This is a genomic window from Klebsiella sp. R390 (assembly GCF_051131745.1).
In the GTDB taxonomy this organism is placed as follows: domain Bacteria; phylum Pseudomonadota; class Gammaproteobacteria; order Enterobacterales; family Enterobacteriaceae; genus Klebsiella.
Genome location: NZ_CP180445.1, coordinates 4,061,747 through 4,523,119, shown reverse-complemented (window position 1 = coordinate 4,523,119; position 461,373 = coordinate 4,061,747). Strand labels below are relative to the sequence as shown.

Genomic DNA, 461,373 nt, shown 5'->3' with positions numbered 1-461,373 from the left:
CACTTGTCGCGACGCTTCGAGAACATAAGGCTTTGCAGCAATGTCTGATGCCACTGAAGCCGGAATGATTCGCCAGTGATAGAGGATTTTATCAATATGGCTAATGCGATCAGTATGCTCAGCAACTCGTAAGACAAAGTCCCAGTCCTGGCAGCCATCAAATTCTGACCGTAGCAGACCGGTTTTTTCCAACAGGCTGCGGCGAACACAGGACGCATGACAAGTAAACATCGTACTCATCATGGTATCAGGTGACCAGTCTGGTTTGAAATGCGGCTGAGTATAGTCGCCCGCTTCGGTCAACTTGTCCTCATCACTGTAAATGAAATCTGGTTGCTGCTGCTCGATGCACAGCGCCATTTCATACAGACAATCGACGGTGAGTTCGTCGTCGTGGTCAGCAAATACAATGAAATCGCCTTTTGCCGCCTTAATACCAAGGTTAGTCGCACCTGAAATACGCAAATTAGATTCCGCATGGATAATTCTAATCTGGGGATGTGAGATATTTTTCAGCGCTTTCTGAAGTTGCGGATCCGGACTGCAATCATCAGCAAGAATTAACTCCCAATGCGGGTACCATTGCGATGTGATTGATTTCAGCAACCCATCAAGCAGATCCAAAGGGGTATTATAAACAGGTATCACAATGGAGAAGAACGGTTTGCTTGCAATAGCTGCAATGCGTTCAGCCAGATCAACAGGCCGTGCTGGTTCAACGTAGCAGTATCCTGAACGCCCTGGTTTCAGGTGATAGCCTGTTTTGTTGTCGTATGAAATTGAAGCCGCAGGTACAGTATTCAAATTCAGATTTTCTTGTAAAACACTAATGCTACGCTGCTGCTTCAGACGAGCAATAACACCAGAAAATCCTTCCTGGCGAACATAATAAATGCCTTTTTGAGCAACAGCCTTTATCCCATGCTTCTGAATCAGTCCCGTAATCAGCCGATTCGCTTTTTTCAGCTTGAGATTTACCCCACCCGCAATACGGAGAGGTTTTGAGACTTTCCAACTAGTGGACTCTCTGAAATCATTGATGATGCTATTCAAAACCTGAATATGCCCAACATAGTTGGCCATCTGCGTGTTCTGTGAATCAACTTTTGCTTTTAACTCTAGCAACTCTGCCGTTAATTTTTGCTGAGCCTGCTGCAACTGGCTCAGCTCACTTTCGGTAAGTGCATGACTGCGGATTCTTTCCGCCAGGGCTTTGGCAACAACATCAGGGGCAGCCATCTCGAGACTAACGTCAACCGTTATCTGCTGACCAATAAACACTTCTGGTATCAAAATTTGCGGATCGTTAGAGTTGGAATAATACAGCACACCGTGCTCTAACGCGCATACCTCACAGAGATCCACATAGCTGGCAGTTCCATCATTCAGGGACCACTGGACACGACCCTCGCGATCTTTCACCTGCAGGTTTTCAATCAATATCCAACCGCTGGTTTCCGAAGGATCCAGTCTCAGATAGTTCTTTTCATTTGGGTTAACCGGTACATCTAGTGAATGTGAGACCGTCTGACCGAATTTGAGATTAAACGACGAGCTTTGCAACTGGGTAAATTCCTGCTCACCATTGCGGTAATAAAGACGCGCTTCAGAGGTGAGTGAGGACGCTCCGCTACTCAACGGTGCATCAGGGTTCCAGACGTCAAGATAAGACTGACTTAAGCCTGTAACCTGCTGCTGGAAAATAATTTCTTGCTCATTAAAGGTATTCAGTTCTGATTCATTAAGCGTGAAACCGCATTCCCTAATAACCTGAAGAATAAACTCCTGGCGGGTTATTTCAGGGTTTTCAGCCGGTAGCATTACCCGGGCACTTTGGCGTAAGAGGATATTGAGCGATCTGAATAAAAGATACGCTGTCTCAATTGGCTGAGGTGCCGCCCATTCGCAATCAAATAGATGAGGCTGGCCACTGTTATCTATGATGATATTCTGCGGTAACGCATCAATAAACTCGCCAGGAATGGTCTGATGGAGATCAGTTGAATATCCTTTACTAGCAAGCAATAACTGCAAATGCGCGAGGTATTCACGCAGCAAAGTAACAACCTGCGCTATACGCCATTCAGGTGAGGTGAACAATGTCACAAATTTAAAACTGAACGGAAGACCATTATGATAGACAGGTTTATCGACTATTCTACAGGTATAGTTGCCCTGCTCGGTTTCTGTCGACCCAGCAAGTTTTTCATAATGAATATTTACGACAGCATTGTCTGAAGAGAAAATCGTCTCTTTAACATATGCAGGTTTTCGCTGTGTACTGTAGTGATACGCTAAGATATTGGCATCAGTTGCCGGATAATCAGCAACGGTTGCAGCAATCAGAAACGAGTTGGCCAGGTCCATGCCAAGGTTATTTTTAAAGATAACCGGCCAGGCGTCGGTCAATGAAAAGTTCAGCATAGCCGGCAGTTGCGGGTCGGCGGCGACGGTTTGCCAGGCAAAGGCGCCAGCATCAAACTCACTAACTTTGCATCCACGTTCAGTGATGATCGAGGTCGGCATTTTATAATCTGGGAAAGGCGCCATAAACTCGACGGCATGATAGCCACTTCCTTTCAGCAGTTGCTCGATGGCAACTTTGCCATAAGTCTCTGGCTCGCCCGACTTATATCGCCCTTCAACACCGTACATAGGTTTTGCCAGATGATCTTCCGGCGCACCGGCAAAGTATTTGAGACCAAGCTGATTCTCAATAGCAATAAAAAGAAAACCATCAGGTTTTAAAAAACCTCTGATTTTCTCAAGCATGGCATTTGCGGCATGCTCAGCTGAGCTGAACATGCTGGCATATTCAAGCACACCAATCAGGGTGATCGCGTCGAATTTTTCATCGGTTTGAAAATCATCAAAACGTTCGGCGAGGACCGTAATATTATCCAGATCGCGGGTACGGCTGGACGCAATTGCAGCACGGCGCTGGCTGCCTTCAAGCGCAAGAATTTGCCCACCATTTTCACCAAGAAAACGGGTAATTGCGCCACACCCGGCGCCGATCTCCAGTACTTTACCTTTCAGCTTATCCTGGAATGGGCGTAAAATATTGCCGCGCTGGGAACTCAGATGATAAAGCGTCTGCCAGTCAACACATTGATTACGTAGTTCAGAGGAAAATATGGATATATCTTTCGCAGATGCGATGATCCTGGCTAATCGTTGTTCTTCGTAATCGCCATCACTGTATGAAATATCCTGATAATCGACTCGGGACCAGATTCCATGTTGTGCCAGAAATTTATAACCATTTTTTTCAAGATGAAACATATACTCAACCTATGCAAAATTTAAATCGGACGGTGTATTTTCTCATCCCGATTATGCTTGCTGAATTATTTAATAACCGAACTAAATTGATGAACACTTCATTTTAACGCCAAGATCAACCAGGCCAATAAATCCTGGCGTGGGTTCTACGGCTAAATGAATTGAATCATAACGACGGTCATGAGGTATGATGTTGCCTTCAATATCGCTACTTGCAATACCTACAGAAATAAAGTAGTCCCCTTGACTCAGTATTCCTGGGAATTCGATGGCAATAATATACTCATCCTTTGATGTGTTATCATCGACAAATTGAATATCTTGATATTCAGTATTGGTATTATAAATAGTCACGCCTTCTTTGGTTTTTATTGCAAAGCCAAAGATCGGCCTGATAATCAGTTGGTTGAATTTGATTCTAAATTTAAACTGGAGAAGCTGACCATTTCGGCAAATCGTCGGGTACTCTTCAGCATTTTGAACGAAATGATAGTCAACAATCTCAGCGGCACGATCACCCCAACGATACTCAGCACTGTTATAATTTGCTCGTTGCTCAAAACCAGCATCGCCATATTGCCAGGCGGGCGTTGTATTCTCAGACTGAGACTGCTGCTCAGAGGCCATTTCACGATCAAGACGCTCTTGTTCGCCTTTCGCTGCTTGGTCAATGGAATCAGAAAGTGACGCTTTTTCCGCATTCTCTTTTGGTGACTTTCCAAAGAGCAGATCAAGGTAGTGATTCACCACAACCCTTGGGGAATCCTGCAGCATTAACTCGCCATCGTTGAGCAATATTGCACTATCACAATGAGTCACAATCTGTTCCGTCGCATGTGACACAAACAGTATAGAGGTTCCATTGGCCTTTAACTGTTTCAGGCGAGCAAAGCATTTCGCCTGGAATTTTGCATCACCAACAGCCAAAGCTTCATCAACAATTAATATTTCGGGGTTAATCTGAGCCTGAACTGCAAATGCCAGCCTTACCAGCATCCCGCTCGAGTAAGAGCGAACCGGGGAGTCAATAAAGTGCCCAATATCCGCGAAAGCCAGAATGTCATCCAGTCGATTATCGACCTCAGCCTTCGTCAGACCAAGCAACGAAGCATTAAGATAGACGTTTTCACGGCCACTAAAATCATTATTGAAACCAGCACCCAACTCCAGTAATGCAGCAACCCGTCCATTAACCCTGACTTCACCAGACGTTGGCGTCAACGTTCCGGCAAGGATTTGCAGTAGTGTTGATTTTCCTGACCCATTTTTCCCAACAATGCCAATAGTCTGACCACGTGGCAATTTGAAGGAGATATCCTGGAGTGCCCAGAATTCATCATGGTAAACACGCGCCACGCGACCAAGTCGCTGATCAATTTTAGGTACAATAAAATCTTTTAAACGTCGAAGTGGATTATCATATACTTGATAGCATTTACTAATATTATCCACTTCAATTGCATAATCATTAGATGACATCAGCAAAACCCTTCCGCGTTTTCTGGAACCAGATATAGCTCAGCACCATTATGATAACTGAAATGAGGGTGTATACCGCCAGGCCAGCAAAATTAGGAAGCCCGCCCCAAATAATGACAGTTCGCGCTTGCTCAATGATGAAGGTAAGAGGGTTCAGCAAAACAATATGCTGGAATGATTTAGGAAGCGCTGATAATGGGTAAAAAACTGGCGAGAGAAACATGACCACTGTCATAATAATACCGATTGATTGGCCGATGTCTCTGATATAAACGCCAAGTGATGATAGCAACCAGGCCAGCCCCAATGTCAGAATAATCAGAGGCAAGAACACTAAAGGTGCAAATATTATGGTCCAATGAAGAAAACCATTAAATGTTATAAACGCGATAAGTAACACACAGAAACTAATAAAACTATGGAAAAGTACTGAAAGTAATGTCACAACAGGTAAAATTTCAAGAGGAAACACAACTTTCTTAACATAGTTTGCATGCTGGATGATGAGGCCCGGGGCTCGCATCAGCGTTTCAGCAAAGAATCCGTGGGTAATCATCCCCACAAAAAGAATAACTGCAAACTGGGTTTTTGGTTCATTAACGGCTCCAGCACCCCATTTCGCTTTAAAAACAACTGAAAAAACAATGGTATATACTGCAAGCATGAATATTGGGTTAATGAATGACCAAAACAGTCCCATCACTGAACCTTTATATCGCCCGCTAATATCTCGGCGGGTCATTTGATATATAAGGTTCTTATTACGCCATATTGAGGCAAGCATTTTATATAATGCTGTATTTTTTAAGGATAGATGACTCACTGGTATCCTCTTGCTGATTTAATGCTGTACTGGGAAAAGAAGTGGCCGTCGTTATAACTTCTTTAAAAGGACTGCCATAAACAAAGCAATATTACCTAGAGTAGTTTGTCGATAGGGTTTTAATGTACAAAAAACACGCAATCGATCGACCAGGCATGCGCTTCGTAATCTAATGAAATTTTCTAACTTAACTTTACTTTCAGGAGTTAAGTATTCATTAAGGCTCATCAGCAGATCAATATTCTTTTGATTCCAGTTTTTGAATTTACCATCCATCAACTTTCTGATGCGCAAAATCCTTGCCGCCATTGAAATATTAGAGCCAATGATATTTTGGCCATGTTGGCGATAAAGAATAGCAGGATGCGGGTCATAATACATATGACCATTGCAACCAGAAACAAGAATATAGATCCACCAGTCATGCGAGATAATTTCATCATAACACGGAGTTTGGGAGACCAACTCCCGTGCCTGATGATTCAGAATCATAGTATTCCCACCAGCGATGCTCTGCACTAGGGCATTACAAAAAGAGGGGGTATATTCGAATAATGGAGAAAAGCCAATAGGATGGCCGTCACCATCTATCAGTTGTGTACGGCCACAGTATACCGCTGGCTTATTTAACTCACTAAAACTGGCAAGATAACGGACTCCACGCTCAAGCTTATCGTCATACCAAATATCATCCTGGTCGCAAAAAGCAAAATAGTTACAGTCAGAGCCGTTATTTTGTAAAGAGGAGATAAAATTCCAGGCAAATCCTTTACGAGGACCATGTGTAATGTGTAGACGGCCTTCTCCTAACTGACGCTGGTACTCCTCTAGAATAGCGATGGTTCCATCCGTGGAACCATCATCTGAAACATAAATAACCCAATTTTTATAGGTCTGATTAATTATCGATTCAATCTGCTCCTTTAAATACTTCTCACCATTGTAGGTGCAGAGCAGGACCGCAATTTTATCGTTTATATTCATGAATTAATTATATACTTCAGCATCACTCAATAATAATCCATTCAGATCTTTTGCAGAAAGCTGAATATCTTCAATGTCAGGCCATTTGATGCCAATATCCGGGTCATTCCAGAGAATACTGCGCTCAGACTGTGGTGCATAGTAGTTGGTCGCTTTATAGACAAACTGCACCGTCTCGCTCAGGGCCATAAAGCCATGCGCGAACCCTTCCGGGATCCACAGCTGACGCTTGTTCTCTGCGCTTAGCACCACACCAACCCACTGACCAAAGGTCGGGGATGAACGACGTACGTCCACTGCCACATCGAACACTTCACCTTCGGTGCAGCGTACCAGTTTGCCCTGAGCATGCGGGGCCAGCTGATAGTGCAGGCCGCGCAGCACACCTTTCTGCGACTGCGAATGGTTGTCCTGTACAAACTCAACATGACGACCCACTGCCTCATCAAACACCTTGCTGCTGAAGCTTTCAAAGAAAAAGCCGCGCGCGTCACCGAACACGCGAGGTTCAAAAATCAGGACCTCAGGAATGTCTGTTTTAATAATATTCATATTAGTTGCTCACCTATTTACCTGAAACTTCAACCACAACCCGTTCCACACCCTGGCGCCAGTCCGGCAACGTCACACCAAACACCCGCTGGAACTTTTCATTCGACAGACGCGAGTTCAGCGGACGTTTCGCCGGCGTCGGGTAGGCCGTGGTCGGGATACCGTTGACTTCTTTCACCGCCAGTGCTGTGCCATGCGTACGGGCGACATCAAATACAAAGCGCGCGTAGTCATACCAGCTGGTTTCTCCGCTGGCCACCAGGTGGTAAATACCTGCCACCGCCCTGTTACGCTGTTCTTCGCGAATAGCGATGGCGGTACAGTCTGCCAGCAGCTCTGCGCCGGTCGGTGCGCCGTGTTGATCGTCGATGATCGACAGCGTCTCCTTCTCACCCGCCAGTCGCAGCATGGTTTTGGCAAAATTCGCCCCGCGGGTGGCGTACACCCAGCTGGTGCGGAAAATCAGATGACGCGGGTTACCCTGCTGCAGCGCCAGTTCACCAGCACGTTTGGTTTCACCGTAGACATTCAGCGGCCCGGTGGCCTCATCTTCCTGACGATAGTGACTCCCCTCCCCGTCGAACACGTAGTCGGTGGAGTAATGCACCATCAGCGCACCCAGCTTCGCTGACTCTTCTGCCAGCACCGCCACGCCCCGGTCATTCAGCAGGTCAGACAGCTCGCGCTCGCTTTCCGCTTTATCAACAGCGGTGTGCGCCGCTGCATTCACAATCACATCCGGTTTCACCTGGCGGACGGTCTGAGCAATACCTTCAAGATTTGTCAGGTCACCGCACAGCTCCGTATCGAAGTAGTCAACCGCCACCACCTCTCCCAGCGTAGACAACGAACGCTGAAGTTCCCAGCCGACCTGACCATTCTTACCAATCAGTAAAATTTTCATGATTCAATACCTTGTTTACCGTCGGTAGGTGATTAACGTTCGCTGAGCAGACGTTGCAGATAGGCGCCGTATTCAGTTTTCTTTAGCTTTTCGGCCTGCGCCGCAACCCCTTCAGCAGACAACCATTTATTTCTAAAGGCGATCTCTTCCAGACAGGCAACCTTCATCCCCTGACGTTTCTCAATGGTATGAATGAACTGTGAGGCCTCAATCAGGCTGTCATGTGTCCCAGTGTCCAGCCAGGCAAAACCACGTCCCAGCAATTCCACCTGCAGATCGCCGCGCTCCAGATACATCTGGTTCAGGGTGGTAATTTCCAGCTCGCCGCGCGCAGACGGTTTGACGGCTTTCGCCATCTCCACCACGTCGTTGTCGTAGAAATACAGGCCGGTAACCGCCCAGTCAGATTTCGGCTTCAGCGGTTTTTCTTCAATCGACAAGGCACGGAAGTTTTCATCGAACTCCACCACGCCGAAACGTTCCGGGTCGAGTACCTGATAGCCAAACACGGTGGCACCAGACGTTTTGCTGGCCGCCGCGTCCAGTTTCCGGCCAAAACTCTGACCGAAATAGATGTTGTCGCCCAGCACCAGCGCACAGGCGTCGTTACCGATGAACTCTTCACCGATGATAAAGGCCTGCGCCAGTCCGTCCGGGGACGGCTGAATGGCGTAACTGAAGTTCACCCCGAACTGTGAACCGTCGCCCAGCAGACGCTGGAATGCCGGCATATCTTCCGGGGTGGTAATGATCAGAATATCGCGGATCCCGGCCAGCATCAGAACGGATACTGGATAATAGATCATCGGCTTGTCGTAAATCGGCAGCAGCTGCTTAGACACGCCCTGAGTGATGGGATATAAACGGGTGCCGGAGCCGCCGGCCAGAACAATACCTTTCATGGGTTTATATCCTTATTCAGTTATTCAGGCCAAGACGTTCACCGGCATACGAGCCGTCCAGCACGCGCTGCCACCAGGTGGTGTTGTTCAGATACCAGTGAACGGTTTTCTCGATCCCACTTTCAAAGGTCTCCTGCGGCACCCAGCCAAGGTCACGTTCAATTTTTGCTGCGTCGATCGCATAGCGCAGATCGTGACCCGGACGATCTTTCACAAAGGTGATCAGGTCCGCAAAGTGGCTGATATTGCCCGGCTTCTGCTCCACCACCTTGTCCAGGATGCTGCAAATCGTGCGGACCACATCGATATTTTTACGCTCGTTATGGCCGCCAATATTGTAGGTTTCACCGTTCTGGCCTTCAGTCGCTACTTTATACAGCGCCCGGGCATGGTCTTCGACGTAGAGCCAGTCACGGATCTGCTCGCCGTTGCCATACACCGGCAGCGGTTTACCCGCCAGGGCGTTAAGAATGGTCAGCGGGATCAGTTTTTCCGGGAAGTGGTACGGGCCATAGTTGTTGGAGCAGTTGGTCACCACGACCGGCATGCCGTAGGTGCGGTTCCAGGCGCGAACCAGATGGTCGCTACCGGCTTTAGAGGCTGAGTACGGGCTGCTTGGCGCGTACGGCGTCTCTTCAGTAAACAGATCGTCGGTGCCATCGAGGTCGCCGTAGACTTCATCCGTGGAGATATGGTGGAAGCGGAAGGCCTGCTTTGCTGTCTCATCGAGGGAGGACCAGTAGTGACGGGCCGCTTCCAGCAATGTAAAGGTGCCAATCAGGTTGGTCTGGATAAAGGCGGCCGGGCCGTCAATAGAGCGGTCAACATGGCTTTCGGCAGCCAGGTGCATCACGATATCAGGCTGAAACTCACTGAACTGCTGAGCCACGCCCTGGGCGTCGGTGATATCCGTACGCGAGAAAGAATAACGGCTGTTGTCGGCTACAGAAGCCAGAGACTCGAGATTACCTGCGTAAGTCAGGCAGTCCATAACGCGCACGTCATTCTGAGTATTCTCAATGATATGACGAACAACGGCAGAACCAATAAACCCAGCGCCACCGGTGACAAGGATCTTCATACTCTCTCTCGTTTTCAATAAGTTAAGTGCCATTCAGGCACATTTTAAAAATTTAAGACACGCTACCGCCATTGGCTATCGCAACCAAAGCGCGTAACGCTGCTGTGCTGTAATCACGGCACCGGTCTCAACGTCAACCAGACAGTGAAACGTGGACCTGACGCTTGCTTGCTGTGAATACAAAGCTTAAGTCACCACTTGCAGACTAGTCAGCTTTGCGCAAAAAAGCTAAAAACAGAGGTATATCAACGGATATAGCTCTGTTTTCAAACGTTCACTCTGCACATACTGTGACTTAAGAAACGACTACTCTCTCCATTTTGCATCTTCCTTTCCATCAGGACTTTCTCAATTCATCTCGCTGCCGACAGCTTGTAATCACTACATTCCAGTCTACGCTTAAAACCATTCAGCAAACGCTGGTAACCTGTTGCTGAGGGTTTACTCAAACTTCCGCAGAACTAAACCAGGTGGAATAACCTGTACTCCCGCCAACCCGCTGCACCTTTCTTCTGTACACGAATCCGGCCGACACAAATTCTGCTCAGCCAACCAACGGCCGCAGCTGAAAGTGAGTTTTAGCAATAATGAATCTGTATGATGTACAAATGACAGGCGCATTATAGCTCTGGTCTGAGAGAATAAAAATGAAAAAGCATAGTGAATCCATTCAGGATAGAAATAAACATTATTGACACATCATAATTACACAAAGAAAAAACAATTACAACCAATTGATATATAAGGTGAAAGCTTTACCCCCCCCTCTTTTTACATAGTAATTTGCGAGTGATCTCCGGGAATGATTCGAAAAATTTATAAATAGACACAATATTAAGCAGCGATATCCGCACCCTGGATTTGCCGAAAACATGAGCGGCAAGATAGCCGACATAAAACAACAATAGGTATTATTAATAGGCTAACATATTCACCGCGTGATAATAATTACCATTTGCAATACGGTAACTATACATTGAAAATCGATCACGGCACGAGCAGGAATGGCTAGCGCTACGTTATTTCATCTACTCATACCCTGCAACGGTAAAGCAGATGACCCCTGAGGCAAGCCAGTGTAAAATCAGCAAATATATATAGCGGGGAACAAGCAACCCGGAGGATAAATATGAAGTTTTTAGTCACTGGAGCCGCAGGATTTATCGGCTTTCATGTAAGCAAGCGCCTTCTGGAGGCAGGTCACGAGGTTGTTGGCATCGACAACATGAATGACTACTACGATGTCAGTCTTAAGCAGTCTCGTCTGGATCTACTGCAGTCTCCCCTGTTCACTTTCTATAGAACCGAGCTTGCCGATCGTGAAGAAATGGCGCAAATTTTCGCCACTGAGAAGTTTGAACGTGTGATCCATCTGGCGGCACAGGCCGGTGTTCGTTACTCGCTGGAAAATCCTCACGCCTATGCTGATGCTAACCTGATCGGTTATCTGAACATTCTGGAAGGCTGCCGCCACAATAAAGTACAGCATTTGCTGTATGCCTCTTCCAGTTCAGTGTATGGACTGAACCGCAAAATGCCTTTCTCCACCGACGATTCGGTCGATCACCCGGTATCGCTGTATGCCGCGACGAAAAAAGCCAACGAGCTGATGGCGCATACCTATTCTCATCTGTATGGCATTCCCACCACCGGATTACGCTTTTTCACCGTGTATGGTCCATGGGGACGTCCGGACATGGCGCTGTTTAAGTTTACGAAAGCCATGCTGGAAGGTAAGAGCATTGACGTTTATAACTACGGCAAGATGAAGCGCGACTTCACCTATATCGATGACATCGTGGAAGCGATCATTCGAGTACAGGATGTTATCCCACAGCCAGATGCAGAGTGGACGGTAGAGAATGGATCGCCAGCGACCAGCTCAGCCCCTTACCGCGTTTACAACATCGGTAACAGCTCACCGGTCGAGTTGATGGAATACATCACCGCCCTGGAAGAAGCGATGGGAATGGAGGCCGAGAAGAATATGATGCCAATGCAGCCCGGCGATGTCCTGGAAACCAGTGCGGACACCAGGCCGTTGTATGACCTTGTGGGCTTCAAACCGCAGACTTCGGTTAAGCACGGAGTGAAGAACTTCGTGGAGTGGTACAAAGGGTATTACAACGTCTGAGTTGTCACATCTGTCTTACCGAACCGCAATTCCAGATTGCGGTTTTTTTTGCCTTTTTTAATGCGGTTGATTAAAACTCAATTCAGACAACGCCATGCATGCCGCGCAGTCGGGAAGTTGGTACAAAAACAAAAAAAGCCCGCATTGCAGGCTTCTTTACCCTTCCGGCGCTTATCTCCGGCATCTACATCTCAGTGACGGCAGCTCTTTACAAGGTGTGATTTAACATATCCGACCACTGTATCTAAGACAAGTAGCTCAATTCGGTAATATAAACCACGTCACATTTATAATGAAAACACCTCTGCTGGACCAAATACTGGTCTGATATTTGTCTGGATTATTGTACAGCTTAGTGCAGAGGCCCAGTAAGCCCATTAATCAACGAGATGCTTCCCACTCTCAATTCAAACATAGCTTATCGTTTAGTAGAAAAGTACCCAGCTACCCGACTGAGATCTTTTTCATTCAAGGTTCCTGAATCGCTGAGCAGTGATATCCATGCTTTGATGTAGGTATATTTCGCCTCTGCAAGATCCCGTTGCGCACCATAAAGTTGTTGTTCGGCATTCAAAACATCAACGTTAACGCGCTGGCCCGCCAGCACACTCTTACGCGTTGCCTCCACCTGTGTGGTGGCTGACTTAACTGCAAAATCATAGGCAAGAAGCTTTGCCTGGCTACTAATGCATAGATTAAATTGCTTTCGTAAATCATTAATAACATTACCAACTTGTGCATCAAGCTCGTACTTTGCCTGACCATAACGAGCCGCTGCCTGGCGGGTTGATGCTGCTACACCTCCGCCAGAATAGATCGGCATACTGACCTGCACCCCAATGCTATCCGTTCGGTATTTCTGATTAACCGTGTTATCACTGCTGGAATCATTCTCTGAATGCGAGGCATAAAGTTGAACCTGCGGCATAAAACCCGCCCGGTTCCTCTCCACCTCATATTTGGCGGCATCAACGCCATGCCGGGATGACATTAATAACGGATTTCGCTCCATGGCAATCTGCTGCCAGTCTTCAAATCTGGCCGGTTGTAATGGCCTGACCTGGAACTTTCCGGCACGCAGAGTCTGCAGCTCGTCAAGCTGCTCCAGAGGGATGCCGATGATCACTTCAAGGTCACGTTGGGCAGAATCCAACGCATCCCGGGCTTCAATAAGCTGGGCTTCAGCCAGACTATAGCGAGCTTGAGTTTCAGCAACATCGGTGATAGTCCCCTCTCCGGCGCTGACCAAGCGGTCATTTAACGCTAGTTGCTCTTTATAAGCCTCCTTTTGAGCTTCAGCCAATGCGATTTGGTCCTTAGCGTATGCGACTCCCACATAGGCCGTTATCACTCTCACTGCCAAATCCAGGTATTTACCACGGTATTTTTCATCCGCCATCAGTGATTGCGCAACACCAGACTTATATTTTGCATATGCTTCATAGTCAAAAATGGACTGGGTCAATGTTACCGATCCCGCATAGCTACGGTATTGCTGCCGTTTTGTCACATCACTGACATTGCCAAAAAAATCGCTCGTCTGATATTGCTGCGTTTGCCAGTTACGCGGGGCATTTTGATAATTCAGTGAAACTTTTGGCAAAAGCCCTGCCCGGCCAATGTTCTCTGTTTCATTCCCTGCCTCTTTTTCTTTAATTGCTGCCTGGAATGTTGGATCTTTTTCAAGTGCCAAAGAATATGCATCCAAAATCCCTAACGAATAAACAGGTGCAGAAATCATAAGTGTCAATGCACTTATGGTCAGACCATAAATCTGCCGTTTAACCTGAATCAAAATTATTCCTCAGTCAATGATGTACGAGCGCGATCTAAAATTGGCTTGAACAAATAGCTCAGCAGTGAACGTGACCCTGTTTTAACGAATACTTCGACTGGCATGCCAGGCTTAATATCAGCGCCTTGCAGCATTTTGATCCCTTCGGGCGTGACCGTCACCTGCATCTGGTAGAAGGGTTCCCCGGTCCCCTTATCAACCAAACGGTCGGCTGATACCAGCGTCACCGTTCCAGGTATTTTTGGCGTTTTATTCTGATTAAACGCAGTGAACATCAACTCAACAGGTAGACCGTTATAGACTTTATCAATCATCTCAACTTTGAGACGAGAGTCGACGATCAGTGATGCTTCGCTTGGGACGATATCCATCAGATGCTCTCCGGCCCCCACTACACCGCCTTGGGTAAAAATATTTAGCCCTACGACCGTGCCATCTACAGGAGAAACGATGGACGTGTTACCAAGATCATATGTCGCCATATCCAGCTTATTCTTGAAATCATTGGCATCCATCTGAGTTTGTGCGAGTTGTGTTCTGACTTCACGTTGATAATCGGCATACCGTTGTTCAATTCGCTGCTGTGATTCAAGCAGCTGCTTCTGAAGTTGACCGATTCGTCCTATTGTTTCATCAATACTGCTATTAATTTCTGCGAACTGCCGTTGTGCTTCCAGGTAACGGTTCCTCGGTAAATATCCTTCCGAAGCCAGTTGCTTCATGCTACTCATTTGTTCACGGATGCTACTCAACTGAATTTGTTTGTTAATGCGAGAATCTTGCAATCCTTTTAACTGAAAACGAATACCATCATTGGACTGCCTGAAACCATCAACTTCACTTCGCAGCGCTTGCTGCCGGGAAGAAAAAAGCTGAACTTGCAAGGCAATGATTTCCGCAACACGAGGACTATCTTTGAGCGTGTCAAAAACAGGGGAAAAGCGAATCTTACTTAGGTTATCCCTTTCCGCTAACAACCGGCCAGCCGTTGCCAGCGTGGTGTAATATTGGTCCTGTAAGGAATCGACCTGAGCCTGGGCCTGAACCTGACTCATCTGTACTAAAACCTCACCGGCCTTAACTTTATCGCCCTCTTTTACAGCTATATTTCTGACAATTCCTCCCGCCGGAGACTGTATTGTTTTACGGTTGCCGGAGACCGTAACTGAGCCAGGGGATGCAACGCCCTTATCCAATGGTGCCAGGCTCGCCCACAGAAAAAACCCCGCTAATCCAATACCGATCACCAACCATCCCAGACGGGTAAACCTGCGTTCATCCGTCGGTGATTGTTCGATATTATTTCCCTGTGGCATATTGATCTGTACAGACATACCAACTCCTTCGATTGCTTATGGCGGATATATCCGCCGGCAAGTTCACGTTTTAGTTAATTTGTGATTTTGGAATATTGCCTTGATGCATATCGCTGTTCACCGCATGCGCTGCCTGTTGTTGCGCTGTCTGTGATTTTTGAGCATTGGTAAGAGCCTGCAATACCTGATTAGTTGGACCAAAAGCACTAACCTTGCCATTAACCAGCAGCAATAACTTTGTGGTCATAGCCAGCAAATTAGTGCGATGGGTAATTAAAACAACCGTTTTATTACGTTGTCTGAGAAAAGACACAGCCTGATTCAGCGCTGACTCGCCGGCATCATCGAGGTTCGAGTTGGGTTCATCGAGTACAATCAAAGATGGATCGCCGTACAAAGCACGTGCAAGGCCGATACGCTGCTTTTGTCCACCTGACAATCCAGCACCGCTATTTCCAATGACCGTGTCGTACCCATGTGGAAAATGTAAAATCAGTTCATGTACGCCAGCCAGTCGGGCTGCATCAATCACTTTTTCAGCGTCAATGTCACTGAAGCGCGCAATATTTTCAGCAATTGTTCCTGCAAATAATTCAATATCCTGCGGTAAATATCCGATGTAGGGGCCTAGCTCATCTTTGTTCCACTGATAGATATCAGCGCTATCCAGGCGAACAATTCCTTCATCTACTGGCCAAATTCCCACCATTAGACGTGCAAGCGTCGATTTCCCCGAGGCACTCGGACCAATAACGCCAAGGACATCTCCAGGCTGGATTGCAAACGAAACATTATGCAACACAGCTTCACCCTGGGACCCCGGGGGGGTAGCGGAGACATTCTCGACGGATAACTCCCCTTTCGGCGCTGGTAAAGACATGTTGGTGCCGCGAGGTGGGTTTTGCTCAAGTAATTTAACCAGGCGCTGATAGGAAAGCTTGGCTGAACTCCAGCTTTTCCAGACGTTAATCACCTGCTCAATCGGTGCAAGGGTTCTGCCCATAAGAATGGAACCAGCAATCATCATACCTGGCGTGATATGGCCATCGATTGCCAACCACCCCCCTAATCCCAAAACAAGTGATTGCAATGAAAGCCGCACAAATTTTGTCACCGAAGCGACTCGGGTTGCGCTTTCACTGGCAGTACGCTGACTATTCAGAAATCTCTGATGTAAATTATACCAACGGGACTTTATGTTAGGTAGCATGCCCAGGGCTTCAATCACCTCGGCATTACGCAAATTTGTACTCGCCAGACTACCCGATTGCAAAGCCAGCCTGCTGGCTTCAGCCAAAGGTTTTTTCGACACCATTTCGTTGACAATAGCTAACCCTACCAACATCAACGAACCAATTAACGCAAACAGGCCAAGCCAGGGATTGAAAAGGAAAATTACCAGTAGATATATCGGGAACCATGGAGCATCGAAAAAAGCGAAAAGAGCGCTTCCGGTCATAAACTGCCGCATATTGGTCAAGTCATTTAACATATTCCCGGCATCGGCTGATTTATTCTTAAGATTATCTTCATAAGCTGCGGTGTATACACGCGAATTTAAGCGCATATCCAACTGAGCGCCGATGCGTATAACCACCATACTACGTGCATATTCTAATAGGGCCATCATCCCAAACATGCCTAGCATGATCAGCGTCAGCATTAAGAGCGTGATTTCATTGCCAGAAGGAAGCACTCGGTCATAAACCTGGAGCATGTAAATTGAGGGCACCAACATCAATATGTTGATAAACGCGGTAAAAACGCCGACCGTCCAGAATATTTTACTGCGGGTACGTATTACATCTGCGATTTCATTTCGCGGTATAAAATGTTCCACTTTTTATCCTTACTCTATACGTACCTTGAGCCGCTAACACCCGACCAGGCATGAGAGAATTCTCTTGCCCATACAACTTTACGGCGGCAGATACTTTTTTTTAACTATAGATAACAAAAGTGGATAACAGCAAGCTCATAAAAAAATTATTTGAACAATGTGAAATCGAATGTTTAAAGGCATATAATAAACATGGTAAATTAAGGCCGAATAATTAGATCTTCATCACATAAAAGCGGAAAGGTTACCCTTTCCGCTTTTAATATAATTGCATGCTAAATGATTGACCAAAAAACCATCATTATCATGCGTAATGCAATGTATCAACTAGCTGCTGATGGTTTTGACCAGACAGATAAACAACGGTATCTGAGGAGTCGAGGTTATGGTTATTGTTATTATCAATGATCAAGTAGGAACTGGCAGTATCAGACTGGCCAGACCAAACTACCGAAGCAAGTCCGACTTTATTCGTCAGTGAGCCATTACCGCCGATACCAAGAATCTGCCCCAGCAAAGCAACAACGCCACCAGTGATCCCACCAACCAGCGTCCCCAATAACGCATCAACAACATCGGTCGTGCGAGTACCATAATCAGAAATGGCTGTTCCCGCAGTATTGTCGCTGATAGTCAGACCTGACGTAGCATCAAAGATGGTGTCTTTTGTACTGCTGAAGTCGGAAATAGTGACGCCCGAGTTGACCGTACTGGATTTCAGCTGATACAAGTTCTCACCGCTTCCACCCGACACCAGAGTATTACCCAGCACATTAAAACTATCGTTAGCCGATGTTCCTTCAACATCCATATGGTAGCCACTATTCAGGCCCAACAGGCCTAACAAGGTATTGACAATTGGGACTGTTGCGGCACTAAGAGGAAGGATCTTCAATAGTTGGGTAATGATGCCGTCACCAGTACCACCGACATTAGCGTTAAGATCGAGCCCGCCAGTATTAGCTGAGGCGTCAATATTATGGATGTTGCTATATCCAGAACCTACCGTCAGATTCAGGGTATGATCCCCGGTAACATTGATATTCTGAACTTGGGCATTTGACCCCGTCAGAGACAGGATATTGTCAAAACTACCGGTACCACCGGAGCCAATATTCACAGTACCCAACGCCACGTTACCGCCAAGCACAGTACTGCTGCTTATTAATGAGAGCCCCCCCGCATTCACATCACTATTACTGGTTGCAGTAAAATTAACGTTAAAATGGTCAGTAGCATTTGCCAGGAAGGTAATATCAACACTGCTAGCAGCAGTTGCATTGCCGGTGACTTCTAACTGCGCAGAATTACCTCCTGCTGCGTTAATTACATGCACCTGATCAGCAAGCCCGGAAAGCACAAACCCCTGAGAACCAATGGTTGATGTTGCAGGTTGGTTGACTGTGGTGGTTAGCGTACCAGTAAGTCCCGACTCATTCGATGCGTTGCCAGTCAGTATACCAAAGTCAAAAGTATGATTCGCAGGAGTAGTTGCTCCAGATGTAGAACCAGTAAGAGTCGCTTTGCCAATGTAACCAGCAAGATCTACTTTTTCAAAATTGGTAAACTGCGAGGCGTTGGTGCTTATCGTAACGGTACGTGTAAGTCCAGGAGCCGAAACCGCAATATTTTTGGTGAGCAGGTTTGCGGAGATGGTATCAATACCAAGACCGCCATTAGCTGTAATGTTAGTTGAGACTGTATTAGCCCCATTCGATACACCGTTACCTAACCATTTCAGCGAATCATTACCCGCACCAAGATTAAACTGGCCAGTCGCCGAGGCAACAACGGCATCAGTTGTCAAAAGCACCTTATCGGCACCAGAACTGGCGTTTAAAATTACGCTTCCGTTATTCACAGTAACATTAACGCCTGGGTTAACCCCGTTATCAGAAAGGTTAATTGTTGCTGCGCTAGCACCGCCTATCGACAGATCCGCCAGATGATCGGCAAATTTTAAATTGACGGTTGTCGCTGCGTTAGCGTTGAGAAGGACATTAGTGAGAACTGCAGTTTCTGCGTTGCTGATTTGATGGCTAGCGTTAGTGTTGACTGTACCCGTTGCGTTTCCACCGCCAGCTGTTGTAGAAAGAACCGCAGATGTCTTATAGTCTAAGCTTGTTCCAATAAGATATTCGAACGAATGCTGTTGAGAAACAGTTGTATCGTCAGTTGCTGTTGAATTTCGAAGATCATTGATTATTGCAGCCGCAACCACAGATTTATTAGTACCTAACGCTGAAAAAACAGCTATTTGTTCTGAAGTAGCAGCTGCACCATGGACAATTTTAAATACTTTTGCAATAAAATCATCACCATTCAACTGCCCAACTCTTTTTTGATATTCAGAGGTAAGCAGTTGCTTTTTAATCATATTTTCATAAGTTGTTCCACTGGTAAGATCTGCGCTCCAATACTTTAACCCGGCAGAATCAACCCAGCGATCGCGTCCTAACATGGCAAGATAAGACGCTGCGACTTGTTCTTGCACAGCTAAAGAACCAATACTCGCGGTAGTGGAATACAGAATCGAATCTACTTTTTGGTCAAATAAAGCTTGTTCTGCAAGGACTGATGAATCAAAACCACTGTAATCCAACAAGTTATCAACTACCTGTGTCAATGCAGAAGAAAGGCTAGGAGCTGTAAGATACTGGTTGACCGCATTCTGCGTCGGAGCGCTACCATAAATTAGTGTGTAAACCTTCGTTACAACTTGTTCATTTGTTAGGCCCTGATATAAGGATTGCCCGGAAGCAGAGTTGAGTAAAGAAGTGATATAATCTTCTTGAGTTAATTGTCCATTTTCAATTTTTTGGCCTATACTTTTAAATTCTGTATCGCTTGGATTCGTACCTAGAATTGCATAATACAAAGCAGCTGCTGTGGTTTGGTTCGCAAGTGAAGCCATATCTTAAACCCTCTTGAGGAATCCCCAAATTGCTGAATTTTTTACTAAAAAAGCAATTATCGAGTCGACTGAGAGCATTTAGCATAATTACTCTCTCTGTAAATAAAGAAGGAGAGCGTCATTTTGTCAAGGTTAGTTTATTTATTTTCATTGAAAAACCCAACTATCTGCCTATCTGCTGCCTCCCAATTTTGGTAGGTTAATCGCTTAACTAATCAATACCAGATTAGAGGACAACAATAAAAATATATTTCTATAGATTTCTAAAAACTACACAAGCCTAAAAAAACGTCACTATCATTATTAATTAGTAATAAATCACATCATTTAAAAAATAAAAGCCAACCACACCACAACTTACAATAAAATATAAAAACAGCATACTATTCATTATAAACATAAAACAACAAAGACAACAAAGACAACAAAGACAACAATACAAATAAATTTAAACTTTGCTGACATGCAAATAATGATATACTTTTCTTCCTGAGCATCAAAAATAACTTTTCACTCCACAACAAACAACATTAATATACCTCCTTATAATAAACAACGAAAAAGTGTTTGCTAGCATACGTTAACAATCACAATAAGATCAAGAATGTTTTATCAGCAACCAATACACCCGTTCAAACCTTATATTCAACTATACATTTAGATATACTAATATATAACAATCAGTTACTCAGAAGATGAAATAAAGAACATGTCATAACAATGGCTTTTTAGCCCGGCAATTCAACATAAAGTACATTCATCAAGATATTTAACAGGACAACTCGGGTAAAATAACGTATTTTACTTCTTCAGGGCATAGAGTGGCGTATGATAGATTACAGAGCACGTTTTTTTCGAAAAAAAACATTGATAATATAAATTCAGGAATAAACTGTTCCAGGGGGACATAAAATCCAGGGGCTATTAAATCGAAATTTAATAAATGCAGGAAACTACATGAGGGATGCGTTTATGTGATATCTTGGAACTCCCAATAAGGGAATATAAATAATGAGTATCATTTATCTAACTCAGATAAAATGAACTAATTTAATGATGTTAAATGATTTCACAGAAGCATGTAAGATAAGTATGTTGTGAGATAAGCTATACAATAAAAAATATATCAAGTTGACTATAATCTTTTTTGTTATTGCAAGGTGACCACTTGGGCGATCACCTTTTACGCGATGTTTATGCGATGACTAGTCGCAGAGAATTTTTGATAATACTTTTTTAGCGATAGAACTCTTTATACCAATTAACAAATTTACTTACACCATCTTTAACAGTTGTCTGTGGTTTAAAAGCAATAGCGTCATACAAAGCTTTAGTCTCAGCGCTTGTTTCTAATACATCCCCGGGCTGTATTGGCATCATATTTTTCTCCGCTTCCATCCCCATAGCCTCTTCCAGTGCGGTAATATAGTCCATTAACTCGACCGGCGAGCTATTGCCAATATTATATACGCGATAAGGAGCAGAACTCGTTGCTGGGGAGCCATTCTCTACAGTCCATTCACCATCAGCGTGTGGGATGACATCTTGTATACGAATGATCGCTTCCACAATGTCGTCGATGTAAGTGAAGTCGCGTTTCATTTTGCCATAGTTATAGACATCAATACTTTTACCTTCCAGCATGGCTTTCGTAAACTTAAACAGCGCCATGTCCGGACGTCCCCATGGACCGTACACCGTGAAAAAGCGTAATCCGGTAGTGGGTATGCCATACAGATGAGAATAGGTATGAGCCATCAGCTCGTTGGCTTTTTTCGTCGCGGCATACAGCGATACCGGGTGATCGACCGAATCGTCGGTGGAGAAAGGCATTTTGCGGTTCAGCCCATACACTGAACTGGAAGAGGCATACAGCAAATGCTGTACTTTATTGTGGCGGCAGCCTTCCAGAATGTTCAGATAACCAATCAGGTTAGCATCAGCATAGGCGTGAGGATTTTCCAGCGAGTATCGGACTCCTGCCTGTGCCGCCAAATGAATCACCCTGTCAAACTTCTCGGAGGTAAAGATTTGCGTCATACTTTCCCGATCGGCGAGATCGGTTTTATAAAAAGTGAACAAGGAAGACTGCAGCAGCTCCAGGCGAGATAGCTTAAGATTGACATCGTAGTAATCGTTGAGATTATCAATGCCGACTACGCTATGCCCTGCTTCTAACAGACGTTTACTTACATGAAATCCTATAAATCCCGCCGCACCAGTAACTAAAAATTTCATTATTCACCTTTAAAATATAATGCCTGGATAATATATAATATACAGGGCAAACATGGATGTGTTTCAGGCATCCATGTCTAATGTAGCAAAAGCTGTCCACAGTAACGAATTTGAGACTTAACTAAAAAATTTCAATTCATCAGTCATTACCAAAAAGATCTCTCGTATAAACTTTCTCGGCTACGTCAGCAAGTTCCTCCGCCATGCGGTTAGATATGATGACATCAGCCTCATGCTTGAAATCTTCCAGATCACGAACTACTCGAGAATTAAAAAACTCATCCTCTTGCATAACCGGTTCATAGATGATTACTGGGATACCCTTGGCTTTAATGCGTTTCATAATCCCTTGGATTGAAGAGGCACGGAAGTTATCCGATCCACTCTTCATGATCAGGCGATACACCCCTACCACTTTCGGTTTACGCGCAAGGATGGAGTCCGCAATAAAGTCTTTACGAGTGCGGTTCGCATCGACGATAGCACCAATGATGTTATTTGGTACTGATTCGTAGTTCGCCAACAGTTGTTTAGTGTCTTTCGGCAGGCAATAGCCACCGTAGCCGAATGACGGGTTGTTGTAGTGGTTGCCGATACGCGGATCCAGGCAAACACCTTCAATAATTTGCTTGCTATTCAAGCCCTGGCTTTCTGCATAGCTATCAAGTTCGTTGAAATAGGCCACACGCAGCGCAAGATAGGTGTTGGCAAACAACTTGATAGCCTCGGCTTCAGTCGAATCGGTAAACAGCGTCGGGATATCCTTTTTAATCGCCCCTTCTTTCAGCAGATTGGCAAAACGCTCTGCTCGCTCAGAACGCTCACCGATAACAATACGAGATGGGTGCAAATTATCATACAGCGCCCGGCCTTCACGTAGAAATTCTGGTGAGAAAATCACATTGTCGATACCGAGTCGTTCCTTGATGTCACGAGTAAAACCAACCGGAATGGTCGATTTGATGATCATCACGGCATTAGGGTTAATATCAGTCACATCGCGAATAACGGCTTCAACCGTTGAGGTATTGAAGTAGTTAGTTTTTGGATCGTAGTCAGTTGGTGTCGCGATAATGACATAGTCAGCATTGCGATAGGCATCTTGTTTGTCAGTTGTCGCACGAAAATTCAGCGATTTTTCGGCCAGATATTCCTGAATTTCTTTATCGACAATCGGCGATATCTTCTGGTTAAGCATATCGACTTTAGATTGTACGATATCCAACGCAACCACTTCGTGGTTCTGCGCAATCAGGATGCCGTTTGATAAACCAACATAACCGGTGCCGGAAATAGTAATTTTCATTCGATCACACTTTAATCAGTTAACTGGACAGCGGCATAGTTGCCACCCTGTAATCAAGACTTATGGCGGTTGTACTCCCTGTCCTGATGCATGTCAAGAAACAGACCAGGGATGGTCAAGAGCAAGTAGCAAAGCTCTGATATGAGGGCAAACATTCTTAACAGAATGTATTCAAATTGAGAGAGATTCATTGAAAAATCCCGGTCATTAAATAACCGGGATTTGATTACCTTTGATCAGAAATGGTTATTCCATCCACTCAGTATGGAATACGCCTTCTTTATCAGTGCGCTTATAGGTATGGGCACCAAAATAGTCGCGCTGAGCCTGAATCAGGTTAGCCGGTAGGACAGCTGAACGATAGCTGTCGTAGTAGGCAATGGCTGCAGAGAATGTCGGAACGGGGATGCCGTTCTGAACAGCATAAGCCACGACATCACGCAGCGCCTGCTGATATTCATCAGCAATCTGCTTGAAGTATGGCGCCAGCAGCAGGTTAGCGATACCCGCATTCTGCTCGTAAGCATCAGTGATCTTCTGCAAGAACTGAGCACGGATGATGCAACCGGCACGGAAGATTTTGGCAATCTCACCATAGTTCAGATCCCAATTGTATTCATCGGACGCAGCACGCAGTTGGGAGAAGCCCTGAGCATAAGAAACGATTTTGCCCAGATACAGAGCGCGACGAACTTTCTCTACAAACTCAGCCTTGTCACCAGCCGGTTGCGATTTTGGTCCCGTCAGGACTTTTGACGCTGCAACACGCTGGTCCTTAAGTGAAGAGATGTAACGCGCAAAGACAGATTCGGTAATCAGGGACAATGGTTCGCCCAAGTCGAGTGAACTCTGGCTGGTCCATTTACCTGTACCTTTGTTGGCCGCTTCATCAAGAATCACATCAACAAGGTATTTACCTTCTTCATCTTTTTTAGTGAAGATGTCTTTGGTGATATCAATCAGGTAGCTGCTAAGCTCACCTTCGTTCCACTCGGTAAAGGTAGTTGCCAGTTCTTCATTAGAAAGAGCCAGACCACCTTTTAGTAAAGAGTATGCTTCCGCGATAAGCTGCATATCGCCATACTCAATGCCGTTATGCACCATCTTGACATAGTGGCCAGCACCGTCAGCACCAATATAGGCAACACAAGGTTCACCGTCTTCTGCACGAGCAGCGATCTGCTCCAGAATTGGTGCTACCAGCTCATAAGCTTCTTTTTGGCCACCAGGCATGATAGACGGGCCCTTGAGTGCACCTTCTTCGCCACCAGAAACACCTGTGCCAATGAAGTTAAAACCTTCGGCTGACAGTTCACGGTTACGACGAATAGTATCCTGGAAGAAGGTGTTTCCACCGTCGATGATGATGTCACCTTTGTCCAGATACGGCTTAAGGGAATCAATCGCACTGTCAGTACCAGCGCCGGCTTTAACCATTAACAGGATACGGCGTGGAGTTTCGAGGGATTCAACAAACTCTTTGACGGTATAATGTGGGACCAGTTTCTTGCCTGGATTCTCGGCAATCACTTCTTCGGTCTTTTCACGGGAGCGGTTGAAAACAGAGACGGTATAACCACGGCTTTCGATGTTGAGCGCAAGGTTACGCCCCATCACTGCCATACCGACAACCCCGATCTGTTGCTTGGACATTACATACTCCTGTCTGGTGTGGTCGCTGCGACGCGTTCGCAGTGACAAGAAAACTCAAGTGTAACTTAAACCGCCGAATTTATATAGAATATCAGAAATCATTCCTGGATATGCAATCCCTGAGCTTTACCAAAATGGATAAAATACAATCAATATGCTCTATCGCTAATAAACCCTTTGAATATTGTCAGAAATATAATCTTCAAGTCCAGGAAAACGCTCCAGTTTTGAATGTAAAGCAAATCGAATTCAATGCGCTTCTGCATTTTTTCAATAGTATCAGTTTCTCCACGCCAACCATTGATCTGAGCCAGTCCTGTAATACCAGGCTTAACTTTATGTCTCAGCATATACCCTTCAATCAACGTCCTATACTGCTCGTTGTGCGCCACAGCATGAGGCCTTGGTCCAACAATGGACATTTGTCCAAAGAGAACATTAAAAAATTGAGGTAATTCATCTAATGAAGTTCTTCGCAAAAAACGACCTATTTTTGTTACTCGAACATCATTTTTCTGAGCTTGAATAACAACGTCATTATTTTCCATTACAGTCATTGACCTAAACTTCCAAACCTTTATAGGTTTCCCGTCCATCCCATATCTTATCTGCTTGAAAATAACTGGTCCACGTGATGTTAATTTTACAGCAAGAGAAATAATCAATAACACTGGAGAAATCAAAACAATTATAATTAATGATACAAAAAAATCCTCCAACCGTTTAATAACTCGGTTGATACCATCAAGAGGTGTGTCAAACAAGGGAACAACAGGAACACCATTAATTTCCTCTGTGCGTGACTGTAAAATATTATAGGTAAACAAATCTGGAATAAGAAGAACAGAGCACGTGGTATTAGTTAAAGCCTTGACCAAGTCTTTTATCTTGGTTTCCTCAGACATACTAAGAGCTATATAAACTTTATCAAGGTCTCCATTCTTGGCATCTTGAATTAATTTGTTAAAATCACCAAGATAAGAAATCTCAGAGTCACTCACTATATCTTCATCATAAACGCCCTTAACTAAAAAGCCTAACCAAGGAGCTCTATTAAAACTTTTCAATAAAAAAAGTCCCGAAGGCATACTTCCTGCGACGGCTACGCGTCTGGTGTTAAAACCATAATTCCTTAGTTTTCCGCAGACATACCTAATAAAAGTTCGGCAAATAATAAAACCGATTAAGCCTAATGCAAACCATGAAATAAAAAAAACAAAAGAAATATTATAGACAACTAAAATAGAACTCATACCGAGGGTCAGTAACAAACTTATAATCCAGTTGCCAATGACCAACTGTAACTCAACAGAAATCCTAACGCCACGCCAAGAACGATAGAAATCCGTGATACCCCCTATCATTTGAAAAACAACCAAAGATAAAAGTGGTATTAGAATATTATTAAAATCAAAAAAATTGTTAAACAAATAAAAAGTCAAATAGAAAGAAAAAATAATAATGCTGATATCAGAAAAACGTTGCATCATAGAAATTAAAGATGCATTTGCACGTCCTCGATGGAAGTCTTTCATAAGTAGTTCACTCGAAGTAACGTCGAATCTTACGTAAAGGTTACTATTAAAATAGTAACCTTATCTTATAAACGAATCTATAAAAACAAAATATAGCCTTAAGTTCGAGGCACTTATAAAGTTAATTTCAATTACGAAGAAGGTTTAATATTTCCTGAGTTTTCTCCTGCATCAAGCTAATATCACCTTTAGACTCAACATTTAAACGAACAACAGGCTCAGTATTAGACGAGCGCAAATTAAACCGCCACTCTTTAAACTCAACACTAATACCGTCAATATAGTCAATATTTATTGCACTCGACTCAAAATGCTTAAGGACATTATCAATAGCAGCAGAAGGATCAGCAATTATGCTATTAATTTCTCCAGATGCTGGGTATAAATCCATTCTTTTTTCAACCAATGAACTTAAAGTACATTTTTTTACACAAAGTAACTCGGCAACCAATAACCATGGAATCATACCGCTATCACAGTAAAAGAAATCTCTAAAATAATGATGCGCGCTCATTTCTCCACCATAAATTGCATCTTCGCTACGCATTTTTTCTTTAATGAAAGCATGTCCTGTTTTTGAAATAATAGGAATACCATTTGATTGTTCAACAATATCAACAGTGTTCCAACTCAACCTTGGATCATGAATGATCTTCTGCCCAGGGCTTTTTTCTAAGAAAGCCTCAGCTAACAGACCGACAATGTAATATCCCTCGATGAAGTTACCTTTTTCATCAAATAAAAAGCAGCGGTCAAAATCACCATCAAATGCAATCCCCATATCAGCACCATTCAACTTAACTGCATCAATTGTATCTTGCCGACATTCTGGTAAAAGAGGGTTCGGGATCCCATTTGGAAAACCGCCATCAGGCTCATTGTGAATTTTAATGAATTCAATATCTATATTATTCTCTATGAAAACCCTCTCCAGGGCGTCAATGACATGACCCGCAGCACCGTTACCAGAGTTTACTACTAGTTTCAATTTTCTATTAAAGTTTGATAACTCAATATAGCTTTGCAATTTTTCTATATATGCGGATAGTGTCGAGATCTCTTTGTAAGTACCTCGTTGGGACGCAGGACATTCAATAAAAGCGTTCTCTTCCGCAAGGCGCTTTATTTCGAATAACCCTGTATCCCCACTTATAGGCTGAGAATTACGGCGCACAAGTTTCATACCATTGTAGTCAATAGGGTTATGACTCGCTGTAACCTCAATACCGCCGTCAACATTTAAATACGATGTGGCAAAATAAATTTCTTCCGTTCCTGAAAGGCCAATATCAACAACATTTACACCTGAATCTCGCAAACCATTTGATAAAGCAGTTTTTAATGGCTCACTACTCAAGCGTACATCCCCCCCCACAACCACACATTCAGGTTTTAAGTATTGCCCATATGCACGACCAATCCTATAGGCTATATCTTCAGTGAGCTCAACGCCTAATTTTCCACGAATGTCATAAGCTTTAAAGCATGTTAAATTACTATTCATTTTTCATCCTTAACAACTAATTTTTATAATGATCGGTTACACGAATTACATCATCATCACCAAGATAAGAGCCTGATGCTATTTCCAAGATTTCGAGGGTAATCTTCCCTGGATTCATTAACATATGTTCTGAGCCTGAAGGAATAAAAGTAGACTGGTTCTCAGTTAAGAGGAATTCGTTTCCATCCAATGAAACCTTTGCGGTTCCAGATAAAACGACCCAATGCTCAGCTCGATGCAAATGTCTCTGCAGAGAAAGCTTCGCACCTGGATTTATAGTTATACGGTTTATATGATAGCGGGGTTGAGTAACAATCTTGTCTTGTAAGCCCCAAGGTCTGTAATTTTCTCTGTGTAACCGGTATTCCTTTCTATCATTGCCTTTTAGATATTCCACTACTTTTTTGACATCCTGGACTTTATCTTTGTTAATGACCAGCGTGGCATCTTTCGTATTTATTATAACTAAGTTTTCAACACCAATAGCAGCTACTAATGCTTCATCGGTATTAATATAACAATTATTAGTATTATGGGTAAATATATCACCTGAAATACAATTCTGATGACTATCTTTCGGATTAACTTCCCATAATGCGGACCATGAACCTACATCGTTCCACCCAGCATCTAAAGGAATAACTACTGCATGCTGCGTTTTTTCCATTACAGCATAATCAACTGATTCATCTGGACAAGATGTAAATATCTCTTTATCAATTCGGATAAAATCAACTATTTTGTCAAAATGTAATTCTTGTACTGAGCTTTCACAAACTTCATATATATCTGGCCGATACCTTCTTAATTCACTAAGGAAAGTCGAAGCCTTGAAGAGGAACATACCACTATTCCAGTAAAACTCTCCGGATTCTAGATAACTAATGGCAGTTGCCATATCAGGTTTTTCTACAAAGCCCTTCACAGTGAATGCAGTATTCGTATCTTTTACAAGAGCATTCCCACGATGGATGTAACCATATCCAGTTTCAGGCCCAGCAGGCACTATACCAAAAGTAGCAAGATTACCATTCTGCGCGAAAGGAATAGCACTTTCTACTGCACGATGGAAGGCATCCTTATTCTCAATAACATGGTCAGCTGCAAGTACTAGCAATAAAGGATCTTCGCCATTTTTCATTGCACAAAAAGCAGCTAACGCAATAGCTGGGGCTGTATTACGCCCAACAGGTTCAAGAATGATATTATTCGAAAGTTTATTGATTTGCCTTAACTGTTCCGCAGCCAGAAATCTATGCTGTTCATTGCAAATTAACATGGGATTGATGACATCTAACCCATCGAGTCTAAGCAGAGTTTCCTGCAACATCGAGTTTTCACCAGTTAATTTAAGAAATTGTTTTGGGAAAAGCTCTCTCGACATCGGCCATAGGCGTGAACCAGTTCCACCGGCCATAATTACAGGCAAAATCATAAGATTCCTCATTTAATTAAATTAATGAATAAAACATAACATTGTGGAGAATTTATTTATTTGATTTGAAAATTTTTATTTAAAATACCAAAATGGTGTTCTTTATTATTGGGATCAGTACCATCATCAATTAAATCATACCACCACACCCCTTTAATATATGGTCGTTTCTTAGCTTCGCTCATATAAATATGCAAATATTTAATTATTGATTCAGGTGGGACTGAATTTTGTCCCTTGTAAGAAGTATATCCGAACTCTGTGATGTACAATGGAATCTCTTTCTTCGTTTTTTGTCTTAAGTAAGTTTCATACTTGTCTATTTCATTTAAATTATTGGCAGGTTCTCTCAATGTATGAATGGGATTTCCATAGGAGTAAGGGTGCAATGAGATACCGTCGATATAATTCAAAACCCCCATATCTATTAAATCATCCATCCACTGCCGCTCTCTATCTTTAAGAGGGTTAATCGACCCAGTTATAATGATTGCATTCGGGTCGTATTGCCGTATTATTTGAGAAGATTTTTGAACAAGTTTATAAAACACTTTAACATCGGGTGTATTAGCCCGAAATGGAATCCCTGTCCCATACAGCCATTCATTCCATATTTCATAATACTTGACACTGCCTTTATAACGTTTAACAGTAAATTTTACATACTCTGCAAAGGCATCAATCTCTTCTTGCTGAGTAGGGTAATTATTTTTAGTAAGATATTTATTCCCATATCCCAAAATCAACATTTTTGACAGATCATTTTTATTCGAGAAAAAGTAATCTGATTTCTTTAAGTCTCCATACATTTCGAATTTCTTGCCATCATGTTGAACTAAATTCCATGAATAATCATCACGAACAGAGGTAAATCCATTTTGTCTGGCTAAATTTAAATAAACCTGAGGGTCACCACTATAATGTTTGATATGCAAGTTAACACCCTGCTCAAATGAATAAGAATTGGCAGTATAGACAGCAAACAAAATGGATAGCAGAGTCTTTCTCATTTTACCCTCGACAATATAAAAAATTACATCAAAGCATTTTGATACTTTGAATAAATATCATCAATGACAGATTCATCGAATTTGATGGAGTTTAAATCAAGAACTTTCTTTAAGCTTATCCCCAATTCATTAGGCAAGTCACAGATTACACCATTATCGGAAGTAATAATTTCGCGAATTCCGCCTGGATAATCATTTGCGACGATAGGTAAACCACAAGCTATAGCCTCTATAACAACATTAGGATAACCTTCCCATCTCGAGCTAGAAATAAAAATGTCAGATTTTTTCATCACTGCATAAGGATTGTTGGTATTTGTTATGAAAGTAACTTTTCCCTCTAACCTTAAGCTCACACAAAGAGATACTAAAGACTCTCGGTCGTCACCATCACCTATGATTGTAAGATGATAGTTTTCATTATCAATCTCAGAAAATGCCTTTAAAAGTAAATCATATCCTTTTTGGTAAGTAAGTCGACCAATTGTTAATAAGTTAATCTTGGTTGAATCCATCGAAATCTCGGATTGCATCTTAGACAACTTTCTAATGTAGGACAGATCCAATGGGTTGTTTATTTTTATTACTTTTAGCTCTGGGAGTTTTAAATTATTCACCATATCATTGTACATTTCATTACTCTGAACGATGATGACATCATAATTTTTATAAAATCTCTTATATAAAAAATTAACCACTCTATTTTTTTCATAGAGACTAGGTAAGTTAGATTCCCTGGCTATTTTTTTAATATTACGCCCTATTAGTGGCAAAAAAGGGCTAAACACTGCATTTGACGTCCCATCGCTAATGAACATTGTATCAATATTATTTTTTTTACAAAACCGTCTTATCCCAATAATATATAAAGGTAGAGCCTCTCGTATTCTCCCACGTATATTTAAATAATCAACAACCACGTCCTTTGATAAATCTTTGATTAAAGAGTTTCTTTTGTCATCTTGTCGATAGAGTAGTAAGAACGGTTTGAAAACATTTCTATCCAAATTATTTATAATGTTGAAGATGACTTTTTCTGCGCCTGTATTCCCTAAAAAGGGCATGATAAACACAACGTTTTTCATAGAGGACTCTCATTTAACTCATTTTTTTAAAATCTTATTAAGGACAAATTTATTTATCATTATGCACGATTCAACTTTCAATAAAACGCACGCAATATAATATACAAAAGCACCAACTACAATTCGAGTTAATAGTTCAAATAGAGGTGATGTTAAATTAATAAAATAAATACTTACAGCCATAATTGCAGTCGCCACTATCACTTTGGATATAATACGCAACTGTATAAAAGCACCGAGTCCGAACCATTTCCCCGGGTAGTATGCATTAATAAAAAAGCATATAAAAGAAACAATGGCATTCCCAATAACAACGGTGTGAAGACCATATGGAACAGTGATAAACAATGCTCCAATGGTAATAGGTAATTTAAGCATATCAATGCGTAAATAAGCATCTGATCGACCGATAGCATTTATAAGACTGCTATTTAGTGCACTCAGCGGTATTATCAAACGAGACAGTGCTATCCACTGCATAACCACTATAGCCCCACTCCACTTTTCCGAGAGGAAAAAGTGCACAAAAGGTTCAGCAATTAGCATAAGACCGACCATCACTGGAATTATAATAAACGACACACCTTCCAACCCCTTTCTGTAGAAAGACGTTAGTGCCTTTTTATTATCCTGCATTTCTGACATTACTGGAAAAAAAACATTTTGCAGTATAGTAAAAAGATTCATTGATATTAAATCAGGGATGTTTCGCCCCTGAGTATAAAAGCCGACATCACGTATAGAGAGTAGTCGACCGATCATTATCGCATATCCATTATCAACTAAACTTCGAATGACGCCTGATATTAATAATTTATATCCGAAATGAAATAATTGTTTTAATGATACAATGGAAAAATGTAATCTGGGAAGCCACCTGATAAGTGAAAATGATAAAATAGTAATTAACAAATTGTTTAGCAACTGTTGCCAAACTAATGCATAAATACCAAAACCACGATATGCCAAAATAGCAGCAATTACTCCACTTATTAATGCACTAATGAAATTAATTTTAGTCCTTAATTTAAAATTCAAATTGACCGATAAAATCGTCATTTGGACTAAAAAAAATGGTTTAATAAGCACAACAAGTGAAACCACCCTTAATATACCGACCAGTACATCTTCTTTATAAAAGGCAGCTATATATGGCGCAAGAAAATATAATGAAACATAAATTATAAAGCCTATAACAATATTAAAATAGAACACTGTGGAGTAATCAATTTCTGTTCTATCTTTTTTTTGTATCAATGCCTGTGAAAAACCACTATTTATTAAGAGATCGGAAAAAATAATAAACACTAATACTAAACCCATCACACCATACTCTGCTGGTGATATTAATCTAGCAAGTATAATACTAATTATAAATTGAAACCCTTGAACAGAGAACCGTTCTCCAGCGCTCCACGCTATGGCCATAATCGTTTTTCTAGAGTTTGATTCCGACATTGTATACTCTTAGCGATTATTAATGAATGAATAATATATAAACTCAACAACATCGTTCAGTTTTTTATCTTGCAAGCACTTAATTGAATGTGCATGCTCTCTCCCTAAAACTGACAATTTATTATAAAGCCCTTCTTCTTTATAGATTCTGTTTATCCTATTTTCTATCTCCAGAATATTTCTAGGATCGAAGTATAAAACATTATTTTCACAGACTTCAGGAATACTTGATACCGAAGATGCTAAAACTGGTGTGCCATAATGCATCGCTTGTAATGGCGGATAACCGTAGCCTTCATTTAATGATGGATAAATAAAGCAATATGCACTTGAGTACAACCAATCAAGCGAGGCTTTTTCGATATAGCCTAAGAATATAAATTTATCCTGATTTTTTAAATCAATTGTGACAGAACTCATTCCTGTTACTACAGTTTTAATTTGGCAATTGTCATTCTTAAGATAGAACTCATCTAACGCTTTTATCGCTCTTATATTATTTTTCAACCACCGATTTCCACTTACAAGAAGAAAAAAACCATCATCAGCTAGATTTAATTTCTGAAGCTCTTCTGTTTTTAAGACATTGTCCGGGCCAAAGGGACATGGCGCGGGACTGACAAATACATCTTTATCTTTAATATATGGAAAAACAGAACACAGTGAATATTTGGTATGTTCAGAAACAGTAATAATGCGTACATTTTCTTTGTTTAATAACTCATCAAACTTTTTCTTATATTTTTTTCTATTCCTACTTGGAAAGAAAACATTCTTAATGAATACTTTTAATTTGGTTTGTAACGAACTGACATAAGACAACTCAATTATGTCGGATGGACATTCTATCTCTCTAAGCCCATGTATTGTCATTAGAAATATAGTGTTTTTAGTGTCTATCCCTGATTGTTCATAAGGTAGTGCAGAATAATAGTAGGTCGGTTGTGTAGTATTAACAAACTCAACGATACCTCCAGTGCCATACCTACCTACAAGTTTAATATTATTTTCAACACATAACATTTTAATTTCATTATCTAATTCATACTTCTCATTATAGACAGCAGTAAAGTTTGTAAAACCTTTTGTTATAAACTTTAAGAAAATTGCTTTTGCATATTCACTTCCTCCATGAAACTTTGAGGTCTCTGTAGGTTGTGTCGCACTAAGATCGAAGATTAACATTTGAAATCCTTATTAATTCCCTTAAACACATTATCTATTTCATTTTTTATTTCTTCAGGACTTCGACCAGAATACTCTTCAATATAATAATCGATCTTTTTATTCAATCTTATTGGTTGAATTTCGCAGCCATTTATATGCCCTAAAATCAATGAATGCATCCGACCAGAGTATATGCGTTTTGCGCCAGAAAGAGCATTCAGATATTCTTGAAGTGGAGTCAATTTTTCTATTATTGAAACTGAATCATGCAAGGCCTTTATTTCAGCAGTATTAAAAATATATTCGTTTAACGCCGCGTCATCGACAGTAGTCGAAACCAAGACAACTTTCTCTCCAGAGAGCACTTCTTTTTTTATTATTTCTATCCACATCTGAATATATTCAGTCAGTGATTTACACGAATCTTTGTTTATCTCTTTAATATTTTTTGTGTACACGTAATATGAAGTAGCGCCAACAATGACATATTTATCATTCATATTATTCGTTGGGCTAATTTTCGAGTATAAACTATAAGCCAAATCAGGAATATATGATGCATCTACGGAAAAAAAACTTTTTACTTTTTGGATCGATTTTTTTTCGCGCAAATATAGGGCGTTACTTCTGTTAATTGCTGTTCGAATCAATTGCTTGTCTATTTTTCCGAATTTCTCGGCGCAACCAACACCTAGAATATAAACAGGCACACCTGCTCGTTTGATTTCAGTAACCCACTTAAATAAAGCTATCGGAAACGAGCCCCCTGATTGTAACAACTGTCCGCCACCTATAATCACGAATCTATAGATTGAGAAATCTATAGCTGCCATTCGTTTGTTGTTTTTGATTATCCATCGCGGGTACTTAACAATAATATTAGATGTTATATATTTATATTTGATCTTCCGCAGCTTGTCTTTAATACCTTCATTCACATCTATTTTAGTGGGGTTTACTATTTTTAGCTCGGCGTCAAAGCCAATACATACTGGCTCCAATCCATTCGCCGTTAGTAAGCTCTTAATTCCTTCATTAATAGCATGGTCACCTATATTATCAGAACAACATTCATTAATGACTAATACTTTACCTGAATACATAAGTCACCTAATTATTAATCCCAATATGCTCAAAAATATTTTTGATGTTTTGTTTAACAACTTTTTTTGAAAAGTTATCCCGTACATACTCTGAACCTTTACTTGCTATCGCTAGATGCTTAGCATAATCATCGTGTACGGAAATTATACTTAACGCAAATTCATCCAAAGTATTACAACTGAGGAAATTAATATTATGCTGAATTCCAATCCCTTCAGCACCAATATTATTTGTTATAACTAAAGCCCCATAGCTCATTGCTTCAATTACTTTCACCTTAATACCTGAGCCGAATGGAATAGGTGCAATAAGGCAGTTGTGTTTTTTAAAAATATCAGATATGTCACTTATGATTCCATTTAAGATTATATTATCTAATCCGGTGCACATTTCCTGCGCCCGATTATCGTATTCGCCATAAATGGAGATTGTAATATTTTTACCTTTTATATCACTACGTCGGAATATATCAGCAATTACTTGCAGAGTTGCTAAGTTATGGTTTGCCTTCATATTTCCCACAATAAAGAAACTAGCTTGATTCACGTTATCTATTCTACTGATATTTGATTTATCAAGACTTATCGCAGGGGGGTTAAAATATACATCCGATCTACCACTTTCGGTACTAAATTTCTCAGCTTCAACTGGAGAAGTAAATGTTATTGCATTATATTTCTCTGACAACTCTAATTCTCGAACTGAAATTAATTCGGATTCTTTTTTCAACACTATCTTTCTGAATGGTTTAATTAACTTACTTATAAATGGCGGAAACTTTTCTGTATAAGTACCGAGCAGGTCTATGTTATTGTTGAAATCAGCTAACATACGCTCATACCGCATACTCAAAAGGTCATCATATTCTAATATTTTTTTTACATCTATATCTTCTACTAGATATGACATTCTCACCATATCAACAACAACTACTTCGTAAGAATTTTCTTGTAAGAGTTGGCTAATAAATTCTTTTGCTTTATCTGAATAAAAAAGGCGTTCCTGAAACGAAAATTTTTTTCCTGAATAAAAACTCTTAACAATACCCCCCAATCCTGGTCTAGGGAACTGAAAAATATTTCTTACTTTATTAATTTTTGGTATGCTTTTATTCTCAAAAAAAAACATATCCACTTCAAAACCTAAGTTATTAAAAAATTCGACATTTTGATTTATCATGTACTCGCGTCCTGCAAATGATACAGGAGCACGTGATGCAATATATAATATTTTTTTTCTCATAGTATTTTCATAAAAGTTTTTGCTACATTAAAAGGAGAAAATCGAGATGCGTTTTTTTTCCCTTGTTCAATTATCTTATCGTAATCGATTTTATTTTTAGATAATGCTAGCTTAATAGCTTTAGCCCATTCATCTGGTTGCATATAATTCGTAACGACCAATGAAGTCGAAGCCATTATCTCATTATGGGCTGGAATTGAAGATGACAAGACTAGACATTCTGCATTCTGTGCCTCGACTAGAGTTCTTCCAAATCCTTCATATGTAGCTGGTGCTAAATATAAATCACAGCACTGGTATAATTTGCCAATAAGATTAGAAGATATCTTTTCAAGTAGCAGATAGTCTATATCATATTCTTTCATACTCATGTCAAACTCTTGCTTGATTTTTTCATCGATTGCAAAACCAGCTTTGACAAAATATACTTTTTCATCCTGAAGGAGGCGTAATGCTTCACCCAATACAGAGATATTTTTCCTTTTTTCAAAACTCCCAATATTCAAAGCAATCTTGTAGCCCTGTTTTTTCTTTTCCAGGAGATCGTTAATAACTTTAATATCTGTTGCATCGGTTAAGTTTATATCTACGTCATATGAAACAGCATTAGGTACAACATAGATGCGTTCTTGAGGAATCGACATGCACTTTGATAACAAATCTTTGGTAAATAATGTAGGAGTAGCGTAAATTACATTTTTCATTTTTTTAAGGATGAAAAACAAAATCTTTAAGTACACTCCTTTTACCGAGTTATCATTGACCTCTGGCACATGATGTATTATTACAATTGTTTTTTTCTTGCTAAATATCCTGAAGAAAGATATATGACTAAATGCTTCCTGATAGATAACCACATCTTCTTTATTCTTTTTAAACATGAACCAAACTGGTAGATATATAAATTGCCACATATATCTACGAAGTGAATTCGGTTTGCCTTTATCATCCAGATAGACCAGTTCAATTTCCAAATGACATAATTTCTTTAATGCTGAGACTAATTCAAAACTATACTTAGCAACACCAGTATCAAACCTCCCCGAAGGTCCAACAATCCACGCTAACATATATTGCGTTCCTCTTCGTCTTCTTCGCCTTCAGTAAAACCCCACTCACCTGAGTGAGAATAAAATAATGGGAATGCGATAAGTAAATAAAAAAATAAATTTAATGGAAAGTCCATTAAAATATTATTTGTGAAAAACTCGATGCCCAAATGATACAACAGAAGCATTAATGCCAGGTTAGCTCCTAGAGGTGTTTTTTTTACTGACAAGTAGCACATTAATAAAAACAATACAGTCAGATAGAAAATAACACCAAGCAATCCATAATTGCTGAAAACATTTATATATGTACTATCCAAAGCCTTACTATTTGATTTAAAGCCCTGAGGCCCCTCGGTACCGTTCACGCCAATACCTGCACCTGTCAGTATGTTTCCCCTTTCAACACTTTCAAATATGTCATTATGCTGCTTCACTCGAATGTAAATTGAACTATATGCAGCATCATGGAAGGAAGTGTTTTTTAGTTGATTATAGATGGAGTAATCATTAAAACAAAATGCTGTCATAAAAAAAACCGCAAGGGTATAAACTATTATTATACTGTTTTTTACAGCCTTACCCCCTCTTGAAAATAAAACCACTATCATTTTTAATATCAAATACAGCATAATTCCAATAATGGCGGTTTTATAAGTGGTCGCAATTGCAGCCCCAAGAAAAACAATAGATAATACGATTCTTGTTCTTAATTTTATTTGTTTGAGCTCATTGACTATAATAAAGCAAAGTGCCATTAAAGTACCCGATGCAATAAAACTTGTAAATGTTCCCATAGCACGCAGGGAATCATTGACGTTATCAAGCCTTAAGCCACTATCCCTTGATGAGTTATTAAAATCATCTATTTGCAAAAAAATCATAAACCATTCAGTAAATATTTTTTGAACAATAATTAGGATTACATTTATACAGCCTACCGCGAGTATTATCTTTAATATCTTGTAATATATTTCTTCTGCTTCTGAGTTAGTTCTTATTATTGCAATGACTCCAAGAACGAATAAAAATGGAATCAGATCGCTCTTCATTTGATAAAAAACTAAGACAAGTGGGTCATTTATAGATGTCACCACATAAAAAAGGATTATAAATGCGGGACAAAAGACTACTATAAAAATCTTCTTATAGCTTATCCTATTTGAAGTCATCATATAAAATACACTAGCCATATAGTATAAAATTACTATGATTTCTTTCCATAACTTTATAATTGCATTATCTAGACGAGCTGAAATTAGACTAAACACGCTTGTAAAACAAAATATAAAGATACAGATATACGTGACTTTTGTCAGGCTCTGTCTTATGTTTACTCTCATTGAATACTCTTCTTTATTCTAATTGTTTTACATTTAGATAACTTATAAAAGGCTGACAATTATTTGCCAGCCTTTTATTCATTACTTAAGAGTTCTTATCTTTGTAGGAATAACCATAGTAGTTGTACCCATAGCCATAATGACTACTTGCACGTTTTTCTATTGCATTAAGAACGCAACCCTTAATTTCAACACCATTTTGCTCGAATCTTTTCTTACTCACATCGATTTCTTTAATCGTGTTTTGCTCAAACTTAACAACTAAAAACGACGTTCCAACATATTGGCCGACAATTGCCGCATCAGTAACTGCAAGTATAGGTGGAGTATCGACAATGATAAGATCATATTGCTTTTCAACTCTTGCCAGCAATTCACTACATCTTGGATGCATCAATAACTCAGCTGGATTAGGAGGAATTTTCCCTCTAGAAATAAAATCAAAACCAGCATATTCTACTTTCTTGATACCTTCTTCTATAGTGATTTTTCCTGACAGAATATCTGAAAGTCCGTTATCCTCTTTTGTGCCAAGAATATGATGGATGTAACCTTTCCTCATGTCAGCATCTATGAATAATACTTTCAAACCTGCCTGGGCAATAACCGCTGCCAAGTTACTACTTACAAACGTTTTGCCTGCATTTGGGCTAGCGCCAGAAATCATCAAAATGTTATTTCTCGCCTCCATCATCGCAAAATGAAGGGTTGTGCGTAGACTTCTAATAGCTTCAACTGCTAAGTCAGTTGGGTTATCAACTACCAATAAGCCACTACCAATGCTGGATTTATTCGCGGCCGATGTATTCTTTTTGCCTATAAGCCAAGTAGATAAAGGAATATTTGCATAGACATTCAGGCCAATGCTTTCCAACTGCTCTGGACTTTCGACGCCTTTCTTTAATATAAGCCTCAGTAAAACAGCGCCCACCGAAATAATCAACCCCATTATAATTCCTAATAATAGGATTATGATTTTCTTAGGCTTAATCGGTTTTGGCTCTGTAATTGCCTGGTCTATGATACGCACATTCCCTATTACGCTGGATTTAGCAATACCTAACTCTTGCTCTCTGTTTAGCAATTGCATATAAACAGCTCGACCAGACTCAACATCGCGGCTAAGTCTAAGTACCTCTTGCTGAGTTTCAGGCATTCCATTAACTTTTTTACTTAGTTTCTCTTTCTCATCACTTAATGTCTTTTGTTTCTCTAAAAGAGCTTTATAGGTTGGATGCCCTTTTGTATATAATTGAGATATTTCTGCTTCTCTAAAGGTTAACGCGTTTAACTGATTGTCAACATTTACAATCTGATCTAACACCGATTTAGCTTCCATTGAAAGATCAACAGAATCTTTTTGTCTTCGGTAATCATTCAATTTTTGTTCAGCTAGATCTAAGTTGTTTCGTACAACAGGCAATTGCTCTTTTAGAAAATCAAGACTTTTTGAATCCTGAGCGGCCTGTCTTGTAATATTCTGGTCAAGGTAATTGTCACTTATTTTCTTTAAAATTTTAGAAACTTTATCTGGGCTCGTACCTGTATATGTCAAATTCAACATACCAGTGTTTTTACCTTGATCATTCACAGAAAATGACTTCTGTAAATTATCAATTGCTTCTAGTCGTGTAAGGTATTTGATTTCAAATTCGGCGCCCGGTTCTGCATCAATTTTGCTGATTAGCAAACGGATTCCGTTATCATCAAACATTTTACCGATAACACCTTTAGAGCTGAAGTCTGCACCCTCGATTTCAAATGTTGAGTCATTAATAATGGTTACTGTGATTTTCGGATCTTCATCAGTTTCTTTTTTAATATAAAGATCTTGTATTTCTAGTTCACCAAACTTATATCCCGATAACCTAGCCCAACCTCTACCAAAGATCGGGAAGAAGTTCTCAGTAACTTGAGCTTGTAAATTCAAATCATCAACAGTCTTTCCTAATACCATTCTCGACTGTAGTAGCGCAATTTCAGGTGCTGATTGCGGCTGACTATCAGGTAACATTTGGCTTAGGCTGTTTAGAATTGCATTGGTCTGTTTTTGCTCAACTTGAATTAGTGCATCTGCCTGATACACTGGCGTTGCAAAAAGAGCATAAACGATTGCAATTGATGTAAAAAACACGGTTATGCTTACTATCAATTTTTTATGATCTACAAGCTCACCTATAAAGCGCCCCAAATCAAAATCATCTGAGTCCACTTTTTCAATTTTGTTCTTCATTACCGATGGCATTTGATTTTTCCTGATGTTATCTATCTAACTTTTCGGTCCACAAGCGGGATGATTCATTCAAAAGGTCAAATACATAGCGAAAAGCCTCATCACTTTTCCTGTATGGATCAGGAATTTCCTTTTTATCAAACCAGTGACCATATAGCATTGTCTTACCACGCACTTCAGGGGCTATTTGATCAATATGCTCAATGTGCTGTTTTTCCATGACCAAAATCAAATCATATTCACGCGCGAGGTTCGAAGTAAATTGTTGCCCCTTGTGGCCATCAAGACTCAATCCGTTTTCAAACGCAATTTTGGTTGCACTACTATCTGCTTCATGCCCTACAACCGCATATGTACCTGCTGAATCAATCTTCTTTCCAGGCAACGCTTTTCTCAGCAAACGTTCACCTATCGGTGAACGACATATATTTCCGGTGCATACTACTAGTATTGAATTGAACATATTACGGCCACGTTTTAATATAGCGGATGGTTTCAGTCATATCATGAACACCAGTTATAGTAGGCACAAGTTGAGACATGACCCTGTTCCAACGAACTAGAGGTGTAGCAGTCACATAAACTATGTCGTATGGCTGCAGTTGAAACTCTGTACCTAAGACCATTGCTGATGCATCTTGTGCATTGAGTTGGTAAATATTTGCTATTTTACCTTGCTTATCATCTTTTAATTGGCGTATTACAAAAATCCCGGTAGCATCACTCATTACTTGGGAAAGACCATCAGCATTACCCAAAGCCTCAGCAAGAGTCATGCCACTCCGATCCATTTTTAATGTACTTTGCTTGCCAACTTCGCCCATGACAAAGACTTTTAAATCGTCATTACGTGGCACAAATAATATATCACCTGGATATAATAATCGATTCTCAGTTAGGTCACCTTTTTGCATCAACGCTTGAAGTGAAATCTTTGTATCTTTACCATTATGCGTCAAAATCACATTGCGCCAGTCAGCATCAGCAGCTAATCCGCCAGCGGCATTTATTGCATCCATTACTGTTAGTGGGATATTAGTAATTGCTTGTTTACCAGACGTTGTGACTTCTCCAGTAACATAGACCTTTTGCGAACGGAACGCTGCAACACTTACATCTACTTGCGGGCTTTCAATATATGTCGTAAGTCGATTCGATATTTCCTGGCGCACCTGGCTTATTGTTTTACCTGCAACCTGAACCTTTCCAATATATGGATAAAAAATTGTTCCGTCTGAATTTACCCAATTCCCCGTATCACTTGCACTACGATATTGTCCTGCGGGAGTTGTGAGTTCTGGATGATCCCAAACTGTCACCATCAGTACATCACCAACTCCGATACGATATTCATAATTTCTTAGCAATGCATCTAGCTCTGCATTTGGTCGAGCCATTGCTGGACTAACACGAAGTTGACTAACCAAGCCAGGTGTCATTGGATAAACATTTACTAGCTTATCCAGGTCATAATCACTATCAGGCAATTCAACGACATTCTTACGTAAGCTGTTGAGTCCCTGACCTGGTACAATGGTGCAACCGGTTAAAAATCCTACCGTCAGTGCTATTACCGAAAGCTTTACAATTTTTTTATTCATAATGTCACATCATCAGTAAATCAAAATTTGTTAATTCATGAGCCGTTTGTTTTAGCCAGTAAATTTTACTGGCCTTAAAAAAGAGCATCCAGACACTCTTTTTAACTCAAGATTCAAGCCTATATGTTAAAAGGGATTTCAATGCCAGCGCTGGCACCTACATCATCTCTTTCGCTATGCTCTGAATTTGTATACCAAAGTGAACTGTTTAACCGTACTGACTGATAAACATCGCCACTCCATCCCAACTGAATCCCTTTCAGCGTATCCGAATTAGGAAATGCCTGGTTGGTTTTTTGATTATTAGGATTCACCTTCGCATAGACTAGACGAGCACTCCAGCGCTGATCACTTTCAGTAACCAGCTCAACTTTACCGGCGAAAAGCTGTCCATCACCTCCCATCGCATCACCTAGAGGATAGCCTTGTTGATAATATCCATCCTTGTATATATGGTGCCTATAGCTATAACCGACTCGCTTCATGTTAGTTCGGGTATCATGGGCTTCAATATACCAGTTGACCGCATCCTTACCCCAACCATGGTGTCCTTCAATACCGCCAAGGAACATGTTCGCCGATGGCAGATAGCCTGCTTCATCTTCACCAATCATCTGCCCGTACAGGCTGATCGGCCAACCTAAAGTTGGTTCTAACTTATATTTAAAATCGAAACCCGCTAACTGGTTACCAGGTTCATTATCGGTACCGGTATTATCCTGCCCGGTAAAACCGTCCCAGAAACTGCTGAATGACTGCGGGCGTCCCTCCCCTCCCCACTGCATAATGCGTGAAGCCCCAAGCTCCAGAGACTGGAACGGGGAGAAGGTCAAACGACCACCGATTATTTTTGTATGTGGTACCGCGGTATATTGATTCATCTGGCTGGCAGAAATCTGATACTGCCATGGGCCGATCCAACGTAACCACCAGGTTTCGGGCGCCGTCTGTTCGGCACGCTGCATCAGAAACCCGGTCATTGGTCTGGCCGCATCGCCGCGGATCAGGCTACCTTCATAACCCGGCCCCCACCACTGTGGCATCTGGCCAAACGACAGCCACTGGTTCCAGAACTTCACCGCGCCGTAGGCGCCGTTAGCATTGAAACGTGAGCCATTGCTAATACGCATACCGCCTTCCACGTTCCCCTGCAAGTGGACATCCCACCAGTCACCGCTGTTATTAAAGGCCAGAGAAAGTGAGTTATCCGCAGGCTGGCTTTGGGCAAAGCCCTGCGGCGTACCTGGTTGGTCAGTAGAGGTGTAACCGCTGACCCGGAAATCAGCCTTTAATGAGGAAAGTCGTTGATTGATACGCGCTAGTACAACCTGCTCGGAAGAATAAGAAGGTTTAGCTTTTTTTAACGCGCGAGTGATTTCCTCCTGACTTAACGGCCAGGTCGAGAGGCTAAGCTGGATAACGCCCCTGTCCGAAAGCCAGGACAGATCGTTACGAAGTTCATTATCATTCAGTACCAGACCAGAGGCATAAACCTGCGCACTCACCGATGTCAACAGCCCCAAAGCAAGTGCAATACGCGCGATTTTCATCATTGTACAAGATCCGTTTTTAGCCCCTTTTCCACATGCCGGGAGTCAATGGGGAGTATGAGTTTGAGAGCGCACTCGGACGCCAGTCGTAGTATGTGAGTTCGACGGTGATGATGCAATATTCATCATCTGTGAACTTATGAAGTAACTTACCGGTGAAACGATTTAGTCCTGCTCTCCATCGCATCAAAGCCATGTACTACTGCCGATGCCGGTCTCCCAGCACAACCGACAGCATTAAGCACCATCCGCGACTGAACGATAGCCGATTATATACAGGTCTTCAGGAGAATCACCTGCTGGAGCAGGATTTAGGAATTTCTAACAGATGGAGATAAGCCTGTGGCGCTATGTCTTTACAGACGCTACCGCCCTTGGCTTAACAGCTACCAATGCACTGTACTTCACTTTATTCTATTTTTGACTGGCGGCTTACGCGCCTAATTATCAAGCACTATTTATAATTTTTGCGGCATCAAGTTTACGAGATTCTGCTGTAAAATGGGAGTGTAAATGACACTTATTCACGCATAAAAACAATAGAAAGTGACTCATCCGACAAGTGGTTGTCATTCAATAAGATTATTCAATGATATTGAGTTGGAACTGAATGCCATAAGCGCACGAAGCCGGGAAGCATTAGCAACCCCTTGTTTTTAATGACTTTAACGCACTCAGTCAGAACAAAAAATACAATCCCATTTTCATAAGTCAACTACAAAAATTAATACTTATTCCAGGGTTATTGCACTTGACAAATTATATATTTTTTTAAAATGCAAACCCATGCAGCTATTTAGGATTCTTCTCACAAGCATTATCGTCATCACTATTCTCGTTAAAATCATTCAGGATGACATAACAACTATTTATTTCATCAATATGAAGATTTAACGGTGACGCTGAAATCTATTAATCTCACTGATGTCATTCGATGTTAACAAATGCTCAGTATACTCCTTGATGTAGATCTGCTCGGGTAAAGGGCTTTTCCAGCGGTCCAAGCCTGACAGCAATCTCCCCCAGCAAAGACTGAGTCGGTGCCTTGGTTCCAGTATTCAGAAGTACGATAGGGACGATAATCAGGCTCAATACGCTTCCCCACGAAAGCTGAGCATTAACGGCACATGATGTCCGTCGTTGAACCAACAAAAACAGCGCGCTTCCACAGGCCCCCAACAGCAGACCAGCCACCACTTCCGATGTTGAATGTGCGTGGATCGCTAAACGGGAATACCCCACCAGACCGGCCACCACATAACCAGCAGCAATAGCGGCCCGACGAAGCGATGCCGTGCCACGGGCACAAAGTAACCACAGGAAAATAGGCCAGAAAGCGCTGGAAAGTGCGGTATGTCCGCTGAACCCAGTGAAGTCAATCTCGCGAATGCCCATGCCCCACCCCATAAAGGCCAGCTTCGATGCACAAACGATGGCGCCAGTGATGCCGAACAGCATTCCCCACTGCCAGGCTAGCAGCCTTGACGGTCTGCGCAAAAATAAGACAATGAACAATGCTGCCGCGCTAGGTAACAGCACGGTACTATCGCCAAAAAAAGACACCCACTGCCAGTTCATTAATTCTTCATCCTTTGAGATCTCTCCAGTCCGAAACGTCTTTATCCACGACCCCGGTATGGGCATACACATCCGGCAACTTCACATTTTTATGCATGCATTACCGTTGTTTAATGCGTAAGTATGACCTCAGTCAAGTTTTATTTTGTTATGACAACCAACGGTCTTTCTATTTTTGTGAGAAAATTCTCACTAAGTGTTTATTAGTCTTCATGAAACTTGTGCTACTCCGACCATTGCATCCTGGTTGAGCGAATAGCACAACCAGATGTCTCTGAAGTCATTAACTTTGCACGGATGAAACAGCACTAACCATCAATTATAACCACATGTTTTTTAATGATTAATTAAAAACACTTAACACTAAATCTGTCTACAGAAGCATGCCACGCGCTCAATCTGTACGCCTCATACTTCTGTAAACCCTACATTTTCATACTTTCGCAAATCTCATTACGCTATTTACGCTAATAGCTTCTTGATGCTCTCGCGGAATTTATTGCCTTCTTTATGGTTACGCAGTCCGTAATTAACAAATGCCTGCATATAGCCCATTTTTTTGCCGCAATCGTAGCTGTCGCCGGTCATCAGCATGGCATCGACAGCCTGCTTTTTAGCCAGCTCTGCAATCGCATCCGTCAACTGGATACGTCCCCAGGCACCTGGCTGCAACTTCTCCAGCTCTGACCACACATCAGCAGACAGCACATAGCGCCCGACGGCCATCAGATCGGATTCCAGCGTCTGCGGCTCGTCCGGCTTCTCGATAAACTCGACAATACGGCCGATTTGTCCTTCGACATTCAGCGGATCTTTGGTCTGAATAACGGAATATTCTGACAGATCGCCTTCCATTCTCTTCGCCAGCACCTGGCTACGCCCGGTTTCGTTAAAGCGAGCGACCATTGCTGCAAGGTTATAGCGCAGCGGATCGGCGCTGGCATCGTCCAGAACAATATCCGGCAGCACAACAACAAATGGGTTATCACCGACAATCGGGCGTGCACACAGGATTGAGTGCCCCAGCCCAAGCGGTTGCGCCTGGCGTACGTTCATGATGGTGACGCCCGGCGGGCAGATAGCCTGTACTTCAGCCAGCAGCTGACGCTTGACACGCTGCTCGAGCAGCGCTTCCAGCTCGTAGGAAGTATCGAAATGGTTTTCCACAGCGTTTTTGGAAGAATGGGTAACCAGCACAATCTCCTTGATACCTGCCGCCACAATCTCGTCGACGATGTACTGGACCATCGGCTTATCGACGATTGGCAGCATCTCTTTTGGGATCGCTTTGGTGGCCGGCAACATATGCATCCCCAATCCGGCTACTGGAATAACTGCTTTCAAACTTGCCATTCTCTTATCCACCCATTTAGTGATAAATCTTTCGGTATCGGTTAACTTTCAAGCATCACCGATATCAATATGTGATATTACCAGTTTGCGGTTGGCACGACTTCCCGCAAAATTCTGAAACTGCATGTTTAATGAGAGAATACACTCAAAGTATAAGGACCGACAGGCCGCTTTGAGAAAATTCTTATACCTGAAACGCCCTAAGAACGTCGCATCAGTTTTCCTTGTGGTTTAAACGCCAGATATTGCGCAATTCCGTGAAATGTCCGTCGTATTACATCAGAATAACTTATCGAAGCGGTGAGGAAACCTGAGCACATCAGGTATAACACGATGAATAGTTGAAGATAATTCACTACCAACATCTCTTAGCGTTGACGACCGCACCGGCATAGTATCGCCATGGCGTACAACCGGATACAAGCGCCAGTTCCCTCTGTTTCTTTTCTCCCTTTAAACCCTATTTATATCTAAAAAATTAATTCAAATTAACAAAATACTTCAATAACTACCGAATAAGGTAGTTGGAAAGTTTGCACAAAATTCATTTGCAATGCAGGATACCTGTCAGATACAGCCTTTTTTCGCCCTACAGGTCGATAAACTGCATCATGGCATTAGCCGTCATGCATTTCCCCCACGTCTCATAATATGGAAATAAAGACCCGGTCATCCACCCACAATCTTTTTATAATTAAGCTCATGCGCATAAAAAACAAACCATTGGTTTGTTTTTTGCTCGCCAAAATATTCCGGACGCCCCATTACCTCCGCCCTACTCTTCGCCGCCGCGACCTGAACGCGTGGGAATATATTGCAATTTAGCAAGAGCTTATCCATGATCGATAAATGGCACTCTTAAGTTGTATAGGTTTTAACGAATGATCGAATGGATTGCCGACCCCTCTATATGGGCCGGTCTCGTAACGTTAGTGGTTATTGAGCTGGTTCTCGGTATTGATAATCTGGTTTTTATCGCCATCCTCGCCGAAAAGCTCCCTCCGGCACAGCGTGACCGTGCTCGTGTCATCGGCCTGCTGCTGGCGATGGTGATGCGCTTGCTGTTGCTCGCCTCGATATCCTGGCTGGTCACGCTGACAAAACCGCTGTTCACGTACCATGACCTTAGTTTTAGCGCCCGCGACCTGATTATGCTGTTTGGCGGGTTATTCCTGCTGTTTAAAGCCACGGTAGAGCTTAATGAGCGGCTGGAAGGTAAAGACAGCGATAACCCGGTTCAGCGCAAAGGAGCAAGGTTCTGGGGCGTCGTCGCACAAATTGTGGTGCTTGATGCCATCTTCTCCCTCGACTCGGTGATCACCGCCGTCGGCATGGTGGATCACCTGGCGGTGATGATGGCCGCGGTGATTATCGCCATGAGCCTGATGCTGCTTGCCAGCAAGGCATTGACACGCTTTGTTAACAGTCACCCGACCATCGTCATTTTATGTCTTAGCTTCTTGCTGATGATTGGTTTCAGCCTGATCGCTGAAGGATTTGGCTTCCCGATCCCTAAAGGTTATCTGTATGCCGCTATCGGTTTCTCCGTCATTATTGAGTCACTCAACCAGCTGGCACTCTTCAACCGCCGCCGTTTTCTCTCTGCGAACCTGACGCTGCGCCAGCGGACCACCGCAGCGGTCATGACCCTGCTCAGCGGGCACAGAGAAAATGCCGAGCCCGGCAGCGATACTGCTGCGCTGATGGTCAGCGAGGACGATCATCCGCTGTTTAATCCACAGGAGCGTCGGATGATTGAACGGGTGCTGAATCTTAACCAGCGCACCGTCAGCAGTATCATGACCTCACGTCACGATATTGAGCATGTCGACCTGAGCGCCCCGGAAGAGGAAATCCGCGAACTGCTGGAGAAAAATCAGCACACCCGCCTGGTCGTGACCGGTGGGGAGAATGAAGAAGATTTGCTCGGCGTGGTCCACATTGTCGACCTGCTGCAACAGTCCCTGCGCCGGGAACCCCTCGACCTGCGCGTGCTGCTCCGTCAGCCTCTGGTGTTCCCTGAAACGCTCCCGCTTCTGCCCGCGCTGGAGCAGTTTCGTCATGCACGGACTCACTTTGCGTTTGTGGCCGACGAGTTTGGTTCCGTTGAAGGGCTGGTCACATTAAGCGATGTGATGGAAACCATCGCCGGCAATTTGCCTAATGAAGTGGAAGAGATTGATGCACGGCACGACATTGTCAAAAACCCTGATGGCAGCTGGACGGCCAACGGGCATATGCCGCTCGACGATCTCGTGCAGTTTATTCCCCTGCCGCTGGATGATAAACGCGAATACCACACCATTGCGGGCCTGTTGATGGAATATCTGCAGCATGTGCCTGAAGCAGGCGAAGAGGTAAAAATAGGCGAGTATATTGTCCGGACGCTGCAGGTAGAGAGTCATCGGGTCCAGAAGGTGCAGATTATCCCGCCGCCGCCACAAGATGATGAGCCCGATTACGAAGTGTAATCCCAGCCTTTGGCGCCTTGCCCCGGCTTACGCGACCGCTAACCGGGGCTACCGACCTGCATAAATCGTTGCCCGGATAAGGCGCTTAGCGCCGCTATCCGGGTAATCAGCCAGACCAACAGAACTCAAGATGCTCGCCGCGGCTTAATGCTTATCGAGCAACTTCTTCACGTCTTTGCCGTCCTGGGTGTTCTTATTGCGCTCCATCCAGTCGTTAAGACGCTGTTTCGCTTCGTCCTGCAACTGTCGGCGCAGCACCTGATCGACCTGCAGGCTGTAGCTTAACTCCTGCCATTTGCCGTAGATACGCAGAGGAATCGCGGTCTGTTTGAGTTTGTCGATAAGCTTGCTTTCCCCCTTCCAGCCACCGAGCACGCGCACGTTAAAGTGCATATCGCAGTTTTCTTTCAGCAGATTAAGATCGCCCTGGCCGGTCAGCGCCATCATCTCCGATTGCCCCTGCAGATTTTTCAGAGTCACCTGCCCCTGCGCCAGCTGCAGTTCACTACTCATCGCATCCAGACGCGTCGCGTTATCGTAGTTTTCCTGAGCCTGTACGTTGGTGCTACGCTCCACCGCCTGCTGGACCAGCTGCTGGAAGTTAAGCCCTTCCGTGCGGGTATTGCTCATCCGCAGCTGAGCGTCACCCTGCCAGCGACGACGGAAATCTTCGGCATCAATTCTTTCGCCAGAGAAATCGCCGGTTAAAGAGAGCTTCCCGGTCAGATTCAGCGAATAATTAAACGCCTTCAGGATGGTCGCAATCTCGACATTATCCAGTTTTGGCTGGAAGGAGGCCTGTGAGGTATCGCCACGCACGTCCAGGCTGCCGGGGAGTGATATCAGGCCGCCATCCAGCTCACCTTGTAGCTGATTGATGGTCAGCAGCCCCAGTTGATTCGTGATGTCACTTTTCACCTGGGTAAACTTCATGCCCCGCCACTGCAGCTGGTCGGCCACCAGCGACAGATGGGCACTGAATCCGCGCAGGCTCGCATAATCATTCTGAATATCGCTATCGGCAATCACCGGGCGCAGCTGTCGTGGCTGGCTTTGTCCCTGCTGGGCAGCCCCCGCATCGGTCGCCGGAGAGCTGTGCATCAACAGGCTGTCGAGATCGAGCGTGGTGGCGTGAAGATTGAGCTTCCAGTCCGCCTGGTCACCTAATATCACACTGGCATCACCGCTAATCGCGCTGCCGTTAGCGGTCAGGTTGAGATTATCAAAGCTGATTTTTTTCTCATTTTCCTGCCAGCTCGCCTGCAGGCTACCCTGCCCGCTCACGCCGTCGGCCGGGAGTTCAGCGCCGCGCAGTTGCCAGTTCAGTTGAGAGATATCGGCTTTTAAAGAGTGGGGATAGTCGCCGCCCTGCACCTCGGCGGAGAAAGAGAGCGCCAGGTCGCGCTGGTCACGGTTGACCCGCCCGGAGAAATCGAGCGTAGCGTGGTGATTTTCATCCTGGTCCATCTGCAGATGAATATCGCGTACCGTGACCTGCTCACCGTCTTCATGCTGGAAGAACAGCACGCTATCCGCCACCTGCAGCTTTCTTACATCGTAAGACCAACCGTTATCTTCCGGCACCAGCGGCAGCGTGTTGTCGTGCGGGACCACCGGTGCTCCCTGGCTGCGCACGGCCTCGGTCTGCGGCGTCAGCTGGATAACCGCGCCTTTTAACATCACCTGCTTAACCTGCAGCTGATGCGAAATCAGCGGCATCAGCGCCACGTCAAGACGCATATTGTCCGCGCGCACCACCGGTTCAGCGGCGCCCGGCGCGGTCAGCGTCATACGCCCTGAGAGAATGCTCAACTGCGGCCAGACATGCCAGCGCAGCGGGCCATCGAGTTCGAGCTGATAACCGCTACGTTCCGCCACCTTATGCACCATATAGGCACGAAAATCGTTGGGATTGACCAGCAATACCAACGCGGTTAGCCCGGCGACTACCACCGCCAGCAAGATCATTAGCGTTGTCAGAATTCGTCTCATGGCACCCTCAGTACACCGCTTACGTTATCAGTCCTTGTCGATTCGACTCGCCACCGCGCCCTGCTGGTCGCGATATTTGGCGTCTTCACGGCGGTTATAGGGCCGTGCCGCAGGGCCTGACAGCGGTTCAAAACTCAATGCGCCAATGGGCATCCCCGGGCGCAGCGCCAGCGGCAGCTTACCGGAGTTGAAAAATTCCAGCACGATGCAGCCAGACCAGCCCGGATCGATACGGTGCGCGGTCACGTGCACCATCAGACCCAGGCGCGCCAGTGAGGAACGACCGTCCAGCCAGCCAACAAGATCGGCCGGCAGCGTCACTGACTCATAGGTCACCGCCAGCGCCAGCTCTCCCGGATGCAGGTAGAACGCCTCGCCTTCCGGCAACACAATCTCTTCGCTCATTACCCGTTCCAGCGCGGCGGCGACTTCGGCCTTCGGCCCGCTGAGGTCAATAAAGGGCGCGGTGTGCCCACGGAATGTGCGGAATTTATTCCCCAGCCGAACATCAACGGTCGCGCCGTTAATCCGCTCAACAGGTGGACGCGGGTTAATGACCAGCCGTCCTTCATCCAGCCAGGCTTCTATATCTCGGTCGCACAGACGCATGAGCGCTCTCCTTTAAGGCGTGACGCCCCAAGACCTTCCGGGCCCAGGGGCAATGTAGATTCTCTTTGCACGTTACACAATTCGTCTGTGTTATTCAAAGAACTGGCTGATTTTTGCCTTAAGAATATCAATCGCAATCCGGTTCTTACCGCCGCGAGGCACAATAATATCGGCATATTGCTTAGAGGGATCGATAAACTGCAGGAACATCGGGCGAACGGTTTTCTGATACTGCGCCATGACGGAGTCCATCGAACGACCGCGCTCATTGACGTCGCGCTTAATACGGCGCATCAGGCAAATATCCAGCGGGGTATCGACGAAGATCGAGAAGCTCAGCTCATTACGCAGGCGAACGTCGGTCAGCAATAAGATCCCCTCAAGGATAATCACTTTCTTCGGTTCAATGTGGACGGTTTCCGGCATACGCGTATGTTCAACGTAGCTGTAGACGGGTAATTCAATGGGCTGGCCGCTTTTCAGCATCTGCAAATGCTGGAACAACAAGCTATGATCCATCGAGCTCGGATGGTCGTAGTTCGTTTTAACACGCTCTTCCATCGACAAATGACTTTGATCTTTGTAGTAGCTGTCTTCCGGAATAACGCCAATATGTTCATCGCCGACCTGCTCACGTAATTCGCGATACAGCGTGCTGGCGATAAGACTTTTCCCCGAAGCCGATGCGCCGGCGATACCTATAATGACGCACTGATGAGACGTATCAGTCATAACTTTTTTGCGACCTGATTAACCTGGATGTATATACACAACGCTCTGAATGATTTTGTGTATTGGAAGGGTGACGTTTGACCGTCAAACGCGGCAATTATAGGGATTTCAGCCCGGCGATACCAGAGGTATGCGCCCCACAACGCTATTCCTGCGTCGGAGACCACCCTTCTGTATACCAGATGTGCAATAACGCATAGGAACGCCACGGCTGCCAGCGTTTTGCATAATGACCAATACGCGCTGGCGTCATGCCGCTAAAGCGCTGCTTAATCAGATAATCGTCCGGCAAAAAGATATCCTTCGCCTGCCACCCGCGCAGCGCAAAATAGCTCGCGGTCCACCGGCCAATGCCCGGCAGCCTCTGCAGCTGCTTCATCCCGGCGTCGATATCATCCGGCGCCACCAGCGGAAGATGGCCGTCGATGGCCGCCTGCGCCAGATGAATTAAGGCCTCGGCACGGCGCAGCGACATCCCGGTGGCCTTCAGCGCCAGGGGATCCGCGCACGCCAGCGCCTGCGGTTCAGGAAACAGGAAGTAGCCCGGCGTATCCGCCAGCGGCTCGCCGTAGGCCGCCACCACTTTAGCCGTCAGCTTCGCCGCCATCGCCACGCTGACCAGTTGTCCCAGCACCGCACGCACCGCCTGTTCAAACGCATCGAGCGAACCGGGTAACCGCAGCCCCGGCCGATCGCTGGCCAGCGCCCCCAATACCCGAGCCACCTGCTGCGGATCGCAGTCCAGGTCAAACAGACGTGCCACCCGGGAAAAGCACTCCTCCGCCACCGGCAACAGGCCAGGCGATAACGTCACCCGTAATCCTTGTGCCGCCTCATCGGGCACGATCCTAATCAGACCATGGTGGCCTGCCAGCGAAAAACTGCGGGTATACTGCCCTTCTGCGAAGGTTTCTATGCCGGTCACCGCACGCGCACGCAGAAAATCAAACATCCATTGCTGGTCATAGGGTGGGTTCCACGGTAACAGCGTCATTATCACTCCTTCTTCATCTGTCCTGCTTAAATGCATCAATCATAGACGCTTTGCCTTTGATGGGCCTTGCTTTTAAATTCCTGTTGTCGCCGTGGCGGCAATCCGCTAAAGTCGCCCCCCTTCTTCACTGGCATGGGGATTTTCAGGTCATGTTTATTGGTTTTGACTACGGAACCGCCAACTGTTCCGTTGCGGTGATGCGCGATAATCAGCCGCAATTGTTAACGCTGGAAAACGGCAGCACGCTGCTTCCGTCAATGTTGTCCGCGCCGACCCGCGAAGCGGTCAGCGAATGGCTCTACCGCCATCATCAGGTGCCGACTAACGGTGATGAAAACCAGGCCCTGCTGCGTCGCGCCATTAACTACAACCGCGATGAAGACATTGACGTCCTCGGCAACAGCGTCCAGTTTGGCCTTGCCTCACTGCATCAGTACGTCGACGACCCGGAAGAAGTATTCTTCGTTAAATCACCAAAATCCTTCCTCGGCGCCAGCGGTCTCAAGCCGCAGCAGGTCGCAGTGTTTGAAGACCTGGTGTGCGCCATGATGCTGCACATTAAACAGCAGGCGCAAAACCAACTGAGCCAGACTATCGACCAGGCGGTCATTGGCCGTCCGATCAACTTCCAGGGACTCGGCGGTGATGAGGCCAATACCCAGGCGCAGGGGATCCTGGAGCGCGCGGCAACACGCGCCGGGTTTAACGACGTGGTCTTCCAGTTTGAACCGGTCGCTGCCGGTCTGGATTTCGAAGCTACGCTGAGCGACGAAAAACGCGTGCTGGTGGTCGATATCGGCGGCGGTACCACCGACTGTTCATTGTTGCTGATGGGGCCGCAGTGGCGCCAGAAAGCTGACCGCCAGCAGAGCCTGCTGGGTCACAGCGGTTGCCGCGTCGGCGGTAACGATCTCGACATCGCGCTGGCATTTAAATGCCTGATGCCGTTGCTGGGAATGGGCGGAGAGACCGAAAAAGGGATTGCGTTACCGGTCCTGCCATGGTGGAACGCGGTGGCGATTAACGACGTCCCGGCACAAACAGAATTCTACAGCACGGCCAACGGTCGGTTGCTCAATGATCTGCTGCGCGATGCCCGCGACGGCGAAAAAGTGGCGCTGCTGCTGAAGGTCTGGCGCCAGCGTCTCGGTTATCGCCTGGTACGCAGCGCGGAAGAGAGCAAAATCGCCCTCTCCACCCAGGACAACGTGACCACCGGACTGCCGTTTATCGGCGACGAACTGGCGACGGCAATCAGCCAGCAGGGGCTGGAAGCGGCGCTGAATCAGCCGCTGACGCGGATCATGGAGCAGGTTCAGCTGGCGCTGGACAACAGCCGCGAAACGCCGGATGTCGTCTATCTTACCGGCGGTAGCGCTCGCTCCCCGCTGATTAAGAAAGCGCTGGCAGCGCATCTGCCGGGCATTCCAATTGCCGGTGGTGATGATTTTGGCTCAGTCACCGCCGGGCTGGCCCGCTGGGCACAGGTCGTGTTCGCCTGATCATGACGGGGCAGGGTCTGCCCCGCTATTGAGACTCATCGACACATGGAACGCGGCGCTCCTTTCCCTTCATTTCTGGTTTTATTCTCGTGCTCTTTGCGCCACCTGTAGTGCTTTATATTGCCGCACCACCGCAGCAACACCATATTCCACCGTTCACGGGTTGCTAAACCTGCCTAATCCCTGTCCTGGCGCGGCCTGGGGAACAGATCCGTCCAGTAGCACCTTTTGTAAATATCGCTGGAATAATCTCGTGGTCCGCCGCAGAATGCTTTGCCATTAGAACCTATCGAATTAACTCCCGGAGCCCGGGGGCTGGCCTGTGCAAGTCACCGGCATCATTGGCTATTTTGTTTCTATTTATTGATCCATGCCGCAGGGGGCGAGTTTGCATCATATCCGCGCCGTTACTGGCTTTACCCTCCCGATCGTCTGGAGCAACCGCGTGCTGCTGTGGATCTGCTGCGGCATCATCATCGCCCTTCAGTATTGCGCCCCTGCCCGTGCACAAACCCGACAGATTGGCATCGATACGCCGGTACAATGGTATGCCGACAGCAGCGATGCGCTGACTCTGGAGGGTTTTCTCGCGCTGCCGGCAAGTGCGCTCAGCGTAGGGCAGCGTATTCCTTCGTTTGGCTATTCTTCAAAGTCCTTCTGGCTGCAGACGCATCTGCCGGCATCGTATTTTCAGGGTGAAACACGCTGGTTGCAGATAGGGCCTTCTTTCGTCGATCATCTCAACGTTTATTATCGACCCGCCGGGAGTGACCTTCCGTGGACGCTAAAAGCCTTTGGCGATCGTGCCTCGACCCGCGCCAGCGATCTCAATTACCGGGAAAGCGTCCTGATTTTGCCACCGCCGCCCAACCCCGCCGGCTACGATCTGGTTTTCCGCCTGCAGAGCAGCAGTACCCTGATCCTGCTGGCGACGCTTTCGTCACCACAGGAATTTGTACAAGCAGCCACCCAGGACACCGCATTCTGGAGTTTTTACTTTGGTCTGGCCTTCATTGCCAGCGGGGTTGCCTTGTGGCTCGCTCTGTTACTCCGTCGCCGCCTGCTGTGGGGGATTTGCCTGTTTTCCCTTAATTATCCGCTGGTAGCGGCGCTGCACGGCTATCCCGAATGGTTTTTCGGGGACGCCGTGCTCCCGGTGCAGGATGCGATGATCAGCTATCTGTCGCTCCTCAGCTACGCCACCGCATTGTGGCTGCATAGCGAGGTATTTGACCTTAAACACAATATGCCGCGTTTGCATCAGCTGCTGCTCGCTGCAATTACGGTCAATATCGTGCTTCTCGCCAGCGTTCCGCTGGGCTTTTACGGCCTGGCGATGCAGATTGAGGCCGGGATGTTCTTTATCGCCGCGCCGATACTGTTGGTCACCTCATGGGCCCTCTGGCGGCGCAAAGCCATTGATTTGAACACCTTTTTACTGGGGCTACTGCCTCCCGTCTACGTGGTCTCCGCCGCGCTGGTGCTGCTGTCGATTCATGGCGTGATCCCTTTTCATAACGCCATTTACTCGGCCTGGCAGTATGCGCTGATCGTGCATATTGTCACCGTCCTGATCATTGCGGTTCTGCGCATTCGCGCTGAAAACCGCAGGTTGATGCAAAAGCAGCAGCTGACGCGAGAGCTGCAGATCGAGCGCGAGGCAAGCTTTCAGCAACGCCAGTTTATGGGCATGGTGGCGCATGAATTCCGCACGCCGCTCTCCGTTATCCAGGGAGCGCTGGAAAACCTGCGCTTATGCACCCCGGAAACCGCACAAGGACCGCGTCTGGATCGTATGCAGCGCGCAACGACACGGTTGGTCCAGCTAACCGATAACTGCCTGGCCGATGCCCGCTTATCCTCCAGCGCGCTGCATGTCGATAAACAACAGACCGACCTGCTCCCGGTGATCTATATGGCGGCAACGGTCGTTGAACTCTCACTGAATCATTATTTTACCGTCACGTTGGCCGGGAAAACTGTCGATTCACAAACGCCTTCGCCGGCACTGTGCGTTGATAGCGGACTGCTGTGTATTGCGCTGGCCAATCTGCTGGACAACGCGGTGAAGTATTCCCCGTCCGGCGAGATAGCCGTCGATATCTACCCCAATACGGGCCACTATGAAATCCGGATCCGTGACCAGGGGCCAGGGATCGCCGGCGACCAGGTGGAACGGATTTTTGAGCGTTACCAACGTGGCTCAGTTCGCAGCACGACCCCGGCCGGCACCGGTCTGGGGCTGTATGTTGCCCGGCAAATCATCCAGGCACACGGTGGCGAGCTGTGGCTGATAACCAACAGTCCGGATGGATGTGAGTTTGCACTCACGCTTCCCGTGGATGCCCCATCACCGCACAAGAGAAAATCATGACATTACGCGTGGCTATCATTGAAGACAGCGTCGATCTCCTTGATGAACTGCTGGCCTTTCTGCGCTTTCGTGGCTTCAGTGCCTGGGGCGTGCACAGCGCAGAGGCGTTCTGGCGACAGCTGCATCGCGATCCGGTCGATATTGTATTGATCGACATCGGGCTGCCCGGCGAAGACGGCTTCAGCGTATTGGACTACCTGCATGAAATTGGCGAATACGGGCTGATCGTGATGACGGCCCGGGGGCATGAGCAGGATAAATTGCAGGCGTTCAATCTCGGCGCAGATTGCTTTCTCATCAAGCCGGTCAATTTTTCCGTTCTGGCAGAGACCCTTCATTCACTGGGCGCCCGTCTTAAGCAGGAGAACGCCGCCTCACTGGCTTCAGCCCCTGTCGTCGAGCAGGCCGCCTCTGCGTCCTGGCAATTGCAGCCTGATAACCTGATAGCCCCCTCCGGCGCGATGCTCCCGCTGACGCAACAAGAACACCGGCTGCTGGCTCGACTGATGCACAACCGCAACGAAGTCTGCCGCAAGGTCGATCTGCACGCCTATCTCTTCCCCGATGAAAGCGAACCGGAGCTGCACCGCATTGATGTGGTTATCAGCCGTCTGCGCAACAAAGCGCGTCTTCATGGCGTGGCGTTACCCATCCGGGCCATTTTTGGCAAAGGTCTGGCCTTTATTCCCTGATATCCCTCCTCCCCCTCTCCCGGCGCACAGGCTGCACGATCCAGATTGGTTTTTCAGCGATAAGTTATTCATTTGACTGTTGTTGTTAATTTTTCTCATTTTTTGAGAGAAATGAGAGGAATGAGACTGACGGCAAACTAAGAATTTTCTTACATTGACCTGACGCCGTGAAGGTATTGTCCGAAAACAGCCATGCTACAGGAGGGTGAAGCGCCCACCCTCCTGTCTAGCCACTTTCCGGGTATCTCTAATTGATCGTTCCAGAGATATTTTCCGCGCGGCGACGTTACGCGAATGAATGTACGACGCGATAATAAAAGCTTTATACGGAATACCCATTTTCGTGTCCGCGCCGAGGCGCATTTATGACACTATCAATATCAGTTAAGGGATCTTGAACATGGTTTTGCAAACGTGGTTAGTTTTACTGCTGTGTATATTTCTTCTGTGCGTCTCTGTTTATAGTCTTATTTCCTATCTCAAAGACCGGAAGAAACAAAAAATCCCATTATTCTATAAAAACAATCGTAAACGATAATCCGGGTTGTGCTGCTGTCCTGATATAAGACCGTGGCGCCAGTTTATCAAATACGCTTTCTATTGCCGTATACGCCCGAAAAGTTGCTCGCAGCATGGCGTTGTGTTGATGCCGCAGGAATATCACGCCATGAGAAATATCAGGATCGCGATCGTTAGCCGCAACACCTTCCTCAGGGCGTCGCTGATGGCCATCATCGACAACCTCACCCAGGCCAGCGATGGCCTGACGGTCAGCTTTACTCACGCGACGAGTGAGTTGTCCAGCCAGGATATTATTATCACCGAACTGCTGCCGGGTGAGATTCACCTCTGTAACATCAGCATTAAAAACCGTAAGAAAAACAGCGAAGTTATCATCCTGCATCGCTATGAAACCCTGCCTGAAAAGCGCCACATCGTAAACTGTCTGAAAGACGTTACCTTCGTCCCGCTCAGCACGGTCGACGTCGATGAAATGGGTGACATTATCGGGAAAGCGCTGAAACGAAGTGTGGAGCCCACCGCAACGCCGGCGTTCGACCCGGCATTAATATGCGCCAACTGCCCGCATAAAATCCTGTCGCCTTCGCAGGTTGTCGTAGCCCATGGTCTAATGCACGGTTTCGATATTGGCAAAATATCGACCCTGCATCAGATCACCCCAAAGGTGGTTATCTATCATAAAAACCAGATTATGGAAAAATACGGGCTGAATAATCACTCTGACTTTTTTCAGTTTATTCATCTACTCAAGCAACGAGGTTAATACCTGCAGGTACCATTAGCGGGAAAATTAGGATTATAACGGGTTGTTCAGGGCGGATAATCTGAAAGTCGTTGATCAACGGAAAATAATTAGCGCAACGGCGGTCGCTAACCGGTAATATTATTCGGCACCTGGGTATAAAGATACTGCCGCGTATTTTTGTACCCTTAGAATAATGCTTGTATTACAGGTGCAACCATTTCGTCACATTGCCCCTTACGTGCCTGTGGGGGCCTCTTTTTCTGCCGTATTTCACCCTTTCTTAAGTTGATGCCCCTTTACCGGGGCATCACTTTATCAGGCCTGAACCTGCTGCGGCTCCCCTTCCGGGAGCTCTTCCTGTAGCTGTCCTTCATTTTTCGACAGCATCGCCGTGGCGATCCCGTTGCCCAGCACGTTAATCGCTGAACGCCCCATGTCGAGGAAATGGTCAATACCCATCAGCAGCAGGATCCCGGCGACCGGAATGTTGAAGCTGGGGATCGTCGCCGCCAGCACCACCAGCGCCGAACGCGGTACCCCGGCAATGCCTTTGGAGGCCAGCATCAGCGTCAGCATCATCACGGTAATTTCGCTAAAGCTGAGGTGGATGTTATAGGCCTGAGCAATAAACATCGAGGCAAAGGAGCAGTAGACCATCGACCCGACCAGGTTAAAGGAGTAACCGATCGGCAGGACGAAGGAGACGATATTGCGCGAACAGCCAAAGTTGACCAGTCGCTCCAGCGTCTTCGGATAGGCGGCCTCAGAGCTGCTGGTGGTGAATGCGACCAGCACCGGGTCTTTCAGCATGTTAAGCAAACGAAAGACTTCTTTCTTCAGCACCATATAACCTACCGCCAGCAGCACGGCGCTGGTCAACAGCACGGCCAGGTAGTAACCGCCGATAAAAGAAGCGTAGTTGAGCAAAATCCCCATCCCCTGAGAGGCAATGACCGAGGAGATGGCGGCAAAAATGGCCAGCGGAGCCACGTACATCACATAGCCCGTGACCTTCAGCATAATGTGCGACACCACGTTCAGTGCAGCCACCAGCGGCGCATTGAACTTCTCGCCCAGCGACGCCCCGGCAATCCCGAAGAACATCGAGAACACCACAATTTGCAGAATTTCGTTGTTCGCCATCGCATCGGTAATACTGGTCGGAATGGTATGCGACAGGAAGCCTTTCAGGCTCATCCCGCTCACCGCCAGGCCGGTATCCACCGCTTCTTTCGGGATAGCCAGATTTAACCCGGCCCCCGGATGCTGCAGGGTCACGATCACCAGGCCCACGAGGATAGAGAGGATCGACGAGGTGATAAACCACACCATCGCCTTACCGCCGACCCGCCCGATAGTCGCGGTTTCACCTAACCGCATGATGCCCACCGTCAGGGTGCTAAAGACCAACGGCGCAATCACCATTTTAATCAGTCGTAAGAACATGTCGGTAAACAGCGTGATATTTTCCGACCAGGCGACGACCGTCCCTGGGGAAGCGTATTCATGAATCACCGCGCCGGAGAGGATCCCCAACAGCATGAAAATGACGATGAACAGCGTGAGTTTGTTTGCACTTGCCACAAAAATGAACCCCTGATTTATTTAATGTATTGATTTTTAACGTGTATGTATTTTATTTATAATTACACATTAAACATTCGACACATAAATTGAATAAAAGACGCAAGGGTTACAACTCTTTTTTAGTTATTTATCTCTTTAGTTGACGGAAAGGTTGACGCATATCAATCCGCCACGGGAGCCAGAAGAGGGAAAAAAGCGCCGGTGACCGGGGTCAACCGACGCAAAGAGGCATTAGTGTTTCACGGTATCTTCAAGGAAGAAGCGCCCCAGCGGATTCTGGTAGAAACCGTCGATATTTTTGCGGCTGACGTTACGGTACGGGCTGTAATACAGGTCAACCCAGTTGACGTCGGCTTTGGCCATTTTTTGCAGGTCGATATACATCTGCTCGCGTTTTTTACTGTCCATTTCGACACGTGCGGCGGCAACCAGCGCTTTGACCTGCTCGTTATGGTAGCGGGTCATATAGTTCATATTGCTGTCGTGCCCCAGCACAAAGGTGGTTTTCTGATCGGGGTCGAGAATATCGTTGGTCCAGTACATCACCGAAATATCGTAATCCCCGGCCACCAGCATATCCCAGCTCTGGCTGGGATCGACTTTTTGTAAGTTGACCGTCACCCCGACTTTCGCCAGCTGCTGCTGCAGCAAAATGGCGATTTGCTCATCCACCTCATCCCCGGCGTTGACCACATAGTTGAGCTTCAGGTCGGCAGCGCCCGCCGCTTTCAGCATCGCCTTGGCCTTTTGCGGATCGTAGGGGCGACGAAGATTGTCGGCGTAGTGATACAGCGCCCCGGCAGGAATGTACGAGTTTGCCACCTGACCGTAGCCAAAGGTCACGGTCTTGACGATGGCGTCTTTATCAATCGCGAAATCCAGCGCCTGGCGCACTTCTACTTTGCCCAGCGCGCCATGGGCGTGGTTAATCAGCAGATGATCCTCACGGGTGGAGGGGTCAAGCTCTACTTTCAGATTCGCATCCTTCTGTAGCGACGCAATACGCGAGAAAGGCACGGTCAGGGCGGCATCAAGCTCCCCGGCCTGCACTTTCAGCATCCGGGTATTATCGTCCGGAATGGTTAACCACTCTACGCCATCGAGGCTGACGTTTTTCGCCTGCCAGAAGTGAGGGTTCTTCACCAGCACGATTTTTTCACCGCGCTGCCACTCCTTCACGCTAAACGCACCGGAGCCGACCGGTTTCTCGGCAAAAGCCTCCTCGCCTTCAGCCTTCATCGCCTTCTCTGAAATCACCGAGGCGTTTGGCAGCGCCAGCTGCGATAAGAACGGCGCGGAAGGCGATTTCAACGTCACCACCAGGGTGCGTGGGTCGGTAGCCTCGGCTTTAGCGATGATGCTGTAGGAGTCACGCCACAGTGAGCCCTCATCATCACGGATGCGCAGCAGGCTAAACGCCGCATCACTGGCGGTCAGCGGCGTTCCGTCGGAAAACTGGGTATCGCGAATCTTAAAGGTGTAGACCTTACCATCCGCGGAAATAGTCCAGCTCTCGGCCACGCCAGGCTCCAGCTTTGTCCCGCTTTTATCTACCCGCACCAGCGGGTCGAAGACGTTTGAAAAGACCCAGTTATCGGCATTTTGCGCCGACTTTATCGGGTCAAAGGTGGTGCTGTCTTCGCGGCGGCCAATGGTCAATACCCCCGCGGCCTGCGCCATTTCGCTGACCACGCTTAACGCCAGAAAAACGCTGGCCGCCAGTAACTTAACATGCCTGTGCTTCATCAAAAGATCCCCCTGTCAAAGGAAAAACGGTCTCATGGCCCGCATGGTTGAGGATGCAGGCATAAGCGCGGTCGGCAATCTGCCGGGTTGGTGGTGGTGCGCCGGTGCGACACTGCACCTGCGCATAAGGGCAGCGCGGATGAAATGCACAGCCTTGTGGAACCGCGACCGGGCTGGGCGGTTCGCCCCCCAGGCCGCTCTTCGGTAACGGTTTATCCGGGTCAATTTCCGGGATCGCCGAGACCAGCGCGGCGGTATAAGGGTGCAGCGGCCGGGTGAAGACCGCTTCCGCCGGCCCCTCTTCGACGATCCGCCCGAGGTACATCACCGCGACGCGATCGCACAGCCGGCGCACAATCGCCAGATCGTGGGCGATAAACAGAATCGCCAGCCCCATGGTTTCGCGCAGATCCATCAGTAAATTGACGATCTGCCCCTGAATAGAGACATCCAGCGCCGCCACGCACTCATCCGCGACGATCAGCCGCGGCTCCATCGCCAGCGCTCTGGCAATACCGGCACGCTGGCACTGGCCGCCGCTTAGCTGAGCCGGTTTCGCGCTGGCCTGCTCAGGACGCAGGCCAACCTGGATGAGCAGCGCCTCGACCCGCTGGGCGACCTGCCCGCGCGGTACCTTCTTATGCACCCGCAGCACCTCGGCAATACTCTCCCCCACGGTCTGACGCGGGTTCAGCGAGGCAAAGGGGTCCTGAAAAATCATCGCGCTTTGCTGGCGCAGTCGGGCAATATCGCTGGTTAAGCCATGGGTGATACGCTGCCCCTCGAACCGCACCTCTCCGCCAGCCACCCGCTCCAGCTGCAACAGCGCCCGCCCCAGCGTGCTTTTGCCGCTGCCGGACTCGCCCACCAGACCCAGGGTCTCGCCGGGGTGGATTTGCAGCGAAACCTGATTGACCGCGTGTACCTGCCGTTTCGGCTGCCACAGCCCGCCGGAAACCGGAAAGGTGACGGAAAGATTATCGGCCTCAAGCAACGGCCAGTGAGCGTGAACCATTTATCCCTCCCGCCGGGCAAGCGTCGGCAAAATGTGATGGCAGGCGGCACCGTGACTGCGGCTCTCCTGCCCGTAACGCAACACCGGCTGCTGCTGACAGGCCTCATCGGCACGGCGACAGCGCGGATGAAAACGACAGCCAGGTGGAAAATGGTCGGCAACCGGCGGCTGGCCTTCGATAGTCGTCAGTCTCCCCTGCCCGCCTTCGCTAACCGGCTGGCAATCAATCAGCCCGCGGGTATAGGGGTGCAGCGGCGCGGCCAGCACCTCGCGCTTGCCGCCCACTTCACACAGCCGCCCGCCGTACATCACCGCGATCCGGTCGCAGGTTTGCGCCACCACGCCAAGATCGTGGGTGATCATAATGACCGCCAGCCCCAGCTCCCCACGCAGGTCGCTTAGCAGGCGCAGAATCTGCATCTGCACGGTCACGTCCAGCGCGGTGGTTGGTTCATCGGCAATCAACAGCGTCGGCTCCGGCGCGAGGGCAACGGCAATCATCGCCCGCTGACGCATACCGCCGGAAAACTCATGCGGATAGTTATTAAACCGGTTCTGCGGGTCGGGGATCCCTACCTGACGCAGCAGCCCCAGCGCATCCTCCCGAGCCTGGCGGCGGCTGGCGCCAAAGTGCAGGCGGCGGCTTTCGGCAATCTGTTCGCCGATGGTCATCACCGGATTGAGATGGCTGGTAGGGTTCTGGAAAATCATACCGATTTCCCGTCCGCGCACCGCCGACATCTGCCCCTCACTGAGGGACAAAATATCCCGCCCGCCCAGCCGCACTTCCCCACCGGCGATCCGTAATCCGGCCCCCGGCAGCAGGCGCATCAGCGCCCGGCAAGTGACGGTTTTCCCCGAGCCGCTCTCGCCCACCAGCCCGAGCATCTCCCCGGCCGCAAGCGTGAATGAGACGTTATCCACCAGCGCGATATCGGCGCCGCGCATGACCGTCAGATTGTTCACCGTCAGCAACGTCATACGCGCTCTCCTAACTTATCGCCCAGCCCGTCGGCCAGCAGGCTAAACCCCATCGCCAGCAGCACGATGGCAAGACCGGGAAAGGTGGTTATCCACCATGCGGTCGTGATAAAGCTTTGCCCTTCCGCCACCATGACTCCCCACTCGGCGGTGGGCGGCTGTACGCCAAGCCCGAGATAGCTCACCGAGGCGCCGTTCAGCAGCACCAGCACGCAGTCAGACATCGAAAAGACGATCGCCCCGGTCAACGCGTTCGGCAGCAGGTGGCGGAACAATATCCGCAGATGACCGTAGCCCAGGCTGCGGGCCGCCAGAATAAAATCGCGCTGTTTGAGGGTCAGCACCTGTGCGCGCACCAGACGGGCATAGGAAACCCAGCCCACCATCGCCATGGCGATATAAAAGCTGCTCAACCCCGGCCCGAGAATGGCGATGATCGCCAGCATCAGCACCAGAAACGGAAAGGCCAGCACAATATCAATCACCCGCATCACCAGTGCATCTACCACCCCGCCGAGATAGCCCGAAAGCGCCCCCAGGGTGGTGCCGAGCATAAACGGGAACAGCACCCCCAGCAGGCAGATTTGCAGATCGACCCGCGCGCCCCACAGCACGCGAGAAAAGACATCGCGGCCAAAGTTATCGGTGCCGAACGGATGGATCCCCCCCGGCGGCAGCAGGCTGGAGGCCGGGTCCTGAACGATCGGATCGAACGGCGCGATCCACGGCGCCAGACAGGCTACCAGCAACCACAGCCCGACAATCACCAGCCCGGCACACAGCGCCTGCTGGCGCGGGATCGCCCGCTGACGCAGGCGGGAAAACGTCGCGATGGCCTTCATAATGCGATCCTCGGGTCGAGCGCCACGGTCAGAATATCCGCCAGCAGGCTGACCGCCACGGTGGCGAGAGCAAAGACCATCACCACCCCCTGGACCACCATGTAGTCACGGCTGAAAATTGCCTTCACCAGCAGCTGCCCGAGGCCGGGAATGGCAAACACGCTTTCGATCACCACCGTACTGCCGATTAGCCAACCGATATTCACCGCCAGCAGGTTGATGGTCGGTACCAGCGAGTTCGGCAGCACATGACGCCAGAAGATGCGGCGCTCCCGTTGCCCGCGCGCCCGGGCCGCGACGACATAATCGCTGTTCATCTCCATCAGCAGGCTGGCGCGCAGGTTACGAATCAATACCGCCGACAGCGCCAGCGCCACGGTCAGACATGGCAGCACCATATGATGCAGCTGGTCTACAAAATCGCTGCCGTAGCCGGAGACCGGAAACCAGCCGAGCACGATGCTGAACAGCAGGATCAGCATGATGCCGAGCCAGAACGCCGGAAAACCAAGTCCGGCAGTGGTAAAAAGGCGAATCAGCCGGTCGGCGAGGCGCCCGCGTTGACGCGCGGCGGTGGTTGCCAGCGGCACCGTCAGTACCAGCGCCAGCAGGACGCTGCCCAGCACCAGCCACAGCGTCGGTTCAAGCCTCGATCCAATCAGTTTGAGAGTATCCACCCGATAGACAATCGACTTCCCCAGTTCTCCCTGCAGCAGGTTGCGCAGAAAATAGCCGTACTGCACCCACAGCGGTTCATCAAGACCAAACTGCGCACGGATGCGCGCCAGCGCCGCCGGAGTACTGCGTACCCCCAGCAGAATGCGCGCCGGATCGCCGGGGATGGCACGCACCATCATGAAGGTGATCAGACTGATACCCAGCAGTACCGGCAGCAGTTGAAGCGGACGAAACAACAGAAAACGGTAACGGTGCATCAGTGGCCTCCCGGGTCGCGCTGGCGCGCCAGAAAGTCGAGCAGCACCGGGTAGTACACCTGCGGCTCTTCGTAAAACGGCATATGGCTGCTGTTGGCAAAAATCGCGATCTCAGCATTCGCCAGCCCCTGCTTCATTTTCAGGGCGCAGGCGGGCGTCAGCTCATCGTGCTGGCCGCTGGTGATCAGGCACGGCACGTGGATTGAGGCCAGTTCAGCGCTGCGGCTCCACGCTTTTAAATTGCCGGTATAGAGAAATTCGTTCGGTCCCTGCATGGTGACGTACGGTGCCATATTCCAGTCCTCAAGCGATCGCTTAACCGGCTCGGGCCATACGTCGAGGCGGCAGACGTGGCGATAGTTCAGCAGCGTAATCGCCGCCTGATAGGCCGGGTGATCCAGCCAGCCCAGCGCTTCATAACGCTGCATCATGGCCACGGTTTCGGAACCCAGCGCGCCGCGCAGACGGTTCAGTTCCTGCACCAGATGGGGCATATCGGCAACGGTGTTTTCCAGAATCAGTGAGCGAACTGCGCCAGGATGGTGCAACGCCACTTCAATCGCCAGCCAGCCGCCCCACGAGTGACCAAGCAGATGGACCTTGCCGAGTCCCAGCGTCTGGCGGACGGTTTCCACTTCCCGCACGTAACGCGACATGGTCCACAGGCTGGCGTCATCCGGTCGGTCGGATTTTCCGGTGCCCAACTGGTCAAAGGCAATCACCCGGTAGCCATGCAGTTTCAGAAAGGAGTGGGCCTCGCGCAGATAGTCGCAGGGCAACCCCGGCCCGCCATTGAGGCACAGAATGGTCTCGTCGCCGTCGCCGAATTGATACGCCACGACGTTATATCCATCCACCGCAATGTGATGGCACTGGTCGGGCGCTATTTCACTCCACATGGTGTGTTCCTCGTCGTCATTGGTGCCGGCTGTTGGCGTTGCATTAACGCTAACGGCAACGCCGGAAGCTGAACAGTTAGCAAAAATACTAGTTTTACGCCGCGTCGGGACGGCACCGGAATTGCATACCATTGAGCGAGCACCGGACGGTTTTGCACAAATCGTGCCCGTCGCGGGTCTCGTTTTAACCTGAAGGGGGTTTTATGCGACTGGAGTTTGAACGCCCCGGCAGCGCCCGGGCGACCAGCCTGGATGAGGCATTCGGCGGGCTTTTTCAGCAAACCCGTACTCTGGGATTCGATGCGGTCATTTACGACTACACGCCGGTTCCGCGCTCGCTGGAAGGAGAGCTGATTACGCCGTCATTGTTGAAAATGTGCAACGTGCCGGAAGATATGCGCCAGCTGTGGTGCGAACGCGGCTATTACCAGCAGGATCCGGTGCAGCACTGCGCCCTGGCGAGCTGCGCACCTTTTGTCTGGTCCTATCAACGCCCGGATAACAGCATGCTGCGCGGCAGGCTGGACACCGACACCGCCGCCGTTACCGACTATATGCGCGAACACAATATGCCCTGTGGCGCCACGGTTCCTCTGCATCTGCCTAACGGCGGGTTTGTGACGCTCACCGGCATCCACACCGGCCAGCGTCAGGAGCGGGAAATCACCGCGACCCTTGCACAGCTGATGCTGCTGGCCCACCAGTTTCAGGAGTCCGCCTTCCCGCTGTTCGACAGCACCATGCTGACCTGTCGCCACGTGAAGTTGAGCAACCGCGAGCGTGAATGCCTGGCGTGGTCCGCCGAGGGGCTTACCGCGAAAGAGATTGCCCGCAAGCTGCATCGCTCGGTGGCAACGGTGACCCTGCATCTGAATACCGCTGCGAAAAAACTGGGGGCCAGTAACCGCGTGCAGGCGGTGGTTCGCGCCCTGCACTACCGCCTGCTCGACAGTTAAGAACTAGCATTTTTGCTAGTGTTCAGCCGCGGTGACCACCCTTTACCCTGAAAGCCGGTCCACTGAGCAGGGTAAAGAACATTCATGTACACCATTAGCGAAGGCTATGCACCGTTTCGACAGTATCAAACCTGGTTTCGTGTTTGCGGCGATCGCCATAGCGGGCTGACGCCGCTGGTGGTTGCCCACGGCGGACCGGGATGTACGCATGATTATGTCGATGCGTTTCGCGATATCGCCCTCAGCGGGCGGGCGGTGATCCACTACGATCAGTTAGGCAACGGGCGTTCGACCCACCTTCCGCAGCAGCCCGCCGACTTCTGGCAGCCGGCGCTGTTTCTCGACGAACTGACCAACCTGCTACAGCACCTGGGGATTGCCGATAATTACGCCCTGCTTGGTCAGTCGTGGGGAGGAATGCTGGGCGCAGAGCACGCCGTGACGCAACCACCGGGGTTAAAGGCGCTGGTTATCGCCAACTCTCCGGCCTCAATGGCGCTGTGGCTACAGGGGGCGGCGACCCTGCGGGCGCAGCTGCCCGCCGGGGTCCAGCAGACACTCCTGGAGCATGAAGCGGCAGGTACGCTGGACAGCGCGGCGTATAAAGCGGCAAGCCAGGTGTTTTATCAGCGCCACGTTTGCCGCCTCGATCCCTGGCCGGCGGAAGTGCGGCGCACCTTTGACGCCATGGATGCCGACCCGACGGTATATCACGCGATGAACGGCCCCACCGAATTTCACGTTATTGGCAGCATGAAAGCGTGGACCATTATCGACCGTCTGGCGCTAATCCGGGTTCCGGTTCTGCTGATTTCCGGGCGTTACGACGAGGCCACGCCGGAAGTCGTACAGCCTTTTATGGACCACATTCCCGACGTCCGCTGGACTATTTTCGAAGGATCCAGCCATATGCCCCATGTGGAAGAGCGTGCGTTATGCATGCAGACGGTGAACGATTTTCTCGACGCCGTGCTCCCGGACCGCTGATATTCGCCGCTCACCGATGTCACGCCATCAACGCGGACCCGACACGGTGAGCGGCTCGTTTTACCGGCGAATCACCTGCCCCGCGCGCTGATGGCGGATGTCACCGTCGGCCCAGGCCAGCTGGCCATTGACCCATACTTTCTCAATGCCCGCGGCGCGGGTACGCGGCTGCGCAAACGTAGCGCTATCCTGCACCGTCTGCGGGTTAAACAGCACCAGGTCGGCATAATTGCCGACGGCAATCCGCCCGCGACGGGTAATCCCCAGCTCCGCAGCGGGCAGGCCGCTCATCTTATGGACCGCCGTGTGCAGCGGGAACAGCCCCAGCTCGCGGCTGTAATGACCCAGCACGCGGGGGAAGGTGCTCCATAAGCGCGGGTGCGGGTGCTCATCATGCGGCATACCGTCAGAGCCGATCATCGTTGGCGGGAAAGCCAGAATGCGCTGAACGTCGCCCTCATCCATCATGAAATAGATAGCACCGGCGGGCATCAGCCGCTGTGCCGCCGCCTCATCGCTGATACCCCATTCGGCGGCGATATCGGCCAGCAGTCGCCCGGCCTGCTGCGGATAAGGCGTCGACCAGCTCACCAGCACTTTTGCCGCACGGGCAATAAAGGCCGGGTTCAGGGTCGTGGATGATGCGTTATAAGGGTAGCAATCCAGCGAAACCGGCTGGCGGGCACGAGCCGCCTGAATACTGAGCAGCGTCTCCCGCGAACGCCCATGGTTTTTCACCCCCGCGAGTTTATGGTGAGAGATTAATACCCTTACCCCCAAGCGACGGCCAATCTCATAGGTTTCCTCAAGCGACTCCAGCACCGCTTCCGCTTCGTTTCGCATATGCGTTGCGTAGAATGCCCCGTAACGCGCCAGCGGTTCGGCCACGGTGACAATCTCATCAATCGTTGCTTCCCGGGCGGGCGGATAAAAGGTCCCGGTCGAGAAGCCAAACGCGCCGGCGGCCAGGGAGGCTTCAAGCAGTTCCCGCATCCGGGCGCACTCATCGTCACTGGCACTGCGCGCCAGCGCATCCCCCATCACGCTGGCACGCAACGTGGTGTGCCCCACCATACAGGCGGCGTTAACGGCGATGCCGCTGGTGCTTAACGCCGCCAGATAGTCGGCGAAATGGGGAAAACGCAGCCACTCAGGGGTGGCGATCAGATCCAGCGGTGCGGGAACGCTCGCCATCTGGGCCGGAGCCAGGCTCAGGCCGCAGTTGCCGGTAATCACCGTCGTCACGCCCTGGGAGAGCTTCGCATTCATCATCCCCGGCATTAACAGCGCCCGGTCATCATGGGTATGGACGTCAATAAACCCCGGCGCCAGCGCCAGACCGCGCCCCTCGACGGTACGCTCCCCGGTCAGTGAGCCCGGTGCGCCAATGGCGGTAATCACGTCATCGGCGATGGCCACATCCGCTGGCACCGGTGGCTCGTCGCCGCCATCAAACAGCAACACGTCACGGATCACCAACGTGGTTGCGTGCATAACCTCATTCATTGGCGTTTTCCAGGTTACAGAGAGGGGATCATGCCGCCATCAACCCGCAACACGCTGCCGGTGATGAACGACGCCTGCTGACTGGCCAGAAATGCGGCCGCCGCGCCATACTCGTCCGGGCGACCGTAGCGCCCGACCGGGATCGTCTGCTGGCTGTTGCTGCGCACCGTCTCAACGCTCACGCCTTCATGTCCGGCGCGGGCGGCATCAAGTTGACCCACGCGTTCGGTGGCAATACGCCCCGGCACCAGCACGTTCGCCGTAATCCCGTTGACAGCGACCTCCGCAGCCAGCGTTTTTGACCAGCCCACCAGCGCCATGCGCAGCGTATTCGACACCCCCAACCTGGCAATCGGTGCAACCACGCCGGAAGAGGTACTGGTGATAATGCGCCCCCAGCCCTGCTCACGCATGTCGGGCAGCACTTTATCGGTTAGCTGAATCAATGAACTCACCATCGCGTTGAACTGCTGCTGCCAAATCACCGCGTCAACGCCAGAAGCGGTAGAAGGTGCCGGGCCGCCTGAGTTATTCACCAGAATGCTGATAGCGCCGAAGCGCTGACGGATGGCACCGAGGACCGTGTCAAAGGTTTCCGGCGCTGCCAGGTCCAGCGGCCAGGCCTCGGCTTCCCCACCGGCCTCGGTAATCAGCGCCACCGTCTGTGCCAGCTTTTGTTCATTGCGCCCGGTCACCGCTACCTTTACGCCTTCAGCGGCCAGAGCCTGAGCTATGGCACGCCCTAAACCGCTGCCCGCGCCGCACACCAGCGCTGTTTTTCCGCCAATCATAAAATCCATCAGTTCAGCCCTTTGTCTGCGAGTTTACGTTCCAGGCGAGCCATCAGTCCGCTCAGCTCCTGCAGGTCGATGCTATCCAGAACCGGTCCCGGCTGGCGGACAGCGGCGCTTTTGATCGCCCCGCGCCGACGCAGCGCCTCTTTGCGCAGCCCCAGACCAATGCCGTACTGGAATTCATGACGCAGCAACGGCAGGTAGCAATCGAAAATATCCTCGCCGCGTGCCGGATCCCCTTCGGCATAGGCCTGGCACACCTGCACTAACATTTCTGGCCAGGCAAAACCAGTCATCGCGCCATCGGCCCCGCGCGCCAGCTCCTGCGGCAAAAACAGCCCGCCGTTCCCCACCAGCACGCTGATACGGCGTAGTCCCAGCGCCTCACTCTCGCGACGGAGCTGGCTAAGTTTGCGCATGCCCGGCAGGTCTTCATGTTTCAGCATCACGATTTGCGGCAACGCCTCAATCAGACGCAGCATCACCGGAACCGAGGTGTGAACCTTGGTGGATTGCGGGAAGTCCTGCAGGCAAATGGGCACGTCCTTACCCAGCAGTTGTGCCACGCTCATAAAATAGTGTTCGACCTGCGGATCGGTGGTCAGATTCGGGCCCGGCGCCAGCATGACCCCCGCCGCGCCCTGATCCATCGCCGTTTTCGCCAGACGCTCCACGTGGCGGTGAGAGGCGTGGCTGACGCCCACCACCACCGGCACCTGCCCGTTCACCCGTGCCAGGACCCGTTGCATAAAGCTCAGCGCTTCTTCTTCGGTGAGCTTATGCGCCTCCCCCATCATGCCGAGGATGGTGATGCCGCTAACCCCTTTTTCGAGATAGAAGTCGGTCAGGCTGTCCGCGCTGGCTAAATCCAGCTCCCCGCTGTCGGTAAACGGCGTGGCGGAAATAATGTAAACCCCGTTAGCTTGTTCGTTCAGTGTGTTCATGAGTCGTCTTCTCTACTCAAATGGCCGTAAATCGGGCCACAATACCGGCCCGCGCCTGAGTCAGATGGAAGACCATCGCTTCTCTGGCCCCTGACGCATCACCGGCGTGAATACGCTCCATGAGCGCGATATGTTCCTGACAGCCAGGTTCGAAACGCGCGACGGTGCCGTTCTGGTCAAACGTGCGCGCCTTAATACGTAAATCAAAAATCATGCTCTCCAGCATGGCGTTACCGCAGTGGGCCGCCACGGTCTGGTGAACCAGGTTGTCGATACGGTGGTTCTCAGAGGCGGAAAAATCCCGCGCCTGGCGGTGGGCCGTCAGGGCGCTAATCACCGATTGCGCCTGCGCCGTTGGCATACGGGTCGCGGCGGCAAATGCCGCTTCCCCTTCAAGCAAAATGCGCAGCTGCAGGATCTCCAGATATTCGCGCAGCGTGGGCTCTTTCACCACAAGCTGCCCGCGTCCGACCCGGGTCGCAAAACCGCCTCCGACCAGACGGCTGAAGGCCTCACGCAGCGGCGTGCGCGAGACGCCCAGCGCTGCCGCCAGCGCCCGCTCCTGCAGCGGCGTATTGGGAGGGATCCGTCCCTGCTGGATCATTTCCAGAAGCTGCCGGTAGGTCGCTTCTGTCAGATCCTCGCTGCCAGGATTGAGGAAAATATGGTCTACATCAGTCTGTGTTTCACTCATAGCCAGCTCACTTCCGTTGATTGAATATGCTGTAAACAGGCGGCGATGCCCTCTTGCAAACGCCGCCAGCGTGCAACGCCTTCCGCGACGGCGATCGCACGAAACGCCACGCTCTGCCCGGGTCTCAGTTGCCCGACGCGCGGCAGATCCGCCCCGATGACCGTAGCAATTTTCGGGTACCCGCCGGTGGTCTGGCGATCGTGCAGCGCAATAATCGGCTGACCATTTCCGGGAACCTGAATGCTGCCCGGCACCACCGCATCGGACACCATATCGGCCCCGTGCAGGTGCGCCAGCACGGGCCCCGCCATCCGATAGCCCATCCGATCCGCATGAACGCTCACTCGATAGCGGCCATGTAAAAATGTCAGCAACGAGGCTTGGGTAAATGCCGCCTGCTGCGGCCCCATCACCACACACAGCGGGCCGCTGCTGTACAGCGACGTCAGCTGCGCGTGCGAACAGCGACGACGGCCGATATCACTCGGCGCCCCCAGCGGCAGCCGGTCGCCTTTTGCCAGCGCACGTCCTTCCAGGCCGCCCAGCGATGCGCGGGTCAGCGTAGCGCGACTGCCTAACACCGGCACGACGTCCACGCCACCGGCCACCGCCAGATAGGCACGTAGTCCGCGCTGCAGGCGACCAATCATCAATTCGCTGCCTTCTGCCAACCGGTGAGCAACCCAGGGTTCCAGCACCCGCCCTTCAACCTGCGCCTCGACCGCTCCGCCGAGGCACAAGATGCATTCGCCGCCCATCACCCGGTATCGCCCGCCCAGAGCGGTTAATTCCAGCGCCGCACATTCCGCGTCGTTTCCGACCACCGCATTCGCTAAGCGAAACGCAATCAGGTCCATCGGCCCCGATGCCGGGACGCCGAGATGGGCAAAACCATGACGCCCCCGATCCTGCACGGTGGTCAGTAGCCCCGGGGAGATGACTTCCAGCCAGCGCATCACGCCACCTCCGGCTCAGGGTACCAGTCCGCCGCGCGACACTCGTCGCTGAGGCGGGCAAACTCAGCCGGGGTAATGGGCACAAAGCCAACCTCATCCCCGGCCTGAAACAAAAAGGGTCGCTGACGTCGAGGATCGAAGGAACGCCACGGCGTCCGGCCGATAAGGTGCCAGCCGCTGGGGCCGGGCACCGAGCTGATTGCCGTCTGCTGGCCGCCAATGTTGATGCTGGAGGCGGGCGTCATCGCCCGCGGCGAGGCCCGTCGCGGAGTATGCAGTTTTTCAGGCAGCCCACCGAGATAAGCGAAGCCTGGCATAAAACCCACCATATACACCCGATAGCGCGCGCTGCTGTGGAGATCAATCACCTGATTCGGCTTCAGACCGTGCCCCTGAGCCAGTGCGGACAGATCTTCGCCATAGTCGCCGCCATAGCACACCGGTACCCGCCAGCGCCGACGCGCAGACTGCATCGTGGAAAGCTGCGCGATCGCCAGCGTAATCTGCTCGCATAGGGCAGCGCCGGTGACCGTTAACGGGTCAAACACCACGCTCAGGGAGCGATAGGTAGGAATAATTTCGCTGACCCCGATCGTGCCGTTAAGTGCCGTGGCCAGCGCCAGCACCTGCGCATTCAGTTGGTCGTCAATGCGCTCACCAAATTCCACTAACAGCGCCTGTTCCCCGACGGTAATAAAACGTGGATAGCCGTTCACGCAGACTCCCTGAAGGTCATCGCCAGTTCCGGCTGAAAGCCGAAGCTGACAGGCTGGCCTGAGAGACGTTCGGCGGCAGGAAGATCTACCGGCGCATAGGCCACCACCATCTGCTCCTGATACCTAATCAACAACTTCCAGTGCAGGCCGCAAAAGGTCGCCATTACGATAGTGCCCTGACCGCGCCACACCGCCTTCTCGCTGGCGCGTCCAACCAGGATATGCTCAGGGCGAATGCCCAGCATCCCGTGGTGCTCGCCGGGGATAAAATTACACTCGCCCAGAAAACCGGCGACGAAGCGGCTATCCGGCTGGCGATAAAGACTTTGCGGAGAGCCATCCCCGACAATCTCACCTTTATCCATAATGATGATGCGATCGGAGAGGTTCATCGCCTCTTCCTGATCGTGGGTGACAAACACCACCGTCAGCCCCAGCTCCTGGTGTAGCTGTTTAATCTGGATCTGAATCGCCTGGCGCAAATTTTTATCCAGCGCGCCGAGTGGTTCGTCCATCAGCAAAATATCCGGATTGAACACCAGCGCCCGGGCCAGCGCGGCGCGCTGCTGTTGTCCACCGGAGAGCTCGCCGGGCGAGCGCTTGTGATAGGCATCCAGACTGACCAGCGCCAGCGCCTCGCCAACCCGGCGTTCAATATCCACCTTCGCCAGGCGACGCATGCGCAACGGAAAGGCGACGTTTTCGAAGACTGACATATGCGGAAACAGCGCATAGTTCTGGAACACCATGCCGATGTTGCGATCGGATATCGGCTCGCGGGTCACATCCTTGCCGGCAATGTGAACGCTGCCGCCATCGGGATGTTCAAACCCGGCAATCACTTTCAGCAACGTGGTTTTACCGGAACCGGAAGCGCCCAGCAGCGTACAGAACTCGCCGCGTGCCACCTGCAGGTCGATACGCGGCAGCGCCACCGTTGAACCGTAGGTCTTGCGAATAGCGTTGAGAGTGACATCTTTACCCTGCATTTGACGCATGTTTGCCTCCATTACGTTTTACCAGGCTCTGAAAAATCAGGATCCCCGCCGTCGCCGCGATCAGTACGCAGGACGCCGAAATCACCGTTGGGTCGAAATCGAACGCCAGCCCTTCATACATCAGCTTCGGCAGGGTGCGATTACGGATAGTGGTCAGGAACAGCGACATCACCACGTCGTCAAAGGAGGTTACAAAGGCAAACACCGCGCCGCCGATCATCCCGGGGAGCAGAATCGGCAACATCACCCGACGGAACATCTGCCAGGGTTTTGCCCCCAGGCTATAGGCCGCCAGCTCAAGACTGGGGTCGAATCCTTTGAGCGCCGCGCGCAAGGTAATGAAGGTATAAGGTGTGGCCAGTACGGTATGGCCGAGGATCAGCGCCACCGAGTTGTTGATCAACCCCAGCGGGCCGCACAGATAATAGAGCGAGACCGCGGTAATGATAGCGGGCACCGACATAGGGACAATAAACAACGTCTCCAGCCAGCTTTTGCGCGGCGAGCTTAGCTTATGGATCCCCAGCGCAGCGGTCGCCCCCAGCACCATCGACAGAATAGTAACAATCAGGCCAATCCGGACGCTCTCGCCCAGCGCCAGCATCCATTTACGATCGCTGAAAAAGTTGACGTACCAACGCACGCCATACTCTGCCGGTGGGAAGGTGGGGAAGCTGGCGGTGCCGAAACTCATCGGGATAACCACCACAATCGGCAGAATAAGAAACAGCGCCACCAGCACGCCGGCGCCTGCGCTGATGCGCCCACCACCGCTGCGCTGCGCCACCACAACCGACTGTCTGCCTTTACCGCTGGAGCCGCCCATCAGCTTATCGAGCCCAAACAGACGATTAAACAGCCACAGCGCCACCAGGGTGGTGATCAGCAGTACACAAGCCAACGCGGCGGCAATCCCCCAGTTCAGCTCATCGGTAATATTGTGCGAGATAAGCTCCGCTACCATACGTTGCGCCGGTCCGCCCATCAGCGATGGCGTAATGTAATAACCGACGGCGTTCATAAAGACGATAACCGCGCCGGCGACCACACCCGGACGGGTTAACGGCAGGATAATGCGGGTGAAAACGCTCAACGAGTCCGCCCCCAGGCTCTGCGCCGCCTGCAGCAACGAGCTGTCCAGCGAACGGAATGAGGCGTAGAGCGGCAGGACGACAAAGGGCATCAGGACGTGCACCATGCCAATCAGCACGCCGGTGAAGTTATAGAGGAAAGCGACCGGCTGCGAGGTAATTTGCAGGGTCATCAACAAATTATTCAGAGGACCGTTTTGCTGCAGCAGCGCGATCCATGCCGAGGTGCGCACCAGGGCACTGGACCAGAACGGCAGCAATACTGCGAAAAACAGCAGCTTCGCCATTGCCGGGCGTACTGACGCCATCAGCCAGGCCAGCGGATAGCTCATCACAATGCAGCCGATGGTCACCGCTACCGCGATAACAAATGTGTTCTCCAGAACGATGCGATAAATCGGGGTATCCCATAAGTGGCGATAGTTATCGAGGCTAAAGTGCCCCTCCACCAGGAACCCCTGCTTAAGCAGCCCGGCAATCGGCCAGACAAAAAACAGCAGTAAAAAAAGCAGCAACGGTAGCGTCGCCACGAGGGCCAGCCCGGGCCATCGGATCCGCCGGGATGGGGTAAGGTTGTCGGTCAATATCGTTGCCACCATAACACACTCCGTTCTGGACGAGGCGCCGTCAAAGGCCCCTCGCCCGCCCAGTTACTCACTGAATCAACTCATGTTTCGCATGCCGTTACTGCGCACGTACCTGGTTGTAGCGCTCAATAATGGCCGGGCCATTTTTGTCCCACCATCCGGCATCCATAAACAGGGTGTGCTGCAGCCGTTCGGGGGTAGAGGGCAGACGTTGCTGGCGCGTTTTATCGATATACTGCATCGCTTCGCCGGTGGTCGGGCCATAGGCGATGTACTTGCTGAACTCTGCCTGGTGCTGCGGCGTAATGATGTAGTTGAGTAGTTTCAGCGCCGCGTCACGGTTGTGCGCCCCTTTGACCAGAGCAAAGTAGCCAACCTGCGCGACGGAATCATCCCAGGACATTTTGATCGGAACACCGGAATCAATGCCCGACTGGAAGCGACCGTTCCAGCCCAGCGCCATCACCACTTCTCCGCTGGAGAGCGCCTGCACCGGCTCCGCGCCGCTCTTCCACCATTTCGCCACGTAGGGTTTGATTTTTTTAATCTGATTCATCGCCCGGTCGACCCCTTCCGGCGTGCTCAGCGTTTTATAGACATCTTCCGGCTTCACCCCGTCGGCAATGAGCGCCGCTTCAATAACCGTGGCCGGCTCATCCTGCAGGGTGCGTTTACCGGGGAATTTCTTCACATCCCAAAAATCCGCGAAGGTTTTCGGCTGCGGCTTGCCATCCGGGAAGGCCTGGCTGGAGAAGCCAATCAGGGTGGAGAAAATTTCAGACGGGACACCGTAATCGTTGCGCGCGCCGGGAATGACGTGCTGCTGGTTGACCATGTCAGGGGTGATCTTTTCAAAGACGCCCAGCTTAATGCCGCGGGCCAAGCGTGAACTGTTTTCCGTCACCACATCCCATGAGACGGTATTGGTATCCTGCATTGCTTTCAGTTTACTGACCTGCGGGTCAGTATCCTCGACAACATCAATACCGGTTTCTTTATTGAAGGGCTTCAGCCAGGCTTCGCGGATCGCGTCCTGGTAGGCGCCACCCCAGCTGGCAAAATAGAGCTCATCCGCACTGGCGGACAGGCTATAGCTCATGGTCAACAGGCCCAATGTCAGACAGCCTGCTTTGATCGATGGTTTCATCTGCTCACTCTCTCCTGGTTAAACATTCGCTCATCGGCGCACTCGCCAGCGGCGTAATTGTGGTTTCAACCCTTTGGCATTCTCATTGCATGCATTTGGTATACCAAGTGTCTCGAGGAGCAATCATGCAAGAAGTGGACCTGAATTCTGATCTGGGTGAAAGTTTTGGCCAGTTCAGCGTTGGCGACGATGACGCCATGTTGGATCTGGTGACCTCAGCCAACGTCGCCTGCGGCTTTCACGCCGGCGACGCGCTGGTGATGCACCGCACCGTTGCCCACGCCAAAGCACGCGGGCTGGACGTCGGCGCCCATCCCGGCTTTCTTGACCTCTGGGGTTTCGGCAGACGCACCATTACCGGGGATAGCCCGGCGGACGTTGGCAAAATGGTGGTCTATCAGTTGGGGGCGATGCAGGCCGTGGCGCGGGTCTGCGGGCATGCCATGACTCACGTCAAACTGCACGGCGCGATGGCCACCCAGGCCTTTACCGACGATGCCTTATCGCAAGCCATCGTCAGCGCGATTCACGCCGTGGATCGCCAGTTGGTGCTGGTCACGACGCCACACAACGCGACAGAACGCGCGGCACGCAAGGCCGGACTGCGCGTCGCTTGCGAAGTGTTTGCCGATCGTAGCTACGGCGAAAACGGGCTGACCCTGCCGCGACACCTCCCGGATGCCATCATTCATGATCCCGAACGAGCCGCCAGTCGCGCGCTGCAAATGATTGAAGAGCAAGCCATTCGTACGATTAGCGGGGTCAAAATTCCGATGCCCGTGCACACCATTTGCGTCCATGGCGATAACCCACAGGGTGTGGCTATTGCACGCACGCTGCGTGAACGTCTGAGCGCCGCTGGCGTCGTCATTCGTCCACTCAGCCAGCTTAGTCATCTGTAAACCGTTGCCACATCACTGAACAAATGATGCGCACTCATCGTGCGCTCTTGCACCATCGACAGGCACAGGCCGGTCATTAACCACCACACCATCGTCGTGCCGCAGCGGCACGACATATTAAGGAGAGAGAGATGAAAGACAGAATCGAATGCCGTGAAAAACTGCGTGGGATTTTCAATATCACCGTAACCCCTTTCACCACCCAAGGCGAGATTGATTTCGCCGGGCTGGCCGCCAACATCGAGCGCGTCATTGGCCTCGGCTACGACGGCATCCTGATTGGTGGTACCTACGGTGAATTCCCGGCGCTGAATGTCCAGGAACGCGCCGACATTTTCCGCCACGTGATGGGGGTCGTGGGCGATCGCGTTCCGGTGATGCTGTGCAGCGCCGGCTCCGACGCCCGGGTGGTGCGCGAACTGACCACGCTGGCAGGCGAGCTTGGCGGCCTGCCAATGGTGACACCGCCTTTTGTCTCCGAAGTGACCGATGCGCAAATCGTCAGTTTTTTCCGGCAGATGGCGCCGTTATCTAAGACCGGGATTCTGGTCTACAACGCACCGGGTATCGGCATTACCCTGCCCCCTGCGCTGCTGGAACAGCTGGCGGATATCCCGGAGGTGGTGGGGATCAAACAGGGCGATCTCAACCCGACCGTGATTGACCAGATCGCCAATCGGTTATCCGGGCGCCTGCGTCTGTTCTGCGCCTCCGACCTGGCATTTTTAGGCCCGATGATGTGTGGTTTCGACGGGATCAGCACTACCAACAGCGGCGCGCTGCCGGAGCTGGTGTTAGCCAGCTTCCGGGCGCTGGAACGAGGGGATGCCGTCGCCGCCAGAGAGCTGCACCGACTGTGGTACGGCTTCCGCGCCCTCGCGCGTCGCCACGGCCAGCCGCAGCTGGTGAAAGCCGCCATGAATCTGCGCGGCTTCAACGGTGGCCATGTGCGTTCGCCGCTGATTGATGTCACCCCTGAGGTTATCGCTGAAACCCAGGCAGAGCTCCAGCGTCTCGCCGCCGACCCGCGTAGCGGCGTGACCTTTCCGGCCTGAAGCCCCTGAAACCGATGAATACGCCGCCCAATTTAACGCGGCGTCTAACCAAAGAGAGCACTATGTCAGCACACTTTCTCGCGCCGCGGATGCGGCGAGTCCGCCCGTCGCCTACGGCTGCCATCGCCGACCGGGTACGCGCCCTGCAGCAGCAGGGAATCGACATTATCAGCCTTGGTCTCGGTGAACTGGACTTTGCCACGCCTGCTGCCATTGGCCAGGCCGCTATCGATGCCATCCGCCTGGGGGAAACCAAATACACCGCAGTTGGTGGTACCTATGCCCTGAAAGCGGCTATTATTGATAAATTCGCCCGCGACAATGACCTGCACTTCGTGCCGCAGGAGATTATTGCCGGCACCGGCGCCAAACAGCTGATCTTCAATGCGCTACAGGCTACGCTGAGCCACGATCTGGAAGCCATTATTCCGGCCCCATACTGGGTCTCCTATCCCGATATGGTGGCTCTGGCGGAAGGCAAGCCGGTGATAGTGTCAACCCGGGAACAGGAGGGCTGGAAGCTCACGCCCCAGGCGCTGGCCGCCGCCATCACTCCCCGCACCCGCTGGCTGATCCTCAACTCGCCGGGCAACCCGACCGGCGCGCTGTACAGCCGCAAGGAGCTTGAGGCGCTGGCGGAAGTGCTGCTGGCGGCACCGCAGGTGCTGATCCTGGCAGACGATATCTATGAGGCATTACGCTACGATGGCGCAGCATTTTGCACGCTGGCTCAGGTTGCCCCGGCGCTGTGCGAACGGATCCTGACCGTGAACGGGCTCTCAAAAAGCTTCTCCATGACCGGCTGGCGGCTGGGCTATGCCGCCGGCCCCGCGTGGTTAATTTCCGCGATGGCTATTTTGCAGTCACAGAGTACCTCCAACCCTTGTTCGCTGGCGCAGGCGGCGGGCGTTGCAGCCCTGACGCTGCCCGCCGACTTTCTGCCGCCGTGGCTCTCTGTTCTCAGCAAACGCCGTGCTCGGGTGATGGCGCTGGTAGATCAGGTTGATGGACTTAGCGCCGCCACGCCGCCGGCGGCATTTTATCTTTTCGCCAACTGTTCCGGCCTTATCGGGAAATTAACTCCCGCTGGCCAGCAGCTTGAGGATGATGTTGCGGTCGCCGATTACCTGCTCACCGCGGCTCATGTCGCGACGCTGCCGGGAACGGCATTTGGTTCGCCGGGATATCTGCGTCTGGCCTACGCGCTGGATGATGTTCAGTTGGACATCGCCTGCCAGAACATCGCCCGCGCCTGCCGGGAACTGCGGTGATGCCTTAACCCACAGGTGACGCCAGAGTAGTGATAATGTGCTCACGCATGGCGCCGCTCAACGGCATAAATTCGCTGTTCTCTGCACTGGTGCCACGGTTTTCAATCAACGCCAGTTTGACGCCTGGCCAGGTAATCGTATTGTGCCAGGCCCCTTTCGGGATGCAGTAGACCTTGTGGGGTTCCATTGGGACCGCGTGAAAACGCGGGTTCGACGTATCATTCTCGTCGAGCAGCAGCAACGTACATTTCCCGTCCAGCAGTATAAACACTTCATCCGTCAATAAGTGACGTTCCAGCATAGCAATATGCTGGATATCATTTTCAGGCTTCCAGTTTTTAATTCCGACAAACCACCCAGCGCTTTCAACCATGCACTTCAGGCCCGTACCATCATATTGTCCAATTATTACCGAGCATTGCATTATTTGTTCCTCCGAGCCGCGCGCGAGCGTAGCAACCCCGACGCCTGCGCGCTGTTTAAATCATTAGTGATAAAACCTGGTGATTAAAAAAGTAACGACTTATCTGAAATGACTCGCTTTACCGCTGGAGCCCGAAATACGAATATAATTTTGCAGCGTTTCTTTGGCCTGATTTTCCATGTTGATCATCATTGACATGAAATCAATATCCGGTGTTTCCTGCAGCATCGTTCTCAATCCCTCTTTGCAGCTAACAAACGTATCGGTACAGACGTTGATTTTATTAATACCGCAAATGACCGCCTGGCGGATATTCTCCTCGCCGGAATCAGACCCCCCGTGAAGCACCAGCGGTTTCTGGGTGGCCTGTTTGATCTGGCTGATACGGTCAAAATCGATTTTAGGCGCGCGGTTGGCCGGGTATTTACCATGCGCAGTCCCCACGGCTATCGCCAGAGCATCCACCCCGGTGGCCTCAAAGAAATGAACGGCGTCTTCTACGCGGGTGTAAAGGTCAAATTTTTCATCATCCGCGTTGGCGGCCTGGCCAATAAAGCCGATTTCGCCCTCGACGGTGATATTTTGTGAGTGACATAAGGTCACCACGTCTTTGGTACGTCGAATATTCTCTTCCATTGGGTATTCCGAGGCATCGATCATAATCGACGAAAACTGGTGACGGAAAGCATGGGTGATACGCTCATAATCCTTGCCGTGATCGAGGTTCAGCGCCACCGGCACGGTCGCGCGCGCCGCCAGAGTCCGCACGATATTAGAGATAATTTCGCCGTCACCATGTTTACTCATTTGCCCCTGACCAATATTAATAATGATCGGCGCATTCTCTTCTTGTGCCGCGCGAATAGCGCCGCGAACTAACTCAAGATTAATCACGCTAGCGGAAATGACGCCGTAATAGTGTTTATTCGCATCATCTAAAATGGTTTTCATTGTGACATACATATTTTTACCTCTGCATAGAAAGTGATTTTACACAATAGTCATCCGCGCCATTTTGGAAATAGATGGCACAACAGATGAATTCTTTAATGGACAATTAAATCTATAATGCGGCTATTTCATTCGCCATTTCGCTGAGCAAACAGTCGATTTTCGCCATTTCATGGGTCGCTAAGACTGATTCCAACCACGATTCGCAGTGCAGCGTTGTCATTTTTGCCACGGTATATTTCACCTGCGGAACGCTGAGCGGCGTGACGCTGAGTTCATCAACTCCGGCGGCAATTAAAAAAGGCAACATTTTGTCGTTTGAGGCAATTTCACCACAAACGTGAACCGGGATCAGATATTGCTTCGCGGCATCGATGACCTGTTTAATCGCACGTAAAACTGCCGGATGGTGCGGCTGGTATAAATGCTGGACTTTACTGTTGTTGCGATCGCTGGCCGTAATGTACTGGGTCAGATCGTTGCTACCGATACTGAAAAAGTCGCAGTGGCTGGCGAAGACATCCGCGAGCATGGCCGCAGCAGGCGTTTCAACCATAATGCCGACGGGAATATTTTCATCATACGCAATCTGCTGCTGAGATAACGACTGCTTAATATCCGCGATCAACGCTTTCGTTTCCTGCAGTTCTTCCAGCGTGGCGATCATCGGGATTAATATTTTCACCCGCCCAAACGCCGAGGCACGCACGATCGCTCGCAGCTGCTGCCTGAAAATCTCGATATTACCGAGACAATAGCGGACAGCCCGATAGCCAAGAAACGGATTCTCCTCCGCCGGAATCCCAATGTAGTCCGCCTGCTTATCACCGCCAATATCGAGGGTGCGGATAACGATCTCCTTGCCCGCCATCAGCACCGCCAGTGATTGATAGAACTGAAACTGCTCTTCCTCATCCGGAAAGTGGTCCCGATTCATGTACAAAAACTCGGTCCGAACCAGGCCAATACCGTCGGCATACTGTTCGAGCGCGTTCTGCGCTTCACTGAGCGCCGTAATATTGGCGCATACCGCAATCTTTGCCGGCGTCGCGCCAGCAGCCATCACAAAGCGTCTCAGCGCTTCTTTGCGCTGTGCTGAATGAGCAATAAGCTGTTGATATTTCGTGATACATTGCGCATCCGGGTCGATATAGATTACGCCTCTGTCACCGTCGACAATCGCTGATTGACCGTCTACCAGGCGATCAATATCCATCGTGACGCCGACAATCGCCGGGATCCCCAGTTCTTTAGCCAGGATTACCGAATGGGAGGTCACCCCACCGCCGCAGGTAATAAACCCCTGCAACTGCTCTGGTTGATAGACAATAGTATCTGCTGGCGTCAGTTCATCCGCCGCGATAATCATTTTTTGAGGATCTGCGGCGAGTTCAGCGATAGGTTTGTGGGCCAGAGCATTCAACAGCATTTTTTCTATGGCACGAAGATCCTCAACCCGCTGATTCAAATAGGATGACTTTGATTTTAATAAACAGCCAACCAGGCGATCGGTTTCTTTAATAACCGCCCGTTCAGCACATAGCGCTGAAAAAATATTCTCACGAATATGCGCAATATAATCTTCATCCTGGAGCATTAACAAATAAGCTTTATAGACCTTGGCGATCTCATCGGTATATTGCTGTAATGCCTGCTGATGAAATGCCGCCATGCTTTCAATACTGCGCTGTAACGCGGTTAAAAACCGATCCCACTCACGGGGGGATTCGCAGGCATCAGAATATTCAGCATAGCGTCGGTGATGACGCAGAACCTGAATCTGACAAAACGCGATACCTGGCGATGCCGCAATGCCATTCAAAATATACATACCGGACCTCAATAATGAGAATATGCTTGAGTGAGCGATGGATTATTTAATGCTGATTTCAAAATCATCAACTTCAGGCTCCTCTTCAGCGCCGTCTTGCCGATCGGATGCTTTTAATACGGGTTTGAGAATGGTTAACACGGTGGCCGTAATCAGGCTGCCGATAATTAACGCGGCGACAAATCCCCAGGGATGGCCCATGATGGGTATCACAAAGATCCCGCCGTGCGGTACGGTGCTGGTGACATTCCACAGCATCGTCAGCGAGGCAGCCGTAGCCGAACCGGCCATGCAGGCGGGAATGACCCGCAGCGGATCCGCCGCGGCAAAGGGCAGAACGCCTTCGGTGATAAAACATAATCCGAGGGGAAATGCGGCTTTAGCGGCTTCAATTTCACCCTGTGAATAACGCTTACGACGGGAAATAAACACCGAAATCGCAACGCCGATGGGGGGAACCATGCCCGCGACAATTTTGGCTGCCTCCGGGCCATAAATCCCTTGTGCCAGCATCGCATTCGAGAACAGCGACGCTGATTTATTCACCGGCCCGCCGAGGTCAAAGCCCATCATGGCGCCAATAATGCCTCCGAGCACCATCCGCGAACCGCCCATCAGTCCCCCCATCCAGTCAATAACCACGGCCTGAGCAAGGGCCACTGGACGCCCCAAAAACAGATAGAATGCCAGGCCAATAATCAGGGTGGAGAGTAGAGGAATAAAGAGCACCGGCATCAATCCCTGCATGCTGGAGGGTAGCTTTAAGTAGCGACGAATAGCCAGTATCACGTACCCCACGAGAAATCCTGCCAGCATGCCACCAAGGAACCCGGCTTTAATTTCTATCGCCACAAACCCCAGAATCAACCCTGGCGTAATACCTGGACGGTCGGCAATGGAGTAGGCAATGCCGGCGGTCAGAACCGGGACAACCAGCCCCATTGCCACAACACCTAGCTGGTTAATAAACCAGGGTAATGTCTGTGTCGCATTGGCCACAAAAGCGCCGCCGAATATTTTCGCAATCGCCATGCAGAGGCCCGCAGCGACGACCACCGGGATCATGTAGGAAACGCCGGTCAACATATGTTTCTTGAAACCGATATTGTAAGACATGCTATCGCCCTCATATTTAGGGTTAATTATTTTTGCATTTTTTCTTGTATTTTTTGAATCAACGACTTCGGTGATTTAACGACGGTAGAAATAGGCACTTCGACGACCTGCTTATCTTTAAAACGTTCCAGACCACCAATCCCAATATCGGTCGCAAAGATAACAATATCCGCCTTAGCGATATCTTCCGGGCTGAGCTTATCATCGACACCAATAGACCCCTGGGTTTCAACTTTGATGTTGTGCCCGAGGCTTAAGGCGGCCTGGATCAGTTTTTCTTTGGCGATATAGGTATGGGCAATGCCGGCAGTGCAGGCGGTAATTCCAACAATATTCATGGGATACTCCAGGTTATTCAAAGGCAGAGACCAGCTCATCCGTCGAGGCGGCAGAGAGTAGTTTTTCGCAAGTTTCTTCTTTGCCAAGCAGGCGCGCCACTTGCGACATCATTTTGACAAAATAGTCATTTTTATCTTTTTTATTGACGGCAAAAAGAATAATCACCTTCACTCTGTTTCCGTCCAATGACTCCCATTCAATGGGCTTTTTTAATAACCCGATAGCGATACAGGTATGATTAACAAAATCTGACTTGCCGTGCGGGATTGCAATAAACCCCCCGATCCCGGTTTTACCTTCATTTTCACGCTGATAGACATCCTGAATAAAGGCATCCGGATCATTAACCGCACCATCTTTGTATAACAGGTCAATTAATGACTCGAGGGCCTGTCGTTTATCCGTCGCCGGCATATTAATTTGCAGGGCATTTTTATTGATAACATCTGAAAGTATCATGAAAATTATTATCCTTATTATATCCTGATCGCTGAGGGTAATATCGTTGCATTAATTTAAAGTATAAAGAAAACGGGTCAACTCATTAATTGCCTGGTCCTCATCTTCACCTTCCACCTTAATAATAACCTTGTCATTTTTGCATGCTCCCATGCTCAACACGGAGGTAAAACTTTTGCCGTTAAAAGTCTCACCATCCTTCTCAAAGGTAATTTTGCTGAGGTAAGAAAGAGATTTATCGACAAAATCTGCCGCCGGTCTGGCGTGCAGCCCTTCATCGCTTGCAATAATAAACTCGCACATTTTCATAGCATATCCTCATACCTGTTCTGATCTGTTAAAAATTGATATAACGCTTTCTCTGAAATACAGCTACGCAGCGATTTCATGAGCGTATCGTTTTCCACCATGGCAGCCAGCATGGTGTAAAAACCGGCGATGCTGCCGTCAATTTTGCCATCCGCGGCTCTTTTAAAACCAACCATAAAGACGACATCGACATCCTGCTCCCCTCCCCAGTTAACGGGATCGTGGAGTAACGCCAGGGAGATAAAGTTCTCCTTCACCAGGCTGGGATCTCCGTGAGTAAGCACGACCCCAGGAGCAATCTCCGTAGAGGAGACTTTTTCTCGCTCTAATACTGAGGATAAATAACGTGGGTCACAGCGACCAGAAGTCGTCGCCTGTTGGCACATGAATTCCAGCACGGCTGGATTACTTTTAACCGTTGAGATAACGAATAACATGTCGGGCGATATATACTGGTGATAGCCTCTAGCCCTACCATCGTTTTTTTTCTGTAAGGTTTGCAGCACCTTACTTTTTTGCATCTTTTTGACGGTTTCTTTAATCAGGGAAAGATCGTAGGGCAACAGCACATCATTGACCTGAATAACCGTCTCTTTACTGCGCTGCAGCGGCACGGTACTGACAACCAGATCGCAGTCATAATGGTCCAGTTGCTCAAGTTCTCGCAGTGACAGAATACCGACAATATCAACCTGAGTGATCGCCCGCTGTATTTTTTGGGCAACAAATTGCGAGATGCCAATTCCATAATTACAAACAATCGCGACACGAATTTTCTTCAACGCTAAGCTTTGCGCATTCTTAATACACAGCGTAATCAGGCTAATTTCTTGTTCATTTAGCGCCAGAGCATAACGCTGCTCATACAGTAAGCTGCACAGTTCAACTTCAAGATATAAATCAAGATAAGAAAATTTGACCTGGCGAACCAATGACTGAGAAGCCTCCGTAGCGGAGCGATTCATCGCAAAGCGCTGACGATAGATCATCGGCCGAATGAGTAAAATCAGGCGCCATAATAATTGTTTATCCCTCAGCAACCCGCGGCTAACCACGTGACTTAACGACAGAATAAACGTCTGAACGGTCTCCTCGAGATGTTGCGGGGAAGCGCAAACCTGCTCCCGGAGACGCTCATCATTGACATCATTTAATTCGCAGGCCAGTAACACCAGTGTCAGATAGCGTACATCATCAGCTGAAAATACCAGCCCGGTTGAGGCATGTAATTGCTGACAAAGAGAATGGGCCATTTCCTGCTCCGGGCATAGCGCGATAGCGTGCTCAACGGTAACCGCCGGACAATCTCGTGCTATTTTCTGGCGGTGCATCACCAGAACCATCGAAAAAACCAGCCAGACGCAGGCGTCATAGGTATAAGACACATGATATTTTTGCTCCAGTGTCTCAAGCGCCTGCATAATAGATTCAAAATGATGCATTTCCTGGCCGAACATGATTTTAAGCGTAAGAAAATCGGCATCATCAAAGTATTTTTTGCTGTGAGTATGCACTGAGGTATAAAGGTGCCCAGAAGGCTCCTTTTTTTGACAATGCTTCAGTTCAATAAATAAATTCCAGAATAACTGTCGCCGGGTAAATTCGGTGCATAACAGGCTACAATTAGCATTAGACCTGGATAACGACATCCCCAAAGGCAATAACCATGATGCAACCTCAGAGAGGTATTTTTTAATCGCACCTTTATCCAGATAAACGCAATCAGCTAATTCCTGAACGGACACCACGGGCTGAACCAGCAGCAGCATTAACATCCGACACATCCGGTTTTTTATACGTTCATCAACGTTATTCTCAACAAATGTTGTGGCGATTTTTTCATAGGCTATTTTCTCCATATCAAGAAAAAAACCTTTATTCGTTTTGGCCACCAGACGGCCTATATTATGATGGACAATTTCATCCCTGATAACATCGAGATCGCTCCTGACGGTTTTTTCTGAGTAGGACACCTCATCAGCAATATCCTTTACTGTGACATAATCTCTGATCACCCAAAGCAGCTCAAAAATTTTACGTTGTCTAACAGTAAATAGCATCACGGTAATGGCTCCATCAGAGATGATTATTGCTACAATATTATGCCCCAGTCTCAATCCGCCTCATTCTTACTATCATCAATACTAGCAGCGGCATTTTTTTAATCAAAACCAATAAATGACACAATCCACTGACCTTTATTGCGTTTTTTCCATATTCAGAGGATCAAGATCACATTTAGCAATGCATACAATTAAAGGTGATTAATGTGTAATTCATCACAGTTTATTCGCCGAGAATGAAAAATTTAGCGTGAAGCATCACATTTCAGTGCCCGTTTCTTTTGGCTGAGGAAAAAATATTGTTCTGGATTTACGCTAACAAATAGCGACGGGGAATCAGGCGGGAAAGCGAAAATGGCGGTAAATGACAGGAGATCAACAACCGCCAGGGGGGAGACAGAATGCTGCTGCTTACATCGCCAGCCCACCACCGCCGCTGAAGGGCTGCTCACCAGCGATTTTCATGACTTCGGCGCCAAAAGTGACAAACGGCGCCCGACGGCTGGCGTAGATCAGCCCACCGGCCTGTGGGCGGACGGATTTGATCATGTCGGTTAGCGGGTCGACGATTTCGGCCACCACATCATCGGCGCTGACCCACTCGCCGGGCTGCTTCAGCTGGACCAGAATGCCGCTCGCCGGGGCGGTGACAATCTCACCGGCGCTAAATGGTAGCATTACCGTCTGCTGCTGCGGGACCTCAGGACGGTCACCGGCCAGCAGGCCGCGAAATTGCAGGTAGCGATAGAGCCGCTCGGCATCCTGACGTGCCACTTTATGATTGACCTCCTGCTGGCCTCGCAGCTCGACGGTCACCGCCATGCAGCCAGGTTGCCGTGGCTGCTGGGGGAACTGTGCCGCCAGGCGGTGCCAGGGCAGCCCGCAGGCTTCATCAAATGAGTTACCGCCGCTCTCCTGTGACAGCAGCACCGTACCAATGCCGAGAAAAGCGGCCAGTACGCCGGCCTCTGGCTGCCAGGCCGGATCGGCGTACATATGCAAAATGGCCTGGTCGTCGCAGTGCAGATCCAGCACCACATCCGCATCGCAGGCCAGGGCCAGCAGATGATGGCGCAGCGCCTGTACTTCGCTCCGCACCGGCTCGGCAGCCAGCCCATCGCGCATCGCCTGGCGTACCTGTTGCCGGTAATCATTGTGCGTCAGCGCCGCCTGCAAATGGGGTTGTGCCAGGTGAGCCAGATCGGGAAAATCGCGGTTGAAGTTGCGCCCGCTGCTCAGGTCAAAGCGCCCGATGCCGCTGTTGAGCATCACCTGGGCCAGCCCCGACGGATTTGCTACCGGAACGAGAATAATTTCACCGCGCAGCTCGGCGCGACGTTCCGCCTGGCACAGTAATCTTTTAAGATAGTGCAGCACCAACATGCCCGGGATTTCATCGGCATGCAGCCCTGCCTGGAGATAGACTTTCTCCCCGACGCCGGGTTCGCCAAAATGAAAATGCGTTAATTGCCGCTGCCCACCCAGGGCATGTTCGGGTAAGGTATAGTGTTTAATTTTCATTGGACGTCCTCTTTGTGGAAAAGAAAGCCCGGCTTGACCGTATCGATCATAAGATCCTTGAAATCCTGCGCCGGGATGGCCGCATTTCTTATCAAAAGCTCTCGGAGCAGGTAAACCTCACCGCCCGTCCCTGCCTGGAACGCGTACGTGGCCTTGAGCGCGATGGAATTATCAGGGGCTACAGCGCGATTATCGATCTCCCCGAGCCGGAGCATGCCTTCGTGGTGCAGGCGCAGATTGCGCTGGCCGACCACGGCCGCTCGCAGCCGGTGTTTGAACAAGAGATGCGCCAAACCCCGGAAGTGCTCGACTGCTGGCTGGTCAGCGGCAGCTTTGATTTCCTGGTACGCATCGGCTGTCGCAGCATGGCCCACTACTGCCAGCTGGCGGACACCTGGCTGACCAGCAAAAAATTCCGCGTCGATAAAATCGTGACCCTGACCGAACTTCAGGCGATTAAACGCTCCTGATCACGAGCGGCGGGCAAACGCCAGCCAGCGTCGCTCGGCGCGCGAAAAGGCGTATATCAGTAAAAAAGTGCACAGCAAATAGAGCGCAGCGGCCATCAGGAACGGAATAAACGGCGAATAGGTGATGGCATAAAACGCCCGCGCGACGCCGGTAATGTCGAGCAGCGTGACGGTGCTGGCCAGCGACGTGGCATGCAGTAAAAACACCATCTCGTTATTCAGCGCCGGAATGCCCCGCCGCAGCGTCGCCGGCAGCACCAGACGACGGATAATTTGTCCTTTGCTCATGCCGTAGGCTTCACCGGCCACCCACTCCTGACGCGGAAAGGTCATCATCATCCCTGCCAGCAGTTCGGCCACGTAAGCGGCCGTATTCAGCACCAACGCTAAGGTGGCGCAGAAGGTCGCATCGCGGAACAGCAGCCAGAACGGCCGATCGTTTTGCCAGCCCAGCTGGACGATATCGAACTGCGACAGCCCGTAATAGATCAGCATCAGCTGCAGGTAGAGCGGCGTGCTGCGAAAGAACCAGGTGCAGCCGCGAATCGGCCAGGCCAGCAGCCGCGGGCCGTACACCTGAATGACCGCCATCAGTACCGCCAGCACCATGCCGGGAACGATCGACAGTAAAAACAGCTCCGCCGTCACCGCCAGCCCGCTCGCCGCGCCGTTGCCGTCGCTCCACAGGTAGCCCGGTAGCGCATCGATAAATGTCTGCAGGTTCATAGTGCCGCCCCCGCCGTCGAAGAGCGCAGCGCGTAGCGCTTCGCCAGACGATTAAACAGCCAGCTCGACAAGGCGGTGATCACCATGTAAATCAGCGACACGAGGAAGTAGAACAAAAACGGCTTCTGCGTGGCGCGCCCGGCCTGTTCCGCCAGCCACACCATATCTTCCAGGCCAAGGATCGACACCAGCGCCGACGCTTTCATCAGCCCCAGCCAATTGTTATTAATGCCCGGAATAGCAAAACTCAGCATCTGCGGCAGCATCACGCGCCGAAAGACCGTCCACGGACGCATGCCGTACGCTTGTGCCGCTTCAGTTTGCCCCCGATCAACGGTGAGAAAGGCCCCGCGAAAGGTTTCGGTGTAGTAGGCACCAAACACAAAGCCAATCGCCAGAACCCCGGAAATAAAGGTATTGAAGCGAACCGGCCCAAACCCGACCAGCCCTAGCAGCGTATTCACCAGCATCTCGCCGCCGAAAAACAGCAGCAGCATAATGACCAGCTCCGGAATGCCGCGCACCAGGGTGGTATAGCCGGTAGAAAACCAGCGTAGCCAGCGTGGCCCGAACAGCTTTATCAGGGCATTCACCAGCCCCAACAGCAGCGCCACCAGCAACGAGACCAGCATCACGCACAGCGAAAGTCCCGCGCCGCGCAGCAGTAACGGTAAATAGTCTGCAACCATATTCTGTCTTCCACCCGTGTCGTAAAGGGGCGCCGATCATCGATCGCGCCCTCCCCTTCACGGCTTATTTGCCGTAGATATCAAAGCTGAAGTACTTTTTCTGAATGGCCTCGTAGGTGCCGTCCGCACGGATTTGCTTAATCGCACCGTTCAGGGCGTCGCGCAGCGCCGGATTGTCTTTATTCACCGCAATGCCGACGTCAGACGAGATACTGTCATCGCTGATCACCGGGCCGGCAAAGGCAAACTTCTGCCCGCGCGGGGTATCGATAAAGCTGGTGGCCGCCTGGATATTGTCCTGCAAGGAAGCATCGATACGCCCGGAGAGCAGATCGAGATAAACGTTATCCTGGTTGGCGTAGCCGACGATTTTCACGCCATGATTGGCCCAGTGGGTTCTGGCGTAGGCTTCATGGGTTGAACCGGTTTGTACCCCGACGGTCTTGCCCTTGAGGCTGGCGGCATCAGGCAACAGCGGGCTGCCCTTACGTGCCACCAGCTGCGCCGCGCTGCGGTAGTAGCGGTCGGTGAAATCCACCTCTTTCTTGCGCTCATCGGTGATGTTCAGCGAGGCAATAATGGCATCGAATTTATGGGCGTTGAGCGCGGCGATCATGCTCTCAAACGGCTGCTTCACGAAAACGCATTTCGCTTTTAGCTGTGTACAAAGGGCGTTGGCAATATCAATGTCAAAGCCGGTGATCTCGCCGCTGGGCGCAAGGACATCAAACGGTGGATAGCCACCGTCCACCCCAAAGCTGATGGTATCAAACTGCTGCGCGGCCAGCGGTGCGCTCAGCGCCATGCAGGCCAGTAAAGCGGCAATACGTGTTTTCATATTGGTTACCCCTGATGTCAACGGTGTGGCTAAAAACGCAGTGAAAGGCAGGTCAGGCCGCCATCCATTTTCTTAAATTCGCTGGTGTCGAGCTGCACGACCGGCATCCCCAGCTTGCTGATTTCGCCGAGGGTATAGGGGTAACCCTGCGGCGTAATCAAGGTATCGTTGATCCACAAGGTATTGCCGGCATACGCCTCTTCCTGCGGGATCACAATGGTATTGAAGCCGCTAAAGGCCGGGTGATGCAGGTAGCCTTCCGTCAGCAGCAGGGTGTTGCGCCCGACGTAGTTTACAATCGATTTCAGGTGCAGCCCGGCGCTCACTTCAATCGCGGTAACCTGATAGCCGTGCGGTTCAACGGCGGCGGCAAACTCGCGGATGCCTTGCTCGTCGGTACGTGCGGTCAGGCCGACAAAAAACTGCTTGCCGACCAGCAGCACGTCACCGCCGTCCATATGACCACGATCGCTCATCTGTACCAGCGGGCGAAAGCCGGCCAGCACCGGGGCGATGGTCGCCACTTCCCCCTGGCGGCTCGGCGCCCCAGGATGGGTGATCACCGCCAGCTCCGGCATCACTACCGCGGTATCTTCCACAAAGTGGGCATCCGGGTAATCCGCGGCGGCAGGCAGGACGGTGACTTTCAGCCCAAGCTGCAGCAAGGTTTCCACATAGGCAAGGAACTGGCGGGTCGTGCCGGCAATATCTGGCGCCCCGAGCCGGGCGGTGGTTTGGCCGGCAGCGCAGGTGGCAGCGGGCAGACGGGCAATAGCCTGGTTGAAATGCATAGAGAACCCTCAGGTGACAAATGAACGTTACGCTTCCCGACACGCGAGAAAATTAACGGGTTTTCTTGATTATCAAACAGATATTGTCACCGGTCCGGCTGAATAGCCGGTCTGGATTGTCGATTTACGCTGTATATTGTGCGCAAACGACGCATTCCGCTGTCGGCGGATAGCCCCTTGTCGCCCGCTATAGCGATGCGCTTTGTTCACGTAGCGCAAGCGATTCAGACAGCAGCAGCGCGCGAAGTTTTTCAATCGGCATCGACTTGTAAAAATACCAGCCCTGAATCAGCGCGTTTTCATCGAAGGATTTGACAAAGTCATAGTCCGTTTTACTTTCTACCCCTTCAAACACAATTTGTTTATTGAGCTGGCAGACGATATCAAGAATTGAGGTCAATATATTGCGTTTGTACTCATTCTTCAGACCGTTAACGAAAAACTTGTCCAGCTTAATTTCATCGTAAAACACTTCGGTCAACCACAGCAGGTTGGAAGAGCCGGTACCAAAATCATCAAGGGCGATCCGCAGCCCACGGTTCATCGCCTGTAATGAGAAGGCCGCTATTTTTTTATAGTACTCGCCGCTTCTTTCGGTAATTTCAATTTTAATCTGCTGCGGGCGAATATCATGACGCTTAAGCACCCGCATCAGATTATCTAAAAAATACGGATTGTTAATTTCACTTTTACCGATATTGATCGCCAGGGTGAAGCCTGGATCGTCCTGCAGAATCGTTTTCAGCTCACGGGTCGCCTTCTCAATCACCAATGTCGCGATATCGTCAGAGACATTAAGCTGCTCCGCCATCGAAATAAACAGGTCCGGCGGGACCTGACCAAAAATCTTGTCATGCCAGCGAACCAGCGCCTCTACGCCGACGATCTTTTCGTTTTTGGCACAGACTAACGGCTGGTACTCCAGATCGATGCGTTGATTGAGGATCGCCTTTTTTAAACGAAACTCCAGCGAGCGCCGTTCCGCGAGATAGCTCAGAATGGCGTAGAGCAACGCGGCCCCGATAATAAAAGCGACGATTGCGATTGCGGCGATAAGTAGCGCTGGGAGCGATAAAAAACCCTGTTTTTTCTGTGCCAGACTGGCGCAGATATCATATTGTTGGCTGCAAAGACGGGATGTCGCCGCCGACCCGGCCTCGGTATCGGCGCTGAGATCGTTGAGGAAAACGTGCTGGCCATTATGACTGGTTAATGAAAAATCGAGCCCTTTATAGCGACGCACAAAACCACTGAAGGCAAACGAAGAGGTAAACGAGATAACATTGCCGTACTGGCTCATGTCCAGAACCACGCCATATGGCAGATAGTTGCGCACCCCTTTGTAGATACTAAAGCCGTTCGGCACGACATATTTTTCGTCAGGCAGCAGCAGCGGTTTATCGAGAACGCCCCAGTTGGCGGTACAGGCAATCTTGCCATCCTCAATAATGCCGAGGTCTTCCACATTAGCGTACTTCCAGATAACCTCGCGCAGGGCGGCAATATCCTGCTTACGACAGCCTACGATCTCTCGGGTGTGAACACGATTGATGGCCGAGACAATTTGCGTGGTGACCTCTTCAGCGTGGCTGAGCAGTTCATCACTCATCTCCTCTAACTGCGCACGCTGGTGCGATAGCATCAGGTTGTTAATCAGCAAAGCGGAAAGAAGCACAGTGATGCCGCCGCCGGTCAGCAGCCATTTCTGTTTCTTAATAAATTTCATCATCCCTCCGCGACCCGCGCCAGATACCGGAATCCGCCTCGCAAACTCTTACGCCAGGCGCCACAGTCCCTGTCACGCAGACCTATAATGTCGATAATAATGACAAAGCGGTGGTTATACCAGGCATCAGCACGCGAATAAGCCCCCTTATAAATCAGGAGGGAACGCGCTGTTGACCGCCAGATTACGGTCAGAAAATGCCCGCTTTTTTTAACGTAAGCGGCTCATCGAAAAGCATTTTATCCAGACAGTTCTGGACAGTCTTTTCACAATTCCTCCATTTTTGCGGGGCGTTTGCTCACTAAAATAGTATCATTCCGCGAAACCTTCAGGATGAGATAACAATAAATGAAAGGCAGTCACACACTTCGCTGGGGAACCGCACTGGCGGTGATTATTGTTGCCGGCGCAGCATATTGGTTCTGGCATAGTCGTGACACCGCAAACGGCGCGCCGTCTGCGACGAATGGTCAACATCAACAGGCCCCAGGCGGCGCTCGTCACGGGCGCTTCGGCGCGGCGCTGGCGCCGGTTCAGGCAGCAACCGCCACCAGTGAGTCGGTCCCGCGTTATCTCAGCGGCCTCGGCACCGTCACGGCGGCCAATACGGTCACCGTGCGCAGCCGGGTAGACGGCCAGCTGCTGGCGATCCATTTCCAGGAAGGCCAACAGGTCAAAGCGGGGGATCTCCTCGCCGAAATCGATCCCAGTCAGTTTAAGGTGGCGCTGGCGCAGGCCCAGGGACAGCTCGCTAAAGATAAAGCCACGCTGGCCAACGCCCGACGTGACCTCGCCCGCTATCAGCAACTGGTGAAAAGCAACCTTGTTTCACGTCAGGAGCTGGATACCCAGCAGTCGCTGGTCAGTGAAACGGAAGGCACCATTAAAGCCGACGAAGCCGCGGTAGCCAGCGCACAGCTGCAGCTCAACTGGAGCCGCATCACCGCCCCGATTGACGGGCGCGTGGGCCTTAAACAGGTTGATATCGGCAACCAGATTTCCACCGGCGACACCACCGGCATTGTGGTGTTAACCCAGACCCATCCTATCGATGTCGTCTTTACGCTGCCGGAAAATGATATTGCGACCGTCGTCCAGGCGCAGAAAGCCGGCAAAACGCTGCAGGTTGATGCCTGGGACCGGACCAACAAACAGAAAATCAGCCAGGGAACCCTGCTGAGCCTGGATAACCAAATTGACGCCACCACCGGGACCATCAAGCTGAAAGCGCGCTTTACCAACCTGGATGACGCGCTGTTTCCGAATCAGTTCGTCAACGCCCGCATGCTGGTCGATACCGAGCAGAACGCGGTCGTCATCCCAACCGCCGCCCTGCAAATGGGCAACGACGGGCACTTCGTATGGGTTCTGAACGACGAAAACAAAGTCAGCAAACATACCGTCACGCCGGGTATCCAGGACAGTCTGAAAGTGGTGATTACCGCCGGGCTCTCTGCCGGTGACCGCGTCGTCACCGACGGTATCGACCGTCTGACCGAAGGGGCGAAAGTGGAAGTTGTCGATCCGCACAGCGCACCTGCCGCCGCGGAAAAAGCCACCAGCCGTGAGTACGGTAAAAAAGGAGCACGCTCCTGATGCAAGTGTTACCCCCGAGCAGCACGGGTGGCCCGTCCCGACTGTTTATCATGCGCCCGGTCGCCACCACCCTGTTGATGGTGGCGATTATGCTGGCCGGGATCATCGGCTATCGTTTTTTACCGGTCTCCGCCCTGCCGGAGGTCGATTACCCGACCATCCAGGTGATCACACTTTATCCTGGCGCCAGCCCGGACGTGGTGACCTCGGCGATTACCGCGCCGCTTGAACGCCAGTTTGGACAGATGTCCGGCCTGAAACAAATGTCGTCGCAAAGCTCAGGCGGCGCCTCGGTAGTAACGCTTCAGTTTCAGTTGACGCTCGCGCTGGACGTGGCTGAACAAGAAGTGCAGGCAGCGATCAACGCCGCCACCAACCTGCTGCCCTCCGACCTGCCGAACCCGCCGGTCTACAGCAAGGTAAACCCGGCGGATCCGCCGATCATGACCCTCGCCGTCACCTCATCCGCCATTCCGATGACCCAGGTCGAAGATATGGTGGAAACCCGGGTGGCGCAGAAAATTTCCCAGGTCTCCGGCGTTGGGCTGGTGACGCTTGCGGGCGGTCAACGCCCGGCGGTACGCGTGAAGCTCAACGCCCAGGCCATCGCCGCGCTCGGGCTGACCAGCGAAACCATCCGCACCGCCATCACCAGCGCCAACGTGAACTCGGCGAAAGGGAGCCTGGACGGCCCTACCCGTGCCGTAACCCTGTCGGCAAACGACCAGATGCAATCGGCGGAGGATTACCGCCGACTGATCGTCGCCTACCAGAACGGCGCACCGATTCGTCTCGGCGATGTCGCCACCATTGAACAGGGGGCGGAAAACAGCTGGCTTGGGGCGTGGGCTAACAACCAGCAGGCCATCGTCATGAACGTCCAGCGTCAACCGGGGGCCAACATCATCGCCACCGCCGACAGCGTCCGTGAGATGTTGCCACAGCTCACCGAGAGCCTGCCGAAATCGGTCAAGGTCCAGGTGCTCTCCGACCGGACGAACAACATCCGCGCCTCGGTCAGCGACACCCAGTTTGAGCTAATGCTGGCGATTGCGCTGGTGGTGATGATTATTTACCTGTTCCTGCGCAACGTCCCGGCCACCATTATCCCCGGCGTGGCGGTACCGCTGTCGCTGGTAGGGACCTTCGCGGTGATGGTGTTCCTCGACTTCTCGATCAACAACCTGACCCTGATGGCGCTGACTATCGCCACCGGTTTTGTGGTCGACGACGCCATCGTGGTCATCGAGAACATCTCCCGCTACATCGAAAAGGGTGAAAAGCCCCTCGCCGCCGCGCTGAAAGGGGCCGGTGAAATCGGCTTCACCATTATCTCACTAACCTTTTCACTGATCGCCGTACTGATCCCGCTGCTGTTTATGGGGGATATCGTTGGCCGCCTGTTCCGCGAATTTGCGATAACCCTGGCGGTGGCGATCCTGATCTCCGCCGTGGTGTCCCTGACCCTGACGCCGATGATGTGCGCGCGCATGCTCAGCCACGAATCGCTGCGCAAGCAAAACCGCTTCTCCCGGGCCAGCGAGCGTTTCTTCGATCGCGTGATTGCGGCCTACGGGCGGGTACTGAGCCGGGTGCTTAATCACCCATGGCTGACCCTGAGCGTGGCCTTAGGCACGCTGGTGCTGTCGATTATGCTATGGGTCTTTATCCCCAAAGGGTTCTTCCCGATACAGGATAACGGCATTATTCAGGGCACCCTCCAGGCCCCGCAATCGTCATCATTTGCCAATATGGCCCAGCGCCAGGAGCAGGTCTCTGCGGCGATCCTTAAGGATCCGGCCGTCGAGAGCCTGACCTCCTTCGTCGGGGTTGACGGGACCAACCCGGCACTGAACAGCGCCCGCTTACAGATTAACCTCAAACCGCTGGATGAACGCGACGACCGTGTCCAGGTCGTTATCTCGCGTCTGCAAAAATCGGTCGACAGCATTCCGGGTATTGAACTCTATCTGCAGCCGACGCAGGACCTGACGATTGATACCACCGTCAGCCGAACCCAGTACCAGTTCACCCTGCAGGCCAACTCGCTCGACGCCCTCAGTAACTGGGTACCGCAGCTGCTGACGCGTCTTCAGGCGCTGCCGCAGCTCTCGGACGTCAGCAGCGACTGGCAGGATAAGGGTCTGGCGGCCTACATCAAGGTCGACCGCGACAGCGCCAGCCGGCTCGGCATCAGCATGGCCGATGTCGATAATGCGCTGTATAACGCCTTCGGCCAGCGGCTGATCTCCACCATTTACACCCAGGCAAACCAGTATCGCGTGGTGCTGGAGCACGACACCCGCGAAACCCCAGGGCTGGCGGCGCTCGACAATATTCGCCTGACCAGCAGCGATGGCGGTATCGTGCCGCTGAAATCCATTGCCAGCGTTGAACAGCGATTCGCCCCGCTATCGATTAACCATCTCGATCAGTTCCCGGTGACCACCATCTCGTTTAACGTGCCGGATGCCTACTCGCTGGGCGATGCGGTCGAGGCCATCCTCGCCGCCGAACAGGCGCTGGATTTCCCCTCCGAGATCCGCACTCAGTTCCAGGGCAGCACCCTCGCCTTCCAGTCGGCGCTCGGCAATACCGTCTGGCTGGTGGTGGCCGCGGTGGTGGCGATGTATATCGTGCTTGGCGTGTTGTATGAAAGCTTTATCCACCCGATCACCATTCTGTCGACCTTACCGACCGCCGGCGTCGGTGCACTGCTGTCTCTGTGGCTGGCGGGCAGCGAGCTGGACGTCATTGCGATCATCGGGATTATCCTGCTGATTGGTATCGTCAAGAAAAACGCCATCATGATGATCGACTTTGCGCTGGCCGCCGAGCGCGAGCAGGGTATGCCTCCACGCGAAGCTATCTATCAGGCCTGCCTGCTGCGTTTTCGCCCGATTCTGATGACCACCCTCGCCGCCCTGCTTGGCGCCTTGCCGCTGATGCTCAGTACCGGCGTCGGCGCCGAGCTGCGCCGTCCGCTGGGGATTGGCATGGTCGGCGGTCTGATGTTAAGCCAGGTGCTGACGCTGTTTACTACCCCGGTCATCTATCTGCTGTTCGATCGCCTGTCGCTGTACATTAAAAGCCGCTTCCCGCGACATGAGGAGGAGGCGTAAATGAAGTTTTTTGCCCTCTTCATTTACCGCCCGGTGGCCACGATTTTAATTTCGCTGGCCATCACCCTGTGCGGCGTGCTGGGGTTTCGCCTGCTGCCGGTAGCCCCGCTGCCGCAGGTGGATTTCCCGGTCATCATGATCAGCGCCTCGCTGCCTGGCGCTTCGCCGGAAACCATGGCCTCATCGGTGGCGACGCCGCTTGAGCGCTCTTTGGGCCGCATCGCCGGCGTGTCTGAGATGACCTCCTCCAGTTCGCTGGGCAGCACGCGCATTATTATGCAGTTCAATTTCGACCGCGATATCAACGGCGCGGCCCGCGATGTGCAGGCGGCGATCAACGCCGCGCAGAGTCTGTTACCCAGCGGCATGCCAAGCCGCCCGACCTACCGTAAGGCTAACCCGTCCGACGCGCCGATCATGATCCTCACGCTCACCTCGGACACCTACTCCCAGGGCGAGCTGTACGATTTTGCCTCCACCCAGCTGGCACAAACCATTGCTCAAATTGATGGCGTCGGGGACGTAGACGTGGGCGGAAGCTCGCTGCCCGCGGTCCGGGTAGATCTGAACCCGCAGGCGCTGTTTAACCAGGGTGTTTCGCTGGACGCGGTGCGCACCGCCATCGCCGATGCTAACGTGCGCAAGCCGCAGGGCGCGCTGGAAGACCACAGCAAGCGCTGGCAGGTCCAGACCAACGATGAGCTCAAAACCGCCGCGGAATATCAGCCGCTGATCGTGCACTACAACAACGGCGCGGCGGTTCGCCTCAGCGATGTCGCCACCATCAGCGATTCGGTACAGGATGTGCGCAACGCCGGGATGACCAACGCCAAACCGGCTATTTTGCTGATGATCCGCAAACTGCCGGAAGCCAACATCATTCAGACGGTGGACAGCATTCGCGCCCGCCTGCCGGAGCTGCAGCAGACCATTCCGGCGGCCATCGACCTGCAAATTGCCCAGGACCGCTCACCGACCATCCGCGCCTCGCTGGAAGAGGTGGAACAGACGCTGATTATCTCGGTAGCGCTGGTGATCCTCGTGGTATTCCTGTTCCTGCGCTCCGGCCGGGCGACGCTGATCCCGGCGGTAGCGGTTCCGGTGTCGCTGATTGGGACCTTTGCGGCGATGTATCTGTGCGATTTCAGCCTCAATAACCTGTCGCTGATGGCCCTGACTATCGCCACCGGTTTCGTGGTGGATGACGCCATCGTGGTGCTGGAAAACATCTCCCGCCACCTGGAAGCCGGCATGAAACCGCTGCAGGCAGCGCTGCAGGGCAGCCGCGAAGTCGGCTTTACCGTGCTGTCGATGAGCCTGTCGCTGGTGGCAGTCTTTTTACCGTTACTGCTGATGGGCGGGTTACCGGGACGACTGTTGCGTGAATTCGCAGTGACTCTGTCGGTGGCGATCGGCATTTCGCTGGCGGTCTCCCTCACGCTGACACCGATGATGTGCGGCTGGCTGCTTAAGAGCAGCAAACCTTCTCAGCCGACGCGCAACCGCGGTTTCGGTCGGGTGCTGGTCGCAATACAGGGCGGCTACGGCACCTCTTTGAAGTGGGTCCTCAAACACAGCCGCATGACCGGGCTGGTCCTGCTGGGTACCATCGCGCTGAGCGTCTGGCTCTATATCTCAATTCCGAAAACCTTCTTCCCGGAGCAGGATACCGGCGTGCTGATGGGCGGCATTCAGGCCGACCAAAGCATCTCCTTCCAGGCGATGCGCGGCAAACTTCAGGACTTTATGAAAATTATCCGCGAAGACCCGGCGGTGGATAACGTGACCGGTTTTACCGGTGGCTCAAGGGTCAACAGCGGAATGATGTTTATCACCCTCAAGTCCCGTGACCAGCGGCACGAAACAGCGCAGCAAATTATCGACCGTCTACGGCTAAAACTGGCGAAAGAACCGGGTGCTAATCTGTTCTTAATGGCAGTCCAGGATATTCGCGTCGGCGGACGTCAGGCCAACGCCAGCTACCAGTACACGCTGCTGTCAGATGACCTTGCGGCGCTGCGCGAATGGGAGCCGAAGATCCGTAAAGCTCTCGCTGCCCTGCCGGAGCTGGCGGACGTTAACTCTGACCAGCAGGATAACGGCGCGGAAATGGACCTTATCTACGATCGCGATACCATGTCGCGGCTGGGGATCAGCGTCCAGGACGCCAACAGCCTGCTGAATAACGCCTTCGGTCAGCGGCAGATCTCAACGATTTACCAACCCCTGAACCAGTACAAAGTGGTGATGGAGGTAGACCCGGTGTATACCCAGGACGTCAGCGCGCTGGATAAGATGTTTGTCATCAACAGCGAAGACAAGCCCATCCCGCTGTCCTACTTTGCCAAATGGCAGCCGGCCAACGCACCGTTGTCGGTGAATCACCAGGGACTGTCGGCAGCCTCGACGATCGCCTTTAACCTGCCAACCGGTAAATCCCTGTCGGAAGCCAGCGAGGCCATCGACCGCACCATGACCCAGCTTGGAGTGCCCTCCAGTGTGCGCGGCTCCTTTGCCGGCACCGCGCAGGTGTTCCAGCAGACGATGAATTCGCAGGTCATTTTGATTCTTGCCGCCATTGCGACGGTCTATATCGTGCTCGGGGTCTTGTACGAGAGCTACGTGCACCCGCTCACGATCCTCTCCACTCTGCCCTCGGCGGGCGTGGGGGCGCTGCTGGCGCTGGAGCTATTTGGCGCACCGTTCAGCCTTATCGCGCTTATCGGCATTATGCTATTAATTGGGATAGTAAAGAAAAACGCCATCATGATGGTCGACTTTGCCCTTGATGCCCAGCGCAACGGCAACCTCGCACCGGAAGAGGCCATTTTCCAGGCCTGTCTGCTGCGATTCCGCCCGATAATGATGACCACCCTGGCGGCGCTGTTCGGCGCGCTGCCGCTGGTGCTATCCGGCGGCGATGGTTCGGAACTGCGTCAGCCGCTGGGGATCACCATCGTCGGCGGACTGGTGATGAGCCAGCTGTTAACGCTCTATACCACGCCGGTGGTCTATCTGTTCTTCGACCGTCTGCGATTACGTTTTTCGCGCAAATCCAACCAGCCGGTAAGCGATTAACATGAATGAACTGCCCGCCAGCGTACGCTGGCAACTCTGGATAGTGGCTTTCGGCTTCTTTATGCAGTCGCTGGACACGACTATCGTCAATACCGCCCTTCCCTCCATGGCGCGAAGCCTGGGGGAGAGCCCACTGCACATGCATATGGTGGTGGTTTCCTACGTGCTGACGGTGGCGATCATGCTGCCCGCCAGCGGCTGGCTGGCGGATCGGGTCGGCGTACGCAATATTTTCTTCACGGCGATCGTGCTGTTTACCCTCGGTTCCCTGTTTTGCGCCCAGGCCAACACGCTCGATCAGTTGGTCATGGCCCGGGTACTGCAGGGGGTTGGCGGCGCAATGATGGTGCCCGTCGGCCGCCTGACGGTGATGAAAATCGTCCCACGTTCGCAATATATGGCGGCCATGACCTTCGTGACCCTCCCCGGCCAGGTCGGGCCGCTGCTCGGTCCGGCCCTCGGCGGTATTCTGGTGGAGTATGCCTCCTGGCACTGGATCTTTTTAATCAACATCCCGGTGGGGATTATTGGCGCCATCGCCACCCTGTGGCTGATGCCAAACTACACCTTACAAACCCGGCGATTTGATATTTTTGGTTTTATTCTGCTGGCGGCGGGAATGGCCACCTTAACCCTCGCGCTCGACGGTAAAAAAGGACTGGGGATTTCGCCGCTGCTGCTCAGCGCGCTGGTGGTCATCGGCATTGCCTCCATCCTGCTCTATCTGTGGTACGCCCGGGATAACGATAACGCGCTGTTCAGCCTGAAGCTGTTCAGCAACCGCACCTTCTCCCTCGGGCTCGGCGGTAGCTTTGCCGGGCGTATCGGTAGCGGGATGCTGCCCTTTATGACGCCGGTATTCCTGCAAATCGGCCTCGGTTTCACGCCGTTCCACGCCGGGCTGATGATGATTCCGATGGTCCTCGGCAGTATGGGGATGAAACGCATTGTGGTGCAGGTGGTGAACCGCTTTGGTTACCGCCGCGTGCTGGTGGTGGCGACCCTCGGCCTGGCGCTGGTCAGCCTGCTGTTTATGGCCGTCGCGTTGGCGGGTTGGTACTGGCTGCTGCCGGTGGTACTGGTGTTGCAAGGCATGATCAACTCCAGCCGTTTCTCCTCAATGAATACCCTGACCCTGAAAGACCTGCCGGATGAGCTGGCCAGCAGCGGCAACAGCCTGCTGTCGATGATCATGCAGCTGTCGATGAGTATCGGCGTCACCATCGCCGGGATACTCCTCGGGATGTTCGGCCAGCAGCATCTGAGCGCCGACCCGGCAACCGTCCATCAGGTCTTCTTCTATACCTATCTGTGCATGGCGGCGATCATTGCACTCCCGGCGTTTATTTTTTCCCGTGTGCCGGATGAGACCGGCAGCAACACCACCATCGCCCGTCGTAGCCGTCATAAAAGGAGTGAGCCGTGAAGTACTGGCGTCCGGGTATTACCGGCAAACTGTTTCTGGCCATTTTAGCCACCTGTATCGTGCTGCTGATCAGCATGCACTGGGCGGTGCGCATCAGCTTTGAACGCGGGTTCATCGACTATATCAAACGCGGCAACGAACAGCGCCTGACCCTGCTGGGCGATGCGTTAAGCGAGCAGTACTCCCTGCACGGCAGCTGGAAATTCCTGCGTAACAACGATCGTTTTATTTTTCAGATCTTAAAATCGTTTGACCGCGACAATGACGATCGCGCCTCCGGCGGGCGCAGAATGAACGGCGGCGGATCGCCCTACGATGGCCCGCCGCCAGAAGGTCCACCCGATGGCCCGCCAGGCGGCCCCCGAGGTCCCGGCCCGGATATGCCGCCGCACGGCTGGCGTACCATGTTCTGGGTTGTTGATCAAAAAGGCCGGGTGCTGGTCGGCCCGCCGGAAAAGCTGCCGGAAGATGGCACCCGTCGCGACATTATGGTCAACGGCGTGCGGGTCGGCATGGTAGTGGCATCGCCGGTCGAGCGCCTGACGCGCAATACCGATATCAACTTCGATCGCCAGCAGAAACGCACCAGCTGGCTGATTGTCGCCCTCGCCACGCTGCTGGCGGCGCTGGCGACCTTCCCGCTGGCCCGCGGGCTACTGGCGCCGGTGAAGCGGCTGGTTGAAGGGACCCATCGTCTGGCTGCGGGGGATTTCAGTACCCGCGTCACCGCCAGCAGCAGCGACGAGCTTGGTCGACTGGCGCAGGATTTTAACCAGCTTGCCAGCACCCTTGAACGCAACCAGCAGATGCGCCGCGATCTGATGGCGGATATCTCTCATGAGCTGCGCACTCCGCTGGCGGTGCTGCGCGGCGAGCTGGAAGCGATTCAGGACGGCGTGCGTAAATTCACCCCGGACTCGATTACATCGCTGCAGGCTGAAGTCGCCACCCTGACCAAGCTGGTTGACGATCTGCACCAGCTGTCGATGTCCGATGAAGGCGCGCTGGCCTATCAGAAAACCTCGGTCGACATCATTACCCTGCTGGAAGTGGCGGCGGGCGCTTTCCGCGAACGTTTTGCCAGCCGGGGGCTGAGCATCAAGGTCTCGCTGCCGGAAAGCGCGATGATTTTTGGCGATGGCGATCGCCTGATGCAGCTGTTTAATAACCTGCTGGAAAACAGCCTCCGCTATACCGATAGCGGCGGACAGCTGCTGATCAGCGCCAGCCAGAGCGGTCAACGCCTGATTCTGGATTTCGCCGACAGCGGTCCGGGGGTCAGCGACCAGCAACTGGAGCGGCTGTGCGAACGTTTTTATCGCGCTGAAGGTTCTCGCAATCGTGCCAGTGGCGGCTCTGGGCTAGGGCTGGCGATCTGTGTCAATATTGTGGCTGCCCATGGCGGCAGCTTACGCGCTGACCATTCGCCTTTTGGCGGGGTTAGCATTAAAGTTGAGTTACCACTGGAACGTGATATATCGAGAGACGTATGAGTGAATTACCTGTTGATGAAAATACCCCACGCATTCTTGTCGTGGAAGATGAACCCAAACTGGGTCAGTTGCTGCTCGACTATTTGCTCGCAGCAGGTTATGCACCGACGCTGATTAATCACGGCGATCAGGTCCTGCCTTACGTTCGTCAAACCCCACCGCACCTCATCCTGCTGGATCTGATGCTGCCGGGCACCGATGGTCTGACCCTGTGCCGGGAGATCCGTCGCTTCTCCGATGTGCCGGTGGTGATGGTTACCGCCAAAATTGAGGAGATCGATCGGCTGCTCGGGCTGGAGATTGGCGCCGATGATTATATCTGTAAGCCCTACAGTCCGCGTGAAGTGGTGGCGCGGGTGAAAACCATTCTCCGCCGCTGTAAGCCGCGCCGGGATCTGCTGGCGCTGGATGCGGAAAGCCCGCTGATCGTCGATGAAGGTCGTTTTCAGGCGTCATGGCGCGATAAGCTGCTGGATCTGACCCCGGCCGAGTTTCGCCTGCTGAAAACCCTCTCCCAGGAGCCGGGCAAGGTCTTCTCGCGCGAGCAACTGCTTAACCACCTGTATGATGATTATCGTGTAGTGACCGACCGCACCATCGACAGCCATATCAAAAATCTGCGGCGCAAGCTGGAGTCGCTCGACGCCGAACAGTCGTTTATTCGCGCGGTTTATGGCGTCGGCTATCGCTGGGAAGCGGACGCCTGCCGGCTGGCCTAATCCTCCCTTCCCCCCTTCACTGGGGGAAGATTTCACGCCGGCGAAAGGTTTACTCTCCCTGACCACAGCGCTACAATGCCCGCCCTTAATGTGTGGGCACTCTCCCTGCGAGAGCGTCTCCCCAACTCGCCGCATCAGGTGTGGCGAATCTGACCTGTCATCAGAACGAGAAAATCATGTTTAAACCGGAACTCCTTTCCCCGGCGGGAACGCTGAAAAATATGCGTTACGCTTTCGCTTATGGCGCCGATGCCGTTTATGCTGGCCAGCCGCGTTACTCTCTGCGCGTGCGCAACAATGAATTCAACCACGAAAACCTGCAGCTGGGCATCAATGAAGCGCATCAGCAGGGGAAAAAATTCTACGTGGTGGTCAATATCGCACCGCATAACGCCAAGCTGAAAACCTTCATTCGCGATCTCAAGCCGGTGGTGGATATGGGGCCGGACGCGCTGATCATGTCCGATCCAGGTTTAATCATGCTGGTGCGTGAGCACTTCCCGGAAATGCAGATCCACCTGTCGGTACAGGCCAACGCCGTTAACTGGGCGACGGTTAAATTCTGGCAGCAGATGGGGCTGAGCCGGGTGATTCTTTCCCGCGAGCTGTCGCTGGATGAAATTGCCGAGATCCGCAGCCAGGTTCCCGAGATGGAAATTGAGATTTTCGTCCACGGCGCCCTGTGCATGGCCTACTCCGGCCGCTGCTTGCTCTCTGGCTATATCAACAAGCGCGACCCGAACCAGGGCACCTGCACCAACGCCTGCCGCTGGGAATATAACGTTTCAGAAGGCAAAGAAGATATCGTCGGCAACATCGTCCACCAGCAGGAGCCGATTCCGGTCCAGACCGTCGAGCCAACCCTGGGCGTCGGCGCGCCGACCGACAAGGTGTTTATGATTGAGGAAGCAAAACGTCCGGGCGAATACATGACCGCCTTTGAAGACGAACACGGCACCTACATCATGAACTCCAAAGACCTGCGCGCCATTGCGCACGTTGAACGCCTGACCCAAATGGGCGTGCATTCGCTGAAAATCGAAGGCCGGACCAAATCCTTCTACTACTGCGCGCGTACCGCTCAGGTTTACCGCAAAGCAATCGACGATGCCGCCGCCGGTAAACCGTTTGATGAAAGCCTGCTGGAAACCCTGGAAGGGCTGGCCCACCGCGGCTATACCGAAGGCTTCCTGCGCCGTCATACCCATGACGATTACCAGAACTACGAGTACGGCTACTCCCTCTCCGAACGCCAGCAGTTTGTCGGTGAATTTACCGGCGAACGCAATGGTCAGCTGGCGGCCGTGGCGGTGAAAAATAAGTTTTCCGTCGGTGACAGCCTGGAGCTGATGACGCCGCAGGGCAATGTCAATTTCACCCTCGAACATATGGTGAACGCCAAAGGCGAAGCGATGCCGGTCGCCCCAGGCGATGGCTACACCGTCTGGCTGCCGGTACCGGAAGAGGTGGAGCTGCAATACGCGCTGCTGATGCGTAACTTTGCCGGACAGAGCACCCGTAACCCACACGGGAACTAAGGTACACCCTGAATCATTCGAGCGGCAGGCGGAGGCCGAGGAGCAAAGCCAACGCAAATGCAGCTCGAAATAAGATGGTTTAGTAGGGTTATTTTTTCACGGAACAAAGATATTAGAAACGGATCACACACCGCTTCGTTTGAAGCGGGTATCATCCATCCTGCTGAAAAACATAACCCATAAATGCTAGCTGTACCAGGAACCACCTCCTTAGCCTGCGTAATCTCCCTTACGCGGGCTTATTTTTTTTACCCTCTATCACAACCCAGGCCTGTCGTACTTCTCACGATAAGTGGCGCAAAATATCCATCCCCGGCGTCATGCGGTACACTTTCTGCATCTTGTGCAAAAAGGAAGCCATACCCATGTCCACGTTTCCAGCCAGCTTACTGATTCTTAACGGCAAAGGGGCGAACGACCCCCAGCTACGTGAAGCAATCACCCTGTTACGCGAAGAAGGCGTCGACATACATGTCCGCGTGACCTGGGAAAAGGGCGATGCCGTCCGGTATGTCGATGAGGCCATGCAGCTTGAGGTCGGCACGGTGATTGCTGGCGGCGGTGATGGCACCATCAATGAAGTTGCCACAGCGCTGGTTCAGCGTGAATGTCAGGCCGCGCTCGGTATTTTGCCGCTGGGCACCGCCAACGACTTCGCCACCAGCGTCGGCATTCCGCAAGATTTAGCCAGCGCCTTGAAGCTGGCGATCGTGGGCCGGGAAGTGGCGATAGACGTCGCGCGGGTTAACGATAAGACCGGCTTTATTAATATGGCTACCGGCGGTTTTGGTACCCGGATCACCACCGAGACGCCGGAAAAACTCAAAGCCGCGCTGGGCGGCATCTCCTATCTGATTCATGGCCTGATGCGCATGGATACCCTTAAGCCCGACCGCTGCGAAATTCGCGGCGAGAACTTCAGCTGGCAAGGGAACGCGCTGGTGATCGGTATCGGCAACGGTCGTCAGGCCGGCGGCGGCCAGCAGCTTTGCCCGCAGGCGCTGATTAACGACGGCCTGCTGCACGTGCGGGTCTTTACCGGCGAAGAGCTCCTTCCGGCGCTGTTCACCACCCTGGCGAACCCCGACAACTCCCCGAACCTGGTGGATGGCGTATCGTCATGGTTTGAGATTTCCGCGCCCCATGAAATGACCTTTAACCTCGATGGTGAACCGCTCAGCGGCACACATTTCCGCATGGAAGTGCTGCCCGGCGCCCTGCGCTGCCGCCTGCCGCCGGACTGTGCGCTGCTGAAATAACCAGGATGGTGCCGGTGCCTCATCCCTGACGCACCGGCCTTTACATCAGTAGGCAGCCACTTCGCGCGCCATCTCCCGGGTATAGCGCTGGCTGGCGGTAACCAGCATTTGGGTATAGGCCGTCTGCGCATCACCGTTGACCAGCGCATCCACCGTCAGCGTCTCAAGGATTTTGCCATGCTGCATCACCGCCACCTTCTGGCACAGATGCGCTATCACCCCTAAATCATGAGTCACCATCAGATAGGTTAAGCGGGATTCCTGCTGCAGCTCCGCCAGCAGGTTGAGGATTTCGGCCTGTACCGACACATCCAGCGCCGAGGTGGGTTCATCCAGCAGCAGCACCTGCGGCTCCAGAATCAGCGCCCGGGCAATAGCCACTCGCTGGCGCTGACCGCCGGAAAGCTGGTGCGGATAACGGTCACGAAAAGCGCGGTTCAGCCCCACCCGATCCAGCAGAGTATTCACCCGTCGGTCGCGATCGCCGATGCCGTGGATCTGCAGCGGCTCTTCGAGGATATCGCCGATGGTATGCCGCGGATGCAGCGATCCGTAGGGGTCCTGAAACACCATCTGCACCTGCCGACAGCGCTCGCGGCGAATCTGATGATCCAGCACGTGGCCGTCAATCGACAGCGCGCCCTGCCAGTGGGTGAACAGCCCCGCCAGGCACTTCAGCACGGTGGTCTTCCCGGAACCGGACTCCCCCACCAGCCCGTAAATCTCCCCCGGCTGCACCTGAAAACTGACGTCGTACAGCACCTGGTTACGCTTCTCGCCTTCGCCAAACACCAGGTTCAGATTATTAACTTCAATCATCATCCGCTCCTTATTCCGTAAGCCAGCTGGCCTGGCGCTGTAGCACCGGCAGCACCGGGCGACGATGTTGCATATCCGGTAACGCGTTAATCAGCCCCTGCGTGTAGGGATGCCGGGCGTTATCGAGTTCACTGGCCGCAATGGACTCCACCACCCGTCCGGCGTACATCACCAGCACCCGGTCGCAAAAACTGCGCACCAGGTTGATGTCGTGGCTGATAAAAATCAGCCCCAGCCCGCGCGACTTTACAAGGTCATCGAGCAGCCCCAGCACCTGCAGGCGTACGGAGACGTCCAGCGCCGACGTCGGTTCATCGGCAATGATCAGCTCCGGATCGGTGATTAACATCATGGCGATCATGATCCGCTGCCCCTGGCCGCCGGAAATCTCGTGCGGATACAGGCGATAGACCCGTTGCGGATCGCGGATACGCACGACGTCCAGCATCTCCAGCGCCCGGGCTCTGGCCTGCGCTTTACGCCCGGGGTTGTGGGTCAGCCAGGCTTCAGCCACCTGATCCCCAACGCACACCACCGGGTTCAGCGAGTATTTAGGGTCCTGCATGATCATCGAGATGCGCTTGCCGCGAATGGTGCGCATTTGCGCTTCGCTCTGCTGGCGCAAATCGATATCGCCAAACTGCATACGGCTGGCGGTGATCCGCGCCTTCTTCGGATGCAGATGCAGCAGCGCCCGCCCGACGGTGGATTTTCCCGAGCCGGACTCGCCGACAATCGCCAGCTTTTCCCGGCCCAGTTGGAAGGAGACGCCGCGCACCGCATGGGTCACCGCGCCGCCGTTGACAAAATCAACGCACAGATCGCCGACGTCGAGTAGCGGTGCGTTATTCGCTGGTGCATTATTCGCTGCGAGGATCGAGGATGTCACGTAAGCCATCTCCTAAGAAGTTGAATGCCAGGCTGTTAATCAGAATCGCCAGCCCCGGAATCGTTACTACCCACCAGCACTCCATCATGTAGGTGCGCCCGCTGGAGATCATCGCCCCCCACTCCGGCTCCGGCGGCTGTGCGCCAAGGCCGAGGAAGCCCAGTCCGGCGGCGGTCAAAATAATCCCGGCCATATTCATGGTGATGCGGATAATCACCGACGGCAGGCACAGTGGAACGATGTGTCGCCACAGCACCCGCGCCGGAGAAGCGCCCTGCAAACGCACGGCGGAGATAAAATCCGCCTGGCGCAGCGACAGGGTTTCAGCCCGCGCCAGACGCGCAATCGGCGGCCACGCGGTCAGGGTGATAGCAATCACCACATGCTCCAGCCCCGGCCCTAATGCCGCCACAAACGCCAGCGCCAGCACCAGGCTCGGGAAGGAGATAAAGATATCGGTCACCCGCATCAGCACCATATCTACTTTGCCACCGAAGTAACCAGCGCTCACCCCCAGCAGCAGGCCCAGCGGCCCGACGGTGACCGACACCAGCAGCACGATATACAAGGTGATCCGCGAACCATAGACCAGGCGGCTGAAGATATCACGGCCAAACTCATCGGTGCCGAACCAGTGCTGCGCATCCGGCGCGCTGAGCGCATTGTTCAGATCCTGAACCAGCGGGTTGTAGGGAGCGATCCATGGGGCAAAAATCGCCACGATCAGCAACAGACTGATAATCCCGCCGCCCACCGCCGTCAGCGGGTTGCGCGCCATTTTACCAATGAATCCGGCGCCCCACGCCAGGGTGCGCATGACCCGCCGGCGGCCTTCAGTACCGCCGCGTTGCAGCGGCGTCTCCAGAGAAACGGTCATGATTTGGTCCTCGGGTCAAAGCATTGATACAACATGTCAGAAAGCAGGTTGAGCATGACGAAGATCACCCCGACCAGCAGCACGCAGCCCATCACCGCATTCATGTCGCCCAGCAACAGGCTGCCGGTCAGATAAGAGCCGAACCCCGGCCATGAGAAGACGGTTTCAATCAGTACCGCCCCTTCCAGCAAGGCGCCGTAGGCCAGCGCCACCACGGTCAGCAGCTGCACCAGGATATTGCGGAACGCGTGATTCCAGATAACCTGGCGCTCGGTTAAGCCCTTCACCCTGGCGGTGATGATGAACTCCTGCGACAGCTGCGCCAGCATAAAGCTGCGGGTCATACGGCTGATGTAGGCCAGCGAGTGAAAGCCCAGTAAAGAGGCCGGCAGAATCAGGTGGTTGATGGCGTTCCAGAACACCTGACTGTTGCCCGCCAGCAGCGCATCGACGGTCATCAGCCCGGTGCGCCGCGGCACGATGCCGTCGAGGCCGAGATCCACCCGCCCGGCGCCGCCGACCCATCCCAGCCAGGCATAGAACACCAGCAGTCCCACCATCCCGACCCAGAAGATCGGCGTGGAATAGCCGGCGAGACTGATAATACGCACCACGTAATCGCTCAAGCTGTTGCGCCGCGCTGCCGCCAGCACGCCCAGCGGAATGCCAAGACCGGCGCCGACGATAATCGCCATGGTCGCCAGCTCCATGGTGGCCGGGAAGACGCGGATAATATCGTCCATCACCGGTTTACCGGTCAGCAGCGCATTGCCTAAATCGCCGTGCATCAGGTTGTAGAAGTAGATCGCAAACTGCGTGGGCAGCGAACGGTCAAAGCCCATCTGCTGATAGACCTGTTGATAGGTACTCTGATCGGCATCCGGGCCAACAATCGCCAGCACCGGGTCGATGGGCATCACCCGACCGATGGTGAAGGTCAGCAGCAGCAGGCCAAACAGGGTAATCGCGACCTGCAGCAGGCGGGTTGAAAAGCGCCGGGCGCGAGAGCCGGGGGAAAACAGCATGGTGCTCATCCTTTCTCTCCTTCGCTGACTTTATAGACGTCGCGTAAAAAAGTGGTGGCGGAGGGGTGCGGCTGATAGTCCTTGACCTCGTGGCGCACCACCACCGAATCCACCATTTGTGACAACGGGATCAGGGCCGGCACCAGTTGGTCGTAGCGGGTCTGAATCGCCTGATAGTCGGCCACCTGTTTTTGCGGATCGCGTTCGAGCAACGCGCGGTCGATCATCTCGTTGAGCGGCTTATCGTAGAAACCGGTACGCCAGCCCTGGAAGTTGGTCAGCCGGGCGGCATCGCTGTTATCCGGGTTGTAGACCAGCGCGCGCAGGCTGGAGTGCGGATGCGGCTCCATGCCGCTGCCGCCGCGCCCCACCAGCAGGTCGAACTGGCGCTCGCGCATCGCGCCGTAGATCTGGTTGCCGGTACCGGTGATGATTTTGGCGTTAATGCCCGCCTGCATCAGCGTCGACTGCACGGCGATAGCAATATTGAGGAACGGCTGGTCGGACAGCACCCGCAAAGTGGTGTCAAACCCGTCGGGATAGCCGGCTTCGGCCAGCAGTTTTTTCGCCCGCGGAATGTCCAGCCGGTAGCCAGGGTCCGGCAGCGTCGAAGGCATCCCCGCTTTAATCGGACGCTGATGCAGCACACCATAGCCCGGCATTAGCGCTTTATTAATGCCCTGATAGTCAATCAGATAGCGCAGCGCCTCCCGCACTTTCGGGTTAGCGAAATGCGGCTCCTTCATGCTCATGGCCACGTAGTACATCGTCCCGCGCTGGACCGCATCGATGCTCAAGGCCGGGTCATGGCGCAGCGCATTGATATCCGACACCGCCATATTGCTGGCAATATCCAGATCGCCCTTCTCAACCATCAGGCGCAGCGTTTGTGACTCCTGAAAATGGCGCAGCACCACCCGGCTCAACTTCGCCTCGCCGCGCCAGTAGCCAGGGTTACGCTGCATGCGCAGGACGTCTTTGGCCTGCCAGGTTTCCAGCATAAACGGCCCGGAACCGGCTTCGTGGGTGGTCAGCCAGCGGTTGCCCCAGTCGTTATCCTTTTCGTGGCTTTGCACCGTTTTGCTGTCGAGCACGCCGAGGTTGCCAAGCGCACCCAGCGAGTAAAGCACCAGTTGCGGATCGTTGGCTTTCGGTAGCGCGATATGCAGGGTGTAGTCATCCAGCGCCGTCACCTGCTTATCGATGTTATCTTTGCTAAAGCCGTACGATTTCCACACCGAGGCCTGGGCAAGATTGAGGTGCAGGATACGCCGCATCGACCACACCGCATCTGCGGCGGTGAGCGGGTTACCCGAGTGAAACTTCACGTCTTTGCGCAGATGGAAAGTCAGGGCGCTGCCGTCCGGGGCAATGTCCCAGGACTCCGCCAGCGCCGGGCGCACCTGCGTCAGCTGCTGCGGGTCGAGCTCCACCAGCGAGTCGTAGAGGTTTACCACGATCCCCACCACTTCGTTACCGGTCATCGCCGCCGGGTCGAGGGTGAGCAGGTTATTCATGTTCATGCCGATAATGAGCTGGTCGGGCGGCGTTTTGGCGTACGCCCCCCCACCCCCCATGCTTATGGCGAGCGCGAGCAAACACGCTCCCATCAGGGAAGTTCTTTTCATGTCGGTATCGCCTGTAGGGTACGCCCGCCGTCGCTCGTGCCTGCGGTTACGCTGCACGAACAAGGAGGGCTGGTTTTATTGTTATAGGGTGCTGCTGGTTAATACTCAGTCGTGGCTGACGGTATGCGCTTCAATCCAGTTAAAGTTGATATCTTCGCCAAGGCCCGGACGTTGGGACAAATGCACAAAGCCCTGGTCGTCCATCGGATCGACAATGCTATTCAGGTACGCCGCCGGCTGGTCATAATCGAGGAACGGGTGCAGTAAACCGCGCTCGTACCAGCGGCAGTTGCGGATCGCCCCAACCACCGCAAGGCTCGCGGCGCCGTTGCCGTGAACTTCGCAATCCATACCGAAGGATTCCGCCAGCGCCGCCACCTTCATGGTTGGTGTAATTCCGCCCACGCCATTGGCCCCGGCGCGCAGAATGTCGCAGGCGCCGGCCTTGACCCACTCCGCGCGCATATGGTGTTTGCCGCCGAAGCTTTCCGGGCCGACGATCGGAATGGTCAGATTTTCAGCCAGCCAGGCGTAGGACGACATCGAATCCTCTTCCATCGGCTCTTCAAACCACGCGAAGTCCAGTTTTTCCAGCTCTTTGCCGATCCACAACGCCTCAGCGCGGCTGTACCAGTGGTAGCCGTCGATCATTAAGTCAATGTCTGGCCCCACCGCTTCCCGCACCGCCGCGCAGGCTTTGATATCCATTTTCGGGTTCGGCGCAAAGGAGACCGGCGGCATCCAGGTATGCAGTTTGATGGCTTTATAGCCGCGGGCGACCAGCTGTTCCGCGAAGTCCGCGTACTCCTGCGGCGTGGAAAGCCCGCCGGGCAGATCGTCGCCGCACATGGTGCTGCCGTAGGCCGGCACCTTATCGCGATAGCCGCCAAGCAGCTTATAGACCGGCATATTGAGTTTGCGGCCAATCAGATCCCACAGCGCCTGCTCGATAAACGACAACGCGCGTTCGGTCAGCTGATGCGCGCTGCCACGCTGCCAGTGGTTGAGATCCTGCCAGATGCGCTCACGGTTGAAGGGGTCCTGCCCCACCAACACTTTGCGAAAGAAGGTATTCACCACAAACGGCCGTACGATCTCCGGCGGCGAGAAGGAGAAGCCCTGGCTGCCGTCGTCGGCAGTAATGGTCAGCATCGCCATTTTCGCCATGCTTTCCGCCCCGGGATGAGAATGCCCGGCGCTGTCGGAAACCCGACGGGTGGGATACTCAAAAACGGTCACGTTTACAGATTCAATTTTCATTATTAATCCTTAGTACAGAGCACCTGAACGCATTCACCTGAAATGGGCGCAACGGAGTAAATCCGGAAATGCGGGCTCGTTTAATTGAAAAAGCGTTTCAATTACTAATCTAAGCACAAATTTGTAACACTGCCTCGGACAAATTCCGCTAAGCAACGGCAGAAATTTGGGCATTGGCACGACAAGACGTGATTGTTTTCACAAAAGAGGGGCGAAATGTGATGGCGGTCGACAGGGCGTGTTAGAGCGGTGAGCGCAGCACGTGGGGACGAACAGACCGTTTACATCGCCAGGGATGCTGCGCTCACCAGAAGGGTCATTACCCTGCGGCCAGCGCAGGTTCAGATTGCCGCTGCAGCCACTCGGCTAGCGAATGATGACGGGCGACGGCGCCGTTAAAGCGCGGATGCTGACAATCCGGTGCTACGACCACCGTTGGAATACCCGCCGCCTGCGCGGCACAAAAACCATGATAGCTGTCTTCAAACACCAGGCACTGTCCGGCGCTCAGGCCAAGCCTGCGCAGAGTTGACAGGTAGACCGCCGGATGCGGTTTTCCCCACTCATCGTCATCGGCGCTGGAAATCACGTCAAAGTACGGGCGCAGCGACAGCTTATCCAGCACCGCGGAAATCACCTGATGGGATGAAGAGGTCGCCAGCGCGATACGGTAGCCCTGCTGGCGCACGTAGGCGAAGACCTCATCAACGCCACACATCGCCTGGCCTTCTGCAGCGATCAGCCCGGTGATGCGGCCTAAAATAAGCGGTTCCAGTTGTTCAGGGGTTAGCGCCAGCCGGCAGTGCTGACACCACACCCGGGCAATATCATCCAGCCGTTTGCCCTTGGTCAACGTCTCACATTCACTCTCGCTGACCGTGGCGCCCAGGCTGGCCAGCGCCTCCCTTTGCGCCCGGCGCCACAGCGCTTCTGAATCAATAATGACGCCATCCATGTCAAAAATAACCGCTTTCATGCTTATCATCTCTCTTCTGACCGGGCAGGTATGACCGTCATATCTGCCCGGTAACCACAATCAGGAAAACTCAACGCGCTTGCTGGCAGCGTCCGGCGCCATAGTAAAGCCCGGCTGCTCAACGCGGATAAACGCGCAGAGGAAAAAGGCCAGCACGTACAGTGCGGTGTAGGCCACCACTACGCCGATGGTGCTGAAGTATGGCAACAGCACCACCGCAATGGCCGGAGCAAGGAAGTTGGACAGCCCCGCCGACAGGTTATAGACCGAGATGGCCGCCCCTTTGTGCTTCGGCTCCAGCGCCGGGAATACCGCCGCCATCGGCACAAACGCCGCCACAAAAATTCCCAGCGCAATCGCCGGTATTAGCGCCATCGCAAAGTTATGGCCGAAGTGCTGCGGAATGTAGTAAAACGCCAGGCTCGACAACGCCATCCCGATACAGCCAAACCAGCGCACCACCCGGATCCAGCCCAGCTTTTCACCGAGGATCCCCCACAGCACGTTGGAGAAAATAGTGGTGAAGAAGAACGCCGCCCACACCTGGAGCCATTCTGAAGTCGTAAAGCCCAGCTCATCGACAAACATCAGCGGCATAATCACCGCAAAACCGAACAACGACAGGGTGTTGATAATCCGCACCATGCTGGAGAGCAAAATATTGCGGTTGGTATAGAGCAGCGTCGCCGCGCGGCCCAGCTCGGCAAACTTCTCGCGGGTGGTGAGATTTTGCATATGCCGCGGCGTCTCAATGTGGCGCAGCGACACCAGGGCAACGATGCCGCCGGTCACGCAGAACACCAACGCCAGCCATAACGTACCCAGTTCACCAATATGCGGGATCGTAAAGCTCGGAATATAGCTGCCAAACACGCCAATCCCGATGGAATAGACCGCCCAGAACCAGCCCAACGCCGAACTGGCGCCTTCGCTCTTCACGTTATGGATGATGGCGACGATAAAGGAGTAGAGGAACAGCGGATAGGCGAAGCCACGAATGCCGTAGAACAACAGGATCAGCGGATAGTTGGCATGCCCGAGGCCGAAGACCAGGAACAGCACATGGAACACACACCACAACACAAAGCCAATCAGCATCGTTTTTTGCGGAGTGATAATTTCGGCGACCACACCCGAGATCCACGCCGATAACGCAGCGGCAAGGCCATACAGCGTAAAGGCGAAAGAGGCCTGCGCCGGCGTAAAGCCTAGTTCCTTGATGTAGTGTGACAGGAAAGCCAGTTCAAACCCGTCGCCGGTCATGAACACGGCGATAGCGATGTATCCCCATATCAGATTCAGCGGCAAACCGAACCACTGGTTGTTATTCACGGACATAATGACCTCGTTTTTAGGGTGCAGAGAAGCAACTCCGGTGCAACCACCGGAGGGTTTTTATTATTAAAATCAATGATGTCTATAATTCAGGTCGTTCAGATATAACGATTTAAACTGTGCATAGCGCTGCATCAGCGCGCGATGACGCTCGGGCGCGGCACGCCAGGTCTGGTAGACCTCCGGCTTTTCGCACACCTCGGCCAGCGGTTTGCCCACCGCCAGACAGGCCAGCCTCGCCGCTCCCAGCGCGCCGCCGGTTTCACCGCCCTTGTGGGTGACCACCGGCATGTTGAGGATATCGGCCAGCAGCTGCGCCCAGAAGGGACTGCGGGCGCCGCCGCCCACTAGCGAACACTGCGTAATTTGCGTGCCGCTCTCTTTCAGCACCTGCAAGCCATCGTTAATGCCGAAACTCACCCCTTCCAGCACCGCGTAGCCCAGCTGGGCACGCAGGCTGGCATGGGTCATCCCCCAAAACATCCCGCGCGCGTCGGGATCGTTATGCGGCGTGCGCTCCCCGGAGAGATACGGCAGGAACATCGGCGCGTTGGCCTTTTCCGCTTCGCTGAGCTGGGCGATCTCTTCCAGTAGCGCCACTTCGGTGGTGCTGGTTAAGCGGCAGAACCACTGCAGGCAGCTGGCGGCGCTGAGCATCACGCTCATCTGGTGCCACAAGTTGGGCAGCACATGGCAGAAAGCGTGCACCGCCGACTGAGGCGCCGGACGATAGGCATCGGTCACCACAAACAGCACCCCGGAGGTGCCGAGCGAAATAAACGCATCTCCCGGCGAAACCGCACCAACGCCAATGGCGCTGACCGCGTTATCGCCACCGCCGCCGGCCACCACCACCGAGGCATTTAATCCCCAGCGTGCCGCCACCTGCGGGTCAAGCGTGGCGGAGACCTCGCAGCCTTCGACCAGCGCTGGCATATGGCTTCGCGACAGACCGCACTTATCCAGCAGCGCATCGGACCAGTCGCGTTTTGCGACGTCCAGCCACAGCGTCCCCGCGGCATCGGACATATCAGAAATTTTTTGCCCGCTCATTTTGTAGCGCAGATAGTCTTTCGGCAGCATCACCGTGGCCGTGCGCTGGAAGTTTTCCGGCTCGTGACGGCGTACCCAGAGCAGTTTCGGTGCAGTAAACCCCGGCATCGCCAGGTTCCCGGCCACCTGATGCAGCTCGGGAGCCATCTCCTCAAGCTCGCGGCACTCCTGCGCGCAGCGGGTGTCGTTCCACAAAATCGCCGGGCGGATCACCTCCCCGCGGCTATCCAGCAGCACCGCCCCGTGCATCTGCCCGGAGAGGCCGATGGCCTTAATCGCGGACCAATGGCCGGCGCATTTTTCCCGCAGCGTGGCTATCAGGTATTCCGTCGCCTCCCACCAGGCCTGCGGCGCCTGTTCTGACCAATGCTGTTGGGGCCGCTGAATGCTCAGCGGCGCGCTATGGCTGGCAACGACATCATTGTTCTCATCAATGACCAGCGCTTTGACTTCCGACGTTCCGAGATCGATTCCTAAATACATCGCGCGCTCCTATTGCATCAGTGAATAGACTGCCGCCACTTTCTCGCGCAGCAGGGTCAGGAAATCATCCCGCTCGCTCAGGGAGCCAAACAGCACCCGGTCTTTGGCGTAGCAGGCGATGGGGTCACTGGATTCGAACATCTCATGTACCGCCTGGGCGTCAAGAATGCCGTCCTGGTACTCGTACGGCAGAGTGCCTTTGTGCCACTGTTCCATAAAGACGAAGAACAGCGCCGGCAGCATGGCGGTGGCGTTCGGGCGAGCACCGCGCTGGTAGCACTCCTGTAAGGTCGGCGCGATCATCGCCGGTATTTTCGAGAAGCCATCCGCCGCCACCCGTTGGTTGGTGTCCTGGATGTACGGGTTGGTAAAGCGCTTAAGCACCACATCGCGGTAGGTCGCCAGATCGATCCCGTTATCTCCCAGGCATGGGATCACATCTTCGGTGACGTAGCGGTCGGCGATGGCATAGATAAAATCGGTCAGGGTGCTCTCATGGATATAGCGCTGGCCGATCAAGGTCCCGGCCCACGCGATGCAGCTGTGCGAGGCGTTCAGAATGCGGATTTTCGCCTCTTCGTAAGGAATGACCGATGCGACCATCTCCACACCCACGGCTTCAAGGTCCGGGCGGACGTCGCGGAAATTGTCTTCAACCACCCACTGAATAAAGGTTTCGCCCATTACCGGCGCGCGATCGTCGATGCCGGTTTGCGCTTTAATGCGCGCCGGCAGATCCGCCGCCGGACGCGGGGTGATACGGTCAACCATGGTGTTCGGGCAGGTCGCATTCTCCGCCAGCCACGCAATCAGCGCCTGCTTGCCGGTTAACTGCAGGAACTCCACCAGCCCGTCATGAAAACGTTCGCCGTTGTGACGCACGTTATCGCAGTTGAGCAGCGTCAGCGGCCCGGCATTATCAGCCATTCGTTTTTCCAGAATGCGCGCGATGGTGCCATAAATGGTGGCGCAGCCGCCCTGCAGGTCGGACTGGAGATCCGGGTTGCTGGTTTCCAGCTTATGGCTGGTGTTCAGGTAGTACCCGCCTTCGGTCACGGTGAAGGCGATCACTTTGGTCTGCGGCTGCGCCCCTTCGGCAATCAGCGGCTGCAGGTCAGCCTGCCACGGCAGCAGTTTTTGAATCGAGGTGATCTCTTCGTACTCGCGCTCCCCGTCAGGGCTGACGGTTTCCAGCACATAACGCCCGTTTTGCGCCGCCAGCGCCTGCACCACCTGCTCGGCATCCGGACGAATATTCCCGGCCGCGATATGCCAGCGCCGATCGCCCCCGGCAATCAGACGATGGAGATACCACGCCTGATGCGCACGATGAAAAGAACCCAGACCGATGTGAAGCCACGTGTATTGCTGATTCATATGCTGATCTCCTTGAGTGTATGCGGCTCACTGTAGATGATCATTAGACCCAATTAAGAGCTATAGATCACAAAAGATCAATTGACCATTAAAATTACAAATGACCAAATCAGAGCAAAAGCTTGCCTGTTTATAAAACCGCAGCGAAAATGCGCTGATACTGGATTACGGGCAATCACGCCGGCTGGACAGGCTTAAGGCAGGGGATCATGGGGAAAGAAGATGACATCAGGCTGGATCAGAAGGTCCGCGCGGCATGGATGTACTACATTGCTGGACTCAATCAAAGCGAGATAGCCAGCCAGCTGGGCACCTCAAGGCCGGTGGTCCAGCGGATGATCGCCGCCGCCAAAGAAGAGGGGATCGTCTCCATTGGCCTTCACCACCCAGTGGCAAACTGTCTCGACTATGCGCAACTGCTACAGGAAAAATATCAGCTGATCGCCTGCAATATCGTCCCCGCCTGGAGCGAAGAGAGCACCCTGGAGAGCGTCTCCTTCGGCTGCTATCAGCTGATGGCCCGCTATCTGCAGGACGATAAAGCGAAAATTATTGGTATCGGCTCCGGGCTGACGCTGAAAAAAACCATGCAGCGCATCGACTTTGACAGCCTGAATACCCGTTGTGTGGCGCTGATCAGCGCCATGGACGCCGACGGGCAGTGTAACTACTACGATGATGTTCCCCTGCTGCTGGCGCGAAAAATTCAGGCCAAATACTACCAATGGCCCGCGCCGCGCTATGCACAAACGGTGGATGAACATGAAATGTGGTGCACCAGCCGTCTGTTCCGCAATGTATCAGGGGTGGCGCAGCAGGCGGACGTGATTTTCGTCGGGATCGGCCCGCTTGGCACCAACAGTCCGATCTTTAAGGACGGTTTTATCAACCAGGCACAGCTGGACGAGCTAACGGTTCAGGGAGGCATCGGCGAGATCCTTGGCCGCTTTATCGATGCGGAAGGCGGCGTGGTTGAGAGCGATATCAACCGGATGATCACCAGCTACGATATTCGCCAGAATCAGTGCCCGCGCATCGCGGTGGCCTGCGGTGAGTACAAACGCCCGGCGATCCTTGCGGCGCTGAAAGGCGGCTGGATCAACGGCCTGGTTACCGATGAGCATACCGCGCGCTGGTTGCTGACCCGCTAGCGGCGACCGCTCAGGTCGCCACTGACAGGGACTCAGAGATGTTCGCGACTGTCGATCAGCAGCGGCGGGATTTCAATCAGCCGTTTGCTGGCGTCGTCGGCATCGATAAGGCTAAACACCGCCTCCAGCATCGCCGGGACATTTTGCTGCACCATATCGATATCGTGGCCCAGCAGGAAGACAAACGGGTCCCAGTCAAAACAGCCCATCGGCGGCTGTTCGGTACCGGTTAACCCCCGCTGCGCCAGCCATCTGACCACCCCTTCGAGCGAGATCGTCGAGTTGACGAAAAAGCCCTGCAGGTGCGCCTCCCCGGCGCCAAAGCGGGCCTGCATGCAGGCTTCCACTTTGCCCTTCGAGTAACCGGGTGCGAGCACATTCTCTTCCGGCACCTCAAGCCCTCGCTGCAGATGCGCATCGCGGAAACCGCGCAGACGCTCAAGGGTATTGTGATCGCTGCTACGCCCGCCGACGAAAGTCAGCGGTGCCAGAGTCCCGTGACGCCTCAGGCTGTTATCGAGGATTTTATCCGTCAGCGCCCTGGCCCCGGCGTAGTTATCGGAAATCACCGACGGGGCCAGCGTGCCCGGCAGATCGAGATTAACGGTGGGAACCCCCGCCTGCTGGCACAGTTCGGTGATGGTATCCGGATTGGTCGCCCCGGTCGCCACCACCCAGTCAACCTGCCAGGAGAGCATCGCTTTAACCGCTTCAATTTCCAGCTCCGGACGGCGGCGGGTACAGGTGATAATCGGCAGCAGACCGCGCTCGCGCGCCATCTCCTCGAAGCTTTCCACCACCGAGCCGAAGTAACGGTTATCGTATTTGGGAACGATCATGCCAATCACATTCGATTTTTTGCTACGCAGCATGCTCGCCTGACGGTTTATCGCGTAGCCCTGCTCCTGGGCGATCCGCGTGACCTTTTCCGCCAGCTTTGCGCTGATGCGGCGCTTTTTCCAGTTGCCATTGAGGATCGCGCTCACCGCGCTTGCCGACACGCCGGATAATTCCGCCAGATCGTAGATAGTGATTTTTTTCATTTTCCCAACTTACGTCACAAATTCATTTCGCTGTTAATTTCCCCACTTGCTCAATCGATGAAGCTGGCGCTACATTGGCTTCATCGATTGAGCTACCATTATACTCCATACCGTATTGCGTCACTTATTGCTAACACTTCAGCATATACCAATAAATAGCGTTCAGATTCATTGCGTTAACAATATTTCACGCCCGATATCAACGCTGGCCCCACGCCTGGCGATGACCCGACAGATTGACCTAAACAGACTCAAAGAAGGATTATAAAATGAACCACTCTGTATCCTCTATGAATACTTCTCTCAATGGTAAAGTCGCTGCGGTCACCGGCGCCGCTTCCGGCATCGGCCTCGCCTGCGCCACCACCTTGCTCGCCGCGGGCGCCAAAGTCGTGCTGATCGACCGCGAAGGCGAAAAGCTGAATAAGATTGTGGCTGAACTCGGCGAAAATGCTTTTGCGCTACAGGTTGATCTGATGCAGGGCGCGCAGGTCGACAACCTGCTGGCCGGCATTCTGGATCTCGCCGGCGGGCTGGATATTTTCCACGCTAACGCCGGCGCCTATATCGGCGGGCCGGTGGCGGAAGGCGACCCTGACGTTTGGGACCGCGTCCTGCATCTCAATACCAATGCCGCCTTTCGCTGCGTGCGCAGCGTGCTGCCGCATATGATCGCACAGAAATCCGGCGATATTATCTTCACCAGCTCAATCGCCGGGGTGGTGCCGGTTATCTGGGAGCCGATTTACACTGCTTCAAAATTTGCCGTGCAGGCCTTCGTTCATACCACTCGTCGCCAGGTGTCGCAGCATGGCGTGCGGGTTGGGGCCGTCTTGCCGGGCCCGGTGGTCACCGCCCTGCTCGATGACTGGCCGAAAGAAAAAATGGAAGAGGCGCTGGCCAATGGCAGCCTGATGCAGCCCATCGAAGTCGCCGAATCGGTGCTGTTTATGGTGACGCGTTCGAAGAACGTCACCGTTCGCGATCTGGTTATCCTGCCTAACAGCGTGGATCTCTGAACATTAACCCGCCAGGCTTAAGGATGGCTCTATGAACGACGATAAACACACCATTATTGGCGTCGATGTCGGCTCTGCCAGCGTGCGCGCCGGGATCTTTGACCTTAATGGTACCCTTCTCGCCCATGCGACCCAGGGGATCACCCTGTTTCGCAGCGCGGGTAACATGGTGGAACAATCCAGCGGCGAAATCTGGCAGGCGGTTTGCAGCTGCATTCGCAGCGCGCTGGCACGCTCCGGCGCCGCGCCGCACTCCGTCGCCGGGATTGGTTTCGACGCCACCTGCTCATTGGTGGTGGTCGGCGAACATGGCGCGCCGTTGGCGGTCGGGCCTGGGGACGATCCTCAGCGTGATATCATCGTCTGGATGGATCATCGCGCCACCGCCCAGGCCGAAAAAATTAACGCCACCGGACACGCGGTGCTGCAGTACGTCGGCGGCACTATCTCGCCTGAGATGGAAACGCCGAAAATTCTGTGGCTGAAGGAGAACCGTCCGCAGACCTATCAGCAGGCACAACACTTCTTCGACCTTGCGGATTACCTGACCTGGCGTGCCACCGGTGATCTGGCCCGTTCAATGTGTACCGTCACCTGCAAATGGACCTATCTGGCGCATGAACAGCGCTGGGATGCCGACTACTTCCGCCAGATTGGCCTCGGCGATCTGGCGGACGACGATTTCGCGCGTATTGGCCAACGTATTGTCGATCCGGGCACGCCCTGCGGCCAGGGTCTGAGCGCTGAGGCGGCCGGGGAGATGGGGCTGCCGGTCGGTACGCCGGTGGCTGCCGGGATGATTGACGCCCACGCCGGCGGCATCGGCACCGTCGGGGTGCTCGATGGTGCGGTCAACAATATGGCCTACGTGTTCGGCACCTCCTCCTGCACCATGGCCAGCACTCCTAATGCCGTATTCGTTCCCGGCGTCTGGGGGCCGTATTACTCTGCGATGGTGCCCGGTTTGTGGTTGAGCGAAGGTGGCCAGAGTGCGGCAGGTGCCGCGATCGACCAGCTGCTGCGTTTTCACCCGGCCGCCGCGCAGGCCAGCGAACTGGCTCAGCAGGCGGGGGTTGCGCTGCCGGTGTATCTCGCCGATCGCGTTCTGGCTCAGGTGACCTGTGCCTCTGCGGCGGCCGACCTTGCCGCCGGACTGCTGGTGGTGCCGGAGTTCCTCGGTAACCGTGCGCCGCTGGCGGACCCGGAGGCCAGAGCGGTGGTGGCGGGATTAGGCATGGAGCAGGATCTGGATAATCTGCTGGCGCTGTATGTTGCGGGGTTATGCGGGATTGGCTACGGGCTGCGGCAGATCCTTGATGCCCAGCAGGCGTGCGGCATTCACAGTGAAAACATCGTCATCAGCGGTGGTGCCGGGCAGCATCCACTGGTCCGTCAGCTGCTGGCCGACGCCTGCGGCATCAATATCGTGAGTACCGCGTGCAGCGAACCGGTGCTGTTAGGCTCAGCCATTCTTGGTGCCGTCGCCGGTCAGGTGTCGGCGTCACTGCCTGAGGCCATGAAGCAGTTTACCCGGGTCGATAAAACCTACCGTTGCGAGACGTCGTATCAGGAACTGCATCAACGCCGTTATGAAGCCTATCTGGCGCTGCAGCAGGCTGCCCGCTTGCTTCGCCAATAGGTCGGTAAAATGAGGCCCCTCTCGTTGAGAGGGGCCGGTACTCAGGCAATGGTCACTTTGCCATCCAGATAGACATCCTGCACCGCATTAATCAGCTTCACGCCGTCGCTCATCGACTTTTTAAACGCTTTACGACCGAGGATCAGCCCCATCCCGCCGGCACGCTTGTTGATGACCGCGGTACGCACGGCATCCGACAGGTCGGTTTCGCCCCCCGCTGCACCGCCGGAGTTGATTAACCCGGCACGACCCATATAGCAGTTCGCCAACTGATAGCGCACCAGGTCAATCGGGTTTTCAGAAGTCAGTTTGCTGTACACGCGATCGTCGGTATAGCCAAAGTTAACCGCTTTATAGCCGCCGTTATTTTCCGCCATTTTCTGCTTCACGATATCGGCGCCAATGGTGGCCGCCAGATGGTTCGCCTGGCCGGTGAGGTCGGCCGACACATGATAGTCGACGCCGTCTTTTTTGAACGCCGGGTTACGCAGATAGGCCCACAGCACGGTCACCAGGCCCAGCTCATGCGCGCGTTCAAAGGCCGCAGAAATCTCTTCAATCTGGCGACGCGACTCCTCGGAACCGAAATAGATCGTCGCCCCGACCGCCACCGCACCCATATTGAAGGCCTGCTCCACGCTGGCGTACAGCGTCTGGTCAAAGGTGTTCGGGTAGCTGAGGGTTTCGTTGTGGTTAAGCTTCACCAGGAAGGGAATGCGGTGCGCGTAGCGGCGCGATACCGAGGCCAGTACGCCATAGGTGGACGCCACGCAGTTGCAACCGGCCTCAATAGCCAGTTCGACGATATTTTTCGGATCAAAGTAGAGCGGATTGGCGGCAAACGAGGCGCCTGCCGAGTGTTCCACGCCCTGGTCAACCGGCAGGATGGAGAGGTATCCGGTCCCTGCCAGGCGTCCGGTATTGTAGAGGGTTTGCATATTACGCAGCACCGCCGGCGGACGGTTGTTATCCACCATCACCCGGTCGACATAATCTGACCCTGGAAGATAAAGCTGGTCAGCTGGAATGGTCATACAACGGTGCTGTAAAAGGCTGTCGGCATCTTTGCCAAGCAACTGCGTAATATCAGTCATAGCTATGCTCCCGTTAGCGCCGGCCGCAGCCGGCATGTCTTTTCCTGACCCAAGTATTTGGGCAGGTTAAGCCTGGTACCGACTTAGCATATTTTCCAGCCGGGATCGCATTTTTCAGCGCTTTTTACCGGCTGGAATCGGGACTCGCTGGCTCAGATAATGCTCTCGACATCCTTCAGCCAGCGGGGAGCGTTACCTGTTACCACCACGCGTGGAAATGGTGCACCGGCCCGATGCCGTGGCCCACTTCCAGCGAATCGGCCTGCGCCAGCGCCGCAGAGAGCCAGCCTTTAGCTTCAGCCACCGTTTGCCCCCAGTCGGCATAGCGTGGGCGCAGTGCGGCCAGCGCCGCGGAGAGCGTACAGCCGGTTCCGTGGGTATTTTTGGTCTGTACCCGCGGCGCGGTGAAGCGTTGTTCGCCGTCGCGGGTAAACAGCCAGTCCGGGCTTTCGGCGTCATCGAGATGGCCGCCTTTCATCAGCACCGCACCGCAGCCCATCGCCAGCAGCGCCCTCCCCTGTTCCAGCATCTCTTTCTCGTTACGCGCATGAGGGGCATCCAGCAGCGCCGCCGCTTCCGGTAGATTCGGGGTAATCAGCGACACCCGCGGCAGCAGGCGCTTGCGTAGTGTGTCCACCGCGGAGGCGCTGAGCAGCGGGTCGCCGCTTTTCGCCAGCATCACCGTATCCAGCACCACGTTGTCGATCTGATAGCGGGCCAGTCGCTCGGCCACCGCCTCCACGATGTCCGTTTCCGCCAGCATGCCAATTTTGGTGGTATCGATGCGCACGTCACTGAACACGGAATCCAACTGGGCGGCAACAAAGTCGGGTTCGATACGATAGACCGACTGCACGCCGCGGGTGTTTTGCGCCACCAGCGCGGTGATCACCGAGCAGCCATAGGCCCCCAGCGCAGAGAACGTTTTCAGATCGGCCTGGATCCCGGCGCCGCCGCTGGGATCGGTACCGGCGATGGTCAGTGCATTAATCCGTTTCATCCCTGTAACTCCCCATATAGTGCGTCAAGGAATGCCGGGGTAAAGCTGCCCGGTCCTCTGCCGTGAGCCGCCAGGCCACCCGCCTGTTTCATCAGGCCGCAGGCGGCGGCAACGTTCTCAAGGCGGTCGCCGGGCATGGCGGTACTGGCGGCCACTACAGCGGAGAGCGCGCAGCCGGTGCCCACCACTCGGGTCATCAGCACATCGCCGCCGCCGACCGTACGCGTGCGCTGTCCGTCGGTGATGTAATCCACTTCGCCGGTCACCGCCACAATGGTATTGATCTGTCGGGCCAGCGCCTGGGCGGCCGGTAGCGCCGCGGCGGCAGTATCGGTGGTGTCCACGCCGCGCCCGCCGGCGCTCATGCCGGCCAGCGCCATAATTTCCGAGGCGTTGCCGCGAATGGCCGCCGGGTGCAGGCTCAGCAGTTCATGGCAGAAGGTGCTGCGCAGGGTTAATGCCCCGACCGCCACCGGATCCAGCGTCCAGGGTTTACCGGCGCTTTGCGCACTGAGCGCCGCGCCGCGCATGGCTTCCGCACGGTCGACGGTTAAGGTGCCGACGTTAATCAGCAGTCCATCGGCGATAGCAGCAAACTGCACAGCTTCTTGCGGGTCAATAACCATCGCCGGCGAGGCGCCGATCGCCAGCAGGACGTTGGCGGTAAAGGTCTGTACCACATCGTTGGTCATGCAGTGCACAAGGGGGGAATGGCGGCGAAACAGATGTTGCAGGTGCGCAATATGCGCGGGATTGAGTGGCTCAGTTTGCATCGTGTGCTCCAGCCAGGCGACGTAGAAGCAACGACCTTGTGGTCTCTGACTTCCCTACGCTGGCATTATCCAGATCAGGTACTACGGGTTTTTCTCAGCCTTCACAAAGAAGGGCACCCCGAGTCATTTGGTACATTTCTCTTACTTTTTGCCAGATTAGGGGAAGTTGCTCGCTGACGCAAGCCCACGCTTGCGGTTATCGCTTCTTTACGCTGCACCCCACCTTGTACCCCGTATCTGTATGACGAAACTTATTTATTATCTTAATTAGCTAATTTATATTATTTAGCTAATTAAGATAAATGAGATAAGCAAATGACAGAAACCCAGATCTACGAGAACATTAAGCAAGCTATCAGCAGCGCACCGCGAAATGGTCAAACGGTGGAAATGCACCTCCAGATGATCAAATACGCCGACCGCCTGAAAAACGTCACGGCAAAAGAGTTTTGCGAAGGTGTGGGACTTAAAGCCAGTTTTGGTACTGAGTTCAGCAAAATGAGAAATCTGACCGAACGACTCAAAGCCGCTGGGCTTGATACCTCGAAGCTGTGATTAACAAGATCATCGGTATTTACGTTTAGTTAGCGAGATTAGATGGATGAGTGCGCGTAAAGTATCGGCAAGCGGTGAATTTAGTTGCATAGTGGACGAGGTAAGGAAATTGACGATGTAAGCCGCGTTAGCTAACAGTTACCTCCCTTAAATTACTATTTAGTTTAACTTATATCTATTTGACTTAAATATACTTTTAGAAAAAATCACTTCCCTACTCATATTGCATTCAATGTATGATTGTTAATCAATGCAATGACTAAGGGCTTTCTGCGTGTTACACGGAACGTTGATTATTAATGATGCTGATTATTCGCCTTTCACGCTATATGGCGTAGGAACGTTTATGGCTCACTCTGGTAACGGTGTTTATCGTAATCATGGTGGCTGTAGAGCTATTCCTGATAATGGTCCAATTCCACCGGGTAAATATTGGATAGTTGGACGTGGCGAAGGTGGTTTATTCAGTAAGGCTAACGCTTTTATAAGAGATACTATCAACAAAACTTTCTACGGCGCAGAGTTCAAACATTCAGAATGGTTTGCACTGTATAGGGATGATTGGGGCATAGATGATGGCACATGGATAAATGACGTGTACAGGGGCTTGTTTAGGCTTCACCCCGGTACTATCTCCAAAGGTTGTATAACCATTGCTCACAACTCAGATTACGCGCTAATCAGAAATGCACTGTTAAGAGAAAAACCTGAACCTGTACCGTGTATGCGCTCCCTCATGACAAGGGGTTATGTTGAGGTGGTCGCTGATGGCGCAACCTGCCCTTAGAAAATGGACTATACGCCTATCTAAAATCCTCTTTTTCGTTCTGCTATTCGTTGCTGTAGGCCGCACGTTAGGCAACCCCTATAACTGGGTAAATCATCCATTTGCCGATAAGGTAGCCAATTTCATTTTTGGTTATGGCCATGTTGGCGGGGAAGAGATAGACGACACTTATTTTTACATTGATGTTCTTACAACGATAACAATCACCATCGTTGCTCATATGATAACAATGAAGTTAATCAGAAAAATCAGGAGTAAATAAAATGCCAATTCCCCCGTATCTTTGGCTTAAAGATGATGGCGGTGCAGACATCAAAGGCTCAGTAGATGTTCAGGATCGTGAGGGAAGTATTGAAGTCATTGGAATGAGCCACGGTATCAACATTCCTGTGGATAACGCTAATGGTAAAATCACTGGTACTCGTTCACATTCCCCTTTCAGATTTGAAAAGGAAGTTGATAGCTCTACGCCTTACTTGTACAAAGCAGCCGCTACAGGCCAAACACTGAAAAGCGCTGAGTTTAAATACTATAAAATCAACGATGCAGGACAAGAGGTTTGCTATTACACGGTGCTGATGGAGAATGTGAAGATCACTAGCGTGAATTGCAGTGTGCCAAACTGCAAATTAGAAGGTAACTCAAAGCTGAACCATGTAGAGAGCGTAAGCCTTCAGTACGAAAAAATCACCTGGTGCTATGTCGATGGTAACGTAATCTTCTCTGATGCGTGGAAGGAACGAAACACAGCATAAAATCTTAGAGGGGGCGACTTCCCCCCTTACTTGACCTTCCCCCGCAAATTAATACACCGTGATGTTAGTAATGTCTTCATTAGCAACGTGAGTGCATCCCTATGGGGAAGCGTATTCCGACGAACAAATCATCAGTATTCTTCCCGATTCCGAAGCAGGTAGTTCCGTCAGCAAACTCAGCCGTAGGCATACGATCTCATCCGGGAACATAATCAATATGCCGGAAGATCTCAAAATGTGAATGGTCCGGTTTACCGGGATGCTTACAACACAACCCCTGCCTTATGCATCAGAACTCGATACGGCCGCCGAAATTGTAGCGGCGCCCTTCCAGCATCGCGGTCTGTCGATAGCTGGTAGTGTAAACCGGGTTCACATCAAACAAATTGTAGATGCCGCTCATCAGGGTGACGTGCTTGTTCAGGTGATAACGAGCACCGAGATCCACCAGCGCGTAGGCCTCGGTGGAGGTGGACTTGCCGATATCCGGCGAGTTGCTGCGCCAGCTTGCCCGGGTCCACAGTTCGAGATCGTTGGTGGTATTCCAGGTCAGCGACACGTTGGCCATGCTGCTCGGGAAATCGCTCAGCGCGTACCCTTTATATTCACCGCTCTTCTGTTCGCTGTGGGTATAGGTATAGTTCGCGTTGGCTTTTAGCGCGGCGGTGGCCTGCCAGTCTCCGTTCAGCTCCAGACCGTAGATCTGCGCATCACCAACGTTAATATATTGCGACACGCTGTCTGCGGTGTAGCCATTGTATTGACATTTCTGGGTTGCGGACGCCGTACAGATGGTGTGATCGCTGATTTTATCTTTGAATTTGGTGTGGAAGATTGTGGCATCCAACGCCAGTGCATCCTGCTGCCAGTACAGCCCCAGCTCGGTATTGATGCTCTGCTCCGGCTTCAGATCATCATTACCAATGCCGATCTCAGAGTAGGGATACGCGCCGTAGACGCTGGTAAAACCGGCGTTATTCTCGCGGAGATCCGGCTTCTTATACCCGGCGGACACGCCGCCTTTCAGTGCCCATGACTCATTCAAGGTCCAGTTACCGTACAGCTTAGGGGTGACGTGGTAGCCAAAGTAGCTGTCATGATCCAGACGCGCCGAGGTGGTCAGGGTGAAATCCGGCACCATCATCCAGGCATCTTCCGCAAAGACCGCCCAGCCGTGGCGGGTGATCTTGCTGACCGGCGTCACGCCGGGCGCCTGCTTATCTTCTATCCCAAAGGTGTCATTCAGCTCGTTACGGGTGAAGTTGATGCCTAACGTCAGCTTGTGATCGCCCAGGTTAAAGGTATTCGCGCTGTTGGCTTCGAAGTTATTCTGCTTAATAAATTGCGAATCCATGCCCGGCACCCGATATTCCGTGCGCGCTTTCTCGTAGCTGATGAAGTTCTTGACCTCCAGCAGGTCATCGCCGTACCAGGCGTGCTGCGAAAGCGAGGCCGCATCGCGGTCAAAACCCCAGTACCACTGCTTATCGTTATGGGTTTTCTCCTGATTACCTTTGGTGGCGTTCAGATCCCACAGTTGGGTATCGGTGGGCGACATGGAAATCGTCGCATCCAGATTCCCCGCTTCGTGCTTCACAAAACGCTGCTTAGCCGGGCTATCATCATCGCGACGGTCAAGATAATCTGCCGCCACGCTCACCCCGAGCTTGCCTGGCACCACCGGTCCCATCAAGAAAACGTTGCTCTGGTTGGTGTTGCCGTATTCGCTTTTCTCCTGCAGGAAGTAATTATCCTCCAGCACCCCCGTCCACGTATCGAGGTTGTACGCTTTTTTGGTGATGACGTTAACCACACCGCCAATAGAGTCAGATCCATACAACGAGGACATCGGTCCGCGAATCACCTCAACCCGTTCAATGGCGGCCAGCGGCGGCATAAAAGCCGCTTCAGTACCGATATGGTGCCCGTAAGGTCGGGATTCACGGGTCGACTGCTTAATACCGTTTACCATAAACGAGGTATATGAAGAGTCCATACCGCGCATCTGTACATCACCGGTTGCCAGGCTGCCGTGGCCGTTGCCGACCAGCACACCCGGCATCTCGCGGATGGCTTCCGTCACGTTCTGGTTTGAACGGGTATTGAGCGCTTTCTCATCAAGCACCGAGATAGTAGCTGGCGCCTCGCGTCGTTCTTGAGTAAAGCCGGTAGCGGTCACCACCATTTGATCTTCGTTGGCCGGGGTGCTGTCTGCCGCATAAACCACTGCCGGCAGGTTGGCAATGGCGAGCGCAATCGCCACGGCCATGCGTGTCTTAATCGTCACAAAAAAAGCCCTTAAAATGTAGTTAGATCAATCTTGAGAACGTAGTCAGCCTGGTCGGATTTTTCGTCTTGTTTGACGCTGGCATACAGCGTTCTGGCATCAGCAGAAAGCACCAGGCTGTTCGGCATGGCCGCCGTTTTGATGGTGTGTTTGACGCGGTTGGTTTTGGCATCAATCACGCTTATCGAGCGGTCGTTGCGGTGGGTCACATAGATTTCATCGCGCGCGGCGTTATACAGCACGGCAATGGAGTTCGGCGTGGCAATGCGATGCAGCAGCTTGCCGGAGCGCAGGTCCACCACCAGCAGGTCGCGGGTATTGGTATCGGCGATATAGCCCACGCCTGCGGCGCTATTCAGCGCGATATTGAGGAAGTAGTGATTGGCCTCGGCCGGGTCGACCTTCACGCGGGAGAGCAGCGTCGAGGTCTTGCCATCAAGGGTAACCAGTTCGCCATGACCGGTGACCACATAAACCTTCTCACCCGTGGCATCCACCGCAAATCCCACCGGTTCGATTTTCCCGATGGTCTCCAGCAACTGCTGTTTACGGGTATCGACGACCCAGAGCAGCCCTTTGTCTTTACGCCCGATCCCGGAGACATACAGGCGCTGGTTGTGCTTATCGAGCACCACTTCACGAACGTGGGCTTTTTTCTCAGGATCCGAATCATCGCTCAACTGGATGGTGTTAATCACCTTGCCAGTGAGCGTGTCCAGCAGCATCACCGAGCCGTCCAGCGCATTACCCAGATAGAGAACATGGTTTTCTTCATCCAGCGAGAGCGCAAAGGTGCGGCGTTCGGTGGCGATTTTGTCCTTAATCTGCAAAGAATCGGCCGCCAGTCTGAACACCACGCCAGCGGTTTTATCTTTCTCAAAAGAGGGTGCTGAGGCGGCATAAATCGCCTGCTGCTGGTTGTCATAGGCTAACTCATAAACCCCGCGCCCCAGGGGCTGTGAGTGAAATTCCTTCTCACTGAACGCCTTTGCAGATGCGCAGAAAGGGTGAAGGGAAACGGCAACGGCCAGGGCGCAGAACGCGGCTTTCTTTACAGATGCTGTAGACATGTAATATTTCTTTACAGTAGTTTACGGAATGAAAACGATAATGAAAATGAATATTATTTGCAATCGCATATACCTCCATATTTCCTACCATTTTTTGTGTTGTAATCGAAGCGCCAGCTGTTTTAACGCGCGCGAGCCTGCGTAAGCCGTGCTTCTCGGATGGCTTCGTTTCTCGATGTCGGGGCAGGTTTACGGCAAAAGAAGGCAGATCATATTTGCCGATTGTCGGCAATCGGCCAGGGTAGAGATGATGGCAAGCGCAGCCAGCAAATGATGCACCACGCCATTTTGCCTGGTCTTTAACTGCGGCTTATGGTTGCAGGCCGTCCGTGGGGCCTTTCTGCTTAGTAGTCTTCCGGCAGCGGTCGATCAATAGAAATCAGCTTGCCTCTCTCCATGGTGATATACCCCCCGGCTTTCAGTTCGGCAAGCACCCGGAAAACGTGGGTTCGTGACAGGTTGGTCCGGCGGATGATAAACAACGCCAGCCCCTCGTTTTCGCCCTTATGTGCATTCTGGCGATACAGGTAACGAAACAGCATCGGCCGGATCGTCTGGTAGCTGGTCAGCTGACGACGTTCGTTGTGCAGGTCGATGGTAAAGATGGTCATATACACCAGAATGGTCGTCAGCTCCTGGATGCGTTGCGGGTCGTTTTTCATAAAAATACGATCAAACGCCTCGTAGGATATTTTGATAACCTCCGCAGGTGCCACCGAAATATATTCAAACTTCGCCAGTGGGCAATATCTTTCCAGCAATCCCACCGGCATATGCTCAATAGTATTACCAATCATGAGTCCATTATCTGGCATCACCATGGCTAAAGAACCTTTAACGCAAAAATAGATAGAGTCGGGCTTTAATACTAATTTTTTATTTAACGCAACAGACAGCACTTCGCCCTCTTCGGTTATTTCCGCGAGATAGGTATCTATTTTAAGACCTTGATAATAGCTGTGCACGTCCTGAAAATTCACGTCATCCCCCTTTTTGTTCCCTGTACCATCGAGCAAATTATAGCAGGGAACGCTCTTTCTATTCACCGTGAACGTATCCTGATTACCAGCCAGTCCCATTTGGGACTATCGCACTAATTCAATTCCCTTACAATGGTCAACAATTACTCCAGATTTGCTTTTGTCCCTTCATCATTATTTGTTGAGGATGACAAAAATTATCCAAGAGGCCCTTCAATGAAATTAAATCAGATCGCAAAACATCTGGCACTGGCCGGTGTTTTAACTTCTCTTTCTGTTTCCGCTTTCGCGCAGGTCATGCCGAAAGATGCCACAGAAGCCACTCAACAGGCAAATAACGCACTTTATAATAAGTTACCGTTTGCCGACAAAACCGACTTTGAAAATGCGCACAAAGGTTTCGTTGCCGCGCTGCCAGCAGAAGTGATTAAAGGCGCACAAGGTAACGTTATCTGGGACCCGGCGAAGTACGACTTCATTAAAGAAGGCGAAAAAGCACCTGCGACCGTTAACCCAAGCCTGTGGCGTCAGTCTCAGCTGATTAATATCAGCGGCCTGTATAAAGTCACCGATGGTGTTTATCAGATTCGTAATCTCGACCTCTCCAACATGACCATTGTTGAAGGCGATAAAGGCATCACCATTATTGACCCGTTATTGTCTGCAGAACCGGCGAAAGAAGCACTGAATCTGTACTACAAAAACCGCGGTAAAAAACCGGTCGTCGCCGTGCTGTTCACCCACAGCCACGTAGACCACTACGGCGGTATCCGTGGTGTGGTTGATGAAGCCGACGTGAAAGCGGGCAAAGTGAAAATCTACGCCCCGGACGGATTCATGAAAGAAGCCGTGTCTGAAAACATTATGGCCGGTAACGCCATGAGCCGTCGCGCCAGCTACATGTACGGTAACCTGCTGAAGCCTGATGCAAAAGGCCAGGTCGGCGCGGGTCTGGGGACCACCACCTCTGCCGGTACGGTGACCCTGCTGCAACCAACGGACTACATCACCCATACCGGGCAAGAAGAAGTTATCGATGGCCTGACCTACGACTTTATGATGGCACCGGGCTCTGAAGCGCCGTCAGAAATGCTGTGGTACATCAAAGAGAAGAAACTGATTGAAGCAGCAGAAGACGTCACCCATACGCTGCACAACACCTACTCTCTGCGTGGCGCGAAAATCCGTGACCCGCTGGCATGGTCGAAGTATATCAACGCCGCCATCGAGCGCTGGGGCAGCGATGCCGAAGTGATTATCGCCCAGCACCACTGGCCGACCTGGGGTAACGAAAACATTGTTAAGCTGATGAAAGGTCAGCGCGACATGTATCGCTTTATCAATGACCAGACGCTGCGCCTGGCCAACAAAGGCCTGACCCGTGATGAGATCGCCGCGAACTTCAAGCTGCCGCCGTCACTGGAAAAACAGTGGGCAAGCCGCGGTTATTACGGTTCTGTCAGCCACGATGTGAAAGCCACCTACGTGTTCTATCTCGGCTGGTTCGATGGCAACCCGGCGACCCTCGACGAACTGGCGCCAGAAGAAGCGGCGAAGAAGTTTGTTGATTATATGGGCGGCGCCAGCAACGTACTGAAGAAAGCCAAAGAAGATTACAGCCAGGGTAACTACCGTTGGGTTGCTCAGGTCACCAGCAAAGTTGTATTTGCTGACCCGAAAAACCAGGAAGCGCGTAATCTGGAAGCGGATGCGCTGGAGCAGCTGGGTTACCAGGCCGAAGCGGGCACGTGGCGTAACTTCTATCTGACCGGTGCTCAGGAACTGCGTAACGGCGTACAGCAACTGCCGACGCCGAACACCGCCAGCCCGGATACCGTGCGTGCGATGACCCCGGAAATGTTCTTCGATTATCTGGGCGTGCATATCAACGGTGAGAAAGCAGGCAATGCCAAAGCAATCTTCAACGTTGACCTTGGTAAAGACGGCGGCAAATACAAGCTGGAGCTGGAAAACGGCGTGCTGAACCACACCGCTAACGTCGAAGCGAAAGATGCGGATGCTAACATCACGCTGAGCCGCGAAGCGCTGAACAAGATCATCCTGAAGCAGGAAACGCTGAAGCAGGCTGTCGATAATGGTGACGTGACCATTACCGGGAATGCCGCGAAGCTGGACGAAATGCTGAGCTATATGGACAAGTTTGAGTTCTGGTTCAACATCGTTACTCCGTAAGCTTACGCCGTGACTTACCCTACCCCGCAGCCTGTGGCTGTGGGGTATTTTTTTGTCTGAAAGACACTGAACGCCGCCAATGCACTGGTTCCCTCTACACCCTGAGGTGCGCCGCCGATTCGCGCAGCGAACTTAGCAGCAGTAAAAAGCACTCTTCAATCAACGGCGGCAGCGGCTGTGCCCCGCGCATTAACGCGACGGTACGCGCCAGCGCGGGCTGCTGGAGCTGTGCTATCTGCAACGCCGGATCCTGTAAATGGGTAGTATAGAGCGCCGGCAGGATGGCAATGGCCAGGCGCGAGCGCACCAGACCATACAGGGTTTCGATATAATCCACCTGATACCGGGTGTTCAGGGTCAGCCGATGGCTCTCCGCCAGCGCGCCGACCAGACGTTGAATATTGCCTTTCGAGAACACGGCAATATCGCGCCCGGCCAACAGTTTCCACGGTAAATGCGGCTGCGCCGCCAGCGGATCGTCACGGTGCAGCACCGCCACAAACGGGTCTTCCCGCAGCGGGTAGACCTGCAACTCTGCGGGCAGCGAACTGTCGATCGCGCCGATACCAAAGTCAATCTTGCCGCTTTGCAGCTCCCGCACCAGCGCATCGTTGGTCTGATCGTGGAACTCAACCCGCAGCCGGGGAAAGGTTTGCGCCAGCAGCTGCGGCAGCAGCGGAAACAGCAGCGAACTGACCGAAGGCACCAGACCAATACGCACGGTGCCATCGCCGCCGGCCGCCACAATCTGCTGCATATCCTGAAACGCCAGCTGGGCCACGCTCAACACCCGACGGGCGTGGGGCAAAATCGCCGCCCCCAGTTCGGTCAGGGTCACCGCAGAGGCGGTCCGGTTCACCAGCTTGCCGCCGAGCACCGTTTCCACCTGGCGCAGTGCGCTGCTCAGCGCCGGCTGGCTGATGGCCAGGCGGTTGGCAGTATCGGTGAAATGGCGCAGCTCCGCCAGGGTGACAAAGTACTGTAGCTGCTTGAGAGAAAGCGCGGGCAGGCGCTGCCACGGTTCGGTCATGATGTTCTTCGCTAAGGGTAGTCAGGCAGAATAACCCGAGCTTATCGGGTGATAAATTTATTCATCTGGGCAAACGTTTGCTGTGCGCCTAGAGTATCGCCATTATCCTTGTGCCGGAGTTGTTATGTCCAGCAATGCAGAAAACCGCCGCCGTGCCGTCCAGGCTGCCAGAGGCGAAACACCGTTCGACCTGTTACTGACCGACGGGCATATCGTCGATATGGTCACCGGCGAAGTCCGCGCCGCCGATGTCGGCATCGTTGGCGAGATGATCGCCAGCGTGCATCCGCGCGGCAGCCGTACGGACGCGCACCAGCGCCAGTCGCTGGAAGGCGCCTACCTTTCACCGGGGCTGATCGATACCCACGTCCACCTTGAAAGCTCCCATCTGCCGCCCGAGCGCTACGCCGAAATCGTCCTCGCGCAGGGGACCACGGCGGTCTTCTGGGATCCCCATGAACTGGCCAACGTCCTCGGCGTGGAGGGGGTGCGCTATGCCGTTGACGCCAGCCGCCATCTGCCGCTGCAGGTGATGGTTGCCGCCCCTTCCAGCGTGCCATCGACGCCGGGGCTGGAAATGTCGGGGGCGGATTTCGCCGGCGCCGAAATGACCACCATGCTGGCATGGCCGGAAGTGTGCGGCGTGGCGGAAGTGATGGACATGCACGGCGTACTCAACGGTAGCGCGCGGATGCAGGAGATTGTCCAGGCCGGTCTCGACAGCGGCAAGCTGATCGAAGGTCATGCCCGTGGCCTGAGCGGCGCCGATCTGCAGGCTTACCTTGCCGCTGGGGTGACCTCCGATCATGAGCTGACCTCGGCAGAAGACGCGCTGGAAAAGCTACGCGCCGGGTTGACCCTGGAATTACGCGGTTCGCATCCGTATCTGCTGCCGGATATCGTGAACGCCCTGAAGACCCTCCCGCACCTCTCCTCGCAGATCACCGTCTGCACCGATGATGTGCCGCCGGATATGCTGCTGGAAAAAGGCGGTATTATCGCCCTGCTCAACCTGCTGATTAGCCATGGTCTGGCCGCTACCGACGTCCTGCGTTTCGCCACCCTCAACGCCGCGATTCGCCTGCAGCGTAACGATTTGGGGCTGATTGCCGCCGGCCGCCGCGCCGACCTGGTGGTCTTTGACAATCTCGAAACTCTGCAGGCCCGTGAGGTCTTTGTCGCCGGAAAGCCGATAGCCCGTGACGGCGCGATCATCGAGCCTGTTCCGGCTGCTGCTGGGGTATTACCCCCGCGCGATACGCTGCAGCTGGCGCCGCTGGAGGCACAGGATTTTGTGCTGCGGGTGCCGGGCATTGTGCACGGCGTGGCCCGTCTGCGGCATATCCGCGGCGCGCGCTTTACCCAATGGGGTGAAGTCGAAGTGCAGGTCCGCGATGGTGAAGTCCAGCTACCGGAAGGCTTCAGCCTGATCTGGGTGAAGCACCGCCACGGACGTCACCAGGCCACGCCGCAAATCGCCCTGCTCGAAGGCTGGGGCGAGCTGCGCGGCGCCATCGCCACCAGCTACTCCCACGACTCCCACAACCTCGTGGTGCTGGGACGCCATCCCGCCGACATGGCGCAGGCCGCCAACCAGCTGATTGCATCTGGCGGCGGAATGGCGCTTGCCCAGCAAGGCACTATCCTGGCCCACGTGGCGATGCCGATTGCCGGTATGCTGTCCGACCTGCCGGCCGTCGAACTGGCGCAGCAGTTCCGTGAATTACGCGACCTCAGCGCACAAATCGCCGACTGGGAGCCGCCCTACCGGGTATTTAAGGCCATTGAGGGAACCTGCCTCGCCTGTAATGCCGGGCCACATTTGACTGATTTAGGTTTGACCGACGGCACCACCCGCCAGATCGTCGAACCGCTGATAGCATGCCGGGAAACCCCGGCCCCAACCGATCACAACAATAATCATCGGGGAGCCTGATCATGGCCGACAACACACTGCATACCTCCGCGCAGGGAAGCTGGCTGGAGCGGCGTTTTGCCCTACGCTCCCGCGGCAGCACGCTGCGTACCGAATGCCTCGCCGGGGTGACCGGTTTTCTGGCCGCCGCTTATCTGCTGGTAGTGATCCCCGGCCTGCTGGCGGTGGGCGGTATGGACAAAGGTGCCGCCACCACCGGGACGATTCTGGTGTTCGTCGCTGGGACGTTACTGATGGCCTTTTACGCCAACCTGCCGTTTATCGTTGGCCCCGGCATTGGCGGCTCGGTGCTGGTGGGGGTGACGCTGGCCGGTAGCGAGGGGATCGGCTGGCAAATCGGTCTCGGTATCGCCTGTTGGTCTGGGATCCTGTTCTTCCTGCTCACCACATTTGGACTGCGCGAAGTGGTGACCCGCTCGGTGCCGCAGTCAATCAAGCTAGGGCTGACGGCCTCTATCGGCCTGTTTGTGGCGGTCCTGGGCTTTCGCAACGCAGGCCTGGTGCTGGCAAATGCCAAAACCAACGCCCTGATGCTGGGAGATTTCCTCTCCCCTGGCGCGCTGGTGGCGCTGTGCGGCCTGTTTCTCGCCATTGCCCTGCAGGCGCGGCGCATTCCGGGCGCCATTCTGTGGGCAATCCTGTTTGCCACGCTGATCGGTATTCCCGCTGGCGTGACTCGCTTACCCGGCAGCTTTATCGATATGCCGCACTCGCTCGCGCCGGTGCTGGGTCATATCGATATGCTGGGGGCGCTGAATATCGCGTTCCTGCCGTTCCTGTTCGTCTTTTTCGCCTCCGAGTTTTTCTCCACCATGGGGACCACCCTGGCGGTCGGCGGCGAAGCGGGGCTGCTGGATGACGAAGGCAATATGCCGCAGATCAACAGGCCGTTTATGGTCGATTCAATCGCCGCCGCCATCGGCCCATGGCTGGGCATTCCGGCTGCAACCGCGCTGATCGAATCCTCAGCGGCGGCAGAAGCCGGCGGCAAAACCGGGTTAACGGCGCTGGCGGCAGCGGTGATGTTTTTACTGATGCTGCTGTTCACCCCGGTGGCCCTGATGATCCCCAAAGAGGCCACCGCCCCGGCGCTGATCCTGATCGGTCTGAACATGTTCAGCGGCCTGCGCAAAGTCGATCTGGCTAATTTCACCGACGGGTTGCCGGTATTGATGATGGTGATGATCACCCTGATCGCCAACAGCTTCGGGACCGGCATCGCCGGCGGGCTGCTGTTTTACATCATGATTAAAACCGTTGCCGGCAAATGGCGCGAGATCCCGCTGGGATTGTGGATCCTCGCCATTCCGCTGGTCTACTACTTTGCCACCCTGGTGCGCCACTAAGCGAACACGCCGCCCGCCAGCCGGGCGGCGTGCTGCATCTCCGGACACAGCACTTCGCCGATTATGGGGTCAGGCACCTTGCATCAGACACAGATTAACCCTGCCCCGCTTCGCAGTGCGCTTTCACCTCTTCATACAATAAACGCACCGCGGCGGAGAGCTGCTTGCGATGCGGGCAAATCATATTCAGCGGCACCAGGTCGCCCTGGTAGTGCGGTAACAGCACCTGCAGACGCCCGGCGCGAATATCATCTCTGACATCCAGCGCCGACTTATAGGCAAATCCCTCGCCGGCAATCGCCAGCCGGCGGATCACCTCGGCGTCGTCGCTGACGATGGTGCCAGAAACCTGGATATGTTCCACCACGCCGTCAAGGCTGACCGGCCAGCGATCGAACTGCCGCCCGCGCAACACGTACAGCAGCGCGTTGTGCTGGGCCAGCGCCTGGGGCGTTTGCGGCTCGCCATGTTCGGCAATCCACGCCGGGGAGGCCACCAGCACCCGGCGGTTTTCCGGCGCGACGGGCAGTGAAATAAACGAGGCATCATCGTTGTCGCCATAGCGAAAGGCGACATCCACCGGGTCTTTAAACACATCGGTGCGGTGATCGGAAAAGAGGATCCGCAGCTTCAGCGCCGGGTGACGCTGGCGAAACGAGCGAAAGACGGTCAGCAGCAGATTACGCCCAAGGTCGGAGGGCACCGCAATTTGCAAGGTGCCGCGCACTTCATCATCCGGCACCTGAATTTTTTGTAACCCGGCGTGTAGCGTATCGAGCATCTGGGTGGCGTAGGGCAGCCAGGTTTCCCCTTCCGGGGTCAGGCGCAAACTGCGGGTCGAGCGCGCAAACAGGCGAATATTGAGCATGGTTTCCAGACGCTTAATCGCCGCGCTGACCTGCGCCGGTTGCTGGCCCACCTCACGCGCGGCGTCGCTGAAACTGCCCAATGCCGCCGCCCGAACAAATAACGTCAGATCTTCCAGTCTGAACATAAACACTCCCGAATCCAGATCTCCGGATTGTTCTCAAAACGGGCGCGATTCGCCCAATCAGGCACCCTGCCCATCGTTTTCTTACATATTTAACGCAACCAACGCTTGCCATCCCCGCCATGCTTCAGGAATGATACGAGGCTGCGATTTTGTGTCCAGGGTAATCCAGGATAATAATGAGGAAAATATGCGCAAGACAAAAATGATGCTTCTGGGCGTCCTGTTGGCCAGCACCAGCACCGTATGGGCAGCCACCAGCGGCCCGCAAAAATTTGAACTCGATGGTTTCACCGCAGACTTCACCCAGTTTCGCGTCGGAGACACCGTACCACCGCTGTATCTCACTCCGGAATACAACATCAAGCAGTGGCAGCAGCGTAACCTGCCTGCTCCGGAAGCCGGTACTCACTACACCTATATGGGCGGCAGCTACGTGCTGATCACCGATACCGAAGGGAAAATCGTCAAAATTTATGACGGCGAGATTTTCTACCAGCATTAATGGTTGAGCGCATCATCACCGATGACGCCAACGAAAACGCCCTGCCCTTTTCCTGCCAGCGCTGGCATAGAGAAGGACAGAGCGTTGTCTTATCCGCCGACGTTACACCGCGCGGAAGGCAATCTCACTGGGAATGACTTCCCCTTGCCAGTAGAGCTGTGCCGCCACCCTTCCCGCCAACTGACGGTAGATGTCGGTGAACTCGCTTTCCGGACGGGCCACCACGGTCGGCGTGCCGTTATCGAGATCTTCGCGCAAATTGATATGCAGCGGCAGCTGGGCCAGTAGCTGAGTATGGTATTTCTCTGCCAGTTTCTCAGCCCCGCCGGTGCCGAAGATAGCCTCATGGTGCCCACAGTTGCTGCAAATATGCATGCTCATGTTTTCCACGATGCCTAATACCGGCACTTCCACCTTTTCGAACATCACGATGCCTTTTTTCGCATCGATCAGCGCAATATCCTGCGGCGTGGTTACCACTACCGCCCCGGTCACCGGAATATTCTGCGCCAGGGTCAGCTGAATGTCGCCGGTGCCTGGCGGCATATCCAGCACCAGATAGTCGAGATCCGGCCACATTGTCTCCTGCAGCATTTGCAGCAGCGCTTTGCTGGCCATCGGACCGCGCCACACCATCGCGTTATCGTCGGTCACCAGGTAGCCGATGGAGTTGGTGGCAAGGCCAAAGCGCATGATCGGCGCCATGTGGGTGCCGTCAGGCGAGGTAGGTCGCTGATCTTCTGCCCCGAGCATGTTAGGAATCGACGGGCCATAGATATCGGCATCGAGGATCCCGACCTTCGCCCCTTCCGCAGCCAGCGCCAGCGCGAGGTTGACCGCCGTAGAGGATTTACCAACCCCACCTTTACCGGAGCTGACGGCGATAATATTTTTAACCCCGTTGATACCCGGCTGGTTTTTCACCCGCTTCAGCGTGGCGATGCTGTGCGTCAGCTTCCAGTCGATCGCCTGGGCGCCGGTGATACGCAGCAGATCGGCACTGCATTGCTCTTTTAAATCCTCAAAGGCGCTGTGCCAGACGAACGGCATTTGAATCTCGATATGCACGGTATCGTCGAGCCAGGCAACGTGGTGCAGTGCCTTCAGCGCGGTAAGGTTATGCTTCAAAGTGGGGTGCTGGAAATTAGCCAACGTTCCGGCGACCATCGCACGCAGACGTTCGGGGGATTTGGCCTGGGATTGTGAATTCATCCCGACTCCTTTGTTGTTATGAGCTGCTTTCAGTATCACTGAGTTTACCACAGCTGAGGATTATCCATATATGGTCAGCCATTTATGGCGCACCCATTACCCTTTTGGTAATATCAGAAGCCCTTTTTACAACAGAAGATGTAATGCCCACTATGACTCAAGTCGCGAAGAAAATTCTGGTAACGTGCGCACTGCCGTACGCCAACGGCTCTATCCACCTCGGCCACATGCTGGAGCACATCCAGGCTGATGTCTGGGTCCGTTACCAGCGAATGCGCGGCAACGAGGTCAATTTTATCTGCGCCGATGACGCCCACGGCACGCCGATTATGCTGAAAGCCCAGCAGCTTGGCGTTTCTCCGGAACAGATGATTGGCGAAATGAGTCAGGAGCATCAGACCGATTTTGCTGGCTTCAATATTAGTTACGACAACTACCACTCGACGCACAGCGACGAGAACCGTGAGCTGTCTGAGCTGATCTACGGTCGCCTGAAGGAGAACGGTTTTATCAAAAACCGCACCATCTCTCAGCTGTACGATCCGGAAAAAGGCATGTTCCTGCCGGACCGTTTCGTCAAAGGCACCTGTCCGAAGTGCAAATCGCCGGATCAGTATGGCGATAACTGCGAAGTCTGCGGCGCAACCTACAGCCCGACCGAGCTTATCGACCCGAAATCCGTAGTCTCCGGTGCGACCCCGGAAATGCGTGATTCCGAGCACTTCTTCTTCGACCTGCCGTCCTTCAGCGAGATGCTGCAGGCATGGACCCGCAGCGGTGCGCTGCAGGAGCAGGTGGCGAACAAAATGCAGGAGTGGTTCGAGTCAGGTCTGCAGCAGTGGGATATCTCCCGCGATGCGCCGTACTTTGGCTTCGAAATTCCTGGTGCGCCAGGCAAATATTTCTACGTCTGGCTGGATGCGCCAATTGGCTACATGGGTTCCTTCAAGAACCTGTGCGACAAGCGCGGCGACACCACAAGCTTCGACGAATACTGGAAGAAAGATTCCAGTGCCGAGCTGTATCACTTCATCGGCAAAGACATCGTCTACTTCCACAGCCTGTTCTGGCCGGCGATGCTGGAAGGCAGCAATTTCCGTAAACCCACCAACCTGTTTGTGCACGGCTACGTGACGGTCAACGGCGCGAAGATGTCCAAATCGCGCGGTACCTTTATCAAAGCCAGCACCTGGCTGAACCATTTCGACGCCGATAGCCTGCGTTACTACTACACCGCGAAGCTCTCTTCACGCATTGATGATATCGACCTGAACCTGGAAGATTTCGTCCAGCGCGTCAATGCCGATATCGTCAACAAAGTAGTGAACCTGGCATCGCGCAACGCCGGCTTTATCAACAAGCGTTTTGACGGCGTGCTGTCGGCTGAACTGGCTGACCCGGCGCTGTACAAAACCTTCACCGACGCCGCCAGCGTGATTGGCGAAGCGTGGGAAAGCCGTGAATTCGGCAAAGCGATCCGCGAGATCATGGCGCTGGCCGACGTGGCTAACCGCTATGTTGACGAGCAGGCACCGTGGGTCGTGGCGAAACAGGAAGGCCGCGATGCCGACCTGCAGGCCATCTGCTCAATGGGCATCAACCTGTTCCGCGTGCTGATGACCTGGCTGAAACCGGTTCTGCCGACCCTGTCCGAGCGTGTTGAGGCGTTCCTCAACTGCGAACTGAGCTGGGATGCTATCCAGCAGCCGCTGCTGTCGCACAAGGTCAACACCTTCAAAGCGTTGTACAACCGTATCGAGATGAAACAGGTTGAAGCGCTGGTGGAAGCCTCGAAAGAAGAGGTAAAAGCGACTGCGGCACCGGTGACCGGCCCGCTGGCGGACGATCCGATTCAGGAGACCATCAGCTTTGATGATTTCGCGAAGGTGGATATGCGTATCGCGCTGATTGAAAACGCCGAGTTTGTCGACGGTTCCGATAAGCTGCTGCGCCTGAGCCTCGACCTGGGCGGCGAAAAACGCAATGTCTTTTCCGGCATTCGTAGCGCCTACCCGGACCCGCAGGTGCTGATTGGTCGCCTGACGGTGATGGTCGCCAACCTGGCGCCGCGTAAAATGCGTTTCGGCATCTCTGAAGGGATGGTGATGGCGGCAGGTCCTGGCGACAAGGATATCTTCCTGTTAAGCCCGGACAGCGGCGCCAAACCTGGTCAACAGGTAAAATAATCTCCGCATCAAGCGCTGCCCCGGCAGCGCTTTTTCTTTATCAATTCTGATTCTCACTCTCCGGCCTTTTCTGCGCGTTGTACACCACAGCAATCGTGGCAATAATCAACCGCTTTACCCTTAACCAACAAAGGAACTGTGATGAAGATATCCCGCAAGCTGGTTGTCACCGCCGCGCTCTCCCTGCTGCTCGTTGGTCTCGCGGGCTGCGACAACGCACCACAAGAAAAGAGCAAAACCTTTACCCACACCATCAACGGTATTGATCTGAGTTTTACCTACCATTATGCAGGTGACAAAGTGCTGCGCCAGGAGGCAAATAACACCCTTCCCTATAAGAGCATCGGAGCCACCAGTAAAGAGCAGGCGCAGACGCTGATTGAACCAGCCAGTCACCTTTATCGCGATGTCAAAGGTGTGGAGCAGCGCATCGATTATAAAGACAGCTATGCCCAGGAACACATCAGCGTTGATTTTACCCAAGCGAAGATTAGCGACCTGTGCAAGCTGCCGGGAGCGATGTTCACCAACTGCGCGCTTAAGGAGGTCTCGATGGCGGAATCAGAGACGTATCTTAAAGGGCAGGGTTTCAAGGAAGTGAAATAGCCGTGAAGCACTCCCGGGTGGCGGCATAAACGCCTTACCCGGGCGACACGGAAACCGAGCGGGAAACCTGGCTAAGTACAGCGCAAGCCGGGACCACTCAGCAGAGGAAAACTCAAGGTTTGGCGTGGACGCGTTCGGTCAGGCCGCGCAGGAAATAGCGCAGGAACTGGTCACCGCACTCGCGGAAGTTTTTATGCTCCGGGGCGCGCATCATGGCGGTAATTTCTGGCATCGAAACGCGGAACTTCTGCTGGGTCAGAATGGCGAGGATGTCATCGGTCTTTAGCGAAAAGGCGATGCGCAGCTTTTTCAGCACAACATTGTTATTCACCCGGCGTTCAACCGCCAACGGCGGTGCCGACTCGTCTTTGCCGCGTTTGTCATAAATCAGGCCGTTGAGGAAAATCGACAACATAATGTCCGGGCAGCGCTGGAAGCCCTCTTCGTCTTCCTTTTTCAGCCACGGGACCAGCTGCTCTGCGCTGACGACGGAATCGCCCAGCGCAAAAATACGCACCAGGTCATTATTATTGGTTTTCAGGGTGTAGCGCAGGCTACGTAAGATATCGTTACTGATCATAATGCCTTCATGATGAAAAATGCTGGCGCTAAGTCTATCACGATTCAGGCGTATTACAGCCCAATCGCCTCTTTCAGATTTTTTAAGTAGCGACGGCTCACCGGCACCGTTTGCCCGGCCCGCATCAGCAGTTCCGCCTGACCATTCTCCTCCAGACGGATCTCCTTCAGGTGGGCCATGTTTACCAGATACTGGCGATGGCAGCGCAGCAGCGGCGTGCGGTTCTCCAGGGTGCGCAGGGTCAACTCGGTGAAGCCCTCTTTCCCTTCGCGGTCGGTGACATAAATTCCGCTCATCCGGCTGCTGACGAACGCCACATCTTCCATCTGCAGCAGCCAGATGCGGCTGTGTCCGGTGCAGGGGATGTATTTCAACGCCTGTTGGGTATCATCGAGCAGCGAAATATCCTGCAGGCTGCGCTCCTGACGCAAACGGGCCAGGGTCTTCTCCAGCCGCGGCGCCTCGATGGGTTTGAGCAGATAATCAAACGCGTGCTCTTCAAACGCTTTTACCGCGTACTCGTCAAAGGCGGTAAGAAACACAATGTAAGGCCGGTGTTCCGGATCCAGCATCCCGACCATCTCCAGTCCGCTGATCCGCGGCATCTGAATGTCGAGAAACAGCACGTCCGGGCGCAGCTTATGCACCGCGCCAATGGCTTCTACGGCATTGCCGCACTCGCCGACAATCTCAATATCGCCGGCGGATTCCAGTAATACGCGCAGGTTTTCACGTGCCAGCGGCTCATCATCAACTATCAACACTTTTAACACGCGTTTTCCTCCAGAGGCAGTCGCAGCGTGACGCGGGTGAAACGCTCCGCTTCACAGGTGACGGTAATGCCGCAGTCGGCGCCGAAGCGCGCTCGTAAGCGTCTGTCCACCAGACTCATACCCAGCCCGCTGGCGTTGGGATTGTCCTGATACAGTCCGGCATTATCTTCGATATCAAGTTGCAGCCAGCGGTCGTTCTGGCTGGCGCGAATGGTAATCTCCCCGACCCCGAGATGCTGCGACGTGCCGTGCTTAATGGCATTTTCTACGATCGGCTGCAGCGTAAACGCCGGTAGCTGATGGTGGGCCAGCGCTTCGGGCACCAGCATCTGGATCTGCAGGTTGGCCTGGAAACGCGCCTTCTCAATTTGCAGATAGGCGTTCACATGTTCAATTTCGTCGGCCAGGGTCACGACCTCCGACGGCCGCTTAAGGTTTTTACGGAAGAAGGTCGACAGATACTGCACCAGCTGTCCGGCCTGATCGCTGTCGCGGCGTATCACCGCCTTCAGGGTGTTTAAGGCATTAAACAGAAAATGCGGGTTCACCTGCGCGTGCAGCAGTTTTATCTCCGATTGTGTCAGCAGCGCCTTCTGCCGCTCGTACTGCCCGGCGAGAATTTGCGCCGACAGCAGCTGGGCAATCCCCTCCCCCAGGGTGCGGTTAATGGAGCTGAACAGGCGGTTTTTCGCTTCATATAATTTAATGGTGCCGATGACCCGCTGATTTTCGCCGCACAGCGGGATCACCAGCGTCGAGCCCAGCTTGCAGTTGGGGTGAATCGAGCAGCGATAAGGAACCTCGTTGCCGTCGGCGTAGACTACCTCGCCGCTATCAATAGCCTTTTGCGTATAGGATGACGAGATGGGCTTGCCGGGCAGGTGGTGATCGTCACCAATGCCGGTAAACGCGAGCAGCTTGTCGCGGTCGGTGATGGCCACCGCGCCAATATCCAGCTCCTGGATCAGCACCTGCGCGACCTTCATGCTGTTCTCTTCATTAAACCCCTGGCGCAGGATCCCCTCCGTCGAGGCCGCAACCTTCAGCGCGGTGGCAGAAAAAGCCGAGGTGTATTTCTCAAACATCGCCCGCTTATCCAGCAGAATACGCATAAACAACGCGGCGCCGACCGTATTGGTTACCATCATCGGCGCGGCGATGCTTTGCACCAGATGCAACGCATTATCGAAGGGACGGGCGATCAGCAGAATAATCAGCATCTGCACCATCTCGGCGAAGAAGGTAATCGCGCCGGCGGTGAGCGGGCTAAACACTTTATCCGGACGTCCACGTTTGACCAGCACGCTGTGGACCAGACCACCCAGTAGCCCCTCCACAATGGTGGAGACCATACAGCTCAACGCCGTCATCCCGCCAAGGGAGTATCGATGCAGCCCGCCGGTGAGGCCCACGAGGCCGCCGACAACCGGGCCACCGAGCAGACCGCCCATGACTGCACCGATGGCACGCGTATTGGCAATGGAATCTTCGATATGCAGACCGAAATAGGTCCCCATAATGCAGAAAATAGAGAAAGTGACATAGCACAGCAGCTTATGCGGCAGGCGGACGGTGACCTGCATTAGCGGAATGAACAGCCGCGTCTTGCTCATCAACCACGCGATGACCAAAAACACGCACATCTGCTGAAGCAGCAGCAACACCAGATCGAACTCGTACATACCCGCAGACCACACTTCACTTGAAAGCGCGTAACATACACCGCCGGGTCATAACTTTCTTTGAAGCCACCGAGGAAAATGAAAAATCATGGTCAGGATCACACTTCTTAGCCACCTCCCGCTCGCCACATGAACAAAAAATGAACAAACATGTCGTCTTCGGCAAACAGCTTCTACAGTTATAAGGGAAGCAACTGCGGGAGGGATTTATGGCGCTTTATACGATTGGTGAAGTGGCTCAGCTCTGCGACATCAACCCCGTGACGTTACGCGCCTGGCAGCGGCGCTATGGACTGCTGAAACCTCAGCGCACCGATGGCGGCCACCGGCTGTTTAATGAACAGGAAATTGACCGCATCCGCGAAATTCAACGCTGGATTGACGCGGGCGTTCAGGTGGGTAAAGTCAAAACCCTGCTCAACGATAACGATCATCAGGAAGAGGATGGCTGGCGGGAACAGCAGGAGATTCTGCTGGGCTATCTGCACGACGGCAGCTATCACCGTTTACGGTTGTGGATTAAAGAGCGCAGCCACAGCTACTCCGCCCTGACGCTGGTTAACCAGTTGTTTATCCCCTTGCGCCATCGTCTGCTTAGCCCCCAGCCTACCCTCACCGCCCTGCGCAGCATTCTTGACGGCCTGCTGATCAACCATATTGCCCACAGTCTTGCCAGCGCCTACAAACACGCCGGCAGCCATGCGCTGGTGCTCGGCTGGAATATCGACGATACCACCCGGATGTGGCTGGAGGGCTGGATTGCCTGTGAACAGGGCTGGCGTGTCGACGTTGTGCCGCACTCGCTGCCGCAGATTCGACCCGAACTGTTTCCCGACAGCACCCTGCTGGTATTGTGCGGCGAGAGCCCGACCCGGGCGCAGCAGGATCAACTGCAGGCCTGGCAGCAGCAGGGTCACGTTATCTGGCTAAATAGCAATTAATGTTTTATTAACACCTGAGCTTCACCGTATAATCCCTCCGTTAACATCAGGAGCCTATTATGAAGCCAGCGAAAATCGCGGTCATTACCCTATTCTTATTCATGGCCATCGGCGGGATCAGCGGCGTGATGCTCGCCGGTTACTCGTTTATTGTTCGTGGCGGTGTCGGCTGAGCCAGCGGTTCAGCCATTCAAATCCGCGGTCGACGACGATCGCTGCCAGCGCCACCAGCAGCGCACCTTGCAGGACATAAGCGGTGTTGAACCCGCTAAGGCCGATGATAATCGGCGTTCCGAGCGTATTCGCCCCGACCGTTGAGGCGATAGTCGCCGTGCCGATATTGACGATGGTCGAGGTCCGGATACCGGCCAGCATCACCGGAGCGGCCAGCGGCAGCTCGACCTTGATAAACCGCTGCCAGCCCGTCATCCCCATCCCCTGAGCGACCGCCACCACGCCCGGCGGCACGGCGCTTAACCCGGCCAGCGTCCCCTGCAAAACCGGCAGCACGCCGTACAGCGCCAGCGCTATCAGCGCCGGCTGCCAGCCAAATCCCATTACCGGCACCGCAATTGCCAGCACCGCCACCGGCGGAAAAGTTTGCCCCATTGCCGCAATCGTCTCCACCAGCGGGCGAAATTCACGCCCCGCGGGACGCGTCACCGCGACGCCTGCCCCGACACCGACCACCGTCGCCGCCAGGCTCGAGAGCGCCACCAGCCAGCAATGGGCCCACGTCAGCGACAAAAAACTCTGCTGCTGATAGACCGGGCGCGGCAGTTCGGGAAACAGGGCGCTAAAGAGCGGCGCGCTATAGGGCAGCAGCAGTAAAATGGCAATAAACAGCGCCAGCAGCCACAGCAGCGGATCACGAAGCAGGCGGATGGCGCACCTCCTTGCTGAGCAGATCGGCAAAATGCAGCGTCCCGCAGGCTTGTCCCTGCTCATCCACCACCGGCAGCACCTCACAGCGATGGGTTATGAACTGGGAAAGCGCTTCACGTAGCGTCATCGTCACCTGAAGCGTATCACCGGCCAGCCGCTCATCACGACGCAGATACTCCCCGACGCCGCGCAACGCCAGCAGACGGACGCCCAGCTCGCTGCGACCAAAAAACGTCTCCACAAAGGCGTTTTTGGGATTCAGCAGCATCTGCAGCGGTTCCCCCTGCTGCACCACTTCACCGCTGTCCATCAGCACCAGATGGTCCGCCAGCCGCAGCGCTTCATCGACATCGTGGGTCACCAGGACGATCGTCCGCCCCAGTAGTCGGTGAATACGGATCATCTCCTGCTGGAGCGCGTCGCGGGTGACCGGGTCGAGGGCGCCAAAAGGCTCGTCCATCAGCAGGACGTCGGGATTGGCAGCCAGCGCCCGCGCCACCCCAACCCGCTGCTGCTGGCCACCGGAGAGCTGATGCGGGTAGCGTTCAGCCAGTGCCGGATCCAGCCCCAACAGCACCATCAGTTCATCAACCCGCGCCGCGATCTGCTGTCGCGACCACTTTTGCAGCTGCGGGACAGTGGCAATGTTCTGCGCCACCGTCCAGTGGGGAAACAGGCCAATCGACTGAATGGCGTAGCCCATGCGCCGGCGCAGCGTCAGCACCGGCTGCTGGCGAATATCCTGCCCGGCAAAGCGCAGGCTGCCGCTGTCATGCTCGACCAGCCGGTTGATCATTTTCAGCGTAGTGGATTTACCGGAACCGGAGGTGCCAACCAGCACCGAAAAGGCCCCCTCACGCAGATGCAGGTTGAGATTTTTCACCGCCGGCTGCCCGGCGAAGGATTTGCTGACCCCGTCAAATTCAATCATCCGCCTCTCCTTTGAGTAACGCGACCCACAACGCAAACAGCGCATCAACTACCACGGCAAGGGCAATAGTCGGGATCACCCCCAGCAGCACCAGATCCAGGGCGCTGCTCAACAATCCCTGGAAAACCAGGGTACCAAACCCGCCAGCGCCAATCAGCGCCGCCACCACCGCCATGCCGACGGTTTGCACGCTGACCACGCGCAGACTGCGCAATAGTACCGGCAGCGCCAGCGGTAGTTGTACCGACCGGAAGCACTGACCGCGGCTCATCCCCATCGCTACCGCACTCTCCAGTGCGTCGCGCGGTACCTGTTGCAGGCCGGTGACCACTCCACGAACCAGCGGCAACAAGGCATACAGCACCAGCGCAATCAGCGCCGGCGCCATTCCGGTACCGGAAATGCCCCGTTCAGCCAGCCCGGGGAAGTGATGGGCAAGACCGGCCAGCGGCGCGATCAGCAGGCCAAACAACGCCACGGAAGGCACGGTCTGAATGATATTGAGGAAGGTGAATACCGGCGCCTGCCAGCGGGGTCGGCGCCAGATGGCGATCCCCACCGGCAAACCGATCAGCAGCCCCGGCAGCAACGTGCCAAACAGCAACGTCACGTGCTGGTACAGCGCCGCATCGAAAACATCCTGACGGTTGGCGTACTCTTTCAGCAACGATAGCTGATCCAGCGCACCGCTGGTCAGCAGCAAACAGGGAATCAGCCAGATCTGGGCATTAAGCAGCCAGCGCCAGAGCGCCCGGGAAGTCAGCCGGCGGATGGCGTCGCTGGCAATTAACAGGCATAGCGCCAGCGCCAGCCACAAGCCGCTGCCCGTCGAGGTTCGCGCCAGCGCCTGGCCACCCTGCGCCAGCTGTGTCGCCACCTGCCCCGCGCCCCACAGCTGGAGTGGCAGCAGCGTGTCGACCATCAGCAACGTCAGCAGCAGCGGCCCGCGGCCCGCTCGCCAGCAGAGGAACATCAGCAACAACGCCCCGCCGACCTGCAGCGCCATCAGCCAGCGGCAATCCTGCCATAGCCAACGCCCCTCTCCTGATAACAGGCGATTAGGCGCATAGTTGACAAACGGCAAGGCCACCGCCAGCAGCAGGACGCAGGCCAGCAGCAGCACAACACGGTTATAACAACGAATAGCCACCCGGAGTCTACTTCAACAGCCCTTTTTGCTGCAGATAATCAGCGGCCACTTTTTTGGCGTCCCGCCCTTCTACGGCAATACTGGCATTCAACTGTTGCAGCGTTTTTTCATCGAGGCTGGCAAAAACCGGCTGCAGCCATTCACCAATCTGCGGGTAGGCTTTCAGCATCGCTTCGCGGACCACCGGTGTCGGAGCGTAAATCGGCTGTACGCCCTGCGGATCGCTGAGGGTTTGCAACCCCAGTGCAGCAACCGGACCGTCGGTCCCATAGGCCATGGCCGCATTGACGCCGGAAGTTTGCTGCGCCGCCGCTTTGATGGTCACTGCGGTATCGCCGCCCGCCAGCGACAGCAGCTGGTCCTGATTCAGCGAGAAACCGTAGGCTTTCTCAAAGGCCGGGAGCGCATCGGGACGCTCGATAAACTCCGCGGAAGCCGCCAGCTTGAAGGTACCGCCGCTGTGCAGATAGCGACTGAGATCGGCCAGTGACGTGAGGTGATTTTTCTCTGCCAGATCCTGACGCACGGCGATGGTCCAGGTATTGTTCGCCGGGGCTGGCGTGAGCCAGATAAGCTTATTCTGATCCGCGTCGAGCTTTTTCACCTTCTCATAGCCCTGCTGCGCGTTTTTCCACGCCGGATCGTTCTCCTGCTTAAAGAAGAAGGCGCCGTTGCCGGTATATTCTGGATAAATGTCGAGTTCACCCGCCGTAATCGCCCCGCGCACCACCGGTGTGGTCCCGAGCTGTATTTTATTGACGGTCTTCACGCCGTGGCTCTCCAGCACCTGCAAAATAATATTGCCCAGCAGTGCCCCTTCCGTATCGATTTTTGAGCCAACTTTGACCGGCTCCGCCGCCTGTAGCGGCAGGCTTATTAGCGCGGCCAGCGCCAGCGCAGTGCGCCATTTCGTTGCCATATCCATCCCGCCATCCTCATTATTTTGCGCTCCATTTTCAGAAGCTTAAGAGCAAAGCGTAGTCTATTTGACCGATGAGAGAAACAGAAAAGGCCGATTAATCGGCCTTTTAGGAGTGCTTCGGCAGCATGGCCGGAAGGGTCAGATTAGCGTAACTCGAACTCGCTCTGCTTCACGCGGGCGGAGTCAACACCGATAAAGACGTTGAATTTTCCCGGCTCGGCGTCGTATTTCATTTTCTGGTTCCAGAACTTCAGTGCGTTAATCTCAATCGGGAAGCTGACGGTTTGCGTCTCACCCGGTTTGAGGCTCACACGCTGGAAGCCCCGCAGCATTTTCACCGGTCGACTCATTGAGGCGGTGACATCCTGCAGATAGAGTTGAATGACCGTTGCCCCTTCACGTTTACCGGTGTTGGTCACCTGCACGCTGGCGGTGACGCTGCCGTCGCGTGTCATGGTCGGCGCCGACATTTTCACATCGGATACGCTAAAGGTGGTGTAGCTCAGGCCGTAACCGAACGGATACAGCGGGCCGTTGGCCTCGTCAAAGTAGCGCGAAGTGTATTTGTTCGGCTTATCGGCGTTGTACGGACGGCCGGTATTGAGATGGCTGTAGTACACCGGAATCTGTCCCACCGAGCGCGGGAACGACATCGGCAGTTTACCCGACGGGTTGGCATCGCCGAACAGCACATCAGCAATAGCGTTGCCGCCTTCGGTCCCGGCAAACCAGGTTTCCAGCATCGCGTCAGCCTGCTGGTCTTCTTTGACCAACGCCAGCGGACGACCGTTCATCAGCACCAGCACCAGCGGCTTGCCGGTGGCCTTCAGCGCGCTGATTAAATCACGCTGGCTTTGCGGCAGGGTAATGTCGGTACGGCTGGAGGCTTCGTGAGCCATGCCCTGCGCCTCACCGACCACCGCGACCACCACGTCGGACTGTTTCGCCGCGGCCACCGCCTCGTCAATCATCGCCTGCGGCGAGCGCGGATCGACCTGAACCGCTTTCTCGTACAGATTAAGGAAATCGACAATGCCGCTATCGTTGGTGATGTTGGCGCCGCGGGCATAAACCACCTTGCCTTTGTCACCCAGCGCATCTTTGATACCGGTCAGCACGGTCACCGACTGATCCGCCACGCCCGCGGCAGACCAGCTGCCCATCATGTCACGCTTGCTGTCTGCCAGCGGTCCCACCACGGCAATGGTGCCCGATTTTTTCAGCGGCAGCGTCTCCAGGCGGTTCTTCAGCAGCACCAGGCTTTGGCGGGCGACTTCACGAGCCTCTTTACGATGCAGGCGGCTTTCGGCGTTAGTATCCTGCGGGTCAGAATCTTTCGGCCCGAGGTGGCTGTACGGGTCATTAAACAGCCCCATATCATATTTGACGTTCAGCACGTGGCGCGTCGCATCATCCAGCTCCGCCATCGTCACCTTGCCGGATTTCACCAGCCCTGGCAGGTATTTGCTGTAGTACTCGTCGCTCATGCTCATGTTGATGCCCGACTTCAGGGCTACCCGCACTGCATCTTCCGGATCGGAAGCAACGCCGTGTTTAATCAGCTCCTTGATAGCACCGTGGTCGGAGACGGTAATGCCTTTGAAGCCCCAGTCATCACGCAGGACCTCTTTCAACAGCCAGGCATCGGAAGTGGCCGGGGTTCCGTTCAGAGAGTTAAGCGCCACCATGACCGCACCGCTGCCGGCATCCAGCCCGGCTTTGTAAGGCGGCATATAGTCGTTGAACAGGCGCTGCGGGCTCATATCGACGGTGTTGTACTCTTTCCCGCCCTCTACCGCGCCATAGGCGGCGAAGTGTTTCACGCTGGTCATCACCGAGTAGCGATCCGCCGGGCTTTTGCCCTGCATCGACTCGACCATCGCCTGGCCCATCACGGTGGTCAGATAGGTATCTTCCCCGAAACCTTCCGAGGCGCGGCCCCAGCGCGGATCGCGCGAGACGTCCACCATCGGTGCCCAGGTCATGTTGAGACCATCATCGGCGGCTTCATAGGCTGAAATACGGCCTACGGTATTGACCGCATCAAGGTTAAACGAGGAGGCCAGCCCGAGGCTTATCGGGAAGACGGTGCGCTGGCCGTGAATCACGTCATAGGCGAAAAACAGCGGGATCTTCAGGCGGCTGAGCTGCATGACCTGATCCTGCATGGTGCGGATATCCGGCCGCGTAACGGTGTTAAAAATGGCCCCGACCTGGCCATCTTTGATCATCTCGCGGATCGCCTCTTTCGGGTTATCCGGCCCGACGCTGATCAGCCTGAGCTGGCCGATCTTTTCATCGACGGTCATTTTCTTGAGCAGTTCGCTCACGAAGGCATCCCGCGCCTGCGGGGTTAAGGGGTGATTGCCGAACAGTTCATCCGCCAGAGCGGGTTGCAGCGCCAGACTAACGGCGACGCCAATCGTACAGAGCCATTTCATTGTTATCTCGCTTTCTCTCAGGCCGGGATCACGGCAAAACATAATAAAAACCGCAGTTTGCCATATATATAAACAAGACGCCTGCAGAATGCTAAGGTTCTTCTCGGAAATTAGACACATTCCTGCACAATATTGTCATACAAAGCGCTATGCTTAATCCCGATATTTTCGGTACCACCACAAGGAGTGGATCATGTCATCTGCAACACCTTCGAATAATCATGATTTTCTGGCGGAACTGGCAAGACTGGTCGGCACTTCCCACCTGTTAACCGATCCGGCCAAAACCCAGCGCTACCGTAAAGGTTTCCGCTCAGGCCAGGGCGATGCGCTGGCGGTGGTCTTTCCGGGCACCTTGCTGGAGCTGTGGCGGGTGCTGAGCGCCTGCGTTGACGCCGATAAAATTATTCTCATGCAGGCGGCAAACACCGGGCTGACCGAAGGCTCAACCCCCAGCGGCAATGATTACGATCGCCAGATAGTCATTATCAGCACCCTACGCCTTGATAAACTGCATCTGCTGGATAAGGGCGAACAGGTGCTGGCCTTCCCGGGCACCACGCTCTATTCGCTGGAAAAAGCGCTGAAACCGCTGGGCCGCGAGCCACACTCGGTGATCGGCTCCTCCTGCATCGGCGCCTCGGTGATCGGCGGGATCTGCAATAACTCCGGCGGCTCGCTGGTGCAACGTGGCCCGGCCTACACTGAGATGTCGTTGTTTGCGCAGATTGACGAAAACGGCAAACTGCGGCTGGTAAACCACCTGGGAATCGATCTGGGCACCACGCCGGAACAGATCCTCAGCCGCCTCGACGACGACCGCGTGAGCGATAGCGATGTGCTGCACGATGGGCGCCACGCTCATGACCACGATTACGTTACCCGGGTACGCGATATCAATGCCGACACGCCGGCACGCTACAATGCCGACCCGGAGCGCCTGTTTGAATCGTCCGGCTGCGCTGGCAAGCTGGCGGTGTTCGCTGCCCGTCTTGATACCTTCCCGGCGGAAAAACGCCAGCAGGTCTTTTACATCGGCAGCAACGACCCTGCGGTACTGACCGAGATCCGCCGCCATATCCTGGAGGAGTTTGCGCATTTGCCGGTAGCGGGTGAATACATGCACCGCGATATCTACGATATTGCCGAGCGCTACGGTAAAGACACCTTCCTGATGATCGACAAGCTCGGCACCGACAAGATGCCGTTCTTCTTCACCATGAAAGGCCGTGCCGATGCCATGCTGGATAAAGTGTCGCTGTTTAAACCGCATTTTAGCGATCGCTTCATGCAAAAACTGGGGCACGTGTTCCCGGCGCACCTGCCGGAACGCATGAAAACCTGGCGCGACAAATACGAGCATCATCTGCTGTTGAAAATGGCCGGGGATGGCATCGAAGAGGCGCAGAGCTGGCTTAAAACCTACTTCCAGCAGGCCGAAGGGGACTTCTTCGTCTGTACCCCGGAAGAAGGCAGCAAGGCGTTTCTTCATCGTTTCGCCGCCGCAGGGGCCGCAATTCGTTATCAGGCGGTACATGCTGATGAGGTCGAAGATATTCTGGCGTTGGATATTGCCCTGCGCCGCAACGACACCGAGTGGTTTGAGCATCTGCCGCCGGAAATCGACAGCCAGCTGGTCTACAAGCTCTATTACGGCCACTTTATGTGCCACGTGTTCCATCAGGATTACATCGTGAAAAAAGGCGTCGATGCCCATGCGTTGAAAGAACAGATGCTTGAGCTGCTGAAGCAGCGCGGGGCGCAGTATCCGGCCGAGCATAACGTCGGACACCTGTATGAAGCCGCCGATAGCTTGAAACAGTTCTACCGTCAGAATGACCCGACCAACAGCATGAACCCGGGTCTGGGTAAAACCAGTAAGCAGAAGTACTGGGGAGAACGCCCGCAGAGCGAAAATAACGTCGCCGAATAGCTATCATCGCAGATGACGCGTAACGGGATTCTGTATTACGCTGCACGCCGGAGAAACGCTTCTCCGGCAAACCTGGTTAAGGAGTCCCCCTCATGTCCGAAGCGGATATGTTACACGGCGCTGAGTTAGAGATCCGCGAAGCCCTGCCCGATGACGCTCACGCTATTGCAGCGCTGTACGTCTGGCACGTACTGAATGGACGTGCATCCTTTGAAGATATCCCCCCCACCGTCGATGAAATGCGTAAGCGCATTAAGACGGTGCGTGATAACGGGCTGCCGTGGCTGGTCGCCCTGTGGCGCGGCACCATTGTCGGCTACTGCTATGCGACCTTTTACCGCCCTCGTCCCGCCTACCGCTACACCCTTGAAGAGTCGATTTATGTCGAATCAGGAATGGGCGGACGCGGTATCGGCAGCGCCCTGCTGGCACAGCTGATTGAGAAATGCGAACAGGGTCCGTGGCGGCAGATGCTGGCAATCATCGGCGACGGACACAACAATGCCGGTTCGCTGGCGATTCACAAAAAATTTGGCTTCACGGTTGCTGGTCAGCTGCGCAGCGTCGGCTACAAGATGGGAGACTGGCGCGATACCTTAATCATGCAGCGCCAGCTGGGTGAAGGCGATTTAACCATACCGGAATAAAAAAAACCCCGGCCGCTGATGCGGGCCGGGGGGAGAGGCATTAATCGTTTTGCGCCGTCTGTGCGCCACCTTTCAGCATCGCATCCGCCATCTGGGCTTCACGCTGCTTTTTGTAGCTCAGCGCGGAGGCCGGCACCGGCATCACCTTCCCGGTTTCAACCCACGTCCGCAGGCGGCTGGCATCGGCGAAATGGGTATATTTGCCGAAGGCATCCATCACCACCAGCGCCACCGGGCGTTGATTAATGACCGTGCGCATCACCAGGCAGTGGCCCGCGGCGTTGGTAAAGCCGGTTTTGGTCAGCTGGATATTCCAGTTGTCACGATAGACCAGATGGTTGGTGTTGCGAAACGGCAGCGTATAGGCCGGATGGGCAAAGGTCGCGGTATCTTCTTTGGTCGTACTCAGTTGACCAATCAACGGATACTGTTCGGTCGCCATCAGCAGTTTCGTCAGATCACGGGCGGTCGAGACGTTATGAATCGACAACCCTGTGGGTTCAACGTAACGGGTATGGGTCATGCCCAGCGCCTGAGCTTTAGCGTTCATAGCGCGGATAAAGGCGTCGTAGCCCCCCGGATAGTGGTGGGCAAGGCTCGCAGCAGCGCGGTTTTCTGAAGACATCAGCGCCAGCAGCAGCATATTGCGGCGGCTGATTTGGCTATTCAGGCGCACGCGTGAATAGATCCCTTTCATCTCTGGCGTCTGGCTGATATCCACGGTCAGCATTTCGTCTAACGGCAGATGCGCATCCAGCACCACCATCGCCGTCATCACCTTGGTAATGGACGCAATCGGCCGCACCAAATCAGGCTGGCTCTGGTAAACAATTTTTTTGCTGGCAAGATCAACGATCATCGCGCTACCGGAGGCAATGTCCGGCTGCAAGGCCGTTGCGGCAACGGGGGTTTTTGCAATCGCCTGGGGCGCAAAAGGCACAGCCAGGAGCAAGGTCAGGCTGAGCAAAGAAACTCGAAATTTCGGCATCATGATCATTCGTGAAAGTATTTTTGCACGTTATGAACGTACGCTGCGGCGCCGGGATGTGGGCGACGCTGGCAGGACCTATCATACCGTGCTCTGGCGGGATCTGACTAATAAGAATCGTGAGCAAATGCTGCATTGCCGACATAAAAATCCATTTATGTCGGCAATGCATACCCAAAATAATTCGAGTTGCTTGTCGGCGGCAAACCGTTCATGCCAACCGATTCGGTGGTTACCGAGGATTAGAAGAGTCGGTAACCGTACCCCCAGAGGATCACGGTGATCGCCAGCAGTACCTCCAGCACCAGCACCCCGATCGCCAGCGTCGAGCTGGCAAAGCTCAGCCCCTCTTCTTTGTTGATGTTCAGGAAGGTCGGAATACCGAGATACAGCAGGTAACCGGTGTAAAACAGCGCGACCGTGCCCACCAGCGCACACAGCCAGACCAGTGGATAGAGCGCCACCAGCCCGCTCATGAACAGCGGCGTCGCCACGTAGCCGGCAAACACCATACAGCGTTTAAGCGACGGGCGTTGGGGATAGCTTCTTGCCATCCACCAGATAATACGCCCCATCACCGCCACCCCGGCCAGCATCACGGCGTAGAACACCACCGCCAGCGCCAGTCCTGTCCACATCGACAGTTTTACCACGTTGCCGTCGCCAAAGTTCCAGCCAAGTTGCGTCGTGCCAATAAACGCGCAAATCACCGGAACCGCAGCCATCACCAGCACATGGTGCGTATAGTGGTGCGAAATGGTCTCATTTTCGCTTTTGATGACGCTCATTTCCTGATTCGGATGAGCGAACAATCCCCAGACATGGTTCATAGCATCCCCCTTGTCACGGCTTCGTACAGCACTAATCCAAGTATAATTCACTCTGAGAGATTAGTTTGTGTACAGCTATAAAAATGCACCCGGCACCTATTCCAATCGCAGGGTGTATGATTAACAGATTGATGAACATGATCTTCCCGGCTTTACGCTGCCTGAGCGACCGGAAGCGGTTGGGCGCCATCCAGCCTGAAGCCAAAGCAACCATGGAGTTTTTCTGCGTATGGATATCAATAACCTGATCTCCCAGTATGGCTACGCTGCGCTGATCGTTGGCAGTCTGGCAGAAGGTGAAACCATCACCCTGCTGGGCGGCGTAGTGGCGCATCAGGGGTTGTTAAAATTTCCACTGGTGGTTATTTCGGTCGCGCTGGGCGGGATGATTGGCGATCAACTGCTGTACCTGCTGGGCAGACGATTTGGCGGTCGCCTGCTGCGGCGTTTTTCACGCCACCAGGCGCGGATCCACAAAGCACAGCGCATGATCCAGCGCCGTCCTTATCTGTTCGTGATTGGCACCCGTTTTATGTACGGTTTCCGGGTGATTGGCCCGTTATTGATCGGCGCCAGCCGCCTGCCGCCCAAAGTGTTTTTGCCACTCAATATTCTCGGCGCACTGGTCTGGGCCCTGCTGTTCACCACCCTGGGTTATCTGGGGGGCGAAGCGATTGGACCGTGGCTGCATCATCTTGATGGCCATCTGAAGCACGGGATTTGGTTGATTCTGGTGGTAGTCCTGGTGGCGGGTGCTCACTGGTGGTTCCGCCGCCGGGAAGCGAAAAAGAAGCCCTAGCGGGTAACCCGTAAACAGCGACCAGGGTCTCCCCCGGCCGCGTCAGCTGTAATGTTAGCTGTGGTGTTAGCTGGATTTTTGTGGGGTCTGGTGATAGCCGCCGCCCAACGCGGAGGTCAACTGAATGCTGGCATCCAACCACTGGCCGTGCAGGCGCAGCGCCGTAATTCGCTCCTGCAAAGCGGGGAGTCTGGCTAAGCTGACTCGCGACCCCGCCAGGATCCCGGCTTCCATACGCGCCTGCGCCAGGTTCACCGTACGCTGAGCGTCTTTTTCAACCTGCTGCTGCTGCTGGTTCTTCTCCATCAGAGTCTCAACCTGGCTGGCAGTCTTCGCCACCTGATTGACCGCGTCCACCACCGCTTTGTTGTACTTCGCCACCGACAAATTATTCTGCGCGCTGGCAATGTCGAGGTTGGCGTTGAGCCTGCCGCTATCAAAGATAGGTAGCGTCAGCCCGGCGGAAAGCCCCATCTGCTGCGCAGAGTGGCGGAACAGATCGCTTAAATGCAGCGCATCCTGTTGCAGGAAAGCCATCAGGTTGATGTCCGGATAGAACGCCGCTTTGGCGGCATCTACTTCGCTCAGAGAGGCTTCGATATACCAGTGCGCTTCCTGCAGATCCGGACGCCGCGCCAGCAGTTCATAGCCCAGCTCCGTCGGCATTTGTGCGCTGACTTCCGGGAGGTTAACCACTTTCAGATTCAGCGACTGGCTTTGGCTGTTGGTCAAGGCCATCAGTCGCGCTTCGATCTCTTTCATACTGCCCGCAACATCGGTCAGCTGCTGATCGGTTTTGCTGACATTAATATCGTTTTCAGCCCCTTCGGCGGAGTTGGTGATCCCGCGCTGGAACAGCGCCTGGTCGACGGTAACGATATTGTTTTGTTCGCTTTTGACCTGCTGCAGCACGCTCTTCACCGCTGCTTCGGTCTGCCACTGCCAGTAAAGTCGCGCCACGCTGCTGGCCAGCAGCTCGCGGGTTTGCGCTTCTTCGGCGATTTGCGCTTTGACCTCTCCAATGCGCGCTTTCACCAGCGCGCGGTTTTTACCCCACAGATCGAGATCCCAGCCTGCGGTCAGGCCAAAAGTCCCGTTGGTGTACCAGGGGCCGGTATTCCCGTCGGTGTCGGTGGCAAACGGCCCCATCAGCCCTTCGGCCGACATTTTCTGCCGTTCAACGTTGGCAGAAAAATCCATCTCTGGCCCAAGATTGGCTTGCGACATGCGCGCCTGCGCTTCCGCCAGCTTGATCCGCTGCTCGGCAATCTGCATATCCGGGGCGTTCGCCAGCGCACGCTGGATAAGGCTGTTCAACTGCGGGTCGTGGTAGTCCTGCCACCAGTTACTTTGCGGCCAGCCATTTTTAACGGCGGCGGGGAGATCCATGGACACATGAGAGGCAGGTGTCTGCTGCTGCGGCGGATTGCCAATATCATGGGACGGCGCGCAGCCAGCCAGAGCGATGACCAGGGGAATCCCGGCCAACACGCTTTTTCTCAACGTTAGATTCATTAGACAGGTCAGATTACGAAAAAAGGTTGGTTATAATAAGTTAATTGAAATCGGCCCGTTTAGTAAAGCGTGTGACTAAAAACATGGGTAATTAAAAATACACAAATAATTCATGGAGTGATTATGAGTCAGAATATTTATGATGATCCTGATTTTTTTGCAGGATATGCCACTCTCGACCGCTCGATAAAAGGGCTCGACGGCGCGCCGGAATGGCCTGCCATTCAGCAGATGTTGCCTCCTTTAACGGGCCTGCGGGTGGTAGATCTTGGCTGTGGCTACGGCTGGTTTTGCCGCTGGGCGCGTGAACAAGGCGCCACCCAGGTTACCGGGATTGATATCTCCAGCCGGATGCTCGACCGCGCTCGCGACATGAGCACAGGTGGCGACATCGATTATCGTTGTGAAGATCTGCAAACCCTCACCCTGCCCGCCGGCAGTTGCGAACTGGTCTACAGTTCACTGGCGCTGCACTATCTTCCTGACGTCGCCCCACTGTTCGCCACGATTTATCAGGCCCTGACGCCGGGCGGTACGCTGCTGTTTTCCGCTGAACACCCGATCTACACCGCCCCGCTACGTCAGGGCTGGCAGGTGGATGACCTCGGTCAAAAAAACTGGCCGGTCAGCCACTATCAGCAGGAAGGGGAGCGCATCAGCAACTGGTTTGCCGACGGCGTGAAGAAACAGCATCGTAAGCTGGCCAGCTGGATAAACCTGCTGGTCGCCGCCGGTTTTGTCATTGAACATCTTGATGAATGGGGACCGACCGCGGAGCAAATCGCCGCCCAGCCGGAACTGGACGAAGAGCAGGAGCGACCAATGCTCTTCCTGCTGCGCGCCAGTAAACCAGCATAAACGCCCGGCGGCCCGGCAGATCCGGGCCGCAACGGAGCGCGAGGGTTAGTCTTTTAAGCTGGCGCCGTTACTGCCAATCACCTCTTTGTACCAGTAGAAGCTGTCCTTTTTACTGCGCGCCAGGGTGCCGTTCCCCTGGTCATCGCGATCGACGTAGATAAAGCCGTAACGCTTGGACATCTCTGCTTTCGAGGCGCTGACCAGGTCGATAGGTCCCCAACTGGTAAAGCCCAGCAGCTCCACGCCGTCGTCAATCGCTTCCCGCGCCTGCACCAGATGGTCGTTGAGGTAACTGATGCGGTAGTCGTCATGAATTGAACCGTCCGCCTCAACCTTGTCTTTCGCACCGAGGCCATTCTCAACAATAAACAGCGGCTTCTGATAGCGATCCCACAGCACGTTCAGCAGCGTCCGCAGGCCCAGCGGGTCAATCTGCCAGCCCCATTCTGAGCTGGCCAGGTGCGGGTTCGGTACCATGCTGAGAATATTGCCGCGCGCTTTCTGGTTCAGCTCTTCGTCGGCGGTGACGCAGCCGGTCATGTAGTAGCTAAAGGAGATGAAATCCACGGTGGATTTCAGGGCCTCACGGTCGGCATCGGTGATGGTAATCGTCATCCCCTGGTCGCGGAAATAGCGCAGCATATAGCCCGGATAGCTTCCGCGGCACTGCACATCACCGAAGAACTGCCAGCTGCGGTTTTGTTGCATGGTTTCAAACACATCTTCCGGCTTACAGCTTAACGGGTACATTAAGCCACCCAGCAGCATATTGCCGATTTTGCCCTCGGGGACTATCTCATGGCAGGCTTTGACCGCCAGCGCACTCGCCACCAACTGATGGTGAATAGCCTGATAGACCGCTTCCTTGCTGCTGCCCTCTGGCAGGCCGACGCCGGTCATCGGCGCATGGAGCGACATATTGATTTCGTTAAAGGTCAGCCACAGTTTGACCTGGTCTTTATAACGGGCAAATACCGTGCGGGCGTAACGTTCGAAGAAACCAATCACCTCGCGGCTACCCCAACCGCCGTAGTTTTTCACCAGCGCCCACGGCATTTCATAGTGCGATAAGGTGACCAGCGGAGTGATATTGTGCTGCGCCATTTCGGCAAACAGCCGGTCGTAAAACGCCAGCCCGGCTTCATTAGGTTCGGCATTGTCACCATCGGGGAAAATGCGCGTCCAGGCAATCGATACCCGCAGGCAGTTGAATCCCATTTCGGCGAACAGGCTGATATCTTCCGGATAGCGGTGGTAGAAATCGATCGCAATATCCTTGATCCCGCTGTCGCCCGGCACGCGCTCAACAACGTCGCCAAAGACACCGTGTGGCTGGACGTCCGAGGTGGATAATCCTTTGCCGTCTTCCAGATAGGCGCCTTCGACCTGATTGGCGGCGGTCGCGCCGCCCCATAAGAAGGTCTGTGGAAATGTCTTCATCTTTCTCTCCTGTGATTAAGGGATGACGGACAACAGCGGCTGACCGGCATCGACCACGCTGGTGGAGACGATCTCAACGCTACGATAATCGTCGCTGTTGCTGATAATAATGGGGGTCGCCAGGTCATAACCGGCGTCCAGAATAGCCTGGCGGTCGAATTCGAGCAGCAGATCGCCGGCCTTCACCCGATCGCCTTCTTTGACGTGGGCAGTAAACGGTGCGCCATCGAGCTTCACGGTATCGATACCAACGTGGATCAACAGCTCAATGCCGCTATCGCTGAGCAGGCCAATCGCATGTTTGGTCTGGAAAAGCGACGCGACCTCCCCGGAGAACGGCGCTATCACTTTGCCGACGGCGGGAATAATCGCCACGCCTTGCCCCAGCAGGCCGCTGGCGAAGGTGCTATCGGGAACCTGTTCCAGTGCCAAAGCGGTGCCGGACATCGGCGCGAGAATTGCGTTTTCCGCCACCGGACCGATCGGCACGCCAGCAGGCTCCGTGCGGCTTCCCGGCAGGCCCGCGACAAAGGTCAGCACGCAGGAGATAACCAGCGCGGCGACAATACCGGCCACGCCGCCCCAGACGGTAGCGTCGATGCCCTGCGGCGGGATCATCTGCGCGAGGGTGAAAATATTGGCGAAACCAAAGGAGTAAACGTGGCTGTCGCTCAGGCCGACAATCGCCCCGCCGATGGCACCGGCCACGCAGCCAAAGATAAACGGACGGCGCAGCGGCAGGTTCAGGCCATAAATCGCGGGTTCGGTAATCCCAAAGATCCCGGCGGATACCGCGGATCCCGCCAGCACTTTTTGCCGGGCGTCACGGGTGCGCAGGAAGATCCCCAGCGCCGCGCCAACCTGCCCCATCACCGCCGGCAGCAGCATCGGCAGCATCGAGTCCTGGCCCAGTACCGTCAGGTTGTTAATCATCAGCGGTATCAGCCCCCAGTGCAGCCCGAAAATCACGCAGACCTGCCACAACGCGCCCATTGCGGCGCCCGCCAGCCACGGTGCCACGGTGTAGATAATCTGGTAGCCGTGGGCCAGCAGCTGGCTTAACCAGGTGGCCACCGGGCCGATAACCAGGAAGGTCAGCGGCACCACCACCACCAGGCAAATCAGCGGCGTAAAGAAGTTTTTCATCGCTGACGGCAGCAGCGCATTGCCTTTACGTTCCAGCCAGCAGCTCACCCACGAGGCGAGGATAATCGGGATCACCGAGGAACTGTAGTTGATAAAGGTCACCGGGATGCCGAGAAAATAGCTCGCTTCCGCGCCGGGCAGCTGAGCGCCTTCAAAGGCCTGGATCATCAGCGGATGGGTAAGCGCGCCGCCGATCACCATGGTAATAAACGGATTGCCGCCGAATTTTTTACCGGCGGTGTAGCCGAGAAACAGCGGGAAGAAAAAGAACAGCGCGTCGCTGGCGGCAAACCAGATTTTGTAAGTTGCCTGCTGGGGCACCAGCCAGCCGCAAACCACCGCCAGCGCCAGCAACCCTTTGAGGATCCCTGATGCCGCCAGTACGCCGATAAACGGCGTGAAGATGGCGGAAACCACGTCAATCACCTGGCCCAGTACCGAGGTTTTCTCTCCAGTATCTGCCACCGGCTCGCTGTCGTCGGTAAGGCCCGCTTCGTTGCGTACCGCCTGCCAGACATCGTGGACATGGTTACCAATCACCACCTGAAACTGGCCGCCGCTTTCCACCACCATAATCACGCCAGGGTTAGTTTTCAGCCCTTCCGCGTCGGCCTTTTTGTTCTCTTTGAGTTTAAAGCGCAGTCGTGTGGCACAGTGAACCAGACTCACAATATTCTCTTTGCCGCCAACCCGGCTCAGAATATCCTGCGCGAGTGCTTTATATTCCATGCTGTTTTCCTTTCTTCCGCTGCCTGCCGGCAACAGTGACTGAGTATAAAAATAAAAAAAACCCGAGAACCACGCCGGGAAAGGCGTCGCGCTCAGGTTTTGCCTGCGTTATGCAGTAACAATCCAGTTTTATCCCCTTCATCCTTCAGGTTGCCAGGGTGTTGGCGGCACTCGTGCATCCCAGTCACTTACCTGGGTAAGCTCCTGGGAATTTGCGGCTTTGCCACCTACCAGCCACTCGAATTATTTGGGGTATCGGTAGAAGGGGATCAACGCCCTTCTTTTCTCACTCGCTCAATATGGATGGCGAGAAACATAATTTCTTCCGTCGTCAGCGACCGCTGGTAGCTTTTCTGCAGATGACGGGCCACGGTTTCCGCACATTTCCACGCTTTGGCATAGTTTTCTTTTACCGCGCTGTGCAGCGTGACGTCATCATCTTCCACCACCGTGCGCGTCAGCATGCGCTGGGCGAAAAATTTCAGGTGGGTGACAAAGCGCTGGTAGCTCAGCGACTCCTGGTCATAATTCAGCTGGAGCTGATATTTCACCAGCTGCAGGATCTCCTGCATCACCCGCGTCACGTGCATTACTTCCGGCATTTCGCTGTTGAGCTGCGCGGTGACCAGGTGCAGCGCAATAAAGCCCGCTTCATCTTCCGCCAGCTCCACCCCGAGCCGCCGGGCGATAATGGCGCGGGCCTCCTGCCCAAGCTCAAACTCTTTCGGGTAAAGCCGCTTAATTTCCCACAGCAGCACGTTGCGCAGCGCCACCCCTTTTTTTTGCCGCTCGATGGCAAAATGGCAGTGGTCGGTCAACGTGATGTACAGGCTTTCCTGCAGTTTCCCCAACCGCCCGCGCGCCAGTTCAATAATCCGGTCGCAGGTGGTCATGACTTCTAACGGTATCTGACTGAGTAATTCGCCTAAGCGTCCTACCAGCTCATCACTGTGCAGCGCGAAGACTTTTTCAATTTTACTTTCATCCAGAGTGTCACCGACGCGCTTTTGAAAGGCCAACCCTCGCCCCATCACTACCTGCTCGCGTCGCTGCTCGTCCAGAATAACCACCACATTATTATTAAGAACTTTGGCGATTTGCATATGAACCCCAAAAACAAAAAAACCTGACCCCCGACAAATGCCAGAAATCAGGTTTTGCCTGCCGCAGCAGTAGCAATCCAACTTCCGCACTGTAACAACTTCTTTGTTTGTCTCAACTAACGAAACAAAAAAACGTGATACAGATCGCGACTAAATGCCCGTCGCCCGGCCGGCTGTCAGAAAGTCACCACCGTTTTCCACTCGATGACCCAGGCATCCTGGGTCTGGGCTACGCCACCCGGACGATGCCAGTACTGCAGGCCAGGCTGAAGTTCGAGCCATGAAAGCGGACGCAGACGATAGTACAGTTCGGCATTCACCGAATGACCGGCCACCGGCTGGTAGCTGGCATCGTAGTAATCCGTGGCGCCGCTGACCTCGTTCATGTATTGCTGGTTGCGGGCGTAGTGGCTGCTCATATCAATGTAGGTGACGCCGAAGCCTAGCCAGTCCTGCGGACGAGCATCAAACAACCCGCGATAGCGCATGGAAGCGGCGGCGGTGGTATGAATATAGTTGCTGCGCTGGTCACCGACCCCGGCGCTGAGCGAGACGCTCATCCCGCGGTTGGGATCGTCGGCATGGCGGGTTATCTGCTGGTTCATCCCGGTATAGAGGAACCAGGTACGGTTATGCTGGGCGTATCCTTCAGGATCGCTGGCCCCTGGGCCGCCGGACTTCCCGGTATAGAGATCGCTTTGCGGCGCGTTGGTGAACAACACCCCGAGGTTATAGGCGCCGGAAAGCCCGTTGATCACCGGACGCGCTTCAATCTCGACCGGCAGCAGAATGCCTTTACTGCCTTTGGTTGACCAGCTCCACGCATGGCTGCGCGAAGAGGCTTCCGGGTTTTGCTCCATAATGCCGCCTTTCAGCGTCAATTCCGGCGTCAGTTTATATTCCAGCATCGTCCCCCAGGTATGGACGTTCCAGTTGTTCCACGTCATTGAGTTTGCCGACTTGCCGCCACACTGCATCAGCGTCTGGAAATCACAGGGGATTATCTGATCGAAGGTCTGGACTTTGTTCATCATACCAATACGCCAGGTCAGACGGCGGTCATCAAAACTACGGGCAAAGGTCAGCCAGCCAAGGCGGGTAATCGACTGTCCACCCCAGCTCTCCTGGGTCAGATCGTTAAAACTGACGCGCGGATCCTGTAGTCGTTTGGTCGTCAGATCGTCATTATGATTGCGGTTAACAATATTGCCTTCGATACGCGCATCGGGGATCCCGGTCCAGCGCTCCAGATCCTGGGTAAAGGTCAATGCCACCTGGTCGATATAGGCCAGATGTTTATCATGGTTATATCCGCCGCCGGCGTTATAGCCCATTTCATTCAGGTAGCCGAGGTTATAATTAAAACCGTTATCTTCCAGTATTGGACGAATTCCCAACATATCGCCGAGTAAACCGGTCTGTGGTTTTTCAAAACCTAATACCGTGCCGTTCCATTTTTCTGTTTCTGCTGCCAGCGCCCCGGGCGCCCACAGTGAAAATGTCATCACCAACAGCAGAGGATTTATTTTATTGTTGTGCATAACGATATCCATTGTGACTGAGTAAAGGTAATAGCGGTCCGCAGGCAATAAATTCGCCCGTTATTCATGTTCTTTTTTTATTTTTTGCAAAAGGTGTCCGTCAGTCATAAAACTGCATGATTGAAGAACCCAGAGTAAAACTAACCCATTGTTTTATATAATCATTAAATTCTCTCAAGAATAAAAAGCAAAAAAAAACCTAAGCACTCCCGCCACGCATGGCGTTAGTGCTTAGGTTTTGCCTGTTATCAGTAGCAACCCTGAATATTAGAACTACACAATATCACTCTGTTGCGGAAATGCCCATCAACAGAAAGTCCTTAAGTAATAAAATGTGAGCAGATTAACAATCCAACCTAATAACGGGCAATTGTCGTAGCGATTTCCCCAGAGCTCTTGAGAGTGCGAATTTCATTAAACAGCACCAGCGCTTCGCTATATTCTTTGCGTAAATAACTGAGCCACTGTTTGATGCGCGCCACGTGATACAGCCCGGTATCACCCTGCTTTTCCAACTGGGTATATTTTTGTAGCAGCGTCACCACCTGCGGCCACGGCATCCGCGGCTCGTTATATTTGATGACCCGGCTTAAATTCGGCACGTTCAGCGCCCCGCGGCCAATCATCACCGAATCACAACCGGTCACCGCCAGGCAGTCCTGAGCGCTTTGCCAGTCCCAGATTTCGCCGTTCGCGACAACCGGGATGGTCAGGCGCTGGCGGATCTCGCCAATAGCCGCCCAGTTTATCCGTTCGGCTTTATAGGCATCTTCTTTGGTACGCCCGTGCACGACAAGCTCCGTCGCACCGGCCTGCTGTACCGCATCGGCAATTTCAAACTGCCGGGCGCCGCTGTCCCAGCCGAGACGAATTTTCACCGTCACCGGCAGGGCGTCCGGCACCGCTTCGCGCATCGCCTTTGCGCCGCGATAAATCAGTTCCGGGTCTTTGAGCAGCGTCGCCCCGCCGCCGCTGCCGTTCACCAGCTTTGACGGGCAGCCGCAGTTAAGATCGACACCCCAGGATCCCAGCTCCACCGCCCGCGCGGCATTTTCTGCCAGCCACTGCGGATACTGCCCAAGCAACTGAACACGCACCCGAGTGCCGGACGGCGTGCGGCTATGATGGTGTAGCTCCGGGCACAACCTGTAAAACGATTTTACCGGCAGCAGCTGATCCACCACGCGCAAAAACTCGGTGATGCACAGATCGTAATCATTCACTTCGGTCAGCAGCTCGCGCACCAGCGAATCGAGCACGCCTTCCATCGGCGCCAGTAAAACACGCATTATTGTTACCCGGGGGAAAAAAGAGGCGCTATGGTAGCGTCTCTGTTCGTCGGTTGAAAGCAATCAATGTGTGAAGCGCTACGCCACCCGGGAAGCGAGGCGGTTGCGGGACTACACACCCTCAATAACGGTGTTATGCTACCACTGGCACCGCGCCGTTTTCACGCTGATGTCATCGCCATGTTTCTATCTCATGGAAGGTTCCATTGCGCTATCCAAGGTATGCGTATAATTCATGATGTGATCGGTAGCACATTTCAAGGTTTAATTGTATGATGAATTCGGTTCATCAAGGGTTATTACCATGAGTAAATCGCTGAATATTATCTGGCAGTACCTACGGGCTTTTGTCCTGATTTATGCCTGTTTATACGCCGGGATTTTTATTGCTTCCCTGCTACCTATTACCATTCCAGGCAGCATTATCGGGATGCTGATTTTGTTTGTGCTGCTGGCGCTGCAAATTATGCCGCCCAAATGGGTCAACCCTGGCTGTAACGTGTTGATTCGCTATATGGCACTGCTGTTTGTGCCCATCGGCGTCGGTGTCATGCAGTACTGGGATTTACTGCGCGCACAGCTTGGCCCGGTCGCCGTTTCTTGTACCATCAGTACCTTAGTGGTTTTCCTGGTGGTGAGCTGGAGTTCTCACCTGGTCCACGGCGAGCGTAAAGTGGTCGGTCAAAAAGAGGAAGTCAAAGATGATGCATGAAATCTGGTGGTCATTGCCGCTGACGCTGATCGTTTTTTTCCTCGCCCGCAAACTGGCCGCACGCTTTAAATTCCCGCTGCTGAACCCCCTGCTGGTGGCGATGGTGGTGATTATCCCCTTTCTGCTGATCAGCGGTATCTCCTACGATCGCTATTTTCAGGGCAGCAAAATTCTTAACGACCTGTTGCAGCCTGCAGTCGTCGCGCTGGCCTTTCCTTTATATGAGCAACTGCACCAGATCCGCGCCCGCTGGAAATCCATTATAACCATCTGCTTTATCGGCAGCGTCGTCGCCATGGTGACGGGGACAACCGTCGCCCTGCTGATGGGGGCCACGCCACAAATCGCCGCCTCCATTATGCCTAAATCGGTCACCACGCCGATTGCTATGGCGGTCAGCGGCAGTATCGGCGGTATTCCAGCCATCAGCGCAGTGTGCGTGATTTTCGTCGGTATTCTCGGGGCGGTCTTTGGTCATACGCTGCTGAACCTGATGCGTATCCGTACCAAAGCCTCGCGCGGTCTGTCGATGGGCACCGCCTCACATGCCCTCGGCACCGCCCGTTGCGCAGAGCTGGACTACCAGGAAGGGGCATTCAGCTCGCTGGCGCTGGTGCTGTGTGGAATTATTACTTCCCTGGTCGCTCCCTTCTTGTTCCCGGTCATTCTGGCAGTAGTTGGATAATGTGATATAAGTCACATTTATCCATGCAACAACAAGAAGTTGCACAAACAATGAGATATTAGTCACATATAAGCGCGATTGACGCCCGTACACTAGATTCCCATTACATTGTTAAGAGGCTATGCCATGCACCCACGTTTTCAAGCTGCGCTTCCCCTTCTGGCGGCAGACCTGCAAGCGGCCATCGCCCCGATGCTGAGCGACCCGCATTTTCCGGCTTTGCTGGATGCCGGCCAGGTCGCTACGCTGCGAAATGCGACAGGTCTGGATGAAGACGCGCTGGCTTTCGCGCTGCTGCCGCTTGCGGCGGCCTGCGCCCGTGCCGACCTCTCCCGTTTTAACGTTGGCGCTATCGCCCGCGGTATCAGCGGCACCTGGTACTTTGGCGGCAATATGGAATTTCTCGGCGCCACCATGCAGCAAACCGTCCATGCAGAACAGAGCGCCATCAGCCACGCCTGGCTGCGCGGTGAAAAATCCCTGCAGGCTATTACCGTTAACTACACCCCTTGCGGACACTGCCGTCAGTTTATGAATGAGCTGAACAGCAGCCAGCAGCTGCGAATTCATCTGCCTGGCCGCGAAGCACATTCGCTACAACACTATCTGCCAGATGCCTTCGGTCCGAAGGATCTGGAGATCAAAACGCTGCTGATGGATGAACAGGATCACGGTTACCCATTGGCGGGCGACGAGCTGGCGCAGGCGGCGATTCAGGCGGCTAACGCCTGCCATATGCCTTACAGCAACTCCCCATCTGGGGTGGCGCTGGAGCTGAAAGACAGGACCATTTTTTCCGGTCGCTATGCTGAAAACGCCGCCTTTAACCCAACGCTGCCGCCACTGCAGGGCGCACTGAACCTGTTGAGTCTGAACGGATACGACTATCCAGACATTCAGCGCGCGGTGCTGGCCGAAAAAGCCGACGCGGCATTGATTCAGTGGGATGCCACCGTCGCGACGCTGAAAGCGTTAGGCTGTCACAACATTGACCGGGTGCTGCTCGGTTAAATCGCTCGTTATGCGGGCTTTTTAGCCCGCTTTGCTGAAAAACCCCGCAATTAAACGATGGTTTCTTGCGCTTGCCCGATGGGTACAGTAGCCTGATGTTTCCCTTATCCACATGAGCCCGGTGAATGTTAAAGCGTGTGTTATACAGCCTGTTAGTCCTGTTCGGCCTGCTGCTGTTGACCGTGCTGGGTCTTGACCGTTGGATGAGCTGGAAAACCGCCCCCTATATTTATGACGAGCTGCAGGATCTGCCCTACCGCCAGGTTGGGGTGGTGCTCGGCACCGCGAAATATTACCGCACCGGGGTTATCAACCAATATTATCGCTACCGCATTCAGGGCGCGCTCAACGCCTATAACAGCGGCAAGGTCAACTATCTGCTGCTGAGCGGCGACAATGCGCTACAAAGCTACAACGAGCCGATGACCATGCGCCGTGATTTGATTAAAGGCGGCGTGGACCCGGCGGACATCGTGCTCGATTACGCCGGATTCCGCACCCTCGACTCGATTGTGCGCACCCGAAAAGTATTCGATACCAACGACTTTATTATCATCACCCAGCGCTTCCACTGCGAGCGGGCGCTGTTTATCGCCCTGCATATGGGGATTCAGGCCCAGTGCTATGCCGTACCTTCGCCGAAAGATATGTGGAGCGTGCGCTTGCGTGAGTTTGGCGCCCGGTTTGGCGCGCTGGCGGATCTCTATATTTTCAAACGTGAACCGCGCTTTTTAGGGCCGCTGATCCCGATCCCCACTCTGCAGGAGGTGCCTGAGGGCGCGCAGTCCTACCCGGCCGTCACCCCAGAGCAGCTGCTGGAGCTGCAAAAGTCAAAGTAACGCCCCGCGGGTTTACTCGCTAAATTCAACCGCCTGGTTACGGCCAAGATGCTTGGCCTCGTACAGCGCTTTATCCGCCTCATCAACCATTTTTTGATAATCGGGATGGCCGCGATAATAGCTGACGCCAAAAGAAGCGCTTAGTTCTACCTTCTCCCCTTCCGGCGTCACAAACGGCGAGGCCTCAATGGTCTGACGGATTTTTTCAACCAGGCTCAACGTCTGGTCACGCCTGACTTCAAGATAGACGATCATAAATTCTTCCCCGCCGTAGCGGAAAACGTAGTCGCTGGCACGGGTATTGTCGGCGAGGATGCCGGCGATATGGCGCAGGACATCATCCCCGGTGGAGTGTCCCCAGGTATCGTTGATCTTCTTGAAGTGATCGACATCGAGCATCACCACCGACAGGGTGTGCTCATTATCCATCGCCAGTTTGACTTCGTACTTCAGCACCGTCGACAGATAGCGGCGATTAAGCAGATTGGTCAGAACATCTTTGCCGCTTTCCAGACGGTTGGCCTCTTCAAATAGCGAAGTGAACAGGTTGTTGATCGCCATCGTTTTCGAGCGAATATCGCTGAGCAGTGACTGGATTGAGTCCAGTTCATTACCAGCGACCTCTCCGCCTTTGATCAGCATATTATCAATCGCATCAATCAGCAGGTTAATTTGTTCTATTTCCGGCTGTTTGCCGAAATGCTGACTGCATTTATGCCGAAACCATAAACCAAATTCGGAGTCGCTGAGTAAATACGAGTGGATATTCGCCGTCCGTGATACCAGGGCGTAGATCAGCGCATTTTCCCAGTTAAATAACGAGGCCTGCTGCTTACCTTTTTCCAGTTCAAGGTTGGCGATTAAATTATGCAGGCGATATGACTCTTCATTTTTAGCTTCGCTGAACTGATAGTTTTCATAGGCATAGGTCATCAGTTCACTGGCAATTTGAATCGATACCGAAACATATTGCTGCATCAGCGTATTGAGGTGGCTGTCGAGGGACAGCGACTGAATATACTGCAGCATGGAACGGGTGATGATGCGCATCCCTTTCAGCACCAGGCTTGCCGGGATCCCCACCCGCGAGTGGATATTGCCGATGGTAAACTGCTGGCCGGCGAACGCCAGCAGCGCGTCGCCTTTTAAGGTCAGGGCGTTAATAATCCAGGTCCGCATCGAGTGGCGCAAACGTGTCTGGACCAGCTCCGAGGAGAGGAACTTCTCCGCGTAGGGGTCTTCAAGCATAATGCTATAAAATTGCTCCGCGAGTTCCGCGGCTTTTTCATCGGCAATGCTCTGTAATTTAACAAAAACGGATTCAGAAATCTGTGCTGATAATTCAATCCACTCAGTTACAATTTGTTCACTATATCTCATAAACCACTCAATGCTTCTATCAATGTGCATTTCATTAAATTGAGAATCACTTCTTTATTAATGAAGAGATTAGTACCTTTGTGATAAAGATAATAACCAGACTATCTTCCGCCAAAACTGAGGAAAAGAGAATTTTTTCCCCGGGTTTATTTATCTAATTTTGGACTTTAGTTCAGCAGCGCTTACAAGTGAAACAAAAAAAAAGCCCGCGCGGTTGGCGCGGGCTGATTCGGTGCAGAATATTATTTCTTACGCGCGTATTTCAGGGAATCCAGCGCGACGGCGAAGATAATAATCGCCCCTTTAATAATATACTGCCAGTAAGGGTTAACGCCGATATAGGTCAGGCCGTAGTTGATTACCGTAAAGATGATAACCCCGGTCACCACCCCAAACACGGTACCCACACCGCCGCTGAACGATACGCCGCCGACCACACAGGCCGCGATGGCATCCAGTTCGTACATAAAGCCCAGGTTGTTAGTTGCCGAGCCGATACGCCCCGCTTCCAGCAGACCACCGAAGGCATAGAACACGCCAGACAGCGCATAAATCACCAGCAGGTTCAGCGCCACGTTCACGCCAGAGACTTTGGCTGCTTCCGGGTTGCCGCCGATAGCAAAGATGTTTTTACCAAAGCGCGTTTTATTCCACAGGATCCAGACGAAGAACACCGCAATCAACGCATAGAAAGTGATGTACGACAGGCGGAAGGTCCCCAGTGCTACAAACCCCTGGGCAAACTGCGAGAAGTGACTGTCAAAGCCGGAAATCGGCGAGGCGCCCACAAAATCGTAGTACAGGGAGTTAATACCATAAACGATGATCATCGTGCCGAGGGTGGTAATAAACGGCGTCACGTTCAGGTAAGCAATGATAATACCGTTAATCAGGCCGATAACCGCGCCAATCGCGCAGACCAGCAGGATCACCAGCGGAATCGGCATGGTGGCCATATCTGGGAACACCTTGTTGGTATTATCGACGGCCTGCAGCATGGTGGCCGCGATAACCGCCGCCAGGCCTACCTGACGTCCGGCAGACAGGTCGGTCCCCTGGGTGACAATCAACCCCGCCACGCCGAGCGCGATAATAATACGCACCGAGGACTGGGTCAGGATGTTACTCAGGTTCAACAGACTTAAAAACGTAGGGTCCTGGATAATAATAATGGCCAGCAAAACCAAAAGAACAACGTAAATCCCACCGTCTTTCAGATAAGTGAGAAAGCTTTTTTTATTTAACGCGCTCATGAGAAGCCCCTGCTCTTAAAGATGCAACGACGCAAGACGTAAAATCTCGTTTTGCGTAGTAGTTTTTGTCTCAACAATGCCGGCGACAAGACCATTGCTCATCACCAGAATACGGTCGGTAATACCCAGCAGCTCCGGCATCTCGGAGGAAATAATGATGATCCCTTTCTCTTTCTTCGCCAGCTCAGCAATCAGCTGGTAAATCTCGAATTTCGCGCCAACATCGATCCCGCGCGTGGGTTCATCAAGCATTAAAATTTCCGGCTGAGTTAATAGCCAGCGTCCAATAATGACCTTTTGCTGGTTACCGCCGGACAATGAACCTATTTGCGTATGCTGGCCGGGGGTTTTCACCCGCATTGAATCAATAACCCACTGGGTATCGCTTTTCATGCGCGAATTATCCAGCAAGCCAACCCTGTTCTTATATTTTTTAATATTGGAGATCAGTGAGTTAAAACCGATATCCAGGTATGCATAAATCCCGGTGGAGCGCCGCTCTTCGGTGACCAACGCAAAGCCATGGTTAATCGCTTCATTAGCGCTATGGTTGTTAATTTTCTTACCGTGCAGCGTAATGGTACCGCCTGATTTCTCGCGGATACCAAAGATGGTCTCCACAATATCGGTACGCTTGGCCCCGACCAGCCCGGCAATCCCCAGAATTTCGCCTTTGTGCAGGTCGAAAGAGATGTCGCGAATCGATGGCTGGCGCAGAGAGGTCAGATTGCGGACTTCAAGGATCACCTCACCCGGTTTGTTTTCACGGTCCGGGAAGCGCTGGTTGAGGGAACGTCCCACCATCATGGCAATGATCTTGTCCATATCCAGACCTTCCAGAGGCTGGGTGGCAATCCACTGACCGTCGCGTAGTACGGTAATCTCATCGCACAGCTGGAAAATTTCTTCCATCTTATGAGAGATATAGACAATGCCGCAGCCGCGTTCTTTCAGCTTACGGATGATCTTAAACAGGTGATTGACCTCTTTCTCCGTCAGCGACGACGTCGGCTCATCCATGATGACGATTTTCGCGTCATAGGAAAATGCCTTAGCGATTTCAATCATCTGCATCTGCGATACCGACAGCGTACCGACGCGCGCGCGCGGGTCGATATCGATATCCAGTTCATCAAAGATCCCTTTGGTATCGCGATACATTTTATCCTGATCGACAAACACGCCTTTGGTGGGATAACGCCCCAGCCACATGTTGTCCATCACCGTACGTTGCAATACCAAGTTTAATTCCTGATGCACCATTGAAATACCGTTTTCCAGGGCTTCTTTCGCCGAATGGAAATCGATCTCTTTACCCTGAAAAAGAATACTGCCGGAATCTTTTTGATAGATCCCAAAAAGGCATTTTAATAATGTTGATTTGCCCGCGCCGTTCTCTCCCATTAATGCATGAATAGAATGAGGACGGACTTTCAGATTGACATTATCGAGCGCCTTGACGCCAGGAAACGATTTGTTGATGTTACTCATTTCCAACAAAAATTCGCCTGACCGTTCGCTATTATTGCTGACCATAGTTATACCTGGCTGCGTTCATGCACACCCCAACCGACGAATGAACGCCGAAGTCAGGATCTGGTTCTGTATCAGGAATAATCGGGCGGGGAATACCCGGAGTCTGTTGTTTGCAGCAATATTAACTATCCTGCAACCTAAATACTCCGGATAACAATCCGCGCCCGTAACTCAATAATTATTTACCGATAAACTGGCTCAGATTGTCTTTATCTACGCCAACGTAAGGAACGCGGACGATTTTATTCTCAATCTTCCAGTTAGTACCTGCTGCTGGTTCTTTACCATCTGCCAGATTTTTCGCCAGATCGAAGGTCGCTTTAGCCTGGTTGTTGGCATCGTTCAGCACGGTACCGGCCATTGCACCGGATTTAACCAGCGCCAGCGCTTCAGGCAGGGCATCGACGCCAAATACCGGAATGCTGCTCTTGTTGTGTGCTTTCAGCGCTTCAACAGCACCCATCGCCATGGCATCGTTGTTGGCAATAACCACTTCAATTTTGTTGGCGTTCGGGCCAGACAACCACGCATCCATCTTGTCTTTCGCCTGGGCGGTATCCCACATTGCCGTGTCTAACGCCAACTGCTGGGTTTTGAAACCTTTGTCGTTCAGCTCTTTAATCACGTAGGTGGTACGTGCTTCAGCATCCGGATGGCCTGGCTCGCCTTTCAGCAGCACAAACTGAATCTGACCATCTTTATTGAGATCCCAGTTCGGGTTTGCTTTCCAGTGTTTAGCAATCAGATCACCCTGGATCACGCCGGACTCTTTCGAATCGGTCCCGACGTAATAGGCTTTATCGTAGCTATCCAGCGCTTTGCGGGACGGCTCTTTGTTAAAGAACACCACCGGCACGTTCTGACCACGTGCTTTATCGATAACGGTCCCCGCAGCCGCCGGGTCCACCAGGTTGATGGCCAGCGCTTTCACCCCTTTCGCCAGCAGGACGTCAATCTGATCGTTCTGTTTTGACTGGTCGTTCTGCGAGTCATTCATCAGCAGCTGCACATCCGGCGCTGATTTGCCGTCTTTTTCGATAGCCTTGCGCACCACCGACATAAAGTTGTCGTCATATTTATAAATGGTTACGCCGATGCGGGTATCAGCTGCGTGCGCCGCGGCGCCAAATAACATGCTCGCCATAACAGCAGACAGGGTTAACACCTTCTTATTCATGGAATCTCCGGTTTTTTTTATGCAGGGTCGTTGGTGTGAAAATAGCGGGCGGGCATCTGTTACATAAAAGTTACCGCACAACCATGTTCACGACTGTAATTCTGTCTTCCATGTAGGGTAACGCTCCAGAAATACGACTTTATTACGCGTTTAACGCCTTATTCCTACGGTAAAAGTGATTATTCACCGTGATAGAGTGGTTCAAACTAGTAAACGCGGCCATCATAATCAGTTGAATGTTAATATACTGTGAATTTACTCACAGATTGAAAGCGGTTACATAATGCCGCGTCATCAGTTAGTGATCGGCCCCGCACTTTGCCGTTGCAGCACGGAATGACGACGCACCAACGTTGGCATAAAGCAGTGACGCGCCTCATGATCCAGCTTGCCGGCCGCCCCCAGCAACGCCAGTTCCGTCGCCAGTTTTGCCATCGACATCACCGGATACCGCACCGTGGTCAGCTGCGGGTCGGTGTAACGCGAAATCGGGATATCATCGAAGCCAATGAGTGACAGATGCTGCGGGACCGCAATGCCGTTATCTTTCAGCGTCGTCAGCGCCCCGGCGGCCATGCTGTCGTTATAAGCAAAGACGGCCGTCAGGCCTAAATTACGCCCCAGCAGTTCAACCATTGCCGCTTCCCCGCCCTGCATATCCGGCGTTCCCGAGCCAACCCAACTGTCTGGCGCAATAATGTTTTGCTCCTGCAGCGCCTTAAACCACCCTTCACGACGCATATCGTCATCTTCAATGCCGTGGTTTGAAGAGAGGTAGCCGATGCGTTGATGGCCATGATTCAGCAGCATCCGCGTGGCCATCAGCGCCCCGCTGACGTTATCCAGACCCACGCAACGATGGGCATAGCCGGGCACAATGCGGTTGATCAGCACCATTCCCGGAATATGCTCCATAAAGTCGCCCAGTTCGGCGTCGCTCAGGGCTTTAGAGTGAACAATCAATGCGGAACAACGCTGGCGGATCAGGACTTCAATGGCATGACGCTCTTTTTCCGCCTCATGATAGCTATTGCCGATCAGCACATATTTTTGATGCTGCTGCGCGACGGTATCCACCGCTTTGACCAGAGCGCCGAAGAAGGCATCTGAAACATCCATCACCACCACGCCGATGGTATCGCTGACCTGCGTCGCCAGCGCCTGGGCGTTGGCGTTTGGCCGGTAGCCCAGCTGCGTTACCGCTTTCATTACATTTTCCCGTGTATCCGGGCTCACCAGCGCGCTGTTGTTCAGCACACGTGAGACGGTCGCCACGGAAACACCCGCCTGACGGGCGACATCACGAATGGTGATCATGCTCACCGACCTTAAGAAAATTGTAAGACGCCACACCCACCTCCTGTGTTCAGCAAGGTGGCTATTCTGGCAGCGAGCTGCGGCCCGCTACGTGAGTGATGTCACAAGCCTGGAAACGGTTACATCCGTTTTGTTAATGATTGTGATCGAGATCGTTATCTGGATGTGTTTTTTGATGAGGTGCCTGACGCACGAAGCGTTAGCTGTCGCCACAACCATTCCACCGGCCCCTGGCGGAAATAGCGCAGCCACATTAGCGAGAAGGTTAAATTGATAGCCCACACCGGCAGCACGAAGGCTAACAAGTGCAAGCGATCAAACTGCATAAACAAACCAAAACGGTAGAAGATGGTGGTGCAGATCAGCGTCTGCAGCAGATAGTTGGTTAACGCCATGCGTCCGACGCAGGCTATCGCCCCCACCAGCCTGAACTGGCACAACCACGGCCAGAAGCCCCACGCCAACGCAGCATAGCCAATGGTTTGTAACGGGGCGCCCAGCTCACGCGGTGCCTGTAACAGGAACGCACACCAGCGCGGATCCCAGTCGAGGTGCCACTGGGCAACAATAGCAGGAAGGTTTACCGCCATGCCGGCAACAATCAACAATGCGCCCGTGCGTCGGTAATGGCTGAGGCTAAACTGCCCTTTTAACCAGCCGCTGCGCATCAATGCCGCGCCCATCAGCATCATCCCTGCCAACTGCCAGCCATATTGCGCCCCCAGCGCCAGCAGGTTATCGGAAAGCATATCGGCACGATTGCTCACCGCTTCCAGCCCGCCGTTGAGCTTCCAGTATTGCTCATACTGTAAATTCGCCGCATCAGGAACCCATGAGCGGTTTGGCGAGCCGCCGGAAATCAGCCCCAACAGCACCAGCACCGCAACGCCAATCAGGTACAGTACGACGCCGGTATTAAACAGCGATTTAAGGTGATGAGCATCGCGCACCATCCGCCAGGTCACCAGCCCGACTAAGGCATAGGCCAGCAGGATATCGCCATCCCAGAAAAACAGGCCGTGGATAAAGCCCAGCAGCGCCAGCAGCGTCAGACGTGACTGGATCCAACGTTTGCCGCGCGGTAGCAGCATCTGTAGTCCAGCGCCAAACAGCAGAGCAAACAGCGTCAGGAATTTGACCTGCGCAAACATATCGAGGATCGCCCAGGTCCAGGCATCGCTTGAGGTGATATTACCGGCCCACGCCGGATTGAGATAAGCCGCCTTCGGCAGGCCGAAGGCGTTGATATTCAGGAGCAGGATACCGAGGATAGCCACGCCGCGCACAAAATCCAGCGTGACATTTCTCTCCATGTAACCTGCCCTTTGATTAGTTGTGATGGCGAACGGCGCGCAGGAACTCCTGGCGAGTGTTCTGGCTTGATTTAAACAGACCGCCCAACGACGTCGTGGTGGTGGCGCTGGTTGCATCACGGATGCCACGAGCTTTGACACAGTAATGCACCGCATCAATCGATACCGCCACGTTGCTGGTGCCCAACAGGGTCTGCAGCGCGGTTAAAATCTGCTGGGTCAGGCGTTCCTGAACCTGCGGACGCTGCGAGAAGAACTGCACGATGCGGTTAATTTTCGACAGACCAATCACCGAGTCTTTCGGAATATAGGCCACCGTCGCTTTACCATCGATAGTGACAAAGTGGTGTTCACAGGTGCTGGTCAGCGTAATATCACGCACGGTGACCATTTCATCCACCTGCATTTTATTTTCGATAACGGTGATTTTTGGGAACCTGGCATAATCCAACCCGGAAAAAATCTCGTCGACGTACATTTTGGCAATGCGTCGTGGGGTTTCCACCAGGCTGTCATCGGTCAGATCAAGATTCAGCAGTTGCATAATCTCGGTCATGTGTCCGGCTATCAGGCGCTTGCGCGTTTCATTATCAATTTCTTGTACTGGCGGACGCAACGGCGTCTCCAGCCCACGAGCGACCAGCGCTTCATGAACGAGTATGGCTTCTTTACTCAGTGCTGACATTTAGGTTCTCCTGCAGGTGTCGCGCTCTTTGCTCTATCAGGGCAAAGTTTGCATTCATTGTGCGTGAGGTGACGCACATAATCCAGTAGCCGAAACGATAATTGTTGAAATTTGCGTTAGCTATTAATAGCTCGCCGCGAGTCTCATACCTCGCTTATCCATATCCTCTGCCGCCCCGTCACACTATCTCGTGCACCAGCATGGTATTGCACCATTTTGAGGCCGCCGACCAGCACCGACATGTTGGCTAAAAGTTGCATTAATGATGCAATATCTTCCTGAAAGGAGAAAGTGAAAGTTGCTCACGGGCACATGAAATATCTGTATTATGACCTGTCACGCGTACTTATCTTCCTGAGGAGCCCGGCATGGAATTGCTTGAAGAGCACCGCTGTTACGAAGGCCGGCAGCAACGCTGGCGGCACGACTCCAGCACCCTGAACGGTTCAATGACCTTCAGCATCTTTTTACCTCCAGTGCAGACAGAAACCGCGCCGCCGGTGCTGTACTGGCTGTCAGGGTTGACCTGTAATGATGAAAACTTCACGACCAAGGCCGGCGCGCAGCGAATTGCCGCCGAGTTGGGTATTGTCCTGGTCATGCCGGATACCAGCCCGCGCGGCGATAACGTCGCTGACGATAGCGGCTGGGATCTCGGCAAAGGCGCCGGCTTTTACCTTAACGCGACCGAGGCTCCATGGTCTGAACATTACCGCATGTATGACTACGTGCGCGACGAACTGCCCGCGCTGATTCGCTCGCAGTTTAACGTTGGCGAGCGCTGTGCCATCAGCGGCCATTCCATGGGCGGCCACGGCGCGCTGATTATGGCGCTAAAAAACCCGGGCCGTTTTGTCAGCGTCTCCGCCTTCGCGCCCATCGTGAACCCGACGCAGGTTCCGTGGGGACAAAAAGCCTTCACCGCATACCTGGGGGCCGATACTACGGCATGGCAGGCGTGGGACAGTTGCGCACTGCTACAGGCAAGCCAGGCCGCCGACGCCATCCCGACCTTGATTGATCAGGGGGATGGCGACAGCTTCCTGGCGGTACAGCTTCAGCCGGCGGTGCTGGCAGAGGTCGCGCGCCAAAAAGCCTGGCCGTTAACCCTGAGGATCCAGCCAGGTTACGATCACAGCTACTATTTTATCGCGTCGTTTATCGAAGACCATTTACGCTTCCACGCCCGCTATCTGCTGGGCTGACGTAGCGCTTGTGCGCCTCACGGCGCACAAGCAGCGACGAAGAGCCTAATGGGATAGGCACTTATTCAAGAATCACCTTCTCTTTGTTCTTAGAAAGCAATATTTTAATAAAGTCGACGTAAGAAACCGGTTTAAAGAAATAGTACCCCTGCAATAAGGTAATATTTTTCCCGTTAAGATAATTGAGCTGTTCCTGCGTCTCAACGCCTTCCGCGACAATCCGTAAAGAGAGCTTGCGCGCCATTTCAAGCACGCAATCCAGCAGCTTCGTCGACTCTTCAAGGCCGTTAACCCGCCCGACAAAACTCTTATCAATTTTGATGTAGTCAATGTTCAAGTCATGCAGATACGACAACCCAGAGTATCCGGTGCCAAAATCATCCAGCGCAATAGAAAAACCGCGGGCGTGTAAGGTATTGAGATTGGCAATCAGTTGCTCATCCACATGCAACGGTTCGCGTTCGGTCACCTCAAGCACCAGCTTCAGATTTTGATTGAGAAAACCCTCCCGGTATTGCAGACAATCCGCCATAAACAGCGGCGAGCTGATATGCGAAGCGCTGAAATTGATCCCAATATGAAAGCCATCGGGCAGTTTCTCGCTCAGTTTGTTCATCTGAGAGACGACCTGAGCCATCAAGCTTTGGGTCAGGGGAATAATCAGCCCGGTTCTCTCCGCCAGCGGAATAAACGCCACCGGTGAAATAAAACCAATTTGCGGGTGCTTCCAACGGGCCAGTACCTCGACGCCATAGATCGCGCCGGTTCGCCCATTCACCACCGGCTGATAGAACGGGACGATTTCGCCGTTGGCAATCGCTTTACGCAGCGTATCTTCTGGGGTGGTGTACTTATTGGCATACTTCAGCAGCAGCCAGGCCAGCGCGCAGGAGACAAACAAAATAAAGACTAACAATCCCGCGCCTTGATAAATCATGCGTTTCGCGCTAAAAAACGGCGGCAGGTTATATTCGATACCAAAGGGAAATTCCGCCGACTGAAACAACCCGGTGGTTGCCGTGCTGAGACTGGCTTTTCGAACATCTCCGGCGTAACCAATCGCCTTGTCACCCACCACTAAAGAAAAAGCGGTATTTTGCTCATTACTGTTCAGGGCATCACGAATATGAACGTCGCTGATGCTGATAATAATTTTGACGTTATCGGATATCTGTTGATAGATCAGCACCGGACGGTTATTTACGGTGTTCATCGCCGCAATAAGCATCAACGGCGCCGGCGGCAAATCGTGAAGGCGAGAAATCAGCACCCGGTTACCCGGAAGCGAGGAACACCATACTTTATCGCTTTTCATGATTAATAACGTTCTGAGATGCGGCTTGAGTGCCGCCTCAGTGCCAAGCTGAAACTGCCCTTCAGGCGTACACCCTTTGAGGGCGACATCGCGCGCGGTCAAGGTCGCGTCTCGCGCTTCATCCAGAAAGGTATTGATCTTTACCGCTGTCAGAGAGGCCGCGTTGGCACTATTTATTCTGGCTAAATACCAGAGCTGCATATTTAAAATAAACACACCGACGCTGAAAAAAAGCACCGCAACCAGAGCCGGAAGTATGACGTTGCGCATTATTATTGTTCTCTATTAATAGTGATTCGAGTTGAGAAATAACGTCTGCATGAAATACCAGCGGGACGTCAGCCATTCTGGGGCAGGATGGCTGACGTCTCTCTCTAATAGTGTATACGCCATTTTACGCCGCGCATGGTTCTGTATGACGGGAAAACAGAGGAACAATCATAGCGGGCAGTCGGCGAACGCGACTGCCCGGTTGGTGGGTTAATTAAAAGCGGTAATCCACGGCCATAAAGTAGCGGCGACCTTCTTCCGTGTAGCTATAGTCGTCGCGGCTCAGGTCTTTATCCCCGACGTTCAGCACGCCCGAGCGCAGTTTCACGCTCTTCGTCACCTGCCAGGCGGCACCGACGTCAAACATGGTGTAACCTCCCGGGGTTTTTGACGTGGCGCTGACCGCACGTTGCTCGCCGGTATAATTTGCGGTGACGTAGAAGGACCAGTCATCCAGCGGCGTCCAGTCCAGCGTGCCGTTAGCGGTATGGAACGGCAGTGACTGCAGTGGCTTATCCCCACCGTTACTGAGATCGCGGCCATCGTTGTAGGTGTAGTTCACCGTCAGCTTCCACTCATCGCCAAACGGCACTTTCACTTCGGTTTCCACGCCTTTGATGCGCGCTTTGTTAACGTTGAAGTAGCGGAAGACCGGCACGCGTTTGCCATTCACCGTTTTCCAGCCGACAAAGTTCGGATAGCCCGGCGCTTCACTGGCGCTGGAAGTACGCAGGATATCGATCATATCGTCGACGTTATTCTGGAAGGTGGTCACGCTGCCTTCCACGCCTTCCAGCAGGCCTTCTTCGCCGCGGTAGTACAGGCCAATCTCGAAGCTTTCGCTGGTTTCTGGTTTCAGATCCGGGTTACCGATGATGCTGCAGGAGCCGCGGCAGGAATTGGTGGTCCAGTCCGGGTTCAGCTGCAACAGCGACGGCGCTTTAAAGGCCGTTGCCCAGCCGCCCTTCACGGTAACGGTGTCGGTCGCGTTATAAACCAGGTAGGCACGCGGGCTCCAGTGGTCGCCGTAGGTTTCATGGTCATCCATACGAATGCCGGTGGTTAACGCCAGCGGTTCGAAAATCCGCCACTCATCCTCGATAAACAGCGCGTACTGGCTGGCAGAGGTGGATTTCCCGCCGCTGCTCAGGTTGACGGGATCTTTCAGCTTATCGTGACGCCATTCCCCACCGAAGGTCAGCATCTGGTTAATGACTCCCAGCGGCAGCACATATTTACCGTCGATGGCGTTACTTTCGGAGGTAATAGTGCCGTCCTGCCCCGGGTTTTTGTTATCGACTTTTTCGCCGTAGAACTTCAGTTCGCTGTTACCGAGATCCCAGCGGCCATTATGGCTGAGGGAGTAGTTCTGGCGCTCAAGGCGGTTGCGGTCGAGGGAATCGGAGTCACGATCCTGGCGATCGAAGCCGTAGCCGGCGGTGATGTCCTGGTTATCGGTTGGGGTCCAGGCAAACTCGACGTTACCGTCACGGCTGGTAAAGCCTTCGATGCGTGGCGTTTCGCCCGCGGCGTTGCTGGAGGCCTGCTGATCGTCCTTGGCACGTTTCGCCAGGTTACCGTAAGCTTTCATGCCCAGCACGCCATCAATCAGCGGACCGCCGGTGAAGAACTGGCCGTTGTAGGTATCCCCGCGATCGCGGTGTTCCTGAATGGTGGTATCGGCGCTCAGGGTGCCGGTCCATTTCTGGCCGACTTTTTTGGTGATGATGTTGACCACGCCGCCGAGGGCGTCGGAGCCGTACAGCGAGGACATCGGCCCGCGCACCACTTCAATCCGCTCGATGGCGTCGACCGGAACCCAGTTTAAATCGAAATCGTTGTGGCGGAAGACGGCGTTACGGGAGTTCACGCGCTTGCCGTCAACCAGAATCAAGGTATAGCTGCTGTCGAGGCCGCGAATACTGACGCCCTTGCGGTTGTCACCTTCGTTGGTGAGCTGTACACCGGGCACATCACGCAGGACATCCTTCAGGTTCTGAACCGGGCGGCGCTGTAAATCTTGCTGGGTAATCACGCTGATACTGGCCGGCGCATCCTTCACGCTCTGTTCCGTCGCTGCGGCGGTGACCACCAGCGTTTCTTCATTAACTTCGGCAAGGGCCGGAAACGCCAGCGATACGACGGATGCGCACAATCCCGCCCGGGCAAAAGGGTTTAACCTGAACATTCCATATCTCCATGAGGTTCATAACGAATCAAACAAAAGGTGCAATTAACACGTACTGTCGGCGCACTGCTCATAGGCGGCGCGCGCGGAATAGTTTTACCGTTGACGTGGCTGGTCACCTCTTGCCGGCGGTTATGACCTGCAAGCTAAGGAGATTGGCTTCATCCTGAATATGTGAGGATGATAAAGATAATGATTTCCATTATCAATAAAATTATGGAGAACTGTATCAATTTGTAAGAAACGCAGAAACAAAAAAACCCTCTTAAAAAGAGGGTTTTATGCGAGAAATGACTCTCGGTCTTGAGCGTCAGCCTTTAAAACGCTGCGGGAACTTCATTTCGCTGTAGCGGACGAAGCGGGTGCCTTTCGCCAGCTTATAACCGAACCAAATCACCAGGAACAGCGGAATACCGATATAGGTTGCCGCAACACCGCCCCAGTCAATGGTATCTTTCAGGAACGCTTCATAGTTCTGACCCAGGGTAATGATCAGGCACAGAACGAAGGCGAAGATCGGCCCCAGCGGGAAGAACCCTGAACGATATGGCAGGTCGTTAAGATCGTTACCCTGCAGCACGTAGCCGCGGCGGAAACGATAGTGGCTGATGGCAATCCCCAGCCAGGCGATAAAGCCCGTCATGCCCGAGGTGTTGAGCAGCCACAAATAGACGGTCTGGTTACCAAACATCGAGCTCAGGAAGCACAGCCCCGCAATCACCGTCGTCGCATACAGCGCATTGCGCGGCACACCGCCACGGGAGAGCTTTGAGAAAATGCGTGGCGCTTTGCCATCACAGGCCAGGGTATAGAGCATACGCGTCGAAGCATACATGCCCGAGTTACCCGCCGACAGCACCGCCGTCAGGATAACCGCGTTCATGATTGCCGCTGCTGACAGCAGCCCCGCGTGCTGGAACACCAGAGTGAACGGGCTGACGGAAATGTCTTTCACGTCGTTACGCAGCAGGCTTGGGTCGGTATACGGAATGATCAGGCTGATGATCAGAATCGCGAACACATAGAACAGCAGGATACGCCAGAACACCTGGCGCACCGCGCGCGGAATGTTCTTTTCCGGATCTTCGGATTCACCAGCCGCGATCCCGATAAGTTCGGTCCCCTGGAACGAGAAGCCGACAATCATCGCCACGCCGATCATCGCCGCAAAGCCCCCGGCAAATGGCGCATCACCGGTTGTCCAGTTACTCCAGCCCACCGGCTGTGCGCCCTTGAAGATACCGACAATCATCATCACGCCAACGACGATAAAGATGATGACGGTAGTGACTTTGATCAGCGAGAACCAGTATTCCGCTTCGCCGAACCCTTTCACCGAGATCCAGTTCAACAGGAACATAATCCCGAGGAACAGCGCGCTCCAGACCCAGCCGGGGGTATCAGGGAACCAGTAGCTCATCACCAGCTGCGCCGCTACAAGGTCAACGGCAATGGTGACTGCCCAGTTGTACCAGTAGTTCCAGCCCAGCGCGAAGCCGAAGCCTTCTTCAACGTAGTTTTGACCATAGGTTGCAAAGGAACCGGAGACCGGCATATATGCCGCCAGTTCGCCAAGGCTGGTCATCAGGAAGTAGACCATCAGACCGATCAAAATATAAGAGAGCAGAGCGCCGCCTGGGCCTGCCTGAGAAATCGTTGCGCCAGATGCAACGAAAAGACCTGTACCGATGGAACCGCCGATTGCGATCATGGTCAAGTGGCGCGCCTTTAATTCACGACGTAAGCCGGGCGCTTCTGTGGTTTTAGTATCCGAAACCATGTGAAAATGCTATCCATCCAAAAAACGAGGCGCGATTGTAGCAGACGATCCGGGTTCTATCCGGTACAAATGCGAAGTTATAAGAGAGCTTCATGATCGATCATGAATTATTAGTAAAGCACTAATCCCCGGAATTGTCAGTGATTCTCCCCCTATCTCTCACGATAATGAAGCCATACCTGGCCGGTGATTTACACCTGACAGTAATGCAGAAAACGTTGTAATGCCTTGGAAATATGCTTTTGCCGATGGTGGATCCGCCACAGCGTGCGGGTCAGGTTCGGCAGCGGCACCGTCAGCTCCACCAGGGACCCGACTTCCAGTTGCTCGGCGATAACCCGCCGGGAAAGACAGCTAATGCCAAGCCCGTGACGCACGGCGTGTTTGATGGCCTCCGAGTTCCCCAGCTCCATCCCCAGGTGAAATGCTGGCAGATGCGACAGCAGCAGGTAGTCAACAATCTCGCGCGTGCCGGAGCCGTGCTCTCGCAAAATCCACGGCGCTTCCGCCAGACGTTGCAGCGTGACCTCGCCCTGCAGCAGCGGCGAGTCCGGGGCGGCAAACACCACCAGCTCATCTTCCAGCCACGGCTCGGCAATAATATCCGCCGCGTGGCAGGGACCTTCGATAAGTCCGATGTCTACCCGCAGATCGGCGACCGCATTGATCACGTCCTGGCTATTCCCCACGCTCAGCTCCAGCGGCAGGTCGGGAAAATCGCGACGGTAGTGGGCGATGATCTCCGGCAGGATATAGTTACCGATGGTGCTACTGGCATAAACGCGGATCGCGCCGTTGTCGCCGCGAAACAGTTCTTCTATCTCGATAGCGCGCTCCAGAAGCTCCAGCGCCCGTGGGTAGAGCAACCGCCCGTGTTCGTTCACCACCAGTCGCTTCCCTACGCGGTCGAACAACTGTACCCCTAACTGCCCTTCCAGATCGGTCAGGGCGGCGCTGACCGCCGACTGCGACAGCGCCAGCATCTGCGAGGCCTGGGTGGTTGAACCGCTCTTAAGCACCTCAGCAAATACTTCCAGCTGTCGTAACGTGATATGCATAACTCATCCTGCCCGTCTTCCAACGCGAGTATCCGATAACCCGACGTAACCTGGGGAAAATAACATTCTGTACCGCGAAAGTCCGTATTTACCACTTATTCCGATTGATTATAAATATATAATCAATTTTATTTTTAAACCAGTGCGGCGTAACCTTTTAGCCAGACAAAGGAGAAGGTTATGACAGCATTCACTTTACCGACTAAACATCGCACCTTGTGGCACTTTACCCCTGGGCTGGCGCTCACCGCCCTACTGACCGGCGCTGCGCTGTGGGCAGGCAGTTTTTCCGCTATCGCGGGCGCCGGTTTCAGCGCGCTGACGCTGGCCATCCTCTTCGGTATGGTTATCGGTAATACGATTTATCCTAAGCTCTGGCAGTCCTGCGACGGCGGCGTCATCTTCGCCAAGCAGTACCTGTTACGTCTCGGTATTATTTTATACGGTTTTCGCCTGACCTTCGCCCAGATTGCCGACGTAGGCGTCAGCGGGATCACCATTGATGTGCTGACATTGACCAGCACCTTCTTTATCGCCTGCTTCCTTGGGCAGAAGATTTTCGGTCTGGACAAACATACCAGCTGGCTGATTGGCGCCGGCAGCAGCATCTGCGGTGCCGCGGCGATTCTGGCGACGGAACCGGTGGTGAAAGCAGAGGCCAGTAAAGTGACCGTAGCAGTAGCAACGGTGGTCATTTTCGGTACCCTGGCCATCTTCCTTTACCCGGCGATGTACCCGATGCTGGCGCACTGGTTCACACCGGAAGCCTATGGCATCTATATGGGATCGACAATGCATGAAGTGGCGCAGGTGGTTGCTGCCGGTCACGCCATCAGCCCGGACGCGGAAAACGCGGCGGTGATTGCCAAAATGCTGCGCGTGATGATGTTGGCTCCGTTCCTGCTGTTCCTGGCGGCACGAGTGAAACAACTGGCACCGGAAGGTCATGGCGAAAAGAGCAAAATCACCATTCCCTGGTTTGCCATCCTGTTCATTCTGGTGGCGGTGTTTAACTCCTTCCACCTGCTGCCAAAAGCGGTCGTCGACATGCTGGTCACCCTCGATACCGTGCTGCTGGCAATGGCGATGGCGGCCCTGGGACTGACCACTCACGTCAGCGCCCTGAAAAAAGCCGGTGCCAAACCGCTGCTGATGGCCCTGATGCTGTTCGTCTGGCTGATTGTCGGTGGTGGCGCCATCAACCTGGTGGTTCACAGCCTGATGGCATAACCGCATCACCGCTCCATCATCATTCATTGATGTAACTCTTCAGTTAAGCCGCTATCATTACCCTCCCCCCAGCGGCTTAACTGGAGTTTTTTATGAAATATATTGGAGCGCACGTCAGTGCCTCAGGCGGGCTGGCCAACGCTGCCATTCGCGCCGCCGAGATTGAAGCAACGGCTTTCGCGCTGTTCACCAAGAACCAACGTCAATGGCGAGCCGCGCCGCTGAGCGACGAGACCATTGCTGAATTCAAAGCCGCCTGTGAAAAATACCGCTTTGGTCCCGGCCAAATCCTGCCCCACGACAGCTACCTGATTAATCTGGGTCACCCGGTGGCCGACGCGCTGGAAAAATCCCGCGATGCCTTTATTGATGAACTGAGCCGCTGCCAGCAGCTCGGACTGACGCTTCTCAATTTCCATCCCGGCAGCCACCTGCAGCAGATCCCGGAAGACGAGTGTCTGGCACGCATCGCCGAGTCGATTAATATTGCGCTGGCTAAAACCGAAGGGGTCACCGCAGTGATTGAAAATACCGCCGGCCAGGGCAGCAACCTCGGATTCAAGTTTGAACATCTCGCGGCCATCATTGACGGCGTCGAAGATAAGTCCCGCGTCGGGGTGTGCATTGATACCTGCCACGCCTTTGCCGCCGGTTATGACCTACGCAGCGCCGAGGAGTGTGAGAAGACCTTTGCTGATTTCGAGCGCATTGTCGGCTTCCGCTATCTGCGCGGCATGCACCTTAACGATGCCAAAAGCGCCTTCGGCAGCCGCGTTGACCGCCACCACAGCCTTGGTGAAGGCAATATTGGCCACGACGCGTTCCGCTGGATCATGCAGGACAATCGGTTTGACGGCATCCCGCTGATTCTGGAAACCATTAACCCGGATATCTGGGCGGAAGAGATTGCCTGGCTGCGGGCGCAGCAGACGGAAGAAGCTTCGGCCTGATTGTCGCCGCGACTCTTTGAGGGCGCAGACCAGCAGGATCAAAAAAAGGGCCGAACTATCGGCCCTTTGCTTTTCTGTTTTACCGGTTCATCTGTCGATGACTCAGGCCGCTTTTTCGACTGCCTGAACTTCCGGACGTTTCACCACCGCGTAAGAGAGACCGGCCACCAGAGTACCGGCAATAATTGCCAGCAGGTAACCCAACACAGGGGTAATCGCGCCAGGGATTAGCAGCACAAACAGACCGCCGTGCGGCGCCATCAGTTTGGCACCAATCGCCATGGAGATAGCGCCTGTTACCGCGCCACCCACGATACAGCATGGCAAGACGCGCATCGGGTCACGAGCAGCAAACGGAATCGCCCCTTCAGAGATAAAGCACAGGCCCAGTACCAGCGCCGCTTTGCCCCCTTCACGTTGGCCCTTATCAAACTTGTTACGGGCAACCAGGGTCGCGATACCCATCGCCAGCGGTGGTACCATACCGGCCGCCATGATGGCTGCCATCGGGGCGTAGGTTTGGGTACTCAACAGGCCGACACCGAAAGCGTAGGCCGCTTTGTTCACCGGGCCACCCATATCGGTACACATCATAGCCCCAAGGATAGCGCCCAGCAGGACGGCGTTCGCCGTACCCATCGTTTGCAGCCAGTGGGTCAGGCCTGCCAGAATACCGGCAACCGGTTTACCAATCAGGTAGATCATCGCCAGGCCGACGATCAGGCTGGAAACCAGCGGAATGATCAGGATCGGTTTCAGCGCTTCCATGCTCGGCGGCAGTTTTAATTTGGTGCTGATCAGTTTCGCGACGTAACCGGCAAGGAAACCGGCGATGATCCCGCCAATAAAACCGGAACCGCCGCTGACCGCCAGCATACCGCCGATCAGACCCGGCGTCAGGCCAGGACGGTCAGCAATCGAGAAGGCAATAAAGCCCGCCAGTACCGGCACCATCAGCGCAAAGGCTGAACCACCGCCGATCTGCATCAGCGCGGCTGCCAGGGTATCTTTGACTTCAAACGCTTTGATACCAAAGGCGAAGGAGAGCGCGATACACAGACCACCGGCGACCACCATCGGCAGCATGTAGGATACGCCGGTCAGCAGGTGACGATAGGCACCGCCCCCCTCTTTCTTCGCCGAGTCAGCCTGCTGGCTGCCCTGGCCCGAAGGCTGATACGGTTTCGCTTCCACAACAGCTTTATCCAGCTCCTGCGCGGTTTTCTTCAGCGCCAGGCCAGTGGTTGTGCGATACATCGGCTTGCCGGCAAATTTCGCCAGATCCACTTCAATGTCGGCCGCAACCACCACCAGATCCGCCTGAGCGACTTCTTCTGGGGTTATCGCATTGCCGGCGCCCACGGAACCGCGGGTTTCGACTTTGACCCACCAGCCGCGTTTTTTAGCTTCGGTTTCAATGGCTTCGGCCGCCATAAAGGTGTGCGCAACGCCGGTCGGGCAAGCGGTAATCGCCACAATGCGTTTTGCGCCACCGGTTGCCGCCGGCAATGCCGCTGCGGCAGGTGCGGTGTACGCGGTTGCGTGGCCTTTCGCTTCGCTGAGGAACAGTTCAGGATGTGCCACGGCGCGATTGATATCGCCGAGATACACCTGCTTACCGTTCAGCGAGCTGTCGGCCGGCAACGCTGTGCCGAGGACGATTGCCAGTTCGGCATCGTTCGGGTTGTCTGTCAGTTCAAGATGCGCTTTTGGCGCGGCGGTGCTCAGCAGGGTTTTCGCCATATAGGCGCGGGCCTGTCCAAGTCCGGCATCAATAATCAGCAGCGTTTTCATTATGCCTCTCCTGCTGTTAATTAAAGGGTTTTAAGTCGACACGCGCCATCATTGCGGCCAACTGGGTACGATCGGTAATACCAACATTGCTCTGGCTGACCGCCAGTGCCGCCACGGCGGTCGCCAGGCGTAAAGTATGTTCGCTGGATTCACGCATCAGCAGGCCGTAGATCAGGCCGCCAACCATGGAATCGCCGGCACCCACGGTGCTGACCACTTCCACTGTAGGCGGTTTCGCAATCCATTCCCCGGAGGCGTTAACCCACAACGCGCCCTCTTCGCCAAGCGAGATAACCACGTGGGCAATCCCCTGCTCGCGCAGCGCGTGGGCTGCGTCAATCACGTCTTTCATTTCCGGCAGCTTGCGGCCGGCCCAGATTTCCAGCTCGCGACGGTTCGGTTTCACCAACCACGGCGCGGCTTTCAGACCGGCAACCAGCGCTTCACGGCTGCTATCAAAGATAATGCACGGGCACTGGCTGCGCAGGCGCACCATCCAGTCGGTGAAGGCTTCCGGGCTAACGCCGGACGGCAGGCTGCCGCTGACGCACACCATATCGAACTGACCCAACCAGCTCAGCGAATCATTAACAAAGCGTTCCCAGTCAGCCGGGGTGACTTCAAAGCCGGAGAAGTTAAAATCGGTCACTTCGCCATCTTTTTCCGTCAGCTTGACGTTGATACGGGTACGGCCCTGCACCACCTGGAAACGGTTGGCAATGCCCAGCTCGCTGAACAGCTGCTGAAAACCATCCTGGTTGTCTTTGCCGAGGAAGCCCCCGACGGTGACGTCAATGCCAAGATCTTTCAGCACTTTCGCCACGTTGATGCCTTTACCAGCCGCATGCAAACCGGTGGTACGAACAAGGTTCACTTCGCCGCGTTCAATTTCTGGTGTAAACCCCACCAGGTCATATGCCGGGTTTAAAGTAATTGTTGCTACACGTCTGCTCATTTATGCGCCCTCCCCAAGGCCTGCGGCGATAGCTTCGCCAATCGCATCCAGCGCTTGTTGCGCATCCTCACCCTGCGCGGTGAAGCGCAGACGGTGACCTTTCTTCACACCCAGCGCCACGACTTTCATCAGGCTGCGGCCATTGGCCGGCTTGCCGGAACCATCGAGGTTAGTGACGGTAATGTCGCTGGAAAATTGTTTAATGGTGTTCACTAGCATAGTGCCCGGGCGGGCATGCAGCCCGTGCTCGTTACGCACCACAAATTCGGCGCTCAGCACGTCGTCGGCAATGGCATCATCGCTGGTCAGCAACGCCAGCAGGGTTGCGCCATCGGATGTCAGCAGACGGTCAGCTTTTTTGTCGATCAGCAGATTGCTCAGGCGGTTCAGCACCGCGGTGGGCTGTTCATCAGCCATCGCGACGGTGATCAGCAGGGAGACCGGCTGCTCATCGCTGGTGAAGGTGTTGGCGGCACGGCTCACCGCAACCGCGCTGCGCAGGTTGCCTTCCGCGCTGTCGTTCAGCCAGATGCCCTGCCCAAGGTTCAGCGGCTTATCATTAATCGTGCGGCTGACAAAGGTCGCGTCAACGGCGCCGGCTTCTTTCAGCCGCGCGGCGTTCAGTGCCTGTAAGGTCATCAGGTCACTGGCGACAATATCGAGGCTCAGCGTGTCGTTATCCAGTTTCAGCACTTCGCTCTGCTTTTCACCCATCAGCAGGGCGCGCAGTTCTTCAGCGGTGGTCGATGACTTAAGCTGCTCGGCGACAGAATCATCGCTAAGCACGTGCGTCAGCTGACGCAGCAGGCCAAGGTGTTCATCGGAGCTGGCGGCAATGCCGATCGCCACGTAGGCGGTCTGCCCTTCGCCCCAGGCCACGCCCTGCGGGAACTGATAAACCTGTACACCGGTTTTCAGCACCTGATCGCGGGTGTCGGTCGTCCCGTGAGGGATAGCAATGCCGTTGCCCAGGAAAGTGGAGGTCTGCTGCTCGCGAGCCAGCATCCCGTTGAGGTAGCCTTCCGCCACGTTGCCTGCGCTAACCAGCGCGGCTGCAACCTGACGAATTGCCTCTTCTTTATTACCGGCCTGCTGGCCGGGATGAATATCCTGCACAGATAACTGGAACATGGTTCTCCTCTCCTGCTGAGTTGAATCGTTTCAGCTGCTTTGAGAAAAAAAGCGCCATCTTCCTGACAGAGATATTCCCGATGACGCTGAAACGTTTCAATGAGTCTGTACCTTTCTTACCCACCGCGCAAGTTCTGTTAGCATCCTGATAACAGAATTTAGAGCTACTGCACATTTTTGCTGAAGCCATGGTGTGGAATTCAGCCTCGCGTCAGCATTTTGCTGAAGCTTCTAATTTGAAACTGCTTTTTATTTTTTGATACCATACTACTGTTCATTTTCTGACGCGCGGCGTAAACTCCGCTGCACTCACCCACACAGATAGCCGCACATGCAAAACAGTAGCACCGCCCTCCCTCGTCGTGGGTTCGATTTAACCTCTTCTGCCTTCCTGATTGTTGCGTTCCTGACAGGCATTGCCGGCGCCTTACAAACGCCGACCCTGAGCCTGTTTCTGACCAATGAGGTACATGTCCGCCCGGCGATGGTTGGCTTCTTTTTTACCGGCAGCGCGGTCATCGGGATCATGGTCAGCCAGTTTCTCGCCGGACGTTCGGATCGCCAGGGCGATCGTAAGCAGCTCATCGTCGTCTGCTGCCTGCTCGGGATCCTCGCCTGCCTGCTGTTCGCCTGGAACCGTAACTACTTTGTTCTGCTGTTCGTCGGCGTATTCCTCAGCAGCTTCGGTTCCACCGCCAACCCACAAATGTTCGCCCTTGCCCGTGAGCATGCCGATAAAACCGGTCGTGAAGCGGTCATGTTCAGCTCGATTCTGCGCGCCCAGGTCTCCCTCGCATGGGTTATCGGCCCGCCGCTGGCCTACGCGTTGGCGATGGGTTTTGGCTTCACCGTGATGTATCTCTGCGCCGCTATCGCTTTTGTGGTCTGCGCGGCGATGGTCTGGTGGTTTCTGCCCAGCATGCGCAAAGAGAAACAGGCGGTTGTCGGTCATCTGGAAGCGCCGCGCACTCATCGTCGCGATGCGCTGCTGCTGTTCAGCGTCTGCACATTAATGTGGGGCATTAACAGCCTGTACATTATTAATATGCCGCTTTACATCATTAATGAGCTGCATCTCTCTGAGAAGCTGGCCGGGTTGATGATGGGGACCGCTGCCGGGCTGGAGATCCCGACCATGCTGATCGCCGGCTATTATGCGAGGCGCTTTGGTAAACGTTTTCTGATGCGCCTTGCGGCGGTGGCGGGAGTACTGTTTTACGTTGGCATGTTGCTGGTGCATACCCCTGCTTTACTGCTGGCAATGCAGGTGCTGAACGCGATCTTCATCGGTATTCTTGCCGGGATTGGCATGCTCTATTTCCAGGACCTGATGCCGGGCCAGGCCGGTGCGGCCACTACGCTGTATACCAATACCACTCGCGTTGGCTGGATTATCGCCGGCTCGCTGGCCGGTGTAGTGGCGGAAATCTGGAGCTATCACGCGGTATTCTGGATAGCCCTTGGCATGGGCGTGGCTTCACTGGCCTGCCTGTGGCGGATTAAAGACGTTTAAGGCGCGGTGCTCGCTTTGAGTTTTAAAACCGCCTCACGGCTGGTCGAGCACATCACGCGCACGCTGTTGGCCTTAATGGCGAGGTAAAGATGTTGCACAGGTTGTCGGACGACGGCTTAACCCGGCGGCTGTTTGCTGGCTTGCCAGATATACCACTATACAGCCCTTAACATTGCAAACCGATATAATCCCGGACTTGATACCGCTGCTCATAAAAGAAAATATCTGAATGATCGGCGGCAATTCAAATATCAAACCGAAATATGATGTGCATGATTCATCAACGCTTCCATAAACACGCGCAGCACGGCGGGTTGTGTGGTCGTGCGCTTGGTTATTGAAGAAAAAGGCCATTTCGAACCAAATTGCTCCGGCACAATCTGGTGCATTTGGCCAGAATCTACCCATTGGCGAGCATAATGCATTGGCAAGAAACCAATATAAGCACCGGTCAGAATTAAAATAGCCTGTGCCTCAACATTATCCACCGTTGCCGCCGCACTGCCTGATTTAAGTAATTGCAAATCGCGTTGTTGCAAGAAACTCCGCGCCACTATTTGACTATCACGGATCGTTTCAATAAGCATTTCACCACTGGGTAAGTTATTGAACAGGGGATGATAACAACTGCAATACAGGCCATCCGGCTCATCATATATATGATTATATGACAACCCGGCGACCTCAAACGGGAAATGGCCTATCGCGACATGTAAGCGCCCATCCAGCACACGGGCTTCAAGCTCCGCGGGGGTGCCGATATAAATATCCAGCTGCACGTCGTGGCCATGCGAGACGAACCCACGCAACGCCCGTGACAGCACGCTGCCACTGTCGGTAACCGTATTATCAATAATGCCCAGATAAAGCCGGCCTGAAATATGCTGCTTAAGCGCAGAGGTATCCATACAGAACGTGTCCACTGCCTGCAGCAAGCGCTGTGCTGCCTCGTAGGTGGCCGCACCATATTCAGTAAGACGAAAACCGCTGCGCCCTCTTTCACACAATTTGACGCCAAGTCGCGTTTCAAGACTGGTCATCTGTTCGCTGATGGTGGATTGACTGACATTTAATGCGGCCTGCGCGGCTGAAAAACCGTTGCAGTTCACAATTGTCATGAAAATTCTCAGCAACTTAAGATCAATATTTTGCAGTTGATTCACGCTTTGCTCCCTTAACAAATTGCTTCGGAATTACCGATATGAACATCTGATATTTTCTATTTTTATCCCCCGAATTGTTGTCCATAGTCAATGCCATGGCAAATAAACCTGTGCCAGGTCGCATCAGAATATCTACAGAGAATGGGGGAAAAAATGGGAAACAATAACTATGAGACAGGGCGATTAAATTTGCCATTCGTCGGGCATTGTACTTTTGCCAAATCGCCGGTTTGCCTTAATTGGGAAGAAATAGATGCTGATGTCGCTATTCTCGGCGCACCCAATGATATGGGCACCCAATGGCGTTCTGGTGCCCGTTTTGGACCACGCAGTATTCGTGAGGCGTCCACGTTATTTTCATTCGGCCATGCCGGCGCTTATGACCATGAAGATGATGTGCTCTACCTGACTGAAGACCAGGTGCGCATGGTTGATGTGGGTGATGCGGATATCGTCCATACCGATATGGTGAGCAGTAACGCCAATATTGAACTGGCAGTGCGTAAAATTCTTGCCTCCGGTGCCATGCCGATTGTTTTGGGTGGCGACCATTCAATACACGCCCCGGTGATCAAAGCCTACGAAGGTCTGGGTCCGGTTCACATCGTCCATTTCGATGCCCACCTTGATTTTGTCGATGAACGCCACGGTGTGCGCTATGGCCATGGTAGCCCGTTACGCCGCGCCTCAGAAATGGACCATATCGTCGGCATGACCCAGTTGGGCATTCGTAATGTCTCTTCATCTAACCGCAGCGACTATGACTCCGCACGTGCAGCGGGATCCAACATCCTGTCAGTTCGTGATGTACGCCGTTTAGGCACTGAGGGGGTACTCGCACACATCCCGGTGGGCTGTAACTACTACCTGACCATTGATATTGACGGTTTCGACCCGTCTATCGCACCGGGCACAGGCACACCAAGTCATGGTGGCTTCCAGTATTACGAAGTGCTGGAAATCATTCAGGCTCTCGCTAAACGCAGTGGCGGCAACGTTATCGGTATGGATTTGGTGGAAGTCGCCCCGGCTTATGACCCAACGGGCGTGACCTCGATTCTTGCCGCCCAGCTACTGATGAACAGCATCGGTTTCATTTTCCATGAGCGCAAACAAGCCCGGTATCGCTAACTACATTCGGTGTGGTGTTGCCACCACCTTTCCCCTCCCCCAAACCCGGGGGGCAAAATTCGGGTATAAAAAAAGAGGACCTGCAAATGGACGCAACAGTACAACAGTATCTCGACCAATACGGTATCTCCGAGACAACCCGGCGCTTTTTGACTAAACCGCAGAAAATGTTCATTGGCGGCCAGTGGGTAACGGGCAGCAGCGGTGAAGTGAGTGCGGTCATCGAGCCGTCCACCCAAGGCGTGCTCACCACTATTCCACTTGCAACCACCGCCGATCTTGACCGTGCGGTAGCCGCCGCCCGCCATCAGTTTGACCACGGTGAGTGGCGTGACCTGAAGCCCCTTGAGCGTGAGCGCCTGATGCACCGTCTGGCTGACCTGATTGAAGCCAACGCCGATGAACTGGCTGAAATTGAGTCCATCGATATGGGTAAATCAGTCGCCCAGGCGCGTGCTGTTGATATTCAGGGCACGATTGATACCTTCCGCTATTTCGCCGGTTGGGCCTCTAAACTGCATGGCCGCACCGTCGAGCCATCGCTGCCTGGCAATTATCTGGCCTATACCCGCAAAGAGCCGCTTGGCGTAGTGGCTGCCATTGTGCCGTGGAATTTCCCGCTTCAGACCATGGCCTGGAAACTGGCGGCAGCATTGGCGGTCGGCTGTACCGCGGTCATTAAACCTGCGGAGCTTACTTCGCTCTCAACATTGCGCTTTGCAGAATTGGTCCAGGAAGCGGGTATCCCGGACGGCGTAGTGAATATCATCACCGGGTACGGCAGCGTGATTGGTGCGGCGATGACCAGCCACCCAGGTATTGATAAAGTCACCTTCACCGGTTCAACCCCTGTTGGCCGAGCCGTCGGGCAGACGGCGGTTGAAAATATCAAACGTGTCACCCTTGAGCTGGGTGGTAAATCTCCGGTACTGGTATTAGAGGATGCCGATATCCCGGCGGCTGCCCAGGCTGTTGCCAACGGCGTGTTCTTTAACTCAGGTCAGGTATGCGATGCCGGTACGCGAGCCTATATTCACCGCAGTATTTATGACAAGTTTCTGGCAGCGCTTGCCGACTATACCGCGACGCTAAAAATGGCGCCGGGTTTGGACGAAGAGTGCTTCATCAGCCCGCTGGTATCCGCCAGACAAAAAGACACCGTGCTGTCTTACATTGAAGCGGGCATTACCGAAGGCGCGACGCTGTACTACGGTGGCCGCCCACAGCCAGGAAACGGCTTCTTTGTTGAGCCAACCATCTTTGCCCACTGCCGCAATGAAATGCGCATTGTCCAGGAAGAGATCTTCGGCCCGGTGCTGGTAACCGCCCCGTTCGATACCGTCGAGGAAGCCATTACCCTTGCCAACGATTCGCCCTATGGGCTGGCCGCCGCCATTTATTCCAACGATCTTGCCGGTGTACACACTCTGATTCCAAAGCTCAAAGCCGGTTCAGTGTATGTGAACGCGCACAGTACCATCGACCCGGCCCTTCCGTTTGGTGGTTATAAAGAGTCTGGTTTTGGTAAGGACCTCGGGCCTGAACAACTCGACTACCTGATGGAAACCAAAACCGTCTGGATAACGCTGCCGTCGTAATGCCACACACCCGCCCAGGCTTTCAGCATGATGCTGCTCGCCTGGGAAGCAATGGCGAAATAAACGCGGACAGGCCAGTGGCTGGCTTGATGAATTTTATTGCTTCACCCTTATTGCTCATGGGGTACATCATGCAAACGCAATCAACAGCCGTGAAAGGGAGCTACAGCGAGCAAAGCACTATCGAAGGACGCTCAATAGATTTTGTGCCAGAACATGAACGCACCGATAAACTCTCAAGCCAGGGGCCTTTCTGGTTTGTCGGCAACTTTACCTTCTTTACCATGACCATCGGCTTTGTCGGGCCGAGTGTCGGGCTTGATTCGATTTGGACCACCATCGGCGGAACGCTGGGCATCATGTTCGGCACATTGTTCATGGCCTTCCATGGTTCACAAGGGCCGCACCTCGGGCTGCCGCAGATGATTCAGTCACGCGCCCAGTTTGGTTACCGGGGGGTTGTGCTGGTATTAATTGCCACGCTGTTCGTGTTTGCAGGCTTTAATATCGTCAACCTGGTGCTGATGATGCAGGGGCTAAAAACCCTCTTCAGTTGGGACCCGATACAGGTCGCTCTCGCGGTCACGGTGCCTGCCACCATTCTGGCTATTCTCGGTCACGACTGGATGCACAAAACCTTTAAATGGTCACTGTATTTGTCGCTGCCGTTGTACGGTCTGGTTACCCTTGCGGTGCTGATGGGCTGGGTGCATGACGCGCCAGCGATAGAAAGGGCCGTTCAGGGCTCGCGGTTAGGCTTTAACTGGACCGGTTTTATTGCCCAGTTTGCGGCAGCAGCCAGTTATAACATCGCCTATGCGCCGTATGTTTCTGATTATTCACGCTACCTACCGAAAAACACCTCTAGCGGCAAGCTTATCGCAGCGGTGTTTTTAGGGGCATCGCTGTCGGGTGCATGGATGATTTCGGTCGGCGGTTGGTTGGCGGCCCATCTGCAGGCCACCAATGTGCTGGTCGCCCTTAACGCGGTGGGTGCCGGCTTTGCGCCGCATCTGGGTACGGTTGTGGTCGCCATCACCATCCTGGCCTTCCTGCCCGTTATCGCGATGAACATCTACAGCGCCAAACTCACCACCATCACCAGCGTTGACTCCTTTAAGAAGATAGAACCGACGGCTAAAGCACGCGTGGTGGCGATTATCTTCGTGGTGTTTTTGCAACTGGGCGTGGCCATGAGCATCTACAACTCGGGCTCCGGTTTGTCGGTACTCAACATCTATCTGGTGGTGATGCTTTACTTTCTGGTGCCGTGGACGGCGGTCAACCTCACCGACTATTTCTTCGTGCGCCGCGGCCGCTATGCCATTCCACATTTCTTCTTGCCGCACGACAACATTTATGGCCGTTGGGGGGTGCGCGGTTTGCTGTCTTACCTGGTCGGTTTTGCGGCGATGATCCCCTTCTTTTGCATCTTTGATGGTAGCCGGGAAGTGTTCATCGGCCCGATTGCCAGGGCCATGGGCAGCGTAGATTTGGCGTGGCTTGTCGGGCTTATTGTCTCAAGCATCACCTACTACATAGCCTGCCGCTCGCTCAATTTGCATCATGAAGAGACGGTCATTGCACATATCGAAACCACTATGCCTGAGTACACCACCGGGACGAAAAAACGTGCCTGAGACGGTGGTCCAGAACCAAAATGGAGCAAAAATATTATGTCTACCAAACGATATGATTACATCATCGTCGGTGCCGGGTCCGCAGGCTGTGTACTGGCAAATCGTCTGACAGAAGACCCAGACGTCAAGGTATTGGTGATTGAATTCGGTGGGAGTGATAAGAGCATCATCATTCAGATGCCGAGCGCGTTCTCGCTACCGATGAACACCAAAAAATTTAACTGGCACTATGAAACCGAACCCGAGCCGTATCTGGATGGCCGCCGCCTGCACTGCCCTCGTGGCAAAGTGCTGGGTGGGTCGTCGTCAATAAACGGCCTGGTTTATATTCGCGGTCATGCCTATGACTTCGATGAATGGGAGTCGCTAGGGGCAAAAAACTGGGGTTACCGCAACTGCTTGCCGTATTTCCGTAAAGCGGAGAGCTTCAAATTTGGTGGTGATGACTACCGGGGCTCAGAAGGTCCGCTTAGCACCAACAACGGCAACAATATGCAAAACCCATTGTATGGTGCCTGGGTAGAAGCAGGCACGCAGGCAGGTTACATAAAAACCGACGATACCAACGGCTATATGCAAGAAGGTTTTGGCGCCATGCATATGACGGTCAAAAATGGCGTGCGCTGGTCGACGGCAAACGCCTATTTGCGCCCGGCAATGGCGCGTCCAAACCTGAGCGTTATCACCAATGCCATGAGCCGTAAACTGGTGCTCGACGGCAAGCGTGTAGTGGGTGTTGAATATGAGCAAAACGAGGTCGTCCACACCGTGCGCTGCACCCGTGAGGTGATCGTCTCCTCAGGTCCTATCGGTTCTCCTCACCTGCTTCAACGTTCCGGTATCGGCCCGGCCAACGTGCTGCGTAACGCTGGCATTGAGGTGAAACACGACTTACCCGGCGTGGGGGAAAACTTGCAAGATCACGCCGAAATTTACATCCAGTTCGAATGTAAAGAGCCGGTGTCACTCAACAGCAAAATGGGGCTGTTCTCTAAGGCAATGATTGGCTTGCGCTGGTTACTGTTCAAAGACGGTCTAGGAGCCAGCAACCATTTTGAAGCCGGCGGGTTTATCCGCTCAGCTAAAGGCTTGCGCTGGCCTGATATCCAGTTCCACTTCCTGCCTGCGGCAATGCGCTATGACGGCGATAAACCGTTCAAAGGACACGGCTTTATGGTGCTGACTGGCCCCAATAAACCCAAAAGCCGTGGCTATGTGCGTGTACGTTCCGCCGACCCGTATCAGCACCCGGAAATCCGTTTTAACTATCTGGAGCGCGAAGAAGATCGTGAAGGCTTCCGCCGGTGTGTGCGCCTGACGCGTGAAGTCATTGGCCAGCAAGCAATGGACAGCTTCCGTGGTGTGGAACTGGCCCCAGGCCCTAATGTGAAAACAGACGCAGAGATCGATGCTTTTGTGCGGGCCAATATGGAAAGCACTATGCACCCGTGTGGTTCTTGCAAGATGGGTGAAGACAGCCTCGCGGTGGTCGATTCCGAACTGCGTGTTCATGGCCTGCAAGGGGTTCGGGTAGTGGATTCATCGGTGTTCCCGACCGAACCTAACGGCAACCTGAACGCACCGACGATTATGCTGGCAGAACGCGCAGCGGATTTGATTCGAGGCCGTGAAATGCTAGCACCCTCTGATGTGCAAGTCGGTCTTGCCGCCAACTGGGAAATTCAACAACGTACCAGTATCCCTCGTCGCGACGTTGCCGTCTGAGTTTGTTGCAGGTTAGCCGCCGCCAGGGATGGTGGTGGCATTGTCCATTCATTGTGAGGCTGTCTGGATTGCTGTACTACCAATACTTAGGGTGCTGTACTGGACTCCAGATGAATCAGATACGTCATAGCAGCATCACGATCCGTCGAACACAGCTCCAGAACCGGCTGCAGGCTCGCGCAAACTTTCGGCCTGAGCGGCGACGTAAAGATGTTGCACAGATTATTGGCTGAAAGCTGGATACAGCGCGTGTTAGCAGGCTTGCCGTTGGGCATTCCTGGGATCGGGGATGAAATAGAAGGGGCGATACAGCAGGCACCGCAATCGATACGACATTCCATACATGACTCTCTTGATATTGCGGTTCACGGCTCAGCCTAAACGTTTTGCCCAGAGATAGCAAAACTCGCGAATTCCTCTTGCCTGAAAGGCCCGGCACGAGTAGTTTTACGCGATATTTTTTGAACCGTTAAGTCACAGGATTACTGCAATGCCAAGAGCGAATGAAATTAAAAAAGGTATGGTGCTGAATTACAACGGCAAGCTGCTGATTGTGAAAAATATTGATATTCAGTCACCGAGCGCCCGTGGCGCAGCAACGCTGTACAAAATGCGTTTCTCCGACGTACGTACCGGCCTGAAAGTGGAAGAGCGCTTTAAAGGCGACGATATCGTCGATACCGTGACCCTGACCCGCCGCTTCGTTGACTTCTCTTATGTTGATGGCAACGAGTACGTGTTTATGGATAAAGAAGATTACACGCCGTATACCTTCACCAAAGAGCAGATTGAAGAAGAGCTGCTGTTTATTCCGGAAGGCGGCATGCCTGACATGCAGGTTCTCACCTGGGATGGTCAGCTGCTAGCGCTGGAACTGCCGCAGACCGTGGACCTGGAAATCGTCGAAACGGCACCGGGCATTAAAGGCGCTTCCGCCAGCTCCCGCACCAAACCGGCGACCATGAGCACCGGCCTGGTGATTCAGGTTCCGGAATACCTGACCACCGGCGAGAAAATTCGTATCCATATCGAAGAAAGCCGCTATATGGGTCGCGCCGACTAATCACCTCCGGCGCCGCACTACGCCAATAGCAAAAAGGACAGCCTCAGGCTGTCCTTTTGATTTTCCGGCTGCTGAAATTACAGCAGTTCCGGGTACTTCGTCATCTTCAGCGCCAGCTCAACGCCGCGCACTTCCGCCATCCCTTTCAGACGGCCAATTGCCGAATAACCCGGGTTGGTTTTCTTACGCAGATCGTCCAGCATCTGGTGACCGTGATCCGGACGGAACGGGATCGGACGCAGATCGCCGGCGCGTTTACGGCGCAGCTCTTCGCTCAGAATCGCATTCACCACCGCCACCATGTTGACGTCGCCGGTCAGGTGCGCCGCTTCATGGAAGGTTTTCGGGTTCTCTTCGCGGCAGGTGGAACGCAGATGAGTAAAGTGGATACGGTCGCCAAAGGTTTCGACCATTTTCACCAGGTCGTTATCGGCACGCACGCCGTAAGAACCGGTACACATCGTAAAGCCGTTGTTGATGCTGTCCACGGTCTCTTTCAGCCACTGCATGTCTTCGATAGTCGAGACGATACGCGGCAGGCCGAGGATTGGGCGCGGCGGATCGTCCGGGTGCACGGCCAGCCGTACGCCGACTTCTTCACACACCGGCACGATGGCCCGCAGGAACACGGCCATGTTATCGCGCAGCTGCGCTTTATTAATATGATCGTATTCCGCCAGACGCGCGCGGAACTGGTCGAGGGTATAGCCCTCTTCAGCACCGGGTAAACCGGCAATGATGTTACGGGTCAGCTTATCAATTTCCGCCGTGCTCATCGCCGCAAACCGGGCCTGCGCCTGGTGCTGCTCTTCTTCGCTATAATCCGCTTCGGCGCCGGGACGCTTAAGGATATGCAGCTCAAACGCTGCAAAGGCGATTTGGTCAAAGCGCAGCGCTTTCGAGCCGTCCGGCAGCTGGTATTCCAGATCGGTACGCGTCCAGTCGAGAATCGGCATGAAGTTGTAGCACACGGTATCAATCCCGCAGGCTGCGAGGTTGCGAATGCTCTGCTGATAGTTGGCAATCCAGGTCGCACACTGCCCGCTATGGGTCTTAATCTCTTCGTGCACCGGAATGCTTTCCACGACTGACCAGGTCAGTCCTTTTTCCGCCAGCAGCGCCTTACGCTGTTGAATTTCTTCAACCGGCCAGACCTGACCGTTAGGAATATGGTGCAGTGCCGTGACTACCCCAGTTGCGCCCGCCTGTCGTACATCATCAAGCGATACCGGATCGTTCGGTCCATACCAACGCCAGGTTTGCTCCATCGCTATGCCCTCTCAAAGTTGTTATACCAATAACATCAACATCAATGACGACTACCATACAGGCTTCTCTCAAAGGATCAATAAATCCCGCTTTATTGATTGATCCAGCTCACACTAAGCGGATAAATACGGCTTACCAATTTAATTTGTTGTCATATAACTTTACACTGACCTTGTTAATCATTGGTTAATCAGGTGTATAAAGAATGACGACTATTGCGACAGCTACGCTGCCAGAAAACGTGCAACTCCCTCAGTATGATCGCAGTCAGCTGCGTTCGCGTATTGTGCACTTTGGTTTTGGCGCCTTTCACCGCGCGCACCAGGCTCTGTTAACGGATCGGGTGCTCAACGCCGGCGGCGGAGACTGGGGGATCTGTGAAATTAGTCTGTTCAGCGGCGATAAGATAATGAGCCAGCTTCGCCAGCAGGACCACCTGTTCACCGTGCTGGAAAAAGGGGCCGCAGGCAATCAGCCCATTGTCGTGGGCGCGGTTCACGAGTGCCTGAATGCCAAACTGGATTCGCTGCCTGCCATTATTGAGAAATTCTGCGAGCCGCAGGTTGCTATCGTCTCACTGACCATCACCGAGAAAGGTTACTGCATTGACCCTGCCACCGGTTCACTGGATCTGACACAGCCGCGGATTATTCACGATCTGGAAAACCCGACGCTGCCGCAGTCGGTCCCGGGCATTCTGGTCGAAGCGCTGTCACGCCGTCGTGAACGGGGCCTTGCGCCGTTTACGGTTCTCTCCTGCGATAACATTCCTGATAACGGGCACGTCGTTAAAAATGCCGTCCTCGGCATGGCGCAAAAGCGCAGCCCGGAACTGGCGCAGTGGATTGCTGAACACGTCAGCTTCCCCGGCACCATGGTGGATCGTATCGTGCCTGCCGCCACCGACGAGTCGCTGGCTGAAATCCGCGCCACGCTGGGGGTAGAAGACCCTTGCGCCATCAGCTGTGAGCCGTTTATTCAGTGGGTCGTCGAAGACAACTTCGTTGCCGGTCGCCCGGCGTGGGAAACCGCCGGCGTGCAGATGACCGACAATGTGCTGCCGTGGGAACAGATGAAACTACGGATGCTCAACGGTAGCCATTCGTTCCTGGCTTATCTTGGCTACCTGGCAGGCCACGCGCATATCAGCGACTGTATGCAGGATGAAGTCCTGCGCACCGCCGCTCGCCGCTTAATGCTTGATGAACAGGCGCCGACGCTGACTATCGAAAACGTCGACCTGACGGCCTATGCCGACAGCCTGATCGCCCGTTTTGCTAACCCGGCGCTCAAACATCGCACCTGGCAAATTGCGATGGACGGCAGCCAGAAGCTGCCACAGCGCATGCTGGACGGCATTCGCGTGCATCTTGAGCGCGGCAGTCAGTGGCCGTTGCTGGCGCTTGGTGTCGCCGGCTGGATGCGTTACGTCAGCGGCGTGGACGATGCCGGTCAGGTTATTGATGTGCGTGACCCGCTATCTGAAAAGATTCAGGCTCTGGTCGCCGGCAGTCGCGAAGAGGAGCGCGTTAGCGCGCTGCTCTCGCTGGAAGAGATCTTTGGCCGCGACCTGCCGCGCAATGCGCAGTTTGTCGCAGACATTACCGCCGCCTGGCATCAGCTGTCGATCTCTGGCGCTCGCCAGGCCATCGCCACGGTGGTACAGATTTAACAATTTCTGCTGTTTAGCGGGCAGAATTTTTTTCTGCCCGCGCTTCCTCTTCTCTTTTCGTCATTTTTTCGTCAGGATAGTCGCAACTGTTACAACATTACATTTGCATCCTGGAGAAAATGTGACCAAAACAAACTTGATCACGGGGTTTCTCGGCAGCGGTAAGACGACCTCGATTCTTCATCTGCTGGCCCATAAGCCTGCAGATGAAAAATGGGCCGTGCTGGTTAATGAGTTTGGCGAAGTGGGCATCGATGGGGCCTTACTGGCCGAAAGCGGTGCGCTACTCAAAGAGATCCCCGGTGGCTGCATGTGCTGCGTCAACGGCCTGCCGATGCAGGTTGGGCTGAACACCCTGCTGCGCCAGGGGAAACCGGATCGCCTGCTGATTGAACCTACCGGGCTCGGACACCCGAAACAAATTCTCGATATCCTCACCGCCGCCGTCTACGAACCGTGGATCGATCTGCGCGCCACGCTGTGCCTGCTGGACCCACGCCAGCTGCTGGACAGCAAAGTGATGGCGAACGATAACTTCCGCGATCAGCTTGCCGCTGCTGATATCATTATCAGCAATAAAACGGACCGCATGACGGCAGACAGCGAGCAGGCCTTTCAGGCCTGGTGGCAGGAACATGCCGGTGAACGTCTGTACGTCGCGGCGACGCAAGGCAACATCGACCCGGCGCTGCTCGACCACACACGACGCAATGTTGCCCCGCTGCCAACCAGCGCCGAACATGCGCACAGTCACGGCTCCGCAAAGGGCCTCGGCGCACTCAGCCTGCCCGCCCACCAGCGCTGGCGGCGCAGCCTCAACAGCGGCCAGGGCTATCAGGCCTGCGGCTGGATTTTTGATGCCGATACCACCTTTGATACTATTGGGCTGCTGGAGTGGGCACGTCTGGCGCCGGTTGAACGCGTGAAGGGCGTGTTGCGCATTGCGGAAGGCCTGGTTCGTATCAATCGCCAGGGGCTTGACCTGCATATTGAGACCCAAAACGTGGCACCGCCGGATAGCCGAATTGAGCTCATTAGCGCTTCCGAGGCCGACTGGAACACGTTACAAGCCTCTTTGTTGAAACTTCGTTTAAGTTAAGGCGGGTATGTTTTCCGCCGTTTTACACAAATCGCGACCGTTATGTTAAAAAATCGATTACCCCTGATCCTGCTGCTTAACGCCGCCGGTTTCGCCCTGTTTTTATCGTGGTATCTGCCTGCGAATCATGGTTTCTGGTTTCCGCTGGACTCCGCGATCTTCCACTTCTTTAACCAGAGTGTGGGGACAAACCACGCCTGGGCCTGGCTACTGGCGATCATCAATAACCGCGCCTTCGATGGCTGCTCGCTGCTGGCGATGGGCTGCCTGATGCTCAGCTTCTGGCTGAAAGAACAGAGCGCCGGGCGCCGCCGGATCGTGATTATTGGCCTGGTGATGCTGCTTTCCGCAGTGATTATTAATCAGCTGGCGCAGCATTTGATGCCGGTTAAACGTGCCAGCCCTTCCCTGTCGTTCAGCGGAATTGTGAAAGTCAGCGATGTCGTCTCTTTCCCAACCAAAGACGCCTCAAAAGACAGCTTCCCCGGTGACCACGGAATGATGCTGCTGATATTCGCCGCCTTTATGTGGCGCTATTTTGGCCGCCGGGCACTGGCGATTGCACTCGCTATTTTTGTTATTTTCGCCTTCCCGCGGGTGATGATTGGTGCCCACTGGTTTACCGATATTGCCGTGGGCTCATTAACCGCCCTGCTGATTGGCGCCCCCTGGGTTCTGTTGACGCCATTAAGCGATATTCTGGTGGGCTGGTTTGATCGCTCGCTGCCGGGTAAAAAGGGTCAAAATTAACCCGACCGTTACAAATTATTAATATTAACCATAAGGGATCGTTCTCGGTCCCCTTATCGGCTTTCGCCATTTTTTGTCGGTCTGGTCATCTTCGTGTCACATTAATCATCTTACAAATGAAGTAATTGCATATTTTTTACCCACCATTGACGCTATTTTGTGCTTTCCCGATGATTCACTTTTAGACGCAAAAATTCTTATAAGAAATCGCGCAAAACCACTCGCCATCCCCCGTTTGATAGGGTAATCTCGTTCTCGTTTTGCCTTTTCAGCAACATATTCTGGCTCAAAATTAAATTTGTGCGTTATCCCACAAATTTGGATTTAAGGAATTGTCTCATTGCTGGCAGGTATTTAGGCTCTAACACGTTTGGCATTTTTTATAACGACATTGTCGTTAAGGACAACAAGGGAAAACAAACAACATGGTCAAATCTCAGCCGATTTTGAGATATATCTTGCGGGTGGTTCCCGCAATAGCAGTGGCAGTGTTGCTTTCTGCCTGTAGTTCGACAAGTAGTACCGCGAAGAATATGCATTCTGAGACGCATGCTGTGGGTAGTGGCGATTTATCATCACTGCAAGCCTCTCAGGATGAATTTGAAAAGATGGTCAGCAACCTGGACGTTAAGTCCCGCTTGATGGACCAGTATGCCAGCTGGAAAGGCGTGCGTTACCGCCTCGGTGGCAGCACCCGTAAGGGTATTGATTGTTCCGCATTCGTACAGCGTACCTTCCGCGAACAATTTGGCCTGGAACTGCCGCGCTCAACCTCTGAGCAGCAAGATTCCGGCAAGTCGATTTCACGTTCTCAGCTGCGCACCGGTGATTTAGTGCTGTTCCGCGCAGGGTCTACGGGTCGTCATGTAGGTATTTATATCGGTAACGATCAGTTCGTACATGCTTCCACCAGCAGCGGTGTGACTATCTCCAGCATGAACGAACCTTACTGGAAAAAGCGCTATAACGAAGCGCGTCGAGTTCTGAGCCGCTCGTAATCTCTTCTGTCGTCAGTTACCCTTGGCTGACGTTCAGATAAAAAAACACTGCTGTGGCAGTGTTTTTTTTTGCCCATTTACCTGTAAACGCCGCAATATAGACTATCTCTATTTAGTGACGATAGAAAAAGCATTTTCTATCAACCCATTGGCGTGACTCATTAACACGGACAGACTACAGGCTATGCTTACCCGTTATCTATCGCCCCGACGGAATATCTGGCTGACCAGCATACTGATTGGAATCATCGCCGCCCTGCTCGCCGGTAGCATTCAGTTTATGGCGATCTACCACAGTCGAACTGAACGCTTTGATAGCGTCATCAATAACATCAGTGTCTTCCTGACGAGTTATTTTCGCGACCTCAACAAGACTATTGCCGACCTGCAGCCGCTGGTTGACCAGAGCTGTGAAAATGTCGCCTCCGGGTTAACCGCCAAAGCGGCCTTCAGCCCAAACGTTCGCGCTTTTCTGCTGGTCAAAGATGGCAAGGCCTTCTGTTCTTCCGCCACCGGGCCGATGGACACACCGCTGACGCAACTTATTCCCAGACTGGATCTCAGTAAAGCGGTCGACATGCAGCTCCTGCCCGGGACGCCCATGATGCCGAAAAGTGCCGCGCTGGCTCTGTGGATACGTAGCCCACACGGCGGAAATGATGGCGTATTCGTCTCCGTCAATACCAACCTGCTGCCCTATTTTCTCTATACCGCCCGCCAGGATGATTTCAGCGGTATTGCGCTGGTCGTGAATAATCTTGCCCTGACCACCTTTAACAACCGCCTCGTTGACCCGCAGACCATGTCAACGCAACCCATTCGTCAGCTGGAAATAAAAGGTCTGCCGCTGAAGGTCTATCTCTATGCCAACAGCTGGCTGTCGGAGAATATGCAGTTCTCCCTCCTGCTGGGGATGGTTAGCGGCCTGCTGGCGGGGCTGATTGGTTACTATATTCTTACGCTACGCTCCGACCCGCGAAAAGAGCTACAGACAGCGATTAACAAAAACCAGTTTTATATTGTTTACCAGCCGGTGGTGAAAGCCGATACCCTGCATATCAGCGGCGTCGAAGTGCTGATGCGCTGGCGACATCCGGTAGGAGGCGAAATCCCTCCGGACGTATTTATTAACCTCGCCGAAACCCAGCAAATGATCGTCCCGCTCACCCATCATCTGTTCTCATTGATCGCCCGTGATGCGCCAACGCTGAAAACGATCCTGCCGGCAGGAACTAAGCTTGGGCTTAATATCTCCCCTGCCCACCTCCATGCCGATGGTTTTCAGGACGACATCCGCCAGTTTGCCGCCGCCATGCCCGCCAACCACTTCAATGTGGTGCTCGAAATTACCGAACGGGCGATGATCGATAAAAACAAATCGCTGGCGATCTTTGACTGGCTGCATGAGCAGGACTTTGAAATTGCGATCGATGACTTTGGTACCGGACATAGCGCGCTGATCTATCTTGAGCGTTATAACTTTGACTACCTGAAAATCGACCGTGGTTTTGTGCAGGCTATCGGGACCGAAACCGTCACCTCGCCGGTGCTGGATGCCGTCCTGACCCTGAGCAGACGCCTGAAGCTCCTGACCGTGGCTGAGGGTGTCGAAACGCCGGAACAGGCCGAGTGGCTACGTAAACAGGGGGTACACTATCTGCAGGGCTACTGGCTCAGCCGCCCGATTTCGCTGGAAATGCTGCTGGCAGCGCATGACGAACCGGCAAAATATTTTGCCAACCGCTAGCCTTCCCTTATGATGCCACTCTGCAGGCAGGCCACTATCCGGCCTGCTCACAAAGGAAAAGAATCTGGTTATGTTTGCCCGCGTCTGCCTGATACTCCTGACCTTGCTGAGCCTGAACAGCCAGGCGCACACGATTCTAGAGAGCCGCACGCTCTCGATCATTGGTGAACCGAAGTACCGCGACGATTTTAGCCACTTCGATTACGCTAACCCGGCGGCACCGAAGGGCGGGGCTATCGTCAATGCCGCCATCGGCACCTTCGACAATTTCAACCGCTACGCACTACGCGGTAACCCGGGTGTCCGCACCGAATCCCTGTACGATACGCTGTTCACCACCTCCGATGACGAACCCGGCAGCTATTACCCGCTCATTGCCGAACGCGCCCGCTACGCCGATGATTTCTCGTGGATGGAGGTCATCCTCAGTCCCCGCGCCCGTTTTCATGATGGCAGCCCCATCACCGCCAGCGATGTCGCCTTTACCTTCCACAAATTTATGACCGAAGGGGTGCCGCAGTTTCGCTTGTTCTACAAGGGGACGACCGTCGAGGCAATTGCCCCGCGCACCGTGCGTATCACGCTCGGGCAGCCTGGGAAAGAAAACATGCTCGGCCTGCTCACCCTTCCGGTGATGCCGGAGGCGTTCTGGCGTCAACATAAGCTCAGCGATCCGCTCTCTACGCCGCCGCTGGCCAGTGGCCCGTACCGCATTACCGACTGGCGGATGGGGCAATACATCGTCTATTCGCGGGTTAAAGACTACTGGGCGGCCGATCTCCCGGTGAACCGCGGGCGCTGGAATTTTGACACGCTACGCTATGACTATTATCTCGACGACAACGTCGCCTTTGAAGCCTTTAAGGCCGGAGCCGTCGACCGTCGCGAAGAGGCCGTCGCCAGAAACTGGGCCACCCGTTACGTCGGACGCAACTTCACCCAGGGCTATATCGTCAAAGATACCTACCAGAATACCTCGGCGCAGGATACCCAATGGCTGGCGTTTAATATCCAGCGCCCGGTCTTCAGCGACCGCCGGGTTCGCCAGGCGGTAACCCTCGCCTTCGATTTCGAATGGATGAACAAAGCGTTGTTTTATAGCGCCTACAGCCGCAGCGACAGCTACTTCCAGAATACCGAATACGCGGCCCGTCAGATGCCCGACGCCGAAGAGCTTGCCCTGCTGACGCCGATGAAAAAAGCGCTACCGCCGGAGGTCTTCACCACCGTTTACCACCCCCCGCGTTCCAGCGGAGATGGGTTTGACCGGGCCAACCTGCTGCAGGCGGATGCTCTGCTGAATCAGGCCGGATGGGTCGTGAAAAACCAGCGGCGGGTCAATGCGCTCACCGGTAAACCCCTACGTTTCGAGCTGCTACTCTCCTCCGGCAGCAACGACCGCTGGGTGCTGCCGTTCCGGCATAATCTCCAGCGCCTGGGCATCACCATGGATATTCGCCAGGTGGATAATTCGCAGTACACGAACCGTCGACGCAGCCGCGATTACGACATGATGCCTAACGTCTGGCGCGCGACGCCCTGGCCCGGCACCGACCTGCAAATTTCCTGGGATTCATCGTATATTCACTCCAGCTACAACGCCCCGGGAGTTCAGAGCCCGCAAGTGGACCAGCTGATTGCGCAGATCATCCGCTGGCAGGGTAATAAGCAGAAGCTGCTGCCGCTGGGACGTGCGCTGGACCGGGTGCTAACCTGGAACTATTACATGTTGCCGATGTGGTATATGGCGCAGGACAGGACGGCCTACTGGAATAAGTTCTCGTTCCCGCAGACTCGGCCTGTTTACTCGTCAGGGTTTGATAGCTGGTGGTATGACGACAACAAAGCGGCAAAACTGCCCGCGGACAGACGGTAAGGAATCACGATGGGCGTATACCTGATCCGCCGGTTACTGCTGATTGTCCCCACCCTGTGGGCGATCATCACGATCAACTTTTTTATTGTGCAAATCGCCCCCGGCGGCCCGGTCGATCAGGCGATTGCCGCTATCGAATTTGGTAATCACGGCGGCTTACCGGGGGCCGGAGAAAGCGGCATGACCGCCAGCCATGCGCGCACTGGCGTCAGCAATATCAGCGAGGGGCATTATCGCGGCGGACGCGGCCTGGACCCTGAGGTGATTGCCGAAATTACCCGCCGCTACGGCTTCGATAAACCGCTCCACGAGCGCTACCTGAAAATGCTCGGTGATTATCTGCGTTTCGATTTTGGCGACAGCCTGTTTCGCAGCGCGTCGGTTTTACAGCTGATTAAAAACAGCCTGCCGGTCTCCATCACTCTCGGCCTGTGGAGCACGCTGATTATCTATCTGGTGTCGATCCCGCTCGGGATCCGTAAAGCGGTACATAACGGCAGCCGCTTCGATATCTGGAGCAGCACGCTGATGATTATTGGCTATGCCATCCCTGCGTTTTTATTCGCCATTGTGCTCATTGTGGTCTTCGCCGGCGGCAGCTATTTCGATCTCTTCCCGCTGCGCGGGCTGGTTTCGGCCAACTTCGACAGCCTGTCGTGGTACCAGAAGATCCTTGATTATCTGTGGCATATTACACTGCCGGTGCTGGCAACGGTCATCGGCGGTTTTGCGGCACTGACCATGCTGACCAAAAACAGTTTTCTGGATGAGATCCGCAAGCAGTATGTCGTCACCGCCCGGGCCAAAGGGGTCAGTGAGAAGCGCATTCTATGGGGCCACGTGTTCCGCAATGCCATGCTGCTGGTGATAGCCGGCTTCCCGGCGATGTTTATCAGTATGTTCTTTACCGGCTCGCTGCTGATTGAGGTGATGTTCTCTCTCAACGGTCTGGGTCTGCTGGGCTACGAAGCGACCGTCTCCCGTGATTACCCGGTGATGTTCGGGACGCTGTACATATTTACGCTTATCGGCCTGCTGCTGAATATTGTCAGCGATATCTGCTATACGCTGGTCGATCCCCGCATTGATTTTGAGGGCCGCTGATGTCCTTTCTGACCCCTGCTAATCAGGCCCGCTGGGCGCGCTTTCGCCAGCATCGTCGCGGCTACGTCTCGCTGTGGCTGTTTTTATTGCTGTTTGTCTGTAGCCTCTGCGCGGAACTGATCGCCAACGATCGCCCCCTGCTGGTGCAGTATCGCGGCAGCCTGTACGTACCGGCCCTCAAAAATTACAGCGAAACCACCTTTGGCGGCCCTTTCGCCACCGCCGCTGACTATCAGGACCCGTGGCTGCAACGCCAGTTGCATGATAACGGCTGGGTCCTCTGGGCGCCGGTCCATTTTGGCGCCACCACCATCAACTTCGCTACCGACGCCCCCTTCCCTTCACCGCCCTCCGCGCGCAACTGGCTGGGGACCGATGCCAACGGCGGCGATGTGCTGGCCAGGATTTTATACGGCACGCGGATCTCCTTGCTGTTCGGCCTGATGCTGACCTTTTTCTCCAGCGTGCTGGGGGTGCTGGCAGGCGCAATACAGGGCTACTACGGGGGAAAGATTGACCTCTGGGGACAGCGATTTATTGAAGTGTGGTCGGGGATGCCAACCCTGTTCCTGATTATTTTACTTTCCAGCGTGGTACAGCCTGGTTTCTGGTGGCTGCTGGCCATTACCGTGCTGTTTGGCTGGATGACGCTGGTTGGCGTCGTGCGCGCGGAGTTTCTGCGTACCCGCAACTATGACTACATCCGCGCCGCCCAGGCGCTGGGGGTCAGCGATCGCCATATCATCTGGCGCCATATGCTACCCAACGCGCTGGTGGCAACCCTGACCTTCCTGCCGTTTATCCTGTGCAGCTCCATCACCACCCTGACGTCGCTGGATTTTCTCGGCTTCGGCCTGCCGTTGGGCTCGCCTTCGCTGGGGGAACTGCTGCTGCAAGGCAAAAACAATCTGCAGGCGCCGTGGCTGGGCATCGCCGCATTCCTGTCGGTGGCGGTGTTACTAACGTTATTAATTTTCATTGGTGAAGCCGTCCGCGACGCCTTCGATCCCGGTAAGGCGGTATAACATGACCCAGCCGTTGTTAGAGATCGACCACCTGTCTATCGCCTTTCACCAACAAGGGCACACCAACGTTGTCGTCAGCGACCTTTCGCTACAGATTGCCGCCGGTGAAACCCTGGCGCTGGTCGGCGAATCCGGATCCGGTAAAAGCGTCTCCGCCTTGTCGGTTCTGCGTCTGCTTCCCGCTCCGCCGGTCAGCTATCCTGGGGGTGACATTCGCTTTCACGGGCAATCGCTGCTGCACGCCGATGAACGTACCCTGAGTCAGGTCCGCGGCAACCGTATTGCGATGATTTTCCAGGAGCCGATGGTGTCGCTCAACCCGCTGCACCCCCTGGAAAAACAGCTCTATGAAGTGCTGTCTCTGCATCGCGGGATGCGCAAAGAAGCGGCCCGGGGAGAGATCCTCAGTTGTCTCGAGCGAGTGGGGATCCGCCAGCCTCTGCGTCGGCTGGCCGACTACCCGCATCAGCTTTCCGGCGGCGAACGCCAGCGGGTGATGATTGCCATGGCGCTGCTTACCCGCCCGGAGCTGTTGATTGCCGACGAGCCAACCACCGCGCTGGACGTGTCGGTGCAGGCGCAAATTCTGCAGCTGCTGCGTGAGCTGAAAAACGAACTCAATATGGGACTGCTGTTTATTACCCATAACTTAAGCATTGTCCGTCAGCTGGCTGACCGCGTCGCGGTGATGCAGCACGGACGCTGTGTCGAACAGAACCACTGCCGTACCCTGTTTGCGGCCCCTGCGCATCCGTATACCCAGCGTCTGCTGGACAGCGAACCTTCCGGTCGTCCGGTACCGCTGTCCGCCGACGCGCCGCTTCTGCTTCAGGCCAACGATCTGAGCGTCGCCTTCCCGGTGCGCAAAGGGCTCCTGCGCCGGGTGGTCGATCATAACCGGGTAGTCAACGCACTCAACTTCCAGCTGCGGGCCGGAGAGACGCTCGGACTGGTAGGCGAATCCGGCTCAGGGAAAAGCACCACCGGTCTGGCGCTGCTGCGTCTGATAGCCTCCGAAGGAAGTATTGTTTTCGCGGGTGAGACCTTACAGGGGCGCAGTCGGCGGCAGATGCTGCCGTTACGTCGGCGAATGCAGATCGTCTTCCAGGACCCTAACTCATCGCTGAATCCCCGGTTGAACATATTACAGATTATTGAGGAAGGGCTGCGCGTCCACCAGCCAACGTTAAGCGCCAGCGCGCGTGAGCAGGCGGTGGTACAGGCGATGCAGGAGGTCGGGCTCGATCCACTCACGCGTTTTCGCTACCCCGCCGAGTTTTCCGGCGGCCAGCGTCAGCGTATTGCTATTGCCCGGGCGTTGATTGTGAAACCCCAGCTTATCGTGCTGGATGAACCGACCTCATCACTGGACAAGACCGTACAAGCGCAAATTCTGGCCTTGCTGAAAGCATTACAGCAAAAGCACCGGCTGGCCTATATTTTTATCAGCCACGATTTGCGCGTCGTGCGGACGTTATGTCATCAGGTGATGGTGCTCAAGCATGGGGAGGTTGTCGAGCAAGGAGAGTGCGAACGCGTGTTTACTGCTCCGCAGCAGGCATATACCCGCCAGCTTCTGGCGCTGAGCTGACGGTCAGAATGGGTTGTTACCAGAGAAAGGTTCAGCGATCGCCACGCCGAAATTTTTCAGTCGACAGGTTGCCGCAAACTCGTCCTGCAGATTCACAAACAGGCACGGCTCACCTTCACACTCTACGATGGAACAATCGACTTCGATATCACTGAGCGCCTGGCTGAGCTTATGCATAACCGGCCATGCCTTCTCGCCATCCGGGCTCAGCAGCTTCAACGCGACGAGGCTGTTTTCGCTCTGCGCGCCGTTTTGCGGAATCGGTTCAACTCTTGAACCCGCAAAACCGGCGAGCCAACGATAGCTCTGCGGCAGACGGTGTACGATAGAGAGTTGCTGTGTATTCACTTAGTTTCCCCGGAAGCAAAATGCTTCACAATAAATTTACATCAATCTTAACACATTGTTGACAAATAGTCCTGCATCCGCATGGAAAACGTTTACACCTGCATCACGCCAGGGCTAACGACTTATAATCCAGAACTTTATAGTTTCGCTGCGGAAACAGATCGGGGCTATATGTACCCGTTTCTGTGATCTAAAACAACTTTTTTATCGCAACAATGCGACTTTTTACACTAATTGATTTTACATAAAAGAAACAAATTACAGAAGAATGAAGCTCATCGTGATTGATGTGCATCAAAAAAGGGGCGGAAATCGCCCCTTCTGGAAGGAATGTTAAGAAATACTAATGAGCAGTTTTTCGCCGCCGGCTGGCGTAGAGATAGAACAGGATGGAGCAGCTGGCGCAAAACGCGATGGAAATGAGCATTGGCCAGGCGGTGGTAAAGGTCGCCATCGACAGCAGCGCCCCCATAATTGCCCCGATACCAAAACGGAAGGTCCCGGCCAGCGAAGAGGCGGTACCCGCCATATGCGGAAACTCATCGAGAATCACCGCCATGGCGTTAGATGAAACCATCGATACGCAGCCGACAAACGCCGCAACGCCCAGCACCAGCGCCCAGAAGCCAACCCCGAGCAGCGCGCAGACCACCATCCAGACAGCCATCAAAAACTGGATCCACAGCCCGGCCCGGAACATATTCACCGCCCCGACCCGCCGGACAAAGCGGCTGTTAATGATGGTCATGATGAACAGGAAGACGATATTCAGCGCAAAATAGTAACCAAAGTGCTGCGGCGAAACGTGGTTAATATTGATGTACACAAACGGACCGGCGCTGAGGAACGAGAACATCCCGGCAAAACTGAAGCCGCTCGCCAGCATATAGCTCAACACCCGTTTATGACGGAACAAGGTGGCGAAATTACCCAGCGTGGTGCGTAGACGAAACTTTTGTCGCCGTTCGACCGGCAGCGTTTCGCTGATGAAAAAAGCAATCATCGCAGAGGCCAGCAGCGCCGCCACGGCGAGGATCCAGAAAATAGCATGCCAGCTGAACCACACCAGCACGGCACCGCCCACCATCGGCGCCACCAGCGGAGCAATCGTCGTCACCAGCATGACGAATGACATCATTCGCGAAAACTCTTCTTTCGGGTAGATGTCACGCATCAGGGCGTTGATCACCACGCTCGCCGCCGCGGCCGCCAGGCCGTGGAAAAAGCGCATGGTAATCAACATTTCGATGGTCTGTGATAGCGCACAGGCCACCGCCGCCGCGGCAAAAATCAGCGTTCCCCCGAGGATCACCGGCTTACGACCGATGCTGTCTGCCATCGGACCGTACAGTAGCTGGCCTAGCGCGAAGCCCAGAATATAGGTACTGAGCGTCATCTGCGCACTGCCGTCCGGCACGTTAAACTGTGCTGATATCACCGGCAGCGCCGGGAGATACATATCGATCGACAGTGGCATCAACATGGCCAGCAGGCCAAGAATAAACACAATCCCCAGTGAAGAATTCTGCTTTGCCGTCACGCTTTACTCCGTGTTTGTGGGAGGCCAACGCTGGCGATCTCGGCTTCCGTCAACGGGCGGTATTCGCCAGGTTCCAGATCCTCATCCAGCATAATGTCACCGATACGTTCACGGTGCAGACCGATCACGCGATTACCGACCGCCGCGAACATTCTTTTCACCTGATGATAGCGTCCTTCGCTGATCGTCAGGCGGACTTCCGTTGGCGTCAGCACTTCCAGGACCGCCGGCTTGGTCAGGCTTTTTTCATTGTGCAGCTGAACGCCGTGGGCAAACTGCTCCGCCGTCTGGTCATCCACCGGGTTTTCCAGCTGCACCAGATAGGTTTTCTCACAGTGGTGACGCGGAGAAGTAATGCGATGGGACCACTGCCCGTCGTCGGTCATCAGCACCAGCCCGGTAGTATCGATATCCAGCCGACCGGCGGCATGCAGCTTGTACGCCACCGGAACATCGAGGAAATAGAGGACCGTAGGATGATCGGGGTCATCCGTGGAGCAGACGTATCCCTGCGGCTTGTTGAGCATAAAGTAGCGCGGGCCGTTCTGCTGAGTCAGGGTGTTACCGTCAAATTCCACGTCGTGCTCCGGCAGGAGCTTGAACGACGCATCTTTGACGATCTCGCCATCCACAAGAACGCGGCTGCTGCGGATTTCACGCCCGGCAATAGCCCGACTGACGCCAAGTTGCTGAGCGATAAACTTATCAAGTCGCATGAGATTTTTTTAGCCTGTAATAATGCTGGAGCGGGCAAACGCCCGAAAAAGAAGAAATTCACTGGCTAGTATAACGGGCTCTTAACGCCACTCAAGGGAAAAAATTCGTGGCATACTGTCGGCGACTCCTCTTTGCCAATTGATTAACGCCCGAAACACCATGACTTTTACACTACGCCCCTATCAAAAAGAGGCGGTCGACGCCACGCTAGCCTGGTTTCGTCGCCACCATGAACCTGCCGCCATCGTCCTGCCAACCGGCGCCGGCAAAAGCCTGGTTATCGCCGAACTGGCGCGCCTGGCGCGGGGTCGCGTGCTGGTGCTGGCGCACGTCAAAGAGCTGGTGGCGCAAAACCACGCCAAATACTGTGCCCTCGGGCTGGAGGCGGATATTTTTGCTGCCGGCCTGAAACGTAAAGAGAGTCACGGCAAAGTGGTCTTCGGCAGCGTGCAATCGGTGGCCCGCAACCTCGATAGCTTTCAGAGTGAATTTTCTCTGCTGATTGTCGATGAATGCCACCGCATCAGCGATGACGACGACAGCCAGTACCAGCAAATTATCAGCCATTTGCAGCAGGTTAACCCGCAGCTACGCCTGCTCGGGCTGACCGCCACGCCGTTCCGGCTCGGCAAAGGCTGGATCTACCAGTTTCATTATCATGGCATGGTGCGCGGTGACGAAAAGGCGCTGTTTCGCGACTGTATCTACGAGCTACCGTTGCGTTACATGATTAAGCACGGTTTTTTGACGCCCCCGGAACGCCTGGATATGCCGGTGGTGCAGTATGATTTCAGCCGCCTGCTGCCGCAGAGTAACGGTCTGTTTAGTGAAGCAGACCTCAACCTCGAGCTAAAAAAACAGCAGCGCATTACGCCGCACATTATCAGCCAGATCGTGGAGTTTGCCCAAACGCGTAAAGGGGTGATGATTTTCGCCTCCACCGTCGAACATGCGCGGGAAATTACCGGCCTGCTGCCCGCTGGTGAAGCGGAGCTGATTACCGGTGAGACGCCGGGCCCGCAGCGCGATCGCATTATCGAGGCGTTTAAGGCGCAGGAGTACCGCTATCTGGTCAACGTGGCGGTCCTCACCACCGGGTTTGATGCACCGCATGTCGATCTGATCGCCATTCTGCGCCCTACCGAATCGGTGAGCCTGTATCAGCAGATTGTTGGCCGTGGGCTGCGCCTGGCTCCGGGTAAAACCGACTGTCTCATCCTCGATTATGCCGGAAACCCCCATGACCTCTACGCACCGGAAGTCGGCACGCCAAAAGGCAAAAGCGATAACGTTCCGGTGCAGGTCTTCTGTCCGGCCTGCGGTTTCGCCAATACTTTCTGGGGAAAAACCGCCGCCGACGGTACGCTGATCGAACATTTTGGCCGTCGCTGCCAGGGTTGGTTTGACGATGATGAAGGCCATCGTGAGCAGTGTGATTTTCGCTTTCGCTTTAAAAACTGCCCGCAATGTAATGCGGAGAATGACATTGCCGCCCGCCGCTGCCGCGAGTGCGACACGATCCTGGTTGATCCCGACGATATGCTGAAGGCGGCGCTGAAGCTTAAAGACGCGCTGGTCTTACGCTGTAGCGGTATGGACCTGCAGCACGGCGCCGACGACAAAGGTCCGTGGCTGAAAATCACCTATTACGATGAAGACGGTGCCGACGTCAGCGAACGCTTCCGCCTGCAAACCCCCGCCCAGCGAACCGCGTTTGAGCAGTTGTTTATCCGCCCGCATACCCGCACGCCGGGTATTCCGCTGCGCTGGATAACGCCTGCCGATATTCTCGCCCAGCAGCCACTGCTGCGCCATCCGGACTTCGTGGTCGCCCGCATGAAAGGGCAATACTGGCAGGTACGGGAAAAAGTCTTCGACTATCAGGGCCGTTTCCGCCGGGCCGGCGAACTGCGCTAATCCGCTTTGCGACTGAGGTTTTCATTGCCGTTAGCGCCATAGGTGGATATAATGCCGCCCGCTTTTGCATTCGCAAAGCAGATCATCTGCCTGCTGCTGGGTCGCCTGTAGCAGGATTTAAATATAGAGAGACATCAATGTTTACTATCGACGCAGAAGTACGTAAAGAGCAGGGTAAGGGTGCGAGCCGCCGCCTGCGTGCAGCTAACAAATTCCCGGCCATCATTTATGGCGGCGAAGCTACTCCGGTAGCAATCGAGCTGGACCAGGACAAAGTGTGGAACGTTCAGAGCAAAGCTGAGTTCTACGGTGAAGTTCTGACCATCGTTATCGATGGCAAAGAAGAAAAAGTAAAAGTTCAGGCTGTTCAGCGTCACCCGTTCAAGCCGAAACTGACTCACATCGACTTCGTTCGCGCTTAATCGCCGACAATTAAGTTGAGTGGCAAACGCCCCGGTCCGCAAGGTCCGGGGCGTTTTGTTTTATCACGTATTACCCTGCTCCACTGCCAGCAATGTTCCGGCATTCAGCGCCAGATGTTGCAGCAGCATGATGGTTTTCGCATCCACGATAATGCCATCGCGGATCGCCTGTAACGCCTGGTCTAACGGCCATTCCAGCACTTCGATATCTTCCCCTTCCGCCGCCAACCCTCCTCCTTCGCCGCAGCGATCGTCTGCCGTGTATTCGGCAATGAAAAAAAAGAGCTTCTCGGTGACCGAGCCCGGGCTCATGTAGGCGGTAAACACCGGCTCGATCCGCGTGACGCGAAAACCGGTCTCCTCTTGCGCTTCGGCGATAATACGCTCTTCTGGTGAGGCATTATCCAGCAGCCCGGCGGCCGCCTCGATCAGCAAGCCATCGTGGCCGTTAATCCACACCGGAAAGCGGAACTGGCGGATCAGCACCACCGTCTGCTTCGCCCGGTTATAGAGCAGGATCACGGCGCCATTGCCGCGATCGTAAGCTTCACGGCTTTGCTCCTGCCAACGGCCATCCCGCCGCAGCAATTCAAAGGTATATTTTTTTAGCGTGTACCAGTTATCGGACAGCAGCGTTTCCTGAACATGACGAACCTGCGGTATCTCACTTTGCATTTTTTTTCCCTGATGAGGTGACAGTCAGCACCATAACATGCAAAATAATGCACAAACAAGATCAAACATGCAGGATAAAACATGCTTGCCAGCCAACGAAAACAGCAGATTTTGCAGATCCTCAACGCCGAGAAACAGGTGATGTCCGGCGAGTTAAGCCAACGTTTTAATGTCTCAGAAGACTCTATCCGCAGGGACTTACGCGAACTGGCGGCTGAGGGTAAGCTACAGCGGGTTCACGGTGGTGCACTGCCGGTTTCCGCCGCGATCGCCCCAATTGAAACAAGAAGAAACGTGCAAACAGCCTCAAAGCAGGCCGTTGCCCGGCAGGCGGCATCACTGATCCAGCCGGGTCAGGTGGTGATCCTCGATGGTGGCACCACCACCGGATACATGGTCAGCTATCTGCCTGCGGATTTAGCCTGCACTATCGTGACTCACAGCCCTGGGATTGCCGTCGCGCTGGTCGACAGACCGCTGATTGAGGTCATTCTTATCGGCGGGAGACTGTTTAAACATTCGGTGGTGACCGTAGGCGCCAGCGCGCTGGAAGGTATCGCGCGCATAAACGCCGATCTGTTTTTCATGGGGGTGACCGGCGTGCATCACCGTGCCGGCTTTACCACCGGCGATTATGAAGAGGCCGGCATCAAGCGAGCGCTGGCGGCACGGGCGGCGGAGACTATCGTGATGGCGTCACAGGAAAAGCTCAATTCGGCATCCGCCTTCGCGATTGGCGAGTTGACCCTGGCAAGTACGCTGATTGTCGACAGCCCGCTAGATGAGGTATTACAGACGCAGCTCACCGAGCACGGGATCGCCACGATCCATACAAGCACGGAATAGGAAGAGCATAAGCAGGTGAGCAACCCCGGCCGCTGGCCGGGGCTGGTTACGGTCAGTTACCGCCGGAGGTCCGGCGCTGCAGCTGATCGCGCAGGTTTGGCGGCGTGCCTTTGATGGTCAGGGTGTCCGTTGCCGGATCCCAGAACACCCGCTCGCCCAGCAGCATGGCATCGAAGTTGATCGTTAACCCGCCGCCGCTGCCGGCAAACTTGGTTAACTGGCGCAGCGTGCTGCGATCCGCCGGGAAGCTCTCTTCCAGCTCATACCCTTGTTCCGCGGTAAATTCCTGGAAGGTTTTCTCGCTGACGCCGGCAAGCTCTTTCGATAAAGACTCCAGCTCAATCTCTTCACCCGCCTGCAACTGTTCGTTGCAGTAGGTGTAGACCTGCTGGCGCACGTTCTGCCGCTCGGACTTGTCGAGCTGCGCATCGGAGGCAAAATCATCAATCGCCTGCAGCAGCCCGCGGTTCTGCGCCTTGGCATTAAGCCCCTCGCTGGCACCGAGGAAATCCATAAAGAAATCGGCCACTTTGCGCCCGACCCGGCCCTTCAGGAAGGTCAGGTAGCGGGTCGATTCCGGATTGGTTTCCCATTCGGTTAAATCGATACGCGCCACGATATCGGCATGGTTAATGTCCAGATAATGGGTGGAGCTGATATCCAGATCTTCGTTGACGCGCATGCTGCTTAAGTTATTCAGCACCGCCACCAGCAGATACTCTACCGCCAGATAACGGTACTGACAGAACAGCACGATACCGCCTTCTGCGAAGGGATATTTCGCCAGCTCGTCACGCAGACGACCGGTTGCCGCACGGCTGAACGGCAGAAACGCTTCTTCACCCTGACGCTGCAGGCGAAGGGCTTGCGCCAGTTCACTCTCTTCGTTAAACAGGCCATAGGCCTTATTTTTAGCGCTGTAGACGCGGTGCAGCTCGGCCATCATTTCCACGACCGTCGCATTGGGCTCCAGCAATGAATCACGCAGCACCAGCTCGAGGTTTTGTTCATCACGCTTGATTAACTGATGCAGGGCAATCTGGTCGATATCCAGACTCATGTTAAACTCTCCTTTTAGACCGGCCGGTATTCAACCACCGCCGGGACGGCGACGCAACCGCCGCGTGACTCTTCGACAGCCAGAGACACGCGATCCTGCGCCCTTTTGCGCCGTGGCGAAAAAATGCGGAAAAAAAGCTGCTGCTACGGTAATATGTTGCCCTTTCACGAACAAACAGATTTCGAATTTATGCCGCAATTATCCCGCTATAGTGATGAACACGTTGAACAGCTGCTCAGTGAGCTGACCAATGTGCTGGAAACACATAAAGCCCCCGTTGACCTTTCACTGATGGTGCTAGGTAATATGGTGACCAACCTGATCAATAGTAGCGTCGCGCCAGCGCAACGTCAGGCTATCGCCCGCTCATTTGCCCAGGCTCTGCAGTCTTCAATTAACGACGACCCGGCGCACTAAGGATAACCAACAACTGATATGGTGACTCACCGTCAGCCCTACCGAGAAAAAATCTCCCAGATGGTCAGCTGGGGGCACTGGTTCGCCCTGTTCAACATGTTGTTGGCCATGGTGCTCGGCAGCCGCTATCTTTTTGTCGCCGACTGGCCAACGACGCTGGGTGGACGTATTTTCTCCTACGTCAGTCTCGTTGGTCACTTCAGTTTTCTGGTTTTCACCAGCTATGTACTGATTCTCTTCCCGCTGACCTTTATCGTCGTCTCTCAGCGATTAATGCGCTTCCTGTCGGCCATTCTGGCGACCATCGGTATGACGCTGTTGCTGATCGACAGCGAAGTCTTCACCCGTTTCCACCTGCATCTTAACCCTATTGTCTGGGAACTGGTCATTAACCCCGACCAGAATGAGATGGCGCGCGACTGGCAGCTGATGTTTATCAGCGTGCCCATTATCTTCTTGCTGGAGATGCTGTTTGCGACCTGGAGCTGGCAGAAGCTACGCAGCCTGACGCGCCGCCGTCGCTATGCCCGGCCTGTCGCCTGGCTGTTCTTTATTTCATTTATCAGCAGCCACCTGATTTATATCTGGGCGGATGCTAACTTCTACCGCCCGATCACCATGCAACGGGCCAACCTGCCGCTCTCCTATCCGATGACGGCCCGTCGTTTCCTTGAGAAACACGGTCTGCTTGATGCCCAGGATTACCAGCGGCGTCTGGTCGAGCAAGGGGCGCCGGAAGCGGTTTCCGTCGAATACCCGCTGAGCAGCCTGCGCTATCGCGACCTCGGCGCCGGCTATAACGTTCTGTTGATTACCGTCGATAACCTCAACTACTCACGGTATGAGAAAAACATGCCGGAACTGGCCAGTTTCGCCAAAGAGAGCGTCAACTTCACGCAGCATATGAGCTCCGGCAATACCACCGATAACGGCATTTTTGGTCTGTTCTATGGGATCTCGCCGGGCTATATGGATGGCGTACTGTCGGCCCGCATCCCGGCGGCGTTGATTACCGCCCTTAACCAACAAGGTTATCAGCTTGGATTGTTCTCCTCTGATGGCTTCAGCAGCCCGCTTTACCGCCAGGCACTGCTGTCTGATTTCTCCCTGCCGGTCGCTAAAGCCCAAAGTGATGAGCAGACGGCAAATCAGTGGATTGGCTGGCTGAACCGCTATGCCCAGGATGAGAATCGCTGGTTCTCATGGATTTCGCTGAATGGCACTACCCTTGAAAATAGCCAGCAGCAAAACTTTGTGCGTCGCTACAGCCGTGCCGCCGGCGATGTCGATAGCCAGATTGGCCGGGTGTTAAGCACCCTGCGCGAGAGTGGAAAACTGGACGATACGGTGGTGATCATCACCGCTGGCCACGGTATGCCGCTGAACCCACAGCACGGTCAGTTTGACTGGTCGCGGGAACAGTTGCAGGTACCGCTGGTGATCCATTGGCCGGGCATTCCGGCGCAGAGCATTGCGACGCTGACCGACAACAAAGATGTGATGACGACGCTGATGCAGCGCCTGCTGCACGTCTCCACGCCGGCCAATGAGTACTCACAGGGCGAAGACCTCTTTAGCCCGGCACGTCGTCGTGCCTGGGTCACGGCCGCCAACAGCGAGACGCTGGCCGTCACCTCGAACGACGTCACCGTAGTATTGAACCACAACGGTACCTACAGCACCTGGAACAGCGACGGTAAGAAGATTGACAACCGTAAGCCGCAGCTCAGCCTGCTGCTGCAGATACTCACCGATGAAAAACGCTTCATCGCTAACTGAGTAAGCATTGCGTATTAACCGCCCCTTCCCCGGTGATTATCCCGCCGGGGAAGGGAAATAAATAACCGCCAAAATAGTCCTCAGCGTTTTCCGCACCTCGCCAAAAAGCAAAAGGTGAGCCTACGCCCTCCCCCGATGGCTATTCTTATCTTTGCAAGATGTTCGCCGCCGCTTGCCAGCAATATAAAAAGAATACTTCCTGAACAGCGCGTGGGATAACCAACCCGCATAGAAAATAATAGCGATGCAGCCATATAGCCAAAAAGTAATAATAAGCGTGACTCCCTCATCACCAGATAATCAGCCAGTACATTGACTCCTGCCTGCTAGCAAACGGATAAGAATCATGGCCGTTATCCAGGATGATTATTCAACATCGCATTATCGTGTGGCGATAAATCACAGTGATAGCGAAACGTAATATGCCGCGATACCGTTGGTTACTTCACGCTGATGGCCGTAACGGTATCGGTTTTAGGATCCACGTTCATACGCAGCGTTTTCTGTTGCGATTCGTTCCAGAACGTTAACGCATTTTCATCGGACGGACGCCAGCCGGCGCTTTTAAGCATCCGGGTCGCCTGTGCCACCGACTTACCCGGTAAGGTCTGTTTAAGCGAGCGACTGTTTACGGCATCAGTCGGGTGATGGCTCGCGCTGGCGTTCTCGGCTTTGCTCTTATGGATGTCGCAGCCATTACCGTCGCTCACTTGCGTGCATCCGCTACGCTCCAACTGCTGGCGGTAATGCTCAGAGATCGCCGACGCCTGGAAAGCCGTCGCCAGCACCGCCGTCGCGAGGACCAAATGAATTTTCTTTTTCATGACATTTACCCTTTGCGTTTCATTTAAAAATTATCGTTATTATCGCGACACTGCCGCATGTAATGGTGTATGACCCGGTGCAATTGCGTGTGAGTGGCTAAAAACAGAATGTTTCAGGCACCTTCGCACCGTTAAATATATGCTCTGGCAGCACGACTATGAGTTTTTCTCAGCGATTTGATGCGTATACTGCAGACTACGGTGTAATGATTCCCACTGTTTTTTCAGCTGGGCATCGAAGTTTTCTTTCAGTTCCTCATAAGATGAGGCGCGCCACATACAATCAACTTGTGAAACATATTTATGTAACTCACGATCATAGTTTTTGATTGTGGCAACATACCTTTCAAGATCGTGTTCCAGTGAAAACAAATTCAGAGCGATATCGGAAAACGTTCGTTCGGCATGGTGATACTTCGCCTTTAAAATAACTTCCTTTTTACCTCCATGATATAAACCACAAAACATTAAAAATATAAGCATGCTAACGGTATACATACCCCACACTGGAATAAACATGTTTGTAACCTCGAACAGCCATTGATACTGACGCTCAATGTGTCTCTCTGGCCCTGCAGAACGCGATGACGTAAACCCGGGCTGGCAGACAAACTGACGATCAAATCATGGGAAAGCTGATGTGCCTGTACTTGTGCTACCTGCTTTTCGGTTGGTTTTTGTACTACACCCGCCCGACTCATTGAATCATGCTGACAGCACCGGCATTTGTAAACCCCGCTGACCTTTCTTGACATAATCAGCCTTAAGAAATGGTCATTCTGGCGAAACTATTTCATCCGTATTAATGAGCAGAGAAAAGGCATGAATTGTAAATATATAGTTATATATCAAATAATTATATTTTTATCATGCATCAACTCACGACCGCAAAATGGCCTCTGTTAACAGGGCTTTAATTGACATCAATATGATAATTAACACTGTAAAGAAACGTAAATATAAAGATGAATTAATAAAAAACACGCGAAAGTAATCGATTTCTACCTGATAATGACCAAGATAAGAAAGAAAACCAGATGGTAAACATCATCACGGACTAGCTCACAAGAACACTTTATTTTTGACGATAATTATTTCAGATATCTCCTGGGTACAGGCGGTAAAAACCGCGGTATGCCCACCACCAGAAGCCCGGAGAACCTGCAGCCAAAACGTAGGTGAACCGACGATTGCGTTGCCATCGCAAATAGCTCATTAGATAAGCAATTAAACCACCGACTGGCCGTATGCTGTTGACTGGCAAGCATAAGCACACTAGGATAGCTCCTGCTTTATAGCATCAATCTGTAGATATCGCGTCGGCACGTAGCGCAGCCTGGTAGCGCACCGTCATGGGGTTTTAACCCTATGAAGTCGTCGTAACATTTCTATCATAGTAATATCAAGTATCCGCACTGTTATGTCCCTAAGCACACCACTTTAGGAGCATAACTAATGCCAACTTTAAGAAAACTCCCTTCCGGTAAGTATCAAGCGATAGTCAGAAAACAAGGCTACCCTACTCAATACAAAACATTTGCTAAAAGAAGAGATGCTCTTACTTGGGCTATCAGCGCAGAGCAACGCCTACAAGACATAGAACTTATTGGCTCAGACAATGACTGGATGAAGCAAACCCTATCTGATGCCATAGATTTATATGTTAATGAAAAGGGTCAATTTCTTAAGTCTTACATGACCTCTGATAGATACAGAGCAGAGGCTCTAAGAAAAGCCCTAGGGGTTGTACATCTAGCAGACCTATCACCTTCGATGATTCAGGCTTATAAAGATAAACGCCTATCACTAGTTTCAGAAGGAACAGCCCGAGCTGACCTAGCTTATTTACAACGGGTGATTAACTTCTTGCGAAAAGATAAGCAAATGTCACTACCTGACTTATTCAGCCATGTAAGGCTTCCCGCTAATGGTAAACCTAGAGAGGCCATCCCTGACCGACAGCAACTTGAAAAGCTACTATCAATCATGCCAGAAGACACAAGGCCAGTAGCAGCCCTTGCAGCTGAAACAGGAATGAGAAGAGGCGAAATCCTTAGACTTATGGTAAAGGATGTAAACCTTTCTGGTAGATGTCTGAGAATTAATGAATCAAAGAATGGCTCATCAAGGGTCATTCCCTTGAGCACAAAGGCATGTCAGCTACTTGCAGAGGCACTGTCCAGATGCAGGGGCGGGGTTACGGCCAGATTGTTCCAGCTATCTCCTTACAGAGTTTCTCGCACATTCAGAGAAGCAGCTGATAGCATCGGTGGCTTTGACTGGGTTTTCCATTCTATGCGGCACTATGCTTGCACTCGCTTCTTTGAAATTGGCCTACAGGCAATAGAGGTAGCAGCGATTAGCGGGCATAAAGATATGAGAATGCTACAGCGTTATACCCACCTATCCCCTACTACCTTAGCCCTTAAGCTTGGGTAGCCCTGTTCCTGTTCTGTGTGCTCCAGTCAGCAATTCTGATATTAAAAGGGTGATTGTTATGTTTCACCCTATCTATATGATCAAAGCTTAACGCCTTATCTTTCCTGACGTCAGCCACCAGCTTAAAACCATGCACTAGGGCATAAACTATCTGATGTGCCATAAAGCGCTTACCTAATACGCTTACACGGTAATAACCCTTAGCTGTTCTGGTTCCTGCCATGTTACCAATTAGGCGCTGGTGACTCACTGAAGGTGCTTTAATCCAACGTAGGCCGCTTGGCAACTCTGGTGCTAATTTAAAGTGAGAGATGCAGTAATCCTGCACCTCTTGAGTTTTCAGCTTATTAATCACCATGATAAATATTCTTGAAGTTCATCATAAGTTGCAACACCATCACCGACTTTCTTAGTGATAACAGCCTTACGCTCACTCTCTTCAATAGATGCTTTAGCTTCATCACTTTTGAGTTGCTGCTGTAATTTAATATCTGATTCCATCATCTTATGATTTGTGAGTTTCGTTAGTGATTGCATGTTCATTACATGAATAGCTGAACGTACTGCATCATTAGGCGATGAATCAATGAGATTGAGCACATTATAAGAGGTTAAAGGCTGGCTATAATCCTGCAATTTACGTACTCGATTACCTTCTTCATCATATAACCATGCAGACCATGTAGCCATATACGGAATAGATAAATCAATTTTGGTTAGTTGCTCAAAGTTGGTTGATAGCTCTTCATCAGATAACACAAGCGCATGAGTAACTTTAATTAAATCACGATAGCCTTTAGCTTCTCTCAAAGCTGTAATAACCTTTAGTCGTCTTTCAGATGATGGTAATACAAGCTCATTCAACTTTTGAATATCTGTTGTATCCCGGAATTTATGAGAAGCTATTGCCTCAACTAACTTAGGCAACTCACAATACCGAACCATAAGCCAAATGATATTATTATCCACTACATCAGACAAAACTTTAGCTTTGTTGTAACCTTTCATAGAAGATAGCGTATTCCAGCAATCTATAATATATTGAGCAAAGCAGGTGTACCCCTTCAGTGATGGGAGGAAATCTTTGTCGTAACTACTCTTTCCTATCTTTTGAATCAGGTCTACTTCATTACGTAGCTTATTAAAAGAATCGTCTTCATAAGCCCACACCTCCAGAGGAAGCATGCTTGCTGCTGCTGTATAACTGTCTACATCCTTAAGATTGCCCTCAACTAATTGTTTCCGGTTAGTTGAAACAAGAAGTTTAATCATGCTGCTTGTAATAACAGTAGTGTTGCTCTTTGTAGTCATAGTGTATTTATACCTTATATTAGCGCCTTACCAGCCGCCCTCCATTATTACCCTCAACCTGCCATACACTGGCGGTAACAAGGAACTGGAAGACGCTGATATAAAGCGGTTGAGTTATGGCATTGGCGATGCCGTCTAGTTAATCTGTATCGTCTCGTGTGACTTCGAATGTCTTATACTCATCTAAACTATCTGTAAGTATCGAAGATGCGTAATCATCGTTATCATTACCCTCTGCAAGCTGCCTAATGTTATTTAGGTTTAACTCACCTTTTGCTTTTAGAGGATGGGTACAACCTGAAAATTTACGCATTCATAGATACTGGGGAATCTTGATTTACAACGAATACAATATTATCTGCATGGTAACCAAGTGATGCGCACTTAAGCTTAGTAAATTTATAACCCTTAGGATTATCAACAAAAGCAGCGCCAATAAGCCCTGTTAGTGTTTTGGTAGTTTGACCACCTTCTGGCCTACTTAGTTTTACTGATAAAGTTTTTCGGATATTGTAATGAGTTTTTAATACTTTATTACGCTTAAGGTCATATACCTTTCCATCCTCACTTACCATGTATCTCCCAGCAAACCCAGGAATTAAAGCCTTTTTAATCATCTGAAACCTCCGTTTTGTTTATGTATATCTATTGTGTAACTTAATTGCTTACAGGGGTTTTAAATAATGGAGTCTTTATTACTACCAGATATATTTCCCTTTTCTCTCTTAAAGAGAAAAGAGAGAGAGAGCTATATAGAGCTTCTTAAGATTGCTAGTAGCTACTGTACTTACTAAAGCTACTGTACTTACTAAAGCTTATTGAGATTGCTTCTATTGTGTAACTTAACTCAACAGCAAAGTAATTCATTGATTTATATGATTTATTTTAATTTATGTAAATGAGAATAAATCTCAACAAGGAGGGATTTGTCTCTTACAGGAGACAAGCTATCTGGGGAAGCCCCCATCACACTCACCTGATTGGTCGAATAACCCAACCAGCCAGATTAGATATGATTACCTTCTCTTATTACGTAACTTTATTGAGCAATAATGGTGCTGCTACGCGAAATCTAGGAAAACTGGTGAGGCTTACCATTGCAGAAATCAAACAGGAGCGCCTGTAAAAGCCCGTCAGTCACATCATATTACTGAGAGATACCATTGCACCGGATAGAACAAAGTCAGCCATACACAGCTACAGGAGCAGAGAATTATCCGCTTGAGCACTCGTAAGCCTTTAAAAGCGGTAAGGAAAACAGACAGATACATATGAATGCATATTCATTTATCTTGACTAAATAATCACTATAGTGAATAGATATATAGCCACCTGTTTCAAGCAAAATAAATTATCTGGGTAACCGAGTTGCTGTGAGAAATTAGGCGCTAAATCAGCCACGAGCGGCTTTAGTTAGAACTATCTGTGTGTTGCACTGGCTTTAAGTGTGAACCGCTAAGAATAGCTCCTGTTAGCCCTCAGCAATCTGATTCCCTACCAGCACATCAATTGTTCGAGTGCGAACGATTGAAAAATAATGGGAGTCAATAAAGACTCCCATAATCCCGCAACTTAGGCAGGTAACTTGAAGATGCTGTAAATCAGTCTGAAGGGGCTGATAGGATTGTGTTAATAGTAGTTCTGGCAGCTCCTGTGAGCCTATGAATCTCACTCTTGTTCTTACCTGCTGCATACAGGGCTTTCACCTGCTCGTGGAGCTTATGATTAACCTGACGCCCCTTGTAAGCGCCTGACTCTTTAGCTGCTTTAATGCCCTCAGCCTGACGGCGCTTTCTATCCTCATAATCCTTGCGAGCTATAGCAGCCAGCATATCTAACATCATGCCGTTGACTGCATCCAACATGCGGCTGGTGAACTCATCACCTGTCTGAATAAGCATATGTGATGTAGGCAAATCTAAGGCAACAACACGTATCCCCTTAGCTTGTATTGTTCCTCTGAGCTTCTGCCAGTCCTCAGAGTTTAAGCGGCTTAAGCGGTCTACCTGCTCCACCAGCAGAATATCACCCTCTTGAGCAACTTCCAGAAGACGGAACAACTCAGGACGTTTGAGGCTTGCCCCGCTTTCATTCTCTATAAACGCAGTAGAGACCTTTAAGCCTTTATCAGCGGCGAAAGCGTAAACAGCCTCAGAAGCACGATTAGCATCTTGTTCTTTGGTAGAAGCTCGAAGGTAAGCGTATACACGGGTAGTCATTGTCTATCATCCCATAAACGTAAGTGTAGCGTTTGAATGTAGGATAATAAGATGTAGCATTAGGGTTGTCAATAAGCTTAAACGCTACACAGAACAGACAGTATTAACATGTAGCGCTAAAGCATACCTATAAACTACAAGCCATCATCATACCTAAACATAGGAAAGACAGCTTCGTGCTACTTAACATCATTGCTACTAACCAACCAGCAGAGCGCCCGAGTTTCTACTTGCTTGCATTACTACTCACCTAGCTTATCTATTCCCTGAGTATGCAGATAGGACGCCAGCCATATAAATAATCGCAATAAATAGTACCTACAAGCTTCCTGCTAGCTCTTGTCAGCTACCCCGATGGGGGACGTCGCAGACGCAGGCAGGCAGGAGCTGTGCTACTTGCGTAACCTATTTTCAACTCCTAGCCCACTTGCTGCCTTACTTGCACCACCTATTTCTAACTCCTAGGGACTGCTGCAACCACATCTACATAACTTATTGAATGTAATCATATGACTTGATAGCTCATTAGATGAGCAGTCAGACACTTAGCCGCTTGTTGTATGTTGACGGGCAAGCACAAGCACACTAGGATAGCTCCAACATAACAGTGTAAATCTGTTAGAAATCAAGTCGGCACGTAGCGCAGCCTGGTAGCGCACCGTCATGGGGTGTCGGGGGTCGGAGGTTCAAATCCTCTCGTGCCGACCAAATTCTCAGATAAGTCAAAGGGTTAATCGAAAGGTTAGCCCTTTTTCTTTATCTGTACTCTGCGTTACTCACGCACGACAGACAAGTCACTTCCTGCCTTTTTGAGTTTTCAAACTTTTCATCCTGTTGGCCAGATAACTATCGCCCAGATATTCACTACCGGTGCCCTGTCCTGATACCGATGATGCCCGCAGACCCGCCGTCTCCTGTCTGGTGTCGAAGAAATGGCGACTTTACCGATTGTAAATCGAGGAATAACTTCTATTATTCCTCGTACTTGCCTGCCATCTGGATGATTACTATGAGAGTAAATGGGCTTACGAAAGGATTTTTTATCCTGATTTTGCTTGTGGTTAGCCTCGCCTTTTTTGATGTTCTTTCACCCTATTACTCGGCTATCTTATGGGCCGCGATCCTGTCAGTTATTTTCAACCCGGTTAAAAACAAGATACGCAGCCGCCTCGGTGAACGCAACGGTCTGGCATCGTTGCTGACCGTCGCCATCATTTGCCTGATTGTCTTTACCCCGCTGGCGATCATCATCTCCTCGCTGGCGATCGAGCTAAACGTGGTGTACACCAAACTTCAGCATAATGACACCCAGTTTCCGACCGTCGTGGCAAACCTGATTGCTCATCTACCAGGGTGGGCCAGAAGTTTCCTCTCCGAGCATAACCTCGACAGCGCCCAGCAGATACAGAGCCAACTCTCCGACGCTGTCCTTAAAGGGGGGCAGTATCTCGCCGGCAGCGCATTTTTGATTGGTAAAGGGACCTTCGGCTTTACCGTTAGCTTCGGTATTATGCTGTACCTGATGTTTTTCCTGCTCAAAGATGGCCCCTATCTGGTCCTGACGATCCTTGAAGCGCTGCCGCTGTCTAACTACGTTAAGCATCATCTGTTTGCCAAGTTTGCCGCCGTATCACGGGCAACCGTCAAGGGAACCGCCGCGGTCGCGCTTGCTCAGGGCATCCTGGGCGGTTTTGCTTTTTATGTCGCGGGTATCGACGGCAGCATTTTGTGGGGAGCGATCATGGCGTTCCTGTCACTGATTCCGGCCGTTGGCTCCGCCATCGTCTGGGTGCCCGCGGCTATTTTCCTGTTCGCCACCGACCAGCTGTGGCAAGGCCTCTTCATTGTCGGTTTCTTCGTGATTGTCATCGGCCTGGTCGACAATATTCTGCGCCCGCTGTTGGTGGGCAAAGACACTAAAATGCCGGACTACCTGATCCTGATAGCCACCCTCGGCGGCATGGAAATTTATGGTATTAATGGTTTTGTCATTGGCCCGCTGATCGCCGCCCTGTTTATCGCCTGCTGGAACCTGCTGTCAGGCCGTGAGCATGCCGGCAACACCGATGAGCTTGATGAAGAGTTTATCGAAGAAGGGAAAATCAGCCGGGAGGAGTAATCCCGGGGGGAGGTTTAGCCTCCCCCGGTGAACCTAAAAGCGGTGCTCAGCAGATTACATCGAACACCTGACCAACAAACAGAAACTACATTCAGAAAAATCCTACAAACCAGTACATATAACTACGTAGAATTAAAATATTGGTAAATAATTCTTACCAGTCAGCAAAAGAGTGCTAGTCTTCTGCCGTTAAAACTCGATGATAAAGGATCATGAATCGTGAAAAAAATCTCTACACTTGCCGTTTCCCTGCTGGCTATCGCCTGTGTGTCTACCGGTGCGCTGGCCGCTGAGCAGCCTCTGGAAAAGGTTGCGCCGTACCCGAAAGCAGAACAAGGCATGAAGCGCCAGGTGATTCAGCTGCCGCAGCAGGCAGACGAATCGGCATATAAAGTTGAGCTGATGATTGGTCAGACTCTGGAAGTTGACTGCAACCGCCATCGTCTGGGTGGTCATCTGGAAAGCAAAACGCTGGAAGGCTGGGGCTACGATTACTACGTATTTGATAAAGTGACCTCACCAATTTCGACGATGATGGCCTGCCCTGACGGCAAAAAAGAGAAGAAATTTGTCGCTGCCGGATTAGGCGATGCTGCAATGCTGCGTTACAACAGCAAGCTGCCGATTGTGGTTTATACCCCGGCGAACGTTGAAGTGAAATACCGGATCTGGAAAGCAGAAGAAACAACCGGTAATGCCGTCGAGCGCTAAGCTCGGGCACTAAAAGCCCGGCAGCAGGCGCCGCCGGGTTGCTTTTCTTAGAGGGCGATATCTGCCATCGGCTTATCACCAGACAGCGGTTTCAGCGTTGCTTCTGGCACCTCGTCGGCTGCCGTCACTGGCTCATAGTGCAGCTGTAACACTTCACTGGTCCATGCCAGCGCCTGCTCAATTGCCGCGGGATTGCCATCCAGACGCATACCGTAGGAGGGAACAATCTCTTTCAGCTTAGCCTGCCAGGCCGCCGACTGGACCTTCTCTTTAAAGACCGTCTCCATCAGCTGCAGCATGATCGGCGCCGCGGTAGATGCACCAGGCGATGCCCCCAGCAGAGCAGCAACGGTACCATCATCATCGCTGACCACTTCGGTGCCCAGGCGCAGTACGCCCTTCTTGCCGTTACGTTTGATAATCTGCACGCGTTGACCCGCCTGCCACAAACGCCAGTCCTCTTTGCGCGCTTCGGGATAGTATTCACGCAGCGCTTCGTGGCGATCGTTATCTTTCTGCATCACCTGGCTAATCAGGTATTTCACCAGATCGAAGTTATCCAGACCGACATTCAGCATCGGCAGAATATTCGAGGTATTGGTTGATGCCAGCAGATCCCACAGCGAACCGTTTTTCAGGAAGCGGGTTGAGAAGGTGGCGAACGGTCCAAACAACACGACGCGCTTACCATCAATAATACGGGTATCAATATGCGGCACCGACATAGGCGGCGCCCCGACTTCTGCCTGACCATAGACTTTAGCCAGATGGTGGTTAACCACTTCCGGATTTTCGCAGACCAGGAACTGGCCGCCCACCGGGAAGCCGGCGTACTCTTTCGCCTGAGGAATACCGGTTTCCTGCAGCAGCGTCAGCGCTGCACCGCCGGCACCGATAAAGATAAATTTGGCTTTAATGACCCGCTTTTGACGGCGATTGTCGGCATCCGCCAGCGTCACCGTCCAGCTCTTATCGGCGTTGCGCTTAAAGCGGCGCACAACGGTGCCCAGCTGCAAGGAGAAGTTATCGTGCGTCTGCAGCCCGGCAATCAGCTGGCGGGTGATTTCCCCGTAGTTAACGTCGGTACCGACTTCAGTGCGGGTGGCGGCCACTTTTTGCTGCGGATCGCGCCCTTCCATCACCAGCGGTGCCCAGGCTTTAACCTGTTGATGATCTTCAGAATAGCGAATACCGCGGAACAGTTCGCTCTGCTGCAGCGCCGCGTAACGCGCGCGCAGGAAATTGACATTGTCTTCGCCCCACACAAAGCTCATGTGCGGCACGCTGTTAATAAATGATTTCGGCTTACTGAGTATGCCGCGGGTCACCTGGTGCGCCCAAAACTGACGAGAAATATGGAAGGATTCGTTGATATCGACCGCTTTGTCGATGTTAATCCCACTGGCTGTTTGTGGCGTGTAGTTCAGCTCCATCAGCGCCGCATGACCTGTACCCGCATTATTCCAGCCGTTCGAGCTCTCTTCAGCGACGCTGGACATCTGCTCGACCATGGTAATAGACCAGTCCGGCTCAAGCTCCTGCAGCCAGGTTCCCAACGTGGCGCTCATGATGCCGCCGCCAATCAACAGTACATCCGTCTCTTGCTCATGGCGGGTGTTGGTCCGAGGTGTATTCGAACCAACCGCCGGTGAGCTGGGTACGGCCATCTTTCTTTTCATCGGATTTGAGCCTTACTTTACTCGCTTTTATAATTAGCGCAGGTGAAACGATTTCGTGAATCAAGGTAACACCGAAGATCAAAAATTTAAATATTGTTTAAAATTTAAGTTGAGTTTTGAGATCTGTTATAAAAATGTTTAATAAATGTGTACGTTAAATCATATTTTGTACTGGTATAAGTGACGCGCCCGCGCTATCATCCCCTGTTTTGTGACAGACCGCACACAAGCCCAGGCTTGTGCCGCCGCCGCTGACCAACCTGCGAACCGCTTATGCCTCAAGCCTCAAATCACATCTCTTCCGCTTCAACCGGCGCATTTCGCCACGTATTACGCTCACCGGCGCTGCTGACCCGGGAAACCCTGGCAGGCGTGATCACTGCGCTGGCCCTGATTCCGGAAGTGATCTCCTTCTCCGTCATCGCCGGCGTTGACCCGAAAGTCAGCCTGATTGCCTCGGTGGTGCTGTGTCTGGCGATGTCGGTACTGGGTGGCAGGCCGGCGATGGTTACTGCGGCAGCCGGCTCGGTTGCGCTGGTGATTGGGCCGCTGGTACACCAGTACGGCGTAGGCTATATTCTGCCCGCCGTCATTTTGGCTGGTATTATTCAAATTTTGTTTGGGTTGTGCGGCATGGCGAGGTTAATGCGCTTTATTCCGCACTCGGTGATGACCGGCTTCGTCAACGCGTTGGGGATCTTGATCTTCTTTGCCCAGGTGCCGCATTTCTGGAGCAAGCAGCCGCTGATACTCGGCCTGTTCGTTCTGACGTTGCTGATTGTGTTGTGGGTGCCGCGCCTGACAAAAACGATTCCGTCGCCGCTGATCGCCATTGTGCTGCTGACCCTGTTTACCGTTACCAGCGGCCAGCTGCTGCCAACCGTTGGCGACGAAGGGTCAATGAGCGGCGGGCTGCCGGGCTTCACTGCCCTGCTGGTCCCGCTCGACCTGCATACCCTGCAAATTATCTGGCCCTGTGCGCTGAGCATCGCCTTCGTGGGCCTGATGGAATCGTTGCTGACGGCAAAACTGGTAGATGACCTGACCCAGACCCCGTCAAACAAAGCGCGCGAGAGTACCGGGCTGGGCATCGCCAATATACTGGCGGGGATGTATGGCGGTATTGCCGGCTGCGCGATGATCGGTCAGACCATCGTCAACGTCGAAATGGGCAAAGGGCGCAGCCGCGTCTCAACCATTGCCGCCGGTCTGGTACTGTTGCTGCTGGTGACCGCCCTGAGCGAAGTGATGGCGAAAATTCCGATGGTGGTGCTGGCCGGTGTAATGGTGATTGTTGCGGCGAAAACCTTCAGTTGGCAGAGCCTTCGCCCGGCGGAGCTGGCACGGAATCCGTGGCCGGAAACGCTGGTGATGCTGGTGACCGTCGGCGCAACGGTCGGGACCAGCAATCTGGCGGTTGGCGTACTGGCAGGGCTTGCGGTGATGGCGCTGATTCCACGACGTTGGCGCAACAAGCCGCAGGTTACATCAGAAACAGCGTCGCCAGACCCAGAAAAATAAAGAACCCGCCGGTGTCGGTGATAGCGGTGATCATCACGCTGGAGCCGACCGCCGGGTCGCGTCCCAGTTTGACCATCACCATGGGGATAATGACCCCCATCAGCGCCGCCATCAACAGATTCAGCATCATCGCCAGGGTCATCACGCCGCCCAGTTGCGGGTCGTCATACAGCCACCAGGTGACCGCCCCCATAATCCCGCCCCATACCAGGCCGTTAATCAATGCGACGCCCATTTCACGCATAATCAGAAACGAAAAACTGCCGGGCTGAATATGCTGAAGCGCCATCGCGCGGACGATCATAGTGATGGTCTGATTGCCGGTATTGCCGCCGATCCCGGCGACGATCGGCATCAGGGACGCTAACGCCACCAGCTGTGAGATGGTATGTTCAAAACCGTCAATCACCCGCGAAGCGATAAAGGCGGTGCACAGATTGACCGCCAGCCACGCCCAACGGGTTTTCACCGCTTTGCTGACCGGCGCAAAGACGTCTTCTTCGCTGCTCAGGCCGCCCATTCCACGCAGATCGCTGTCGGTCTCTTCGTACACCACATCCACGATCTCATCGATGGTCAGACGGCCCATTAACTTCCCGTCCGCATCAATCACCGCGGCACTAAGCAAGTCATCACGTTCGAAGGTTCGGGCCACTTTTTCCGCGGCTTCGTGCGGCTGGAAGGTCACCGGATCCCCTTCCATGACATCGCCTACTCGCTTTTGCGCGTCGTTGAGCAAAATGGTTTGCAGTTCCAGCTCGCCCAGCAGCAATTTATTGCGGGTGGTAACAAACAGCTTATCGGTGTTCTCCGGCATTTTTCCCAACCGCCGCAGATAGCGCTGCACCGCGGCCAGGGTCATCTCCGGGCGCACGACGATCACTTCGAACTCCATGATCGCCCCGACGGTGTTGTCGGCGTAGCGCATCATCTGACGTACCCGCGCGCGTTTTTCCGGCGGCATCGTCGCCAGTAAGCGACCGGTCAGGTTTCGCGGCAGGTGCTGAACCAGATAGACCTGTTCGTCAATATCCAGGGTTTGCAGCGCATCCAGCAGTTCGTGATCGCTCATCTTATCGATGAGATCGCCCCAGACGTTCTCGGACGCCTCGAGCAACACTTCGCCACGCTTATCGTTGCTGACCAGCTGCCAGAGTGCGTTACGCCCGTCGTTGGGCAATGCCTCCAGGGCATCGGCAAGGTCTGGCGGCGGAAGGTGGGAAACCAGCACTTCCACTTCGGCCAGATCGTCGGCGAGGGTGCCGTCGTCGTAGCGTTCGGCGAGGGTTAATTTGCCTGTCAGCGCCGAGGTAACGGCTTTATCGGTGGTCAGCAGCCAGATAAGACGGGCACGCTCTTCATCACGCAATCTGGCGCTTTTTTTATGCAACACGGACATCGGTCAGGCAATCCTTTTGAGAACAGGCGGCAGGCCAGGTGCCATAAGCATAGCGCGAGGAGGGAGAAAAAATAACCGTCAGGGCGTTCGTACGGCGGAAAAAACAACAACTACGCCCCCTGTTGACCAGGAGGCGCAGGCAATCAGGCGGTGCGGGCCACCGCGTCACGGGTCGCCAGCTCGCGTTCTTTCCCGGTCAGCTCCGTCAACTGGCCGCTTCGCATCTCCAGCAGGCGGTCCGCATGCTGGAAATAGTGATCGTCATGGCTGATGGCAAAAATGGTTTTCCCCATCTGCTGCATCAGCGGCAGCAGTACCTGATAAAACTCGCGGCGGAAGTGCGGGTCCTGGTCCGCCGCCCATTCATCCAGCAGAATGATATCGCGCTCTTCCGCCAGCGCCAGCAGCAACGCCACCCGTTTTTTCTGCCCCTTTGACAGCTTCAAATCGACGATTTTGCCGTTATCCAGCGTCAGCTTATGGGTCATTTTCAGGTTGTCCATCCACTGTGCTACCAGCGCCGGGTCAGCGGCGTTACCGCCCTCTCCCAGCAGCTGGTCAAACAGCCAGACATCGGTGAACACCGCCGAGAAAAGCTTGCGGTAATCTTCCGGTTTATCCACCGCCAGGGGTTGGCCATCGAGCAAAATCTCGCCGGAGGCCGGCTGATACAACCCGGTCAGCAGCATCGCCAGCGTCGATTTTCCGCTACCGTTGCCGCCGATCAAAAAGACCAGCTCGCCGCGCTTAAGGGTCAGGTTAATCGGCCCTACCGCAAAGCTGTTGTCCGGATAGTGGAAACTGACATCGCGCAGCTCCAGCGTCTGCCAGTGAGGATGCGCCTGCGGCGTCGGGAACTCGGCCCGGTACGGCGCCAGAGAGAAGCGATGCAGCTTATTGAATGCCACCTGGGCGCTCAGCAGCGTCGGCAGCGCGCCGACCGCCGAGAGCAGCGGCGTGCGCAAAAACAGCAGGGTCAGCGAATAGGTCGCCGCCACCGCGGTATTCGCCCAGCCAAGACCGTTGGCCATCCAGAACACCAGCCCGATAGCACCCAGCATCATGATATTTGACCAGTTCACCGCACTCAGATGGAAAGTATCGGCGCGGATAATATGGTGGCGATATTCGCGGGCATCCGGCAGATACAGCTGATTAAATACATATTCCGCACGTTCCCGGTTGAGGGTCAGCTCTTTGCGCCCTTCCAGTACCGTCTGATAATCATGATAAAGCTTGTCTTCGGTTTCCCGCAGCGTCGCCATGTGTTTATAGACGCGAGCCACCAGCACAAAGCCGCCCCAGATGGTGAGCGCCATCCACAGAGCGGTCACCATTACCATTTTCCCCGACAGCCACGCCAGATAACCGGCGGAGCCAAACGTCAGGATAATCCCCTGCACCAGCTCCGGCAGACGCACGAACGCAATGGTGATGTTCCGCACATCGCTGGTGAGTCCGGCCAGCAGCGACGCGCTGCCAATTTTCTCAACCTGTTCGATTTGGGTATCGAGGATCCGCTTGATAAATTCGCCGCGCAGGCGATAGACGAAATGGTGCCCGAGGGTGGTCAAGGCGAGCTGAGAGCCCAGCGTGACCACCATCAGCAGCAGCAATAAGCCGAGAAACTCCGGTAACACCGTTAGTGAGGTATCGACCACGGTCATTAACCGCAAATTAATAAAGGCAATCAGCCCGATGCCCAGCGCCGCACTGAGCAGACTCAGCGCAATGACTGAGATAAACGGCCAGCGATACTGGCGCCAAACAAGGAGGAGGAGTTCCATAACACGCAATCCGGACAAGCAAAACAGCCAGCAGTTTAAACGGCCCGGCGATGACATCAAGAATAATTCTTATTTTTGTTATTTATTAGCCGCCAGATTACCCGCCAGGCGGAAGGTAAGGTTGTAACGACAGGCTCCGGTCTGCGGATGATCCCCCGCTTTTAACGGCTGAATACCGTGATAAAACAGGCGCGATTCACCGCCCCACACCACTACATCGCCGTGCTCCAGCAGCACACGCTGCAGTGGGTCATTCCGACGCAGGCCGCCGAACTGGAACACCGCCGGCAGTCCCAGCGACACGGAAACAATGGGCGCCCGCAGATCGCGCTCATCTTTATCCTGATGCAAAGAGAGTTTTGCGCCAGGCTGGTAGCGGTTGATTAAACAAGCGTCTGGGGTAAAGCGTGGGTAGCCGCAGGCCTGTGCCGCTTCTGCCGCCAGCGCAGCAAATGGGGTCGGCATCGGCGGCCAGCGCTGCCCGGTCAACGGATCGTCAGGCGCATAAAGGTAGCCATGGCTATCGGTGGTCCAGCCCAGCGCGCCGCAGTTGGTCATCGCCACCGACATCGTATAGCCGCCCGGCGTCACCATCTGACGAAACGGCGAGCGGCTGGCAACCTGCGCGATAGCCTGTAGCAAAGCCGACGCTCGCGAAGTAGCAAAGCGTCGCAAAATCACGGCACCCGGTGCCAGTGGCTCTTGCCAGGGTGGCGTATCGGCAAATAAATCGAGCATTATGGCTCCTCGCTGTGCGCTTCGCGCGTTAACCGCTGGGCTTTGCGGGCCGTTCCCCAGCGATAGCCTGAAAGCGCGCCACCCTCGCGAACCACCCGATGACAGGGAATGACGATCGCCAGCTTATTCGCCGCACAGGCGCCCGCCACGGCTCTTACCGCACGCGGCTGACCGATGCGCTGCGCCACCTGGCGATAGCTACGGGTTTCTCCTGCCGGGATCTCGCGCAGCGCCTGCCAGACGCGCTGCTGGAAAGCGGTACCGCGGATGTCCAACGGCAGGTCGATGGCCTGGCGGTGATCGTCCAGATGGGCGAAGACCTGGGCGACCCGCTGATGGAAATGTGCATCGCCAGGTATCAACCGCGCTCTGGGGAACAGGCGGGCAAGTTCATCAAGCAGCGGCCCATCGGCTTCCCCCGGCAGGACGGCACACACGCCCCGCTCGCTTTCCGCGACCAGGCAGCGGCCAACCGCGCAATCGCCGAAGGTATAGACAATATCGATATCTTCACCGCCGCGACGAAACTGACTGGCGGTCATGCCGAGCGCAGCATCCGCCTGGCGATAGTAGCTGCTGCCATCAGGGAAACCGGCGGCCATCACTGCGGGCGTGACCTTTTCCCCCTGAGCCAGCGCCTCGCGTAAACGCCGCGCGCGCCACGCCTGCTGCCAGGCTTTTGGCGTCATGCCGGTGATTGATTTGAACAAACGATGAAAATGGTACGGGCTAACCGCCAGCGTCTGCGCCAGCGTTTCAAGGGTCACTGGCGCATCTTGTTCCAGCAGGCGGCAGGCCCGGGCGACTTTGTCCACTTTCTGCTGCTGCGGGTCGATGTTGTCCGGCTGGCAGCGTTTACAGGGGCGAAAGCCGTCAGCCACGGCCGCGTCGACATCGGGATAAAAACGCACGTTTTCCCGTAACGCCCGCCGCGAACGGCAGGAGGGACGGCAGCAGATGCCGGTGGTCAACACGGCAAAAACAAACTGACCATCGGCGTTCGCATCGCGATCGCACACCGCCTGCCAGCGGCGCGCATCGGTATCAGCAATTATCGGTTTCATAACGGGCTCCTGCTTTAAGTGTATCGTCAGTCTGCATCGACGCCCGTGAATAAAAACCCGAATTCTTGCGGTTTAATTTTTTTCGCCCACCAGGAAGGTGCGGAACTGCGGCGACATCCAGGTTGTAAACCCGTCCCCCTCTTTGACAATCATATAAACCGCCAGTCCCTGTTGACGCACCACTTCCTGAGCTTTCTGCGGCCCCAGCACCATCAGGCCGGTATCCCAGCCGTCCGCTTCCAGCGCCGTCGGCGCAATCACCGTCACCGACACCAGCTTGTGGTCGATAGGACGACCGGTTTGCGGGTCGATAACGTGCGAAATACGCTTACCATCGAGCTCATAATAGTTGCGGTAGCTACCGGAGGTGCTGATCCCATGACCGTTGATATCAACGATCGCCTGGACGGCATTTTCACGATCGGTCGGTTTCTGGATCGCCACCCGCCACGGTTGCCCGTCGCCGTTCATTCCCCGGCTCACCAGCGCGCCGCCGACAGAAACCAGATAGCGTGAAATGCCCTCTTGCTCCATCAGACGAGCCAGATGATCGGCAGCGTAGCCTTCACCCACGGTCGAGAGATCGACAAACAGATCCGGAATATCTTTTTGCAGATACTGGCGATCCGCATGGTTAATCACCGTCAGATGCTGTAGCCCGGTGCGCGCTTTCGCCGCGGCGATCTGCTGCGGATCCGGTGTTTTCAGCGGTTGTTTATCGGGACCAAATCCCCACAGGTTAACCAGCGGCCCTACCGTAATATCCATAGCGCCATCGGTTTTGGCACCGATGCGCAGCGACATCGTGACGATATCGGCCATCGCCTCGCTCACCGGCCAGGGTTCGGTGCCCGACGAGTGGTTAAAACGCATCAGCGCCGAGTCGTTTTTCCAGGTGGACAGCAGGCGATCGTCAGCATCAAGCTGCGCCTGTACTTTCTGACGTAGCGCCTGGGCTTTTTGCTGGTCCACGTCAATCACGCTGACGCGCCAGAAGGTGCCCATCGTTTTGCCATCCAGGACGGTGGCGGTAGGCGCAGGTGCGCTGGAGGTGGTGTCCGAATCACAGCCGGAAAGCAGTACGCAGACGCTAAACAGCGCGGTACGGAAAAAAGTGATATCCATAAAGTCAGGTTCCTCTTGCTAAGGCGGCAAGATTACACCAGCAAGGTTAAACCGGGCATAAAAAAAGGCGCCAGAGGCGCCTTTTTCATAAACTTCGTGCGACTTAGAACTGGTAAACCAGGCCCAGTGCAACCACGTCGTCGGTAGAGATACCGGCGTTACGGGTGAAGTTGTTGTCATCCAGCAGGTTGATTTTGTAATCAACATAGGTAGACATGTTTTTGTTGAAGTAGTAGGTCGCACCCAGATCAACGTATTTCAGGATATCCTGATCGCCGTAACCATTCAGGTCCTTACCTTTAGACTGCAGGTAAGCAACGGACGGACGCAGACCGAAGTCGAACTGGTACTGAGCAACCACTTCGAAGTTCTGTGCTTTGTTAGCAAAGCCCAGGTCACCCGCGCGAGTTGCGTTGTAAGTCTGGGTGTACTGAGTTGCCAGGTAAACGTTGTTCGCGTCGTATTTCAGGCCGCCGGTGTAGGTTTCAGCGTGGTCGCCTTCACCCAGAACCAGTGCGTTCTGATCGTCGGTACGTTTAGAGTTGGAGTACGCGAAACCAGCGCTGATGCCATCAAAGATGTCATAAGTTACGGAAGTACCGAAACCGTCGCCGTTCTGTTTCAGAGCGCCACGACCGTTGTTGGTCGCGCCTTCGCCGCTGACGCTGCCGTTTTTACCCTGGTACTGCAGAGCAAAGTTCAGGCCGTCAACCAGACCGAAGAAGTCAGAGTTACGGTAGGTAGCAACACCGTTAGCACGGGATTGCAGGAAGTTGTCAGAACCGTAGGTGTCGCCGCCGAATTCCGGCAGAACGTCGGTCCAGGACGTTACGTCGTATACTACGCCGTAGTTACGACCGTAGTCGAAAGAACCTGCGTCGCCAAATTTCAGACCAGCAAATGCCAGACGAGTCCATGCCTGATCGCTAGAGCTTTCAGTATTGTTCGCCTGAACGTTGTATTCCCACTGGCCGTAACCGGTCAGCTGGTCGTTGATCTGAGTTTCGCCTTTAACGCCAATACGCATGTAGGTCTGGTCGCCGTCTACGCTCTTGTCATCAGAGAAGTAGTGCAGGCCATCGATTTTACCGTACAGGTCTAATTTGTTGCCATCTTTGTTATAAATTTCAGCCGCATTTGCTGCGCCTGCTACCAGCAGAGCTGGTACCAGGAGGGACAGTACTTTAACTTTCATGTTATTAACCCTCTGTTTGTTATATGCCTTTTATTATGCCACTGCTTACTGATTACCCTTCTAATCAGTCGGCTATATTCATTGTGCTGTAAAATGCAGAATAATCCAACAAGAATATGATACGAAAACTTCTAAGGTGTTTCAAAGTTCCCACAAGATGTTTCAATTTGTAAATGCAGGGGAACTTTTCTGCACCATCAAAAACCACGAAAATAAGCACCAATAATCAAGAAAATAAATTTTTCCAATACAGTTCAACTGGTTACGAGGCAACATCTGTATAGCACTGAATGACAAAACAAAAACCACCCTTACGACTAGAATAATCCTCGCTATCATCATTAACTTTATTTATTACCGTCATTCAGTTCTGAATGTCTGTTTACCCCTATTTGAACCGGATGCCCTGCATTCGGTTTTTTTTTACCCTTCTTTACATATCTTGAATTTCCGCGTGTTATCCGAGAAAAAAATAACGTCTATTAATCAAACAATTCGCTGATAAGAAAATGCTCACCGAGGTAATTTCTTGTTATTTAGTGCTATTTATCCGTGAAATTCCGTAAATAATTGTACAATATGCACATTGCTGTACATCTTACCGACGTTCATTTTTTTAAGATTATTCTCGCGATTAAACTTTGACGAACGGCAATCTGTAGTATGGATTTGATAAATTAGCCTTTATACTGCTAACAGTATTCACTCTGCTACCAGCCACCTGGTGCAATACCCTGCTTACACACAGATGAGTCGCTTCGCCACACGATGACCCAGAAAAAATTCTCCCTGATGCCTGGCAGCATCACCCGCTTCTTCATTTTGATGGTCATCGTCCTGCTGGCGACGATGGGCGTCATGATCCAAAGCGCGGTCAATACCTGGTTGAAAGATAAAAGTTATCAGGTCATCGACGTCAGCCATGCGCTGCATAAACGCATCGATAGCTGGCGTTATGCCACCTGGCAGATTTATGACAATATCGCCGCGACCTCTACCAGTACCGCCAGCGACGGCTTACAGGAAACGCGTCTGAAGCAGGATGTCTATTACCTGGAAAAACCGCGGCGCAAGACCGAAGCGCTGATATTTGGCTCCCATGACAGCTCCACTCTGGAGATGACGCAGAAAATCTCCAGCTACCTCGACATCCTGTGGGGCGCAGAAACTATCCCGTGGTCGATGTACTACCTGAACGGCCTGGATAACAGCCTGATTCTGGTGTCGACGCTGCCGCTCAAGGACCTGTCATCCAGCTTTAAAGAGTCGACGATCACCAGCGTCGTAGAGTCCCGCCGCGCGGAGATGCTGCTGCAGGCCAACACGCTGGACGAGAGAGAAACCTTTTCGTCACTGCGCCGCCTTTCCTGGCAAAATGGCCACTATTTCACCCTGCGTACTACCTTTAACCAACCGGGCCACCTGGCAACCGTGGTGGCCTTCGATCTGCCCATCAATGACCTGATACCGCCCGGCATGCTGCTGGATAATTTCCGGATTGAGCCTGACCCGGCACAAAGCGGTACCACCAGCACGGATAAAGAAGCCTCTGACAGCATCAATATCGACTTTAACGGTACCAAAATTGAGATGACCACCAGCATCAATACCACCGGTATGCGGCTGATTTGGGTCGTCCCGTTTGGTACTTTGATCATGGAATCGCTGCAGAATGTTCTGTTGCCGCTGCTGCTGATTATCGGCCTGCTGGCTTTAACCCTGTTTGGTTTTACCACCTTTCGTCACTACGGCGGCCGCACACGCCAGACCGGCACCGGCGTATCTGCTGCCGCCAATAGCGAATTACGCACCCAACGTGCCATTAATGAAGAGATTGTCTCGCTGCTGCCGCTGGGGCTGCTGGTCCACGACCTGGAAACTAACCGCACGATAATCAGTAACCCGATAGCCGATCACTTGCTGCCGCATCTTAATCTGCAGAACATCACCAATATGGCGGACCAGCATCAGGGGGTGATTCAGGCGACGATCAATAACGAACTGTTTGAAATTCGTCTCTCTCGCAGCCAGGTCGCTCCGCGCACGCAGATCTTCATTATTCGCGATCAGGACCGGGAAGTACTGGTCAATAAAAAGCTCAAGCAGGCTCAACGTCTGTATGAGAAAAACCAGCAGGGTCGCGCAGCATTTATGGCGCATATCGGCAGCGCCCTGAAAACCCCGGCGCAGCGCCTGGCGGAAGAAGCCGCGTCCATCGGCATCGAGCATAGCCGCCAGCTGTCGCAACATGCTGATCGGCTGGTGCAGTTGGTGGACGACATTCAGCTGGCAAATCTGCTGGAAAACGACAGCTGGAAGAGCCAGCCGGCGCTGTTCTCGATTCAGGAACTGATTGATGAAGTGGTGCCTGAAGTCCTGCCGGTGATCAAACGTAAAGGGTTACAGCTGCTGATTAACAACGCGTTGCCGGCCAATGAACAGCGTTATGGCGATCGTGACGCCCTGCGCCGCACGTTGCTGATGCTTATTCAATATTCGGTGACGACGACGCAAATTGGCAAAATCACCCTCGATGTGAGCAAAGATGAGTCGGCCGACGACCGGCTAACCTTCCGTATTCTGGACACCGGCAACGGCGTATCCGGCAACGAAATCGACAACATGCACTTCCCGTTCCTTAACGAGACCCAGTCCGATCTGTATGGCAAAGCCAACGCCCTGACCTTCTGGCTCTGCGATCGTCTGACGCGCAAGCTCGGCGGTCAGCTGAATATTAAGGCACGAGAGTCGCTGGGCACCCGCTATTCATTGCATCTCAAAATGCCGGCCAGCGGCGAAGCGGCCGAGGCAGGCGAACACCTGCTGGATGATGTGGTAGTGATGCTGGATATTACCGCCCATGAAGTGCGGAAAATCGTAGTACGCCAGCTTGAAAACTGGGGAGCGACCTGCATCACCCCGGACGAACGGCTGACAAGTCAAGAATACGATCTGTTTTTAACAGATAATCCGTCTAATCTTACTGCTTCCGGCTTGCTTTTAAGCGATGATGAGGTTGGGATACGCAAAATTGGCCCAGGCCAACTGTGTGTCAACTTTAATATCAGCACAGCCATGCAGGAAGCAATTCTGCAACTGATTGAACAGCAGCTGGCGCAGGAAGAGGAGCAATCCACCCCTGCTGGAAGCGAAAGTAACGCCGAACTCCACGCCAGCGGCTATTACGCACTATTTGCCGACACGGTTCCGGATGATGTTCAGAGACTGTATACTGAACTGGCAACCAGTGATTTAGCTGCGCTGGCGCAGACAGCGCACCGCCTCAAAGGGGCGTTTGCTATGCTTAATCTGATACCCGGCAAACAGTTATGTGAAACGCTAGAGCATCTGATTCGCGAGAAAGATGTGCAAGGCATAGAAAAATATATCAGCGACATTGACGTCTACGTCAAGAGCTTGCTGTAGCAAGGTAGCCTATACATGAACACGATGAACGTAATTATTGCCGATGACCACCCGATCGTACTGTTCGGTATTCGTAAATCCCTTGAGCAAATCGAGTGGGTAAACGTTGTTGGCGAATTTGAAGATTCGACTGCACTGATTAATAATCTGCCCAAATTAGACGCCCACGTTCTGATTACCGATCTGTCGATGCCCGGTGACAAATATGGCGACGGGATCACCTTGATCAAATATATCAAGCGTCACTTCCCTGAGCTGTCGATCATCGTGCTGACGATGAACAACAACCCGGCGATCCTCAGCGCAGTGCTGGATCTGGATATCGAAGGGATCGTGCTGAAACAAGGCGCGCCGACCGATCTGCCGAAAGCGCTGGCCGCCCTGCAGAAAGGCAAAAAATTCACCCCAGAAAGCGTTGCGCGTCTGCTGGAAAAAATCAGCGCCAGCGGTTACGGTGATAAGCGCCTGTCGCCGAAAGAGAGTGAAGTGCTGCGCCTGTTCGCCGAAGGTTTCCTCGTGACCGAGATCGCCAAAAAGCTTAACCGCAGCATCAAAACCATCAGCAGCCAGAAAAAATCGGCCATGATGAAGCTGGGCGTCGAGAACGACATTGCCCTGCTGAACTACCTCTCTTCCGTGACGCTGAGCGCCACCGACAAAGAGTAATGTTCAGCTACCCGGATGATGGCGCCACGCGCCTTCTCCGGGTAAGAATCCTGCCCGCTTTCACGCCCGCTTATCCCCTTTCTTTTCGCACCCGAGCGGCATACAACGCCAACGTCTTCTTGATGATATCCAGGGTGACAGGCTTCGACAGGCAGTTATCCATCCCCGACTCCAGACAGCGCTGCTTCTCTTCGGCCAGGGCGTTTGCCGTTACCCCGATCACCGGTAGCTTCATCCCCAGCTCACGAATACGCTGCGTCAGCCGGTAGCCGTCCATATTCGGCATGTTGACGTCGCTCAGCACAATATCGATATGCTGTTTAGCCAGCACGGCCAGCGCATCGACGCCATCGTTCGCCGTCACGCACTGATACCCCAGTGAACCCAGCTGGTCTGCCAGCAGTCGGCGGTTAATCGGATGATCATCCACCACCAGAATCATCATGTCGTCATTGCTGGCGGTGTGCGTTTCCGGCGCCGCCAGCGCGGGACCATGTTCCTGCGTGATCACGGCGACGTGGAAAATATGTCCCAGCAGCGGAATCAGCTCGTGTGGCGTCGTGACGCTGTGCAACCACTCGCCCGGGGCTCGCTCTTGCGGAATGCCAATATGGCGGCGGCAGAAAATCACTGTTGCCCCACCCTGCCAGCGTGGATCGGGCATATCGTCGGTCAGCAGAATATCATCGGCTCCCGGAGCCTGTCCGCCATAGTCGCAGACCTCAATGCCGTGGTACTTAAGCAGCGAGGCCACAAACATCGCCAGTGAAGTATTGCGGATGGCCAGCCAGCAGCATTTTCCTGCCAGCCCTTCTACGGTCAGCAACTTGCGGTTTTGCACACCGTATAATGGAATACGGATGGTAAAACGGCTGCCCATGCCCGGCTCGGTCTCGACGGCAATATCACCGTCCATCATGTTGATAAGCTTTTCGCAGATCGCCAGCCCCAGCCCGGTTCCCTGGAAGTTACGCTGTACGCCGGTCCCCACCTGGAAGAACGGATCGAACAGACGCACCACCTCTTTCGCCGGGATCCCTTCCCCGGTGTCCCGGACGCTGATCTGCAGATAGTCGCCGGCACGCTGGACATGCAGAATAATACAGCCGGTATCGGTAAACTTAATGGCATTGCTTAACAGGTTGGAAATCACCTGCTGCAGGCGCATCGGGTCACCGGACATCAACTGCGGCACATCAGGCTCAATAAAGCAGTACAGCCCCAACTGCTTACGCACTACCAGCGGCAAATAGTTGGCGGAGATATGGTTCATCACCTCACGCGGCGAGAACTCTTCCGGTTCAATTTTCAGCTGCTCGGACTCAATTTTCGAGAAATCGAGAATGTCGCTGATGATCTTCAGCAGCAGGCTGGAAGAGTTATTCATCGCCGTGACCAGGCGATCGACCCCCTTGGGCAGCTCTTTGGTTTGTAGTAAATCAAGGTTGCCGATAATGCCGTACAGCGGGGTACGCAGCTCATGGCTGACGGTCGCGAGGAACATCGATTTTGACTGACTGGCCTGCTCTGCGGCCTGCGCCATCTCCTGCAGCGACTCTTCCATTTTCACGCGGGCGCTGACGTCAACCAGCACGCAGATCGCCACGTTTTCGTTGCGGTAGCGTGAATGGACAAAGCTTATTTGCAGGTTCGTGTTATTGCTGGTCAGCACGTCAACGAAGTTAACCTGCTGCCCACATATTATCTGCGTTAACCGCTGCCGATCCTCATGGGTCAGCATATTGAGATAATTATGCGCCAGCTCGTTACTCAGAATGTTGGTGCCGTCGAGGGTGCGCAGAATGCAGATCCCCACCGGCGCTGAAGCAACAATCTTACGGTTAAACTGCTCGTGCTCTTCCAGCCGCTGGGCGTCGTTTTCCGCCGGGATAAAAATCCGCCGCTCATACATCCGTGCCAGTGCGAACAGAATTACCCCGGTGAGGATATTAAGGATTACCGCATTGATAATCAGCATCCGAATGCGTTCGAGGACCTGATCGACCGACACCGAATAGACGATGCTTAATGATGACGGCGGCAGGCTTTTCTTCAGCGCCAGCTCGCGGAAACCGGCGGTATAGCCAAACCAGATACGCTCCTGCATCCATCGGGCTTCGCTCTTAATTTTGTTATCCGGCCCGGCAAGGGAGATCATTGGCTGGCCGTTATCGTCGAGGATCGTCACGCTCATCGGCAGACTACCCGGCGTAAAGAAGCTCTCCATACGGATGGTTTGCTCGATCCCCAGCAGCGCCTGCAGGCGATTCGCCATGTAGACCGGCGTCAAGGCATAAAAATAGCCCGTCCCCGGGCGCATGCCCTGGCTTATCCAGAACAGATTGCTACCACGCTCATTTTGCGGGGCATCACGATACTGTTCGATGCGCTGGTGCAGGATTTTTAACGCCTGGTCTCGCTCCACCGGCATTTCACGCAGGCCAAAGTTGGCCATACACAAATTATCGCTGCCAATCAAAAAGATGCGGTTCAGGTCATAGGCAGCGGAAAAATTATCGCGCCAGTAGCGCATAAACCACGCCAGCGATTGCAGGGAGTTGCGCCAGGTCGTGCTCATTGTCCCGCAGTCGGAGTCAGGATACAGCGGCTCGAAATCCGGGATGGCGATGTTGCCGTTCTCAGACGGCGAAATGCCACCCTCACCACCGCCTGCCGGTCGGTTTCCGGCGACGTATTTCAACTCTTTAATCACATCGGCCGTACGCTGGATATAGCGCTGCGCCTGGTCAGCATTGAGATTAAATTCCTGACGGATCTCTGACTCTCTGTCATGCAGGGCATTGACGATATAGAACACCGAAACGAAAGCGATAAGCATCCACAGCAGCACCGCCAGCGCTCTGAACAAATAGCGCGAAACCTTCAGGGTGGTATGAAAAGAGGCAAGATATTTCAATGTGGCGATACTCGGCCGTCAGGGACTCAACAGAATGGGGTTAAGGTAGCGGTAAACAGGGTTTGTCGCAACGTTATACTCTCTGGAATTCGCGTTCGACAACCCACCACAACCGGAAAACAAAAAGGGCCGGGAGATATCCCGACCCTTCTGGCATCACGACCGAAGATTATTCTTCGTCTTCGGCGATGTCATCATCAGTATCAGCATCGCTTTCTGGCGCGATTTCATCGTCGCCTTCCGCTACGCTGCCATCGATGGCATCCAGCTCTTCGTCATCTACCGGCTCGGCAACACGCTGCAGACCCACCACGTTTTCATCTTCCGCAGTACGGATCAGAATAACGCCCTGGGTATTACGACCGACGATGCTCACTTCCGATACGCGAGTACGCACCAGAGTGCCCGCATCGGTGATCATCATGATCTGATCGCAATCATCTACCTGCACAGCCCCGACGACGGAACCGTTACGCTCGGTCACTTTGATCGAGATAACGCCCTGAGTCGCACGCGACTTCGTCGGATACTCTTCCGCTGCCGTACGCTTACCGTAACCATTTTGCGTCACGGTCAGGATAGCGCCTTCGCCACGAGGAATAATCAACGAGACGACTTTGTCTTCGCCCGCCAGCTTGATGCCGCGAACGCCGGTCGCGGTACGGCCCATGGCACGTACTGCGCTCTCTTTAAAGCGCACCACTTTACCGGCGGCCGAGAACAGCATGGCTTCGTCGCTACCGTTGGTCAGGTCAACGCCAATCAGCTCATCGCCATCATTGAGGTTAACGGCGATGATACCGGCTGAACGCGGACGGCTGAACTCGGTGAGCGCGGTTTTCTTCACGGTACCGCTGGCGGTCGCCATAAAGACGTTTACGCCCTCTTCATATTCGCGTACCGGCAGGATCGCGGTAATACGCTCGTCGGCTTCCAACGGCAACAGGTTGACGATTGGACGGCCACGCGCGCCACGGCTCGCTTCCGGCAGCTGATAGACCTTCATCCAGTAGAGACGACCGCGGCTGGAGAAGCAGAGGATCGTATCGTGGGTGTTGGCCACCAGCAGGCGGTCGATAAAGTCTTCTTCTTTAATACGGGCGGCCGATTTACCTTTGCCACCGCGGCGCTGCGCTTCATAGTCAGTCAGCGGTTGATACTTCACATAGCCCTGGTGAGACAGGGTGACCACCACATCTTCCTGGTTGATCAGATCTTCAATGTTGATATCCGCGGTGTTGGCGGTGATCTCGGTGCGACGCGGGTCGCCGAACTGTTCGCGCATCGCTTCCAGTTCTTCACGGATCACTTCCATCAGACGGTCGGCGCTGCCAAGAATGTGCAGCAGCTCAGCAATCTGTTCCAGCAGCTCTTTGTATTCGTCGAGCAGTTTTTCATGCTCAAGGCCGGTCAGTTTCTGCAAACGCAGATCCAGAATCGCCTGTGCCTGCTGTTCGGTCAGGTAGTATTGACCGTCACGCACGCCAAACTCTGGCTCCAGCCACTCAGGACGCGCGGCATCATCACCAGCACGCTCGAGCATGGCGGAGACGTTGCCCAGATCCCAGGAGCGGGCAACCAGACCAGCTTTTGCTTCGGCCGGGGTCGGCGCGCGGCGAATCAGTTCGATGATCGGATCGATGTTGGCCAGCGCAACCGCCAGCGCCTCGAGGATATGCGCACGATCGCGAGCTTTACGCAGTTCAAAAATAGTACGGCGAGTCACCACTTCGCGGCGGTGACGCACGAACGCCGAAAGAATATCTTTCAGGTTCATGATCTTCGGCTGGCCATGGTGCAGAGCAACCATGTTGATGCCGAAAGAGGTCTGCAGCTGAGTCAGAGAGTACAGGTTGTTCAGAACCACCTCACCCACCGCATCACGCTTGATCTCAATCACGATGCGCATGCCGTCTTTATCGGACTCATCACGCAGGGCGCTGATCCCTTCCAGACGCTTCTCTTTTACCAGCTCGGCCATTTTCTCGATCAGGCGCGCTTTGTTCACCTGATACGGAATTTCATGCACGATGATGGTTTCACGGCCGGTTTTCGCATCGGTTTCCACCTCTGCGCGGGCGCGAATATAAATTTTGCCACGACCTGTGCGGTAAGCTTCCTCGATACCACGACGACCATTGATAATGGCGGCGGTCGGGAAGTCTGGACCCGGAATGTGTTCCATCAGCCCTTCGACGGAGATATCCTCATCGTCGATATAGGCCAGGCAGCCGTTGATCACTTCCGTCAGGTTGTGTGGCGGAATGTTGGTCGCCATCCCGACTGCGATACCGGATGAACCGTTTACCAGCAGGTTAGGGATTTTGGTCGGCATGACGTCAGGGATGCGCTCCGTGCCATCATAGTTGTCTACGAAATCAACCGTCTCTTTTTCGAGGTCGGCCATCAGCTCGTGGGCGATTTTCGACATACGGATTTCCGTATAACGCATCGCTGCGGCGGAGTCGCCATCGACAGAACCGAAGTTACCCTGGCCATCGACCAGCATATAACGCAGGGAGAATGGCTGTGCCATACGTACGATGGTGTCATAAACGGCGGTATCACCATGCGGGTGGTATTTACCGATGACGTCACCCACGACACGGGCAGATTTTTTATAGGCTTTGTTCCAGTCATTGCCCAATACGTTCATGGCGTAAAGTACGCGACGGTGTACCGGTTTCAGGCCATCTCGGACATCCGGCAGCGCACGGCCAACAATGACCGACATCGCATAATCCAGATAGGAGCTCTTCAGCTCTTCCTCAATGTTGACCGGTGTAATTTCTCTCGCAAGGTCGCTCATCTAACCGCTATCCCTCTACTGTGTCCCGGATTCAAAGGTCGCAAATTATAACACAGCCGCGGTGATACGGGTAAACCTATACCCAATGATTTTCGCGTGGGCTCAAGATTGGATTTACCCAAAATAATTCGAGTTGCTTGTAGGCGGCAAAGCCGTGAATCCCCAGGAGCTTACTCAGGTAAGTGACTGGGGTGAACGGCTGCAGCTAACAACCAAGCAACTTGAAGGATGAAGGGGATAGACGGTTTATTCATGCCAGCCACCTGATATACTCGCCAGTCTGAACAGATAAGGAGTAATTGCGCCCATGAATGCCGAAAAACAGCCGGTGGCCCACAACGTTGATCATCAAGAAATCGCTAAATTTGAAGCCGTCGCCTCGCGCTGGTGGGATTTAGAGGGTGAGTTCAAGCCATTACACCGCATCAACCCGCTGCGTCTGGGCTATATTGCACAGCGTTCTGGCGGCCTGTTTGGCAAAAAAGTGCTCGATGTCGGCTGCGGCGGCGGGATTCTGGCAGAAAGCATGGCGCGTGAAGGAGCGACGGTGACCGGCCTCGATATGGGCTTTGAACCGCTGCAGGTTGCGAAGTTGCACGCGCTGGAAAGCGGCGTTCAGGTTGAATATGTCCAGGAAACCGTAGAAGAACATGCGGCAAAGCATCCTCAGCAGTACGATGTGGTGACCTGCATGGAGATGCTGGAGCACGTACCCGATCCACAATCGGTGGTCCATGCCTGCGCACGGTTGGTCAAACCCGGCGGTCAGGTCTTCTTCTCGACCATCAACCGCAACGGTAAAGCCTGGCTGATGGCGGTAGTTGGCGCCGAATACGTGATGAAAATGGTGCCCAAAGGCACGCATGACGTGAAAAAATTCATTAAGCCAGCGGAGCTGATCGGCTGGGTTGATCAGACTATTCTCAAAGAGCAGCATATTACCGGCCTGCATTACAATCCGCTGACCAATACCTTCAAGCTCGCGCCGGGGGTTGATGTTAACTATATGTTGCATACAACCGCAAAAAGCGCATAACGTCAGCAGTATTTCGTATAGTAAAGATCCGATGATTGCGCGGTATCAAGCCGCGTAATTTTCACATCCGTTGAAGAAATCAGCACTCGATCAAATTTTCATTTTTATTTTCCAGTTTATTGACATCTCCGCCAGGCCTTATGGGGCGTGGATTTCGCGATTATTATGCTTCCGCACCCTCAAATTAACGTCAAAATCAACCCTTGTACTCAAAAGAATCCTTACTAAAATACTCACCATATAGCGTTTCTTTTATCGACTACCCCCTACATATAGTATTTATCCACAGAGTTAATCACAACGCTGTGCTGTGGATAAACGGGGGGATATTTTTTCTCACGGACAGGTAAAATCCACATGAATCAGAGTCTGCTGGTGACAAAGCGTGACGGTAGCACCGAGCGCATCAATCTCGACAAAATCCATCGCGTACTGGATTGGGCGGCAGAAGGGCTGAATAACGTTTCCATTTCTCAAGTAGAACTGCGTTCCCACATCCAGTTCTATGACGGCATCAAAACCGCCGACATCCACGAAACGATCATCAAGGCTGCCGCGGACCTGATCTCTCGCGATGCGCCGGATTACCAGTATCTCGCCGCTCGCCTGGCCATCTTCCATCTGCGTAAAAAAGCCTACGGTCAGTTTGAGCCGCCGGCGCTGTATGACCACGTCTCTAAGATGGTGAAGAACGGCAAATACGACACGCATCTGCTGGAAGACTACACGGAAGAAGAGTTCAAGCAGATGGACGCGTTCATCGTCCACGATCGCGACATGAGCTTCTCCTATGCCGCGGTAAAACAGCTGGAAGGCAAATACCTGGTCCAGAACCGTGTCACCGGTGAAATTTACGAGAGCGCCCAGTTCCTCTATATCCTGGTAGCCGCCTGTCTGTTCTCCAACTACCCACGCGAAACGCGTCTGGATTACATCAAACGTTTCTACGACGCGGTATCCACCTTTAAAATCTCGCTGCCGACGCCGATCATGTCCGGCGTGCGTACCCCGACCCGTCAGTTCAGCTCCTGCGTGCTGATCGAGTGCGGCGACAGCCTGGACTCCATCAACGCCACCTCCAGCGCAATTGTGAAATACGTTTCCCAGCGTGCCGGTATCGGCATCAACGCCGGTCGCATCCGTGCGCTGGGCAGCCCGATTCGCGGCGGTGAAGCGTTCCACACCGGCTGTATTCCGTTCTACAAGCATTTCCAGACTGCAGTGAAATCCTGCTCCCAGGGCGGCGTTCGCGGCGGCGCGGCGACGCTGTTCTATCCGATGTGGCATCTGGAAGTCGAAAGCCTGCTGGTGCTGAAAAACAACCGTGGTACCGACGCCAACCGCGTGCGTCACATGGACTACGGCGTGCAGATCAACAAGCTGATGTACACCCGTCTGCTGAAAGGCGGCGACATCACCCTGTTCAGCCCGTCTGATGTCCCGGGCCTGTACGATGCCTTCTTCGCCGATCAGGACGAATTCGAGCGTCTGTATACCCAATACGAACAAGACGACAGCATTCGTAAACAGCGCATCAAAGCGGTTGAACTGTTCTCTCTGATGATGCAGGAACGTGCCTCTACCGGCCGTATCTACATCCAGAACGTTGACCACTGCAACACCCACAGCCCGTTTGACCCGGTTGTTGCGCCGGTGCGCCAGTCCAACCTGTGTCTGGAAATCGCCCTGCCGACCAAACCGCTGGATGACGTCAACGACGAAAACGGCGAAATCGCCCTGTGTACGCTGTCCGCATTCAACCTTGGCGTGATCGATAGCCTGGATGAGCTGGAAGAGCTGGCGGTGCTGGCGGTTCGCGCGCTGGACGCCCTGCTGGATTATCAGGACTACCCGATCCCGGCGGCCAAACGCGGCGCGATGGGTCGTCGTACTCTGGGTATTGGCGTGATTAACTTCGCCTACTACCTGGCGAAGCACGGCAAACGCTACTCTGACGGCAGCGCTAACAACCTGACGCACAAAACCTTCGAAGCGATTCAGTACTACCTGCTGAAAGCATCGAACGAGCTGGCGATCGAGCAAGGTGCTTGCCCGTGGTTTAACGAAACCACCTACGCGCAGGGGATCCTGCCGATCGATACCTATAAAAAGGATCTCGATGCTATCGTCAACGAGTCGCTGCATTACGACTGGGAAGCATTGCGTGAATCGATTAAAACCCACGGCCTGCGTAACTCCACGCTCTCCGCACTGATGCCGTCTGAGACCTCCTCGCAGATCTCTAACGCCACCAACGGCATTGAGCCGCCGCGCGGTCATGTCAGCATCAAAGCGTCGAAAGACGGCATTCTGCGCCAGGTGGTTCCTGACTACGATTCCCTGCAGGCAAATTACGAGCTGCTGTGGGAAATGCCGAGCAACGATGGCTACCTACAACTGGTTGGCATCATGCAGAAGTTTATCGACCAGTCGATTTCGGCGAACACCAACTATGACCCGACGCGTTTCCCGTCTGGCAAAGTGCCGATGCAGCAGCTGCTGAAAGATTTGCTCAACGCCTATAAATTCGGCGTGAAAACGCTGTACTATCACAACACTCGTGATGGTGCAGAAGATGCCCAGGACGATCTGGCGCCATCCATTCAGGACGACGGCTGCGAAAGCGGCGCATGTAAGATTTAAAACACTCGCCGGGTAGCGCCACGCTCACCCGGCCAGACGTTTTGTAAGCCCGGCACACCCTCGCTGCCGGGCGATACAATTTCAACAGGACCTACATTTAATGGCATATACCACTTTTTCTCAGACCAAAAACGATCAGCTGCTTGAGCCGATGTTTTTTGGTCAGTCGGTGAACGTCGCCCGCTACGATCAGCAAAAATATGACATCTTCGAAAAGCTGATCGAAAAGCAACTCTCCTTCTTCTGGCGTCCGGAAGAGGTCGACGTTTCCCGCGACCGCATCGATTACCAGGCGCTGCCGGATCACGAAAAACATATTTTCATCAGTAACCTGAAATATCAGACCCTGCTGGACTCCATCCAGGGCCGTAGCCCCAACGTCGCGCTGCTGCCGCTGATTTCCATTCCGGAGCTGGAAACCTGGGTTGAAACCTGGGCATTCTCAGAGACGATCCACTCGCGCTCCTACACCCATATCATCCGCAATATCGTCAACGACCCGGCGACGGTGTTTGACGATATCGTCACCAACGAGCAGATTCAGAAACGTGCGGAAGGCATTTCCCACTATTACGATACCCTCATCGAGCTGACCAGCTACTGGCATCTGCTGGGTGAAGGCACGCACACCGTCAACGGCCAGACCATCACCGTTAACCTGCGTGAACTGAAAAAGAAACTGTACCTGTGCCTGATGAGCGTCAACGCCCTGGAAGCCATCCGTTTCTACGTCAGCTTTGCCTGCTCCTTCGCCTTCGCCGAACGTAAGCTGATGGAAGGCAATGCCAAAATCATCCGCCTGATCGCCCGTGACGAAGCCCTGCACCTGACCGGCACCCAGCATATGCTGAACCTGCTGCGTTCTGGGGTCGATGACCCGGAGATGGCGGAGATCGCCGAAGAGTGCAAGCAAGAGTGCTATGACCTGTTTGTGCTGGCCGCGCAGCAGGAAAAAGAGTGGGCGGATTACCTGTTCCGCGACGGCTCCATGATTGGCCTGAACAAAGATATTCTCTGCCAGTACGTGGAATACATCACCAACATCCGCATGCAGGCGGTCGGTCTCGATCTGCCGTTCCAGACCCGCTCCAACCCGATCCCGTGGATCAACACCTGGCTGGTCTCCGACAACGTGCAGGTGGCGCCGCAGGAAGTGGAAGTCAGCTCCTATCTGGTCGGCCAGATCGACGCCGAAGTTGACGCCGACGACCTGAGCAACTTCCAGCTCTGATGAAACGCATTTTTTTGAAGATTTCTGACACTCGCCTTGAGTGTCAGGATGAACACCCTTCCCTGCTGGCCGCGCTGGAGTCGCATAACATCGACGTGGAGTATCAGTGCCGTGCCGGCTATTGCGGCTCCTGCCGTACGCGACTGGTATCCGGCCAGGTTGACTGGCTGACCGAACCGCTGGCGTTTATCCAGCCGGGCGAGATTTTGCCCTGCTGCTGCCGGGCGCAAGGTGACATCGAAATCGAGATGTAACCAGCGGAAGGAATTGAAGGAATAAAGGGAACGCCATGCGTTCCCTTTTCTTGGTTATTTATTAACCCTGTTTCAGCTGTTGGTGATGGCGTTTTTCGCCGATCATCACCACGATCAGCAGCAGCACCGCCAGCACGCTACCGCCTATCATCACCATAAAACCACCGTCCCAACCGAAGAAATCCACGGTATAGCCAACGATAGCGCTGGCCGCCACTGAACCACCGAGGTAGCCAAACAGCCCGGTAAAACCAGCAGCGGTGCCCGCGGCTTTCTTCGGTGCCAGCTCCAGCGCATGCAGGCCAATCAGCATGACCGGACCATAGATCAGGAAGCCGATCACAATCATGCAGGCCATATCGACCCCCGGATTACCCGGCGGGTTCAGCCAGTAAACCACGGTGGCTATCGTCACCAGCGTCATAAAGAACACCCCGGTCGCCCCACGATTTCCTTTAAACACTTTGTCCGACATCCAGCCGCAAATCAGCGTCCCGGGGATCCCGGCATACTCATACAGGAAGTAGGCCCAGGACGATTTATCCAGCGCGAAGTGCTTCACCTCTTTCAGGTAGGTCGGTGACCAGTCAAGGATGCCGTAGCGCAGCAGATAGACGAACACGTTAGCCACGGCGATATACCACAGCAGCTTGTTCGGCAGAATATACTGGCGAAAGATCTGTCCGGCAGTCAACTCCTGCTCATGCTGCTCGCTGTAGTCGTCTGGGTAGTCGTTTTTGTACTCTTCAATCGGCGGCAGGCCGCAGGATTGCGGGGTATCGCGCATCATCGCAAAGGCAAACACCGCCAGCAGTATCGCACCAAACGCCGGCATATACAGCGCCGCGTGCCAGTCGTTAAACCAGGCCATGCCCAGCAGGAACAGCAGCGGCGGGATCCCACCGCCAACGTTATGCGCACAGTTCCACACCGACACAATGCCGCCGCGCTCTTTCTGCGACCACCAGTGCACCATGGTACGCCCGCACGGCGGCCAGCCCATCCCCTGGAACCAGCCGCACAGGAACAGCAGCACAAACATCACCATAATGCTGGAGGTGGCCCACGGGACGAACCCCATCACCAGCATCACCAACGCCGCCAGAATCAAACCCGCCGGCAGAAAAATGCGCGGATTCGAGCGATCGGATACCGACCCCATGATGAATTTCGAAAATCCATAGGCAATCGAAATCCCCGAAAGCGCGAAACCGAGGTCACCACGCGAAAAGCCTTGTTCGACCAGATAGGGCATCGCCAACGCAAAGTTCTTACGAACCAGATAGTAAGCCGCATAGCCAAAGAAGATACCGATAAAAATCTGCCAGCGCAGACGACGATACATCGGATCAATCTCCGCCGCCGGTAAGCGCGCTTTATGTGGCGCGGGTTTAAAAATAGTTAACATAGCAGCCTCCGTGGCCATGGTTTCTCTGCTGATGAGTTCGATGAGAAAAATCTAATCTAATCACTCACTTCTGATGTGCCGGGATGGTAGGCAAACCCCGCCCCGGATACTGTGAAACATCGCACGCTTTGTTACAAAAATATGACATAACATTCCATTTTGAGCATAAAATCACATAATACGAGCAAATAATGCTCGAATGTGCTCGAAATCAAACAAACCATAGGATTTGTATGGCTAAATGGCGTTAAACGAAAGTAGAGGGATCGAATGATGGCCGAAATCCGTGAGTGTGATGTCATCGTCATTGGCGGTGGCGCAACGGGCGCAGGGATAGCGAGAGACTGTGCACTTCGCGGTCTGCAGGTGACGCTGATTGAACGTCACGATATCGCCACCGGTGCGACCGGGCGTAACCATGGGCTACTGCACAGCGGCGCCCGTTACGCGGTGACCGATAGTGAATCGGCGCGGGAGTGCATCAGCGAAAACCGGATCCTGCGCCGTATCGCCCGCCACTGTATTGAGCCCACCAACGGGCTGTTTATTACCCTCCCCGAGGACGACCTCGCGTGGCAGAAAACTTTCATCAACGCCTGCCAGCAGGCCGGCATTGATACCCGTCAGCTGTCGCCGGAAGACGCACGACGCATGGAACCCACCGTCAATCCGGCCCTGCTCGGCGCCGTGCAGGTACCCGACGGCACTATCGACCCCTTTCGCCTGTGCGCCGCCAACATGCTGGATGCCCGAGAACACGGGGCCACCATTCTGACCGGCTGCGAAATTACCGGGCTTGTCCGCCATGGCCCGCGCGTTTGCGGCGTGACCTACTATGACACCCAGCAGCGTGAAAACCGCACGCTGCGCGCCCGCGTCGTCGTCAATGCCGCCGGGATCTGGGGGCAGCGGATCGCTGAATATGCCGATCTGCGGGTGGCGATGTTTCCGGCCAAGGGATCGCTACTGATCCTCGACCACCGTATTAACCGCCAGGTTATCAACCGCTGCCGCCAGCCCGCCGATGCCGATATTCTGGTGCCCGGGGATACCATTTCGCTGATTGGCACCACCTCGGTGCATATCGACGACCATGAGATTGATGACAACCGGGTCACCGCGGCCGAAGTCGACATTCTGCTGCGCGAAGGCGAAAAACTGGCCCCTGTCCTCGGTCGTACCCGGGTGCTGCGCGCCTACTCCGGCGTTCGTCCCCTGGTAGCGAGTGATAATGACCCTACGGGGCGCAGCGTCAGCCGCGGCATTGTGCTGCTCGATCACGCTGCCCGCGACGGCATGGAGGGGTTTATCACCATCACCGGCGGCAAGCTGATGACCTATCGCCTGATGGCGGAGTGGGCGACGGATGCGGTATGCCGTAAGCTCGACCACCAGGTTGCCTGTACCACCGCCGAGGCCCCGCTCCCCGGCTCCGCGGAAGCGCCGGAGGTAACGGTGAAGAAAATCATCTCGCTCCCCGCGCCGCTGCGCGGCTCCGCCTTCTATCGCCATGGCGACCGCACGCCGGCCTGGCTGGGCGATACCCGCCAGCACCGCAGCCTGATCTGCGAATGCGAAATGGTCACCGCCGGCGAAGTGCAGTACGCCGTCGAAAATTTAGCGGTCAATAGCCTGCTCGATTTACGCCGCCGCACGCGTATCGGCATGGGCACCTGCCAGGGAGAGCTGTGCGCCTGCCGGGCCGCCGGGCTGCTGCAACGGTTCAATATCACCACCCCGGCACAGTCGTTGACCCAGCTCTCTGAATTTTTAAACGAACGTTGGAAAGGCGTGCAGCCGGTTGCCTGGGGCGATGCGCTACGGGAAAGCGAATTCACCCGCTGGGTCTACCTCGGGCTGTGCGGGCTGCAACAGGAGCATCAGGATGAAATTTGATTGCGTGATTATCGGCGGCGGGCTGGCCGGGCTGCTCTGCGGACTGGCCCTCAATCAGTACGGTCAGCGATGCCTGATCGTCAGCCGCGGCCAGAGTGCACTGCACTTTTCTTCCGCATCGCTGGATTTGCTCAGCGCCCTTCCCGATGGCGAGCCCGTGAGCGATGTGGCCCACGGCATTGCCCGTCTGGCCGAACAGCTTCCCGGGCATCCTTACGCTCGCCTCGGCGCAGAGCAGGTGATGGCCTGTGCCGCCCGGACCGAAGCGCTGCTGGCCGCCAGCGGTATTGCGATGCAGGGCGAGGCACGCCAGCCGCATTTGCGCGTGACGCCGCTGGGCACCCTGCGCCCGGCGTGGCTCTCTCCGCTAGAGGTACCGGTAGCACCGCTGCCCGCAGGCCTCGTGGGAGTGGTAGGAATAGAAGGATTCGCCGATTTCCAGCCGCACCTGGCCGCCGCGTCGCTTAACCAGCAGGGAGTGAACGCCACCGCCGCAGAGGTAGCCTTAACGATGCTGGATGTTCTGCGCGATAGCCCCAGTGAATTTCGCGCCGTCAACATCGCGAGGGTGCTCGATGACGAGCGCCACTGGCCGGCGTTGCTGGCCGCATTACGCCCGCTGGCACAGAGCCACGAGTTGCTGATCCTGCCCGCTTGCTTTGGCCTGAAGGATGCCGGGCTGTATCGCTGGCTACAGGAACAACTTCCCTGCCCGCTACGCCTGCTGCCCACCCTGCCGCCCTCGGTGCCGGGTATGCGTCTGCACAACCAGCTGCAGCGCCATTTTATTGCCACCGGCGGCACCTGGCTGGCGGGAGACGAGGTTACACGCATCAGCCATCAGGCCGGGCAGGTCACCGCCGTCTGGACGCGTCAGCACGGCGATGTGTCGCTGCGCCCGCGCTACGCGGTGCTGGCCAGCGGTAGTTTCTTCAGCAATGGCTTAATCGCCGACAAAACGCAGGTCCGGGAGCCAATTCTCGGCCTCGATCTGCAGCAGATCGCCGGACGTAAGAACTGGTATCAGCGTGATTTCTTCGCCTCTCAACCCTGGCAACGCTTCGGCCTGATCACCGACGCGATGCTGCGTCCGCAACTCGACGGCCAGCCGCTGCACAATCTGTTTGCTATTGGCTCACTGCTCGGCGGCTTCGACCCGATTCAACTCGGGTGCGGCGGCGGGGTGTGTGCGGTGACCGCGCTGCACGTCGCCCGACAGATTCACGAGCTCGCTGGAGGCACAGCATGAACGATACCCGCTTTGAGAGCTGCATCAAATGTACGGTTTGTACCACCAGCTGTCCGGTCAGCCGGGTCAATCCCCGCTATCCTGGCCCGAAGCAGGCGGGGCCGGATGGCGAGCGCCTGCGGCTGAAAGACGGGGCGCTGTATGACGAGGCCTTAAAATATTGTATTAACTGCAAACGCTGCGAAGTCGCCTGTCCCTCGGATGTCAGAATTGGCGATATTATCCAGCGGGCTCGCGCCCGGTACAGCCAGCAAAAACCGTCGCTGCGCGATACGATCCTCAGCCATACTGACCTGATGGGCACCCTTTCCACGCCGTTTGCCCCACTGGTCAACGCCACCACCGGGCTCAAACCGGTTCGCCGATTGCTGGATGCTGCGCTAAAAATAGACCACCGCCGCTCGCTGCCAAAATATGGCTTTGGCACGTTTCGACGCGCCTACCGCCAGCAGGCGCAGAAACAGGCCCAGTTCAGTGAACAGGTCGCGTTCTTTCACGGCTGCTACGTCAACTATAACCACCCGCAGCTCGGGCTCGACCTGCTTCGCGTCCTGAACGCCATGGGCACCGGGGTGCAGTTGCTGAACCGCGAGAAGTGCTGCGGAGTGCCGCTCATCGCCAACGGTTTTATAGATAAAGCCCGTCGACAAGCACTCAGCAACGTTGCCGCCATCCGCGAAAAATCCCTGCCGGTCATCGCCACCTCGTCAACCTGTACGTTCACCCTGCGCGACGAGTACCCGCATGTGCTGGACGTTGATAACCACGACGTTCGCGATCGGGTTGAGCTGGCCACCCGCTGGATCTGGCGCCAGCTCGATGCCGGACGCTCCCTGCCGCTGCGCTCGCTGCCGCTGAAGGTGGTCTACCACACGCCGTGCCATATGGAAAAAATGGGCTGGTCACTGTATACCCTGGAACTGTTGCGCCAGATCCCCGGGCTACAGCTGGAGGTCCTGGAGTCGCAGTGCTGCGGGATCGCTGGCACCTACGGATTTAAGTCGGAAAACTACGACGCGTCGCAGGCCATCGGTGCCCCGCTGTTCCAGCAGATTGAGCACAGCGGCGCTGACCTGGTGGTCACCGATTGTGAAACCTGCAAATGGCAAATCGAGATGTCCACCAGCAAACGCTGTGAACATCCGATTACGCTACTGGCGCAGGCGCTGGACGCGCCTGCGTGAGGGGAGATCACTCGATGAACAGGGTTTCCACGACGTTGATCCAGCCATGCTCAGCGGCGACTGGCAGACCGTTCAGCCAGCGGCGCAGCATATTCAGGGCCATCATCGCGCACACTTCCTGACGAACCGGCACGCTGTAGCGGGTGGCGCTGAATTTAACCCGTAACGCATGGGTGCCGTCCGGCGTCGAGAGGACAATATTCAAGTGATCGGCCTCCTGACCACCGATCGCCAGCGCAAGGCCCGCGAAATGGTTAACCCGGCGCTCTGCCGTCCAGCGGGCAGACTGTGCCAGCGATTCGTCCTGCGACGGCACCACTTCGCTGGCCAGCAGCGGCGCATTGGCCCGTGAAAGCTGCAGCGCCAGCAAACCACCGGTAAACTGCTCACTCAGGGTCAGGCTGAGCTGACGCTCCTGCAAACAGCGCGCAATTTGTGCCGGAAGCCCTTCCGTCCCCTCGAAGATCATGCTCTCCCCGGCGACCTTTTTCACTTCCGGCCACAGCGCCAGCATCGCTTCGCGCTGCGCTGCCGGGCCGGTCAGCTTCAGTTCGATGATCGGCATCGACGAGCGGTAGCCCATCACGACGCCGTCGGGCAACGTCAGCGGATTGAGGCTTTGCGCCAGCTCGCTTTCCGAACGCCCGAAGGTGGTCAGACGCAGGCACAACGGGGGTTCAGTGAGAGCAAACCGGCTGCGCAGTCGCGGTAAGATTTCCTGTTCGACCATCACTTTGAATTCCGACGGCACGCCGGGGGTGAAAAACATCAGACAGCGGTTGAGCTGTACGGCAAAACCACAGGCCGTGCCAACCGGGTTGTTGATCATCTCGGCGCTGGCAGGGATCTCCGCCTGCTTGCGGTTGCTGTCGACCATTGGGCGCCCGCGTTCGGCAAAGAAGCGCGTCATTGTCTCCAGCCATCCGGCGTGCAGAATCAGCCCTTCCCCTTTTGCGGTAGCCGCCGCCAGCGCGCTCAGGTCATCGCTGGTCGGCCCGAGGCCGCCATTAACGATAAGCACATCCGCCTGTTCACTTCGTTCGCGCAGCACCGCAACCAGTGCATCGAGATCGTCCCCGACGGTGTTGCGACGCGTTAATGGTAATCCCTGATTGAAAAAAAAGTCAGCCAGCCACGCGGCGTTGGTGTCGACAATTTGTCCGTGCAACACTTCATCGCCGGTAGAGAGCATTTCCACATTTATCATTTTTGTACTCCTTGCCTACCAGAAGGAACACTATAGCGTAAGGTGCGGGCGGAGTAGACAGGAATACGGCGCGGAAGAAACCGCGCCGGGGGGAAAATCAGAAGCTGGCGCTGACGCCGACATACGGGCCATCGGCAATCGTATTGTCTTTGTTGCCGTCTTTGCCTTCGAGGGTCAGGTAGCGATAACCGGCCGTGATGCTCAGTGGACGCATGACGGTCCAGCTCCCGCCAACGTTAGCTTCCTGATAGCTCTGGATGCCGCTGGAGAGAGAGTCCGGGGAGTAGTAGTAATCGCCGAACAGACGGAAGCTGTCGCCAATTTTCCACTGCAGTCCACCGCCAACCGCCGCCGCATAGCCTTCATCGCCGCTCTTCGGATTGGTATAAACCCCTTTACCGCCAACCGTTGCCAGGAATGGCCCCAGCGGGATGTTCAGACCGAGGCCCAGTCCGGCTGCATCGCCATCGTTATCGCTATGCATCCAGTTGCCGGTCACTGCCAGACCTGCGGATTCGGTACCGAAACCGACGCCGAGGTTGGTGAAATGCTCACCAGCTTCTCCGGTCACGCTGATCGCATGTGCCGCAGTTGAAACGAACATCACGCCAGCCAGACCTAATAAAACGCGCTTTTTCATTTTTTACTCTATCCAGTAAACAAGAATCAAAAAAGTCCCAAAAACCGCAGAATTGTACTGCCGATCGCAAAGGAATCAATCCACTAAAACAACCTTTACCATCGTGATTGTAACCAGTTGCTTCCGCCAGGATAGCCAACAGGGTCGCAATGAAGCTTGCGATTTAAGCAAGCTGCTCGCAAACTGCTCCTTCAGGTTATTTTTCTGGTCATTTACTCAAGGAGATCGCCATGCGCCAAAGAACCATCGTTTGCCCGTTGATCCAACATGAAGGGCACTATCTGTTGTGCAAAATGGCGGACGATCGCGGCGTATTTCCCGGTCAATGGGCGCTGTCCGGCGGCGGCGTGGAGCCCGGTGAACGTATTGAAGAGGCGCTGCGCCGGGAGGTCCGCGAAGAGCTGGGAGAAGCCCTTCAGCTCGTGAGTATTACCCCATGGACCTTCAGCGACGATATCCGGGTAAAAACCTTTGCCGACGGTCATCAGGAAGAGATTTATATGATCTATCTGATCTTCGACTGCATCAGCGCTAATCGCGACGTCACCATTAACGAGGAGTTCCAGGAGTATGCCTGGGTGAAGCCGCAGGATTTGCCCCTGTATGACCTCAACGTCGCCACCCGCAAAACCTTATCCCTGAAAGGACTACTCTGATCGCTTTGGCACCGCGCTCAGAAAGCGCAGGCTGACCTTCAACCCGCCCAGCGTTTCGCTGCGCTGCAGCTGCGGATGACTGCGGTGCAGGCGCGCGATATCATTGACCAGCGCCAGCCCGATGCCGGCGCCGGGGTTATCGCCGACGTTCTCCAGACGATGAAAAGGCAGCAGCGCCTGTTCAACCTGACTGTCGTCAATTCCCGGACCGCTATCTTCGATGGTCATCACCACGCTGTTCCCCGCCTCGCGCAGGCACAGGGTCACCGTGCCGTTGGCGGGGGTATAGCGAATGGCGTTATCGAGCAGGTTCGCACACAACTCGCCGAGCAGGACGCTATCGCCCTCAATCAGCACCGCCGCCTGTTCCCCCTCGTAACCGAGATCGATGTGTTTGCTTCTCGCCTGCGGGATCCGCGAAAAACAGCTGTTTTGCGCAATCTCATGCAGATCGACGACCGCAAAAGCCCGCTCCCCCTGCTCTTTGCGTTTTACGCTCGCCAGCTGTAACAGCCGCTCCGTCAACAGGATCGTGCCATCCAGCGTGGTGCGCATGGCCTGCAAACTTTCGCGCCACAGCTGCGGATCATCGCTGGCTAAGGCGACGGACGCCTGGGTTTTTAAGACCGCCAGCGGAGTCTTGAGCTGGTGGGAAGCGTCGGCGCTGAACCGCTCCTGGCGTGAAATCATCACCCTCAGGCGGTCAATATAACGGTTGAAGGCCACGATCAGCAGCCGGGTTTCTGACCACGGCAGCAGCTCCGGCAGCGGCGTCAGCAGGCCGGGTTCACGGCGTACCATCAGCGCCGATAGCTGACGCATCGGGCGCAGCACCCGCCGCAGCAGCCAGCCGGTCAACACCAGGGTCAACAGCACCAGCAGCCCCTGCGATACCCACGAGGAGAACAGCAACTGACCGGCCAGCCATCGCCGTGACTGCAGCGTCTCTGCGATGTAGATTTCCGCCATACCGACGATCCCGCCTTCGTTCACCGGCTGTAGCAGACGCGCCACCCGTATCGCCTGACCGCGATACTCGGTGTGATAAAACCAGGCTAAGGCCGGATAGAGCTGAGTGCGCGACGTGGAGGGCGGCATGGCGGGCAAATCGTCAAACCCGGAAATCACCCTCCCCTGCGGGTCGACCACCTTGTAGTACAGACGATCGTTCATGTTGAGCTCGAAGCTGTCCAGCACCACCCACGGCACGTTGACCTCCAGCTTGCCATGGCGAACCACCAGCCGTTCAGCCACGGTGCGGGCGGAAGAGAGTAAGGTCCGGTCATAGGCCTGCGTCGCCGCCTGCAGCGCGCTGACGTAGCTGTTAAAGGCGGATAACCCCCATAAGAGCACCAGCGGCAGGCCGAGAAACAGCAACAGCTGGGCAAACAGCGACTGCGGTTTACGCCACTTCATTCCCGCACTCCAGCACATACCCCAGGCCACGCAGGGTGGTGATCCGCACGTTGCTGTCCTGCAGTTTTTTACGCAAACGGTGAATATAGAGTTCAATACTTTCAGGGCTGACTTCGTCGTTGAGGCTGAAGACCTGTTCAAACAGTTGCTGACGTGAGACAGGCCGCAGGCGGCGAAACATCAGCACCGTCAGCAACGCCAGCTCACGGGGCGTCAGCGACAGCATCTCGCCGCGCAGCAAAAAATAACCCTCGTCGCGATACTCCAGCTCGCCAAGCTGCTGAACTTCATGCACCTGCCCTTCGCTGCGCCGCAGCAGCGCCCGCAGCCGCGCGTCCAGCTCCTCCAGTTCAAAGGGTTTCGGCAGATAATCATCGGCGCCGACGTTCAGCCCTTTCACCCGATCCGCCACGGCGCTGCGGGCGGTCAGCAGCAGCACCGGCAACGTCTGCCCGCGTTTGCGCAGTCGCTGAACCACCTCCAGGCCATCCAGCCCCGGCATGCCAATATCCAGCACCGCCAGCGCGTACTTTTCACTTTGCAGCAGATGGTCTGCCGCCCGGCCGTCGAAAACGCAGTCTACGGCAAACCCGCCCTGCACTAGCGCTTTTTCCAGCCAGTGGGCCAGCTCGCGGTTATCCTCAGCTAATAAGAGGCGCATTTTTAACATATCTCCATGATTGTATTGAAATAAAACCTATTTCAATCCCATTAATTTCCTGCTGCGACCCGGAGACTTCTCCTCAATACAGCGTTTCCGGGACGGCCAGAAAATTGAGCATGTCAAAATGCAACAGACTTGCAACATTTGCCCGACGTAATTGCAAGCGGCCTAACACAAAACCGCGCTACTGCCCCACCCCTTGGTGCGCCGCAGCCAGCATCTGTTTTTCCCTCTCGAGCGTCAGGAAGGTCAGCGCCGTACCGGCGGTGAATTTTTGGCTGACCTCGCCGGCAATACCCTGCTCGACCGCCAGCTCATCGACAAGGTTGAGCTTCATTTGAGGAGCGCCTTCGGCAAAATTTAGTTTATCAAGGTCAACCCAGACAATGTTCGGTCGGGTAGTGGACTCGAAAACAAAGCGTCTCCTGGTCAGATCAATCACCGTCTGCCACAAGGTCTGAGAGGCATCGGGTTTGCCGGGATCCGGGATGCGAAACGGCTGGGCCGCATTACGGATGACGCTGAACATCGCCGCGATAGCCTGTACCTGGGTCTGCGGCTGGCTCAGCCGGCCCACATAGTAACTGGCGCGAGCAAAGCGGTCGCTCGCCAGCGTAGAGCCGGGAAGCGGCTTATCGCCACCCAGCCCGTCAATCGTTTTGACCAGTTCAAGCTGGCGGTCGTAGGTCGGCGAGTTGGTCATCACGCGGTACTCCGGGCTGTGATAGACGGTAGCCTTCCCGCCGCTGTACTCAATAATGCATGAATCCCCGGTGGCGTCGTCGAGTGCGAGGTGGATAGCTGGCGGGTGCCCGCCGGTGGGATCCGCCAGCTGTACCACCTGAACATCGGAGGTGTCGATCCAGGCGACGGCATCGGCCACCGTGGTGAAGTTGTCGAGGAAGTACTGCAGCCACACCGCCTGGCTCAGCTGCGTGCGTGTTGGATCGGCGGTACCGTAATCAGATTCCGCCAGCCATAACACATGTCCGGCCAGCCCACGCTCATTCACTCCATCGACCGAGATCATGTCAAAAGCGGTTGCCACCAGGCTGCCATATGTCGAGGTCCACTTCAGCGTACCCTGAACGCCGTCGTCACGAGAGATCCCGCGCGGTTGCGTCCATAAATTGGTCAGCAGATCTTTATGAAAATCCATATTACGCCCAACAATCACTGCACCATTGGCGTCTGGCCAGATAACCCGTGTGCACATTGTCTTCTCCTCTGTTCATTTGGTATGTCGAACGTTGCGTCTTGCTACCTGTCTCGCCTACGCCACCAGCGCGGTTCAATAGAACGTAATCCACGGGAAAACACCGCGCCAGATTATTGTGGTGCAGGTCGCTAAAATACACACGAATATTGTCTTCCTGACGCGTAAGACGATAGATGAATAACATCATCCACGCTACTTATGACTGCGAATTACAATATAAATCAGCATGCACCCATAGCTACCATATTAATAATAGAATCTTCACTGAATATTTAAAAACAGAAATAACCATGATAAAAAAGTCATATCATACCTATCAGCTGAATGTATTAAATTAACCTTGGCGTATTATTAATGACGGGGAAATCATGATTTAGATCACGATAACCCCCACAATCGCTCATATAATGAACTCGGAAAATTCCACACTATCAATGGACTAATAGCATGGGAAATATTTTATTATTAACAGTAGCCGCTGCGCTCCTTGCCACCTCGGTTTTTTGTTTATATTCGTATTTGAAAGATGTCAGAAAGCAAAAGCATGCTTTTATGAAGAAGCGCCGCTGAGTGCTAATATGATTGCATGATCCCGTAAAATAATTTTATACCGACATTCATCGCTTCACGCTCAATTTTTCTCAAGTAATACCACTAAATAATGGGGTCAATACTGGCCCTGTTATTTTTTCACGCCGCGTGTCACCCCGGGCACATCAATGACCACGTCATCCCCCTTCCGGTGATTCAATTTGGAGAGGTCTATCACATCCTGCAAAGTTGCGCCGCTATTGAAAGGGAAATGAAAGGTTTTTGATTTAACAATTGCGCAACCAAGTCACTCGATATTGGTTCACATAACCACTATAAACAGACCCTGTACCCGATTGAGGAAGCTTATGAACAGACCACTCCTTCGCCATCTTAGCGCGCTTGCGTTATGCCTCTGTACCGCTTCAGCCTGGGCGGTTGAAGCACCGTCTCGTACCGAATGTATTGCACCCGCTAAACCGGGCGGCGGCTTTGACCTGACCTGCAAGTTGATACAAGTCAGCCTGATGGAAACCGGCACCATCAAAAAACCGATGCGCGTCACCTACATGCCCGGCGGCGTCGGCGCGGTGGCTTATAACGCTATTGTCGCGCAGCGTCCTGGCGAACCGGGCACCGTGGTGGCCTTCTCCGGCGGTTCATTACTCAACCTTTCGCAAGGCAAATTTGGCCGCTATGGCGTCGATGATGTGCGCTGGCTGGCCAGCGTCGGCACCGACTACGGCATGATTGCCGTACGCGCTGACTCACCGTGGAAAGATTTACCGTCGTTTCTCGCCGCCATGGAGAAAGACCCTGCCAGTATCGTCATCGGCGCCGGTGCTTCTATCGGCAGCCAGGACTGGATGAAAGCCGCGCTAATGGCGCAAAAGGCCAATGTCGATCCCCACAAAATGCGCTATGTCGCGTTTGAAGGCGGCGGTGAGCCGGTGACCGCTCTGCTGGGCAATCACGTGCAGGCGGTGTCGGGCGATCTGAGCGAAATGGTGCCGTACCTGCAGGGCAATAAAATTCGCGTCCTGGCAGTCTTCTCCAGCGAGCGCTTACCCGGCGCACTCGCCAACGTCCCGACCGCCAAAGAACAAGGCTACGACCTGGTGTGGCCGATTATCCGCGGCTTTTACGTCGGGCCGAAAGTCAGCGATGCCGACTACCAATGGTGGGTCGATGAGTTCGCGAAGCTCCAGCAGACCGAAGAATTCAAAAAGCAGCGTGAACTGCGCGGCCTGTTTGAATTCAACATGAACGGCAAAGAGCTTGATAGTTACGTGAAGAAGCAGGTCAACGACTATCGCGAACAGGCCAAAGCCTTCGGCCTGGCGAAATAATCTACGGGGGTTGCCATGAGCGATCGTATTTTTGCCGGGATCTGGCTGCTGTTATGTACAGGCGGGATGTTCATCGCCTGGCAGATTCACAGCGAGTATTCCTATGAGCCCGTTGGTCCCCGTCCGTTCCCGGTGGGGATTATCGGCCTGATGTTGCTCTGCTCGGTGCTGCTGCTGTTGCGCCGTCCGGATGTGGTGGCATGGCCCGGACGTTTGGTGTTACAGCGTCTGTTGACCATGGTGGTGGTGTTGATGCTCTATGCGTGGGGCTTTGAATGGCTCGGTTTCCCGCTTGCCACCGCGCTATTAACCGCCGTTATTGGCCTGCTGTTTGGCGCCACGCTCCCCGCCGCCGCCGTTGCCGGCGCGGTGATGGGTATTGCCTTATGGTACGCCTTTGACACCCTGCTTGATGTCACCCTGCCGCTTGGCGTCTGGTTAAGTTAACGGAGAAGTTTATGGATACCTGGATTTATCTTTCGCAGGGCTTCGCCGTGGCGATGACGCCAACGAACCTGATGATTGCCCTGATCGGCTGTTTCGTGGGGACTATTGTCGGCCTGTTGCCGGGGCTGGGGCCGATTAACGGCGTGGCGATCCTGCTGCCGCTGGCGTTTGCCTTACACCTGCCCGCCGAATCCGCCCTGATCCTGCTGGCCACGGTCTATATTGGCTGTGAGTACGGAGGACGGATCTCGTCAATCCTGCTCAATGTGCCCGGCGACGCCGCCGCGATTATGACCGCGCTGGACGGCTATCCGATGGCGCAGCAAGGGCGCGGTGGCGTGGCGCTGTCGATCTCGGCGGTCAGCTCGTTCGTCGGCTCGTTAATCGCCATTGGCGGCATCATTCTGTTCGCACCGGTACTGGCCCAGTGGTCGCTGGCATTTGGCCCGGCAGAATACTTTGCCTTGATGGTGTTCGCCATCGCCTGCCTGGGCAGCATGATGGCGCAGAACCCGCTGAAATCGTTCCTTGCCGCCTTAATTGGTTTAGGTCTGGCGACGGTGGGCGTGGATGCCAATACCGGCGTCTACCGTTTCACCTTCGACAGCGTTCACCTCTCCGATGGCGTGCAGTTTATCGTGGTGGTCATCGGGCTGTTCTCCGTGTCTGAGATCCTGCTGATGCTGGAAAGCACCAGCGGCGGCCAGACCCTGGTACGTAAAACCGGGCGCATGCTGTTTAACGCCAAAGAAGCCAGTCAATGCGTCGGGGCGACGCTGCGTTCTTCGGTAGTCGGGTTCTTCGTCGGCATTCTGCCCGGCGCCGGGGCGACGATTGCCAGCGCCATCACCTATATGACCGAGAAAAAGCTCAGCGGCAACAGCGACAACTTCGGCAAAGGTGATATTCGTGGCGTCGCGGCCCCTGAAGCGGCCAACAACGCCTCCGCCTGCGGCTCCTTTATCCCGATGCTGACCCTCGGGGTTCCCGGTTCCGGCACCACCGCGGTAATGATGGGCGCGCTGACCCTGTATAACATCACGCCGGGTCCGGCGATGTTTACCGAACAGCCGGACATCGTCTGGGGATTGATCGCGGCGCTGCTGATCGCCAACGTGATGTTGCTGATCATGAACATTCCGCTGATCGGCCTGTTTACCCGGATGCTGACGATCCCACTGTGGTTCCTGGTACCGGCGATTGCCGCGGTATCTGCCGTCGGGGTCTACGCCGTTCACAGCACCACCTTCGATTTACTGTTGATGGTCGGACTGGGCGTGCTCGGTTACATCCTGCGTAAGATGCATTTCCCGATGTCTCCGTTGATCTTAGGTTTCGTGCTGGGCGAAATGCTCGAGCAAAACCTGCGCCGCGCGCTGTCCATCAGCAACGGTAACCTCGGAATTTTGTGGGGAAGCGGCGTCACCAAAACCCTGCTGTTCCTCGCCATTGCCGTGATTATCGTTCCCCCGGTACTGCGCTATTTACGCAAGCAGCGCCAGCGCCGTGCCGAGGCGAATCAGGCCTGATCGGGTTCGCGCCCAGCGGTATTAACCCAGTCACGTAACGCCCGGCGGGAGATTTTAATCCCGCCGGTTTTTAACGATTCCGGCAGAGTCAGCCAGCGTACCGGCTGCTGAAAACGCGCCAGCTTATCCTGGGACCAGGCCGCCAGCGCGGCCATATCGCACCCGGCATCACACTCCACCACCGCGACCGGTCGCTGACCAAACTCAGGATCATCCAGCGGCACAATAAATACCTGCTGTACCTGCGGATGGGCAACTATCGTCCGCTCTACCTCTTCAGGCTGGATACCTTCGCCGGCGCTGAAAAAGAGATTATCCATGCGGCCCAGGATAGTGAGGCTGCCGTTGCGCAGCTCGCCGCGGTCGCGGGTGGCAAACCATCCGGCATCGTTGAGCAGCGGCAGCATCTCGCCGTCACGCCAGTAGCCGCAGGCCAGGCTATCGCCGCGTAGCCACACTTCACCGTCAACGATTTTCAGCGCCCGACCAGGCAATGGTTGACCGACATCAGGCGCGCCGTCGGCCTCTTTGCCACACACCGTCGAGGCAAACTCGGTCAGGCCGTAGCCGCACCAGCAACGGATCCCCCGGGCACGGGCCGCAGTGGTCAACGCCACCGGGATCGCCGCGCCGCCCAGCAGCACCGCTTTCAGGGACACTTCGGCTTCGCTCTTGAGCAACCGCCACAGCTGTGTTGGCACCAACGAGGCGTGGCTGCAGCCCTGAAGCGCCTGCTCCAGCGGCTGTTTCTCCGCCACCGTCAGACGGGCCCCCGCCAGTAGCCAGCGCCAGACAATGCCCTGACCGGAAACGTGAAACAGCGGCAGCGACAGCAGCCAGTCATCGTCCTCCGCCAGCGGGATCATCGCCAGCACACCCTGCGCGCTGGCAAGATGCGCGTGATAAGTATGGACCGCCGCCTTCGGCAATCCGGTAGAGCCGGAGGTCAGCGTCATCGATGCCAGCCGTTGTTCGCACCACGGCAATGCGTACTCCCCTGCCGCACGTTGCAGCGTCAACGACGGATAACCACACGCCATCGGCTCGCCGTTCAGCACCAGCGCGTGGCGGAGATTCAGAGACGGCAATAGCGCCGCAAGTAACGCAGCGGGAAGCTGCGGATTGAGGGGCAACACCCTGGCACCGCACTGGAGCAGCGCCAGCCACGCCAGCACGGCGGAGGGCTGATTGTAGGCCCGCAGCAGCACCCCATCACCTTCGTTCACTCCCTGTTCGCGAAACCCCGATGCCAGCGCATCGATCTCGGCACACAGCTGGCGCCAGCTCAGGAGATGATGGTGTAAACGCAGCGCCGGCGCGTCACCACGCAGCTGGCGCCAGTGCCGCCACGGCCAGTCGCTAAAGGTCACAGCAACGGCTCCAGTTCTTCCAGGCCCAGGCAAGGCAGCGGGCTGTCCGGCCAGCGGCGAATTAACTGGGCGCGCATCAGCGCCAGGGTATCGAGACCGGGGATGGTCTGCGGCGTAAGCCAGGCGGCAATCCGCGCCAGCTGCGTCAGCCCGAGGCTCGACTCTATCGATGAACTGATCACCGCCGTTAGCCCCAACGCATGAGCCGCCACTACCTGCTCCTGCACCTTTTGCAGGCTTCCGGTCAGCGTTGGTTTGATCACCAGTGCACGTACCCCTGGCTCGGCCTCAAAACGAAAATCGGCTTCACGCAGGCTTTCATCCCAGGCAATGGCAATGCCGGTTTCGGCGGCAAAAGCTCGCGAGTCATCGCGGGTTTTACAGGGCTCTTCGAGGAAAGCGATACGCTGGCGATAGTCCGGGTTGACGTATTTCGCGAACTGCTGCGCTTTCAGCGGCGTCCAGGCGCGGTTGGCGTCGAGACGCAGCGTCAGCTCAGGGATCGCTTCCAGCAGCAGGTTCACTACCATGCCGTCGCGGACCGCCTCATACAGCCCTACTTTGACCTTCGCCACTTTTTCGCCGGGCAAGCTCGCCAGCCTGGCGAACAGCTCATCCGGGTCACCGCTACATAGCGGCACCGCCCGATAATCCGCCGATGTCGGCAGCTCGTCGTTCAGCTCCGCCAGCGCACAGCTGACGCCGAAGGCCACGGAAGGCAGAGATGACCCGGCGACCTCCTCGCCCTGCCGCCAGGCTCGTGCCCACGTCAGCAACGCAGACTCCGCCGCTTCCAACGTCTCCAGACTAAAACCTGGCAGCGGCGCAATTTCGCCCCAGCCCGTACGTTCACCCTCCTGCAGACAGATGAACAGCCCATCGCGAGTTTTTAACCGCCGTTCGCGCAGCACCACACCCGCGTCCATCGGTACCTGCCAGCGGTAAACCTGCGCCTGACGCATTACGGGTTCCGTTTAAATTTGCTGAAGTCCGGTTGACGCTTCTGGTTAAAGGCGTTGCGCCCTTCCTGACCTTCTTCCGTCATGTAGAACAGCATAGTGGCATTGCCCGCCAGCTCCTGCAGACCCGCCTGCCCGTCGCAGTCGGCATTCAGGGCCGCCTTCAGACAACGCAGCGCCATCGGGCTGTTTTGCAGCATTTCACGGCACCAGCGGACGGTCTCTTTCTCGAGATCCGCCAGCGGAACCACGGTGTTGACCAGCCCCATATCCAGCGCCTGCTGGGCGTCGTACTGACGGCACAGGAACCAGATTTCCCGCGCTTTTTTCTGCCCGACGATCCGCGCCATATAGGATGCACCCCAGCCGCCGTCGAACGAGCCGACTTTCGGGCCGGTCTGACCGAAAATGGCGTTCTCTGCGGCAATCGTCAGGTCACACATCATGTGCAGCACGTGGCCGCCGCCGATGGAGAAACCGGCGACCATTGCCACGATCGGTTTCGGGCAGGTACGGATTTGGCGCTGGAAGTCGAGCACGTTAAGGTGATGCACGCCGGAGTCATCCTGGTAGCCGCCGTAATCGCCACGCACTTTCTGGTCGCCACCGGCGCAAAACGCTTTGTCGCCTTCGCCGGTCAGGATGATGACGCCAATATTGTCGTCATAGCGGGCATCAGATAATGCCTGAATCATCTCTTTTACCGTCAGCGGACGGAACGCGTTGCGTACCTCTGGGCGGTTGATGGTGATTTTGGCGATCCCGTCCGTCGATTTCTGGTAGCGAATGTCGGTGTAGCCTTCGGAGCAATCGTGCCATTCCACAGGGGCGTACAGCATGGCTTCATCAAGAGAGAGCATAGGATGTCCTTTGGTTAATTCGTTAATAGCTGCACCAGACAGGCGGCAACTGCAGCAGGGTTTTCCCGATGCGCGTTATGTCCGGCATGTTCGATAATATGCGTCGTTGCCCCCGTGTCACTCGCGAGGGCGCGAAATCTGGCGTCGTATTCACCGCAAAGATAATGAAAAGCGTAGCGTCGGGCGTGCAGTGCTGCACGCAGGTCCGGCTGCACGGCCAGAGACGTGGCCTCCAGCATTGCGGCAAGATTTACGCCGCTGTTATGGCTACGCAGCGTCACCAGCGCCTGGCGCTGCGTAGCGCTCAGGGAGGCGAACACCGGCTGTTGATACCAGTCGGCAAAGACTTCGGCGAGCGGCTGCTGGCGAAAACGCGCAGCCCAGGCGCTGTCCGCCTGGTAGCGCTGGCGGCGCTGGTGGTCATCCTGTAGTCCGGGATGGCCGCCCTCGACCACCAGCCCCTGCAGCCCGTGCCGCGGCTGGCTGGCAAAGACCATGGCGATACGCCCGCCCAGCGAGTAACCAATCAGCCAGTAATCCCGCACCTGATGGTGCGCGAGGGTTTGCTCTAACTGCTGGCAGACATCATCAAAACCGCTGACCGCCACCTCGCGCGAGCCGCCATGGCCCGGCAGGTCAAGATACAGCCGGGGCCAACTCTCGAACCGCTGGCCCACCGTTTGCCACTCCCGGCAGTCGCCAGAAAAACCGTGCAAAAAGACCAGCCAGGGGTAACCCGCCTGACCCTGTTGGCACACGGCGTGTAGCGTCACAGGCGGCTAACCTGCGCCAGCAGCGCTTGCAACGTCTGTGTCCCCTGGGTTTCTTCCACCACCAGCTCGACAACCGTAGCACCTGGTTGGCGCCACGCGCTGGCCAGCACCGCTTCCAGCGCCTCCCAGCTTGTCGGACGATGATAATTCAGGCCGAACATGGCCGCCGCATGGTCGAAATTCACCTCCTGCGGCATCAGATAAAACTGGCGTCGTTCATCCTGTGGCGTCGGTAACAGAGAAAAAATCTGCCCGCCGTTGTTGTTAACCACCATCAGCACCACCGGCGCTGAGGCCTGGCGCAGCAGCGCCAGTGAGTTCAGATCGTAGAGCGCCGAGAGATCGCCGACGATCGCAAGCAGAGGGCGGGCACTGGCCCGCTGGACACCCGCTGCCGTCGCCAGCAGGCCATCGATACCGCTGGCCCCGCGATTGCTATAGACCGGATAGCCTGCCGGAAGCTGCGACAGCGCATCAATCAGGCGCACCACCAGGCTGTTGCCAACAAACAACTGCCCCTGCTCCGGAAGGTAGCGCGCGATGCGGTGAGCCAGCTGAGCTTCACCAAAGGTCTCGCTATTGTCAGCTGCGGCCTGCCAGGCCTGGCGGGAGAGCGTCGGAATGGTCGTTGCCCACGGCTGGCGGCTTTCTGCCGGATGGAGATCCAGCCACCGATCCACCGTGCACACCAGACGACGACCACGGTGATGAGCCGGATCCAGCCGCCCAGGCAGGTTATCCACCACCCAGTATTCGTCGGGTTCACAGGTCGCCTGCCACTGCAGCAGCCGTTTTCCGGTCAGGCTGCTGCCCAGTTGGACCACGATTTGCGCCTGCTGCAGTTCGCTGACCGCATTGCCGTTCCCCAGCCACAGATCGGCGCAGGGCAATGGCTGCCCGGTTTGCGACAGTACGTCGCCAATCAGCGGCCAGCCGAGGGTTTTGGCCCACGCCGCCACTTTCACTCCTTCACTGGCGCTCATGCGACCGGCGACGACCACGCCACGCTTTTGCCGCCAGAAAAACCAGTCGCGTTGTTTCTCGCTTTCCAGCTGCAGCGACTGCCGCAGCCAGGGTTTATCGCTCTGCCACCAGCTACCAAGCTGCTGCTGCCACGCCACGCCGGTCTCGTCCATATCGCCGTATAGCGGTTCGGCGAACGGACAGTTGATATGGACACCGCCGGCATGCAGTTCACCCAGCGCCTGGTCAATCGTCGAGACCAGCCAGCGGGCAGGAATATCCTGCGACGGGCGCGGCAGCGACAGCGTCTGCGACGGATGGGAAGCAAACATCCCCGGTTGGCGAATGGCCTGGTTGGCACCGCAGTCAATCAGCTCCGGAGGACGGTCTGCGGTCAGTAAAATCAGTTTTTCACCGGTCAGCCCGGCTTCAATCAGCGCCGGATAGAGATTCGCCGTCGCCGTGCCGGAGGTGACAATCACCGCCACCGGCTGACGGCTGGCTTTTGCCAGTCCCAATGCCAGATGACCCAGCCCGCGCTCATCGAAATGGGTGTGGGGGATCAATGCGCGGTTGGCCGCCGCGGCCAGGGTTAAGGGTGTCGAGCGCGAACCAGGCGCAATGCAGATATGCTGCACGCCATGGCGGGTTAATGCTTCAAGGATCACCGCCGCCCAGCGTCGGTTAAATGCGCTTACTGACATGAAATTGTCCGGTATCAAATATTGAGGATAAGTATAGGTAATACAAAGCAATGGAGTATTGATATGGGTCGTTTATCTACGTTTTTGTCAGTAATAACGAACGCAGTCCTGCTGCCTTATTCTCGATTTCCTGCCACTCCTGCTGCGGATCGGAGCCGCTGACAATCCCGGCACCGGCATACAACCTGAGGGTGGCGTTGTCGACCTGCGCTGAACGCAGGGCCACGCAGAATTCGCTTTGCACCCGCGACAGATAGCCTGCGGAGCCGGCGTACCATTGACGCCTGAAAGGTTCATGACGGGTAAGAAAATCCAGCGCCGCCCGACGTGGTAATCCGGCGACAGCAGCGGTTGGCTGCAGCTGATGCAGGCAGCGGGCATCGTCAGATTGCTGTAGCTCACCCCAAATGCAGCGGCGCAGATGCTGTACATTGCGCAGACGTATCACCTGCGGCGGAAGGACATCCAGCGAGCGCACCTCATCCTGCATACGCTGGCAGATGTCCTCCACCACCAGCATATTTTCACGCTGGTTTTTATCATCTTTCATTAACCAGTCGGCCAACCCTTGCGCCTGCCGATCGTCGGCATGGCTGGCTACGGTCCCGGCCAGAGCTTCGGTGCGCAGCTGCGTTCCGCGTCGCCGCCACAGCCGTTCCGGCGTGGAACCAAAGAAAGCCTGCTGAGCGTTGAACGCCATCATGAAATGAAAACAGTGGTGATTGCTGCGTCGGCTGGCGGCAACAACCGCCAGCGGATCGACCGGGGCGGCGAACTGCAGATCCGTGGCGCGTGCCAGCACGACTTTCGCCAACTCCCCGGCGGCTATCGCCTCGGTTGCCTGGCTAATCAGCGCGCGCCACTGAGGATAATCCGGGAAATGCTGTTCGTGGAGCACCGCGGGGAGCGTCGCGGGTGAAGCCTGAATGGGGGTTAAGGTGGCAAGAAAGTCGCGGGCTACGCGGGCCTCTTCGTGTAGCGAGACATCGCTCCACAACAGCAGCCGCAGGGTCGCTTTGCCTGCCACCCGTCGCCACTCCAGCCGCGGCAGAAACAGGCTGCCCTCCTGCGGATTGAACGCATTCAGACCGCAAATACGCAGATCCTCAGGCGCCTGTTCCTGCAAAAACCGATGAGCCTGGCTCAGCGAGGTAAAGGTTTTTACCGCCCCAATGGCGGCCAGCTCTTCATCGCCCGAGCGCTGCTGCCAGTAAAATTGCGGCCACTGCGCCTGATGACCGCACCACAGCAGGGGATCAAAGGCATCATCGAGTGGGAAAGGAAGAGTAAAAATTCGCATGCCGGGTGACGTCGGGAAATCGTCGCTCAGACAGTCACGTAAGCGTTCCAGCGCAGCGGACACAGACAGCACGCAAACCTCCACAGAATAAAAACCACATATTATACGGGGTACTAGCATGAAATTGCAGTACCCATAATGAGGGAGCGGCCTTTACGCCGTGCGGCGGTGCCAGCAAAGCTGGCAGGCTGAAGGTGAAAAAGTATAGATTCTTTAAGTCATTACGCGAATGTCGTTTACAACGCGCTGGCTTCGCGGGCCATACCAATATGGGGAATACCGTCTTCGTCGTACACCCCGGTCACCGGCTGAAAACCGAAGCTGGCGTAGAAATTCTGCAGGTGCGCCTGGGCGCCAAGGTAGATCGCTTTTTGCGGCCAGTATTGCTGGCAGCTCGCCACTGCTCGCTGCATCAACTGATTGCCCAGCTTCTCGCCGCGCGCCGCCGAACTGACGATGACCCGGCCAATCACGACTGGCTCAAATTCCTCGTCGCTTTTCAGGATCCGTGCGTAGGCCACCAGTTCATCCCCCCGCCAGGCGAGAAGATGGCGGTTTTCACCGACCAGATCGTCCCCGTCAACATCCAGATAGGGACAGGTTTGTTCAACGACAAACACCTCGCAACGCAGCTTCAGCAAGGCGTACAGCTGTGGAACGGTCAACTCTGCGTGGTGAAGATCCTGCCATGTAATCATGCACTGCTCCTGTATACTTGAGTTTTTCACCCGGCCCTGAGGACACTGGACGATGGAATTAACATTTTTGGGGACATCCGCAGGCGTGCCGACCCGTACGCGTAATATGACGTCTATCGTGTTGAATTTGCAACAACCAACAGCGGCGGAGATGTGGCTGTTCGACTGTGGAGAAGGGACCCAGCATCAGTTTCTGAACACCCCGTTTCATCCCGGAAAACTGAACAAGATTTTTATCACCCATCTGCACGGCGATCACCTGTTCGGCCTGCCTGGCCTGCTGTGCAGCCGTTCAATGCAGGGCAATTCGCTGCCGCTGACGCTGTACGGGCCGACGGGGCTGAAGGAGTTTGTCGAAACCGCCCTGCGCCTGAGCGGCTCGTGGACCGATTACCCGCTGACGATTGTCGAAGTGGGGCCCGGCCTGGTGTTTGATAAAGGGGGATATCGGGTCAGCGCCTTTGCGCTCAATCACCCGGTGGAATGTTACGGCTACCGCATCGAAGAGCACGCCAGACCCGGCACGCTGGATGCCGCTCGCCTGGTGGCCGATGGCGTCCAGCCGGGGCCATTATTCCAGCGCCTGAAACAGGGAGAGACCGTTGAGCTGGAAGACGGACGGCTGATTGACGGCAGCCAGTATCTCGGCCCGGCGACGCCCGGCAAGAAGCTGGCGATTTTTGGCGATACCGCGCCCTGCGACGCCGCTCTGGATCTGGCGCGTGACGTTGATTTGATGGTGCATGAAACGACGCTGGAGCAGGCGATGGCGGAAAAGGCCAATAGCCGCGGGCACTCCTCGAGCCAGCAGGCGGCGGCGCTGGCGCGCGATGCCGGGGTGCGTATGTTTATCGCCACCCACTTCAGTTCGCGTTATGACGCCGAGGGCTGCCAGCGTCTGCTGACCGAGTGTCGGGAACTGTTTCCTCGCACCCTGCTGGCCGAAGATTTTATGGTCTACAGCCTGTAGCGCGTCAGACAACGACCCTGACAACAAGGCAAAAAAAATGCCTGTCAGTATCGCGACTGACAGGCATGATTTCAGGGCCGGTGGAATGCCCCCGGCCATAGGGATTACATCAGCGGAGTTGCCAACTGCACCAGGCTAATCAGCGGCTGCGGCCACACGCCGAGCAGCAGAACCAGCAGCGCAGAAATCAGCACCACAATACCGCCCGCGCTGTACTGCCAGTTCGACGGCGCATCGCGGTTCAGTTTATCCGGCGCGCTCAGGTACAGGCTCACCGCCACACGCAGATAGTAGTAGAGGCCAATTGCCGAACCGAGCACCACCGCGCCGACCAGCCACCACAGGTGCGCATGCACACCGACTGCCAGCACGTAGAACTTACCGATAAAGCCGAGCGTCATCGGGATACCCGCCAGCGACAGCATCATCACCGTCATTACCGCCGACAGAATCGGACGGTGCCAGAACAGGCCACGATAGGAGTACAGTGAATCGGCATCCGGGCCACGATATGGGCTGGACATCAGGCTCACCACGCCAAACGCGCCGAGGCTGCTGAACAGATAGCCGGCCAGATAAACCCCGACCGCTTCCATCGACATTTCGCCGCTCTGCAGGGCGATCAGCGCCACCAGCAGATAGCCGAGATGCGAGATAGAAGAGTAACCCAGCAGACGCTTGATATTGGTCTGGCTCAGCGCCATCAGGTTACCGAAGAGGATAGAGGCGAAGGCGATCAGCCCCAGCACCACGCGTACCGCTTCGCTATTGCCTACCGGCATGTAGAGGAACAGACGCATCACGACACCGAAGATAGCAATCTTGCTGGCGGTCGCCAGGAAGGTAGACACCGGCGCAGGCGCACCCTGATACACGTCTGGGGTCCACAGGTGGAACGGTACCAGCGACAGTTTGAAGCCCAGGCCAACGATCATCAGACCCAGACCCGCCAGCAGCAGCGGTTCGTGCAGGGTGTTATCGGCCAGGCTTTTGCCCAACGCCAGGAACGACAGGTTGCCCGAGTTGGCATACACCAGCGCCATACCGAACAGCAGGAAGGACGACGCTGCAGCAGACAAAATGGTGTATTTAATACTCGCTTCCAGCGAACGCTTCTGCCGGAAGGCGTAGCCGACAAGGCCGAACAGCGGCAGCGAAATCAATTCAATCCCGAGGAACAGCGCCGCCAGATGGTTGGCGCCGGCCAGCAGAATCCCACCCAGCGCGGCGATTAACACCAGCAGGTAGAACTCTTCTCTGTTGTCCTTGTACCCTTCCAGCCATGGGTACGCGAAGGTACAGGTGGCCAGACTCGCCAGCAGCACCAGCCCGGTATAGAGCATGGCGTAACCGTCGACGCGGATCAGCGGCGTGACGTCCATCGCGCCGTTCTGACCCACAAACCAGAGCGAGATCAGTGCGGCGTTCAGCCCGAGAACCGACAGCGTGGCATTGAGAAAATGATTGCGTCGCCACGCAATGGAGAGCATCACAACCACCACCGTCAAGCCGACGATCAGCAGCGGTAGCAGTGCGATCAGTTGTTGTGGAGTTATTGTCATGGCGAATTACGGCCTTGTAGTAGAAACAGAATTAACAAACCACTGCTGAATGTTGCTCATCGCAGCATGTGAGGTGTCCAGAATCGGCTGCGGGAAGAAGCCCAGCAGCACCAGCAGAACCACCAACAGCAGAACAATCGACAGCTCACGCAGCGACATGCCCGGCAGATCCCGCGCCGCTATTTCACTTTTTGCTTTCCCGAAGTACGCACGGTGCAGCATTGACAGCGAGTAGACGGAGGCGAATACCAGACCAAAGGTGGAGATCACGGTAATCACCGGCACGACTTTATAGCTGCCGAACAGAATCATAAATTCGCCGACGAAGTTACCGGTACCCGGCATCCCCAACGTCGCCACCGCAAAGAACATCGACAGCGCTGGCAGCCATTTAATTTTGCTCCACAGGCCGCCCATCTGACGCATATCACGGGTGTGCAGGCGCTCGTACAGCTGGCCGCACAGGATGAACAGACCCGCCGCGGACAGACCGTGGGCAATCATCTGAATCACTGCCCCCTGGTACGCCAGCTGGCTGCCGGTATAGATAGCAATCAGCACGAAGCCCATGTGGGAGACCGAGGTGTAGGCAATCAGACGTTTGATATCGTACTGACAGAACGCCATCCACGCGCCGTAGAAAATACCGATAACGCCAAGCCACATCGCGATAGGGGCGAATTCAGCGGAGGCATTCGGGAACAGCGGTAAGGCGAAACGCAGCAGACCGTAGGCTGCGGTTTTCAGCAGGATCCCGGCGAGGTCAACGGAACCCGCGGTCGGTGCCTGAGAGTGCGCATCTGGCAGCCAGCCGTGCAGCGGCACAACCGGCATCTTCACAGCGAAGGCAATGAAGAAGCCCAGCATCAGCAGATATTCCACGCCGTGGGACATCGGAGTCTTCAGCAGCGCTTCGTAATCGAAGGTCCAGACGCCGGTGGCGTTGAAGTGCACAAATGCCAGCGCCAGGATGGCAATCAGCATCACCAGACCGCTCGCCTGGGTATAGATGAAGAACTTAGTGGCCGCCGTGATACGCGTTTTACCGTCGGAAGCCTTGTGGCCCCACAGCGCGATCAGGAAGTACATCGGCACCAGCATCATCTCCCAGAAGAAGAAGAACAGGAACAGGTCGATGGCAAGGAACACGCCGATAACGCCGCCCAGGATCCACATCAGGTTGAGGTGGAAGAAGCCCTGGTATTTTTCAATTTCGCGCCACGAGCACAGTACCGCCAGCACGCCAAGCAGACCGGTCAGCACCACCATCAGCAACGACAGGCCGTCGATAGCGAGGTGAATACTGATACCGAAGCGTGGGATCCACGGCATGACAAATTCTGACTGCCACTGCGGAATACCCGCGGATTGCGTCAGAGAATAGCCGCCCTGCATCCACAGCTGCAGGCCCAGTACAAGCGTCAATCCCATGGTGATCAGCGCGATCCAGCGCGGCATCTTCACGCCAAAGCGTTCGGTCTGCCAGCACAGGAAGCCGCCGATAAAGGGGATTAATATCAACCAAGGCAATAACATGGTGATTTTCATTCCTTATTTAAGTCCAGTTCAGGCTATCTTACTCGTCATCGCGAACCCGGCTGTGCTCGCAACCCTCACGTACTTCAGTACGCTGCGGTTGCCGTGCGCAGGCGGTACCCACTTTGACTTCGCCGATAACGCCTGTCCTTTAAGACCTGATTTCAACGAATTCGATAATCATTCACTTCGTATTGCGGGTTTATTGTGTCGGATAGCACTTCGTTTATCCGATCTACAGTCCCGTAAGCCCGGCAAACTCTGCGCCGCCGGGCAACACAACGGTTCTCAAACTCAACGCAATACCATCAGCAGCGCCAGCACGATAACCGCGCCGACGCTCATGGATGCCACATACCAACGCAGATACCCGTTCTCGCTGAACAGCAGGCCTTTACCTGCAAAGCGGGAGAGGATCGCCGGAATGTTCATCATGGCGTTCAGCGGGTCGCGTTTCAGCAGCCACGCGATGCCAAGGAATGGTTTCACGAACACCATGTCGTATAACCAGTCGAAGCCCCAGGCGTTGTACCACCAGGTGCCCAGCAGACGGCCCGGCGCGCTGTTGGCGATAGCCGTCACCAGCGTGCGTTTACCCAGCCACAGCCAGGCGGCAATCAGGATCCCGGCAATCGCGATAATTCCAGAGGTTATCTCCAGCGTCATCACGCGACCGTGCTCCAGTTCGGTGGTCTGCGGCAGGACGCCCTGCAGCGGCGGAACAATCAGTGCGCCAACGAAGGTCGACAGAACCAACAGCACGATCAGCGGCAGATGGTGGGTAATCCCCTTCCCTGCATGGGCGTGAATTTGTTCTTTACCGTGGAAGACGATGAAGATCATCCGGAAGGTATACAGTGAGGTCATAAACGCGCCGACCAGGCCTGCAACCATCAGATTGATATGACCGTTGGCCATCGCACCGGCGAGGATCTCGTCCTTACTGAAGAAGCCTGCGGTGATCAGCGGCAGTGCGGACAGCGCCGCGCCCCCGACCAGGAAGCAGACGTACACCAGCGGGATAGACTTACGCAGGCCGCCCATTTTGAAGATGTTCTGTTCGTGGTGGCAGGCCAGAATCACCGAGCCGGACGACAGGAACAGCAGCGCCTTAAAGAACGCGTGGGTCATCAGGTGGAAAATCGCCGCATCCCAGGCCTGTACGCCAAGCGCGAGGAACATGTAGCCAATCTGGCTCATGGTGGAGTAAGCGAGTACGCGTTTGATATCGGTCTGCACCAGCGCGGCGAAGCCTGCCAGCACCAGCGTTACCGCCCCGACGATCCCGACCAGATGCAGAATTTCCGGGGTCATCAGGAACAGGCCGTGAGTACGAGCAATCAGGTAGACACCGGCGGTAACCATGGTCGCGGCGTGGATCAGCGCGGAGACTGGCGTCGGACCAGCCATCGCATCCGCAAGCCAGGTCTGCAACGGCAGCTGCGCGGATTTACCGACCGCACCACCCAGCAGCATCAGCGTCGCCCAGGTCAACATATTGTTGCCGGCTTCGAAGTGTGCTGGCGCCAGTTCAACCATTTCGCGGAAGTTCAGGGTACCCAGTTCGTTATAGAGAATGAACAGCGCGAAGGCGAGGAATACGTCACCGACACGGGTCACCACGAACGCTTTCATCGCGGCAGCGCCGTTCTTCGGATCGGTATAGTAGAAACCGATCAGCAGATAGGAGCACAGACCCACGCCTTCCCAACCGAGATACATCAACAGCAGGTTATCGGCCAGCACCAGAACCACCATGCTGGCAATAAACAGGTTGGTGTAGGCAAAGAAGCGGGAGTATCCCTCTTCGCCGCGCATATACCAGGAGGCGAACATGTGGATCAGGAAGCCTACGCCGGTCACCACGGACAGCATAGTCAGCGACAGGCCGTCCAGCACCAGGTTGAAGCCGATGTTGAAATCACCCACCGACATCCAGGTCCACAGCGGCACGCTGATCGCCTGCTTGCCGTTGGCAAAGAAGTCAACGCCGACAAACGCGGTCACCAGCGCCGCCAGCCCCACTGACCCCATCCCCACGGTGGCGGACAGGTTTTCCGACCAGCGCCCACGGGAGAAGGAGAGCAGAACAAAGCCAATCAATGGCAGAAGTATGGTTAAGGCAAGCATGTTCATCCACGCAACTCACTTACTGAATCGATGTTCAGGTTCTGGCGGCGACGATGGAGCTGCAGCAACAGCGCCAGGCCGATACTCGCTTCCGCAGCCGCGAGGCTGATGGCGAGGATATACATTATCTGACCGTCAGTCTGGCCCCAGTAACTGCCTGCCACCACGAAAGCCAGCGCCGCAGCGTTGATCATGATCTCCAGGCTAATCAGCATAAACAGCAGATTGCGGCGGATGACCAGACCCGTCAGGCCGAGCACAAACAGGACAGCGGCGAGGATCAGCCCATGTGTTAAGGGAATCATGCGTGTTCCTCCGTTTTTCTTTTGTCGCTATCGTTCTGACGGTTGCTCAGCACTTCACCGACGCGCTCTTCACGGCCGATGTGGAAGGCGACGACCAGACCGGCCAGCAGCAGCATGGAGGCCAGCTCCACCGCCAGGACGTACGGGCCAAACAGCGCAATACCCACTTCTTTCGCACTGATCGCCGTGCCATCAATGCCCTGATCGTTCAGACCCAGGATGGCATAGACGATAACCGCCAGCAGCACCGCAGATAAAATTGCCGGACCGATCCAGATCCCCGGCTGTAGCCATTTACGTTCCTGCTCGATTTCGCTGCCGCCCAGGTTGAGCATCATCACCACGAAGACGAACAGCACCATGATGGCCCCGGCGTAAACGATGATTTCCAGCGCACCGGCGAAGTACGCGCCCAGCGAGAAGAACACCCCGGCAATCGCCAACAGCGAAATAATCAGGTACAGCAAGGCGTGTACCGGATTGGTGTGGGTGATCACCCGCAGGGTTGCGAGGATGGCGATAAGGCCACAGATATAAAAAGCGAATTCCATTGCCCTCTCCTTACGGTAACAGGCTCTTGACGTCGATAGGCTTAGCTTCGTTCTCTGCTTCGCCCTTATCTTTGCCGTCGATTGCCATACCCGCCATCCGGTAGAAGTTATATTCCGGGTATTTGCCCGGACCGGAAATCAGCAGATCCTCTTTTTCGTACACCAGATCCTGACGCTTGTATTCGCCCAGTTCGAAGTCCGGGGTCAACTGAATCGCCGTGGTCGGGCACGCTTCTTCACACAGGCCGCAGAAAATGCAGCGTGAGAAGTTGATGCGGAAAAATTCCGGGTACCAACGGCCGTCTTTGGTCTCTGCTTTCTGCAAAGAGATACAGCCTACCGGACACGCTACCGCACACAGGTTACAGGCAACGCAACGCTCTTCGCCGTCCGGATCGCGCGTCAGCACGATACGGCCACGGTAGCGCGGCGGCAGATATACCGGCTCTTCCGGATACATCTGTGTTTCACGTTTGGCGAAGGCGTGCATCCCGATCATGCAGATACTGCGGACCTGGGTGCCGAACCCCACCAATAATTCTTTTAAGGTCATGGTCAATTCACCCCTTATTGCGCCTGCCAGAGAATGACAGCCGCCGTTACCAACAAGTTGATCAGCGTTAACGGCAGGCATACCTTCCAGCCAAAGGACATTACCTGGTCATAACGCGGACGCGGTAATGATGCGCGGATCAAAATGAACATCATCATGAAGAACGCGGTTTTCAGCGCGAACCAGATGAACGGAGGTAACCATGGGCCATTCCAGCCACCGAAGAACAGCGTCACGATCAGCGCTGACACGGTGACAATCCCGATATATTCACCCACGAAGAACAGACCGAACTTCATACCGGAATATTCAATGTGGTAACCATCGGCCAGTTCCTGCTCGGCTTCCGGTTGGTCAAACGGGTGACGGTGACAGACCGCAACGCCCGCGATGGCAAAGGTGACAAAACCGAAGAACTGCGGAATGACGTTCCACAGATGCGCCTGGTTGTTGACGATATCGCTCATGTTGAACGAGCCCGCCTGCGCCACGACGCCCATCAGCGACAGCCCGAGGAACACTTCGTAGCTCAGGGTCTGCGCAGAAGCACGCATTGCCCCCAGCAGCGAGTATTTGTTGTTACTCGACCAGCCAGCGAACAGCACCGCATATACCGCAAGACCTGCCATCATCAGGAAGAACAGAATACCGATGTTCAGATCGGCAACCACCCACGTCGGGCTGACCGGCACGATTGCAAAGGCCAGCAGTAATGACGTGAAGGCGATAACCGGCGCCAGAGTAAAGATGACGCGGTCCGTAAAGCGCGGAACCCAGTCCTCTTTAAAGAACATCTTGATCATGTCGGCGACCAGCTGCAGCGAGCCGCCCCAGCCGACACGGTTCGGTCCGTAGCGGTTCTGGAACAGGCCCAGCAGACGACGTTCGCCAAAGCTCATGAACGCGCCGCAGGTCACCACCACCAGCAGAATGACGACGGCTTTCAGGATGCTTAACAGAATGTCGATGAGATCCGGTGTTAACCAACTCATGCTTTCGCCTCCTGCAGTGTGTCAATACGAACGCCGGTCAGTACCGGCGCAATGCCCGGCATGCCCATCGGTAAGCCAACCTGTCCTGCAGTCAGACCTGCCGAGACGATCAGCGGCAGACTCATCGCCTGGCCTTCAACGCTAAAGGAGAGCATCGCGCCATCGTTGACCCCAAGCTTCGCGGCATCGGCCGGGTTGAGCTTGATGTACGGCTGCGGCATGCGGCTCTGGAAGACCGGAGAACGCTGCGACAGTTCATCGCTGCCAAACAGATGGTAGTACGGCGCGATACGCCATTGACCTTCTTCAGCCTGGAAGCCGGCCGGCACCGCGGTAAAGTACTCAAGACCGCTGGCAGACGCTTCAATCAAACGCACGCCCGGATCGCCGTGGCGCAGTTTCCCGCCCACTTCATCCTGGAACTTGTTCCACGCCTGCGGGGAGTTCCAGCCCGGTGCCCATGCGAACGGGATTTGCGAACGCGGTGCAGACGGCTGGTTGTTCCCTTCCATCGAGAAGGCAAACATGGTGTCTTTATCTTGCGGCTGACGCGGTTCGTGCACGCTGATATTGGCGCGCATTGCCGTACGACCACTGTAACGATGCGGTTCACGGGCCAGCTTCTGCCCACGAATGCGGAAGGTCGCATCCGGCGCGGCATCTTTGATACCCGCCAGCTGCGGCAGTTTCGCCACGGCAGCGTCAATAACATGGTCCAGCTGGGTCCAGTCAACCTGACGGTTGTCGACGGTGCTGTGTAGAGAGTGCAACCAGCGCCAGCTTTCCAGCATCACGGTGCTGCCGTCGTAGTAAGCAGGGTCGTAAACCTGGAAGAAACGCTGGGCGCGGCCTTCGTTGTTCACTACCGTGCCGTCGCTTTCGGCAAAGCTCGCGGCGGACAGCACCAGGTGGGCTTTGTCCATAATCGCGGTGCGCTGATGGTCGATAACCATGACCAGCGGCGCTTTCGCCAGGGCAGCATCCACACGCGCAGCGGAAGCATGACGGTGCAGATCGTTTTCCAGCACCACCACGGCATCGGCCGCACCGGTTTCCAGCTCGCTCAGCGCCGCTTCCAGGGAACCGCCGCCAATCATGCCCAGACCGACGCTGTTGACCGCACGGGCCACCATGGTGACACCGACGTCAATGCCGCGACCTTTCAGCGCTTTCGCAACGTTAGCTGCTGCCTGAATGATTTCGATGCTGCCGGCGTTGGTCCCGGAGACAATCAGCGGTTTCTTCGCCCCGGCCAGCGCCTGGACGATAACGTCGATTTTGCCTTTCAGGTCGCTGCTCAGTCCGTCCACTGCCGGCGCGGAATCATCCAGCGCATGGGCGATGGCAAAGCCCAGACGCGCCTGATCTTCTACCGGCGCGCGGTAGGTCCACGCGGCGACATCATCGAGGCGCGTGTCATCGATATTGGTGACAAACAGCGGGTGTTTCGCACGTTGACCGATGTTCAGGATCGCCGCGATCTGCCAGTCAGCCACTTTCTGGGCCGCCGCCATTTCACGTGCTTTGCCTTTCACCGCCTGACGCACGGCCAGCGCGATGCGGGCGCCTGTCTGGGTAATATCTTCGCCCAGCACCAGTACTGCATCGTAGGATTCGATTTCGCGCAGCGCCGGGGTATGGATACCGCCGTCACGCAGCACTTTCAGCATCATCTGCAGACGTTCCTGCTCTGCTTTGGCGATGCCGGTATAGAAGTTTGCTTCACCCACCAGCTCACGCAGCGCGAAGTTGCTTTCGATGCTGGCACGCGGAGAGCCGATACCGATAACCTTCTTCGACTGACGCAGAATATCTGCGGCACCCTGCATCGCCTGTTCGGCGTTGAGGGTAATCAGATCGTCGCCACGGCGCTGAACCGGCTGACGCGGACGGTCTTTCAGGTTCACATAGCCATAGCCGAAACGACCGCGGTCGCAGAGGAAGTAGCGGTTTACGGTACCGTTATAACGGTTTTCGATACGACGCAGTTCGCCATAACGCTCACCCGGGCTGATGTTGCAGCCGATGGAACACTGCTGGCAGATGCTTGGGGCAAACTGCATATCCCATTTACGGTTATAGCGCTCGGAGTGCGTTTTATCGGTGAATACGCCGGTCGGGCAGACTTCAACCAGGTTGCCGGAGAATTCACTTTCCAGCACGCCATCTTCCGGGCGACCAAAGTAGACGTTGTCATGCGCGCCATACACGCCCAGATCGGTGCCGTCGGCATAATCTTTGTAATAACGCACGCAGCGATAGCAGGCGATGCAGCGGTTCATTTCGTGAGAGATGAACGGCCCCAGGTCCTGGTTACGGTGGGTACGTTTGGTGAAACGGTAGCGACGGAAGCTGTGACCGGTCATGACGGTCATATCCTGCAGGTGGCAGTTGCCGCCCTCTTCGCAGACCGGACAGTCGTGCGGGTGGTTGGTCATCAGCCACTCGACCACGCTCTCGCGGAACTGCTTCGCTTCGCCGTCGTCAATAGAAATAAAGGTCCCGTCGGATGCCGGCGTCATACAGGACATCACCAGGCGACCACGCGTGTCTTCCGCGTTTTGATATTGCTTCACCGCACACTGGCGGCAAGCACCGACGCTACCGAGCGCCGGGTGCCAGCAAAAGTAGGGAATATCAAGCCCAAGAGAGAGACAAGCCTCTAGCAGGTTGTCCGCTCCGTTGACCTCGTATTCTTTGCCATCTACATGAATCGTAGCCATTAGCATGCTTCCAAATTAAAAAATCGTTACCACTGCCTCATTCAGTTGCCGTCTTACCGCAGGCTGAATGAGTGTGTGGGAATCACCAGCGCGTCTTAAGCAGGTTCGGCTGAATCCCGTTGATAGCATGGGTATTGCTGAACTGCTGCTTAATGCCTGCTTCGAATTCGTCGCGGAAATATTTAATGGCGCTCTGCAGCGGTTCGACCGCACCTGGCGCATGCGCACAGAAGGTTTTCCCCGGCCCCAGGAATCGACACAGTTGCTCAAGTGTCTCGATATCCCCCGGCTGGCCTTCTCCGCGTTCCAGCGCGCGCAGAATTTTCACGCTCCACGGCAGACCATCACGGCATGGCGTACACCAGCCGCAGGACTCGCGGGCGAAAAACTCTTCCAGGTTACGTACCAGCGGTACCATGCCAATCTCGTGGTCGACGGCCATCGCTAGTGCAGTACCCAAACGGCTCCCTGCTTTACCAATACTTTCGAATTCCATCGGCAGATCAAGATGCGCTTCGGTCAGGAAGTCGGTTCCCGCCCCGCCCGGCTGCCAGGCCTTAAACTTCAGGCCATCACGCATGCCGCCAGCGTAATCTTCGAGGATTTCACGCGCGGTGGTACCAAACGGCAGCTCCCATACGCCCGGATTTTTCACCCGGCCAGAGAAGCCCATCAGTTTGGTGCCAGCATCTTTGCTGGTTGAAATGTTCTGGTACCACTCCACGCCGTTGGCCAGAATCGCCGGGACGTTGCACAGGGTTTCGACGTTGTTGACGCAGGTCGGTTTGCCCCACACGCCGGAGCTCGCCGGGAAAGGCGGCTTGGAGCGCGGGTTGGCGCGACGCCCTTCGAGGGAGTTAATCAGCGCGGTCTCTTCACCGCAGATGTAGCGCCCTGCCCCGGTGTGGACAAACAGCTCGAAATCAAAACCGGTACCGAGGATATTTTTGCCAAGCAGACCGGCTTCGGTCGCTTCGGCAATGGCCCGGCGCAGGTGTTGAGCGGCTTCAATGTATTCGCCGCGCAGGAAGATGTAGCCGCGGTACGCTTTCAGCGCAAACGCGGAAATCAGCATGCCTTCCACCAGCAGGTGCGGCAGCTGCTCCATCAGCAGGCGGTCTTTATAGGTGCCCGGCTCCATCTCATCGGCGTTACACAGCAGGTAACGGATGTTCATGGATTCGTCTTTCGGCATCAGGCTCCACTTCAGACCGGTGGAAAATCCTGCGCCGCCGCGTCCTTTCAGACCGGCGTCTTTTACCTGATTGACGATCTCATCCGGCGCCAGGCCCAGCAGCGCTTTACGGGCGCCGGCATAGCCATTTTTGCTCTGATATTCATCCAGCCACACCGGCTGTTTATCATCGCGCAGGCGCCAGGTCAGCGGATGCGTTTCGGCAGTACGGATCACGGTCTTCATTTATACTGCTCCAACAGGTCAGGAATCGCCTCCGGCGTCAGATAACTGTGAGTATCCTCGTCAATCATCATCGTCGGTCCCTTGTCGCAGTTGCCCAGGCAGCAGGTCGGCAGCAGAGTGAAGCGGCCATCAAAGGTGGTTTGACCCGGTTTGATGTCGAGCTTTTTCTCGATAGCGGACTGGATCCCCTGGAAGCCGGTGATATGGCACACCACGCTGTCGCAATAGCGGATCACGTGGCGACCAACCGGTTGGCGGAAGATCTGGCTGTAGAAGGTCGCGACACCTTCAACGTCACTTGCCGGGATGCCCAGAACGTCGGCGATCGCATAGATCGCGCCATCCGGCACCCAGCCACGCTGCTTCTGAACAATCTTCAGCGCTTCAATGGACGCCGCACGCGGGTCTTCGTAGTGGTGCTTCTCGTGCTCAATGGCCTCACGCTCTGCCGCACTCAGCTCAAAAGCCTCAGTTTGTGGTTGTTGATTCTCGTGCATAATTAGCGGTCCACGTCTGACATAACAAAATCGATACTACCCAGATAGACGATCAGGTCGGATACCAGGCTGCCGCGAATAGCTGCCGGGATCTGCTGCAGGTGCGCATAGCTCGGCGTACGGATACGGGTACGATAGCTCATGGTGCTGCCGTCGCTGGTCAGGTAGTAACTGTTAATACCCTTCGTCGCTTCAATCATCTGGAAGGATTCGTTGGCCGGCATGACCGGACCCCAGGAAACCTGCAGGAAGTGCGTAATCAGGGTTTCGATATGCTGCAGCGTGCGCTCTTTCGGCGGCGGCGTCGTCAGCGGATGATCGGCTTTGAACGGGCCTTCCGGCATGTTGTCGAGACACTGCTGAAGAATACGCAGGCTCTGGCGCAGCTCTTCAACTTTCAGCATCACGCGGGTATAGCAGTCGGAAATACCGCCACCGGTCGGGACTTCAAAGTCAAAGTTTTCATAGCCAGAATATGGACGCCATTTACGCACGTCGAAGCCAATCCCCGTCGCACGCAGACCAGCACCGGTGGTACCCCACTCCAGCGCTTCTTTGGCGTTATAGGCGGCAACCCCTTTCGAACGGCCGATCAAAATGCTGTTACGCAGCGCGGCTTTCTCGTAAGAGTCCAGACGTTTTGGCATCCACTCAAGGAATTCACGCAGCAGGCGATCCCAGCCACGCGGTAGATCGTGCGCCACACCGCCGATACGGAACCACGCCGGGTGCATACGGAAGCCGGTAATGGCCTCCACCAGGTCGTAGATCTTCTGACGGTCGGTAAAGGCGAAGAACACCGGCGTCATGGCACCGACGTCCTGAATAAAGGTCGAGATGTACAGCAGATGACTGTTGATACGGAACAGTTCGGAAAGCATAACGCGAATCACGTTGACGCGATCCGGCACGGTGATCCCGGCCAGCTTCTCTACCGCCAGTACGTAAGGCATCTCGTTGACGCAGCCGCCGAGGTATTCGATACGGTCGGTATACGGAATATAGCTGTGCCAGGACTGACGTTCACCCATCTTTTCAGCACCACGGTGGTGGTAGCCGATATCCGGTACGCAGTCGACGATCTCTTCACCATCAAGCTGCAGAACGATACGGAACGCACCGTGCGCGGACGGGTGGTTCGGGCCGAGGTTAAGGAACATAAAGTCCTCGTTTTCGGTCCCGCGCTTCATGCCCCACTCTTCCGGTTTGAAGGTCAGCGCTTCCATTTCCAGATCCTGCTTGGCCTTGGTCAGCTCAAACGGGTCGAATTCGGTGGCGCGCGCCGGGTAGTCTTTACGCAGCGGATGCCCTTCCCAGGTCGGCGGCATCATGATGCGCGTCAGGTGCGGGTGGCCTTCGATATCAATGCCAAACATTTCCCAGGTCTCACGCTCATACCAGTTGGCGTTCGGGAACAGTTTGGTAAAGGTCGGCACGCGCAGATCGTTTTCGGACAATGCTACCTTGAGCATGATGTCGCGATTACGTTCAATGGAGATCAGGTGATAGAAAACGGAAAAGTCCGCGGCGGGTAACCCGTCACGGTGGGTGCGCAGACGCTCGTCCATGCCATGTAAGTCAAACAGCATGACGTAAGGCTTCGGCAATTTCTTCAGGAAATCACCCACCTCCAGCAGCTGTTCACGCTTAACCCAGACCACCGGAACGCCGGTGCGGGTTGGCTGAACGGTAAAGGCATCCGGCCCAAAACGATTGCGCAGTTCGCCGATCACCGGGTCATCGAGGTGATCGCGGGTTTGCCAGGCGGGTGCGGCATCATGCGCATGTAAATCGGTCATATTGTTCACCATTGCAAAAGGTCCGTGGTGACTGCCGGGCGGGACTTCGCGCTGTTGTAGATAGATTTGCGAAGTGTTGTTCCACCGCCCGCAGGCGCAAGTTAAATCTCGTCCGGCGTCCGCAGATTGGTCACTGCAATGCGTTCACCACGTTTACGCTCGCGTTCCGACTGCATGTTGGCGCGATACACGCCCTGATCGCCAACCACCCACGAGAGCGGACGACGTTCTTTACCAATGGACTCCTGCAGCAGCATCAGCGCCTGCATATAAGCTTCCGGACGCGGCGGACAGCCCGGGATGTAGACATCAACCGGGATAAACTTGTCCACGCCCTGGACGACAGAATAAATATCGTACATCCCGCCGGAGTTAGCACATGCGCCCATGGAGATAACCCACTTCGGCTCCAGCATCTGATCGTAAAGACGTTGAATAACCGGCGCCATTTTGGTGAAGCAGGTACCGGCAACGACCATCAGGTCAGCCTGACGCGGGGAAGCACGCAGTACCTCGGCGCCAAAACGCGCAACGTCATGCACCGCAGTGAATGACGTCACCATTTCAACGTAGCAACATGACAGGCCAAAGTTGTAAGGCCAGATTGAGTTCTTGCGGCCCCAGTTCACCATGTCGTGTAGCGCGTGTTCGAGCTTGCCCATATACACGCTTTTGTTGACTTCTTGCTCCAGGGGGTCGGTAACGATCTCCTGTTTCTGCAGGGGGTAACGGTCGTTCTCACCGTTAGGATCTATGCGGGTGAGCGTATAATCCATCTTATTGCCTCGCTTTTACTGCATATGACGGTTAGTGGGACTGTCTGTTTCTGAATTAACCAGCGTGCGACGGGAACGCGCAGGCGTCCAGTCCAGTGCGCCGATACGAACGAGGTAAACCAGACCTGCCAGTAGCACTAAAATGAAAATTGCGGCTTCCACAAAGCCGACCCAGCCGCTTTCACGGATGGATGTCGACCATGCGTAGAGATACAGGGCTTCCACGTCGAAGATAACGAAGAACATGGCAACCAGATAAAACTTCGCAGAAAGACGTAAGCGAGCCGAACCAACGGAGTCGATCCCCGATTCAAACGGCGTGTTCTTGCTCCGCGCGCGCGCGCGACCGCCGAGGTACCAGCCCCCGATCAGCATCAGGCAGCACAGGCCGATGGCAATGATGAGAAATATAGCGAATGCCCAATGATGAGCGATGACTTCAGTGGATGTTGACATACGCATTGCTTAACCAAAAAAGTGTAGCGCTTAACCCTCTGCTCTTACTGGCAGATGAACGCCACAGCGTTTCACGGGGAGGAATAAAAAAATAACCTTGCAAAAAAGCGTCCCTACTTAACGTAGAAGGCTGTATGCGGTGGCTTTTTACCCCTTTCTTTAACCTTTTGTCAACTTCAACAAAAGTTTTAACAACATTAATTTACATTAGGTTTTTTTCATTAACATTAAATGCCCTTTTATGCGAAATAACCTTGCATACAAACCGGATTTAGTGTTGTTGAATCGTGTCCGTTTCTGTTGTAAATCAAAATACCCATCTATTTTGACAGGATTCAGCCTCGATTCCTCCCCCTAAGGAGGGGTATTTTCTTGATCTGCGACACGGTTTTGTTAATTAAATCCATAAAACAGCAACAAACCTGCCGGTTTTTTAACATTAGCATGAAGTATTGAAAGTGTAGGGAAAAGTAGGGAAGTTAGTACGCCATCAAACCTAACAAGCTGATAAATATAAGAATAAAGTAACAAATCGCTGAAAACGACTGTAAAATAAGGAAAAAAAGAGCCACCGCGGTGAATTTAAACCTTAGTGGCGCTTTTTTCACACTTACAATTTGTTACCAGCTTTTTGTGATCGGAGTGACTTATTCCGTTCAGGAAACGAAGGTGCTGTCTCCCCCTTCAGGGGTAAACACCGCCTCAGATGACCAGGGATTATAATCCTGGCTCAGCGACTGGAAGATGGCCTGCGCCGATTCGCTCGCCTGCTGTGGATGACAGCTCAGCACATACTGCGTGTCTGGTAATCCCGGGAGTCCTTCGTTTTTACCCACCACACGTAGTTCAGGGCTCATCATTTCAACAGGTCGCGCCGTGACGCCCAGTCCGGCTTTCACCGCCGCTCTCACGCCCGTCAGCGTCGTGGCCGAGTGCGCCAGATGCCACGGCGTACCGGCGGCGTTCAGTGCAGCGATGATATCGGTACGGTACGGACCCGGCTCTTCGAGCAGGACCAGCGGGACCGAAGCCTCGTGAGGCAGTACATAATCCGCCGCGCAGTACCATAGCGTAGGCGAAGTGCGAAGCATCAGCGTATCGACATTGTCACTCTGGTGGGTGGTCAACGCGAGATCAATCGCGCCGCTCGCCAGCATCCCGACCACGTCCGGGTGGTTCAACACTTTGATTTCCAGCGTCAGCTTGGGGTAAAACCCGCCGATCCGGCTTAATAAGAAAGGCAAAATCGTATCTGCCGTTTCATCAGAAGCCCCAATGGTTAAGACCCCCTGCAGACCGCTGAACATCAGCGACATACAGGCTTCATCGTTGAAGCGCAGAATTTTACGTGCGTAGCCCAGCAGTTGAATGCCCTGCTCGGTCAGCAATTTATTGCGCCCGTGGCGGGCAAAGAGCTCCTTGCCGACCAGCTGTTCCAGACGCTGCATCTGTTGGCTGACGGCAGACTGGGTACGACATACTGCGGCAGCCGCAGCGGCAAAGGTACTGAGATCGGCAACGGCAACGAATGTTCTCAACAGATCAAGATCAAGATTCAGTATCGGACGATTTGCATTTATCATATTTTTCACTCACAGGTCGCGAATGCTAACCTGCCTCGTTGATGCTGTGCTCCAGGTTTCCGGCTATTCCTTGAGCCTTGTGCCAGCCATAAAATGATTGGCAACTGGAAGAACGTTATTGCATTTGAAAGTACTCGTTCGCGACAAGTGCGCGAAACCTCTGAGTAATAAATTATTCGTACCTCTACGCTTTATTGCCCTGAACAGATATCTGTGACGTTATTCAAAAAAAACATCATCAAGCGCAGTAATTTGCTCAGAGCACAAATCACCGCCTCTGGCAGCGAGCGCAAGGACAAACAAAAAGCCTGCAATAACAATATATTAATAACAACCCGAACGAATATCAGGTCCTTGTTCGATATTAACGGTCGTATCCTAACCGAAAACTGAATTATTGATAAGATCTAATCATTATTATTAAAGCCAATTTTAAATTTTTTTCAGCTCTTTAATTAAATTAACAAAAACAGAGACCTGATTTGCGTAAAAAATAAAAGTTTTTTAGTTTGTTAAATATTCTCATTAAATATTTTTAACATTAGCGCTACAGTCATCATACTTAGCGTCTGTCCCAGTAGACGTAGATGGTCCTTAAATAGTTATACGCGATTTTGCCCTCCCCGTTGCCCGCCTGGCAAAAAATAACCACCATGGCGCTATGCCACCGAATCAAACCATACAAACGTTCAAGAAAACGGCAAACCAACACAACATTTGACCATGATTTTGCCATATAAAGGCAGATTATATAAAAGACATCGCAACAAGACAGATAAATTGATTAATCCAAAAAAATCATAAAGGCAAAATCTTCTCCTGCTAACCCTTCAAAACATCGGGGATGAAGAGTACATTGTTCCGTGCTGACTTCCACGGCAGGGAGTGGCGATAACAGCTAAAAGGTCAAAGGTTCATGTCCCCTATCGAAAAATCCAGCAAGTTAGATAACGTCTGTTACGACATCCGCGGCCCGGTTCTGAAAGAGGCAAAACGCCTTGAAGAAGAAGGCAATAAAGTCCTGAAACTGAACATCGGCAACCCGGCTCCGTTCGGCTTTGACGCCCCTGACGAGATCCTTGTTGACGTTATTCGCAACCTCCCGACTGCCCAGGGCTACTGTGATTCAAAAGGCCTGTACTCTGCGCGCAAAGCCATCATGCAGCACTATCAAGCCCGCGGCATGCGCGATGTGACGGTCGAAGATATTTATATCGGCAACGGCGTCTCGGAGCTGATTGTCCAGGCCATGCAGGCGCTGCTGAACAGCGGCGATGAAATGCTGGTTCCGGCACCGGATTATCCACTGTGGACCGCCGCGGTTTCTCTCTCCAGCGGCAAAGCGGTGCACTATCTGTGCGATGAGTCCGCCGACTGGTTCCCGGATCTTGACGATATTCGCGCCAAAATCACCCCGCGTACGCGCGGCATCGTGATCATCAACCCGAATAACCCGACCGGCGCGGTCTACTCAAAAGAGCTGCTGATGGAGATCGTCGAGCTCGCCCGCGAACACAACCTGATCATTTTCGCGGATGAAATCTACGACAAAATTCTGTATGACGAAGCCCAGCACCATTCGATCGCCGCGCTGGCCCCTGACCTGCTGACCGTGACCTTTAATGGCCTGTCTAAAACCTACCGCGTGGCCGGTTTCCGCCAGGGCTGGATGGTACTGAACGGGCCGAAAAAACACGCTAAAGGCTATATTGAAGGGCTGGAGATGCTGGCATCCATGCGCCTGTGCGCCAACGTGCCGGCGCAGCATGCCATTCAAACCGCCCTCGGCGGCTATCAAAGCATCAGCGAATTTATCGTGCCTGGCGGCCGTCTGTTTGAGCAGCGCAACCGCGCCTGGGAGTTGATCAACGAGATCCCAGGCGTCTCCTGCGTCAAACCGAAAGGTGCGCTGTACATGTTCCCGAAAATAGACGCCAAACGCTTTAATATCCACGATGACCAGAAAATGGTGCTCGACTTCCTGCTGCAGGAGAAAGTTCTGCTGGTTCAGGGCACCGCCTTTAACTGGCCGTGGCCGGATCACGTGCGTATTGTGACTCTCCCGCGCGAAGACGATCTGGAAATGGCGATTTCACGCTTTGGCCGCTTCCTCTCCGGCTATCGCCAGCTCTGATACTCTGTCCCCGCCGCCGGCATTTGCATCCGGCGGCAATCCCTGCGCACAATAGCACCCGATGTTGTCACTGATTAAGGGTTCCTATGAGTCAGAGTCATTTCTTTGCCCACCTCTCCCGCCTGAAGCTAATCAACCGCTGGCCACTGATGCGTAATGTACGCACCGAAAACGTCTCCGAGCACAGTCTGCAGGTGGCGATGGTGGCACACGCGCTGGCAGCAATTAAAAACCGTAAGTTTGGCGGTCAGGTCAACGCCGAGCGAATTGCGCTGTTAGCGATGTACCATGATGCATCGGAAGTGTTAACCGGCGATCTCCCGACCCCGGTGAAATATTTCAACTCGCAGATTGCCCAGGAATATAAAGCCATCGAAAAGATCGCCCAGCAAAAGCTGATCGATATGGTTCCTGACGAACTGCGCGATATTTTTGAGCCGCTGATTGATGAACACCACTACAGCGAAGATGAGAAATCGATCGTCAAGCAGGCTGATGCACTCTGTGCTTACCTGAAATGTCTGGAGGAGCTTTCTGCCGGCAATAATGAATTTTTACTGGCGAAGGGCCGGCTTGAAAAAACGCTTGAGTCACGCCGAAGCCAGGAGATGGACTACTTTATGCAGGTGTTTGTCCCAAGCTTCCAGCTGTCGCTGGATGAAATCAGCCAGGATTCACCGCTGTGACGGTCTCCCCGGTCGGCAGGTGGCTGACCGGGGAACACCCTCCAGGGGATCAGAACGGGAACAGCACCGGGATCAGCAGCACGCACACCACCATCACCAACACCGTGAACGGCACGCCGATTTTCACGAAATCACTGAATGAGTATTTACCCGGCCCAAGCACCAGCGTGTTCACCGGCGACGAGACCGGCGTCATAAACGCTGCCGATGCCGCCATCGCTACCACCATGGCAAACGGATACGGTGACACCTCCATCGACCTCGCCGCTGCCAGCGCAATGGGCGCCATCAGTACCGCCGTGGCGGTGTTGGAGATAAACAGGCCAATCGCCGCGCACATCACAAACAGGCAGCCGAGCATCAGATAAGGCCCTTTGCTACCGGCGACATCCATCAAACCTTTCACCACCAGATCCACGCCACCGGTTTTTTGCAATGCCAGCGCAAACGGCATCATCCCGACAATCAGAATAATACTGGGCCAGTGAATTGCTTTGTACGCGCTCTCGGCGTTAATACAGCGGAATTTGCCCATCAATAAACAGGCAACGATCGCCGCGATCGGGTTGGGAATTTCGTCGGTCAGCATCAGCGCGACCATCAACACCAGGCAGAAAATCGCATGCGGTGCCTGGCTATGCGCCGGCGAGGCATCGTTAACTTCCACCGGCATATTCAATACGACAAAGTCACGACCACGTTTTGCCAACACGCCAATCTGGCGCCAGTTTCCCACCACCAGCACAATGTCGCCCAGCTGCAAAGGTTCATCAACCACCGCCCCATCAAGGGCTTTACCATCGCGCTTCAGCCCGACGATATTGAGCCCAAAACGGGTGCGAAAGCCGATTTCACGGACCGTTTTGCCAATCAGTTCCGAGTCAGGGATCAGCGAGACTTCAGCCATGCCAACATCCAGCGCCTGATCTGAAAAATACTCCCCACGTAGCACCATCGGCTCGAGCATCTGCTCACCGCAGAACTGGCGCAAATCGACATCCGACGCAGACATGTCAATCAGCAACACGTCGCGGGCGCGAAACTCAGAGACCCCGTTGACATTGACGATCACCCGGCGAAAACGCCGCCAGCGCTCCACGCCAATAACGTTGGCGCAGTACCGTTCGCGCAGCTTAAGGTCATCCAGGCGCTGGCCAATCATCGGGGAACCCGGACGAATAGCCAGACGCCGGGCCCTGCCGGTCAAACGGTACTCTTTAATTAAGTCGCGAAAAGTACTTCTCGGACGCCCGTCGCGGTTCGGTTCCCCTTCCTCGCCTCGCAGCATAAAACGGACCGCCAGCATGTAAATGACGCCCAGCACCAGCACAACCAGGCCAATTGGCGTGACGCTAAAAAAGCTGAATCCCTGCAGCCCTTCACGTAACAATTCGCTGTTGACCACCAGGTTTGGCGGGGTGGCAACCAGGGTCATCATCCCACTGATAAGGCCAGCAAAACTCAACGGCATCATCAGGCGTGATGGCGACGTATTCATGCGCATGGAAACGCTCAGCACCACCGGAATAAAGATAGCCACCACGCCGGTAGAGCTCATAAACGCCCCCAAACCGGCAACGGTCAGCATTAAGAAGACCAGCATTTTGGTTTCACTGTTGCCAGCAACCTTCACCAGCCATGACCCCATTTTGGTAGCAACCCCGGTACGTACCAGGCCATCGCCGATAATAAATAACGCCGCGATGAGAATAACGTTAGGATCGCTGAAACCCGAAAAAGCCTCGCTGAGCGTGAGCGTATCGCTGAGGACAAACGCGATAATCACTAACAACGCGATAGCATCCATGCGCACTTTTCCGGTGGCAAAGAGCACGATTGCTACGGCAAGAAGCGATAACACCCAAATCAATTCACCGTTCACAACTTATCCTTGTCAGAAGATGGAGGGGAAAGTCTGGCATAAAAAAGCCCCACCGGCGCGGGGCTACATCATGAGATTAGCGTTTAAGACTGAGATTCACCTGACCGTCCTGCTGACGCTCAACCACCAGACTTTCAAGGGAGGTCAGGACAAAATCGGCTTCGTCCAGACGCGGCGAACCGGCCGGCACATTCACCGCGACAGTCCGACACCCGGCGGCCAACCCGGAGAGCAGTCCGGCAGGGGCATCTTCCACCACCACACACTCCTGCGGTGCCAGTCCTAACAGTTCCGCCCCGAGCAGATAGGCATCGGGAGCCGGTTTTCCGTGTTTTACCCGTTCCGCAGTGACGAAGATTTTGGCTTCCGGCAGACCGCCCGCGCGATGGCGCGCATGGGCTACCGGCACCGATCCTGAGGTCACAATCGCCCACGGGATCCTCGCCTCATCGAGCGTCGTCAACAGTGCAACCGCCCCCGGCAGTGCCGTGACGCCATCGATATCCGACGCTTCCAGCGCTTCAAGCCACAGGAACTCCGCCTGTAACTCCTCTTCACTACGTCCGGGTAAGAAATGGCGTAAAGAGGTTATCGCCTGCTTGCCATGAATGAAGTTCAGGACCTCATCGTGCGGGATGTCAAAACGATCCGCCCATTTACACCACGAGCGTTCGACCACCGGTAACGAATTCACTAACGTCCCGTCAAGATCAAACAGGAAACCTTTACACTGCACGGAAACCTCCATCAGGCATTAATAATTTGATTAATCTCGTTGCTGCTTAAATGATACTGACGCGGGCAGGCGTGCCAGGTGTTGAGCATACGCTGGTACTTATCCCACATCGGCGTTTGCGAGTTGAACCCGTGGGTTCCGGCGTCGAAGTGGCTGTAGCGCCCTTCAACGTTAACGATAAAGCGGACATAGCCGAGGAAGCGCGCTTCGGTTGCCACGTCGAACCCCAGGAAAGTGACCCGGCGTTCATCAATTTCACTTGCGTCCTTCAGGTTCGCCCAGGAGACATGCAGCGCATGATACATCTCCATGATATCAATGATGGTACGGCAGGTTTCTTCCGTCAGTTGGCCAAACTCGCGGTCCAGTTCGCGCATTTGTAATCCGTATCCACGCTCAATGATAGTCTGTAGACGGCGGTAACGTTCGGCGTTGTCCGGGTCGAGCATCGTCATCATCTTGTACTGATTAGATAAAATCAGACGCTGCGCATTGGTCATTTCCATGTTTTGACTCCTGTGGCACTTTACGGCGTGAAAAAAAGAAGGCGCATTAATCATGCGCCTTCTTTTATATGCGTTTTCATGATGGAATTACAAATCATCAAGGAAAGTTTTATCTAATTGTTTGAATGCGCGCTTAAGCGTGTCAGCTAAAGCCTGATAATCGGGCTTACCGTCGACCGGCGCCAGCGCCTGCCCCGCCTCCTGCAATTTACCGCGCACTTCATAAAACCAGTTCAGCACCGTGGGAGGAAGCGGCGTGACCGAGCGTTTACCCAGCCACCATAATCCCTGCATCGGTAGGCTCAGCGCGAACAGCGCGGTGGCGACGGCCGGCCCCAGCTGACCACCGAGGGCAATTTGCCAGCACAGCGTGAAGACAGCAACCGGCGGCATAATACGGATCGCGTAGCGGGTAGCGCGAATAATACGGTTTTCAATAAACACCGGGGCGAGGCGTTTATCCAGGGGCCAGGTCTTTGCATAGTGCTGCCCATGGCGGAACAAGCCAAAAAAACTCACAGGGCGATTCTCGGGACTGGACATGGCTTACCTCAACTTTACATATAAAACTTAAAAAAATTACGTAAAACACCAACTGTGCATGACAACGTTCAAAAGATTTTGGCAAAGGGTGCGGCAATCAGGTATTCTGTGCGCACCTGAGGGGCGGTTAGACCCTTTTACCAGGTTAGTCAAATTATCGCATATTCTGCCATTGGCTGAAAATTATGCAAAATGACATAAAATCAAATGTACTGCTCCCATCTTGCCGAAAACAGAATAAGGCATGATGTTAATCATAAATGTCGTTGTCATCCTGCGCTACGCTTTGTGACACACTGACGTTTTTTTAGCCACGTATCATAAAAGGTACTTCCATGTCGAGTAAGTTAGTACTGGTTCTGAACTGCGGTAGCTCCTCACTGAAATTCGCTATCATTGATGCCGTAAACGGTGACGAATATCTTTCCGGTTTAGCCGAATGTTTCCACCTTCCTGAAGCCCGTATCAAATGGAAAATGGATGGCAGCAAACAAGAAGCTGAATTAGGCGCTGGTGCCGCTCACAGTGAAGCGCTGAACTTCATCGTTAACACTATTCTGGCACAAAAACCAGAACTGTCTGCTCAGCTGACTGCGATCGGTCACCGTATCGTCCACGGCGGTGAAAAATACACCAGCTCCGTTGTCATCGATGAAACCGTTATTCAGGGCATCAAAGACGCTGCCTCTTTCGCACCGCTGCACAACCCTGCACACCTGATCGGTATCGCGGAAGCGCTGAAATCCTTCCCGAACCTGAAAGACAAGAACGTTGCCGTGTTCGACACCGCGTTCCATCAGACCATGCCGGAAGAATCTTACCTCTATGCCCTGCCGTACAGCCTGTATAAAGAGCACGGCGTACGTCGTTACGGCGCACACGGTACCAGCCACTTCTACGTGACTCAGGAAGCAGCAAAAGTCCTGAACAAGCCGGTTGAAGAACTGAACATCATCACCTGCCATCTGGGCAACGGTGGTTCTGTTTCTGCCATCCGTAACGGTAAATGCGTAGATACTTCTATGGGTCTGACCCCGCTGGAAGGTCTGGTGATGGGTACCCGCTCTGGCGATATCGACCCGGCTATCATTTTCCATCTGCACGACACCCTGGGCATGAGCGTAGACGCGATCAACAAAATGCTGACCAAAGAGTCTGGCCTGCTGGGCCTGACCGAAGTCACCAGCGACTGCCGTTATGTTGAAGATAACTACCAGGAAAAAGCCGATGCTAAACGTGCCATGGACGTTTACTGCCATCGTCTGGCCAAATACATCGGTTCCTACACGGCACTGATGGACGGTCGTCTGGACGCTGTTGTCTTCACCGGTGGTATCGGTGAAAACGCCGCGATGGTTCGCGAACTGTCTCTGGGCAAACTGGGCGTACTGGGCTTCGAAGTTGATCATGAACGCAACCTGGCCGCTCGTTTCGGCAAGTCTGGCTTCATCAACAAAGAAGGCACCCGCCCGGCTGTCGTCATTCCGACCAACGAAGAGCTGGTCATCGCGCAAGACGCCAACCGTCTGACCGCCTGATTCCACACCGCCAGCTATAACCCTAACTAATTCGAGTTGCAGGAAGGCGACGGCGCAGAGAATCCCCAGGAGCGTACGAGTAGTACGTGACTGGGGTGAATGAGCAAAGTCAACGCACATGCAGGTTGAAGTATGACGGGAAGCTGGTGGTGTCGTTTTCTAATCCGCCTGATTCTGGCGGTAACGAAAGAGGATATATCGTGTCCCGTATCATCATGCTGATCCCTACCGGAACCAGCGTTGGCCTGACCAGCGTCAGCCTCGGTGTTATCCGTGCAATGGAACGCAAAGGCGTTCGCCTGAGCGTCTTCAAACCTATCGCCCAGCCACGCGCTGGCGGCGATGCACCAGACCAGACCACCACCATCGTCCGCGCCAACTCCAGCCTTCCGGCTGCTGAGCCGCTGAAGATGAGCCACGTCGAATCTCTGCTGTCCAGCAACCAGAAAGACGTGCTGATGGAAGAGATTATCGCTAACTACCACGCTGCCACTCAGGATGCTGAAGTGGTGCTGGTTGAAGGCCTGGTCCCGACCCGCAAACACCAGTTTGCCCAGTCTCTGAACTTCGAAATCGCGAAAACGCTGAATGCGGAAATCGTCTTCGTGATGTCTCAGGGTACGGACACTCAGGAACAGCTGAACGAGCGCATCGAACTGACGCGCAACAGCTTTGGCGGCGCGAAAAACACCAACATTACCGGTGTTATCGTCAACAAGCTGAATGCGCCGGTTGACGAACAGGGCCGTACTCGTCCTGACCTGTCAGAAATCTTCGACGACTCTTCCAAAGCGAAAGTTGTGAAGATCGATCCGGCACAGCTGCAGACTGGCAGCGCGCTGCCGATCCTCGGCGCGGTGCCGTGGAGCTTCGATCTGATCGCCACCCGTGCGATCGATATGGCTCACCACCTGAATGCCACCATCATTAACGAAGGTGACATCAACACCCGTCGCGTGAAATCCGTGACGTTCTGCGCACGCAGCATCCCGCATATGCTGGAGCACTTCCGTGCTGGCTCTCTGCTGGTGACTTCTGCTGACCGTCCTGACGTGCTGGTTGCCGCTTGCCTGGCTGCCATGAACGGCGTTGAAATCGGCGCACTGCTGCTGACCGGCGCCTACGAAATGGACGCTCGCGTGAGCAAACTGTGTGAACGTGCTTTCGCCACCGGCCTGCCGGTATTCATGGTGAACACCAACACCTGGCAGACCTCCCTGAGCCTGCAGAGCTTCAACCTTGAAGTACCGGTTGACGATCATGAGCGCATCGAGAAAGTTCAGGAATACGTTGCAAGCTACATCAACGCCGACTGGATCGAATCTCTGACCGCGACCTCTGAGCGCAGCCGTCGTCTGTCTCCGCCAGCCTTCCGTTACCAGCTTACCGAGCTGGCGCGTAAAGCAGGCAAACGCGTCGTTCTGCCGGAAGGTGATGAACCACGTACCGTTAAAGCCGCTGCCATTTGTGCAGAGCGCGGCATCGCAACCTGTGTTCTGCTGGGTAACCCGGACGAGATCAACCGCGTTGCGGTTGCGCAGGGCGTTGAGCTGGGCGCGGGCATCGAAATCGTCGATCCGGAAGTGGTACGCGAAAGCTACGTCGCTCGTCTGGTCGAACTGCGTAAGAGCAAAGGCATGACCGAAGCAGTTGCTCGTGAGCAGCTGGAAGACAACGTGGTTCTCGGCACCCTGATGCTGGAACAAGACGAAGTCGACGGCCTGGTTTCCGGGGCCGTTCATACCACGGCCAACACCATCCGTCCGCCGCTGCAGCTGATCAAAACTGCACCAGGCAGCTCGCTGGTCTCCTCCGTGTTCTTCATGCTGCTGCCTGAGCAGGTTTACGTGTATGGCGACTGCGCCATCAACCCGGATCCTACCGCTGAGCAGCTGGCTGAAATCGCTATCCAGTCCGCAGATTCTGCGATTGCATTTGGTATTGAGCCACGCGTGGCGATGCTCTCCTACTCCACCGGTAATTCTGGTGCCGGTAGCGATGTAGAAAAAGTACGTGAAGCAACGCGTCTGGCACAGGAAAAACGTCCTGACCTGATGATCGACGGCCCGCTGCAGTACGATGCGGCTGTCATGGCTGATGTTGCAAAATCCAAAGCACCGAACTCTCCGGTTGCGGGTCGTGCGACCGTGTTCATCTTCCCGGATCTGAACACCGGTAACACCACTTACAAAGCCGTACAGCGTTCTGCTGACCTGATCTCCATCGGGCCAATGCTGCAGGGTATGCGTAAGCCGGTGAACGATCTGTCCCGTGGCGCGCTGGTTGACGATATCGTCTACACCATTGCACTGACCGCGATTCAGTCGTCTCAGCAGCAAGCGTAATCTGCCTCCGGCATGAAAAAAGGCGACCTCAGGGTCGCCTTTTTATTTACAGCAGCTCTCGCGCCGCCGACACAATATCATGCGCCGTCAGGCCATACTCCTTTTGCAGGAAATCCTGCGTCCCTACCTGACCGTACCGCTCCTTCACGCCCACGCGACGCATCGGTACCGGACAAGTTTCCACCAGCACCTCGGCCACCGCGGAGCCCAGCCCGTTGTGAATACTGTGGTTTTCGCAGGTGACAATTCTCCCGGTTTTCTCGGCGTAATTTTTCACTAACATGCGGTCGATAGGCTTCAGGGTAAACATATCAATCACCGCCGCGCTGACCCCTTCCTGCTCTAGCTGCCTGGCGGCCTCCAGCGCTTCGGCCACCATAATACCGTTGGCAATCAGGGTAATATCTTCGCCTTCGCGCAGCACATTGCCCTTGCCGATAGTAAACGTTGATCCCGGGGCATAAATGCTCGGAGCCTGCTTGCGGATAGTACGTACCCAATAAAACCCCTCAAGCTTCATTAACTGATGCAGCACATCGTCGAACATCACCGCATCGGTCACCTCCAGCACCACCGAGTGCGCCAGACCGCGAACGATCCCCATATCTTCAAACGACATATGGGTGCCTCCATTATGGCAGGCCGTAACGCCGGCGTCGGAGGCGATGACCTTGACGTTATTACGCTGATAATCCAGCGACATAAACAACTGGTCGAAACAGCGGCGACTGGCAAACGCGGTAAAGGTATGAACAAACGGTTTGCGTCCGGTCAACGACAGCCCGGCAGCGGTGCCAATCACGTTGGCCTCCATAATGCCGCAGTTGATAACGTGCTGCGGGTGTTCCCGCGCGACACCGTCCATCGCCATGGAACTCATCAGGTCCGCTTCCAGAGCGATAATCGGGCTACCGGCGTCAATCTGCTGCGCGACGAATCCGGCGTAGACTTTACGCATCTCTACAGCATCTTTTTGTCCTGCAGGTGCAACCTTAATCATGTTCGGCCTCCAGCTGGCGAATGGTCTCGTTTAGCGTCTCTGTCATCTCACCCGTCAGGCGCAAATGATGGTTATTGCCCAGTTGCTCGAGATACGGCACCCCCTGGCCCTTGATGCTGTCGAGGATCACCACCCGCGGCAGCGCATCAGCCGGAGGCACCGGTTGTACCGCTGCCAGCAGGCCGGGGATGTCATCACCTTTGACGGTAACGACGTCAAAACCAAAGGCACGGAACTTATCTTCCAGATTGAAAGCTCGAATAATCTCGTCCAGCTTGCCGTCGAGCTGTAGCTTGTTCCAGTCAACAAACACGGTCAGGTTATTCAGACGATGATGGGCAATAAACTGGAATGCCTCCCAGCACTGTCCCTCATTCAGCTCACCATCGCCGACAATGCAAAATACGCGATTCGGGCGCCCCGCCAGCTTATGCGACAGCGCCATGCCACCGGCGATAGAAATCCCCTGCCCCAGCGAGCCAGTCGTGGCATCCACGCCGCGCGTTTTCAGGCGATCCGGATGGCTGGGCAGTCTCGTACCGTTCTGGTTAAGCGTGCTGAGCTCCTCCGTCGGGAAATAGCCTTTAATCGCTAACGTACTGTAGAGCGCCGGGCCAGCATGGCCTTTCGACAGTACAAAGTAATCACGCTCCGGCCAGTCCGGATCGGCGGGGTCGATTTTCATCACCGCGCCATACAGCACCGCCAGTGTTTCAACCACCGACATGCTGCCGCCGTAGTGGCCAAAGCCAAGATCGGTGAGCGATTTAAGGGTGGCGACACGAATATCGCGTGCCAGTCTGGTCACTTCTTTCACATTCATGATTTAGCTCCACTGTTTTCCTGCGCGCCGCCGCCCACAGATTTCTTTTTGGCAAAAATGTTGTACGCCACCAGCAGGGCGAACAACGCGACAACCAGACCGGTGATGGCAAACGGTGACAGATAGCGCGCCAGGTTGCCGAGCACGATGCCGACCGCGCCGAAATCAGCGTCAGAGAAGGTGGTATTGGCAAAACCAATGGCCCCCAGTACCGGCAGCAGCAGCACCGGCAGGAAGGTGATCAGCAGGCCGTTGGCAAACGCGCCGATCATCGCTCCGCGCCGCCCGCCAGTGGCGTTGCCAAACACGCCAGCGGTAGCGCCGGTAAAGAAGTGCGGCACCACGCCAGGCAGAATCAACACCCACTTGAACTGTCCGCAGAGGAACAGCCCCACCAGACCGCCGAGGAAGCTAAACAGGAAACCAATCAGCACCGCATTAGGCGCATACGGATAAACCACCGGGCAGTCCAGCGCAGGACGGGCGTTCGGCACCAGCTTTTCTGAGAAGCCGGTAAACGCCGGCACGATTTCCGCGAGGATCAGACGCACCCCTTGCAGGATGATAAACACCCCGGCAGCGAAGGTAATCGCCATGATGATGGCGTACACCAGGTAGTTCTGGCCGCCGCTGAAGGTACTTTCGACATACTCACGCCCTGCACTCACGGCCATGATCAGGTAGATAATCATCATGGTCAGAGAGATCGAGATTGAACTGTCGCGCAGGAAGCTTAAATTCTTCGGCAGGTTCATCTCTTCAGTGGAGCGGGAGCCCTTACCGCAGACGCTACCAATCCAGCCCGACAGCACATAGCCCAGGGTGCCAAAGTGGCCGAAGGCAATATCATCAGTGCCGGTAATACGCTTCATATAGCGCTGCGCCAGCGCCGGGAAAAACGCCATCACCAGCCCGAGGATCAACGATCCGGTAAACACCAGGCCGACACCTTCGAAGCCTGCCACGGTGAGAATCACGCCGATCATACAGGCCATATAGAAGGTATGATGCCCGGTCAGGAAGATATACTTCAGGCGCGTAAAGCGGGCGACAATAATATTGGCGACCATGCCAAAAGCCATGATCAGTGCGGTCGAGGCACCGTATTTTTCAAGCGCGATAGAAACTATCGCTTCATTATTTGGAATAATCCCCTGGATATTAAAGGCATGTTCAAACATGCCGCCAAGTGGATTGAGCGAGCCCACTAATACCGTCGCCCCGCCGCCCAAAACAATAAACCCCAGTATTGTTTTAATGGTTCCTTTGACGACATCAGAGAATGATTTCTTTTGTGCGACCAGGCCAATCAGGGCAATTAACCCCACCAGCACCGAAGGCACTTTCAAAATATCAACAACGAAATTCAGCGTTTCAAGAATAAACATATCCGCCTCGCTATATACCCGTCATTCGGCAAGTTGCAGCAACTCAAATGAATGAGGGTAAAAATAGTTATTGTTTGGCGAACCACGCGCGCAGCTGCGCTTCGAGTTCATTGATGTCGATGATATTGGTTATCACCACCAGCTGGCTTTCCGGCACGCTGGCGCTGGCGGCGATGTCTTTGGCCATCACAAATAAATCTGCCGCACCCGGCGTTGCCGATGAGAGATCCGAGTGCTCCACCTCGGCCTCTATTTCGAGTTTTTTAAGCACTTTTTTAATATTCATCTCAACCATAAAACTACTGCCCAGGCCAGAACCGCAAATTGCCATAATTTTCATTGTTAGCACCTTTTTTTGGGTAGAGTACGTCCGCATCACGCTGGCGCGTAATGTGTTAGCAGTCGGATAATAAAATGCAGTCAGAAGCGCGCGATGATGGTTTTAATCTCCTCCAGAGTCTTCGCTTGATGTAATTGTTGCATATCGTGGTCACTGGAAAATAATTCAGCTAGCGCCGAGATCATCTCGATATGGCTATGCTTATCGGGAGCCGCCAGCATAATAATAATATCGACCGGGTCGAATTCGTCTGAACCAAACGACACCCCGTGTTCCAGTTTCAACAATGATAAACCTAACCCTCTTGCTCCCTCTTCCGGCCGCGCATGCGGCATCGCCAGTCCGGGCGCCAGCACGTAATACGGCCCCAGCTTGTCGTGCTGTTGCATTATCGCGGTGACGTACTCGGGCACAATAACGCCCGCGTCAAGTAGCGGTCTGGCGCAAATTTCAAGCGCCTGTGGCCACTCGTCTACACGCTGCTGAAGCGTAATGGTGGAATCAAAGAGCCATGTGCTGAGCATTTTATCTCCCGTCTTTTCGCAAAAGATGTGCAAACTTTATTCAAGCGCTCAACGGTTAGCTGCGACAAAGATCACAAAGATAGCGCTACCAACAGATAACATTCAAATTTGTGATAGCGCTATCAATTCGTCATCATCAGATGAAAACGCAGCAAAAGTACGGATTTAAGGCGTATACTTCCTGAGACCTAAAACGATAGATATCAATAAAAAGCGACTGTTCAGCAGGAATGTGTATGTCTCTAACCCGAAAACGGCGTAGTACCGGTAAAGTGACGATCGCCGATGTTGCTCAGCTTGCTGGCGTGGGCACGATGACCGTCTCGCGAGCGCTACGCACGCCGGAGCAGGTTTCTGATAAGCTTCGTGAGAAAATCGACGCTGCGGTACAGGAACTGGGATATATGCCCAATCTGGCCGCCAGCGCACTGGCATCCGCCTCATCAAAAACCATCGCGATGGTGGTACCTAATCTTGCCGAAGCGGGCTGTTCCGCAATGTTTGCCGGGCTTCAGCAGATGTTGCAACCCGCGGGTTATCAAATCATGCTTGCGGAGTCTCAGCATCGTGTTGAGCAGGAAGAGAAGCTGCTGGAAACCTTGCTGGCCTCTAACATTGCGGCCGCCATTCTCCTGAGCGTTGAACATAGCGATACCGTACGCCAGTGGCTCAACAACGCCTCGATACCGGTTATGGAGATGGGCGCAATGCGCGCCGATCCGATCGATATGAATATCGGCATTGATAACGCGGCCGCGATGTTCGAATTAACCGAGATGCTGATCCTGCGTGGCTATCAGAATATCGGCCTGCTGTGCGCCAATCAGGAACAGTGGATTTTTCAGCAGCACCTGCAGGGATGGTACAAAGCGATGCTGCGCCACCACATGTCACCGAATCGGGTGATTAATGCGGCGCTTCCCCCGAGCTTTTCTACCGGGGCGTCGCAGCTGCCTGAGTTTTTGCTGGCATGGCCGGAGCTGGATGCGTTGGTCTGCGTTTCTGATGAACTGGCATGCGGCGCGCTGTATGAATGCCAGCGGCGACGTATCAAAGTTCCTGACGATTTAGCGGTTGTCGGTTTTGGCGATAGCGACGTCAGCCGGGTGTGCCAGCCGCCGCTCACCACAATGGCCGTACCGCATCACAAGATAGGTATTGAAGCAGGACGCGCGCTGCTGGAGCGCCTGAATGAAGGCAACTGGAGCGGTAGAAAACCTATCGTCTCCAGTTTATGCCTGCGTGATAGCTGTTAGGCCGTTACTCGGCCTCTTCCGGCTTTTCTGATTTTGCTGATTCATTGCTGGCGTTGCGGGTCATCCACAGCGCCAGCGCTTTTAACGAATCCGGGGTGAATTCGTCGCAGCGGGCGGTGATCTCTTCAGGCGTCAACCAGCACACTTCGCTGACTTCCTCTTCCTGCAGGGCGAACGGGCCGTGTGACACGCAGCTGAACAAGCTTCCCCAGACGCGACAGTGCTTATCTTCGTAATAGAACTGACCATGATCGGCAAAAGGAACGCCGGCAATGCCCAGCTCCTCTTCCGCTTCGCGGCGGGCTGACTCGAGCAGTTGCTCATCGGCCTGGACCACACCACCGGCGGTGGCATCCAGCATCCCCGGCTGGAAATCTTTGGTCTCGGTGCGGCGCTGCACCAGAATTTTGCCCATTCCGTCATGAACCACAATATAGGTCGCACGATGACGCAGACACTGCGCGCGCATTTGCTCGCGGCTGGATTGCGCTATCACCTCATTGTTTTCATTAACAATATCTACCCATTCTGTGCTTGCCAAATCGTTCTGTTCCGCCATCAGGAAACCTTACTTATGAAAGCGCTCTCGCGGCGCGTCTTTACGGTTGGGGGTAAATTACGGGTTAATTGCAACCTCTGCAATAACCTGATGATCATCGAGTGCTAAAACCTGCAGTTTATCCCCATCGAGGAGACCGTAGCTGGCGGAGAATCCCCCTTTGGGGATGCTGACCGAGCCGGGATTGAAGAGAAAAACATCGCCGCGCTTCTCGGCTACCGGAATATGAGTATGACCATAAACCAGGACATCGCCAACGGCGAGCGGGGGCATTTTTTCGGGGCTGTACAGATGCCCGTGGGTCAGAAATAGCCGGTTGCGTTCACCCAACACCTGCTGCCACGGGGCGGTTATCGGGAACTCCAGCAGCATTTGATCGACTTCACTGTCGCAGTTACCGCGCACGGCGATCACCCGCGAAGCCACGCTGTTGAGTTTTATGGCGACCTCCGCAGGCGCATAGCCTGCGGGGAGCGCATTACGCGGCCCATGATTGAGCACATCGCCAAGCACGATCAGCCACTGCGCCCCACTTTGCGCGAACAGTTCCAGAACGCGTTCGGTAGCGGGCAGAGAACCATGAATATCCGAGGCAAACATCAGCTTCATTTCTTCCATCTCCACGCATTTTGATGCGCCTATGATAACGGAAGCGTCGTCGCTAATCAGCCGGCACGTTTAGCTGACAGTGCGACATAACGTTGTACCGACGCGCGCTGCCACTGAAACGTGGCGTAGTCCACCAGCGACTCCGGGACCTCATCGCCATTGAGCACCAGCCGGTTGAGCATTAACGCAAGGTCCGTATCGGCAAGCGACCACTCGCCGAACAGGTTATTGCCGCCGTGGGACAGCAGCGCACCGGCGGCTTCAAACAGGCGGGAGGCGCATTTAAGCCCGGCTTCGCTAAGCGGCGGCCGCCGTTCGCCGCCGAAGACAACTGCCGTCGAGCGCTCTTCACGGATCGGCATCAGGTCGCTGCGCAGCCAGGCCTGAACCTGACGCGCCCGGGCGCGCTTTTGCAGGTCGTGGGGATACAACCGCTCCCACTCCGGCGGAGCAAAACGTTCGTCGAGATATTCGGTAATGGCGGAAGATTCACTGAGGTAGAAATTGTCGACTTCCAGCAGCGGCACGCGACGTGTCGCGCTGTAGCCTTGCCAGCCCGGCTGATGGTTCTCTCCCTTTTCAAGGTCAACGGTTTTGAGGGTAAACGGCAGGCTTTTTTCCTGCAGAGCAACATAAACGGACATCACATACGGCGAGAAAAACTGGGAATCGGACCACAGGGTAATGACGGGCTGGCTCATGACATCCTCTACAAATTATGGGGCGATAAGCCAACATATCCTGTCTTTTGAAGGATGTCACTTACCGCACCATGAGGATTTTACATCACCTGAACCGTTAGCCAATTAGCACGGTTTTTGGCTCCAGATAGGCCTGCATTCCCCATTTCCCCATCTCGCGCCCGAGACCGGATTGCTTAAATCCGCCGAAGGGGGCCTGTGGTTCATGATCGAGTGTATTCACCAGCACTCGTCCAGACTCGATCGCCAGCGCCACCTCCTGACCACGTTGCCGATCGCCGCTTAACACCAGGGCGCTCAGGCCATAGGTGGTATCGTTGGCCAGGGCAATGGCCTCGGCCTGATCCTGATACGGGATCAGCACCAGCACCGGGCCAAAAATTTCTTCCCGCGCAATCCGCATCTGGTTGTGCACATCGCTGAATACGGTTGGCTTGACGCACCAGCCCTTGTCCATTCCCTGCGGCCGGCCTTCGCCGCCGACTAATACTCGTGCGCCTTCCTGCTGCCCCAGACGGATATACTCCTGCACCCGTTGCCACTGCTTCCTGCTGACCATCGGGCCTATCGTGGTTTGCAGATCGCGCGGGTCGCCGGAGATATACGCCTTCATACCCTCCACGATGGCCTGTTCAAACTCCGCCAGCCGCTGTTCAGGGACCAGAATACGCGTCCCGGCAATGCACGCCTGGCCGCTGTTCATAAACCCGGCCGCCAGCGCCAGAGGCACCGCCTGCTGCACATCGGCATCATCCAGGATCAACGTGGGCGATTTACCGCCGAGCTCCAGCGTCACGCGTTTCAGCGTTTGCGCGCCGCTGGCGATAATATGTTTACCGACGGCGGTGGAACCGGTGAAAGAGATCTTCGCAATATCGGGGTGATGGTTAATGATATCGCCGACCACCTCACCGCGGCCGGTGACGATATTCACGACGCCAGCGGGGATCTGGGCCGCATGCAGCGCTTCGGTAACGATTTGCGTTTGCCACGCGCTCATCTCACTGGGCTTAATCACCGCGGTACAACCGGCGGCCATCGCGGTCGCCAGCTTGTTACAGATAAACCCCGCATCACTGTTCCACGGAGTAATCAACCCCGCTACGCCTACCGGGGTCATCACGACCTGAGCACGTCCCACCTGCTCAACAAATTCAAAGTTTGTCAGAGTCTCCATCGCCAGCTTGATGGTTTGCGCCGGCCACTCCGCCATCCATTGTGCCCGCGACGCGGGTGCGCCGTATTCCGTAACAATCGCATCCAGTAAATCTGCTTCTCTCGCCCGAACCGCCTGATACATCCGCTCCAGAACCGCCAGACGCTGCTGTATTGTGGTCTTCGACCATGCGGGGAACGCCGCTTTTGCCGCGGCGATAGCCCGGCGCGCGTCTTCTTCATCCGCCAGACGTACCTGGCCAATCACCGCCTCCGTTGCGGGGTTGAATAGCGCAAAGGTTTCGCTACCGTGCGGAGTAACAAATTCACCGTTGATATAAATATTGTCAATGTGCAGCATGATGGTCGTCCTCAGGGAGTGTATGTCAGGCAGTATAGAGCCGGGGCATTAGCCCGATAAGAGGGTATAATCAGCACAACCTGTCACGAAAATCGGGATAATCATGCATCGTAGCGGCCTGACTGAACTGGAAATCCTCCTTGCCGTCGCCCACCGACGTAGCTTTCGCGCTGCCGCCAGAGAGCTCGGTATGTCGGCCACCGCCATCAGCAACGCCGTCGCCGGTCTGGAGGCGCGGCTCAACGTCCGCCTGTTTAACCGTACCACCCGCAGCGTCGCCCTGACCGACGCCGGGCAACGCTATGTCGAACGGGTCGCCCCGGCGCTGGCGGAGATCCAACGAGCCTCGGAGGAGATAGCTACCCAGGCGGAAATGCCCAGCGGGACATTGCGCATCAATGCGCCACGTGAAAGCAGCGTGCTGCTGTTTGATATCTTCGATGCGTTTCTTAAACGCTATCCGCAAATGCGCCTGGACATCACCACCGAGTCGCGGCTGATTGATATTGTCGCCGAAGGCTATGACGCCGGGATCCGCCTCGCGGAGTCCCTGCCGCAGGATATGATTGCCGTTCCTCTCACCCCCGACGTGCGCATGCTGATCGTCGGGACGCCAGACTATTTTGCCCATCATGGCACCCCACAAAGCCCGGAAGATCTGCAGTATCATCAGGGCATCGGGATGCGAATGTCCCACGGCGGACTGTACCACTGGGAGCTGGAACGGCATCAGCAAAAGGTGACGGTGAACGTGCCGCCACGGATTATCCTCAGCGAAATGCGCGCCATCCACTGCGCGGCCCGCGCGGGCATTGGTCTGGCATTTATCTCTGACTGGTTTATTCAGGAGGATTTGGCCAGCGGCAGGCTTGTCAGCGCCATGGAAGAGTGGTGTCCGTCGTTTGGTGGGCTGCGCCTCTATTATCCCGGACGACGCCACGTCCCGCCGGGGCTGAAGGCGTTTATCGCCCTGGTGCGCGAGATGCGGGAACGCCCCGGCGCCACGCGCACTATTTAATCTTAGCCGCTCCCGGATGTCGGCAGGTCGCCTATACTCGAAAAGCTTGCGACCACGACGGCGGGAGACACCATGATCGACCTCTACTATGCACCCACCCCCAACGGCCACAAAATTATGCTGTTTCTCGAAGAGGCGCAGCTGGCCTACCGCCTGATTCGGGTGGATATCACGCGTGGCGAACAGTTTCGCCCACAGTTTCTTACCCTGTCACCTAACAATAAAATCCCCGCCATTGTTGACCATGTTCCCGTCGACGGCGGCGCCCCGCTCGCCGTGTTTGAATCCGGGGCGATTTTGCTTTACCTGGCGGAGAAGTCAGGAAAACTGCTGAGCGGTGAACTCCGGGAGCGCTATACGACGCTGCAGTGGTTATTCTGGCAGGTCAGCGGATTAGGCCCCATGCTGGGACAGAATCACCATTTTAACCACAGTGCGCCGCAGACGGTGCCCTATGCTATCGAACGTTATCAGGTGGAAACCCAACGCCTGTACACCGTGCTGAACCGCCGCCTGGAAGCCAGTCCGTGGCTCGGCGGCGAGCACTACAGCATTGCCGATATCGCCTGCTGGCCGTGGATTAACGCCCACCAGCGCCAGCGGATCGATCTCGCCCATTTCCCGGCGATACATAACTGGTTTGAGCGCATCCGCCAGCGTCCAGCCACCGTACAAACGATGATGAAAATTCAACACAGTTAACCCCCTGCTCGCGTGGCATGCTTTCATGTATGATTGCGGAAATTACAACACGGAGGAAGCCTGCAATGTCTCAGCCAGACGCTATTATTCGGATAAAGAACCTGCGCTTACGTACTTTTATCGGTATTAAAGAGGAAGAGATCGCTAACCGCCAGGACGTGGTTATTAACGTCGCGATTCACTACCCGGCAGAGCAGTCGCGCTGCAGTGAAGATATCAACGATGCGCTCAATTATCGCACTATCACCAAGCGCATTATCAGCCATATTGAGAATAACCGCTTCTCTCTGTTGGAAAAATTAACCCAGGATGTGCTCGATATCGCATGCGAACACCACTGGGTCACTTATGCTGAAGTAGAGATCGATAAACTTTACGCACTGCGCTATGCCGACTCCGTGTCCATGACCATGAGCTGGCGGCGCTAAGCTTCTTAGGGAGGCGCTATGAGGATTCTGCTTACTGGCGGTACCGGTCTGATTGGCCGGCATCTGATCCCCCGGCTGCTGGAGCTTGGGCATCATGTAACGGTATCAACACGCAGCCCGGAAAAAGCGCAAGGCCGACTGGATGCCCGCGTCACCTTATGGCGCGGCTTCGAGGGCCATCATCACCTCAATGATATCGACGCCGTTATCAACCTGGCGGGCGAGCCTATCGCCGACAAACGCTGGTCGGCAGAGCAAAAACAGCGCCTGTGCCACAGCCGCTGGGATATGACTCAGAAACTAGTCAACCTGTTCAACGCCAGCGATACTCCACCATCGGTGCTGATTAGCGGTTCTGCCGTCGGTTATTACGGCGATCTCGGGGAAGTTGTCGTCACCGAAGAGGAACCGCCGCACCACGAATTCACGCACAAACTCTGCGCCCGTTGGGAGCAGCTGGCCTGCGAAGCGCAGAGCGATCGCACCCGCGTCTGCCTGCTGCGCACCGGCGTCGTGCTGGCACCTAAGGGCGGGATCCTCGCCAAAATGCTGCCAGCCTTCCGGCTCGGCCTCGGCGGCCCTATCGGCAATGGCAGGCAATATATGGCATGGATCCATATTGACGATATGGTGAACGGTATTCTGTGGCTGCTGGATAACGATCTCAGCGGGCCATTTAATCTGGTTTCCCCCTATCCGGTGCGCAATGAGCGCTTCGCCCATGCCCTCGGCGAGGCGCTGAATCGCCCGGCTATTTTCCGCGTGCCGGCAACGGCGATTCGCCTGCTGATGGGAGAATCATCGGTGCTGGTACTGGGCGGCCAGCGGGCGCTGCCGAAACGGCTGGAAGCGGCTGGATTTGGCTTCCGCTGGTACGATCTGGAAGAGGCGCTCAAAGACATCCTTGGCTAAACGCACCACCGGTTAACGCCGGGAGATTACTCCATCTCCTGGCTCTTCTCACTCGCCTTATCGTCCTGGCAAACCCGCCTGTGGAAGCCGTCTCGCAACGCTCTCATCTCCTGCTGCTACGCCCTTTTCCCCTGTGAAGCACATTCCAGCTTCTTTTGCCGTTCTCTGTCATAACGTCCTGGTGTCTGTTTTTTCACCAAAATACTGTTGACACCCGTCAACAGTTCATTCACTCTCTCAGGACTCGATGATGAAGGAACATCCGGATAAACACATCAGAGCAGCAATTGACTATGCACGCGCACGGGGATGGATTTTTATTGCTGGCGGCAAGAGCGCGCACTGCTTTGGACGACTCAGGTGCGGTACGGCTGGTCATCACGAACACATGATGAGCATCTGGTCTACCCCAGCCGTTCCCGAGCATCATGCCAGGCAAATCATCAGGATGGTCGACCGTTGCCGCTGAGCGTCGGCGCATCGGTATAACAATAAGGATCGCAACTAATGGCCCTCTACAACTTTACGCTAACCCTGTCAGGCGTTAACAGCCATACGCCAGGGCTTGAAGACGCACTGCATCGCGCAGGCTGTACTGATGCGCTGGTCTGTTTTTATGGCACCGCGGTGTATCTGGAATTCGATCGCGAAAGCGATTCCCTTGAACAGGCGATATTGTCAGCGATCGATAACATCGAATCCGCATCAGCGCTGAATATCCGGGTCGAATCCGTTGACGCTACGCTGGTGGGGCTAAGCGACATCGCCGAACTCACCGGCCTTTCGCGCCAGGCCGTGGCCCTGCTAAAAGACGGCGCGCGAGGCTCCGGCAAATTCCCCGGCCCGGTACAGCGCATCACCGGCAACTCGCCGCTGTGGCGCTGGAAAACCATTGTGAGCTGGCTGGTTGCCGAAGCCAGAGTGGCAGCAGATTCGCCGATGGTCGAACACGCCGAGGTTCTCGACAGCCTGAATCTGGCGCTGCAGCTGCGATCCTCTCATCAAAGCGACACCGTCTTGCACTATTTTCACCAGATAGACAAACCGCTAACAACTTCACCAACCACGGGGTAACCCGCCGCAATCACCGGCATAAGATCATGTTATCCATGACTTTCTGGTGGTAAGGTGAGCGGACGTTTCTGCGAAATGGCCCGCTTATGATGACATTAACCACTCCGCGTTTACTGCTCTCTCCGTTTACTGAAGCGGACTGGCCCTTTTTCCTGCGCCTGCGTCGTGACCCTGAAGTCATGCAGTACATGGGCGAACTCCTTGATGAAGCCGCGCTGCGCAATCTGTTTACGGCCCGCTGCGCCGATCCGGGGGTATTTGTCCTGCGCGATCGGCAGCATCAGGCCATTGGCGATATCGGTCTGCGCATCAGCAGCAAAAACCCACACGAAGCGGATGTCGGCTATGCCCTGCTGCCGGACGCTCAGGGCCAGGGGTATGCCAGCGAAGCGCTGCAGGCGATATGCGAATATGGATTTCAGCAGCTCGGCATCAACGCCATCAATGCGTGGGTTCTCGGGGACAATATCGGCTCAGCAAGGCTGCTGGAAAAACATGGTTTTACGCGGATTCAGGTGCTGGAAAATGCCTACCACCTGAACGGGGTAGATTACGACGACTGGGTGTACCGCCGGGAGCGGTAAGACTCTCCCGGCGAGCGGCCTCACCGGGAGAGAACGTAACACTTATTTCAGCGAACCTTTGAGGAACTGCTGTAAGCGCGGGCTTTTCGGGTTGCCGAACAGTTCGTCCGGGTTGCCTTCTTCTTCAATTTTGCCCTGATGCAGGAAAATGACGTGCGATGAGACATGGCGCGCAAAGCCCATTTCATGGGTCACCACCACCATGGTTTTGCCCTCTTCCGCCAGCTGCTGCATGATCCGCAGCACTTCCCCAACCAGCTCAGGATCGAGCGCTGACGTGGGTTCATCAAACAGCAGCACATCCGGCTCCATCGCCAGCGCGCGGGCAATCGACACGCGTTGCTGTTGACCACCGGAGAGATGCACCGGATATTTGGCTTGCTGACGTTCATCAATCCCGACTTTCGCCAGATATTTCACCGCCCGCTCACGCGCTTCCTGCTTGCTCAAGCCGAGCACCTGAATCGGCGCTTCCATGACGTTTTCCAGCACCGTCATGTGGCTCCACAGGTTGAAATGCTGGAACACCATCGTCAGGCGGGTGCGCAGTAAACGCAGCTGGTTTTTATCCGCGACCTTGAGCTGGCCGTCTTTGTCGCGAACCAGGCCAATATTCTGCCCGTTAACCACAATCGTGCCTTCGCTGGGCTTTTCAAGAAAGTTAATGCAGCGCAAAAAGGTACTTTTACCGGAGCCTGATGACCCGATAATACTGATAACGTCCCCGGCTTTCGCCTTTAATGAAACGCCTTTCAGAACTTCATGCTCGCCGTAACGTTTATGCAGATCGATAACATTTAATTTATTGTCGGACATGGCGGTCTCAATGCGTCGAAGAAGGTTTGATATGCTGCAACCAGCGCTTTTCCGCTTTACGGAACAGGCTAATCAGGACATACGAAATAATTAAATAGAGCACCGCGGCAATCCCGAAGGCGGTAAACGGCTGATAGGTCGCCGAGTTAATATCCCTGGCGATTTTCAGCAGATCCGGCACGGTGGCGGTAAACGCCAGCGCGGTGGAATGCAGCATCAGAATCACTTCATTGCTGTATGCGGGCAGCGCGATACGCAGCGCAGAGGGCAAAATAATGCAGCGATACAGTTTGACCGAAGAGAAACCGTACGCCCGCGCCGCTTCAATTTCCCCGGCAGGCACAGAGCGAATCGCCCCGGCGAAAATCTCCGTGGTATAAGCGCAGGTGTTCAGCGTCAACGCCAGCACCGTGCAGTTCAGGCCGCTGCGGAAAAACGCGTTCAGCAACTCGGTGCCTTTGACGATTTCCAGGGTATACATCCCGGAGTAAAACACCAGCAGCTGGACGTACAGCGGCGTGCCGCGGAACACGTAGGTAAACAGCCAGATCGGAAATTGAATGTATTTGTTGCTTGAGACACGGCCGATGGCGAGGAATACCGCCAGAATGCCGCCCATCACCACCGAGGAAATAAGCAGCCACAGGGTAATCGCGACGCCGGTAAAGCGGTAACCGTCGGTCCACAGCAGGGATTTCCAGTACTCCTGAATAATCTCAATCACAGGTCAGCCCTCTTCACGCCCACGGAGTAACGGCGTTCAAGCAGCAGCAGTACACCATTGGAAATCGTTGTAAATACGAGATACACCAGGCCGCAAACGATCGCAAAGTAGAACGGCTGCCAGGTGCTTTTCCCCGCCAGCTGCGTGGCTTTGACCACATCTTCCAGCCCCAGCAGAGATACCAGCGCCGTCGCCTTCAGGATAACCTGCCAGTTGTTGCCGATCCCCGGCAACGCATAGCGCATCATCGCCGGGAAAAGGATCCGCCGGAAGGTCTGCCCGCCGCTAAAGCCAAAGGCCGTTGCCGCTTCAATATGCCCTTTTGGCACCGCCAGGAATGCTCCCCTGAAGGTTTCGGTAAAATAGGCGCCGTAGATAAAACCGAGGGTGATAATCCCCGCAATCATCGGGTCGATATCAAACTGAGACAAGCCCAGCGCATCGGTCAGGGTGTTCAGGGCAATCTGCAGCCCATAGAAAATCAGCAGCATCAGGACCAGATCGGGCACCCCACGGATCAACGTGGTGTAGCCTTCAAATACCAGTGCCAGTGGTCGATTGCTCGATAATTTTGCTCCGGCACCGGCCAGACCGATAAGGACCGCCAGCACAACTGAACTGAGCGCCAGTTCAAGCGTAACAATAGCGCCCTGAAAAATAACCTGTGAAAACCCGTACAGCATGCTGTCTGCCCTGTCTGTCATCGTCCATCGCACGCTTACGCACGCGCGATGGGGTACGCCTGATGGTTAGTCACCGTACACGTTAAAATCGAAGTATTTTTTCGCCAGCTTGTCGTAGGTTCCATCTTTGCGCATTTCCGCGAAGGCTTTATTCAGCGCTTCACGCAGCTCGTTGTCTTCTTTGCGCAGGCCCATACCGGTGCCGACGCCGAACAACTTCTCATCCTTAATAGATGGACCGCCAAACTGGTAATCTTTACCAATCGGTTGTTTGAGGAATCCTTCACTCGCGGCGACTTCGTCCTGGAATGCTGCATCGATACGACCAGCGGTCAGGTCAGAATAGATATTGTCCTGGCCCTGATAGGAGACAATTTCGATGCCTTTTGGCGCCCAGTGCTCGTTGCCGTAGGTTTCCTGAGTCGTGCCCTGCAGCACGCCGATACGCTTGCCTTTCAGTTTGGCGAGGTCAGGTACGATATCGCTGCCCTTTTTCACTACCAGGCGAGAGTCCGCCGCGTAGAGTTTGTCGGTGAAGGCGATTTCCTGCTGACGTTTTTCGGTAATCGATAACGACGACATAATCGCATCGATTTTCTTGGCTTTTAAAGATGGGATCAGCGCATCCAGCGGGTTTTCAACGAAGGTACATTGCGTATTGATACGCTTACACAGCTCTTTGGCCAGATCGATGTCAAAACCAATCAATTCACCCTGCGCATTTTTCGATTCGAACGGGGCATAAGTGGGATCGGTGCCGATACGGACTTTTTGTGGAATGGCTGCAAATACCGTGGAAACGCTGGAAAGGGCCAGCGCCAAAGAAAGAGACAACGCCAGTTTTTTCATAACTATCCTCAACAGACTGTCATTCTAACGGGTTTATACGAAGTGCTAACGGCAGTTATCGTGCCATTATTCGCCCCGGTAAGGCAAAACATTCTGCGCCATGGAGCAAATTTTTTCTCATCATAAACGCTTAACTATGCACTACTTACCCGCCAGACCTGCCTTTTTTGCACTACATTGATGCAGAAAAAGCGAACGCCGCACCAAAATAAGGCATCGCAGGATGTGGCACATCCACCAGACCCGGCTGCCCGGGTCTGGTGCGACGTTTAGTCACCGTACACGTTGAAGTTGAAGTACTTCTTCGCCAGCTTGTCGTAAGTACCGTCTTTACGCATATCGCCTAACGCTTTATCGAACGCGGTTTTCAGCTCGCTATCGGTTTTACGCAGGCCAATGCCGGTACCGTCACCGAAGAATTTTTTATCTTTGACAGAAGGACCCGCAAATTCAAAATCTTTACCGGCGGGTTGTTTGAGGAAGCCTTCGCTGGCCGCAACTTCATCCTGCAGCGCAGCGTCAAGGCGACCCGCGGCCAGATCAGAGTAGATCAGATCCTGGTTCTGATAAGCCACCACATCAACACCCTGGCTACGCCAGCGCTCATTGCCATAGGCTTCCTGAGTCGAACCCTGCAGGACACCAACATGTTTGCCTTTCAGCGATTCCAGCGTCGGCTGAATCGTCGAGCCTTTCGGCGCAATCAGACGAGAATCCGCAGCATACAGCTTGTCAGAGAAGGCAATCTCCTGTTGACGTTTTTCGGTGATCGATAATGAGGAGATAATGGCGTCAATTTTCTTCGCCTTCAGCGACGGAATTAACGAGTCGAAGTCACTGCCCACCCAGGTACATTTCACCTTAATACGCGAACACAGCTCGTTGCCCAGGTCGATATCAAAGCCGACGAAATCCCCTTTCGCATCCTTGGATGAGAAAGGCGCATAGGTGGCATCGGTACCGATACGAATGCTTTGCGGAAGCGCGGCAAACGCGCTGGAGGCACTGCTGAGTCCCATCATTAATGAGAGAGCCAGGATCGTCTTCTTCATACAATACCCTTAAGTGTCGTGATGTTGTTATGTCGTGCGTTATGTAGTTATGTTTGCTGCCAACGAATCCTGCAGGTTTTGTGCCATCTTCTCAGTGCGTGCTGGAAACAGCGTTAAATTTGTTAATAGAAGGTTGCAGGATTGTCTAAGGAGGGAAGATAACAGCATTGGCGGATAAACCGCAGCGGCCAGACGCAAAAAAACAAATTAAATGTCGAGGATTTGATCGAGGCAGCAAAATTGCACTGCAAGCGCGCAAAGGTTAATAAAAGGCACTATTACGGTGCGACAGAGGGTCCCTGCCAACGGGTAAACAGGTCCTGCGGGAGGGTAATATCGAACTGATCGATGACGCGATTAACCGTCTGGTTAATGACGTCATCGAGGGTTTGTGGACGATGATAAAACGCCGGCACCGGTGGCATAATAACCGCCCCCATCTCCGCCGCCTGCACCATCAGGCGCAGATGCCCAAGGTGAAACGGCGTCTCCCGCACGCACAGTACCAGCGGACGACGCTCTTTGAGCACCACGTCCGCCGCGCGAGTCAGCAGGCCGTCGGTATAGCTGTGAACGATGCCTGACAGCGTTTTCACCGAGCAAGGCAAAATCGCCATGCCGGCGGTCTTGAATGAGCCAGAAGAGATGCTGGCGGCGATATCCCGGGCATCATGGACCACGTCGGCCAGCGCCTGCACGTCACGCAGCGAATAATCGGTCTCCAGCGCCAGGGTCTGTCGCGCGGCCTGGCTCATGATCAAATGGGTTTCGACATCGGGAACATCGCGGAGAATTTGCAACAAGCGCACACCGTAAATAGCGCCGCTGGCGCCGGAAATCCCAATGATAAGTCGTTTCACGATGTTTGCCCCTTCCACATAATGTCGCAGACTTTGCCGGATTATGGCGCAGGACGCAAGCACACGGAGCTTTCGCGTACCACCAGATGCACCGGCATCAGCAGGTTTCTCTCGCCCTCTTCATTGAGCAACAGGCGAAACGCGTCCCGCCCCAGTTCGCGCTTATCAATAGCTACGGTGGTCAATGGCGGATGCGCCCAGGCTGCGGCATCAATATCATCGAAGCCGACGATCGCGATATCGCCAGGAACATTCAGCCCCTGACGGGCACAGACCCGCATCGCCACCAGCGCCGCCATGTCGTTATAAGCAAATATAGCGTCTGGCGGCTGGGGTAGCGCCAGCAGTTTCTCCATCCCTTCAACCAGCGCCTGCTCGATATCCTTGACCGGCGGCACTTCGACACGATATGCCTCAGAGAGTGCAACACCGGCCTCAAACAGTGCCTGCTGGTAACCTTCCACACGCTGGCGAATACTGTAGTGACGTTGAGAATGGCCGAGGAAAGCAATCCGTCTCCTGCCCTGCTCCAGCAGATGTCGGGTGGCGACAAAGCCTCCATGGTAGTTGTCCGGGTTCACGCAGGAAAAATCAGCGGCCCACAGATCCACCAGCGCCACGGGAAGAGACATTTTCCGCAACTCGCTCAGCACCTCTGCCTCCAGATAACCGGCGCAAATCAGTGCGTCAGGCTGGTGCAGGTTAATCAGATCCGCGATGGAATCATCCGGACCGATGGGCTGAAAACTCATCGCAATGTCATTTTCCCGGCAGGCGTCGGCCACCCCGAGCATTACGTTGGAATAAAACGGTAAGGCGCTGGCGATATTGTGCTGGCGATGCAGCAGGAAAAGCAGTCGCTTGATGCGTCCGTTGCGCAGGCGGGAAAAATCGTAGCCCTGCGCTTCCGCAATTGACAGGATCCTCTGGCGCGTCTCTTCGCTCAGTCCCGGCTGCCCTTTAAGGGCCCGGGACACCGCCGCAATAGACACTCCGCACGCCGTCGCAATGTCTTTAATTCGGGTCTTTTTTACCATGCCGTTCGTTTCACCTTTCAGGCGCGATGCCGCGCGTTTTTCCATTCTGTAAGGCCTGTTCACCGGCCCATGCGGCGCCGCGCACGCCGCTGCTGGCTCCATGTGTCGCCGGCACGACCGGGGTGACACAACGACCGCCAAAGACGTACTGTGCCATCTCCTCAGACAAACCGCTATACAGCTCATCCACGCCGGACAGTCCGCCGCCTACCACGATCACATCCGGGTCGAGCAGATTCACCACGCTGGCGAATGCCCGGGCAACCTGGTTACGGTAACGTCGCCACAGGGCTTGCGCGCCCTCCCGCCCCTCACGCATTTGTTGCACCAGGTCTTCCGCCGTGACCTCCTGAGCGGCCTGCTGGCGGAACTGCCGGGCCAGGCCGCTGCCGGAAATAAAGGACTCCAGGCAATGATGCTGCCCGCAATAGCACAACGGCGACTCGCCGTCGTAGTCAGGCCGGTAGTGAGGCAAAGGATTATGCCCCCATTCACCGCTGCAGGCGTTGGGCCCCGTCATCAGGCGCTGGTTGGCGACAATTCCCCCACCGCAGCCCGTTCCGAGGATCGCGCCAAACACCACGTTGTGCCCGGCCCCGCTGCCATCCGTCGCTTCCGAGAGCGCAAAGCAGTTGGCGTCGTTTGCCACCGCCAGCGGCTGACCAAAATATTCACTAAGAATATCATGCAGTGGATGACCATTAACAACCTGTATGTTGGAGTTTTTTACTAAACAAGAGTGCGGTTCTATCGCTCCCGGCAGACAAAAACCCATGCTGAGCGTCGTCCCCGCTTCTCTCTGCGCTCGTTCAACCTCAGCAATCACCCCTTGCACAAACTGTTCGACGCTGCTTTTTGGCGTTGCCACCCGCTGACGCCAACGGACATCGCCTGTGCTGTCCAGCAGCACGGTTTCCATTTTGGTACCGCCAATATCCATGCCTAAATGCATTTCCGCTTCCCGTTTCTGGTCAATATTGTTCGTACCATAACCAAAAACCAGGGTTTCGGCGGGCAACACCCGCTCATTTCGTGATCAAGATCGACATCAAAAATATATTTCTAGTAAAAATAAAGATCAAAATCACAACAACATCGCCAGGGAATGTACCCATACCGCCTATCAGATCTATGCTCGCCGTCGTATTAATTTTACTAAAAACAGTCAGAGATACGCCGTAATGACGTTTTGGATCATCACAACCTGCTTACGCAAATGAGGATTGATTATGGCTACAGCCGATAATCTCGATACCGATGTGCAGATCGTTGATGCGGGGGAAACCCTCTCTACCCGCGAAAAAATAGGTTATGGACTGGGGGATGCTGGCGGTCACTGCATCTCAGATTTAATCAGCGGCTTTCTGCTGTTTTTCTACACCGATGTGTTTGGCCTCAGCCCGGCCATCGTCGGTGCCATGTTTTTTACCCTCAGAATTGTTGATGCGGTATCTGACCCGGTGATGGGCGTTATCGCTGACCGGACACGCAGTCGCTGGGGCCGTTTTCGCCCGTGGCAGCTGTGGACTGCCGCTCCGCTCGCGGTGATCGGCATCCTGACGTTTACCGTGCCGGACATGAGCGCCAATATGAAAATAGCCTGGGCCTTCGGCACCTATTTCCTGCTGTCAGTAGGTTACACCGCCAACAACGTCCCCTACTGTGCGTTGATTAACGCGATGACCAACCGTCATGATCAGGTGATGTCCTGCCAGTCCTGGCGTTTTGTGCTCAGCGGTATCGCCGGTTTTCTGGTCTCCGTCGGCCTGCCGTGGATGGTGGAATTTTTCGGTCAGGGCAATCTCGCCAAAGGTTACCAGTACGGCGTGACCGTGCTCTGCGCTATCGGCGCGGTGATGTTTTTACTGTGCTTTTTCTGGGTCAAAGAGCGTGTGCCCCTGTCGCTGGCGGGAACATTTACCCTGCGTCAGCATCTGCAAGGACTGCGTAAAAACGACCAGCTGTTGATGATGCTGGTGATGTCCTTCCTGCTGGTGAATATTCTCTGTATTCGCGGCGGCGGCTATATGTATTTCATCTCCTACGCCTTAGAGGGCAGCGCCGGGTTTATGTCGCTGTTTTTTGCCGTCGTGACGCTGGCAGCGATTGCCGGGGCGGTGATCGTTAACCCACTCTCCCGCCGTGTTGATATGGTCAAACTGTACTTTTACACCAACCTGGTGCTGGTGGCCTTCGGCCTGGCAATGTGGTTTCTGCCGACCGGCCCGCAGCACCAGACCTTATGGCTGGCCTGCATCCTGATCAACAACATTGTCCTCGGCTTCACCCTGCCGCTGCACTTCTCGATCATGGCTTTCGCCGACGACTACGGCGAGTGGAAGAACGGCGTGCGCTCTTCCGGGATGAACTTTGCCTTCAACCTGTTTTTTATCAAGCTCTCGTGGGCCTCATCCGGCGGCATCATCAGCCTGATCCTGATCATGGTGGCCTACCAGCCGGGGCTGGAAAACCAGACCGCCGCCTCCGTGCAGGGCATTACCCTTCTGCAAAGCGTGGTCCCGGCAATTTTCCATCTGGTGCTGGCGCTGTGTCTGCTGAAGTGCCGCCTGAATGGCCCAATGATGAAACGAATTTCTTCCGATCTCCATTTACGACATTCCCATATTTCCTGAGGTATACATAATGCAGTCTGATGTAATTGAAGCCGACCTGAACCGAATTACCGTGACCGACCCGTTCCTCGGGGAGTACCAGCGTCTGATCCGCGATGTGGTCATCCCCTACCAGTGGGAGGCGCTGAACGACAATATTCCTGATGCCGAACCGAGCCACGCGCTGGCGAACTATCGCATCGCGGCCGGACTGGAAAAGGGTGAATTTTACGGGATGGTTTTTCAGGACAGCGATGTCACCAAGTGGCTGGAAGCGGTCGCCTGGTCGTTAAGCCAAAAGCCTGACGCCACCCTGGAGCACACCGCCGATGAAGTGATTGAACTGCTGGCGAAGGCCCAGGCTGAAGATGGCTATCTGAATACCTGGTATTCCGTGAAGGAGCCGGGCCTGCGCTGGACCAATCTGGCCGAGTGCCATGAGCTGTACTGCGCCGGACATCTGTTTGAGGCCGCGGTGGCTTTTTACAATGCCACCGGCAAGCGTCGTCTGCTTGAGATATCCTGCCGTTTTGCTGACCATATCAACGACGTTTTTGGCCCCAATGCAGGCCAGCTACGTGGCTACCCCGGACACCCTGAAATTGAACTGGCGCTCATGCGCCTGTATGAAGTGACTCAGGAGCCACGTTATCAGGAGTTAGCCCGCTTTTTCCTCGAGGAGCGCGGACAGCAGCCCTACTACTACGATATTGAGTTTGAAAAACGCGGCGGTACCTGGCACTGGGATAACTGGGGTGATGCCTGGATGGTGAAAGATAAAGCCTATACCCATGCGCACAAGCCGCTGAATGAACAGGACCAGGCGGTGGGTCACGCCGTGCGTTCGGTTTATCTGATGACCGGGCTGGCCCATATCGCGCGGATGACCCGCGACGAAGAGAAGCGCCAGACCTGCCTGCGCATCTGGAACAACATGGTCCAGCGGCGTATGTACATTACCGGCGGCATCGGCTCTCAGGGCATTGGCGAGGCCTTCACCAGCGATTACGATCTGCCAAACGACACCGCTTACGGCGAAAGCTGCGCCTCGATTGGCCTGATGATGTTCGCCCGTCGGATGCTGGAAATGGAAGGCGATGCGCACTACGCCGACGTCATGGAACGGGCTTTCTACAACACCGTACTTGGTGGAATGGCGCTGGACGGGAAGCACTTTTTTTACGTCAATCCGTTGGAAACCCACCCCAAAAGCATCCCGCATAACCATATTTACGATCATATTAAACCGGTCAGGCAGCGCTGGTTCGGTTGCGCCTGCTGTCCGCCAAACATCGCCCGCACGCTGGTGGCCATCGGTCACTATCTGTTTACGCCGCGCCAGGATGCATTGTTTATCAATTTCTACGCCGGCAGCGAAGCCAGCTTCACTATCAATGAGCAGACGCTGGCGCTGAAAATCAGCGGCAATTATCCGTGGGACGAAGAAGTGACGATTGCCTTCAGCCATACGCTGGCCGTCAGCCATACGCTGGCGCTGCGTCTGCCTGAATGGTGTGAAGCGCCGCAGGTGTTGGTTAACGGCGAAGCAGCACAGGGCACACTGCTGAAGGGCTATCTGCATATCACTCGCCAATGGCAACAGGGAGACGTCATTACGTTGCATCTACCGATGACCCTACGCCGGGTCTATGCCAACCCGTTGGTGCGTCACAACGCCGGGAAAGTCGCTATTCAGCGCGGGCCGCTGGTTTACTGCCTTGAAGAGGCGGATAACGGCACCGAACTGCACAACCTCTCGCTGCCGGCGAACAGCCGCTTCAGCGAAATCGCCGGCAGCGGCGTGCTCACGGGGAAAGTGTTGCTGGTAGCCGAAGGCCTGCGTCGCCCGACGCCGGCAGATGACCAACCGCTCTATAGCTTTGACCATCCGCAAACCCAGATGCAGAAGCAGACGCTGACCTTTATTCCGTGGTTCAGTTGGGCCAACCGGGGCGAAGGTGAAATGCGCATCTGGCTGGACGAGGCGTAACGCAACAACAAAAAAACCCGCGGTCAGCAGACGGCGGGTTTTTCGCAACAAAGGGACAGATTACCCTTCGTTATGCATCTCTAAGTTCTCGACTTCATTCTGACGCTGTACCGCTTTTGCGTCGTCATTACGCAGGGAATCGAGATAATCCAGATAGCTCTGGTCGACGTCTTTGGTGACGTACACGCCGTTGAACACCGAGCATTCAAACTGCTGAATATCCGGGTTTTCCGCGCGAACGGCATCAATCAGATCGTTCAGATCCTGGAAAATCAGGCCATCGGCACCGATGATCTGGCGGATTTCGTCCACTTCGCGACCGTGAGCAATCAGCTCGGTGGCCGTCGGCATATCAATACCGTAGACGTTCGGGAAGCGAATCTCTGGCGCGGCGGAGGCCAGATAGACCTTCTTCGCACCGGCTTCGCGAGCCATCTCGATAATCTGCTCAGACGTGGTACCACGTACGATGGAGTCATCCACTAACAGCACGTTTTTATCGCGGAATTCAGCGCGGTTGGCGTTGAGCTTACGGCGCACTGATTTGCGACGCAGCTGCTGTCCCGGCATGATGAACGTGCGGCCAACGTAGCGGTTTTTCACGAAACCCTGACGATAAGGTTTGTCGAGGATACGGGCAATTTCCAGCGCAATATCGCAAGAGGTTTCCGGAATTGGAATGACCACATCGATATCCAGGTCTTCCCATTCGCGCGCGATTTTCTCGCCCAGCTTGGTACCCATGTTAACGCGGGCGCTGTAGACGGAAATTTTATCGATAAAGGAGTCCGGACGCGCAAAGTAAACGTATTCGAACAGGCACGGGTTGCTGACCGGGTTTTCCGCACACTGACGGGTAAACAGCTGGCCTTTTTCGGTAATATAAACCGCTTCACCCGGCGCAACGTCACGCAGGAACTCGAAGCCCAGGGTATCCAATGCCACGCTCTCGGACGCCACCATATACTCGGTACGACCGTCACCCACATCACGTTTACCCAGCACCAGAGGACGGATACCGTTCGGATCGCGGAACGCGACCATACCATGGCCGATAATCATCGCCACGCAGGCGTAAGCGCCACGAATCTGTCGGTTCGTCGCGGCGATCGCCGCAAAAATGTTATCCGCTTCCAGTGGGTAATGACGGAAATTATCCAGCTCGCTGGCAAAGATGTTGAGCAGGATTTCAGAATCGGAGGTGGTGTTGATGTGGCGGCGTTTTTCTTCAAACAGCTTTTTACGCAGCTCGTGCGCGTTGGTCAGGTTGCCATTGTGCGCCAACGTGATGCCATACGGCGAGTTGACGTAGAAAGGCTGCGCCTCGGAGGCACTTGAGCTGCCAGCCGTCGGATAGCGAACATGGCCAATACCCATATTGCCCTGCATACGCTGCATATGGCGAGCTTCAAAAATATCGCTCACCATACCGTTTGCTTTACGCAAACGGAAACAGTTATTTGCATCAATCGTGATGATGCCTGCGGCATCCTGGCCACGATGCTGAAGCACCGTTAACGCGTCATAAATCGACTGGTTTACCGGCATAACACCGGCGATACCGACAATACCGCACATACGTCTTTTCCTCGTTCAGCCACATCCCAACGCTTATGCTTTGGGCAAGAAACTTGACGAGCTTTGCAGATAGTCAAAAAACCATCTGATAACGAAACTGAACTGCGGGATAAGCTCTGACTTTTGCCAGTCTTCGCTTTTCGCCATACCGGTAAAACTATCGAGAAAGAACAGAATCGCGGAGACTATCAGCACGCCACGCAGGGCGCCAAAACAGATCCCTAACACCCTGTCGGTACCCGACAGGCCGGTCTTCTCTACCAGTGCGCCAATGACATAGTTAACAATGGCGCCGACGATCAGTGTTGCGATAAACAGTATCGCGATAGCAATCCCATTGCGGACCATTTCGTCTTCAAAACCCGTGAACCAGACAGCCAGGTAAGTGTAGTAATGGCTGGCAACAAAGAAAGCACATCCCCATGTCACCAACGATAACGCTTCACGAACAAAGCCGCGGATCAGGCTTACCAGACAGGAAAAACCAATCACCGCAATAATGACGTAATCAATCCAGACCATAAACATCCCACGATTTACGCCCTGTCGTCCAGTTCGGGGCGCATTCTAACAGAAAAAGAAAACGTTTGCGTAGGGATTTCCGTGCCCTACAGAAATAAAAATGGCGCTGAAAAAACATTCAACGCCATGCTGTCTTTAGCCTTCTGAAAGCACATCAGACAGGCACGTTGCCGCTCCCCATTACCGGGAGCGGCACGATTAGTTAGGGCTGTATCCCATCACCACACCGCTCAGTCCGGAGAGCTGTTTCAGGTCGCCAAGTTGGCCTTTCAGCTTATCTTTCGAGGCATCTGGCCCCACCAGAATTCGGGTAATTTTACCCTGAACCGGGGTTGAAGGCGACGTGTAGACTTTGAATCCGGAGGAGCGCAGTTTACCGACGATCTCGTTGACCTTATCGGCGTTCTTCAACGCCCCAAGCTGCACCACGTAGGCTTTGCCTGTCGGTGCCGGGATCTCTGCCGGTTTCGCTGGCGGCGTCTGTACGGCCACCTGCTGCTGTTGCTGCGGCTGCGGTTTCTCAACCGGCTTCGGCTGCACAGGTTGCGGCTTAGGCTGTGGCTGCGGTTTAGGCTGAGGCGCCACGACCGGCTCCTGCACATCATCGAAGCTGTTGCTGTTGACCGGGATCCGCGATGGATCTAACGACGGTGCCGCGGCATCACCCGCACGGACCTCTTCCGCCGCCCCTTCAGGCGGTTGCGCCGGCAGGGCCTGCGTCGCGGCCGGCAGCATGTCCGGCTCATCGCGGTCGCCTGGTTTCGGCACCAGAGGAATCGCCGCGAACTCATCTTGATAATGTTTTTTCTGGCCGTCGAGCAGCCCTGGGAGAATAATCACCCCCAGCGCCACCAGTACAATTGTCCCGACTAAACGGTTCTGAAACTTACTCGCCACCGATTCTCCCCGCGTCTATTTCTTCCATTACATGCGCCACCGTGTGGAATGACCCGCACACCAGTACGGTATCTTCAGGCCTGGCATCAGCCATGGCCGCATGCCATGCCTGAGCGACATCAGCGTAAGCATTCCCTTCAGCTAAATGTTCCAGCAGCTGTTGCGCCGTGGCGCCGCGCGGCCCTTCCAGCGGAGCGCAGTACCAGCAGTCGACTTCTGCCTTCAGGTTTGCCAGCGTACCGGCGATATCTTTATCATGCAGCATACCAATAACCGCCAGCACGCGCCCCGTTTTCGACAGGCTTTTGAGACGCCCGGCGAGATAAGCCGCCGCATGAGGATTATGAGCCACGTCGAGAATAACACGCGGCGATTCGCTGATTATCTGAAAACGACCGGGCAACATCGCCCGTTCAATGCCCTCGTAAATCGCCTGCTCGCTGATGACAAGCTGACTGGCGCGCAGCGCTGCCAGCGCCGTAGCGGCATTCGGCATGGGCACCAGCGGCAGCGGCAGCCCCGCTAACGTTCCCTGAGCGTCGGAGAAGGACCAGGATTCGGCTTCGACGGTGTAGCGCCAGTCCACATCACGCTGCAGCAGCGTGGCGCCTTTCTCAGCGGCGACTTCAGCAATCGTGTGGGGCATATCCGGCTCACCGACGACCGCCGGTTTGCCCGCACGGAAAACACCGGCCTTCTCACGACCGATACTTTCACGATCCGGCCCCAGCCAGTCGGTATGATCCAGCGCAATGCTGGTCACCACGGAAACGTCGGCATCAACGATATTGGTGGCATCGAGCCGGCCACCCAGGCCAACCTCGAGGATCACCACGTCGAGCTGCGCCTGCTGGAACAACCACAGCGCTGACAACGTACCAAACTCAAAATAGCTCAGCGAAATATCGCCGCGGGCCGCTTCAATCTCGGCAAAAGAAGCGGTATGCGCACCTTCCGGCAATTCCGCGCCCTGGATACGTACACGCTCGGTATACCGCACCAGATGCGGTGAACTGTACACGCCAACCTTGTAGCCCGCCGCCATCAGCACGGACTCCAGCGTACGGCAGGTGGTTCCCTTACCGTTGGTGCCAGCCACCGTAAAGACAAACGGTGCCGGTTTTAATACCGCCATCCGTCCGGCAACATCGCGAACGCGCGTCAGCCCCAGATCGATGGTTTTACTGTGCAAGTGTTCCAGATAGGAAAGCCACGTAGCCAGGGGCGACGTGGCCTGAGGAGTAGGTTGTTTTTCCATGATGTCCGCGAGAGTTAACGGTAAATACGCTTCATCCTTCAAACTGCCTCTTGCCGGCTGCGCTCGTTATCTGCGCTGTCTACAGGCCCAGGTCCCAATGGGATGGTAGCCCTTCCGCCGCGCCGCAGTTTGAACGATGGCGCATATAATTAAAAAAGGGCAGCGCCGTCAGGCCTGCCCTCTGAATTATCAGGCCTCTGGTTCCTGATCCGGTGCTGGCTGCACCACCTCGCCTTCATGAGAGACATCCGGGCTGGGTGCCGGCAGATTCATTAACTTCGCCAGGATACTGGCCAGCTTCAGGCGCATCTCCGGGCGACGAACGATCATATCGATCGCCCCTTTCTCAATCAGGAATTCACTGCGCTGGAATCCCGGCGGCAGTTTTTCACGAACGGTCTGTTCGATAACGCGAGGACCGGCAAAGCCAATCAGCGCTTTCGGTTCGGCGATGTTGAGATCGCCCAGCATCGCAAAGCTCGCGGATACGCCGCCCATGGTCGGGTCAGTCAGTACCGAGATATACGGCAAGCCACGCTCCTGCATTTTAGCCAACGCAGCAGACGTTTTCGCCATCTGCATCAGCGACATCAGGGCTTCCTGCATACGCGCACCGCCGGAAGCGGAGAAGCAAATCAGTGGGCAATTATCTTCCAGCGCCTGTTCAACGGCACGGACGAAGCGCGCGCCGACGACGGAACCCATTGAGCCACCCATAAAGGCGAACTCGAAGGCCGCGGCGACAACCGGCATCTCATGCAGGGTACCCTTCATGACCACCAGCGCATCTTTTTCGCCAGTCTCTTTTTGCGCGGACGCCAGACGGTCTTTGTACTTCTTCGAATCGCGGAACTTCAGCACATCTTTCGGCTCGAGCTCGCTTCCCAGCTCCACCAGGGAACCTTCGTCCAACAGGCTATGCAGGCGATTACGGGCCGACATACGCATGTGGTGATCGCACTTAGGGCAAACCTCCAGGTTGCGCTCCAGCTCTGCGCGGTACAATACCTGTCCGCAGCTGTCGCACTTGGTCCATACACCTTCAGGAATACTCGCCTTACGGGTGGGAGTGATGTTGCTTTTAATTCGTTCAATCCAGCTCATTGATAACCTTTCTGCCTGAACCTGGTCGATGCCAGTTTTGTCTTAAGGGGCGCATAATGCCATTTTTGACCCTTACAGACCATGAATGTTGCACATTAAATCATAACATCCCGTCACATGGGATAAAAAAGTGGTCGTACCGCTCACACTTCCCTCTTCGGGCCGTGATGCTGCACCCGAAGAGGAACATGCGGTCTGGACTATTTTGCCTGCTTCGCCGCAGCGCGCTTGTGGCGAATGATTTCAATCACCCCAGGCAGCACCGACAGTACAATAATCGCGACGATCAGCAGCTTCAGGTTTTCCTGTACGATCGGCAAATCACCAAACAGATAGCCGGCATAAGTAAACAGCAGAACCCACAGCAGCGCGCCGACCACGTTATACGCGGCAAAATGACGATAGGACATATGGCCCATTCCCGCCACAAACGGCGCGAAAGTTCTGACGATCGGCACAAAGCGCGCGAGGATAATCGTTTTGCCGCCATGGCGTTCGTAGAACGAATGGGTTTTATCCAGGTAGCTGCGACGGAAAATTTTTGAGTTAGGGTTACTAAAGAGCTTTTCACCAAACAACCGGCCAATGGTATAGTTCAGCGCATCGCCGACAATTGCCGCGATCACCATCAATACCACCATCAGATGCACATTCAGATCGTTGGTCGGCAACGCTGACAGCGCACCCGCCACAAACAGCAGCGAATCTCCCGGCAGGAATGGTGTCACCACCAGACCTGTTTCGCAAAACAGAATTAAAAACAGAATGGCGTATACCCAGACGCCGTAATCGGCAACCAGCTCAGCCAGATGAACATCAATATGCAGGATGAAATCAATTAAAAAACGAATCAGGTCCATATCGTATAAATCCTTAATGGCACGACATTTAATCGCTCAGGATACTGCCCGATAACGCGCCGTGCGTTGCCAGGCAGTCTGAAGGATAAAGCGTATACGTTAGTCCGCCAGAAACAGCGGGCCCATCGGCATCACCGGCAGGTCAAAACGGGCCGGATAATCTACCGACACCAGATACAACCCTTCGGCTTTTGCCGTTGCAGCGGCAAGCTTCCTGTCTTTCGCCGCCAGAAGTTCTGCAATCCAGCTCTCTGGCTGGTTACCGGCGCCCACTTCCATCAAGCTGCCGACAATGTTCCTTACCATATGATGTACAAAGGCATTAGCTTTAATATCCACGACCACATACGCGCCGTAACGGGTGACGCTAATATGCATAATATTCCGCCACGGCGTGCGCGACTGGCACTGTACCGCGCGAAATGACGTGAAATCATTTTCACCCAGCAGACACTGAGCGGCACGCTGCATCCGCTCAGCGTCCAGCGCCTGGTGATAATGTGTGACACCCTGACTTAACACCGCCGGACGCAGACGGTGATTATAGATGACGTAACGATAGCGCCGGGCGGTGGCGCTGAACCGGGCATGAAAATCGTCCGGAACATGCTTAACCCAACGCACCGCAATGTCACCAGGTAAATTCGCATTTACGCCGAGCGTCCATGCGGCATCTTTGCGCAGCGCACGGGTCTCGAAATGGACCACCTGACCGGTACCATGAACACCTGCATCGGTACGCCCGGCACAGAACACGCTAATAGGCTCATTAGCGACCTGCGAGAGCGCCTTTTCCAGCTTTTCCTGCACGCTGCGAACTTCGTTTTGCCGCTGCCAGCCGTAATATTTACTGCCGTCATACTCAATACCCAGTGCGATTTTATACACCGGCAGCTGCTCCAGCTCAGACATCAGTACAAATACTCCTGCACCAGTTTCTCGGCAATTTTCACCGCCATCAGCGCGCCGCCAAAACGCACGTTATCGGCAACAGACCAGAACTGAATCTGCTCAGGCATACCGTAATCGTTGCGAACGCAGGCGACTGACAGGTGCGCAGAACCGGATGCATCACCGACCTGAGTCGGGAACTCACGTTCTTCTGAAAGTTCAATATCTTCACCACGGGCAAAGGCATCGCGTGCTTCTTCTGCCGCCAGCGGACGCAGCGCTTCGAAGCTGACCATTTGCGCATGACCGTAGAAGACCGGTGACTGCACGACGTTTGCCGAAATCATCAATCCTTCATCCTGGAGGATTTTGCGGACTTCATCAACGATACGGCGCTCTTCGCGCACGCTGCCTTCACGATCCGGCAGCAGCGGCAGCATGTTAAACGCCAGCTGACGACCAAAGAAATCGTCCTCATCAATCGGGATACCGTTCAGCAGTTTCGCGCTCTGCCCTGCCAGCGCATCTACGGCTTTTTTACCGTGGGCGGAAGCAGAGATCAGGCTGGTGACCCCGATACGCGACAGGCCACCTTCATCGATCAGCGGTTTCAGCGCCGCCAGCAGCTGGCTGGTCAGGCTATTAGGGACAGCTATCACATTACGATTGCGATAGTCGGCCAGGACAAACGGGTTCACTTCCGGCACGACCAGCGGAACGTCCGGCTCCAGCGCAAACAGGCCGCTGAGATCGATAACCAGGCAACCGGCGTTGGTGGCCTCTTCTACATAGGTCGCACTTGCTTCGACACCGGCGGCAAAAAAGGCCAGTTGGGCCTGAGTCCAGTCAAATGCGGCAGCATCCTGTACCACAACCGACTTGCCGCTAAAACGCAGATGTTCGCCTGCACTCTCATTGCGCGCCAGCGCATAAATGTCACCCACCGGGAACTGACGTTCAGCAAGGGTTTCAAGCAGGGCTTCGCCGACGGCGCCCGTTGCGCCCAGTACGGCAATATTCCAGCCTTCAGACATGGTGGTTTACTCCAGAGAAAAGCGACCCTGTCGGAGTATCCAACAGAGTCATTAAGAAGATATTAACGAATGGGGTGATGTACGGCATTAAAACCGAGCTGACGCAACAGCGTTGCCGCCTGCACATCGCTGCACTGTACGTACAGGGATGACCATTCACGACGCTCCTGATAATTCTTGCGTAGCTTGTCAAATTCACCCGGCACGCCGGCGACTTTTCGCAACGGCGCATCATCGCGGCGCACATCATACACCAAATGTACCAGCCTTTTTAGCGTTGGCTGATCGAGCGGGCCATGCAGGGTAATGCGGCCAAATTCTGGCGCCGGCAGCAAGGTATCTAACGCCACCTGTTGCGGATGACCAATAAAGGCGCTGTAAGCTTCAAAGACCTGCGTCGTCCCGCGCGCTTTCCCTTCCAGGGTGTAGCCGGCGATATGTGGCGTTCCGATATCAACGCGGCTCAGCAGTTCAAGGTTCAGGTCCGGTTCAGGTTCCCAGACGTCCAGCACCACGCTTAACGACTGACCGGACTGCAGACAGGCCAACAGCGCGTGGTTATCCACCACCGGACCGCGACAGGCGTTGATCAATACGCTTCCCGGTTTCAAACGGCGAATTAATGCCTCGTCCGCGAGGTGCAGGGATTTGTACGGCCCGTCTTTAAACAGCGGCGTGTGGAAGGTCAGAACATCCGCTTCCTGAACCAGTTCATCCAGCGTGCGGAAGTCACCTTCATCGCCACGATCGGCGCGCGGCGGATCGCAGAGTAGCGTTTTAATCCCCAGCGCTTCCAGCCGTTTTTGCAGACGCCCGCCGACGTTGCCGACCCCGACAATCCCGACGGTACGATCGGTCAGCGCAAAGCCATCGCGCTCGGCCAGCATCAGCAAGGATGAGAAGACATATTCAACCACCGCAATGGCGTTACAGCCAGGAGCGGCCGAAAACCCGATCCCGGCCTGCTGCAGCCACGCCTGATCGACATGATCGGTGCCAGCCGTCGCGGTGCCAACGAACGTAATCCCTTTGCCGGAGAGCAGCGCTTCATTAACTTTAGTGACGGAGCGAACCATCAGCGCATCGGCGCCAGTAAGGGCCTCAACCGGCACAGGACGGCCGGGGACCGCCTCGACCTCGCCTAATCGGCTAAAAAGCTCGCGGGCATAGGGCATATTTTCATCAACGAGGATTTTCACGGTTTTGTACCTGTCTGAGAACAAGAGTAAACCGGGGAAGTGTGCCATAATCTCGCCGCCAGGAACATCATCACCGGGCCTCTGTACAGCAATACGGAAAGGATTAATCATGACACAACCCGTTTCAGGTATCTCCGACCGCCCTCCGGGGAGTGGTCCATCCGGTGCTTCCGTCACCGGAGAGCCAGCACTGACCACACAGCAACGAACCGTTCTTGAACGGCTGATTACCCGTCTGGTGGCGTTAACTTCGCAGCAGAATGCGGAAGTGTGGGCAGGAGTCAGGCACGATTTGGGCCTCAAAGGCGATGCATCCCTGCTGTCGTGCCATTTCAGTGCCGCTGAAAATAACCTGAATCAGCGTCTAAGCGTGGCGCAGCAAAACCTTCATCATCGCCAGACCCTCGCACAATTGAGCGAGCTGCTGAACCGGGGAAACAACCGCCAGGCGGTCAGCGATTATATTCGCCAGCATTACGGGCAAACCACGCTGCATGCGCTTACCGAAGAGCATCTGCAAGAAGTGCTGCAGCTGCTGAAAAGCGGCCAGCTGTCGATCCCACAACCGCAGCAGCGTCCGCCAACCCTGCGTCCCCTTCTGCCCGCCGAGCACAATACCCTTAACCAGCAGGTCAGTCGGCTTGCTGCCGCCACCGGCGAACCGGGCAAGCTTATCTGGCAGTCGATGCTGGAACTGTGCGGAGTGAAAACCGGCGAACTGATCCCGGCGACCCACTTCACGCCCCTCTCCTACTGGCTGCATGCCCGGCAAACGCTCAGCACCCAGGCAGCGCCGACGCTCACTCTGTTACAAGCGGCGCTGAAACAGCCGCTGGAGGCTCAGGAGTGGCAGACGATCGTCGATTTTGCCCAGCACAGCTGGCACGTCACGCCGCAAACGACCTTGAGTTCGACCCAGGTACTGGCGCTGCTGAACAAAATATTTGTCTTACGTGTCGCCAGAGCGCAGGAAACGCTGGCCATTCCCCCGCTGCCGCCGGAACCTGCTTCGCTTATGGAGCGCCTGAAAAAGCCGTGGATGATTCTGCTGGCAGTTCTGGTGGTACTTGGGCTGATCTGGTTGTTGATGTAAAACAGCGGTGCGGTGAAATACCCGGCCACTGTTGCAGGCCGGGTTATGGGGTGTTCTATGCGACTATTTCCGTAAAGAGAGCAGCGTCACCAGAATGCCCAACAATGCACAGACCGCGCCGGCCATAAACACCGAGGAATAGCCCAGCGAGGTGGCGAGCAAGCCAGCCAGCGGTCCGGTAATGCCGTATGAGATATCCTGGAATGCTGCATAGCCGCCTAACGCGGTGCCGCGTACCTGCGCCGGGACACGTTTCACCACTTCAACGCCTAATGACGGGAAGATCAGCGAACAGCCGCACCCTGTCAGCGCCGCACCCGCCAGCGCCACCCAGGCAACGGGAGCCTGCCACAGCAGAATCAGACCGATGGCTTCAATGAGCAGTGAGACCATCGCCACCTTCACCCCGCCAAAGCGGTCCGGCATCCAGCCAAACAGAATACGCATCAACACGAAAGCACCACCAAATGCGGTCAGCGTGAAGCCTGCCATTGCCCAGCCGCGGCTGGCAAAATAGAGCGAGACAAAAGTGCCAATCACCGCAAATCCGACGCCCTGAAGCCCAAGCCCAATGCCCGGACGCCAGATCATCCCGACCACGCTCCATAACGACGGGCGTTCACCGCCATGCGCCGGCACCTTACGCACTGTGCCATTGATTGCCAGCGCCAGCAGCGGCAACGCCATGGTGACGCAAGCCAGCACGGCTACGCCAAAATGCGAGTAGATCAGTAAGCCCAGCGGCGCGCCAACGGCCAGGGCACCGTACATTGCCATACCGTTCCAGGACATCACTTTTCCTGAACGCGCCGGGCCCACCAGCCCCATTCCCCAGCTAAGGTTGCCGGTCAGCAACTGGCTTTCGCCAAAGCCGAGGATCAGGCGCCCCAGAATCAGCAAGGCAAACTTTGCCCACACCGAAACCGGCAGTAGCGCGGCCAGCAGCCATGCTGCACCGGCCAGGGCACAGGCCAGCATCCCCTGAAGTACCGAACGTTTGGCACCATGTTGGTCAGCCAGACGCCCGGCGTAACCGCGGGTCAGCACCGTCGCCAGAAACTGGATCCCCACGGCAATCCCCACCATCGTGTTGCCGAAGCCCAAATCATGGTGCACAAAAAGCGGGATCACCGGCAGCGGTAATCCCACGGTCATATAGGTCAGAAAGACGGAAAAGGTAATGCGAAATAGCGAAACATTCGCTGATTGAGTTGTTGCTGTGACAGTCGCTGCGGACATGCTTTACTCCAGTTCGCAGAGTAAGGCGAGGTGATAGCCACGCCCCCTCCACCTGATGATCAGGGTTTAGGTGCGTTGGATGACGTTAAACGCTTACGCATAATCGGGGAGATTAATGTTCCGCAGCAGTTTGCCTGCCGGGCCCTGGTGCTGTCAAGAAGACAAAAAGGGAGCCGGTTGGCTCCCTTTGAGACAGATGACCAGCCTCAAGACGATGCCGGGTTGCCATAGTCAGCCCAATTAAAAATAAGGAAAATCAATTCATTGATTTTCGCCTGCTAACCACAAAGAAGGAAAAACCACGTTTTTTTCTTCTTTGTCCGCAATCTAAAAGGGAGCCGATTGGCTCCCTTTTACGCATCACTTGGCATTACACCACGGATTACGCCTTGTGTTTACGCATCACCAGCGTGGCGTTGGTGCCGCCAAAACCAAAGCTGTTGGACATGACAGTCGTCAGCGCAGACTCGGTTGGTTTGGTGACGATGTTCAGACCTGCAGCCTGCTCATCCATCTCGTCGATGTTAATGCTTGGCGCAATAAAGCCGTGTTCCAGCATCAGCAGAGAGTAGATGGCTTCCTGCACGCCCGCGGCACCCAGAGAGTGGCCGGTCATCGCTTTGGTCGCGGAGATAGCCGGGCTGTGGTCACCGAATACTTCACGGATAGCGCCCAGTTCTTTCACGTCGCCTACCGGAGTAGAGGTGCCGTGGGAGTTCAGATAGTCGATTGGGGTATCCACACCGGCCATAGCCTGCTTCATGCAGCGCACCGCGCCTTCACCAGACGGGGCAACCATGTCAGCGCCGTCAGATGTTGCACCGTAACCAACCACTTCAGCATAGATGTGCGCGCCGCGGGCCAGAGCGTGTTCCAGCTCTTCAACCACGACCATACCGCCGCCACCGGCGATAACGAAACCGTCACGGTGGGCATCATAAGTACGGGAAGCTTTGTCCGGCGTTTCGTTATATTTGGTGGACAGAGCACCCATCGCGTCGAATTCACAGGCCATTTCCCAGCACAGCTCTTCGCCGCCACCAGCAAACACGATATCCTGTTTGCCCAGTTGGATCTGCTCAACCGCGCTGCCGATACAGTGTGCAGAAGTCGCACATGCAGAGCTGATGGAGTAGTTCACGCCGTGAATTTTGAACGGGGTCGCCAGGCAGGCAGAAACGGCAGAAGCCATCGCTTTGGTTACCACATACGGACCAACTGCTTTCAGGCCACGCGGGCTACGCATGGCGTCTGCGCCGAACACCTGAGACTTAGAAGAACCGCCGGAACCGGCAATCAGACCGACGCGAGGGTTGTTTTGATAAACGTCTTCTTTCAATCCCGCATCTTCAACAGCCTGCTGCATGGAGAGATAAGCATAGATAGAGGCATCGTTCATGAAACGGACCACTTTGCGGTCGATAAGACCTGTGGTGTCCAGTTTGACGTTACCCCATACGTGGCTACGCATACCAGAATCTTTGAATTCTTGAGAGAAAGTGATCCCCGAGCGTCCTTCACGCAGAGATTCCAGGACTTCCTGCTGGTTGTTACCGATGCTGGAAACGATGCCCAGGCCAGTAATCACTGCACGTTTCATTCAATACCTCTATAAAGTCATGCTATTTTAAGTTTCGAGTCGCACAATAGCGTACACTTGTACGCTGAACAAGTCCGATCAGACAAATTAAGCATAAATTTGCGCCGTCCGGCACACATCGTTAAGATCGTTGCACGCCTTGAGATTCGAGTAACTTACGTGAAACAAAACGCCATACAACCTGCCAACCTGGAATTCAATGCTGAGGGTACACCTGTTTCCCGAGACTTCGATGATGTGTACTTTTCCAATGACAATGGTCTGGAAGAGACACGCTACGTCTTTCTCGGCGGCAACCGCCTTGGCGAGCGCTTTCCGGTGCACCCGCACCCGCTGTTCATCGTCGCCGAAAGCGGGTTTGGCACGGGTCTCAATTTCCTGACCTTGTGGCAGGCGTTTGACGTTTTTCACCGCGACAACCCCGACGCTACCCTGCAAAGATTACATTTCATCAGTTTTGAAAAATTTCCGCTGACCGCCGCCGATCTGCAACGCGCACATGCCCACTGGCCCGAACTGGCGCCGTGGGCCGAACAGCTGCAGGAACAGTGGCCACTGCCGCTCGCGGGCTGCCACCGCTTATTGCTCGACGACGGGCGCGTGACGCTGGATTTGTGGTTCGGGGATATTAATGAACTGACTCACGAGCTTGACGATTCGCTGAATCAGCAGGTCGACGCCTGGTTCCTCGATGGCTTCGCCCCGGCGAAAAACCCGGACATGTGGACCCCGACGCTGTTTTCTGCAATGGCCCGCCTGGCAAGACCGGGCGGCACCCTGGCAACGTTTACTTCCGCCGGTTTTGTGCGTCGCGGCCTGCAGGAAGCCGGCTTTACCATGCACAAATGCAAAGGCTTTGGCCGCAAACGCGAAATGCTCGTCGGTGAGATGGCGCAGACGCTGAATGTCCCGGTACGTACGCCCTGGTTTGCCCGTACCGGCAGCCAGCAGCGCGATGCGGCGATTGTCGGTGGCGGCATCGCCAGCGCCCTGCTCGCACTCGCCTTGCTGCGCCGCGGCTGGAAGGTCAGCTTATATTGCGCCGACCCGGTTCCGGCCGAAGGCGCCTCAGGCAATCGTCAAGGGGCGCTCTACCCGCTGCTGACCCAGCACGACCCGGCTCTGGCGCGCTTCTTCCCGGCCGCATTTACCTTTGCCCGCCGCCTGTATGACGCGCTCCCGGTGATGTTTGATCACCAGTGGTGCGGCGTTACCCAGCTTGCCTGGGATGAAAAGAGCGAACAGAAAATCAAGCAGATGCTGGCGATCGGGCTGCCGGAAGGTATCGCGATGGCGGTTAACGCCCAGACCGTCGCCCAGGAAGCGGGAGTGGACACCGGCTGCGGCGGAATCGCCTATCCCGCCGGTGGCTGGCTGTACCCGCAACAGCTCACGGCCGAACTGTTTGCCCTGGCCGCCATCCGCGGATTGCGTACGCACTACGGTGTTAAGGTTTCGACCCTGAGCCTCGACCATGACGGCTGGCAGCTCAACCACCAGCATCAGCATAGCGTGGTGGTACTGGCCAACGGCCATCAGCTCACCGGTTTCTCTCAGACCGAACATCTACCGGCCTATCCGGTGGCGGGCCAGGTCAGCCATATTCCCACCACGCCAGGACTGGCGGCGCTGCGTCAGGTCCTGTGCTACGACGGCTACCTGACGCCGCAGAATCCCCATAATCAGCAGCACTGTATCGGCGCCAGCTATCATCGAGGACAGAGCACCCCGGCTTTCAGCGCCGAAGACCAACAGCGCAACCGGCAACGGTTGATTGACTGTTTCCCGCAGGCGACGTGGGCAAAAGAAGTCGATGTCAGCGGCAATGAAGCGCGCTGTGGCGTGCGCTGCGCAACCCGCGACCATTTACCGATGGTGGGGAATGTCCCGGATTATGACGCCACCTTAACGCAGTACGCGACGCTGGCCGAAGAGAAAGAGCAGGCGCCGACGGCACCGGTGCACCGCAATCTGTTCGTACTGGGGGCACTGGGCTCACGCGGGCTGTGCTCCGCGCCGTTAGCAGCGGAACTTCTGGCGGCACAGATGAGTGACGAACCGCTGCCGCTGGATGCGACCACCCTGGCGGGGCTAAATCCGAACCGTTTATGGGTAAGAAAACTGCTGAAGGGAAAGGCGGTGAAGTAAACCGCAGGGCGCGTCTGGCAGACTGCACAGCGCGGCGCCGGCGCGATAACCGGCGTCGCACCGCCCGGCCGGATCATCGAGCCGGGCGTTCAGCGGCAATTAATGGGTTGCGCGCTGGTATAAACTGTCCCACATCCCCTGAACCAGGATCTGATCCGGCGGTGACAGTTCACCGGCGCCGATCGCTTTCTCCAGGCTGCGAACGACCAGGTCGTTGATCGCTTTTGCAGAGTGGTCGTCCCCTCCTTCCAGCTCGGCAACCGCCAGTGTCAGGTGGCCGCGCAGATAGCCGCTGGCAAACAGTTCATCATCACTGGCGTGGTCTACCATTTCATCGATCAGTGCCAGAATGCGTGATTCAAACTCCGCGAGCATTGTCTTTCCTCTTCTAGTGTCAAACGTGGCGTTAGTGCAGGTCTTCCGGCCACGGGAATTGTTCTGCCGTCAGTGGCGGCGTCTGATAATATTCTTGTAAGGCCCGGATAAAGCGTGCCGGGCGTTCTGGTATCCCTTGCTCGAGCAGGGTCATCACCTGCGCATGGACGCGGCGCTGGAAGGCAATGCGATCGGGCTCAAAGTCCCCTTCCAGGTTGTCACAGCTGACGTTAAACGGAAAACCTGCCGCGACGCAAAACAGCCAGTCAAATGCCTGGGGCTTGACTTCAACCTCTTCAAACTTGCACTGGGTCATCGCGTCACGGCCATCCGGGCAGTACCAGTAACCGAAGTCAACCTGTTCGCGGCGGGCCTTGCCCGCGATACACCAGTGGGAAATCTCATGCAGTCCGCTGGCATAAAAGCCGTGGGCAAAGACGATACGGTTATACGGCACGTCGTTATCTGCCGGAAGATAGATCGGTTCGTCATCGCCTTTAATCAGACGGGTATTAAAATCGTCGGCAAAGCAGCCGTCAAAAATCGCGATCAGCTGCTGATATTGGTGTTGCTGTTGCTGTTGCTGTTGCATTAATGAATTCCCAACCACTGAAGAATTTCAGCCCCGTGGCTGTCATAAAGAAGTTTCGCGCTCATCACGGCGGAGACAACCACAATCATCGGACGAATCAACGATTGTCCTTTACTCAGTACCAACCGTGAACCGGCACGGGCGCCAATAAACTGCCCCGCCATCATCACGAACCCGGTAGCCCAAATCACCTTGCCGCCAATGATAAACAGCAGCAGCCCACCAACGTTGGAGGTAGCGTTCAGTACCTTGGCATGGGCGGTTGATTTGGCGAGGTTAAACCCGGCGAGCGTGACGAAGGCCAGCGCATAGAAGGAACCGGCTCCCGGCCCAAAGAAACCGTCATAAAAGCCCACGCAACCGCCTGCGATCAGGGCAAACGGCAGGCCATACAGGCGACGCTGGCGGTCTGCTTCACCTAATCTCGGCATCAACAGGAAATACAGGCCGATGCCGATGACCAGCACCGGCAGGATCTGGCGCAGAATATCGGACTGGACGTGCTGCACCAGCAACGCACCGGCGGTTGAGCCGATAAAGGTCATCAGGATATTCAGCTTCTGGTCGGCCAGGTTCACCACCTTGCGGCGGATAAAATAGAGCGACGCGGAAAGCGATCCGCCACAGGCCTGCAGCTTGTTGGTCGCCAGCGCCTGCGCCGGAGGTAGTCCGGCTGCCATCAGCGCCGGGACGGTCAGTAGCCCACCACCGCCCGCCAGCGAATCAATAAACCCAGCCAGAATAGCCACGAAAAAAAGCACCACCAGTACCATCGGTGACACCATAAACAGGTCAACAAAGCTTTCCATTACAGCACATGCTCATCCAGTAGTGCCTGGCAGGAAGGCGGCAGCGGCGGCGGCGTCTTCTTCACAGGAGAGGTGGTTCCAGGTTTTGGTGGTTCAAACCAGCTTTGTAACTCGGCGCCACAGCCATCACCTGCCGGTGGTGGGGCCTGCTCTTCGCACTCCAGGCTGCCCGCCGGGCACCGCAGTCGCACGTGCATATGCGCACGGTGCTGGAACCACGGTCGCACTTTACGGAGCCAGCCACGATCCTGACCGGCGTCGAGGCACAGTTGCTGCTTGATAGCCGGGTTCACAAAAATGCGCGTGACGTCGTTATCTTCTGCCGCCAGTTTAATCAGGTTGCTGATTTGCGGGCTCCACAGAGACGGCACCACGTGCTTACCGTCACGGGCGACCAGATCCAGCGCCTGCGGTTTCAGCAACTGAGCCGAGCTCCAGCGGGTCTGCGGGAGCTGGAGGAAGATATCGACATCAAGCCCGCTTTGATGGCTGGCATGACCGCCGTTAAAGCGCCCGCCCGCCGGCATCCCCATGTCGCCAATCAGCAGCGTACCCATTCCACGGCTATGCACCTGGTTGCCCAGACGCTGGATAAACTGAACCAAATCCGGATGGCCGAAATAGCGACGCTGGTCGGTACGCATGACCTGGTAGCTGGCCGCGTTTAGCGGCAGCCCCTGCGCCCCCACGATACAGCCGTTCGCAAAGGCACCGATAGACTGCGCGCTGCCGCTAATAGGCTGAGTGATTTTTTGCCACGGCGTTGCCGCGAGGCTGGCAGAGCTGGCAACAAGCGCCAGCAGAGCGATAACGGTTTTTTTCATCGATTACCAGCGTGGAATTGATGTCGTCACGTCGCCATTTTGTGCGCGCTGACGCATAAAGTGATCCATTAACACGATCGCCAACATCGCTTCAGCGATCGGCACCGCACGAATGCCCACACAAGGATCGTGGCGACCTTTGGTGATCATCTCGACTTCGTCACCGAAGCGGTTAATTGTATGTCCCGGTACGGTGATGCTGGAGGTCGGTTTCAGCGCGATATTCGCGACGATCTGCTGACCGCTGCTGATCCCTCCCAGAATGCCGCCCGCATGGTTGCTCTGGAAGCCAGCTTTGGTGATTTCATCACGGTTTTGGCTGCCGCGCAGTTTAACCACCTCGAAACCATCGCCAATTTCCACGCCTTTGACGGCATTGATGCTCATCATCGCGTGAGCAATGTCGGCATCCAGACGGTCAAATACCGGCTCGCCGAGCCCGGCAGGTACGCCGTCGGCAACTACGGTCACTTTCGCCCCGATGGAGTCGCCCTCTTTTTTCAGGCCACGCATCAGTTCATCCAGCGCGTCGATCTTCTCCGGGTCCGGGCAGAAGAAGGGATTTTGTTCAACCTGATCCCAGTCTTTTATCGCCAGCGGAATATCGCCCATCTGGGTCAGACAGCCGCGGATAACAATCCCGAATTTTTGCGCGAGGTATTTCTTGGCAATGGCACCAGCGGCAACGCGCATCGCGGTTTCACGTGCTGAAGAACGACCGCCTCCGCGATAGTCACGCAGGCCATATTTCTGCTCATAGGTGTAATCGGCGTGTCCCGGGCGGAACACATCTTTGATCGCGCCGTAATCCTGCGAGCGTTGGTCGGTATTTTCGATCAGTAAACCAATGCTGGTGCCGGTGGTGACACCTTCGAATACCCCAGACAGAATCTTCACCTGATCCGGTTCACGGCGCTGGGTGGTGTAACGCGATGTCCCCGGACGGCGACGGTCCAGATCGTGCTGCAGATCGGCTTCCGTCAGCGGAATGCCTGGCGGCACCCCGTCAACGATGCAGCCCAGCGCCAGCCCGTGCGATTCGCCAAAGGTGGTGACGCGAAAGAGTTGTCCAATTGTATTTCCTGCCATCACGGCTCCGTCATGTTTGCGTGTTGTTTTTAGTCTTTATAAATGCCGAAATGCGCGCGGGCGGCGATCAGCTGTGATTTGGTCAGCATGAAGACGCCATCCCCGCCATTATCAAACTCGAGCCAGGTAAACGGCACGTCCGGATACTGCTCAATCAGATGTACCATGCTGTTACCGACTTCACAAATCAGAATCCCGTCGTCGCTGAGATAATCCGGTGCGTTGCCGAGGATACGGCGCGTCAGCTTCAGGCCATCGCTGCCGGAGGCCAGGCCCAGCACCGGCTCGTGGCGATATTCACCCGGCAGATCGGACATATCTTCTTCATCAACGTACGGCGGGTTAGTGACGATCAGGTCGTACTGTACTTTCGGCAGGTCACGGAACAGATCGGAGCGAATCGGTGTCACGTGGTGGATCAAACCGTGCGCTTCGACGTTTTGTTCAGCAACGGCCAGCGCGTCGATGGAGATATCCACCGCGTCCACTTCCGCTTCCGGGAAGGAGTAGGCGCAGGCAATCGCAATGCAACCGCTGCCGGTACACATGTCGAGAATATGCTGCGGCTGATGGTCGATCAGACCGGAGAAGTGGTTATTGATCAGTTCGCCGATCGGAGAGCGCGGCACCAGCACCCGCTCATCAACGAAGAACTCATGGCCGCAGAACCAGGCTTTATTGGTCAGGTACGCCACCGGAATACGTTCGTTGATACGACGAATCACGCGTTCAACAATGCGGTGTTTTTCACTGGATGTCAGACGGGCGGTGTGCATATCCTCCGGGATATCCAGCGGCAGGTACAGTGAAGGCAGCACCAGCTGTACCGCCTCATCCCACGGGTTATCGGTCCCATGGCCATACCAGATATTCGCCGCGCTAAAGCGGCTGACAGCCCAACGCAACATGTCCTGAATGGTATGCAGCTCATTGACTGCTTCATCAACAAAAATTTTATCCACGCCATCCTCCAGGACACGCTATACGGTAATTTCGGCGGCTAGTTTGCCACGAAGACGGCGATAAATCAGCATTCTTACGTCAGGCCGGCGGGGAAAAATACGTTTTGCTTGCCTGAACAGAGGCCGAGTCGGGTAAACTAGCGAAAAGAAATGATGAGAGTGGGCAATGAAAAAGAAAACATCGCTAAGCGACGAGGATCAGGCGCTGTTCCGGCAGTTAATGACCGGTACCCGTCAGATTAAGCAGGACACGATCGTTCACCGCCCGCTGCGTAAGAAAATCACCGAAGTACCGCCCAAGCGTTTACTGCAGGAGCAGGTGGATAACAGCCACTATTTTTCGGATGAATTTCAGCCGCTGCTAAATAGCGAAGGGTCAGCAAAATACGTCCGCGCTGATGTCAGCCATTTTGAGTTGAAAAAACTGCGGCGCGGGGATTATTCGCCGGAGCTGTTCCTCGATCTGCATGGCTTAACTCAGCAGCAGGCCAAGCAGGAGCTGGGGGCGCTGATCGCCGCCTGTCGTCGGGAGCATGTATTTTGCGCCTGCGTGATGCACGGTCATGGCAAGCACATTCTCAAGCAGCAAACGCCGCTGTGGCTGGCACAACATCCGCATATTATGGCGTTTCATCAGGCACCAAAAGAGTACGGCGGAGACGCCGCACTGCTGGTACTGATTGAGGTGGAAGAGTGGCAACCGCCGGAGCTTCCGTAATACGGATGCTCCGGAGGGAGATTAGATAGCTTTTGCCATCTTCAGATTGCAGGGGCTCATCTGCCAGGTAAACTCACCTTTGCCGTCCGCATCCAGCGTGACACAAGCAATGGCCGACGTGGTAAACATCGGGGGAGTTTCTCCCGGACACAGCTCTGAGACAAGGTACCCCACCAGCGGCAGGTGCGAAACGACCAGCACCGTTGAGACACCTTCATTTGCCAGCGTCTGAAGCCAGGCGTTGACCATGCCCACATCGCCACACGGCGTGAGCTCCGGCATCACGTCGACATTTTCAGGCAGGTTCATGCACTCTCTTACCACATCCAGCGTCTGTTGTGCACGCAGGTAAGGACTCACCAGAACCCGTTCAATATCCACTTTCTGACCTTTCAGCCAGGTTGCCATCTGACGGGATTCATCACAACCACATACGGTTAATGGACGAACCGAGTCACTGGCTGCATCGAGGGCAGCGTCGCCGTGACGCATGATAAAAACTTGCATATTGCACCGCTTTTGTTAACCAGAAGCACCGCAGTCTTACCTGCATAGAAAGCACGCAGTCGACCCGGTGGCCGGGCATTGTGCCTGATTCATCCAACGAATGAAACGCTGTTTTTTACCTCAATGGCGTAAGTATAGTCAATGATCGTTTACAAAACAGCCACCCAACAGCGTCGTTCATCGCCGGAATTATCTTCTTTGACCAAAACTTAGGTCGTCCGTTCGCCAGTGGGCCAAAAGGTTGCCCCCTGCTCGGCCATGCGCAATAAATTTTCACATGGTGTAAAACGTGGACCGTACTGAGCGGCCAGACGTTGCAAGATGGCAACTACTTCACCCGCGCCGAGCGTATCCATATAACGGAACGGGCCGCCAAGGAACGGCGGGAAGCCAATACCAAACACCGCACCGATGTCGCCATCGCGTGCGCTGCGAATAACCTGCTCATCGAAACAGCGTGCGGCTTCGTTAAGCATCATCATCACGCAACGCTCGGTAATCTGCTGCGCGGATAAACGCGCCTGCGGGGCAGAAACCCCCAGCAGCGAATAAACGGCGGCATCAGGTCGTTTTTTGCTTGTACGCCCTTTTGTCTCATAAAGATAGAAACCACGGCTATTTTTTCTACCTTTGCGATCGTCATTCAAGATCGCATCAATGATATTTGCAGGTGGACTAAAACGTTCTCCCCAGGCCGACTCCAGAACCGGGATAATTTTGGTGCCGGTATCGATACCGACCTCGTCCAGCAACTGAATAGGTCCCACCGGAAAACCGAACTTCACCAGCGACTTATCGATATGTTCAATAGGCTCACCTTCTGTCAGCAAGCGCATCGCCTCATTGATGTAAGGTGCCAGAATACGGTTCACATAGAAGCCTGCTTTATCGGCCACCACAATCGGTGTTTTGCCTTGTAGTTTGGCTAGCTTCACCACCGTCGCTATCGTTTGCTGATCCGTATTTTGGTGAGGGATCACCTCGACCAGCGGCATTTTTTCGACCGGGCTAAAGTAGTGCAGACCAATGACCTGCTGAGGCCGCATGGCCTGCGCCGCTATTTCGCCGATCGGGAGTGACGAGGTGTTTGAGGCGAAGATAGTCTCCGGACCGCAGTGCGCTTCGATTTCTGCCACCATCTGCTGTTTCAGGGCTAAATCCTCAAATACGGCTTCTATTACCACATCACGATGGGCAAATCCTTGATAATCCGTGGAACCTGATATCAGCGCCAGCTGGCGATCCCGCTCGCTGGCCCGCAAATAGCGACGACGAACCTGCTTGTCGAGCAACTCCCAGCTGTATTTCATTGCATGATTGATGCCACGGGACTGAATATCTTTAATGCGCACCGGCAGACCGCCTTTGCTGGCGGTCACATAAGCAATCCCCCCGCCCATCAGGCCGCCGCCGAGGATCCCGATACTGCGTAACGGAGCGGCCTGCGCATCGGCGCCGCGATCTTTCTTCAGATCCGTACTGGCGAAAAATATCGAGCGTAAAGCTTGCGACTGTGGCGTCATTGCCAGCTCACCAAAGGCGCGCGCCTCCTCGGCGTAGCCGCTGCTACAGCCATGGGTCAACCCATTTTCGATGACCTGCAGAATACGTTCAGCAGCAGGATAGTTGCCCTGAGTTTTCTGCTGCGTCTTTTTCCTCACCAGACGGAACAACAGGCTGCGCCCCAGCGGCCCGGCCAGTACCCGTTCGCGTACCGGCACATTACGGCTGGCCGGACGCTCCTTCAGCGCCAGCTCAACCGCCGTCTGCAGCAGGATAGCCTGCGGGACCACATCATCGACCAGGCCCGCCTTGAGCGCCTGTCGTGGGCGAAGCTGTTTGCCGGTCAGGATCATCTCCAGCGCGCTGCTGACGCCAATCAGACGAGGGAGTCGTTGAGTACCGCCGGAGCCCGGCAGCAGGCCCAGCTGCACTTCCGGGAGGCCTAAGCGCGTTTTGTCATCGTCGCTGCACACCCGGCCATGACAGGCCAGCGCCAGTTCGAGACCGCCGCCAAGGCAGGCGCCATGGATAGCGGCAATCACCGGGATCGTCAGGCCGTGGATCTCGGCCATAATCTGCTGCCCCTGGCGAGCCAGGGCTTCAGCTTCTTGTGCGCTAGTGCAGCGGGCAATCATGTTGATATCCGCGCCGGCAATAAAGTTATCCGGTTTGGCGGATATCAGTACCACGCCGCGCAGAGATTTGTTGTCGCGGATCTGGCGGACTATCGCCCGTACCTGCTGGCCAAACTCCGCCTTCAGGGTGTTCATCTTTTCACCCGGCGTGTCGATGGTGATCACCGCCACGTTGTCCGGGCGAATATCAAGCGTAAATGCCGATGCCATTTCCATTATTCGGCCTCCAGAATCATCGCCGCACCAAGCCCGCCCGCCGCACAGGCGGTCACCAGACCAAATCCGCCGCCTCTGCGTCGCAGTTCATGCAGCGTCTGAGTGATCATCCGCGCGCCGGTGGCGGCGAAAGGATGCCCGTAAGCGATTGAACCGCCCAGCACGTTAAATTTGCTCTCATCCACTTCCCCGGTTGCCTGCGAACGGCCCAGTACTTCGCGGGCGAAGCGGTCGCTGGCAAGGCATTGCAGATTCGCCAGCGTTTGCGCAGCGAAGGCTTCATGCATGTCGATCAACGTTAAATCAGCCAGCGTCAACCCGGCTCGCTCCAGCGCCAACGGCGTTGACCACGCTGGCCCCAGGAGCATGTCCTGGCGCACATCAATGGCGGTAAAGGCGTAGCTGCGCAGGTAGCCAAGCGGGGTTAATCCCAGCGCTCTGGCACGGGATTCGGTCATCATAATGACTGCCGCCGCGCCGTCGGTTAACGGCGTACTGTTGGCCGCGGTGACCGTACCATGTTTACGATCGAATGCCGGGCGTAACTTTTGGTAATCAGCCAGGGTTGAATTTTTACGAATGTTATTGTCATTTTCCAGCGGCTCGCGGAACGGCGGCGCATAGGCGGTCATCACTTCAGCCGCTAACTTGCCCTCTTCCCAGGCTTTGGCAGCCAGTTGGTGCGAACGATGCGCCAGCGCATCTTGTTGTTCACGGGTAATGCCCCATGTTTTTGCCATTTGCTCTGCGGTATCCCCCATTCGCAGCCCGGTCGAATACTCGGCCACCGCAGGCGGTACCGGCAAAAGATCGCGAAGACGTAAACGGGAAAAGAGCTTCAGGCGCTGTCCGAGGGTTCGTGCTTTATTGGCGTCCACCAGCGTGCGGGCCAGTTTTTTACTGACGCCGATCGGCAACACCGAGGAAGAGTCGGCTCCGCCGGCAATACCTGCGCTGATTGTGCCGGTCATCAGGCTTTCCGCCACGTTGGCGACAGCCTGAAAACTGGTGGCGCAGGCGCGGCTCACGCTGTAGGCGTCGGTGTGCACGCTCATGCCGGTACCAAGCACTATTTCGCGAGCAATATTAGGGGCTTCCGGCATCTGAACCACCTGGCCAAACACCAGCTGTTCAATCATTTCCGGGGGGATGTCGCTGCGAGCCAGCATTTCACTGATGACCATTTTCCCCAAATCAACGGCGGGAACACCGTGAAATACCGTTGCCTGACGGGCAAACGGGGTACGTAAACCGCTGACAATGGCAATGCGATCGCCCTGACGGGTGACAAGCGGTAATGCCTGACTCATGACTTTCCCCTGTTAACCGATAAAACCAAGTGGTCTGACCTGATAACAGTTTTAACTAATTTTTTACATTAAGCCAATCGGCGAAGAGAAAAAGTGGGAGCCAAAACACATTGAAAGGAGAAGTGAACGCCCCCGCTGACGAGGGCGTCGGGGGAATTAACGCAGGCCGAGCTGGAAAATCAGGGTTTCAGCTTCGCAGCTGAAGACAAAATCGATATCCATCTGTACGCCGCCTTCGACATCGGTAAATGTCGGGGTGATTTTGCACGGCTCAGATTCCACACCACGGGCTCTTTCAGTCAACGCAGCAAGCGTCTCGTCCGCTTCAGCGCGGTTGGCAAACACGCGGCTGTATGAGGCGGTGCAATCGGTGTTGTCCATAATGGTGCCAACATCCATACAGCAGCAAACCGGGGTTTCATCTGCACTAACTTTGCTCATCGTAGATTTCCTCTGTATATGCACTCAACGGTGCCAGACAATTAATATGCTTATTTTACGCCCGGCCGGGAGCCGCCTCCAGTCGTTAATGACAACAAAAGTCCTAAGTGACCGAAATCACACTTAAAAATGATCCAGAACAAGAAATGCCCGCTTTGCTTAATACCAGTGGGGGCAAATTTGCCGGCTGGATCGCTTTTTTCGCATCACAATTGAAAAATCTCATAAACAAACTTGCAACATCTCATCTGGTCAGACCTATACTCAGCGCACTGGTCTGATTTCTATGTCGTAAAGCAGACCCTACACTTCGCGCTTCTGTTACGGCATGTAACATAGTTTAAATAAAAATAACTCAATGAGGTTATGGGCATGAGCCAGAAAACCCGCTTTACCCAATCTGCCCTCGCAGTGGCTGTAGCACTTGTTTCAACACAGGCCTGGTCAGCAGGCTTTCAGTTAAACGAATTCTCTTCATCAGGCCTTGGTCGCGCCTATTCCGGTGAAGGTGCAATTGCTGACGATGCGGGCAATGCCAGCCGTAACCCAGCGTTGATTATGATGTTTGATCGCCCGACGATGTCTGCGGGTGCCGTGTTTGTCGATCCCAATGTGAATATTTCTGGCACCTCCCCGACGGGGAAAAGCCTGAATGCAGATAACATTGCGCCAACCGCGTGGGTACCAAACTTCCACTTTGTTTCACCAATTAACGATCAGTTTGGTTGGGGGGCGTCCATCACCTCTAACTACGGTCTGGCGACCGAGTATGCCGATGACTATGCTGCCGGCAGCATGGGTGGCAAAACGGACTTAACCACAGCCAACTTCAACCTGAGCGGCGCTTATCGCCTGAACAGCAACTGGAGCTTTGGCTTAGGGTTTGATGCGGTCTATGCGAAAGCCAAGATCGAACGCTATGCGGGCGATTTAGGGCAAATCGTTGCGGGCTCTGGCGCACTGCCGCCGCAGCTGGCAGGCCAGGTCGCGCAAATTCCTGCCGATACGCAAATTGCTCACCTCAACGGTAACGCCTGGGGCTTTGGCTGGAACGCCGGTATTCTGTATGAAATTGACAAGAATAACCGTTACGGCTTCACCTACCGTTCAGAAGTCAAAATCGACTTTGATGGTAACTACAAAAGCAGCTTACCGTCAGCGTACAACCAAATCCTCGGTAACTTCGGCCTTCCGGCGGGCACCAACGGTCAAACCACCGATGGTTCTCTGACCCTGAACCTGCCAGAAATGTGGGAGCTGTCCGGTTATAACCGCGTGGCGCCACAATGGGCTGTTCACTATAGCCTGACCTACACCAGCTGGAGCCAGTTCCAGGAGCTGAAAGCCACCGGCAGCAATGGCGAGACGCTGTTCTATAAAGATGAAAGCTTTAAAGACGCTTACCGCATCGCTCTGGGGACCACCTATTACTATGACGATAACTGGACCTTCCGTACCGGTATCGCCTTCGATGATAGCCCGGTTCCGGCAAGCACTCGTTCTATTTCCATCCCGGATCAGGATCGTCTGTGGCTGAGCGCGGGTACCACCTACGCCTTCAACAAAGATGCTTCCGTTGACGTAGGTGTGTCTTACATGCACGGTCAGCACGTCGAAATTAAAGAAGGTCCTTACACCTTCCGTTCAGAAGGTACCGCGTGGCTGTACGGCGCGAACTTTAACTACCGCTTCTGATAATCTGACGATATAAAAAAGGGTGAACATCATGTTCACCCTTTTTATTTTCTAGCGATTTAGATTCTCGCGATGACTTACTGCGAATCGATATCTTTCAGTTCATCCTGAATCGCCTGAGCATTCGGGTTATCGGCCGGTGTAAGTTTACCGCCGTTGGCGATAAAGTCATGACGCTGGAAGTACGCTTCACGCATCAGGATATACGGGTCGGAAGACTGGCGCAGCAGACCGTCAGAATCCAGCAGCTGAGCACGGGTTTCAATCCCTTCAACCGCCCACTTACCGATCGACATCGGCCAGGTCAGCCAGGAGAGTACCGGGTACAGGCCATCCGCCATATCCCCGCCTTCATCACGCAGCGTGAAGCTGCCATAGAACGGCAGTTGTACATAAGGGCCATAGCCCACGCCATAGTGACCCAGGGTGCTACCAAAACGGTGCGGTTCAACACGCTGAAGTTTCGGGTTAGCCATCCCGGCGACGTCGATCAGGCCACCCATCCCCAGAAGGGTGTTCAGGAAGAAACGGGTAAAATGCACCATTCCTTTATAGGGATCGCCCTGCAGGAAGTAGTTTGCCATCACCGCCGGCTCTTCCAGGTTACTGGTAAAGTTACTCAGCCCGTTTCGCGCTGGTTGCGGGACATAATCACGCCAGGCAACGGCAACCGGACGCAGCAGGTACGGGTCCATCACGTTGAAGTTGAAATCAAACATCGTGCGGTTAAACCCTTCAAGCGGGTCCGAACGCCCCTGTGGCCGATCGCCAGAGTTGGAACTGGCGCATCCCACCAGCAATGTGGCGCCAAGCGCGAGCGCCGACAGGCGATAATTCATAGGTGTCTCCCTGTTAATTTTGGCTATTGCTGCGGGTTCTCCGGGGACGGCATCCTCCTTGAAGATATCGCCCGAAGCAAATTGCATTCTGGTGCCTGCATTCAGCATAGCCTTTTTGGCATTATTGTTGCGACCCGATTCTATACATGTTTTGCAATATCCGTATTGCTAAACTTGCCATTACCCAAAAAATAGGAGGTTCTCCTGGGCCAGGCGACGGAAATATCTCTACGCTTATGAGAGAGACATCGCTGGAGGAAACTTTATGGCGTCAGAACCAACCCCTCACTCTCACCATAATAGCGAAGATATTGAGGTTGAGAGTGATGAAAAACAGGATGGCAAAGAGATAGAGGTCAATGAGAAACGCCTGCCTTCCCGCGCCATGGCCACCCATGAAGAGATCCGTCAGGAAGGGGAAAAAGAGCTGGAGCGTGATGCGCTGGCGCTGCTGTGGTCTGCGGTAGCGGCCGGTCTGTCGATGGGAGCATCGATGGTGGCGAAGGGGATCTTCCATGTTCATCTGAGTGACGTTCCCGGCGGCTTTTTGCTTGAGAGCCTCGGCTATACCTTCGGGTTTGTGATTGTCATCATGGCCCGCCAGCAGCTGTTTACCGAAAACACCGTCACAGCAGTACTCCCAATCATGCATAAGCCGACGCTCGGTAATTTTGGCCTGTTAATGCGTCTGTGGGGCATAGTGCTTGCCGGGAATTTGATCGGCACGGCCATTGCCGCGTGGGCCTTTAACATGATGCCGATATTTGACGATCCCACCCGCCAGGCATTTCAGGATATCAGTTTAAAGGTGATGGAAAATACGCCCATGGAGATGTTCGCCAATGCGATTATTTCCGGATGGCTGGTCGCCACCATGGTGTGGATGTTTCCCGCGGCCGGCGCGGCGAAAATCGTGGTGATCGTGCTGATGACCTGGCTGATCGCGCTGGCCGATACCACCCATATTGTGGTCGGCAGCGTCGAGATTTTTTATCTGATTTTCAACGACTCGCTGCCGTGGCAGGCGTTTATCTGGCCCTTCGCGCTGCCGACGCTGGCGGGCAACATTTGCGGGGGGACGTTTATTTTTGCCCTGCTGAGCCATGCGCAGATTCGCAACGACATGAGCAACGAGAAAAAAGCGCGTCTCAAGGATGAAAAACGCCCCTAAGTGGCGACACTTTAAGCAGTCAACCCATAGATGCTTAACGTACAAGGAAAAAAACGCTATACTCCCGCCGCTTCGTCCCCTTAGTTAAATGGATATAACGAGCCCCTCCTAAGGGCTAGTTGCAGGTTCGATTCCTGCAGGGGACACCATACACATCTCTCCTGACATCTACCAAATTCAATAAAACCCTCTTATAATCAGTGATAAACCCTCTATTCTCGTTATGCGACGTCAACTAATGTCTACCCATTTCAACGTGAATCAATAAACGCTTGGGGGCCTTAGTGGGGGCTTATCCTGTTCAATGAAAAATGAGGCCCCCAAAAATGACCTTAAATGCGCGTCAGGTCGAGACTGCAAAACCCAGAGACAAAGCCTATAAGCTCGCTGATGGCGGAGGGCTCTATCTCATGGTCAATACTAATGGTTCAAAGTACTGGCGCATGAAGTATCGATTTGCCGGCAAAGAGAAAAAGCTCTCATTCGGAACCTACCCGAACATCTCACTTGCGGAAGCTCGCACTAAACGAGATGGTGCAAAAAAGGTATTGGCGAATGATAAGGATCCAGGAGAGGTCAAAAAGGCCGCGCAGTTAGCCAAAAAACTCTCGGTTACCAACACATTTGAAGTAATAGCTCTCGAATGGTACGGTGCAAAAATATCTGGTTGGTCGAAGAGTTATGCTGATTACGTCAAGCGAGCTTTTAAAAACAATGTATTCCCCTATCTCGGCTCTCAGCCAGTGAATGAAATAAAACCACTGGAGCTTTTGTCCGTATTACAACGAATGGAAAAGCGGGGAGCACCTGAGCTCGCAAGCAAAGTACGCCAGCGTTGTAGTGAGGTTTTTCGCTACGCGATTGTTACAGGACGTGCTGATTACAACCCAGCAGCTGATCTTGGTAGCGCTTTGCAAGGCCATGAGAAACAGCACTATCCCTTTCTTACCGCCGCCGAACTGCCTGAGTTTTTGCAAAAGTTATCTAGCTACTCCGGAAGTCCTATTACACTTCTCGCAACCCGGTTGCTCATGCTGACAGGCTTGAGAACAGTAGAGTTACGTCTGGCTGAATGGAGTGAAATTGACTTCGATAATCGTATCTGGGAAATCCCCAAAACTAGAATGAAAATGAAACGTCCTCATGTTGTCCCGTTATCGGCTCAATCCTTGAGCGCTCTTCGTCAATTGGAAGAACTAACAGGAACCTACCAGCTTATTTTTGCAGGACGAAACGATGTTAACAAAGCGATGAGTGAAGCTAGCGTCAATATGGTTATAAAAAGGGTTGGCTACGATAAGAGAGCTACAGGGCATGGTTTTCGCCACACCATGAGTACCATTCTGCATGAGCAGGGGTTTAATACAGCCTGGATCGAGATGCAACTCGCTCATGTGGATAAAAACAGCATTCGCGGCACATACAACCATGCACAGGATCTGGATGGAAGACGAGAAATGATGCAGTGGTACGCTGATTATATTGACAAACTTCTCAGTTCATCGACAAACAGTTAGTGGTTGTTCCCCGCACCCGAAGGTGCGGGGAACGCCATTCTTTTATTTTTTGTTTGTTCTATAGCTTCTGGCATATTTACCGCACTGCATGGACTTTAGCGTGAAGCGATCCAGTGCTGCTTGCCATGTCGGAGCAAGTACAGGTAAGCAAGGTGCTCGGTCAGATCACGCCGTATTGTTTTTTCGCAAATGTTAAATTCGTCAGCAAGGCCCCTGACGGTCAGTGACTCCCCATTATTGAGGCGTGTTGACCCTGACTCCGAATATGCTCCAGTCATAATCAGGAATAACCGGCTTCATGTTGGTTGCATGTTCTGGCAACCGGCAGACTTTTCAGCAAATTCGGACGGGGTCATCCAGCCCAGCACAGAATGGGGACAACACTCGTTATGGTACACGCGCTTGTGATTAACATGAAGGCCTTCACGGCGCAGTAACTGCCAGATGCGCGGTAGCCAAAACGCCTGCGCTCCAGTGCCAGTTCAGTGATGCGCCCAGATAAATGCGCATCAGCCACCGGACGCTGAGCCTCGTAGCGGCAGGTCGACAGAGACAAACCTGTAAGCCTGCAGGCACGACGTTGCGACAGACCGGTCGCATCACACATAAACTTAACGGCTTCTCAAACAGCTCCACATCATCAGCGGGGAATATGAACTGATTTTCACCGACGACCACAATCCTAGGAAGCCTATGAGTGAAAATACAGTGAATAACGCACTGCGGCTGATGGGCTACGATACAAAAGTCGATGTCTGTGGCCACGGATTTAGAGCAATGGCCTGTATTTCATTGATTAAATCTGATCATGATCCAGGGATGCTGTTAAACGTCAGATGAGTCATCAGGAGCGTAATGGTGTCCGGGCTGCCTACATTCATAAAGCTGAGTTCTTAGACGAACGCAAATTGATGCTGCAGTGGAGGGCAGATTTTCTCGATGCGAATAGTGAAGATCCGGTATCACCTTTTGATTACGCCAGACAACAACGCCTATAATCCATTCTCCCGGAATTCCTGTCGGGGAATGTTTCCTTATTTTGTTTTTTCCCTGTATACCTTTATTCACTGAGGGGGTGATGCTTAGCTGATACCAGCCCCTGTGATGAAATATTTTACGTAAGTACAGGGGATTACCTATACTACCCAGGTTGAAGCTATTCACAGCAATTTACAATAAAATAAGACACGAAATAACGGGGTGTCACTATGAATTTTTTAACGAATGAAAAAATTAATGCATTGACAATAAAACGAATGATTTTTCATGTCGTTGGTGGAGAACTGGAGATCCCGGTACTGCTCAGTGAAATATCACCACCTGAGCACGTCGATTTTTTCTGGAACGGATTAAATCCGCATTAAGCGGTAACATGTTCCGGTTTACGGAGTTGTCCAATACCGAACGTATTCTGCGCCTCATCAGGAACAATGCCTATGAAGGCCCATCGAGGGTTCCTGAAAGCGACTGTCGCGCTGGCGAATAAACTGACGAGAATTATCCGGCGTGTTTTGGCCGATGATATTAATTTTAACATGCAGAAGACCATTGCGATAAATCAAATAAAAACACTAAGTTATAGAAATCATTTTTAACTGAGTTTGCACGCACTGATGAGATAACGGCTACAGTCCCTGTAACAGCCTGAAGTTGACCTGGGTAATCAAATACCGGTGTAGTGATTAGGAAACAGGGCTCGGATAACATCATGGCGCAGGTCATTGAACCTACTAACGACGTCGGATATATGGTCGCAAACCATATCGAACCAGTATTTGTATCACCCGGTGCGCTCATATATGGTCAACTAAAACTGGCCACTGTGTTAGAGTTTTTCCAGTATCGACTTTTCGATTCATTTGGCGGTAAACCTTACGGTTAAATGCAATGCTTCCGTCATTCATCCAGACACAGACCTGAAAGACCGATTTAGTCAAATCGGTACCGATGGCCTTTATCGCGTTCATGATGTAGTGCCTCTGAAAGAAGAACACTCAGCATAAGTGTGGCAGGACTTGAACTGAGAGATGGACGCCCATCACATCACTACAAAAGGCGTCTGGATATATAGGGGCAAATCCACTATATTCATCACATACACGCACTCTATCGAGCCTGGCCAGCAAACCTTTGTATGATAATAGGGCGTGTTCCTCGGCAACTCTGCAGCATTCAATTGCCGAAAAAAGGACCATTACTACCTTTTCTCATTAACAGCACTCACTTTTTCTTGTGTGCTGAGCGTGTTCTCTCCTGAACCAAGGATATCAGTTTATTTAAGTTGATATTTTTGACCTTTAGGTATTCAAGCTCCTCTCGCTTATTATAGGTTGATTCTGAACCAAGTGTAGATAGTGAAACATTTTTATCGGTCACAGGCTAATCTTTCTGTGCTTTCTGGCGAAAGCATCATCTCCATATTTCCTATATTTTTCAATCCCTGTGCATACTGTATTGAAAGCTGATACTTTATGTTTAACCGCAGCGTCTCGAGCGAAAAAGCCACCACCTACGACCTCCCTCACCACCATAAATTTGGCATCAGCAGAATGACGCCCTTCTTACCGCTAAGGGTTGCTGAAATGTATGTTGAGTATTACTCTAGTTAAACATATTTTATCATTAGCAATGATATAGGTGGAATTGTGATAGTGATAAGAGTTATTTTTGTTTGTATCTTACTTTCATTTTTGTCCCTAGGGTTTAATGGGTTGGTTGGGCAGGCTGGGTACCTTTTTCCGAAACCTGAAAACGGGAGTACGATGGTGATCACTTGCTATTTAACTTCTATGGGATTAGTGCTGCTCTCTGCATTTTTGTTCTTTCGAACCAAAAACGCTATAGCCATTAAGTTGATAATGACCCAGTTTGCAGCAGTTGCCATATGGAAGATATATAATCCAATTGATGGTGCCCTGGGAAGTGTTTACATCTTCAATGTAGGATTTTCTTCTCCTGGATTACTATTGCTATATCTGCTTTCATTGTTAAATGCAATGTTTGTTTTTTATGCTGTGAGTGTTGGTAAGAAGGTCATTTGATCTAAAGTGAATCGCAACGGGTTTAACAAACAGCCCAGAATCATTAAGATGGCTTAAAGAGAAATAGACTGTCCCCGGATAAAATCATCCAGCGCGGGAATGACATCCGGGGGCGTTTTATTCATGTCGTAGGGTGAGGCGTATTTGATGTTGTTACTTGTTCAGGTCACTGTCAGGCAAGTATTTATAACCGTTGAGCATCGCCTGTACGGATAATCCTTTCTCCGTGATTTCATACGCGTTGACTTTCCGGTTGAATCAGTTGCCTCCTTTTACTGTCGCGCCGACAGCCCCCTTATAGTCATTTATCGTGGATGCGTAGGCATCAGTGTAAGTACACCTTTTTTAGTTCCACACACTTTTGAGACATCCAAGTGGAATGATCTCTAAAATTGAATGGTCCGGTTTACCGAGATGCTTAAAATAATTCCATCATGATTTCGTTGTCCACTCATCAGACACTCAGAATCATCTTAATGTAAGTACAGAGTGTGATAATTCATTTATAAAAAATTGTATAGATCACCTCATAATACTGACGCTTCTACTACCTTTAAAGTAGCCTTACACCACCAAAGTAGTTATACAAAATTATTGTGTCAAGCACAAATATCTATACAAGCAAATTTTTATTTTATATTAATCATTCTTTAACATTACTTAACAAGCATTCGCATCTATACTTACGCAGGTATAACTATATAAATTCTTCCTTCAATGTATTGCTCAAGGAGCATTGAGATGACTACTGCATTCAGGCTTGCTGCGTGTACCGGAGCGCTTATCACCGCTCTTTTTTCTCAGTCAGTTTTGGCGGACAGGTTCCAGGAATTAGCCGATTTACCGATGGAGCACAATCGTCCGACAGTATCGACCACAAATACCCTGCTGGAAGAGCTCACTTTTCAGCGAGCAACACAGTCTTATCTCTGGGCACTCCCCTTACTGAACACAGCCGGAATGCGTGATGGTGCCGAAAAAGCGTTTGGTACCGGTTATAATGTGATGGCTATCTGGGGAAAACGACTGGATGCTAAAACAAAAATTACCACGCCAAACTCTGACCTCATTTACGCCATGGTTTTTGAAAACCTGGCTAAAACAGGGCCATTAGTATTTGAAGCCCCTCCAGGGTTACAGGGAATTTTGCTGGATTTCTGGCAGCGTCCAATGCCGGTTGATGGTATGGAGTTCCAGGGCGATATTGGTTTACCGGGCCCGGATGCGGGTAAAGGCGGCAAGATTTTAATCCTCCCACCGGGCTATGACAAAGAAGTCCCGAAAGGGTATTACGTTTATCGCTCTACCACGAACAATATCTTTCTTTTCCTCCGCGCATTCTACAAAGACCCTTCCGATACCTCGCCTGCGGTCAATCTGCTGAAACGTTCTGTTTTGTATCCATTAGGCCACCAGACCGATGCGAAGAAAATGGAGTTCCCGGAAGCTTCCGGACGTGAAGTCAACATGCTACCCCGCAGTGATTTTTCTGCCTTTGAACAGATAAAGCGCATCGTGGACGAAGAAGGGGCAAATTTGGCGGGGCCAGACTCTCTCGGCATGCTGGCCGGGCTTGGGATCGTGAAAGACAAGCCATTCACCCCATCGTCCCGTGACCATCACATTCTCGATAATGCCGCGAAAACAGGCTACAAAACCAGCCGTGCTATTGGCTTTAAAGACGGTATGAACGGCGTGGATTACCACGTGTATAAAGATCGTAAATGGCTGAACCCGGTTAACAACGTCTCCTCACACTGGCCTAATCAGCCCGCAGACCTCAGCTGGCTGGCAAAAGATGGCGGATATCGCGCACTCGACGCCCGGACCTGGTTCTTCACCGATTACTATTCTATCAGCCCTGGCATGACCACGATGACGGCGGGTAAAGGCGCTTATTACATGATTGCTTTTGATGACAAAGAAGGTAAAGCCCTGTCTGGTGATCGCTCTTATCGCTTACATCTACCAGCCAATATCCCGGCTAAACTGTTCTGGTCTGTCACGCTCTATGAAGCCGAAAATGCTTCCGGTCTGGCCAATGGTCAGCCATTCCCGTCCTTAGGTAAGCTTGATAAACCGGTCCAGAACGCTGATGGCAGCACCGATATTTATATCGGACCTAAGGCACCGGCAGGCAAAGAGAAAAACTGGCTGGCTACCGCACCTGAACGGGGCTTCTTCAGTATCTTACGTCTTTACCTGCCTGAGCAGGCTGCGATTGATGGCTCCTGGAAACCGGGTGATATTGAAGAAATCAAATAACACTTTCTGACCGCTTTAGGGACTAAAACATGAATATACGTAAAAAAATCCTCGCAGGTGTTATCAGTGCTTCCTGCCTGGCAATGTCAGTACAGGCACTGGCCGGTACTCAGGAGACTGTCGACACCCGTATTGGTCAACTGGAATTTGACGGGGGTTATCCGACCCCGACAACCATGGACCATCTGATGAATGAGATGGATTTCATGCGGGCGACACAGGCCTATATGTGGGGGATCCCCGCTGTTGGTCTTATCGAATGGAAGAATGCCCATAATAATGTATTCCACGCACCTGACGGGCAGATGGTGTCTTATCTGACCCAAAAACAGAAGCAAGGGATTCTGACGCCAAACTTCACCACCCCCTATATTGCCAGTTTTGCTGACTTGTCTAAAACGGGCCCCGTTGTGTTGACTCTGCCAAAGGGGCTGATGGCAGGGATGATTCTGGATATCCATCAGCGCGTCCTGGCAGATCTGGGTGTGGTGGGACCGGATGCAGGTAAAGGCGGGAAATACCTGATCCTGCCTCCGGGCTATGACAAACCGATACCGAAGGAGGGGTATTTTGTGGTGAAAGCCACCTCGAATAATGTCTTATTTGGTGTCCGTTTGCTGGACAAAGACAAAGCCGAGGCCATCAAACGACTGGTCCCGCAGATCACCTCCTCCTTGTATGACGAGGATAAAACAGGCACCACCTGGCATGTGAAAGCCGCATCAGAGGATGCGTGGAGCCAGACACCTCCTGAAGGGATGGCATACTGGAAAGCCATCAATCAGATAGTGCAGTCCGAAGTTGTCGATGAACGTGACCGCTTTATGCTTGAGCATCTGCGTTTCCTGGGTATCGAAAAAGGCAAACTATTTACACCGACAGAAGCACAGACAAAAATTCTGGAAGAAGGTGCAGTCGTCGGCCAGGCTATGGCGAAAGCCAACAACTATGGCAAACGTTTTGAGCCAGCTTTCTGGCCTGGCACGCACTGGAAGCATGCCATCACCGTCAGCCCGAGCCAGCGTACCAACAACTGGGATCAGTTTGATGAACGCGCCTCCTGGTTCTATGAGGCTGTCACCATTTCAAAAGCCATGCTGAGCCAGACACCTGGCGTGGGACAGCGGTATATTGTGACTTATCAGGACAAGGATGGTAACTGGCTGAATGGTGAGCATACCTACAAACTGCATGTACCGGCCAATGTCCCGGCGAAACAGTTCTGGTCCACCACTGTCTACGATGAAAAAGAACGCGAGTTGATCATTAATGATGAGAAATCACCGGATATCGGCTCCACCAAGCAGGGGCTGAAAACCAACGCCGATGGCTCTGTAGATATCTATTACGGGCCGAAGCCTGTGAAAGGATTTGAACAGAACTGGATCCAGACCAAACCCGGGGACGGCTGGTTTACTTACTTCCGCTTCTATGCCCCGACCGAAGCCTTCTTTGATAAGAGCTGGACACTGGGTGATATTGAGCGTGTCGACAAGTAACGTCTGATATCAGCCAAAGCCACTCTGCCTCAACAGGGTGGCTTTGTTGTTTTAACCGCGATATTCCGGAGCTGGTTACTTTATGAGCCCCCTTCAACATATTCTCGCTTTAGAAGCGAAAGTGTCGTCCTCCATCCTGGGCCAGGAGAGAGTCGTTCGTCGTATTATTCTGTGCCTGCTTTGTGATGCTAATTTATTGTTAGAGGGAATGCCTGGATTGGCTAAAACCCGCGCTATCCGCAGTCTGGCTCAGCATATGGATGCAACATTTCGACGGATCCAGTTTACACCCGATTTACTGCCGGCCGATATCACGGGTTCAGAAATCTATCTTCCTGACGGTGCTGATGCTGATAATGCTTTTCAGTTTCGTGCCGGACCAGTCTTCGGCAATCTGGTGTTAGTTGACGAAATCAACCGCGCGCCGGCTAAAGTCCAGTCTGCCCTGCTCGAGGCCATGGAAGAACGTCAGATCACCGTCTCCGGTAAAACATACCCACTCCCCCGCCTGTTTATGGCACTGGCTACACAAAACCCCGTTGAACAGGAAGGTACGTATAACCTGCCAGAAGCACAACTGGACCGCTTCCTGATGAAGGTCCTGGTAGATTACCCCTCACCGGAAGACGAAAAAGCCATTCTGGACCTGGTTCGTAGCGAACAGCAATCCCACTACTCTGATCAGAAAAGTAAAAAAAATGAGGGTACTGAAAATGAAAAACTCGATAAAACAGTGATATATCAGGCCTGGCAGGAAGTGTCTGCTATCCATGTCAGTGATTCGATAAAAGATTATATTGTCCGAATTGTTCATGTCAGCCGCTACCCGGCACAATTTGACGCTGAACTGGCAAAATGGATTATCAGTGGCGGCAGCCCACGGGCTTCTTTAGGACTGGAGCGGGCGTCCCGTGCACACGCCTGGCTAAACGGGCGTGATTATGTCGATCCGGGCGATGTTCGCGCAGTTGTACATGATGTTTTACGTCACCGGCTGGTACTTTCTTTTCAGGCCGCGACCAACGGTATCAGTATTGACGATGTTATCGACAAACTGACAGAAAATATTGTGGTGGGATAAGGCTGATGAACGGACAAAGCGGTGTGTATACCAGCATTGATGAGCTTCTTGCCTGTGAAGCACTGACCAGACAAATGAGGTTGAGTTTCTCCAGACTTGTGCATGGCCTTATACAAGGAAATCGGCCCTCCCGTATCAACGGACGTGGCGGTGCCTTTGACCAGGTTCGTCAGTACCAGCAAGGTGATGATGTACGGGATATCGACTGGAATGTAACTGCCCGTATGCGAGGTACGCCGTTTATTCGCGTTTTCAATGAAGAACGCGAACGCCCGATGATTATTATGGTTGATCAGACCAACGACATGTTTTTTGGCACCCGCCTGCAACTTAAATCGGTATTAGCGGTGCGTATCAGTGCATTGTTAATCTGGCTTACCTGGCACAGCAAACAACCCGTGGGGTTGATTATTGCCGAAGAGTCATACGTCCACCGCTTTCCTGCTCGCCATAATAAACCGCATCTGATCCAGCTTCTGGAGCAATTAGCCAGTGCAAATCAATCATTGTCCGCGCAAGCTAAAGTCACTCAGGCTGTCACACAGTTAACACTGGCCTTGCAGCACCTCCGCCATCAGATTTCCCGGAATGCGTTAGTGGTCATTATCAGCGACTTTCACCATTTTGATGCCCAGGCGTGGCACCTGATGGCCGAAATCAGTGCGAAAACACAGGTCATCGCACTCCCCGTTCATGACGGCATTATTCATGACTGGCCGACTGAAGGCGCGTTTCTGGCAACGTGGGGAGGTATTGAAGCTGAGTTACGTTTTTCATCCGCGCAACAGCGGCACACTATCCATCAAAAAACATGCGACCATTTTTCCTTTTTACAACAGCACTTTACCCAGTCAGGCGTGATGTCCTGCCCATTAACTACATGGCAAAGCGCTGAACGGCAATTGATGGCTGCGTTACAGGTCCAGGAGGGAATGACATGACTCAGCCAGCTACACTCAGCATACCCGCCACGGAAATGCCTGCTTTAGCGGAACTGGCTTTACCTGCCCCTGTAAGTTTGTTTCCTGACACTCTGGCCTGGCAACTAACCTTCCTCTTTATATTGATGTTACTCATGGCAATGGTATGGATAAAATACCGCCGCTATCAGCGTCAACTCTGGCGCAGGCAGGCACTGGCACTGGCGGAGATCGCACAGTCGTCCGCCAGTGCAGGATTATGGTTTACCGTCATCAAACGCGTCACGCTGGTGCATTACACGCCACAACAACTGGCACTGATGGATGACAAAGCACTCATCACACAACTTTCTGCACTGAGTAACGTGGAGCAACAAACACTGACAGAGCACCATTATCGTCGGGACGATCGGCTACCGGAAGCGGTGAACCATGCACTTGCGGGGGCGTTTGTTCAATGGCTGGAGGTATTACCTGATGCCAGATAGCCTGTTGTTGCTCATCAATAAGCTGTCGTTTCAGTGGCCCTGGTTATGGCTATTGCTGCCTGTCCCCCTGCTTTTTCGCTATTTGCCTGAACCCGTGGCGACGCACAATCATAGTGTAAGGGTCCCTGCTTTACCCCATTTTTTGAGTACAGAAGCCGCGCACTATCACGCGGCGACCCGGGGGCTACGCCGGCAACTGACAGTATGGGCTCTGATTTGGTGCGCTTTAGTGTGCGCCGCGACACGCCCTCAATGGCTGACGCTCCCGATACCCGAAGTGGTTTCCACCCGAGATCTGGTACTGGTGCTTGATGTTTCTGGCTCTATGGCGACACAGGATATGGTCAATAAGCAGGGGGCTGCTTTGACACGTATCGGTGCCATGCAGGATGCGGTGCGCCGTTTTATTAACGCGCGCAAGGATGACAATATCGGGTTAGTCGTCTTTGGCACCAAAGCGTATCCTTTTGCGCCATTGAGCCGTGACCACCAAATCCTTCTGGACCGGATAAACGACCTGCAACCCGCAATGGCAGGCCCCCAAACCAGTATTGGCGATGCGTTAGGCAGTACTATCAAGATGTACCAGAGTTTAGGGGATACGCCAGAGGGGAATGAGCGGATGGTGGTTCTGCTGACTGACGGTCAGGATACCTCATCCACCCTGCCGCCAGACGTCGCACTGCGACTGGCAAAAAAAGAACGTGTGATTATACATACCATTGCCCTTGCTGGTGGTAATGGCGAGAGTATTAATCTGGCGTTACTTAAAAAAATTGCGAATGAAACCGGTGGTACATTTCATCAGGTGGATGGCCGCACGCAGGTACTTCAGCAGGTTTACGACACCATTAACCGGTTAGCTGAGCGTAAAATAAAAAACCTGGGGTGGTCATACTCTCTCGCCCTCTATCCTTACCCACTGGCCGCGGCACTGTGTGGCCTATTCGTTCTGGCCGTTTTAATCTGGTCTGCACGGAGGAAAAATGGCTGATCTGCATTTTCTGCGTCCCTGGTGGCTCGTGGGTATTGTTGTTACCTTACTGTTGATGACAGCAGCCCACCGAAATAAAACGAGGCAATCTGGCTGGTATCGCGTTATTGCTCCGGAACTGGCTGATGCCTTAATAAGGCATCATCACGCCCGCTTTCTGTTGAGCAGTATCAATATTTGGGGGGTGATAACCATTATCGGCTTTGTGGCACTTGCCGGGCCGACCTGGCATAAACAACTGCCCGAAGGTCAACAGGACAAAAGTACCGTGATGGTCCTGTTAGCAAACGGCCCGTCAATGTATACCAGCGATGTCCCGCCTAACCGCAATCGTGCCGCGAAAGCGAAAATTACCGCGTTACGCCAGCAAATGCCCCAGTCGGCGTTTGGTGTTATTGTCTGGAGCGCCACTGCGCATCTGGTGATCCCGCCGACCCATAATGATCACTTTTTTGAGTTATTTTTGCCCGCTATCGAACCCGATATTATGCCTGCGTCATCCCGTGCAGGTTCAGGCCTGCGTCAGGCATTATCTCTGGCGCAGGAGACACTACAGCATACGGATACATCGACAAATCTGTTGATTATCAGCGATCAACTGTCAGAAACAGACAATGCCGCACTGCGGGATTTTTACCAACGCTTCCCGGCAATAGAAGTTCTGGTGGCCGGCACTGCACAGGGGGGAAACTGGCGCTTTGCGCCCGGCGACGTATCTGCGACGTCAGGCAACCAGGTTCCCATTGCCGCTTTTGATACGTTAAAACTGGCAGGCCTTCCTGTCATCAGCCTGACCGAAGATAATCAGGATCTGCATTGGGTAATGCGACATATTCAAAGCAACACCGTGCAGGCACAAAATGCAAACCCGCGCTGGCAATGGTCGGACTCCGGTTTCTGGCTGGTCTTACTGATGCTCCCTTTAGCATTTTTACTGTACCGCCACATAACGACCCTTACCGTACTATTGCCTTTTTTATTGTTAGCAACGAGCATGTGGGCGCCTGACGCCCGGGCCGACTGGCAGCATGTGTGGTGGACAGGGGATCAGATTGGGCAACGGGCAATGATGCAAAAGGATTATCATAGCGCCGCCCTGAATTTTACAGACAGTTATCGCAAGGGCCGAGCCTGGTATCTGGCAAAGAATTACGAGGAGGCCGCGGCGGCTTTTCGTCAGGTCGATAGCGCTGAGGGCTTATTTTATCTGGCTAACAGTCTGGCACAGCAGCAACAATACCAGGGCGCACTGTACTATTATCAACAGGCGTTGCGACGCAACCCCCAACTGACCGCAGCCAGAATAAATGCCGCCATCGTTCAGACCATGCTGGAGAAACGCAAAAAACAAGGCGGTGAGAAAGAAAAATCTGATGACAACACGAATTACAACGCCAGAGTGACGGACGTGCAGCAACCGAAAAACAATAATGATCCGGTGCGTGGTGCGAAAAAGATGAATGAGAATGAACTGAATAACTGGATGGCTGATGTGGATACCTCCCCTAAAGAAATGCTGAAATCGTTGTTTCTGTTACAGGCTCAGGGGAAGACACAGTGAACAGATTGGTGTGTTTTTTGCTTTTCTTCACGGTTATGTCTGGTCAGGCCGCAGATGGCCCTGAGGGCTGGGAAGCAAATCTCCGCTTAAGCCCAGTAGAAGATAGTAAAGCCAGCGCCCCCGATATGCTGGTCCCTAAACAGAGTCTGGTGATGACAGCCACCGTCTGGATGCCTGAAAAGATAAACTGGTTTCCGCAATTTCCCCAGTGGGATATGAAAGATGCCACCGTGATCCCCATGTTTATGTTGTCACCCTCCATCGAAAGGCCTCATGGTCATTTCAATCAACGTGGCGCCACACAAAATTATTTGCTGACGCCACTGGCGGAGGGCAATCTGTCATTATCTCCGACGGCAATAACCGTGTTTCCCGATCAGGATAATTCACCGGTTTTACCCCTGTCTCCGATTCACCTGAAGGTGGCGCTGCCCGCCGGAGCAAATGATATCGACCGTTTTTTCCCGGCGAGCTCAGTGCAGTTACGACAAAGCTGGTATCTGCTTAATGCTGACAATCAACGTGAAGCGCTGGACAGTCACGCCCTGAACCACCTCAGACTTCAGCATGGGCAATTGTTAGAGCGACGCATCTTGATTGAAGCGCATGGTCTTCGTGGTAGTCTGATCCCCGCATTGATTCCGCCCTCACAGGTCCTTCAGCATGAAGCTGAAAGTAACGACCTGACCAATTATGATGAGTTTATTGGTGGTATGCGCACCGAGCACTGGTATTACGGCCCCGATCCATCGGGACAAATAGCCACGGGTACGATTGCTACCCGCTGGTATGATACCGCACATAAAACCTTTAAAAACACATCACTATCCGGCCTCACTGTCAAAAGTGAGATAACCAAACCTGTCTCTGCCGCGTTGTCACTCACTGTTTGGGACAAACTCGTATTATTACCAGACTGGCTTTACCTCACCACTGGCTGCGCCATGATAATACTGGCTTTGATACTGATATACCGGCAGACTTTACTTCGCTTTCTGGTTACCATTATTAAGCGTGGCAAACGTGCCACCGCCCACAATGCGGCTCTACAGCGAGCTAAGGTGTGCTTTCTTATCGCTCTGTCAGGCCCGCAAAACCCACGGACTCAATGGGCTTACCAGCGCTGGTTATTCAGTGTGAAGACTGAACACCACGAACCTGAATGTAAACACATTCAGCAATGGTTTGCGGCTGCTTATCGGGAAAATGAGACACCATTTCCGTCTCGCTGGTGGATCATTCGCGATGTCTTTCAAGACCCACACAAAAAAACGACTAAAAAAGTCAGTCGATACGCAAAGACATTGCCTGAATTATTCTGAAGTAAGAAAAGAACGAGTGAATAAATAATTATTGTTATACCACTCGCCGTCTGAGGGGCATACGTGACAAGACCCCTCCGCGACACATCAGAACTGATAACTGTAATTCACGCGGTTGAAACAGGAATAGCCGTTACTGGCCACCCTTCGTGTGTGGTTCCGGAGGTACGCGATTCTCTGCTCAGAAATGGTATCCCACCGTATCGTACAAATGGAAGCCGACCTGAACCAGCTTCAGAAGTAAAATGATGTACTCACAGACCTGGTAGTGGAAGTTTCATCTCATTGCCCCATCCAAAAGGGGGAGGTTCTTACTCCTGTTAAAAACTCAATATACCTCGTTAACCGCGATCAAAGGTAAGCGTAAAGCCAGCACCGTATGTAGACATCAAGCCAGTGCTGGTAACTTAGACATCCACCTGTACAGACGGACATCTAAGTATGGAATCCCAATCCTGGCGAAAAGAACCCCGTAAAAATTATTCAAATGAATTCAAGCTACGTATGGTCGAACTGGCTTCCCGCCCCGGAGCCTGCGCTGCTCAGATTGCCCGCGAAAACGGCATCAATGATAATGTCATCTTCAAATGGCTGCGACTTTGGCATGATGAAGGCCGCATATCACGTCGTCTTCCGGCAACAGTTGAATCTTCATCATCACCGACGATGCTGCCTGTCGAGGTTATACCTGACCCGGCGCCAAAAGGTGAGACGAATACAGACCCGGGTCAGTTCCTGGCGCTGAATGCCACCTCCTGCAGTGTTGAGTTCCGCCACGGCAAAATGACGCTGGAGAACCCGTCACCGGAGTTACTGAGCGTGCTGCTTCGCGAGTTGACCGGGAGAAGCCAATGATATCCCTCCCGTCAGGCACCCGTATCTGGCTGGTTGCTGGCGTCACCGATATGCGTAAGTCCTTCAATGGCCTTGGCGAGCTGGTACAGCATGCACTTGATGAAAACCCGTTCTCCGGCCACCTGTTTATCTTCCGTGGTCGCAAAGGCGATACCGTGAAGATCCTCTGGGCGGATGCTGACGGCCTGTGCCTGTTTACCAAACGGCTGGAAGAAGGCCAGTTCATCTGGCCTACTGTACGCGATGGAAAAATCTCCATCACCCGCTCACAACTCACCATGCTTCTCGATAAGCTGGACTGGCGTCAGACTAAAACCTCACATCTTAACGCACTGACAATGTTGTAAAAAGAACATGACCTCATTTTAAATAGGGTCATGCGTCAGGATTATCTCACCCGTATCGCCGCGCTGGAACATGCGCTTCGCCAGAAAGACAGTCAGCTTAGCCTCGTTGCAGAGACTGAGTCGTTCCTGCGTTCGGCACCGGCCCGTGCAGAAGAAAAAATAGAGAACGAAGAGCGCGAAATAGAACACCTGCGGGAACAGATAGAAAAACTGCGGCGGATGCTGCTCGGCACCCGCTCAGAAAAACTTCGCCGACAGGTTGAAGAAGCCGAAGCCCTGATGAAACAGCAGTAGCAGCAAAGCGATCGCTACAACGGACGGGCAGACGATCCACAGGTACCACGCCAGTTGCGCCAGTCCCGCCATCGTCGCCCATTACCGGAACACCTTCCCCGCGAGATACACTGGCTGGAGCCTGTGCAAACCTGCTGTCCGGAATGCGGCAACGATATGGAATATCTCAGCGAAGTCAGCGCGGAGCTGCTGGAACTCGTCTCCAGTGCCCTGAAAGTGATCCGCACGGTCAGAGTGAAAAAGGCCTGCGTCAGATGCGACTGCATCGTTGAAGCACCAGCATCATCACGCCCCATCGATCGCGGTATCGCCGGACCGGGTCTGCTGGCCCGGGTGCTAACCGCGAAATACTGCGAACATCTGCCGCTGTATCATCAGACTGAAATCTTTGCACGTCAGGGCGTGGATCTGAGTCGTGCGCTGCTCTCCAACTGGGTGGATGCCTGTTGCCGGTTAATGGTCCCGCTGGATGAGGCCATTTACCACTATGTGATGGGCTGCCGCAAACTGCATACGGATGATACCCCGGTGCCGCTACTGGCGCCGGGTAGAAAGAAGACGAAAACCGGGCGGTTGTGGACATACGTTCGTGATGATCGCAACGCTGGGTCAGCGCTGGCACCGGCCGTGTGGTTCGCTTACAGCCCGGACAGAAAAGGACACCACCCGCAGACCCATCTTGCAGGCTTCAGCGGAATGCTGCAGGCGGATGCGTACGCCGGGTTCAACGAGCTGTACCGCGATGGCCGGATAACGGAAGCAGCCTGCTGGGCTCACGCCCGCCGTAAAATCCACGATGTGCACGCCCGAACCCCATCAGTCCTGACGGATGAAGCCCTGAAACAGATCGGCGAGTTGTATGCCATCGAGGCGGAAATAAGGGGAATACCGGCAGAGCAGCGCCTTACCGAACGTCAGCAAAAAACTAAACCGCTACTGAAATCCCTGGAAAGCTGGTTGCGTGAAAAGATGAACACGCTGTCGCGACACTCGGAGCTGGCGAAGGCGTTCACGTACGCCCTGAACCAGTGGCCGGCACTGACGTACTATGCAGACGATGGCTGGGCCGAAGCCGATAACAACATCGCTGAGAATGCCCTGCGAATGGTCAGTCTGGGTCGTAAAAACTCTTATGACCTTTGTCAAAAATTTCGGCCGTAGTTACCCTGCACAGCCTGATTGTCCTCTGCTTTGAAACAGCAACTTGCGCCAGGGAACCTGAAGTGACCGGGCTGTTTCCTGAATTGAACAGACTCTTATTCGGGGATTGGTTGCCCCACGATGGTTTTCGTCTTGAGCTTGCCCCTTTCTGGTTGCTGGTATCGGATTATTGTCTACCGACCGATGTTCTTGACGGGGATTACTCATTCCGTGCCCGGCACTTCAGGGTTTAACGCTGTGCTGTTAACCTGACTGGCGAGCCGTCAGGGCAATATCCCACATAAATCCAGTCAGTTCCCTGGCAACAGCAATAATGGCAATTTGTTACCGTTTACCTTTTTGTAAAAGCGTTTTGTAACGGCCACATAACCGCTGCTAAGCTTTCCAGGCAATGTCTTTTGATTCCTGTGTGGCTTCAGTTGGTCGGCAGGTAATGAGCCAGCTACCGACTTTTGCGGGGGAGCGATATGCCCATGCTGCTTCGTACAACAGCCTTCGTAGCTCACTGTTACCGGTTTTCGTTATCCCCCGGGAGCGGATTTTGTTACCACTGGAGTATTCACCAGGGATTAACCCGATATAGGCCATGATTTGTTTTGGATTAGGGAAACGAGAGAAATCCCCCAGTTCTGATGCCAGTGAAATGGCGATCGTCTTCCCTACACCTTTCAGTGCCTGCAACTGACAGTCCAGGTTGTATAACGACCATTCTGGTAGCAGGCGGTCGATTTCCTGATCCAATTGGTCTATTCGGCTTTCTATCTGCTCAAGGCTCTGACAGTAATGTTGAAACGCTATTTGTTGTGACGGTAAAGGGAATATCTGATTTGCGAGCCATATGCGATGATTGTAACCCCATGGTTTTTTTTCGTACCTCCTGCCATTACGTAACAGAATACTCTGGATCCGCTGTCGGGCAATCCTGCTATCTTGATTTGACGCCGCTCTGGCCCGAATCAGGTCCCGCATAGCCTCATGTGTCAGATCGGGGATCCATACCGGTATTAGTTCGCCGGCCCGTAATAATCTTGCCAGACCAACAGCGTCACGATGATCGTTCTTAATGCGATCTGTGGGGGATTTTGGGATCCGTGATGGTGCTACAACAATGCACTCAATGTTCATCGCTGTTAGCTGATGATAAATATTCTATCCGCAGGGACCAGCTTCATAGCAGGCCATGACTGACGAATATTGTTTTTGAAGCTTTAAAAATACGTGGTTTATGCTTTGCTGATGATTGGGGATGTTGCCATAAAAACGAATCTCACCGCCGCGTTCCGGGCTGGCAAGAGCGATGGCCAGAGATTCCTTGTGAACGTCCAGACCAATATAAACTGAATGGGGATTCTGCAACATAATGACCTCCAATAATACACCGATGTTAAAGTTATTATATAAAGGTCATACCATCTGGTTGTTCTTCGGCTCTGACCACGGTGTGAGCGTGGAGCGTTGCTGTATAGCCTGATCGGTACATGCAAACTGAACGGTGTGGATCCAGAAAGCTACCTCCGTTATGTGTTTGCGTCATAGCCGACTGGCCGGTCAATCGGGTCAGCGAATTGCTGCCATGGCGCATCACGCTACCTGCTGAATAGCACACATCGTTAGCGCCGACTTTGCTTGCTGTTGTAGAGGAAAATTTGGACGTATTTCCCCAAATAACAGTCTTATATGCTAGTTGAGGAATTGCAGGTTAAGTCCAGCAAAAATTTGCCAGCGAGGTTGTCCAGGGCCACGATCTGCAATACTCCCCTGAGGTTCAATAAAGAAGTTATACACTGTTTTTTGATCTTTAATCACCTGACCGATACCAAGCCCCAGCGGAACGCTGTAATCGTCGTTGTGGAGGTTATAGGCCCAAATTGGGGCTGAACGTAAATAGGTGCCGCCACCCAACTGATAGAACATAAACGGCTGGAATGTCGCCAGATTTACATCCGCGCGATCACCCTCACCCCCTACGCTATGTTGCCATGATGCGAGATAACCATACTGGAACTTTGGATTACTGGCGTCAAACAGGACGTTGACCAGCCCTGCGGAGGTTTTACCCGTACCGAGTGCATCTTCTGATGCGGTGGGTAGTGTTACCTGTGGGCCAAAACCAAAACTTACAGCCGGGTTTCCAGTGTCTATAAGCCAGGAAGCAAAGAGATTAAGATCACCGACACCTGTCTGATGGCCTCCAGTTGGTGGGGCTGGATAGGTATTAACTGGCAATGATGCACGCAGAAGCCATTTGCTGTCGCCTAATGAAAACGGTGTCGCATACCGGAACCAGAACTGGTTGGCATCCTTATCAGTTCCGCTCACATTGCCAATATAGTAGTTCTGCATGTTAAACGCAGTCATGTTAGCAAGCGGGTTGTTGGCCTGTGCGGCATTTCCACCACCATCAGCAGCCCAGGTACTGCTTGCAAGTAAAGCCAGTGTGCCAAATCCAAGTGTTTTCTTCATATTAATCCCTGAAAGTAAGTCATTATTCTTAAGAATCCTGAACGTCCATAGCCAAAACAATGGCAATATATGTTGTCAGATTTCTTGTGCTGCTGACAGATAAGGAAGATCAACTACGCGGGCCGATCTTCCTTCATGAGCTAAGTTCTATTGCGGTTGCGATACCACTGGATGGTTTTTCTGCATATCCTGCGAATATTTCAGAATTGAATCCACAGAATCAGGTAGATAAGCACGCATCAGGGCATTCCAGTTTTTAGTGGTCTGGAAATTATTTACCGCATTATCGCCGCAGTTGAAATGCAGGGTGTAACTTCCATCTTTGTTTGCTTTTGCGTTGTGCGAGTTAATGACAAAATGATCGGTTTTTACCCAGCCTTCGGCATTGTAGACCGTCAGCGACCAGTAACCATTTTTGTCATACTGGACAGGTAACGGTTTAATAGTCGTGGAACTACACTGCGCGTTCTTCGCGCCTTCATCTGCCGGAGCGACAACCCAGTAAAATGCATGTTTCGCTGGCAACCCACCCCAACCACCGATGTTCACCAGTTGATATTGCGGAGTGATAGGCTTGTCACCTTTAGAGACAAAACCTTTGTAGATAACGGCTTCTTTCGGACCACGTTTTACCAGTTCAGTGCGCAATTTGTTGAATGAATCAACATCATACTTCACTTCACTTTTGTAGGGTTCCGGGGTTCCACCAAAGCTGACTTTTACCGAGTCCTGGCGTTTGTTCATTTCCGCAGTGCCCTTCGCATCAAGGCTGCGCGGTTGTGTGCGCATGAAGAGATAAACAAATCGACCATACGTCAAATCAGAAGGTTTGATAGTCACCGTCTGGCCCGGATAAACCACAGCAATAGTGAAATGGTCTTCATCGAAGATATGAACACTTTGATAGAGGTCATAAGGTGGAACCGAAACGGTTAAACCTTCTTTGGTGTCGAAGACACCATATGAATAAACCAGATCAAAGTTTGAACGAATGACGGTTTGATTTTTCAGATCGATCCCTTTTCGTTCATGACGAAACTTATTCCCGCCCGAATCAAGGGTTTCCGCTGCAAAATATTTCGCTGTTTCTGCACGGATAACGTTATCCATGGTAACTTTAACGCCATCTTTAGCTGTAAATGATGGGTTAGTCGCGGTGGCATCACCATCCGGTTTCACACCCGTATCTACAGCAAATACACCTGTACTGGTCAGAAGTGCTGCCGCAATCGCAACAGAGCATGTTAATTTTTTCATCTGTCTTTCCCTGTTTAATAAGGCGGAAATCGCCGCCTTTGGGTTAATACTGAACGTTATTTAACGGGTTTTGGTTCAGGCAGCTTATATGTATTGTCCTGAATGTCCTGCGTCGGGAAGTAAACGCGCAATGCCAGCGTCCAGTTATCCGTTGGCGCAATTAACAGGTTTTCCGCATTATTCCCGCAAGTCTTCACTGTACCGTAATGCATCGTGAACGTCTTTCCATCTGGATTCAGCTTCAGCTCTTTATTGGACAAGCTTGAACCTTTCTCTGTGTGCAGATAAAGATCATCACCGTAGATAGTCATCGAGTAGAATCCGAGGTCAGGCTTTGCCATACCCGGCACTGCATAGGTCGCGGTGTAACAAACATCCTTACTGACTTTATAGGTGTTAAAGGAATACCAAGCTGCATTATCAGGCAATAAACCCGTGGCGACTGCGGCTCCGATATTTACATCTTCTTGCGGATATTCACCACGTGCGCCCATTGTTTTGCTTACACCACGTTTATCAGCTAGCTGACGATAGTGCGTTTGCAGTTTTTTCAGTTCAGCTTTGTTCCAGTCAGTCGCTTTAAATGCCTTTGGTGTGTAACCCTCAGGGAAGGTGACTTTGTACTGGTCCTGGATTTGATGCGCTTTTTCGATGTCTTTTGGATCGTTAGGGTTAACCTGAGTACGGATATTCAGTACAACGAAATTAGTCGCCCTGGCAGGATCAATCTTGTAGTCACCCGCACCATAGTAGACATGCTCGGTCGTATGGTCGTGATCCATGATGTGCAACGAGATGTAGCGGCCATCCCCCTTCGGAACATGTACTGTTGCACCGTGGGAAGCATCGATAATGGCAAAAGAATACAGTGTGTCACGATTCATCAACACAGCAGGTTGCTTGTCGATTTCCATCGGCATTCTGTGATGGTAGAAGGTATTGGTTGCACCATGCTTAACTTCCGCATTCATCGAAACATCAAGTTCTGCGAAAGCATAGTTCTCTGGTGTGACACTCACATTTGTATTGCCTGGCAATGAGGTTTCCAGTTCACGGGCTTTATCCAGGCTGAGAGGCGAAGCCGCCCAGGCGTTACTGACGAACAAAGCAAGGACACTAACGCAAAGAATTTTCTTCATAATATTTCCAGTATAATTAGACGAACTTACTGAAAAGGATAGTCAAATCTACATGGGGTGGTGAGTTAATTTGGGTTTAAATGTAAACCCGAGGAGGGAACCTTCTGTTCAAGCCATATTAGTCCTGATAATGGAACCGTGTTCGAACATCGGCTGAAGCATCGAAGACAAAACATCTGGCTGTTCTTCTTTTCAGGTCACTGAGATGAAAGGGTATCGATCTACCTGTGGAGTCACCTTCGTCAATACGGTTCTCGGTGGACGCTTACCAAAATGAAGAGGTTATCTGTATTTCTAGAGTGGCAAATCCACCGCAGATAACTATGCTCTTTTTACTAATAACAATGCATAAATGCTTATTTTTGCAGGTGGCAAATGAAAAAAATCGCCCTCGTATGCTCTGGATTGCTTTGCTCATCGCTTGCACATGCCAGCGCACTCTATTTCTATGAAATTGGCACTGAAGACACGGCACTCGCGGGAGCCGGTCAGGCTGCGCGTGCGCAAGATGCGTCAACCATCGCCACCAACCCGGCCGGGATGACGCGTTTACCGGACCATATGATTACCGGTGGATTACAGGGGCTGGGCGGCAATATTGATTATCAACTCGATAACGATAAACGTAAAAGCCCGGGCAATGTGCTGGATTTCATGCCTAACGGTAGCGCGTTCTACAGCCAGAAAATTAACGATAATCTGTACGCCGGGATTGGTATGTATGGCAACTTCGGCCTGGGTATCGATTTCGGAAACTGGGCAGGCGATCGCTTAATCAAAAAAAGCAGCCTGCTGGCGCTGACCGTCAGCCCGTCTCTGGCCTATAAGCTCAGCGATAAAGTGTCTGTCGGTGCCTCCGTCAACGCCAACTATGGCTTCCTCAGCCTGACGCGCGACATGAACGGTAATGATGAAAAGCAGAAAGATCATGACTGGGCGGCAAGCTATCGCCTGGGTCTGTTGATGCAACTGACCGATCAGACCCGCGCCGGTATTACCTGGAACAGCAAAACGGATTACGATTTCAGTATCAACGGTAAAGCGCATCTGCCTCAGGGTAACTACGATCTGCCGATTACTGCACAGGTGAATGCGCCGCAGTCGCTGATGTTCAGCCTAGTGCATGATATCGACAAGCAGTGGTCGGTGATGGGCGATTTAGGCTGGCAGGACTGGAGCCAGTTTGGTGCGCCGCAGATTCAAGTCAACGGACAGCAGATGAGTAAAACCAACCGCCTGAAAGACACCTGGCACACCGCGGTGGGCGTGCAGTACCGTCCAACGGAGTTATGGCGTCTTAATGCAGGTGTGGCTTTCGACAGCACCCCATACCACTCACAAAGTGATGTGGCGATGACGCTGCCGACCGGTGATGAGTGGCGCTTCGGGACCGGTGCGCAGTACCAGCTGACGCCTGCCAGCAACGTTGGCTTTGCGGTGGAATATCTGCATATGCAGTCGTCGAAAGTGGCTTCGCCTGAGGTTTTCTCCGGCAGCTATGACCATCCGTACCTGTGGTTTGCAAGCGTCAACTACAGCTATCAGTTCTGATTATACAACCCGGGACGTGAAGTTTGCCGGGTTTTACTTTTAAGGTCTTCGCCGTTGTCGATGCATCAAACTATGGCGAAAGTATGAGCATTCTGCACTCTTACCAGAGCGACACTGATGTGAAGATGGCTGAGCGGACAGTTTCTTAGCGGCTTCAGTCGACTGGTGCCGCGCTCCTGAATAACTGTAAATTACGTCACTCGCGGACATCACAATTGATTTTGTATTCAGGTTTCCAGCCGATGAAAACGAAATTATTGATAGGGATTCCAGAATGTTATGGCAAGCCCTTAACATATTACCTGATAGTAACTGGCTTGATATAGGCACAATATAAGCACAGGTATTTCATGGAATTATCTCCAGTCGTCGCCTTGATGATATCACCGCGAATAACTAGACTCATGTAAACATGCCTATATCTCTTACGGGAAATTTAATGAAAAATATAAAAAAGCTAGCCGTTATTATCGCAACACTGTGTTCCTCGATGCATGTTTTTGCTGCAGAAAATAGTGAAGAACTGGCTAAAAAACTTAACAATCCTATCTCTAATCTCATCAGTGTTCCGTTTCAGTATGACTATGATCAGGATTTCGGCTCTAATAAAGGGGCACGAAATCTCCTTAATATCCAGCCCGTCATGCCCATTGATTTTTCGGATGACGCCATTGTTATCAGTCGAACCATCCTTCCCGTCATTAGTGAGCGCAATACGTCACCAGGCAGCGGGATACAAACCGCCGTCGGCGATATCACGCAAAGTTTCTGGTACTCCCCTAAAAAACGGACGTCGAATGGCTATATCTGGGGGCTGGGCCCTGTTCTGACCATTCCGAGCGGAACAGACCTCTCAACTAAAAGCTGGGGAGCGGGACCAACGGCCATTCTTTTAAAACAGGAAGGCCCATGGACGTATGGCGGTTTGGTCAATCACGTCTGGGATTATGCGGGCCGCAGCAATCGTTCACATACCAGTCAGACACTTCTTCAGCCCTTCGTCAGTTACACCTGGCCGACCGCTACTTCTGTGGCAATGAATACGGAATCAACCTATGACTGGCGAGATAATCAGTGGAGCGTGCCGGTAAACCTGATGGTGAATCAGGTGTTGAAAATCGGTGACCAGATTATCCAGGTGGGTACCGGCGTACGTTACTGGGCGGTGACGGATGATACACGAGGCCCTGAAGGCTGGGGGCTTCGAATGAATCTGACATTCCTCTTCCCTGGAAAATAACATTCAGGGCCCCACTGTCTATTCACGGGCTGCTTGCATATTCCGACCCAAACCGATCATTGATTCCGATTTAATCCGATCGCACTTTCCGAATTGTTCCGGCCAAGTTTGGCCATCCGTCGGACTCCGTGATCGGATTGCGGGAATCGGCGTTCCTGTCGTCGGAATCCCGCACTTTTCACTTTGAAAACAATGGATAACACTTTCTCCTGATAACCCATCTTCCGGAGACGTGGCTGAAAAGAAGCCCTCCTGAATCCCGAAGGAGGGCCTTTTTAAACGCAAAAAGTATTATCAGACGGCTTTGTTGAATAAATCGTACTTTTGCTGAGTTGAGGGCTCAGATCACGCATCCCCTGACAACGCAGGCGGCCCCGTGGCAAAGCAAAAGTTTAAAATCAACAATTCGCCCATTTACGACAAACCGAAAATAATAATGACAGAGTCTAAAAAAATAAATTTACAGGCGGCATAACATTTTAATATTGTGCGAATGCTGAACGTCAACGCCGGAATAAACCTAAGAGTAAATCCATACGGCGATAGCGGACTTCCCGTGAGTTGGATGTACCTGAATAACCCCTCCATACGCCGCATATATCCATGAGATAAAAGTGGTTATGAACCGAAAAATATTTTTGTCGGTTGTGGAATATCTCTACTACATTTCAATTGGACCCGTAAGTTATTTATCTTACTGCGATTGCAAAGGATGCATTCTAAAATTTTTCGTTGGCGTCGATTGACCTAGGGTGTCGAATGTTTAGTTCTTTGCTCGCGTTTATTACCGAGGCGTTACAGACCGTACCAGGACTGGCTATGTTCCTGGCGCTGGCTATTGGTTACGCCATCGGCCAGATTCGACTGGGATCGATCCAGCTCGGTGGCGTCTGCGGCACTCTTATAGCCGCGCTGCTGATTGGACAGCTGAATATTCAGGTCGCATCTGACATCAAAAACATTTTCTTCATGCTGTTCATCTTTGCGTTGGGTTACAGCGGCGGCCCGCAATTTTTTGCCAATCTCAACGCCAAAGGGATCCAGCTCGGTCTTTTCTGCCTGATTGAAGTGGTGGTGGTGCTGGCACTTGTGCTGGCGGCAACGGCCGCTATGCATCTGGATCCGGGAACGGCCGCCGGGATGATGGCGGGCGCAGCCACCGAATCTGCGGTGGTGGGAACCGCGACGGATGCCATTTCACGGCTGGCGTTGCCGGCCTCGGAAATTACCCGCCTGCAGGGAAACGTGGTGACGGCCTATTCCATCACTTACATCTGCGGCCTGATCACTATCGTGATTGTGACCAGCCAGCTCTTCCCCTTGCTGCTGCGCGTCAACCTGCGGGATGAGGCAGATAAGCTGTGGGTGCACATGGGCGGAAGACTTGAAAGCGAAGGCGTTTCAGCCGCACCCACGGTGGTGGGACGCGCGTATCGGGTCGACGCCGGTGCGGGAAATCGCGTGTCGGCCATTCAGGAACGGCTGGGTCAGGATTGCAGCATTGTTCGCGTGCAGCGGCATGGCCGCACCCTAGACCTGTCGCCGATGCTCAAACTACACCGCGGCGACCAGGTTCTGCTGGTTGGCTACCGGGGGTCGATGATTGAAACTTCGGCGCTGCTTGGCAGTGAAATGACCGAGACCAACTCGCTGACCACCGCGTTGGAAACCTATGATGTTGTGCTGTTGGCCAATGAGATGGCGAACGCGCCACTGCGTACGCTGAAATTACCGGCTGGGGTGCATGTGGCGGCAATCCGTCGCGGCGATGCCATTGTGCCCGCACTGCCTGCGACCCAGCTGCAGCTGAATGACATTCTGCAAATCTACGATGCCAACCCAACCGGGTCGCGCAGTTCTGCGCCGGTCATCAACACCTTCGGCAAACTGATGCCTGACAAACTGGCCAGCAATCTCGGCATTGCCGGGCTGGCCATCGCGTTAGGGACCTGGCTTGGCAGCTTCACGCTCAAAATTGGGGGGATCCCCTTCTCCGCAGGTACCGGCGGCGGCGTACTGATTGTCGGCCTGGTTCTGGGCTGGTATCACGCCCGTCGTGCGGATCTGCACTCGGTCAACGCCGACGCGCTGGCGCTGCTGAAAGATTTGGGTCTGGCCGGTTTTATTGCCGCAGTCGGGCTCTCCTCCGGGCCTCAGGCCCTGACCCTGATTAAGCAGTATGGATTGACCTTACCACTGCTGGGCATCGCGATTGCGGTTCTCCCGGCCACGGTTTCGCTTTTAGTGGGCCACTTATGGCTCAAGCTCAGCGCCCCGGTGTTGCTGGGGGCGATTGCCGGACAACAGTGCAGTACTCCCGCGTTAAGCGCGATTCAAAATGCCTGCGGTAATTCCACACCGCTGTTGGGCTACACGATCACATACGCAATTTCCAATGTTGTTCTGCCCCTGATGGGGCCGTTGATTGTCGGGCTGGCCAGCTCGCTACAGTAGATTTAGCGGCCAGACTTTCTCCCCATGTTACTGAGGTGGATCCATGAACTGGTTACACGATTTGTTCCACAAATCACCTGAAATTGCGTTGTTTCTCTCGATTGCCGCCGGGTATTACCTCGGCAAAATCAAGTTTGGTAAGTTTCAGTTGGGCGGTGTTGCCGGATCGCTGCTGGTCGCGGTGCTAGTCAGCCAGGTTGGGGTGCAGATCGATCCGGGCGTGAAATCGGTCATGTTTGCCCTGTTTATCTACGCTGTGGGCTATGAAAGCGGGCCAGACTTCTTTCGCTCGCTGGGCAAACAGTCGATCAAAGAGATTATTCTCGCTGCGGTGCTGGCGATCACCGGTTTGCTAACGGTGGTGGTGCTGGCGAGGATGTTTGATCTGGATAAAGGCCTGGCCGCAGGGGTCGCTGCCGGTGCGTTGACGCAATCAGCCATTATTGGTACAGCAGGTGACGCGATTACCAAACTCGGCCTCGCCGCGGATGAAGTCCAGCGCCTTCAGGGTAACGTCGCCATCGGTTACGCAGTGACGTACGTCTTTGGTTCGCTGGGTGCGATTCTGGTGTGTGTGAACTTGCTGCCAAAATTCATGGGCCGCAGTATCAAAGAAGACGCGCTGAAAGCCGAAAGTGCGATGCAGGCCGGTGTGCAGGTTTTTGGCCCGGGGCAAGAAGCCGCCGCGCCTGACCTGGTGGGTCGAATCTTCCAACTGCCTGCCAATACGTCGACCACGGTCGAAGCACTGGAACAGATTACGGAAGTGGCGATCACCATCGAACGCGTTAAGCGCGACAAACAGGTGCTTGAGCCCAGCCCGGAGATGCAGTTGCAGCCTGGCGACATCGTGCTGGTAGTCGGTAAACGCCCTGCCGTTGTTACCGCCGCCGCGCTGCTGGGTAAAGAATTGCACGACGTGGAAGGCATGGAGCTGACCATGCAGCGTCGCGATGTGGTGATCACCAACAAGTCTCTCGACAAACGGACGTTCGGCGATATTCGTGATGCCGTGGCGCGTGACGTTAAGCATGGCGTGTATGTGTCACAAATCTCCCGTCAGGGTAAAGCGCTGGGTCTGGATCCTGACACCGTCCTGTCCGTTGGTGACGTGGCGACCATTTTTGGTGCTGAACACGATGTGAAACGTGTGATCGACCAGATTGGCCATGCCATCGTTCCGAGCGCCAAAACCGATTTCGTCTATATGGGCACCGGTCTGGTAGTGGGTTTGCTGCTGGGGCTGCTGACCGCCAAAGTCGGATCTATCCCACTGACGCTGGGAAGCGGTGGCGGCGCGTTGCTCTCAGGTCTGCTGTTTGGCTGGTTCCGTTCCCGCAGACAATCCTTTGGCTACATGCCTTCCGGTGCCGTTCAGATCCTCAAAGATCTGGGTCTGGCCGCATTCGTGGTAGTGGTCGGGATCTCCTCCGGACTGCAGGCGGTACAAACCGTTGAAAGTCAGGGGATTAAAATCCTGCTGATCGGCGTCGTCGTCACCATTCTGCCGCTGGTGTTAACCATGATCTTTGGCCGTTACGTGCTCCGTTACGACAACACCGCCATCTTCGCGGGGGCATTGAGCGGCACGCGCAGCGCCAACCCGGCATTTGGTGAAATTCTCGATAAAGCGGAAAACACCATTCCTACCGTCCCGTTTGCCATCACCTATGCCCTGGCAAACGTCTTTTTAACCTTGTTAGGGCCGCTGGTTATCGCCCTGGTTTAAAAAATTTTATCTAACAGGTCGCTCTTCCCGGTATGAGCCGGGAGAGTATTCTGCGTTATCAGTAATGCATAAAGGAGTAGTGACATGAATTTTAGCGATCCGGAAAAGCTTGCGCTGTTGAGCCCCTTTGAACTAAAAGATGCCCTGATGCAACAGGCGGAACAAAGTAATCAGCTGATGTTAAACGCAGGCCGTGGTAACCCTAACTTTTTGGCTACCACCCCGCGTCATGGATTTTTCCAGTTTGGTCTGTTCGCCATGACGGAAGCGGAACGATCCTATATGTACATGGATCATGTGGGCGGGTTCCCGCAGCGCGAAGGCATCGAGGCCCGGTTTGAGCTTTTTGCGAAACAGCATGAGAGCATCCCCGGGGTGCGTTTCATCGAGGCTGCCGTCTCCTATGTACGCGACCAGATGGGGCTGAATGCCGGCGATTTCATCTATGAAATGTGCGAAGCCATTCTGGGCTGTAATTATCCGGTACCGGACCGCATGCTCAAACTGAGCGAAGTGATTGTCGGCAAATACATTCATAAAGAAATGATCGGCACCTACCCGTTTGTCGGCAATTTCGACATGTACGCGCTGGAAGGCGGCACGGCGGCAATGACCTATCTGTTTGCCAGCCTGAAAGCTAACCATGTGATTAATGAAGGCGACACCATTGCGTTGGGTATGCCTATCTTCACGCCGTATATCGAAATTCCTGAGCTCAGCGATTACAACCTGAAAACGGTCCATATCGATGCGCCGCAGTCCAATAAGTGGCAGTTTACCCACGAAGAGCTGGATAAGCTGCTGGATCCGAAGGTCAAAGCGTTCTTCCTCGTTAACCCAAGCAACCCGCCGTCAGTGAAAATTGATGACGATACGCTGCGTTACATTGCAGAAATTGTCAAAAAACGTCCTGACCTGATCATCCTGACCGATGATGTGTACGCCACCTTCGCTGATGACTTTGTTTCACTGTTTGCCATTTGTCCGTTCAACACTATCCTCGTGTACTCCTTCTCGAAATACTTCGGGGCAACCGGGTGGCGTATGGGGATTGTGGCGACCCATGAGAACAACATTATCGATGCGGCGATTGCCGCGCTGCCAGAAGCCAAGAAAAAGCAGCTTGATGCGCGCTATGCCTCGATTACCACCGCGCCGCACAGCCTCAAGTTTATTGACCGTCTGGTGGCTGACAGCCGTACCGTGGCGCTGAATCATACCGCTGGTCTCTCCACGCCGGTGCAGGCGCAGATGACGCTGTTCTCTCTGTTCTGCCTGATGGATGAGCCTGACGCCTATAAAGATGAAATGAAACGGATTGTCCTGCGCCGTAAAGAAGCGCTGTACCGGGAGCTGGGGCTGCCGATGCCTTACGATCCTAACTCCGTGCGCTACTATCATCTGCTGGATCTGGAAGAGCTCGCCGGTGAAATGTATGGCCCTGACTACGTTAAATGGATCATGGGGCAGATGAAACCAAACGAGGTTCTGTTCCGTCTGGCGCAGGAAACCGGGGTGATTTTGCTGCCGGGCAAAGGCTTTGGCACCCCGCATCCATCCTGGCGTGTGTCTCTGGCGAACCTCAATGAATATGATTATGCCAACATCGGTAAGGCCATTCGCAAACTGGCGCTGGAGTATTACGAGAAGTTTTTAACCGCGACCGGCACGAAAGCCCCGACCCCTGCGGTAAAAGCGGCAAAAACAGCAGCCGACAATACCAAAAAGGCCCCGTCAACAGCCGCTAAAAGCAAGAAGAAGTAATTGAGTATCTAAGCTGATGTTCAGCCTAAAATATTGCTCAGTTATGGGTAATGCCAGTCAGTTAAGCAACTGACTGGCTGTTTTTAAGAGCTTTTTGATACTTCCAGTACTTCCACTGAAAATGCCGGTTTTCTTCATTATCTTCAAGCAGATAAAGCTTCTTATCATACTGTAATATGAATCGCCACCGGTTTAACAGACACCTCAGAGTCATTTATGGACTGACCCCGCCCCGGTAGACGATCCTGCCCTATAGTTTAAGCATAGCAACTGTCTTTCGAGCGCGACTACGAAGCATGCTGGTGATACATCGGATCCCATGCTTCATTCTTTTTCAGCATTGCGTTCAGGATGGTCAGCAATTTTCTGATGCAGGCCGTCAGTGCAACTTTTTTGGGCTTTCCTGCGGCAACCAGGCGTGTATAGAACTCTTTTATTACTGGGTTGTGCCTCGTCCCAACCAGAGCTGACATATAGAGAGCTGTACGGACGGAAGCTCGCCCTCCGAATACTGTTCGGCGACCGCGCATCGTGCCGGAATCCCTGTTTACTGGAGCAACCCCAATAAGAGCGCTAATTTCACGTCGAGAGAGCGAACCAAGCTCAGGAACTTCAGCCAGCAATACAGCAACAGTCGCAGCCCCAACACCTTTAACTGCACTCAGTAGATCAGATAACTCACTGAAATGGTCCTTGATGTGAATCGCCATTTCACCTTCAATGCGAGCCAGCTCACCCTTCAGTGCCGAAATAATTGATTTGATGCTTTCATAACTCTGAGGATGCGAAGGATGTAATCGGTTTCGTTCGGCTGTAAGCATGATTGTTAGTTGTCTGCGCCTGACCACCATCGCTGCCAGAATCTGCCTGTGTGCATCAGGCAAGGGACGGATGTATTTTTCCCGTTCCGGGTGCTGGTTAATCACTTCAGACATCTGAAGCAATACTCTGGCATCAATACGATCCGTCTTCGCAAGATAGCCCATTGCACGGGCAAAATCTCGAGCCTGACGGGGGTTAATGACAACAACGTCAAAGCCTTCTGATTGAAGATGGCAAGCTACACCTGACTCCAGCCCTCCTGTTGCTTCCATGAGGATCAATCTTGTCTCATTTCGCTTTAATTCTCCGATAACTTGAGTAAAACCGTCACTTCCATTTGGTACAGTGAACTGGCTGGTATTATTGCTGATTGCAATATCCAGAGTACCTTTTGAAACATCTATACCTGCACAACGTTGATTTGACACGCTCATCTATACCCCTCCTTGCAAATACGATTTGAAGTTCGGACAACTGTTCGGGCTTCAGATGAACGGCTCAGCCTGTGCGTCAATCGCTATGCTACGGGTTTCAATAACCCCGGGAGGAATCGGACTACACAGACCTTGCCAAATCTAAGCCAGTTCATAGTAATCCACTTTCGAGATACAAGGAGGAGCGTATGGGCACACCACGATTTACACCTGAATTTAAGGAAGAAGCCGTCCGTCAGATAACGGAACGCGGTTATTCCGTCGCCGAAGTTTCTGACCGGCTGGGCGTTTCAGCACACAGTCTCTATAAGTGGTTACGGGCTATTAAACCCGATAACAGCGAGCAGCATGCCCGTGATTTACTGGAAGCGAAAAGCGAGATCCTGAAGCTCAGGGCCCAACTGAAGCGCACTGAGGAAGAACGGGACATACTGAAAAAGGCCGCGCGGTACTTTGCAAGGGAGCCCGACTGAAGTACCGCTTTATCAATGAGCACCGCACTGTATGGGGTGTCATGACGATGTGTCGGGTGTTGTGCGTTGCCCGGGCCGGGTTTTATGCGTGGCTGCATAACCCGGTCTCCGCGCGGGATAAAGATAACCAGCGTCTGCTGACGCTTATCCGTGACTCCTATTCACTGAGCGGAGGTGTATACGGTTACCGCCGGGTTCATGGCGACCTGAACGAAATCGGGGAAATCTGCGGTAAAAACCGGGTGGGCCGTATTATGCAACTGAACCGGATTAAAGCCGTGCGCGGCTATAAAGCGCCGCGTCGTATCGCTGGCAGACCTTCAGTGGTTGCGCCTAATCGTGTGCAGCGGCAGTTTACCGTTGTCCGGGCCAATCAGGTCTGGGTCACCGATATTACTTATATCCGCACCTGGCAGGGCTGGCTGTATCTGGCGGTGGTTATCGATCTCTTCGCCCGTAACGTGGTTGGCTGGTCGATGAAGCCCACTCTCTCTCGCGAACTCGCGCTGGACGCTCTGATGATGGCCGTGTGGCGTCGAAAACCGGACGGCGAGGTTATCGTACATAGCGATAGTAATAATACCGGTGTCAGTCTTTACCACCACTCAGTTTGCCGTTTAACCCGATTGGTGTGATTACTGATGCAGTGAAGACCTTCCCGCATCCTGACTCACACAGCGATCGACCTTTTGTGTCCTGCCCTGGACCCGTCGGTTGCCGGAAGTGCCTTCATGCGAGGCATCTCCTCACCGGTGCGCGTGACTCAAGAAGGGCCTGACGGCTTGTCTCGTTACTGTCCTGTCCGGGTTATCTGTCTGGAGATTCAACTCTGTTTCCTCACAGGAGCTCTGTCATGGCTGATAAAGTTACCGAAGCTGCCGTTGTGGGTGGCGTGGACACACATAAAGATCTGCACGTTGCCGCTGTCGTTGATCAGAACAATAAAGTCCTAGGGACCCAGTATTTCGCCACAACACGACAAGGTTACCGGCAGATGCTGGCATGGATGACCTCATTTGGGGCATTAAAGCGAATTGGTGTTGAGTGTACAGGCACCTATGGATCAGGTCTGCTTCGCTATTTGCAGAATGCCGGGTTAGAAGTTCTTGAAGTGACCGCTCCAGACCGAATGGAACGACGCAAACGGGGTAAAAGTGACACGATTGATGCTGAGTGTGCTGCTCATGCCGCATTCTCGGGAATAAGAACCGTCACACCCAAAACGCGCAATGGCATGATTGAGTCTCTTCGGGTGTTAAAAACTTGCCGCAAAACAGCGATATCGGCCCAAAGAGTTGCTCTACAGATTATACATTCCAATATTATCTCTGCACCGGATGAATTACGTGAACAGCTCAGAAATATGACTCGCATGCAGCTCATCAGGACTCTGGGATCCTGGAGACCTGATGCCAGTGAATACCGCAATGTTACCAACGTTTATCGCATTTCATTAAAGTCCCTTGCCCGACGCTATCTCGAGTTACATGACGAAATCGCTGATCTGGATGTCATGATTGCGGCAATTGTCGATGAACTGGCACCTGAACTGATTAAACGTAATGCTATTGGATACGAAAGCGCTTCGCAGTTGCTGATCACTGCCGGAGACAATCCCCAACGGTTAAGATCCGAATCAGGTTTTGCAGCACTGTGTGGTGTCAGCCCGGTTCCTGTCTCTTCTGGAAAAACGAATCGTTATCGACTTAATCGGGGTGGAGATCGTGCTGCAAATAGTGCACTTCACATCATCGCTATCGGACGTTTACGAACTGATGCAAAAACAAAGGAATATGTTGCCAGACGAGTAGCCGAGGGGCATACAAAAATGGAAGCAATCCGATGCCTGAAGCGCTATATCTCACGTGAAGTCTATTCGCTACTGCGTAATCAAAACAGGCAGGTCAACAGTATTCCGATAACGGCTTGACTCTTAGAAGGGCGTCAGTAAATGCGGTGAACGCGTTTATGGTTCCAGGAGTTACCCTGCCTACACAGCAACTGAACTGCTTCTTAAAACCATACCGCGGGTAGCACCCGGCCAGCTCAGTCAGCACCTGGAGCAACGGATCATCACACCGCTTATCCGGCTGGTAACGAAACAACGTTCTGCACAACAATAACGTCCTGCTGGCCTGTCTGATACTCATGGTAAATTCGGTAGTTATCTTTTACGCTGACAGATAAATCCAGCTTTCGCTAATAGCAAAGGGCTGGACAACGTGCTCCAGCCCTGCTCTACAGCCTTCAGCTTTCTTCTTCGAACAAACGCTCTACTCTGCTACCAGCCCGACGGGCAGTCACCGGCAGGATATCAAGCTTACTGACATAGCCATCAGGATCGAGGCCACGATTAACCTCTTTGGCCCGCTGTAAAATAGTCTCGTCCCAGTACAGACGTTTGCGATGATCGCCTTGGGTGGTGAGAATACATTCTACACCAGCCCCCACTGCACGGTAGCGGCGCCAGCTGTTGGCTGGAATCGATACGACTGAACGTTCCGGGGCAATGACGCTCACCTCTTCCCCCGCCTGATTCCAGGTGATCTCCAGCGTGCCTTTAAAGACCATAAGCACCTGAATGTCCGGACACAAATGACGCCCTAACTGATGCTCAGCCTGAATGCGCAGCCACTCCACTGAGAATCCGTGCGGCTGAATGATTGGCGGCACGCTGTGGCGATCCTGAGAAATGCCAAAGCCAATGACCGGCGCAATTTCCCCGCCGTGACCCGGCAGTACTGCATCCAGCAACCCTTCGGACGACCATTGTCGCTCGTCGCCGGTCACGGCCCGCTGGCGCATCTCCTCCACAGAATAGATGTCCTGCTGTTGGTATTTAACAGCACCAGTAATGAAGAATTTAAAGTCATGCTGTTTACGCGATTTATAGTAACAGGCCTGAATAAACATCAGCTGGCCGGGCTTTGTCATCAGCTGGGCGAAGATGAATTGAGGAATGTATTCATCAATCGAACCCAGGCAACAATTGCTGTTGCAAACAGAGAACGCGTGATATCAATTCTTGAGCATCTGCAGGCAGTACGCATCATCAGAGGTTTCCAGGAGCGTAAGGGGGGGAAATTATCCGTCTTTATCGAACCCGATCTGGAGGATGAAGATTAGTGATTCAGCTTTTTCGGGCTGGAACCGGCAGGTCTCTGCTTGTCTTTGTTAATCTGTTAACGATTTTTGATTGCCTATATACATGTTAAATTCATTCAGCAATATGTTGCTGAACAGTCCGCTCCTGGCACGGAGTGAAAAGTTAACTGAGCTGAAGGTCCGCTGCGAGCGACTATCTGTCTTGGCTACTTTAGCGAAATTTGGATATTTTTACTCAACTCTTCTGCAGAAGGTAATGGCAATGACCTTAATTAGGGCACCCGAATTAAAAGATATACCGTCTTTGAACAAACTTTTTTTACAATTGGGCTATCAGACAGATGCTGAACGCTTAAAACAACATATTAATCAGACGAATACCAATCTTAGTATCCTGGTTGCTGAATCAGAAAAGGAACTCTATGGGGTTATTGTGGTGAATTTTATCACGCCTGTTCATGAAGACGGCTTATGGGCATTAATTTCAGCTCTGGTCATAGATGAATCGTCGCGAGGGGCAGGAATCGGTCGGAAACTTCTCATCGCCGCTGAGAGAATCGCCCTGGATAAGGGATGTTCTCAGATTGAGCTTTCAAGCAGTGAAAGAAGAGTCAGAGCGCACAAGTTTTATGAAAGCAACGGTTATAAGGAAGTGAGAAAACGTCTTGTTAAACTCCTCGCTAACATGCCCATTGCTAACTAATTCCCCATCAGGTTTGCAACGTCCGCTTCTGGCACACAGAGGACTGTCAGATTGGGTCCGGCTCTGTGTCAGAGCAAATCCGAACTAATACACATAATTATACTTTTCCCCTAGGCCTCCCTGGCTTTCCCCCTTTCAGTAAAAGACATTCGCCACGCCCAAATGTCCTCGCCCCCTCAGGTAGACTCAAACGCACAGCGGTATCAACTTTAGCAAGATAACTGATAACCTTCTGTAACACCTTACGCTTCTCCAGGTCTGTGTAATGAATGTCACCGATACCTGACTGAGCGTAAGCACTAACACCTGCATTGCAGTTAAAATACAGCCCCTGACCGGCTGTGATTTCCCTTTTCCCAGCGGGTTTTAGCAAAAGGAGAAGTGGACATCCCCTACATCTGAAAAATAAAAACTGACAAAAACCGCAATCCATATAAAAACAGAAGAAAGTGTAAATGAAAATCGAATAATATGAGTAATAAAAGAAATTTTATCTTATCAATAAGTCATATTTCCGTCTGTGAAAATCCGGTCATGTATTCATTTTGCGCCCCCTCTGCCTGAGAATTGCCTTAAACATTCAAATTTATTTCAAACCCATATCACCATACAGAACAGATAAACAGGGTTCTTCTTTTGCACCTGGCGCAGGTCATTTTTAAAAGTTGCCTCCAGCCTGGTGAATCGATCTGCTAAAACGATCGAATGCAATATATTGATAGCCATAAACAATCAAAATACAACCATTGATCACTTAAATCTATAGATTATAGCGATCAATTCTTCAGTTTCGATCGGTAATAACCATTTTACTCCCCTCAAAATGCCTCCTATTTTAAGGGGTTTCAGGGAAGGGGATGGTCTTAAACCGCCATCCGCCCTCCCCCTTCTGACTCGTAAGGACACAATAATGCCCCCCTTCCATAAGGAGCGCTTCGCTCCGTTACTTCCTGGCCTCCTGCTTGCGGCTTTCATCCTCAACGGCTGTGGCGATAAAAATGAACGTGAATTTATCCGCGGCTGTAAATCCGGTGGTGGAACCACCGCTATCTGCGGCTGTGTTTACGATGACCTTAAAACGAAATACATACACGGAGAGCTGGAGAAAATGAACCAGCAACCTGGCTATATCCCGCCAGACTTTATGAACAACATGCTGAATGCAACCAGACAGTGCAGAAAATAAGGTAAATGTTTAATGGCTCTCATTATTAAGTACTTCATTATTGCTTTCATTATTGCGCTGGTCGTGGTGCTGTTTAACGTTTTTGGCGCCACTGGCGAAATTCGTAGCTTTAGGCAGGAAATGGGCTATCTGTTCTGGATGACGCTGGGTCCTGGAGCCGGTATGACCGTCGGTGCAGCTCTTCGACAATGGCTGATGCCGGATGCGGTATACACCAGTGAAGGCATGACGGGCCTTCTGAAAGCACGCCTGTTCTGGCTGGTCGGCCCCCAGAGCCTCGGCTGGTTGGCCGGGCTGACGGTGGTAGGAAAACAGCTGATGTAAACCGGTTCTCTCTGCCACCTCACCAGGGAGAAGCCCTTATCTGATGCAGGCCTCCTCTTTTGACTTTTCGCGGCAGCCGGGACTGTTCTCTCTCCGGTTGGGCCGCTCTTTTGACCATTCACACAAAGGAAACACATCATGAATATGAAGAAAACAGGGCTGATGGCTCTCAGCCTGGTTGCGTTGCTCCCCGTCACTTCACATGCTTTCGGTAACCCGGATGCCTGGACCCGGGGCTGGGGTCAGGGGGTATCGGAATTTATCATCACCGGGAAAGGGCAGTCACAGCTGCTGTTGTCCTGTGAGGACGAGGGCTCCCGGGCAGCCACCATCACCCTGACTGATGCACGTGGACGTCAGGTCAGTATGGATACGGATACTGAACTGCAGGTAAAAATCGACCAGCAGGAGGCCGTCGATATCAGTGATTCAGGTAGCCGGGTGGGTGAGAACAATCTCGATTTTGCCTGGGGTCAGTTACGCCAGGGTAAACAGGTGACGGTCACCGGAACCGGTGTTACTCCCGCCACCTTCACGCTGAAGGGCGCCCGCGAGATACTGCCGGCATTCGGCACGCACGGCTGCGTCTCTGCCGCATCGGTCTGACCGTCAGCAGGTACCGGTCGCACCGGTACTCCAGGTATACCCGGCATATCTTCTTCCACCCCCGCTCACGTTAAGGAACCGCGATGAAATTCCCTCTGTCTCTACTGCCTGCTCTGCTGTATTGCTCTGTCCCGGCAATAGCAGCGCAACAACCTCTCCCCGTCAAAGTCGAAACCAGCAACAATGTCCACCCGGCAGGCACCCGCTACGCCACCGTGGTCGTGACCGCACGGGATGACACCGTGACCGTCAAAAACATCGACGTCAACCGGGGTCACTGTCGCATTAATAATCAGAAATACCTGTATTCCAGTAAAAAGGACACCATTTTGCCCGCCACCCTGCAGTACGGTGAGTCAGTCAAGGTGAGTTTTTATAATAACTGCGTGGCCTCCGAGGTGGTGGTCACCACGGACAAAGGCGCCTGGCGCATCACCTACGACTGAACCCTGTCCGCACGTTCCTGAATTTCCCTTTATTCCTCTCCATCACGGGCAGCCCTGGCGCTGCCCGGAGGTTCGTTTTATGACCATTCTGAACATGCTGATATCCGCGCTGGGACAGGCCCTGTCCTGGTGGGGCAGTCACCGGGCCCGGCAGTTTATCGAACGCTGTTTTCGTCAGGCCGGTTATGACGATGATGCTCTGGATAATGCCCGGGAAGCGGTGACCCTGCTGATCACGGCTCTTATGGCCGCTCTGATGACACAGATACTCCGGTTACTGGGACGCACCTGACACCGGTACCACCTGATAATGCCTTATCCCGCCGGATGGGATACTTTCTTTCCCGCAACACTGGTTCTGATATGCAACACACTGACGACATACCATTTCCACCCGGTCCGTTCACCCGGACACAGGCAGACTCCATTGCAGCAAAGTACACCAACGTAACCATTGAAGATGACCAGGGCACCCACTTTCGTCTGGCTATCCGCGATACTGACGGCATGCTTATCTGGCGGGACTGGAACTTTGCCCCGGAGGCCGGGATGATGCTCAACCGCTATATTGCCAGCCATGGTATCCCGGTGGCACCCGTTGCTGCTGACGACAATGCATGCTCGACCCCACGACAGCAATAACGACAACAATCGTTACTTCCATCTCATAACCACACAGACCACCGGGCCATGCTTCCTTTCGGGAGTGTGGTCTTTTTGCTTTTATGCCGTTTAATCAAGGAGTTTTTATTATGCAATTAGCCAGCCGCTTTGGCCGAATCAACCAGATCCGCCGCGACCGTCCGCTGACCCACAATGAGCTGATGATCCATGTTCCCAGCGTCTTCAGCGAGGACAAACACGCATCCCGCAGCGAACGCTACACCCATATTCCCACCATCACTCTGCTTGAGAACCTTAAACAGGAAGGTTTTGAGCCCTTTTTCGCCTGTCAGACCCGTGTCAGAGACCAGAGCCGTCGTGAACATACCAGACACATGGTGCACCTGCGACGCGCAGGGCAGATAGCCGACAAACAGGTACCGGAGATAATCCTGCTCAACAGTCATGACGGCAGCTCAAGCTACCAGATGTTGCCGGGATTATTCCGCGCAGTCTGCGCCAACGGTCTGGTCTGCGGACAGTCATTTGGCGAAGTCAGGGTGCCGCATAAGGGCGATGTGGTGGGAAAAGTCATTGAGGGGGCTTACGAAGTGCTGGAGATTTTTGACCGGATGGAAGAGAAGCGTGACGCCATGCAGCCACTGGTCTTGCCGCCACCGGCACAACAGGCGTTTGCGAAAGCAGCGCTGACGTATCGCTTCGGTGAAGAACACCAGCCGGTAACAGAAACACAGATTCTGTCTCCACGCCGCTGGCAGGACGAAAGCGGTGACCTGTGGACCACCTACCAGCGTATTCAGGAGAATCTGATTAAAGGTGGTCTGCCAGGCAGAACAACGCTGGGCAAGCGGGCTCGCACCCGTGCAGTTAAAGGCATCGACGGTGATATCAGGCTGAACCGTGCGTTGTGGGTAATGGCAGAAGAACTGCAGCAGACACTGAGCTAAAAAACTCCCGCCTTCATTGCCATTGTCGAATTCAACGAGGCGGGCCAGGCATGCAATAACAATCGTCACCAGTCTCGGCTGGTCTCCCCCTGATATTTACAAAGCATGCCACCACGAACCATTACAAAGAGTAGGTATACCTCCTCTCCGGTGGAGTTACTTTTTTACTGCCTGCTTTCCTCCGCCTTACCCATCCTGATAAATCTATTTCAAAAGGTACCAATAATGACCCGTGATACATTACCACTTTTCTCCCCTGTTGCAGACGTTCCGGTTACGGACCCGAACCATATTACGACCACGCTGGTTGCCGATGAAAACCGCTCTGATTTCTGGCCACAGAACTTTGGCTCCATCCCGCAGTGGATAACCCTGGAGCCACATATCTTCGCCTGGATGGATCGTCTATGCACTGATTACAGCGGTGGTATCTGGCGTTTTTATACGCTCAGCAACGGTGGTGCGTTTATGGCGCCAGAAACCGACGACGACAACGATGAAAAATGGATGTTGTTTAACAGCATGAACGGTAACGGTGCTGAGATGAGCGCAAACGCTGCCGGGGTTGCGGTCTGTCTCATCGCTTACAGCCATCATGCCTGTCGCACCGAATACTATGCCATGTCAGAGCACTACTACCGTCTGAGGGACTACGCAATCAGGCACGCGGAATGTCACGCCATCATGTGCATTATTGACTGAGGTAAGCCGTTATGGAACAACAACTCCCGCTGTTTGCCCGCGAATTAGCCCCTGCCGACCAGCAAACCATCCGGGAAGCACTCACCCTGCTGGAGCGTCAGTTACGCGAACCCGGGGCGTCATTTACTTCCAGCAATGCCGTCCGCGACTGGCTGCGCCTGCAGCTTACCACACAGGAGCGCGAAGTATTTACTGCACTCTTCCTCGATAACCAGAACCGCCTGATTGCGCACGAAACGTTGTTCTCCGGCACCATCAACCATACGCAGGTCCATCCACGGGAGGTGGTGAAGAGTGCACTGAAACATAACGCTGCCGCCATTCTCGTGGCGCACTGCCACCCATCCGGGCGGGCTGAGCCCAGCGACGCAGACAGACGAATCACCGAACGTCTGAAACAGGCGCTGGACCTGGTTGATATCCGCCTGCTGGACCATCTGGTGGTTGGCGGGATGGATATTGTCTCTTTTGCCGAACGCGGCTGGCTGTAAGGGGAATAGTGATGAAAATCATCAGTAAACGCCAGGCAATGACGATACCGCCAGCATCCTCATTCCCGTCTGTTTCGCTTCTGTACCGAGAAATACAAGTGGTCCGGCAGCATCTGCCACTATGCCGGTCGGGAGGTACCGGATATCGCCGGTATACTGGCCGTATTCGCTGAACGCCATCAGGACCTCAACGGGCCCTATGTGGTGCTGCGCAGCGTCACCCTCAATTAATCGTCATATCCCGTAATTCAGGAGTACTTAAATGAAATCTGACACTACATCCGGTACACCGGAGGCCAGCCTCTGCCCGCAATGGGGACTCAGACGCCAGATTGTGCCGCAGTTCGGGGCCCGTCTGGTTCAGGAAGGCAACCGGCTGCATTATCTTGCTGACCGTGCCGATATCGCCGGTCAGTTCAGTGACGCTGAAGCCCGCCAGCTCGACCAGGCGTTTCCGCTCATCATGAAAAAGCTCGAACTGATGCTCACCAGCGGAGAGCTTAATCCCCACCATCAGCACTGCGTCACCCTGTACCACAACGGGTTAACCTGCGAAGCGGATACACTCGGCTCCTGCGGTTATGTTTACATTGCCATTTATCCTGCTAACGCTACTGAGTAAAGCGATGAACTAACGTTCCGTCACGTTAATTACATTATTAATCCAGCCCTTTTCCTTCGGCGTTAGCTCAAGCTTGTTAATGCGGGTCAGGAATGTATTGATTACCTGGATATCGGAGCCACTAATGCGGGCTAACAATTCGGGTGGAATACCCTTGCTAATTACTGCTTTACGGTGACTTTCGTAGTTTTTGTTGCTCATCGCTCTATCCATTTTGGTCTGTTATGCAGATGGAGAGTTTACCATGCCCAAAATGCTTCCCACACAGGACAATTGCCGGGCTATATGACCTATGGTTGCACAATACTCTCCTGCTCTCAGCCCCTACAAGCTTTCATGATTCCCCCCTGACATCTAAAGAGAAAATACCATGCAAACTCTACCTTCACTCCCGACGCGGGCAGCGCCATCCTGCCCGTCGCCCGTCAGTATCTGGCAGCAGTTACTGACCTACCTGCTGACGCAGCACTACGGCCTGACGCTTAACGACACGCCATTCAACAAGGAAAGCGTGATTCTGGACCAGCTCGAAGCCGGGATCTCACTGTGCGATGCCATTAACTCCCTGGTGGAAGAATACGGTCTGGTGCGTACTGACCGCAGCGGATTCACCCTTGCAGAGCAGTCGCCGTTTATCAGCAGCATCGATATCCTTCGCGCCCTAAGGGCCACTGGCCTGATGAAGCGTGACCGCTACAAAACCGTCACTCAGGTGACCACCGGAAAATGCCAGCGGAGAGCCGGACACTGATGAAATTCTCACTCAATGTCGAAGCCGACAGCATCAACGTGCTGACACTGAAGATGGGAAGGATCGCCGTTGAAGTGGATGGCGGTGAACTCACTGAACTCATTAACGTGGTCAGCGATAACGGCTATTCGCTGTGGATCGCTAATACCCCTGGCAAACTGATAGTGGAAGATCCGCTGCCTGAAAGTGCCAGAACGCACGGTATTCAGTGCAGTACTGCCCATATCACCCCCAAGGATAACACCATTCTGGACCAACTCTCTCTTCAGCATCACGACGGCAACAACAGCGACTGGGTATTGTACACCGGCTATGGCTATCTGCTCAGACTCAACGCTCGCAGCTTATACCCGGTACTGAAGCTGAAGCGAATGGGGTTATCAAAAGCCTGTCGTCGTCTGGTCGTTACGCTTATGCGTCGTTATTCCGCCGACATCATCCATTTTGATGCTTCAGGTGAACTGCTGCCCGACTTTGCCACCTTCGACTGGTGATGCATCTCCAGTAATCACAAGGTATTTTCATGCCACAATTAACCACTGATACCGCCCTCAATATTCTGATCGGCTGGGTGCAGGAAAACATCTGTTGTGACAGCAGCATCATCTTCGATAACAATGAAAATAACACTGATTCCGCCAGGCTTTTACCCTGGATTGAAAAGGCACTCCGGGATGTTCGTGAACTTCGTCATCTTCGGCTTTCGCAAGAGGCCAATACAGATTAGCTTCCGAACCGTACTCATCACGTACATACAAGCGCCAGCCATCACCGGCTGGCGTTTTGCTTTATATAAAGGAAATAACTGATGTCAGAACTTACTCTCACCGACCCCGAAGTGTTAACCGGCCACACCGACATAATTTGTTCCACCAGCATTGAGCGCATCGTCACCGGACGTAATGCCGCACTGACACAGATTGAAGCGCTCATTCAGCAACTCGACGATATTTCAACGCTAACCCGCAGTATCGGCGGGAAAAACGCTCTGGACTGGGCTATGAAGCAGGACTTCCGCTGTGGCTGCTGGTTGATGGAAAAAAGAGAAACGGCAATGAAGGCCATTATCCGCAACCTCGATCGTGGTATTTGGCGCGATTTAATGAAAAAGTCAGGGATGCTTTCCATCATGGATGCTCAGGCGCGTGACCAGTGGTACAACAGTCTGGAAAAGGACGATATTCCCGCTGTCAGTGAAGAGAATATTCTTAGCACGTTTGAGCAACTGCACCAGAACAAAGGCGAGGTGTTTGAACGCGGGGTGATCAACGTGTTTAAGGGTCTGAGCTGGGATTTTCAGAGCAACAGCCCATGCAAGTTTGGGAAAAAGATCATCGTGACGGGGTTGGTGAAATATGATTGTTGGGGATTTGGGCTTCACTTGGGCTGGCAACGTGATCGGTTAGCAGACCTTGAGCGCATGCTGATGCTTCTGGACGGGAAACCGGTTCCCGACAACCGTGCCGACGTCACCCGTCGTCTCGGCGATCATATCAATGAAAACAGGCACAGCAATCGTTACGAGGATGAGATGTTTGCAATCAAATACTTTCAGAAGGGAACGGCACATATCACTTTTAAGCGACCGGAACTGGTCGATAAGCTGAATGACATCATAGCCCGACATTATCCAAGGGCGTTGCCCACTAAACAGTAAGGAGCCAGATTATGGTATCATTTTCAAACACGGATGGTGCTCGCTACGATTCCGTAAATGGTCAGAGCACTGAACCATCCAATCCAATTCAAATGGACGTAAAAATTCCCGTTAAATCTTCTAGTTTTGACTTAATGCAAATGGGGGCCTTAATGGGGGCTCATGCATTAATCGAACAAATTAAATTTATTTAATATCAACATATTGAAAATCACATTCGAAGTCTGCAGGGGACACCATTTCCATTTTGGCGCCCCGCCGTCAAATCCACAAAACCCGCTCCCCTCTAGCCTTCAAACTCAAAACTCCCACTACTATTGACCAATAAACTGACAATTTCATTTAATGTTTCATCGAGCACAACTGCGTTTTGTCGCCCTGCGTTACGCAGCCGCTCTAAATTCTCGCGTGATGCATTATCTAACGCTGGATCAGCGCCGTATAGCTCGGGCTGAATTCTGTAGTACTTAGAATTTTTTACCGTTGAAGCAATTTGTTGTAAGTAGTACGCCGTCATCTGAGGCCCTCCCTCGAGCGCAATATCGATGGCAGGTTTTGCCCAGCTAAAAGGCCCCCAGTCCTTAACCTCGGAATAGGAATAGCCCTGTAGTTTTTTGCCTGTGCCAAGCGAGACAATAATCATATCTCTGATGCCAGCAACATTACTGAATTTGATGGCTTCAGAGTAGGCACAGAGCGCGGGGTCGTTTGCCACCACACCACCATCAACCAGGACAAATTTTTCAGGTAAAGGGGGTAATGAGTAAATTCGCGCTGTCTCAAAATACGTAGGAGCTGCGGAGGTACCACGTAGGACATCCCTGACCAGAAAATCGCGGTTCTTCGCTACTGCCGAATGTTGTTTGAAGATAACAGGAAGACGGGTACTTACGTCGTAAGCAACAAAACAGGTCGGCCTTAACAGTTCACTTAGCTTTGTTTCTCCAAATGCCGTTGTTAAAACTCTCTCCAGCTCTTTTGCTGAATATTTCTCATCAGTTGCACCGCCTAATGAACTAATTGTTTTCCATAGACCAACATCAAAAATTTCATCACCATCTTCAAGATAGAAATTAACAGCTTCTTGAGCCGTGAATTTTGGTTTTCCTTGAGCATCCGGGCAAACATACGCGGAGCAAAGGATGGCTCCCGTACTCGTTCCCGCCACCAAATCGAAATAATCAGCAATTCTTGCGTCTGGATTCTTTGTTATATTCTGTAGTTTTTTCTCCAGCTCGACCAATATCATACCCGGAAGGATACCTCTGATCCCACCGCCATCGATAGACAGTATTCTCATCGCCATTTTTCTTCCTCTTATGAAATACAGAATCAGACCATTTTATTTCCTTTGATTACACTCATAAATAAAAAAACAATATTATTTAAATGCTGGCCAGTCATTAAGACTGTCAATTTCATTCCAGGCTCTGATACAAGCATTAACAGAATCTATACCGATAAAAATTGCTGCTTCTGCCCAACGGCGTCTCAACAAGCCGAGTAGTGGTTTACCCTCCTGACTGATCCACTTACGCATCTCATCTGGCACACGGGTCTTTTGGCCTGAATTTATATATTTCAGCATCGTTGATTTGGCTAAATTTCCGCCACCGAGGTTGTACGTCCAGGAAATCAACGCAGCAGCTTCACACTCCAGCAATGATACATATACTCGCTGCTGAACAGTATGTGCGGCTCCTTTCATATCCCGAACAAGTAACTGTTCAGCCTCAGCTTCAGTAATTGGCGCCGTATGTGGCGTCACGGCTTTGCCTGAGGCATCGATGATGGTGCCATATCCGATAGTCCATGTCCCTCCGGGTATTGACCCATTATCATCATAGGGCGAGCTATAGAATCCCTCAATTCGTTTTATGACCGATGTGGCGGAGGGCGGAATCGTCACGCCGTCCCACTCTTTATCAGCTACAGTAACTTTAGATGTTTTAGCCATCATATCTCCAGTCATTGCATTCATTATCAATAATTAAAAACAGCCAGATTTATATAATAACGATAGTCTTAATCTGATATCAGACAAAGCCTACATTTATTGCGACAATAAATACTATGCAATATGCGTCGATAGTATTTATTATAAGTTAACACTTAATTAACCCTGTATCAGCTGCAATGCTATCCGCGCGCTGACAATTAGCAAAAAAATGACAACATACATAATGATTAACCAGCTAACTCTTATAATATAGAATATATACAAAGCCTCACGATATCTGTCATATCCTGACCTGAGGACAAGTTCCGGCTTGATAATCTCACCCATCAACAACAACTGCCATTTATAATTATTAGCAGCTTTCTTCAGGTGCAAGTAAATTTATTCTGGTTTTTACCGCAGCCTGAACATAGCGACTGAATAACCACGAATTAAACAAATACTTAGAGTCACGCTCTGTCACAGATTCCCCCCGACATTTCAGCGTCAACTGGATACAATGTGCCTGTTGGCATTCTGCGAAAAGCGCACACTGCAACCTTCGGTCGCGAACGCATTCGCACTCTCAGATCTTACGTCAGGTGGAAAAATGAAATACATCACTTTCAGTGACATGCAACAACAGAGCGACGCGGCGGCACGTTCACCGCGGTTACGCGCTCATCGTAATTTCCATCCGGAATTAAGCGATCCCGTACAGCGCCTGGCGATCGCCATGGAGCCAGGGACCTATGTTCGCCCGCATCGCCATCCGCATACCTTTGAACTCTTGATCGCCCTCAGTGGACGCTTTGTAGTACTGACGTTTGATGACCTCGGCTATGTCACCAACCGCGTGGTATTGGGTGAAGAGTGTACGGTGTTAGAGATGGATGCCGGGACCTGGCATGCGGTGCTGTCACTGGACGTCGGCGGCGTCATTTTTGAAGTCAAACACGGCGGGTATCAACCGGTTTCTGCTGAAGATTATGTCACATGGGCACCTGCGGAAGGTGAAGAAGGGACGTCGGAACTGATGGCGTGGTACCAGCACGCTCAGGTTGGCGATGGCGGCCACGCCCGTTAATGCGGCTCAGAAAGGTTAACTCTCATCCGCTGCCAGGGTGCGGCGGATTAACCGCTTCATCATGCATTAAAAAAAGCCCGTCACAAATTAAGAAAAAACAAAAAACCGGCCCACGGAGTGGCCTGCGCTGGTATATATTCACATTGACAGTGCTTTATGTACAAAGCATCTGCATGTTTTCGCACCATATTCCCTGATCATATTTGGAACCCGGATGAAACCATTTCGCTACTCTGCCGCTGCCCTCTGCTCCCTGATGTTGTGCTCTTCACCCGCCAGCGCCGAGGTTGACCTGGGTTCCATCGATATTTTTTCTGGAAATAACCCCGACAGTCCGGTACCGAAAGGGTTGGTGCTGGGGGCTGCCACCATTAGTGGAACCGCTCGCTACCAGAAGCAGGACAACGATACCTATTTCATTCCCGGTGGCCTCTACTTTGGCGATCAGTTTATCTATCTCGGCGATCGCGCCCGTTACTACTTCCATATTGACGACAAAGTGGCTTTTTACGGATATGGCCGCTGGCGCTTTGGCAACCTCGATCCCAGCGATAATGCCGCTTTCAAAGGCATGGAGAAACGCAAAGGCGAATTTGAAGCGGGGATCGGCGCGACGCTCATCACCCCCTACGCGCTGCTGAGCGCCCGTCTCAGCTCTGACGTGACAGGCCGCAGCGACGGGCAAGAGCTTCTGCTATGGGCGGATTTCCCGATCATCAAAGATAATCTGCTGGTGATGCCGGGAATGGGGCTGATGATCCGCAGCAGCAATATGGCGAACTACTATTTCGGTGGCATCTCGGCCAGCGAAGCGACTCCGCAACGCCAGCAGTGGGATACCGGCACCACCGTCTCGCCAATGGCGGCGATTATTACCAGCTACCGCTTCAGCCCCCACTGGGTCGGCATGTTCGCGGCAAACTACGAGCTGTATGACAAAGATATCGCCGACAGCCCTATTGTGCAGCATAACGGCGAGCTCTATGGCATTCTCGCCGTCGGCTATACCTGGTAAACGCGAGCGGTCCCGGCCTTCAGCTCCCCGGCTATCTGTAATGTCAGCGCGCTAAATGCCCGCGCGGCGGCACTCTGCCAGGCCGCCTTGTGCTGTAACAGACAGGCGGTTCTCTCCAGCAGTAGCGGCGTGAGCTCCACCGCCACCAGATCGTCACGCTCCCGCACGATGGCGGCCGGTAACAGGGTCGCCAGTTGGGTCCGCTGAATCACGGTCAGCACCGCGCTGATGGAGTTGGCCTCCATCTGAATCTTCGGTTGAACATGATGCTGCCGACAGTAGCGATCAATTTGTTCGCGGGTGGCAAACTCCTCGCTCAATAAAATTAACGCCTGCTGATTCAATGCATCCAGCTTAACCCGCCGCTGTTCCGCCAGCGGATGGTGGTGCCCTACTACCAGCGCCAACGTTTCGCTAAGCAAAGGCGTCGCGACAATATCCGCCGAGCCAACGTCGCTAAAGGCAATTCCAGCGTCCAGCTCATCATTCAGCAACAGCGCCTCCATCCGGTCCTGCGGCATTTCACGCATCGTCAGTGTGATATTGGGGTAATGCTGATAAAACGCCGCCACCAGCGGCCCCATAAAATAGGTCGTGAAGGTCGGCGTCATCGCTACCCGCAGTGAACCTCGCTGCAGGTCTTCCACATCGTGGATCGCCCGCCGGCCCTCTTCCAGATCCTGCATGACCCGGCGGGCGTAAATGAGCCAGGCTTCTCCGGCATCCGTCAACCGGGTGTAGCGCCCGCTGCGATCAAAAAGCTGCGCCCCCAGCGACGCTTCAAGCTGGCGAATTTGTTGCGACAGCGCCGGCTGCGAAACATGCAGCGCCGTTGCCGCACGGGTAAAACCGCGGTGTTCCGCGACCGCCAGAAAACAGGTGAGATGACGTAGCAACATACGATTACCCATAAGTAAAACAAATCAGGTTAATCATAAATTAGTCTTTTAACTTATGAAATAACCTGAGTACCCTGTTCAGGTACTCAGCCGCAACGTTCCCCTTTCGTCACTCCCCTGTTACTCGCTTCAGGAGCCACTATGTCTGTCCATCACCACTATCTTCAGCGTGCGCTTACGCTGGCCAGGAACAATGTCGACAACGGCGGACGCCCGTTCGGCGCGATCGTCGTGCACAACGACACGATTGTTGCTGAAGCCGTTAACACCCTGCATCAGAACGGCGATCCAACGGCTCACGCTGAACTCAACGCAATTCGTGACGTCTCCCAACGCCTGGGGGTTCAGGTGCTGAAAGAATGCCGCGTCTATGCCAGCGGCCAGCCGTGCCCGATGTGCCTGAGCGCCCTCTATTTAACCGGCGTGCGCGCCGTTTATTTCGCCAACAGCAATCAGGATGGCGAAGCCTTCGGCCTCTCTACCGCAGCGATTTACCAGCAGTTAAGCCAGCCGCTGGAAACACAGACGCTATCCATTCACCATTGCCCACAGCCCGATGGCCTTACGCTGTACTCACGCTGGGCGGATAAACAACCATGAGCCCGACTCCCCGCAACGGCCTGATGCTGCTGGTATTGGTTCTGGTCGGCATAAACATGCGCCCGCTGCTGACCTCAATAGGACCGCTGCTGCCGCAATTACAGCAGGCCAGCGGTATGGGTTTTGCCCTTGTTTCTCTGCTCACTGCCATCCCGGTAATGGCCATGGGGCTATTGGCGCTGGCAAGCCCGTGGATCGATCGCCATCTCAGCGAAAGCCGTGGGGTTGCGCTCAGCCTGTTGATGATCGCCATCGGCGCGCTGCTGCGCGAACTCGCGCCGCACAGCGGTCTGTTGCTCAGTAGCGCCCTGCTGGGCGGGATTGGCATCGGTATTATTCAGGCGACCATTCCGACGGTGATCAAGCGGCAGTTTTCCCGACGCACGCCGCAGGTCATGGGGCTGTGGTCCGCCGCGCTGATGGGGGGCGGCGGTTTAGGCGCCGCCTTGACGCCCTGGCTGGCCCAGCATAGTGCCGTCTGGCATGACGCTCTTGCCTGGTGGGCACTGCCCGCCGTCGCGGCGCTGTTTGGCTGGTGGGCGATCGGCCGAAAACTGCCTGCCCCGACGTTGGCCACATCAGGAACTGCCGTGTCGGTATTCCGCCATCGCCGCGCCTGGACGCTCGGGCTCTACTTCGGCCTGATTAACGGCGGCTACACCAGCTTGATCGCCTGGCTGCCGCCTTATTACATGCAGGCAGGCTATAGCGCCCAGTTCAGCGGTACCCTGCTGGCAATATTAACCGTCGGCCAGACCGCCGGCGCGCTGCTGATCCCGATGCTGGCCCGGCACGACGATCGTCGCCGGTTATTGATCCTGACGTTACTCCTCCAGCTCCTGGGGTTCTGCGGTTTTATCTGGCTGCCGCTGCAGATGCCACAGCTGTGGGCCATCAGCGCCGGAGTGGGGTTAGGCGGCGCTTTTCCGCTGTGCCTGGTACTGGCGCTCGACCATGCCCGACAACCCGCAATCGCTGGACGTCTGGTGGCATTTATGCAAGGGATCGGGTTTATCGTGGCCGGGGCCTCTCCGTGGCTGGCAGGCCTGCTACGCAGTCTGAGCGGCGATTATGTACTGGACTGGACGTTTCACGCCGTTTGCGTCGCCACCCTGATCGTGGTGACCTTCAGTTTTGTGCCTGCACGCTATCCGCAGGAGTGGCGACAGCGGGAACCGATCGGCGATTAAATCAGGTAATGGCGGCGGCGCGGGACAATTTTCCGCGTCGCCCCTGCGTCAGGCCAACAATAGAAAAAATCCCAAAATCAAGCAGCTATCACCGTAAGCGCGCGGCGGCAAAAACCCGTCGCCAGAATAGAATTTATTACCGAATGAAATTAATGTGTCGTCGAATCACGACACTCGTAAGTAACTAAAAATTAATAAAAAAATGCCGCTTGTTTCCCTGATTTTTTAGGCGTACATTAGCGCCATCTGGAGCCCTAATCGCACAGAATTTCGATCTGCCGCAGCAGCCAGAATCGTCTGGTTTTACCGCGACAGATCAGTATCAACAATGAAAATTATATTCATTTAGGCGTTTCGCCAAGAACGCGGAGTGATGAGTCGTGAAATACTTTATTATGGGCGTGTCGTTTATGGTCATCGTATGGGCCGGTACTTTTGCCCTGATGATCTAGCACTGTCAGCGCCAAAAAAAACGGGAGCCAGAAGGCTCCCTTTTTATTGGGGGTATTCTTTGATTCGCCTGGTTATTCCTGACTTTCACCGCCCGACTTGCCCGAAGCAGGGAGCAGCCCGTCAGCACGGAACATCGATTTGATCCCACGAATCGCCTGGCGGATACGGTCACGGTTTTCGATGAGAGCGAAGCGCACATGAGTGTCGCCGTAATCGCCGAAGCCAATGCCCGGAGAGACGCACACTTTCGCATCCTGCAGCAGCTTTTTAGCAAACTCCAGCGAGCCCAGCGCCGCATACTGCTCCGGAATTTTCGCCCACACGTACATGGATGCCTTCGGACACTCGACCATCCAGCCTGCTTCATGCAGCCCTTTCACCAGCACATCACGACGGCGCTTGTACTGCTCTGCAATATCACGCACACACTGCTGATCGCCTTCCAGCGCCGCAATCGCCGCGACCTGTAACGGCGTGAAGGTGCCGTAGTCGTGATAGCTTTTAATACGGGCCAGCGCGTTGACCAGGGTTTTGTTCCCCACCATAAAGCCGATACGCCAGCCGGCCATATTGTAACTTTTGGAGAGGGTAAAGAATTCCACCGCCACATCGCGCGCGCCGGGGACTTCCATGATGGACGGTGCTTTCCAGCCGTCATACACGATATCGGCATAGGCCAGATCGTGTACCACCAGTACATCGTAACGCTTCGCTAGCGCGACCACTTTTTCAAAGAATTCCAGCTCGACGCACTGCGCGGTCGGGTTGGACGGGAAACCGAGGATCATCATTTTCGGTTTCGGGTAACTTTCGCGAATGGCACGCTCCAGCTCGTTGAAGAAATCAACGCCCTCCACCAGCGGCACCGAGCGTACCTGGGCACCAGCAATCACCGCGCCGTAGATATGAATCGGGTAGCTCGGATTTGGCACCAGCACTGTGTCGCCATGATCGAGTGTCGCCAGCATCAGGTGCGCCAGCCCCTCTTTTGATCCGATAGTGACAATCGCTTCCGATTCCGGATCGATGTCGACGTTATAGCGATCCTGATACCAGCGCGAAATTGCGCGACGCAGGCGAGGAATACCGCGCGATGTTGAGTAGCCGTGCGTATCAGGCCGTTGGGCAACGGTACAGAGTTTTTCCACGATATGTGGCGGGGTAGCCCCGTCAGGGTTGCCCATACTGAAATCGATAATATCTTCGCCGCGCCGACGCGCCGCCATTTTCAGTTCAGCAGTAATGTTAAATACATACGGGGGCAGACGATCGATACGCGTAAAACGGCGTTCAGGACTGGATTCAGCCATAGATTCCTCAGATTAACGTTAGCGCCCGGACCGTCCGAGCGACGCTGTCGCCTGTGCGACAAGCTTAGAAAATAACCCGAAAAAAATGATGCTGTCGAGGGGGTGAACAAAAAATAATATCTGGCAAAAAAACCGGGTATCGTCCCCCAAAAATGCGGCAGGGGCGCTCCTCGATTTAGCCGGGATGAAAATTGACTGCAACATATTAATATCTATTACTTTACCTGCTTTTATCATTCCGGGAGCCCGCTTCGCCTGCTCTCAGGCCTTGGTATTAATCCCCTTTTTTTAGTGCAACTTTTCCTCATTCCCTCCGTCACTGGCCTCTTCGGCTGGCCTTCTGACCTCAGGTTTTTTATCATGTCGCTTTCCCGCGATAGATACGGCGCACTCATGCACGAAATATTCACTATGCTGCTGGCGGTATTTGACCGCGCGGCGCTGATGTTGATTTGTCTTTTTTTCCTGATTCGCCTGCGCCTGTTTCGCGAGCTGCTGCATAAATCGGCACATACGCCGAAAGAGCTGCTGGCAGTCATCGCCATCTTTTCCCTGTTTGCGCTGTTCAGCACCTGGTCCGGAGTGCCGGTAGAAGGCTCCCTCGTCAACGTGCGCATTATTGCCGTGATGTCTGGCGGTATCCTGTTTGGACCCTGGGTCGGGGCCATCGTCGGCGTGATTGCGGGGGTTCACCGCTATCTTATCGATATCGACGGCGTCACCGCCGTGCCCTGCTTTATCACCAGTATTGTCGCCGGGCTGCTGTCAGGGTTGATTAGCCGTAAGGTCCCGAAGGCGCAGCGCTGGAAAGTCGGGATCCTCGCCGGCATGCTCTGCGAAACGCTAACCATGATCCTCGTAATACTGTGGGCGCCTTCGCTCTCGCTGGGGATCGATATTGTCTCCAAAATCGGGATCCCGATGATCCTAGGCAGCGTCTGCATCGGCTTTATCGTTCTGCTGGTGCAGAGCGTGGAGGGGGAAAAAGAGGCCAGCGCGGCACGTCAGGCAAAACTGGCGCTGGATATCGCCAATAAAACGCTACCGCTCTTTCGCCATGTGAACAGCGAATCGCTGCGTCAGGTCTGCGATATTATTCGCCGCGATATTAATGCCGATGCCGTCGCGATCACCACCACCGACCGGGTGCTGGCCTACGTCGGATTTGGTGAAAGCAACTATCACGACCATGACAATAGCATCAGCCCCACCACCCGCCAGGCCATCGAAAGTGGAAAAATCATCATTAAGAACAATGATGAAGCGCACCGCACCCCGGAAATCCACTCCATGCTGGTGATCCCCCTGCGGGAAAAAGGTATCGTGACCGGCACGCTGAAAATCTATTACTGCCATGCCCATCGCATCACCTCGTCACTGCAGGAGATGGCCATCGGGCTGTCACAAATCATCTCCACCCAGCTGGAGGTTTCGCGCGCAGAGCAGTTGCGGGAAATGGCCAACAAAGCTGAACTTCGCGCCTTACAGAGCAAAATCAACCCTCATTTTCTGTTTAACGCCCTCAATGCGATTTCATCTTCCATCCGCATGAATCCGGACACCGCGCGCCAGCTCATTTTTAATTTGTCGCGCTATTTGCGCTATAACATTGAATTAAAAGACGACGAGCAGATTGATATCAAAAGGGAGCTGTACCAAATCAAGGATTATATTGCCATCGAGCAGGCGCGCTTCGGCGATAAGCTGACCGTTATCTACGATATTGATGACGAAGTCAGCTGTGTGATCCCAAGCCTGCTGATTCAACCCCTGGTGGAGAATGCTATCGTCCACGGGATCCAGCCGTGCAAAGGGAAAGGTGTGGTCACTATTGGCATCACCGAGTGCGGCAACCGGGTGCGTATTAGCGTTCGCGATACTGGTAATGGCATTGATCCAGAGGTGGTTGCCCGAGTGGAAGCGGATGAAATGCCGGGCAATAAGATTGGCCTGCTTAACGTGCATCATCGCGTAAAATTGCTGTATGGCGAAGGATTGCATATCCGCCGCATGACCCCCGGAACGGAGATTGCGTTCTATGTGCCCAACAAGCTCGTCTCTGAGCCGACTCCGGTATCCCTGTTGCCATGAGCGGAGAAAAAATGAAAGTTATCATTGTTGAAGATGAATTTCCGGCACAGCAGGAGCTCACCTGGCTGATTAACACCCATAGCCAGATGGAGATTGTCGCCACCTTTGATGACGGGCTGGACGTCCTGAAATTTCTGCAGCACAACAAGGTCGATGCGATTTTCCTCGACATCAATATTCCCTCGCTGGACGGCGTTCTGCTGGCGCAGAACATCAGTCAGTTCGCGCATAAACCGTTTATTGTGTTTATCACCGCCTGGAAAGAGCATGCGGTGGAGGCTTTCGAACTGGAAGCGTTCGACTATATTCTCAAGCCGTACCAGGAGTCGCGGATTATCAACATGCTGCAAAAGTTGACCAGCGCCTGGCAGCAACAGCAGCAAACGGCCAGCGGTGCCGGTACTGCGCCCAATCCGCAGCGTGAAAATGACACCATCAATCTGATCAAAGACGAACGGATTATCGTGACCAGCATCCACGATATTTATTACGCCGAAGCGCATGAAAAAATGACGTTTGTCTATACCCGGCGGGAATCGTTCGTGATGCCGATGAACATTACGGAATTCTGCAGCAAGTTGCCGCCAGCGCACTTCTTCCGCTGCCACCGCTCCTACTGCGTTAACCTGAATAAAATTCGCGAAATTGAGCCGTGGTTCAACAATACCTACATTCTGCGCTTACGCGATCTGGAATTTCAGGTGCCGGTTAGCCGCAGCAAGGTCAAAGAGTTTCGCCAGCTGATGCATCTGTAGTGGGGGCGTTGAGGGATAGCGTATAGCCCGCCCGGGCATGATATTGCCGGAACGGGCTATCTGACGCAGGGCTAGAGAATCTGCCCCAGCGTCTGACGCAGATGCGCCCCGGAACCCAGCAGGCCTGGATTATCATGGACGATCAGGTAGACGGGGATATCCTGAACAAAGGCTTTAAAGCGCCCTTTGTCTTCAAAGCCACCGCGAAAGCCGGAAGCCTTAAAGAACTCGAGGAAGCGAGGCACAATGCCGCCGGCAATATACACCCCGCCAAAGGTCGCCAGATTCAGCGCCAGGTTGCCACCGAAACGCCCCATAATGACGCAGAACAGCGACAGCGCACGACGGCAATCAATACAGGTGTCCGCCAGCGCGCGTTCGGTGACATCTTTCGGCTGGAGATTTTCCGGCAGGCGACCATCCGCTTTTACAATCGCCCGATACAGGTAGACCAGCCCCGGACCAGACAACACGCGTTCGGCGGAGACGTGTCCCAGTTCAGCGCGCAGCTCCTGCAGAATAATGCCCTCTTCTTCGCTGTTTGGCGCGAAATCAACGTGGCCGCCCTCGCCCGGCAGGCTCACCCAGCGTTTGTCGACGTGGACCAGGTGGGCAACGCCAAGACCGGTGCCGGCGCCGTAGACCGCAATGGGTTTGCCTTCGACCGGCGCGGTACCGCCAAACTGAATCAGGTGCTCAGCTTTGAGCATCGGGATAGCCATTGAGACCGCGGTAAAATCGTTGATGATTTCCAGGTGCGAAAAGCCGAGGTTCTCTCTCATTTCGGCGATAGAAAACGCCCAGGTATGGTTGGTCATCGCCACCCAGTCACCGGTGATCGGACAGGCAATCGCGATGCAGCCATCTTCAACAGCAACGCCCTTTTCGTCCAGATAGACGCGCACCACAGCCTCAAGACTGGGATAATCGAGCCCGGAATAGGTTTTTGCCTGGGAAATTTCCCCGTTGGCCATGTCGCATAATGCCAGTCGGGCATTGGTCCCGCCGACGTCTCCTACTAAAGCAAATTTTGTCATTCCGTTACGGCTCCACTAAAGTCAAAATGATTCTTTTGGCACACTGTAAATTCATGATGCCTTAACAACAACGACCAACGTATAAGTGCCCACAGTTTAGCGACCTGTATCACATTTAGGTTGTAATCTGTGCAAAATGACTCCGTTCATCTTCGGGGATCGTCAGGCACCACCTTAAGTTTATCGTTTCAGCACCATTTGCATCGACGCTCCCTGGGCGCAAGCGCAAAATCGTACTCTACGACTTTAAAAGGAAATGCTTCATGCTGCATCCGCGTGCAAGAACAATGCTGTTGTTAGCGATACCGGCCGTCATTATTGGTATCGCTTCCAGCCTGGTATTGATTGTGACGATGAAGATTGCGGCTATCTTGCAGCATTTCCTGTGGTCCAGCGTGCCGTCGGGTTTAGGCATCGACGCCAGCGGCCCGTTGTGGATCATCGCTATTCTGACGCTGACGGGTATCGCCGTCGGTCTGATCGTGCGCTTTAGTCCCGGACATGCCGGGCCGGACCCGGCCACTGAAGCGTTAATCGGCGAGCCCATTCACACCACGGCGCTGCCGGGCCTGGTGGCGGCATTAGTGCTCGGCCTCGCCGGTGGCGTCAGCCTCGGGCCAGAACATCCGATTATGGTGATGAATATTGCGCTGGCGGTGGCCGTGGGCTCCCGTCTGTTCCCCCGCGTCAGTTCGCTGGACTGGACCATTCTTGCCGCCTCCGGCACTATCGGCGCCCTGTTTGGCACGCCGGTGGCCGCCGCGCTGATCTTTTCGCAAACCCTCAATAGCAGCAACGACGTGCCGCTGTGGGACCGGCTGTTCGCTCCTCTGCTTGCGGCAGCAGCCGGCGCCCTGACCACCGATATGTTCTTCCACCCGAGTTTCTCGTTGCCGATCCCCGTGTATTCGCAAATGCATCTGGTCGATATCTTCAGCGGCGCGATTGTGACCCTTATCGCCATCGCCGTCGGCATGGTGGCCGTCTGGTGTTTACCGCGATTGCACGGGCTGATGAATCGCCTGAAAAACCCGGTGTTAGTCCTCGGCCTCGGCGGCTTGTTGCTGGGGATCCTTGGCGCCCTGGGTGGCCATATCACGCTGTTCAAAGGGCTGGATGAAATGCAGCAAATCGCCGTGAGCCAGACGCTGACATCAGGCGATTTTTTGCTCATTGCGCTGGTGAAACTGGCGGCCCTGGTGATTGCGGCCGCCAGTGGTTTTCGCGGTGGGCGCATTTTCCCTGCGGTGTTCGTCGGCGTGGCGCTGGGCTTAATGCTGCACGCTCACGTTGATGCGGTGCCGGCAGCGATTACCGTCTCCTGCGCTATCCTTGGCATGACGCTGGTGGTGACCCGCGATGGCTGGCTGAGTCTTTTTATGGCCGCAGTAGTGGTGCCCGATACTACGCTGTTACCGCTGCTGTGCATCGTGATGCTCCCGGCCTGGCTGCTGCTGGCCGGGAAGCCGTTAATGATCGCCAGACACCGGAACGACTAAACGCGGCTGTTTCGCTCCTCCAGCGCCTGGGTGACCGCCCTCAGGAAATCAGGGATGTCCATTTTCGGCAGCATGACTTCCACCAGCGTCAGCTTATCTGAGCCAACGCTGTCGCTTATCGCGTCCTCCAGGCCTTGCGTATCCGTCACGCGCCAGCACCGGGAAGGAACATCAGGAGCAAACGCCTCTGGCAGACGGTTCCAGTCCCACAGCGCGATATCGTTATAACGCTGCTCCGGCCCGTGTATCGCGCGCTCAACGGTGTAGCCTTCGTTATTGAGCAGCAGAATCAGCGGGTTTTGTTTATCCCGCAGCATGGAGCCGAGCTCCTGAATGGTCAGCTGCGCCGCCCCATCGCCCACAATCAACACCACTCGCCTGCCCGGCGCTGCGGTCTGCGCGCCGTAGGCGGCAGGTAGGGTAAATCCAATGGAGCCCCATAGCGGTTGGACCAGCAAGGTGGCATCAGAGGGAAGTTTCAGTGCCGCCACGCCAAACGCCGCGGTTCCCTGATCCGCCAGAATAATATCGCCCGGGCGCAGCTGTTCCTGGACGGTACTCCAGAAATTCTCCTGGGTGAGAGGCCCACTCGCTGCGCAGGCGACTTCCGGCGCATGACAGGTCGGCATCGACCATTCTGCAGCCAGGCTGGTGGATAAGGTCATTAAAACCCCAAGTGCCTGATCCATCGGGATACGGCTGAACCAGTGGTCCCCGACTCTGACGGCGAAGGGCTGGATCTCAATCGTCCGCTCCAGGGGTAAATGCTGGGTGAATCCGGCGGTGATGGTATCGGTAAAGCGGGTCCCGACACAGATGATAGTATCGGCATTTTCAATGGCTTCTCGCGTGGATACCGCGCTGGCAATACCGCTGTAGGTGCCAACAAAACCACGCTGCTGCTCATCAAACAATCCCTTGCCCATCAGCATGGTGGCGCACGCCATCGGCGCTTTCGCCACCCATGCTCGCAGCGTATCCTGCAGCCCATAACGCTGAGCAAGAAAATCTGCCAGCAGCGATACCCGGCGACTGCTGCGCAGCATCTGTCCGGCGTGTTCACGGAAGCCAGCTAGCTGGTTTTCATCGGCGGGCGGCCCTTCTATTGTCAGACGACGAGCCGGCGGCGTAGCTTTTGCTTTGGCCACGTCGGCCGGCAGCATTAAATAACCGGGGCGATGGTGCATTAGCATCTCGCTCAGCACGCGATCGATTTCATGGCAGGCGTTCTCTGCCGTCAGGGTGGCCTGGGTACAGGTGATCTGCTCGCTCATGCGGGCAAAGTGGGTAAAATCGCCGTCGCCCAGGGTATGGTGCAGAAGCTCCCCCCGCTGCTGTGAGCCGGTACAGGGTGCCCCGACAATATGCAGAACCGGAACATGTTCGGCATAGCTGCCGGCCACGCCGTTAAGCGCGCTCAGCTCGCCGACGCCATAGGTTGTCAGCAACGCGCCGGCCCCTTTAATGCGTGCATATCCGTCGGCGGCATAGGCGGCGTTCAGCTCATTCGCACAACCAACCCATCCCAACGCATCATGGGCAATAACGCGGTCGAGGAACTGTAAATTGTAATCTCCGGGTACGCCAAACAAGCGGTCTATGCCGCAATCTACGAGACGATCCAGCAGATAATCACCAATGGTGTAAGTCGGTTGCATTTCCATACTCCAATCCCGTTGCAGGTAATTTGAGTATTGAATAAGCGATCGAACTGTCCAGATTGTGATCAATATTCACAGTGGAAAGCAAAATTTACGCCAGTGGGGAGTGTACTCTGCGCGGAACATTCTTTAGTGTAAACGTATACACTACCTGTTCTGTCTTCGGAGGAAGTATGGTTTACCAGGCAAATTCGGCGCGATACCAGACGATGGAATACCGCCGCTGTGGCCGCAGCGGCTTAAAGCTGCCGGAAATTTCACTCGGTCTGTGGCATAACTTTGGTGACGAAACGCGGGTGGAAACCAGCCGCCAGCTGCTTCGCCATGCTTTTGATCTCGGCATCACCCATTTCGATTTAGCCAATAATTACGGGCCGCCTCCGGGTTCGGCTGAGAGCAATTTTGGCCGTATTCTGCGGGAAGATTTCTTGCCCTACCGCGATGAGCTGATTATCTCCAGCAAAGCCGGCTACACCATGTGGGACGGGCCTTATGGCGACTGGGGCTCGCGTAAATATCTGGTGTCCAGCCTCGATCAAAGCCTGAAGCGAATGGGGCTGGAGTACGTCGATATCTTCTATCATCACCGCCCGGATCCACAAACACCGCTGCAGGAAACCATGCGCGCGCTGGACCATCTTGTCCGTCAGGGTAAAGCGCTGTATGTCGGTCTGTCCAACTATCCCCTTGAGCAGGCCGCTCAAGCAGTGAACATTCTTAACGACCTCGGCACACCATGCCTGATTCATCAGCCTAAATATTCGATGCTTGAGCGCTGGGTTGAGGACGGACTGCTTGATTTTCTGCAGACGGCAGGCGTGGGAAGCATAGCGTTTTCACCGCTGGCAGGAGGTCAACTGACGGATCGCTATTTACACGGTATACCGGCCGATTCCCGTGCCGCCAGCGGCAGCCGTTTCCTGCAAGCGGATCAGTTGACCGACGCGAAGCTGGAGAAAGTGCGCCAGCTGGATGCACTCGCCCAGGCCCGTGGACAAAAGCTCTCGCAGATGGCGCTTGCCTGGGTATTGCGGGAAGAAAAAGTGACTTCGGTACTGATTGGCGCCAGCAAAACCGCACAGCTTGATGATGCTGTCGGCATGCTGGATAACCGGCTTTTTAGCGCGGAAGAGTGCGCGAAAATTGACGCGATCCTGGCGGCGTAAAGCAAATTTTCCTTTAGCAAAAAGTGCTCTTATCCGTGATTTAGGAGTTCCTCCAATGCTACGGCGCTTTACCGCCCCGTAATATCACGTTAACAGGCCCAATGAGAGCCTATTTATCAGGCTCTCAGGCCCCGATCGTGAAGGAGAAGAGTATGTTCAGGTCACTGATTCTGGCAGCAGTGCTTTTGGCTTCAACGCCACTGGTTGCCAACGCCGGAGAAATCACCCTGCTGCCATCTGTAAAATTACAAATAGGCGATCGTGATAATTACGGTAACTACTGGGACGGCGGCGGTTGGCGAGACCGCGATTACTGGCGCCGTAATTATGAATGGCGTGATAATCGCTGGCACCACCATGACAACGGGCGCCATCGCGGCTGGGATAAGCGCAAAGCTTACGAGCGTGGTTATCGCGAAGGCTGGAACGATCGTCGCGACCGTCACGATGGTTGGGGACGAGGTCCAGGCGGTGGCCGCGGCCACGGTCATGGCCATCATTAAGCATTTCGGGGAGCCACAAGGCTCCCCGAATTATTTCCATCGGTACACTTACAATCCAAGCACCGTTCCTACCAGTAACCAGCCGTTCAGTAATACCACGACGGCAACAATCACCCAGCCCAGTCGTTTAATCCATTGCGTATTCACCAGCTCGCCCATTAACTGCGCATTGCTGGTAAAAATCAGCAGTGGAACCAGCGCCAGCGCGATACCAAAGCTGAGCAGCACCTGGCTCATCACCAGAATGCGGGTCGGGTCCAGCCCGATCATAATCACAATAAAGGATGGCAGCATGGTGACCAGACGGCGAAACCACAGCGGAATATGAAAACGAATAAACCCCTGCATCACCACCTGCCCTGCCAGCGTGCCCACCACGGTCGATGACAGACCGGCAGCCACCAGGCTCAGGCCAAATATGGTCGCCGCCGCATGACTTAACAGCGGCTCCAGCGTCAGGTAGGCCTCATCAAGATTGGCAATGCCCGTATGACCATTAAAGTGAAAAGCCGCCGCCGCCGTGGCCATCATTGCCAGATTAACAAACCCGGCAATGGTCATGGCAATCGCCACGTCCCAACGAGTGGCGTGGTAACGCTCTTTGCGCGTGCCTTCATGCAGATTCTGGGTTAACGAGGAGTGCAGATAGATAACGTGCGGCATTATCGTTGCGCCCAGCACACCGGCCGCCAGGAAAACCGCTTCGTTATTCGGCAGGCCAGGGATAATCATCCCTTTCGCCAGCGGCGTCAGCGCCGGTCGCGAAAAGATCAGTTCAACAATGTAGGCAACGGCAACAAACAGCAGTAATCCGCCGATGACTTTCTCCAGCGGCTTTTGCCCACGACGCTGAAGCATCAGGATCAGGAAGGTGGCAATTCCGGTGAGGACAGCCCCCTGCAACAGCGATATACCGAGTATCAACTTGAAGCCAATCGCCGCCCCGATAAATTCAGCCAGATCGGTAGCCATGGCGATGATTTCCGCCTGCACCCAATAAAACCACACCACCGGACGCGGGTAGTGATCGCGGATTTGCTCCGCCAGATTTTTACCGGTCGCAATGCCAAGCTTTGCCGACAGTACCTGAATCAGCATTGCCATCAAATTGGCCCACACCACGACCCACAGCAGCTGATAACCAAAACTGGCCCCGGCCTGGATATTGGTGGCAAAGTTGCCGGGATCGATATAACCAATGGCAGCAATGAACGCAGGCCCCATCAATGCGAGCTTCATCTTGCGCGCTGCGCGACCGCTGCTATTCTCAACGCGAGTGCCTGTCATTTTCTGCCTCTGAAATATAGCCTTTGCTATGTTTCATGCTATCAAAATGCGAATGATTATCAAGTTCATTTAGAAAGATAGTCATTATTGCTTTGATAGGGGGGAACGATAGCGGCTAACAACGAAAAACTGGCATGGATGGAATTGCATCTCGCCAGATCACAGAGTAGTACAATCTAAGCAACTTTTAAAACCTTTACGCAACATAACAAAAATGTATGTTTGATCACTATTTCAGTGACTGGTCACAGTTCCTTGCAATAGTGTGGATTTGATCTCGTTTTCTTTGCTCTTGTTACATAGAATGTGCAAAGAAATTTAACCTGCCTCATATTTGGAGCAAATATGGACCGCGTCTTGCATTTTATTCTCGCGATCGTAGTGGTGGCTATACTGGCCCTTTTGGTCAGCCATAACCGTAAGCAAATTCGCATTCGTTATATTATTCAATTACTTGTTATTGAAGTCTTGCTGGCATGGTTCTTCCTGAACTCCGATGTTGGTTTAGGTTTTGTGAAAGGCTTCTCCGAGATGTTCGAAAAACTCCTCGGCTTTGCCAACGAAGGGACCAACTTCGTCTTCGGTAACATGAACGACAAAGGTCTGGCTTTCTTCTTCCTGAAAGTACTGTGCCCTATCGTCTTTATCTCCGCGCTGATCGGTATTCTGCAGCACATCCGTATCCTGCCGATCGTCATTCGCGCAATTGGTACCGTGCTGTCTAAAGTTAACGGCATGGGCAAGCTGGAATCCTTCAACGCCGTCAGCTCGCTGATTCTGGGACAGTCGGAAAACTTTATCGCCTATAAAGATATTCTGGGCAAAATGTCACGCAACCGTATGTACACCATGGCCGCGACCGCAATGTCGACCGTGTCCATGTCTATCGTCGGCGCGTACATGACCATGCTGCAGCCAAAATATGTGGTTGCTGCGCTGGTGCTCAACATGTTCAGTACCTTTATCGTGCTGTCGCTGATTAACCCGTATCGCGTGGAAGAAAGCGAAGAAAACCTGCAGATGTCCAACCTGCACGAAGGTCAGAGCTTCTTTGAAATGCTGGGTGAATATATTCTGGCGGGCTTTAAAGTAGCGATTATCGTTGCTGCCATGCTGATCGGTTTTATCGCCCTGATTTCCGCGCTGAACGCCCTGTTCGCTACCGTGACCGGTTGGTTCGGCTACAGCATCTCCTTCCAGGGAATTCTGGGCTACATCTTCTATCCGGTTGCCTGGGTGATGGGTGTTCCGGCGGGTGAAGCGCTCCAGGTGGGCAGTATCATGGCGACCAAGCTGGTTTCGAATGAGTTCGTCGCGATGATGGATCTGCAGAAAATTGCCAGCACGCTCTCTCCGCGCGCTGAAGGCATTATCTCTATCTTCCTGGTCTCCTTCGCTAACTTCTCTTCTATCGGGATTATTGCCGGGGCGATTAAAGGCCTGAACGAAGAGCAGGGTAACGTCGTTTCCCGCTTTGGTCTGAAACTGGTGTACGGCTCCACGCTGGTGAGCGTGCTCTCTGCTTCTATCGCCGCACTGGTTCTGTAATCTCAATCAATGCCGAAAAGCCGGGCTCGTCCCGGCTTTTTTACGCCCGTAGTTCGCTAAGCGGACGTGGCTTACCGATTAAATATCCCTGTAAATAGTCGACACCCAGGGCCAGCAGCGTCTCTTTCTGCTGTTCCGTCTCAACAAACTCAGCAACTACCGACAGGTTTTTGACTTTCGCTACATCAATGATGGATTTAATCATGATGGCATCCAGCGGGTCGCGCCCGAGATCGCGTACAAAGCATCCATCAATCTTGACGATATCTGCCTGCAGCCGCTTTAACCGTTCGAAGTTCGCATAGCCGGTGCCAAAGTCATCAATGGCGATGGCACAGCCAAAGTCCCGTAGCTGTTGAATGTTATACATACTTTCCCCTGCATCACTGAACGCCTGCTCTTCGGTGATCTCAATGGTGATGGCCTCCGGCGACAGCTGATAACGTTTAAACAGGGCGATAATCTGCGCTGCGCTATTGTTTTGCATCAGCGTGTAAGGCAATAAATTGACGGAGAAATGCTGTCCTGGGTGCTGGTGCAAAGTACTGAAGAGCGTCTCCAGTACCAGCATGTCAAAACGCTGGCTCAGGTTGAACTGAACGATCAGGGGAATGAACTGGTCCGGGGCGATCATCGTGCTGCCGCACTGCATACGCGTCAGAATTTCGTAGTACCCTTCCCCGGCCGCATTCTGGATAGGCTGAGCATACAGCAGCAGATCGCGTTCATTGAGCGCGCGCTTTACTAGAGTAAGCATCCGCACCTGTTCGCTGGTTTGGTCGGACACATGCTCTTGCGCCGCATCCAGCGCCAGCACCTGATGACCGGTGCCGGCCTGCTCTGACAGCCAGCTCAGCTGACCCAGCATCGGGTGAAGCTCTTCTTCTACGCCACGGTATTGCCCCCAGGCGGCGCCAAACTCTAATTCTAGCGTCTGGTTGTGCCAGCTGTATTTCTTGTGATTGAGCATTGCGACAATGTGCCCCAGCCGGGCCGCGGGCTCTGGGCCGCTTAGCACCAGCAATAACTCACTTCCGGGTAGCTGAAACAGACCGTCTTTCCCCCCGAGTAACGGCTGTATCTTACTGGCAATTTGCCGTTTGCAATGCACCCGCATCATCATGCCGTAATGGCGGCTGAGGAAATCCAGATTCGCGATCCGCAGGCTGCTGATGATGAAGTCACCCTCCTGGCGCAAATAGCACTCCAGCGCACGCAGATTGGGCAAGCCGGTTAACGGGTCTTCTTGCGCCTGGTCGCGCCATCTGATCTTGATTCTTTCATTCTGCCCATAAATATCAACCATATAAAACAGGCAGATGGTGAAGGAGATCAGCACGGAAAGCACGAACGACATTGAATACTCAGTCTGTACGCCCTGGAGAAAATTACGGTTATAGACTACCAGCAAAAAGGCCGACACAGACCACGAAATGCGAATTAATACATTTCCAAGACGCCGAATGCCAATAAAATAAAGAATGAAGATCAGCGGCACCAAATAACCGGCAATATAATCAGAATTATAAGGTGCGCAGAGCACCAGCAATATTGCCGCCAGTGCCATAAACCAATACAGCGTAAAGGCCCGACGTTTCCGGGTCATCCACGGTTGGCAATGTCGACGCCAGAATACTTTGGCATAATGTGGATTGATAACCATCCGCATTGGATAATAGAAAAACGTCGTAAATATTAATGCCGCACCAATCAAACTCTGGATATCAATTATGGTGTAAACTGCCGGCATCCCTTTGAAATAACTGGATATGCTTAGTGGGAAAGAAAAATAGACGCCCACCAGATACATTGTTAATTTCATCAGTATCGGGGCAAAAAAGCCCCCCCAGAAGATCCGCATCCCCATCAGCCTGGCAGAGAAGCCAGCACGCCAGCGCGAGCCCACCAGCGCCCGGACAATCAGGCACGACACCAGGACTGAAAACAGCTGACAGAATAATATGAGCACCGCCTGCAACGGCGTCACCGAAAGAATAAAATGATTGGTAATGGCAAAGGCAATAATTAATGGGGCGACAGCATAACGGCCGAAAATAAATATCACGGCATACATCATGCTTAATGGCAGCCAGGCGAGGAATACTTCATTTCCGTCAACAATAGCTACAGGTGAAATAAATCGGGCTAATGGAATAGAGATCAAACAAACAATGAGCGCGAGTAAAGTTTTTCTAATATTAATGTTAAATTTAGCCATCATTATTGTTAATCAAAACTCCAGCGCTCGGGAACATTATTTCATCAAGAGAAATATTAAAATGAATAATTATACCAGGCAAGTAATTTACCCGAGGAAGAATCTTAAATTACACTTTATTCTAAAGGTTGTGAAATTCTGACTTAACCTGAAAAAGGCTTACAGTGGAGGGCGAAAACAAAAAACCCCCGCCGTAGCGAGGGTTTCGAATTTTGGTGGAGCTAAGCGGGATCGAACCGCTGACCTCTTGCATGCCATGCAAGCGCTCTCCCAGCTGAGCTATAGCCCCACATATGTTTTACGAACCAAACCTGATGGGAACAGAGTTTGGTGGAGCTAAGCGGGATCGAACCGCTGACCTCTTGCATGCCATGCAAGCGCTCTCCCAGCTGAGCTATAGCCCCTAACCGTAAAACGTGTCGTGTTGACGGGCGGCATAATATGAATTCCTTCATCTGGTGTCAACGGCAAAATGTCCCCTCGTCATTTGATCGCTGAAAAAGCAGGCAACTCGCTGACATTGCGAACCTTATCGCAGGTAGACGTTAAACATGTCACCCTTTCATGTAAAAGGATGCTATAACATGGACAACTAATTCCCACATATTTACTCAGGAAATAGTATGCTCAAGGAACGAATGACACCTGAAGAAATCGCCCACCTTACTGGCTTCAGTCGGCAGACAATCAATAAATGGGTACGTAAAGAGGGGTGGCAAACCTCCCCCCGGCCTGGAGTACAAGGCGGAAAGGCACGACTCGTGCACGTAAATGAGCAAGTAAAAGCATTTATACGCAGCGCCCAACGCGTGGTAGAGCCAGCCCCTTCTTATCCTACAGTCGAAAGTGACCTTGAACCTTTGCTCCTGACGCTCAGTAAAGAAATGACCCCTGGTGAACAAAAACAGCTGATGTCATTACTTTTGCGCGAAGGCATCACCGGGCTACTCCAGCGTCTGGATATTCGTGACCAGTAACATCATGATGAAACTAAAAGATAAAATGACCCCAGCAGAGCTGGCGGATTGTCTTGGCCTTGCCAGACAGACGATTAATCGTTGGGTCAGGGAACAACACTGGCGCACGGAAGCTATTCCCGGTGTGAAAGGTGGTCGCGCGCGTCTGATCGTGATTGATAAGCCCGTCCTCGATTTTCTGGCCAACATACCCGCACTGCGGCATCTGCTTACTGACTATCAGTTGGCAGAACCCTCCAGTCATTATGTCGTAAGCGAAACCGATGCCATCTGGCGGCAGATCACCGAAACGCTACATCTGATGACGACCAAAGAACAGCAGCACCTACGGGATCTACTTGCCCGCGAAGGGATCAGCGGCTTTTTGTCACGTCTGGGCATTGTCAGCCAGAAATAAGCAAAAAAACGGCAGGAGATAACCCGCCGTTTTGTTAAGCCCGCAATCAGAATTACTGGTTTTCGCGTTCTGTAATAAATGCCAGCGCTCTGTTAATACGTTCTACGCTACGGGTTTTACCGATCGCATGAACCGTCACATCAAGAGCCGGTGACTGGCCAGCGCCCGTTACCGCTACACGCAGCGGCATCCCGACTTTACCCATTCCCACTTCCAGCTCATCTGCCGTCGCCTGAATGGCGTGGTGGACGTTTTCTGCCGTCCAGTCGCTGAGAGCGGAAAGTTTATCACGCACCACTTCCAGCGGCTGACGTGCAACCGGGCGCAGGTGTTTCTTCGCGGCGTCAGCATCAAACTCGTCAAACTCTTCATAGAAGTAACGGCAGCTTGCGGCCATCTCTTTCAGCGTTTTGCAACGTTCGCCTAGCAGGGTAACCAGCTCAGACAACTGCGGACCGTTGCGGGTATCGATATTTGCTTGCTCAATGTGCCACTGCAGGTAGGTCGCCACATATTCCGGCGCCATCGAGTTGATGTAGTGATGGTTCAGCCACAGCAGTTTGTCGGTGTTGAACGCGCTGGCAGATTTGCTTACCGCACCCAGCGAGAACAGCTTGATCATCTCTTCACGGCTGAAGATCTCCTGATCGCCGCTGGACCAGCCCAGACGCACGAGGTAGTTCAGCAGCGCTTCCGGCAGATAGCCATCATCACGATACTGCATGACGCTGACCGCACCATGGCGTTTGGAGAGTTTTTTACCATCATCGCCATTGATCATCGAAACGTGGGCATACACCGGGACAGGTGCATTCAGCGCTTTCAGGATGTTGATCTGACGCGGGGTGTTGTTGATATGGTCTTCGCCACGGATCACGTGGGTGATCTCCATATCCCAGTCATCTACCACCACGCAGAAGTTGTAGGTCGGGGAACCATCAGTACGGCGAATGATCAGATCGTCCAGTTCCTGGTTGCTAAACTCGATTGGCCCACGGATCTGGTCATCAAAAATGACCGAACCGTCCTGCGGGTTAGCGAAACGCACCACGCAAGGCTCGTTATCAGCATGATGTTCGTGGCCGTGGCGGCAGCGTCCGTCATAACGCGGCTTTTCGCCCTTCTCCATCTGCTCTTCACGCAGCGCATCCAGACGCTCTTTGGAGCAATAGCATTTATACGCCGTTCCCGCTTCCAGCATCTCATCAATAACGCTGTTGTAGCGGTCAAAACGTTTTGTCTGGAAGTACGGACCTTCGTCCCATTCCAGGTTCAGCCAGTTCATCCCATCCATGATGGCTTCAATTGCTTCCGGCGTTGAGCGCTCAAGATCGGTGTCTTCAATACGCAGTACAAACTCACCGCCGTTATGACGAGCAAAAAGCCAGGAATAGAGAGCAGTACGCGCGCCGCCAACGTGCAGATAGCCTGTCGGGCTGGGCGCGAAGCGAGTTTTGATTTTCATGAATTGGCCTTACGTTTATAAAGATGCCGACAACCGGCAGAGTCCGTGGGTATTTATGGGTGATTATTCTAACACTGTGGGCTGATTCCTCAATGTTGTTCAGGTCTGAACGTCACGCTTTGCTATTTTTGTTTATAAATCATGCGCCACAGCCGCTTTAACGATCGCATTGGCTAATTTTACGACGAACAAACAAATTATTTAGAAAAGGCGTTGACTCATTTTCAACTCTCCCTATAATGCGACTCCACACAGCGGGGGTGATTAGCTCAGCTGGGAGAGCACCTCCCTTACAAGGAGGGGGTCGGCGGTTCGAACCCGTCATCACCCACCACTACTTAGGTAGTCTCCGCCGTGTAACAAGAAATTGAGAAGTGGGTGATTAGCTCAGCTGGGAGAGCACCTCCCTTACAAGGAGGGGGTCGGCGGTTCGATCCCGTCATCACCCACCACTTTCTCGCCAGCTGGATTTCTTGTTAAAATATGAAGTACCGAAGTGGGTGATTAGCTCAGCTGGGAGAGCACCTCCCTTACAAGGAGGGGGTCGGCGGTTCGATCCCGTCATCACCCACCACTTCGGGTCGTTAGCTCAGTTGGTAGAGCAGTTGACTTTTAATCAATTGGTCGCAGGTTCGAATCCTGCACGACCCACCAATGTAGAAAGGCGCCCTAAAGGCGCCTTTTTGCTATGCGCAATTCGTGTAGGATGAGAACCTGATGCAGGTTCGAGTCGAACGAAGTGAGACAACGGAGCCGCTCGCGGCGACGGCCCGAAGGGCGAGCAAAGCGAGTCATCCTGCACGACCCACCACCTCCTGAAACAATCCTGTCGACTTAACCAACTTATCGTTGATACAGCGGGTCCTGCATACGGGCTGACGTCAGATTTTGCCCCTCTTCACGCACCACTTCCCACAGCGCCTGCGCGGCGGTCGACAGCGACCGGTTCTTACGCTGCGCCAGCATCAGCTGTCGCTCCACAATCGGCGTCAATCGCTTCACCACTAGCTGACTGCCTTGCGGAAGCGGCAATGCCAGCGCGGGCAGAATACTGATGCCAATCCCGGACTCCACCATCGGAAACAGGGTCGCGGGATGACCAATCTCCTGCACAATGGTCGCCTCGATCGAAAAATGCTGTAACGCCGCATCAATCAATGGACGACTGCCGGAAGCATAATCCTGCAATACCAGGCGCTGCCCCTGAAGATCCTGCCAGCTCACCGACGTCATGGAAGCGAAAGGATGATCCTGGCGACAGAGCAGTAAAAAGGGTTCGGCCAGCACCGTTTCGCACTGCAAATCGGTTGCGGCGCCGGGATCGATAACGATACCGAAATCAACATCGCCCTGGCGAATGCTCTCCAGAACCCACTGCTGAGGGCGATCGTGGAGAACAAAACTTATCTCCGGGTAACGCTGATTGCTGTGTGCGATACATTGCGGGATCAGGTGCGCTGAAATCGTCTGGCTGGCGGCAACGCGGACGGTTCCCGAAAGCTGTTGCCCTACCCGCCCGGCATCACGCAGCGTACTGTTTAGCTCATCCAGCAGACGTTCAAGCCGACCGGCCAGCTGCTGCCCGGCTTCCGTCAGCGCCACCTCCCGGGTGGTGCGGTCAAGCAAGCGCACGCCGGTCTGGTGTTCCAGCTCTTTGACACTATGGCTGACCGCAGACTGGCTGAGACCGATAATCTCCCCTGCCCGGCTGAAACTCTTTACCCGCGCAACGGTGACGAAGACCTTTAACTGACGTAGTGAGTAATTCATCTTTTTTATTCATGAATAGATGCAATAAATCAATTTTATTTCTCAAAATAGAAAAAGCACAATAGCAACATCGATTTTCAGGAGCGTTTATGAAACTTTTCCGCATTCTTGATCCATTTACCCTTACCCTCGTGACCGTTGTGCTGCTGGCCTCTTTTTTCCCGGCCCGCGGCAACTTTGTCCCCTTCTTTGAGTATCTGACCACCGCCGCCATCGCGCTGCTGTTTTTCATGCACGGTGCCAAACTCTCCCGCGAGGCGATCGTCGCCGGGGGAAGTCATTGGCGTTTACACCTGTGGGTTATGTGCAGCACCTTTGTGGTCTTCCCGGTTTTAGGGGTCCTGTTCGCCTGGTGGGCACCAATTAACGTCGACCCGGCTCTGTATACCGGCTTTATTTATCTGTGCATCCTGCCCGCCACCGTCCAGTCGGCGATTGCTTTTACCTCACTGGCCGGTGGTAACGTCGCAGCGGCCGTCTGTTCGGCGTCGGCATCGAGCCTGCTGGGGATCTTTGTGTCGCCGTTGCTGGTCGGGTTGTTGATGAACCTGCACGGTGCAGGAGGGAGCGTAGAGCAGGTCGGGAAAATTATGCTGCAGTTGCTGCTGCCGTTTGTGCTTGGTCACCTGTCTCGTCCGTGGATTGGCGATTGGGTGGCACGGCATAAAAAGTGGATCTCAAAAACTGACCAGACCTCGATTCTGCTGGTGGTCTACTCGGCGTTTAGCGAAGCGGTGGTTAACGGGATCTGGCATAAAGTGGGGATTGGTTCGCTGCTGTTCATCGTCGTCGTCAGCCTGGTACTGCTGGCTATCGTCATTGCGATCAACATTTTCGTCGCCCGCCGTTGTGGCTTTAACAAGGCCGATGAAATCACGATTGTTTTCTGCGGGTCGAAAAAGAGCCTGGCAAACGGCATACCGATGGCCAATATTCTCTTCCCGACGTCAATTCTGGGGATCATGGTGCTGCCGCTGATGATTTTCCATCAGATTCAGCTGATGGTCTGCGCCGTGCTGGCACGACGCTATAAACGACAGGCAGAAGCCTTACAGGCGCAGGAAAAAGCCCGCGCCTCTGAAGCTTAACGCGGCTGCTTCAAGGGCTGAACCAACTGGGTCAGCCCTTCGGTTTTAATCAACAGGGTTAACGCCATTAGCTCGCCAAGATGCCCGGCAGGAAACTGATCCTTACGGGCAAACCACAGCAAATACTCTTCCGGCACGTCAATCAGGCGACGACCTTTATATTTGCCAAACGGCATTTCCGTATTGGCGATCTCGATGAGCTGCGCTTTATCCATGTTATTCCCCCAGCAGACGCAGCATTTCGGCTTCGTCGATCACCTCGATGCCAAGCTCTTGTGCTTTAGCCAGCTTAGAACCCGCGGCTTCACCGGCGATCACCAGATCGGTTTTTTTCGATACGCTGCCGGCTACTTTCGCCCCCAACGCAACCAATCGAGCCTTCGCATCATCACGCGACAGCTGACTCAGGCTGCCGGTCAGAACCACCGTTTTACCGGCAAACGGACTATCGATTTCCTCAGCATTCACCACCACCGGCGCAGGCCAGGTGACGCCTTCGGCCCGCAGCTGAGCAATCACATCGCGGTTGCTCTCTTCTGCGAAGAAGTTAAAGACGTGCGTGGCGACGACGATCCCAACATCCTGAACTTTTTGCAGCTCGTCAATGGAAGCCTGCTCCAGCGCTTCGATGGTTCCAAAATAGGCCGCCAGCCCCGCTGCCGTGGCTTCACCGACTTCACGAATGCCCAGTGCATACAGGAAGCGAGCAAAAGTAGTCTGTTTGGATTTTTCCAGCGCATTCACCACGTTTTGCGCGGATTTCGGTCCCATTCGATCCAGGCCTGTCAGCTTACCAGCGCTTAAGCGGAACAGGTCTGCCGGCGTATGGACATACTCTTTCTCCACCAGCTGGTCGATGATTTTGTCCCCCATCCCTTCCACATCTAATGCCCGACGGGAGACGAAATGTTTTAAGGCCTCTTTACGCTGCGCACCGCAGATTAGCCCGCCGGTACAACGCGTAACCGCTTCGCCTTCCACGCGCTCAACGTCCGAGTTACAGACCGGGCAATGGGTCGGGAATTCGATTTCACGCGTATCGTCCGGGCGTTCAGACAGCACAACGTTCACCACCTGCGGGATCACGTCGCCAGCACGACGAATCACCACTTTATCGCCAATGCGCAGACCCAGACGGGCAATTTCATCGGCGTTATGCAAGGTGGCATTGCTCACCAGAACGCCTGCCACATGTACCGGCTCCAGCCGCGCTACCGGCGTAATCGCGCCGGTGCGCCCGACCTGGAACTCCACGTCACGCACGAAGGTCATCTGCTCTTGTGCCGGGAACTTAAAAGCCACGGCCCAGCGCGGTGCCCGGGCAACAAATCCCAGCTGCTCCTGTAACGCCAGGGAGTCTACTTTGATCACCACGCCATCAATATCAAAGCCTAAATGCGGGCGGTCTTGCTCAACATTACGATAGTAAGTAAGTACTTCCTCTGGGGTGTGACACAATTTCACCCGGTCGCTTACTGGCAATCCCCACGCCTTAAACTGCTGCAGACGGCCGGAATGACTGTCCGGTAGTACTCCGCCCTCCAGCACGCCCACGCCGTAGCAGAAGAAAGTAAGTGGTCGCTTCGCCGTAATACGCGGATCAAGCTGGCGCAGGGACCCTGCCGCTGCGTTACGCGGGTTGGCAAACACTTTTCCGCCAGTGCGGCGGGCTTCGTCGTTGATTTTTTCAAAGCCGGCCTGCGGCAAAAACACTTCACCGCGTACTTCCAGACGCGCCGGAATGTTGTCGCCGCGCAGCTTAAGCGGGATGGCGCGAATCGTTCGCACATTGGAGGTAATATCCTCGCCGGTGGTCCCGTCGCCGCGCGTTGCGGCCTGAATCAATACGCCGTTTTCATACAGAATACTGACCGCCAACCCATCCAGCTTCAGCTCGCAGCAATAGACCAGGTCATCGCTGCTCTTCAGACGGTCCTGAACGCGCTTGTTGAAGGCCAGGAAGCTCTCTTCATCAAAGACGTTATCCAGCGACAACATCGGTACGTCATGGCGAATCTGGCTGAATGAGGCCAGCGGAGTCGCCCCGACGCGTTGGGTGGGTGAATCAGAGGTAATCAGTTCTGGATGGCGGGTTTCCAGCTCACGCAGTTCGCGCATCAACCGGTCATATTCCGCATCGGGAATCTCCGGGGTATCCATAACATGGTACAGATATTCATGATGGCGAAGCGTGGCTCGCAGTTCAGTCAGTTTTTGTTCGATCGGTTCCATATCGCACCATCAATGATAAAAAACCCCCGGCAGGCGGGGGTTCTGGATTGGAAGACGAAACGCCGGGAGGAAAAATCAGGCGTTGGCCTCTTTCACTTCACGAATACGGTCTTGATATTCGCGCAGCTTTTGCGGAGTCATCATCCGACGCTGATCGTCCAGCACGACACCACCGACTTCGTCAGCAATGTACTGTGCGGATTGCAGCATCAGTTTAAAGTTTTGCAGTTCATCACCAAACGATGGGACCTGCATAAAGATGGTCACGCCAGGCGTGGTCATGTCCGCCATGCCATCCGGATTGAATGTACCCGGTTTAACCATATTTGCCAGGCTGAACAGCACCTGACCACTACCGTCCGGGCTAAGGTGACGATGGAAAATATTCATATCACCAAATTTAAAGCCCGCCTGCTGGATGCTGTTGATCAGCACTTCGCCGTTGATCTGCGTACCCTGGTGCGCAGAGACGTTCATCACGATGACCGTTTCTTTACGCTCTTTCGGCTGAGGCGCAGGTTCAGCGGCCTGAGGTTCTGGCGCTGGCTGAGGCTGCGCGGCGACCGGTTGCGGCGGCGCGACAGGCTGCGTTGGCTGAACAGGTGCCGGCTGATGCGGCGGCGTGTTCTGCTGCGCCGCAGGCTGCTGAGGCGGTGGCTGATATTGCGGTGGTACAGGCTGCTGCACGGCAGGCTGTGGTTGCTGCGTCACCTGAGGTTGTGGAACCTGATGTTGAACAGGCTGCTGGCGTACCGGCTCTTCCTGGCGCACAGGTTGCTGAACCTGACGCTCATACGGAGGCTGATATTGGTGCTGCGGCGGCGCCTGACGAGGAGCTTCTTGCTCACCGTGCATGCCATTAGGGGCGTGATTAACCCGGTGAACGCGAACTTCACCCACGCCTTCAACATCGTCATCAACGTCATCGCTCTCAGACTCTTCGTCATCGCGAGACTTCATGCGTTTCAGTGGGCGATCGCGAAACATCGAGGAACGTTCTTTACGGCTGGTCCAGAAACCGTGTACCAGTAAAGCGAGTATGGCGATCGCGCCAACAATGATTAATATCAGACGCAAATCCTGCATCATTATATTCTCTGTTGTTCTAACACCTTGCCACCACGGCAAACATTTACTTACTAAGAGTATTTGTCGATTACGTCGAGTGCAAGTGCGTCTGCCGCTTTCACTACATAAAGATGAACTAAATCGTGCTTTTTGCTGTTTTTTCGAACATTTCCTAACTGGTTATTGTCTGGCAACCCGATAAAATAAGCGGGCATTCAGTCTGAATGTCAAAACAGGAGCATTGCCTGACCATGGTTTCAACATCCGCATCTACCCCGCGTAGTGGCGTCTACTATTTTTCACAGGGCTGGAAACTGATCGGTCTGCCCGGCATTCGTCGTTTCGTCTTTCTGCCTTTATTAGTCAATATTATCCTGATGGGCGGCGCATTCTGGTGGCTGTTTACACGCCTCGATAGCTGGATCCCATCCTTGATGGGTCACGTGCCCGACTGGTTACAGTGGCTAAACTACCTGCTGTGGCCTATCGTGGTTATCTCGATCCTGCTGGTGTTCGGTTACTTTTTCTCAACGATTGCAAACTGGATTGCCGCCCCGTTTAGCGGGCTGCTCGCCGAACAGCTGGAAGCCCGCCTGACCGGCGCTACTCCGCCAGACGTCGGCGTTTTCGGCATCATGAAAGACGTGCCGCGCATTATGAAGCGTGAATGGCAGAAGCTTTCCTGGTACCTGCCACGGGCGATTGTATTGCTGATCCTCTATTTCATCCCGGGCATTGGCCAGACCGTGGCCCCGGTACTGTGGTTCCTGTTTAGCGCGTGGATGCTGGCCATCCAGTACTGTGACTATCCGTTTGATAACCATAAAGTGCCCTTTAAAACCATGCGCGAGGCGCTGCGTACCCGTAAGGTGACGAACATGCAGTTTGGCGCCCTGACCAGCTTGTTTACGATGATCCCCGTTCTGAACCTGGTGATTCTGCCGGTCGCTATTTGCGGGGCCACGGCCATGTGGGTCGACTGCTATCGTGATAAACACGCGATGTGGAAATAACCCCCCTCCCCCTGTCAACAGCTGCTTCAGGCCAATCGTACGATGGCCTGAAGCAGAACGGCTATATACCGGCCTTATTCCTTCTGGCTCATCATTATTTCCCTTCCGAATATAGATATGCTATTTCCTTACTTCCGCATATTCCTTAAGCGGGTATGCTGGAGCCGTACTCCCAAATTTCATACAGTTAAGGACGGGCCATGAGTAAGATTTTTGAAGACAACTCCCTGACTATCGGCCACACGCCGTTAGTACGACTGAACCGAATCGGTAACGGACGCATCCTGGCGAAAGTCGAGTCTCGCAACCCGAGCTTTAGCGTGAAATGCCGAATCGGTGCCAATATGATTTGGGATGCCGAAAAACGCGGTGTGCTGAAAGCCGGTGTCGAGTTAGTCGAGCCGACAAGCGGCAACACCGGGATTGCTCTGGCCTATGTTGCGGCAGCGCGCGGCTATAAGCTGACGCTGACCATGCCGGAAACCATGAGTATTGAACGTCGCAAACTGCTGAAAGCGCTGGGAGCAAACCTGGTGCTGACCGAAGGCGCGAAAGGCATGAAAGGCGCGATCCAGAAAGCCGAAGAGATTGTTGCCAGCGATCCGCAAAAATATCTGCTGCTGCAGCAATTCAGCAACCCGGCAAACCCGGAAATTCACGAAAAAACCACCGGTCCGGAGATCTGGGAAGATACCGACGGTCAGGTTGATGTGTTCATCGCGGGCGTCGGTACCGGTGGTACGCTGACCGGCGTGAGCCGCTACATTAAAGGGACCAAGGGCAAAAAAGATCTGTTCTCCGTTGCGGTGGAACCAACCGACTCCCCGGTTATCGCTCAGGCGCTGGCTGGCGTTGAGCTGAAGCCAGGCCCGCACAAAATTCAGGGTATCGGTGCCGGCTTTATCCCGGGTAACCTTGATCTGAAACTGATCGATAAAGTCGTGGGTATCACTAACGAAGAAGCCATCTCCACCGCCCGTCGTCTGATGGATGAAGAAGGCATTCTGGCCGGTATCTCTTCCGGTGCGGCTGTCGCCGCGGCACTCAAACTGCAGGAAGATGAAGCCTTTACCAATAAGAATATTGTGGTTATCCTACCGTCTTCAGGTGAGCGTTATTTAAGCACAGCACTGTTTGCCGATCTCTTCACTGAGAAAGAACTGCAACAGTGATGCCATCCGGCTAGCATCGTGTAAAAAAGCACCTTTTTAGGTGCTTTTTTGTGGCATACGTCAAAGTTTTACCCCTCCTGGCATTGATTCACCGCGTAGGGTCTGGTATTTAACCAACACATTTATTTTGATGCGCGAAATTATTCAAAATCGGATTTCCACGTGCTGAATCGATTTTATGATTTGGTTCAAGTCTTCCTTTCGCTGCATAATGTTTAATGACGTGCCAGACGTCAACGGCCAGATGGTCCTCACAGCGAACACGCTGTTGACACCTTAGCCAGACACGTAATGCCGGCGCTAACAATACAGGCTAAAGCCTCGCCGTTAGGCTAGACTTTAGGTCCACAACACTAAACCTATAAGTTGGGGAAATATAATGTTCCAGCAAGAAGTTACCATTACCGCTCCGAACGGTCTGCACACCCGCCCTGCTGCTCAGTTTGTTAAAGAAGCGAAAGGCTTCACTTCTGAGATCACTGTGACCTCCAACGGCAAAAGCGCCAGCGCCAAAAGCTTGTTCAAACTGCAAACTCTGGGCCTGACTCAGGGTACCGTTGTAACCATCTCCGCTGAAGGCGAAGATGAGCAAAAAGCAGTTGAGCATCTGGTAAAACTGATGGCTGAACTCGAATAAGTTCACGGGTTCTTTTTAATATCAGTCACAAGTAAGGTAGGGTTATGATTTCAGGCATTTTAGCATCCCCGGGTATCGCTTTCGGTAAGGCTCTCCTGCTGAAAGAAGACGAAATTGTCATCGACCGGAAGAAAATTTCTGCCGATAAGGTTGACCAGGAAGTCGAACGTTTCCTGAGCGGCCGCACCAAGGCCTCCGCCCAGCTGGAGGTCATCAAAACCAAAGCTGGTGAAACTTTCGGTGAAGAAAAAGAAGCCATCTTCGAAGGGCACATCATGCTGCTGGAAGATGAGGAGCTTGAGCAGGAAATCATAGCCCTGATTAAAGATAAGCACATGACTGCCGACGCGGCAGCCAATGAAATTATCGAAGGTCAGGCCACTGCGCTGGAAGAGCTGGACGATGAATACCTGAAAGAACGTGCCGCTGACGTACGTGATATCGGTAAGCGTCTGCTGCGCAATATCCTCGGTCTGGCAATCATCGATCTGAGCGCAATCCAGGACGAAGTCATTCTGGTTGCAGCCGATCTCACCCCGTCGGAAACCGCACAGCTGAACCTGAACAAGGTGCTGGGTTTCATCACCGACGCTGGTGGCCGTACTTCCCACACCTCTATCATGGCGCGTTCTCTTGAACTGCCAGCCATCGTGGGCACCGGTAGCGTCACTACGCAGGTGAAAAACGGCGATTATCTGGTCCTCGACGCGGTAAATAACCAGGTTCTGGTTAACCCGACCAACGAACAAATCGAAGAGCTGCGCAATCTGCAGGCCCAGGTCGCAGAAGAAAAAGCGGAGCTGGCGAAGCTGAAAGATCTGCCGGCAATTACGCTGGACGGACATCAGGTTGAAGTCTGTGCCAACATTGGTACCGTACGTGACGTCGATGGCGCAGAGCGCAACGGCGCAGAAGGCGTAGGCCTGTATCGTACAGAATTCCTGTTCATGGACCGTGACGCGCTGCCAACTGAAGAAGAACAGTTCGCTGCCTACAAAGCGGTTGCTGAAGCCTGCGGCTCTCAGGCCGTTATCGTGCGTACCATGGACATCGGCGGCGACAAAGAGCTGCCGTACATGAACTTCCCGAAAGAAGAGAACCCGTTCCTCGGCTGGCGTGCCGTGCGTATCGCGATGGATCGTAAAGAGATCCTGCGTGACCAGGTTCGCGCCATCCTGCGTGCCTCGGCTTTCGGTAAACTTCGCATCATGTTCCCGATGATCATCTCTGTTGAAGAAGTGCGTGCACTGAAGAAAGAGATTGAGATCTACAAGCAGGAACTGCGTGACGAAGGCAAAGCATTCGACGAAACTATCGAAGTCGGCGTGATGGTTGAAACACCAGCCGCGGCAACGATTGCTCGTCATTTAGCAAAAGAAGTCGATTTCTTTAGTATCGGAACCAATGATTTAACGCAATATACTCTGGCAGTTGACCGTGGTAATGATATGATTTCACATCTTTACCAGCCAATGTCGCCATCTGTCCTGACGTTGATTAAGCAAGTTATTGATGCTTCTCACGCTGAAGGTAAATGGACTGGCATGTGTGGTGAGCTTGCGGGCGATGAACGTGCTACACTTCTGTTGCTGGGTATGGGGCTGGACGAATTCTCTATGAGCGCCATTTCCATCCCGCGTATCAAGAAGATTATTCGTAACACGAACTTCGAAGATGCGAAAGTATTAGCAGAGCAGGCTCTTGCTCAACCGACAACGGACGAGTTAATGACGCTGGTTAACAAGTTCATTGAAGAAAAAACAATCTGCTAATCAACGAGATGCGCGGCCCAAATTACTGCTTAGGAGAAGATCATGGGTTTGTTCGATAAATTGAAATCTCTGGTTTCTGATGACAAAAAAGACTCCGGAACTATTGAGATTGTTGCTCCGCTCTCTGGCGAGATCGTCAACATCGAAGACGTGCCGGATGTAGTTTTTGCGGAAAAAATTGTGGGTGATGGCATTGCTATCAAACCTACCGGCAACAAAATGGTAGCGCCGGTAGATGGTACCATCGGTAAAATCTTTGAAACCAACCATGCATTCTCTATTGAATCTGATAGTGGTATCGAACTTTTCGTTCACTTCGGTATTGATACCGTTGAGCTGAAAGGCGAAGGCTTCAAACGCATTGCCGAAGAAGGTCAGCGCGTGAAAGTCGGCGACCCGGTCATTGAATTCGATCTGCCGCTGCTGGAAGAGAAAGCCAAGTCTACCCTGACTCCGGTTGTTATCTCCAACATGGACGAGATCAAAGAGCTGATCAAACTGTCCGGTAGCGTAACCGTGGGTGAAACCCCGGTCATTCGCATCAAGAAGTAATTCTTGCCGCAGAAAAAATGGCGCCTTCCGGCGCCATTTTTTTATCATCGCGGCCTCACTCAAGCGGCGGCAGAATCAGCTCATCACAGCCGTGTTGCTCAGTCCAGGTCATCACCGCCAGAACGCGTTGCGCCGCAGCATGCGTCGCCTCTCCCAGCGCCAGACCCGAAACCAGCCCGCTAATCAGCTCGGCACAGAACAGATCGCCGGTTCCCTTAAGTTCCGTTTCGACCCGCGGATGGACCACCACCTCAACAGAATCTGCCGTGACCACCAGCAGGTTAATCGTCGCATTGTCTACGCCCGGCGCGCTGGTAATCACCACCCACTTCAAGGTATCGGATAGCAAACTACGCGCGGCAATCACCGCCTCTTGCTGATTATGGCAGGGCATCCCGCTCAGCGTTTCCAGTTCGAACAGGTTTGGCGTAATACCCTCGGCCAACGGCAGCAGATGGCGGCGATAGGCATCCGGAATTTCGGCCTTCACGTAGATGCCGCTATCCACATCGCCAATTACCGGATCCACAAGAATACACAGATGGGGATGAGATTCGCGGATGCGGTTTAACCACTGCGCCAGGCGTTCAATCTGCACCGCGCTGCCCATATAACCCGTGGTCACTGCCCGCAACTCACGCAGCGCATCGCGCTCCTCGAGGGCCTGCAGATAGCCCACAAACCACGCTTCCGGGATCACCCCGCCGTAAAAGGTATCGTAGTGCGGGGTATTGCTGAATAACACGGTCGGCACCGCCATAACCCGCAGCCCATGCTGTTTAATGGCCGGTACCGCAATGCTGTTGCCGACGCTGCCATACACCACCTGCGACTGCACGGCGACGATATCGACCTGTAGCGCCCGGCTCTTGTCATTGAAGAGCACCGATTGTATTTCGTCTTGCTGGCCCATCCCTTCTCCCCCCGCTGGACAGCGGGTCACACCCTGATTATCATTCGTCCTATGCTAAAATCCATTTTGTCATAGGTCAATGATGATCGTTGGAAAAACCGCCAGTGAGATTTTTGATAACATCCGCCATCTGGTCCAGAGCGGAATATTGAAACCCGGAGCCTCTTTGCCTCCGGTACGAGAGCTGGCGGCGGACCTGACGGTCAACCGTAATACCGTGGCTGCTGCCTACAAACGACTGGTGAGCACCGGTCTGGCAAGTAGCCTGGGCCGCAACGGAACGGTTATCAAAGGGCTGACCACGCCGCTGGCGCTGGAAGGCCGAGATCCTGCCACCCCGCTTAACGATATCTCCAGCGGCAATCCGGACCCACGCCTTCTGCCCGACCTCACTCGCTATCTAAGCCAGCTCCCCCTGACTCCGCATCTCTATGGCGACGACGCCGTCAAGCCTGAGCTGCGACGCTGGGCGCAGCGCTGGATGCACGATGATTTGCAAAGAGATGCCGAGATTAACCTGACCAGCGGCGCCATTGACGCGCTGGAGCGCCTGCTCTGCGCCCTGCTGCTTCCCGGCGATGGCGTGGTCGTCGAAGACCCTTGCTTCCTCAGCAGCATCAACATGCTGCGTTACACCGGCTTTAACGCCTGTCCGGTGACGGTCGATGAGCAAGGAATGCAGCCTGACGCGCTGGACATTGCCCTACGCAACGGCGCTCGTGCGGTCATTGTCACCCCCCGCGCACATAATCCTACCGGCTACAGCCTCAGCGAGGCCCGTGCCACCGCTATTCAGGCGGTGCTGGCCCGCTATCCGCAGGTGCTGGTGATTATCGATGACCACTTCGCGCTACTATCGTCAGCGCCCTGGCACTCGCCACTCCCGGCAACCACGCAACGCTGGGCGCTGGTGCGCTCAATGTCCAAAACCCTCGGACCGGACCTGCGGCTGGCGTTTGTCGCCAGCGATAGCACCACCTCGGCGGCGTTGCGCCTGCGGCTCAATGCCGGCAGCCAGTGGGTCAGCCATCTGCTGCAGGATCTGGCTTTCGCCTGCCTGAGCGATAGTGTCTTTATTGATTCACTGGACCAGATCCGGCGCCATTACCGTCAGCAAAATGCAAAGCTGACGGCAGCCCTGGTGTCCCACAGTTTTGATCCGCTTCCTGCTGGAGACGGTCTCAACTTCTGGCTGCCATTAAGCCAACCCGCTCAACCGATCGCCCTGCGTTTAGCGCGTGCCGGCTGGCTGGTTCGTGAAGGTGAAATTTTCGGTGTTCATGCCCCATCCCACGGGCTACGGCTGTCGCTCGGCGCCCTGAGTGATAATCAGATTCACCAGCTAGCCAATGATTTACGCCTCGTGCTCCGCCCCTGACCCAGGTAATATCGAAGCAGATACGCTGGTCTGCCACACGCCATCCCCTTCCCCGGAGACAACACATGGTCAATCCACAGCTAAAAGCCACCATTGAAGCCTGCGATCGCGCAATATCGCAGGAAGACTACGCCACGCTCATGGAGTACTACGCCGAAGATGCCCTGCTGGTGGTCAAACCGGGCATGGTGGTCAAGGGCAAGGAGAATATCCGCAAAGCCTTTATCGCGATTGCCGACTATTTTGAGCACCGTCTGATCGTAACGCAGGGCAGAATGGAGATTCTGGAAGGGGGCGATAATGCGCTGGTGATAATGGAAACCCGGCTGGATATCCCGACTGCGGAAGGAGGAACTACACAGGTTACGCGGCGCGCAACCTATGTTTTTCGCCAGGAGGGAGAGCGCTGGCTGTGCACCGTCGATAACTCCTACGGTACCGACCTGCTGGACGCGCCGGTCAGTTAAATGCCCGCGCCCTGGCTGAAGTGCTCTTCGCCGAAAACACCGGTGGACAAATAGCGATCGCCACGATCGCAGACGATCGCCACCACCACCGCACCGGGGTTTTCACGCGCGATACGTAATGCACCGGCTACCGCGCCGCCGGAGCTGACGCCGCAAAAAATACCTTCCCGCACCGCCAGCATGCGCATGGTGCTTTCTGCCTCCTGCTGGTGAATATCGAGCACAGCATCGACCAGCGACGCATTAAAAATTCCCGGCATATATTCTGCCGGCCAGCGGCGGATCCCCGGAATACTGCTGCCCTCTTCCGGTTGCAGCCCCACGATGCTCACCGGCTTATTCTGCTCGCGCAGAAAGCGAGACACGCCGGTAATGGTCCCGGTGGTGCCCATGCTGGAAACAAAATGGGTTATACGTCCGTGAGTTTGCTGCCAGATTTCCGGCCCGGTGGTGGTGTAATGGGCATAAGGGTTGTCTGGGTTGTTAAACTGATCCAGCAATTTACCTTCGCCACGCTGTGCCATTTCCAGCGCCAGGTCACGTGCGCCTTCCATCCCCTGCTCTTTAGTCACCAGAATCAGCTCTGCACCGTAGGCACGCATGGCCGCACGGCGCTCCTGGCTCATGTTGTCCGGCATCAGAAGCTTCATCTGGTAGCCTTTCAGCGCCGCGATCATCGCCAGCGCAATGCCAGTGTTGCCGCTGGTGGCTTCAATCAGGACGTCGCCGGGGGCTATTTCACCCCGTTTTTCCGCTTCAACAATCATCGAAAGCGCAGCGCGATCCTTGACGGAGCCTGCCGGATTATTGCCTTCCAGTTTGACCCAGATTTCACTGCCGTTATCCGGCCCCAGTCGTTGCAACTTCACCAGAGGAGTATTGCCGATGGTTTGTTCTAATGTATTCACGGTTTTTACCCAATAAAAAGGCCGGGTACGTTGTGCTTACCCGGCCTGCAATTATCTCCGGAGTTCGACGCTCTGCGTCTTATCCGGGCACCACACCCTGCCGTTGTCGGAACAGCGATAAACTAGCGATTAAGCTATCAGGCTGATTCCGCCAGAGCAAGCGCCTCACGCGCTTCGATACGCTCGTTACCGTTATAGAGTCGTGCATTCTGTAAGCCCACGAACAGACGTTCGCCGCGAGAAGGTGCGTCTTCGCCCGGCAGTACCACGGTCAGCGGTTCGTCGTACCAGCCTAACGGCTGCACCACTAATTGGGTGTAGTGGCCTTTCGGACTGGCCTCCAGTACCTGCACTGGCAACGGGGAATCGAGGCTGGTTCGACGACTGATATCCACTTCCCAGGGACGCAGGAACAAATCGACCGGCCCCTGGTAGCTTGGCGTATAGCCCAACGGCCAGCGATGGGCACCCACATGGAACTGACCGCCGCGGATAGTGCCTTTCAGGCGGTTCACTTCGCCCATAAACTCCAGCACAAAACGGGTGGACGGCTCGCGCCAGACTCGTTCAGGTGCATCGGCTTGTTCAATATTGCCCTGGCTCATGACCACCACGCGGTCAGCGACTTCCATCGCCTCTTCCTGGTCGTGGGTCACAAACACGCTGGTAAACTTCAGCTCTTCATGCAGCTGGCGCAGCCAGCGGCGCAGCTCTTTACGCACCTGCGCATCCAGCGCGCCGAAAGGCTCATCCAGCAGCAGAATCTGTGGCTCAACAGCCAGCGCGCGCGCTAAGGCCACACGCTGCTTCTGCCCGCCGGAAAGCTGGGCTGGATAACGGTCAGCCAGATGGGCCAGCTGCACCATTTCCAACAAGCGGGTGACTTTCTGTTTGATCCCGGCAGCGTTTGGACGTTCACGACGCGGCAACACCGTCAGGCCAAAAGCGATATTTTCGAACACCGTCATATGACGGAACAGCGCGTAGTGCTGGAACACGAAACCCACTTTACGGTCACGGGCGTGTACCCGGCTCACGTCGGTACCGTGGAAACGAATATGGCCGCTGGACTGATTCTCCAGCCCGGCGATAATCCGCAGCAGCGTGGTTTTCCCGGAACCGGATGGCCCCAGCAGCGCGACCATCTGCCCGGAAGGAATATCCAAAGAGATATCGTTCAGCACCTGAGTGCGGCCGAAAGATTTCTTAATATTAACGATCTCAATGCTCATGATTCCCCTCCAGTTGCGCGCGTTTTTCCTGATTGGCCAGACGCCATTGCAACATACTCTTTAAAAACAAGGTCAAAATAGCCATTAACGTCAGCAAAGCTGCGGCGGTAAAGGAACCTACGGTGTTGTAATCCTGCTCGAGCAGTTCAATTTGCAGCGGCAGGGACAGGGTTTCACCGCGGATCGAGCCTGATACGACCGATACCGCACCAAACTCCCCGATAGCGCGGGCGTTCGTCAGCACCACACCATATAACAGCGCCCAGCGGATATTCGGCAGGGTAACCCGTCGGAACATCTGCCAGCCGGAAGCGCCAAGCAAAATCGCTGCTTCATCTTCGTTACTGCCCTGGCTCATCATGACCGGTACCAGCTCACGCACCACAAACGGACAGGTAACGAAAATGGTCGCCAGCACCATGCCAGGCCAGGCAAACATCACCTGCAGGTTGTGCTCATCCAGCCAGCCGCCTAGCGGACCATTCGAACCGTAAAACAGCAGGTACACCAGGCCGGCAACCACCGGCGAGACGGCGAACGGGATATCCAGCAACGTCAGCAACAGCTGGCGGCCCGGGAAGGTAAAGCGCGTCACCAGCCACGCCAACAGCGTACCGAACACCAGGTTTACCGGCACGGTAATCAGCGCAATCATCACCGTCAGCCAGATAGCGTGGAGCATGTCCGGGTCGGCCAGGTTATGCAGAACCGGCATCAGCCCTTTGCTGAAAGCCTGAACAAAGATGTACACCATCGGCACAATCAGAATGAAGGCGGACACCAGCATCCCGGTACCAATCAGAAACCATTTACCCCAGTTAATACGGGGCGCGTCATAACGCTTCAATTGAGTCACTTCCGCCATTAATGACCTACCACACGTCGACCAAAGCGACTTTGCAGGGTGTTGATGGAAAACAGCAGCAGCAGCGACGCCGCCAGGATCACCGACGCAATGGCGCTCGCTGCCGGGTAATCAAACTCCTGTAAACGTACGAAAATCATCAGCGAGGTGACTTCGGTTTTCCACGCGATATTGCCGGCGATGAAAATAACCGCGCCAAACTCGCCAAGGCTGCGGGTAAACGACAGCGCAATCCCCGCCAGCAGCGCCGGTGAGAGTTCCGGCAGCACCACTTTACGGAAACTCTGCAAACGCGTTGCACCCAGCGTTTCCGCCGCTTCTTCGTATTCCGGGCCAAGCTCTTCAAGTACCGGCTGTACCGTACGCACCACGAACGGAATGCTGGTAAAGGCCATCGCCACCGCAATACCGAGCCAGGTGTAGGTCACTTTGATATCAAACTTCGCCAGCCACTCGCCGTAAAAACCATTGACCGAAAACAGCGAAGCCAGCGTCAGGCCCGCAACCGCCGTCGGCAGCGCGAATGGCAGGTCCATTAGCGCATCCAGCAGCGTGCGGCCAGGAAAACGATAACGGGTCAGGATCCAGGCCATCAGCAGGCCAAACACACCGTTAAAAATGGACGCCACAAACGCTGACAGCAGCGTGACTTTATAGGCTGCGACCACCTGCGGGTTGGTCACCACGTCCCAGTACTGTCCCCAGGTCATCTGCGCCAGCTGCATCACCAGCGCGCTCAAGGGAAGCAGCAAAATCAAACACACAAACAGCAGGCTGGTACCGAGGCTAAGGGTAAACCCCGGCAGCACGCGCTTAGAAGCAACTGCAAACATTACTTACGCCCCGCCGCCAGCAGTTTGTCCAGCTCGCCGCCGCTGACAAAGTGCGTTTTCATCACCTGCGGCCAGGAGCCAAACTGATCTTCAACACGGAACAGTTCGGTCTGCGGGAACTTATCCTTCAGAGAGTCCATCACTTTCGGGTTGTTCACGCGATAGTAGTAATCGGTAATGATGGTCTGGGCCTGCGGGCTGTAGAGCCAGTTCAGGTAGGCTTTCGCCGCCTTCTCGGTACCGTTCGCCTTCACGTTTTTATCCACCCACGCGACCGGGAACTCCGCCAGAATATTGACCTTCGGCACTACCACTTCAAAGCCCTGATCTTCATACTGTTTACGGATATTATTCACTTCCGATTCAAACGTAATCAGCACATCGCCCAGCCCGCGTTCCACGAAGGTCGTTGTCGCACCGCGACCGCCGGTATCAAACACTTCGACGTTTTTCAGGAACTGAGTCATGAACTGTTCGGTTTTGGCTTTATCGCCACCGTCGGCTTTATCCGCAGCCCCCCACGCGGCCAGATAGGTATAGCGCGCGTTACCGGAGGTTTTCGGGTTCGGGAAAATCAGCTTCACGTCCGGGCGCACCAGGTCACTCCACTGGTGGATCCCTTTCGGGTTCCCCTTACGCACCAGGAATGCCATGGTGGAGTAGAACGGCGAGCTGTTGTTCGGCAGGCGGCTTTGCCAGTCAGCGGGAATCAGGTTGCCTTTGTCGTGCAGGATCTGCACGTCCGTCACCTGGTTATAGGTCACCACGTCGGCTTTTAATCCCTGCAGGATCGCCAGCGCCTGTTTGGAAGAGCCAGCGTGGGACTGCTTAATGGTCAGCTTATCGCCGCCGTTATCTTTCGCCCACTGCTGTTCAAACGGAGGGTTCAGGGCCGCAAACAGCTCGCGAGACACATCGTACGAACTGTTCAGCAGTTCTGTCGCCTGAGCCTGCGCAACCAGCAGCATGGAAGCAGCCAGTGCCAGATATCCTTTGTTCAGTGATTTAACCGCCATTGCGCACCCTTATCAGTTTGATGACTTTCTTATAGCCATAATATTTATAACGGGTATGAAAGGAGTAACGGTTTTATATACCGTTTGGCGATTTGGAAGTCGAAAAGGGAATAAGGCCTCGCCTTTGCCGACCGCGAAAGCGCCGTTCGCGCCTGGCATTGCACACCAGACAGGGTCTGCTGGCCACTGAACGCATCCGCCAGGCATACCGACGTCGACCAGGAGCAGGTATCGCCAATACGTTCTTTCCTATAAAAAATATCATTTTGAATATTATATTCAAATAACAAACGACCAAATATATACACCACCTAAATAACAAAACGCCATTATCTTGATGTAATCCGAAA

General features: G+C 53.8%; 395 protein-coding genes, 8 tRNA genes, 1 other RNA gene, 9 pseudogenes and 1 riboswitch (1 of these 414 running past the window's edge). Of the genes and pseudogenes, 172 read left to right on the top strand and 241 right to left on the bottom strand.

Annotated features, from left to right (window positions below; translation table 11 throughout):
* The 8 genes from ACMYSP_RS21125 to rfbB all read right to left on the bottom strand — a co-directional run.
* On the bottom strand, window positions 1-3,285 hold the 5' portion of the coding sequence (locus ACMYSP_RS21125) for a glycosyltransferase (RefSeq protein WP_434584001.1). The gene continues 924 nt to the left of window position 1, outside the view; 3,285 of the gene's 4,209 nt are visible here — the first part of the coding sequence; it begins with the start codon at window positions 3,283-3,285; its stop codon lies beyond the left edge, outside the window.
* Between the two features lie 81 nt (window positions 3,286-3,366).
* A complete protein-coding gene (locus ACMYSP_RS21120; RefSeq protein WP_434584000.1) occupies window positions 3,367-4,764 on the bottom strand; it encodes an ABC transporter ATP-binding protein in 1,398 nt (465 codons plus the stop codon).
* Window positions 4,754-5,548, bottom strand: coding sequence for an ABC transporter permease (locus tag ACMYSP_RS21115; RefSeq protein ID WP_074166511.1), 795 nt, complete (start codon window positions 5,546-5,548; stop codon window positions 4,754-4,756). The genes ACMYSP_RS21120 and ACMYSP_RS21115 overlap by 11 nt, the downstream gene beginning before the upstream one ends.
* Before the next feature lie 90 nt (window positions 5,549-5,638).
* Window positions 5,639-6,571: a glycosyltransferase family 2 protein gene (locus tag ACMYSP_RS21110; protein WP_434583999.1), complete on the bottom strand. Its 933-nt coding sequence runs from the start codon at window positions 6,569-6,571 to the stop codon at window positions 5,639-5,641.
* A gap of 3 nt (window positions 6,572-6,574) precedes the next feature.
* Window positions 6,575-7,123: a dTDP-4-dehydrorhamnose 3,5-epimerase gene (gene rfbC, locus ACMYSP_RS21105; RefSeq protein ID WP_434583998.1), complete on the bottom strand. Its 549-nt coding sequence runs from the start codon at window positions 7,121-7,123 to the stop codon at window positions 6,575-6,577.
* Between the two features lie 13 nt (window positions 7,124-7,136).
* The gene (gene rfbD, locus ACMYSP_RS21100; RefSeq protein ID WP_434583996.1) at window positions 7,137-8,027 is read right to left on the bottom strand and encodes a dTDP-4-dehydrorhamnose reductase; all 891 of its coding nucleotides are present in this window, start codon (window positions 8,025-8,027) and stop codon (window positions 7,137-7,139) included.
* A gap of 32 nt (window positions 8,028-8,059) precedes the next feature.
* Window positions 8,060-8,929 carry a glucose-1-phosphate thymidylyltransferase RfbA gene (rfbA, locus tag ACMYSP_RS21095; protein WP_434583994.1) on the bottom strand — a complete coding sequence of 290 codons (870 nt, stop codon included), beginning with the start codon at window positions 8,927-8,929 and terminating at the stop codon, window positions 8,060-8,062.
* Between the two features lie 16 nt (window positions 8,930-8,945).
* Window positions 8,946-10,010 (bottom strand): dTDP-glucose 4,6-dehydratase, encoded by a 1,065-nt coding sequence (rfbB, locus tag ACMYSP_RS21090; RefSeq protein ID WP_434583991.1) that lies wholly within the window; start codon window positions 10,008-10,010, stop codon window positions 8,946-8,948.
* Between the two features lie 1,129 nt (window positions 10,011-11,139).
* On the opposite strand from rfbB, the gene ACMYSP_RS21085 reads away from it, so the two are divergent.
* Window positions 11,140-12,144, top strand: coding sequence for an NAD-dependent epimerase (locus ACMYSP_RS21085; protein WP_434583990.1), 1,005 nt, complete (start codon window positions 11,140-11,142; stop codon window positions 12,142-12,144).
* Between the two features lie 418 nt (window positions 12,145-12,562).
* Here the strand turns inward: ACMYSP_RS21085 and ACMYSP_RS21080 are convergent, their stop codons facing one another.
* The 24 genes from ACMYSP_RS21080 to galF form a co-directional block, all read right to left on the bottom strand.
* Window positions 12,563-13,939: a TolC family outer membrane protein gene (locus ACMYSP_RS21080; protein WP_434583989.1), complete on the bottom strand. Its 1,377-nt coding sequence runs from the start codon at window positions 13,937-13,939 to the stop codon at window positions 12,563-12,565.
* Between the two features lie 2 nt (window positions 13,940-13,941).
* Window positions 13,942-15,273 carry an HlyD family type I secretion periplasmic adaptor subunit gene (locus ACMYSP_RS21075; RefSeq protein WP_434583988.1) on the bottom strand — a complete coding sequence of 444 codons (1,332 nt, stop codon included), beginning with the start codon at window positions 15,271-15,273 and terminating at the stop codon, window positions 13,942-13,944.
* Window positions 15,274-15,325: 52 nt separating this feature from the next.
* Window positions 15,326-17,095, bottom strand: coding sequence for a type I secretion system permease/ATPase (locus ACMYSP_RS21070; protein ID WP_434583987.1), 1,770 nt, complete (start codon window positions 17,093-17,095; stop codon window positions 15,326-15,328).
* Between the two features lie 304 nt (window positions 17,096-17,399).
* Window positions 17,400-20,009 carry a beta strand repeat-containing protein gene (locus ACMYSP_RS21065; RefSeq protein WP_434583986.1) on the bottom strand — a complete coding sequence of 870 codons (2,610 nt, stop codon included), beginning with the start codon at window positions 20,007-20,009 and terminating at the stop codon, window positions 17,400-17,402.
* Window positions 20,010-21,245: 1,236 nt separating this feature from the next.
* Window positions 21,246-22,247 carry an NAD-dependent epimerase gene (locus ACMYSP_RS21060; RefSeq protein WP_434583985.1) on the bottom strand — a complete coding sequence of 334 codons (1,002 nt, stop codon included), beginning with the start codon at window positions 22,245-22,247 and terminating at the stop codon, window positions 21,246-21,248.
* Between the two features lie 139 nt (window positions 22,248-22,386).
* Window positions 22,387-23,553 (bottom strand): UDP-glucose 6-dehydrogenase, encoded by a 1,167-nt coding sequence (gene ugd / locus ACMYSP_RS21055; protein WP_434583984.1) that lies wholly within the window; start codon window positions 23,551-23,553, stop codon window positions 22,387-22,389.
* A gap of 246 nt (window positions 23,554-23,799) precedes the next feature.
* Complete coding sequence (gene gndA / locus ACMYSP_RS21050; RefSeq protein WP_032717890.1) at window positions 23,800-25,206, bottom strand: NADP-dependent phosphogluconate dehydrogenase; 1,407 nt, start codon at window positions 25,204-25,206, stop codon at window positions 23,800-23,802.
* A gap of 149 nt (window positions 25,207-25,355) precedes the next feature.
* Window positions 25,356-26,741, bottom strand: a complete 1,386-nt coding sequence (gene wcaJ, locus ACMYSP_RS21045; RefSeq protein ID WP_434583983.1) for an undecaprenyl-phosphate glucose phosphotransferase — start codon at window positions 26,739-26,741, stop codon at window positions 25,356-25,358.
* A 127-nt stretch (window positions 26,742-26,868) separates the two neighbouring features.
* Entirely contained in the window at window positions 26,869-28,245 is a 1,377-nt protein-coding gene (locus ACMYSP_RS21040; protein ID WP_434583982.1) for a phosphomannomutase CpsG, read from the bottom strand.
* Between the two features lie 16 nt (window positions 28,246-28,261).
* Window positions 28,262-29,680 (bottom strand): mannose-1-phosphate guanylyltransferase/mannose-6-phosphate isomerase, encoded by a 1,419-nt coding sequence (locus ACMYSP_RS21035; protein ID WP_434583981.1) that lies wholly within the window; start codon window positions 29,678-29,680, stop codon window positions 28,262-28,264.
* Window positions 29,681-29,736: 56 nt separating this feature from the next.
* Entirely contained in the window at window positions 29,737-30,690 is a 954-nt protein-coding gene (locus ACMYSP_RS21030) for a cellulase family glycosylhydrolase (RefSeq protein ID WP_434583980.1), read from the bottom strand.
* A gap of 23 nt (window positions 30,691-30,713) precedes the next feature.
* Window positions 30,714-31,775 (bottom strand): glycosyltransferase, encoded by a 1,062-nt coding sequence (locus ACMYSP_RS21025; protein WP_434583979.1) that lies wholly within the window; start codon window positions 31,773-31,775, stop codon window positions 30,714-30,716.
* An 18-nt stretch (window positions 31,776-31,793) separates the two neighbouring features.
* Window positions 31,794-33,233: a lipopolysaccharide biosynthesis protein gene (locus ACMYSP_RS21020; RefSeq protein ID WP_434583978.1), complete on the bottom strand. Its 1,440-nt coding sequence runs from the start codon at window positions 33,231-33,233 to the stop codon at window positions 31,794-31,796.
* Between the two features lie 9 nt (window positions 33,234-33,242).
* On the bottom strand, window positions 33,243-34,418 hold the full coding sequence (locus tag ACMYSP_RS21015) for a glycosyltransferase family 4 protein (RefSeq protein WP_434583977.1): 1,176 nt from the start codon (window positions 34,416-34,418) through the stop codon (window positions 33,243-33,245).
* Window positions 34,412-35,503 (bottom strand): polysaccharide pyruvyl transferase family protein, encoded by a 1,092-nt coding sequence (locus ACMYSP_RS21010; protein WP_434583976.1) that lies wholly within the window; start codon window positions 35,501-35,503, stop codon window positions 34,412-34,414. The genes ACMYSP_RS21015 and ACMYSP_RS21010 overlap by 7 nt, the downstream gene beginning before the upstream one ends.
* Window positions 35,504-35,510: 7 nt before the next feature.
* A complete protein-coding gene (locus ACMYSP_RS21005) occupies window positions 35,511-36,746 on the bottom strand; it encodes a glycosyltransferase (protein WP_434583975.1) in 1,236 nt (411 codons plus the stop codon).
* Entirely contained in the window at window positions 36,743-37,816 is a 1,074-nt protein-coding gene (locus ACMYSP_RS21000; RefSeq protein WP_434583974.1) for a glycosyltransferase, read from the bottom strand. The genes ACMYSP_RS21005 and ACMYSP_RS21000 overlap by 4 nt, the downstream gene beginning before the upstream one ends.
* Complete coding sequence (locus ACMYSP_RS20995) at window positions 37,810-38,970, bottom strand: hypothetical protein (protein WP_434583972.1); 1,161 nt, start codon at window positions 38,968-38,970, stop codon at window positions 37,810-37,812. The genes ACMYSP_RS21000 and ACMYSP_RS20995 overlap by 7 nt, the downstream gene beginning before the upstream one ends.
* 253 nt (window positions 38,971-39,223) lie before the next feature.
* The gene (locus ACMYSP_RS20990; protein WP_434583971.1) at window positions 39,224-41,383 is read right to left on the bottom strand and encodes a polysaccharide biosynthesis tyrosine autokinase; all 2,160 of its coding nucleotides are present in this window, start codon (window positions 41,381-41,383) and stop codon (window positions 39,224-39,226) included.
* Window positions 41,384-41,399: 16 nt separating this feature from the next.
* Window positions 41,400-41,834, bottom strand: coding sequence for a protein tyrosine phosphatase (locus ACMYSP_RS20985; RefSeq protein WP_434583970.1), 435 nt, complete (start codon window positions 41,832-41,834; stop codon window positions 41,400-41,402).
* Between the two features lies 1 nt (window position 41,835).
* Entirely contained in the window at window positions 41,836-42,972 is a 1,137-nt protein-coding gene (locus tag ACMYSP_RS20980; RefSeq protein WP_434583969.1) for a polysaccharide export protein, read from the bottom strand.
* A 119-nt stretch (window positions 42,973-43,091) separates the two neighbouring features.
* Window positions 43,092-44,525 carry a capsule assembly Wzi family protein gene (locus ACMYSP_RS20975; protein WP_434583967.1) on the bottom strand — a complete coding sequence of 478 codons (1,434 nt, stop codon included), beginning with the start codon at window positions 44,523-44,525 and terminating at the stop codon, window positions 43,092-43,094.
* A gap of 945 nt (window positions 44,526-45,470) precedes the next feature.
* Window positions 45,471-46,100 carry a phosphatase PAP2 family protein gene (locus ACMYSP_RS20970; protein ID WP_434583966.1) on the bottom strand — a complete coding sequence of 210 codons (630 nt, stop codon included), beginning with the start codon at window positions 46,098-46,100 and terminating at the stop codon, window positions 45,471-45,473.
* Between the two features lie 462 nt (window positions 46,101-46,562).
* A complete protein-coding gene (galF, locus tag ACMYSP_RS20965) occupies window positions 46,563-47,453 on the bottom strand; it encodes a UTP--glucose-1-phosphate uridylyltransferase GalF (RefSeq protein ID WP_434583964.1) in 891 nt (296 codons plus the stop codon).
* An 884-nt stretch (window positions 47,454-48,337) separates the two neighbouring features.
* Here galF and ACMYSP_RS20960 point away from each other — a divergent pair.
* Window positions 48,338-49,924 (top strand): TerC family protein, encoded by a 1,587-nt coding sequence (locus tag ACMYSP_RS20960; protein WP_434587216.1) that lies wholly within the window; start codon window positions 48,338-48,340, stop codon window positions 49,922-49,924.
* A 144-nt stretch (window positions 49,925-50,068) separates the two neighbouring features.
* On the opposite strand, the gene asmA is transcribed toward ACMYSP_RS20960, so the two are convergent.
* From asmA to alkA, 4 genes are all read right to left on the bottom strand, one after another.
* The gene (gene asmA / locus ACMYSP_RS20955) at window positions 50,069-51,916 is read right to left on the bottom strand and encodes an outer membrane assembly protein AsmA (RefSeq protein ID WP_434583963.1); all 1,848 of its coding nucleotides are present in this window, start codon (window positions 51,914-51,916) and stop codon (window positions 50,069-50,071) included.
* A 27-nt stretch (window positions 51,917-51,943) separates the two neighbouring features.
* Window positions 51,944-52,525 (bottom strand): dCTP deaminase, encoded by a 582-nt coding sequence (gene dcd, locus ACMYSP_RS20950; RefSeq protein WP_123755062.1) that lies wholly within the window; start codon window positions 52,523-52,525, stop codon window positions 51,944-51,946.
* Window positions 52,526-52,615: 90 nt separating this feature from the next.
* Complete coding sequence (gene udk / locus ACMYSP_RS20945; protein ID WP_123755063.1) at window positions 52,616-53,257, bottom strand: uridine kinase; 642 nt, start codon at window positions 53,255-53,257, stop codon at window positions 52,616-52,618.
* Between the two features lie 145 nt (window positions 53,258-53,402).
* Window positions 53,403-54,251, bottom strand: coding sequence for a DNA-3-methyladenine glycosylase 2 (gene alkA / locus ACMYSP_RS20940; RefSeq protein WP_434583962.1), 849 nt, complete (start codon window positions 54,249-54,251; stop codon window positions 53,403-53,405).
* Between the two features lie 149 nt (window positions 54,252-54,400).
* Between alkA and yegD the strand changes: the two genes are divergently transcribed.
* From yegD to ACMYSP_RS20915, 5 genes are all read left to right on the top strand, one after another.
* Entirely contained in the window at window positions 54,401-55,753 is a 1,353-nt protein-coding gene (yegD, locus tag ACMYSP_RS20935) for a molecular chaperone (protein ID WP_434583961.1), read from the top strand.
* 445 nt (window positions 55,754-56,198) lie between these two features.
* Window positions 56,199-58,127, top strand: a complete 1,929-nt coding sequence (locus ACMYSP_RS20930) for a sensor histidine kinase (protein ID WP_434587214.1) — start codon at window positions 56,199-56,201, stop codon at window positions 58,125-58,127.
* Window positions 58,124-58,819: a response regulator transcription factor gene (locus ACMYSP_RS20925; protein WP_434583960.1), complete on the top strand. Its 696-nt coding sequence runs from the start codon at window positions 58,124-58,126 to the stop codon at window positions 58,817-58,819. The genes ACMYSP_RS20930 and ACMYSP_RS20925 overlap by 4 nt, the downstream gene beginning before the upstream one ends.
* A 400-nt stretch (window positions 58,820-59,219) precedes the next feature.
* Window positions 59,220-59,357: a small membrane protein gene (locus ACMYSP_RS20920; protein ID WP_434583959.1), complete on the top strand. Its 138-nt coding sequence runs from the start codon at window positions 59,220-59,222 to the stop codon at window positions 59,355-59,357.
* A gap of 129 nt (window positions 59,358-59,486) precedes the next feature.
* Complete coding sequence (locus tag ACMYSP_RS20915) at window positions 59,487-60,104, top strand: helix-turn-helix transcriptional regulator (RefSeq protein ID WP_434583958.1); 618 nt, start codon at window positions 59,487-59,489, stop codon at window positions 60,102-60,104.
* A gap of 297 nt (window positions 60,105-60,401) precedes the next feature.
* On the opposite strand, the gene ACMYSP_RS20910 is transcribed toward ACMYSP_RS20915, so the two are convergent.
* The 7 genes from ACMYSP_RS20910 to ACMYSP_RS20880 form a co-directional block, all read right to left on the bottom strand.
* On the bottom strand, window positions 60,402-61,628 hold the full coding sequence (locus tag ACMYSP_RS20910; protein ID WP_434587212.1) for a dicarboxylate/amino acid:cation symporter: 1,227 nt from the start codon (window positions 61,626-61,628) through the stop codon (window positions 60,402-60,404).
* Between the two features lie 276 nt (window positions 61,629-61,904).
* Window positions 61,905-63,419, bottom strand: coding sequence for an ABC transporter substrate-binding protein (locus tag ACMYSP_RS20905; protein WP_434583957.1), 1,515 nt, complete (start codon window positions 63,417-63,419; stop codon window positions 61,905-61,907).
* Complete coding sequence (locus tag ACMYSP_RS20900; protein ID WP_434583956.1) at window positions 63,400-64,434, bottom strand: ABC transporter ATP-binding protein; 1,035 nt, start codon at window positions 64,432-64,434, stop codon at window positions 63,400-63,402. Before ACMYSP_RS20900 ends, ACMYSP_RS20905 begins: the two co-directional genes overlap by 20 nt.
* Window positions 64,435-65,415 (bottom strand): ABC transporter ATP-binding protein, encoded by a 981-nt coding sequence (locus ACMYSP_RS20895; RefSeq protein ID WP_434583955.1) that lies wholly within the window; start codon window positions 65,413-65,415, stop codon window positions 64,435-64,437. It lies immediately after the preceding gene.
* Window positions 65,412-66,257 (bottom strand): ABC transporter permease, encoded by an 846-nt coding sequence (locus ACMYSP_RS20890; RefSeq protein WP_434583954.1) that lies wholly within the window; start codon window positions 66,255-66,257, stop codon window positions 65,412-65,414. Before ACMYSP_RS20890 ends, ACMYSP_RS20895 begins: the two co-directional genes overlap by 4 nt.
* Window positions 66,254-67,192 (bottom strand): ABC transporter permease, encoded by a 939-nt coding sequence (locus ACMYSP_RS20885; RefSeq protein ID WP_434583953.1) that lies wholly within the window; start codon window positions 67,190-67,192, stop codon window positions 66,254-66,256. The genes ACMYSP_RS20890 and ACMYSP_RS20885 overlap by 4 nt, the downstream gene beginning before the upstream one ends.
* Window positions 67,192-68,091: a proline iminopeptidase-family hydrolase gene (locus ACMYSP_RS20880; RefSeq protein ID WP_434583952.1), complete on the bottom strand. Its 900-nt coding sequence runs from the start codon at window positions 68,089-68,091 to the stop codon at window positions 67,192-67,194. Before ACMYSP_RS20880 ends, ACMYSP_RS20885 begins: the two co-directional genes overlap by 1 nt.
* A gap of 203 nt (window positions 68,092-68,294) precedes the next feature.
* Here ACMYSP_RS20880 and ACMYSP_RS20875 point away from each other — a divergent pair, with 203 nt between their 5' ends.
* The gene (locus tag ACMYSP_RS20875) at window positions 68,295-69,047 is read left to right on the top strand and encodes a helix-turn-helix transcriptional regulator (protein ID WP_434583951.1); all 753 of its coding nucleotides are present in this window, start codon (window positions 68,295-68,297) and stop codon (window positions 69,045-69,047) included.
* An 84-nt stretch (window positions 69,048-69,131) separates the two neighbouring features.
* A complete protein-coding gene (locus ACMYSP_RS20870) occupies window positions 69,132-70,034 on the top strand; it encodes a proline iminopeptidase-family hydrolase (protein WP_434583950.1) in 903 nt (300 codons plus the stop codon).
* A 60-nt stretch (window positions 70,035-70,094) separates the two neighbouring features.
* Here the strand turns inward: ACMYSP_RS20870 and ACMYSP_RS20865 are convergent, their stop codons facing one another.
* From ACMYSP_RS20865 to ACMYSP_RS20825, 9 genes are all read right to left on the bottom strand, one after another.
* Window positions 70,095-71,540, bottom strand: a complete 1,446-nt coding sequence (locus tag ACMYSP_RS20865; protein WP_434583949.1) for an N-acyl-D-amino-acid deacylase family protein — start codon at window positions 71,538-71,540, stop codon at window positions 70,095-70,097.
* A gap of 14 nt (window positions 71,541-71,554) precedes the next feature.
* The gene (locus ACMYSP_RS20860) at window positions 71,555-72,340 is read right to left on the bottom strand and encodes an SDR family oxidoreductase (protein WP_434583948.1); all 786 of its coding nucleotides are present in this window, start codon (window positions 72,338-72,340) and stop codon (window positions 71,555-71,557) included.
* The gene (locus tag ACMYSP_RS20855) at window positions 72,340-73,278 is read right to left on the bottom strand and encodes a dihydrodipicolinate synthase family protein (protein WP_434583947.1); all 939 of its coding nucleotides are present in this window, start codon (window positions 73,276-73,278) and stop codon (window positions 72,340-72,342) included. The genes ACMYSP_RS20860 and ACMYSP_RS20855 overlap by 1 nt, the downstream gene beginning before the upstream one ends.
* Window positions 73,279-73,294: 16 nt before the next feature.
* A complete protein-coding gene (locus ACMYSP_RS20850; protein ID WP_434583946.1) occupies window positions 73,295-73,972 on the bottom strand; it encodes a GntR family transcriptional regulator in 678 nt (225 codons plus the stop codon).
* On the bottom strand, window positions 73,969-74,928 hold the full coding sequence (locus ACMYSP_RS20845) for a biotin-dependent carboxyltransferase family protein (RefSeq protein WP_434587210.1): 960 nt from the start codon (window positions 74,926-74,928) through the stop codon (window positions 73,969-73,971). The genes ACMYSP_RS20850 and ACMYSP_RS20845 overlap by 4 nt, the downstream gene beginning before the upstream one ends.
* Complete coding sequence (gene pxpB, locus ACMYSP_RS20840; RefSeq protein WP_434583945.1) at window positions 74,928-75,644, bottom strand: 5-oxoprolinase subunit PxpB; 717 nt, start codon at window positions 75,642-75,644, stop codon at window positions 74,928-74,930. The genes ACMYSP_RS20845 and pxpB overlap by 1 nt, the downstream gene beginning before the upstream one ends.
* Window positions 75,641-76,642, bottom strand: coding sequence for an ABC transporter ATP-binding protein (locus tag ACMYSP_RS20835; protein WP_434583944.1), 1,002 nt, complete (start codon window positions 76,640-76,642; stop codon window positions 75,641-75,643). Before ACMYSP_RS20835 ends, pxpB begins: the two co-directional genes overlap by 4 nt.
* Window positions 76,623-78,332: an ABC transporter permease gene (locus ACMYSP_RS20830; RefSeq protein ID WP_434583943.1), complete on the bottom strand. Its 1,710-nt coding sequence runs from the start codon at window positions 78,330-78,332 to the stop codon at window positions 76,623-76,625. The genes ACMYSP_RS20835 and ACMYSP_RS20830 overlap by 20 nt, the downstream gene beginning before the upstream one ends.
* 85 nt (window positions 78,333-78,417) lie before the next feature.
* Window positions 78,418-79,467 carry an ABC transporter substrate-binding protein gene (locus ACMYSP_RS20825; RefSeq protein ID WP_434583942.1) on the bottom strand — a complete coding sequence of 350 codons (1,050 nt, stop codon included), beginning with the start codon at window positions 79,465-79,467 and terminating at the stop codon, window positions 78,418-78,420.
* A 125-nt stretch (window positions 79,468-79,592) separates the two neighbouring features.
* Between ACMYSP_RS20825 and ACMYSP_RS20820 the strand changes: the two genes are divergently transcribed.
* The 3 genes from ACMYSP_RS20820 (at window position 79,593) to ACMYSP_RS20810 (ending at window position 82,695) form a co-directional block, all read left to right on the top strand.
* Window positions 79,593-80,369, top strand: coding sequence for a LamB/YcsF family protein (locus ACMYSP_RS20820; protein ID WP_434583941.1), 777 nt, complete (start codon window positions 79,593-79,595; stop codon window positions 80,367-80,369).
* A 131-nt stretch (window positions 80,370-80,500) separates the two neighbouring features.
* Window positions 80,501-81,424, top strand: coding sequence for a dihydrodipicolinate synthase family protein (locus ACMYSP_RS20815; RefSeq protein WP_434583940.1), 924 nt, complete (start codon window positions 80,501-80,503; stop codon window positions 81,422-81,424).
* Between the two features lie 62 nt (window positions 81,425-81,486).
* Window positions 81,487-82,695, top strand: a complete 1,209-nt coding sequence (locus ACMYSP_RS20810; protein WP_434583939.1) for a pyridoxal phosphate-dependent aminotransferase — start codon at window positions 81,487-81,489, stop codon at window positions 82,693-82,695.
* A gap of 4 nt (window positions 82,696-82,699) precedes the next feature.
* Here the strand turns inward: ACMYSP_RS20810 and ACMYSP_RS20805 are convergent, their stop codons facing one another.
* The 9 genes from ACMYSP_RS20805 to ACMYSP_RS20765 form a co-directional block, all read right to left on the bottom strand.
* Complete coding sequence (locus tag ACMYSP_RS20805; RefSeq protein ID WP_434583937.1) at window positions 82,700-83,068, bottom strand: hypothetical protein; 369 nt, start codon at window positions 83,066-83,068, stop codon at window positions 82,700-82,702.
* Between the two features lie 150 nt (window positions 83,069-83,218).
* Window positions 83,219-84,070, bottom strand: coding sequence for a class II fructose-bisphosphate aldolase (locus ACMYSP_RS20800; RefSeq protein ID WP_434583936.1), 852 nt, complete (start codon window positions 84,068-84,070; stop codon window positions 83,219-83,221).
* Window positions 84,071-84,182: 112 nt separating this feature from the next.
* Window positions 84,183-85,901: a phosphoenolpyruvate--protein phosphotransferase gene (ptsP, locus tag ACMYSP_RS20795; protein WP_434583935.1), complete on the bottom strand. Its 1,719-nt coding sequence runs from the start codon at window positions 85,899-85,901 to the stop codon at window positions 84,183-84,185.
* Between the two features lie 42 nt (window positions 85,902-85,943).
* On the bottom strand, window positions 85,944-87,017 hold the full coding sequence (locus tag ACMYSP_RS20790) for a PTS fructose transporter subunit IIC (RefSeq protein ID WP_434583934.1): 1,074 nt from the start codon (window positions 87,015-87,017) through the stop codon (window positions 85,944-85,946).
* 26 nt (window positions 87,018-87,043) lie between these two features.
* On the bottom strand, window positions 87,044-87,355 hold the full coding sequence (locus ACMYSP_RS20785) for a PTS fructose transporter subunit IIB (RefSeq protein ID WP_331850279.1): 312 nt from the start codon (window positions 87,353-87,355) through the stop codon (window positions 87,044-87,046).
* Window positions 87,356-87,368: 13 nt separating this feature from the next.
* Window positions 87,369-87,815 (bottom strand): PTS sugar transporter subunit IIA, encoded by a 447-nt coding sequence (locus ACMYSP_RS20780; protein WP_434583933.1) that lies wholly within the window; start codon window positions 87,813-87,815, stop codon window positions 87,369-87,371.
* Between the two features lie 51 nt (window positions 87,816-87,866).
* A complete protein-coding gene (locus ACMYSP_RS20775) occupies window positions 87,867-88,124 on the bottom strand; it encodes an HPr family phosphocarrier protein (protein ID WP_434583932.1) in 258 nt (85 codons plus the stop codon).
* On the bottom strand, window positions 88,121-90,184 hold the full coding sequence (locus ACMYSP_RS20770; protein ID WP_434587208.1) for a BglG family transcription antiterminator: 2,064 nt from the start codon (window positions 90,182-90,184) through the stop codon (window positions 88,121-88,123). Before ACMYSP_RS20770 ends, ACMYSP_RS20775 begins: the two co-directional genes overlap by 4 nt.
* Before the next feature lie 414 nt (window positions 90,185-90,598).
* On the bottom strand, window positions 90,599-91,708 hold the full coding sequence (locus ACMYSP_RS20765; RefSeq protein WP_434583931.1) for a succinylglutamate desuccinylase/aspartoacylase family protein: 1,110 nt from the start codon (window positions 91,706-91,708) through the stop codon (window positions 90,599-90,601).
* A gap of 14 nt (window positions 91,709-91,722) precedes the next feature.
* Between ACMYSP_RS20765 and ACMYSP_RS20760 the strand changes: the two genes are divergently transcribed.
* Window positions 91,723-92,178, top strand: coding sequence for an Lrp/AsnC family transcriptional regulator (locus tag ACMYSP_RS20760; protein WP_123755517.1), 456 nt, complete (start codon window positions 91,723-91,725; stop codon window positions 92,176-92,178).
* Here the strand turns inward: ACMYSP_RS20760 and ACMYSP_RS20755 are convergent, their stop codons facing one another.
* The 5 genes from ACMYSP_RS20755 to ACMYSP_RS20735 form a co-directional block, all read right to left on the bottom strand.
* Entirely contained in the window at window positions 92,179-92,904 is a 726-nt protein-coding gene (locus ACMYSP_RS20755; protein ID WP_434583930.1) for an ABC transporter permease, read from the bottom strand.
* A complete protein-coding gene (locus tag ACMYSP_RS20750) occupies window positions 92,901-93,593 on the bottom strand; it encodes an ABC transporter permease (protein ID WP_123755080.1) in 693 nt (230 codons plus the stop codon). Before ACMYSP_RS20750 ends, ACMYSP_RS20755 begins: the two co-directional genes overlap by 4 nt.
* Before the next feature lie 64 nt (window positions 93,594-93,657).
* Window positions 93,658-94,431: an ABC transporter substrate-binding protein gene (locus tag ACMYSP_RS20745; protein WP_434583929.1), complete on the bottom strand. Its 774-nt coding sequence runs from the start codon at window positions 94,429-94,431 to the stop codon at window positions 93,658-93,660.
* Window positions 94,432-94,460: 29 nt separating this feature from the next.
* Entirely contained in the window at window positions 94,461-95,222 is a 762-nt protein-coding gene (locus ACMYSP_RS20740) for a dimethylarginine dimethylaminohydrolase family protein (protein WP_434583928.1), read from the bottom strand.
* Between the two features lie 187 nt (window positions 95,223-95,409).
* Window positions 95,410-96,951, bottom strand: a complete 1,542-nt coding sequence (locus tag ACMYSP_RS20735; RefSeq protein WP_434583926.1) for an EAL domain-containing protein — start codon at window positions 96,949-96,951, stop codon at window positions 95,410-95,412.
* A gap of 345 nt (window positions 96,952-97,296) precedes the next feature.
* On the opposite strand from ACMYSP_RS20735, the gene ACMYSP_RS20730 reads away from it, so the two are divergent.
* The 8 genes from ACMYSP_RS20730 to yegS all read left to right on the top strand — a co-directional run bounded on the left by ACMYSP_RS20730 (window position 97,297) and on the right by yegS (window position 111,179).
* Window positions 97,297-98,544 carry an MdtA/MuxA family multidrug efflux RND transporter periplasmic adaptor subunit gene (locus ACMYSP_RS20730; protein WP_434583924.1) on the top strand — a complete coding sequence of 416 codons (1,248 nt, stop codon included), beginning with the start codon at window positions 97,297-97,299 and terminating at the stop codon, window positions 98,542-98,544.
* The gene (locus tag ACMYSP_RS20725; RefSeq protein WP_434583923.1) at window positions 98,544-101,666 is read left to right on the top strand and encodes an MdtB/MuxB family multidrug efflux RND transporter permease subunit; all 3,123 of its coding nucleotides are present in this window, start codon (window positions 98,544-98,546) and stop codon (window positions 101,664-101,666) included. Before ACMYSP_RS20730 ends, ACMYSP_RS20725 begins: the two co-directional genes overlap by 1 nt.
* Window positions 101,667-104,744 carry a multidrug efflux RND transporter permease subunit MdtC gene (gene mdtC / locus ACMYSP_RS20720; RefSeq protein ID WP_434583922.1) on the top strand — a complete coding sequence of 1,026 codons (3,078 nt, stop codon included), beginning with the start codon at window positions 101,667-101,669 and terminating at the stop codon, window positions 104,742-104,744.
* Window position 104,745: 1 nt separating this feature from the next.
* Entirely contained in the window at window positions 104,746-106,170 is a 1,425-nt protein-coding gene (locus tag ACMYSP_RS20715; RefSeq protein ID WP_434583920.1) for an MFS transporter, read from the top strand.
* Window positions 106,167-107,663: a two-component system sensor histidine kinase BaeS gene (baeS, locus tag ACMYSP_RS20710; RefSeq protein WP_434583919.1), complete on the top strand. Its 1,497-nt coding sequence runs from the start codon at window positions 106,167-106,169 to the stop codon at window positions 107,661-107,663. The genes ACMYSP_RS20715 and baeS overlap by 4 nt, the downstream gene beginning before the upstream one ends.
* Window positions 107,660-108,382: a two-component system response regulator BaeR gene (gene baeR, locus ACMYSP_RS20705; protein ID WP_434583918.1), complete on the top strand. Its 723-nt coding sequence runs from the start codon at window positions 107,660-107,662 to the stop codon at window positions 108,380-108,382. The genes baeS and baeR overlap by 4 nt, the downstream gene beginning before the upstream one ends.
* A 176-nt stretch (window positions 108,383-108,558) precedes the next feature.
* Window positions 108,559-109,920 carry a tRNA 5-hydroxyuridine modification protein YegQ gene (yegQ, locus tag ACMYSP_RS20700; RefSeq protein ID WP_434583917.1) on the top strand — a complete coding sequence of 454 codons (1,362 nt, stop codon included), beginning with the start codon at window positions 108,559-108,561 and terminating at the stop codon, window positions 109,918-109,920.
* A 365-nt stretch (window positions 109,921-110,285) separates the two neighbouring features.
* Complete coding sequence (gene yegS / locus ACMYSP_RS20695; RefSeq protein WP_434583915.1) at window positions 110,286-111,179, top strand: lipid kinase YegS; 894 nt, start codon at window positions 110,286-110,288, stop codon at window positions 111,177-111,179.
* A 45-nt stretch (window positions 111,180-111,224) separates the two neighbouring features.
* Here the strand turns inward: yegS and ACMYSP_RS20690 are convergent, their stop codons facing one another.
* The 10 genes from ACMYSP_RS20690 to dalD all read right to left on the bottom strand — a co-directional run bounded on the left by ACMYSP_RS20690 (window position 111,225) and on the right by dalD (window position 122,901).
* Complete coding sequence (locus tag ACMYSP_RS20690) at window positions 111,225-111,998, bottom strand: ABC transporter ATP-binding protein (RefSeq protein WP_434587206.1); 774 nt, start codon at window positions 111,996-111,998, stop codon at window positions 111,225-111,227.
* 10 nt (window positions 111,999-112,008) lie between these two features.
* Window positions 112,009-112,896 carry an ABC transporter ATP-binding protein gene (locus ACMYSP_RS20685; RefSeq protein ID WP_434583914.1) on the bottom strand — a complete coding sequence of 296 codons (888 nt, stop codon included), beginning with the start codon at window positions 112,894-112,896 and terminating at the stop codon, window positions 112,009-112,011.
* Window positions 112,859-113,764, bottom strand: a complete 906-nt coding sequence (locus ACMYSP_RS20680) for an ABC transporter permease (RefSeq protein ID WP_434583913.1) — start codon at window positions 113,762-113,764, stop codon at window positions 112,859-112,861. Before ACMYSP_RS20680 ends, ACMYSP_RS20685 begins: the two co-directional genes overlap by 38 nt.
* Window positions 113,761-114,798 carry an ABC transporter permease gene (locus ACMYSP_RS20675; protein ID WP_123755094.1) on the bottom strand — a complete coding sequence of 346 codons (1,038 nt, stop codon included), beginning with the start codon at window positions 114,796-114,798 and terminating at the stop codon, window positions 113,761-113,763. Before ACMYSP_RS20675 ends, ACMYSP_RS20680 begins: the two co-directional genes overlap by 4 nt.
* Window positions 114,795-116,417 (bottom strand): ABC transporter substrate-binding protein, encoded by a 1,623-nt coding sequence (locus ACMYSP_RS20670; RefSeq protein WP_434583912.1) that lies wholly within the window; start codon window positions 116,415-116,417, stop codon window positions 114,795-114,797. The genes ACMYSP_RS20675 and ACMYSP_RS20670 overlap by 4 nt, the downstream gene beginning before the upstream one ends.
* 105 nt (window positions 116,418-116,522) lie before the next feature.
* Window positions 116,523-117,677: a mandelate racemase family protein gene (locus tag ACMYSP_RS20665; protein WP_434583911.1), complete on the bottom strand. Its 1,155-nt coding sequence runs from the start codon at window positions 117,675-117,677 to the stop codon at window positions 116,523-116,525.
* A gap of 319 nt (window positions 117,678-117,996) precedes the next feature.
* Window positions 117,997-118,659, bottom strand: coding sequence for an HAD family hydrolase (locus tag ACMYSP_RS20660; protein WP_434587204.1), 663 nt, complete (start codon window positions 118,657-118,659; stop codon window positions 117,997-117,999).
* Window positions 118,660-118,713: 54 nt separating this feature from the next.
* Entirely contained in the window at window positions 118,714-119,991 is a 1,278-nt protein-coding gene (locus tag ACMYSP_RS20655) for an RbtT/DalT/CsbX family MFS transporter (protein WP_434583910.1), read from the bottom strand.
* A 69-nt stretch (window positions 119,992-120,060) separates the two neighbouring features.
* Window positions 120,061-121,524, bottom strand: a complete 1,464-nt coding sequence (xylB, locus tag ACMYSP_RS20650) for a xylulokinase (RefSeq protein WP_434583909.1) — start codon at window positions 121,522-121,524, stop codon at window positions 120,061-120,063.
* Window positions 121,525-121,533: 9 nt separating this feature from the next.
* Entirely contained in the window at window positions 121,534-122,901 is a 1,368-nt protein-coding gene (gene dalD, locus ACMYSP_RS20645; protein WP_434583908.1) for a D-arabinitol 4-dehydrogenase, read from the bottom strand.
* Between the two features lie 209 nt (window positions 122,902-123,110).
* On the opposite strand from dalD, the gene ACMYSP_RS20640 reads away from it, so the two are divergent.
* Window positions 123,111-124,052 carry a sugar-binding transcriptional regulator gene (locus ACMYSP_RS20640; RefSeq protein ID WP_434583906.1) on the top strand — a complete coding sequence of 314 codons (942 nt, stop codon included), beginning with the start codon at window positions 123,111-123,113 and terminating at the stop codon, window positions 124,050-124,052.
* A 32-nt stretch (window positions 124,053-124,084) separates the two neighbouring features.
* Here ACMYSP_RS20640 and ACMYSP_RS20635 read toward each other — a convergent pair whose 3' ends face one another.
* Complete coding sequence (locus ACMYSP_RS20635) at window positions 124,085-125,095, bottom strand: LacI family DNA-binding transcriptional regulator (RefSeq protein ID WP_434583905.1); 1,011 nt, start codon at window positions 125,093-125,095, stop codon at window positions 124,085-124,087.
* A gap of 269 nt (window positions 125,096-125,364) precedes the next feature.
* On the opposite strand from ACMYSP_RS20635, the gene ACMYSP_RS20630 reads away from it, so the two are divergent.
* Together ACMYSP_RS20630 and ACMYSP_RS20625 are read left to right on the top strand one after the other, a co-directional pair.
* Window positions 125,365-126,114 (top strand): SDR family oxidoreductase, encoded by a 750-nt coding sequence (locus ACMYSP_RS20630; protein WP_174507887.1) that lies wholly within the window; start codon window positions 125,365-125,367, stop codon window positions 126,112-126,114.
* Between the two features lie 31 nt (window positions 126,115-126,145).
* Window positions 126,146-127,753 carry an FGGY-family carbohydrate kinase gene (locus ACMYSP_RS20625; RefSeq protein WP_434583904.1) on the top strand — a complete coding sequence of 536 codons (1,608 nt, stop codon included), beginning with the start codon at window positions 126,146-126,148 and terminating at the stop codon, window positions 127,751-127,753.
* A gap of 41 nt (window positions 127,754-127,794) precedes the next feature.
* Here ACMYSP_RS20625 and fbaB read toward each other — a convergent pair whose 3' ends face one another.
* The 3 genes from fbaB to thiM all read right to left on the bottom strand — a co-directional run bounded on the left by fbaB (window position 127,795) and on the right by thiM (window position 130,620).
* Window positions 127,795-128,847, bottom strand: coding sequence for a class I fructose-bisphosphate aldolase (gene fbaB / locus ACMYSP_RS20620; protein ID WP_123755520.1), 1,053 nt, complete (start codon window positions 128,845-128,847; stop codon window positions 127,795-127,797).
* A gap of 199 nt (window positions 128,848-129,046) precedes the next feature.
* Window positions 129,047-129,847 (bottom strand): bifunctional hydroxymethylpyrimidine kinase/phosphomethylpyrimidine kinase, encoded by an 801-nt coding sequence (thiD, locus tag ACMYSP_RS20615; protein ID WP_434583903.1) that lies wholly within the window; start codon window positions 129,845-129,847, stop codon window positions 129,047-129,049.
* Window positions 129,844-130,620: a hydroxyethylthiazole kinase gene (gene thiM / locus ACMYSP_RS20610; protein ID WP_434583902.1), complete on the bottom strand. Its 777-nt coding sequence runs from the start codon at window positions 130,618-130,620 to the stop codon at window positions 129,844-129,846. The genes thiD and thiM overlap by 4 nt, the downstream gene beginning before the upstream one ends.
* A 34-nt stretch (window positions 130,621-130,654) precedes the next feature.
* A riboswitch (TPP riboswitch) is annotated at window positions 130,655-130,751 on the bottom strand.
* A gap of 184 nt (window positions 130,752-130,935) precedes the next feature.
* On the opposite strand from thiM, the gene ACMYSP_RS20605 reads away from it, so the two are divergent.
* From ACMYSP_RS20605 to ACMYSP_RS20590, 4 genes are all read left to right on the top strand, one after another.
* Window positions 130,936-131,175 (top strand): HTH-like domain-containing protein, encoded by a 240-nt coding sequence (locus ACMYSP_RS20605; protein ID WP_434583900.1) that lies wholly within the window; start codon window positions 130,936-130,938, stop codon window positions 131,173-131,175.
* Window positions 131,176-131,449: 274 nt separating this feature from the next.
* Window positions 131,450-131,962 (top strand): DUF2778 domain-containing protein, encoded by a 513-nt coding sequence (locus ACMYSP_RS20600; protein WP_434583899.1) that lies wholly within the window; start codon window positions 131,450-131,452, stop codon window positions 131,960-131,962.
* Complete coding sequence (locus ACMYSP_RS20595) at window positions 131,943-132,224, top strand: hypothetical protein (protein ID WP_434583897.1); 282 nt, start codon at window positions 131,943-131,945, stop codon at window positions 132,222-132,224. Before ACMYSP_RS20600 ends, ACMYSP_RS20595 begins: the two co-directional genes overlap by 20 nt.
* A gap of 1 nt (window position 132,225) precedes the next feature.
* Window positions 132,226-132,717, top strand: coding sequence for an Hcp family type VI secretion system effector (locus ACMYSP_RS20590; RefSeq protein WP_434583896.1), 492 nt, complete (start codon window positions 132,226-132,228; stop codon window positions 132,715-132,717).
* Window positions 132,718-133,006: 289 nt separating this feature from the next.
* On the opposite strand, the gene ACMYSP_RS20585 is transcribed toward ACMYSP_RS20590, so the two are convergent.
* The 3 genes from ACMYSP_RS20585 to ACMYSP_RS20575 all read right to left on the bottom strand — a co-directional run bounded on the left by ACMYSP_RS20585 (window position 133,007) and on the right by ACMYSP_RS20575 (window position 137,054).
* Window positions 133,007-134,986 carry a TonB-dependent receptor domain-containing protein gene (locus ACMYSP_RS20585; RefSeq protein ID WP_434587202.1) on the bottom strand — a complete coding sequence of 660 codons (1,980 nt, stop codon included), beginning with the start codon at window positions 134,984-134,986 and terminating at the stop codon, window positions 133,007-133,009.
* Window positions 134,987-135,015: 29 nt separating this feature from the next.
* The gene (locus ACMYSP_RS20580) at window positions 135,016-136,074 is read right to left on the bottom strand and encodes a YncE family protein (RefSeq protein WP_434583894.1); all 1,059 of its coding nucleotides are present in this window, start codon (window positions 136,072-136,074) and stop codon (window positions 135,016-135,018) included.
* A 344-nt stretch (window positions 136,075-136,418) separates the two neighbouring features.
* On the bottom strand, window positions 136,419-137,054 hold the full coding sequence (locus ACMYSP_RS20575) for a helix-turn-helix domain-containing protein (RefSeq protein WP_434583892.1): 636 nt from the start codon (window positions 137,052-137,054) through the stop codon (window positions 136,419-136,421).
* A gap of 216 nt (window positions 137,055-137,270) precedes the next feature.
* Here ACMYSP_RS20575 and ACMYSP_RS20570 point away from each other — a divergent pair, with 216 nt between their 5' ends.
* Window positions 137,271-139,247 carry an alkyl/aryl-sulfatase gene (locus tag ACMYSP_RS20570; protein WP_434583891.1) on the top strand — a complete coding sequence of 659 codons (1,977 nt, stop codon included), beginning with the start codon at window positions 137,271-137,273 and terminating at the stop codon, window positions 139,245-139,247.
* 94 nt (window positions 139,248-139,341) lie between these two features.
* Here the strand turns inward: ACMYSP_RS20570 and ACMYSP_RS20565 are convergent, their stop codons facing one another.
* Window positions 139,342-140,280 (bottom strand): LysR family transcriptional regulator, encoded by a 939-nt coding sequence (locus ACMYSP_RS20565; protein WP_434587200.1) that lies wholly within the window; start codon window positions 140,278-140,280, stop codon window positions 139,342-139,344.
* A 121-nt stretch (window positions 140,281-140,401) separates the two neighbouring features.
* On the opposite strand from ACMYSP_RS20565, the gene ACMYSP_RS20560 reads away from it, so the two are divergent.
* Window positions 140,402-142,213 carry an adenine deaminase gene (locus ACMYSP_RS20560; RefSeq protein ID WP_434583890.1) on the top strand — a complete coding sequence of 604 codons (1,812 nt, stop codon included), beginning with the start codon at window positions 140,402-140,404 and terminating at the stop codon, window positions 142,211-142,213.
* 2 nt (window positions 142,214-142,215) lie between these two features.
* Entirely contained in the window at window positions 142,216-143,559 is a 1,344-nt protein-coding gene (locus ACMYSP_RS20555) for an NCS2 family permease (protein WP_434583889.1), read from the top strand.
* Window positions 143,560-143,653: 94 nt separating this feature from the next.
* On the opposite strand, the gene ACMYSP_RS20550 is transcribed toward ACMYSP_RS20555, so the two are convergent.
* On the bottom strand, window positions 143,654-144,553 hold the full coding sequence (locus ACMYSP_RS20550) for a LysR family transcriptional regulator (RefSeq protein ID WP_434583888.1): 900 nt from the start codon (window positions 144,551-144,553) through the stop codon (window positions 143,654-143,656).
* Window positions 144,554-144,740: 187 nt separating this feature from the next.
* On the opposite strand from ACMYSP_RS20550, the gene ACMYSP_RS20545 reads away from it, so the two are divergent.
* Window positions 144,741-145,055: an RcnB family protein gene (locus ACMYSP_RS20545; protein WP_434583887.1), complete on the top strand. Its 315-nt coding sequence runs from the start codon at window positions 144,741-144,743 to the stop codon at window positions 145,053-145,055.
* Window positions 145,056-145,157: 102 nt separating this feature from the next.
* Here ACMYSP_RS20545 and apbC read toward each other — a convergent pair whose 3' ends face one another.
* Window positions 145,158-146,267, bottom strand: a complete 1,110-nt coding sequence (apbC, locus tag ACMYSP_RS20540) for an iron-sulfur cluster carrier protein ApbC (protein WP_123755122.1) — start codon at window positions 146,265-146,267, stop codon at window positions 145,158-145,160.
* A 152-nt stretch (window positions 146,268-146,419) separates the two neighbouring features.
* On the opposite strand from apbC, the gene metG reads away from it, so the two are divergent.
* On the top strand, window positions 146,420-148,453 hold the full coding sequence (gene metG / locus ACMYSP_RS20535) for a methionine--tRNA ligase (RefSeq protein ID WP_434587198.1): 2,034 nt from the start codon (window positions 146,420-146,422) through the stop codon (window positions 148,451-148,453).
* Window positions 148,454-148,594: 141 nt separating this feature from the next.
* Window positions 148,595-149,059, top strand: coding sequence for a YehR family lipoprotein (locus ACMYSP_RS20530; RefSeq protein ID WP_434583885.1), 465 nt, complete (start codon window positions 148,595-148,597; stop codon window positions 149,057-149,059).
* A gap of 112 nt (window positions 149,060-149,171) precedes the next feature.
* Here ACMYSP_RS20530 and ACMYSP_RS20525 read toward each other — a convergent pair whose 3' ends face one another.
* The 3 genes from ACMYSP_RS20525 to ACMYSP_RS20515 are packed head-to-tail and all read right to left on the bottom strand — an operon-like array spanning window position 149,172 to window position 152,094.
* On the bottom strand, window positions 149,172-149,639 hold the full coding sequence (locus ACMYSP_RS20525) for a DUF1456 family protein (protein WP_434583884.1): 468 nt from the start codon (window positions 149,637-149,639) through the stop codon (window positions 149,172-149,174).
* A gap of 53 nt (window positions 149,640-149,692) precedes the next feature.
* Entirely contained in the window at window positions 149,693-150,412 is a 720-nt protein-coding gene (gene btsR / locus ACMYSP_RS20520) for a two-component system response regulator BtsR (RefSeq protein ID WP_434583882.1), read from the bottom strand.
* Complete coding sequence (locus ACMYSP_RS20515) at window positions 150,406-152,094, bottom strand: LytS/YhcK type 5TM receptor domain-containing protein (protein ID WP_434583881.1); 1,689 nt, start codon at window positions 152,092-152,094, stop codon at window positions 150,406-150,408. Before ACMYSP_RS20515 ends, btsR begins: the two co-directional genes overlap by 7 nt.
* Before the next feature lie 209 nt (window positions 152,095-152,303).
* Between ACMYSP_RS20515 and ACMYSP_RS20510 the strand changes: the two genes are divergently transcribed.
* Together ACMYSP_RS20510 and ACMYSP_RS20505 are read left to right on the top strand one after the other, a co-directional pair.
* Window positions 152,304-153,035: a MerR family transcriptional regulator gene (locus tag ACMYSP_RS20510; RefSeq protein WP_434583880.1), complete on the top strand. Its 732-nt coding sequence runs from the start codon at window positions 152,304-152,306 to the stop codon at window positions 153,033-153,035.
* Between the two features lie 59 nt (window positions 153,036-153,094).
* On the top strand, window positions 153,095-153,208 hold the full coding sequence (locus ACMYSP_RS20505; RefSeq protein ID WP_071844955.1) for a protein YohO: 114 nt from the start codon (window positions 153,095-153,097) through the stop codon (window positions 153,206-153,208).
* Here ACMYSP_RS20505 and ACMYSP_RS20500 read toward each other — a convergent pair.
* The 5 genes from ACMYSP_RS20500 to bglX all read right to left on the bottom strand — a co-directional run bounded on the left by ACMYSP_RS20500 (window position 153,183) and on the right by bglX (window position 159,364).
* On the bottom strand, window positions 153,183-153,920 hold the full coding sequence (locus ACMYSP_RS20500; protein WP_434587196.1) for an ABC transporter permease: 738 nt from the start codon (window positions 153,918-153,920) through the stop codon (window positions 153,183-153,185). The two genes, ACMYSP_RS20505 and ACMYSP_RS20500, sit on opposite strands and share 26 nt — an antisense overlap.
* Window positions 153,904-154,851, bottom strand: a complete 948-nt coding sequence (locus ACMYSP_RS20495; protein WP_434583878.1) for an ABC transporter ATP-binding protein — start codon at window positions 154,849-154,851, stop codon at window positions 153,904-153,906. The genes ACMYSP_RS20500 and ACMYSP_RS20495 overlap by 17 nt, the downstream gene beginning before the upstream one ends.
* A complete protein-coding gene (locus ACMYSP_RS20490; RefSeq protein ID WP_434583876.1) occupies window positions 154,844-156,001 on the bottom strand; it encodes an ABC transporter permease in 1,158 nt (385 codons plus the stop codon). Before ACMYSP_RS20490 ends, ACMYSP_RS20495 begins: the two co-directional genes overlap by 8 nt.
* Window positions 156,002-156,008: 7 nt before the next feature.
* On the bottom strand, window positions 156,009-156,926 hold the full coding sequence (gene osmF / locus ACMYSP_RS20485) for a glycine betaine ABC transporter substrate-binding protein OsmF (RefSeq protein WP_434583875.1): 918 nt from the start codon (window positions 156,924-156,926) through the stop codon (window positions 156,009-156,011).
* A gap of 140 nt (window positions 156,927-157,066) precedes the next feature.
* Window positions 157,067-159,364: a beta-glucosidase BglX gene (gene bglX, locus ACMYSP_RS20480; RefSeq protein ID WP_434583874.1), complete on the bottom strand. Its 2,298-nt coding sequence runs from the start codon at window positions 159,362-159,364 to the stop codon at window positions 157,067-157,069.
* A 193-nt stretch (window positions 159,365-159,557) separates the two neighbouring features.
* On the opposite strand from bglX, the gene dld reads away from it, so the two are divergent.
* Both dld and ACMYSP_RS20470 read left to right on the top strand, forming a co-directional pair.
* Window positions 159,558-161,297 carry a D-lactate dehydrogenase gene (gene dld, locus ACMYSP_RS20475; protein ID WP_434583872.1) on the top strand — a complete coding sequence of 580 codons (1,740 nt, stop codon included), beginning with the start codon at window positions 159,558-159,560 and terminating at the stop codon, window positions 161,295-161,297.
* A gap of 92 nt (window positions 161,298-161,389) precedes the next feature.
* A complete protein-coding gene (locus tag ACMYSP_RS20470) occupies window positions 161,390-161,944 on the top strand; it encodes a GNAT family N-acetyltransferase (RefSeq protein ID WP_123755132.1) in 555 nt (184 codons plus the stop codon).
* Window positions 161,945-161,984: 40 nt separating this feature from the next.
* Here ACMYSP_RS20470 and pbpG read toward each other — a convergent pair whose 3' ends face one another.
* Window positions 161,985-162,935: a D-alanyl-D-alanine endopeptidase gene (gene pbpG, locus ACMYSP_RS20465; protein WP_434583871.1), complete on the bottom strand. Its 951-nt coding sequence runs from the start codon at window positions 162,933-162,935 to the stop codon at window positions 161,985-161,987.
* Window positions 162,936-163,174: 239 nt separating this feature from the next.
* Entirely contained in the window at window positions 163,175-163,762 is a 588-nt protein-coding gene (locus ACMYSP_RS20460) for a Yip1 family protein (RefSeq protein WP_434583870.1), read from the bottom strand.
* A 229-nt stretch (window positions 163,763-163,991) separates the two neighbouring features.
* Between ACMYSP_RS20460 and ACMYSP_RS20455 the strand changes: the two genes are divergently transcribed.
* A complete protein-coding gene (locus ACMYSP_RS20455; protein ID WP_123755134.1) occupies window positions 163,992-164,561 on the top strand; it encodes a DedA family protein in 570 nt (189 codons plus the stop codon).
* 66 nt (window positions 164,562-164,627) lie between these two features.
* On the opposite strand, the gene mdtQ is transcribed toward ACMYSP_RS20455, so the two are convergent.
* Complete coding sequence (gene mdtQ / locus ACMYSP_RS20450; protein WP_434583869.1) at window positions 164,628-166,076, bottom strand: multidrug resistance outer membrane protein MdtQ; 1,449 nt, start codon at window positions 166,074-166,076, stop codon at window positions 164,628-164,630.
* Window positions 166,077-166,199: 123 nt separating this feature from the next.
* Here mdtQ and ACMYSP_RS20445 point away from each other — a divergent pair, with 123 nt between their 5' ends.
* Window positions 166,200-166,934: a class I SAM-dependent methyltransferase gene (locus tag ACMYSP_RS20445; RefSeq protein ID WP_434583868.1), complete on the top strand. Its 735-nt coding sequence runs from the start codon at window positions 166,200-166,202 to the stop codon at window positions 166,932-166,934.
* A gap of 45 nt (window positions 166,935-166,979) precedes the next feature.
* On the opposite strand, the gene ACMYSP_RS20440 is transcribed toward ACMYSP_RS20445, so the two are convergent.
* The 5 genes and pseudogenes from ACMYSP_RS20440 to dusC all read right to left on the bottom strand — a co-directional run bounded on the left by ACMYSP_RS20440 (window position 166,980) and on the right by dusC (window position 174,182).
* Complete coding sequence (locus tag ACMYSP_RS20440) at window positions 166,980-168,374, bottom strand: glycoside hydrolase family 1 protein (protein ID WP_434583866.1); 1,395 nt, start codon at window positions 168,372-168,374, stop codon at window positions 166,980-166,982.
* A gap of 15 nt (window positions 168,375-168,389) precedes the next feature.
* A pseudogene (bglF, locus tag ACMYSP_RS20435) lies at window positions 168,390-170,361 on the bottom strand (PTS beta-glucoside transporter subunit IIABC).
* Between the two features lie 157 nt (window positions 170,362-170,518).
* Window positions 170,519-171,352: a transcriptional antiterminator BglG gene (gene bglG / locus ACMYSP_RS20430; protein WP_123755139.1), complete on the bottom strand. Its 834-nt coding sequence runs from the start codon at window positions 171,350-171,352 to the stop codon at window positions 170,519-170,521.
* 176 nt (window positions 171,353-171,528) lie between these two features.
* Window positions 171,529-172,893: a carbohydrate porin gene (locus tag ACMYSP_RS20425; protein WP_434583864.1), complete on the bottom strand. Its 1,365-nt coding sequence runs from the start codon at window positions 172,891-172,893 to the stop codon at window positions 171,529-171,531.
* Between the two features lie 356 nt (window positions 172,894-173,249).
* Window positions 173,250-174,182 (bottom strand): tRNA dihydrouridine(16) synthase DusC, encoded by a 933-nt coding sequence (dusC, locus tag ACMYSP_RS20420; protein WP_434583862.1) that lies wholly within the window; start codon window positions 174,180-174,182, stop codon window positions 173,250-173,252.
* A 304-nt stretch (window positions 174,183-174,486) separates the two neighbouring features.
* Between dusC and ACMYSP_RS20415 the strand changes: the two genes are divergently transcribed.
* The 4 genes from ACMYSP_RS20415 (at window position 174,487) to sanA (ending at window position 177,429) form a co-directional block, all read left to right on the top strand.
* Window positions 174,487-174,894: a CidA/LrgA family protein gene (locus ACMYSP_RS20415; RefSeq protein ID WP_123755142.1), complete on the top strand. Its 408-nt coding sequence runs from the start codon at window positions 174,487-174,489 to the stop codon at window positions 174,892-174,894.
* A complete protein-coding gene (locus ACMYSP_RS20410; protein ID WP_434583861.1) occupies window positions 174,884-175,579 on the top strand; it encodes a CidB/LrgB family autolysis modulator in 696 nt (231 codons plus the stop codon). The genes ACMYSP_RS20415 and ACMYSP_RS20410 overlap by 11 nt, the downstream gene beginning before the upstream one ends.
* Window positions 175,580-175,705: 126 nt before the next feature.
* Entirely contained in the window at window positions 175,706-176,590 is an 885-nt protein-coding gene (gene cdd, locus ACMYSP_RS20405) for a cytidine deaminase (protein WP_434583859.1), read from the top strand.
* Window positions 176,591-176,715: 125 nt separating this feature from the next.
* Window positions 176,716-177,429, top strand: a complete 714-nt coding sequence (gene sanA, locus ACMYSP_RS20400) for an outer membrane permeability protein SanA (RefSeq protein ID WP_123755145.1) — start codon at window positions 176,716-176,718, stop codon at window positions 177,427-177,429.
* 12 nt (window positions 177,430-177,441) lie between these two features.
* Here the strand turns inward: sanA and ACMYSP_RS20395 are convergent, their stop codons facing one another.
* The 7 genes from ACMYSP_RS20395 to folE all read right to left on the bottom strand — a co-directional run bounded on the left by ACMYSP_RS20395 (window position 177,442) and on the right by folE (window position 186,090).
* Window positions 177,442-178,809, bottom strand: a complete 1,368-nt coding sequence (locus ACMYSP_RS20395) for a GGDEF domain-containing protein (protein ID WP_434583858.1) — start codon at window positions 178,807-178,809, stop codon at window positions 177,442-177,444.
* Between the two features lie 242 nt (window positions 178,810-179,051).
* Window positions 179,052-180,062, bottom strand: coding sequence for a galactose/methyl galactoside ABC transporter permease MglC (gene mglC, locus ACMYSP_RS20390; RefSeq protein ID WP_434583857.1), 1,011 nt, complete (start codon window positions 180,060-180,062; stop codon window positions 179,052-179,054).
* A 15-nt stretch (window positions 180,063-180,077) separates the two neighbouring features.
* On the bottom strand, window positions 180,078-181,598 hold the full coding sequence (gene mglA, locus ACMYSP_RS20385; RefSeq protein ID WP_123755148.1) for a galactose/methyl galactoside ABC transporter ATP-binding protein MglA: 1,521 nt from the start codon (window positions 181,596-181,598) through the stop codon (window positions 180,078-180,080).
* A gap of 178 nt (window positions 181,599-181,776) precedes the next feature.
* Window positions 181,777-182,775 carry a galactose/glucose ABC transporter substrate-binding protein MglB gene (gene mglB / locus ACMYSP_RS20380; protein WP_434583856.1) on the bottom strand — a complete coding sequence of 333 codons (999 nt, stop codon included), beginning with the start codon at window positions 182,773-182,775 and terminating at the stop codon, window positions 181,777-181,779.
* A 294-nt stretch (window positions 182,776-183,069) separates the two neighbouring features.
* Window positions 183,070-184,092, bottom strand: coding sequence for an HTH-type transcriptional regulator GalS (gene galS / locus ACMYSP_RS20375; RefSeq protein WP_123755150.1), 1,023 nt, complete (start codon window positions 184,090-184,092; stop codon window positions 183,070-183,072).
* A gap of 155 nt (window positions 184,093-184,247) precedes the next feature.
* Window positions 184,248-185,405, bottom strand: coding sequence for a DUF418 domain-containing protein YeiB (gene yeiB, locus ACMYSP_RS20370; RefSeq protein WP_434583855.1), 1,158 nt, complete (start codon window positions 185,403-185,405; stop codon window positions 184,248-184,250).
* 16 nt (window positions 185,406-185,421) lie between these two features.
* Window positions 185,422-186,090, bottom strand: coding sequence for a GTP cyclohydrolase I FolE (folE, locus tag ACMYSP_RS20365; protein ID WP_434583854.1), 669 nt, complete (start codon window positions 186,088-186,090; stop codon window positions 185,422-185,424).
* A gap of 368 nt (window positions 186,091-186,458) precedes the next feature.
* Between folE and fghA the strand changes: the two genes are divergently transcribed.
* The gene (gene fghA, locus ACMYSP_RS20360; RefSeq protein ID WP_434583853.1) at window positions 186,459-187,295 is read left to right on the top strand and encodes an S-formylglutathione hydrolase; all 837 of its coding nucleotides are present in this window, start codon (window positions 186,459-186,461) and stop codon (window positions 187,293-187,295) included.
* A gap of 61 nt (window positions 187,296-187,356) precedes the next feature.
* Here fghA and ACMYSP_RS20355 read toward each other — a convergent pair whose 3' ends face one another.
* From ACMYSP_RS20355 to yieE, 4 genes are all read right to left on the bottom strand, one after another.
* The gene (locus ACMYSP_RS20355; protein ID WP_434583852.1) at window positions 187,357-188,880 is read right to left on the bottom strand and encodes an EAL domain-containing protein; all 1,524 of its coding nucleotides are present in this window, start codon (window positions 188,878-188,880) and stop codon (window positions 187,357-187,359) included.
* A gap of 214 nt (window positions 188,881-189,094) precedes the next feature.
* Window positions 189,095-191,068 carry a catecholate siderophore receptor CirA gene (cirA, locus tag ACMYSP_RS20350; protein ID WP_434583851.1) on the bottom strand — a complete coding sequence of 658 codons (1,974 nt, stop codon included), beginning with the start codon at window positions 191,066-191,068 and terminating at the stop codon, window positions 189,095-189,097.
* Window positions 191,069-191,378: 310 nt separating this feature from the next.
* A complete protein-coding gene (gene lysP, locus ACMYSP_RS20345; protein ID WP_434583850.1) occupies window positions 191,379-192,848 on the bottom strand; it encodes a lysine-specific permease in 1,470 nt (489 codons plus the stop codon).
* A gap of 191 nt (window positions 192,849-193,039) precedes the next feature.
* Window positions 193,040-193,906, bottom strand: coding sequence for a DNA-binding transcriptional regulator YeiE (gene yieE, locus ACMYSP_RS20340; protein ID WP_434583848.1), 867 nt, complete (start codon window positions 193,904-193,906; stop codon window positions 193,040-193,042).
* Window positions 193,907-194,086: 180 nt separating this feature from the next.
* On the opposite strand from yieE, the gene ACMYSP_RS20335 reads away from it, so the two are divergent.
* A complete protein-coding gene (locus tag ACMYSP_RS20335) occupies window positions 194,087-195,136 on the top strand; it encodes a YeiH family protein (protein WP_434583846.1) in 1,050 nt (349 codons plus the stop codon).
* A 92-nt stretch (window positions 195,137-195,228) separates the two neighbouring features.
* The gene (gene nfo / locus ACMYSP_RS20330) at window positions 195,229-196,086 is read left to right on the top strand and encodes a deoxyribonuclease IV (protein ID WP_123755159.1); all 858 of its coding nucleotides are present in this window, start codon (window positions 195,229-195,231) and stop codon (window positions 196,084-196,086) included.
* 102 nt (window positions 196,087-196,188) lie between these two features.
* Here the strand turns inward: nfo and fruA are convergent, their stop codons facing one another.
* From fruA to fruB, 3 genes are read right to left on the bottom strand one after another with little or no spacing between them, the layout of a single operon-like run.
* On the bottom strand, window positions 196,189-197,880 hold the full coding sequence (fruA, locus tag ACMYSP_RS20325; protein ID WP_434583845.1) for a PTS fructose transporter subunit IIBC: 1,692 nt from the start codon (window positions 197,878-197,880) through the stop codon (window positions 196,189-196,191).
* A gap of 16 nt (window positions 197,881-197,896) precedes the next feature.
* Window positions 197,897-198,835, bottom strand: a complete 939-nt coding sequence (fruK, locus tag ACMYSP_RS20320; protein WP_434583843.1) for a 1-phosphofructokinase — start codon at window positions 198,833-198,835, stop codon at window positions 197,897-197,899.
* Window positions 198,836-199,966 carry a fused PTS fructose transporter subunit IIA/HPr protein gene (gene fruB, locus ACMYSP_RS20315; RefSeq protein WP_434583842.1) on the bottom strand — a complete coding sequence of 377 codons (1,131 nt, stop codon included), beginning with the start codon at window positions 199,964-199,966 and terminating at the stop codon, window positions 198,836-198,838.
* A 331-nt stretch (window positions 199,967-200,297) separates the two neighbouring features.
* On the opposite strand from fruB, the gene setB reads away from it, so the two are divergent.
* On the top strand, window positions 200,298-201,479 hold the full coding sequence (setB, locus tag ACMYSP_RS20310; protein WP_434583841.1) for a sugar efflux transporter SetB: 1,182 nt from the start codon (window positions 200,298-200,300) through the stop codon (window positions 201,477-201,479).
* Window positions 201,480-201,730: 251 nt separating this feature from the next.
* On the opposite strand, the gene ACMYSP_RS20305 is transcribed toward setB, so the two are convergent.
* Complete coding sequence (locus tag ACMYSP_RS20305; protein ID WP_434583839.1) at window positions 201,731-202,642, bottom strand: LysR family transcriptional regulator; 912 nt, start codon at window positions 202,640-202,642, stop codon at window positions 201,731-201,733.
* Between the two features lie 153 nt (window positions 202,643-202,795).
* On the opposite strand from ACMYSP_RS20305, the gene speB reads away from it, so the two are divergent.
* From speB to betA, 4 genes are all read left to right on the top strand, one after another.
* Window positions 202,796-203,773, top strand: a complete 978-nt coding sequence (gene speB, locus ACMYSP_RS20300; RefSeq protein ID WP_434583838.1) for an agmatinase — start codon at window positions 202,796-202,798, stop codon at window positions 203,771-203,773.
* A gap of 86 nt (window positions 203,774-203,859) precedes the next feature.
* A complete protein-coding gene (locus ACMYSP_RS20295; protein WP_434583837.1) occupies window positions 203,860-205,371 on the top strand; it encodes an aldehyde dehydrogenase family protein in 1,512 nt (503 codons plus the stop codon).
* Between the two features lie 131 nt (window positions 205,372-205,502).
* Window positions 205,503-207,011, top strand: coding sequence for a purine-cytosine permease family protein (locus tag ACMYSP_RS20290; protein ID WP_434583836.1), 1,509 nt, complete (start codon window positions 205,503-205,505; stop codon window positions 207,009-207,011).
* Window positions 207,012-207,047: 36 nt separating this feature from the next.
* The gene (gene betA / locus ACMYSP_RS20285; protein ID WP_434583835.1) at window positions 207,048-208,736 is read left to right on the top strand and encodes a choline dehydrogenase; all 1,689 of its coding nucleotides are present in this window, start codon (window positions 207,048-207,050) and stop codon (window positions 208,734-208,736) included.
* Between the two features lie 86 nt (window positions 208,737-208,822).
* Here the strand turns inward: betA and ACMYSP_RS20280 are convergent, their stop codons facing one another.
* Entirely contained in the window at window positions 208,823-209,077 is a 255-nt protein-coding gene (locus ACMYSP_RS20280; RefSeq protein WP_434583833.1) for a YkgJ family cysteine cluster protein, read from the bottom strand.
* Between the two features lie 149 nt (window positions 209,078-209,226).
* Between ACMYSP_RS20280 and yeiP the strand changes: the two genes are divergently transcribed.
* The gene (gene yeiP, locus ACMYSP_RS20275) at window positions 209,227-209,799 is read left to right on the top strand and encodes an elongation factor P-like protein YeiP (RefSeq protein WP_039079953.1); all 573 of its coding nucleotides are present in this window, start codon (window positions 209,227-209,229) and stop codon (window positions 209,797-209,799) included.
* 77 nt (window positions 209,800-209,876) lie between these two features.
* Here the strand turns inward: yeiP and uxuA are convergent, their stop codons facing one another.
* A complete protein-coding gene (gene uxuA, locus ACMYSP_RS20270) occupies window positions 209,877-211,067 on the bottom strand; it encodes a mannonate dehydratase (protein WP_434583832.1) in 1,191 nt (396 codons plus the stop codon).
* Between the two features lie 206 nt (window positions 211,068-211,273).
* On the opposite strand from uxuA, the gene ACMYSP_RS20265 reads away from it, so the two are divergent.
* The 9 genes from ACMYSP_RS20265 to yejF all read left to right on the top strand — a co-directional run bounded on the left by ACMYSP_RS20265 (window position 211,274) and on the right by yejF (window position 222,930).
* Window positions 211,274-212,740, top strand: a complete 1,467-nt coding sequence (locus tag ACMYSP_RS20265) for a mannitol dehydrogenase family protein (protein ID WP_434583830.1) — start codon at window positions 211,274-211,276, stop codon at window positions 212,738-212,740.
* Between the two features lie 121 nt (window positions 212,741-212,861).
* Window positions 212,862-213,839, top strand: coding sequence for a CobW family GTP-binding protein (locus ACMYSP_RS20260; protein ID WP_434583829.1), 978 nt, complete (start codon window positions 212,862-212,864; stop codon window positions 213,837-213,839).
* A 42-nt stretch (window positions 213,840-213,881) separates the two neighbouring features.
* On the top strand, window positions 213,882-214,589 hold the full coding sequence (locus ACMYSP_RS20255; protein ID WP_434583828.1) for a phosphatase PAP2 family protein: 708 nt from the start codon (window positions 213,882-213,884) through the stop codon (window positions 214,587-214,589).
* 425 nt (window positions 214,590-215,014) lie between these two features.
* Entirely contained in the window at window positions 215,015-215,587 is a 573-nt protein-coding gene (mepS, locus tag ACMYSP_RS20250) for a bifunctional murein DD-endopeptidase/murein LD-carboxypeptidase (protein ID WP_004864824.1), read from the top strand.
* Window positions 215,588-215,771: 184 nt separating this feature from the next.
* The gene (locus ACMYSP_RS20245; protein ID WP_434583827.1) at window positions 215,772-217,334 is read left to right on the top strand and encodes a cyclic di-GMP phosphodiesterase; all 1,563 of its coding nucleotides are present in this window, start codon (window positions 215,772-215,774) and stop codon (window positions 217,332-217,334) included.
* 70 nt (window positions 217,335-217,404) lie between these two features.
* A complete protein-coding gene (locus ACMYSP_RS20240; RefSeq protein WP_434583826.1) occupies window positions 217,405-219,210 on the top strand; it encodes an extracellular solute-binding protein in 1,806 nt (601 codons plus the stop codon).
* A 9-nt stretch (window positions 219,211-219,219) separates the two neighbouring features.
* The gene (locus ACMYSP_RS20235) at window positions 219,220-220,314 is read left to right on the top strand and encodes a microcin C ABC transporter permease YejB (RefSeq protein WP_434583825.1); all 1,095 of its coding nucleotides are present in this window, start codon (window positions 219,220-219,222) and stop codon (window positions 220,312-220,314) included.
* Window positions 220,314-221,339 carry a microcin C ABC transporter permease gene (locus tag ACMYSP_RS20230; protein ID WP_434583823.1) on the top strand — a complete coding sequence of 342 codons (1,026 nt, stop codon included), beginning with the start codon at window positions 220,314-220,316 and terminating at the stop codon, window positions 221,337-221,339. The genes ACMYSP_RS20235 and ACMYSP_RS20230 overlap by 1 nt, the downstream gene beginning before the upstream one ends.
* Window position 221,340: 1 nt before the next feature.
* Window positions 221,341-222,930 (top strand): microcin C ABC transporter ATP-binding protein YejF, encoded by a 1,590-nt coding sequence (gene yejF, locus ACMYSP_RS20225; protein ID WP_434583822.1) that lies wholly within the window; start codon window positions 221,341-221,343, stop codon window positions 222,928-222,930.
* Between the two features lie 3 nt (window positions 222,931-222,933).
* Here yejF and ACMYSP_RS20220 read toward each other — a convergent pair whose 3' ends face one another.
* The 3 genes from ACMYSP_RS20220 to rsuA form a co-directional block, all read right to left on the bottom strand.
* Window positions 222,934-223,278, bottom strand: coding sequence for a YejG family protein (locus tag ACMYSP_RS20220; protein WP_123755175.1), 345 nt, complete (start codon window positions 223,276-223,278; stop codon window positions 222,934-222,936).
* Window positions 223,279-223,621: 343 nt separating this feature from the next.
* A complete protein-coding gene (locus ACMYSP_RS20215) occupies window positions 223,622-224,818 on the bottom strand; it encodes a Bcr/CflA family multidrug efflux MFS transporter (RefSeq protein ID WP_434583820.1) in 1,197 nt (398 codons plus the stop codon).
* Window positions 224,815-225,534: a 16S rRNA pseudouridine(516) synthase RsuA gene (gene rsuA / locus ACMYSP_RS20210; RefSeq protein ID WP_434583818.1), complete on the bottom strand. Its 720-nt coding sequence runs from the start codon at window positions 225,532-225,534 to the stop codon at window positions 224,815-224,817. Before rsuA ends, ACMYSP_RS20215 begins: the two co-directional genes overlap by 4 nt.
* Window positions 225,535-225,694: 160 nt before the next feature.
* Between rsuA and ACMYSP_RS20205 the strand changes: the two genes are divergently transcribed.
* Together ACMYSP_RS20205 and rplY are read left to right on the top strand one after the other, a co-directional pair.
* Window positions 225,695-227,452, top strand: coding sequence for a DEAD/DEAH box helicase (locus ACMYSP_RS20205; RefSeq protein WP_434583817.1), 1,758 nt, complete (start codon window positions 225,695-225,697; stop codon window positions 227,450-227,452).
* Window positions 227,453-227,589: 137 nt separating this feature from the next.
* Window positions 227,590-227,874 carry a 50S ribosomal protein L25 gene (gene rplY / locus ACMYSP_RS20200; protein WP_434583816.1) on the top strand — a complete coding sequence of 95 codons (285 nt, stop codon included), beginning with the start codon at window positions 227,590-227,592 and terminating at the stop codon, window positions 227,872-227,874.
* Between the two features lie 63 nt (window positions 227,875-227,937).
* Here rplY and ACMYSP_RS20195 read toward each other — a convergent pair whose 3' ends face one another.
* Window positions 227,938-228,549: an NUDIX domain-containing protein gene (locus tag ACMYSP_RS20195; RefSeq protein ID WP_434583815.1), complete on the bottom strand. Its 612-nt coding sequence runs from the start codon at window positions 228,547-228,549 to the stop codon at window positions 227,938-227,940.
* 81 nt (window positions 228,550-228,630) lie between these two features.
* Here ACMYSP_RS20195 and ACMYSP_RS20190 point away from each other — a divergent pair, with 81 nt between their 5' ends.
* The gene (locus tag ACMYSP_RS20190; RefSeq protein ID WP_434583813.1) at window positions 228,631-229,395 is read left to right on the top strand and encodes a DeoR/GlpR family DNA-binding transcription regulator; all 765 of its coding nucleotides are present in this window, start codon (window positions 228,631-228,633) and stop codon (window positions 229,393-229,395) included.
* A gap of 52 nt (window positions 229,396-229,447) precedes the next feature.
* Here ACMYSP_RS20190 and yejK read toward each other — a convergent pair whose 3' ends face one another.
* Window positions 229,448-230,455 carry a nucleoid-associated protein YejK gene (gene yejK / locus ACMYSP_RS20185; RefSeq protein WP_123755182.1) on the bottom strand — a complete coding sequence of 336 codons (1,008 nt, stop codon included), beginning with the start codon at window positions 230,453-230,455 and terminating at the stop codon, window positions 229,448-229,450.
* A gap of 189 nt (window positions 230,456-230,644) precedes the next feature.
* Here yejK and ACMYSP_RS20180 point away from each other — a divergent pair, with 189 nt between their 5' ends.
* On the top strand, window positions 230,645-230,872 hold the full coding sequence (locus ACMYSP_RS20180) for a YejL family protein (RefSeq protein ID WP_015583825.1): 228 nt from the start codon (window positions 230,645-230,647) through the stop codon (window positions 230,870-230,872).
* Between the two features lie 18 nt (window positions 230,873-230,890).
* Window positions 230,891-232,651 (top strand): LPS biosynthesis-modulating metalloenzyme YejM, encoded by a 1,761-nt coding sequence (yejM, locus tag ACMYSP_RS20175; protein WP_434583812.1) that lies wholly within the window; start codon window positions 230,891-230,893, stop codon window positions 232,649-232,651.
* A 440-nt stretch (window positions 232,652-233,091) separates the two neighbouring features.
* Here yejM and ACMYSP_RS20170 read toward each other — a convergent pair whose 3' ends face one another.
* Together ACMYSP_RS20170 and ACMYSP_RS20165 are read right to left on the bottom strand one after the other, a co-directional pair.
* On the bottom strand, window positions 233,092-233,475 hold the full coding sequence (locus ACMYSP_RS20170; RefSeq protein WP_434583811.1) for a hypothetical protein: 384 nt from the start codon (window positions 233,473-233,475) through the stop codon (window positions 233,092-233,094).
* A 156-nt stretch (window positions 233,476-233,631) separates the two neighbouring features.
* Window positions 233,632-233,994, bottom strand: a complete 363-nt coding sequence (locus tag ACMYSP_RS20165) for a hypothetical protein (protein ID WP_434583810.1) — start codon at window positions 233,992-233,994, stop codon at window positions 233,632-233,634.
* Window positions 233,995-234,930: 936 nt separating this feature from the next.
* On the opposite strand from ACMYSP_RS20165, the gene ACMYSP_RS20160 reads away from it, so the two are divergent.
* Window positions 234,931-235,914: a tyrosine-type recombinase/integrase gene (locus ACMYSP_RS20160; RefSeq protein WP_434583809.1), complete on the top strand. Its 984-nt coding sequence runs from the start codon at window positions 234,931-234,933 to the stop codon at window positions 235,912-235,914.
* Here the strand turns inward: ACMYSP_RS20160 and ACMYSP_RS20155 are convergent.
* From ACMYSP_RS20155 to ACMYSP_RS20140, 4 genes are all read right to left on the bottom strand, one after another.
* Window positions 235,901-236,272 carry a hypothetical protein gene (locus ACMYSP_RS20155; RefSeq protein ID WP_182014555.1) on the bottom strand — a complete coding sequence of 124 codons (372 nt, stop codon included), beginning with the start codon at window positions 236,270-236,272 and terminating at the stop codon, window positions 235,901-235,903. The two genes, ACMYSP_RS20160 and ACMYSP_RS20155, sit on opposite strands and share 14 nt — an antisense overlap.
* The gene (locus tag ACMYSP_RS20150; RefSeq protein WP_434583808.1) at window positions 236,266-237,225 is read right to left on the bottom strand and encodes a hypothetical protein; all 960 of its coding nucleotides are present in this window, start codon (window positions 237,223-237,225) and stop codon (window positions 236,266-236,268) included. Before ACMYSP_RS20150 ends, ACMYSP_RS20155 begins: the two co-directional genes overlap by 7 nt.
* Window positions 237,226-237,530: 305 nt before the next feature.
* Complete coding sequence (locus ACMYSP_RS20145; protein WP_434583807.1) at window positions 237,531-237,842, bottom strand: NUMOD4 domain-containing protein; 312 nt, start codon at window positions 237,840-237,842, stop codon at window positions 237,531-237,533.
* A gap of 984 nt (window positions 237,843-238,826) precedes the next feature.
* The gene (locus tag ACMYSP_RS20140; RefSeq protein WP_182014553.1) at window positions 238,827-239,444 is read right to left on the bottom strand and encodes a recombinase family protein; all 618 of its coding nucleotides are present in this window, start codon (window positions 239,442-239,444) and stop codon (window positions 238,827-238,829) included.
* A 631-nt stretch (window positions 239,445-240,075) separates the two neighbouring features.
* Between ACMYSP_RS20140 and ACMYSP_RS20135 the strand changes: the two genes are divergently transcribed.
* The 3 genes from ACMYSP_RS20135 (at window position 240,076) to eco (ending at window position 242,274) form a co-directional block, all read left to right on the top strand.
* A tRNA-Pro gene (locus ACMYSP_RS20135) sits at window positions 240,076-240,152 on the top strand.
* A 301-nt stretch (window positions 240,153-240,453) separates the two neighbouring features.
* Window positions 240,454-241,563 (top strand): AI-2E family transporter, encoded by a 1,110-nt coding sequence (locus ACMYSP_RS20130; RefSeq protein WP_434583806.1) that lies wholly within the window; start codon window positions 240,454-240,456, stop codon window positions 241,561-241,563.
* A gap of 219 nt (window positions 241,564-241,782) precedes the next feature.
* Window positions 241,783-242,274 (top strand): serine protease inhibitor ecotin, encoded by a 492-nt coding sequence (gene eco, locus ACMYSP_RS20125; protein ID WP_434583805.1) that lies wholly within the window; start codon window positions 241,783-241,785, stop codon window positions 242,272-242,274.
* Window positions 242,275-242,321: 47 nt separating this feature from the next.
* Here the strand turns inward: eco and mqo are convergent, their stop codons facing one another.
* The gene (gene mqo, locus ACMYSP_RS20120) at window positions 242,322-243,953 is read right to left on the bottom strand and encodes a malate dehydrogenase (quinone) (protein ID WP_434583804.1); all 1,632 of its coding nucleotides are present in this window, start codon (window positions 243,951-243,953) and stop codon (window positions 242,322-242,324) included.
* A 273-nt stretch (window positions 243,954-244,226) separates the two neighbouring features.
* Between mqo and ACMYSP_RS20115 the strand changes: the two genes are divergently transcribed.
* Window positions 244,227-245,474, top strand: a complete 1,248-nt coding sequence (locus ACMYSP_RS20115) for a SulP family inorganic anion transporter (protein ID WP_434583803.1) — start codon at window positions 244,227-244,229, stop codon at window positions 245,472-245,474.
* Here the strand turns inward: ACMYSP_RS20115 and mgtE are convergent.
* The 6 genes from mgtE to ompK36 form a co-directional block, all read right to left on the bottom strand.
* Window positions 245,437-246,873 (bottom strand): magnesium transporter, encoded by a 1,437-nt coding sequence (gene mgtE, locus ACMYSP_RS20110; RefSeq protein WP_434583802.1) that lies wholly within the window; start codon window positions 246,871-246,873, stop codon window positions 245,437-245,439. The two genes, ACMYSP_RS20115 and mgtE, sit on opposite strands and share 38 nt — an antisense overlap.
* Window positions 246,874-247,016: 143 nt before the next feature.
* Entirely contained in the window at window positions 247,017-248,660 is a 1,644-nt protein-coding gene (locus ACMYSP_RS20105; RefSeq protein ID WP_434583801.1) for a multidrug ABC transporter permease/ATP-binding protein, read from the bottom strand.
* A gap of 78 nt (window positions 248,661-248,738) precedes the next feature.
* Complete coding sequence (gene alkB, locus ACMYSP_RS20100) at window positions 248,739-249,398, bottom strand: DNA oxidative demethylase AlkB (RefSeq protein ID WP_434583799.1); 660 nt, start codon at window positions 249,396-249,398, stop codon at window positions 248,739-248,741.
* Window positions 249,398-250,462 carry a bifunctional DNA-binding transcriptional regulator/O6-methylguanine-DNA methyltransferase Ada gene (gene ada, locus ACMYSP_RS20095; protein ID WP_434583797.1) on the bottom strand — a complete coding sequence of 355 codons (1,065 nt, stop codon included), beginning with the start codon at window positions 250,460-250,462 and terminating at the stop codon, window positions 249,398-249,400. Before ada ends, alkB begins: the two co-directional genes overlap by 1 nt.
* Window positions 250,463-250,534: 72 nt before the next feature.
* The gene (gene apbE, locus ACMYSP_RS20090; RefSeq protein WP_434583795.1) at window positions 250,535-251,587 is read right to left on the bottom strand and encodes an FAD:protein FMN transferase ApbE; all 1,053 of its coding nucleotides are present in this window, start codon (window positions 251,585-251,587) and stop codon (window positions 250,535-250,537) included.
* A 103-nt stretch (window positions 251,588-251,690) separates the two neighbouring features.
* Window positions 251,691-252,782, bottom strand: a complete 1,092-nt coding sequence (ompK36, locus tag ACMYSP_RS20085; RefSeq protein WP_123755196.1) for a porin OmpK36 — start codon at window positions 252,780-252,782, stop codon at window positions 251,691-251,693.
* A gap of 768 nt (window positions 252,783-253,550) precedes the next feature.
* On the opposite strand from ompK36, the gene rcsD reads away from it, so the two are divergent.
* Both rcsD and rcsB read left to right on the top strand, forming a co-directional pair.
* Window positions 253,551-256,208, top strand: a complete 2,658-nt coding sequence (rcsD, locus tag ACMYSP_RS20080; protein ID WP_434583793.1) for a phosphotransferase RcsD — start codon at window positions 253,551-253,553, stop codon at window positions 256,206-256,208.
* 15 nt (window positions 256,209-256,223) lie between these two features.
* Entirely contained in the window at window positions 256,224-256,874 is a 651-nt protein-coding gene (gene rcsB / locus ACMYSP_RS20075) for a response regulator transcription factor RcsB (protein WP_434583792.1), read from the top strand.
* A 70-nt stretch (window positions 256,875-256,944) separates the two neighbouring features.
* On the opposite strand, the gene rcsC is transcribed toward rcsB, so the two are convergent.
* Complete coding sequence (gene rcsC, locus ACMYSP_RS20070; protein WP_434583791.1) at window positions 256,945-259,791, bottom strand: two-component system sensor histidine kinase RcsC; 2,847 nt, start codon at window positions 259,789-259,791, stop codon at window positions 256,945-256,947.
* Window positions 259,792-259,960: 169 nt separating this feature from the next.
* On the bottom strand, window positions 259,961-262,600 hold the full coding sequence (gyrA, locus tag ACMYSP_RS20065) for a DNA topoisomerase (ATP-hydrolyzing) subunit A (RefSeq protein WP_434583790.1): 2,640 nt from the start codon (window positions 262,598-262,600) through the stop codon (window positions 259,961-259,963).
* A 307-nt stretch (window positions 262,601-262,907) separates the two neighbouring features.
* Between gyrA and ubiG the strand changes: the two genes are divergently transcribed.
* The 4 genes from ubiG (at window position 262,908) to yfaE (ending at window position 267,764) form a co-directional block, all read left to right on the top strand.
* Window positions 262,908-263,636: a bifunctional 2-polyprenyl-6-hydroxyphenol methylase/3-demethylubiquinol 3-O-methyltransferase UbiG gene (gene ubiG, locus ACMYSP_RS20060; protein ID WP_434583789.1), complete on the top strand. Its 729-nt coding sequence runs from the start codon at window positions 262,908-262,910 to the stop codon at window positions 263,634-263,636.
* 357 nt (window positions 263,637-263,993) lie between these two features.
* The gene (nrdA, locus tag ACMYSP_RS20055) at window positions 263,994-266,279 is read left to right on the top strand and encodes a class 1a ribonucleoside-diphosphate reductase subunit alpha (protein ID WP_434583788.1); all 2,286 of its coding nucleotides are present in this window, start codon (window positions 263,994-263,996) and stop codon (window positions 266,277-266,279) included.
* Window positions 266,280-266,379: 100 nt separating this feature from the next.
* The gene (gene nrdB / locus ACMYSP_RS20050) at window positions 266,380-267,510 is read left to right on the top strand and encodes a class Ia ribonucleoside-diphosphate reductase subunit beta (RefSeq protein WP_434583787.1); all 1,131 of its coding nucleotides are present in this window, start codon (window positions 266,380-266,382) and stop codon (window positions 267,508-267,510) included.
* Window positions 267,510-267,764, top strand: a complete 255-nt coding sequence (gene yfaE, locus ACMYSP_RS20045; protein ID WP_123755204.1) for a class I ribonucleotide reductase maintenance protein YfaE — start codon at window positions 267,510-267,512, stop codon at window positions 267,762-267,764. Before nrdB ends, yfaE begins: the two co-directional genes overlap by 1 nt.
* 61 nt (window positions 267,765-267,825) lie before the next feature.
* On the opposite strand, the gene glpT is transcribed toward yfaE, so the two are convergent.
* Window positions 267,826-269,172: a glycerol-3-phosphate transporter gene (glpT, locus tag ACMYSP_RS20040; RefSeq protein WP_434583785.1), complete on the bottom strand. Its 1,347-nt coding sequence runs from the start codon at window positions 269,170-269,172 to the stop codon at window positions 267,826-267,828.
* Window positions 269,173-269,445: 273 nt separating this feature from the next.
* Between glpT and glpA the strand changes: the two genes are divergently transcribed.
* The 3 genes from glpA to glpC are packed head-to-tail and all read left to right on the top strand — an operon-like array spanning window position 269,446 to window position 273,501.
* The gene (gene glpA, locus ACMYSP_RS20035) at window positions 269,446-271,068 is read left to right on the top strand and encodes an anaerobic glycerol-3-phosphate dehydrogenase subunit A (protein ID WP_434587194.1); all 1,623 of its coding nucleotides are present in this window, start codon (window positions 269,446-269,448) and stop codon (window positions 271,066-271,068) included.
* Entirely contained in the window at window positions 271,058-272,317 is a 1,260-nt protein-coding gene (glpB, locus tag ACMYSP_RS20030; protein WP_434583784.1) for a glycerol-3-phosphate dehydrogenase subunit GlpB, read from the top strand. Before glpA ends, glpB begins: the two co-directional genes overlap by 11 nt.
* Complete coding sequence (gene glpC / locus ACMYSP_RS20025; RefSeq protein WP_434583783.1) at window positions 272,314-273,501, top strand: anaerobic glycerol-3-phosphate dehydrogenase subunit GlpC; 1,188 nt, start codon at window positions 272,314-272,316, stop codon at window positions 273,499-273,501. Before glpB ends, glpC begins: the two co-directional genes overlap by 4 nt.
* A 7-nt stretch (window positions 273,502-273,508) precedes the next feature.
* Here the strand turns inward: glpC and ACMYSP_RS20020 are convergent, their stop codons facing one another.
* Window positions 273,509-274,708: a nicotinamide mononucleotide deamidase-related protein YfaY gene (locus tag ACMYSP_RS20020; protein WP_434583782.1), complete on the bottom strand. Its 1,200-nt coding sequence runs from the start codon at window positions 274,706-274,708 to the stop codon at window positions 273,509-273,511.
* Between the two features lie 97 nt (window positions 274,709-274,805).
* A complete protein-coding gene (locus ACMYSP_RS20015; RefSeq protein WP_123755210.1) occupies window positions 274,806-275,348 on the bottom strand; it encodes a YfaZ family outer membrane protein in 543 nt (180 codons plus the stop codon).
* Window positions 275,349-275,578: 230 nt separating this feature from the next.
* Between ACMYSP_RS20015 and nudI the strand changes: the two genes are divergently transcribed.
* Window positions 275,579-276,004, top strand: a complete 426-nt coding sequence (gene nudI, locus ACMYSP_RS20010; RefSeq protein ID WP_434583781.1) for a nucleoside triphosphatase NudI — start codon at window positions 275,579-275,581, stop codon at window positions 276,002-276,004.
* Here nudI and ACMYSP_RS20005 read toward each other — a convergent pair.
* The 3 genes from ACMYSP_RS20005 to ACMYSP_RS19995 form a co-directional block, all read right to left on the bottom strand.
* Window positions 275,996-277,420, bottom strand: coding sequence for a sensor histidine kinase (locus tag ACMYSP_RS20005; protein ID WP_434583780.1), 1,425 nt, complete (start codon window positions 277,418-277,420; stop codon window positions 275,996-275,998). The genes nudI and ACMYSP_RS20005 overlap by 9 nt on opposite strands.
* Window positions 277,407-278,081 (bottom strand): transcriptional regulator TctD, encoded by a 675-nt coding sequence (gene tctD, locus ACMYSP_RS20000; RefSeq protein WP_434583778.1) that lies wholly within the window; start codon window positions 278,079-278,081, stop codon window positions 277,407-277,409. Before tctD ends, ACMYSP_RS20005 begins: the two co-directional genes overlap by 14 nt.
* Before the next feature lie 187 nt (window positions 278,082-278,268).
* Entirely contained in the window at window positions 278,269-279,300 is a 1,032-nt protein-coding gene (locus ACMYSP_RS19995; protein ID WP_434583777.1) for a linear amide C-N hydrolase, read from the bottom strand.
* Between the two features lie 450 nt (window positions 279,301-279,750).
* Between ACMYSP_RS19995 and ACMYSP_RS19990 the strand changes: the two genes are divergently transcribed.
* The 4 genes from ACMYSP_RS19990 (at window position 279,751) to ACMYSP_RS19975 (ending at window position 283,159) form a co-directional block, all read left to right on the top strand.
* Window positions 279,751-279,873, top strand: a complete 123-nt coding sequence (locus ACMYSP_RS19990; RefSeq protein ID WP_434583776.1) for a small membrane protein — start codon at window positions 279,751-279,753, stop codon at window positions 279,871-279,873.
* A gap of 329 nt (window positions 279,874-280,202) precedes the next feature.
* Complete coding sequence (locus ACMYSP_RS19985) at window positions 280,203-281,183, top strand: Bug family tripartite tricarboxylate transporter substrate binding protein (RefSeq protein WP_123755214.1); 981 nt, start codon at window positions 280,203-280,205, stop codon at window positions 281,181-281,183.
* 15 nt (window positions 281,184-281,198) lie between these two features.
* Complete coding sequence (locus ACMYSP_RS19980) at window positions 281,199-281,630, top strand: tripartite tricarboxylate transporter TctB family protein (protein WP_434583774.1); 432 nt, start codon at window positions 281,199-281,201, stop codon at window positions 281,628-281,630.
* 11 nt (window positions 281,631-281,641) lie between these two features.
* Window positions 281,642-283,159, top strand: a complete 1,518-nt coding sequence (locus ACMYSP_RS19975) for a tripartite tricarboxylate transporter permease (RefSeq protein ID WP_434583773.1) — start codon at window positions 281,642-281,644, stop codon at window positions 283,157-283,159.
* Here ACMYSP_RS19975 and menE read toward each other — a convergent pair.
* The 7 genes from menE to ACMYSP_RS19940 form a co-directional block, all read right to left on the bottom strand.
* Window positions 283,150-284,529 carry an o-succinylbenzoate--CoA ligase gene (menE, locus tag ACMYSP_RS19970; RefSeq protein ID WP_434583771.1) on the bottom strand — a complete coding sequence of 460 codons (1,380 nt, stop codon included), beginning with the start codon at window positions 284,527-284,529 and terminating at the stop codon, window positions 283,150-283,152. The genes ACMYSP_RS19975 and menE overlap by 10 nt on opposite strands.
* Entirely contained in the window at window positions 284,526-285,491 is a 966-nt protein-coding gene (gene menC / locus ACMYSP_RS19965; RefSeq protein WP_434583770.1) for an o-succinylbenzoate synthase, read from the bottom strand. The genes menE and menC overlap by 4 nt, the downstream gene beginning before the upstream one ends.
* A complete protein-coding gene (gene menB / locus ACMYSP_RS19960) occupies window positions 285,491-286,348 on the bottom strand; it encodes a 1,4-dihydroxy-2-naphthoyl-CoA synthase (protein ID WP_434583768.1) in 858 nt (285 codons plus the stop codon). The genes menC and menB overlap by 1 nt, the downstream gene beginning before the upstream one ends.
* Window positions 286,349-286,362: 14 nt before the next feature.
* Window positions 286,363-287,121: a 2-succinyl-6-hydroxy-2,4-cyclohexadiene-1-carboxylate synthase gene (gene menH / locus ACMYSP_RS19955; RefSeq protein ID WP_434583767.1), complete on the bottom strand. Its 759-nt coding sequence runs from the start codon at window positions 287,119-287,121 to the stop codon at window positions 286,363-286,365.
* On the bottom strand, window positions 287,118-288,788 hold the full coding sequence (gene menD / locus ACMYSP_RS19950; protein ID WP_434583766.1) for a 2-succinyl-5-enolpyruvyl-6-hydroxy-3-cyclohexene-1-carboxylic-acid synthase: 1,671 nt from the start codon (window positions 288,786-288,788) through the stop codon (window positions 287,118-287,120). Before menD ends, menH begins: the two co-directional genes overlap by 4 nt.
* Before the next feature lie 76 nt (window positions 288,789-288,864).
* Complete coding sequence (gene menF, locus ACMYSP_RS19945; RefSeq protein WP_434583765.1) at window positions 288,865-290,160, bottom strand: isochorismate synthase MenF; 1,296 nt, start codon at window positions 290,158-290,160, stop codon at window positions 288,865-288,867.
* A 164-nt stretch (window positions 290,161-290,324) separates the two neighbouring features.
* Complete coding sequence (locus ACMYSP_RS19940) at window positions 290,325-290,786, bottom strand: GNAT family N-acetyltransferase (protein ID WP_434583763.1); 462 nt, start codon at window positions 290,784-290,786, stop codon at window positions 290,325-290,327.
* A 52-nt stretch (window positions 290,787-290,838) separates the two neighbouring features.
* Between ACMYSP_RS19940 and rnz the strand changes: the two genes are divergently transcribed.
* Window positions 290,839-291,756 carry a ribonuclease Z gene (gene rnz, locus ACMYSP_RS19935; protein ID WP_434583762.1) on the top strand — a complete coding sequence of 306 codons (918 nt, stop codon included), beginning with the start codon at window positions 290,839-290,841 and terminating at the stop codon, window positions 291,754-291,756.
* 104 nt (window positions 291,757-291,860) lie between these two features.
* On the opposite strand, the gene nuoN is transcribed toward rnz, so the two are convergent.
* The 14 genes from nuoN to ACMYSP_RS19865 all read right to left on the bottom strand — a co-directional run bounded on the left by nuoN (window position 291,861) and on the right by ACMYSP_RS19865 (window position 308,639).
* A complete protein-coding gene (gene nuoN / locus ACMYSP_RS19930) occupies window positions 291,861-293,318 on the bottom strand; it encodes an NADH-quinone oxidoreductase subunit NuoN (protein WP_123755225.1) in 1,458 nt (485 codons plus the stop codon).
* 6 nt (window positions 293,319-293,324) lie between these two features.
* Entirely contained in the window at window positions 293,325-294,854 is a 1,530-nt protein-coding gene (gene nuoM, locus ACMYSP_RS19925; protein WP_123755226.1) for an NADH-quinone oxidoreductase subunit M, read from the bottom strand.
* 294 nt (window positions 294,855-295,148) lie between these two features.
* Window positions 295,149-296,990: an NADH-quinone oxidoreductase subunit L gene (gene nuoL / locus ACMYSP_RS19920; RefSeq protein ID WP_123755227.1), complete on the bottom strand. Its 1,842-nt coding sequence runs from the start codon at window positions 296,988-296,990 to the stop codon at window positions 295,149-295,151.
* Window positions 296,987-297,289 (bottom strand): NADH-quinone oxidoreductase subunit NuoK, encoded by a 303-nt coding sequence (nuoK, locus tag ACMYSP_RS19915; RefSeq protein WP_100682775.1) that lies wholly within the window; start codon window positions 297,287-297,289, stop codon window positions 296,987-296,989. Before nuoK ends, nuoL begins: the two co-directional genes overlap by 4 nt.
* On the bottom strand, window positions 297,286-297,840 hold the full coding sequence (gene nuoJ / locus ACMYSP_RS19910) for an NADH-quinone oxidoreductase subunit J (RefSeq protein WP_123755228.1): 555 nt from the start codon (window positions 297,838-297,840) through the stop codon (window positions 297,286-297,288). The genes nuoK and nuoJ overlap by 4 nt, the downstream gene beginning before the upstream one ends.
* A gap of 10 nt (window positions 297,841-297,850) precedes the next feature.
* On the bottom strand, window positions 297,851-298,393 hold the full coding sequence (gene nuoI / locus ACMYSP_RS19905) for an NADH-quinone oxidoreductase subunit NuoI (RefSeq protein ID WP_015365590.1): 543 nt from the start codon (window positions 298,391-298,393) through the stop codon (window positions 297,851-297,853).
* A gap of 14 nt (window positions 298,394-298,407) precedes the next feature.
* Window positions 298,408-299,385 carry an NADH-quinone oxidoreductase subunit NuoH gene (nuoH, locus tag ACMYSP_RS19900; RefSeq protein WP_004865093.1) on the bottom strand — a complete coding sequence of 326 codons (978 nt, stop codon included), beginning with the start codon at window positions 299,383-299,385 and terminating at the stop codon, window positions 298,408-298,410.
* On the bottom strand, window positions 299,382-302,108 hold the full coding sequence (gene nuoG, locus ACMYSP_RS19895; protein ID WP_434583761.1) for an NADH-quinone oxidoreductase subunit NuoG: 2,727 nt from the start codon (window positions 302,106-302,108) through the stop codon (window positions 299,382-299,384). The genes nuoH and nuoG overlap by 4 nt, the downstream gene beginning before the upstream one ends.
* 82 nt (window positions 302,109-302,190) lie before the next feature.
* Window positions 302,191-303,528, bottom strand: coding sequence for an NADH-quinone oxidoreductase subunit NuoF (gene nuoF, locus ACMYSP_RS19890; protein ID WP_123755230.1), 1,338 nt, complete (start codon window positions 303,526-303,528; stop codon window positions 302,191-302,193).
* Window positions 303,525-304,025 (bottom strand): NADH-quinone oxidoreductase subunit NuoE, encoded by a 501-nt coding sequence (nuoE, locus tag ACMYSP_RS19885; protein ID WP_004865099.1) that lies wholly within the window; start codon window positions 304,023-304,025, stop codon window positions 303,525-303,527. Before nuoE ends, nuoF begins: the two co-directional genes overlap by 4 nt.
* A 2-nt stretch (window positions 304,026-304,027) precedes the next feature.
* Entirely contained in the window at window positions 304,028-305,836 is a 1,809-nt protein-coding gene (gene nuoC, locus ACMYSP_RS19880; protein ID WP_434583760.1) for an NADH-quinone oxidoreductase subunit C/D, read from the bottom strand.
* An 89-nt stretch (window positions 305,837-305,925) separates the two neighbouring features.
* On the bottom strand, window positions 305,926-306,600 hold the full coding sequence (gene nuoB, locus ACMYSP_RS19875; RefSeq protein WP_002913178.1) for an NADH-quinone oxidoreductase subunit NuoB: 675 nt from the start codon (window positions 306,598-306,600) through the stop codon (window positions 305,926-305,928).
* A gap of 15 nt (window positions 306,601-306,615) precedes the next feature.
* Entirely contained in the window at window positions 306,616-307,062 is a 447-nt protein-coding gene (nuoA, locus tag ACMYSP_RS19870) for an NADH-quinone oxidoreductase subunit NuoA (protein WP_123755232.1), read from the bottom strand.
* Window positions 307,063-307,712: 650 nt separating this feature from the next.
* Window positions 307,713-308,639 (bottom strand): LysR family transcriptional regulator, encoded by a 927-nt coding sequence (locus tag ACMYSP_RS19865; RefSeq protein WP_434583757.1) that lies wholly within the window; start codon window positions 308,637-308,639, stop codon window positions 307,713-307,715.
* Between the two features lie 916 nt (window positions 308,640-309,555).
* On the opposite strand from ACMYSP_RS19865, the gene alaA reads away from it, so the two are divergent.
* Together alaA and yfbR are read left to right on the top strand one after the other, a co-directional pair.
* Complete coding sequence (gene alaA / locus ACMYSP_RS19860; protein WP_434583755.1) at window positions 309,556-310,773, top strand: alanine transaminase AlaA; 1,218 nt, start codon at window positions 309,556-309,558, stop codon at window positions 310,771-310,773.
* An 86-nt stretch (window positions 310,774-310,859) separates the two neighbouring features.
* Complete coding sequence (yfbR, locus tag ACMYSP_RS19855; RefSeq protein ID WP_123755235.1) at window positions 310,860-311,459, top strand: 5'-deoxynucleotidase; 600 nt, start codon at window positions 310,860-310,862, stop codon at window positions 311,457-311,459.
* Between the two features lie 49 nt (window positions 311,460-311,508).
* Here yfbR and ACMYSP_RS19850 read toward each other — a convergent pair whose 3' ends face one another.
* The 4 genes from ACMYSP_RS19850 to yfbV all read right to left on the bottom strand — a co-directional run bounded on the left by ACMYSP_RS19850 (window position 311,509) and on the right by yfbV (window position 315,126).
* Window positions 311,509-313,341 carry an SLC13 family permease gene (locus tag ACMYSP_RS19850; protein ID WP_434583753.1) on the bottom strand — a complete coding sequence of 611 codons (1,833 nt, stop codon included), beginning with the start codon at window positions 313,339-313,341 and terminating at the stop codon, window positions 311,509-311,511.
* Window positions 313,342-313,417: 76 nt separating this feature from the next.
* On the bottom strand, window positions 313,418-314,077 hold the full coding sequence (locus tag ACMYSP_RS19845) for a sugar phosphatase (RefSeq protein ID WP_434583752.1): 660 nt from the start codon (window positions 314,075-314,077) through the stop codon (window positions 313,418-313,420).
* A gap of 11 nt (window positions 314,078-314,088) precedes the next feature.
* Window positions 314,089-314,583, bottom strand: coding sequence for a YfbU family protein (locus ACMYSP_RS19840; RefSeq protein WP_434583751.1), 495 nt, complete (start codon window positions 314,581-314,583; stop codon window positions 314,089-314,091).
* Window positions 314,584-314,670: 87 nt separating this feature from the next.
* A complete protein-coding gene (gene yfbV, locus ACMYSP_RS19835) occupies window positions 314,671-315,126 on the bottom strand; it encodes a terminus macrodomain insulation protein YfbV (RefSeq protein WP_123755238.1) in 456 nt (151 codons plus the stop codon).
* A gap of 335 nt (window positions 315,127-315,461) precedes the next feature.
* Here yfbV and ackA point away from each other — a divergent pair, with 335 nt between their 5' ends.
* The gene (gene ackA / locus ACMYSP_RS19830) at window positions 315,462-316,664 is read left to right on the top strand and encodes an acetate kinase (RefSeq protein ID WP_434583750.1); all 1,203 of its coding nucleotides are present in this window, start codon (window positions 315,462-315,464) and stop codon (window positions 316,662-316,664) included.
* A 200-nt stretch (window positions 316,665-316,864) separates the two neighbouring features.
* Window positions 316,865-319,009 carry a phosphate acetyltransferase gene (pta, locus tag ACMYSP_RS19825; protein ID WP_434583749.1) on the top strand — a complete coding sequence of 715 codons (2,145 nt, stop codon included), beginning with the start codon at window positions 316,865-316,867 and terminating at the stop codon, window positions 319,007-319,009.
* 46 nt (window positions 319,010-319,055) lie between these two features.
* Here the strand turns inward: pta and ACMYSP_RS19820 are convergent, their stop codons facing one another.
* The 5 genes from ACMYSP_RS19820 to ACMYSP_RS19800 form a co-directional block, all read right to left on the bottom strand.
* Complete coding sequence (locus tag ACMYSP_RS19820; RefSeq protein ID WP_434583748.1) at window positions 319,056-320,009, bottom strand: transketolase family protein; 954 nt, start codon at window positions 320,007-320,009, stop codon at window positions 319,056-319,058.
* Window positions 320,002-320,832 (bottom strand): transketolase, encoded by an 831-nt coding sequence (locus tag ACMYSP_RS19815; RefSeq protein WP_434583746.1) that lies wholly within the window; start codon window positions 320,830-320,832, stop codon window positions 320,002-320,004. Before ACMYSP_RS19815 ends, ACMYSP_RS19820 begins: the two co-directional genes overlap by 8 nt.
* Complete coding sequence (locus ACMYSP_RS19810) at window positions 320,829-322,220, bottom strand: PTS ascorbate transporter subunit IIC (RefSeq protein WP_434583745.1); 1,392 nt, start codon at window positions 322,218-322,220, stop codon at window positions 320,829-320,831. Before ACMYSP_RS19810 ends, ACMYSP_RS19815 begins: the two co-directional genes overlap by 4 nt.
* Window positions 322,221-322,287: 67 nt before the next feature.
* Window positions 322,288-322,560: a PTS sugar transporter subunit IIB gene (locus ACMYSP_RS19805; RefSeq protein ID WP_041146575.1), complete on the bottom strand. Its 273-nt coding sequence runs from the start codon at window positions 322,558-322,560 to the stop codon at window positions 322,288-322,290.
* A gap of 80 nt (window positions 322,561-322,640) precedes the next feature.
* Window positions 322,641-323,084, bottom strand: a complete 444-nt coding sequence (locus ACMYSP_RS19800) for a PTS sugar transporter subunit IIA (RefSeq protein WP_434583744.1) — start codon at window positions 323,082-323,084, stop codon at window positions 322,641-322,643.
* 236 nt (window positions 323,085-323,320) lie between these two features.
* Here ACMYSP_RS19800 and ACMYSP_RS19795 point away from each other — a divergent pair, with 236 nt between their 5' ends.
* Window positions 323,321-324,340, top strand: a complete 1,020-nt coding sequence (locus ACMYSP_RS19795; RefSeq protein ID WP_434583743.1) for a LacI family DNA-binding transcriptional regulator — start codon at window positions 323,321-323,323, stop codon at window positions 324,338-324,340.
* Window positions 324,341-324,344: 4 nt separating this feature from the next.
* Here the strand turns inward: ACMYSP_RS19795 and yfcD are convergent, their stop codons facing one another.
* The 4 genes from yfcD to ACMYSP_RS19775 all read right to left on the bottom strand — a co-directional run bounded on the left by yfcD (window position 324,345) and on the right by ACMYSP_RS19775 (window position 327,725).
* Complete coding sequence (yfcD, locus tag ACMYSP_RS19790) at window positions 324,345-324,899, bottom strand: NUDIX hydrolase YfcD (protein WP_434583742.1); 555 nt, start codon at window positions 324,897-324,899, stop codon at window positions 324,345-324,347.
* A gap of 57 nt (window positions 324,900-324,956) precedes the next feature.
* Window positions 324,957-325,508 carry a phosphodiesterase gene (gene yfcE, locus ACMYSP_RS19785; RefSeq protein WP_434587192.1) on the bottom strand — a complete coding sequence of 184 codons (552 nt, stop codon included), beginning with the start codon at window positions 325,506-325,508 and terminating at the stop codon, window positions 324,957-324,959.
* A 56-nt stretch (window positions 325,509-325,564) separates the two neighbouring features.
* On the bottom strand, window positions 325,565-326,209 hold the full coding sequence (gene yfcF, locus ACMYSP_RS19780) for a glutathione transferase (RefSeq protein WP_434583741.1): 645 nt from the start codon (window positions 326,207-326,209) through the stop codon (window positions 325,565-325,567).
* Between the two features lie 97 nt (window positions 326,210-326,306).
* Window positions 326,307-327,725 carry an aldehyde dehydrogenase family protein gene (locus ACMYSP_RS19775; protein ID WP_434583740.1) on the bottom strand — a complete coding sequence of 473 codons (1,419 nt, stop codon included), beginning with the start codon at window positions 327,723-327,725 and terminating at the stop codon, window positions 326,307-326,309.
* 103 nt (window positions 327,726-327,828) lie between these two features.
* On the opposite strand from ACMYSP_RS19775, the gene ACMYSP_RS19770 reads away from it, so the two are divergent.
* The 7 genes from ACMYSP_RS19770 (at window position 327,829) to ACMYSP_RS19740 (ending at window position 332,443) form a co-directional block, all read left to right on the top strand.
* On the top strand, window positions 327,829-328,743 hold the full coding sequence (locus ACMYSP_RS19770) for a LysR family transcriptional regulator (RefSeq protein ID WP_434583739.1): 915 nt from the start codon (window positions 327,829-327,831) through the stop codon (window positions 328,741-328,743).
* Between the two features lie 72 nt (window positions 328,744-328,815).
* On the top strand, window positions 328,816-329,445 hold the full coding sequence (yfcG, locus tag ACMYSP_RS19765; RefSeq protein ID WP_434583738.1) for a GSH-dependent disulfide bond oxidoreductase: 630 nt from the start codon (window positions 328,816-328,818) through the stop codon (window positions 329,443-329,445).
* Between the two features lie 65 nt (window positions 329,446-329,510).
* On the top strand, window positions 329,511-329,873 hold the full coding sequence (folX, locus tag ACMYSP_RS19760) for a dihydroneopterin triphosphate 2'-epimerase (protein WP_154144196.1): 363 nt from the start codon (window positions 329,511-329,513) through the stop codon (window positions 329,871-329,873).
* A gap of 18 nt (window positions 329,874-329,891) precedes the next feature.
* A complete protein-coding gene (locus ACMYSP_RS19755) occupies window positions 329,892-330,785 on the top strand; it encodes a TIGR01777 family oxidoreductase (protein WP_434583737.1) in 894 nt (297 codons plus the stop codon).
* Window positions 330,786-331,035: 250 nt separating this feature from the next.
* The gene (locus ACMYSP_RS19750) at window positions 331,036-331,254 is read left to right on the top strand and encodes a hypothetical protein (RefSeq protein WP_434587190.1); all 219 of its coding nucleotides are present in this window, start codon (window positions 331,036-331,038) and stop codon (window positions 331,252-331,254) included.
* Between the two features lie 38 nt (window positions 331,255-331,292).
* Complete coding sequence (locus ACMYSP_RS19745) at window positions 331,293-331,859, top strand: helix-turn-helix transcriptional regulator (protein ID WP_434583736.1); 567 nt, start codon at window positions 331,293-331,295, stop codon at window positions 331,857-331,859.
* A gap of 86 nt (window positions 331,860-331,945) precedes the next feature.
* The gene (locus ACMYSP_RS19740) at window positions 331,946-332,443 is read left to right on the top strand and encodes a GNAT family N-acetyltransferase (RefSeq protein WP_434583735.1); all 498 of its coding nucleotides are present in this window, start codon (window positions 331,946-331,948) and stop codon (window positions 332,441-332,443) included.
* Window positions 332,444-332,485: 42 nt separating this feature from the next.
* Here the strand turns inward: ACMYSP_RS19740 and hisP are convergent, their stop codons facing one another.
* The 8 genes from hisP to ACMYSP_RS19700 all read right to left on the bottom strand — a co-directional run bounded on the left by hisP (window position 332,486) and on the right by ACMYSP_RS19700 (window position 339,416).
* On the bottom strand, window positions 332,486-333,259 hold the full coding sequence (hisP, locus tag ACMYSP_RS19735) for a histidine ABC transporter ATP-binding protein HisP (protein ID WP_123755256.1): 774 nt from the start codon (window positions 333,257-333,259) through the stop codon (window positions 332,486-332,488).
* 7 nt (window positions 333,260-333,266) lie between these two features.
* Window positions 333,267-333,983 (bottom strand): ABC transporter permease, encoded by a 717-nt coding sequence (locus ACMYSP_RS19730; RefSeq protein ID WP_123755257.1) that lies wholly within the window; start codon window positions 333,981-333,983, stop codon window positions 333,267-333,269.
* Complete coding sequence (locus tag ACMYSP_RS19725; protein ID WP_123755258.1) at window positions 333,980-334,666, bottom strand: histidine ABC transporter permease HisQ; 687 nt, start codon at window positions 334,664-334,666, stop codon at window positions 333,980-333,982. The genes ACMYSP_RS19730 and ACMYSP_RS19725 overlap by 4 nt, the downstream gene beginning before the upstream one ends.
* A 66-nt stretch (window positions 334,667-334,732) precedes the next feature.
* The gene (gene hisJ / locus ACMYSP_RS19720; protein ID WP_123755259.1) at window positions 334,733-335,515 is read right to left on the bottom strand and encodes a histidine ABC transporter substrate-binding protein HisJ; all 783 of its coding nucleotides are present in this window, start codon (window positions 335,513-335,515) and stop codon (window positions 334,733-334,735) included.
* A 269-nt stretch (window positions 335,516-335,784) separates the two neighbouring features.
* Window positions 335,785-336,567 (bottom strand): lysine/arginine/ornithine ABC transporter substrate-binding protein ArgT, encoded by a 783-nt coding sequence (gene argT, locus ACMYSP_RS19715; protein ID WP_434583733.1) that lies wholly within the window; start codon window positions 336,565-336,567, stop codon window positions 335,785-335,787.
* Window positions 336,568-336,845: 278 nt separating this feature from the next.
* Window positions 336,846-337,427: a UbiX family flavin prenyltransferase gene (locus tag ACMYSP_RS19710; RefSeq protein ID WP_434583732.1), complete on the bottom strand. Its 582-nt coding sequence runs from the start codon at window positions 337,425-337,427 to the stop codon at window positions 336,846-336,848.
* Between the two features lie 41 nt (window positions 337,428-337,468).
* Window positions 337,469-338,464, bottom strand: coding sequence for a LacI family DNA-binding transcriptional regulator (locus ACMYSP_RS19705; RefSeq protein ID WP_434587188.1), 996 nt, complete (start codon window positions 338,462-338,464; stop codon window positions 337,469-337,471).
* Between the two features lie 10 nt (window positions 338,465-338,474).
* Window positions 338,475-339,416 carry an ROK family protein gene (locus ACMYSP_RS19700; protein WP_434583731.1) on the bottom strand — a complete coding sequence of 314 codons (942 nt, stop codon included), beginning with the start codon at window positions 339,414-339,416 and terminating at the stop codon, window positions 338,475-338,477.
* A 277-nt stretch (window positions 339,417-339,693) separates the two neighbouring features.
* Here ACMYSP_RS19700 and ACMYSP_RS19695 point away from each other — a divergent pair, with 277 nt between their 5' ends.
* Together ACMYSP_RS19695 and ACMYSP_RS19690 are read left to right on the top strand one after the other, a co-directional pair.
* Window positions 339,694-341,097: an MFS transporter gene (locus ACMYSP_RS19695; RefSeq protein WP_434583730.1), complete on the top strand. Its 1,404-nt coding sequence runs from the start codon at window positions 339,694-339,696 to the stop codon at window positions 341,095-341,097.
* A 10-nt stretch (window positions 341,098-341,107) separates the two neighbouring features.
* On the top strand, window positions 341,108-343,066 hold the full coding sequence (locus tag ACMYSP_RS19690; RefSeq protein WP_434583729.1) for a glycoside hydrolase family 127 protein: 1,959 nt from the start codon (window positions 341,108-341,110) through the stop codon (window positions 343,064-343,066).
* 60 nt (window positions 343,067-343,126) lie between these two features.
* Here ACMYSP_RS19690 and purF read toward each other — a convergent pair whose 3' ends face one another.
* The 9 genes from purF to pdxB all read right to left on the bottom strand — a co-directional run bounded on the left by purF (window position 343,127) and on the right by pdxB (window position 352,409).
* Window positions 343,127-344,644 (bottom strand): amidophosphoribosyltransferase, encoded by a 1,518-nt coding sequence (purF, locus tag ACMYSP_RS19685; RefSeq protein ID WP_434583728.1) that lies wholly within the window; start codon window positions 344,642-344,644, stop codon window positions 343,127-343,129.
* Window positions 344,645-344,677: 33 nt separating this feature from the next.
* A complete protein-coding gene (gene cvpA, locus ACMYSP_RS19680; RefSeq protein ID WP_004865201.1) occupies window positions 344,678-345,166 on the bottom strand; it encodes a colicin V production protein in 489 nt (162 codons plus the stop codon).
* Between the two features lie 198 nt (window positions 345,167-345,364).
* Window positions 345,365-346,063 (bottom strand): cell division protein DedD, encoded by a 699-nt coding sequence (dedD, locus tag ACMYSP_RS19675; RefSeq protein ID WP_123755267.1) that lies wholly within the window; start codon window positions 346,061-346,063, stop codon window positions 345,365-345,367.
* On the bottom strand, window positions 346,053-347,321 hold the full coding sequence (gene folC, locus ACMYSP_RS19670) for a bifunctional tetrahydrofolate synthase/dihydrofolate synthase (RefSeq protein ID WP_434583726.1): 1,269 nt from the start codon (window positions 347,319-347,321) through the stop codon (window positions 346,053-346,055). The genes dedD and folC overlap by 11 nt, the downstream gene beginning before the upstream one ends.
* A 189-nt stretch (window positions 347,322-347,510) precedes the next feature.
* A complete protein-coding gene (accD, locus tag ACMYSP_RS19665; protein WP_434583724.1) occupies window positions 347,511-348,425 on the bottom strand; it encodes an acetyl-CoA carboxylase, carboxyltransferase subunit beta in 915 nt (304 codons plus the stop codon).
* A gap of 200 nt (window positions 348,426-348,625) precedes the next feature.
* Complete coding sequence (locus tag ACMYSP_RS19660; RefSeq protein ID WP_434583723.1) at window positions 348,626-349,285, bottom strand: DedA family protein; 660 nt, start codon at window positions 349,283-349,285, stop codon at window positions 348,626-348,628.
* A 99-nt stretch (window positions 349,286-349,384) separates the two neighbouring features.
* Entirely contained in the window at window positions 349,385-350,197 is an 813-nt protein-coding gene (truA, locus tag ACMYSP_RS19655) for a tRNA pseudouridine(38-40) synthase TruA (protein WP_434583722.1), read from the bottom strand.
* Window positions 350,197-351,210: an aspartate-semialdehyde dehydrogenase gene (locus ACMYSP_RS19650; RefSeq protein ID WP_434583721.1), complete on the bottom strand. Its 1,014-nt coding sequence runs from the start codon at window positions 351,208-351,210 to the stop codon at window positions 350,197-350,199. Before ACMYSP_RS19650 ends, truA begins: the two co-directional genes overlap by 1 nt.
* Window positions 351,211-351,272: 62 nt before the next feature.
* Complete coding sequence (gene pdxB, locus ACMYSP_RS19645; RefSeq protein WP_434583720.1) at window positions 351,273-352,409, bottom strand: 4-phosphoerythronate dehydrogenase PdxB; 1,137 nt, start codon at window positions 352,407-352,409, stop codon at window positions 351,273-351,275.
* Window positions 352,410-352,518: 109 nt separating this feature from the next.
* Here pdxB and flk point away from each other — a divergent pair, with 109 nt between their 5' ends.
* Window positions 352,519-353,502: a flagella biosynthesis regulator Flk gene (gene flk, locus ACMYSP_RS19640; RefSeq protein ID WP_434583719.1), complete on the top strand. Its 984-nt coding sequence runs from the start codon at window positions 352,519-352,521 to the stop codon at window positions 353,500-353,502.
* Window positions 353,503-353,565: 63 nt separating this feature from the next.
* Here the strand turns inward: flk and ACMYSP_RS19635 are convergent, their stop codons facing one another.
* Window positions 353,566-354,741, bottom strand: a complete 1,176-nt coding sequence (locus tag ACMYSP_RS19635) for an MFS transporter (protein WP_434583718.1) — start codon at window positions 354,739-354,741, stop codon at window positions 353,566-353,568.
* 382 nt (window positions 354,742-355,123) lie between these two features.
* A complete protein-coding gene (gene fabB / locus ACMYSP_RS19630) occupies window positions 355,124-356,341 on the bottom strand; it encodes a beta-ketoacyl-ACP synthase I (RefSeq protein ID WP_434583717.1) in 1,218 nt (405 codons plus the stop codon).
* 159 nt (window positions 356,342-356,500) lie between these two features.
* Here fabB and mnmC point away from each other — a divergent pair, with 159 nt between their 5' ends.
* On the top strand, window positions 356,501-358,489 hold the full coding sequence (mnmC, locus tag ACMYSP_RS19625; RefSeq protein WP_434583716.1) for a bifunctional tRNA (5-methylaminomethyl-2-thiouridine)(34)-methyltransferase MnmD/FAD-dependent 5-carboxymethylaminomethyl-2-thiouridine(34) oxidoreductase MnmC: 1,989 nt from the start codon (window positions 356,501-356,503) through the stop codon (window positions 358,487-358,489).
* Between the two features lie 99 nt (window positions 358,490-358,588).
* Here mnmC and ACMYSP_RS19620 read toward each other — a convergent pair whose 3' ends face one another.
* From ACMYSP_RS19620 to prmB, 6 genes are read right to left on the bottom strand one after another with little or no spacing between them, the layout of a single operon-like run.
* Window positions 358,589-358,864: a YfcL family protein gene (locus ACMYSP_RS19620; RefSeq protein WP_434583715.1), complete on the bottom strand. Its 276-nt coding sequence runs from the start codon at window positions 358,862-358,864 to the stop codon at window positions 358,589-358,591.
* Window positions 358,865-358,895: 31 nt separating this feature from the next.
* On the bottom strand, window positions 358,896-359,456 hold the full coding sequence (locus ACMYSP_RS19615; protein WP_434583714.1) for an elongation factor P hydroxylase: 561 nt from the start codon (window positions 359,454-359,456) through the stop codon (window positions 358,896-358,898).
* Window positions 359,456-360,265, bottom strand: a complete 810-nt coding sequence (locus ACMYSP_RS19610; RefSeq protein ID WP_123755280.1) for a sulfite exporter TauE/SafE family protein — start codon at window positions 360,263-360,265, stop codon at window positions 359,456-359,458. Before ACMYSP_RS19610 ends, ACMYSP_RS19615 begins: the two co-directional genes overlap by 1 nt.
* Complete coding sequence (gene mepA / locus ACMYSP_RS19605) at window positions 360,265-361,089, bottom strand: penicillin-insensitive murein endopeptidase (RefSeq protein ID WP_434583713.1); 825 nt, start codon at window positions 361,087-361,089, stop codon at window positions 360,265-360,267. Before mepA ends, ACMYSP_RS19610 begins: the two co-directional genes overlap by 1 nt.
* A 3-nt stretch (window positions 361,090-361,092) precedes the next feature.
* Window positions 361,093-362,178 carry a chorismate synthase gene (gene aroC, locus ACMYSP_RS19600; RefSeq protein ID WP_434583712.1) on the bottom strand — a complete coding sequence of 362 codons (1,086 nt, stop codon included), beginning with the start codon at window positions 362,176-362,178 and terminating at the stop codon, window positions 361,093-361,095.
* A gap of 29 nt (window positions 362,179-362,207) precedes the next feature.
* Window positions 362,208-363,140, bottom strand: coding sequence for a 50S ribosomal protein L3 N(5)-glutamine methyltransferase (gene prmB / locus ACMYSP_RS19595; RefSeq protein ID WP_434583711.1), 933 nt, complete (start codon window positions 363,138-363,140; stop codon window positions 362,208-362,210).
* A gap of 166 nt (window positions 363,141-363,306) precedes the next feature.
* Here prmB and smrB point away from each other — a divergent pair, with 166 nt between their 5' ends.
* On the top strand, window positions 363,307-363,858 hold the full coding sequence (gene smrB, locus ACMYSP_RS19590; protein WP_434583709.1) for an endonuclease SmrB: 552 nt from the start codon (window positions 363,307-363,309) through the stop codon (window positions 363,856-363,858).
* 21 nt (window positions 363,859-363,879) lie between these two features.
* Here smrB and sixA read toward each other — a convergent pair whose 3' ends face one another.
* The 4 genes from sixA to ACMYSP_RS19570 all read right to left on the bottom strand — a co-directional run bounded on the left by sixA (window position 363,880) and on the right by ACMYSP_RS19570 (window position 368,470).
* Window positions 363,880-364,365 carry a phosphohistidine phosphatase SixA gene (sixA, locus tag ACMYSP_RS19585; protein WP_123755285.1) on the bottom strand — a complete coding sequence of 162 codons (486 nt, stop codon included), beginning with the start codon at window positions 364,363-364,365 and terminating at the stop codon, window positions 363,880-363,882.
* Between the two features lie 209 nt (window positions 364,366-364,574).
* Window positions 364,575-366,719: a fatty acid oxidation complex subunit alpha FadJ gene (fadJ, locus tag ACMYSP_RS19580; RefSeq protein WP_434583706.1), complete on the bottom strand. Its 2,145-nt coding sequence runs from the start codon at window positions 366,717-366,719 to the stop codon at window positions 364,575-364,577.
* Complete coding sequence (gene fadI / locus ACMYSP_RS19575; RefSeq protein WP_434583704.1) at window positions 366,719-368,029, bottom strand: acetyl-CoA C-acyltransferase FadI; 1,311 nt, start codon at window positions 368,027-368,029, stop codon at window positions 366,719-366,721. Before fadI ends, fadJ begins: the two co-directional genes overlap by 1 nt.
* A 156-nt stretch (window positions 368,030-368,185) precedes the next feature.
* Entirely contained in the window at window positions 368,186-368,470 is a 285-nt protein-coding gene (locus ACMYSP_RS19570) for a YfcZ/YiiS family protein (protein WP_123755288.1), read from the bottom strand.
* Between the two features lie 372 nt (window positions 368,471-368,842).
* Here ACMYSP_RS19570 and fadL point away from each other — a divergent pair, with 372 nt between their 5' ends.
* Window positions 368,843-370,165: a long-chain fatty acid transporter FadL gene (gene fadL, locus ACMYSP_RS19565; protein ID WP_434583702.1), complete on the top strand. Its 1,323-nt coding sequence runs from the start codon at window positions 368,843-368,845 to the stop codon at window positions 370,163-370,165.
* A 77-nt stretch (window positions 370,166-370,242) separates the two neighbouring features.
* On the opposite strand, the gene mlaA is transcribed toward fadL, so the two are convergent.
* Window positions 370,243-371,004 carry a phospholipid-binding lipoprotein MlaA gene (mlaA, locus tag ACMYSP_RS19560; RefSeq protein ID WP_434583700.1) on the bottom strand — a complete coding sequence of 254 codons (762 nt, stop codon included), beginning with the start codon at window positions 371,002-371,004 and terminating at the stop codon, window positions 370,243-370,245.
* Between the two features lie 265 nt (window positions 371,005-371,269).
* On the opposite strand from mlaA, the gene ACMYSP_RS19555 reads away from it, so the two are divergent.
* From ACMYSP_RS19555 to ACMYSP_RS19545, 3 genes are all read left to right on the top strand, one after another.
* The gene (locus ACMYSP_RS19555) at window positions 371,270-372,175 is read left to right on the top strand and encodes a formate/nitrite transporter family protein (protein ID WP_434583698.1); all 906 of its coding nucleotides are present in this window, start codon (window positions 371,270-371,272) and stop codon (window positions 372,173-372,175) included.
* Between the two features lie 74 nt (window positions 372,176-372,249).
* Window positions 372,250-372,324: transfer RNA gene (locus tag ACMYSP_RS19550), tRNA-Arg, on the top strand.
* A 177-nt stretch (window positions 372,325-372,501) separates the two neighbouring features.
* Window positions 372,502-373,692, top strand: coding sequence for a tyrosine-type recombinase/integrase (locus ACMYSP_RS19545; RefSeq protein ID WP_434583696.1), 1,191 nt, complete (start codon window positions 372,502-372,504; stop codon window positions 373,690-373,692).
* A gap of 95 nt (window positions 373,693-373,787) precedes the next feature.
* Here the strand turns inward: ACMYSP_RS19545 and ACMYSP_RS19540 are convergent, their stop codons facing one another.
* Both ACMYSP_RS19540 and ACMYSP_RS19535 read right to left on the bottom strand, forming a co-directional pair.
* Window positions 373,788-373,970 (bottom strand): DeoR family transcriptional regulator, encoded by a 183-nt coding sequence (locus ACMYSP_RS19540; protein WP_434583694.1) that lies wholly within the window; start codon window positions 373,968-373,970, stop codon window positions 373,788-373,790.
* Between the two features lie 114 nt (window positions 373,971-374,084).
* Window positions 374,085-374,314 (bottom strand): annotated as a pseudogene (locus ACMYSP_RS19535) (IS3 family transposase); the annotation flags it as partial.
* Here ACMYSP_RS19535 and ACMYSP_RS19530 point away from each other — a divergent pair.
* The 13 genes and pseudogenes from ACMYSP_RS19530 to tnpC form a co-directional block, all read left to right on the top strand.
* Window positions 374,311-374,690, top strand: a pseudogene (locus ACMYSP_RS19530) (tyrosine-type recombinase/integrase); the annotation flags it as partial. The pseudogenes ACMYSP_RS19535 and ACMYSP_RS19530 sit on opposite strands and share 4 nt — an antisense overlap.
* A gap of 1,653 nt (window positions 374,691-376,343) precedes the next feature.
* The gene (locus tag ACMYSP_RS19525; RefSeq protein ID WP_434583692.1) at window positions 376,344-376,733 is read left to right on the top strand and encodes a hypothetical protein; all 390 of its coding nucleotides are present in this window, start codon (window positions 376,344-376,346) and stop codon (window positions 376,731-376,733) included.
* 741 nt (window positions 376,734-377,474) lie between these two features.
* Complete coding sequence (locus tag ACMYSP_RS19520; RefSeq protein WP_434583690.1) at window positions 377,475-378,998, top strand: DUF1254 domain-containing protein; 1,524 nt, start codon at window positions 377,475-377,477, stop codon at window positions 378,996-378,998.
* Window positions 378,999-379,027: 29 nt separating this feature from the next.
* A complete protein-coding gene (locus ACMYSP_RS19515; protein ID WP_434583688.1) occupies window positions 379,028-380,497 on the top strand; it encodes a DUF1254 domain-containing protein in 1,470 nt (489 codons plus the stop codon).
* Between the two features lie 82 nt (window positions 380,498-380,579).
* Window positions 380,580-381,578 carry an AAA family ATPase gene (locus tag ACMYSP_RS19510; RefSeq protein WP_434583686.1) on the top strand — a complete coding sequence of 333 codons (999 nt, stop codon included), beginning with the start codon at window positions 380,580-380,582 and terminating at the stop codon, window positions 381,576-381,578.
* A 5-nt stretch (window positions 381,579-381,583) separates the two neighbouring features.
* Complete coding sequence (locus tag ACMYSP_RS19505; protein ID WP_434583684.1) at window positions 381,584-382,519, top strand: DUF58 domain-containing protein; 936 nt, start codon at window positions 381,584-381,586, stop codon at window positions 382,517-382,519.
* The gene (locus ACMYSP_RS19500; RefSeq protein WP_434583682.1) at window positions 382,516-382,986 is read left to right on the top strand and encodes a DUF4381 family protein; all 471 of its coding nucleotides are present in this window, start codon (window positions 382,516-382,518) and stop codon (window positions 382,984-382,986) included. The genes ACMYSP_RS19505 and ACMYSP_RS19500 overlap by 4 nt, the downstream gene beginning before the upstream one ends.
* Window positions 382,976-383,980 (top strand): VWA domain-containing protein, encoded by a 1,005-nt coding sequence (locus ACMYSP_RS19495; protein WP_434583680.1) that lies wholly within the window; start codon window positions 382,976-382,978, stop codon window positions 383,978-383,980. Before ACMYSP_RS19500 ends, ACMYSP_RS19495 begins: the two co-directional genes overlap by 11 nt.
* Entirely contained in the window at window positions 383,973-385,541 is a 1,569-nt protein-coding gene (locus ACMYSP_RS19490) for a VWA domain-containing protein (protein WP_434583678.1), read from the top strand. Before ACMYSP_RS19495 ends, ACMYSP_RS19490 begins: the two co-directional genes overlap by 8 nt.
* Complete coding sequence (locus ACMYSP_RS19485; protein ID WP_434583676.1) at window positions 385,538-386,863, top strand: hypothetical protein; 1,326 nt, start codon at window positions 385,538-385,540, stop codon at window positions 386,861-386,863. The genes ACMYSP_RS19490 and ACMYSP_RS19485 overlap by 4 nt, the downstream gene beginning before the upstream one ends.
* Window positions 386,864-387,304: 441 nt before the next feature.
* Window positions 387,305-387,718 carry an IS66-like element accessory protein TnpA gene (gene tnpA, locus ACMYSP_RS19480; RefSeq protein ID WP_434583674.1) on the top strand — a complete coding sequence of 138 codons (414 nt, stop codon included), beginning with the start codon at window positions 387,305-387,307 and terminating at the stop codon, window positions 387,716-387,718.
* A complete protein-coding gene (gene tnpB, locus ACMYSP_RS19475; RefSeq protein WP_434583672.1) occupies window positions 387,715-388,065 on the top strand; it encodes an IS66 family insertion sequence element accessory protein TnpB in 351 nt (116 codons plus the stop codon). The genes tnpA and tnpB overlap by 4 nt, the downstream gene beginning before the upstream one ends.
* 30 nt (window positions 388,066-388,095) lie before the next feature.
* Window positions 388,096-389,487: pseudogene (gene tnpC, locus ACMYSP_RS19470) on the top strand (IS66 family transposase); the annotation flags it as partial.
* A 276-nt stretch (window positions 389,488-389,763) separates the two neighbouring features.
* Here tnpC and ACMYSP_RS19465 read toward each other — a convergent pair.
* A pseudogene (locus tag ACMYSP_RS19465) lies at window positions 389,764-390,879 on the bottom strand (IS110 family transposase).
* A gap of 52 nt (window positions 390,880-390,931) precedes the next feature.
* On the opposite strand from ACMYSP_RS19465, the pseudogene ACMYSP_RS19460 reads away from it, so the two are divergent.
* Window positions 390,932-391,121 (top strand): annotated as a pseudogene (locus tag ACMYSP_RS19460) (transposase domain-containing protein); the annotation flags it as partial.
* 79 nt (window positions 391,122-391,200) lie between these two features.
* Here ACMYSP_RS19460 and ACMYSP_RS19455 read toward each other — a convergent pair.
* The 3 genes from ACMYSP_RS19455 to ACMYSP_RS19445 all read right to left on the bottom strand — a co-directional run bounded on the left by ACMYSP_RS19455 (window position 391,201) and on the right by ACMYSP_RS19445 (window position 394,379).
* A complete protein-coding gene (locus ACMYSP_RS19455) occupies window positions 391,201-391,983 on the bottom strand; it encodes a hypothetical protein (RefSeq protein ID WP_434583670.1) in 783 nt (260 codons plus the stop codon).
* A gap of 147 nt (window positions 391,984-392,130) precedes the next feature.
* A complete protein-coding gene (locus ACMYSP_RS19450) occupies window positions 392,131-393,240 on the bottom strand; it encodes a DUF1214 domain-containing protein (protein ID WP_434583668.1) in 1,110 nt (369 codons plus the stop codon).
* A gap of 56 nt (window positions 393,241-393,296) precedes the next feature.
* Window positions 393,297-394,379, bottom strand: coding sequence for a DUF1254 domain-containing protein (locus ACMYSP_RS19445; protein WP_434583667.1), 1,083 nt, complete (start codon window positions 394,377-394,379; stop codon window positions 393,297-393,299).
* A gap of 375 nt (window positions 394,380-394,754) precedes the next feature.
* Between ACMYSP_RS19445 and ACMYSP_RS19440 the strand changes: the two genes are divergently transcribed.
* The 5 genes from ACMYSP_RS19440 (at window position 394,755) to ACMYSP_RS19420 (ending at window position 403,117) form a co-directional block, all read left to right on the top strand.
* Window positions 394,755-395,930, top strand: a complete 1,176-nt coding sequence (locus ACMYSP_RS19440; protein ID WP_434583666.1) for an OmpP1/FadL family transporter — start codon at window positions 394,755-394,757, stop codon at window positions 395,928-395,930.
* A gap of 439 nt (window positions 395,931-396,369) precedes the next feature.
* A complete protein-coding gene (locus ACMYSP_RS19435; RefSeq protein WP_434583665.1) occupies window positions 396,370-397,170 on the top strand; it encodes a hypothetical protein in 801 nt (266 codons plus the stop codon).
* 759 nt (window positions 397,171-397,929) lie between these two features.
* Window positions 397,930-399,624 (top strand): aspartate-alanine antiporter, encoded by a 1,695-nt coding sequence (gene aspT, locus ACMYSP_RS19430; RefSeq protein ID WP_434583663.1) that lies wholly within the window; start codon window positions 397,930-397,932, stop codon window positions 399,622-399,624.
* 43 nt (window positions 399,625-399,667) lie between these two features.
* A complete protein-coding gene (gene aspT / locus ACMYSP_RS19425; RefSeq protein WP_434583662.1) occupies window positions 399,668-401,353 on the top strand; it encodes an aspartate-alanine antiporter in 1,686 nt (561 codons plus the stop codon).
* 84 nt (window positions 401,354-401,437) lie between these two features.
* Window positions 401,438-403,117 (top strand): bifunctional aspartate transaminase/aspartate 4-decarboxylase, encoded by a 1,680-nt coding sequence (locus ACMYSP_RS19420; RefSeq protein WP_434583661.1) that lies wholly within the window; start codon window positions 401,438-401,440, stop codon window positions 403,115-403,117.
* A 287-nt stretch (window positions 403,118-403,404) separates the two neighbouring features.
* On the opposite strand, the gene ACMYSP_RS19415 is transcribed toward ACMYSP_RS19420, so the two are convergent.
* Window positions 403,405-404,373 carry an IS110 family transposase gene (locus ACMYSP_RS19415; RefSeq protein ID WP_434583660.1) on the bottom strand — a complete coding sequence of 323 codons (969 nt, stop codon included), beginning with the start codon at window positions 404,371-404,373 and terminating at the stop codon, window positions 403,405-403,407.
* Between the two features lie 188 nt (window positions 404,374-404,561).
* Between ACMYSP_RS19415 and ACMYSP_RS19410 the strand changes: the two are divergent.
* Window positions 404,562-405,475: pseudogene (locus ACMYSP_RS19410) on the top strand (IS3 family transposase); the annotation flags it as partial.
* Between the two features lie 224 nt (window positions 405,476-405,699).
* Entirely contained in the window at window positions 405,700-406,776 is a 1,077-nt protein-coding gene (locus tag ACMYSP_RS19405; RefSeq protein ID WP_434583659.1) for an IS110 family transposase, read from the top strand.
* A 17-nt stretch (window positions 406,777-406,793) separates the two neighbouring features.
* Here ACMYSP_RS19405 and ACMYSP_RS19400 read toward each other — a convergent pair.
* Together ACMYSP_RS19400 and ACMYSP_RS19395 are read right to left on the bottom strand one after the other, a co-directional pair.
* A pseudogene (locus ACMYSP_RS19400) lies at window positions 406,794-407,014 on the bottom strand (IS3 family transposase); the annotation flags it as partial.
* 79 nt (window positions 407,015-407,093) lie between these two features.
* Window positions 407,094-407,651, bottom strand: a complete 558-nt coding sequence (locus ACMYSP_RS19395) for a hypothetical protein (RefSeq protein WP_434583657.1) — start codon at window positions 407,649-407,651, stop codon at window positions 407,094-407,096.
* Window positions 407,652-407,717: 66 nt separating this feature from the next.
* Here ACMYSP_RS19395 and ACMYSP_RS19390 point away from each other — a divergent pair, with 66 nt between their 5' ends.
* The 12 genes and pseudogenes from ACMYSP_RS19390 to ACMYSP_RS19335 all read left to right on the top strand — a co-directional run bounded on the left by ACMYSP_RS19390 (window position 407,718) and on the right by ACMYSP_RS19335 (window position 414,602).
* Complete coding sequence (locus ACMYSP_RS19390) at window positions 407,718-407,972, top strand: hypothetical protein (RefSeq protein WP_434583656.1); 255 nt, start codon at window positions 407,718-407,720, stop codon at window positions 407,970-407,972.
* A 241-nt stretch (window positions 407,973-408,213) separates the two neighbouring features.
* On the top strand, window positions 408,214-408,654 hold the full coding sequence (locus tag ACMYSP_RS19385) for a GNAT family N-acetyltransferase (protein WP_069476558.1): 441 nt from the start codon (window positions 408,214-408,216) through the stop codon (window positions 408,652-408,654).
* A 1,198-nt stretch (window positions 408,655-409,852) separates the two neighbouring features.
* On the top strand, window positions 409,853-410,164 hold the full coding sequence (locus ACMYSP_RS19380) for a hypothetical protein (protein WP_434583655.1): 312 nt from the start codon (window positions 409,853-409,855) through the stop codon (window positions 410,162-410,164).
* Between the two features lie 138 nt (window positions 410,165-410,302).
* Window positions 410,303-410,770, top strand: coding sequence for a hypothetical protein (locus tag ACMYSP_RS19375; RefSeq protein WP_434583654.1), 468 nt, complete (start codon window positions 410,303-410,305; stop codon window positions 410,768-410,770).
* Between the two features lie 83 nt (window positions 410,771-410,853).
* Window positions 410,854-411,216, top strand: coding sequence for a hypothetical protein (locus ACMYSP_RS19370; RefSeq protein ID WP_434583652.1), 363 nt, complete (start codon window positions 410,854-410,856; stop codon window positions 411,214-411,216).
* Window positions 411,217-411,295: 79 nt separating this feature from the next.
* Entirely contained in the window at window positions 411,296-411,508 is a 213-nt protein-coding gene (locus tag ACMYSP_RS19365; protein ID WP_434583651.1) for a hypothetical protein, read from the top strand.
* Between the two features lie 71 nt (window positions 411,509-411,579).
* The gene (locus ACMYSP_RS19360; protein WP_434583650.1) at window positions 411,580-411,858 is read left to right on the top strand and encodes a DUF905 domain-containing protein; all 279 of its coding nucleotides are present in this window, start codon (window positions 411,580-411,582) and stop codon (window positions 411,856-411,858) included.
* A 110-nt stretch (window positions 411,859-411,968) separates the two neighbouring features.
* Window positions 411,969-412,787, top strand: a complete 819-nt coding sequence (locus ACMYSP_RS19355; RefSeq protein ID WP_434583649.1) for a DUF932 domain-containing protein — start codon at window positions 411,969-411,971, stop codon at window positions 412,785-412,787.
* Between the two features lie 225 nt (window positions 412,788-413,012).
* A complete protein-coding gene (locus ACMYSP_RS19350) occupies window positions 413,013-413,489 on the top strand; it encodes an antirestriction protein (protein WP_434583648.1) in 477 nt (158 codons plus the stop codon).
* Window positions 413,490-413,500: 11 nt separating this feature from the next.
* A complete protein-coding gene (gene radC, locus ACMYSP_RS19345; protein ID WP_434583647.1) occupies window positions 413,501-413,980 on the top strand; it encodes a RadC family protein in 480 nt (159 codons plus the stop codon).
* An 11-nt stretch (window positions 413,981-413,991) separates the two neighbouring features.
* Window positions 413,992-414,211, top strand: a pseudogene (locus ACMYSP_RS19340) (DUF987 domain-containing protein).
* A gap of 31 nt (window positions 414,212-414,242) precedes the next feature.
* Window positions 414,243-414,602, top strand: a complete 360-nt coding sequence (locus tag ACMYSP_RS19335; RefSeq protein ID WP_434583646.1) for a type IV toxin-antitoxin system YeeU family antitoxin — start codon at window positions 414,243-414,245, stop codon at window positions 414,600-414,602.
* A 9-nt stretch (window positions 414,603-414,611) separates the two neighbouring features.
* Here ACMYSP_RS19335 and ACMYSP_RS19330 read toward each other — a convergent pair whose 3' ends face one another.
* Entirely contained in the window at window positions 414,612-414,803 is a 192-nt protein-coding gene (locus tag ACMYSP_RS19330; protein ID WP_434583645.1) for a hypothetical protein, read from the bottom strand.
* A gap of 169 nt (window positions 414,804-414,972) precedes the next feature.
* Between ACMYSP_RS19330 and ACMYSP_RS19325 the strand changes: the two genes are divergently transcribed.
* The 5 genes from ACMYSP_RS19325 to ACMYSP_RS19305 all read left to right on the top strand — a co-directional run bounded on the left by ACMYSP_RS19325 (window position 414,973) and on the right by ACMYSP_RS19305 (window position 417,204).
* Window positions 414,973-415,353, top strand: coding sequence for a TA system toxin CbtA family protein (locus ACMYSP_RS19325; RefSeq protein ID WP_434583644.1), 381 nt, complete (start codon window positions 414,973-414,975; stop codon window positions 415,351-415,353).
* Window positions 415,353-415,847: a DUF5983 family protein gene (locus ACMYSP_RS19320; protein ID WP_434583643.1), complete on the top strand. Its 495-nt coding sequence runs from the start codon at window positions 415,353-415,355 to the stop codon at window positions 415,845-415,847. Before ACMYSP_RS19325 ends, ACMYSP_RS19320 begins: the two co-directional genes overlap by 1 nt.
* A gap of 29 nt (window positions 415,848-415,876) precedes the next feature.
* Window positions 415,877-416,080 (top strand): hypothetical protein, encoded by a 204-nt coding sequence (locus ACMYSP_RS19315; RefSeq protein ID WP_434583642.1) that lies wholly within the window; start codon window positions 415,877-415,879, stop codon window positions 416,078-416,080.
* 81 nt (window positions 416,081-416,161) lie between these two features.
* The gene (locus tag ACMYSP_RS19310) at window positions 416,162-417,010 is read left to right on the top strand and encodes a DUF4942 domain-containing protein (protein WP_434583641.1); all 849 of its coding nucleotides are present in this window, start codon (window positions 416,162-416,164) and stop codon (window positions 417,008-417,010) included.
* A gap of 11 nt (window positions 417,011-417,021) precedes the next feature.
* The gene (locus ACMYSP_RS19305) at window positions 417,022-417,204 is read left to right on the top strand and encodes a hypothetical protein (RefSeq protein ID WP_434583640.1); all 183 of its coding nucleotides are present in this window, start codon (window positions 417,022-417,024) and stop codon (window positions 417,202-417,204) included.
* A gap of 92 nt (window positions 417,205-417,296) precedes the next feature.
* On the opposite strand, the gene ACMYSP_RS19300 is transcribed toward ACMYSP_RS19305, so the two are convergent.
* Window positions 417,297-418,316, bottom strand: coding sequence for a patatin-like phospholipase family protein (locus ACMYSP_RS19300; RefSeq protein WP_434583639.1), 1,020 nt, complete (start codon window positions 418,314-418,316; stop codon window positions 417,297-417,299).
* 75 nt (window positions 418,317-418,391) lie between these two features.
* Window positions 418,392-418,970 carry a lysozyme gene (locus ACMYSP_RS19295; RefSeq protein WP_434583638.1) on the bottom strand — a complete coding sequence of 193 codons (579 nt, stop codon included), beginning with the start codon at window positions 418,968-418,970 and terminating at the stop codon, window positions 418,392-418,394.
* Window positions 418,971-419,559: 589 nt separating this feature from the next.
* Between ACMYSP_RS19295 and ACMYSP_RS19290 the strand changes: the two genes are divergently transcribed.
* Window positions 419,560-420,036, top strand: coding sequence for a WbuC family cupin fold metalloprotein (locus ACMYSP_RS19290; RefSeq protein ID WP_434583637.1), 477 nt, complete (start codon window positions 419,560-419,562; stop codon window positions 420,034-420,036).
* 214 nt (window positions 420,037-420,250) lie between these two features.
* Window positions 420,251-421,051 carry a MipA/OmpV family protein gene (locus tag ACMYSP_RS19285; RefSeq protein WP_434583635.1) on the top strand — a complete coding sequence of 267 codons (801 nt, stop codon included), beginning with the start codon at window positions 420,251-420,253 and terminating at the stop codon, window positions 421,049-421,051.
* Here the strand turns inward: ACMYSP_RS19285 and cynR are convergent.
* Window positions 421,039-421,950, bottom strand: a complete 912-nt coding sequence (cynR, locus tag ACMYSP_RS19280; RefSeq protein ID WP_434583634.1) for a transcriptional regulator CynR — start codon at window positions 421,948-421,950, stop codon at window positions 421,039-421,041. The two genes, ACMYSP_RS19285 and cynR, sit on opposite strands and share 13 nt — an antisense overlap.
* Window positions 421,951-422,091: 141 nt before the next feature.
* Between cynR and ACMYSP_RS19275 the strand changes: the two genes are divergently transcribed.
* The 3 genes from ACMYSP_RS19275 to ypdK all read left to right on the top strand — a co-directional run bounded on the left by ACMYSP_RS19275 (window position 422,092) and on the right by ypdK (window position 424,192).
* Complete coding sequence (locus ACMYSP_RS19275; protein ID WP_434583633.1) at window positions 422,092-422,550, top strand: nucleoside deaminase; 459 nt, start codon at window positions 422,092-422,094, stop codon at window positions 422,548-422,550.
* On the top strand, window positions 422,547-423,740 hold the full coding sequence (locus ACMYSP_RS19270) for a cyanate transporter (protein WP_434583632.1): 1,194 nt from the start codon (window positions 422,547-422,549) through the stop codon (window positions 423,738-423,740). The genes ACMYSP_RS19275 and ACMYSP_RS19270 overlap by 4 nt, the downstream gene beginning before the upstream one ends.
* A gap of 380 nt (window positions 423,741-424,120) precedes the next feature.
* Entirely contained in the window at window positions 424,121-424,192 is a 72-nt protein-coding gene (ypdK, locus tag ACMYSP_RS19265; RefSeq protein WP_099130696.1) for a membrane protein YpdK, read from the top strand.
* A 72-nt stretch (window positions 424,193-424,264) separates the two neighbouring features.
* On the opposite strand, the gene alaC is transcribed toward ypdK, so the two are convergent.
* Window positions 424,265-425,503, bottom strand: a complete 1,239-nt coding sequence (gene alaC / locus ACMYSP_RS19260; RefSeq protein WP_434583631.1) for an alanine transaminase — start codon at window positions 425,501-425,503, stop codon at window positions 424,265-424,267.
* A 411-nt stretch (window positions 425,504-425,914) separates the two neighbouring features.
* Here alaC and ACMYSP_RS19255 point away from each other — a divergent pair, with 411 nt between their 5' ends.
* On the top strand, window positions 425,915-427,594 hold the full coding sequence (locus tag ACMYSP_RS19255) for a LytS/YhcK type 5TM receptor domain-containing protein (RefSeq protein WP_434587185.1): 1,680 nt from the start codon (window positions 425,915-425,917) through the stop codon (window positions 427,592-427,594).
* An 11-nt stretch (window positions 427,595-427,605) separates the two neighbouring features.
* Window positions 427,606-428,349 (top strand): LytR/AlgR family response regulator transcription factor, encoded by a 744-nt coding sequence (locus ACMYSP_RS19250; protein WP_434583630.1) that lies wholly within the window; start codon window positions 427,606-427,608, stop codon window positions 428,347-428,349.
* Between the two features lie 71 nt (window positions 428,350-428,420).
* On the opposite strand, the gene glk is transcribed toward ACMYSP_RS19250, so the two are convergent.
* Window positions 428,421-429,386, bottom strand: a complete 966-nt coding sequence (glk, locus tag ACMYSP_RS19245; RefSeq protein ID WP_434583629.1) for a glucokinase — start codon at window positions 429,384-429,386, stop codon at window positions 428,421-428,423.
* 263 nt (window positions 429,387-429,649) lie between these two features.
* Between glk and ACMYSP_RS19240 the strand changes: the two genes are divergently transcribed.
* Complete coding sequence (locus tag ACMYSP_RS19240) at window positions 429,650-430,885, top strand: ion channel protein (protein WP_434583627.1); 1,236 nt, start codon at window positions 429,650-429,652, stop codon at window positions 430,883-430,885.
* Here the strand turns inward: ACMYSP_RS19240 and ACMYSP_RS19235 are convergent.
* A complete protein-coding gene (locus tag ACMYSP_RS19235; RefSeq protein ID WP_434587183.1) occupies window positions 430,882-432,543 on the bottom strand; it encodes an alpha-keto acid decarboxylase family protein in 1,662 nt (553 codons plus the stop codon). The two genes, ACMYSP_RS19240 and ACMYSP_RS19235, sit on opposite strands and share 4 nt — an antisense overlap.
* Before the next feature lie 176 nt (window positions 432,544-432,719).
* Between ACMYSP_RS19235 and mgrA the strand changes: the two genes are divergently transcribed.
* A complete protein-coding gene (gene mgrA, locus ACMYSP_RS19230; RefSeq protein WP_434583626.1) occupies window positions 432,720-433,712 on the top strand; it encodes an L-glyceraldehyde 3-phosphate reductase in 993 nt (330 codons plus the stop codon).
* A 152-nt stretch (window positions 433,713-433,864) separates the two neighbouring features.
* On the top strand, window positions 433,865-434,215 hold the full coding sequence (locus ACMYSP_RS19225; RefSeq protein ID WP_123755303.1) for a DUF2502 domain-containing protein: 351 nt from the start codon (window positions 433,865-433,867) through the stop codon (window positions 434,213-434,215).
* A gap of 48 nt (window positions 434,216-434,263) precedes the next feature.
* On the opposite strand, the gene ACMYSP_RS19220 is transcribed toward ACMYSP_RS19225, so the two are convergent.
* Both ACMYSP_RS19220 and ACMYSP_RS19215 read right to left on the bottom strand, forming a co-directional pair.
* Window positions 434,264-435,502: an Nramp family divalent metal transporter gene (locus ACMYSP_RS19220; RefSeq protein ID WP_434583625.1), complete on the bottom strand. Its 1,239-nt coding sequence runs from the start codon at window positions 435,500-435,502 to the stop codon at window positions 434,264-434,266.
* Complete coding sequence (locus ACMYSP_RS19215; RefSeq protein ID WP_419144713.1) at window positions 435,483-435,539, bottom strand: hypothetical protein; 57 nt, start codon at window positions 435,537-435,539, stop codon at window positions 435,483-435,485. The genes ACMYSP_RS19220 and ACMYSP_RS19215 overlap by 20 nt, the downstream gene beginning before the upstream one ends.
* 308 nt (window positions 435,540-435,847) lie before the next feature.
* Between ACMYSP_RS19215 and ACMYSP_RS19210 the strand changes: the two genes are divergently transcribed.
* Window positions 435,848-437,050 (top strand): NupC/NupG family nucleoside CNT transporter, encoded by a 1,203-nt coding sequence (locus tag ACMYSP_RS19210; protein ID WP_434583624.1) that lies wholly within the window; start codon window positions 435,848-435,850, stop codon window positions 437,048-437,050.
* Between the two features lie 40 nt (window positions 437,051-437,090).
* Here ACMYSP_RS19210 and ACMYSP_RS19205 read toward each other — a convergent pair whose 3' ends face one another.
* The 3 genes from ACMYSP_RS19205 to ACMYSP_RS19195 form a co-directional block, all read right to left on the bottom strand.
* Window positions 437,091-439,271 (bottom strand): EAL domain-containing protein, encoded by a 2,181-nt coding sequence (locus ACMYSP_RS19205; protein ID WP_434583623.1) that lies wholly within the window; start codon window positions 439,269-439,271, stop codon window positions 437,091-437,093.
* A 210-nt stretch (window positions 439,272-439,481) separates the two neighbouring features.
* Window positions 439,482-439,557, bottom strand: a tRNA-Ala gene (locus tag ACMYSP_RS19200).
* Window positions 439,558-439,596: 39 nt separating this feature from the next.
* Window positions 439,597-439,672: transfer RNA gene (locus tag ACMYSP_RS19195), tRNA-Ala, on the bottom strand.
* Window positions 439,673-439,891: 219 nt separating this feature from the next.
* Here ACMYSP_RS19195 and ACMYSP_RS19190 point away from each other — a divergent pair.
* Together ACMYSP_RS19190 and ACMYSP_RS19185 are read left to right on the top strand one after the other, a co-directional pair.
* On the top strand, window positions 439,892-440,245 hold the full coding sequence (locus ACMYSP_RS19190; protein ID WP_434583622.1) for a YfeC-like transcriptional regulator: 354 nt from the start codon (window positions 439,892-439,894) through the stop codon (window positions 440,243-440,245).
* A 4-nt stretch (window positions 440,246-440,249) separates the two neighbouring features.
* Complete coding sequence (locus ACMYSP_RS19185) at window positions 440,250-440,642, top strand: YfeC-like transcriptional regulator (protein ID WP_434583621.1); 393 nt, start codon at window positions 440,250-440,252, stop codon at window positions 440,640-440,642.
* Window positions 440,643-440,694: 52 nt separating this feature from the next.
* On the opposite strand, the gene gltX is transcribed toward ACMYSP_RS19185, so the two are convergent.
* Complete coding sequence (gene gltX / locus ACMYSP_RS19180; RefSeq protein ID WP_434583620.1) at window positions 440,695-442,107, bottom strand: glutamate--tRNA ligase; 1,413 nt, start codon at window positions 442,105-442,107, stop codon at window positions 440,695-440,697.
* 258 nt (window positions 442,108-442,365) lie between these two features.
* On the opposite strand from gltX, the gene ACMYSP_RS19175 reads away from it, so the two are divergent.
* The 5 genes from ACMYSP_RS19175 (at window position 442,366) to ACMYSP_RS19155 (ending at window position 442,918) form a co-directional block, all read left to right on the top strand.
* Window positions 442,366-442,441: transfer RNA gene (locus tag ACMYSP_RS19175), tRNA-Val, on the top strand.
* Between the two features lie 42 nt (window positions 442,442-442,483).
* Window positions 442,484-442,559: transfer RNA gene (locus ACMYSP_RS19170), tRNA-Val, on the top strand.
* 46 nt (window positions 442,560-442,605) lie between these two features.
* Window positions 442,606-442,681 (top strand) — tRNA-Val (locus ACMYSP_RS19165).
* A gap of 4 nt (window positions 442,682-442,685) precedes the next feature.
* Window positions 442,686-442,761, top strand: a tRNA-Lys gene (locus tag ACMYSP_RS19160).
* Between the two features lie 31 nt (window positions 442,762-442,792).
* A non-coding RNA gene (locus ACMYSP_RS19155) (RtT sRNA) lies at window positions 442,793-442,918 on the top strand.
* A gap of 32 nt (window positions 442,919-442,950) precedes the next feature.
* Here the strand turns inward: ACMYSP_RS19155 and ACMYSP_RS19150 are convergent.
* Complete coding sequence (locus tag ACMYSP_RS19150) at window positions 442,951-443,877, bottom strand: LysR substrate-binding domain-containing protein (protein WP_434583619.1); 927 nt, start codon at window positions 443,875-443,877, stop codon at window positions 442,951-442,953.
* A gap of 89 nt (window positions 443,878-443,966) precedes the next feature.
* Between ACMYSP_RS19150 and ACMYSP_RS19145 the strand changes: the two genes are divergently transcribed.
* A complete protein-coding gene (locus ACMYSP_RS19145; protein WP_123755310.1) occupies window positions 443,967-444,965 on the top strand; it encodes a bile acid:sodium symporter family protein in 999 nt (332 codons plus the stop codon).
* On the opposite strand, the gene ACMYSP_RS19140 is transcribed toward ACMYSP_RS19145, so the two are convergent.
* The 3 genes from ACMYSP_RS19140 to zipA form a co-directional block, all read right to left on the bottom strand.
* Window positions 444,962-445,180, bottom strand: a complete 219-nt coding sequence (locus tag ACMYSP_RS19140; RefSeq protein ID WP_013878164.1) for a DUF3820 family protein — start codon at window positions 445,178-445,180, stop codon at window positions 444,962-444,964. The genes ACMYSP_RS19145 and ACMYSP_RS19140 overlap by 4 nt on opposite strands.
* Window position 445,181: 1 nt before the next feature.
* The gene (gene ligA / locus ACMYSP_RS19135) at window positions 445,182-447,197 is read right to left on the bottom strand and encodes an NAD-dependent DNA ligase LigA (RefSeq protein ID WP_434583618.1); all 2,016 of its coding nucleotides are present in this window, start codon (window positions 447,195-447,197) and stop codon (window positions 445,182-445,184) included.
* 75 nt (window positions 447,198-447,272) lie between these two features.
* Window positions 447,273-448,286: a cell division protein ZipA gene (gene zipA, locus ACMYSP_RS19130; RefSeq protein WP_434583617.1), complete on the bottom strand. Its 1,014-nt coding sequence runs from the start codon at window positions 448,284-448,286 to the stop codon at window positions 447,273-447,275.
* Between the two features lie 230 nt (window positions 448,287-448,516).
* Here zipA and cysZ point away from each other — a divergent pair, with 230 nt between their 5' ends.
* The 5 genes from cysZ (at window position 448,517) to crr (ending at window position 453,411) form a co-directional block, all read left to right on the top strand.
* Window positions 448,517-449,278, top strand: coding sequence for a sulfate transporter CysZ (gene cysZ, locus ACMYSP_RS19125; RefSeq protein WP_434583616.1), 762 nt, complete (start codon window positions 448,517-448,519; stop codon window positions 449,276-449,278).
* 200 nt (window positions 449,279-449,478) lie between these two features.
* A complete protein-coding gene (gene cysK / locus ACMYSP_RS19120) occupies window positions 449,479-450,450 on the top strand; it encodes a cysteine synthase A (RefSeq protein ID WP_434583615.1) in 972 nt (323 codons plus the stop codon).
* A 379-nt stretch (window positions 450,451-450,829) separates the two neighbouring features.
* On the top strand, window positions 450,830-451,087 hold the full coding sequence (ptsH, locus tag ACMYSP_RS19115) for a phosphocarrier protein Hpr (protein ID WP_000487600.1): 258 nt from the start codon (window positions 450,830-450,832) through the stop codon (window positions 451,085-451,087).
* 44 nt (window positions 451,088-451,131) lie between these two features.
* The gene (ptsI, locus tag ACMYSP_RS19110; protein WP_123755315.1) at window positions 451,132-452,859 is read left to right on the top strand and encodes a phosphoenolpyruvate-protein phosphotransferase PtsI; all 1,728 of its coding nucleotides are present in this window, start codon (window positions 451,132-451,134) and stop codon (window positions 452,857-452,859) included.
* A gap of 42 nt (window positions 452,860-452,901) precedes the next feature.
* Window positions 452,902-453,411 carry a PTS glucose transporter subunit IIA gene (gene crr, locus ACMYSP_RS19105; protein WP_003861316.1) on the top strand — a complete coding sequence of 170 codons (510 nt, stop codon included), beginning with the start codon at window positions 452,902-452,904 and terminating at the stop codon, window positions 453,409-453,411.
* A 55-nt stretch (window positions 453,412-453,466) separates the two neighbouring features.
* Here crr and pdxK read toward each other — a convergent pair whose 3' ends face one another.
* Window positions 453,467-454,324 (bottom strand): pyridoxine/pyridoxal/pyridoxamine kinase, encoded by an 858-nt coding sequence (pdxK, locus tag ACMYSP_RS19100; RefSeq protein WP_434583607.1) that lies wholly within the window; start codon window positions 454,322-454,324, stop codon window positions 453,467-453,469.
* 82 nt (window positions 454,325-454,406) lie between these two features.
* Here pdxK and ptsJ point away from each other — a divergent pair, with 82 nt between their 5' ends.
* Window positions 454,407-455,702 carry a transcriptional regulator PtsJ gene (gene ptsJ / locus ACMYSP_RS19095; protein ID WP_434587181.1) on the top strand — a complete coding sequence of 432 codons (1,296 nt, stop codon included), beginning with the start codon at window positions 454,407-454,409 and terminating at the stop codon, window positions 455,700-455,702.
* A gap of 65 nt (window positions 455,703-455,767) precedes the next feature.
* On the top strand, window positions 455,768-456,169 hold the full coding sequence (locus ACMYSP_RS19090; protein ID WP_434583606.1) for a YybH family protein: 402 nt from the start codon (window positions 455,768-455,770) through the stop codon (window positions 456,167-456,169).
* On the opposite strand, the gene cysM is transcribed toward ACMYSP_RS19090, so the two are convergent.
* The 5 genes from cysM to ACMYSP_RS19065 all read right to left on the bottom strand — a co-directional run bounded on the left by cysM (window position 456,166) and on the right by ACMYSP_RS19065 (window position 461,023).
* On the bottom strand, window positions 456,166-457,077 hold the full coding sequence (gene cysM / locus ACMYSP_RS19085) for a cysteine synthase CysM (RefSeq protein ID WP_434583605.1): 912 nt from the start codon (window positions 457,075-457,077) through the stop codon (window positions 456,166-456,168). The two genes, ACMYSP_RS19090 and cysM, sit on opposite strands and share 4 nt — an antisense overlap.
* 137 nt (window positions 457,078-457,214) lie before the next feature.
* Window positions 457,215-458,309 (bottom strand): sulfate/thiosulfate ABC transporter ATP-binding protein CysA, encoded by a 1,095-nt coding sequence (gene cysA, locus ACMYSP_RS19080; protein WP_434583604.1) that lies wholly within the window; start codon window positions 458,307-458,309, stop codon window positions 457,215-457,217.
* Complete coding sequence (gene cysW, locus ACMYSP_RS19075) at window positions 458,299-459,174, bottom strand: sulfate/thiosulfate ABC transporter permease CysW (protein WP_123755321.1); 876 nt, start codon at window positions 459,172-459,174, stop codon at window positions 458,299-458,301. Before cysW ends, cysA begins: the two co-directional genes overlap by 11 nt.
* On the bottom strand, window positions 459,174-460,007 hold the full coding sequence (cysT, locus tag ACMYSP_RS19070) for a sulfate/thiosulfate ABC transporter permease CysT (protein ID WP_174507727.1): 834 nt from the start codon (window positions 460,005-460,007) through the stop codon (window positions 459,174-459,176). Before cysT ends, cysW begins: the two co-directional genes overlap by 1 nt.
* On the bottom strand, window positions 460,007-461,023 hold the full coding sequence (locus ACMYSP_RS19065; protein WP_123755323.1) for a sulfate ABC transporter substrate-binding protein: 1,017 nt from the start codon (window positions 461,021-461,023) through the stop codon (window positions 460,007-460,009). The genes cysT and ACMYSP_RS19065 overlap by 1 nt, the downstream gene beginning before the upstream one ends.
* Window positions 461,024-461,373 lie beyond the last annotated feature (350 nt).

Excerpts from the sequence above, each read along its gene's own strand:
- ACMYSP_RS21120 (WP_434584000.1), bottom strand. The coding sequence starts at position 4,764 with ATGTCATCTAATGATTATGCAATTGAAGTGGATAATATTAGTAAATGC.
- ACMYSP_RS21115 (WP_074166511.1), bottom strand. The coding sequence starts at position 5,548 with ATGCTTGCCTCAATATGGCGTAATAAGAACCTTATATATCAAATGACC.
- ACMYSP_RS21110 (WP_434583999.1), bottom strand. The coding sequence starts at position 6,571 with ATGAATATAAACGATAAAATTGCGGTCCTGCTCTGCACCTACAATGGT.
- rfbC (WP_434583998.1), bottom strand. The coding sequence starts at position 7,123 with ATGAATATTATTAAAACAGACATTCCTGAGGTCCTGATTTTTGAACCT.
- rfbD (WP_434583996.1), bottom strand. The coding sequence starts at position 8,027 with ATGAAAATTTTACTGATTGGTAAGAATGGTCAGGTCGGCTGGGAACTT.
- rfbA (WP_434583994.1), bottom strand. The coding sequence starts at position 8,929 with ATGAAAGGTATTGTTCTGGCCGGCGGCTCCGGCACCCGTTTATATCCC.
- rfbB (WP_434583991.1), bottom strand. The coding sequence starts at position 10,010 with ATGAAGATCCTTGTCACCGGTGGCGCTGGGTTTATTGGTTCTGCCGTT.
- ACMYSP_RS21085 (WP_434583990.1), top strand. The coding sequence starts at position 11,140 with ATGAAGTTTTTAGTCACTGGAGCCGCAGGATTTATCGGCTTTCATGTA.
- ACMYSP_RS21075 (WP_434583988.1), bottom strand. The coding sequence starts at position 15,273 with ATGTCTGTACAGATCAATATGCCACAGGGAAATAATATCGAACAATCA.
- ACMYSP_RS21065 (WP_434583986.1), bottom strand. The coding sequence starts at position 20,009 with ATGGCTTCACTTGCGAACCAAACCACAGCAGCTGCTTTGTATTATGCA.
- ACMYSP_RS21060 (WP_434583985.1), bottom strand. The coding sequence starts at position 22,247 with ATGAAATTTTTAGTTACTGGTGCGGCGGGATTTATAGGATTTCATGTA.
- ugd (WP_434583984.1), bottom strand. The coding sequence starts at position 23,553 with ATGAAAATTACTATTTCCGGCACCGGTTATGTTGGTTTATCAAACGGC.
- gndA (WP_032717890.1), bottom strand. The coding sequence starts at position 25,206 with ATGTCCAAGCAACAGATCGGGGTTGTCGGTATGGCAGTGATGGGGCGT.
- wcaJ (WP_434583983.1), bottom strand. The coding sequence starts at position 26,741 with ATGAAAGACTTCCATCGAGGACGTGCAAATGCATCTTTAATTTCTATG.
- ACMYSP_RS21040 (WP_434583982.1), bottom strand. The coding sequence starts at position 28,245 with ATGAATAGTAATTTAACATGCTTTAAAGCTTATGACATTCGTGGAAAA.
- ACMYSP_RS21035 (WP_434583981.1), bottom strand. The coding sequence starts at position 29,680 with ATGATTTTGCCTGTAATTATGGCCGGTGGAACTGGTTCACGCCTATGG.
- ACMYSP_RS21030 (WP_434583980.1), bottom strand. The coding sequence starts at position 30,690 with ATGAGAAAGACTCTGCTATCCATTTTGTTTGCTGTCTATACTGCCAAT.
- ACMYSP_RS21025 (WP_434583979.1), bottom strand. The coding sequence starts at position 31,775 with ATGAAAAACGTTGTGTTTATCATGCCCTTTTTAGGGAATACAGGCGCA.
- ACMYSP_RS21020 (WP_434583978.1), bottom strand. The coding sequence starts at position 33,233 with ATGTCGGAATCAAACTCTAGAAAAACGATTATGGCCATAGCGTGGAGC.
- ACMYSP_RS21015 (WP_434583977.1), bottom strand. The coding sequence starts at position 34,418 with ATGTTAATCTTCGATCTTAGTGCGACACAACCTACAGAGACCTCAAAG.
- ACMYSP_RS21010 (WP_434583976.1), bottom strand. The coding sequence starts at position 35,503 with ATGTATTCAGGTAAAGTATTAGTCATTAATGAATGTTGTTCTGATAAT.
- ACMYSP_RS21005 (WP_434583975.1), bottom strand. The coding sequence starts at position 36,746 with ATGAGAAAAAAAATATTATATATTGCATCACGTGCTCCTGTATCATTT.
- ACMYSP_RS21000 (WP_434583974.1), bottom strand. The coding sequence starts at position 37,816 with ATGTTAGCGTGGATTGTTGGACCTTCGGGGAGGTTTGATACTGGTGTT.
- ACMYSP_RS20995 (WP_434583972.1), bottom strand. The coding sequence starts at position 38,970 with ATGATGACTTCAAATAGGATAAGCTATAAGAAGATTTTTATAGTAGTC.
- ACMYSP_RS20990 (WP_434583971.1), bottom strand. The coding sequence starts at position 41,383 with ATGCCATCGGTAATGAAGAACAAAATTGAAAAAGTGGACTCAGATGAT.
- ACMYSP_RS20985 (WP_434583970.1), bottom strand. The coding sequence starts at position 41,834 with ATGTTCAATTCAATACTAGTAGTATGCACCGGAAATATATGTCGTTCA.
- ACMYSP_RS20980 (WP_434583969.1), bottom strand. The coding sequence starts at position 42,972 with ATGAATAAAAAAATTGTAAAGCTTTCGGTAATAGCACTGACGGTAGGA.
- ACMYSP_RS20975 (WP_434583967.1), bottom strand. The coding sequence starts at position 44,525 with ATGATGAAAATCGCGCGTATTGCACTTGCTTTGGGGCTGTTGACATCG.
- ACMYSP_RS20970 (WP_434583966.1), bottom strand. The coding sequence starts at position 46,100 with ATGAACTGGCAGTGGGTGTCTTTTTTTGGCGATAGTACCGTGCTGTTA.
- galF (WP_434583964.1), bottom strand. The coding sequence starts at position 47,453 with ATGGCAAGTTTGAAAGCAGTTATTCCAGTAGCCGGATTGGGGATGCAT.
- asmA (WP_434583963.1), bottom strand. The coding sequence starts at position 51,916 with ATGAGACGAATTCTGACAACGCTAATGATCTTGCTGGCGGTGGTAGTC.
- dcd (WP_123755062.1), bottom strand. The coding sequence starts at position 52,525 with ATGCGTCTGTGCGACCGAGATATAGAAGCCTGGCTGGATGAAGGACGG.
- udk (WP_123755063.1), bottom strand. The coding sequence starts at position 53,257 with ATGACTGATACGTCTCATCAGTGCGTCATTATAGGTATCGCCGGCGCA.
- alkA (WP_434583962.1), bottom strand. The coding sequence starts at position 54,251 with ATGACGCTGTTACCGTGGAACCCACCCTATGACCAGCAATGGATGTTT.
- yegD (WP_434583961.1), top strand. The coding sequence starts at position 54,401 with ATGTTTATTGGTTTTGACTACGGAACCGCCAACTGTTCCGTTGCGGTG.
- ACMYSP_RS20925 (WP_434583960.1), top strand. The coding sequence starts at position 58,124 with ATGACATTACGCGTGGCTATCATTGAAGACAGCGTCGATCTCCTTGAT.
- ACMYSP_RS20920 (WP_434583959.1), top strand. The coding sequence starts at position 59,220 with ATGGTTTTGCAAACGTGGTTAGTTTTACTGCTGTGTATATTTCTTCTG.
- ACMYSP_RS20915 (WP_434583958.1), top strand. The coding sequence starts at position 59,487 with ATGAGAAATATCAGGATCGCGATCGTTAGCCGCAACACCTTCCTCAGG.
- ACMYSP_RS20910 (WP_434587212.1), bottom strand. The coding sequence starts at position 61,628 with ATGCTGTTGGGGATCCTCTCCGGCGCGGTGATTCATGAATACGCTTCC.
- ACMYSP_RS20905 (WP_434583957.1), bottom strand. The coding sequence starts at position 63,419 with ATGAAGCACAGGCATGTTAAGTTACTGGCGGCCAGCGTTTTTCTGGCG.
- ACMYSP_RS20900 (WP_434583956.1), bottom strand. The coding sequence starts at position 64,434 with ATGGTTCACGCTCACTGGCCGTTGCTTGAGGCCGATAATCTTTCCGTC.
- ACMYSP_RS20895 (WP_434583955.1), bottom strand. The coding sequence starts at position 65,415 with ATGACGTTGCTGACGGTGAACAATCTGACGGTCATGCGCGGCGCCGAT.
- ACMYSP_RS20890 (WP_434583954.1), bottom strand. The coding sequence starts at position 66,257 with ATGAAGGCCATCGCGACGTTTTCCCGCCTGCGTCAGCGGGCGATCCCG.
- ACMYSP_RS20885 (WP_434583953.1), bottom strand. The coding sequence starts at position 67,192 with ATGCACCGTTACCGTTTTCTGTTGTTTCGTCCGCTTCAACTGCTGCCG.
- ACMYSP_RS20880 (WP_434583952.1), bottom strand. The coding sequence starts at position 68,091 with ATGTGGAGTGAAATAGCGCCCGACCAGTGCCATCACATTGCGGTGGAT.
- ACMYSP_RS20875 (WP_434583951.1), top strand. The coding sequence starts at position 68,295 with ATGCGACTGGAGTTTGAACGCCCCGGCAGCGCCCGGGCGACCAGCCTG.
- ACMYSP_RS20870 (WP_434583950.1), top strand. The coding sequence starts at position 69,132 with ATGTACACCATTAGCGAAGGCTATGCACCGTTTCGACAGTATCAAACC.
- ACMYSP_RS20865 (WP_434583949.1), bottom strand. The coding sequence starts at position 71,540 with ATGAATGAGGTTATGCACGCAACCACGTTGGTGATCCGTGACGTGTTG.
- ACMYSP_RS20860 (WP_434583948.1), bottom strand. The coding sequence starts at position 72,340 with ATGGATTTTATGATTGGCGGAAAAACAGCGCTGGTGTGCGGCGCGGGC.
- ACMYSP_RS20855 (WP_434583947.1), bottom strand. The coding sequence starts at position 73,278 with ATGAACACACTGAACGAACAAGCTAACGGGGTTTACATTATTTCCGCC.
- ACMYSP_RS20850 (WP_434583946.1), bottom strand. The coding sequence starts at position 73,972 with ATGAGTGAAACACAGACTGATGTAGACCATATTTTCCTCAATCCTGGC.
- ACMYSP_RS20845 (WP_434587210.1), bottom strand. The coding sequence starts at position 74,928 with ATGCGCTGGCTGGAAGTCATCTCCCCGGGGCTACTGACCACCGTGCAG.
- ACMYSP_RS20835 (WP_434583944.1), bottom strand. The coding sequence starts at position 76,642 with ATGCGTCAAATGCAGGGTAAAGATGTCACTCTCAACGCTATTCGCAAG.
- ACMYSP_RS20830 (WP_434583943.1), bottom strand. The coding sequence starts at position 78,332 with ATGGTGGCAACGATATTGACCGACAACCTTACCCCATCCCGGCGGATC.
- ACMYSP_RS20825 (WP_434583942.1), bottom strand. The coding sequence starts at position 79,467 with ATGAAACCATCGATCAAAGCAGGCTGTCTGACATTGGGCCTGTTGACC.
- ACMYSP_RS20820 (WP_434583941.1), top strand. The coding sequence starts at position 79,593 with ATGCAAGAAGTGGACCTGAATTCTGATCTGGGTGAAAGTTTTGGCCAG.
- ACMYSP_RS20815 (WP_434583940.1), top strand. The coding sequence starts at position 80,501 with ATGAAAGACAGAATCGAATGCCGTGAAAAACTGCGTGGGATTTTCAAT.
- ACMYSP_RS20810 (WP_434583939.1), top strand. The coding sequence starts at position 81,487 with ATGTCAGCACACTTTCTCGCGCCGCGGATGCGGCGAGTCCGCCCGTCG.
- ACMYSP_RS20805 (WP_434583937.1), bottom strand. The coding sequence starts at position 83,068 with ATGGTTGAAAGCGCTGGGTGGTTTGTCGGAATTAAAAACTGGAAGCCT.
- ACMYSP_RS20800 (WP_434583936.1), bottom strand. The coding sequence starts at position 84,070 with ATGAAAACCATTTTAGATGATGCGAATAAACACTATTACGGCGTCATT.
- ptsP (WP_434583935.1), bottom strand. The coding sequence starts at position 85,901 with ATGTATATTTTGAATGGCATTGCGGCATCGCCAGGTATCGCGTTTTGT.
- ACMYSP_RS20790 (WP_434583934.1), bottom strand. The coding sequence starts at position 87,017 with ATGTCTTACAATATCGGTTTCAAGAAACATATGTTGACCGGCGTTTCC.
- ACMYSP_RS20785 (WP_331850279.1), bottom strand. The coding sequence starts at position 87,355 with ATGAATATTGTTGGAATTACCGCCTGCACTGCCGGCATTGCCCATACC.
- ACMYSP_RS20780 (WP_434583933.1), bottom strand. The coding sequence starts at position 87,815 with ATGATACTTTCAGATGTTATCAATAAAAATGCCCTGCAAATTAATATG.
- ACMYSP_RS20775 (WP_434583932.1), bottom strand. The coding sequence starts at position 88,124 with ATGAAAATGTGCGAGTTTATTATTGCAAGCGATGAAGGGCTGCACGCC.
- ACMYSP_RS20770 (WP_434587208.1), bottom strand. The coding sequence starts at position 90,184 with ATGCTATTTACTGTTAGACAACGTAAAATTTTTGAGCTGCTTTGGGTG.
- ACMYSP_RS20765 (WP_434583931.1), bottom strand. The coding sequence starts at position 91,708 with ATGAAAATTAAACACTATACCTTACCCGAACATGCCCTGGGTGGGCAG.
- ACMYSP_RS20755 (WP_434583930.1), bottom strand. The coding sequence starts at position 92,904 with ATGAACCTGCAGACATTTATCGATGCGCTACCGGGCTACCTGTGGAGC.
- ACMYSP_RS20750 (WP_123755080.1), bottom strand. The coding sequence starts at position 93,593 with ATGGTTGCAGACTATTTACCGTTACTGCTGCGCGGCGCGGGACTTTCG.
- ACMYSP_RS20745 (WP_434583929.1), bottom strand. The coding sequence starts at position 94,431 with ATGAAAACACGTATTGCCGCTTTACTGGCCTGCATGGCGCTGAGCGCA.
- ACMYSP_RS20740 (WP_434583928.1), bottom strand. The coding sequence starts at position 95,222 with ATGCATTTCAACCAGGCTATTGCCCGTCTGCCCGCTGCCACCTGCGCT.
- ACMYSP_RS20735 (WP_434583926.1), bottom strand. The coding sequence starts at position 96,951 with ATGATGAAATTTATTAAGAAACAGAAATGGCTGCTGACCGGCGGCGGC.
- ACMYSP_RS20730 (WP_434583924.1), top strand. The coding sequence starts at position 97,297 with ATGAAAGGCAGTCACACACTTCGCTGGGGAACCGCACTGGCGGTGATT.
- ACMYSP_RS20725 (WP_434583923.1), top strand. The coding sequence starts at position 98,544 with ATGCAAGTGTTACCCCCGAGCAGCACGGGTGGCCCGTCCCGACTGTTT.
- mdtC (WP_434583922.1), top strand. The coding sequence starts at position 101,667 with ATGAAGTTTTTTGCCCTCTTCATTTACCGCCCGGTGGCCACGATTTTA.
- ACMYSP_RS20715 (WP_434583920.1), top strand. The coding sequence starts at position 104,746 with ATGAATGAACTGCCCGCCAGCGTACGCTGGCAACTCTGGATAGTGGCT.
- baeR (WP_434583918.1), top strand. The coding sequence starts at position 107,660 with ATGAGTGAATTACCTGTTGATGAAAATACCCCACGCATTCTTGTCGTG.
- yegQ (WP_434583917.1), top strand. The coding sequence starts at position 108,559 with ATGTTTAAACCGGAACTCCTTTCCCCGGCGGGAACGCTGAAAAATATG.
- yegS (WP_434583915.1), top strand. The coding sequence starts at position 110,286 with ATGTCCACGTTTCCAGCCAGCTTACTGATTCTTAACGGCAAAGGGGCG.
- ACMYSP_RS20690 (WP_434587206.1), bottom strand. The coding sequence starts at position 111,998 with ATGATTGAAGTTAATAATCTGAACCTGGTGTTTGGCGAAGGCGAGAAG.
- ACMYSP_RS20685 (WP_434583914.1), bottom strand. The coding sequence starts at position 112,896 with ATGGCTTACGTGACATCCTCGATCCTCGCAGCGAATAATGCACCAGCG.
- ACMYSP_RS20680 (WP_434583913.1), bottom strand. The coding sequence starts at position 113,764 with ATGACCGTTTCTCTGGAGACGCCGCTGCAACGCGGCGGTACTGAAGGC.
- ACMYSP_RS20675 (WP_123755094.1), bottom strand. The coding sequence starts at position 114,798 with ATGAGCACCATGCTGTTTTCCCCCGGCTCTCGCGCCCGGCGCTTTTCA.
- ACMYSP_RS20670 (WP_434583912.1), bottom strand. The coding sequence starts at position 116,417 with ATGAAAAGAACTTCCCTGATGGGAGCGTGTTTGCTCGCGCTCGCCATA.
- ACMYSP_RS20665 (WP_434583911.1), bottom strand. The coding sequence starts at position 117,677 with ATGAAAATTGAATCTGTAAACGTGACCGTTTTTGAGTATCCCACCCGT.
- ACMYSP_RS20655 (WP_434583910.1), bottom strand. The coding sequence starts at position 119,991 with ATGTCCGTGAATAACAACCAGTGGTTCGGTTTGCCGCTGAATCTGATA.
- xylB (WP_434583909.1), bottom strand. The coding sequence starts at position 121,524 with ATGTATTTAGGAATCGATCTCGGAACGTCGGAAGTCAAAGCGCTGGTC.
- dalD (WP_434583908.1), bottom strand. The coding sequence starts at position 122,901 with ATGAATCAGCAATACACGTGGCTTCACATCGGTCTGGGTTCTTTTCAT.
- ACMYSP_RS20640 (WP_434583906.1), top strand. The coding sequence starts at position 123,111 with ATGGGGAAAGAAGATGACATCAGGCTGGATCAGAAGGTCCGCGCGGCA.
- ACMYSP_RS20635 (WP_434583905.1), bottom strand. The coding sequence starts at position 125,095 with ATGAAAAAAATCACTATCTACGATCTGGCGGAATTATCCGGCGTGTCG.
- ACMYSP_RS20630 (WP_174507887.1), top strand. The coding sequence starts at position 125,365 with ATGAACCACTCTGTATCCTCTATGAATACTTCTCTCAATGGTAAAGTC.
- ACMYSP_RS20625 (WP_434583904.1), top strand. The coding sequence starts at position 126,146 with ATGAACGACGATAAACACACCATTATTGGCGTCGATGTCGGCTCTGCC.
- fbaB (WP_123755520.1), bottom strand. The coding sequence starts at position 128,847 with ATGACTGATATTACGCAGTTGCTTGGCAAAGATGCCGACAGCCTTTTA.
- thiD (WP_434583903.1), bottom strand. The coding sequence starts at position 129,847 with ATGAAACGGATTAATGCACTGACCATCGCCGGTACCGATCCCAGCGGC.
- thiM (WP_434583902.1), bottom strand. The coding sequence starts at position 130,620 with ATGCAAACTGAGCCACTCAATCCCGCGCATATTGCGCACCTGCAACAT.
- ACMYSP_RS20605 (WP_434583900.1), top strand. The coding sequence starts at position 130,936 with ATGACAGAAACCCAGATCTACGAGAACATTAAGCAAGCTATCAGCAGC.
- ACMYSP_RS20595 (WP_434583897.1), top strand. The coding sequence starts at position 131,943 with ATGGCGCAACCTGCCCTTAGAAAATGGACTATACGCCTATCTAAAATC.
- ACMYSP_RS20590 (WP_434583896.1), top strand. The coding sequence starts at position 132,226 with ATGCCAATTCCCCCGTATCTTTGGCTTAAAGATGATGGCGGTGCAGAC.
- ACMYSP_RS20585 (WP_434587202.1), bottom strand. The coding sequence starts at position 134,986 with ATGGCCGTGGCGATTGCGCTCGCCATTGCCAACCTGCCGGCAGTGGTT.
- ACMYSP_RS20580 (WP_434583894.1), bottom strand. The coding sequence starts at position 136,074 with ATGTCTACAGCATCTGTAAAGAAAGCCGCGTTCTGCGCCCTGGCCGTT.
- ACMYSP_RS20570 (WP_434583891.1), top strand. The coding sequence starts at position 137,271 with ATGAAATTAAATCAGATCGCAAAACATCTGGCACTGGCCGGTGTTTTA.
- ACMYSP_RS20560 (WP_434583890.1), top strand. The coding sequence starts at position 140,402 with ATGTCCAGCAATGCAGAAAACCGCCGCCGTGCCGTCCAGGCTGCCAGA.
- ACMYSP_RS20555 (WP_434583889.1), top strand. The coding sequence starts at position 142,216 with ATGGCCGACAACACACTGCATACCTCCGCGCAGGGAAGCTGGCTGGAG.
- ACMYSP_RS20550 (WP_434583888.1), bottom strand. The coding sequence starts at position 144,553 with ATGTTCAGACTGGAAGATCTGACGTTATTTGTTCGGGCGGCGGCATTG.
- ACMYSP_RS20545 (WP_434583887.1), top strand. The coding sequence starts at position 144,741 with ATGCGCAAGACAAAAATGATGCTTCTGGGCGTCCTGTTGGCCAGCACC.
- apbC (WP_123755122.1), bottom strand. The coding sequence starts at position 146,267 with ATGAATTCACAATCCCAGGCCAAATCCCCCGAACGTCTGCGTGCGATG.
- metG (WP_434587198.1), top strand. The coding sequence starts at position 146,420 with ATGACTCAAGTCGCGAAGAAAATTCTGGTAACGTGCGCACTGCCGTAC.
- ACMYSP_RS20530 (WP_434583885.1), top strand. The coding sequence starts at position 148,595 with ATGAAGATATCCCGCAAGCTGGTTGTCACCGCCGCGCTCTCCCTGCTG.
- ACMYSP_RS20525 (WP_434583884.1), bottom strand. The coding sequence starts at position 149,639 with ATGATCAGTAACGATATCTTACGTAGCCTGCGCTACACCCTGAAAACC.
- ACMYSP_RS20515 (WP_434583881.1), bottom strand. The coding sequence starts at position 152,094 with ATGTACGAGTTCGATCTGGTGTTGCTGCTGCTTCAGCAGATGTGCGTG.
- ACMYSP_RS20510 (WP_434583880.1), top strand. The coding sequence starts at position 152,304 with ATGGCGCTTTATACGATTGGTGAAGTGGCTCAGCTCTGCGACATCAAC.
- ACMYSP_RS20505 (WP_071844955.1), top strand. The coding sequence starts at position 153,095 with ATGAAGCCAGCGAAAATCGCGGTCATTACCCTATTCTTATTCATGGCC.
- ACMYSP_RS20495 (WP_434583878.1), bottom strand. The coding sequence starts at position 154,851 with ATGATTGAATTTGACGGGGTCAGCAAATCCTTCGCCGGGCAGCCGGCG.
- osmF (WP_434583875.1), bottom strand. The coding sequence starts at position 156,926 with ATGGATATGGCAACGAAATGGCGCACTGCGCTGGCGCTGGCCGCGCTA.
- bglX (WP_434583874.1), bottom strand. The coding sequence starts at position 159,364 with ATGAAATGGCTCTGTACGATTGGCGTCGCCGTTAGTCTGGCGCTGCAA.
- dld (WP_434583872.1), top strand. The coding sequence starts at position 159,558 with ATGTCATCTGCAACACCTTCGAATAATCATGATTTTCTGGCGGAACTG.
- ACMYSP_RS20470 (WP_123755132.1), top strand. The coding sequence starts at position 161,390 with ATGTCCGAAGCGGATATGTTACACGGCGCTGAGTTAGAGATCCGCGAA.
- pbpG (WP_434583871.1), bottom strand. The coding sequence starts at position 162,935 with ATGATGCCGAAATTTCGAGTTTCTTTGCTCAGCCTGACCTTGCTCCTG.
- ACMYSP_RS20460 (WP_434583870.1), bottom strand. The coding sequence starts at position 163,762 with ATGAACCATGTCTGGGGATTGTTCGCTCATCCGAATCAGGAAATGAGC.
- ACMYSP_RS20455 (WP_123755134.1), top strand. The coding sequence starts at position 163,992 with ATGGATATCAATAACCTGATCTCCCAGTATGGCTACGCTGCGCTGATC.
- mdtQ (WP_434583869.1), bottom strand. The coding sequence starts at position 166,076 with ATGAATCTAACGTTGAGAAAAAGCGTGTTGGCCGGGATTCCCCTGGTC.
- ACMYSP_RS20445 (WP_434583868.1), top strand. The coding sequence starts at position 166,200 with ATGAGTCAGAATATTTATGATGATCCTGATTTTTTTGCAGGATATGCC.
- ACMYSP_RS20440 (WP_434583866.1), bottom strand. The coding sequence starts at position 168,374 with ATGAAGACATTTCCACAGACCTTCTTATGGGGCGGCGCGACCGCCGCC.
- bglG (WP_123755139.1), bottom strand. The coding sequence starts at position 171,352 with ATGCAAATCGCCAAAGTTCTTAATAATAATGTGGTGGTTATTCTGGAC.
- ACMYSP_RS20425 (WP_434583864.1), bottom strand. The coding sequence starts at position 172,893 with ATGCACAACAATAAAATAAATCCTCTGCTGTTGGTGATGACATTTTCA.
- dusC (WP_434583862.1), bottom strand. The coding sequence starts at position 174,182 with ATGCGTGTTTTACTGGCGCCGATGGAAGGCGTGCTCGATTCGCTGGTG.
- ACMYSP_RS20415 (WP_123755142.1), top strand. The coding sequence starts at position 174,487 with ATGAGTAAATCGCTGAATATTATCTGGCAGTACCTACGGGCTTTTGTC.
- ACMYSP_RS20410 (WP_434583861.1), top strand. The coding sequence starts at position 174,884 with ATGATGCATGAAATCTGGTGGTCATTGCCGCTGACGCTGATCGTTTTT.
- cdd (WP_434583859.1), top strand. The coding sequence starts at position 175,706 with ATGCACCCACGTTTTCAAGCTGCGCTTCCCCTTCTGGCGGCAGACCTG.
- sanA (WP_123755145.1), top strand. The coding sequence starts at position 176,716 with ATGTTAAAGCGTGTGTTATACAGCCTGTTAGTCCTGTTCGGCCTGCTG.
- ACMYSP_RS20395 (WP_434583858.1), bottom strand. The coding sequence starts at position 178,809 with ATGAGATATAGTGAACAAATTGTAACTGAGTGGATTGAATTATCAGCA.
- mglC (WP_434583857.1), bottom strand. The coding sequence starts at position 180,062 with ATGAGCGCGTTAAATAAAAAAAGCTTTCTCACTTATCTGAAAGACGGT.
- mglA (WP_123755148.1), bottom strand. The coding sequence starts at position 181,598 with ATGGTCAGCAATAATAGCGAACGGTCAGGCGAATTTTTGTTGGAAATG.
- mglB (WP_434583856.1), bottom strand. The coding sequence starts at position 182,775 with ATGAATAAGAAGGTGTTAACCCTGTCTGCTGTTATGGCGAGCATGTTA.
- galS (WP_123755150.1), bottom strand. The coding sequence starts at position 184,092 with ATGATCACCATTCGTGATGTCGCCCGTCAGGCGGGTGTTTCCGTGGCG.
- yeiB (WP_434583855.1), bottom strand. The coding sequence starts at position 185,405 with ATGGAGAGAAATGTCACGCTGGATTTTGTGCGCGGCGTGGCTATCCTC.
- folE (WP_434583854.1), bottom strand. The coding sequence starts at position 186,090 with ATGTCAGCACTGAGTAAAGAAGCCATACTCGTTCATGAAGCGCTGGTC.
- fghA (WP_434583853.1), top strand. The coding sequence starts at position 186,459 with ATGGAATTGCTTGAAGAGCACCGCTGTTACGAAGGCCGGCAGCAACGC.
- ACMYSP_RS20355 (WP_434583852.1), bottom strand. The coding sequence starts at position 188,880 with ATGCGCAACGTCATACTTCCGGCTCTGGTTGCGGTGCTTTTTTTCAGC.
- cirA (WP_434583851.1), bottom strand. The coding sequence starts at position 191,068 with ATGTTCAGGTTAAACCCTTTTGCCCGGGCGGGATTGTGCGCATCCGTC.
- lysP (WP_434583850.1), bottom strand. The coding sequence starts at position 192,848 with ATGGTTTCGGATACTAAAACCACAGAAGCGCCCGGCTTACGTCGTGAA.
- yieE (WP_434583848.1), bottom strand. The coding sequence starts at position 193,906 with ATGCATATCACGTTACGACAGCTGGAAGTATTTGCTGAGGTGCTTAAG.
- ACMYSP_RS20335 (WP_434583846.1), top strand. The coding sequence starts at position 194,087 with ATGACAGCATTCACTTTACCGACTAAACATCGCACCTTGTGGCACTTT.
- nfo (WP_123755159.1), top strand. The coding sequence starts at position 195,229 with ATGAAATATATTGGAGCGCACGTCAGTGCCTCAGGCGGGCTGGCCAAC.
- fruA (WP_434583845.1), bottom strand. The coding sequence starts at position 197,880 with ATGAAAACGCTGCTGATTATTGATGCCGGACTTGGACAGGCCCGCGCC.
- fruK (WP_434583843.1), bottom strand. The coding sequence starts at position 198,835 with ATGAGCAGACGTGTAGCAACAATTACTTTAAACCCGGCATATGACCTG.
- fruB (WP_434583842.1), bottom strand. The coding sequence starts at position 199,966 with ATGTTCCAGTTATCTGTGCAGGATATTCATCCCGGCCAGCAGGCCGGT.
- setB (WP_434583841.1), top strand. The coding sequence starts at position 200,298 with ATGCAAAACAGTAGCACCGCCCTCCCTCGTCGTGGGTTCGATTTAACC.
- speB (WP_434583838.1), top strand. The coding sequence starts at position 202,796 with ATGGGAAACAATAACTATGAGACAGGGCGATTAAATTTGCCATTCGTC.
- ACMYSP_RS20295 (WP_434583837.1), top strand. The coding sequence starts at position 203,860 with ATGGACGCAACAGTACAACAGTATCTCGACCAATACGGTATCTCCGAG.
- ACMYSP_RS20290 (WP_434583836.1), top strand. The coding sequence starts at position 205,503 with ATGCAAACGCAATCAACAGCCGTGAAAGGGAGCTACAGCGAGCAAAGC.
- betA (WP_434583835.1), top strand. The coding sequence starts at position 207,048 with ATGTCTACCAAACGATATGATTACATCATCGTCGGTGCCGGGTCCGCA.
- ACMYSP_RS20280 (WP_434583833.1), bottom strand. The coding sequence starts at position 209,077 with ATGGAATGTCGTATCGATTGCGGTGCCTGCTGTATCGCCCCTTCTATT.
- yeiP (WP_039079953.1), top strand. The coding sequence starts at position 209,227 with ATGCCAAGAGCGAATGAAATTAAAAAAGGTATGGTGCTGAATTACAAC.
- uxuA (WP_434583832.1), bottom strand. The coding sequence starts at position 211,067 with ATGGAGCAAACCTGGCGTTGGTATGGACCGAACGATCCGGTATCGCTT.
- ACMYSP_RS20265 (WP_434583830.1), top strand. The coding sequence starts at position 211,274 with ATGACGACTATTGCGACAGCTACGCTGCCAGAAAACGTGCAACTCCCT.
- ACMYSP_RS20255 (WP_434583828.1), top strand. The coding sequence starts at position 213,882 with ATGTTAAAAAATCGATTACCCCTGATCCTGCTGCTTAACGCCGCCGGT.
- mepS (WP_004864824.1), top strand. The coding sequence starts at position 215,015 with ATGGTCAAATCTCAGCCGATTTTGAGATATATCTTGCGGGTGGTTCCC.
- ACMYSP_RS20245 (WP_434583827.1), top strand. The coding sequence starts at position 215,772 with ATGCTTACCCGTTATCTATCGCCCCGACGGAATATCTGGCTGACCAGC.
- ACMYSP_RS20240 (WP_434583826.1), top strand. The coding sequence starts at position 217,405 with ATGTTTGCCCGCGTCTGCCTGATACTCCTGACCTTGCTGAGCCTGAAC.
- ACMYSP_RS20235 (WP_434583825.1), top strand. The coding sequence starts at position 219,220 with ATGGGCGTATACCTGATCCGCCGGTTACTGCTGATTGTCCCCACCCTG.
- ACMYSP_RS20230 (WP_434583823.1), top strand. The coding sequence starts at position 220,314 with ATGTCCTTTCTGACCCCTGCTAATCAGGCCCGCTGGGCGCGCTTTCGC.
- yejF (WP_434583822.1), top strand. The coding sequence starts at position 221,341 with ATGACCCAGCCGTTGTTAGAGATCGACCACCTGTCTATCGCCTTTCAC.
- rsuA (WP_434583818.1), bottom strand. The coding sequence starts at position 225,534 with ATGCGACTTGATAAGTTTATCGCTCAGCAACTTGGCGTCAGTCGGGCT.
- ACMYSP_RS20205 (WP_434583817.1), top strand. The coding sequence starts at position 225,695 with ATGACTTTTACACTACGCCCCTATCAAAAAGAGGCGGTCGACGCCACG.
- rplY (WP_434583816.1), top strand. The coding sequence starts at position 227,590 with ATGTTTACTATCGACGCAGAAGTACGTAAAGAGCAGGGTAAGGGTGCG.
- ACMYSP_RS20195 (WP_434583815.1), bottom strand. The coding sequence starts at position 228,549 with ATGCAAAGTGAGATACCGCAGGTTCGTCATGTTCAGGAAACGCTGCTG.
- ACMYSP_RS20190 (WP_434583813.1), top strand. The coding sequence starts at position 228,631 with ATGCTTGCCAGCCAACGAAAACAGCAGATTTTGCAGATCCTCAACGCC.
- yejK (WP_123755182.1), bottom strand. The coding sequence starts at position 230,455 with ATGAGTCTGGATATCGACCAGATTGCCCTGCATCAGTTAATCAAGCGT.
- ACMYSP_RS20180 (WP_015583825.1), top strand. The coding sequence starts at position 230,645 with ATGCCGCAATTATCCCGCTATAGTGATGAACACGTTGAACAGCTGCTC.
- yejM (WP_434583812.1), top strand. The coding sequence starts at position 230,891 with ATGGTGACTCACCGTCAGCCCTACCGAGAAAAAATCTCCCAGATGGTC.
- ACMYSP_RS20170 (WP_434583811.1), bottom strand. The coding sequence starts at position 233,475 with ATGAAAAAGAAAATTCATTTGGTCCTCGCGACGGCGGTGCTGGCGACG.
- ACMYSP_RS20165 (WP_434583810.1), bottom strand. The coding sequence starts at position 233,994 with ATGTTTATTCCAGTGTGGGGTATGTATACCGTTAGCATGCTTATATTT.
- ACMYSP_RS20160 (WP_434583809.1), top strand. The coding sequence starts at position 234,931 with ATGCCAACTTTAAGAAAACTCCCTTCCGGTAAGTATCAAGCGATAGTC.
- ACMYSP_RS20155 (WP_182014555.1), bottom strand. The coding sequence starts at position 236,272 with ATGGTGATTAATAAGCTGAAAACTCAAGAGGTGCAGGATTACTGCATC.
- ACMYSP_RS20150 (WP_434583808.1), bottom strand. The coding sequence starts at position 237,225 with ATGACTACAAAGAGCAACACTACTGTTATTACAAGCAGCATGATTAAA.
- ACMYSP_RS20145 (WP_434583807.1), bottom strand. The coding sequence starts at position 237,842 with ATGATTAAAAAGGCTTTAATTCCTGGGTTTGCTGGGAGATACATGGTA.
- ACMYSP_RS20140 (WP_182014553.1), bottom strand. The coding sequence starts at position 239,444 with ATGACTACCCGTGTATACGCTTACCTTCGAGCTTCTACCAAAGAACAA.
- ACMYSP_RS20130 (WP_434583806.1), top strand. The coding sequence starts at position 240,454 with ATGAGAGTAAATGGGCTTACGAAAGGATTTTTTATCCTGATTTTGCTT.
- mqo (WP_434583804.1), bottom strand. The coding sequence starts at position 243,953 with ATGAAAAGAAAGATGGCCGTACCCAGCTCACCGGCGGTTGGTTCGAAT.
- ACMYSP_RS20115 (WP_434583803.1), top strand. The coding sequence starts at position 244,227 with ATGCCTCAAGCCTCAAATCACATCTCTTCCGCTTCAACCGGCGCATTT.
- mgtE (WP_434583802.1), bottom strand. The coding sequence starts at position 246,873 with ATGTCCGTGTTGCATAAAAAAAGCGCCAGATTGCGTGATGAAGAGCGT.
- ACMYSP_RS20105 (WP_434583801.1), bottom strand. The coding sequence starts at position 248,660 with ATGGAACTCCTCCTCCTTGTTTGGCGCCAGTATCGCTGGCCGTTTATC.
- alkB (WP_434583799.1), bottom strand. The coding sequence starts at position 249,398 with ATGCTCGATTTATTTGCCGATACGCCACCCTGGCAAGAGCCACTGGCA.
- ada (WP_434583797.1), bottom strand. The coding sequence starts at position 250,462 with ATGAAACCGATAATTGCTGATACCGATGCGCGCCGCTGGCAGGCGGTG.
- apbE (WP_434583795.1), bottom strand. The coding sequence starts at position 251,587 with ATGGATATCACTTTTTTCCGTACCGCGCTGTTTAGCGTCTGCGTACTG.
- ompK36 (WP_123755196.1), bottom strand. The coding sequence starts at position 252,782 with ATGAAAGTTAAAGTACTGTCCCTCCTGGTACCAGCTCTGCTGGTAGCA.
- rcsD (WP_434583793.1), top strand. The coding sequence starts at position 253,551 with ATGACCCAGAAAAAATTCTCCCTGATGCCTGGCAGCATCACCCGCTTC.
- rcsB (WP_434583792.1), top strand. The coding sequence starts at position 256,224 with ATGAACACGATGAACGTAATTATTGCCGATGACCACCCGATCGTACTG.
- gyrA (WP_434583790.1), bottom strand. The coding sequence starts at position 262,600 with ATGAGCGACCTTGCGAGAGAAATTACACCGGTCAACATTGAGGAAGAG.
- ubiG (WP_434583789.1), top strand. The coding sequence starts at position 262,908 with ATGAATGCCGAAAAACAGCCGGTGGCCCACAACGTTGATCATCAAGAA.
- nrdA (WP_434583788.1), top strand. The coding sequence starts at position 263,994 with ATGAATCAGAGTCTGCTGGTGACAAAGCGTGACGGTAGCACCGAGCGC.
- nrdB (WP_434583787.1), top strand. The coding sequence starts at position 266,380 with ATGGCATATACCACTTTTTCTCAGACCAAAAACGATCAGCTGCTTGAG.
- yfaE (WP_123755204.1), top strand. The coding sequence starts at position 267,510 with ATGAAACGCATTTTTTTGAAGATTTCTGACACTCGCCTTGAGTGTCAG.
- glpT (WP_434583785.1), bottom strand. The coding sequence starts at position 269,172 with ATGTTAACTATTTTTAAACCCGCGCCACATAAAGCGCGCTTACCGGCG.
- glpA (WP_434587194.1), top strand. The coding sequence starts at position 269,446 with ATGGCCGAAATCCGTGAGTGTGATGTCATCGTCATTGGCGGTGGCGCA.
- glpB (WP_434583784.1), top strand. The coding sequence starts at position 271,058 with ATGAAATTTGATTGCGTGATTATCGGCGGCGGGCTGGCCGGGCTGCTC.
- glpC (WP_434583783.1), top strand. The coding sequence starts at position 272,314 with ATGAACGATACCCGCTTTGAGAGCTGCATCAAATGTACGGTTTGTACC.
- ACMYSP_RS20020 (WP_434583782.1), bottom strand. The coding sequence starts at position 274,708 with ATGATAAATGTGGAAATGCTCTCTACCGGCGATGAAGTGTTGCACGGA.
- ACMYSP_RS20015 (WP_123755210.1), bottom strand. The coding sequence starts at position 275,348 with ATGAAAAAGCGCGTTTTATTAGGTCTGGCTGGCGTGATGTTCGTTTCA.
- nudI (WP_434583781.1), top strand. The coding sequence starts at position 275,579 with ATGCGCCAAAGAACCATCGTTTGCCCGTTGATCCAACATGAAGGGCAC.
- ACMYSP_RS20005 (WP_434583780.1), bottom strand. The coding sequence starts at position 277,420 with ATGAAGTGGCGTAAACCGCAGTCGCTGTTTGCCCAGCTGTTGCTGTTT.
- tctD (WP_434583778.1), bottom strand. The coding sequence starts at position 278,081 with ATGCGCCTCTTATTAGCTGAGGATAACCGCGAGCTGGCCCACTGGCTG.
- ACMYSP_RS19995 (WP_434583777.1), bottom strand. The coding sequence starts at position 279,300 with ATGTGCACACGGGTTATCTGGCCAGACGCCAATGGTGCAGTGATTGTT.
- ACMYSP_RS19990 (WP_434583776.1), top strand. The coding sequence starts at position 279,751 with ATGGGAAATATTTTATTATTAACAGTAGCCGCTGCGCTCCTTGCCACC.
- ACMYSP_RS19985 (WP_123755214.1), top strand. The coding sequence starts at position 280,203 with ATGAACAGACCACTCCTTCGCCATCTTAGCGCGCTTGCGTTATGCCTC.
- ACMYSP_RS19980 (WP_434583774.1), top strand. The coding sequence starts at position 281,199 with ATGAGCGATCGTATTTTTGCCGGGATCTGGCTGCTGTTATGTACAGGC.
- ACMYSP_RS19975 (WP_434583773.1), top strand. The coding sequence starts at position 281,642 with ATGGATACCTGGATTTATCTTTCGCAGGGCTTCGCCGTGGCGATGACG.
- menC (WP_434583770.1), bottom strand. The coding sequence starts at position 285,491 with ATGCGTCAGGCGCAGGTTTACCGCTGGCAGGTACCGATGGACGCGGGT.
- menB (WP_434583768.1), bottom strand. The coding sequence starts at position 286,348 with ATGCTCTCTCTTGATGAAGCCATGCTGTACGCCCCTGTGGAATGGCAC.
- menD (WP_434583766.1), bottom strand. The coding sequence starts at position 288,788 with ATGTCAGTAAGCGCATTTAACCGACGCTGGGCGGCGGTGATCCTTGAA.
- ACMYSP_RS19940 (WP_434583763.1), bottom strand. The coding sequence starts at position 290,786 with ATGATTACATGGCAGGATCTTCACCACGCAGAGTTGACCGTTCCACAG.
- rnz (WP_434583762.1), top strand. The coding sequence starts at position 290,839 with ATGGAATTAACATTTTTGGGGACATCCGCAGGCGTGCCGACCCGTACG.
- nuoN (WP_123755225.1), bottom strand. The coding sequence starts at position 293,318 with ATGACAATAACTCCACAACAACTGATCGCACTGCTACCGCTGCTGATC.
- nuoM (WP_123755226.1), bottom strand. The coding sequence starts at position 294,854 with ATGTTATTGCCTTGGTTGATATTAATCCCCTTTATCGGCGGCTTCCTG.
- nuoL (WP_123755227.1), bottom strand. The coding sequence starts at position 296,990 with ATGAACATGCTTGCCTTAACCATACTTCTGCCATTGATTGGCTTTGTT.
- nuoK (WP_100682775.1), bottom strand. The coding sequence starts at position 297,289 with ATGATTCCCTTAACACATGGGCTGATCCTCGCCGCTGTCCTGTTTGTG.
- nuoJ (WP_123755228.1), bottom strand. The coding sequence starts at position 297,840 with ATGGAATTCGCTTTTTATATCTGTGGCCTTATCGCCATCCTCGCAACC.
- nuoI (WP_015365590.1), bottom strand. The coding sequence starts at position 298,393 with ATGACCTTAAAAGAATTATTGGTGGGGTTCGGCACCCAGGTCCGCAGT.
- nuoH (WP_004865093.1), bottom strand. The coding sequence starts at position 299,385 with ATGAGTTGGTTAACACCGGATCTCATCGACATTCTGTTAAGCATCCTG.
- nuoG (WP_434583761.1), bottom strand. The coding sequence starts at position 302,108 with ATGGCTACGATTCATGTAGATGGCAAAGAATACGAGGTCAACGGAGCG.
- nuoF (WP_123755230.1), bottom strand. The coding sequence starts at position 303,528 with ATGAAGACCGTGATCCGTACTGCCGAAACGCATCCGCTGACCTGGCGC.
- nuoE (WP_004865099.1), bottom strand. The coding sequence starts at position 304,025 with ATGCACGAGAATCAACAACCACAAACTGAGGCTTTTGAGCTGAGTGCG.
- nuoC (WP_434583760.1), bottom strand. The coding sequence starts at position 305,836 with ATGGTGAACAATATGACCGATTTACATGCGCATGATGCCGCACCCGCC.
- nuoB (WP_002913178.1), bottom strand. The coding sequence starts at position 306,600 with ATGGATTATACGCTCACCCGCATAGATCCTAACGGTGAGAACGACCGT.
- nuoA (WP_123755232.1), bottom strand. The coding sequence starts at position 307,062 with ATGCGTATGTCAACATCCACTGAAGTCATCGCTCATCATTGGGCATTC.
- ACMYSP_RS19865 (WP_434583757.1), bottom strand. The coding sequence starts at position 308,639 with ATGATAAATGCAAATCGTCCGATACTGAATCTTGATCTTGATCTGTTG.
- alaA (WP_434583755.1), top strand. The coding sequence starts at position 309,556 with ATGTCCCCTATCGAAAAATCCAGCAAGTTAGATAACGTCTGTTACGAC.
- yfbR (WP_123755235.1), top strand. The coding sequence starts at position 310,860 with ATGAGTCAGAGTCATTTCTTTGCCCACCTCTCCCGCCTGAAGCTAATC.
- ACMYSP_RS19840 (WP_434583751.1), bottom strand. The coding sequence starts at position 314,583 with ATGGAAATGACCAATGCGCAGCGTCTGATTTTATCTAATCAGTACAAG.
- yfbV (WP_123755238.1), bottom strand. The coding sequence starts at position 315,126 with ATGTCCAGTCCCGAGAATCGCCCTGTGAGTTTTTTTGGCTTGTTCCGC.
- ackA (WP_434583750.1), top strand. The coding sequence starts at position 315,462 with ATGTCGAGTAAGTTAGTACTGGTTCTGAACTGCGGTAGCTCCTCACTG.
- ACMYSP_RS19820 (WP_434583748.1), bottom strand. The coding sequence starts at position 320,009 with ATGATTAAGGTTGCACCTGCAGGACAAAAAGATGCTGTAGAGATGCGT.
- ACMYSP_RS19815 (WP_434583746.1), bottom strand. The coding sequence starts at position 320,832 with ATGAATGTGAAAGAAGTGACCAGACTGGCACGCGATATTCGTGTCGCC.
- ACMYSP_RS19810 (WP_434583745.1), bottom strand. The coding sequence starts at position 322,220 with ATGTTTATTCTTGAAACGCTGAATTTCGTTGTTGATATTTTGAAAGTG.
- ACMYSP_RS19805 (WP_041146575.1), bottom strand. The coding sequence starts at position 322,560 with ATGAAAATTATGGCAATTTGCGGTTCTGGCCTGGGCAGTAGTTTTATG.
- ACMYSP_RS19800 (WP_434583744.1), bottom strand. The coding sequence starts at position 323,084 with ATGCTCAGCACATGGCTCTTTGATTCCACCATTACGCTTCAGCAGCGT.
- ACMYSP_RS19795 (WP_434583743.1), top strand. The coding sequence starts at position 323,321 with ATGTCTCTAACCCGAAAACGGCGTAGTACCGGTAAAGTGACGATCGCC.
- yfcD (WP_434583742.1), bottom strand. The coding sequence starts at position 324,899 with ATGGCGGAACAGAACGATTTGGCAAGCACAGAATGGGTAGATATTGTT.
- yfcE (WP_434587192.1), bottom strand. The coding sequence starts at position 325,508 with ATGAAGCTGATGTTTGCCTCGGATATTCATGGTTCTCTGCCCGCTACC.
- yfcF (WP_434583741.1), bottom strand. The coding sequence starts at position 326,209 with ATGAGCCAGCCCGTCATTACCCTGTGGTCCGATTCCCAGTTTTTCTCG.
- ACMYSP_RS19775 (WP_434583740.1), bottom strand. The coding sequence starts at position 327,725 with ATGCTGCACATTGACAATATTTATATCAACGGTGAATTTGTTACTCCG.
- ACMYSP_RS19770 (WP_434583739.1), top strand. The coding sequence starts at position 327,829 with ATGCATCGTAGCGGCCTGACTGAACTGGAAATCCTCCTTGCCGTCGCC.
- yfcG (WP_434583738.1), top strand. The coding sequence starts at position 328,816 with ATGATCGACCTCTACTATGCACCCACCCCCAACGGCCACAAAATTATG.
- folX (WP_154144196.1), top strand. The coding sequence starts at position 329,511 with ATGTCTCAGCCAGACGCTATTATTCGGATAAAGAACCTGCGCTTACGT.
- ACMYSP_RS19755 (WP_434583737.1), top strand. The coding sequence starts at position 329,892 with ATGAGGATTCTGCTTACTGGCGGTACCGGTCTGATTGGCCGGCATCTG.
- ACMYSP_RS19750 (WP_434587190.1), top strand. The coding sequence starts at position 331,036 with ATGAAGGAACATCCGGATAAACACATCAGAGCAGCAATTGACTATGCA.
- ACMYSP_RS19745 (WP_434583736.1), top strand. The coding sequence starts at position 331,293 with ATGGCCCTCTACAACTTTACGCTAACCCTGTCAGGCGTTAACAGCCAT.
- ACMYSP_RS19740 (WP_434583735.1), top strand. The coding sequence starts at position 331,946 with ATGATGACATTAACCACTCCGCGTTTACTGCTCTCTCCGTTTACTGAA.
- hisP (WP_123755256.1), bottom strand. The coding sequence starts at position 333,259 with ATGTCCGACAATAAATTAAATGTTATCGATCTGCATAAACGTTACGGC.
- ACMYSP_RS19725 (WP_123755258.1), bottom strand. The coding sequence starts at position 334,666 with ATGCTGTACGGGTTTTCACAGGTTATTTTTCAGGGCGCTATTGTTACG.
- hisJ (WP_123755259.1), bottom strand. The coding sequence starts at position 335,515 with ATGAAAAAACTGGCGTTGTCTCTTTCTTTGGCGCTGGCCCTTTCCAGC.
- argT (WP_434583733.1), bottom strand. The coding sequence starts at position 336,567 with ATGAAGAAGACGATCCTGGCTCTCTCATTAATGATGGGACTCAGCAGT.
- ACMYSP_RS19705 (WP_434587188.1), bottom strand. The coding sequence starts at position 338,464 with ATGGTAAAAAAGACCCGAATTAAAGACATTGCGACGGCGTGCGGAGTG.
- ACMYSP_RS19700 (WP_434583731.1), bottom strand. The coding sequence starts at position 339,416 with ATGCATTTAGGCATGGATATTGGCGGTACCAAAATGGAAACCGTGCTG.
- ACMYSP_RS19695 (WP_434583730.1), top strand. The coding sequence starts at position 339,694 with ATGGCTACAGCCGATAATCTCGATACCGATGTGCAGATCGTTGATGCG.
- ACMYSP_RS19690 (WP_434583729.1), top strand. The coding sequence starts at position 341,108 with ATGCAGTCTGATGTAATTGAAGCCGACCTGAACCGAATTACCGTGACC.
- purF (WP_434583728.1), bottom strand. The coding sequence starts at position 344,644 with ATGTGCGGTATTGTCGGTATCGCCGGTGTTATGCCGGTAAACCAGTCG.
- cvpA (WP_004865201.1), bottom strand. The coding sequence starts at position 345,166 with ATGGTCTGGATTGATTACGTCATTATTGCGGTGATTGGTTTTTCCTGT.
- folC (WP_434583726.1), bottom strand. The coding sequence starts at position 347,321 with ATGGAAAAACAACCTACTCCTCAGGCCACGTCGCCCCTGGCTACGTGG.
- accD (WP_434583724.1), bottom strand. The coding sequence starts at position 348,425 with ATGAGCTGGATTGAACGAATTAAAAGCAACATCACTCCCACCCGTAAG.
- ACMYSP_RS19660 (WP_434583723.1), bottom strand. The coding sequence starts at position 349,285 with ATGGACCTGATTCGTTTTTTAATTGATTTCATCCTGCATATTGATGTT.
- truA (WP_434583722.1), bottom strand. The coding sequence starts at position 350,197 with ATGTCTGAGCTGGAGCAGCTGCCGGTGTATAAAATCGCACTGGGTATT.
- ACMYSP_RS19650 (WP_434583721.1), bottom strand. The coding sequence starts at position 351,210 with ATGTCTGAAGGCTGGAATATTGCCGTACTGGGCGCAACGGGCGCCGTC.
- flk (WP_434583719.1), top strand. The coding sequence starts at position 352,519 with ATGACACAACCCGTTTCAGGTATCTCCGACCGCCCTCCGGGGAGTGGT.
- ACMYSP_RS19635 (WP_434583718.1), bottom strand. The coding sequence starts at position 354,741 with ATGTCCGCAGCGACTGTCACAGCAACAACTCAATCAGCGAATGTTTCG.
- fabB (WP_434583717.1), bottom strand. The coding sequence starts at position 356,341 with ATGAAACGTGCAGTGATTACTGGCCTGGGCATCGTTTCCAGCATCGGT.
- ACMYSP_RS19620 (WP_434583715.1), bottom strand. The coding sequence starts at position 358,864 with ATGCTCGCGGAGTTTGAATCACGCATTCTGGCACTGATCGATGAAATG.
- ACMYSP_RS19615 (WP_434583714.1), bottom strand. The coding sequence starts at position 359,456 with ATGCAACAGCAACAGCAACAGCAACACCAATATCAGCAGCTGATCGCG.
- ACMYSP_RS19610 (WP_123755280.1), bottom strand. The coding sequence starts at position 360,265 with ATGGAAAGCTTTGTTGACCTGTTTATGGTGTCACCGATGGTACTGGTG.
- mepA (WP_434583713.1), bottom strand. The coding sequence starts at position 361,089 with ATGAAAAAAACCGTTATCGCTCTGCTGGCGCTTGTTGCCAGCTCTGCC.
- aroC (WP_434583712.1), bottom strand. The coding sequence starts at position 362,178 with ATGGCAGGAAATACAATTGGACAACTCTTTCGCGTCACCACCTTTGGC.
- smrB (WP_434583709.1), top strand. The coding sequence starts at position 363,307 with ATGAAAAAGAAAACATCGCTAAGCGACGAGGATCAGGCGCTGTTCCGG.
- sixA (WP_123755285.1), bottom strand. The coding sequence starts at position 364,365 with ATGCAAGTTTTTATCATGCGTCACGGCGACGCTGCCCTCGATGCAGCC.
- fadJ (WP_434583706.1), bottom strand. The coding sequence starts at position 366,719 with ATGGAAATGGCATCGGCATTTACGCTTGATATTCGCCCGGACAACGTG.
- fadI (WP_434583704.1), bottom strand. The coding sequence starts at position 368,029 with ATGAGTCAGGCATTACCGCTTGTCACCCGTCAGGGCGATCGCATTGCC.
- ACMYSP_RS19570 (WP_123755288.1), bottom strand. The coding sequence starts at position 368,470 with ATGAGCAAAGTTAGTGCAGATGAAACCCCGGTTTGCTGCTGTATGGAT.
- fadL (WP_434583702.1), top strand. The coding sequence starts at position 368,843 with ATGAGCCAGAAAACCCGCTTTACCCAATCTGCCCTCGCAGTGGCTGTA.
- mlaA (WP_434583700.1), bottom strand. The coding sequence starts at position 371,004 with ATGAATTATCGCCTGTCGGCGCTCGCGCTTGGCGCCACATTGCTGGTG.
- ACMYSP_RS19555 (WP_434583698.1), top strand. The coding sequence starts at position 371,270 with ATGGCGTCAGAACCAACCCCTCACTCTCACCATAATAGCGAAGATATT.
- ACMYSP_RS19545 (WP_434583696.1), top strand. The coding sequence starts at position 372,502 with ATGACCTTAAATGCGCGTCAGGTCGAGACTGCAAAACCCAGAGACAAA.
- ACMYSP_RS19540 (WP_434583694.1), bottom strand. The coding sequence starts at position 373,970 with ATGACTGGAGCATATTCGGAGTCAGGGTCAACACGCCTCAATAATGGG.
- ACMYSP_RS19520 (WP_434583690.1), top strand. The coding sequence starts at position 377,475 with ATGACTACTGCATTCAGGCTTGCTGCGTGTACCGGAGCGCTTATCACC.
- ACMYSP_RS19515 (WP_434583688.1), top strand. The coding sequence starts at position 379,028 with ATGAATATACGTAAAAAAATCCTCGCAGGTGTTATCAGTGCTTCCTGC.
- ACMYSP_RS19510 (WP_434583686.1), top strand. The coding sequence starts at position 380,580 with ATGAGCCCCCTTCAACATATTCTCGCTTTAGAAGCGAAAGTGTCGTCC.
- ACMYSP_RS19505 (WP_434583684.1), top strand. The coding sequence starts at position 381,584 with ATGAACGGACAAAGCGGTGTGTATACCAGCATTGATGAGCTTCTTGCC.
- ACMYSP_RS19500 (WP_434583682.1), top strand. The coding sequence starts at position 382,516 with ATGACTCAGCCAGCTACACTCAGCATACCCGCCACGGAAATGCCTGCT.
- ACMYSP_RS19495 (WP_434583680.1), top strand. The coding sequence starts at position 382,976 with ATGCCAGATAGCCTGTTGTTGCTCATCAATAAGCTGTCGTTTCAGTGG.
- ACMYSP_RS19490 (WP_434583678.1), top strand. The coding sequence starts at position 383,973 with ATGGCTGATCTGCATTTTCTGCGTCCCTGGTGGCTCGTGGGTATTGTT.
- tnpA (WP_434583674.1), top strand. The coding sequence starts at position 387,305 with ATGGAATCCCAATCCTGGCGAAAAGAACCCCGTAAAAATTATTCAAAT.
- tnpB (WP_434583672.1), top strand. The coding sequence starts at position 387,715 with ATGATATCCCTCCCGTCAGGCACCCGTATCTGGCTGGTTGCTGGCGTC.
- ACMYSP_RS19455 (WP_434583670.1), bottom strand. The coding sequence starts at position 391,983 with ATGAAGAAAACACTTGGATTTGGCACACTGGCTTTACTTGCAAGCAGT.
- ACMYSP_RS19450 (WP_434583668.1), bottom strand. The coding sequence starts at position 393,240 with ATGAAAAAATTAACATGCTCTGTTGCGATTGCGGCAGCACTTCTGACC.
- ACMYSP_RS19445 (WP_434583667.1), bottom strand. The coding sequence starts at position 394,379 with ATGAAGAAAATTCTTTGCGTTAGTGTCCTTGCTTTGTTCGTCAGTAAC.
- ACMYSP_RS19440 (WP_434583666.1), top strand. The coding sequence starts at position 394,755 with ATGAAAAAAATCGCCCTCGTATGCTCTGGATTGCTTTGCTCATCGCTT.
- ACMYSP_RS19435 (WP_434583665.1), top strand. The coding sequence starts at position 396,370 with ATGAAAAATATAAAAAAGCTAGCCGTTATTATCGCAACACTGTGTTCC.
- aspT (WP_434583663.1), top strand. The coding sequence starts at position 397,930 with ATGTTTAGTTCTTTGCTCGCGTTTATTACCGAGGCGTTACAGACCGTA.
- aspT (WP_434583662.1), top strand. The coding sequence starts at position 399,668 with ATGAACTGGTTACACGATTTGTTCCACAAATCACCTGAAATTGCGTTG.
- ACMYSP_RS19420 (WP_434583661.1), top strand. The coding sequence starts at position 401,438 with ATGAATTTTAGCGATCCGGAAAAGCTTGCGCTGTTGAGCCCCTTTGAA.
- ACMYSP_RS19415 (WP_434583660.1), bottom strand. The coding sequence starts at position 404,373 with ATGAGCGTGTCAAATCAACGTTGTGCAGGTATAGATGTTTCAAAAGGT.
- ACMYSP_RS19405 (WP_434583659.1), top strand. The coding sequence starts at position 405,700 with ATGGCTGATAAAGTTACCGAAGCTGCCGTTGTGGGTGGCGTGGACACA.
- ACMYSP_RS19395 (WP_434583657.1), bottom strand. The coding sequence starts at position 407,651 with ATGCGCCAGCGGGCCGTGACCGGCGACGAGCGACAATGGTCGTCCGAA.
- ACMYSP_RS19390 (WP_434583656.1), top strand. The coding sequence starts at position 407,718 with ATGCTGTTTACGCGATTTATAGTAACAGGCCTGAATAAACATCAGCTG.
- ACMYSP_RS19385 (WP_069476558.1), top strand. The coding sequence starts at position 408,214 with ATGACCTTAATTAGGGCACCCGAATTAAAAGATATACCGTCTTTGAAC.
- ACMYSP_RS19380 (WP_434583655.1), top strand. The coding sequence starts at position 409,853 with ATGGCTCTCATTATTAAGTACTTCATTATTGCTTTCATTATTGCGCTG.
- ACMYSP_RS19375 (WP_434583654.1), top strand. The coding sequence starts at position 410,303 with ATGAATATGAAGAAAACAGGGCTGATGGCTCTCAGCCTGGTTGCGTTG.
- ACMYSP_RS19370 (WP_434583652.1), top strand. The coding sequence starts at position 410,854 with ATGAAATTCCCTCTGTCTCTACTGCCTGCTCTGCTGTATTGCTCTGTC.
- ACMYSP_RS19365 (WP_434583651.1), top strand. The coding sequence starts at position 411,296 with ATGACCATTCTGAACATGCTGATATCCGCGCTGGGACAGGCCCTGTCC.
- ACMYSP_RS19360 (WP_434583650.1), top strand. The coding sequence starts at position 411,580 with ATGCAACACACTGACGACATACCATTTCCACCCGGTCCGTTCACCCGG.
- ACMYSP_RS19355 (WP_434583649.1), top strand. The coding sequence starts at position 411,969 with ATGCAATTAGCCAGCCGCTTTGGCCGAATCAACCAGATCCGCCGCGAC.
- ACMYSP_RS19350 (WP_434583648.1), top strand. The coding sequence starts at position 413,013 with ATGACCCGTGATACATTACCACTTTTCTCCCCTGTTGCAGACGTTCCG.
- radC (WP_434583647.1), top strand. The coding sequence starts at position 413,501 with ATGGAACAACAACTCCCGCTGTTTGCCCGCGAATTAGCCCCTGCCGAC.
- ACMYSP_RS19335 (WP_434583646.1), top strand. The coding sequence starts at position 414,243 with ATGAAATCTGACACTACATCCGGTACACCGGAGGCCAGCCTCTGCCCG.
- ACMYSP_RS19330 (WP_434583645.1), bottom strand. The coding sequence starts at position 414,803 with ATGAGCAACAAAAACTACGAAAGTCACCGTAAAGCAGTAATTAGCAAG.
- ACMYSP_RS19325 (WP_434583644.1), top strand. The coding sequence starts at position 414,973 with ATGCAAACTCTACCTTCACTCCCGACGCGGGCAGCGCCATCCTGCCCG.
- ACMYSP_RS19320 (WP_434583643.1), top strand. The coding sequence starts at position 415,353 with ATGAAATTCTCACTCAATGTCGAAGCCGACAGCATCAACGTGCTGACA.
- ACMYSP_RS19315 (WP_434583642.1), top strand. The coding sequence starts at position 415,877 with ATGCCACAATTAACCACTGATACCGCCCTCAATATTCTGATCGGCTGG.
- ACMYSP_RS19310 (WP_434583641.1), top strand. The coding sequence starts at position 416,162 with ATGTCAGAACTTACTCTCACCGACCCCGAAGTGTTAACCGGCCACACC.
- ACMYSP_RS19305 (WP_434583640.1), top strand. The coding sequence starts at position 417,022 with ATGGTATCATTTTCAAACACGGATGGTGCTCGCTACGATTCCGTAAAT.
- ACMYSP_RS19300 (WP_434583639.1), bottom strand. The coding sequence starts at position 418,316 with ATGGCGATGAGAATACTGTCTATCGATGGCGGTGGGATCAGAGGTATC.
- ACMYSP_RS19295 (WP_434583638.1), bottom strand. The coding sequence starts at position 418,970 with ATGATGGCTAAAACATCTAAAGTTACTGTAGCTGATAAAGAGTGGGAC.
- ACMYSP_RS19290 (WP_434583637.1), top strand. The coding sequence starts at position 419,560 with ATGAAATACATCACTTTCAGTGACATGCAACAACAGAGCGACGCGGCG.
- ACMYSP_RS19285 (WP_434583635.1), top strand. The coding sequence starts at position 420,251 with ATGAAACCATTTCGCTACTCTGCCGCTGCCCTCTGCTCCCTGATGTTG.
- cynR (WP_434583634.1), bottom strand. The coding sequence starts at position 421,950 with ATGTTGCTACGTCATCTCACCTGTTTTCTGGCGGTCGCGGAACACCGC.
- ACMYSP_RS19275 (WP_434583633.1), top strand. The coding sequence starts at position 422,092 with ATGTCTGTCCATCACCACTATCTTCAGCGTGCGCTTACGCTGGCCAGG.
- ACMYSP_RS19270 (WP_434583632.1), top strand. The coding sequence starts at position 422,547 with ATGAGCCCGACTCCCCGCAACGGCCTGATGCTGCTGGTATTGGTTCTG.
- alaC (WP_434583631.1), bottom strand. The coding sequence starts at position 425,503 with ATGGCTGAATCCAGTCCTGAACGCCGTTTTACGCGTATCGATCGTCTG.
- ACMYSP_RS19255 (WP_434587185.1), top strand. The coding sequence starts at position 425,915 with ATGCTGCTGGCGGTATTTGACCGCGCGGCGCTGATGTTGATTTGTCTT.
- ACMYSP_RS19250 (WP_434583630.1), top strand. The coding sequence starts at position 427,606 with ATGAAAGTTATCATTGTTGAAGATGAATTTCCGGCACAGCAGGAGCTC.
- glk (WP_434583629.1), bottom strand. The coding sequence starts at position 429,386 with ATGACAAAATTTGCTTTAGTAGGAGACGTCGGCGGGACCAATGCCCGA.
- ACMYSP_RS19240 (WP_434583627.1), top strand. The coding sequence starts at position 429,650 with ATGCTGCATCCGCGTGCAAGAACAATGCTGTTGTTAGCGATACCGGCC.
- ACMYSP_RS19235 (WP_434587183.1), bottom strand. The coding sequence starts at position 432,543 with ATGCAACCGACTTACACCATTGGTGATTATCTGCTGGATCGTCTCGTA.
- mgrA (WP_434583626.1), top strand. The coding sequence starts at position 432,720 with ATGGTTTACCAGGCAAATTCGGCGCGATACCAGACGATGGAATACCGC.
- ACMYSP_RS19225 (WP_123755303.1), top strand. The coding sequence starts at position 433,865 with ATGTTCAGGTCACTGATTCTGGCAGCAGTGCTTTTGGCTTCAACGCCA.
- ACMYSP_RS19220 (WP_434583625.1), bottom strand. The coding sequence starts at position 435,502 with ATGACAGGCACTCGCGTTGAGAATAGCAGCGGTCGCGCAGCGCGCAAG.
- ACMYSP_RS19210 (WP_434583624.1), top strand. The coding sequence starts at position 435,848 with ATGGACCGCGTCTTGCATTTTATTCTCGCGATCGTAGTGGTGGCTATA.
- ACMYSP_RS19205 (WP_434583623.1), bottom strand. The coding sequence starts at position 439,271 with ATGATGGCTAAATTTAACATTAATATTAGAAAAACTTTACTCGCGCTC.
- ACMYSP_RS19190 (WP_434583622.1), top strand. The coding sequence starts at position 439,892 with ATGCTCAAGGAACGAATGACACCTGAAGAAATCGCCCACCTTACTGGC.
- ACMYSP_RS19185 (WP_434583621.1), top strand. The coding sequence starts at position 440,250 with ATGATGAAACTAAAAGATAAAATGACCCCAGCAGAGCTGGCGGATTGT.
- gltX (WP_434583620.1), bottom strand. The coding sequence starts at position 442,107 with ATGAAAATCAAAACTCGCTTCGCGCCCAGCCCGACAGGCTATCTGCAC.
- ACMYSP_RS19150 (WP_434583619.1), bottom strand. The coding sequence starts at position 443,877 with ATGAATTACTCACTACGTCAGTTAAAGGTCTTCGTCACCGTTGCGCGG.
- ACMYSP_RS19145 (WP_123755310.1), top strand. The coding sequence starts at position 443,967 with ATGAAACTTTTCCGCATTCTTGATCCATTTACCCTTACCCTCGTGACC.
- ACMYSP_RS19140 (WP_013878164.1), bottom strand. The coding sequence starts at position 445,180 with ATGGATAAAGCGCAGCTCATCGAGATCGCCAATACGGAAATGCCGTTT.
- ligA (WP_434583618.1), bottom strand. The coding sequence starts at position 447,197 with ATGGAACCGATCGAACAAAAACTGACTGAACTGCGAGCCACGCTTCGC.
- zipA (WP_434583617.1), bottom strand. The coding sequence starts at position 448,286 with ATGATGCAGGATTTGCGTCTGATATTAATCATTGTTGGCGCGATCGCC.
- cysZ (WP_434583616.1), top strand. The coding sequence starts at position 448,517 with ATGGTTTCAACATCCGCATCTACCCCGCGTAGTGGCGTCTACTATTTT.
- cysK (WP_434583615.1), top strand. The coding sequence starts at position 449,479 with ATGAGTAAGATTTTTGAAGACAACTCCCTGACTATCGGCCACACGCCG.
- ptsH (WP_000487600.1), top strand. The coding sequence starts at position 450,830 with ATGTTCCAGCAAGAAGTTACCATTACCGCTCCGAACGGTCTGCACACC.
- ptsI (WP_123755315.1), top strand. The coding sequence starts at position 451,132 with ATGATTTCAGGCATTTTAGCATCCCCGGGTATCGCTTTCGGTAAGGCT.
- crr (WP_003861316.1), top strand. The coding sequence starts at position 452,902 with ATGGGTTTGTTCGATAAATTGAAATCTCTGGTTTCTGATGACAAAAAA.
- pdxK (WP_434583607.1), bottom strand. The coding sequence starts at position 454,324 with ATGGGCCAGCAAGACGAAATACAATCGGTGCTCTTCAATGACAAGAGC.
- ptsJ (WP_434587181.1), top strand. The coding sequence starts at position 454,407 with ATGATCGTTGGAAAAACCGCCAGTGAGATTTTTGATAACATCCGCCAT.
- ACMYSP_RS19090 (WP_434583606.1), top strand. The coding sequence starts at position 455,768 with ATGGTCAATCCACAGCTAAAAGCCACCATTGAAGCCTGCGATCGCGCA.
- cysA (WP_434583604.1), bottom strand. The coding sequence starts at position 458,309 with ATGAGCATTGAGATCGTTAATATTAAGAAATCTTTCGGCCGCACTCAG.
- cysW (WP_123755321.1), bottom strand. The coding sequence starts at position 459,174 with ATGGCGGAAGTGACTCAATTGAAGCGTTATGACGCGCCCCGTATTAAC.
- cysT (WP_174507727.1), bottom strand. The coding sequence starts at position 460,007 with ATGTTTGCAGTTGCTTCTAAGCGCGTGCTGCCGGGGTTTACCCTTAGC.
- ACMYSP_RS19065 (WP_123755323.1), bottom strand. The coding sequence starts at position 461,023 with ATGGCGGTTAAATCACTGAACAAAGGATATCTGGCACTGGCTGCTTCC.